This window comes from Desulfosporosinus sp. SYSU MS00001 (assembly GCF_049943955.1).
GTDB lineage: Bacteria > Bacillota > Desulfitobacteriia > Desulfitobacteriales > Desulfitobacteriaceae > Desulfosporosinus.
The window spans coordinates 1-410,760 of the sequence record NZ_JBNFTW010000004.1 but is presented as its reverse complement, the minus strand read 5'-3'; the positions used below and the strand labels follow the sequence as shown (position 1 = coordinate 410,760).

359 protein-coding genes, 10 tRNA genes, 1 rRNA gene, 2 other RNA genes, 3 pseudogenes, 3 riboswitches and 1 other annotated feature are annotated in these 410,760 nt (G+C 42.6%); of the genes and pseudogenes, 119 read left to right on the top strand and 256 right to left on the bottom strand.

Annotation, left to right across the window (positions count from 1 at the left end; translation table 11 throughout):
- Positions 1–596: pseudogene (locus tag ACPUYX_RS10510) on the top strand (hypothetical protein); the annotation flags it as partial.
- Between the two features lie 588 nt (positions 597–1,184).
- Positions 1,185–1,478 (top strand): annotated as a pseudogene (locus tag ACPUYX_RS10505) (transposase); the annotation flags it as partial.
- A 274-nt stretch (positions 1,479–1,752) separates the two neighbouring features.
- Here the strand turns inward: ACPUYX_RS10505 and ACPUYX_RS10500 are convergent.
- The 3 genes from ACPUYX_RS10500 to ACPUYX_RS10490 all read right to left on the bottom strand — a co-directional run bounded on the left by ACPUYX_RS10500 (position 1,753) and on the right by ACPUYX_RS10490 (position 10,986).
- Positions 1,753–5,769: a cell wall-binding repeat-containing protein gene (locus tag ACPUYX_RS10500; RefSeq protein ID WP_426379607.1), complete on the bottom strand. Its 4,017-nt coding sequence runs from the start codon at positions 5,767–5,769 to the stop codon at positions 1,753–1,755.
- Positions 5,770–6,568: 799 nt separating this feature from the next.
- Positions 6,569–8,161, bottom strand: a complete 1,593-nt coding sequence (locus ACPUYX_RS10495) for an N-acetylmuramoyl-L-alanine amidase (RefSeq protein WP_426379606.1) — start codon at positions 8,159–8,161, stop codon at positions 6,569–6,571.
- Positions 8,162–8,250: 89 nt separating this feature from the next.
- A complete protein-coding gene (locus ACPUYX_RS10490; protein WP_426379605.1) occupies positions 8,251–10,986 on the bottom strand; it encodes a S8 family serine peptidase in 2,736 nt (911 codons plus the stop codon).
- A gap of 215 nt (positions 10,987–11,201) precedes the next feature.
- Here ACPUYX_RS10490 and ACPUYX_RS10485 point away from each other — a divergent pair, with 215 nt between their 5' ends.
- Both ACPUYX_RS10485 and ACPUYX_RS10480 read left to right on the top strand, forming a co-directional pair.
- On the top strand, positions 11,202–13,277 hold the full coding sequence (locus tag ACPUYX_RS10485; RefSeq protein WP_426379604.1) for a cell wall-binding repeat-containing protein: 2,076 nt from the start codon (positions 11,202–11,204) through the stop codon (positions 13,275–13,277).
- A gap of 9 nt (positions 13,278–13,286) precedes the next feature.
- Positions 13,287–13,499: a hypothetical protein gene (locus tag ACPUYX_RS10480; protein ID WP_426379603.1), complete on the top strand. Its 213-nt coding sequence runs from the start codon at positions 13,287–13,289 to the stop codon at positions 13,497–13,499.
- Positions 13,500–13,545: 46 nt separating this feature from the next.
- Here ACPUYX_RS10480 and ACPUYX_RS10475 read toward each other — a convergent pair whose 3' ends face one another.
- From ACPUYX_RS10475 to galU, 26 genes are all read right to left on the bottom strand, one after another.
- Positions 13,546–13,788 (bottom strand): hypothetical protein, encoded by a 243-nt coding sequence (locus tag ACPUYX_RS10475; protein WP_426379602.1) that lies wholly within the window; start codon positions 13,786–13,788, stop codon positions 13,546–13,548.
- 81 nt (positions 13,789–13,869) lie between these two features.
- On the bottom strand, positions 13,870–14,580 hold the full coding sequence (locus tag ACPUYX_RS10470) for a glycosyltransferase family 2 protein (RefSeq protein ID WP_426379601.1): 711 nt from the start codon (positions 14,578–14,580) through the stop codon (positions 13,870–13,872).
- 9 nt (positions 14,581–14,589) lie between these two features.
- Positions 14,590–15,006 carry a DUF2304 domain-containing protein gene (locus ACPUYX_RS10465; RefSeq protein WP_426379600.1) on the bottom strand — a complete coding sequence of 139 codons (417 nt, stop codon included), beginning with the start codon at positions 15,004–15,006 and terminating at the stop codon, positions 14,590–14,592.
- Positions 15,007–15,009: 3 nt separating this feature from the next.
- Positions 15,010–16,317, bottom strand: a complete 1,308-nt coding sequence (locus tag ACPUYX_RS10460; protein WP_426379599.1) for an ArnT family glycosyltransferase — start codon at positions 16,315–16,317, stop codon at positions 15,010–15,012.
- A 55-nt stretch (positions 16,318–16,372) separates the two neighbouring features.
- Entirely contained in the window at positions 16,373–18,721 is a 2,349-nt protein-coding gene (locus ACPUYX_RS10455) for a cell wall-binding repeat-containing protein (protein WP_426379598.1), read from the bottom strand.
- Positions 18,722–18,824: 103 nt separating this feature from the next.
- On the bottom strand, positions 18,825–18,995 hold the full coding sequence (locus ACPUYX_RS10450) for a hypothetical protein (RefSeq protein WP_426379597.1): 171 nt from the start codon (positions 18,993–18,995) through the stop codon (positions 18,825–18,827).
- A gap of 126 nt (positions 18,996–19,121) precedes the next feature.
- Entirely contained in the window at positions 19,122–19,790 is a 669-nt protein-coding gene (locus tag ACPUYX_RS10445; protein WP_426379596.1) for a GNAT family N-acetyltransferase, read from the bottom strand.
- A 488-nt stretch (positions 19,791–20,278) separates the two neighbouring features.
- Entirely contained in the window at positions 20,279–20,935 is a 657-nt protein-coding gene (locus ACPUYX_RS10440) for a sugar transferase (protein ID WP_426379595.1), read from the bottom strand.
- A 356-nt stretch (positions 20,936–21,291) separates the two neighbouring features.
- Positions 21,292–22,503, bottom strand: coding sequence for a glycosyltransferase family 4 protein (locus ACPUYX_RS10435; RefSeq protein WP_426379594.1), 1,212 nt, complete (start codon positions 22,501–22,503; stop codon positions 21,292–21,294).
- An 85-nt stretch (positions 22,504–22,588) separates the two neighbouring features.
- Positions 22,589–23,593 carry a lipid II:glycine glycyltransferase FemX gene (locus tag ACPUYX_RS10430; RefSeq protein WP_426379593.1) on the bottom strand — a complete coding sequence of 335 codons (1,005 nt, stop codon included), beginning with the start codon at positions 23,591–23,593 and terminating at the stop codon, positions 22,589–22,591.
- Positions 23,568–24,956 carry an O-antigen ligase family protein gene (locus tag ACPUYX_RS10425; protein ID WP_426379619.1) on the bottom strand — a complete coding sequence of 463 codons (1,389 nt, stop codon included), beginning with the start codon at positions 24,954–24,956 and terminating at the stop codon, positions 23,568–23,570. Before ACPUYX_RS10425 ends, ACPUYX_RS10430 begins: the two co-directional genes overlap by 26 nt.
- Positions 24,956–26,665: a hypothetical protein gene (locus ACPUYX_RS10420; protein ID WP_426379592.1), complete on the bottom strand. Its 1,710-nt coding sequence runs from the start codon at positions 26,663–26,665 to the stop codon at positions 24,956–24,958. Before ACPUYX_RS10420 ends, ACPUYX_RS10425 begins: the two co-directional genes overlap by 1 nt.
- Before the next feature lie 5 nt (positions 26,666–26,670).
- Positions 26,671–27,738, bottom strand: coding sequence for a non-hydrolyzing UDP-N-acetylglucosamine 2-epimerase (gene wecB, locus ACPUYX_RS10415; protein WP_426379591.1), 1,068 nt, complete (start codon positions 27,736–27,738; stop codon positions 26,671–26,673).
- A 159-nt stretch (positions 27,739–27,897) separates the two neighbouring features.
- The gene (locus ACPUYX_RS10410) at positions 27,898–29,313 is read right to left on the bottom strand and encodes a flippase (RefSeq protein ID WP_426379590.1); all 1,416 of its coding nucleotides are present in this window, start codon (positions 29,311–29,313) and stop codon (positions 27,898–27,900) included.
- A 29-nt stretch (positions 29,314–29,342) separates the two neighbouring features.
- The gene (locus ACPUYX_RS10405) at positions 29,343–30,572 is read right to left on the bottom strand and encodes a glycosyltransferase (RefSeq protein WP_426379589.1); all 1,230 of its coding nucleotides are present in this window, start codon (positions 30,570–30,572) and stop codon (positions 29,343–29,345) included.
- A 1-nt stretch (position 30,573) separates the two neighbouring features.
- On the bottom strand, positions 30,574–31,704 hold the full coding sequence (locus ACPUYX_RS10400) for a glycosyltransferase family 4 protein (protein WP_426379588.1): 1,131 nt from the start codon (positions 31,702–31,704) through the stop codon (positions 30,574–30,576).
- The gene (locus tag ACPUYX_RS10395; RefSeq protein ID WP_426379587.1) at positions 31,701–33,035 is read right to left on the bottom strand and encodes an O-antigen ligase family protein; all 1,335 of its coding nucleotides are present in this window, start codon (positions 33,033–33,035) and stop codon (positions 31,701–31,703) included. The genes ACPUYX_RS10400 and ACPUYX_RS10395 overlap by 4 nt, the downstream gene beginning before the upstream one ends.
- 56 nt (positions 33,036–33,091) lie before the next feature.
- Positions 33,092–33,952 carry an N-acetyltransferase gene (locus ACPUYX_RS10390; protein WP_426379586.1) on the bottom strand — a complete coding sequence of 287 codons (861 nt, stop codon included), beginning with the start codon at positions 33,950–33,952 and terminating at the stop codon, positions 33,092–33,094.
- A gap of 16 nt (positions 33,953–33,968) precedes the next feature.
- Positions 33,969–35,015, bottom strand: a complete 1,047-nt coding sequence (locus ACPUYX_RS10385) for a Gfo/Idh/MocA family protein (RefSeq protein WP_426379585.1) — start codon at positions 35,013–35,015, stop codon at positions 33,969–33,971.
- Positions 35,016–35,398: 383 nt separating this feature from the next.
- The gene (locus tag ACPUYX_RS10380; RefSeq protein WP_426379584.1) at positions 35,399–36,754 is read right to left on the bottom strand and encodes a nucleotide sugar dehydrogenase; all 1,356 of its coding nucleotides are present in this window, start codon (positions 36,752–36,754) and stop codon (positions 35,399–35,401) included.
- 17 nt (positions 36,755–36,771) lie between these two features.
- A complete protein-coding gene (locus ACPUYX_RS10375) occupies positions 36,772–38,643 on the bottom strand; it encodes a polysaccharide biosynthesis protein (RefSeq protein ID WP_426379583.1) in 1,872 nt (623 codons plus the stop codon).
- Between the two features lie 217 nt (positions 38,644–38,860).
- Positions 38,861–39,979 (bottom strand): acyltransferase, encoded by a 1,119-nt coding sequence (locus ACPUYX_RS10370; RefSeq protein WP_426379582.1) that lies wholly within the window; start codon positions 39,977–39,979, stop codon positions 38,861–38,863.
- Between the two features lie 116 nt (positions 39,980–40,095).
- Complete coding sequence (locus tag ACPUYX_RS10365; RefSeq protein WP_426379581.1) at positions 40,096–41,160, bottom strand: acyltransferase family protein; 1,065 nt, start codon at positions 41,158–41,160, stop codon at positions 40,096–40,098.
- A 238-nt stretch (positions 41,161–41,398) separates the two neighbouring features.
- Positions 41,399–42,139 (bottom strand): hypothetical protein, encoded by a 741-nt coding sequence (locus ACPUYX_RS10360; protein WP_426379580.1) that lies wholly within the window; start codon positions 42,137–42,139, stop codon positions 41,399–41,401.
- A gap of 474 nt (positions 42,140–42,613) precedes the next feature.
- The gene (locus ACPUYX_RS10355) at positions 42,614–43,414 is read right to left on the bottom strand and encodes a hypothetical protein (protein ID WP_426379579.1); all 801 of its coding nucleotides are present in this window, start codon (positions 43,412–43,414) and stop codon (positions 42,614–42,616) included.
- Between the two features lie 195 nt (positions 43,415–43,609).
- On the bottom strand, positions 43,610–44,497 hold the full coding sequence (galU, locus tag ACPUYX_RS10350; RefSeq protein ID WP_426379578.1) for a UTP--glucose-1-phosphate uridylyltransferase GalU: 888 nt from the start codon (positions 44,495–44,497) through the stop codon (positions 43,610–43,612).
- Between the two features lie 172 nt (positions 44,498–44,669).
- On the opposite strand from galU, the gene ACPUYX_RS10345 reads away from it, so the two are divergent.
- Complete coding sequence (locus tag ACPUYX_RS10345; RefSeq protein WP_426379577.1) at positions 44,670–45,110, top strand: putative ABC transporter permease; 441 nt, start codon at positions 44,670–44,672, stop codon at positions 45,108–45,110.
- Between the two features lie 212 nt (positions 45,111–45,322).
- Here ACPUYX_RS10345 and clpP read toward each other — a convergent pair whose 3' ends face one another.
- The 8 genes from clpP to ACPUYX_RS10305 all read right to left on the bottom strand — a co-directional run bounded on the left by clpP (position 45,323) and on the right by ACPUYX_RS10305 (position 55,204).
- Positions 45,323–45,946, bottom strand: a complete 624-nt coding sequence (gene clpP, locus ACPUYX_RS10340; protein ID WP_426379576.1) for an ATP-dependent Clp endopeptidase proteolytic subunit ClpP — start codon at positions 45,944–45,946, stop codon at positions 45,323–45,325.
- Positions 45,947–46,029: 83 nt separating this feature from the next.
- Positions 46,030–48,129, bottom strand: a complete 2,100-nt coding sequence (locus tag ACPUYX_RS10335) for a PAS domain S-box protein (RefSeq protein ID WP_426379575.1) — start codon at positions 48,127–48,129, stop codon at positions 46,030–46,032.
- 385 nt (positions 48,130–48,514) lie between these two features.
- A complete protein-coding gene (locus ACPUYX_RS10330) occupies positions 48,515–48,853 on the bottom strand; it encodes a P-II family nitrogen regulator (protein WP_426379574.1) in 339 nt (112 codons plus the stop codon).
- 46 nt (positions 48,854–48,899) lie between these two features.
- Entirely contained in the window at positions 48,900–50,129 is a 1,230-nt protein-coding gene (locus tag ACPUYX_RS10325; RefSeq protein ID WP_426379573.1) for an ammonium transporter, read from the bottom strand.
- Between the two features lie 686 nt (positions 50,130–50,815).
- A complete protein-coding gene (locus ACPUYX_RS10320) occupies positions 50,816–52,123 on the bottom strand; it encodes a DUF445 domain-containing protein (RefSeq protein WP_426379572.1) in 1,308 nt (435 codons plus the stop codon).
- Positions 52,120–53,391, bottom strand: a complete 1,272-nt coding sequence (locus ACPUYX_RS10315; RefSeq protein ID WP_426379571.1) for a DUF445 family protein — start codon at positions 53,389–53,391, stop codon at positions 52,120–52,122. The genes ACPUYX_RS10320 and ACPUYX_RS10315 overlap by 4 nt, the downstream gene beginning before the upstream one ends.
- A 74-nt stretch (positions 53,392–53,465) precedes the next feature.
- Entirely contained in the window at positions 53,466–54,653 is a 1,188-nt protein-coding gene (locus tag ACPUYX_RS10310) for an MFS transporter (RefSeq protein WP_426379570.1), read from the bottom strand.
- Positions 54,654–54,745: 92 nt separating this feature from the next.
- Entirely contained in the window at positions 54,746–55,204 is a 459-nt protein-coding gene (locus tag ACPUYX_RS10305) for a MarR family winged helix-turn-helix transcriptional regulator (protein WP_426379569.1), read from the bottom strand.
- 363 nt (positions 55,205–55,567) lie between these two features.
- On the opposite strand from ACPUYX_RS10305, the gene nuoE reads away from it, so the two are divergent.
- From nuoE to ACPUYX_RS10285, 4 genes are all read left to right on the top strand, one after another.
- The gene (nuoE, locus tag ACPUYX_RS10300) at positions 55,568–56,098 is read left to right on the top strand and encodes an NADH-quinone oxidoreductase subunit NuoE (protein WP_088225708.1); all 531 of its coding nucleotides are present in this window, start codon (positions 55,568–55,570) and stop codon (positions 56,096–56,098) included.
- The gene (locus tag ACPUYX_RS10295) at positions 56,095–57,978 is read left to right on the top strand and encodes an NADH-ubiquinone oxidoreductase-F iron-sulfur binding region domain-containing protein (protein WP_426379568.1); all 1,884 of its coding nucleotides are present in this window, start codon (positions 56,095–56,097) and stop codon (positions 57,976–57,978) included. The genes nuoE and ACPUYX_RS10295 overlap by 4 nt, the downstream gene beginning before the upstream one ends.
- Before the next feature lie 22 nt (positions 57,979–58,000).
- Positions 58,001–59,743 carry an NADH-dependent [FeFe] hydrogenase, group A6 gene (locus tag ACPUYX_RS10290; protein ID WP_426379567.1) on the top strand — a complete coding sequence of 581 codons (1,743 nt, stop codon included), beginning with the start codon at positions 58,001–58,003 and terminating at the stop codon, positions 59,741–59,743.
- 261 nt (positions 59,744–60,004) lie between these two features.
- Complete coding sequence (locus ACPUYX_RS10285; protein WP_426379566.1) at positions 60,005–60,775, top strand: tRNA threonylcarbamoyladenosine dehydratase; 771 nt, start codon at positions 60,005–60,007, stop codon at positions 60,773–60,775.
- 140 nt (positions 60,776–60,915) lie between these two features.
- On the opposite strand, the gene ACPUYX_RS10280 is transcribed toward ACPUYX_RS10285, so the two are convergent.
- From ACPUYX_RS10280 to ACPUYX_RS10180, 21 genes are all read right to left on the bottom strand, one after another.
- Positions 60,916–61,476, bottom strand: a complete 561-nt coding sequence (locus ACPUYX_RS10280; protein WP_426379565.1) for a DUF5317 domain-containing protein — start codon at positions 61,474–61,476, stop codon at positions 60,916–60,918.
- A 28-nt stretch (positions 61,477–61,504) separates the two neighbouring features.
- Positions 61,505–62,791 carry an HD domain-containing phosphohydrolase gene (locus tag ACPUYX_RS10275; RefSeq protein WP_426379564.1) on the bottom strand — a complete coding sequence of 429 codons (1,287 nt, stop codon included), beginning with the start codon at positions 62,789–62,791 and terminating at the stop codon, positions 61,505–61,507.
- 255 nt (positions 62,792–63,046) lie between these two features.
- Complete coding sequence (locus ACPUYX_RS10270) at positions 63,047–63,658, bottom strand: hypothetical protein (protein WP_426379618.1); 612 nt, start codon at positions 63,656–63,658, stop codon at positions 63,047–63,049.
- A gap of 642 nt (positions 63,659–64,300) precedes the next feature.
- Positions 64,301–65,944, bottom strand: a complete 1,644-nt coding sequence (gene hcp, locus ACPUYX_RS10265; protein ID WP_426379563.1) for a hydroxylamine reductase — start codon at positions 65,942–65,944, stop codon at positions 64,301–64,303.
- Between the two features lie 413 nt (positions 65,945–66,357).
- On the bottom strand, positions 66,358–67,071 hold the full coding sequence (locus tag ACPUYX_RS10260; protein WP_426379562.1) for a hypothetical protein: 714 nt from the start codon (positions 67,069–67,071) through the stop codon (positions 66,358–66,360).
- On the bottom strand, positions 67,068–67,799 hold the full coding sequence (locus ACPUYX_RS10255) for a hypothetical protein (RefSeq protein ID WP_426379561.1): 732 nt from the start codon (positions 67,797–67,799) through the stop codon (positions 67,068–67,070). Before ACPUYX_RS10255 ends, ACPUYX_RS10260 begins: the two co-directional genes overlap by 4 nt.
- The gene (locus ACPUYX_RS10250) at positions 67,783–68,679 is read right to left on the bottom strand and encodes an ATP-binding cassette domain-containing protein (protein WP_426379560.1); all 897 of its coding nucleotides are present in this window, start codon (positions 68,677–68,679) and stop codon (positions 67,783–67,785) included. Before ACPUYX_RS10250 ends, ACPUYX_RS10255 begins: the two co-directional genes overlap by 17 nt.
- Positions 68,676–69,062, bottom strand: a complete 387-nt coding sequence (locus ACPUYX_RS10245) for a GntR family transcriptional regulator (protein ID WP_426379617.1) — start codon at positions 69,060–69,062, stop codon at positions 68,676–68,678. Before ACPUYX_RS10245 ends, ACPUYX_RS10250 begins: the two co-directional genes overlap by 4 nt.
- Before the next feature lie 403 nt (positions 69,063–69,465).
- Complete coding sequence (locus ACPUYX_RS10240; protein ID WP_426379559.1) at positions 69,466–70,599, bottom strand: AAA family ATPase; 1,134 nt, start codon at positions 70,597–70,599, stop codon at positions 69,466–69,468.
- Positions 70,600–70,819: 220 nt separating this feature from the next.
- Positions 70,820–72,670, bottom strand: a complete 1,851-nt coding sequence (locus ACPUYX_RS10235; RefSeq protein WP_426379558.1) for an ABC transporter ATP-binding protein — start codon at positions 72,668–72,670, stop codon at positions 70,820–70,822.
- Complete coding sequence (locus ACPUYX_RS10230) at positions 72,663–74,399, bottom strand: ABC transporter ATP-binding protein (RefSeq protein WP_426379557.1); 1,737 nt, start codon at positions 74,397–74,399, stop codon at positions 72,663–72,665. The genes ACPUYX_RS10235 and ACPUYX_RS10230 overlap by 8 nt, the downstream gene beginning before the upstream one ends.
- Before the next feature lie 190 nt (positions 74,400–74,589).
- Complete coding sequence (locus tag ACPUYX_RS10225; protein WP_426379616.1) at positions 74,590–75,873, bottom strand: efflux RND transporter periplasmic adaptor subunit; 1,284 nt, start codon at positions 75,871–75,873, stop codon at positions 74,590–74,592.
- Between the two features lie 5 nt (positions 75,874–75,878).
- Positions 75,879–79,037: an efflux RND transporter permease subunit gene (locus ACPUYX_RS10220; RefSeq protein WP_426379556.1), complete on the bottom strand. Its 3,159-nt coding sequence runs from the start codon at positions 79,035–79,037 to the stop codon at positions 75,879–75,881.
- A 162-nt stretch (positions 79,038–79,199) separates the two neighbouring features.
- The gene (locus ACPUYX_RS10215; protein WP_426379555.1) at positions 79,200–79,736 is read right to left on the bottom strand and encodes a PadR family transcriptional regulator; all 537 of its coding nucleotides are present in this window, start codon (positions 79,734–79,736) and stop codon (positions 79,200–79,202) included.
- Between the two features lie 400 nt (positions 79,737–80,136).
- Entirely contained in the window at positions 80,137–81,105 is a 969-nt protein-coding gene (locus ACPUYX_RS10210; protein WP_426379554.1) for an ABC transporter ATP-binding protein, read from the bottom strand.
- A complete protein-coding gene (locus tag ACPUYX_RS10205) occupies positions 81,102–82,085 on the bottom strand; it encodes an ABC transporter ATP-binding protein (protein WP_426379553.1) in 984 nt (327 codons plus the stop codon). Before ACPUYX_RS10205 ends, ACPUYX_RS10210 begins: the two co-directional genes overlap by 4 nt.
- 14 nt (positions 82,086–82,099) lie before the next feature.
- A complete protein-coding gene (locus tag ACPUYX_RS10200; RefSeq protein WP_426379552.1) occupies positions 82,100–83,029 on the bottom strand; it encodes an ABC transporter permease in 930 nt (309 codons plus the stop codon).
- Between the two features lie 5 nt (positions 83,030–83,034).
- Entirely contained in the window at positions 83,035–84,051 is a 1,017-nt protein-coding gene (locus ACPUYX_RS10195) for an ABC transporter permease (protein WP_426379551.1), read from the bottom strand.
- Between the two features lie 99 nt (positions 84,052–84,150).
- Complete coding sequence (locus ACPUYX_RS10190; protein ID WP_426379550.1) at positions 84,151–85,722, bottom strand: ABC transporter substrate-binding protein; 1,572 nt, start codon at positions 85,720–85,722, stop codon at positions 84,151–84,153.
- Between the two features lie 353 nt (positions 85,723–86,075).
- Positions 86,076–86,702, bottom strand: a complete 627-nt coding sequence (locus ACPUYX_RS10185; RefSeq protein ID WP_426379549.1) for a response regulator — start codon at positions 86,700–86,702, stop codon at positions 86,076–86,078.
- On the bottom strand, positions 86,699–88,030 hold the full coding sequence (locus tag ACPUYX_RS10180) for a sensor histidine kinase (protein ID WP_426379548.1): 1,332 nt from the start codon (positions 88,028–88,030) through the stop codon (positions 86,699–86,701). Before ACPUYX_RS10180 ends, ACPUYX_RS10185 begins: the two co-directional genes overlap by 4 nt.
- Positions 88,031–88,160: 130 nt before the next feature.
- Between ACPUYX_RS10180 and ACPUYX_RS10175 the strand changes: the two genes are divergently transcribed.
- Together ACPUYX_RS10175 and ACPUYX_RS10170 are read left to right on the top strand one after the other, a co-directional pair.
- Positions 88,161–88,667, top strand: a complete 507-nt coding sequence (locus ACPUYX_RS10175; RefSeq protein ID WP_426379547.1) for a DNA-binding response regulator — start codon at positions 88,161–88,163, stop codon at positions 88,665–88,667.
- Positions 88,668–89,056: 389 nt separating this feature from the next.
- Positions 89,057–90,142, top strand: coding sequence for a hypothetical protein (locus ACPUYX_RS10170; RefSeq protein WP_426379546.1), 1,086 nt, complete (start codon positions 89,057–89,059; stop codon positions 90,140–90,142).
- A gap of 351 nt (positions 90,143–90,493) precedes the next feature.
- Here the strand turns inward: ACPUYX_RS10170 and ACPUYX_RS10165 are convergent, their stop codons facing one another.
- Positions 90,494–91,762 carry an HD-GYP domain-containing protein gene (locus tag ACPUYX_RS10165; protein WP_426379545.1) on the bottom strand — a complete coding sequence of 423 codons (1,269 nt, stop codon included), beginning with the start codon at positions 91,760–91,762 and terminating at the stop codon, positions 90,494–90,496.
- 197 nt (positions 91,763–91,959) lie between these two features.
- On the opposite strand from ACPUYX_RS10165, the gene ACPUYX_RS10160 reads away from it, so the two are divergent.
- The 4 genes from ACPUYX_RS10160 (at position 91,960) to ACPUYX_RS10145 (ending at position 95,689) form a co-directional block, all read left to right on the top strand.
- The gene (locus ACPUYX_RS10160; protein WP_426379544.1) at positions 91,960–92,448 is read left to right on the top strand and encodes an RNA polymerase sigma factor; all 489 of its coding nucleotides are present in this window, start codon (positions 91,960–91,962) and stop codon (positions 92,446–92,448) included.
- Positions 92,435–93,787 (top strand): hypothetical protein, encoded by a 1,353-nt coding sequence (locus ACPUYX_RS10155; protein ID WP_426379543.1) that lies wholly within the window; start codon positions 92,435–92,437, stop codon positions 93,785–93,787. The genes ACPUYX_RS10160 and ACPUYX_RS10155 overlap by 14 nt, the downstream gene beginning before the upstream one ends.
- Positions 93,788–94,177: 390 nt before the next feature.
- On the top strand, positions 94,178–94,894 hold the full coding sequence (locus ACPUYX_RS10150) for an SIMPL domain-containing protein (RefSeq protein WP_426379542.1): 717 nt from the start codon (positions 94,178–94,180) through the stop codon (positions 94,892–94,894).
- A 327-nt stretch (positions 94,895–95,221) separates the two neighbouring features.
- The gene (locus ACPUYX_RS10145) at positions 95,222–95,689 is read left to right on the top strand and encodes a YopX family protein (RefSeq protein ID WP_426379541.1); all 468 of its coding nucleotides are present in this window, start codon (positions 95,222–95,224) and stop codon (positions 95,687–95,689) included.
- A 174-nt stretch (positions 95,690–95,863) separates the two neighbouring features.
- Here ACPUYX_RS10145 and ACPUYX_RS10140 read toward each other — a convergent pair whose 3' ends face one another.
- From ACPUYX_RS10140 to ACPUYX_RS10080, 13 genes are all read right to left on the bottom strand, one after another.
- The gene (locus tag ACPUYX_RS10140) at positions 95,864–97,591 is read right to left on the bottom strand and encodes an NADH-dependent [FeFe] hydrogenase, group A6 (protein WP_426379540.1); all 1,728 of its coding nucleotides are present in this window, start codon (positions 97,589–97,591) and stop codon (positions 95,864–95,866) included.
- A 6-nt stretch (positions 97,592–97,597) separates the two neighbouring features.
- Positions 97,598–98,893 carry a complex I 51 kDa subunit family protein gene (locus ACPUYX_RS10135; RefSeq protein WP_426379539.1) on the bottom strand — a complete coding sequence of 432 codons (1,296 nt, stop codon included), beginning with the start codon at positions 98,891–98,893 and terminating at the stop codon, positions 97,598–97,600.
- 4 nt (positions 98,894–98,897) lie between these two features.
- Positions 98,898–99,359, bottom strand: a complete 462-nt coding sequence (locus ACPUYX_RS10130; protein WP_426379538.1) for an NAD(P)H-dependent oxidoreductase subunit E — start codon at positions 99,357–99,359, stop codon at positions 98,898–98,900.
- Between the two features lie 390 nt (positions 99,360–99,749).
- Complete coding sequence (locus tag ACPUYX_RS10125; RefSeq protein WP_426379537.1) at positions 99,750–100,334, bottom strand: 4Fe-4S ferredoxin; 585 nt, start codon at positions 100,332–100,334, stop codon at positions 99,750–99,752.
- 375 nt (positions 100,335–100,709) lie between these two features.
- Positions 100,710–102,053: an L-fucose/L-arabinose isomerase family protein gene (locus tag ACPUYX_RS10120; protein ID WP_426379536.1), complete on the bottom strand. Its 1,344-nt coding sequence runs from the start codon at positions 102,051–102,053 to the stop codon at positions 100,710–100,712.
- Positions 102,054–102,340: 287 nt separating this feature from the next.
- The gene (locus tag ACPUYX_RS10115) at positions 102,341–103,195 is read right to left on the bottom strand and encodes a class II fructose-bisphosphate aldolase (RefSeq protein ID WP_426379535.1); all 855 of its coding nucleotides are present in this window, start codon (positions 103,193–103,195) and stop codon (positions 102,341–102,343) included.
- 47 nt (positions 103,196–103,242) lie between these two features.
- Positions 103,243–103,980 carry a TSUP family transporter gene (locus ACPUYX_RS10110; RefSeq protein WP_426379534.1) on the bottom strand — a complete coding sequence of 246 codons (738 nt, stop codon included), beginning with the start codon at positions 103,978–103,980 and terminating at the stop codon, positions 103,243–103,245.
- Between the two features lie 92 nt (positions 103,981–104,072).
- Positions 104,073–105,227: a class II fructose-bisphosphate aldolase gene (locus tag ACPUYX_RS10105; protein WP_426379533.1), complete on the bottom strand. Its 1,155-nt coding sequence runs from the start codon at positions 105,225–105,227 to the stop codon at positions 104,073–104,075.
- A gap of 1 nt (position 105,228) precedes the next feature.
- Complete coding sequence (locus ACPUYX_RS10100) at positions 105,229–106,668, bottom strand: lactate racemase domain-containing protein (protein ID WP_426379532.1); 1,440 nt, start codon at positions 106,666–106,668, stop codon at positions 105,229–105,231.
- 49 nt (positions 106,669–106,717) lie between these two features.
- The gene (locus ACPUYX_RS10095; RefSeq protein WP_426379531.1) at positions 106,718–107,647 is read right to left on the bottom strand and encodes a triose-phosphate isomerase; all 930 of its coding nucleotides are present in this window, start codon (positions 107,645–107,647) and stop codon (positions 106,718–106,720) included.
- 33 nt (positions 107,648–107,680) lie between these two features.
- Positions 107,681–108,874 carry a diphosphate--fructose-6-phosphate 1-phosphotransferase gene (locus ACPUYX_RS10090; RefSeq protein ID WP_426379530.1) on the bottom strand — a complete coding sequence of 398 codons (1,194 nt, stop codon included), beginning with the start codon at positions 108,872–108,874 and terminating at the stop codon, positions 107,681–107,683.
- A gap of 26 nt (positions 108,875–108,900) precedes the next feature.
- Complete coding sequence (locus tag ACPUYX_RS10085; protein WP_426379529.1) at positions 108,901–110,169, bottom strand: glucose-6-phosphate isomerase; 1,269 nt, start codon at positions 110,167–110,169, stop codon at positions 108,901–108,903.
- Positions 110,170–110,187: 18 nt separating this feature from the next.
- On the bottom strand, positions 110,188–111,294 hold the full coding sequence (locus ACPUYX_RS10080) for a type I phosphomannose isomerase catalytic subunit (protein ID WP_426379528.1): 1,107 nt from the start codon (positions 111,292–111,294) through the stop codon (positions 110,188–110,190).
- Positions 111,295–111,453: 159 nt separating this feature from the next.
- On the opposite strand from ACPUYX_RS10080, the gene ACPUYX_RS10075 reads away from it, so the two are divergent.
- Positions 111,454–112,992 carry an ATP-binding protein gene (locus tag ACPUYX_RS10075; protein WP_426379527.1) on the top strand — a complete coding sequence of 513 codons (1,539 nt, stop codon included), beginning with the start codon at positions 111,454–111,456 and terminating at the stop codon, positions 112,990–112,992.
- A 19-nt stretch (positions 112,993–113,011) separates the two neighbouring features.
- The gene (locus ACPUYX_RS10070; protein ID WP_426379526.1) at positions 113,012–113,707 is read left to right on the top strand and encodes a response regulator; all 696 of its coding nucleotides are present in this window, start codon (positions 113,012–113,014) and stop codon (positions 113,705–113,707) included.
- A gap of 65 nt (positions 113,708–113,772) precedes the next feature.
- On the opposite strand, the gene ACPUYX_RS10065 is transcribed toward ACPUYX_RS10070, so the two are convergent.
- The 3 genes from ACPUYX_RS10065 to ACPUYX_RS10055 form a co-directional block, all read right to left on the bottom strand.
- Positions 113,773–114,813, bottom strand: a complete 1,041-nt coding sequence (locus ACPUYX_RS10065; RefSeq protein ID WP_426379525.1) for an aliphatic sulfonate ABC transporter substrate-binding protein — start codon at positions 114,811–114,813, stop codon at positions 113,773–113,775.
- A 160-nt stretch (positions 114,814–114,973) separates the two neighbouring features.
- The gene (locus ACPUYX_RS10060; protein ID WP_426379524.1) at positions 114,974–115,786 is read right to left on the bottom strand and encodes an ABC transporter ATP-binding protein; all 813 of its coding nucleotides are present in this window, start codon (positions 115,784–115,786) and stop codon (positions 114,974–114,976) included.
- Positions 115,762–116,592 (bottom strand): ABC transporter permease, encoded by an 831-nt coding sequence (locus ACPUYX_RS10055; RefSeq protein WP_426379523.1) that lies wholly within the window; start codon positions 116,590–116,592, stop codon positions 115,762–115,764. The genes ACPUYX_RS10060 and ACPUYX_RS10055 overlap by 25 nt, the downstream gene beginning before the upstream one ends.
- A gap of 391 nt (positions 116,593–116,983) precedes the next feature.
- On the opposite strand from ACPUYX_RS10055, the gene ACPUYX_RS10050 reads away from it, so the two are divergent.
- Positions 116,984–117,658: a MarR family winged helix-turn-helix transcriptional regulator gene (locus ACPUYX_RS10050; protein ID WP_426379522.1), complete on the top strand. Its 675-nt coding sequence runs from the start codon at positions 116,984–116,986 to the stop codon at positions 117,656–117,658.
- Between the two features lie 208 nt (positions 117,659–117,866).
- Here the strand turns inward: ACPUYX_RS10050 and ACPUYX_RS10045 are convergent, their stop codons facing one another.
- Positions 117,867–118,199, bottom strand: a complete 333-nt coding sequence (locus ACPUYX_RS10045) for a helix-turn-helix domain-containing protein (protein ID WP_426379521.1) — start codon at positions 118,197–118,199, stop codon at positions 117,867–117,869.
- 9 nt (positions 118,200–118,208) lie between these two features.
- Positions 118,209–118,299: riboswitch (cyclic di-GMP riboswitch) on the bottom strand.
- A 279-nt stretch (positions 118,300–118,578) separates the two neighbouring features.
- Positions 118,579–119,313: an MBL fold metallo-hydrolase gene (locus ACPUYX_RS10040; RefSeq protein WP_426379520.1), complete on the bottom strand. Its 735-nt coding sequence runs from the start codon at positions 119,311–119,313 to the stop codon at positions 118,579–118,581.
- 77 nt (positions 119,314–119,390) lie between these two features.
- Here ACPUYX_RS10040 and ACPUYX_RS10035 point away from each other — a divergent pair, with 77 nt between their 5' ends.
- Complete coding sequence (locus tag ACPUYX_RS10035) at positions 119,391–120,635, top strand: M48 family metallopeptidase (RefSeq protein ID WP_426379519.1); 1,245 nt, start codon at positions 119,391–119,393, stop codon at positions 120,633–120,635.
- A gap of 516 nt (positions 120,636–121,151) precedes the next feature.
- Here the strand turns inward: ACPUYX_RS10035 and ACPUYX_RS10030 are convergent.
- The 17 genes from ACPUYX_RS10030 to ACPUYX_RS09950 form a co-directional block, all read right to left on the bottom strand.
- A complete protein-coding gene (locus ACPUYX_RS10030) occupies positions 121,152–122,390 on the bottom strand; it encodes a DUF1015 domain-containing protein (RefSeq protein WP_426379518.1) in 1,239 nt (412 codons plus the stop codon).
- Between the two features lie 243 nt (positions 122,391–122,633).
- Positions 122,634–123,797: a phosphoglycerate dehydrogenase gene (locus tag ACPUYX_RS10025; RefSeq protein WP_426379517.1), complete on the bottom strand. Its 1,164-nt coding sequence runs from the start codon at positions 123,795–123,797 to the stop codon at positions 122,634–122,636.
- Positions 123,798–123,865: 68 nt separating this feature from the next.
- Positions 123,866–124,954 carry a 3-phosphoserine/phosphohydroxythreonine transaminase gene (serC, locus tag ACPUYX_RS10020; protein ID WP_426379516.1) on the bottom strand — a complete coding sequence of 363 codons (1,089 nt, stop codon included), beginning with the start codon at positions 124,952–124,954 and terminating at the stop codon, positions 123,866–123,868.
- 582 nt (positions 124,955–125,536) lie between these two features.
- Positions 125,537–125,845: a hypothetical protein gene (locus ACPUYX_RS10015; RefSeq protein ID WP_426379515.1), complete on the bottom strand. Its 309-nt coding sequence runs from the start codon at positions 125,843–125,845 to the stop codon at positions 125,537–125,539.
- Positions 125,846–125,928: 83 nt separating this feature from the next.
- Positions 125,929–127,749 (bottom strand): carbon starvation CstA family protein, encoded by a 1,821-nt coding sequence (locus tag ACPUYX_RS10010; RefSeq protein WP_426379514.1) that lies wholly within the window; start codon positions 127,747–127,749, stop codon positions 125,929–125,931.
- Positions 127,750–127,987: 238 nt separating this feature from the next.
- Entirely contained in the window at positions 127,988–128,755 is a 768-nt protein-coding gene (locus ACPUYX_RS10005; protein WP_426379513.1) for a LytR/AlgR family response regulator transcription factor, read from the bottom strand.
- A gap of 17 nt (positions 128,756–128,772) precedes the next feature.
- Positions 128,773–130,449, bottom strand: a complete 1,677-nt coding sequence (locus tag ACPUYX_RS10000) for a LytS/YhcK type 5TM receptor domain-containing protein (protein ID WP_426379512.1) — start codon at positions 130,447–130,449, stop codon at positions 128,773–128,775.
- A gap of 99 nt (positions 130,450–130,548) precedes the next feature.
- On the bottom strand, positions 130,549–130,722 hold the full coding sequence (locus tag ACPUYX_RS09995) for a hypothetical protein (RefSeq protein ID WP_426379511.1): 174 nt from the start codon (positions 130,720–130,722) through the stop codon (positions 130,549–130,551).
- A gap of 428 nt (positions 130,723–131,150) precedes the next feature.
- Complete coding sequence (locus ACPUYX_RS09990) at positions 131,151–131,333, bottom strand: hypothetical protein (RefSeq protein ID WP_426379510.1); 183 nt, start codon at positions 131,331–131,333, stop codon at positions 131,151–131,153.
- 557 nt (positions 131,334–131,890) lie between these two features.
- Positions 131,891–132,202 carry a hypothetical protein gene (locus tag ACPUYX_RS09985; RefSeq protein WP_426379509.1) on the bottom strand — a complete coding sequence of 104 codons (312 nt, stop codon included), beginning with the start codon at positions 132,200–132,202 and terminating at the stop codon, positions 131,891–131,893.
- Between the two features lie 367 nt (positions 132,203–132,569).
- A complete protein-coding gene (locus tag ACPUYX_RS09980) occupies positions 132,570–133,274 on the bottom strand; it encodes an ABC transporter ATP-binding protein (RefSeq protein WP_426379508.1) in 705 nt (234 codons plus the stop codon).
- The gene (locus tag ACPUYX_RS09975; RefSeq protein WP_426379507.1) at positions 133,274–134,035 is read right to left on the bottom strand and encodes an ABC transporter ATP-binding protein; all 762 of its coding nucleotides are present in this window, start codon (positions 134,033–134,035) and stop codon (positions 133,274–133,276) included. Before ACPUYX_RS09975 ends, ACPUYX_RS09980 begins: the two co-directional genes overlap by 1 nt.
- Entirely contained in the window at positions 134,028–134,969 is a 942-nt protein-coding gene (locus ACPUYX_RS09970; protein ID WP_426379615.1) for a branched-chain amino acid ABC transporter permease, read from the bottom strand. Before ACPUYX_RS09970 ends, ACPUYX_RS09975 begins: the two co-directional genes overlap by 8 nt.
- Before the next feature lie 9 nt (positions 134,970–134,978).
- Positions 134,979–135,866, bottom strand: a complete 888-nt coding sequence (locus ACPUYX_RS09965) for a branched-chain amino acid ABC transporter permease (protein ID WP_426379506.1) — start codon at positions 135,864–135,866, stop codon at positions 134,979–134,981.
- Between the two features lie 67 nt (positions 135,867–135,933).
- A complete protein-coding gene (locus tag ACPUYX_RS09960; RefSeq protein WP_426379614.1) occupies positions 135,934–137,112 on the bottom strand; it encodes an ABC transporter substrate-binding protein in 1,179 nt (392 codons plus the stop codon).
- 500 nt (positions 137,113–137,612) lie between these two features.
- Entirely contained in the window at positions 137,613–138,026 is a 414-nt protein-coding gene (locus ACPUYX_RS09955; protein ID WP_426379505.1) for a GtrA family protein, read from the bottom strand.
- Complete coding sequence (locus ACPUYX_RS09950) at positions 138,019–138,951, bottom strand: glycosyltransferase family 2 protein (protein ID WP_426379504.1); 933 nt, start codon at positions 138,949–138,951, stop codon at positions 138,019–138,021. Before ACPUYX_RS09950 ends, ACPUYX_RS09955 begins: the two co-directional genes overlap by 8 nt.
- Before the next feature lie 101 nt (positions 138,952–139,052).
- Here ACPUYX_RS09950 and ACPUYX_RS09945 point away from each other — a divergent pair, with 101 nt between their 5' ends.
- Positions 139,053–140,765: a hypothetical protein gene (locus ACPUYX_RS09945; RefSeq protein ID WP_426379503.1), complete on the top strand. Its 1,713-nt coding sequence runs from the start codon at positions 139,053–139,055 to the stop codon at positions 140,763–140,765.
- A 109-nt stretch (positions 140,766–140,874) separates the two neighbouring features.
- Here ACPUYX_RS09945 and trpS read toward each other — a convergent pair whose 3' ends face one another.
- The 4 genes from trpS to ACPUYX_RS09925 all read right to left on the bottom strand — a co-directional run bounded on the left by trpS (position 140,875) and on the right by ACPUYX_RS09925 (position 144,570).
- Positions 140,875–141,870, bottom strand: coding sequence for a tryptophan--tRNA ligase (gene trpS / locus ACPUYX_RS09940; protein WP_426379502.1), 996 nt, complete (start codon positions 141,868–141,870; stop codon positions 140,875–140,877).
- 45 nt (positions 141,871–141,915) lie between these two features.
- Positions 141,916–142,158 (bottom strand) — a binding site (T-box leader).
- 114 nt (positions 142,159–142,272) lie between these two features.
- Positions 142,273–142,761 (bottom strand): pyridoxamine 5'-phosphate oxidase family protein, encoded by a 489-nt coding sequence (locus ACPUYX_RS09935; RefSeq protein ID WP_426379501.1) that lies wholly within the window; start codon positions 142,759–142,761, stop codon positions 142,273–142,275.
- A gap of 76 nt (positions 142,762–142,837) precedes the next feature.
- On the bottom strand, positions 142,838–143,395 hold the full coding sequence (locus ACPUYX_RS09930) for a flavodoxin family protein (RefSeq protein ID WP_426379500.1): 558 nt from the start codon (positions 143,393–143,395) through the stop codon (positions 142,838–142,840).
- Between the two features lie 23 nt (positions 143,396–143,418).
- Entirely contained in the window at positions 143,419–144,570 is a 1,152-nt protein-coding gene (locus tag ACPUYX_RS09925; protein WP_426379499.1) for a DUF4317 domain-containing protein, read from the bottom strand.
- 268 nt (positions 144,571–144,838) lie between these two features.
- Between ACPUYX_RS09925 and ACPUYX_RS09920 the strand changes: the two genes are divergently transcribed.
- Positions 144,839–145,345 (top strand): hypothetical protein, encoded by a 507-nt coding sequence (locus tag ACPUYX_RS09920; protein WP_426379498.1) that lies wholly within the window; start codon positions 144,839–144,841, stop codon positions 145,343–145,345.
- Positions 145,346–146,177: 832 nt separating this feature from the next.
- On the opposite strand, the gene ACPUYX_RS09915 is transcribed toward ACPUYX_RS09920, so the two are convergent.
- Both ACPUYX_RS09915 and ACPUYX_RS09910 read right to left on the bottom strand, forming a co-directional pair.
- Entirely contained in the window at positions 146,178–147,155 is a 978-nt protein-coding gene (locus ACPUYX_RS09915) for a nucleotidyl transferase AbiEii/AbiGii toxin family protein (protein ID WP_426379497.1), read from the bottom strand.
- Positions 147,152–147,826: a hypothetical protein gene (locus ACPUYX_RS09910; protein WP_426379496.1), complete on the bottom strand. Its 675-nt coding sequence runs from the start codon at positions 147,824–147,826 to the stop codon at positions 147,152–147,154. The genes ACPUYX_RS09915 and ACPUYX_RS09910 overlap by 4 nt, the downstream gene beginning before the upstream one ends.
- A gap of 264 nt (positions 147,827–148,090) precedes the next feature.
- On the opposite strand from ACPUYX_RS09910, the gene ACPUYX_RS09905 reads away from it, so the two are divergent.
- Positions 148,091–148,375 (top strand): hypothetical protein, encoded by a 285-nt coding sequence (locus ACPUYX_RS09905; protein ID WP_426379495.1) that lies wholly within the window; start codon positions 148,091–148,093, stop codon positions 148,373–148,375.
- 149 nt (positions 148,376–148,524) lie between these two features.
- Here ACPUYX_RS09905 and ACPUYX_RS09900 read toward each other — a convergent pair whose 3' ends face one another.
- The 10 genes and pseudogenes from ACPUYX_RS09900 to ACPUYX_RS09855 form a co-directional block, all read right to left on the bottom strand.
- On the bottom strand, positions 148,525–149,973 hold the full coding sequence (locus tag ACPUYX_RS09900) for a hypothetical protein (protein WP_426379494.1): 1,449 nt from the start codon (positions 149,971–149,973) through the stop codon (positions 148,525–148,527).
- Positions 149,974–150,808: 835 nt separating this feature from the next.
- Positions 150,809–151,918 carry a hypothetical protein gene (locus ACPUYX_RS09895; RefSeq protein ID WP_426379493.1) on the bottom strand — a complete coding sequence of 370 codons (1,110 nt, stop codon included), beginning with the start codon at positions 151,916–151,918 and terminating at the stop codon, positions 150,809–150,811.
- Positions 151,919–151,982: 64 nt separating this feature from the next.
- A complete protein-coding gene (locus tag ACPUYX_RS09890; protein ID WP_426379492.1) occupies positions 151,983–152,480 on the bottom strand; it encodes a hypothetical protein in 498 nt (165 codons plus the stop codon).
- A 4-nt stretch (positions 152,481–152,484) separates the two neighbouring features.
- Positions 152,485–152,928, bottom strand: coding sequence for a hypothetical protein (locus ACPUYX_RS09885; RefSeq protein ID WP_426379491.1), 444 nt, complete (start codon positions 152,926–152,928; stop codon positions 152,485–152,487).
- A 491-nt stretch (positions 152,929–153,419) separates the two neighbouring features.
- The gene (locus tag ACPUYX_RS09880) at positions 153,420–153,701 is read right to left on the bottom strand and encodes a hypothetical protein (protein ID WP_426379490.1); all 282 of its coding nucleotides are present in this window, start codon (positions 153,699–153,701) and stop codon (positions 153,420–153,422) included.
- A 583-nt stretch (positions 153,702–154,284) separates the two neighbouring features.
- Positions 154,285–155,601, bottom strand: coding sequence for a TniQ family protein (locus tag ACPUYX_RS09875; protein WP_426379489.1), 1,317 nt, complete (start codon positions 155,599–155,601; stop codon positions 154,285–154,287).
- Positions 155,602–155,756: 155 nt separating this feature from the next.
- On the bottom strand, positions 155,757–156,932 hold the full coding sequence (locus ACPUYX_RS09870; RefSeq protein WP_426379488.1) for an AAA family ATPase: 1,176 nt from the start codon (positions 156,930–156,932) through the stop codon (positions 155,757–155,759).
- A 68-nt stretch (positions 156,933–157,000) separates the two neighbouring features.
- Entirely contained in the window at positions 157,001–159,682 is a 2,682-nt protein-coding gene (locus ACPUYX_RS09865) for a DDE-type integrase/transposase/recombinase (RefSeq protein WP_426379487.1), read from the bottom strand.
- Between the two features lie 514 nt (positions 159,683–160,196).
- Entirely contained in the window at positions 160,197–160,949 is a 753-nt protein-coding gene (locus ACPUYX_RS09860; RefSeq protein ID WP_426379620.1) for a hypothetical protein, read from the bottom strand.
- 99 nt (positions 160,950–161,048) lie between these two features.
- Positions 161,049–161,468, bottom strand: a pseudogene (locus ACPUYX_RS09855) (TniQ family protein); the annotation flags it as partial.
- A gap of 604 nt (positions 161,469–162,072) precedes the next feature.
- Here ACPUYX_RS09855 and ACPUYX_RS09850 point away from each other — a divergent pair.
- Positions 162,073–163,062, top strand: a complete 990-nt coding sequence (locus tag ACPUYX_RS09850) for a hypothetical protein (protein ID WP_426379486.1) — start codon at positions 162,073–162,075, stop codon at positions 163,060–163,062.
- Between the two features lie 140 nt (positions 163,063–163,202).
- On the opposite strand, the gene ACPUYX_RS09845 is transcribed toward ACPUYX_RS09850, so the two are convergent.
- The 31 genes from ACPUYX_RS09845 to ACPUYX_RS09695 form a co-directional block, all read right to left on the bottom strand.
- On the bottom strand, positions 163,203–163,409 hold the full coding sequence (locus ACPUYX_RS09845) for a hypothetical protein (protein WP_426379485.1): 207 nt from the start codon (positions 163,407–163,409) through the stop codon (positions 163,203–163,205).
- 3 nt (positions 163,410–163,412) lie between these two features.
- Entirely contained in the window at positions 163,413–168,623 is a 5,211-nt protein-coding gene (locus ACPUYX_RS09840) for a DEAD/DEAH box helicase (RefSeq protein WP_426379484.1), read from the bottom strand.
- Positions 168,624–168,627: 4 nt separating this feature from the next.
- Positions 168,628–169,632, bottom strand: coding sequence for a hypothetical protein (locus ACPUYX_RS09835; RefSeq protein WP_426379483.1), 1,005 nt, complete (start codon positions 169,630–169,632; stop codon positions 168,628–168,630).
- Complete coding sequence (locus tag ACPUYX_RS09830; RefSeq protein WP_426379482.1) at positions 169,629–171,215, bottom strand: hypothetical protein; 1,587 nt, start codon at positions 171,213–171,215, stop codon at positions 169,629–169,631. Before ACPUYX_RS09830 ends, ACPUYX_RS09835 begins: the two co-directional genes overlap by 4 nt.
- Positions 171,212–172,651 (bottom strand): hypothetical protein, encoded by a 1,440-nt coding sequence (locus ACPUYX_RS09825; RefSeq protein ID WP_426379481.1) that lies wholly within the window; start codon positions 172,649–172,651, stop codon positions 171,212–171,214. The genes ACPUYX_RS09830 and ACPUYX_RS09825 overlap by 4 nt, the downstream gene beginning before the upstream one ends.
- A 668-nt stretch (positions 172,652–173,319) precedes the next feature.
- A complete protein-coding gene (locus ACPUYX_RS09820; RefSeq protein ID WP_426379480.1) occupies positions 173,320–175,029 on the bottom strand; it encodes an AAA family ATPase in 1,710 nt (569 codons plus the stop codon).
- Entirely contained in the window at positions 175,026–175,913 is an 888-nt protein-coding gene (locus ACPUYX_RS09815) for a DNA adenine methylase (protein WP_426379479.1), read from the bottom strand. The genes ACPUYX_RS09820 and ACPUYX_RS09815 overlap by 4 nt, the downstream gene beginning before the upstream one ends.
- A 1,115-nt stretch (positions 175,914–177,028) precedes the next feature.
- Positions 177,029–177,380: a transfer-messenger RNA gene (gene ssrA, locus ACPUYX_RS09810) on the bottom strand.
- Between the two features lie 123 nt (positions 177,381–177,503).
- Positions 177,504–177,971 (bottom strand): SsrA-binding protein SmpB, encoded by a 468-nt coding sequence (smpB, locus tag ACPUYX_RS09805; protein WP_426379478.1) that lies wholly within the window; start codon positions 177,969–177,971, stop codon positions 177,504–177,506.
- Positions 177,972–178,127: 156 nt separating this feature from the next.
- A complete protein-coding gene (locus ACPUYX_RS09800; protein ID WP_426379477.1) occupies positions 178,128–178,907 on the bottom strand; it encodes an alpha/beta hydrolase in 780 nt (259 codons plus the stop codon).
- Positions 178,908–179,001: 94 nt separating this feature from the next.
- Entirely contained in the window at positions 179,002–179,226 is a 225-nt protein-coding gene (secG, locus tag ACPUYX_RS09795; protein ID WP_426379476.1) for a preprotein translocase subunit SecG, read from the bottom strand.
- Between the two features lie 118 nt (positions 179,227–179,344).
- On the bottom strand, positions 179,345–180,628 hold the full coding sequence (gene eno / locus ACPUYX_RS09790) for a phosphopyruvate hydratase (RefSeq protein ID WP_426379475.1): 1,284 nt from the start codon (positions 180,626–180,628) through the stop codon (positions 179,345–179,347).
- 22 nt (positions 180,629–180,650) lie between these two features.
- A complete protein-coding gene (gpmI, locus tag ACPUYX_RS09785) occupies positions 180,651–182,195 on the bottom strand; it encodes a 2,3-bisphosphoglycerate-independent phosphoglycerate mutase (protein WP_426379474.1) in 1,545 nt (514 codons plus the stop codon).
- 22 nt (positions 182,196–182,217) lie between these two features.
- A complete protein-coding gene (tpiA, locus tag ACPUYX_RS09780; RefSeq protein ID WP_426379473.1) occupies positions 182,218–182,982 on the bottom strand; it encodes a triose-phosphate isomerase in 765 nt (254 codons plus the stop codon).
- A 103-nt stretch (positions 182,983–183,085) separates the two neighbouring features.
- On the bottom strand, positions 183,086–184,270 hold the full coding sequence (locus ACPUYX_RS09775) for a phosphoglycerate kinase (protein ID WP_426379472.1): 1,185 nt from the start codon (positions 184,268–184,270) through the stop codon (positions 183,086–183,088).
- Between the two features lie 413 nt (positions 184,271–184,683).
- Complete coding sequence (locus tag ACPUYX_RS09770; protein WP_426379471.1) at positions 184,684–185,259, bottom strand: glycerol-3-phosphate responsive antiterminator; 576 nt, start codon at positions 185,257–185,259, stop codon at positions 184,684–184,686.
- A gap of 26 nt (positions 185,260–185,285) precedes the next feature.
- The gene (locus tag ACPUYX_RS09765) at positions 185,286–186,533 is read right to left on the bottom strand and encodes an anaerobic glycerol-3-phosphate dehydrogenase subunit C (protein WP_426379470.1); all 1,248 of its coding nucleotides are present in this window, start codon (positions 186,531–186,533) and stop codon (positions 185,286–185,288) included.
- A 38-nt stretch (positions 186,534–186,571) separates the two neighbouring features.
- Positions 186,572–187,810, bottom strand: coding sequence for an FAD-binding protein (locus ACPUYX_RS09760; RefSeq protein ID WP_426379469.1), 1,239 nt, complete (start codon positions 187,808–187,810; stop codon positions 186,572–186,574).
- Positions 187,811–187,815: 5 nt separating this feature from the next.
- A complete protein-coding gene (glpA, locus tag ACPUYX_RS09755; RefSeq protein ID WP_426379468.1) occupies positions 187,816–189,435 on the bottom strand; it encodes an anaerobic glycerol-3-phosphate dehydrogenase subunit GlpA in 1,620 nt (539 codons plus the stop codon).
- Between the two features lie 126 nt (positions 189,436–189,561).
- A complete protein-coding gene (gene glpK / locus ACPUYX_RS09750) occupies positions 189,562–191,043 on the bottom strand; it encodes a glycerol kinase GlpK (RefSeq protein ID WP_426379613.1) in 1,482 nt (493 codons plus the stop codon).
- Between the two features lie 59 nt (positions 191,044–191,102).
- The gene (locus ACPUYX_RS09745; protein WP_426379467.1) at positions 191,103–191,822 is read right to left on the bottom strand and encodes an MIP/aquaporin family protein; all 720 of its coding nucleotides are present in this window, start codon (positions 191,820–191,822) and stop codon (positions 191,103–191,105) included.
- Positions 191,823–192,389: 567 nt separating this feature from the next.
- Positions 192,390–193,790 carry an RNA polymerase factor sigma-54 gene (gene rpoN, locus ACPUYX_RS09740; protein ID WP_426379466.1) on the bottom strand — a complete coding sequence of 467 codons (1,401 nt, stop codon included), beginning with the start codon at positions 193,788–193,790 and terminating at the stop codon, positions 192,390–192,392.
- A gap of 41 nt (positions 193,791–193,831) precedes the next feature.
- Entirely contained in the window at positions 193,832–194,791 is a 960-nt protein-coding gene (gene whiA, locus ACPUYX_RS09735; protein ID WP_426379465.1) for a DNA-binding protein WhiA, read from the bottom strand.
- 68 nt (positions 194,792–194,859) lie between these two features.
- Positions 194,860–196,233, bottom strand: coding sequence for a gluconeogenesis factor YvcK family protein (locus tag ACPUYX_RS09730; RefSeq protein WP_426379464.1), 1,374 nt, complete (start codon positions 196,231–196,233; stop codon positions 194,860–194,862).
- Complete coding sequence (rapZ, locus tag ACPUYX_RS09725; RefSeq protein ID WP_088227140.1) at positions 196,230–197,120, bottom strand: RNase adapter RapZ; 891 nt, start codon at positions 197,118–197,120, stop codon at positions 196,230–196,232. The genes ACPUYX_RS09730 and rapZ overlap by 4 nt, the downstream gene beginning before the upstream one ends.
- Before the next feature lie 33 nt (positions 197,121–197,153).
- Entirely contained in the window at positions 197,154–198,335 is a 1,182-nt protein-coding gene (locus ACPUYX_RS09720) for a sugar ABC transporter substrate-binding protein (RefSeq protein ID WP_426379463.1), read from the bottom strand.
- A 15-nt stretch (positions 198,336–198,350) separates the two neighbouring features.
- Positions 198,351–200,126 (bottom strand): B12-binding domain-containing radical SAM protein, encoded by a 1,776-nt coding sequence (locus ACPUYX_RS09715; RefSeq protein ID WP_426379462.1) that lies wholly within the window; start codon positions 200,124–200,126, stop codon positions 198,351–198,353.
- Between the two features lie 136 nt (positions 200,127–200,262).
- Positions 200,263–201,261 (bottom strand): alpha-hydroxy-acid oxidizing protein, encoded by a 999-nt coding sequence (locus ACPUYX_RS09710; RefSeq protein ID WP_426379612.1) that lies wholly within the window; start codon positions 201,259–201,261, stop codon positions 200,263–200,265.
- A 135-nt stretch (positions 201,262–201,396) separates the two neighbouring features.
- Positions 201,397–204,252: an excinuclease ABC subunit UvrA gene (gene uvrA / locus ACPUYX_RS09705; RefSeq protein WP_426379461.1), complete on the bottom strand. Its 2,856-nt coding sequence runs from the start codon at positions 204,250–204,252 to the stop codon at positions 201,397–201,399.
- 49 nt (positions 204,253–204,301) lie between these two features.
- A complete protein-coding gene (gene uvrB / locus ACPUYX_RS09700; RefSeq protein ID WP_426379460.1) occupies positions 204,302–206,350 on the bottom strand; it encodes an excinuclease ABC subunit UvrB in 2,049 nt (682 codons plus the stop codon).
- Positions 206,351–206,792: 442 nt separating this feature from the next.
- Positions 206,793–208,190: a sugar ABC transporter substrate-binding protein gene (locus tag ACPUYX_RS09695; RefSeq protein WP_426379459.1), complete on the bottom strand. Its 1,398-nt coding sequence runs from the start codon at positions 208,188–208,190 to the stop codon at positions 206,793–206,795.
- A 145-nt stretch (positions 208,191–208,335) separates the two neighbouring features.
- Between ACPUYX_RS09695 and ACPUYX_RS09690 the strand changes: the two genes are divergently transcribed.
- Positions 208,336–209,178 carry an HDOD domain-containing protein gene (locus ACPUYX_RS09690; protein ID WP_426379458.1) on the top strand — a complete coding sequence of 281 codons (843 nt, stop codon included), beginning with the start codon at positions 208,336–208,338 and terminating at the stop codon, positions 209,176–209,178.
- Positions 209,179–209,182: 4 nt separating this feature from the next.
- Here ACPUYX_RS09690 and ACPUYX_RS09685 read toward each other — a convergent pair whose 3' ends face one another.
- The 5 genes from ACPUYX_RS09685 to ftsE form a co-directional block, all read right to left on the bottom strand.
- A complete protein-coding gene (locus tag ACPUYX_RS09685) occupies positions 209,183–210,229 on the bottom strand; it encodes a hypothetical protein (protein WP_426379457.1) in 1,047 nt (348 codons plus the stop codon).
- Positions 210,230–210,415: 186 nt separating this feature from the next.
- Entirely contained in the window at positions 210,416–211,597 is a 1,182-nt protein-coding gene (locus tag ACPUYX_RS09680; protein WP_426379456.1) for a S41 family peptidase, read from the bottom strand.
- A 72-nt stretch (positions 211,598–211,669) separates the two neighbouring features.
- Positions 211,670–212,815, bottom strand: coding sequence for a murein hydrolase activator EnvC family protein (locus ACPUYX_RS09675; protein ID WP_426379455.1), 1,146 nt, complete (start codon positions 212,813–212,815; stop codon positions 211,670–211,672).
- A gap of 86 nt (positions 212,816–212,901) precedes the next feature.
- Positions 212,902–213,792 (bottom strand): permease-like cell division protein FtsX, encoded by an 891-nt coding sequence (ftsX, locus tag ACPUYX_RS09670; RefSeq protein ID WP_426379454.1) that lies wholly within the window; start codon positions 213,790–213,792, stop codon positions 212,902–212,904.
- Positions 213,782–214,468: a cell division ATP-binding protein FtsE gene (gene ftsE, locus ACPUYX_RS09665; RefSeq protein ID WP_426379453.1), complete on the bottom strand. Its 687-nt coding sequence runs from the start codon at positions 214,466–214,468 to the stop codon at positions 213,782–213,784. The genes ftsX and ftsE overlap by 11 nt, the downstream gene beginning before the upstream one ends.
- A gap of 231 nt (positions 214,469–214,699) precedes the next feature.
- Here ftsE and ACPUYX_RS09660 point away from each other — a divergent pair, with 231 nt between their 5' ends.
- From ACPUYX_RS09660 to ACPUYX_RS09650, 3 genes are read left to right on the top strand one after another with little or no spacing between them, the layout of a single operon-like run.
- Positions 214,700–215,074 (top strand): GntR family transcriptional regulator, encoded by a 375-nt coding sequence (locus ACPUYX_RS09660; protein ID WP_426379452.1) that lies wholly within the window; start codon positions 214,700–214,702, stop codon positions 215,072–215,074.
- 49 nt (positions 215,075–215,123) lie between these two features.
- Positions 215,124–215,999, top strand: coding sequence for an ATP-binding cassette domain-containing protein (locus tag ACPUYX_RS09655; protein ID WP_426379451.1), 876 nt, complete (start codon positions 215,124–215,126; stop codon positions 215,997–215,999).
- Positions 215,993–216,691: an ABC-2 transporter permease gene (locus tag ACPUYX_RS09650; RefSeq protein WP_426379450.1), complete on the top strand. Its 699-nt coding sequence runs from the start codon at positions 215,993–215,995 to the stop codon at positions 216,689–216,691. Before ACPUYX_RS09655 ends, ACPUYX_RS09650 begins: the two co-directional genes overlap by 7 nt.
- Before the next feature lie 287 nt (positions 216,692–216,978).
- On the opposite strand, the gene ACPUYX_RS09645 is transcribed toward ACPUYX_RS09650, so the two are convergent.
- The 14 genes from ACPUYX_RS09645 to fabZ form a co-directional block, all read right to left on the bottom strand.
- On the bottom strand, positions 216,979–217,917 hold the full coding sequence (locus ACPUYX_RS09645; protein WP_426379449.1) for a transketolase family protein: 939 nt from the start codon (positions 217,915–217,917) through the stop codon (positions 216,979–216,981).
- Positions 217,907–218,740, bottom strand: coding sequence for a transketolase (locus ACPUYX_RS09640; protein WP_088227155.1), 834 nt, complete (start codon positions 218,738–218,740; stop codon positions 217,907–217,909). The genes ACPUYX_RS09645 and ACPUYX_RS09640 overlap by 11 nt, the downstream gene beginning before the upstream one ends.
- 79 nt (positions 218,741–218,819) lie before the next feature.
- Positions 218,820–219,924 (bottom strand): peptide chain release factor 2 gene (gene prfB, locus ACPUYX_RS09635; RefSeq protein WP_426379448.1). Its coding sequence is split into 2 segments (ribosomal slippage): positions 218,820–219,854 and positions 219,856–219,924, totalling 1,104 coding nucleotides; the frame shifts between segments, so codons are not numbered across the junction.
- 49 nt (positions 219,925–219,973) lie between these two features.
- Complete coding sequence (gene secA, locus ACPUYX_RS09630) at positions 219,974–222,487, bottom strand: preprotein translocase subunit SecA (protein WP_426379447.1); 2,514 nt, start codon at positions 222,485–222,487, stop codon at positions 219,974–219,976.
- A 157-nt stretch (positions 222,488–222,644) separates the two neighbouring features.
- Positions 222,645–223,172: a ribosome hibernation-promoting factor, HPF/YfiA family gene (gene hpf, locus ACPUYX_RS09625; RefSeq protein ID WP_426379446.1), complete on the bottom strand. Its 528-nt coding sequence runs from the start codon at positions 223,170–223,172 to the stop codon at positions 222,645–222,647.
- A 153-nt stretch (positions 223,173–223,325) separates the two neighbouring features.
- A complete protein-coding gene (locus tag ACPUYX_RS09620) occupies positions 223,326–223,523 on the bottom strand; it encodes a cold-shock protein (protein WP_047808886.1) in 198 nt (65 codons plus the stop codon).
- 551 nt (positions 223,524–224,074) lie between these two features.
- The gene (locus ACPUYX_RS09615; protein ID WP_426379445.1) at positions 224,075–224,794 is read right to left on the bottom strand and encodes an amino acid ABC transporter ATP-binding protein; all 720 of its coding nucleotides are present in this window, start codon (positions 224,792–224,794) and stop codon (positions 224,075–224,077) included.
- A complete protein-coding gene (locus ACPUYX_RS09610; RefSeq protein ID WP_426379444.1) occupies positions 224,781–225,458 on the bottom strand; it encodes an amino acid ABC transporter permease in 678 nt (225 codons plus the stop codon). Before ACPUYX_RS09610 ends, ACPUYX_RS09615 begins: the two co-directional genes overlap by 14 nt.
- Before the next feature lie 316 nt (positions 225,459–225,774).
- Entirely contained in the window at positions 225,775–226,581 is an 807-nt protein-coding gene (locus ACPUYX_RS09605) for a basic amino acid ABC transporter substrate-binding protein (protein WP_426379443.1), read from the bottom strand.
- A 445-nt stretch (positions 226,582–227,026) separates the two neighbouring features.
- On the bottom strand, positions 227,027–227,329 hold the full coding sequence (locus ACPUYX_RS09600; RefSeq protein WP_014829426.1) for a zinc-ribbon domain containing protein: 303 nt from the start codon (positions 227,327–227,329) through the stop codon (positions 227,027–227,029).
- 64 nt (positions 227,330–227,393) lie between these two features.
- Positions 227,394–228,134 (bottom strand): ComF family protein, encoded by a 741-nt coding sequence (locus ACPUYX_RS09595; RefSeq protein WP_426379442.1) that lies wholly within the window; start codon positions 228,132–228,134, stop codon positions 227,394–227,396.
- Positions 228,131–229,873: a DEAD/DEAH box helicase family protein gene (locus tag ACPUYX_RS09590; protein ID WP_426379441.1), complete on the bottom strand. Its 1,743-nt coding sequence runs from the start codon at positions 229,871–229,873 to the stop codon at positions 228,131–228,133. Before ACPUYX_RS09590 ends, ACPUYX_RS09595 begins: the two co-directional genes overlap by 4 nt.
- A 33-nt stretch (positions 229,874–229,906) precedes the next feature.
- Entirely contained in the window at positions 229,907–230,278 is a 372-nt protein-coding gene (locus tag ACPUYX_RS09585; RefSeq protein ID WP_426379440.1) for a hypothetical protein, read from the bottom strand.
- Positions 230,279–230,517: 239 nt separating this feature from the next.
- A complete protein-coding gene (fabZ, locus tag ACPUYX_RS09580) occupies positions 230,518–230,946 on the bottom strand; it encodes a 3-hydroxyacyl-ACP dehydratase FabZ (protein WP_426379439.1) in 429 nt (142 codons plus the stop codon).
- A gap of 165 nt (positions 230,947–231,111) precedes the next feature.
- On the opposite strand from fabZ, the gene ACPUYX_RS09575 reads away from it, so the two are divergent.
- Positions 231,112–232,215 (top strand): glycosyltransferase, encoded by a 1,104-nt coding sequence (locus ACPUYX_RS09575; RefSeq protein ID WP_426379438.1) that lies wholly within the window; start codon positions 231,112–231,114, stop codon positions 232,213–232,215.
- A gap of 21 nt (positions 232,216–232,236) precedes the next feature.
- On the opposite strand, the gene ACPUYX_RS09570 is transcribed toward ACPUYX_RS09575, so the two are convergent.
- From ACPUYX_RS09570 to sleB, 43 genes are all read right to left on the bottom strand, one after another.
- A complete protein-coding gene (locus tag ACPUYX_RS09570) occupies positions 232,237–232,962 on the bottom strand; it encodes a WecB/TagA/CpsF family glycosyltransferase (RefSeq protein ID WP_426379437.1) in 726 nt (241 codons plus the stop codon).
- 174 nt (positions 232,963–233,136) lie between these two features.
- Positions 233,137–234,117, bottom strand: a complete 981-nt coding sequence (gene mreB, locus ACPUYX_RS09565; RefSeq protein ID WP_088227254.1) for a rod shape-determining protein MreB — start codon at positions 234,115–234,117, stop codon at positions 233,137–233,139.
- Positions 234,118–234,307: 190 nt separating this feature from the next.
- Positions 234,308–234,556, bottom strand: coding sequence for a sporulation transcriptional regulator SpoIIID (gene spoIIID, locus ACPUYX_RS09560; protein WP_009619498.1), 249 nt, complete (start codon positions 234,554–234,556; stop codon positions 234,308–234,310).
- Positions 234,557–234,690: 134 nt separating this feature from the next.
- Complete coding sequence (locus tag ACPUYX_RS09555; RefSeq protein ID WP_426379436.1) at positions 234,691–235,332, bottom strand: murein hydrolase activator EnvC family protein; 642 nt, start codon at positions 235,330–235,332, stop codon at positions 234,691–234,693.
- A gap of 127 nt (positions 235,333–235,459) precedes the next feature.
- Positions 235,460–236,389, bottom strand: a complete 930-nt coding sequence (gene spoIID, locus ACPUYX_RS09550) for a stage II sporulation protein D (RefSeq protein ID WP_426379435.1) — start codon at positions 236,387–236,389, stop codon at positions 235,460–235,462.
- A gap of 157 nt (positions 236,390–236,546) precedes the next feature.
- Positions 236,547–237,797: a UDP-N-acetylglucosamine 1-carboxyvinyltransferase gene (gene murA, locus ACPUYX_RS09545; protein ID WP_426379434.1), complete on the bottom strand. Its 1,251-nt coding sequence runs from the start codon at positions 237,795–237,797 to the stop codon at positions 236,547–236,549.
- A gap of 110 nt (positions 237,798–237,907) precedes the next feature.
- Entirely contained in the window at positions 237,908–238,564 is a 657-nt protein-coding gene (locus ACPUYX_RS09540; protein ID WP_426379433.1) for a hypothetical protein, read from the bottom strand.
- 240 nt (positions 238,565–238,804) lie between these two features.
- A complete protein-coding gene (locus tag ACPUYX_RS09535) occupies positions 238,805–239,212 on the bottom strand; it encodes a F0F1 ATP synthase subunit epsilon (RefSeq protein ID WP_426379432.1) in 408 nt (135 codons plus the stop codon).
- 3 nt (positions 239,213–239,215) lie between these two features.
- Positions 239,216–240,613, bottom strand: a complete 1,398-nt coding sequence (gene atpD, locus ACPUYX_RS09530; RefSeq protein ID WP_426379431.1) for a F0F1 ATP synthase subunit beta — start codon at positions 240,611–240,613, stop codon at positions 239,216–239,218.
- Between the two features lie 36 nt (positions 240,614–240,649).
- Complete coding sequence (atpG, locus tag ACPUYX_RS09525; protein ID WP_426379430.1) at positions 240,650–241,492, bottom strand: ATP synthase F1 subunit gamma; 843 nt, start codon at positions 241,490–241,492, stop codon at positions 240,650–240,652.
- 24 nt (positions 241,493–241,516) lie between these two features.
- On the bottom strand, positions 241,517–243,025 hold the full coding sequence (gene atpA / locus ACPUYX_RS09520) for a F0F1 ATP synthase subunit alpha (protein WP_426379429.1): 1,509 nt from the start codon (positions 243,023–243,025) through the stop codon (positions 241,517–241,519).
- A gap of 4 nt (positions 243,026–243,029) precedes the next feature.
- The gene (locus ACPUYX_RS09515; RefSeq protein WP_426379428.1) at positions 243,030–243,596 is read right to left on the bottom strand and encodes a F0F1 ATP synthase subunit delta; all 567 of its coding nucleotides are present in this window, start codon (positions 243,594–243,596) and stop codon (positions 243,030–243,032) included.
- Entirely contained in the window at positions 243,593–244,090 is a 498-nt protein-coding gene (gene atpF, locus ACPUYX_RS09510; protein ID WP_426379427.1) for a F0F1 ATP synthase subunit B, read from the bottom strand. The genes ACPUYX_RS09515 and atpF overlap by 4 nt, the downstream gene beginning before the upstream one ends.
- Positions 244,091–244,202: 112 nt before the next feature.
- Entirely contained in the window at positions 244,203–244,436 is a 234-nt protein-coding gene (gene atpE, locus ACPUYX_RS09505) for a F0F1 ATP synthase subunit C (protein WP_047808904.1), read from the bottom strand.
- A gap of 108 nt (positions 244,437–244,544) precedes the next feature.
- A complete protein-coding gene (gene atpB / locus ACPUYX_RS09500) occupies positions 244,545–245,303 on the bottom strand; it encodes a F0F1 ATP synthase subunit A (protein ID WP_088227175.1) in 759 nt (252 codons plus the stop codon).
- Positions 245,296–245,664, bottom strand: coding sequence for a hypothetical protein (locus tag ACPUYX_RS09495; RefSeq protein ID WP_426379426.1), 369 nt, complete (start codon positions 245,662–245,664; stop codon positions 245,296–245,298). Before ACPUYX_RS09495 ends, atpB begins: the two co-directional genes overlap by 8 nt.
- The gene (locus tag ACPUYX_RS09490; RefSeq protein WP_426379425.1) at positions 245,654–245,878 is read right to left on the bottom strand and encodes an AtpZ/AtpI family protein; all 225 of its coding nucleotides are present in this window, start codon (positions 245,876–245,878) and stop codon (positions 245,654–245,656) included. The genes ACPUYX_RS09495 and ACPUYX_RS09490 overlap by 11 nt, the downstream gene beginning before the upstream one ends.
- A gap of 225 nt (positions 245,879–246,103) precedes the next feature.
- Positions 246,104–247,225 (bottom strand): non-hydrolyzing UDP-N-acetylglucosamine 2-epimerase, encoded by a 1,122-nt coding sequence (gene wecB / locus ACPUYX_RS09485; protein ID WP_426379424.1) that lies wholly within the window; start codon positions 247,223–247,225, stop codon positions 246,104–246,106.
- A gap of 58 nt (positions 247,226–247,283) precedes the next feature.
- Positions 247,284–247,754, bottom strand: coding sequence for a deoxycytidylate deaminase (locus ACPUYX_RS09480; protein ID WP_426379611.1), 471 nt, complete (start codon positions 247,752–247,754; stop codon positions 247,284–247,286).
- Entirely contained in the window at positions 247,754–248,383 is a 630-nt protein-coding gene (gene upp, locus ACPUYX_RS09475) for a uracil phosphoribosyltransferase (RefSeq protein ID WP_088188717.1), read from the bottom strand. Before upp ends, ACPUYX_RS09480 begins: the two co-directional genes overlap by 1 nt.
- Positions 248,384–248,399: 16 nt before the next feature.
- The gene (glyA, locus tag ACPUYX_RS09470) at positions 248,400–249,656 is read right to left on the bottom strand and encodes a serine hydroxymethyltransferase (protein WP_426379423.1); all 1,257 of its coding nucleotides are present in this window, start codon (positions 249,654–249,656) and stop codon (positions 248,400–248,402) included.
- A gap of 65 nt (positions 249,657–249,721) precedes the next feature.
- A complete protein-coding gene (locus ACPUYX_RS09465; RefSeq protein WP_426379422.1) occupies positions 249,722–250,282 on the bottom strand; it encodes a TIGR01440 family protein in 561 nt (186 codons plus the stop codon).
- Positions 250,283–250,312: 30 nt separating this feature from the next.
- Entirely contained in the window at positions 250,313–250,762 is a 450-nt protein-coding gene (gene rpiB, locus ACPUYX_RS09460; RefSeq protein WP_426379421.1) for a ribose 5-phosphate isomerase B, read from the bottom strand.
- Positions 250,763–250,906: 144 nt separating this feature from the next.
- Positions 250,907–251,359, bottom strand: coding sequence for a low molecular weight protein arginine phosphatase (locus ACPUYX_RS09455; RefSeq protein WP_426379420.1), 453 nt, complete (start codon positions 251,357–251,359; stop codon positions 250,907–250,909).
- A 12-nt stretch (positions 251,360–251,371) separates the two neighbouring features.
- Positions 251,372–251,956, bottom strand: a complete 585-nt coding sequence (locus ACPUYX_RS09450; RefSeq protein ID WP_426379419.1) for a manganese efflux pump MntP family protein — start codon at positions 251,954–251,956, stop codon at positions 251,372–251,374.
- Positions 251,957–252,022: 66 nt separating this feature from the next.
- Positions 252,023–253,069, bottom strand: a complete 1,047-nt coding sequence (locus ACPUYX_RS09445) for an L-threonylcarbamoyladenylate synthase (protein ID WP_426379418.1) — start codon at positions 253,067–253,069, stop codon at positions 252,023–252,025.
- Between the two features lie 6 nt (positions 253,070–253,075).
- A complete protein-coding gene (gene prmC / locus ACPUYX_RS09440) occupies positions 253,076–253,918 on the bottom strand; it encodes a peptide chain release factor N(5)-glutamine methyltransferase (RefSeq protein WP_426379417.1) in 843 nt (280 codons plus the stop codon).
- A 30-nt stretch (positions 253,919–253,948) separates the two neighbouring features.
- The gene (prfA, locus tag ACPUYX_RS09435) at positions 253,949–255,019 is read right to left on the bottom strand and encodes a peptide chain release factor 1 (RefSeq protein ID WP_426379416.1); all 1,071 of its coding nucleotides are present in this window, start codon (positions 255,017–255,019) and stop codon (positions 253,949–253,951) included.
- Positions 255,020–255,037: 18 nt separating this feature from the next.
- A complete protein-coding gene (locus tag ACPUYX_RS09430; protein WP_426379415.1) occupies positions 255,038–255,925 on the bottom strand; it encodes a DUF1385 domain-containing protein in 888 nt (295 codons plus the stop codon).
- 182 nt (positions 255,926–256,107) lie between these two features.
- Entirely contained in the window at positions 256,108–256,305 is a 198-nt protein-coding gene (gene rpmE / locus ACPUYX_RS09425) for a 50S ribosomal protein L31 (protein WP_014829461.1), read from the bottom strand.
- A gap of 179 nt (positions 256,306–256,484) precedes the next feature.
- The gene (locus ACPUYX_RS09420) at positions 256,485–257,165 is read right to left on the bottom strand and encodes a M23 family metallopeptidase (RefSeq protein ID WP_426379414.1); all 681 of its coding nucleotides are present in this window, start codon (positions 257,163–257,165) and stop codon (positions 256,485–256,487) included.
- Between the two features lie 72 nt (positions 257,166–257,237).
- Entirely contained in the window at positions 257,238–258,224 is a 987-nt protein-coding gene (glpX, locus tag ACPUYX_RS09415) for a class II fructose-bisphosphatase (RefSeq protein ID WP_426379413.1), read from the bottom strand.
- Positions 258,225–258,498: 274 nt separating this feature from the next.
- Positions 258,499–259,143: a fructose-6-phosphate aldolase gene (gene fsa / locus ACPUYX_RS09410; RefSeq protein WP_088227189.1), complete on the bottom strand. Its 645-nt coding sequence runs from the start codon at positions 259,141–259,143 to the stop codon at positions 258,499–258,501.
- 81 nt (positions 259,144–259,224) lie between these two features.
- On the bottom strand, positions 259,225–259,911 hold the full coding sequence (locus tag ACPUYX_RS09405) for a hypothetical protein (protein ID WP_426379412.1): 687 nt from the start codon (positions 259,909–259,911) through the stop codon (positions 259,225–259,227).
- Between the two features lie 178 nt (positions 259,912–260,089).
- Entirely contained in the window at positions 260,090–260,452 is a 363-nt protein-coding gene (locus ACPUYX_RS09400; protein ID WP_088227191.1) for a response regulator, read from the bottom strand.
- A 19-nt stretch (positions 260,453–260,471) separates the two neighbouring features.
- A complete protein-coding gene (gene alr / locus ACPUYX_RS09395) occupies positions 260,472–261,683 on the bottom strand; it encodes an alanine racemase (RefSeq protein WP_426379411.1) in 1,212 nt (403 codons plus the stop codon).
- Between the two features lie 4 nt (positions 261,684–261,687).
- Positions 261,688–262,770, bottom strand: coding sequence for a lipid II:glycine glycyltransferase FemX (locus ACPUYX_RS09390; RefSeq protein WP_426379410.1), 1,083 nt, complete (start codon positions 262,768–262,770; stop codon positions 261,688–261,690).
- A gap of 650 nt (positions 262,771–263,420) precedes the next feature.
- Positions 263,421–265,013, bottom strand: a complete 1,593-nt coding sequence (locus ACPUYX_RS09385) for a CTP synthase (RefSeq protein WP_426379409.1) — start codon at positions 265,011–265,013, stop codon at positions 263,421–263,423.
- A 237-nt stretch (positions 265,014–265,250) separates the two neighbouring features.
- Complete coding sequence (rpoE, locus tag ACPUYX_RS09380) at positions 265,251–265,700, bottom strand: DNA-directed RNA polymerase subunit delta (protein WP_426379408.1); 450 nt, start codon at positions 265,698–265,700, stop codon at positions 265,251–265,253.
- Between the two features lie 70 nt (positions 265,701–265,770).
- Positions 265,771–267,450, bottom strand: a complete 1,680-nt coding sequence (argS, locus tag ACPUYX_RS09375) for an arginine--tRNA ligase (RefSeq protein WP_426379407.1) — start codon at positions 267,448–267,450, stop codon at positions 265,771–265,773.
- Entirely contained in the window at positions 267,447–267,881 is a 435-nt protein-coding gene (locus ACPUYX_RS09370; RefSeq protein ID WP_426379406.1) for a DUF1934 domain-containing protein, read from the bottom strand. The genes argS and ACPUYX_RS09370 overlap by 4 nt, the downstream gene beginning before the upstream one ends.
- A gap of 250 nt (positions 267,882–268,131) precedes the next feature.
- On the bottom strand, positions 268,132–269,496 hold the full coding sequence (locus ACPUYX_RS09365) for a PepSY1/2 domain-containing protein (protein WP_426379405.1): 1,365 nt from the start codon (positions 269,494–269,496) through the stop codon (positions 268,132–268,134).
- 11 nt (positions 269,497–269,507) lie between these two features.
- The gene (gene sleB, locus ACPUYX_RS09360; RefSeq protein ID WP_426379404.1) at positions 269,508–270,200 is read right to left on the bottom strand and encodes a spore cortex-lytic enzyme; all 693 of its coding nucleotides are present in this window, start codon (positions 270,198–270,200) and stop codon (positions 269,508–269,510) included.
- Between the two features lie 350 nt (positions 270,201–270,550).
- Between sleB and ACPUYX_RS09355 the strand changes: the two genes are divergently transcribed.
- Entirely contained in the window at positions 270,551–271,426 is an 876-nt protein-coding gene (locus tag ACPUYX_RS09355; RefSeq protein WP_426379403.1) for a radical SAM protein, read from the top strand.
- Positions 271,427–271,462: 36 nt separating this feature from the next.
- Here the strand turns inward: ACPUYX_RS09355 and ACPUYX_RS09350 are convergent, their stop codons facing one another.
- Positions 271,463–272,614: an MGDG synthase family glycosyltransferase gene (locus ACPUYX_RS09350; protein WP_426379402.1), complete on the bottom strand. Its 1,152-nt coding sequence runs from the start codon at positions 272,612–272,614 to the stop codon at positions 271,463–271,465.
- A gap of 174 nt (positions 272,615–272,788) precedes the next feature.
- Between ACPUYX_RS09350 and ybaK the strand changes: the two genes are divergently transcribed.
- Positions 272,789–273,271: a Cys-tRNA(Pro) deacylase gene (gene ybaK, locus ACPUYX_RS09345; RefSeq protein ID WP_426379610.1), complete on the top strand. Its 483-nt coding sequence runs from the start codon at positions 272,789–272,791 to the stop codon at positions 273,269–273,271.
- A 52-nt stretch (positions 273,272–273,323) separates the two neighbouring features.
- Here ybaK and ACPUYX_RS09340 read toward each other — a convergent pair whose 3' ends face one another.
- The 7 genes from ACPUYX_RS09340 to scfA all read right to left on the bottom strand — a co-directional run bounded on the left by ACPUYX_RS09340 (position 273,324) and on the right by scfA (position 281,785).
- Positions 273,324–274,979, bottom strand: coding sequence for a glutamine--tRNA ligase/YqeY domain fusion protein (locus ACPUYX_RS09340; protein WP_426379609.1), 1,656 nt, complete (start codon positions 274,977–274,979; stop codon positions 273,324–273,326).
- A gap of 271 nt (positions 274,980–275,250) precedes the next feature.
- Positions 275,251–276,405 carry a S1C family serine protease gene (locus ACPUYX_RS09335; RefSeq protein ID WP_426379401.1) on the bottom strand — a complete coding sequence of 385 codons (1,155 nt, stop codon included), beginning with the start codon at positions 276,403–276,405 and terminating at the stop codon, positions 275,251–275,253.
- A gap of 20 nt (positions 276,406–276,425) precedes the next feature.
- A complete protein-coding gene (locus tag ACPUYX_RS09330) occupies positions 276,426–277,238 on the bottom strand; it encodes an MBL fold metallo-hydrolase (RefSeq protein ID WP_426379400.1) in 813 nt (270 codons plus the stop codon).
- A 45-nt stretch (positions 277,239–277,283) separates the two neighbouring features.
- Positions 277,284–277,988 (bottom strand): tetratricopeptide repeat protein, encoded by a 705-nt coding sequence (locus tag ACPUYX_RS09325; protein WP_426379399.1) that lies wholly within the window; start codon positions 277,986–277,988, stop codon positions 277,284–277,286.
- A gap of 67 nt (positions 277,989–278,055) precedes the next feature.
- Positions 278,056–280,029: a molybdopterin-containing oxidoreductase family protein gene (locus tag ACPUYX_RS09320; protein ID WP_426379398.1), complete on the bottom strand. Its 1,974-nt coding sequence runs from the start codon at positions 280,027–280,029 to the stop codon at positions 278,056–278,058.
- 48 nt (positions 280,030–280,077) lie between these two features.
- Positions 280,078–281,544: a thioether cross-link-forming SCIFF peptide maturase gene (gene scfB / locus ACPUYX_RS09315; protein WP_426379397.1), complete on the bottom strand. Its 1,467-nt coding sequence runs from the start codon at positions 281,542–281,544 to the stop codon at positions 280,078–280,080.
- A gap of 100 nt (positions 281,545–281,644) precedes the next feature.
- Positions 281,645–281,785: a six-cysteine ranthipeptide SCIFF gene (gene scfA, locus ACPUYX_RS09310; protein ID WP_014829485.1), complete on the bottom strand. Its 141-nt coding sequence runs from the start codon at positions 281,783–281,785 to the stop codon at positions 281,645–281,647.
- Positions 281,786–282,052: 267 nt separating this feature from the next.
- Positions 282,053–282,220: riboswitch (M-box (ykoK) riboswitch) on the top strand.
- Between the two features lie 215 nt (positions 282,221–282,435).
- On the opposite strand from scfA, the gene ACPUYX_RS09305 reads away from it, so the two are divergent.
- Both ACPUYX_RS09305 and ACPUYX_RS09300 read left to right on the top strand, forming a co-directional pair.
- A complete protein-coding gene (locus ACPUYX_RS09305) occupies positions 282,436–283,737 on the top strand; it encodes a magnesium transporter (protein ID WP_426379396.1) in 1,302 nt (433 codons plus the stop codon).
- Positions 283,734–284,999 carry an NRAMP family divalent metal transporter gene (locus tag ACPUYX_RS09300; RefSeq protein WP_088227209.1) on the top strand — a complete coding sequence of 422 codons (1,266 nt, stop codon included), beginning with the start codon at positions 283,734–283,736 and terminating at the stop codon, positions 284,997–284,999. Before ACPUYX_RS09305 ends, ACPUYX_RS09300 begins: the two co-directional genes overlap by 4 nt.
- A 169-nt stretch (positions 285,000–285,168) precedes the next feature.
- Here ACPUYX_RS09300 and ACPUYX_RS09295 read toward each other — a convergent pair whose 3' ends face one another.
- The 3 genes from ACPUYX_RS09295 to ACPUYX_RS09285 form a co-directional block, all read right to left on the bottom strand.
- Entirely contained in the window at positions 285,169–285,369 is a 201-nt protein-coding gene (locus ACPUYX_RS09295) for an aspartyl-phosphate phosphatase Spo0E family protein (protein ID WP_426379395.1), read from the bottom strand.
- Positions 285,370–285,452: 83 nt separating this feature from the next.
- Positions 285,453–285,902: a MarR family winged helix-turn-helix transcriptional regulator gene (locus ACPUYX_RS09290; RefSeq protein WP_426379394.1), complete on the bottom strand. Its 450-nt coding sequence runs from the start codon at positions 285,900–285,902 to the stop codon at positions 285,453–285,455.
- A 103-nt stretch (positions 285,903–286,005) separates the two neighbouring features.
- Complete coding sequence (locus tag ACPUYX_RS09285; RefSeq protein WP_426379393.1) at positions 286,006–287,022, bottom strand: metallophosphoesterase family protein; 1,017 nt, start codon at positions 287,020–287,022, stop codon at positions 286,006–286,008.
- Between the two features lie 395 nt (positions 287,023–287,417).
- On the opposite strand from ACPUYX_RS09285, the gene ACPUYX_RS09280 reads away from it, so the two are divergent.
- Positions 287,418–287,492, top strand: a tRNA-Gly gene (locus ACPUYX_RS09280).
- 372 nt (positions 287,493–287,864) lie between these two features.
- On the opposite strand, the gene ACPUYX_RS09275 is transcribed toward ACPUYX_RS09280, so the two are convergent.
- From ACPUYX_RS09275 to ACPUYX_RS09155, 25 genes are all read right to left on the bottom strand, one after another.
- The gene (locus ACPUYX_RS09275; RefSeq protein WP_426379392.1) at positions 287,865–288,275 is read right to left on the bottom strand and encodes a cell wall-binding repeat-containing protein; all 411 of its coding nucleotides are present in this window, start codon (positions 288,273–288,275) and stop codon (positions 287,865–287,867) included.
- 369 nt (positions 288,276–288,644) lie between these two features.
- A tRNA-Phe gene (locus ACPUYX_RS09270) sits at positions 288,645–288,720 on the bottom strand.
- Positions 288,721–288,726: 6 nt separating this feature from the next.
- Positions 288,727–288,802: transfer RNA gene (locus ACPUYX_RS09265), tRNA-Glu, on the bottom strand.
- Positions 288,803–288,908: 106 nt separating this feature from the next.
- Positions 288,909–290,675: a methyl-accepting chemotaxis protein gene (locus ACPUYX_RS09260; protein WP_426379391.1), complete on the bottom strand. Its 1,767-nt coding sequence runs from the start codon at positions 290,673–290,675 to the stop codon at positions 288,909–288,911.
- Between the two features lie 81 nt (positions 290,676–290,756).
- Positions 290,757–290,838: riboswitch (cyclic di-GMP riboswitch) on the bottom strand.
- Between the two features lie 90 nt (positions 290,839–290,928).
- Positions 290,929–291,004: transfer RNA gene (locus ACPUYX_RS09255), tRNA-Lys, on the bottom strand.
- A 72-nt stretch (positions 291,005–291,076) separates the two neighbouring features.
- Positions 291,077–292,360, bottom strand: a complete 1,284-nt coding sequence (locus ACPUYX_RS09250; RefSeq protein WP_426379390.1) for an adenylosuccinate synthase — start codon at positions 292,358–292,360, stop codon at positions 291,077–291,079.
- Positions 292,361–292,424: 64 nt separating this feature from the next.
- Positions 292,425–293,720 (bottom strand): adenylosuccinate lyase, encoded by a 1,296-nt coding sequence (gene purB, locus ACPUYX_RS09245; protein WP_426379389.1) that lies wholly within the window; start codon positions 293,718–293,720, stop codon positions 292,425–292,427.
- Between the two features lie 173 nt (positions 293,721–293,893).
- The gene (locus tag ACPUYX_RS09240) at positions 293,894–295,306 is read right to left on the bottom strand and encodes an NAD(P)/FAD-dependent oxidoreductase (RefSeq protein ID WP_426379388.1); all 1,413 of its coding nucleotides are present in this window, start codon (positions 295,304–295,306) and stop codon (positions 293,894–293,896) included.
- Positions 295,307–295,623: 317 nt separating this feature from the next.
- Positions 295,624–296,958: a replicative DNA helicase gene (gene dnaB / locus ACPUYX_RS09235; RefSeq protein ID WP_426379387.1), complete on the bottom strand. Its 1,335-nt coding sequence runs from the start codon at positions 296,956–296,958 to the stop codon at positions 295,624–295,626.
- A 38-nt stretch (positions 296,959–296,996) separates the two neighbouring features.
- A complete protein-coding gene (lonC, locus tag ACPUYX_RS09230; protein WP_426379386.1) occupies positions 296,997–298,895 on the bottom strand; it encodes a Lon family ATP-dependent protease in 1,899 nt (632 codons plus the stop codon).
- A gap of 96 nt (positions 298,896–298,991) precedes the next feature.
- Positions 298,992–299,438 carry a 50S ribosomal protein L9 gene (rplI, locus tag ACPUYX_RS09225; protein WP_426379385.1) on the bottom strand — a complete coding sequence of 149 codons (447 nt, stop codon included), beginning with the start codon at positions 299,436–299,438 and terminating at the stop codon, positions 298,992–298,994.
- Between the two features lie 12 nt (positions 299,439–299,450).
- Positions 299,451–300,380 carry a DUF2232 domain-containing protein gene (locus ACPUYX_RS09220; RefSeq protein WP_426379384.1) on the bottom strand — a complete coding sequence of 310 codons (930 nt, stop codon included), beginning with the start codon at positions 300,378–300,380 and terminating at the stop codon, positions 299,451–299,453.
- 22 nt (positions 300,381–300,402) lie between these two features.
- The gene (locus ACPUYX_RS09215; RefSeq protein WP_426379608.1) at positions 300,403–300,705 is read right to left on the bottom strand and encodes a MazG-like family protein; all 303 of its coding nucleotides are present in this window, start codon (positions 300,703–300,705) and stop codon (positions 300,403–300,405) included.
- Between the two features lie 145 nt (positions 300,706–300,850).
- Positions 300,851–301,081, bottom strand: a complete 231-nt coding sequence (gene rpsR / locus ACPUYX_RS09210; RefSeq protein ID WP_014829502.1) for a 30S ribosomal protein S18 — start codon at positions 301,079–301,081, stop codon at positions 300,851–300,853.
- 19 nt (positions 301,082–301,100) lie between these two features.
- Positions 301,101–301,505, bottom strand: coding sequence for a single-stranded DNA-binding protein (locus tag ACPUYX_RS09205; RefSeq protein ID WP_426379383.1), 405 nt, complete (start codon positions 301,503–301,505; stop codon positions 301,101–301,103).
- Between the two features lie 18 nt (positions 301,506–301,523).
- Entirely contained in the window at positions 301,524–301,811 is a 288-nt protein-coding gene (gene rpsF / locus ACPUYX_RS09200; protein WP_088227224.1) for a 30S ribosomal protein S6, read from the bottom strand.
- 119 nt (positions 301,812–301,930) lie between these two features.
- Positions 301,931–303,031, bottom strand: coding sequence for a redox-regulated ATPase YchF (gene ychF, locus ACPUYX_RS09195; protein WP_426379382.1), 1,101 nt, complete (start codon positions 303,029–303,031; stop codon positions 301,931–301,933).
- A gap of 2 nt (positions 303,032–303,033) precedes the next feature.
- On the bottom strand, positions 303,034–303,240 hold the full coding sequence (locus ACPUYX_RS09190) for a DUF951 domain-containing protein (protein ID WP_088227226.1): 207 nt from the start codon (positions 303,238–303,240) through the stop codon (positions 303,034–303,036).
- Between the two features lie 89 nt (positions 303,241–303,329).
- The gene (locus tag ACPUYX_RS09185) at positions 303,330–304,205 is read right to left on the bottom strand and encodes a mechanosensitive ion channel family protein (RefSeq protein ID WP_426379381.1); all 876 of its coding nucleotides are present in this window, start codon (positions 304,203–304,205) and stop codon (positions 303,330–303,332) included.
- A 120-nt stretch (positions 304,206–304,325) separates the two neighbouring features.
- A complete protein-coding gene (locus tag ACPUYX_RS09180; protein ID WP_426379380.1) occupies positions 304,326–305,699 on the bottom strand; it encodes an aminopeptidase in 1,374 nt (457 codons plus the stop codon).
- Positions 305,700–305,797: 98 nt separating this feature from the next.
- Entirely contained in the window at positions 305,798–306,532 is a 735-nt protein-coding gene (locus ACPUYX_RS09175) for a CvpA family protein (protein ID WP_426379379.1), read from the bottom strand.
- A gap of 251 nt (positions 306,533–306,783) precedes the next feature.
- A tRNA-Sec gene (locus ACPUYX_RS09170) sits at positions 306,784–306,881 on the bottom strand.
- A 194-nt stretch (positions 306,882–307,075) separates the two neighbouring features.
- Positions 307,076–307,699 carry a CBS domain-containing protein gene (locus tag ACPUYX_RS09165; RefSeq protein WP_426379378.1) on the bottom strand — a complete coding sequence of 208 codons (624 nt, stop codon included), beginning with the start codon at positions 307,697–307,699 and terminating at the stop codon, positions 307,076–307,078.
- Positions 307,700–308,007: 308 nt separating this feature from the next.
- Positions 308,008–309,903 (bottom strand): selenocysteine-specific translation elongation factor, encoded by a 1,896-nt coding sequence (selB, locus tag ACPUYX_RS09160; protein WP_426379377.1) that lies wholly within the window; start codon positions 309,901–309,903, stop codon positions 308,008–308,010.
- A gap of 30 nt (positions 309,904–309,933) precedes the next feature.
- Positions 309,934–310,968, bottom strand: a complete 1,035-nt coding sequence (locus tag ACPUYX_RS09155) for a YkvI family membrane protein (protein WP_426379376.1) — start codon at positions 310,966–310,968, stop codon at positions 309,934–309,936.
- A 115-nt stretch (positions 310,969–311,083) separates the two neighbouring features.
- On the opposite strand from ACPUYX_RS09155, the gene yyaC reads away from it, so the two are divergent.
- The gene (gene yyaC, locus ACPUYX_RS09150; RefSeq protein WP_426379375.1) at positions 311,084–311,653 is read left to right on the top strand and encodes a spore protease YyaC; all 570 of its coding nucleotides are present in this window, start codon (positions 311,084–311,086) and stop codon (positions 311,651–311,653) included.
- A 1-nt stretch (position 311,654) separates the two neighbouring features.
- On the opposite strand, the gene ACPUYX_RS09145 is transcribed toward yyaC, so the two are convergent.
- From ACPUYX_RS09145 to rpmH, 13 genes are all read right to left on the bottom strand, one after another.
- On the bottom strand, positions 311,655–312,152 hold the full coding sequence (locus tag ACPUYX_RS09145) for a DUF4446 family protein (RefSeq protein ID WP_426379374.1): 498 nt from the start codon (positions 312,150–312,152) through the stop codon (positions 311,655–311,657).
- Between the two features lie 82 nt (positions 312,153–312,234).
- On the bottom strand, positions 312,235–312,936 hold the full coding sequence (locus ACPUYX_RS09140; RefSeq protein ID WP_426379373.1) for a DUF554 domain-containing protein: 702 nt from the start codon (positions 312,934–312,936) through the stop codon (positions 312,235–312,237).
- Positions 312,937–313,733: 797 nt separating this feature from the next.
- Complete coding sequence (locus ACPUYX_RS09135; RefSeq protein WP_426379372.1) at positions 313,734–314,588, bottom strand: ParB/RepB/Spo0J family partition protein; 855 nt, start codon at positions 314,586–314,588, stop codon at positions 313,734–313,736.
- The gene (locus ACPUYX_RS09130; RefSeq protein ID WP_170932704.1) at positions 314,581–315,342 is read right to left on the bottom strand and encodes a ParA family protein; all 762 of its coding nucleotides are present in this window, start codon (positions 315,340–315,342) and stop codon (positions 314,581–314,583) included. The genes ACPUYX_RS09135 and ACPUYX_RS09130 overlap by 8 nt, the downstream gene beginning before the upstream one ends.
- Before the next feature lie 153 nt (positions 315,343–315,495).
- Complete coding sequence (locus tag ACPUYX_RS09125; RefSeq protein WP_426379371.1) at positions 315,496–316,941, bottom strand: VanW family protein; 1,446 nt, start codon at positions 316,939–316,941, stop codon at positions 315,496–315,498.
- A gap of 156 nt (positions 316,942–317,097) precedes the next feature.
- Complete coding sequence (gene rsmG / locus ACPUYX_RS09120) at positions 317,098–317,817, bottom strand: 16S rRNA (guanine(527)-N(7))-methyltransferase RsmG (RefSeq protein WP_426379370.1); 720 nt, start codon at positions 317,815–317,817, stop codon at positions 317,098–317,100.
- A 3-nt stretch (positions 317,818–317,820) separates the two neighbouring features.
- Positions 317,821–319,722 (bottom strand): tRNA uridine-5-carboxymethylaminomethyl(34) synthesis enzyme MnmG, encoded by a 1,902-nt coding sequence (gene mnmG, locus ACPUYX_RS09115; protein ID WP_426379369.1) that lies wholly within the window; start codon positions 319,720–319,722, stop codon positions 317,821–317,823.
- Positions 319,723–319,730: 8 nt separating this feature from the next.
- On the bottom strand, positions 319,731–321,089 hold the full coding sequence (gene mnmE, locus ACPUYX_RS09110; protein ID WP_426379368.1) for a tRNA uridine-5-carboxymethylaminomethyl(34) synthesis GTPase MnmE: 1,359 nt from the start codon (positions 321,087–321,089) through the stop codon (positions 319,731–319,733).
- A 265-nt stretch (positions 321,090–321,354) separates the two neighbouring features.
- Entirely contained in the window at positions 321,355–321,981 is a 627-nt protein-coding gene (jag, locus tag ACPUYX_RS09105; RefSeq protein ID WP_426379367.1) for an RNA-binding cell elongation regulator Jag/EloR, read from the bottom strand.
- A gap of 31 nt (positions 321,982–322,012) precedes the next feature.
- Positions 322,013–322,687 (bottom strand): YidC/Oxa1 family membrane protein insertase, encoded by a 675-nt coding sequence (locus ACPUYX_RS09100; RefSeq protein ID WP_426379366.1) that lies wholly within the window; start codon positions 322,685–322,687, stop codon positions 322,013–322,015.
- Between the two features lie 11 nt (positions 322,688–322,698).
- A complete protein-coding gene (yidD, locus tag ACPUYX_RS09095; RefSeq protein ID WP_426379365.1) occupies positions 322,699–322,908 on the bottom strand; it encodes a membrane protein insertion efficiency factor YidD in 210 nt (69 codons plus the stop codon).
- Positions 322,909–322,915: 7 nt separating this feature from the next.
- The gene (gene rnpA, locus ACPUYX_RS09090; protein WP_088226347.1) at positions 322,916–323,254 is read right to left on the bottom strand and encodes a ribonuclease P protein component; all 339 of its coding nucleotides are present in this window, start codon (positions 323,252–323,254) and stop codon (positions 322,916–322,918) included.
- 232 nt (positions 323,255–323,486) lie between these two features.
- Complete coding sequence (gene rpmH, locus ACPUYX_RS09085) at positions 323,487–323,621, bottom strand: 50S ribosomal protein L34 (RefSeq protein WP_007777819.1); 135 nt, start codon at positions 323,619–323,621, stop codon at positions 323,487–323,489.
- Between the two features lie 357 nt (positions 323,622–323,978).
- On the opposite strand from rpmH, the gene dnaA reads away from it, so the two are divergent.
- The 33 genes from dnaA to rsmI all read left to right on the top strand — a co-directional run bounded on the left by dnaA (position 323,979) and on the right by rsmI (position 355,858).
- The gene (gene dnaA / locus ACPUYX_RS09080; protein ID WP_426379364.1) at positions 323,979–325,340 is read left to right on the top strand and encodes a chromosomal replication initiator protein DnaA; all 1,362 of its coding nucleotides are present in this window, start codon (positions 323,979–323,981) and stop codon (positions 325,338–325,340) included.
- Between the two features lie 251 nt (positions 325,341–325,591).
- Positions 325,592–326,695, top strand: coding sequence for a DNA polymerase III subunit beta (gene dnaN / locus ACPUYX_RS09075; RefSeq protein WP_426379363.1), 1,104 nt, complete (start codon positions 325,592–325,594; stop codon positions 326,693–326,695).
- 7 nt (positions 326,696–326,702) lie between these two features.
- Positions 326,703–327,800 (top strand): DNA replication/repair protein RecF, encoded by a 1,098-nt coding sequence (gene recF, locus ACPUYX_RS09070; protein ID WP_426379362.1) that lies wholly within the window; start codon positions 326,703–326,705, stop codon positions 327,798–327,800.
- Entirely contained in the window at positions 327,801–328,052 is a 252-nt protein-coding gene (gene remB, locus ACPUYX_RS09065) for an extracellular matrix regulator RemB (RefSeq protein ID WP_426379361.1), read from the top strand. It begins immediately after the preceding gene.
- Between the two features lie 151 nt (positions 328,053–328,203).
- Positions 328,204–330,138: a DNA topoisomerase (ATP-hydrolyzing) subunit B gene (gene gyrB / locus ACPUYX_RS09060; RefSeq protein WP_426379360.1), complete on the top strand. Its 1,935-nt coding sequence runs from the start codon at positions 328,204–328,206 to the stop codon at positions 330,136–330,138.
- 14 nt (positions 330,139–330,152) lie between these two features.
- Positions 330,153–332,621, top strand: coding sequence for a DNA gyrase subunit A (gyrA, locus tag ACPUYX_RS09055; protein ID WP_426379359.1), 2,469 nt, complete (start codon positions 330,153–330,155; stop codon positions 332,619–332,621).
- 111 nt (positions 332,622–332,732) lie between these two features.
- Entirely contained in the window at positions 332,733–333,617 is an 885-nt protein-coding gene (pdxS, locus tag ACPUYX_RS09050) for a pyridoxal 5'-phosphate synthase lyase subunit PdxS (RefSeq protein ID WP_088226340.1), read from the top strand.
- A 2-nt stretch (positions 333,618–333,619) separates the two neighbouring features.
- Positions 333,620–334,207, top strand: coding sequence for a pyridoxal 5'-phosphate synthase glutaminase subunit PdxT (pdxT, locus tag ACPUYX_RS09045; RefSeq protein ID WP_426379358.1), 588 nt, complete (start codon positions 333,620–333,622; stop codon positions 334,205–334,207).
- Positions 334,208–334,235: 28 nt separating this feature from the next.
- Positions 334,236–335,501, top strand: coding sequence for a serine--tRNA ligase (gene serS, locus ACPUYX_RS09040; protein ID WP_426379357.1), 1,266 nt, complete (start codon positions 334,236–334,238; stop codon positions 335,499–335,501).
- A gap of 109 nt (positions 335,502–335,610) precedes the next feature.
- Positions 335,611–335,700 (top strand) — tRNA-Ser (locus tag ACPUYX_RS09035).
- Between the two features lie 78 nt (positions 335,701–335,778).
- Positions 335,779–335,855 (top strand) — tRNA-Arg (locus tag ACPUYX_RS09030).
- Positions 335,856–335,972: 117 nt separating this feature from the next.
- Positions 335,973–336,050 (top strand) — tRNA-Arg (locus ACPUYX_RS09025).
- Between the two features lie 13 nt (positions 336,051–336,063).
- The gene (gene tadA / locus ACPUYX_RS09020) at positions 336,064–336,510 is read left to right on the top strand and encodes a tRNA adenosine(34) deaminase TadA (protein WP_426379356.1); all 447 of its coding nucleotides are present in this window, start codon (positions 336,064–336,066) and stop codon (positions 336,508–336,510) included.
- Between the two features lie 103 nt (positions 336,511–336,613).
- Positions 336,614–336,704 (top strand) — tRNA-Ser (locus tag ACPUYX_RS09015).
- 268 nt (positions 336,705–336,972) lie between these two features.
- The gene (spoIIR, locus tag ACPUYX_RS09010) at positions 336,973–337,707 is read left to right on the top strand and encodes a stage II sporulation protein R (protein ID WP_426379355.1); all 735 of its coding nucleotides are present in this window, start codon (positions 336,973–336,975) and stop codon (positions 337,705–337,707) included.
- Between the two features lie 151 nt (positions 337,708–337,858).
- Positions 337,859–337,950, top strand: a tRNA-Ser gene (locus ACPUYX_RS09005).
- Positions 337,951–338,010: 60 nt separating this feature from the next.
- Positions 338,011–338,276: signal recognition particle sRNA large type (ffs, locus tag ACPUYX_RS09000), an RNA gene on the top strand.
- A gap of 145 nt (positions 338,277–338,421) precedes the next feature.
- On the top strand, positions 338,422–340,092 hold the full coding sequence (dnaX, locus tag ACPUYX_RS08995) for a DNA polymerase III subunit gamma/tau (RefSeq protein WP_426379354.1): 1,671 nt from the start codon (positions 338,422–338,424) through the stop codon (positions 340,090–340,092).
- Between the two features lie 42 nt (positions 340,093–340,134).
- Positions 340,135–340,479: a YbaB/EbfC family nucleoid-associated protein gene (locus tag ACPUYX_RS08990; RefSeq protein ID WP_426379353.1), complete on the top strand. Its 345-nt coding sequence runs from the start codon at positions 340,135–340,137 to the stop codon at positions 340,477–340,479.
- Between the two features lie 7 nt (positions 340,480–340,486).
- Positions 340,487–341,083: a recombination mediator RecR gene (gene recR / locus ACPUYX_RS08985; protein ID WP_088226334.1), complete on the top strand. Its 597-nt coding sequence runs from the start codon at positions 340,487–340,489 to the stop codon at positions 341,081–341,083.
- A 217-nt stretch (positions 341,084–341,300) separates the two neighbouring features.
- Positions 341,301–341,555, top strand: coding sequence for a pro-sigmaK processing inhibitor BofA family protein (locus ACPUYX_RS08980; RefSeq protein WP_426379352.1), 255 nt, complete (start codon positions 341,301–341,303; stop codon positions 341,553–341,555).
- A 264-nt stretch (positions 341,556–341,819) separates the two neighbouring features.
- Complete coding sequence (gene nifJ / locus ACPUYX_RS08975) at positions 341,820–345,347, top strand: pyruvate:ferredoxin (flavodoxin) oxidoreductase (RefSeq protein WP_426379351.1); 3,528 nt, start codon at positions 341,820–341,822, stop codon at positions 345,345–345,347.
- 178 nt (positions 345,348–345,525) lie between these two features.
- Positions 345,526–346,455 carry a DUF2935 domain-containing protein gene (locus ACPUYX_RS08970; protein ID WP_426379350.1) on the top strand — a complete coding sequence of 310 codons (930 nt, stop codon included), beginning with the start codon at positions 345,526–345,528 and terminating at the stop codon, positions 346,453–346,455.
- Between the two features lie 134 nt (positions 346,456–346,589).
- The gene (locus ACPUYX_RS08965; RefSeq protein WP_426379349.1) at positions 346,590–347,108 is read left to right on the top strand and encodes a CBO0543 family protein; all 519 of its coding nucleotides are present in this window, start codon (positions 346,590–346,592) and stop codon (positions 347,106–347,108) included.
- Positions 347,109–347,226: 118 nt separating this feature from the next.
- The gene (locus tag ACPUYX_RS08960; protein ID WP_426379348.1) at positions 347,227–348,801 is read left to right on the top strand and encodes a spore germination protein; all 1,575 of its coding nucleotides are present in this window, start codon (positions 347,227–347,229) and stop codon (positions 348,799–348,801) included.
- A 2-nt stretch (positions 348,802–348,803) separates the two neighbouring features.
- Positions 348,804–349,904 carry a GerAB/ArcD/ProY family transporter gene (locus tag ACPUYX_RS08955; RefSeq protein WP_426379347.1) on the top strand — a complete coding sequence of 367 codons (1,101 nt, stop codon included), beginning with the start codon at positions 348,804–348,806 and terminating at the stop codon, positions 349,902–349,904.
- On the top strand, positions 349,894–351,120 hold the full coding sequence (locus ACPUYX_RS08950) for a Ger(x)C family spore germination protein (RefSeq protein ID WP_426379346.1): 1,227 nt from the start codon (positions 349,894–349,896) through the stop codon (positions 351,118–351,120). The genes ACPUYX_RS08955 and ACPUYX_RS08950 overlap by 11 nt, the downstream gene beginning before the upstream one ends.
- 33 nt (positions 351,121–351,153) lie before the next feature.
- On the top strand, positions 351,154–351,417 hold the full coding sequence (locus ACPUYX_RS08945; protein WP_426379345.1) for a sigma factor G inhibitor Gin: 264 nt from the start codon (positions 351,154–351,156) through the stop codon (positions 351,415–351,417).
- Positions 351,418–351,563: 146 nt separating this feature from the next.
- Positions 351,564–353,003: an aminotransferase class I/II-fold pyridoxal phosphate-dependent enzyme gene (locus ACPUYX_RS08940; protein ID WP_426379344.1), complete on the top strand. Its 1,440-nt coding sequence runs from the start codon at positions 351,564–351,566 to the stop codon at positions 353,001–353,003.
- Positions 353,000–353,878: a DNA polymerase III subunit delta' gene (locus ACPUYX_RS08935; protein WP_426379343.1), complete on the top strand. Its 879-nt coding sequence runs from the start codon at positions 353,000–353,002 to the stop codon at positions 353,876–353,878. The genes ACPUYX_RS08940 and ACPUYX_RS08935 overlap by 4 nt, the downstream gene beginning before the upstream one ends.
- The gene (locus tag ACPUYX_RS08930) at positions 353,871–354,683 is read left to right on the top strand and encodes a PSP1 domain-containing protein (protein ID WP_426379342.1); all 813 of its coding nucleotides are present in this window, start codon (positions 353,871–353,873) and stop codon (positions 354,681–354,683) included. The genes ACPUYX_RS08935 and ACPUYX_RS08930 overlap by 8 nt, the downstream gene beginning before the upstream one ends.
- On the top strand, positions 354,680–354,985 hold the full coding sequence (locus ACPUYX_RS08925) for an initiation-control protein YabA (protein ID WP_426379341.1): 306 nt from the start codon (positions 354,680–354,682) through the stop codon (positions 354,983–354,985). Before ACPUYX_RS08930 ends, ACPUYX_RS08925 begins: the two co-directional genes overlap by 4 nt.
- Before the next feature lie 36 nt (positions 354,986–355,021).
- Complete coding sequence (rsmI, locus tag ACPUYX_RS08920; RefSeq protein ID WP_426379340.1) at positions 355,022–355,858, top strand: 16S rRNA (cytidine(1402)-2'-O)-methyltransferase; 837 nt, start codon at positions 355,022–355,024, stop codon at positions 355,856–355,858.
- Positions 355,859–355,950: 92 nt separating this feature from the next.
- Here the strand turns inward: rsmI and ACPUYX_RS08915 are convergent, their stop codons facing one another.
- Entirely contained in the window at positions 355,951–356,229 is a 279-nt protein-coding gene (locus ACPUYX_RS08915; RefSeq protein ID WP_041276183.1) for an AbrB/MazE/SpoVT family DNA-binding domain-containing protein, read from the bottom strand.
- Positions 356,230–356,442: 213 nt separating this feature from the next.
- Here ACPUYX_RS08915 and metG point away from each other — a divergent pair, with 213 nt between their 5' ends.
- From metG to ACPUYX_RS08870, 9 genes are all read left to right on the top strand, one after another.
- Entirely contained in the window at positions 356,443–358,374 is a 1,932-nt protein-coding gene (metG, locus tag ACPUYX_RS08910) for a methionine--tRNA ligase (protein WP_426379339.1), read from the top strand.
- A complete protein-coding gene (locus ACPUYX_RS08905) occupies positions 358,371–359,135 on the top strand; it encodes a TatD family hydrolase (RefSeq protein WP_426379338.1) in 765 nt (254 codons plus the stop codon). Before metG ends, ACPUYX_RS08905 begins: the two co-directional genes overlap by 4 nt.
- A gap of 77 nt (positions 359,136–359,212) precedes the next feature.
- Entirely contained in the window at positions 359,213–360,154 is a 942-nt protein-coding gene (locus ACPUYX_RS08900) for a 3D domain-containing protein (RefSeq protein WP_426379337.1), read from the top strand.
- Positions 360,155–360,233: 79 nt separating this feature from the next.
- A complete protein-coding gene (locus ACPUYX_RS08895; RefSeq protein ID WP_426379336.1) occupies positions 360,234–361,406 on the top strand; it encodes a ubiquitin-like domain-containing protein in 1,173 nt (390 codons plus the stop codon).
- 292 nt (positions 361,407–361,698) lie between these two features.
- Positions 361,699–362,406: an N-acetylmuramoyl-L-alanine amidase family protein gene (locus ACPUYX_RS08890; RefSeq protein WP_426379335.1), complete on the top strand. Its 708-nt coding sequence runs from the start codon at positions 361,699–361,701 to the stop codon at positions 362,404–362,406.
- Positions 362,407–362,516: 110 nt separating this feature from the next.
- The gene (locus ACPUYX_RS08885; protein ID WP_426379334.1) at positions 362,517–363,689 is read left to right on the top strand and encodes a glycosyl hydrolase family 18 protein; all 1,173 of its coding nucleotides are present in this window, start codon (positions 362,517–362,519) and stop codon (positions 363,687–363,689) included.
- Between the two features lie 126 nt (positions 363,690–363,815).
- The gene (gene rnmV, locus ACPUYX_RS08880) at positions 363,816–364,367 is read left to right on the top strand and encodes a ribonuclease M5 (RefSeq protein ID WP_426379333.1); all 552 of its coding nucleotides are present in this window, start codon (positions 363,816–363,818) and stop codon (positions 364,365–364,367) included.
- The gene (gene rsmA, locus ACPUYX_RS08875; protein ID WP_426379332.1) at positions 364,351–365,181 is read left to right on the top strand and encodes a 16S rRNA (adenine(1518)-N(6)/adenine(1519)-N(6))-dimethyltransferase RsmA; all 831 of its coding nucleotides are present in this window, start codon (positions 364,351–364,353) and stop codon (positions 365,179–365,181) included. The genes rnmV and rsmA overlap by 17 nt, the downstream gene beginning before the upstream one ends.
- A gap of 217 nt (positions 365,182–365,398) precedes the next feature.
- Positions 365,399–365,992 carry a hypothetical protein gene (locus tag ACPUYX_RS08870; protein ID WP_426379331.1) on the top strand — a complete coding sequence of 198 codons (594 nt, stop codon included), beginning with the start codon at positions 365,399–365,401 and terminating at the stop codon, positions 365,990–365,992.
- Between the two features lie 10 nt (positions 365,993–366,002).
- Here the strand turns inward: ACPUYX_RS08870 and ACPUYX_RS08865 are convergent, their stop codons facing one another.
- On the bottom strand, positions 366,003–366,881 hold the full coding sequence (locus tag ACPUYX_RS08865) for a glycosyltransferase family 2 protein (protein WP_426379330.1): 879 nt from the start codon (positions 366,879–366,881) through the stop codon (positions 366,003–366,005).
- Positions 366,882–366,974: 93 nt separating this feature from the next.
- Here ACPUYX_RS08865 and yabG point away from each other — a divergent pair, with 93 nt between their 5' ends.
- Positions 366,975–367,811: a sporulation peptidase YabG gene (gene yabG, locus ACPUYX_RS08860; RefSeq protein WP_426379329.1), complete on the top strand. Its 837-nt coding sequence runs from the start codon at positions 366,975–366,977 to the stop codon at positions 367,809–367,811.
- 95 nt (positions 367,812–367,906) lie between these two features.
- On the opposite strand, the gene ACPUYX_RS08855 is transcribed toward yabG, so the two are convergent.
- On the bottom strand, positions 367,907–368,245 hold the full coding sequence (locus ACPUYX_RS08855) for a L,D-transpeptidase (protein WP_426379328.1): 339 nt from the start codon (positions 368,243–368,245) through the stop codon (positions 367,907–367,909).
- A 122-nt stretch (positions 368,246–368,367) separates the two neighbouring features.
- Between ACPUYX_RS08855 and ACPUYX_RS08850 the strand changes: the two genes are divergently transcribed.
- The 8 genes from ACPUYX_RS08850 to ACPUYX_RS08815 all read left to right on the top strand — a co-directional run bounded on the left by ACPUYX_RS08850 (position 368,368) and on the right by ACPUYX_RS08815 (position 377,382).
- Positions 368,368–369,168 carry a cyanophycinase gene (locus ACPUYX_RS08850; RefSeq protein WP_426379327.1) on the top strand — a complete coding sequence of 267 codons (801 nt, stop codon included), beginning with the start codon at positions 368,368–368,370 and terminating at the stop codon, positions 369,166–369,168.
- A 91-nt stretch (positions 369,169–369,259) separates the two neighbouring features.
- Positions 369,260–371,911: a cyanophycin synthetase gene (gene cphA, locus ACPUYX_RS08845; RefSeq protein ID WP_426379326.1), complete on the top strand. Its 2,652-nt coding sequence runs from the start codon at positions 369,260–369,262 to the stop codon at positions 371,909–371,911.
- 156 nt (positions 371,912–372,067) lie between these two features.
- Entirely contained in the window at positions 372,068–372,934 is an 867-nt protein-coding gene (ispE, locus tag ACPUYX_RS08840; RefSeq protein WP_426379325.1) for a 4-(cytidine 5'-diphospho)-2-C-methyl-D-erythritol kinase, read from the top strand.
- A gap of 20 nt (positions 372,935–372,954) precedes the next feature.
- A complete protein-coding gene (locus ACPUYX_RS08835; protein ID WP_426379324.1) occupies positions 372,955–373,650 on the top strand; it encodes a GntR family transcriptional regulator in 696 nt (231 codons plus the stop codon).
- Between the two features lie 2 nt (positions 373,651–373,652).
- Positions 373,653–374,501 (top strand): pur operon repressor, encoded by an 849-nt coding sequence (gene purR, locus ACPUYX_RS08830; protein WP_426379323.1) that lies wholly within the window; start codon positions 373,653–373,655, stop codon positions 374,499–374,501.
- A 97-nt stretch (positions 374,502–374,598) separates the two neighbouring features.
- A complete protein-coding gene (spoVG, locus tag ACPUYX_RS08825) occupies positions 374,599–374,853 on the top strand; it encodes a septation regulator SpoVG (RefSeq protein ID WP_009617236.1) in 255 nt (84 codons plus the stop codon).
- Between the two features lie 211 nt (positions 374,854–375,064).
- Positions 375,065–376,438 carry a bifunctional UDP-N-acetylglucosamine diphosphorylase/glucosamine-1-phosphate N-acetyltransferase GlmU gene (gene glmU, locus ACPUYX_RS08820; RefSeq protein ID WP_426379322.1) on the top strand — a complete coding sequence of 458 codons (1,374 nt, stop codon included), beginning with the start codon at positions 375,065–375,067 and terminating at the stop codon, positions 376,436–376,438.
- Positions 376,439–376,440: 2 nt separating this feature from the next.
- Complete coding sequence (locus tag ACPUYX_RS08815; protein ID WP_426379321.1) at positions 376,441–377,382, top strand: ribose-phosphate diphosphokinase; 942 nt, start codon at positions 376,441–376,443, stop codon at positions 377,380–377,382.
- Positions 377,383–377,401: 19 nt separating this feature from the next.
- On the opposite strand, the gene ACPUYX_RS08810 is transcribed toward ACPUYX_RS08815, so the two are convergent.
- A complete protein-coding gene (locus ACPUYX_RS08810; RefSeq protein WP_426379320.1) occupies positions 377,402–378,130 on the bottom strand; it encodes a PRC-barrel domain-containing protein in 729 nt (242 codons plus the stop codon).
- 93 nt (positions 378,131–378,223) lie between these two features.
- Between ACPUYX_RS08810 and pth the strand changes: the two genes are divergently transcribed.
- The 34 genes from pth to ACPUYX_RS08640 all read left to right on the top strand — a co-directional run.
- Positions 378,224–378,781: an aminoacyl-tRNA hydrolase gene (gene pth / locus ACPUYX_RS08805; RefSeq protein ID WP_426379319.1), complete on the top strand. Its 558-nt coding sequence runs from the start codon at positions 378,224–378,226 to the stop codon at positions 378,779–378,781.
- 55 nt (positions 378,782–378,836) lie between these two features.
- Positions 378,837–379,013, top strand: coding sequence for a hypothetical protein (locus tag ACPUYX_RS08800; protein WP_426379318.1), 177 nt, complete (start codon positions 378,837–378,839; stop codon positions 379,011–379,013).
- A 123-nt stretch (positions 379,014–379,136) separates the two neighbouring features.
- Positions 379,137–382,712, top strand: coding sequence for a transcription-repair coupling factor (gene mfd / locus ACPUYX_RS08795; RefSeq protein ID WP_426379317.1), 3,576 nt, complete (start codon positions 379,137–379,139; stop codon positions 382,710–382,712).
- Positions 382,713–382,748: 36 nt separating this feature from the next.
- A complete protein-coding gene (locus tag ACPUYX_RS08790; RefSeq protein WP_426379316.1) occupies positions 382,749–383,717 on the top strand; it encodes a peptidylprolyl isomerase in 969 nt (322 codons plus the stop codon).
- 157 nt (positions 383,718–383,874) lie between these two features.
- Positions 383,875–384,441, top strand: a complete 567-nt coding sequence (gene spoVT / locus ACPUYX_RS08785; protein ID WP_426379315.1) for a stage V sporulation protein T — start codon at positions 383,875–383,877, stop codon at positions 384,439–384,441.
- A 134-nt stretch (positions 384,442–384,575) separates the two neighbouring features.
- Positions 384,576–386,033 carry a nucleoside triphosphate pyrophosphohydrolase gene (mazG, locus tag ACPUYX_RS08780; RefSeq protein WP_426379314.1) on the top strand — a complete coding sequence of 486 codons (1,458 nt, stop codon included), beginning with the start codon at positions 384,576–384,578 and terminating at the stop codon, positions 386,031–386,033.
- 83 nt (positions 386,034–386,116) lie between these two features.
- Entirely contained in the window at positions 386,117–386,392 is a 276-nt protein-coding gene (locus ACPUYX_RS08775) for an HU family DNA-binding protein (protein ID WP_047809015.1), read from the top strand.
- Between the two features lie 103 nt (positions 386,393–386,495).
- Positions 386,496–386,762, top strand: coding sequence for an RNA-binding S4 domain-containing protein (locus tag ACPUYX_RS08770; protein WP_426379313.1), 267 nt, complete (start codon positions 386,496–386,498; stop codon positions 386,760–386,762).
- Positions 386,763–386,860: 98 nt separating this feature from the next.
- Positions 386,861–387,139, top strand: a complete 279-nt coding sequence (gene yabP, locus ACPUYX_RS08765) for a sporulation protein YabP (RefSeq protein ID WP_088226297.1) — start codon at positions 386,861–386,863, stop codon at positions 387,137–387,139.
- 64 nt (positions 387,140–387,203) lie between these two features.
- A complete protein-coding gene (gene yabQ, locus ACPUYX_RS08760; RefSeq protein WP_426379312.1) occupies positions 387,204–387,698 on the top strand; it encodes a spore cortex biosynthesis protein YabQ in 495 nt (164 codons plus the stop codon).
- A 148-nt stretch (positions 387,699–387,846) separates the two neighbouring features.
- Positions 387,847–388,089, top strand: a complete 243-nt coding sequence (locus tag ACPUYX_RS08755; RefSeq protein ID WP_426379311.1) for a sigma factor-like helix-turn-helix DNA-binding protein — start codon at positions 387,847–387,849, stop codon at positions 388,087–388,089.
- Positions 388,064–388,375, top strand: coding sequence for an FtsB family cell division protein (locus tag ACPUYX_RS08750; protein ID WP_426379310.1), 312 nt, complete (start codon positions 388,064–388,066; stop codon positions 388,373–388,375). Before ACPUYX_RS08755 ends, ACPUYX_RS08750 begins: the two co-directional genes overlap by 26 nt.
- Before the next feature lie 99 nt (positions 388,376–388,474).
- Entirely contained in the window at positions 388,475–388,864 is a 390-nt protein-coding gene (locus ACPUYX_RS08745) for a S1 RNA-binding domain-containing protein (RefSeq protein ID WP_047809021.1), read from the top strand.
- A gap of 222 nt (positions 388,865–389,086) precedes the next feature.
- Complete coding sequence (locus ACPUYX_RS08740; RefSeq protein WP_426379309.1) at positions 389,087–391,186, top strand: SpoIIE family protein phosphatase; 2,100 nt, start codon at positions 389,087–389,089, stop codon at positions 391,184–391,186.
- A 161-nt stretch (positions 391,187–391,347) separates the two neighbouring features.
- The gene (locus ACPUYX_RS08735; RefSeq protein ID WP_426379308.1) at positions 391,348–393,108 is read left to right on the top strand and encodes a formate--tetrahydrofolate ligase; all 1,761 of its coding nucleotides are present in this window, start codon (positions 391,348–391,350) and stop codon (positions 393,106–393,108) included.
- A gap of 245 nt (positions 393,109–393,353) precedes the next feature.
- Positions 393,354–394,766 carry a tRNA lysidine(34) synthetase TilS gene (tilS, locus tag ACPUYX_RS08730; RefSeq protein ID WP_426379307.1) on the top strand — a complete coding sequence of 471 codons (1,413 nt, stop codon included), beginning with the start codon at positions 393,354–393,356 and terminating at the stop codon, positions 394,764–394,766.
- A 95-nt stretch (positions 394,767–394,861) separates the two neighbouring features.
- A complete protein-coding gene (ftsH, locus tag ACPUYX_RS08725; protein ID WP_426379306.1) occupies positions 394,862–396,766 on the top strand; it encodes an ATP-dependent zinc metalloprotease FtsH in 1,905 nt (634 codons plus the stop codon).
- 26 nt (positions 396,767–396,792) lie between these two features.
- A complete protein-coding gene (gene ndk, locus ACPUYX_RS08720; protein WP_426379305.1) occupies positions 396,793–397,242 on the top strand; it encodes a nucleoside-diphosphate kinase in 450 nt (149 codons plus the stop codon).
- Positions 397,243–397,378: 136 nt separating this feature from the next.
- On the top strand, positions 397,379–398,089 hold the full coding sequence (locus ACPUYX_RS08715) for a DUF881 domain-containing protein (protein WP_426379304.1): 711 nt from the start codon (positions 397,379–397,381) through the stop codon (positions 398,087–398,089).
- Positions 398,089–398,790: a DUF881 domain-containing protein gene (locus ACPUYX_RS08710; protein WP_088226286.1), complete on the top strand. Its 702-nt coding sequence runs from the start codon at positions 398,089–398,091 to the stop codon at positions 398,788–398,790. The genes ACPUYX_RS08715 and ACPUYX_RS08710 overlap by 1 nt, the downstream gene beginning before the upstream one ends.
- 213 nt (positions 398,791–399,003) lie before the next feature.
- Positions 399,004–399,486, top strand: coding sequence for an HD domain-containing protein (locus ACPUYX_RS08705; protein ID WP_426379303.1), 483 nt, complete (start codon positions 399,004–399,006; stop codon positions 399,484–399,486).
- A gap of 17 nt (positions 399,487–399,503) precedes the next feature.
- Positions 399,504–400,718, top strand: coding sequence for a dihydropteroate synthase (gene folP / locus ACPUYX_RS08700; protein ID WP_426379302.1), 1,215 nt, complete (start codon positions 399,504–399,506; stop codon positions 400,716–400,718).
- Positions 400,705–401,082 (top strand): dihydroneopterin aldolase, encoded by a 378-nt coding sequence (gene folB, locus ACPUYX_RS08695; protein WP_426379301.1) that lies wholly within the window; start codon positions 400,705–400,707, stop codon positions 401,080–401,082. Before folP ends, folB begins: the two co-directional genes overlap by 14 nt.
- A complete protein-coding gene (gene folK / locus ACPUYX_RS08690) occupies positions 401,079–401,540 on the top strand; it encodes a 2-amino-4-hydroxy-6-hydroxymethyldihydropteridine diphosphokinase (RefSeq protein WP_426379300.1) in 462 nt (153 codons plus the stop codon). Before folB ends, folK begins: the two co-directional genes overlap by 4 nt.
- A 429-nt stretch (positions 401,541–401,969) precedes the next feature.
- Entirely contained in the window at positions 401,970–402,854 is an 885-nt protein-coding gene (locus ACPUYX_RS08685; RefSeq protein ID WP_426379299.1) for a Rossmann-like and DUF2520 domain-containing protein, read from the top strand.
- A gap of 34 nt (positions 402,855–402,888) precedes the next feature.
- Complete coding sequence (panC, locus tag ACPUYX_RS08680; RefSeq protein ID WP_426379298.1) at positions 402,889–403,746, top strand: pantoate--beta-alanine ligase; 858 nt, start codon at positions 402,889–402,891, stop codon at positions 403,744–403,746.
- Positions 403,739–404,122, top strand: coding sequence for an aspartate 1-decarboxylase (gene panD, locus ACPUYX_RS08675; RefSeq protein ID WP_426379297.1), 384 nt, complete (start codon positions 403,739–403,741; stop codon positions 404,120–404,122). The genes panC and panD overlap by 8 nt, the downstream gene beginning before the upstream one ends.
- 26 nt (positions 404,123–404,148) lie before the next feature.
- Complete coding sequence (locus tag ACPUYX_RS08670) at positions 404,149–405,129, top strand: biotin--[acetyl-CoA-carboxylase] ligase (RefSeq protein WP_426379296.1); 981 nt, start codon at positions 404,149–404,151, stop codon at positions 405,127–405,129.
- Positions 405,130–405,229: 100 nt separating this feature from the next.
- Positions 405,230–405,781, top strand: coding sequence for a biotin transporter BioY (locus ACPUYX_RS08665; RefSeq protein WP_426379295.1), 552 nt, complete (start codon positions 405,230–405,232; stop codon positions 405,779–405,781).
- Positions 405,782–405,798: 17 nt separating this feature from the next.
- Positions 405,799–406,566: a type III pantothenate kinase gene (locus ACPUYX_RS08660; RefSeq protein WP_088226276.1), complete on the top strand. Its 768-nt coding sequence runs from the start codon at positions 405,799–405,801 to the stop codon at positions 406,564–406,566.
- Positions 406,567–406,583: 17 nt separating this feature from the next.
- Positions 406,584–407,549, top strand: coding sequence for a tRNA dihydrouridine synthase DusB (dusB, locus tag ACPUYX_RS08655; RefSeq protein WP_426379294.1), 966 nt, complete (start codon positions 406,584–406,586; stop codon positions 407,547–407,549).
- A 219-nt stretch (positions 407,550–407,768) separates the two neighbouring features.
- A complete protein-coding gene (gene greA, locus ACPUYX_RS08650) occupies positions 407,769–408,239 on the top strand; it encodes a transcription elongation factor GreA (protein WP_088226274.1) in 471 nt (156 codons plus the stop codon).
- Positions 408,240–408,485: 246 nt separating this feature from the next.
- Complete coding sequence (gene lysS / locus ACPUYX_RS08645; RefSeq protein WP_426379293.1) at positions 408,486–409,976, top strand: lysine--tRNA ligase; 1,491 nt, start codon at positions 408,486–408,488, stop codon at positions 409,974–409,976.
- 584 nt (positions 409,977–410,560) lie between these two features.
- Positions 410,561–410,760: ribosomal RNA gene (locus tag ACPUYX_RS08640) — 16S ribosomal RNA — on the top strand; the annotation flags it as partial.

Here is a 410,760-nt window from a genome sequence, read left to right as displayed (position 1 = left end):
CTATATCTGCCGTAGTTTATAACGACAATGATAAGAGATATCACTCTGTTACAACGACTGTAACCTCAAAAACAGATGATCCAGCTGCTCAATCCATGGGCTTCTACGCTCAAACGGTTGATAGAAAAGATTCTATGACTGCAACAGGTATCACTTATGATGGTACTACAGTAACTGTTGACCTGAGTGGAACACAAACTCAGTATGGCACTCAATCAAAGAATGCTGCTAACTTAGGAATTGCTTCCAGTAGTGTCCTTAATGCGATTGCAGGTAGAGACTTAACAAGATACACCAACAGCGATGTTGCTGCAGATGCCAATACCGATGCACTGACAGCCGGTGGTGACAACAGAGGTTATGTCTACTTGTACGCTCTGAACCAATATGGTTCCAAGGATATGAATCTCTCCCAAGTGAAAATTGCTGATAGTAGTACCAGCGGAACAAACAAAACACCTGTAGCTACGATTGAAAACAATATGTTAATCTTCAACTATGTACCAACTGCTAACGATTATATTGTCGTTTCAGGCGTTAGTACAAATGGTTTAGTAGAAACTATTAAGATTCAATTCACAGGTTCCCTTAGCTAATAACAGGTTGCTAAAAGGAAAGAGTCAACTACCTTCTGGTGGTTGGCTCTTTTTCCTTTTGTCCTTAGTTAATAAAGTTACCTATTTCTAGTTTAAAACAATACTTTGTGATGAGTATATATTACTTACACGCTTGATCACTACACCAAAACTGAAAATGTTAAGGGATAGCATTCCATGTTTGGTATGTGGCAAGGATAAGTGATTTGTTTCAAAGGTAAACATGAAGGGAAATTGAGAAATATACCCGGCCACGATTCCCTTACTGTACAAAAGTACGTAAAATAGGATTATTTTAGCGAAATCTATTTCCTTATTGCATGGCGTCTCACGTTCAGGATATTAAACCAAACTTCTCAAAAGACCGGTCATGGATGGAATACTTAAATAAATGTACCTACTGGCAGAATAAAGAGCTAGGAACTATTCTTAAAATGATTACAGAAACTGATATGGTGACTGCGACACACACTTTGAATATAGTCTCTTTGGCAATTTTCCAGCATAATTTTAAGTCAAAAAAGTAGAAATTCTAGAATTAACTCGAAATACCGTTAACCTAAACAAGCAAACTAAATAGAAAAATAACACCCAATCGTTCTCCGTTCCTGGAAAAACAATTGATCAGAGCTCACAGCGTTCTTTGCCTATTCCCCAGAGATTCGAAAGATTATCTATACAACCAATATCATTGAAGGCTATCAACGTCAACTTAGAAAAGTCACCAAAACAAAGACTGCTTATCCAACGGATGATGCATTAAGAATGATCATCTACTTAGCTACTGAGAAGGCTTCCAAGAAATAGACTATACCGATTAATGAATGGCAAAAGTGTTTAGGTCAGTTCATGATCTACTTTGAAGATCGCTTAGTTATCTAGGTTTTATCGGCTTAGCCCGTGAGTTTATCGCTTTAACTTCTCCCACAAAGAGAAGAGAAAGAAACTCCAATAGTTTGCCCTTTCCCCTGTGGCAGAATCTAATTATAGAGCCGTACGAGATATCCTGATACACTTTATAATTCTATTCTTGAATCAAATTGTTATATAGTCCTAACACACAGAAAAGAGCCCACTACCTTCCGGTAGTGGGCTCTTCAATGTGAAGACTGTCAACTTGAATAACAGTTTCCTAAATGTTTATTTGCTGTGAAAATTAAGCACCTACAGTTACGGTGACTGTACCAGTCTTAATTACGTGATTGTTTGAATCAAGAACTTGTACTGTAACAACAGATGGACCAGCTGAAACTGCTGTAACATTTAATGCTGTAGCATTGTCTACTGTTAATACCGCGGGAGTAGCTGAAGTTACATTCAAAGTCTCACCTGAAGCAGGTGTATAACCTGTTATAGCACCAGTCATTGTTCCACTCATTGCAAGGGTAGGAGCAACTAAACCAGTAGTGATATCGGCAACTACTGCATTTGTATATGCTGTAACTGCTGCATCTAATGTTGTTTTAGCAGAGGTAAAATCAGTGGTTGTGCTAGTAGTAGCGTTATACACAGCTTGTGCTGCTGTAATTGCTGCATCTAAAGTAGCTTTTGAACCAACAACTTGATTTCCAACTGCAGCGCCTTCAGTCTTTCCGGTTTCAGCCGCTTGTGCATTTGCAATTGAAGTCGATAAACTTGATTTTGCTGTAACAAAGTTTGGATCGGTGCCTTCAAATTTAATCTTGACGGTTTCAACCATGGAATTCGTGCTAACGCCTGAAACAACAATGTAATCAGAAGCAGTTGGCATATAGTTGAATACTAAAGTACCATCAACAATCTTAGCTACATCCGTACCAGTGCCGTTATTAGAGCATTCAGCAAGTCTTACTGTAGACAGATTCATGGCCTTGCTGCCATATTGGTCTTTAGCCCAGATGTAAATATAGCCTCTGTTGTCTCCGCCTGCAGTTAAAGCATCGTGTTGACCAGCAACTGCGGCTGCAGTACTATTGGTGAATCTTGTTAAGTCTCTGCCAGCTATAGCATTGAGTACATTAGTAGCAGGAATGTTTAAAGCAACAGCATTTGCGCTTTGTGTACCATATTGCGACTGAGTTCCATTTAAGTTGACAGTTACTGTAGTGCCATCATAGGTGATACCTGTTGAAGTAACACAATCGTTTCGGTCAACTGTTTCTACACCGAAGCCCATGGATTGTGCAACGGGATCATCAGTTTTTGAAGTTACAGTAGTTGAAACTGCATGGTATCTCTTATCATTGTCATTGTAAGCTGTTGCGGATACCGTAGTTGTTGAACCGGTCTTAGAAGCATCTAATGCTCTAGCTGCAACTCTTGTTTCGGTATTATTGTCGTCAGCGAAGGTATAGAAATCACTGCTGGATGAAGCTCCAAGAGTAACTTTGCTAGGATCAAGTACTACCTTGCTGCCTGAGGAAGTTTTACCATGGAGAGTTAATTCAGCATATTGATCTTTCTGTTGCTTAGTTGGAGTTGTTTTGTCACCGATTGCATAAACCGGGTTAGATGCTCCATCTAAAACATAATCTGTAATGTCTTCATCTTTTAATACCGTCATGGACAGTGTCTTGGTGTCAAGAACTGTATCGGTAGCAGGATTGATTGCTGCGTTCTGAGCAGATGCCATTAACTTAAATGTTACTGTAGCTGATCCAGGTGTTGCTCCAGCGTTTAATACCACTTCGTGTCCGGCATAAGCATAGTCTTGGCCGGGAGCAAAGGATAACGTTCCAGCAGCACTGGTTGGCAAGCTTGCTTTAACATAGTAAGTAACTCCATCGATTACGTTTTTACTTACCATATCAATTACTCTGCCATACTGATCTTCTACTGTAAAGCCGCCATCGTTGTAACCGAAGTCCAGTTTCTGTTGTGAATTTTCTTCCATTTTCGAAAGAAGTACTGAATCATCAAGTTTCAAAGTATCGGCTTTCTTAGGAAGGTCAATATTGATGTTTATAGAACAGAAATTACCTGTGTTATTAACTGTAGCATTTAAGGTTTCTTGAAGAGCTGTGCTTCCAGGATTCGTAGGTGCATCATATTTCAAAGATGCGGTTCCGTCAGCATTTTCTTCGAAATACAAGCCATATTGATTACTTCCTCCTTTTAGAGGTGATAATGCTACAACATTATCTTTCGTAATATCGCTGTATTTGGTTAGCTGATTTCCATTTTGATCATAGGCAACGAACGGAATGTCTACATCTGTTTCGCCGGAAGAAATAGTCTCTGTCGGAGCCATAAGCGTAAAGGTATTAACCTTTTGATCTCTTCTCAGAGTAAAGGTAATAGATGAAGTTTTTCCGGTATACGATGTAGCAGTAATCGTAATCGGTTGATCCTGAGTCAGTGTATAATTTTGATTATCTTGGATTGCAACTTCAATAGCACACTTGTTATCATCGGCCGGATCTTCAACAAGCTGGGCTTTAACTAATTCAGAGTTGGAAGTTACGAGGGCATAATCACTATCGGTAGTTTTGTTCGTGATAAGTCCGTTCTCAACCAATACTTTGGACTTAGTATCATTGCCTGCCATATCTTTTGCGCTGTAGTCAATATAATACTTTTCACTGTCACCGACTTGAGGATCTGCAGCAGAACCATCATCTTTTACCAGTTTATTCAGTGTAATATCACTGATTGTTCCTACTTGGGTAGAAACATCAAGTGTTGCAGTTGCTGAACAAGGAATGGTTTGACTCTTGGTTACAGCGGTAATAACAGTCGTTGTATACTGTGTCAGCACTGTTGTAGATTTATCATTAGCTGAATTTACATTCCAGCCAAAGGGATGAATGGTCAATATTCCTTTGTCATCTGAAGTTATATCGCCAATTCCGCAACTCCAAGTAATGTAGCTGCTGCTGGCAAGATATTTATCGGTGATATCATTGCCGTACTGGTCAAAAGCACGATAAGATACATAACCGGTTTTTCCGCCAGTAATAACTGCTAATTTGTTGGAATCAAATGTGATTTTAGCAACTCTTTGTGCAGTAATGTCAACAGAAGTTGTTCCTAAATCAGTATCCCCATTCTTTACAGCAACACTGTATACGCCTTCTGCAAAGTTTGAAGAAGCAGATAAGACAACTGATGTTTTATCATCACTCCAGGTTGATGTCACAGTAGCAGCAGCAGAAGCTGATCCTCTGGTAATGGTGCAGGCAATTTTGCTGGTGTCTGCAACTGGATTGTTGAATACTACCTTAATGCTATTAGCAGCACTAGCAGTAACGGATGATACAGCCAAGGCGCCTTGTGAAGGAGCTGTGCCAGTAATAACTCCAGTACGAACAGCATCAGAAACAACAGCGGTACCACCAAGTGCTGTAACGACAGAGCTGTCAGCCAGTTTGTTATGAACAAAGGAAGCTACTGCAGGAACTGTTCCGTCTGTAAGTACGATTGGGGAATTTGTTTTAGCTGCGAGGGGTGCACCGGCTAAAGCATCAATACCAGTTACGCCATTTGCCACAAAAACGTTTGTGTACTTGAGGGAGGAATCGAAGTCTTGAATAACTTGATTGTTAGTGTCATAAGCTGTAGTTCCAGCATGACGTGTAGCACTAGGCAGAGCTGCTTTAACAGCGTCACTGATAATGCCTGTTCCACCGATAACATCAGCAGAGGTAATGCTGGGATTAGCAGCTAAGTACGCTGAAACGCTGGCAGGAAGAGCATTTTTGTCAGTTAAGAGAATTGGCTCATTGGCTGCTGAAGCGATTGATGCGATTGAGAGTGCATCTTGCAGGCCATTAGCAACAGCTACTTTAGTTACACCTGTCATTTGCTTAGCAATATTAACAGAGGTTGCTGCTCTGTCAACGCCACCGAGGGGAACAACTGTAATTCCCATTCCGCTTAATTGATCAAGTACTGCTTGGCTGATAACAGCAGTTCCGCTGGTAACATATACTTTTGTCACATTAAGTTTAGTGAGTTCAGCTTTAGTATCAGCATCTAATGTGTTGCCAGGTCCGGTTAATAAAATAGGAGCTTTCAGGGAAGCGGCGAGTGGTCCAGCTGTCAAAGCATCAACCATACCATAAGATGCAGAAGATGCAAGAATTGCTGTTCCAGTCCAACCTGTTTGGTCAGCGATTTGCACTGCAGTTTGTGCAGCTGTGTTGCCTGCTAAACGAGTTGGCACAGTACCGTCAGCAAATGCGTTAAATGGCACTGTTGTTAAGGCCATACCAGCAATAGCTAATGATGCTAAGGCTTTTTTAGTTTTTTTCATGTAGTGAATATCTCCTCTCGTCTTTGGATCTCTTCTGTCTGGTGAATGAACTATCTCTTTCCTTTACTTAGGACGTTTTTTAGTCGTCCCTCACCCCCTTAACATGAGTAGCACAATCTTTAGACATTGCGCAATATCTAAAAGTAGACCACAGGACTTTATATGGGAGCGTCCTCCCCGAGGATGAAGTCTCATCCCGCCCATGGTTACCCTTTAGAACCGCATTAAAAATGAATAAACCGCAAAAAGGGTCTGCATTAGCTATATGTATTCTCCATAATAACTAATATTCCTGCTTACTGTCCGATTTTTTTTTGAGGTCTTTTAAATAAGTCTTAATTTTCACGAACAGCCCTACAGTTTAATTACTTGTATAGTCTACACTAAAACTAATTACTTTTCCACTATTTATCAGAAATATACTTACAAGTAAATTCATCTGAGTATACCATAGTTTTTTGCCTAAAATGTGAAAATCTTGTTAACATCTAATTAACATATTATTTAGAAGTCTCAGCATAGATCAGAGGCTAAATAAAGAGTGAAGAAGCGGGCGGGCTGCCTAGTTGTAATTGTTTAGGAATGATATATCGATAGATACTTCCTAAGAGTACAAAAAAAGCGCTAAAAGCGCTAAAAAATTTTGGCAAAGATGTCTACTTTATTTTTGCATTAATCGATTTTCATTCATTATAACTGTATAGCTTTTAATTCCTTCTATATGAAATAGAATAGGTTGCTAATACCCTTTATACTTTAAAATCCCTTCATAAATCCCCGAGGCTGTCTTCTTTTGAAAATCCGGTGACCCCAAAAGCTTTTCTTCATTGGGATTGGAAATAAATCCGATTTCTATTAGAACGGCTGGCATCTTCGTGTTTTTAATAACGTAAAACGGAGCATCTTTTACTCCCCGGTCGTTCAATCCTATCGCTGTCACTAATGCGCTTTGAATATTTTTAGCGAGAGCCTGGGATTGATTAGCTACAGGGCTTGCTGAACTATAGTAGCTTGTCGTCCCCGAAGCGCTGGGATTGCTGAAGGAATCATTGTGCAAGCAGATAAACATATCAGCATTGGCGTCGTTAGCAATTTTTGTACGTGCTTGAAGATCCGAAAGCTCGGAATACGTCCCTTTAGCTGGAGAAACATCTGTACTTCGAGTCATGATTACCCGTGCCCCAGCCGAACGCAAATCGTTTTCCAGCTCTAAACCGACCGCCAAGGTGTTGTCCTTTTCATAGGTTCCCGAGGGGCCAATGGCTCCAGTATCCGGTCCTCCATGTCCCGGATCAACAACAATAGTCAGACCGGCTAATAATGAAGAGGGCGGAACTGTCCCTTCAAGCATCCCCATAACCTTATCACTTATGACTGCAGGCCCGCCAATAATAACCATATTGAGAGGGCTGGCGGTCGGCCTTGATAATACCGAGTAGGTTGGCCCCGGCAACGTAGTTCCCTGAGTCATAATAATCTCTGCGTGCTGTTTTGCTGCTAATGCTCCGGCAGCTAAAGCATCCGGAAAATTCTCTCCAGTTACTACATACATCGTCGTCGCGGTGAGATTATTCTGAGCGAAGTCATAGACATCTGCGGCGGTTTCGTAACGATCATTTCCGGCTATACGCTGCACAACGTTCAAGCCGGTTAAGGTTGAACTGGAAATAACAGCTTCACCGCCCACAACAACGACATTAATAGCACCGTATTTTTGCTGTAATGTGTCAAGTTCTTGTTTTGTAGCATCAGGCATAGCATAAGATTTCGTAAGAAGAATAGGTGTCTCTGTCACGCCTGCGTAAGCAGAAATAGCCAGAGCATCCGGAAACTGGTCTCCGTTGGCCAAAATTACTTGGCCTTTAAATCCTATACGTTCAGCAACTTTTTGAGCCGTTTCGTATTGGTCTTGCCCCCAGATCCGTTCGGGCTGTGGAAAACCTGCATTTTCCAGATCCGTTTCCACTTGAGAACTCAGAGCCATGACTCCACCTAAGAGAATGACCTTTTTGGCACCTAAGCGTTTAATTTCCTGCATGACATAAGGATCAACTCCCTGGGGCTGGGTCAAAAGAATGGGAGCATCTAATTGATGTGAAAGAGGTGCGGCAACTAAGGCATCCGGAAAATGATCACAATTCGCCAATAAAACTGTATCCGCATGCTGCCATCCCGCTTGAGAAACTTTTATGGCAGTGTCTATCTGGCGTGCCCCGTAAACCCTTGTGGTTCCAAAGTCCAAAGGATTAGCATTCGCGGGGTTTTGAAACCCTAATAGGATACTAAAAACTACGATAACTATCCCAATGATTCTCCATTTTATATGAGCCAATTATGATCCCTCCTTTTTAGCGACAATTAACTATAATTCGACATATCTAAGTGATGTCCTGCAAAAAATTATGGTATTTTATCCCTTTGTTAACGCAGCAGGGCCTCAACTCCCTGAACGACACTGTCGGGCAAAGCGACCTTCCCGCCCAAAGTTTCAATTTCTTTTCCTTTCCACGACCTTAGAAGGGCAGCTAAACCTGCAGGTATTTCCGTCTTCGTCGGGACTAATACGACCATTGAGCCTTCCGAGGCTGCGCGCACAGCTCCTGTAAGAGCATCCGGAAAGTTTTCTCCGGTAGCTAACTCCAGCTTTGACGAAAGAGGAGGATAAGATTGTAAAACTGCCGTTGCGGTGTCATAGGCTGTATTCCCGGCAATTCTTTTGGGAAGAGGAAGTTGATCTTCGATCGCGCTGCTAACGACAGCAGTTCCTCCGACAACAAGCGTGTCCGTAACCTGGAGTTCCTCAAGAGCGGTTTGAGTATCTTCAGATAGAGCATTGGCTTCTGTCAGCAGTATAGGGACTCCCTGGCGTGCAGCCCAGGCGGAAATAGCTAATGTATCTTGGAAATGATTTACATTGGCAATCACAGCTCTTCCTTTTGTTCCTAATGATTCGGCAATAGCGCGAGCGGTGCCTTCCGCCGTATAGCCGTAAAGCCGATTAACGGTATACGTCTGTTGCAGCTCGATTTCGATTGCTGAAGAAAGGGCAGCTGGACCACCTAAGAGATAGATCGTCTTCGGAGCAAGGCGTCGTATTTCCCCCCGAACCTCAGGGGTCAAGGAGGAACTGGGGGTAAGCAGAATGGGGGCCTGCAGCCTATATGCAAGGGGAGCGCCGGCCAGGGCATCCGGGAATTGATTGGCCTGAGCGAGTATCACTGTATCTGCTCCGGTCGGAAAGGTAACCTGGGAAATTTTTACTGCTGTTTCTTCAGATGTCACACCCGCAAACCGCTGAGTCGATTGGTCGTTAACTTGAACCGTCCCCACAACATAAATTCCCGGATTAAAGATGCCAAGACGTACTTCTTCGTTTTGGAGCTCGCCTCCTATAGCAATCCAGCGTTCACCATCCCAGTGATAAACAATTTTGTTCAAAACGCTCTTCAAAGAAGGATCACTGCAATCCAAGGAAAGGATTTCGTGGGGCGTCTCGGTTCCCCATTCTACATCAAGGGCCGGGGTTAAAGAGCTTGCTCCGTTAGGAAGAGCTGCCGGGATCGGAACACTATTCAGGGAAACGTCAACTGGGGAATCGAAGGCCTGTGTAGGAACTAACAAATTAAAACTAGTCGACCCATCCGTACTGTGAATATTCCCTCCCAGTATCCCAACTCTTGCCGGGGAAGAAAGAGTTGCCTCTGTTTGAGCGGCAAGGTTTAGGGCCAGTTTTACATCGACTAACCCGTATCCATAGTCATTATCTCTTCCCTGAGTTCCTAAGTCTTTAACACCGGCTTCCATGGCCGCAACGACTTGCTCCCGCGTCCATTCAGGATGCAGTCCCCAGATGAGGGCCGCCTCCCCGGCGACAAAGGGTGAAGCCATTGAGGTGCCGCTTGCATTGGCATAACACAGTCCCTCGCTCAGGCTCCACCAATCGCTGGTAATTTCATCTCCCGGAGCAGCTAAACTGATTTGAGGACCTGTCTCGGAAAATGAAGCAATGCCGTTATTTTGGTTCGTGGCAGAAACAGCCAGAACATGAGGGTCTGCACCAGGATAACTGACTCCGGTGTTTTTAGCTGACGAAGGATCATAGTTTCCGGCGGCAGCGACTAATAAACATCCTTTGTTATAAGCGTGATTAACAGCTTGCTTTATGACACTAGATGAAACACCATTATCAGAGCCGAGACTAAGATTAATAATATTTGCTCCATGATCGGCGGCCCAAACTATTCCGGAAGCAATAGCATCATCATATCCATCTCCATTAAAACCTACCGCCTTAATGGGCATAATTTTCGCCTGATAGGCTACACCGACAATTCCCACATCATTACGTTCCGCCGCAGCAATCCCCGCAACATGGGTACCATGTCCGTTATCATCTTGATTCTCTCCCGGGGCATCGCTCTGAGTGATCGCATTGTACCCGGGGACAATATTGTCCTTTAAATCCGGATGGTCGAGGGCAATCCCTGAATCTACGATAGCAATCGTCATCCCCTTGCCTGTTGCCCCCATGTCCCAGGCTCCCTGAACATCCCCATTGGTGATAGACCATTGATCCTTAAAATATGGGTCTTGAGGTAATGAAGCAGCAGCCGAGACGGCTATCTTCTGAAGGTGATTCTCTTCTGCGGTGAGAACTCCCGGGAAGCTTTTGAGGCTGGCGATCAGAGAAGCTGCATTAATCGTACTGTTAAATCCCAGGGTCGCAAAATTCAACGGACCTTGACGTAAAATTGCAGCCTTAAATACTTTAGCCACATTTGTAATATCCGCTTTAGGAGCCAGGGAGACAACGATTTGCTTTGAATGTGATAAATCCAATGTCAATGAGTCTGACTTTGGAGATTTTTGAACACTTCTTAAGGGAACATCCGTTGTCTTGCCGTTCGTTTGTCTATTAAGTAACGAATTATTCAATGCTGTATTTTTGAGCGAGGTAAAAGTCTTCGCCTGAGCTTGGGTCCAAGCTTGTTTTTGAGACTGAATTGTTCTTAAGGCGAGACTGTTCTGCCCTATTGAGGAAAGAGACAGATCAACATTTAAGCTTATTAATCCTATTATTAAAAAGAGAACAATCCAATATTTAGTTTTATGTATCACTTTAATTGCGAAACTTATTTTATTGAAGATGTCTTCCACTCCCTTCAAATTGAAAGTTTATACAACGATTAATTCGACAAAAATCGTCACTTTCCTTTTCTCCTTTTGCCATGGGCTGAAAATAATCTCCTATAATTTCCCTAATTGTTTTGATATTGGCAAGTAGATTTATCTAAATTTCGGCAGGTTTTCTCATTTTTGTCACGAATATTTAATGGCAACTGGCGATTCAGCTACAAACAAAGGAGGGGAAGATGATTAAATTCTTCACAAGGAAATCTGAGCAAGCTAATCACAATCAGCCATATAACGCCAAAAAACATAAATTTCGCATGGTCTCCTGCCTCGTTGCCCTTATATGCGGTTTAGCCCTCTTGACCAACCTGGTCCCCTTTCAGTCTGTTGATGCCCAGGCCGCTTCAACTGATTCCATCACAGATCGAATCTATGGCACTACCCTCTATGATACGGCCATAGAGATCTCCAAAGCTGGGTGGGATCAAGCTCCTGTTGCAGTCCTCGCTACAGGGCAAAACTTTCCGGATGCGCTCACAGGATCAGTTCTGGCGCATAAAGTAAATGGACCCTTGCTTCTTACAGAATCCGATCATTTAGATCCAGCTGTTTTAAGCGAGCTGGAACGCCTGGGGACAAAAAATGTCTATCTTCTCGGCGGAACCGTTGCTCTGAGCAGTTCTATTGAGCAAACCCTCAGAGATCAGGGGATTACTCCGACACGTCTCGCTGGGACGGATCAATATGGAACTGCTGCAGCGATTGCAGGTGTGGCAACCCCGACCTCGGACCAAGCTTTCATCGTCAATGGTGAACATTTTCCCGATGCTTTAAGTATTTCTTCTTATGCGGCGGCTCATGGGATACCGATTTTGCTCACGCGTCCGGATTCCTTACCTGCGGAAACTGCCTCAGCTCTCGCCCAAATGGGAGTCCGACAGGTTACTCTGATCGGCGGTACGGCCGTCATTCAGAAAACCGTAGAAGATCAGTTGGCGAAACTCCCGCAGCCGGTTACTGTTACCGCCCGTTATGCCGGTTATGATCAGTACGAAACAAATAGTATCGTTTTAAATCAGCTCCCTTATAACAGTTCTCATGTCTATGTTGCTACTGGCGAAAATTTCCCTGATGCCTTAGCAGGTGCGGCCCTGGCGGCAAAAACCAATTCTCCCATCTTTTTATTTCCTTCAAAACCATTAGCTTCTTATACATCATCTTATCTCGATGAAAAACGATCTTCCGGCACTGCCTTTACAATTCTAGGGGGGTGGGGCGTAATTAATTACAAGATGGAAAGTATCCTGCGTACAGGAGTTGTGCAACCCCGAATTTCCCTGCAATTTACCCAAGGTGCGCTCAGCGGGACGAAGGGAATGCTCAGCCAGCTCCAATCAATTCCTTTACCGGCTACTGATTATGCTGACCTGATTGGGCCGAGCTGGTATTACCTTGATGACGCAGCCAATGGCAATGTAACGGGAGGCTGGGATGCCACTTCGGCAAACTATACTCAATTCACAAGCGCTGTCCATGCCCGCGATCTTAAGGTTCTGCCCGTAATTCAGTCGAGCTGGTCGACTCCTAAAACCGTAGACACGGTTTTGTCTTCAGCAACAACACGAGCAGCCTTGGAAAATAAGATCATCACTTTAATTCAAAGCACCAATTCTGACGGAATTGTCATCGACTTTGAACTGATCAGCGACAGTACAGGACCCTATCTTACGCAGTTTATGCAAGAACTCTATGCCAAACTTCATCCATTGAACAAGTTGGTCATTGAAGCGGTTATGGCTCGCACAGGCTCCGAGTCCTGGTTGACAGAATTTAATTACTCTGCTCTAGCCCAAAACGTGGATTACCTGGATGTTATGACCTATGACTACAGCCATTCAACCCCCGGACCCATTGCGCCTCTGGATTGGATGAACAAGGTTATGCAATACACCAAAGGTCAAGGTGTTGATATGCATAAAGTGCTCCTCGGCATACCTTACTACGGCAACGACTGGTGGACTACGGGCAGCGGAAGCAGCGCTGCCTATCAGCGAAAATCCGGCGGAATGGCCGAACTTCAGGCCTTAGCGCAAGGTCCCATTCAGAGAGATTCCTCGCAAATCCCTTATTTCAATTACACAGATTCTTCCGGCACTCACACTGTTTATTACGACGATGCTCAAAGCTGGAACGCCAAACTGTCCCTGCTCAACCAATATAATCTTGGCGGAATCGGAGCCTGGTCACTCAACTGGTCACTTACTCCTGCAAGCTCCAATGCCATATTCCCGCTCCTTAAGCAGTATTTGCGCTAAGAGAAGAGAATGAAGGCTCGGCCTCTGTGGCCGATGACAATACAAAAAAAGCCGTCACCAATTTACGAAATAAATGGTGACGGCTTTTTTGGACAGAATTTCTATTTTAAATCTCTTTTTGTCGAGGATGACGAACTAGGAAAATTACAATTTCATCTTTTTCAAGACGATAAAAAACTTTGTATGGCCCAGATTTTCCAACAGATAATAGTAGCAATTTAAGATTAATGGGGTAGCCTTCAACAACTACATCTTTTCCAGTGAGTTTTCATAAAGAACCTAACACTTTATCAATTTCTGAATCAGAAAGAATCGGGTTATCTCCTTCTAAAGCATCTAATAGCAGTCGTTTTTCTTCTTCATCAGTTACTTCGTAAACATTAGCATCATTAGTGTCCGGATATTGTTCGACTTCAAATAAGAAAAATTTCCGGTTACCAATTTCAATATAAGATGAACCTGAATTTACTGCTTCGAGGATGTCCTGATTTTCAATTTTAATTACTCTCATATTATCAATCTCCCTCTCCCAAACGAAGGATTAAGATAATTACATCATGCTTTGCGAGATTAACCCTAAAAAATTAGCCTCTCACTGCTCAGGCCAGATCCGGCTCATCATCGAATTAAGAATGATGGCTAAACTCACCTTGAACATATAGTACCCGCTTTTAAAGGGGGTGATTGACGAGCTTCCGGAAATACGGGCGTCCATCTCCACTGAGACTTCTATGACCCTTACTCCGTTTTTGATCAGGGTTACAATGGCATCGGGTTCCGGGTAGTCTGTTGAATAATGGGCTGAGACCATACGCAGGGCTTTCTGGTTATAGGCACGAAATCCTGAGGTCGGGTCCGTATATTTCCTGCGCACGACGGACTGGATCGTTTTGCTTAAGAGATAGATTCCCATACGCCGGGACCAGGAGGATTTATAGGCCGTTTTACTCAAAAACCGGGATCCGATGGTGACATCGGCTTTGTCTCTAAGAATTGGCTCAATCAATTTCTGGATCTCTTCAGCCCGGTGCTGCCCGTCTCCATCGACTTGCAGGGCAACATCATAGTGGTTTTTAACAGCATAGAGAAACCCTGTTTGCACTGCTCCCCCGATTCCCAGATTCACAGGCAAGGAAATGACGTTTGCTCCATGACTGCGGGCAACCTCCGCCGTTTGATCCGTTGATCCGTCATCGATGACAAGAACATCCAGCCAAGAGGACACTTTTTTTAGATTATCCACCACGGCGCTGATATTCCGGGCTTCATTCAATGCCGGAACAATCGCTAAAATTCGTTGCATACCTTCTTTTTACACGTCCTTATGCGGACTCGTTTCCGCTGCTTGTTTATGCTTCCTGATTTGCGGGGATTTTGTCTGAGGACTCTGTTGCAAATTTCTTAAGTCGTCTTCAAGTAAAGCGATTCTCTGTACCAAAACACGATTGGTAGAACTCAATCTAGAAATCTCCAGGGAAAAATGGACACAAAGAATAAAAACCAAGACCCCGAAAATTACGAAAATCGCGGAGGGTGCGTAGTAAATTCCCATGAGATTCGCCAAATACTCGATCCCGTTTCTCCACAAGGAGAAAAAGATCATGCCAAAGCCCGCAACAATCCAAATTAAAGAATATTCAACGGCCAGACGGCGCAGACGTACTTGTTCGATAATAAAACCTGTGACCAGAATGCTCATAATGAGTACGACGATTTGGACACGCGACATCGTTTATGCCAACCTCCCATGGGCTCTTCCCAGTGTTCCCAGCAGCTTCCCGGTTCCTTTAAGGAGCAGTACAAGACTCAGGGACCCCACCAAAATCATCGCCGGCATCACCGGCAGGCGATAGCGTCCTCCTGAAACGACTGTGATCATACTCACGATAAAGCTGTAGTAAAGGATATAAAGCAAAAGAAAGCTGTATTTTTTCAGCCAGACAATACTTAGGATAATCCCGCTTAAGCCTAAAAGCAGATACCACTTGTCAAGGGAGTCCCCTTTCATTTTGTAAGCCTGCCCTTCTTGGGAACTTACGGGCTGCCAAAACAGATTCTTTTCTTTGGCCAAGGTGCGCTCCAGAAACAGCACCGGATGACTGACAATAAAGGAGACTCCCAGACTTTTATACTCCTTTTCCTGCTCCAAGAGAGGAAGTTTATCAATCCTTGCTTTAACCGCCGGGTCATAGCTGGGCTGGTCCATGACAAAGTAACTGTTTGTGATCGTACGCGGGTTATTTCCTAAATAAAACTCATAGGAACCATAATTGGAAACAGCTATAAACTGATGATACTTTAACTCATTGCGTATCCACCAAGGGCTCATGACTAAGACGGTCATGAACAGGATAAGCATAAAATCCCGCAGCGCTTGCTTCAGCCGCCAGCCTTTCATCCAGAAAATCCAAAAGCCCATAACCGGGAAATAGAGCAAAAGCAAGGGACGAACTAGGTTAGAAACTCCTATCACTACTCCCAAAATTAAAAGGGTGGACATTTTAGGCCGGCCGATTTCTCGGGCATAACGTGCCGAACAATAGAGAAACAGCCAAATGGCAAAAACATAAGTCGTTTCTGTTAAGACATACATTTCCCAAAAGGCGAACAAGGGGTAGCCGAGAGTCAAGACGTAAGGTATCCAGGCATACCTCTTACCGAACAGAAGCTCCCCGGTTTTAAAAGCAACTACCGCGCTGGCTGCTCCAAGCACACCATGCAGAACCATGATCACCATAGCATAACTTTTAAAACCAAAGATTCCATAGATTAAGGCTAAAAGCAGGGGATAAACCGGACCTATCACATAGTCCCGGGTCTTAGGAAAGGCTTGGACAACATGATTAACGCCTTCAGCGAAATTCGCTGTGTTCATCAGTCCCTTGCCCTGGAGAAAGTTTTCAGCGATATTGGAGTAAAGATACCCATCCGGAGAGATAAAATAGTGTACCGAATAGGATTTGATATAAAGAAGCTCAAGGCCTAAGGCTATGAAGAACAGGAGGCCTGTTATCCATAGCCTTTTATACTGCTGTGCCAATGAATCTCAACCCTCCGTGTTCTTCTCCGTTAATTCCGCGTTCTTATCCGCTAATTCAGGAAGACGTCAGCAGACCTTCTAAAACCTTCTCATTAGAACTGGGGATAACTCCCGTTCCACCGAGTATATAAGCCTTGGTCGTTTTTCCGCTTTGAGCCTTTAAGTAGGCCTTTGTATCAGTATTTAAGTCCCCTTGAGGAATTAAGAGCAAGGGACTTCCCTTAACTGCTGCAAAAGCTCCCCCCGCCAGTCCGTCCGGGAAGGTTTCGCCCGTCGCAATAACTAAAGTTGTTGGATCCTGCTTAAAATAGTTTACAATCTTGATCATCGTATCATATTTTGTCTCCCCAGCCAAGCGCACCGGCCCGTAGCTTGCCAAGGGGCCTCCTGTGCTGTCAAAGGACGTGGAAACGGCGTATTTCCCGCCGACGATAATCGTCTTCGTCACTTTATAATCTTGCAAAAGCTGCAGTGTCGAGTCAGGCAGTGTACTCTTTTCCGTCAAAAGGATGGGAATCCCCAAAGCAGCAGCCGGAGCTGAGGCAGATAGGGCATCAGGGAAACTTGTGGCGGAAGCAAGGATAACTTGAGTGCTGGGACCCATTCTGCGGGCAATTGCCGCAGCGGTATCGGCAGCAGAATTTCCAAAAATACGTTCATAGGGCAAATTAGCCTGAGTAAGGGCATCCGTTACTTTTGGGCTAATGGCGACTTCTCCCCCGATCACAAAGACTTTGGCGCCTGCACCCAGTCGTTTCAATTCCTGTAAAACGTTGCTCTCCAGTTCGTCAGGGGCTGTTAAGAGTAAGGGAGCCTTTAGTTTTCTGGCCAGAGGGGCTGCCGCCAGGGCATCCTGGAAGCGGTCTACCCGGGCCAAAAGGACAACTGGGGCAGAATTATCGGCCCAGCCTTCCTGGGAGATCTTAATTGCTGTATCTTCAGCACGGGTCCCGGAAAGACGAGTAACTGCCGCACCCGCAGGCTGTGGTTCAGCGGGCGAAGTCGGCGTTGAACCTGAGGTCGAACCCGGGGTTGAGCCTGACGACGGAGTCGTTCCGGAGCTTGGCGAACCCGAACCGCCGGCTGCCTGATAGCCGGTTTGAGCACGCTCTGTCAGACCGGCATCTAAACTAGGGCCTTGCAAAACTGTCTGATAGTAACCCGCCCCAGTGGCTTTACCATCTGTTGTCCCTGCAAGGACCAGTTTGTCGGCTTCGTCCAAAAGTTTATTATATGCGGTGAGAAGACCATTGTCTGCTCTTTGAACAAGGTCGGCATCGACACTGGAGCCTTGTAAAACGGTCTCATAGTCCTGTACCGCAGTTTTAGCTGCTGAAGCATCTCCCGTCTGAACCAGACTGTCGGCTTCATCCAACAATTTCCCCAGGGCATTCTTTAAGCCTGTGGCAGCCTGGGAGGCAGCATCTTGATTCAAACTTGGTCCTTGAAGAACCGTCCAATAATATTTGGCGGCACTGGCATCGGAGGAGTCCTTCCCTTCCTGCACGAGGGAATCGGCTTCAGCCAGAAGATTCGTTTGAGCACTCTGGATTTTCTGCGTAACAACGGTTTTATCGGCAATCGTCGAGCTGTCATAAGCCGTATTATAAAAACCTAGGGCATAGTAGGACGCCCAGCGAGCATAGTTGAACCAATAGTCCCCATTCGCGGCATCACCACCGCTTCCACCGCCTGTCGCGAGCAATTGATCCTGATCAATCTTCAGGTCACCGGTATGGGTTTCGGCCGGTGTGCTGTAGCGACTGGAATTATTGGGTGGATTTACCGAGGGCAGGAGGTTTGCCGGGTACTTGGCAGCCCCGGGAGCAAAGGTCACTGCACTGTTGTATTTTTGACCCATGAGGCTGAAAATCGAATCCTGATAGGCCGGAGATCCTGTGCTGACATTCGGATTGTTGCGCGAGCCCCAGTTGTTGTAGGCCCAGACTGCAAAATACCAGTTCTCCAGGACATTGCGGTCGCCATTGCCAATTTTAGGCGCAGCCCGCCATTTTTGATTAAGTAATTGACAGCCTATTTCTATGTTATAGTCAATATCGTTTTTCAGTTTGTCAATCGTCGCTGTATCGGTGGAACTGTAACTCGAGATTTGCATAATCCCGATCCCAATACCGTCCTTACCGATTAAAGGATGATCAGTCATGGGCTGTCCCGAAGCATCGAGCTCATATTGTCTCCAGCCGCTTTCCATCCAAGCGATGGATTTCAAAAGTACCGGAGGGATATTGTATTTATCTGCCCAGTATTCAAGTTTTTGCCCGATTTCTGTGTAATATGCTGTTTTATCTACTGCTGCCGAAGCTGTCCTGACGGGTACCAGCTGCATAAAAAAGAGCGCGACCATAAAAATGGCCAATAACCTTTTGTATCGGCGCCAAAACATTCTTTCTTCTTCCCCTTCCAATCCTAATTCTTGTCTCGTTACTCATATATTCGACAAGAATTAAGGCAGTCCTCCTGGAGAAAAAGAAAACTCGAGTATAAGCTCAAGTACAGTGAACTCGTTCAGCTAAAGCTGAACATCGGGGCTTCAGATACAATAATGTCCAGTGGACACTATTACCGAAAGTTATTCTGTTGAAAACTCCAGACAAAATTAATTGCCCTAGTCCGGTGATATTCTGGACTAAGGCAACCAGGATGTTTTCTTTATCCAATTGTAAGACTCCCGCTTCTAAAAGTAGCGGCGATACACCGTATTACATACTATTTCCTGTGGGGCAGAGCCCCCTCGAAATCTCGATGTTCAACTTCAGCTGAACCGAGCAAACCAATATTTTGCTCTAAATAATTGAGCGCATAAAACTTACCGAGGAATCACTGCTCTTTTCCACAGTCCAGCCATCTTTCTGGTAGAAGCGAATGGCACGCTCGTTCCAGGGTAAGGTTGAAAGGCCAACTTTCTTAATGCCCTCTTGTTTCATTTGCGAACAGAAATGTCCGGTTAATCGATTCGCAATACCCAAGCCCCGAAAGTTGGGAGCAACCCCTATGGCCAGGATTCTTGCCGGCGTGAACAAGCTGCGTTCCTGAGAACGTTTACTTCTCCTGGGCCGCCGCCGGAAAAAGGAATTTAAAGCATCTGAAATATAGCTGCGTCTGCTCTTGATATGTTTACGGACGTAATCATCTTTAACGTATCTCGCCATGACTAAAAAGACCAGCTTCCAGAAATTCTGGCGATAAAAGCGGGAAAACGGCCGGCCATCGATTGTCCCGAAGACAAAGCCAATGATTCTGCCTTTGTTTTTTGCCACGTACCCATAGTTTGTGGGAGAATTCATGAATTGGGCACAAAAGAGTCTCAAAAATCCCTGACCCATGTGACCTAAGAAATGATCACTAAAAACCTCCTCATACAATTGAGCAACTTCTGGAATATAATAAGGACTTAAGATATCGACCTCAATATCTGATGTATCTAACGTATATTGAGGCTCTTTATTTAACACTGGTCAAAACACTCCTTACGTTTGCTTACAGATTTAACCTTGTTTTCAAGAAATAGCATGCCCATTAGAAGAAAAAGTAACCATAAGTTAACTTTTAAAACATAATAGATTATTGGCATCAGGCAGCTTCCTCTATAGTCTATTGTTTTTCCGAAAGGATTCTATATAAATCATAACAGGGAGTTCTTAGCATTTAATGTCCCTTTTGTGACGATTCTATGAGTATCTTCTTAAGGCCTAAAAGCCCAATCCCAGAAATGGCAAAATAAAGAAAGGCGATGCAGCGAACTAATGGCATTCGCTGCTCCCCTTTCAGTTGTTTCGTATATAATCATCAAATCTGTACTGTTTTGCAACTGTACGACTGTTCGTGAGCTCCTGGTTCCGGCTTTAGCTTTAGGTGAAATCTGTGTCAATCTGTGGTTTCTCTTATCGCGTATTTACAGCGTTTCTTCTTGTAGGTATAAAAAATGCGGGATTTTAGGATCTTAGTATGCACCTTTCCCGCTGAAAACTACGAAAACCGTTTGCCAGAGTATTTTTAAATCCAACCAAAAACTCCAAGTCCGAACGTACTCTAAGTCGTAGTTCATGGTTTCGCCTAAGGTTAATTCACTGCGTCCGTTGATTTGGGCAAGCCCCGTGACTCCGGGCAGGACATTAAGCCTTTGCTGCTGCTGGGGCGTATAAAGTTTAGCGATTTCCGGAACTTCCGGCCGCGGACCGACCAGACTCATGTTGCCCAGCAGAATGTTCAGCAATTGAGGCAGCTCGTCTAAACTGGTTTTTCTGAGAAACCGTCCGCTGCGCGTAATTCGCGGGTCGTCTTTCTCCTGAAATACGAATCCTTCGAGATCCTTGACCTGGGCCAACTTGTCTTTGATTAGGGCGTCGGCGTTCTGAACCATGGTGCGAAACTTGTAAATTGTATAAGGTTTCCCATGCAGCCCCACTCTGGTCTGGGTGAATATGGCCGGTCCCTTGGAATCTGACCGTATCCAGAGGACGATGAGAAGCCAAAAAGGCGATATAAGTACAAGGAGAAATAAAGCGACCACAAAATCTAACAACCGTTTTAAAATAAGCTGCCACTGGGGGTAGGTAAACCTAAGGCTCTCTACGGATGCCGAAGATCGCTGATTCATTGTAACGTCTCCCTCCTAGTGAACTCGTTCAGCTAAAGCTGAACATCGGGGCTTCAGATACAATAATGTCCAGTAGACATTATTGCCGAGCCGTCTTTCCCAATAGGAAATACTTAGCGGCGAAGGAGGACTCTACCCCATCTGAAGTTTACGAAGGACCCACCCCCACTTATAGAAGTGAGGGATCAAAAACTGGATCTAGGACAAACACTAGAGTATCAATTCTATAATAATGAAGAACAACTTCTACCTTTGGCAAATATGATCCCACTCTTAACATTAGTCCCAGTCTTATTGTTTGTTATTCTAGTCCACAGTGTTAACCGCTTAGTTATTGTTTATATCATAAGTATCGTTTATATGCCAAGCTCTTTAAGCCAGTGAACAATTATTTGCGCCCAGGCATAATGCTCTTGTACAAACTTCCGTCCTTGCTGCCCCATTTCCCGCCGCTGCGGATTCTGTCTTAATTCCAGAATCGTCCGGGCTAATTCAGCACTGTTTTCCGGTTCGACAACAACGCCTCCGCCGGAGGATAACACCAAATTAGCTGCTTCACCTTCTCCGGAATAAATCACCGGAACTCCCGAACCAAGGGCGGGAAACATTTTCGAAGGACGTGCTCCTGCAAATAGTTTATTCTTTTTTAGAGGAACAATACTTGCTGAAGTCAGAGAAAAATATCTTGGCATTTCCTGAACCGGCTGAAAATCAACAAAGCTTACCTTCTCTAAGCCTTTTTCCTTGACTAAACCTTCCAGCATAGGTTTCTCCGTGCCGTCACCAACAAATAAAAAGCGAATCCCCGGTTCCTCCCGGAGGAGCTCCGCCGTTTTGATCACGGATTCCAACCCTTGAGCGTAACCCATTGTCCCTGCGTAGATAAGAACAAAGTCTTCCTTTTGCATTCCCAATTTTTCGGCCAGTGCTTCATCCCGTTCCCGCGGGGCAAAAAGATCCAAGTTCACCCCGTTCGGTAAAAAAGTCACTTTATGGCTGGGTACACCTCGTTCCAGTAACGAAGAACGTATTCCTTCCGTCTGACAGGATATTTTCCAGGACCGACGGTAAAGCAGCTTTTCGAGCCATTCGGCGGTGCTGATCATCCAGCGGCTGTTGACCAGCCCCAAGGCCACCGCTGATTCCGGCCAGAGGTCTGAGATATTCATAATAATCTTAGTACGAGTAAACCAACCATAGATTAAGGCTGTAATTCCCAGAAATAAGGGCGGTGATTCGAAAAACAAAATATCTTGTTTTCCGGCTTTGCTTAGACCCCAAAAGGACGAAAAAACGAAGGAAAAATAGTTCAGCAGACGTTTCCAAAAACGCCCCCGCTGAACGGGATAAATCCAGGTCCGCCAAAGGGGAATGCCATCGACCTCATCCTTCATTCGCCAATGCCCTCGATATTCAGGGGGAATGATGCCGCTGGGATGGTTGGGGAAGGCTGTAACCACCGTCACTTGATGCCCGTTGGCCTGCAGTCCTTTGGCAACTTCTTTAAGTCTGACCTGTGCCGCCCCGGACTCCGGCGGGAAATATTGTGTTAACATTAAAATACGCAATCGGAACGCCGCTCCTTTTTACTCCTTGGTAAATGTTTTACTCCATTTTAACACGACACACCTGCTCAGCCAAAGGGAGCCTCGATCAGGAGCGTTTGAGGATTTTCTTAATCGTGTCACTATGCTTGGCATATACTGATCGTCCGAGTTTTGCCGCCACGGTCCGGTTGCGGTAGGCATAGAGATATTTGCGCTCTGTGCTGCCAAAGCTTTTCTTAAATTTGGCTATGCTCGGAATGTTGGCACCTACCATATCATAGAGTTCAATCCCCAGGGCTTGGGCCCGTTTGAGATATTCCCACTGCACAAGGTTGTTGGACATCACTTTACTGTATTCCCGATCGGATACCCCGTCTAAATAATAGGCGACATTTTTGTCCCGGGGAAAAATACCTCCGGCGATAATTTTGCCCTCATAACGAGCCAGCAAAACGACTAAATCTCCTGGCGGATATAGTTTTTGCCATAGCGCTGTAAAGTATTCCTTGGTGAAAGGCGGCTCTTTATCCTGGCGGCGATAAACCCCAACTGAAAGTTCATAATAGGGGTCCAGCCATTCTTCCAAAGTCGCCGGTTCAAAGATTTCGACACCGGATTTTTCCGCCTTGCGCACTGCGTTGCGGCAGCGCACTTCCAGGCCGGCCCATAATGCTTCCTCATCCTTGGGCATCGCCAGATCCAGAGTCAATAATTCTTCGATGGTGTACCCCTGCTCTTCAAAAATCTCTTTTCCCGCCATATCCGGGAGCCTAACCTCAACATAATCAATATGTTTCTTCATCAAATAATCTTCCAGGGCCGGGAGTACGTCCTGCAGCGTCACCGCTCCCCAAGGTCCTGCGTGAGGGGTAGCCGCACCGGACAAGGCACTTCCGGCTAACTTTAAGAGACTCATCTTCCGTTCAGCTAAAGGAAGCAAACCTCTTAAGACCCCTTCTTGATCGAAAAGGCCCAGCCTGTTAACCTTTAAGCCAAAACCTATTTCGATAATATCCTGCCATTCCCAGCGGTGGAACAGCGATCCCTGAGTCATTCCTTTCAGGAAATCGTCCCATTCCTCACGCTCAATTGGCTGTATTGTTAAACTCACGTCTATTTTCACTCCCAACTTTACCCACCAACAGGTAAACCATCATACCCATGCTGATCCAGGTCATTGGATCTTCAAAAAACCGTGCTTCGGACTGTGAACTGATAAAGACAGCAGCAATCCATAAAAAATAACCGACACCCAACAGGTAGTTTACCTGATTATGATCAGTACCGTTAAATCCTGCACCTGTACTGCTTATACTTGCTTCGACTTGTCTGCTCCTGCGCAGCTTCCACAGGTCTCGGAAAATAGCCAGCCATACTATAGCCAAGGCTGTCAGTCCGACTATACCTAATTCCGCCGCAATGGTCAAGATCGTTGTATGCGAGAGAGTCACCCCCTGCACATAAGGGATAACTGTCTTATAACTTGGGTAATTCGTTAAAAAGGATTTCTGAAACCCGCCTAAACCGACCCCGAAGATGGGGTGATCGTGAAACATGGCAAAAGAGACCTTAATCAGGTAGGCTCGCTGCGCATCTAAAGCCCCCAAGCCGTTGCGGATGGTCAAAAGGCGATCCCAAACCGTCGGTCTGAGGATCATAATCACGACACCGACGACCCCCAGCACTCCAATAGGCTGAAGTATTCCTTTGCGGGGAATAAGCAGACACAATAGAACTAAAACAACCACCAGGGTCACCACACCGCTGCGAGATAAGGTAATGGCTAAGGCTCCTAATAAACTTATGAGTGTTCCAAAGTAGAGAAACCGCTTGCGGGACTCCCGGCACATATATTGAAGCAGCAAATTGGCCACAATTCCTAACACAAGATAACGGGCAAAAATATTAGGATCGACAAAGGTCGCGTTAACTCGGGCGATCATTCCCTCGGCTAAATATCCTCGCCACAGAAAATGCTTCGTTGCACCTTCATAGATTGTCAGGGGAACCAGAGCGACTCCCAACCAATGAACAACCTTCAGCGGGAGCAGACCAGTATTCTTTTCTGCCAGCAGGTAAACGCCCAAAAACAGTAAAAACATGGTCAGAAGCCTGATGACACCCATGATTGTATCGGCTTTGCTGATCGTGTAGACAAGGCTGAAAGCGCCGACCGCGATATAAATCAGCAAGGCAATGGTCAAAGGATGCTGCAAAAGCTTCTTTAATTCCCGGCGTTTCTCAGGTTCCCGCCACAGAGACCAGAGGAGTACCGCTATAATTCCTACTGTAAAAAGTCGGGCTAGACTGTTAATTTGGGAACCGATACCCCCGAAAGGGGGAAACCAAGTAATGGAGACATCTAAAGCAACGGCTCCGACCAAAAAGGAGATTAAAGCGCTTGGTTTTTTCCAGCCGCAATAAACGACAACGGCCAGACTGAGAAGAAAAAAGCACCATTGCAGAACCAGCATCACCCCAGTTCATCTCCTTCCACTTCTAAGGTTACCAGGGGCCGGGCCGGGATATCGATATACCCTTCGCCTGCCTCATAAGCAACAGAACATTCCTTAATCCTGCCTGGATCAAGATAAAGCCGGACTCGCAGAGGAGGCAGGGGAGTATCTGTTGGCCCATAAGAGGCTTCCCCTGCGGGTTGAGTACAGAAAACCTGCCATTTTGACCCTTCCTTGGTCAAGGTTACCTCAGCTTCCCGTCTCAGGGAAAACCATTTCAGCACCTGGCGGGGAATGGCGATCCAAGCACCATCCTGCTTCCCTTCAACAATCAAACGTTCATAGACTTCTCCCCAAAAACGGGGCGCTGTAAAACTCTGATTGTGCCAAAGCAAGCTGACTGCTCCGCCGAAGCGCTTGGCCCACGCCAAGACCGGTTTTGCTTGCTTAAAAGCCTCTTCCCGGTTTAAATCAAGGTGTTCCTCAGCCAAAAGAGCCCCGTCTTGGATGTGTAAGGGTAGTTCCCAAAGCGTTTGGCAGTTTAAGGGATGATAAGGCTGAAGCGTTCCGGCTCGAAAACCTACAACTTCATTATAGCCAAAGGTCGCATCATATAAAAATCCGCCCTCTTCCATGGCCTGAAAAGATGCTGGTGTCTCAAAATAGAGCCAGTGCATGCGAACCCCCAGTTCCTTCTGCCCCGTCAGCTGAGAAATTCTCTTATACTCTGCCCGGGCTGCCGGGGCCGAATGCCAGGAATCAATGCCATGGACTCCGGATTCCCAACCCTCTTCTTCCACGCGGGTTATCGTTCTGCGATGTTTAGCCGCATCATAAAAAGAGGCCCGATTGGCAGGTGCGGTCACTTCAGCCTCACCCTGGTTTTTGCCGTCTTGCAAGGCTTGCGGCAGCAGACCGGGTTTGCTCGGAAAAGGCATAAAATATAAACTCGAGCGAACGCTCAAGCGTTTTTCCAAATCCAGGAGCAGCGGCAAGGCCCTCTGCCAGACATCCCGGCCAATACCAAGTTTCGCCGCCAAGGTGCGAACCATTTCCCAAAGGGTCTGGAGAAATTCCGGGGTCGTTACCTTGCCGGATCGCCAACGCTTCCAGTTGACAAGGGAACTGCGGTAAAAATACCCTAAAAACGTACGGGCGACGGGCATTTCCCTGAGACTTAAAATGTCAAGATCGTGAGTAAGGGTCATAATGTAAGCATTGCCCCAGGGCTTCGGCGGAAGTTCCAGATAATTTTTGACTTCCTGGCGCAAAACACTGCGGAGTGTCTCAAGCATCAAATCGAGAGATGGTTCCTCTACTCCCGCTTCCCTATAGTCCCGCCCCTCCATGAGTAAGCGTGTTCCCTCCTGACCAAGATTAAAAGGCAAAGTCGTCAGACGAAGACCGGGATTTTCTCCTTGAATTGGTCCGCAGACAACAATTAAAGGGCTTGTCCCTGCTAATGGCGTCGTTCCGGCTGCTTTAAAATCCTCCAGAGAAATACCATCTACGATAACAACATCACAAGCAAAAAAAGTCTCGGTCTCAGTTTCACTCACAGACTCAGTCTCTATCTCAGACTCAGCCTTAGGCCCTCCTTGCCCGTCCCGGGCCTTTAGCCATACAGGTGCGGGGATTCCCATCAGGGCGGTCAGCTCCTGATAGACTCTCTCCAACTCCTCGGCTACGAAAATCCCGATCTTTCCAAGTTCGTTACGGCTGCTCACCCAACTCACCTTCTTTGCTTTTCCAGAGCCGCTGCGATTTCTTCGCTGGCTCGGCCGTTCCCATAGAGATTCTCTTGATAAGGGGGCAAGGGATTCTGGCGATAACTTGCAACTGCGGCCGCAATCTTATCGGCAGAAGCGCCTGTGAGGGTATTCCAGCCTATTTGCACTGTCTCTACCCATTCCGTTTCATTTCTCATGGTTACACAGGGCACCCGCCAGAGGTAGGCTTCCTTCTGAACTCCCCCTGAATCTGTGAGAATGAGCTCTGCTCCTTTTTCCAAAAGGATCATTTCTAAATAGCCCACGGGCTCAATCAGTTTAACATTTTCGGGAAGAGAGATTTTATGGTCCTGAAGAAGCTTTTTCGTACGGGGGTGAAGGGGAAGAACAATCTGTCCCTCAATGCTGGCGAAGGCTTCTACAATCCCTTGCAAGCGCTGGGGGTTATCCGTATTTTCGGCCCGGTGAACCGTAGCCAGAAGATACGATTTCTCCGGATAGCGCAGATTTTCTCCCAGCTGGCGATCTTCCGCCCTCCGGGCGTGATAATAGAGAGCATCTGCCATGACATCTCCAGTGCGTACGACTCCTTCAGTTAACCCTTCCTGAGCCAGATTTTCCACAGCCCGGTCTGTGGGGCAAAAAAGCAAGGCCGACAGATGGTCTGTCAGGACACGATTGATCTCTTCGGGCATTTGCCGATTATAACTACGCAGCCCGGCCTCAACATGAGCAATGGGAATATGAAGTTTGGCTGCTGCCAAAGCTCCGGCTAAGGTCGAATTCGTATCCCCATACACCAAAACCCAATCTGGTTTTTCTTTCAGTAAGACTTCTTCCACTTTAGTTAACATTTCCCCGGTCTGAGCTCCGTGCTGTTTGGAGCCTACCCCCAGAAAATAGTCCGGTTTGGGAATGCCTAATTCTTCAAAAAACACATCCGACATCTGGTAATCGTAATGTTGTCCAGTGTGAACAATTTTCTCGACATGGTTCTTCCGCAAAGCCTCGGAAAGAGGCGCCGCTTTAATAAACTGGGGCCGGGCACCGAGGACGGTAATTATTTTCATATCAGTTCTTACCTCAATTCTAGTTTGATACTAATTTCTTAAACGACTTAAAGACTTCTTCGAATCCAAATAAGTCAAACAATATCTGAATATCCATCTCAACGTGAGTCCCGTTTTTATTCGGCTTGCAATTTTTTAGTGTCTCCGTTGTATCTCGTTTCATGAGACTCGTTTGGCCCGACGCCAAACATAGCCGCCAATACGTTGAAAGTCACGATCCAGACTGATCAAAACTGCAAGATAAACAATCCCGGCAATTCCTCCTGAAAGCAAGGGATGGAGATAACGCAGGAAATGAGCGACTGCCGCCATGACTGCGGACGCCAAAACGATAACCGGCAGCTGCCGCCAAATGCGTATGTTATAGACTTTTAACCTGACAACTCCGTAATACATGACAAAGACATACAGCTCTGTAATCAGTGTCGCCACACTGGCGCCGTAAATACCGTAACGGGGAATTGCGTAAAGGTTGATCCCGATATTTAGAAGTGCTGCCCCGCCCTGAATCCAGGCCCTGGTCCATTGCCGGTTGGTTGTCGTTAAAACATCACCTAAAGAGAAGCTCAGACATTCAAGGGCGAAAAACCAGCAAAGTATCATCATAATAGGAATTGATTCCTGGTAGCGGTGACTGTAAAGCCAGGATAATAAAGGGTTGGCTAAAACAAACAGCAGCACACTGCCCGGAATCCCCACGGCGCTGAGGACCTTAAAGATTTTTTCGATGGTTTCCCTGTGTTTATCGCGGCTCTCTACCCCGAGCTGGAACAAGATGGGATAAATCACACTGGTCAAAATGCCCGGGATAAATAAGAGTACGGCGATCAAGCGATAGGACGCTGAATAAATCCCTATTTCCCGGTTAGTACGCATTAAGGTAAGCATGAACATGTCAATTTGGAAATAGACATATAAAAAAATAGCCGCAGCTCCAAAGGGCAAGCCCTTTCTCAGCATCTTAACCAGAAGCTGTCCATTAAACTTAAGGCGAATACTTCTTCTCAGGTGAATATAAAGCAAGATTGAAATGATCAGAGTCGCGGCCAGTTGAGCAAAGGTAATCATCACAACTTTCCCTTTGCCTAAAACCACCAGGATTGTCAGTAAGCCGATGAGAAACGTCGATAAAAATTGGTACAGTGCTGCATAATACATTTGCTGCTTAGCCTGAAAATAGTTGTAAACCGAACTGTCTAAGGCATTTAGCGCACTGGCCACCCCAAAAACAATAACCATGTCCCTGGTCGCTAAACTAAATTTGGCAGGCATCAGAATAAGCATGAGTGCGTAAATAGCCAGTGAGGTAAATGTCTTAAATGCCAAAGTGTTTCCCAAATAAAGGGGCAAAACACTCTCATCGCAGGAGCCTTCCTGAACCATATAGTTGCTCAGGCCAAAATCTACAAAAAGGATAAACGTACTTACAAAGGCCAGGGCAGCATTATACTCCCCATAGATGTCCGGTCCCAAATAACGGGTAACGGCAATGGCCACAACAGCAGTAATAGCTTTTGAAAGTACACTTGCCAGGCTTAAGGCGGCAGCATTCTTAAGAACTAAACGAAGTTCCACTCAGGTTCACCTTTCTATTCAACCATTAATCAAAAACTTTCTCTGGCCTTTTCATAGACTGCGAGAGTTTTCTGAGCATTGGAGCGCCAGGTAAATTCACGAGTCACAAGCGCTCTCCCCCGAATTCCCATTTCCTTTCGCCGCTGAGGATCTCTGAAAAGCTCCTGCACTGCAGCAACAATCGCTTGAACATCCTTAGGGGGAACGGCTTTGCCCACGTCATTGTGATCTAAAATTTCGGCAATCCCCTCACCTTGAGTACCTATAATCGGCTTTCCATGAGCCATGGCTTCAAGATAAACGACTCCAAAGGCTTCTTTCCAGCTTGGTAATATGAAAACATCGCATCTGGCCATCTCACCCATAGCCTCAGAATGGGGCAGGCTCCCTAAGAAAACGACATGGTCTCTCAGGCCTAATTCCTCGGTGAGAGCCTCTAACTCCTGACGTTCCGACCCATCACCCGCAATCCGGTATTCTAAGTCAGGAAATTCCCGAATCAGCTCCGGCAGGGCCTGCAAGACCACAGCATGGCCTTTATCAGGGCGCAAGAAGCCGACACTTAAAAGGCAGCGGCGGTGGCCGATTTTAGTATCGCAATCTGAACCATACATTTCAGCATGCCTTTCCTTAGCGTCAGGACTTGGAACGACATCCTCCAGATCAACGCCATTGTAGATGACCTGATACTTTGCTAAATTATCTGCCCATGTTTCCAAACTGTACTGAGTTTTAAGCTTCTGACTGACCAGGATCACCTGGGAGGCCCCTTTGAGGGTCTTTTTCACACTGTCTGCGCAGACTCGGCTCCGCTGCAACGTATAGGCAAAGTCCTGGCCATGAATCGTAACGACAACAGGAAGATGGTACTTCTGTCCGAATTTTAAAGCGGCTGCTCCGTCGGGATGAGCCACGTGAGCATGAATCACGTCTACACCTTGCCTGATTTGTTCGGCAACTGCCTGCTGCAGCCCTAGGGCAAAGGTTTGCGGATAATACTCAAAAAACAAGGAACGAGGAAATTCCAGAACACGAGGATGAAAAACAGGAAATCCATCAGGTTCCTCCATGAAAGGAACTGCGGGATAACCTCCCCATTTTCCCCGTCCGGACATAAAAGCCGGCACCCATGGTACCGGAGCCACCACCCTTACCTCTGCGCCTGATTGAGTCAAGGCGGCAGCTTGTTGGCGGACAAAAATCCCTCCTAAAGGGGATACAGAATTCGGGTACATGTGAGACAAGATTAAAACACGCATCTTACAGCTTCCTCGCAGACAAAATTCTCTCATAAAGTCTGATCAGTTTGTTTTGTTCTTTCTCCCAGGTATACTCGCGCTGAAAGGCATCCCAGCCATTTTGGGCATAGGTTAAGGATTCTGCGGGATTTTCAATGAATGTACATATCGCTTGGGCCAGACTCTCCGGATCACCGGGTTTACAGAGCAGCCCACAGCGGTTTTTCTCAATAATCTCTTCAATATAGCCGAAACGCGAGCCTGCTACAGGCAGTCCGGCGGCCATGTATTCCAAGAGCTTGACAGGAATTGCTTTCCGGTAATTTAAGGTGGGCAGCAAGGGAACCAAGGCTATGGAACTCTGAGCCAGGATTCCCGGGACCTGCTCGTAAGGCACCTTGCCCCGCAGGTGAACGTTTCCCCGCTCTAACCAGGGATTAAGATCAGAAAAGTCCGGCCCCAGATCTTCAGTTTCTGCCGGCCCCACTAATTCGCAGACGGCTTCGGGATGCTTTTCACGGACTAAAGGCATCGCCCTTAATATAATCTCCAAGCCTCTTTCCCGATTGATTCCGCCGAGATATAAGATGACCGGTGGTTTACTGCCTTCCGGCCGGGAAAATTGGAATTGCCGTTGCAGCGGATAATTATGCAGGATCTCTCCCTCGGGGTTTTCCCGCTTAAAAAGCTCTGCCATATGATTGTTCACCGTAATAATACCGGCAAACGAACGTGCCGCCCGTTTTTCAACCCGATCCACAGTTTTAGCCACAAATTTACGCAGGGGTTTCGGCAGCCAATAACGTGTGAGAAGACTGTCGCCGTAATATTCATGAACATCATAAATGACCGGCTTCCGATGTTTCCGGCTCAGCCGCAAGCCTACGGGAATCAAATCCGGATCATGGAAGTGATAGATATCCGCCTTTTCCCGCAGCGCCGTTTGGTATAAAGATCTCAACCGCCAAATTCGGTCTGACCTGGAGGATAAGGGCGGCACGGCCTGAATCCTAATCCCGTCCTTAACCATTGAGGTGGTATAAGGTGCAGCAATGACCACTTCGTAACCTGCCTCAGCTAAGCTGCGGGCTTCCTTATGAAAAATTCGCTCATCAAAAGGAGAATGGGCCGTGGTTAATATGCAGACTTTCAATCGTTTTCCCCTTCTATCCTATAAATCAAACCCATAAATAAGGCAAAAAAAGTCATTAATTGAAGATTGTAAAATATCCCGGCAGTAATATTGTAAATAAAGATTGCTCCTGTCGCAGCCACGTAAGCGATGCTGAGCAGCGTTTTTGTTTCTCTTAAGCCTTGATCAGAATTTGAGAAATCAAAACGTCTGGCCTTTCCAAAAGCGGCTTTGAGAGGACGGAGAAAAAGCCAAAGATACATGGCTAAGCCAATCACACCATAGCGCCGGGTAATTAACGCATACTCATCATCAACCAGCGTCGTCATAGTCGTTTTAGCTGTACCCCAGCCTAAAATGGGCGATTCCTTAATATACCCAAAGGCATTCCCTGCTCGCAGAAGATGGCCCTGAGCTGAAGTGCTGGTGTCAAAATTCGTTGCTTCGTTAATTCGCGTCGTAAAACCGCGCGGGGAAGTAAAGAAGATGAGTAAGGTTAAAACGAACAATGCCCCTACCTTTATAAGCATGTCCTTTTTCCAGCGATGTTTAAACAAAGCCCAGAGGCTTAACAACGTGAGGACAAAGGCTGTTCCCAAAAGAGCGGTGCGGGAAATTGTCATAAAGATCAGTTTGATGGTCAATCCGACGGCAACAAAAAGAAAAATTGTTTTCGAGCGTTCATTGTTGCGAAAATAAAAAAACGCAACAAAGATTGTCAACGTAATGACAGAGAAGATTCCCATAACATTAGGGTTATCAAAGGTCCCTAAAACCCGGGGAGGATTGGCGTTCACGAGATTGTCCAGATGTGACTGGGCAAAGAACGGCGTCAGCCAGGCATTGACATTGGCAATATTTAAGAACTGCCCCCAGGACAGAAGAATTATGAAGCCAAAACTCACAAGAAAGGTATTACGCAAAAGACTGAATTCCCCGTCCTGCAAATCCAGGGAAATGGCCAGAGTGGCAGCCAGATAGTATTTCGCCAGGGTAACTCCTTCCATGGCATCCCGCAGACCAAAAGGTGTCTTCAAAAAAATAAGGGCAAATATATTGGAGATGATCATCGCTCCCAATAAGAGCAAAAAAGCAGTGGTAATGGCCCTTATCCCTCGAGACTTCTCCTCGTGATAAGACAATCCGAGGTCATACTCTGAAGGTGTGCGGTGGATTAACCAAAGAATGATATTGAGGGCAAATACCCCAAATATCAAAACGTCATCCAGACGCAGACGGGGTAAACTGGAGCGGATTTCTATTGAGGGCAAGAGCATAGCGGATAACATGATTGCCAGAATAAGCAGCAATTTGTTTGAGTTCGTACGTGTAACTCCTGTGTTCCAGAACATCTTTTTCCTCCTTGTTGCCTAACCTTTTACTAAGGCTGCGACCCTATTGTTACTGTTTAGGGCAAGAGCTCCTCCTCTGGAACTTCTCGAATCTCTCTTGCCGGGAAACCTTTAACAACACGTTTGGCTGTGGTATCTTTCGTAACCAGGGCTCCTGCTGCCACAAAGGTTTCGGGAGCAACGTTCACTCCCGGCAAAAGGATGGACGCGCCGCCAATTCTGGCACCTTTTTGAATCGTCGCACCTTTTATCGATTTGAAACGCTTTTCCGTGCGTCCCATATAGTTATCATTGGTTGTCGTAACCATGGGAGCGATAAATACCCGTTCCTCAATTTCCATATAGGCTGTTATGTAGGAACCTGTCTGTATCTTGGTAAAAGAGCCGATCTTAGTATCATTTTCGACGACGACCCCGCTGCCAATCACGACATTTTGACCTACCGAACATCGCTCCCGGACTATTGCTCCGTCGCCGATAAACGCTTTGTCTGAGTAAGTTGTTCCTGCATAGAGAACTGCTGAACAGCCGATAGTATAACCATTGCCCATTTTAAGGGAGGGGAGATCTGCCTGGGTTTTAACCGTACTGGTCGCAGCGGCTTTGGGCAAACGTCCGATGGAAGAGCTGCTGCCAATAAAGCCTTCATCACCGAGCTGAGTCTGCTGATATATCGTAGTGTGGTCTCCAACCCGGGAACGAAGCCCCAGTTTTGCTCCCGGTCCAAGGGTCACGTAGTTTCCGAGTTCACTTCCAGCACCTACAATTGCCCCATCAGCGAGAACACAACCGACTCCCAGAACCACATTTTCGCCTAGTATAACATTTTCGCCAATCACACAAAACGGCCCAATCGCTGCGCTTGAGGGCACTACGGCACTCAGGGCAATCTGCCGCGGCACGTTGTTTTGAGACATAGACTTTTCTCCTTTTTCAGTTTTCTATGAGTGGAAACACAACGGGCTGTTTTGTTTCTTGGCATTTATAAATGGCTAGAATAATTTCCAGAGCTTTTCGCCCTTCCTCTCCGGGTATAGCCGGAACACGGTCTTCACGAATAGCGTGAATCATATCCAAGATAAGTTCCCTGTGTCCGAAGCCATAAACGGTAGGCGGGTCAACTTCCTGACTGGCAAAGATTTGTTTCTTCTCGTCTTCGCTTTCCGGGAATTCCCAAACTTCAATGCGGTTAACTGCAATTCCACCCACAATAACGGACCCCGTCTCTCCGAAAACATTGATGGTCTCTTCAATGTTCTTGGGATAAATGGTCGAAGCGGCTTCAATGATACCGATGGCACCGTTCTTAAACTTAATCACGGCTGCGCCCATGTCTTCCATTTCAATGTTACGCAAAAAGGTTGACGTATATCCAAAAACGGAATCTACAGGGCCGAACATCCACTGCAGTAAGTCGATGTTATGGATTGATTGATTCATAAGAACTCCGCCGTCTTGAAGCTTTGTTCCACGCCAGGGAGCCTGGAGGTAGTAATTGTCATTGCGGTTCCAGCGCACAGTAGCTTGTCCATGGGTCAATTTGCCGAAACGTCCATCTTCTAAAGCTTTACGCACAAGTTTGATCGAAGCATTGAAACGGTTTTGGTGAATAACCGCTAATTTAACGCCGGCTTTTTGGCAGGCAGCAATCAAAGCGTCAGCGGTCTTCAACGTCATGGCCATAGGTTTTTCCACCATGACATGTTTTCCAGCTTCAGCAGCGGCAATTCCGATTTCGGCATGCAAACCGCTGGGAGTGGCAATCGTCACAACGTCAATATCCTGTCTCTTAAGCATTTCCTGATAATCTGTATAAGGCTCTGCCCCATATTTATCCGCGAAGTTTTGGGCATGTTCAGGTACTATATCACACACAGCCACTAATTCTGCTTCAGGTAAGGCCACGATAGATTCTGCATGTTTAGGAGCAATTCTTCCGCAGCCAATAATAGCAAAGCGGATTTTCTTTTCTTCGCTCATCAATCCACATCTCTTTTCTTTAAAATTTATCTAACGGAACAACTTTTAGCGTATTTAGGCCAAACTTATACCTTGTTTCATCCTTCAGCGCGATAGCATTTGTTATGGGCTAGCGCTTTCGGCGAAAGTGTCCACAGGACACTTTCGTCACCGAAGACCCGATGTTCAGCTTTAGCTGAACAAATTCACTTCATCTAAACCTCTAACAAACCTCTAAATTCCAGACTATTGTTTGTCAGAATTGAGATCTTTATTTAATTTATAGGCTTCTGGTAAAAAATAACTATCACGATATACAGGTTTAAGGGGAATCATGAAGATTCCCCTTAAGCACGTATTTCAGTCAGGTTTCCGTTTCTCCACCGGTTTCTGGCACAGCAACCTTATATTTTGGCGATTTTGTCCCGATTCTCCTGGACTTCTTTTGTAGCATTGCGGGTATCCACGACCAGTTTCGCCTTTTCTGCCACCCGGGCATAATCCACCACGCTATGATCGGTTAAGATCAGAACTCCGTCGGCATCTGACAACACTTCATCTGTCAAAGGTACGCTCTCCAAGTGCACTGTACTTCCGCCATGGGGTTCAATCACCGGAATATAGGGATCATGGTAGGTGATATTAGCTCCCTGTTTGCGCAGCAGCTCCATGATCTTTAAAGCCGGAGATTCACGGACATCGTCAATATCCTTCTTATAGGCTACGCCTAAAACAAGAATTTTGGCATCTTTTAAGCTCTTATTTTCGCTATTGAGGGCTCTGACCAGCTTATTAACAACATAGTATGATACCTCGACGTTAATTTCCCCGGCCAATTCAATAAACCGCGTATGGAAATCGTACTCCCGAGCCTTCCAGGTAAGATAGAAAGGATCAATAGGAATACAGTGGCCGCCCACACCGGGGCCGGGATAAAAGGTTTGAATCCCAAAGGGTTTCGTTCCGGCAGCTTCTACCACTTCCCAAATATCAATCCCCATGCGGTCACAAAGCATCATCAGCTCGTTGACCATGGCAATGTTGACGGCCCGATAGGTATTCTCGAAGACCTTAGTCAGCTCAGCTGCTGCAGGGGAAGAGACGGGAACAACGTTCGTGATGGTTTGCATATAAAGCGCATAAGCAATCTCTAAGCAAATAGGAGTCATGCCCCCAACGACTTTAGAGGTGTTTTTCGTACTGAAGCGTTTATTGCCTGGGTCAACCCGTTCCGGCGAGAAGGCCAAGAAAAAGTCTTTTCCCACTTTAAGCCCTGACTTTTCCAAAAGAGGTAAAATGACTTCCTCGGTTGTACCGGGATAGGTGGTGCTTTCCAAAGTAATTAATTGTCCTGGACGAATGTATTGAGCAATCTTTTCTGAAGAAGAGGCGATGTAGGAAATATCCGGATCTCGTGTGATAGTTAAAGGTGTAGGAACACAAATGATCACGACATCACATTCAGCCAAACGGGAGAAATCCGTAGTGGCAGTTAATAAGCCTTTTCCCACCATATCTTTCAGATCCTGATCTTTAACATCACCGATGTAATTATCAGCAGCATTAACACGATCAACCCGAACAGAATTAATGTCAAAACCAATTACCGAGAAGCCGACCTTACTTTTTTCAACAGCCAGGGGGAGACCTACATATCCCAAACCCATGACCCCGATACGAGCTTCGTGTTTTAGAATCTTTTCTTTGAGGGCCTTGGCAATAACATCCTCACTAGTAATCACATTTTTTACGGTCACCATAATGACTCAATTCCTCCTTATTTGGCTACAGCGTTAGTGTTCTTCTTGCGAAAGGTCGGAATGACAGTCTGCAACAAGGAGATCACTTCATCACGTGTCAAAGAACTGCCCCGCTCGCGAACTATATGCGTAAGTTCTTCCAAAACACTCACATCAATAAAGCTTGGCTTTGCGACAAATATTCGACTGTGTTTCGTAGACGTGATGCCTTCCTCCGCTGTCAATAATTCCTCGTAGAGTTTTTCTCCCGGCCGAATCCCTGTGAATTGTATCTTAATATCGACATCAGGCTCAAAACCTGAAAGCCGAATCAAGTCTTTAGCTAAGTCTAAAATTTTAACCGGTTGTCCCATATCCAAAATAAAGATCTCTCCGCCCTGAGCCATAGCTCCGGCTTGGATCACTAACTGGGTCGCTTCCGGGATGGTCATAAAGTAACGGACCATTTCCGGGTGAGTTACGGTGACAGGGCCTCCTTTGGCAATTTGTTTCTTAAAGGTCGGAATAACACTGCCACTGCTTCCTAAAACATTGCCGAAACGTACCGCCACAAATTTCGTCTGCGACCTGCGGTCTAAATTCTGAATCATTAATTCAACGGTCCTCTTGGTTGCTCCCATAATACTGGTAGGGTTGACCGCCTTATCCGTAGATATGGAGACAAAGGTTTTAACTTTAAATTCATCGGCAGCTTCTGCCAAATTCTGAGTACCCAGTACATTATTTTTCAGGGCTTCTTCCGGATTCCGTTCCATTAGAGGGACATGCTTATGGGCTGCAGCATGAAAGACAACCCCCGGCTTATACCGGTTAAACACCAGGAATACCTTTTCCCGGTCTTTAATATCCAAAATTTCAGTAACGTAATCAATACCTGGCCGGTCAGAGCGAAGTTCCTGTTCAATATCAAAAATACTGTTTTCTCCATGCCCAATCAGCACCAGTTTGCCCGGATTAAACTTAGCAACCTGTCGGGAAATTTCCGACCCGATGGAACCTCCCGCACCGGTAATAAATACCGTCTCGCCGGAAACATAGCCTGCCACCTCTTCTAAATCCACGGAAACAGGATCACGGCCCAATAAATCTTCAACTTGAATCTGCCGAATGGGTTTGATATTAATATCTCCGCTGATGACGTCATATACACCCGGCATGATTTTCAAATCAACACCGGACTTTTCGCAAATTTGCACAATCTCGCGGACGGAGTCGCCTGAGGCTGAAGGCATAGCAATAATAACTTCATCAATATTATGACCTTTGACGACACGGGTAATATCTTTACGCGTTCCTAAAACAGGAATCCCCAGCAGTTGGAGCTTTTGTTTCTCGCGGTCGTCGTCGATAAAGCCGACCGGACGTCCATCGCGGTAGTTGCGGTTTTTCAATTCTCTGGCAGCTAAAACCCCAGCATCCCCTGCTCCTACGATAAGCACTTGTTTTTGGGAACCCGGAACGTGTCGGTCAAAGACATTCTCCTGCACTATTCGCCAAATGAAGCGCGAACCGCCAATTAAAATAACCATGACCAGCCAGAGCAAAATGGCAGCGGAGTTGGGCATTCTCAAGGGAAATCTTGCCAAAACAACACTATAGTAATAAACAACTGCGACTGTACCGCCTGTTCCAACGGTTACCGCAAAGATAATGGAAAGCAGCTCTCCGGTGCTGGCATATTGCCAAAGCCTGTTATACAGGCCAAATATGTAAAAAACAGCAATATACAAGATCGTAGCCGCTGCGGCTGTATGGTAATAGGTTTGATAGTATTCCGACGGAATATGCCCAAAGATCTCAAAACGCAAATAAAAACTGCTAAAGGCTGCTATGTTGATTAACAGAGCATCAATCAGCATAAGAATTAATGTACGTTTGCGAAATAACACTTAGTTCAGCCCCTTCTGATATACCTAAAGAAAACTCGACTGACGCAGGCGGCAGCCTTAGTTGCACTTACCCAGGAGGAAAGTATACAACGAAATTATACTTTCTGACAGTACAAAAAGCGATGAATCTTTATCGTTCTAAAGTTTACTACAACTTATATTCTTTTACAACTCAAACATCCCGTCATTCTACACCCTCTTAGTATTTTTTTCCGGCTTAATGCTTATCCACTTTTGGTTGACTGAAACCGATTAAGTAATAACTAAAAGGCAAATAGCTGATGATGCGAACTCCTGCATAACTTAATATTAAGGTTACGGTAAAGACAATTGGATAAAAAATCCACTGATTGGGGCCAATCTGATGGCTGTTTAGAATTTTAATCGTTGTTTGATTAAAAAAGAGATGAATGAGATAGATCCCAAAGGAATAATCCCCGAGTTTCGTCATGACCTTTGCCCAAAGATTCTTACCCAGAGCCAGACTGCCGGCCAGGTTCCATAAAAAAAGAAAGGTTACCAGTCTCAAAACCGGATAAACCAGCTCCGAACCCGTTGTGAAATAGGGCGGAATTTCATCATAGGTATGACCGGTGGTTAAACCTATGACAATAAAAAAACTGGCTCCAAAGGTTAAAATCAGGGACATCGTTCCCCAAATTGGCGTCAGACTCTTAGGGAACGTTCTTAATTGAGCGAAATGGTCAAAGGAATAAATTCCAATCGCGAAATAGAAGAGGTAAGCAATTCCATTAACCTTAATGACATTGGCATATGCGGTATGGGTCCCCACCATCCAAAGGACTTGAATAACGAGCGTTCCCGCGAGAAAGTATTCTGATTTACTGCGTGCTTTGCAAAAATCATATCCTTTGATAATCAAAGGATATGCAATATACAACTCAATAATAATGGCAAAAAACCACAAATGATAAGATGCATCGGAATGCCAAATGCTTTCAGCAATTCGCTTAAGATCAGCCGGCAGCGAACTGTTCTGCATTTCCTGCCAATGATTAAACGCCGTATATAAGACCGAGAAAATCACATATTGGGGGAGTATAGAACGTGCCCTTTTAACGTAAAACTTGCTTACAGCAAAATTCCGGCGATAATTTTTAGCTAAAACGAAACCGGAAATCGCAATAAATAAAGGAACGGCAAATTGCGAAAAAACATCCGTCCAGATACCTAAGAGAGCTAAGGTTTTATAAGGCTGAACTTTTGTAAAGTAGCCTGTCGTATGAATTGCTAAAACCGCTAAAATGCTGAATCCCCTAAGAACGTTAATTTCTGCGATTTTTTTCGTCTTGGCTTGAGCCCCTTGATTTTTCATGAATCTCTACGTTTCCTCTTTTAGTATAGTTACTCGTTTATCTGCTCTTATCGTTTCGGTACAGCAGGCAACTATATGCAAGGTTCAGCTCTAGCTGAACGAGTTAACTATTATAATTATACTGATTTGTTGGGAAGATTACAAAAATCCGTCAGGTTATGCTTATTCGCCTTATGAGTCTCACCCAGAGCAAAATAGCGTCCGTAAGGGGCATGCTGTATAACCTGATAAAAGAACAGGGGAACAATCGTCCCAATAACAAAAAAACGCAGAGGTGTAATGGCCAGGAAGCGGCGAGCAAAAGCAGCAGCACCGGGATGCAAATACATAATCACCATAGATGCTTCCCCAATATAGCTTAATCCCTGTTTCAAACCCTGAATGTGTTCAAGGAACATGCTCAATTGAACGAAAAGCAGGATAAACGCTGCCGGAAGCAGAAGATTTGTTCCAAAATAATAGTATTGGCGGTGTTTCATATCCAGGCCATAGTCCAGGATATGGTGAGCATATAAATAAATAAAGCCTAAAACTATGATCCAGGAAATCCCAAAAGCCATTCGCCGTATTTTCGGATCTTCCAGAAGCTTTCTTTGCCTCATAAAATGTCCGAAAGCATAAAACACAATGGCGTAGAGGCCGACATCTAAATTCCAAGGCACAAAACTGTTAGGCAGATACCGAGATTCGCCATAAGCCAACAAAAGGCACACTATGATTATCACTCCTCTCACCAAGGGTGAAGAAAGCTTACGGCAGAGACCATCATAAACAACCTGAACAACGAGCAAAACTGTAGGAAACCAAAAGGTGGCATAAATTCCTCCTAAAAGGCTGCCTCCCAGTAAAAGAGCCTCCCAATTCTGATGCCAAAATTCCAGCACCGAATAACCTCTCCAGACATTAAAGGCAAGAACGGGCACAGTCAAAAGGACAAGATAAAACACATAGGGGACTAAAAGGTGCTTTGCTTTGCGCCGGACATACTGAGTGCCTTTAGACATAGGTTTAAAGCTGTATAGATAGCCGCTGATCCAAAAAAATAAGGGCATATGAAACCAAAACATGTAGAAGGAAACTTTACTTCCCGCGTGTCCCCAGACAACCGTCAAAATTCCCAGGCCTTTTAAAATATCGGCCCATTCAAGATGTTTCGTTTCCTGGGTTAAGTCGGTTCCCACCTTTCCCTTCGGCCTCCCTTGTTCTTTTTTTAATTAACAGAATTGAAGATAGTTTATCATAGACTAACTGTTTCTGCACGTTAAAGAACGCCGGCCGTGAATTCATTCAGGTAAAGCCGGATAACACATTAGCAGTTATTACAAGGTTGGCTGTTGCTTACAATAGCAATGCTCCGCTTAGCAGCCAGCAGGTTTGTAAGTAAACCTAGCTGATGGAAGCGGAGCATCTTGCGTGGCGTTAATTACTGATGGAGCTCTCACCGGTAATCATCCAATGTGAATTCAGTTTCATCAGATTCACGCGAACATGTACGTTCTGTTCATGTTCTTCCCCAACGGGAACACTCTCAGTGATGTTGTAATCCCTGGCAGTGTAGCGGTAGTCTACCCGCAAAGTTGCTGTATTGGCATCAGCACTTTCTACATCGACCCGATCAAAGTTAATGGAGGTAACGTCCAAACCTATGCCCTGAACCAGGAATTCCTCGGCATGCCGTGCATGTTTTTCAAATATCTCTCCGGAATAGGCCTTGGCAAGCTTTAAGCGGAAGGTGTCAATATCCACCGACTTCCAGGCATCAAAAAACGTCCCAATATCTTGTTTATAATCGGCTATTATTTGATTCTTTGAAGCCTCGGGGACGGAGGTCCCTTTTGCCTGTCCTTGGCTGACTCCGTTTTGAGCTGCTGTGTTAGCGCTTAAACTTGAGTCGCTCTGACCTGGAGCCGAAGAGTCTCCCGATGTTTGATCCGAAGTCGGGTTATTTACGGAGGTATCCGTCTCTGTATTGTTAGTTTGCGGGACTTGACTTGAATCAGCAACTGGAACCGAAACTGTATGAACATTTTCTTGCCCCCGCAGCTTGTTAATAAAGGAGGCAGCCGAACTGGAATTTGTAACCAAAGACATTCCAATTGTCCCTACCAAAACTCCCACACCTAACGTCAGCCCGCCTATTAGGTAATTCATTTTACGCATAAAGACCAAAATCTCCTTCAACTGGATTTTTACTAGTATCATGACCAGTGAATAAGAATTTTAGACATTTATGCGTCATTATTTAGTTAAATAAATCGCAAGGCCTGTCCACTCGGGCAGGCCTTGCGATTTATTCAATTGCTATGGGTAGTTTATCTTGCAACAACTTAATTAGTTTTCAACCTTGTCGAACAAGGTCACAGTCTACTGAATCAAGTTATTTATTCAGTTGTCTAAGGGTCAATGAAATTTCCTCTAAGATCATCCCTTTAGGCAGCGAAATTCTATTTTAAAATCAGGTTTTCCATGCGTCATCTCAACATGCTTTACCCTTATGTCTTTTAAAAAATAATCTATGCAAGATACCTATTGCCGTTTACACCATGGAAATAATTCTGCGCATTCCTTACCATTTTACTTGCTGCGACTAAGCTGCATACCCCTTCTGTTAATACTACTCAACAAAACCTCGAATTAGTTCCGTTTGGTTGCAAACGGCGTTGCCCCGTAGATTTTAGAATTTGTGTCATCGCGAAAGATATGACTATCCAAGTCATGAACTCCCTGATGGAATTGCTCAATGCGAGCCTTATCTTTCGCATCAAAGGCGTCAATCCCCGTATTTAGCAGAAGGTCGAAGTAGTTCGTGAACACTGCTGCTTTGCTTGCATTGGGCTCATTTTTAAGTTGCTTGTCCCAAAGAGTTTTGTGGAAGATGATGTACTTTTTGATATCCTGTTCGTTCATTTGAGGACCTGCTGCCGGTCCATACAGATAGCCATCCACGTATTGATGGATGTTCCACGCGGTGCCAAACGCTAACGTTTTGGCATCATTGCTTAAAGCGCTGTCTCCGAAATAAGCTGCAACCGATGGCGCCAAGTCGATTTGGGCCGTATCCGGTTCCTTATATTTATTTTTGGAACCTGTGTCGCCCTGAGCAGGCGTGTTAATCGTACTGGGAGCAATTACGGTTGGCGTGGCTTTACCGGGTGTTGCCGCACCGTCAGGCAACGACGTGCCAGCCCCAGATCCAGTTCCGGTTCCGGTTCCCGTCCCTGTACCTGAGCCTGTGCCACTGGCGGCCGTGTTGTTGCCAGGAGTATTGGTGTTGTCAACTACTGGGTTCTGAATAACTACTTGGTCTGATGCCGCGCTTTGTTGCCGAAATACTTTCCACACACTGGGTCCATAAACCCCGGCGGCAACAACAGCGCCTGCCAGAACCAGCGTTCCCGCAACAGTCGCTATCCGCTTCTTATCCATTGGCCTCATTGGTCTCTTCCCTCCTTATTTCTTTTTTCTTGGTACGTGAGTATTTTACCAATTATTGGGAGAGAAGCTTGTCACTTTTGCTGTATGACATGACCTATTTTCCGTCTCTAGAAGTATTGATTTGCTAACAGACGCTTTAGAGTAATACTTTTTCGCGAAAATGATTCAGCATTTATCATAAAAATTTGTTGATTTCTATTCATTGATACCAATATTTCGTACGAGATTTTGCAAATAACTCATTAGTTCTTCGGCAAGATCTTCTCGACGCAAGGCATATTCAATAGTAGCCTCTACAAAACCCAACTTATCACCCACATCATGCCGGCGTCCGTCAAATTCATAAGCCATAACTTCCTGAAAGCGTCCCAGTTCCTTAATTCCATCGGTAAGCTGTATCTCCCCGCCTTTGCCCGGCGGCAGGGCTTCTAAAAGATCAAATATCTCCGGATTTAAAATATAGCGTCCCATGATTGCCAAATGAGTCAGCGGGGCATCTTCCGGCTGCGGTTTTTCTACCAGATTTTTAGCCCGGTATAAGCGCTCAGCAAACTTCTCACCATCGACAATCCCATATTTAGAAATATCCTCTATAGGTACTTCCTGAACCCCGACCATGCTGGCACCATATCGTTCGTATTGGTTCATCATTTGTCGCAAGGCAGGTACTTCAGAAAAGATAATATCGTCCCCTAACAGGACGGCAAAGGGTTCCTGGCCGATAAATTTACGCGCACTATAGATTGCATGGCCTAAGCCCAAGGCTTCTTTTTGGCGAACGTAATAGATATCCGCCAGCCTCGCTATGTCCTGCACTAAATCCAGCAGCTCTTCCTTAGAGTTTTTTTCCAGATAGGTTTCGAGCTCCATGGAGCGGTCAAAATGGTCCTCAATAGCCCGTTTATTGCGGCCAGTTACGATAATAATATCTTCTATCCCGGAATTAATGGCTTCTTCTACAATATATTGAATCGTTGGTTTATCGACGATAGGCAACATCTCTTTCGGTTGGGCCTTCGTTGCCGGTAAAAATCGAGTACCCAGTCCTGCAGCGGGTATTACGGCTTTACGAATTTTACGCATAGTTGACTCTCCTTTTTTATAACACTTATTTCCATCCCTTATGTATATAATAAAACTCTCTTACACATTCGCCAATAAACCAAAAAGTTCCTTCCATATACCTAATAATTTAGTATAATCAGGAAAATGAGGAACTACAGGCCATGACTTCCAATAGATACTTATCAATCCTATGTATGGGCCGATTCTGATCAACCATACTAACCCCATGAAAACATTAAAACATTTCCTGATCTACGGCATAATCGGCCTCGTTCTTGAGGTCATCTATACAGGGATCGCCTCTTTTCTTAAAGGCGATTATAGTATGCAGGGATTTACCTTTTTGGTAATGCTCCCAATCTATGGGCTTGCTGTTTTTCTCGAACCACTGCATACCCAAATTCGTACTATCCCTTGGTGGATACGCGGTGCCTTTTATTTAACGCTTATTTGGCTTATTGAGTACAGCAGCGGTTTAATTCTCGCAATCGTTCTTGGGCACTGCCCCTGGCACTATACCGATTCTTTAAACATTAACGGACTTATCACCTTAAAAATGGCCCCTGAATGGTTCCTGGCCGGATTGGGCTTTGAGTATCTACATGATTATTTAGACAAAATTACTATTTAATTAATGTTTGGAATTTGCGGCCTAATAGCAGAAAAGGCTGGAACAAATCGGGGCATCGATTTTGTTACAGCCTTTAATTTTGTTTTTGTTATAGCCTTAATTATAGTCTTTAACTTATTAAGTCTATTATAGTCTTTAACATATATAGTCATAATATAGCTTTAACCTAGCTATAGCCGTCAGCTTGTATGACTAAACCTTAATATTAGCTATCAGCTATTTTCTTGTGTGTCTTTCTTCAAGTCGGCCTTCTCAACTACCTGATCCACTATACCATACTCTTTTGCTTCTTCAGCAGTCATATAATAATCCCGATCTGTGTCTTTTTCAACTTTTTCCAGTGGTTGGCCAGTTCTTTCGGACAAAATTTTGTTCATCTTCGTCTTAGTACGCAGCAATTGTTTAGCATGGATTTCGATTTCCGTAGCTTGCCCGGATAGACCATGTCCGCCGATCAAGGGCTGATGAATTAACACTTCTGCATTAGGAAGAACAGCGCGTTTACCTTTAGTTCCAGCAGCCAGCAGGAAAGCTCCCATACTGGCAGCCATCCCGATGCAGATCGTGCGCACGTCAGGGCGAATGTATTGCATGGTGTCGTAAATAGCCATTCCGGCCGTAATCGAACCACCTGGACTGTTGATGTATAGATTGATATCCTTTTCAGGATCTTCTGCTTCAAGGAAAAGCAATTGCGCTACAACAAGATTAGCGACATCGTCATCGATTGGGCCTCCAAGAAAAATGATTCTGTCTTTAAGGAGACGAGAGTAGATATCATAGGAGCGCTCTCCGCGATTGGTTTGCTCCACAACCATTGGAACGAGATAACCCATTTATAATTCCCCCTATTCACTGTATTAATAGTAGCATTTAACCTAATATATTCTGGCCGATTACGTTTATTTTATAACAAAGGTCAGTTAAGGTCAAATGATTTGAGCTTAAACTTTACTAAAAATGTTGTTCCCTGCGAATTTGTCTCCACGTCGATGCTGGCATCATGACGGGCAGCAATGCCATAACAAACTGCCAGACCTAAACCCGTCCCTTTTTCTTTTGTTGTCAGGAAAGGGGTACCCAAGCGGTCGATAATTTCAGGGCTAATACCTGTTCCCTCATCGCGGACCGATAAGATGACGGCCTTCTCATTATCCTTCATATAGGTTGAAATAAACAGACGACCGCCTTCTTTCATGGCTTCCAAACCATTGCGGGACAAATTAAGAACTAATTGCCGGATCTCTTTATCATTCAATAATAAATCCGGTACCTGTCCTTTTTCCAGGACTACCCTTTTGTCCTCGCGTATAGAGTCCACTTCCAGCAGAGGCATGATGCATTCTAAAATGTCGTTCAGGTTTCCCCGGGCAAACTCGGTGGCCTTCGTTCGGCTGATGGATAAAAACTCTGTAATAATCGAGTTGGCCCGATCAAGCTCACTGATCATAAGGGGGATATAATTTCGATAATGATCAGACGTTGGATTGGCTTCAAGGAGCTGCAAAAATCCTCTAACGGTTGTCATGGGATTTCTAACCTCATGGCCTATGCTCGCAGCCATTTCCCCGATTAAATTCATATGCTCCATTCTTGTCATTTCTTTTTCCAATATCTTTTGAGTCGTTATGTCACGAACGATTGTCGACATTCCAATAATCTCTCCCCTCTGATTCTTAATCGGGGAAACTGTCAGGTAGACATAAATTAGTTGTCCGTCTTTTCTTAAACGCTGGGTCTCGCTATCAGTTACTGAAACTCCATGCGAAACGTTTCCAAGAATGTCCTCAAGTTCCTGCATTCTGTCTTGAGGAATTAAACATTCCACTGGTTTGCCAATAATCTCCGCTTTTGTATAGCCATAAATTCTTTCTGCCCCTCGGTTCCAATCCATAACAATTCCTTCTAAGCTCAAACCGATAATTCCTTCATCCGTAGACTCTACGATGGATGCTAAGCGTAAAATACGCTCCTGAAAGGCTTGACGTTCCTTGAGTTCCTTCTTAAGGTGCTGATTGGTTATCCTGCTCTCAACAAAAAAGAGTATTAAACTAATAATCGCAGTCCCAACAATCCCTCGGGTAATAATTTCCTTACGTTTCTTCGAGGCATCCTCCAGAATCAAATCCATGGGAACATGAACTGATATTGACCAGGGAGTTGCCGTTCTGCCAATCGTTATAGGTTTATATATTTCATAAGAATCGTCATTCGTTGTACTAAAACGTTTTCCTTGTTTAATCGCCTCTTTGGCGCCGCTATCTTCAACCGTCGTGCCTATTTTAGAGGTATTACTGCTCGCCACAACCCGCCCCTCACTGGACAAAAGGCTTATATATCCTTTTTCTATGGGGCCGGCAGCAGTTATCGCCTTCTGAAACGTTTCAGAGGAAATGTCAATTCCGACAACTCCATCAAAGGTGCCTTCGACCATAATGGGCACAACCACCCTGGTTATTAAGGTGTTTTTACCCAGAACCGGATAACAACAAGGCTGAATCACTGTTTCTGTATTTGTTTTCTTAGGAATTAAATAATAATCTCCTGCTCCGGGAGTATCATAATTCGCGAGGGGTTCTAAATGAATATTGCCATTTAGTTTAGTATAATAAGGTATGAAACGGCCAGTTCCGTCATAACCCGGCTTGTTCTTATAGTCTGCATCCTTACCATCAAGGGCATTCGGTTCCCATAGTGTCCAGACTGCAGCAAACTGAGGGTTATCTTGCAGGACTTTAGCTAAAATCCTGCCCATTACCGCGCGGTCAGGATGACGAGTAAGCCTGACTTGCTCAAATGTATAGGAGAGTGTTCTCGCCGTATCCATGGCAAAATCCAGGTTAGCCTTAACATAGGTGCCATTTTTATCAGCGCTTTCTTCGGCCAGGTGGTAGGCCAAAGACTTTGTCATTTCACTCGTTTCTGTCGATAGAATAGAAGCAACAATCACAAAGGACATTAAGGTAATTATGCCAATTGATAGTAAAATTTTTGCTTTTAAGTCTATAGTTTTGTGCACGTATTTATTCTCCTGCTGCCTTAGGTCTAATTAATCCATAGTTAAAAAATTCTCTAAATATTTTAATAATCCTTTCTATAATTTAATTTTATATTCTACCGTTATAAAATCTATAGTTTTTTTACTTTTTTAAAAAGGATTAGGATAATTTCTATATATCAAGGTCCTCTATATTCCTGAATTTACAGATGTCACCATGATACTTCAAACTATTATTTAGTATATTAAGGATTTTAAGAATAACCTTCGGAAACCAGAGCAGGGATGGTGAACGATTATACGGACACAAGTATCCCCTTGCAGTTTACGACTAAAATAGAAAGGTTGGAATCTGACTTCTTTCATCAAATTCCAACCTCAAAGTATTTGCAAGAAAACATGTGAGTTATAGTGCGTTTTCTCCAACATTTCCTGTTCTGATGGTCAAGGCGTTTTCCACAGATGTGACAAAGATCTTCCCGTCTCCAATTTCTCCTGTCCTTGCTTCCTGGACAATCGCCTGGATCACTGCCTCGACATCCCCATCTTTAACTACAATCTCAATTTTTACTTTAGGGATAAGATGAATATTATATTCAACACCCCGATAGACCTGGGTATGCCCTTTTTGTTTGCCGCAGCCAATGACCTGCGTCACCGTTAAACCATTAACCCCGTGATTACTCAAGGCATCTTTAACAGCATCCAGCTTTCCTGGCCGAATGATGGCCTCAATCTTCTTCATCAAGGTCCCTCCTTGCTATAGTTGTTCAAAAGTGTATTCATCTAAATCAGATGAAGTCCGGATAAGCCTCTTCTCCATGGAGTGACAGATCTAAACCAACAGCCTCTTGATCTTCATCTACACGCAACGTCGTAAATAATCCAACAATTTTCAAAAGTATCCAAGAACCGATGACGGCAAAGGCCACCGTTGCTAAAACACTAAGGGCCTGAATTCCCAATTGTGAAGGGTTCCCGTACAATAGTCCATTGGCCCCGGCAGGGTTAATCGTTTTGGTAGCAAAGATGCCTGTTGCCAGCGCCCCCCAGGTTCCGCCAATTCCATGACAGCCAAATGCATCTAAAGCATCATCATATCCAAATTTCGCCTTCATGACACTAATGGTGAGATAACAAATAACTCCGCCGATAAAACCGATGAGAATTGACGAAAGAGGCGTTACAAATCCGGCTCCCGGTGTAATGGCAACCAAACCTGCCACGGCTCCGCTGGCTGCGCCGAGAACTGTTGATTTTCCGCGATGATAACGTTCTACTACAGCCCAGGCGATGGCAGCTGCGGCAGCAGCCGTATTGGTATTTACTAAGGCTATGCCGGCGAGGCCGTTAGCCCCCAAGGCACTCCCGGCGTTAAAACCGAACCAGCCAAACCACAAGAGTCCTGCTCCCAAAACGGTAAAGGGGATGTGGTGAGGCGCCATGGAGTCTTTGCCCAGTCCTTTTCGTTTTCCCAATACCAAAGCTACAATTAAACCTGAGTAACCGGAACTGATATGAACCACGTTTCCGCCTGCAAAATCTAATGCACCGAGTGTTCTTAAGAAACCGCCCACGCCCCAAACCCAATGAGCAAGGGGATCATAAATCAGAGTAGCCCATAACAGCGAGAAAATAATAAAGGCCGGGAAGCGCATTCGCTCTGCAAAGGAACCGCTAATGAGGGCTGGAGTAATCACAGCAAACATCATTTGGAAAGCCATAAAGACAATGGCGGGAATCGTTGCTGCGTAATCAGGATTAGGATCTGCCCCTACTCCGTTTAGACCTAACCAATTTAGACTGCCGATAATACCATGGAAATCCGGTCCAAAGGCTAAGGTATAGCCTATTAAAATCCACTGTAATGATATAAGTCCAATAATAATCCAACTATGCATGATCGTACTAAGGACGTTCTTTTTGCGAACCATGCCTCCGTAAAAGAATGCTAAACCGGGCGTCATTAACAGGACAAGCGCTGTTGACACTAGGACGAATGATGTATCTCCTGTATCCATTTGTTATTCCCCCTCGTTAGAAAATAAAATGACGCTTTGAGTTCACTCCGATTAAAGAGTTGACTCAAAGCGCCATTGCTTTGTTTCAGTTTCCATTGGTTCCAGGCTGTGCACACCTTATGTTTGGTATTCTAGCACGTAAAATGGGTTTTTGGCAATCCCCTGGTGGGTATGAATTTTGTATACCTGATGAGGCCAGATAGAAATTTCCTTTGATGGAACATTATATGGGGAATCCTCGGGTCGGGGAGCTTCGCCCACACCGCTCACTCAGCATTCCAAGGCTCGCCCACTCGGTTGCGTGGGAGCTATCTTCAGCGGATAAGTATTCTTTGGAGTTAGCCGCTTCGAGCGAAAATGTCCACTGGACACTTTCGTACCAGAACCTCAGGGTAATACCTGATGTGAACCACTGGCTTCGCTTCCCACGCAACCTTTGTGGGCCTTACCGCCTCTCCATGCAATGAGTTCCCTCATGTGGGCGAAGCTCCCTTCCTTTGAGGTCTATTTATCAGAGTGGCAAAGGAGGGGTATTGAAAAACGAACTTGAGTAGTTCGTAGATCTGCGTTCTTTTTATAATTCAAATGAGCTGCGGGCTCCTAAGAGTCCGCAACTTGCGAATAATTGACTGCGGCTGCAAATCCATATTCCGAAAAAATCAAGCACGAAACATTTCACAGGGCCTTTAATGGATGAGCTGAGCTACATGCACAATAAAGGGTCCAATATAAGGATCATAGATGTAATTTAAGAACAGAAACAAAAACATACCTACAACACTGCCGATCATTGAACCATTGATACGGATCCATTGGAGATCGTTTCCTGCCTTTTCTTCGACAAATTGATTCAAATCTTCATTTGAGTAACTTGTGAGTGTTTCCCTGACGATCATGCCAATTTCGTGATGTTCATTTTGGATAACCTGACACAAGATATCGATGACTAAGGAGTTAAGCCGGTCTTGGAGGGGATTATTGTTCTGAAAGTCGTTCCAGCCTTGTTGGATATAGGGAGCGATTACGTTGTTTAGGACTTCCGGGTCAGTGGAGGAAGCCGTTTCCAGGAAAATGCTCAGGATTTTGGTAAGGAGTTCCTGGAAGAACTCTTCTTGCAAAAGACCGTTCTTCCAGGATTCAACTTGTGCTCGGAAGTCTGTGTCTGCTGTTAAGGATTCCAGATTCTTGACGATAATTTCCTTTAGGGCCTTGCGCAGGGGATCTGCTGGGTCATTAAACTTGCGCAGGGTAAGCAGAAGTTCGATATGCAGGGCATCTGCTGCTTCTTCCATATTTAATCCGTCAGACATTTCCACAAAACCTAATAGAGTCCGAAAAATTGACCCGCCATTGCCTAGCTTCTCAGCTTTAATGGCCTCTAAATAATTAAGAATGAGCAGGCGAGTCTCTCCTTCTGAAGCTTTTTCCCAAAGCAGTTCCGCGAAATGGTCCAGGCCTTGATCTATATAGCCTTTAGCTAACGCCCAGCGGCTTAACTTCTCTACCTGCGGAGCCAAGGGCCAAGTCTGTGCTCTCTGCCGGAGAAACCCGGTTAGTTTTTCTGCCAGGACCGCGGGGTTCTGTTTTTCAGCCGTGTGCCGCAGAAAAAAAGCGGCTTTGTCCGTTAAATAGGCTGCCCCTCCCTGCCTTTCTACAAACTGGATAAGTGCGTCGAGGTAAGCTATTTCGGAGATCTTCCGACGAATTATATCCATGCGCAAGAGTTCTGTTTGGACCATTCCCGCTACAGCTTCAATGAGTTTCACGCGGTTGCGCGGGATGAGCTCAGTATGATACCCCCAGCCCAGCGGTTTTTTAAAAATGGCAGTGACCGCAAACCAATCAGCAATACCACCCACCAAGGCTGCCTCAAAAACGAAATTAAGAAGCTGCAAACCAACGCTAGCAGGGTTAATATATTTTAAGAAAACAGACCCTAGAAATCCTATAAAGACAAGGGCAAGTGTGATGTTGGCCTTCTTATGATAATTCATCGTAACACCATCCCCAGTACATAAATCAACATCCCAACCAGGCCGCCCACAAGAGATCCGTTAATCCGTATCATCTGCAAATCATTGCCCGCCTTCTCTTCGATGAGTGCAACCAGCTTATCATTTGTTAAGGGATAAAGGCCTTCGCGGACCGTTCGTCCGATAACATCATGATGATCTTCAATTTGTTTTTCCAGGAAACTTCGGATTTCTTGATTAAGAGTTTTCCTTAACTCCGGCTTATGCTTTATTGCTTCTAGATTTTGATCCCAGTCATCCTGCAGCTTCTTCAAGCCGCCTTCAATAACTTTAGGCACTAAATCAGAACTCGTTTCCCTGGCCGTCTCATCCTCTTCAGGTATCTTACTGTCGGTATATGTAAGAGCGGTTAAAACTTTAGCACAACGTTGATTGACCTTGTCCTGCATTTCCGGGTTCGTCTTCAGGTTTATAATGCCCTTCTGAACCAATTCCTTCAACCACCGCTCAACTGTTCCATCCTGCAAAGCGGTCTTCCCTTTATCTAAAATACCTTGGGCAAGAATTTCCGGTGAGGGCAAAAACTTGCCAACGAGTTTGCGCGTCGGATTATTGGCTCCATATCTTATTAAGGCCGCCTCTATCATGTTTGTTAGGGCTCTATTGACCGTGAGTTTAAGCAGCAGTTCTTTCATTGCCTTACAAAAAGCCTGCAATAAATGATCAATTTGACCCTGCTCAAGAGAAAATTCAAGAACGGCAATTACGGTTGCAGAAAGCTCCAACCTGCTGATGTTCTCTTGGCTGTTCAGATTCTCCCGCAGTAATCCTTGCAGAGATCGGGATAACCTGTGCGTGTCCAAAGAGCGACTAATTTCCTCAGTCAATTCACCCAGCAGTTGTTTTGCAGAGTCCTTAACCTGATCCTGTTGAAAGACCTTAAGCAAGTCCCCTGAAAAATCCCACATCCCTAGTTTTTGTTTCAAGACATCTTTCGTCAGTAATTCATGCTGAACCATATCTGCCAGAGCGTTGAATATCCGTTCACGATTCCTGGGGATAATTTCTGTACGCAGCAGTTTGCTATGCCTAATTCCCAAAGGCCGCCGAAATAAAGCAGTCACTGCAAACCAATCGGCAAGTCCTCCTATCATTCCCGCACTGCACCCGCTGGAGATAAGTCCGCCCAAAAAGCTTGTGGCATGAAAAGGATAACTCAACAAAAACCCTAAGGTAATTCCCCCTAGGGTAAGGTTAGCGCTTTGGGTATTATTTATTTTCTTAACCATAAAACCACCTACATTAAGCTCTTAAAATCTTCGGCTGAAGCAATAAAAACTTCTTCCCTAGTTTATTCTATTTTTTAATCTTGTACCAGAGGCTCAGAGACTTTGATGCTAATTTTACGACCCGCCAGTATTACAACAAGCACTAAAATGGCCGCCCCCGTCATATACGGTAGCCCCATGTATAAGGCAAAAAGAGCTCCCCCTGTCACGGGCCCGAGGATTCTTCCAAGACTGGCAAAGGATTGAAAGAGACCAAGAGAAGCTCCTTGTCCCCGATTGCTTTGTTTGGAGACAAGACTTGAACTAGTGGGAACCATTAAAGAATTGCCTACCATAAAGATAACCGTCGAGGCAACCAGAAAAACTATACTTTTATCATCTGCCGAGGCAATAATCAAGGACAAGCCGACAGCACATAAGAGTGCTCCTGTGTTGACGAGTTTAGCATCCCCAAACGTTTTGACTAATTTCCCGATAAGTCCCCCCTGAACAATCACAGCAAAGATTCCCATAATAGCAAAGGTTATCCCCATATCCGTAGGGCCGAAGCCTACTTTAGCTGCGGCTAATAAAGCAAAAGTACTCTCAAACATGGACATCGTAAAATTCAGGGTGAAATTAAAAGCGAAGAGAAAAAATAAGGGATCTTTGAGAACTTGAGGAGTAAGTCTGGCTCTCTTTCGACCTAAGCTTTTATTCATTTCCTTAAGCGATTCCGGCAAGAAAAACCAGGTAAAGGGAAGGAGTAATAGCGCCAATCCCCCTGCCACGAAAAAGGGCAAGGAGAAGCTATATTCTCCCAGGAACCCTCCTAAAGCAGGCCCAAAAATCATTCCCATCCCCATGGCTGCACCGATCATCCCCATTCCCTTGGCACGATCTGCTCCTTCGGTAATATCCGCTAAGTACGCCATAGCTGTGGGCAATGTAGCCGAGGAAACAATTCCCGCCAAAGCCCTGAGGACGATTAAGAGATAAAGATTATTGACCATGCCAAACATTAAAAAGGTCACGCCATAGCCAAGAAGTCCTATGAGTATAACGGGACGCCTTCCGATTCGATCCGAGAGCTTGCCCCAGACCGGCGCAAAAAAGAACTGCATAATTGAATATGCGGACATGAAAACCCCTAAGGCAAAGGCACCTCCGCCAAGTTTGCTGACTAAAAAGGGAAGGATCGGAACGACGATTCCGAACCCCACCATGACTAAGAATTGAATAATAAACAATATTGCCATAGGCCCAATATTTTTTTTGCTCATAAAAACTCCTACTTCTTCCTTTTCATTGTCTTAGCTATCCCCAAATCTGCCACTTTTTAAAAAATTGACAGAACCATTCCCTCATTGAACACCTATTCAGTAAAAGGGTTGGCTTCCAATTCAGCCAAAACGGAATTCAATTGCTCCAAAGCCGTATTTAATTTGTTTAGATGCGAAGGATCGAGCCTCTGCATTAAACAACTAAGTTTTTTCTTTCGTTCCATCGCAAACGTTAAGAGTGCCTCTTCTCCCTGGGAAGAAAGCTGAATGAGAACAACTCTGCGGTCTTCCTCACTGCGAGTCCGTTTAATCAGACCTAACTTATGCAAGCGATCCACAAAACCCGTTACAGCACCCAAAGTAATCTCGAACTGCTGAGCAATATCCGAAGGAGTACAGGTACCTTTCTGTTCCAATAATTTAAGGAACATCATTTGATGCATGGATAACTCACTTGAAGTAAACATCAAGAAATTCTGGTACTTTTTCCAGACCCTTCTGAACAGAAGCTCCGTTTCTTCTATAAGCTTTAAATTCTGATCCTGAACCATTGGTCTCACTCCTTACCCCGAGAGAGTATCAATCCAAGCTTATTATAAGCTTCGTAAATAGTTCAGGTCAATGTGTCAGGGGGACGGTCCTTTTGACACACTCTTCGAAAGACGGCAATTCATCCCCCATCTAAGAGGTGATAGACTTCTTTTCTCACGAGGTCAAAAACCATTTCAACTTATTTCGTACCACTGACAGTTTGAAAGAGTGTTGAAAGGACCGTCCCTTTAACACAACACATTGAAAGGACCGTCCCTTTAACACACTTTGACTGAGGAATTTTGATTTCTAATACGTAATTTTTTTATCAATGGGTATGCTAGTTTTATGTACTACTTGAACTACTTGAAGGAGGTTTCCCAATGTGTGACAACCCTTCCCCATATAATCCTTATCAACAGCTGGACCGTTACATTGACGGCCTTCCTTATAAAAAAGAAAACTTAATTGCCATACTGCATCATGCCCAGCAGCTTTTTGGTTACTTACCGGATAAAGTTCAGCGGCATATCGCGGCGAGACTTGATATTCCCTCAGCCAAAGTTTACGGGGTTGTAAGCTTCTACTCTTTTTTTACAATGAAACCCCGGGGAAAACATGTTGTTAATGTTTGTATGGGGACTGCCTGTTTTGTGCGGGGTGCTGAGAAATTGCAGCAGGAAATTGAAAAACAGCTTGGAATTAAAACCGGCCAAACGACGGAGGATGAGCTTTTCTCCCTTGATTCCCTGCGTTGTATCGGGGCCTGCGGCCTTGCCCCTGTTATGATGGTCGATGGCAAAGTCTACGGCCGCCTTACCCATCCGGAAGATATCAAACAGATTTTAGATGAATACCGAGAATCGTTAGCTGGAGACCGAGAACCTGCGTTGAAGGAAGGAACACCATCATGAAACTAAAAACCAGAGACGATCTTAACACCCTGAAATCCCAACACCAGGTTCTCCTTCAGAATCGACGGTCTGACCAACCGGTTTCTGTCTCTGAGGCTCAAGGAAAGCCGAGACAAGTTATGGTCTGCGGCGGGACAGGCTGTCACGCCTCGAATAGCCCTCAGATTGTCGAGGAGCTTAAAGCAGAGCTTGAACGGCGCGGCCTTGCAGAACAAATTAATGTTCTGCAAACGGGCTGTTTTGGCTTCTGCGAAAAAGGCCCCATTCTTGAAGTTCACCCCGATAACGTTCTTTATCTTGAGGTTTCTGCCAAAGATGTGGCTGAACTTGTTGAAGAACACTTCGTTCAGGGAAAACCCCTCGAACGTCTTCTCTATCAAGACCCAAATACGGAAGAACGCATCGCTTCAGACCTTCCCTTTTATCACAGCCAAATGCGCATTGCCTTGCGCAACTGCAGCTTGATTTCACCTGAGGATATCCTGGAATATATTGCTGTCGATGGATATCAAGCCTTAGCCAAGGTTTTATTTGCCATGACACCGGAATCAGCCATTGATGTTATTAAGCAAAGCGGTCTTCGCGGCCGCGGCGGCGGCGGATTCCCAACCGGTGTAAAGTGGGAACTGACTCGAAACAATGATTCGAATAATCGTTATATTATTTGCAATGCTGACGAAGGTGATCCGGGAGCTTTTATGGACCGCTCAATTTTGGAAGGAGATCCTCACAGCGTCTTAGAGGCCATGTTGATAGCCGGACATACCATTGGTGCCTCTCACGGCTTTATCTACATCCGAGCTGAATATCCCCTGGCAATTCATCGCTTGGAAATTGCCATCAAACAGGCCAAGCAGTATGGCTTGCTTGGCAAAAACATTTTAGGCAGCGATTTTTGTTTTGACATTGAAATTAAATATGGGGCAGGTGCCTTTGTCTGCGGTGAGGAAACAGCACTAATCCATTCTATCGAAGGAACCCGCGGCGAACCTTCAGTTAAGCCGCCCTTTCCCGCTCAGCAAGGACTTTGGGGGAAACCAACTTGCGTCAATAATGTAGAAACTCTGGCCAACATTCCCCCGATTATTTTAAAGGGAGGAGATTGGTTCGCAGGAATTGGTACAGAAAAAAGCAAAGGAACAAAGGTCTTTGCTTTAGCAGGAAAAGTCAACAATGTAGGACTGGTGGAGGTTCCTATGGGAACGACACTGCGGCAAATTATTTTTGATATCGGCGGGGGAATTAAGCATCATAAGACCTTCAAAGCCGCGCAAACGGGAGGCCCTTCTGGAGGATGCATCCCCACAAAATTTCTGGACACTCCGATTGATTATGAATCCTTGATCGCCATTGGTTCCATGATGGGATCGGGCGGTCTGATTGTTATGGATGAAAGCGATTGCATGGTAAACATCGCCAAATTCTATTTGGAATTTACCGTCGACGAATCTTGCGGCCGCTGTACAGCCTGTCGAGTGGGGACGAAACGTCTCCACGAAATTCTTACGAAGATCACCGAAGGCAAAGGAACCCTCGATGATTTGGATCAGCTTGAGAAATTAGGCAAGACCATTAAAGATTCTTCGCTTTGCGGCCTGGGCCAAAGCGCCCCCAACCCCATCTTATCCACGATTGAATATTTTCGGGACGAATACCTCGCTCATATCGTTGATAAGACATGCCCAGCGGGCGTTTGCAAGAGCTTGCTCAGATACGATATTACCGATAAATGCAAAGGCTGTACTCTTTGTGCCCAGAATTGTCCCGCAGGCTGCATTACAGGCTCACCCAAAGAACCACACAGCATTGACCAGGAACGCTGCCTAAAATGCGGGGCCTGTTTGGAAAAATGCCGTTTTGACGCCATCATTCACCATTAAGGGCCTAGAAGGAGGATTCTCTATGGATGTAAAATTAACGATTAACGACATACCCCTTACTGTCCCGGAAGGAATGTCTATTCTAGATGCTGCGAGAACCGTTAATATCGATATCCCAACCTTGTGTTATCTGAACTTACACGAGATGAGGCTCAATAATCACATTGCTTCTTGTCGTGTCTGCCTGGTCGAAGTGGAAGGCCGCCGGACGTTGGCCCCCGCTTGCTCAACTCCGGTATCTCATAATATGGCCGTCAAAACAGATACTCCCCGAGCTATCCAGGCCAGACGAACCATGGTGGAGCTCCTGCTCTCCGACCATCCGAAATCATGTTTGACCTGCGCTAAGAATTTGGATTGTGACCTCCAGGCTCTCGCGGCCGATCTTGGAGTACGCAATATTTCCTACGAGGGTGAAGAAACTGAGTTTGAAATCGACAAATCAAGTCTGGCTATTATTCGTGATCCTAACAAATGCATTCGCTGCCGGCGCTGTGAAACGATGTGTAATGATGTGCAAACTGTCGGTGTTTACTCCGCCGTTGGGCGCGGTTTTGAGACCGTTGTGAAAACTGCTTTTGATTTACCCCAGCATGAAACCTCATGCACCTTCTGCGGTCAATGCATAGCTGTCTGTCCAACAGGAGCGTTAATGGAATTAGATCAAGTCGATAAGGTCTGGAAAGCTCTTAACGACCCGACACGCTATGTTATTGTGGAAACAGCCCCAGCAGTGAGGGTTGCGCTGGGCGAAGGTTTTGGTCTGGAACCGGGGACTATTGTCACAGGCAAAATGGTGGCAGCTCTCCGCCGTCTCGGCTTTGACCGTGTCTTTGATACCGAGTTTGGGGCAGATGTCACGATTATGGAAGAAGCAACGGAATTCATGCACCGTCTGAAACATGGAGGACGGCTGCCGATTCTGACAAGCTGCTGCCCCGCCTGGGTTAAATTCTTTGAACATCAATTCCCTGATCTCCTGGATATCCCCTCGACCTGCAAATCCCCTCACGAAATGTTAGGGGTCTTAGCCAAGAGTTATTATGCGGATACCTACGGCATCGATCCTCAAAAAATAACCGTTGTATCGGTCATGCCTTGCGTCGCTAAGAAATACGAGGCTGCCCGGCCGGAACTCGGTCAAGATCCTGTCACACCGGATGTGGACATTGTCATTACCACCCGTGAGCTATGCCGTATGATTCGGGAAGCCGGAATTCACTTTGAACGGCTTAACGATGAAGAGTTTGACCATCCCTTAGGCGAGTCAACGGGAGCTGCCGTTGTTTTCGGCACGACGGGAGGGGTTATCGAGGCCGCCTTAAGAACCGCTTACGAATGGCTGACAGGAAAACCCCTGGAACATGTCGAGTTCGAGAATCTTCGCGGCATGGATGGCATTAAAGAAGCCGTTGTCCCTATCGAAGGGCGGGATTTTAAAATAGCAGTAACCCATGGTCTGGGCAATGCGCGCACAATTCTGGAAAAGATACAATCCGGTGAAGCCCAGTATGATGCCATCGAGATTATGGCCTGTCCCGGCGGATGCATCGGCGGCGGAGGACAGCCTTATCATCATGGCAATGTGGAAATCCTTAAAGCTCGGGCTGCCGCCATCTACGAAGAAGATCGTTCCAAACCCCGCCGTAAATCTCACGAAAATCCCGCTGTTATTGAACTGTACAAAAACTACATCGGTGAACCCTACGGCGAAAGGGCTCATGAACTTCTCCATACCAGTTTCACTCAACGCCCTAAGATTTAGTCCCATAACAAGACTCAGGGATGGTTCCTAGATCTCACTTCTGTCGTAATCCCTCCAAGAGAATTTTCTATTCGAAATATCTGCCGCTTAGATGGCTATCAGCTAATAGTTAAATATGATGTTAAGTAAACATGGTGTCAATTAGATTACTTATTTCAAAGAGTAGATTAAGAATTACTGTAACCACAATGGTTAGCTCATTTGTAGATGGTTATGCTACAATAACAATAACAGTAAATAATTCTCTACACGGGGGACACGATGGAACACAAATTTTCGAGAACTGAACTTTTAATTGGCAGTAATGGCTTAGAAAAACTTCGCCTAAGTACGGTCCTCATTTTCGGAATAGGCGGAGTGGGTTCCTATACCGTCGAAGCACTGGCGCGCGCCTCAGTTGGCCATTTAATTATGGTTGATTTTGATGAAATTAGCATTTCAAATCTCAACCGTCAAATCCATGCTCTTCACTCAACGATTGGTGAAGCAAAGGTAGACGTTATGAAACGTCGAATCAAAGAGATAAATCCAGAGGCTCAAGTTGAAACCTTCAAAGAATTTATTTCAGTAGAAAACGTTGGTAATTTCCTGCAAAGAAAACTGGACTATGTTGTGGATGCCATCGATACAGTTTCCAGCAAAGTAATTTTAGTCAAAGAATGTTCGGAACGGGGAATACCGTTAATCTCAAGTATGGGGGCAGGCAACAGGCTTACGGCCGAAAATTACCGAGTCAGTGATATTTCTAAGACCAGTGGTGATCCCCTTGCGAAAACCATGCGCAAATTGCTGCGTCAAGAAGGGATCACTCGTGGCGTGAAGGTTGTTTCCAGTTCTGAACTTCCGATCGCCCCTCTTTCTTCATTCACTACCGCCGCTCCTTCGTCCGACAATTCAACGACAAGTAATTCCGAAAGCGAAGGAACTTTCACGCTGCAAAAGCGTCAAACCCCGGGAAGCATCTCCTTTGTGCCATCGGTCGTGGGATTGCTCATTGCGGGAGAAGTTGTCCGTGATTTATTGAAGAGATAGAATATGCTATCATTCCAAAATATGTAATTCAGGTAATCCGATATTGTATACTTAGTGTAAAGTTTTTTCCAGTAAAGAGTGATTTTACGCCCATATCGAAATCAAAATTTCAAAAAGTAAATTAAAGATCATTTGAGAAATTATGTAGTTTGCTGTTCTTGCTTGTTAGCCAATCCCCTTGTCGTCTTAAAAATCAGCATAAAACATCCTATATCAATAAGACAGTCTCCGATACTAAACACTTGTTTCTGAAGCCCAGGAACAGCTAAATAGAACCGATCCGCCAAAACTTTTAAATGAGTTGCTGCAGTCATTAATCCATGAGTACCCTGTCCGGCCAACAAGGCCTTTCGACTGGCTTCCGACAAAAAAAAGGGATCGACGGGCATAGCCCCCCCGTTTAAAACTATTACCAATGTATTGAGGAAAACTCCCCCAGCAATTAACCATATTCCATCTAGGGAACGATTTCGCAGCGTAAAAACCAACAGCAAAAAATAGGACCCGGTATCAAGAAACGAGCTTAGCCAACCAGAAACCAAGCCGATATGATGCAGGCTCGCCCAATAAACGACGCCTTGCAATAAGAAAGCCATTGGGACAAGCCAAAACTCCCGCAAGGCCAGCTCACCCAAACGACTTAGTTTTCCTCCGCATAATAGGCTTATAATCAGTGATAAAATCAAGGTTTCAATAAGCATGCTTTAACCCAACTTCCGTCAAATGTGCTTAGTAGGACGAAGCTATCTGAACCTTCCCGGCATTAATAATCTGGGATGCTGATTCCGTTGTGACTGCCTTACAAAAAACCTCGACCAATTTAGGGTCTAATTGTGACCCGGCCACTTTCTTCAGCTCTTTAATGGCTTCCTCATGAGTCTTACCTTTGCGATAACTCCGATCTGACGTAATAGCATCATAGGTATCGGCCACAGCAATAATTCGAGACTCCAAGGGAATATCTTCTCCTTGAATCCCGTCGGGATAGCCTTTTCCATCATAACGCTCATGATGATGACGTACTACTTGCCCGATATCGAACATAAATTTTATGCTTTTGATAATGGTTTCACCAATGACCGGATGACTGCGAATGGCTTCCCACTCCGAATCCAGCAATTTGCCTTCTTTATTTAAAATAGCCTCACTTACACCTATTTTACCTACGTCATGCAATACTGCTGCATATTTTAGAAATTCTATTTTATCTTCAGACATATTAATTCCTTCGGCAATAGCAACGGCATATTTCCCAACTCTTTCGGAATGTCCGCTGGTGTAGGTATCTTTAGCTTCAAGTGCTTGTACTAATGCCTCAACCGTGTTAAGGTAATTCTCACGCATATCTATATAAAGTTGGAAAGAATGTCGGGATACTAATAGTGGTATGAAAAGTAAAAGTAATCCGAAAGGTCCGTAATTTCTATAAATTAGGGCCATAAGTAAACCCAAAGGTGCTAAAGCAATAAAATTTGGTATAGACCATCTAATATTATTCAACCAAATCTGCCACGGGGATTTATTTTGCAATTCACCAAGGGCAATTGAAACTATCGTCATATTTGTGAACATATACACTACCGCTGCACCTAAATAAATAAGAATTAACCGAGGCGCAAACGAACCTCTAGTGCCTACAAATTCAATTAGTATACTCGCTAATCCAATTGAAACAACAAATTGAGAAGCATTAAATATTCTTTTATAAAGAGGTTGGCCTCTTACTTCTTTCCCAAAAACAAACAATCCCCCTATAGCTACTACAGAGGAGGAAATCCCTAGTGGAAATAAAATTACCACGCATAGAAAGACTGCAAAGCTTACAGTTACATAGCCACCTCTGGGCAGGGAAACTGGCAGAGATTCACTCGCAGAAGCCAAAAGTCCAAATATAAGTACACTAAGAAATGCTCGGAGTGACCAATCCATCTTGAGGATTGACCCTAAGCAAATCAGCGATGCCACTATAGTTATGAAGTAAAAAAACTTTGAAAAGTTATTAGGCAAATCCTTCATTTATAACCTCATTTTTATGGCCGACCAAATTAACAATTAAATTCTATAGCTAGCGCCGCCGGCAAGAACGAGTGTTACAAGAACAGTGACTACTTTAAATAATTTGCTCATTGCGGTAAACCTCCTTGATTTTTTTCAAAGGTATAGTTTAACCGCTCCGCTCTTTATCCGTTCCGCTGTTTTTTCCGCTTCGCTCGAGGGAATTAAACAGAATTCAAAATCTAATTATTAATAAGTCGGCCAATATTAACAAGTTTAATCGTTTATGAGAAATTTTAGTTTTCTGTTGACGGCATCAAGAGTCGCCTTGACCACTGCTTCTCGGTCATCACTCCGGACCAAAGCACATCCGGTCAAGGACTGCTCTCCCATGGGGGCTATTAAGGTTATAGAAACTAAAGCGACCTCTTGTTTAGCCAGGCGCATAATACCTACATCTTCAGTTACAAATAAAAATTCCTTTAATGTAATGGAAGCAAGTGCCTTAAGGGTCGCATCAACGAAGAGGCGAAGTTTGTTGTAGGCGGAAGATGGTCCGTCTGCGATTCCCTCAATCAGCTTATCTCCGGACAATAGCTCAACTTTAACTTCAGCCATACCATTAACGGTTCTGAGGGTCACACCGACCAATTTTGGCCGAGTTGACTCAACAACAGCAAGGGCGTTGTTTTCCTCATCATCCCCCACTTGCGCCACACTAATCTTTTTATGATCGACCTCTAAACCAAACTGTGCAGCCATCACTGATTCGACATCTCGGACTACCTGCTTAGGAGGTCTTCCTGAATTAGCCAGAACATGAACTTCTTCGATTTCTCCTTGATTATTTAGATTAATACGAGCAGCAATTACCGATTTAATTTGCATAATGGCCTGCTCCCAGTCTTGGCTAGAAAAAGTCACTTCCGACAATGAAAACACTCCTCGATCCTTTAAAATAAATTTAAAGTTCTATACAAAGTTATTTTCGACGTGAGAATTCTTTTTCCTCCCAAGTAACTGGCAATTATGACAAAAGTTTCATATGGAATTTGTGTAAAAAGAAAGAATATGTTCAAAATATTTACATTTTATAAATTTTTTAAACTACCAAAATAATTATACAAGAAATATTCATAAAGCAAATAGTTTTCAGCCAAGCTTACTCAATTTTTCATTAACATATTGACGAAAAGACGATCACTACAGTTGTTGTTCGCCGTGACGGTAAACTTATAACGATAAAGCCCGATAAAGATACCAAAATCGAAACGACACATGCTTAAGTGAACTCGTTCAGCTAAAGCTGAATTAAGATGGGGCCTCTACCCCACCTGTAGTTTACGAAGGCCCAACCCCCACTTATAAAAGCGGAGGTCCTAAAAACTAGATAAATTTGATAATTGAGTAAAAATAATTAAACGTATAAAGACGACTTTCGATTCGTCTTTATACGTTCTCATAGTGCACAAGAAAGAGTTGCAGCAAACTGGTTTCCAGTTCGCTGCAACTCTTATTTTCAGCATTTAATTATCCCATGAAGATCTTCAGATCATCCTCAACATTAGTGATACCTGCAATACCAAAGTTTTCAACGAGAACTTTAGCAACATTTGGGGATAAGAACGCCGGAAGCGTGGGGCCTAAGTGAATGTTTTTCACACCCAGATAAAGGAGGGCCAGTAAAACGATAACTGCTTTTTGCTCATACCAGGCGATATTGTAGGAAATAGGAAGCTGGTTCACATCGTCAAGCCCAAAGACTTCTTTGAGTTTCAGAGCAATTACTGCCAACGAGTAGGAATCGTTGCATTGGCCGGCATCAAGAACTCTGGGAATACCGCCGATGTCTCCCAAATTGAGTTTATTATATTTATATTTTGCGCAGCCTGCGGTTAGAATTACCGTGTCTTTCGGCAAAGCCTCGGCGAAGTTGGCGTAATAGTCGCGGCTCTTCATGCGGCCATCGCAGCCGGCCATAACGAAGAAGCGTTTAATTGCACCTGATTTTACTGCTTCAACAACTTTATCGGCAAGGGCCAGGACTTGATTATGAGCGAAGCCTCCGACAATTTCTCCGGTTTCAATTTCCGTGGGGGGGGGACATTGCTTAGCGTGATGGATAAGGGCTGAAAAATCTTTGGTTTGGCCGTTGCCACGGTCAGAGATGTGCTTGATCCCTTCAAAGCCTACTGCTCCTGTTGTGTAGAGACGATCTTTGTAGGAATCCTTGGGAGGAATCAGGCAGTTCGTAGTTAGTAAAATCGGCCCGTTAAAGGAATCGAATTCTTTATCTTGTTTGTACCAGGCATTTCCATAGTTGCCGACGAAGTTGTCGTATTTCTTAAATGCCGGATAGTAATGAGCCGGAAGCATTTCACCGTGAGTATAAACGTCAACACCAGTACCTTGGGTTTGAATCAGTAATTCTTCGAGATCTTTCAGATCGTGTCCGCTGATCAAGATGGCGGGATTGTTTCTGACCCCGATATTCACTTTAGTCAGTTCAGGATTGCCATAGGTTGTGGTATTAGCCTTGTCCAGAAGAGCCATAACTTCAACGCCATATTTCCCTGCTTCTAAGGTCAAAGCAACGAGAGCATCCGCGGTTAAGGTATCATCTATAGTTGCCGCTAAAGCTTTTTCAATGAAGGCAAAAATTCCATCGTCTTTATAAGCCAAAGTATAAGCGTGTTCCGCATAGGCTGCCATTCCCTTTAAACCGTAGGTGATTAACTGTCTCAAGGAACGAACGTCCTCATTTTCTGTCGTTAAAATTCCCACGAGAGCTGCCTTCTGATCAAATTCTCCAGCAGAAGCTGTCCATGTTGCAGCATCATGCAAGTCTGCAGGTATGGTGCCGCCTGCTTTAATAATGGCTTGCTTGAGTTCGTCACGAAGTTTTAGTCCTTCTTCAATTCTTGCAACGAAACGGCTTCTGTCAAAGTTAGCATTGGTGATCGTGGTAAAGAGGCTTTCCATAATGAATTTATCAATCTCCGGTCTGACAATCCCCATATCTCGAGCTTGAAGGGCAAAGATAGAAATTCCTTTTAAGGTATAGATGAGAAGATCTTGCAAATTAGCAACATTTTCTGTCTTCCCGCAAACTCCTTTAATGGTACAGCCGGTTCCTTTTGCTGTCTCCTGACATTGATAGCAAAACATACTCATTCGTTGTTCCCCCTAAATTTTATTTAAAGTTTTGTCTTAACTCAACCTGACAATAGTAAGTTTAAAGCAAATTAGGGGAAAACACTGTGACCGAGACAAGTCTTTTGGTGTGATAAAAGTCACACCCAGGGAACTTGTTCAGCTAAAGCTGAACATTGGGGCTTCATAATCTTTAAATAAAGGCGTTCTCACTCCACTATACTAGTTGAGCGAGAACGCCTTGGCTATCTGCCACCCACTTCGAATTTTTTGAGTTAAGTTTTTACACTGCCTCACTTAAAAACTGGATCAAGTTTATAGATTTTACTGCAATTGATATTAATCTCCACGACTATATTAATATGAATATATTTATATCAATATTATTATCAATCATTATCTGAATCCTTATCCTAACTTAATCTGAATCACTGTTAATCCTTATCGAGGTATTGCAAGTAATTTTGCCCTTTATCGATCTTCGTACTCTTTGGAACTCTCAATAAAACTTCACCCCAACCGAAACTTGAGCTTAAAAAATTGTGCAAGTTCACCGCATTTTTTCCTTCAAATTGACTCTGAGTAAAATTCGACTTGAATAATCTAAGTGTTAACGTTTGTCGAACAGGTTCTATTACTAATGATCCATCCTGAGAGATAACTTTGGGAGGCTGAAGCAGTTTTGTATAATCAGTATCTCCAATATAAGAAGGGGTACAATAGGTCAAAACATCAATCTTGCCGTCATCCGTCTCTTTCTGCTCAACATAAATTTGAAAGTGTCCCGGGTTCGGTGCAAAACCCAGTTTTACTGCCCTTTGATCTATTTTAAATGTCTGCCGGCTGTTCAAATACAGCCCTGGCTGCCTCTCAAAGTCATTCTGGGTTCTAATAGTGTAGGAGATAGTCGATACATTTCCTTTTTGTAAACTCCCCCCTGTATGGCTTCTCTCCATCAATCCAAAACCATGATTGGGCAATACCGCTGCAATCACAACGGATAAGATCAGGCCAAGGAGATAAACGCCTGCTATAATCGCACTTTTTCGCCAGCTCATAAAGGTCACAACTATAGTTCCAAGTTTCCTCGCCAGCATAATTGCAACAACCAAAATGGCAACAGCTATGGGAAGACCAATAATACTCATTTTCTCACCTCCATGCGATTGGAAAGCAAACAACTGAGGGAAAACACTATTAGAGACGAAAGAATAATTCTTATAGCAAATATTAACGGCGACGTTTCGGAGGCAAAGAAATCAAAGGATAGCTTTAAAACTTGCGGATTTACTTTTTGCAGTCCGAAGAGAGCCGCCGGGTAGAGTACTACAAAGAGCACATGGATCTGAATTAAGATTCCTAACAGATAGCCCATAGAAGCAATTAGGGTCATATAGAGGGCTGTCGTGATAATCCCTAACAAAATGTCCGAAACAACCGGGTAGAAACCGTTAACCCCTATCTGAGGGCGATCAAAAGCGAAATACATCATGATTTTAAGCACAAAGCTCATTAAAGATGAGGATATGCCACCGAAAACTATTGTCGTCAGCAATAGACCCACGTTAGACAAATGACTTGATAATCGGTTCGTTACAAGAGTAAAATCCATGGTTTTAGAATTGATTGATGTCAATCTTAAGGCCATAAAAAAAATCCAAATAAATGTAAACGCAATCATTATATCTCCGGAATAATATTTAACATCAACCCTCAACGTATCAGAAGCACTGGACATGCTCTGAATTCCGCTGAGGGAAAACAACAAAGCTAGGACTTGAATAAAGATCAAAGAATAGACCCCGGAAGTATTGGCCTTTAACTTGTAGACATACTGTCGAGAAGCGACCGATAATACATTATTGCTTAAAGACATAGTCAATCCCCCCTTTGACATTGCCTGTTAAGTAGATACACAAGTCTTCCAGTGATACCGGCAGAAGTTCAAGATCCGCCTGTTTATGGAATTGTTGAGAGGTTAACCCTTGATTTCTAATCACTGCATACAAACTCCCCTGGGCGAACTCCTCAGTATGTAGAATTTCCTGCCCCTTCAGCCCTTCTAAAACCTTTTGCTTTGGTCCCTTAAGACCAAGAGCATATTCTTTAAGCTCAAGCACAGATTGGTGCAGGCATTTAGTCCCGTCCCTGAGAAGAAGAATATCTTCCAAAATATCCTCCACTTCACTCAGCAAGTGGCTCGAAAGGATTATAGTGCGAGGATATTCCAGGTAGTCCTTAAGTAAGGCCCGATAAAAGTCTTTGCGCACAGCGGAGTCCATCCCGCTTGTCGGTTCATCAAAAATGGTCAGCGGGCAACGGGCAGCAAGGCCGATAATCATGTTGAATGTACTCTGATTGCCCTTAGATAAGCTGCTATGACGCTGCTTGGGATTGAAGGAAAAGTAGTCAAATAATCCGTGAGCAAGTTTTGCGTTCCAATTTTGATAGAAGTGAGCAACTTCGGTTAAGATATCATCGAGCCTAAAAGCAGCGGGAAAAACCATCTGGTTGTCGATGAAGATGATATTGGCAGCGACCTGAAGACTGTCAAAGGGATTCTGAGAAAACACGTTGATCTCCCCCCGGCTGGGCTTCAAGTACCCGGCTATGAGTTTCAGCAGCGTTGTTTTTCCCGCACCATTTCTGCCGATTAGGCCAGTGAGTTTATTTTCTTCGATTTGGAAGGTCAGATTATCTAAGGCTGAAATTTTGCCATAAGATTTGGTAAGGTTCTCCCCCTGAATAACTGTCATTCTTTATCCTCCTCAATCTCCTTGAAAACCTGGTGTATCAAATCCATTAATTCAGTCTCTTTAACATCCAGGTGCTTCGCTTCAAGAACAAGTTCGTTAATCATCTGTTTTAAAACCTGGCTTCTGCGCTTTTGAAGAATAAACTGTTTGGCATTCGGTGCTACAAACAGACCCAAGCCTCGCTTCTTAAAAGCAATCGTTTCATCCACGAGAATATTGAGCCCTTTGGCTGCAGTAGCAGGATTAATGTTAAACATTTCTGCCAGTTGGTATTGCGAGTAAATACGCTCCTCCTCTTTAAGGTTAGCCCGCAAAATTTCTGTTTCCAGCCATTCGGATATTTGAATGTAGATAGGTTTCATACTGTCGGAATTAAGGATCACATTCTCACTTCCCAAATTAGAGATATTAGGCCTATGTAGTACATTACTGATGTAATGTAGTATATAGTACCTGACGTTATTTTTCAACATAAACATTGATTCATCCAATCCTAAGACTCCCACTTCTTCAAGTGAGAGTGGTTCCCATACCTTGCTTCGGTGGGGGTAGAGTCCAGTCTTCAGAGCGATAGCATTTGTTATGGGCTAGGAGCTTTGCACGTGTTCGCTAATGTCGAAAAACCATAAAGAATAAGATTGGAAGGATATTCCATATCCATGAAGAAAACCTACTAATAAATATAATAAGAACCATGTAGGATGTGAGAAAAATGAAATTGATAATCATCTTATTATTAATCGGCAGCGGCCTGTCTGTTGCAGGCAGGCTGTTTTCGATTGAAGGCTAATAGCCCTCGATTCGTCGATTAAGGTAATCTTTAAGCATCGGCTCTACAAATTGATAAGCACCACGCCCGGTTTTTTCGATTATTGCTTTGTCAATGAGCAGATCGACGGCCCTCTTAATGTCGTTGGGATTCCCACTCAGCCCGGAGTAAATATGAAGCCCTTTCGCTAAACTAACCAAAACGCGACGAGAATTGCCTAAACTGCCTAACTCATCCAGAAGCTCATCAAAGACCGGAGATAATGACAGCAGCGCCCTTTCATAACCAAGCCTCACAAAATCCAGGCTCAAGTTCTTTACCCCAGCTTCGAGCAAAGAGTAATATATTTCGGAACATAGAAGCATTGTATCCTGAGGATGTCCGCCGCTTAATGTGAGGATCTCCGAAATCACACGGTCATTCAGTGTAATAGTTTGTGCTTGGAATTTACCAGTTATATACTCCACCCAGGCCTCTGACGGAACCGAAGGAATCGGTAAAATTGTCGCAAAACGATAAAAGGCTTGTCTCTTATCGCCAAAAATGGTATTCATCATGCCTTCTTTAGATCCGAGGAAAAGATAAGCAACATGTTGGTGTACTTGGAAGTAGGAGCGCATGACCTTGAGTGCTTCTTCACCGGCAATCCGAACAACTTCTTGAAATTCATCGAAGACCAGGATCATATGTTTCTTATCTTTTTGGGCAAGGACTTCCGAAAGTTCAAGGGCATAATTAAAGAGCTCATCATCACTCTTGCTTTCACTGGGTAAACCAAAAGCAACCTCAAGGTCCTGCAGTTTCGCCGTAAGCTTTGCTGCTCCCGTAATCTTCTTAAGGCCGTCTTTTAAGGCGGCAGTTGTTTTGCTGATCCCGCTGCGATTCTCTAAACACGCATTGATGATCGCGAGAGACAATTCCCTTTTAGTGTTATAACGGAACAAATCTACAAAAGCCACATAGTGTTCATTGCTCTTGATTCGCCTTATTACCTCCAGTGCCAAAGAAGTTTTGCCAATCCGCCGAGGGCCGGCTAACATAATGCTCTGGCCTTCGGTTAGACGCCTTTCGAGTGAACTCAAAAACTCTGCGCGATCCACGATATCCTTTTCTGATACAGGACCACCTAATGGGAATAGCCTGCCTGGCATACTCTTCACCTCAATATTACACTTTTTGTAATATAATATTACATTACATGTAATATTGCAAATGTCTCCTTAAGATATAAGCGGGACCGTTGCATGGTGACTATTTATACGTTTTTATAAGTAAAACCCTGCATATCAGTGGATAATTTAAACCACTAGTTATGCAGGGTTTTATTACATGAGGAGCGCTTAGGCATTTTGCGGCAGCCCCTAATTTGCTTTAGATGTTATTTTCCTCATAGCCCATTTGGCTGATTACCATTTCATAATAAGCTCCTTTATGCTTCATGAGTTCATCATGAGTTCCGCTCTCCAATATTTTTCCGCTGCCGATAACCATTATTTTGTCAGCATCGCGAATGGTTGAAAGTCGATGGGCAATTAAAAAGCTCGTCCGATTTTTCATGAGAGTCAACAGCGCATGCTGAATTTCTTTTTCTGTCTTGGTATCAACACTGCTTGTAGCCTCATCAAGAATTAAAATCGGAGCGTCGCACAGTATGGCCCGGGCGATAGCCAGTAATTGGCGCTGTCCTTGACTAAGGTTATCTGTGCTGCCGGTTACGATCGTATCATAGCCTTTGGGCAAACGGGTGATAAATTCGTCGGCATGAGCCAGTTTAGCGGCTTCTTTGACTTCCTCATCTGAGGCAGAAGGTCTTGAATAACGGATATTATCGTAGATCGTACCTGTAAAGAGACAGGTATCTTGTAAGACAACTGAAAAACAGCTTCTTAAGTTTTTTCTGGCAATTTCCGTAATATCTCTGTTGTCAATGAGAATTTTCCCTTGGTCCAGCTCATAAAAACGAGTTAATAAATTGACAATCGTCGTTTTTCCTGCTCCTGTTTCACCGACTAAAGCAACAACTTCACCGGGGCTGACTTTAAAGTTGATATTCGTTAACACCGGTTTGCCGGGATTATAGAAAAACGTGACATTACGAAATTCTACCGCTCCTTGAGGGTCAGTTAGTTCTTTTATATCCGACCGGTCAGGGACTTCTTCTTTTTCGTCCATGATTTCAAAGACTCTTTCCGCACCGGCCAAGGCCGACTGGATGTTATTAAACATTCCGGCAATATTATTTAAAGGCTGACCGAATTGTTTAGAGTAGGTCAGAAAACTTACGACCACCCCAACAGTTATGACTCCTTTAACTGACAATATTCCTCCTGTACAGGCAATGATAGCAAAGCTCAGGTTATTAATAACATTCATAAACGGCATCATAAAACCAGCCCAGATTTGAGCCTTTGTCGAATAATCACAAAGTTCCTGATTGGTATTCCCAAAATCAGTCAGAACATTTTGCTGCCGGTTAAAGGCTTTGACCATCTTCAGACCGTTAATGCTCTCTTCAATTACTCCGTTTAACGCACCCAGCTTTTGCTGCTGCCCTAAAAAATAGCCTCGGCTGCGTTTGGTAATTGTTTTGGTTAACAAGAAAAACAGTGGTATGGATATCATGGCAACGAGCGTCAAAATGGGGCTTAGGACGAGCATCATAATAAAGGAACCTGCGATAGTAAAAACGCTCGCGATAAGCTGAGTCGTCGTCTGGGAAATAGTGCTGCTGATATTATCAACATCATTAGTAATCCTGCTCATAGTGTCCCCATGTGATCTCGTGTCATAAAAATCCAGGGGGATGTTCTGCAGCTTAGCAAAAAACTCGGTTCGAATGTGTTTAACGAGTTTTTGAGTAACCTTGGCCATCAGAATGCCATTGGCTGTATCAAGAAACCAGCCGGCAAGGTAACATGTCACCAGAATCAGGATATAGTCTGCCAATAATGATTTATCGACCGTATTGGTTTGGGGATGGAAGGTATTGATTGCCTTGCCTAAAAAAAGCGGGGTAAATAAGGCGACGGTGGCGGAAGTGACTGTTAAAGCGATTGACAGAAAGAAGGACCTTCGCCATAACATAAAGATGCCCAGCAGTCTTTGCAGTGTTGCTTTTGTGTTTTTCGGCTTTGCCGTGGGAGCAAATCGTCTTGGCCCTCCGCCGCCAATCCTGCCCAAGTTAGGCATATTTTCAAAGCTTTTATTGTTACTCTTAGCCATGCGTAATCCCTTTCAAGTCGCCGCCTATTTGCGAGTCAAAAATTCCCTGATAGGTTTTACAGGACTGCAGGAGTTCTTGATGACTGCCAAAGCCAACGTTTAATCCATTGTCAAGTACAAGAATTTTATCGGCAAACATTGCGGTTCCTATCCTTTGCGTTATCATGATTACTGTTCTGCGGTTCTCGGCTTGATTGATTGCCCTTCTGACCTTCGCTTCAGTAACGGCATCAAGAGCACTCGTGCAGTCATCCAGAATCAAAACAGGCGCTTTTTTTACCAAGGCTCTGGCAATTGAAATACGCTGCTTTTGGCCGCCCGAAAGATTTACTCCCCCCTGACCTAAACTGCTGTCGTATTGAGCGGACATAGTTTGAATAAATCCGTCTGCCTGGGCAGCCTGGGCTGCCTGGGTAATTTCTTCTTTAGGGGCTTGGGGATTTCCCCAAGCTATATTTTCAAAAACAGTTCCAGAGAAAAGCATGCTCTTTTGCGGTGCTAAGGCAATATTTTCTCTCAAGCTATCGCTGTTAAGGGTTTTAATATCCCTTCCATTAAAATAAATTGCGCCTTCCAGGACGTCATAAAAATGTAGGAAAAGCCAGACGAGGGTGGATTTTCCTGAGCCCGTAGGTCCAATAATTGCCAGGGTTTCTCCTGAATTAATCTTAAAGGAGAGATTTTTGATCGTCGGCAGACCGCTGCCGCTGGGATAGGCAAAGGTTACGTTTTTAAACTCAAGCTCTCCTGAACGATGATCAGATGTTTGACCGGAACCTTTAAAATCCTCCTCGCTGTTCAGTACCTCATTGATTCGCTCCGTGGAGGCTTTTGTCCTGACAAAGACATTGAAAATGTTCGTGATCATGATCAGAGAGGCTAAGATCTGTGTCATATAGCTAATGAAGGCGGCTATTTTTCCGACTTCGATATCCCCATGCCCATAGAGTATGCTTCCAATATATAAAATCAGAGCAATCCCCAGATTAATGCTTAGAGACATAAGGGGGGAAAAATAGGCGATAACAACCTGGGAGGACAACGTTTTTGCAGCCAGATCAGAATTGGCGCTGTCGAACTTTTCCTCCTCATCCGCATACCGTCCAAAGGCTTTGACGAGTCTTACACCCATCAAATATTCCTGAACCACTGAATTTACTTTATCAATGGCATATTGGACTTTAGAAAAACGGACATAGCTCAGTTTCATACTGATAACGATAAAAACGGCCACAATCATCACGACGAGAAAGAGGATTAAGCTCATCTGACGGCTTAGCATGACAGCCAGAATGATGCTTCCTAAGCAAGTAATTGGCGCTTTAAAAAAGATTCTCATTAAGCCGTTGATAAATTGGGTTACTTGGGAGATGTCATTGGTCATGCGAGTGATGAGCGAACCGCTTTCAATCTTATCTGAACTTACTTCAGAAAACTTGATAATCTTAGCAAAGACATCATAGCGTAAATCCGCTCCAAAGCTTTGAGACACCTTACTTGCCAGGACGCTCCTCGTGCCCGCGAAAAATGCTCCAATTACTGTGATCAATAACATCAGCAGCCCAAATTTTATCACGGTTGCCATTTGGCTGTTTTTCACTCCCTCGTCAATGATGCGGGCCATGATTGTCGGCTGCATCAAATCACAGAGGGCCTCAAAAAACACGCAGCTTATCGCTGTGAAAAATAACAATTTGTATTTCTTAAAATAAGGCTTGTAGATACCCATATTTTCCTGATTTCCTATCTTTTTCTAATGCAAAAACTGCTTTGAAACGATAGTCTCCAGTGGAGACTATCGCCGAAACAGCCTATACCAAAAGGAATACTTCGCGGCAAAGGAGGACTCTGCCCCAACAAACAACGTACGATGGGACCCACTTCCACTGCTGAAAGCGGAAATCTTATAATTGGATAAATTATTTTTTAGTTGAGTTGGTTGCCTTTGTTTTCTTAGTCGTGGTAGTCGTGGTATCTTTAGAAATTTTTACTTTCTCTCCGTCATTTAAGAAAATTTGACCCTCGGTGATTACATTTTCACCAGGTTTTAAGCCACTGACAATCTCGGAGATTTTATCGTTAGAAATCCCAACTTGTACAGGAATCTTATCTACAGTGTTATTTACAACAGCATAAACATAAGAAACCCCGTCCTCTATGGATATTGCCCCGTTAGGTACCGTCACAATATTATCCTTTTCTTGCGCCGGGAGAACCACTGTAGCATACATTCCTGCTTTTAATTCATTATTAGTATTATCTAAATTGACATCAATAACATAGGAATTTGTTTTGTCGGCAGCAGGACTGATAATATTGATTGTCCCATTGACGGTTTTATTATTCAATGCGCTGATTTTAACCGGTACTGTTTGGCCTTTTTTGAGATTGATGACCGTGGTATCCGGGACATTAACCTCAGCAACGACAGTTTTAGTGTTGATCACCGTAAAAGCTTGAGTTGCACTCGATGCAACCTCTCCTATATCTATATTACGACTAGAAATAGTCCCAGTAATCGGTGAAGTAATCGTTGTGTTTTGAACCTGAACCTGTGCATAGTTTACTGCTGACTGCGCTTGTTTTACTTGGGCTGCCGCAGCTTCTACGGACTGTGGTCCTGATTGTTCCTTGAGTAAATTCAGGTTTGAGTTGGCGGAATTCAGAGCGACAGTTGCCACATCGAGAGTCTTTTTATCATTCTCCAGACTTTGTTGCGATAATGCTCCGGCATTATACAGCGTTTTGTCCTTATTATAAGTATCTTGGGCATTGTTATAAGTTATTTGGGCATTTTGTTGAGCTTCTTCCGCAGTGAGCAATTGTTGCTGATAAGCTGATCCTTGTGTTTTATCATAATTGACTTGGCTTCCTTCCAGATTTGCCTGCTGCTGCTGAAGCTGAGCTTGTAAATCACTTGAGTCAAGAGTAAACAATACCTGACCTTGTTTAACCTCATCTCCTACATCAGCTTGCACCGTCGCAACCTTTCCGGCGATTTTCGGAGAAATCATTATATCCTGAAATGGTTTTAATTCGCTGGAATATTCGACATTCGTCGTTATTGAGCCTGAAGCTGCCTGTACAACACTAACGTTAACTGCACTCTGCTGCCTGGGTGCCGCCGTCCCGCAAGCGGTTAAAATGAACGACATACCAATACTCAAAACTGAAATCGCCATACGCTTTTTATCATATCTCATCACTCTTAAGCCTCCGTATGTTTTAAAATCTTTCGTCTCTTGCGAGGACGGTTTTTTATATCATCCATAACGGTATAAACTACAGGCAAGATAATAGGTGTGAATATCGTTGAGGCAATCATGCCCCCGATAATGACCAGGGCCATCCCAACTTTCATCTCGCTGCCCTGACCGAACGTAAATACGGCAGGCAGCATTCCTACGATCATCGTCAGTGATGTCATTATGATCGGTCTCAGTCGAGTTGTTCCCGATTCAATCAAGGCCTCTCTCAAGGATTTGCCTCTCTTCATTAGGGTGTTGGTATAGTCAATAAGCAACGTCCCATTTTTAGACGCCAAACCGTCAAGCATAATGAGCCCTATCATTGTTGTCAAGTTCAGAGTGTTTCTCGTAATCGCCAGCATGACAAAGGCACCAATAATTGCACAAGGCAAGGAAAGCATTCTAATCAAGGGGGTCAGGAACGATTCGTAGAGTATGACAAGAATCATGTAGACAAGTACGATTGATCCCGCCATAGCTTCGCCAAGGCTTCCAAAAGAATCCGACATGCTTTTTTGATTTCCGCCAAATTTTATACTATATCCATAAGGCAGGGAGATATTGCTCAATTTGCTTTGAATTTCTGCATTAGCAGTTCCTAAAGCTACATTTTGCTGCAAATTAGCCGTAACATTAATAACCTCTAACCTATCCTGCCTGGAGATGGTTTTCTGACTATCTGCCAAGACAATAGAGGCAACTTGGTTCAAAGCGATTTGCTGTCCTGCGGCATTCATTATCTTAATAGAACCGATGTCATCCGGAGTTTTTATCTGGTTGTCTTCAAAACTTACGACGATATCGTGAGAGGTGCCGTCGCTGTCCGTGTATTCTCCCACCGTCGATCCAGCGATACTTGTTCTTAGAATAGATGCAACATCGGAAGGAGATACGCCGTATTGATTACAGGCCAGACGGTTAACATTGACCTTAATTTCATTTTCATTTTGTCTTACAGAGTTGTTAACATCAACAACACCCGGTATTGATTTAACTAAGTCTTCAACTTTATAAGAGATGGTTTTCAAAACAGTGTTATCGCTGCCTTCCAGATTTATCTGTATACCACCTCCGCCGCCTCGGCCTCCGCCGCCGAAGCCAAACCCTCCAGAACCCATGGATGCTTGGGAGACCATTAGGCTGGCGCCCGTTAGCTTTTTACTCCACATGCGAATTTCATCGCCCACTTGGGCTTGGGTCTTCTTGCGCTGACTTTTATCCACAAGTCCCACAACGAAATTAGCCGTAGATTTATCACTGCCGCCTATCCTGGAAAATACGCTCGTAACTTCCGGCAACGTATGTAAGTATTTTTCAACAACAGTTGCTTTGCTTTCAGTTTGCTCAAGGCTGGACCCGGGATTAAGCAAAAGATTAACGGACAACTGATTATTGTCGGTCTGAGGAATAAACTCTGTCTTGATGGCTCCCAAGGGCAGTAAGGCAATACTCGCAATAACTCCGATGACAAAGACCGCGATGATTTTCATCCGATGATTCATTGACCACAGCAGAGTCTTTTTATACTGCTCTGTAGCTTTTTCGAAGGGATGTAACTCTTTGGCCTTTTGGAATAACCTTGAACGTTCCAAGACCTTGAGAAGATATTTTCTTAACTTACTATTCCCCTCAGAATCAAAGGGATTAACTTCGTCACGTAAGATTCTTGACGAGAGCATAGGGGTTACGGTAAAGGAAATAAAGAGAGAAAATAACGCAGCAAAAGCCACAGTAAGACCGAATTCCCTAAACAGTGCCCCTGATGTTCCTGACACAAAGGCTACCGGTGTGAAAACAACAACATCGCAGAGAGTTATAGCTACAGCTGCCATCCCAATTTCTTGCCGCCCATCCAGAGCGGCTTGCGCTGGACTTTTACCCATTTGCCGATGCCGAATAATATTCTCCAGAACGACGATGGAGTCATCAACCAAAATGCCGATGCAAAGTGACAAAGCCAAAAGCGACATCATATTGAGAGTGAAATGGCATACGTACATGGCAAAGAAGGTTGAGACTAAGGAAGTTGGAATGGCGATCAAGACAATGAGTGATGAACGCCAGTTGCGCAGAAATAAGAATAACACCAGGGCAGTAGTAATGATACCTTCGATAATATTTTCCTTAATATCGTTGACTGAAGCCTTGATAGAGGTTGTGGTATCGTAAGCAATGCCCAGATCAACTCCTTTAGGAAGAGTTTTTCTGATATTGACAAGTTCTTTTTTAACTCCATCAACTGTCTCCACCACATTAGCATCACTCTGTTTTTGAATGCTTATGGCTATAGCGTTTTTGCCGTTTAATTTAATTGAGGTATCATTTGTCGGGTAGTCAAAATTAACCTGAGCGATATCACCCAAACGAACACTGCCGGAGTTACTGGTTGGAACCATGATATTTTTGACATCATCAATATTTTGGAATTCTCCGATCATGTCCACCGTTAAGTCACTTTGATCCTGAACAATATCCCCTGCCGGAGTATTTACGTTTTCGGAACTAATTAAGGCCATTAGCGTTTTTAGGTTAATTCCATAATATTCAACGGCAGATTTATCCAGTTTTACTTGCAGCTGCTTAGCGTTTGCTCCCATAAGAGATACTTGCCCAATATTAGGGAGATTCTGAAGTCCCTGCTGGACGTTATAAGCCACATTATAAATTTCATCATAAGATGTTGACCCGGATACTGTAAGCATCAGTACAGCAGAGGCATTCGGGTCGATCTTTTGGATGATCGGTTTTTCCGCCTCTGTCGGCAATTGCCTCTCGGCTCTGTCCACTGCTTTTTCCACATCCATAAGGGCAGAGTTAATATCTGTATCCTGGGTGAAGGTTATAACTGTTGTGCCTGCGCCCTGCCTCGCCGTCGATGAGATGGTATCAATTCCGCTTATCCCGGAAACGGCATTCTCTAGAGGCATTACAATTTCTTTATTAATTTCATCAGAACCTGCGCCTGCATAGCTGACCGAAACTGTAATGACAGGTATATTCATAGAGGGAAGCATGTCTACACCCATATTGTTGTAGCCAATAATTCCCAGTCCTAGGAGTAACACTACAAGGATAATAATTGTTGCAGGCCTTTTTATCGATAGTTCAGTAACACCCACCAAATTAACCTCCAAACTTGACATTCATTACTACAAATTAAAATCTTCACTTGTCTTGTTCCAACGATAGACTCCCACTTCTACAAGCGGGAGTGGTTCCCATACCTTGCTTCGGTGGGGGTAGAGTCCGAAGCCCCAATGTTCACCTTTAGCTGAACGAGTTCATTCGCCTTTATTGTCCATCTCCTTTAGAATTTTTTCCAAAAACTGTTGCTCCAGCTGATAATGAGACAAGAGATATTCTTTGACCATCAGTCTCTTCGTAGGATATAACTCTTTTGTTTTGGCGAACTTCTCATTAAAATGATCCACAAAATCATTGAGATTTGTTAAGCGTTCTTGAATTGTTTGCTTGAAAATTTCCGGGTCCATTAAATTACGGCAGGACAAACCGACGCTTAAATCAAAATAATAGCGCTCACTGTGTTTTAAAATTTTTTCAGTTGCATGTTCAAAGGCTTTATTGCCGTTTTCCGTTATGTAGTAGCGTTTCCGTTGAGGCATGTTACCTTCTTTTTCAATTTTGTAGGCGAGAAGGCCCTTATTGCATAACCTATCTAAAGCCTGATAGATTGTCGTACCCCCAATTTTGACCCACGTTCTTATTTCCCGGTCTTCAATCATCTTTTCTATTTCGTAAGCATAGGACGGTTTAGTCTTGACAAATTTTAATAACATAAGTTCTTTATTTGATAACATAGATTTCACCCATCCTCATTAATAATACTACTAGTAATAGTAGTATTATTAGTAGTACCAGTCAAGAAGAAATCACCTCCATTGTCTTTCCAAATTATGTAGATTAAGCTCTCTTTAATAGCACCAGCTTATAACATGCCCTTTTTATAGGATAAACGAATTCTGTTAGGATTTAATGAAAAAGATCTTTAGAAAGTGTTAAACCTTATTATGGGAAATACGTCCAGGACTAGCGGGGAAACTAATGAGGACCTCCGCGTCCGGAGGTCCTTGCGCAATGCCCCAATAGAGATAACCATAAAATATTGGGACAAGATTATTGAATGATGAATGTTACTTAATTAATGGGCTTTTGCTAGTATAACCGATTTACTGCTTTTTATTAAAAGAAGATCAGAATTTAGTCAAATAAATGACAAGCAACAAAATGACCGGGAGAAACTTCTTTTAATTTTGGTTCCTGGAGTTTACACGATTCCTGTACCTTGAAGCAGCGGGAAGAAAAACGGCAGCCTGCCGGTGGATTAATGGGACTGGGTACGTCCCCCTCCAGTATGATGCGTTCCATTTTCTTCTCCGGATTGATGACGGGGATAGCGGAAAGCAAAGCTTGGGTATAGGGATGCTGCGGATTGGCATAAAGTTCTTTCTTCGGAGCAATCTCTACCAATTTGCCCAAATACATGACGCCTACACGGTCACTAATATGTTTAACAACGTTCAAGCCATGGGCAATGAAGAGATAGGTCAGGCCAAACTCTTCCTTCAAATCACCTAACAAATTCAAGACCTGAGCCTGAATGGACACGTCCAGAGCGGAAACCGGTTCGTCGCAGACGATAATCTTCGGTTCTACTGCCAGGGCACGAGCAATACCGACACGCTGCCGCTGCCCGCCGGAGAATTCGTGGGGGTAACGGTTACGCTGGTGGCGAGCCAGCCCTACACAGTTTAAAAGATAAATGACACGCTCTTCCACCTGATTTTTCGGCAACAGGCCATTGATAAGAATCGGCTCGGCAATAATGTCACCTACCGTCATTTTAGGATTCAGTGAAGCGTAGGGGTCCTGAAAAATCATCTGGATATCCTTACAATATGAACGGCGTTGTTCTTCATTAAGAACTGTCAAATCCTTACCTTCAAAAAACAATTTACCGCTGGTCGGACTGTAAAGATTGACCAAAATCTTACCGAGAGTCGTTTTTCCGCAGCCGGATTCGCCTACTAAACCAAAGGCCTCACCCTTATTGATGCTAAAGGATACGCCGTCAACGGCTTTTAAGACGGAGATGGGTTTGCCAAAAAAATTGGTATCGACAACAAAATGTTTAGCAAGGTCTTGAATATCCATCAACACTTCACTCATTGTTTACCCGATCCTCCTTCCTTAGCGTCATATAAAAAGCACCGTACCTTATGGCCGTCAATGTCCCGCAATTGGGGCATTTCCTGAGTACATCGCTCCATACTCTGCTCGCAGCGATCAGAAAAGGGACAACCTTTGGGCATATTAAGGGGGTTGGGTACCATCCCTTTGATCATATATAAAGGTTCATCGCTGTCATTATCAATTTGCGGTATAGACCGCAGCAATCCAATTGTATATGGGTGCATCGGATGATTAAATAAGCTTCTGACATCGGCTTCTTCCATGATTTTACCGCAGTACATGACAATAACCCGGTCAGCGGCTTCAGAAACCACGCCTAAATCATGGGTAATAAGCATTACTGCCATATGGAACTTTTCTCTCATGCGATAGAGAAGTTCCAAAATCTGAGCCTGAATGGTCACATCAAGAGCTGTCGTAGGTTCGTCTGCAATTAACAGTTCAGGCTCGCAGGCTAAGGCCATAGCCGTCATCACCCTTTGGCGCATGCCGCCGCTCATCTGATGCGGGTAATCGTTGGCCCGCTGAGCTGCTGACGGGATACCTACCGTTTCTAACATCTCAATGGTCCGCGCCAAAGCTTCTTTTTTAGAAAGCTTCATATGCAGCATGATACTTTCCATAATCTGATCTTTGATACGCCAGACAGGATTAAGCGATGTCATGGGTTCCTGAAATATCATGGAAATTTGATTGCCCCGCAGCTTTTGCTGTTCTTTCTTACTCAACTTATTTAAGTCCTGGGATTTATATAAAATTTGCCCGCCGGTAACCCTGCCCGGATTTTGCAAAAGCCCCATGATGGAAAGGGAGGTTACACTTTTGCCCGAACCGGATTCACCGACAATAGCCAAAATTTCACCCTTATCTATTGTAAAGCTGATATCATCAACAGCCTTGACTATGCCGCGCTTCAGCTTAAATTCCGTTGTTAAATTTTTTACTTCCAGCAACATCCTGTTCACCACCCCTATTTTATTCTGGATTTAGGATCAAGGGCATCCCGCAGCCCGTCACCTAACAGGTTAAAGGCCAGCACTGTAATTGTGATGGCAATACCGGGAAAAATCAGTGTATAAGGGGCGGAGAAAATAAAGCCCCTAGCCCGACCAAGCATATCGCCCCACTCGGCGAATGGCGGCTGAACTCCCAGACCCAGAAACCCAAGGGCTGCTGTATCCAACACGGCAGAGGAAATACCCAAGGTAGCCCTGACGACGATCACAGAAATAACATTGGGCAGAATATGTTTATAGATAATACGGCTCGTTTTGTTGCCCATAATTTTTGCTGCATGAACATAATCATTTTCTTTAACTGAGAGAATACTGCCACGTACGATACGAGCATACTCAGGAATCGATACCAGCCCAATGGCAATAATCGCTTTATCCAAGCCTTTGCCCAAGGCCGCCATAAAGGCGATCGCCAACAGGATCGACGGAATGGCCAGCATCATATCCATAAGTCTCATAATCACTGTATCCGTTTTGCCGCCGCGATAAGCAGCAATGGCACCAAAGACAACTCCAATGGTTAAGGAAATAGCTACAGCTGTAACACCTACGAACAAGGAAATTTTCGTTCCATCAAGGATTCTGCTAAACATATCCCTGCCTAGTTGATCTGTCCCAAACCAGTGCTGGGCGTTAGGTTTGATAAAACTTTTTGTCATATCGGCATAATTAGGATCATAGGGTAATATCTGTTTGCCCATGAGCTCACTCAACCAAACCGTCAGGGCAATCAGAGCCAAAATTCCAATGATAAACAGGCCGACAACTGCGGCTTTGTTCAGTCTGAGTGTTTCCCACATTACTTTAAGCTGCGACTCCGGTTTTTCCACGTATTCTGCAGCCTGTAGATTTTCATCGGGATTCGAAGAATATGTTGGTTCCATACAAGCTACACCTCTTTTTTCGAATATTTAATACGTGGATCAAGGAAGGCATAAATCACATCGACAATGAGATTCATTAAGACATAAATCGTAGCTACCAGTAATACCACACCCTGAACCACTGGAAAATCAGATTTCAGAATACATTCCACAGTATAAGCGCCGATCCCCGGCCAGGAGAACACTGTTTCTGTCAGTACAGCACCACCGAGAAGGCTGCCTAACTGTAGACCAATTACGGTGACAATAGGTATCAAGCCGTTGCGCAAGGCATGCTTGCGGATCACTTTGCCCTCCGGAACTCCTTTGGCCCGGGCAGTTCGAATAAAGTCCTGCTGCAGTGTGTCCAACATACTGGAGCGGGTCATTCTGGTAATGATCGCCATGGAATACATGGCTAAGGCACTCGCCGGCAAAATAATGTGCTTCAAGGCATCGAAGAAAGAGTCCATGTTGCCTGCCATCAGGCTGTCAATGAGGAAAAAGCCAGTAATATGCGCAGGCGCTAAGAGGGGATTAATCCGGCCGTTGGAAGGAAGCCAGTGCAGTGCACCGGAAAAAAGAATGATTAACAATATTCCCAGCCAAAAAATCGGCATTGAGACACCAATTAAGGCTAAGAACATCCCGGCGTTATCAAAAATCGAGTTCTTCTTGACTGCAGAAATTACACCAATCACTATACCGAAAAATGAGGCCAAAATGATGGCGACAAAGGCCAATTCAATGGTTGCCGGAAATCGTGACATAATTTCTTTGACAACAGGCAGCTTAGTATAGTAGGACGTTCCAAGATCCCCGGTCAATGCACCTTTGAGATAATGAAAATATTGCAAATAGATGGGATCATTTAAACCATTGACCTGCCGCCAGGCATCTGCAGCCTGCTGGGTGGCATGCTGGCCTAAAACAATGGGAGCAGGATCCGGTGAAAATACGCGCATGATCAGGAAAACGATAATCGAAACCCCTAAAAGCACGGGAATCAACATTAATAAACGTTTTATTATATATCTGAGCATCAGCAACACCTTTCCCCAAATAAAACATAAAATAAACAAACCGGGAACCGGCTTGAGGCCGGTTCTCGGCAGTCTAAATTATAAAGAACAACGCCAAAGTTATTTCTTAGATACACCTACAAAAGGAGTAATACCTGTCATATGGAAATAGAAGTTTTGGACATTAGGTCTGTAAGCACAAAGGGTTTGAGCGTGGGAAACGGGAAGCCACACTGCATCAGCGGCTGCAATTTTTTCCAATTGGGTGTAAATTGCGTTGCGGGCATCACCGGCAGGGGTAGCTACGCCTTTTTTAATTAAGTCGTTGAATTGAGGATTATTATACAAAGCAATATTCATTGTCGGATCGGGATCTGATAAGAGGTTCATGAAGTTATCCGGGTCTCCGTTGTCGCCGACCCAACCGTAGAAGGCAATATCATAATCTCCTTCTTTAACTTTTTGCTTATAAGTGGTCCAGTCATAGGAATCGATTTTAACGGTAACTCCAACTTTGGAAAGATAACCTTGGATAGCCTCAGCTAACACTTGACCGGTTGCGGTGTTGTAAGGTCTTGGGTTGGTATAAGTAATCATGTGTACACTCGTTAATCCGGCAGCTTTTAACGTTTTGGCTGCAGCTTGCGGATCATAGGCTACTTGAGAAATACTCTTGTCATAGCCTTCCATGAAGTCCGGCATAATTGAAGTTGCAGGTTCGGAATAACCTTTATACAGGCTCTTCACCATTTCAGGAACATTGACGGCCTGAGATATAGCCGCACGGAGATTTTTGTCATTGAAAGGTTTACGTGAGGTATTGTAAGCCATGTAGTTAATGTTCATGCCCGGTGCTTGGAAAATCTTATTGCCGGCATCGGTGATCTGTTTTACAACAGTAGCATCGATACCATCGATAACATCAGCTTCACCATTGTTTAAAGCAACAACGCGGGCGGAATTGTCTTTAATAAATTTGAAAACAACATTTTTGATCAGAGGTTTAGTTCCCCAATATTGATCATTGGCAACTAAGACAATGTCTTGATCCTTATCCCACTTAACAAATTTGTAGGGACCTGTTCCAACAGGAGCTTGGTTTACGTTATTGTTATTATCTTTAAGAGCTTTAGGACTAATCATGGGAGCGGCCATGATCATTGCTAAATTCTTTAAGAAGGGTGTGCTTGGAGACGTTAAATTAATTTTAACGGTATTTGGATCAACAACCTGTACATCTTTGACAGAACCGAAGACGAAGGATGCATAGGCCATATCTTGAGTTACTTTAGGTGGTAACTGACGGTCAATGTTAACCTTCACTGCATCAGCATTAAAATCAGTACCATCTTGGAATTTAACACCTTTACGAAGATGGAAAGTATAGCTAAGTCCATCGGAACTTACATCCCAGCTAGTAGCCAGGGAGGGTTCTACCTTTGTGGAATCTTTATCGTACTTTAAAAGTCCTTCATAAATGTTACTCATTACTTTAGCGGACTCGCCGTCATCAACGAGAGCCGGGTCCAGTCCTCTAGGTTCTGCCCCTTGAGCATAAACCAAGGTATCGCTGCCTTTCGATGAACCGCTGCTCGCTGAACCGCTGGTAGAGCTGCTGCCGCAACCTGTTAAGGAAACAAGGACAAGAGCTGCAGATAGAGCCAGGGCCATAATTCTCTTTACTTTTCTCATTTTCTTCCTCCTACTTCGTTGAATTAGAAAATATCACATATTTCCTATATTTTATATAACACCTCCAAATTATTTTCCCTAATTATAGCAAATGAACTTGCCCAACTAAAGAAATAAAAAAGATAAAAAGTGTTTGATTATTGTATACAATCGTAAATACGTTACTATTATATAAGAACCCTTTGAAGAATCTCGCAAAAGTTAATTCGTTCAACTAAATCCGAACATCGGAAACCGCTTCCACTTGAGGTGGAAGTCTTAGAATAGAAAAATGCGGCACTTACTAATAAGCCTGAGCCTCATAGTAAGTGCCGCTGCTAATCCTACATATACTTCAACTCTGGAGTCAAAAATCAAATCCAACAATAGCGATTTTTGGGCCGACCGATTTTCTGATAACTCGGTATGGACTGAACTTTACCGTTATTAACAAGATAGGTAAGATAGCGATAAACGGTGGGAACCGCAAGGGACAGCTTTTTGGAGATCTCCTCTACGGTTGAAGGTTCGGGACAATCGGTGAGATAGCGTTCGATATAGGAGAGCGTTGATTTACTTATTCCTTTGGTTACAAAAACATCGTTTTGTACTTTGGTGTTGGCTTGTACCGCCTTGGTCATATACAGCAGTCGCATGTGCAATTGGACCCGGGCAATTAAATCCGGTGCCTTGACCGGCTTAAGGGCAAAGTCAGTAGCACCTGCATCGAGAAAACGATCAGCAATTTCCTGCCGTTCATCCACAGTGAGTACAAGGATGGGAATTTCTTGATCATGCTCTCTAATCAAGCGAACCGTTTCTAGGCCATCAATTTCCGGCATATGATAATCTACTAAAATAATATCCGCTCCATGGGTAAGGAAGCCTTCAATTCCTTCTCTGCCATTTGGATAGGCTATAGGGTCCCATCCGGCGAAACTGAATATTTCGCTTAAGGTATAGCGCAGCGACTGCTCATCATCCATAATTATTATTTTCATTGGCTCTCTCCCAAAGGCAAGGTTATCCAAACCTTAGTTCCCTGGCCTACGGCACTTTTTATATTGACAAATCCCTCATGCCCTTCAGCGACCTGTCGTACAAAAGCCAGGCCAAAACCAGGATGGTTTTTGGTGCTGTATCCGGTCTTCCAAATTCTTTTGACATCGTTTTCTGTTATACCATAGCCATTGTCTTCCACTTCAAGGTTCACTGTATTTTCCATTGTTTTGGCACGCAAAATAACCCTCCCATTTTCACGATCCTGCACTGCATCCAGAGCGTTATCAATCAAATTTATGATTGCCCGGGTTAACCTGATTTTATTAATGTAAAGATTTGATCGGGGTTCTCCCTCTAATTCTATAGCTACGGATACGTTTGTCCCACTAAGGCGGGTGGCTCGAATATAGTCAATTAGGTCTTTTAGTTCACACCAATTCTTACGGTCTTCATATAAGATTTCCGATACCATGGCGCTCATAGAATTAATGGAACGATAAATCGTTTGACAATATTCCTGCATCTTTGGGTCCGGCCAACGCGTCTCCATAAGGGAAACCAGACCCTCAATGGTCGCTAAAGGCGTTTTTAGATCATGAACTAAATGAAGCACCTCTCGTCCCGAACGGGATTCATTAGCTTCAAGCTGGGCACGAAGCAAATCCTGAGAAATAGCCCATTTCTCCATATATAAAATTAAATAAACCCACAGCGTGATCGCGCTGGCAACGAAGATAAAGAACAGCACATTGGCATAAAGCGTCAAAACCTCGCCAAATCCAATTTGAATTGCCGATTGTTTTAATTTAAACGATAAGGACCCCTGACCAAAGCCGTAAGGTGTTAGAAAAGGAACTTGATTTAACCAAGCAACGCCAAAAATTAATTGAGAAAAAACTAAGAGTTTCATCCCAATATTTAATTTCTGTTTGCTTAAGGTCTGCATCACTACAATCATCAGCCATAAAAAAATATCCGTGGCCCCAAAACTATAGTTTAAGGGAGTAACCAAGTTTACAATTACATAAGCGCAAGGAACAACGGTCAAAGGGATGACGGTTTTTAAGGCAGGCCGTTCAAAGACTTCCGCCATTCCATCCCCTAACATAACCACGCTGAGAAACTGAGGTATAGAAATAATCGTATTAATTGACACGATCAGGAAGGCATTAACCATTAAGGCACTTCCGTCTGTCTTTTGATGCATCGTTTGCAGTAATTGGTCCAAGCCAATAAGCTGCGGTTTTATCCAATAAGGTATTAATATTCCCAATAGGAATAATATAATTCCTATCCATATTTTTATAGACTTGAGAATTTTCCTCACAGCTTGCCTCCCTTCTCTTATATAAGTATACCATGAAAAAAGACGACGGATAGCAAAAAAGCCTTGAAAGGGAACAATAATCCTCTTCAAGACTTTTCTTATTTTATGTTTCTTAGTCTCGGTAGTGTGTATGTGTTTTCGAAATCCGATTGCGGGATACCGAAAAGGAATTCGGAGAGTCATTGAAATCGGTTCGAATACGCCCATAATCATTTATACAGGATATGAGATTACACCTTACTTCAATATCTTGGTAGAAGCAAAAGCCTCAGGATTTATCAGTAAGACTGCTTCCAGAGAGCAACTTGTTACTGCGGTTCGATGTGCTTTGCGTGGTGAAACGGTTATCCCCATATCCCTATTACGTCAGCTAAGGCGTCAAGATGTACAGATTAAAGCATTGAGTAATAATGAAGGCCTAAAAGGAGTATCATTCGATGAGAAGGAGCTATCGATTCTTAGAGAAGTTGCCAGAGGTAAGGGTAACAAGGAAATTGCGGATTATTTGTTAATAAGTCAGCGTGCTGTTGAATATAATTTGACTCGGATTTTTGGGAAATTGAATGTTCGCTCGAGATCAGAAGCAATATTCGAAGCTAAACAACTTGGGGTTATTCCAAATGAGGACTTCATATAGATAACGTAAAAATATTCAAGAGCCACGAGGCTCTTTTTAAGTTAAAGCGTTTACAAATCCGATTACGGTTTACCACAAAAATAATTGTGGTATCCCGCAACATTTTTTCGGTGCAAAAAAATTGGGATTATAGTAAAGTAAATATTGGCTATAAGGTTCAAAATTACAAATGAGGTCAAAACTGGTAAACATAATCTGCGTTAAATCTATGTAAACATTTGACGAGTTCAACATCTCTATACACTAGAGTGCACTATTGTTTAAATGGTTTGCGCCATTTAAATAAAAACGCCCCCAGATCATCAATACCCGCAAAGTAACCAATGATCTGAAGGCGTTAGCCCCTACACAAAATAGTTTCCCTGACTACGTGAAAGGAATGATACTAATTGTTTAAAAATATTCGTTTTAACACCCTTATTGGTTTATCTGTTATTTCGATACTAAGTATACTAATAGCTACCGGATGTAATTCAATGAAGGTCTCAAGTAATAATATTGCCCCAAAAAGCACTACTCAAATGCTGTCGCTTTCATGCTTTGAAACAAATGCAGATATTAGTTTATATAAACTGGATGCTAATACAAAGCAGACAGATTTGCTAAAAACTCAAATTACTCCAGGAGAATTTACTCCAAATGTGTTATCAGATGACGGTAATTTATATTATCCTAAACGAGATTCTAGTGGAAAATTCGTACAGTTATTCCGGTATAATCTAGCGTCACGGAAAGAAATTCAGCTTACAAGCCTAGAAAAAAATGACACTGTTCTTGTTGAATACTTAGATATTGATAATGAGACTTCGAAACTATTTATGCGAATTTTAAGAAAGAATCATGATAACTCGGAATTAGCAGTATATAATATAAAAACGGGAAAAATGGATGTATTTGGAGATAATGATAGGGATATAGAAGTTTTGAATTTTGACATATGCAAAGATAAAAAATTGGTGGCAGTTGCTACATATTCTAAAGCAGAAAACATTAATAAAATGGATAAAGCGAATAAGAACCAACTGTCTTTAGAACCAACTCAGCGTAATATCACTATCTATGATGAAAATGGAAATATCGTGAAGGAATGTAAACCAATCAATGATTTTGTGACTGATATATCCTTGTCGCCGGATGCGAGACTTCTATTATTTTCTATAAATACGGAATGGTTAGATGACAGTCATAGCAAAAAAAATATCGTTTGTACCCAAAACGTAGAAACAGGGGAAATAAAACAAGTATTAAAAAGCTCAGATCAATATCGGGAAATTGGAAATGCAAGATTTTCCGCAGATGGTAAGGGGTTCTTCTATTTAGCAACAAAACCTGATGCGAAATCTTTCGTAAATAATGGGGGCTATACAAAAGTGCCAAACACCATATTCTACTACGATCTACAAACCAAACAATCTAAAGAAATATGGAGTGCCAATAATAAAACGATTACTAACTATGTTGTATTAGATAAGTGACAGAGGAACCACCTGCTACCGAAGATGCCCTTTATTGCCGAGACGTGAGGTAGACTTCCGATAAAATATTCAGAAAAGGTTGGATTCGAATGAAATTGATTATTGCCTTAATATCTATTGCATTAATATTCAGTGCAGTTAGAAGCACTTCTCCCTGATAGAATATATTCATGCTGCTATACTTTAATACTTTACTTCATATAGTTTACTTAAATTATCCAAGAGCCGGGAGGCTCAGGCAGATGTAGGTAGTAATGCTGATAGATCACAAACCCATTATTGAAGGATTAATGAATGCTCGGCGCTAGCCTGAAGCTCATCCGTTTTTTTGAAATGGATGAGCTTCGCTCATTATTCCAAAAGTTCAATGGCGTTCAGGTTTTCATTTTTCGCCAATTTACAGAAAGTATTTACTAATTCAGGGTCAAGTTGCGAGCCTGAAACTCTCTTTAATTCTTCAATCGCCTCAACATATGACCTACCCGGTCGATAACTTCGGTCAGAGGTGATCGCATCGTATGTATCGGCAACGGCGATGATCCGTGATTCTAAGGGTATTTCTTCCCCCTTAATTCCGTCAGGATATCCTTTTCCGTCGTAGCGTTCATGATGATGACGTACCACTTTCCCAATATCAAACATAAATTTTATATTCTCAATGATCCCTTGTCCAATAACGGGATGGCTGCGAATTATATCCCACTCCGTCTCCAGAAGTTCTCCTTCCTTATTGAGGATAACATCACTTATCCCGATCTTGCCAACATCATGCAAAACTGCCGCATACTTCAGAAATTCAATTTTATCCTCACTCATCTCAATGGCCTCGGCTATAAGGAGTGCAAGTCTTTCGACTCTGGACGAATGCCCGCTGGTATAAATATCCTTTGCTTCAAGGGCCTGGACAAGAGCGCCAACTGTTTCGAGATGACCTTTTCGCATGGTAATATAAAGCTGAAAAGACCTGTGCGCTGCTAAGAGAGGTACTAAAAGCAGCAAAAGTCCCAAAGGCCCATAGTGATAATAGATCAAAGCCATTATGTACCCTACAGGAGCGAGAATAATAATATTTGGCAGCACCCAGCGCATATTGCTCAGCCAAATTGTCCGCGGCGGCTTCTCTTTCAGAAAGCCTAAACCTATTGTTACAAGCGAAATATTGGCAAGCATATAAATTAGAGATACCATGACATATATGACGAGGGAACGAAACTTATTATGAAAACCGCCGCCAATTCCCGCAAGCCACAAAACATATTGAGCAACAGCCTGAGATAACAAATACTGAGAACTGTTAAATATCCGTTTAAACAAAGGCTGTTCTTTGGCGCCCCTCCCCAGCGGGAAGAGACCTCCTAATACAGAAACCGAAAAAGCAACGCCTCCGGGGTATAAAATTAACGCCGTATAGAAAACAGCAAAACTTACTGTGACAAACCCGCCTCGTGGTAAGGCTACAGGAAATGATTCACAAAGTACGGCAAGTATTCCTAAGATCAAGAGATGTGTTATCGTTGCTGAGGTCCATTTCGTATGAACTATTGAAGCAATGAGAAGTACAGCCGCTGAAACCGTTATAAGCAGGAGAAAATGCTTGAATTTAATGGGCAAGTTGTTCATTTTTTAAACCTCATCATTTTTGAAGCTCACAAAGCAATAATAGCATGAAATAATTAGCAATGTCATCGACTTTTGTTTTCAGGATTTCACTTTGGATAACGCAGATGGATAAAGTTCACTTTCTTCTCCAAAAAAATAATCAACTTTGTGACTTTTTTCTATAATCAATCGTGTTATAGATGAAAGGAGATTCTTACATGCCCCAATGGCCTGGCAGTAGTTTTTCAACAAAATACAAGTTGTATGGCGATATGGTTTTCAAAATTGCCATGGTTCATCTCGGAAATAAAGATGATGCAGAAGAGATCATGCAAGAGGTATTTTATAAGCTTCTGTTCAAATCACCGACTTTTAATAATGATGGCCATGAGAAAGCATGGCTTATTAAAGTTACGGTTAATCTTTGTCGGGATACCCTGCGCAGTGTTTGGCACAAACGAGTCATAAAAATGGAGGAAGTAGATTATTATTACGATGATCCGGCGGACTTCAATATTTTAAAAGAAATCATCAACCTACCAATGAAGTATAAATCGGTAATTTACCTTTATTATTTTGAAGATTATTCGATTAAAGAAATCGCCCAAATTCTAAGCTGCAAAGAGTCAGCAATAAAAATGCGTTTGCAGAGGGGGCGTCAGCTTCTAAAAATAGAATTGGAAGGAAATGAAAATGAACAGCTTTGATATTAAACGCGTTATCGAAAAACTTGAGCCGGACGATGACATGGAACAGAGATTATCCGCCAAATTAAACGGGAAGCTGGCAAGAGGAATGCCCTTCAAACCTATCGCTGTAATAGCTGCTGGGCTGATCGTGGCTCTTGGGGCAGGTGTATTGGCCAATCATCAGATTGAAACCCCTCCCAAATTAGCTGTTCAAAACAATACCCCCAATAACACATCCATTGCTCTCCTCCCCGATAATAAAGGCGGTAACCAAGCGGAACAAAAAACTCAAGGAAATAATGTTCAAAATTCAAACCTCCCCCAAACTAATAACAATCAAAATAGTAACCAAACCAGCCAAAATATCGACCAACATACAGACCAAAATAACAACCCGACTGAAACTATCACTCCTCAAACCCACAGCGACTCCGACGTCAAATCACCGCCCCTTCCCAGTACTGATAAGCAAAATGACAACTCGAAAGCACTTCACCAGGACAACGAGGCCAACAGTTCTAAGCAAATCCCGGCTGAAAATGAAACAACACCAGAACCCAGAACTTTGCTTAGAGACAATGGCGGCAACAACGGTGTCAGTTCACAGAATCAAATATCGCAAGGGTTAAATCAGCAAAATGAGGGGATTTATATTCCCAAAGTTCAATTGCCGGTTAAGGCAACAGATTCGGTAACAACGGCAAAAATGATGGAACTTATTGTCTATCAAGGGAGGATATATATCCGAAGCACTTTAACCCTGGATCTGAACAGGGCCGCTGCGTTGGTTGACGAAAAGCTTGGCACCACGAAGGGAACTATCACAGAATGGAGTCAGCCGAACGATTATGACGAAGAATTGGCTTCGACGGTTGGGATCCAAGACGTCTATTCCGTCAAGGGCTATGACAAGAGCTTCAGAATTATGACGTATGGACAAATCAACGGTGAAGTTAATGCTCAGTTCTTTGATTGCCTGAACGGCATCACTGTGAAAACAGGACATGATATAGTTGGTAAGTTCCAGATCGAAAAAAATATTGCTTCAGTTCGTTATGAGGACTTCGATAGTTGGAACAACGGCAAAAATGATTTCAAATCCCTATCAAATCTTGATCAATTTAACGTTTTTCTGGCAGCATTAGAAAACTCAGTTCCCGTGGCTGAAGAAGGCTTAGACTATTTATTTTCCGAACAAGATACAACGGATCAGCGATTTTTGGATATCCGATTAAAAGATGGCAGCGGTGTGGAATTACGGCTTTTTAAAGAAGGCTATGTCTATATTAATGGCGTCAATATATTCTTCAAAGTGGATAGCCCTACATTTAACAACTTTTGGAACGGGCTGGCTTAACCCGCGAATTGATTTGTGGTTAACAAGCTCCGTCTATTGATTACTATGAAAGGGGTGATTACCAAGGAACAAACCTAGCTTTCTTAAGACAAAGCCTTGATTCGATCTGTAATAACTAGTCCGGATCTCACGTTCACCCAAAAACCCATAAATGTAAAACTTTTTCGTCTAAAGCTAAAAAATAAGGATTCCGTAGAAGGACTATATCCCCAACGACGATAGTACTAAGATAGTTCGCCGGCACCACTCCTACTTAGAGAAACGGGAATCTCACGATTGCATGGATATTGGTTATTTACTAAGGCGGACCGTAAATACCCTTAAAAATTGATTAGTTACTTTTTTGTTTGTGTTTTATTAGAATGATTAATTATTAAGGAGGCGTCTCTTTTGAAAAAAAGTATTAAGCTTATATTTTTTGCTCTTGTACTAACCCTATTATTTGCTCAAACTGCATCAGCAGCGGAAATTCAACAACCAGGAACAATCGAAACTTCGGCAACCAGTTCCGTGAACGTAGACCCGGACATAGTCCAACTCAACTTATCCGTTAGAACTGAAGCAAACAGTGCGGCTTTAGCCCAGGAAAATAATTCGATTGCTGTTAACAAGGCCATGGATTTGCTCGTAGGTGAAGGCCTAAGCAAAGATGCCATTAAGACTACAAACTATTCCACCTATTCTTACACCAAATCAGATGATACTACTAAAAATGAAGTTACTGTATACTCTTCGAATAGCAGTATGACAGTAACTATTAAAGAGTTAGATAAAGTCGGGGATATTCTCGATAAACTGGCAGATATCAGCGAGGTCAATGTAAATTCGGTTAACTATTCCATCCAGGACCCAGGAAAGTACAAAGATCAAGTGATTGCTTCCGCGATTGCCGCTGCGAAGGAGAATATTCTCAGTAGTGCCAATGCTTTAGGTGTTACGTTGGATAAATTAGATAGCCTCAGAATTGACTTTAATTCAGATTCAAATATTCAGCCTTATCCCAGAAATACAGTTTCCCTTAGCGGTTCTGCAACTCCCCAACCACAAAGTCCGGAAAAGATTACAATCTCAGCTACTGCAGACTTGTCTTATACGGTCCAACAGTAGATTCACTAAATTTTTCAATTTACAAACACTAACTAAAGTGAGACAGGCACGTTGTTTCGAAAGGCAACGTGCCTGTCCCTTTTTGACTTCCCTCTTCAAGAAGCCATGCATGAATTGTAACCTACTTATATAATCTATCGTGAAGCAACTCCATATAAAGGTGATCGCGTCACATACTAAGTAAAAGATAAGCAGGTGACGCTGCACGATGATAAATGTTTTCTTAAAAATTTTCATAAATAAATGATAGAAAAAGTCGAATATTATAGACGATGCCTACTATTTAGACTATACTGAAAATAACTAAATCATAAAGGGAGCGGTGATATGGGCAAAGTCGAAAGAGAATTCAGAGCTTACGATGAAAAAGAAAAGGCCTTGATTTATGATCAAGATTTATGGCTTCCTGATTATCTGAAAAAGTTAGGGCACACCGAATATCCCGTTCATATTTCCTCGGAAGGAATTCATTATACCTTGGACTGTTTATCAAGTCATTATGAAAACGATTGGGAAGAGAAGGTCATAGCTTTTATAGGTATTGATATCATGCAATACACGAATCTTTTGGACAAAACGGGGAAAAAAATCTTTGGTAAAGACATTATTTCCTTCTACCCTTCAGGTAATTTGACTCAAAGATCAGCCAGAACTTTAGGAAGAATTCAGTATAGCGAACAATCCGGCGAATGGATTATCGTTAATAAAGATGAACAATTTCTCGATGAATTAGACAAAGCAAACCAACCCGAAGTTATCGGAAACTGGTTTGAGAATGCAGAATTACTTAACTAAGGACAAAAAGAACTCCGCAATACTACGGAGTTCTTTTGTGTTATTGTTTATTTATTTTTCAAGTAAAAAACAATGGTCTTTTGAGTTATAAATTCCATCGAAATCTACCTTGATTCTCCTGAAAAACTACTATTTTTAATGAACACGTAGGTGTTTGATGCTTAAAACAACTCTTTAGTTTCTGGCAATATAGTGAGTGTGCAATAATTGATGGGCCTTACTACTGCCGGGTTTGTCCAGAAATTCTGCGTAAATCTTTTTAATTTCAGGATTATCATGGGATTTTCTCTTAACGGCCGTTCTGTCTAAGGAATAGATACTAGCAGCTCGTAATTGATTAACCTCTAGAGTTTTGGATTTATCCATAAGAATTGGCTGACCGCCGCCATTAATGCAACCTCCAGGGCAACCCATAACTTCAATAAAATGATAGGTTGCTTTACCTTCCCTGATCGTATCAAGGAGCTTCGCCGCATTACCCGTGCCATGGGCAATTGCCACGTTTAATTTCATCCCATTAACATTGACTGTTGCTTCTTTGATTCCCTCCAAACCACGAACTTCGTGATATTCAATGGTTTGAAGATCTTCACCAGTCAAGATATCAGCGACTGTTCGCAGAGCTGCTTCCATAACCCCACCGGTATTGGCAAAGATTACACCGGCACCAGTTGAAGTGCCAAGAAGTTCATCATAATGGCTATCTGATAGTTCATTAAAATTTATGCCCGCTTGTTTAATCATTTTAGCGAGTTCTCTCGTCGTTATGACGGCATCAACATCCTTAAGTCCATTGATCCTCAGTTCTTCGCGGTCTGCTTCAAACTTTTTAGCTGTACAAGGCATAACCGAGACAACAAAGACCTTCTCCGCATCAAGACCGGCTTTTTGCGGATAATAGGACTTAGCTACCGCTCCAAACATCTGCTGGGGCGACTTGCAGCTTGATAGATTATCCAGAAAATCCGGATAATTATGCTCGCAGAATTTGACCCATCCCGGAGAGCAGGAGGTAATCAGCGGCAGCTTGCCTCCATTGTTGATCCTATGCAGCAGTTCTGTACCTTCTTCCATGATGGTAAGATCTGCGCTAAAGGTAGTATCGAATATCCTATTAAAGCCTAATCTTCTCAGGGCACTTACCATTTTCCCTTTAACATTAGTTCCAACAGGCAGGCCAAATTCCTCACCCAAAGCAACCCTGACGGCAGGAGCCGTTTGTACGACGACATGGACCTCCGGGTCTTCAAGCGCATTCCAAACTTTTTCCGTATCATCTCTTTCCTGGAGCGCGCCTACGGGACAAACCTTTATACACTGCCCGCAATTAATGCAGGAACGAAGAGACAGACTTTGTTCATAGGGAGTGGTAACGGAGGTATCGGGCCCTCTATAGGCTAATTCAATAGCATTAACCTTTTGGATGTTCGAGCAAACGCTGACACACCTGCCGCATAAAACACATTTGCTGGTATCCCTGACCACCGGGCCAGATTGATCCAACTCCACACTAGTTCCTTTTTTCTCATAGTAATTGGAGTCAATGCCAAAATCCTCAGCGAGCTTTTGGAGTTCACATTTTTGATTTCTTTTACAAGATAAGCATTCCCGATTATGATTTGCCAATATGAGTTCTAAGATATCCCTCCGTGTCTCTCGCACGAGCTTACTTGAGGTTTTAACCACAATCCCTTCCTCGGCTTTTGTTACGCAGGCAGGCTGCAGTCCCCTCCAGCCTTCAACTTCAACGACACAAATTCTGCAAGAGCCTGGCTCATGAACCCCCTGCAGGAAACAGAGAGTTGGAATATCTACCCGGGCTTCTTTGGCAGCTTGTAAAATCGTAGAACCCTTGGCAACGGAAATATCTATACCATCAATTGTTAGGTTAATCTTTTCCATCCTTATTTACCTCCTTACCCCACTCATGCTGCATTTTCCACTGGGACATTGACCCTGAACATGAGCTTCAAATTCATTCGCAAAATGCTTGAGCAGTGTAGTAACAGGAACTGGAGCGCTTTGACCCAAACCGCAAAAGCTTGTATTTCTCATCGTCCGAGCTAATCTTTGGAGACGCTCGAGGTCTTCCTTTGTCCCTCTGCCTGAAGTCAGCTTCTCCAGGATTTCAACCATTCTTCGATTTCCTTCCCGGCATGGAGTACACTTACCGCAAGACTCATCTTCGAAGAACTCCATGACCGTCTTGAGATAATCCACAACACAATGACTATCATCGACAACAAGAACGGCACCTGAACCCAGTGATAAACCGTTTTTCCGAAGGTCGTTATAACAAATTTTTGTATCCAGTAATTCTTCAGGGAAACAAGCTCCACTTGATCCACCCAAATGAACAAATTTCAATGTTTTGCCGTCAGCAATTCCGCCACCGAGATCATAAATAAGTTCTCTGAGGGTCGTCCCAAAAGGCACTTCATATACTCCCCGCTGAACAACATTTCCAGAGAGACACATCAATTTTGTCCCGCCGCTGAATTCCGTCCCCAACGATAGAAATTTTTCTCCGCCTTCCTTAACAATCCAGGGAATACAGGCGTAAGTCTCGACGTTATTTAATACAGTGGGCATCATATTAAGGCCCGCATTCTTGATATAGGGCGGTTTACGTCTCGGTCTGCCGGTTTTTCCTTCGATCGATTCCACCAAGGCGGTATTTTCTCCGCAAACATAAGCCCCGGCTCCTGAAACCACTTTAATATTAAAATTCAGTCCCGTACCCAGGATGTTTTCTCCGAGAAATCCAGCCTCTGTAGCGTTCTTAATCGCGCTCCTTAATATTTCTTGAATCCCGGAATATTCCCCCCGGCAATAGATGTATCCTTCCTTTGCCTCGAAAATAAAGGCCCCAATTGTCATCCCTTCGATTAACATCAAGGGATCTTCGGCCATAATATGGCGGTCCTTAAATGTTCCCGGTTCTCCTTCGTCCGCATTACAAATCATGTATTTGGGCCCTTTTTCCAGAGGAATAGCATAAGCCTGTTCCCACTTAACTCCCGTAGGATATGCCGCTCCTCCTCGTCCAAAAAGATAGGCGTTTTTAATCTCCTGAATAATCTCTTCAGGTCTCATGGTAATAGCTTTTTTTAGCCCTTCGTAGCCACCGGCAGCAACAAATTCTTCCACTGAGTCCGGCCTAATTTTTCCAAAACGCGAGCTTAATATCTTGGTGTTTTCCATGCTGTTAAGCCTCCTCTCTGTAAGATTTAATGACCGCTCTGAGCGAGTCCGGCGTTAAATTGCCATAAACCTTTTCGCCGATTTTTATGGCAGGGGCTATATCACAAGCGCCAAAGCAATTGGAACGTTCTAAAGTAAAGAGTCCATCTTCTGTTGTTTGCCCCGGCTTAATTGCCAACTCTTTTTCTAACATCAGTTCAATGCCATCAGAACCCGACACATGACAGGGACCGCTCTTACAAACTTCAATGAGATTTTTTCCTCTGGGCTTGGTGCTAAACATCCCGTAGAAGGTCATAACTCCGTACACCTTGTTCATAGGCATGTCAAGGGCCTTCGCAACATACTCCACCCATTCCTCAGGTAAATAGTTTTTTCCCGAAAGCCTCTGTAGTTCGAGCAGAATTTGAATAAGGTTTTCTTTAGCGTATCGAAACTTTTCCAAAACCTCGTCAACTTTTTTCATTTGTAATACCCCTTTGTTATTTTCTGCACATAAATAATAGATATTAATTCATAATTAGTTACAATGTTAGTTCTATTATCCGAAACACGTTTCCACTATGTAAAACAAATATTAACTTATAGTGATAAAAATAACAAGTATTTTTGCCAAAGTTCTAATTTGATTATTATTCACACTTTACTTTTTGTTCTGATTAATAATTTGATCCGAATTCGCTGAAATTTATTAAAGTGAACTCCTTCGGCGAAAGTGTCCTGTGAACACTTTCGCCGAAGCAAGGTATGGGAACCACTGCCACTTGTAAAAGAAAGAGTCTTATGATTGGATAAATTACCCTTTCGAATCACAGCTCTCTATTCTTAAGTCTTAATTATTCTTAATTAACTCGCCCTAATGCAATTGAACCCTTCCCCGGCAAACTTGAAGGCACTCCGAGCATCCCCGAAGCGCTTTTGGGAAACAACGTATTTTATGAAATCTGTTATCCTGAAATGCTTTTGCCGGACATGCGTCAATACACAGTGAGCAGTTGTCACAGGACTCATTAATTAAACCCAAGTTCTCTGCAACACTGCCTTGTAAGGGTGCATTTGTAAAAATCGCAGCAAATAAAAGTTTTGAACCATAGTTAGGGTTTGTGACCAGTCCGTTTTTCCCCCAGTTTCCCAGCCCCGCCGCGATTGCCAAAGGGCGAAAATCCCCGAATAGCGAGAGCGGGGTTTTAATGTCTGCAGAATATCCTTCACTGCGTAAAACCTGGGCAATATCCCTCAACAGTTTCCAGCTTGTCCATACCTCTTCCTCAAACCTTTTCGTGATGTAAAAGGGATGATTTAAAATCCATTGATCCGAGAAGGGGAAGCCAATCACCATAACAGGCTCTTGCTGCCTTATTTTCGTATAGCCGACAGCCAACGCTCCTTGCTGCAATAATTTATTTGTAAGGTGATTCTGGAGATCAGCGCTATTTTCCATGAGATACGTCCCTTTCTTATGAAACCGTTTATTATTTTTAATCAATTTTATTTTCTCAGAGACTTCTTAAGGACCAATTGCAGAACTTACAAACAGGCCATAGTTAACTTTCCACAAAATAGCCAAACCATTCAGTATAACTAACTATTCAGCACCCCTGAAGCCCAAATCAGCGCCAAAATAAAACCTAAGCTACTCCCATCGCTTTACCTTTTATAGCAATAATCTTCAAACGCTAAAGCCCTCTAGCCTTCCGGAAATAGTCAAAAAGGGTTTCAGAATTCCTATCAAGGAACCCTGAAACCCTTTTTGACTATTTCTATTCGTAGACATTTCTTTTGGAACAAGGTCTGAAACTAAAATAGACAATATGGTTTACTCGATCACTTCGATTCCTAACACCTTACACAACAATCTCATCTCTTCGGCGACATCTTCCCAAACGATACTATAGTGATGGGGAACACCTTCCTCAACAATCCTGTACAACATTTTCAAGACCGGCTCTTCCATAACGACATTGACCATGACTCCTTTGGTAACCCTTTGAGTAGGGATGGCTTCACCTTTTGTCAGGAAGAGTTTATACTCATTGCCGATCTTAGACATCCGGGCGATGGTAACCTTGCCGGGCTTGAGTGTCGTGTAGAAAGCAACTCCCTGTCCGGCCAGAGGGTGATTGCTGACGATGAAATCACTCTCCGGGTCTTTAAGAGACTTTCCTGCCTGGCCGCAGTGCCAGAAAAGGGCAGTATTGGCTTTTTCATCAATGGTGATCAAGTCGGACATAAAGACTGTTTTTCCGGTCAGGTATTTTTGAATGAGCATGGCAATGGTGGCATCCATATCACCTTCACAGCCAATGACAAATCCCTTGTCAGCAAAGCGGGCCATGGCCCCGCAGGGTGTGAACTTCAGATTGCCCATTTCAGGCCAGCATTTTAATATCAGGGCGTTAAAACCTTGTTGGCGAATAAACTCTTCCAAGGCCAAAACGAGCCTGCTGTGATTTTCCAGATGGCCATCGGGAAGGTTCTGCACATTCTCATGAGCTTTTATATTGTCTGCATCGGCCTGAACTTTTGCAGGATCGGCTTTTTCTGCCAGATCAAAAATAACCTTGAGGTCAAATTCCTCCATCTTAATCCCAAATTTTTGACGAATTAGTGTTTCGTCAAAGGTTGAGCTATAAAAGGCTGTCGGTCGATAGCCTAAAAGGCCCAAAAAGGTGTTTCTTAGTTTTTTGATGGTATCATAAACTTTGAGATATTGGGTTACTTCCTTTTGAACCCTGTTGTCCGTATAGTCGCCATAGACGAAATGAACTTTGTATCCCAGCCTGTGCAGAGCTGCGGCATTCATCGTTGCTGATACGAGACAGTTAGCCATCAGCCTGCCTCCGTCGAAAGGCGGCTCATAGGGCGCCCAAATCAGTACCGGAACCTTTAGTTCTTCTGCAATTAGAGCAGCCGCGTTGTCACCGGTGAAAGCCCCCAACAGGAGGATAACAAGGTCGACGGCTGCTTTTCTAAACGATATGATAACCTCTTCAACATCCTTCATATCAACGGCTAACTTGTCAGCTTTTACTATAGTCATGGCGGGGAAATTGTCTGCCAGCCACGCAGAGTAGTCATGATGCCTCTTAGTAGGAAGTTCAGTCGGCCATCTCCCCGATACGGTTGTGATCAATCCTACATTTAGTTTTTTCTCTTCCATTAAAAATTGCCTCCTCTTAACTATTAACCTACCTGAAGTGAACTCGTTCAGCTAAAACCGAACATCGGAGCTTCGGTGACAACAAATGCTATCACGCTCAAGGATGGACTCTACCCCCACCGAGGCAAAGTATGGGACCCTCTCCCACTTGTAGAAGCAGAAGTCCTACGATAAGATACTTCTTTGTGGATTTTCTTTAAACAAGTTATGTTCAAGTAAGAAGAACTTCAGCGACGAGGTTGTCGACGCTGATTTCAGATTATATAAAATTGATTCGGTTCATAACGTTAAGCCTTATTGGCCGAGCCGGATAACTCGATAATATCTCTAATGACGCCTTCCAGCTTCTTCTCAGCGAATTGAGAGATCTTCCAGGAGTGTCCTTGGTGATTCAAGGTTTCCAGTCCTTCTTTAAAATACTCAACATATTTATGGCGAATTAATGTCCCAAAGTTGATCTTAGCCACACCAATACGGATAGCCTCTTTGACGGCTTCATCCGGCATACCGGTACAGCCGTGGAGCACCAAAGGAATATCCGTAATTTCACGTACCTGGCGCAGGACGTCTAAGCGAATCAGCGGTTCACCTTTATAAAAGCCATGAGCATTACCGATACCAATTGCCAGCATGTCGGGAGTGCAGCCTTCTACAAACTGCTTGACATCCTCAACCCTGGCGATGTTCTTATTCTCCAGGGTCGCGCCCGTTTCGTCCAAGCGCACCAACTCGCCGACTTCTGCTTCAATGGGGACTCCGAAAACTTGGCAAACCTTCATAACTTCATTGGTATGTTTGATATTGTCCTCAATGGATTCAGCGGAACAATCCAGCATAATTGAGGTAAATCCATATTGTAAAGCCTTAACACAGATGTCATAGCTATCACCATGGTCCAGATGGATAGCTACCGGGACCGACACTTTCTTAGCTAGCCATTTGCAAACCTCAACAAACCAATCGTCACCCGAATATTTGCCGGTTGCCACGTAGTGAGCCAAAATAATCGGTGATTTCATCTCTTCGGCAGCATAACAAATGGAGCGTATAATGTCGTAATTTCCTCCTCCGGTATTAATGGCCGGTACAGCATAGCCTCTCTTTTGAGCATCTAAAATCATCTCTTTGCTTGTTACGAGCATATTATTAGCTTCCTTTCTCGTCTTGAGATTGCTCTTTGGTGAAATTATTAATGTAAAAATAATTGAGCTAACATAGCCAGACCACTGATGAGAATAATGATCAGCCCGAATTTTTTAAGGGTCGGAAAATCGAGACGTACGAAGAGCTTTTCACCGATCCAGTAGCCCAGAAAAATTGCCAGGCAGGCAAACAAGACATTGAAATTGAGGTAGTCCAAGTGAAACGTTTGCGTAAAATAAGACATACTTAGGGTTACGATGTTTGAAAGCAGGAACAAACGTGCCAGACTGGCCCTCACAAGCTCCTTGTCTTCACTCAGTGCTATCATGCATAAAACCATCGGTGGTCCGCCCAGACCGGTTGTGGCCGTCAGAAAACCGCTTATGAAACCAAGCACGGCCTTGAACAGTCCTTGGCGGTGGATTTTAATCCCGGTACTCTTAGTCATGAGAAGGGAACTTAAGATAAGAACAATGCCAACAAAGCCTTTTAAAACACTCTCACTGATCACCTTCATGACATACAGGCCGGGAAGTATCCCTACGATACTGGCCACGAAGGCAACAATAAGCTGACGAAACCTTGCTTTCCCGGCGGTTCGGCAAATCATAATCACGTTGACTAACGTTGAGGTCACCAGCGTAAACATTACGACTTCTTTAGTGCCTAAAACCAGGGTAAGCAAGGGTGTCGCCAACAAAGCATAGCCAAACCCGGTCAAGGTCTGTAAAAGGCTGGCCATCAAAACAACCAGAACTATATATAATGTCGTCAACGTTAACATCCTGGATCATCTCCTTCATATCGCCCTGAACGCTCATGCTTTTTATCATACACCCAGGACCCCAGGAAAGTCAGGATGCTGCTCCCTGCCCTCTAAGAATTTCTTTGGTAACGTTGAGCCATTTCCTCTAAACTTACTGCTTCCACCTTTGCGGAAGAACCGACTGAACCGAACTCGACAATGAGTGTCCCAACGACTTCCTGCACTCCTTGTTTTATGCTCTTAAAGATATCCAAGACCTCGGGATCCGTGGCTTGACCGGTAATAAAGCTATCCATAATGGGAACTAAATAACCCCGGGGATCAAACTGCTCCGGCTTTTGACTCATGAGCTCCGCTACAGCTTTTAGAACCGGATTTTTGGGGGCAGAGCTATTTCCCACTAAATACTCCCGTATATTTCGGGTTACTGCCAACCGAAGGTCGGTGTCAATATTGATCTTGCCAATTCCGGCTTTAATAACGGATTTAAGTTCATCCATGGGGATGCCGTTGGCACCCTTGATTGTTCCGCCCAATTGATTAATTTTCTCGACAATATACCGAGGAACCAGTGATGAACCATGAGAGACAAGAACGCCAAAGATTCCTTCATGCTTGAGATTCTCTGTAACCGCGATGACAATTTCCTTGCGTAATTGGACGTTTTCACCTTTCACGGCGCCGTGTTTGGTGCCGTAAGAAATAGCCAGGCAATCCACGCCGGTCTTTTTGCAAAACTCGACGGCTTTGAGGGGATTGGTATAGGTCGAATGATCGGAAAAAACATCATCCTCTACACCGGAGAGTACCCCCAGCTCACCTTCCACAGTAATTCCCCGCTCATGAGCGTATTGGACAACCTCACGGGTCAGCTCGACATTCTCGGCAAACGGCAGATGGGAACCGTCAATCATCACCGACGTAAAACCTCCATCAATTGCCGCTTTAACGGAAGCGAAATCCTTACCGTGATCCAGATGAAGTACAACCGGTATAGAAGAATCCTGACTGAGCCTTTTTACGGCTTCGCCAATAAGCCTGGCACCTCGCTGTTTGTCTTCCAGGGTTCCCTTTAAAAAATCAGCGTTTCCGCCCATAAAAGCATTAGCCAAGTCAGCCCCCTGCAGTATGGCAGCTGACCTGAACATTTCGTGAGCTTCAATGACCGCTTCGGCCTGGATAACACTGTTGACATTAAAAGCTCCCTGGGCAAAACCATACCTTTGTGTTGCTGCCAATAAGGGGCGGAGGGGTATGAGGGGCATATTAAAACGCCCCTTCCTGCATACCCAGATGAACACTGGCCGTTTTAAAGGCTCTGGGCAAAGCTAAGATGTTCGGAGTCTTGCCGACGTACTTTTCCGCATCCTTTAAAGCCTCTTCAAAAGTCGCTCTGGTCTTCATACCCATACTTCTGGCATAACCCGGTTCATAAGCTCCTACTACATAGATAGCCGAACAATGTTTTTCAGCAATATGGCCGCAGGAAATCATGGAAAAGGTATGATAGGGATGATAGCCGAAATTAAAACGATATTTGGCAATATACTCTTCGTCCTGAGCCAGATATTCACCGTACTTTTCCAGATCAGGCAGGACATTGTGATAATCTTTCTGGAATAGGTCATAAACTCTTCGATAAGCGGGAAATTCTTCATCATGAAAATAACCGTTGCAAATCGAGGAACAAATAACGACGCAATTGTCGCTTAAGACTCTTTTATGCCTGATAATCTGGGCCGATACAGCCTGCATCATCAGAATCGGATTGGTGCCCATACCGTTGCCATAATGAAAATTCTGCGGCATGCCGAAAACTATGACATCATATTTTTTCGTGGCCCAGGGCACATAGGTTCTTTGATCGGCGATTTCCCAGGAAAGGGGCTGAATCTCTTTGGCATAACCGGCAAAAACCGCAATCTGTCTTTGCGCTGTATCCAGCACGGCATCACAGGCAAAAAATTTCTTGCCCATGCATTTTTCCATATGCTGCCCAATCGAATCAAACTTCCTGCGCATCAGGCTATGGCTGTTGACGGGGGTAAAATCGTCCCGGTGCATGACATGGGGGACATGGTGGGAAGCAATGGATTTCCAGTGGGTTATGCCTGTAGCGCAGTGTTTATAGCCTCCGGAATAGCCGCCATAAGGATTGCCCAAAACATGGCCGATCAGCACAGCCAGATCAGCTTCATAGACTTTTTTATTCATAATCACCGGGTTTCCCATCTCATCGCAGCCGAGGTCCACTAAATTGTCCCAGTCCTCACTATCGTGGTTGGTTATTTGATGAGACCACCAGTAATCATTAAATAATTTATCGCCCAAGATCGTCTTGATTTCTTCCTTCGTCATTTTGCGATGAAGTCCGTTGCTGCAGACCAAATGAATATCTTTCTTTTCCACTCCAGCTTTCAGACATTCTTCGATGATGATTGCCGTAGAAACTTTGCGATGCGAGTTCTCCTGGAATCCGCCTTTTACTCTGTCCGGGAAGACAATCACAACCTTGGAACCTTTACTGACTTGTTCACTGATCGGCTTAAGGCCAATGGGGTTAAGTATGGCTTTGCGGGTACTTTCTACAATATTTTCCAGAGCAGGAGGATCGGCTACAGTCTCTCCCGGAACAAAAACATCCGTATTATCCGGTAATTCTGCTTCCATCAGTCCTTCACCATATTCAAACGCTAGCTTTTTCATCCTTCCTTATACCTCCACTTGATTAGTAAGCAAAAAATGTCTCTTAGGGTTAGGCCCTATATTTAGCAATGATTTTTGCTAAATCCTCCGGGTAAAACCCGATTTCGCCGCTAAATTGGGTCAAGGCTACCAGCCCTCCGCTGACTGCCTCCACCTTGCCTATGGCTTCGGCGTTGTCCTCTTTCAGTCCTCCCCCATAGACAACACTTATCTCCCTGCCCAACAGTTCAAAAGCAACTTCTTTTATATAAGAAGCGACAAACCCGATATAATCCGGACCGGGGGGTGTTTTGCCGGGGCCAATGGCCCAGATTGGTTCATAACCGATAACGACCTGACGATTTGTACTCTCATCCGGAACTGACCTCAATTCTTCTTCCAGCTGCCGGCGCAATACTTGTTTCACTCGGGCCTTTTGTTCTTCCCACTCGCCCTGCCCTCTTTCTTCGGCTGTTTCTCCGACACACAGAAGGACATCTAACCCAGCTTTTAAGGCACTTAAAGCCTCCTGGTTAATGATGGAATAAACAGCCTCTTTAGCCTTTTTGTTCTTAGGCCCATCTGTCATGATTTCGGAATCATAACGGGTCATGATCTCTAACTTATCTTTAATTTCTTCCGAATGACCGATAATTGCCCAAGTACAGCCCATCGTTTTGGCAGCGGCGGCAGGTCTGTTCGTGGTAAAAGCTCCAAAATTGCCGCCTTTTTGGATATCGTCTCGGAAAACTCCCTGACATCCAAGTTTAATAGTCTCCCGCTCCTCTGCCGGATAGCTCAACAGTTGCTCATCAGCGCTGAGGATCAGCCCTTCTTGCAACAGGTAGATGATCTCAATATCTTTAAGTTTTCCCAAACCTTGCTCAACGCTTTTAGCCATGATCCACTGAACCCATTCCTGGGGGCTGTCTTTACTCGCAACTCCGCCTAAGGACCTTGGCACTTCAAAGCGTTTTAAATTCACAAATAGTTTAGCCATCAGCCTAACCTCCAAAATGTTATTGCCTTATTGTCAGCCTAAGCGGAATTCCTCTTTTGACCTGAGATCTGTAAACTCCGGCAAGGGATTACCAATCAGGGGCCTGCAATAATCAAGAAACTCTTGGGTGACACCGTTTCCTTGGACATTGATATAGGAAGCAGGCATTTTTTTCTCATGTAACATGACGTCCTGAATGGGTATAAGGACAAGCTCACACTGATAGGTAAGGCCGGCGAGCCGTTTGAAGCCGACCATCTTGCCGCTTTCCCCCCTGAGTACTGCCTGGACAGAATAGGCTCCGGCCATGATGGCTTCATCGCGGTCTGTAGATGACTGGTAAGACATTGAGGCCCTTCCCAGCAAACCAGGCTTTTCACTTCTGGCCTTAATGCCTAGCTCTTTCAGCACCAGCATGGCCAGATGAGAGCCGACATCACTGAAATAGACGTCCCTGCCCCTGGTCAGCAAGGGCGGAACAATGGAATTTCCCGAACCGTCCTGCAATCCTTCACTAACGACAACCACAACTCCGCCGAAACGTTCATGTAAACTTTTAACATCTTGAAGGAATTCCTCAGGTTTAAACGCTCGTTCAGGCAAATAGATGAGGTGGGGCGCATCATCCGGTTTTTTTTGCGCCAGGGCTGAGGCGGCGGCAATCCAGCCGGCATTTCTCCCCATGGCTTCAATGATACTGACATGAATGGGCATGGCTTTAACATCCTCAGCCACCTCTGCTGTCGCTGAGGCGATAAAGCGGGCGGCACTGCCGAAACCTGGAGAGTGATCGGTAATAGCAATGTCGTTATCCACGGTTTTAGGAATTCCTAAGACCCTGATATCCTCCGACTTTGCCAGTTCGTAGATTTTCCCGCAGGTATCCATGGAACCATTGCCCCCGTTAAATAACAGGTATTTTACGTTTAAATCTTTGAGGATCTGGATTATGCGTTCATAATCCTCTCCGGAAAGCTTTTTTCTGGATGTTCCAATCGCAGAAGCCGGTGTGTTAAGAAGACGCTGAATATCTGCGGAGGGTACTCGGCTTAAATCAATTAATTGCTTTTGAACTATTCCTTCCACTCCGCTGACTGCCCCATAGACTCCAGAGATCTCCGGATGCTTTTGAGCTTCAGTGATCGCTCCATATAAGGAGGCATTAATAACTGCTGTCGGTCCCCCTCCATGAACAATCAACAGATTCCCTTGATGAATTTCGGACAAATCGGCTACCTCCTTAGTTTTATAATCTATCCTTTTAGTTGAGCAAACATCTTTTCCTTATAAGCCTCTACTCCCGGCTGGTCAAAGGGGTTGACACCCAAGAGCGATGCGGAAAGATAACAAGCATACTCAAAGAAATAAAGCAGCTGCCCCATGTAGTAAGGGGTTAATTCAGGAACATTGACGATGAAACAGGGTACCCCGCCGTCCACATGAGCCTGTACTGTTGCTTCATAAGCGTTTTTGTTAAGGTAAGCAAAATCCAGGTTATTTAGATAATTAAAACCGTCTATGTCTGTATCTTCAGCGGGAATCCTAAAGGTTTCTCCTTGATCCTCAAGGTTAATAAAGGTCTCCAGCAGTAACCTCTGGCCTTCCTGGATATATTGTCCTAAGGAATGGAGATCCTCAGTAAACGAACAGGATGTGGGATAAAGTCCTTTGCCTTCCTTGCCTTCAGTCTCTCCAAAGAGCTGTACCCACCACTTAGCAAAATATGCCAGGGCAGGCTCGAAGTGAGCCAGAATTTCAAGCTGGTAACCTTTGGTCAGGAGAATATTTCTGATCACTGCATAAATTACGGCGTCGTTCTTCTCCGGGCTTTGCGAATGAATTATCTGCTTGATATCCTTAGCACCCCTTAACAGCTCACGTATCCCAACCCCTGAGACGGCGATAGGCAAGAGTCCGACTGCTGAGAGGACGGAATACCGTCCTCCCACATTGAGGGGAAAGGGCATAAGAGTGTAGCCCTTTTTCTTTCCCAGCTCTTCAAGGCTGCTGCCATTGAGTGAGCCAGTCGCAATAATCCTTTGGGACGCTTCTTCTCTGCCGTACCTTTCTTCCAAATACTGTCTGAATACCCTAAAGGTGATGCCCGGTTCCAGGGTGGCAAAATTCTTGGCGATAATATTGACGTAAACTGATTTCCCGGCGAGTTTAGCCATGATCGTTTTCAGATACCTCGGGGATAAATTATTCCCGACATATAAAATTTCAATGTGCTTGTCACCCAATGATTTGATGACAGCCCGTGCTCCTTGATTAGATCCGCCTACCCCAATCAGGACAAATATGTCCCCTCGTTCCCGAATCTCTCGAGCCTTTATTTCAATACTCTCCAGCAAACGATCATTAGCCAGACTAGTTAGATCAACCCAGCCGAGATCATTGCTGTTATCGTGATCAGGAGCGAGAACCGTTCTAAGCAACTCATGATGGCGAATTAGAACGTCATCAATTTCCTTTTCGCTGACAAAAGGAACCGTATTTGTATAATCCAATTTTATCGTCATTGTTTAGCTCTCCTTACTCTATTTGCCGTGACCCGGCGGAAAACAGCGAATGATTCTCAGATGTTCCTCACCTTTGGACTCCCACACCACAGGGCCGAGTGCTGCCGGCAAAAACAATTCATCTCCCTGGTTGATTGCCATGATCCCTCCGGACCAAATCAGGTCGCCCTGTCCGGAAACCACGATCACTACTGAAAAGCTGAACAAACGTGAGGTGGCAAAACAGCCCCAAACCTCCAGTTCATCCATAGAAAAATAAGAGATATCTTTCCCGGATATAACACTTCTGCGCATTCCACCGTCTTTGCGCTCTATGATTTGGGGTTTACGGTAGTATTTCTTCAGGACTTGCTCTCGCGTATAAGATTCATAGTGGAAACATTCCAGCATTTTGGGGAACCCTGCTCCCTGATGGCATTGATAATCGGACATCACTCTTCCCTCGGGCGATACTTTCTCGACTCTCATGGTAAAGTCGGTAGGTTCTTGTATTTCAATCAGAAAACAGCCCGAACCAATAGCATGAGGAATCCCGCTTTCTACCAAAAATACGTCTCCCTCTTGGACCGGAAAATGATGAAGGGAGTCAACCATGCCTTGGATGTCTTGTTTAAAAAATAGCTCCGACCAGGTTTCTTGGGTTACGCCTGGTTTGAAGCCAAGGAGAACATAGGGGGCCTGCCCATTGACCCTTCGCCCTCCCAGGACATACCATGCTTCCGTTTTGCCAAACCCCGACCCAAAAACCCTTTTAGCATAATCACGGTCTGGATGAACTTGAATCAAAAGCCGTGAATAGGAATCCAGTAGTTTTACCAAAATGGCCATATTGTCGCCGAACTTCCTTATGTGGGGCGGACCCAAAAATTCAAGGGGGTGAGCAGCAATCAGGGTTTTAAGAAATTCCGCGTCTGAGTTCGGATCATCCAGCTGGCTCAGCCCTTCAAAGGAATCACTTCTTTCACTTTGGGCCTGAACAATCGATGCTGCCCACTCTTCTGCGGCGAATCCATCTTGAGGATTATCCCTGTGCTGCCACTGATCTAAAAGCATCCCCCCTTTAAAGGGACGCTTGACACGGTTAGGTTTTAGCTTAAACGGTTTTAAGCAGATCTCCTTCTCCACAAGTTCACCTCCTTCGCCTGGATTGAAATAGATCGCATCTCACTTGAAGTTCTAGCGTTTTCCTTCGCAAAATAGGACCAAGCGTGTTAAACTAATAGATGCTACCATAGAATTTAAAAAATTTTCTGCTTTAAAAACTACAGCGGAGGAATCCCAACTATGATTGTCCTCTTATTGTTGCTGACTGTGGCTTCCATCGCACTCTTTATCATAAAAGCCAGAAATTCTTCTGCCTATTGGATGGCGTTCGTTCTTCTCGGTTGGTCTTTAAGCATGTCAGGGTTTGTTCTATTTATCTCAAAATACGGAGGCTTTTACTACCGGGTTAATACCATCTTGTTTTTCAACGATGCTATCCGCATAGCTCTGCTGACATCGCCCATCTCCCTGGATGCCATAAGCCGGATGATCACTGCCGGCCGCTCCTTGTTTGTCTTTAGTTTGATTGGATTTTCCCTGACCCTCTACCACAAGCATCTCGGGAAAGGACTATGGAAGATACAGGCCATTAACTTCCTGCTCTCTCTTATTCAGCTTCTTTTCTATGATCCCATAATTTATCGCAGGGCACTTGAGGTCCTCAATGAAAGGCAGACTTACATTGTCAGTTTGCTGACCAGAACCTGGTTTGTTATATCTGTGATCCTTGCTTTATCCCTTCTGCTTTGGGAATATAAGTTTCTCGCTATTCCTTGGATCAAGCGGCAACGGAAATTTATTCTTATGGGCCTTTTGGCCCTCGTCGTTTTCTATTCTTACCTTGGCTTCATGGGGCCTCTCCAAGTCACTGATGTACGTACCTACTACTTTCTCTACTCTGATTTTTACAATTTCAATCCGCCCATTACCTTGCCGGAGTGGTATATTGGCATTGGATTTACTGGCTTTGCTTCTGTCGTTAGTTTCTATGCTGTCTGGAAATACGCTGAAGTGGAGAGACAATTGGGGCAAGCCGATATGCAATTAGAACGCAAACTTAAAACAGCAAACATTGGAGTACGCGTTTTCACCCATGCTATCAAGAATCAATTGCTTAGTATTCAGCTAATTCTTAATCAAACATCTAAGCTCTTGACGCCGGAAAATGAGACAGAGTCCAAAGATGCCTTAGTGGCGCAGAACCTAGCTAAAACTTTAGAGATCGTCAATCATACTCTTTCCCGACTTGATACCCTCTACAGCTCCTTTAAAACAACGCAGCTTCATCTGAAAGCAATAGTGTTAAGTGAGCTGATGAACAATATTGTCCAGCGCTTAGAGGTTCCTGCTAATATTCAATTTGAGCAGCAGACACTTTCAAGCAGCATCTTAGCAGATCAATTGCACCTTTCCGAAGCCCTTTATAATATTTTATGCAACGCCTTTGAAGCTATCGGAACAGAAGAACAGGGGCAGGTGCATGTTACAACCTGTTCAGATTTCAACTGGCTGATTATTCAAATTCAAGATAATGGCCCCGGCATTCCCAGGGACAAACTGGACAGTATTTTTGATCCGTTCTATACCAGTAAAAACACAAACCGTAACTGGGGAGTCGGACTATCCTACGCCAAGCAAGTCATTGACGGTCATTTTGGCCATATCCATGTAGAAAGTCATACCGATGGGCCGAACAAAGGAACTTCCTTTTACGTCTATTTGCCAATTTACAACCTGACGCTAAATTCTAAAGGAGAAAAATCGCCATCAACTGTCTAATAGGAGGAGCATGATTTTCATGGAAAACGAGATGCTGGAAAAAACCATTGGTATAATTGTAGCTGATGATCTTACGATCTTACGCGATCACTTCTGCAGCATTATCAATGGTGAAAACGATATGAAAGTACTTGCTCAAGCCTCCAGCGGCAAACAAGCGGTTCAGCTCGCAGCAGAGTTAAAACCTGACTTAATGCTCATGGATATAGAGATGGATATGCGCCATGATGGCATTTTTGCCGCCCAGGAAATATTGGCCGCCAACCCGGAAATACGCATTGTCTTCCTGACGATTCATGAAGATGACGATACGGTTTTCAACGCCTTCGAGGTCGGGGCTGTAGACTACATTCTCAAAACTATTGACAGTTCGGAACTGGTTGCCGGCATCCGAGCGGCATACCGCCGCAATTCCCCGATCCGTCCGGAAATAGCCTCCAAAATACGGAATGAATTTTCTCGCATCCGCCGCAATGAGTCGAGAATCTTTGATGCTATGTCTATCGTCTCCAGCCTGACGCCTTCGGAAAAAGCAATCATCACCCTACTTTTGCAAGGAAAAAAGCCGGCAGAAATTACAGCCATTCGTAACGTTGAATTAACCACTATAAAGTCTCAGATTAACGTCATCCTCAAGAAGTTTAATAAAAATCGAACGAAGGAAATTGTCAAAATGATTAAGGATATGAATATCGCTCATCTTTTTTATCGTTAGAACTTAATCAATTTAGCGACAAGGGCTAGGGGTTATCCACCTAGCCCTTGTTTTTATTTATGCCATTACTTTTTCAGGGCTTGGGCCATAGGGGCCGGAGCCAAATATTGATCTGGATCGACATAGGTCTTAACCTTACCGGTCTCTATAAATAGGTTCTCTAAGTTGCCCAACCACTTTTTGATAGTTCCATCCGTTAAATCACTGTTTAATTTGCTGGATTCTATCCAATTTGTCGTTTTCACCTGTACTTTAAGGGAATCTTCTGGGACCTGCGTGAATTTAGAGGTTAATTGGACAGCCTCATCAAGATGGCTTATCCGATAATCATTGGCTTGGCTCCAAGCCTTCATGAAACGATTAACAGCTTCGGGGTTTTTCTCTAAAAATGATGGTCTGACTACCCACATTTGCGGAAAAACATGATCTGGTTCAAAGGTAGCGTCGTTGGCTAATTTTACAATATTATCAGTACCCACTTGTTTTTCAATCTCATTAGTATAGGGAACCCAGGTTGCCACGGCGTCAACTTTGTTAGCCACAAAAGCGGCAACTGATCCGGCTACGTCCATATTTACTAAATTTACATCACTGGGTTTCAAGGATACCTTTTTCAAAGCCAAATCAAGGATCATCTCCGCTGAGCTTCCCTTGGTAACGGCTATGTTTTTGCCTTTAAGATCACTTAAGGTCTTAATTCCCGATTTCTTGGTTGCCCAGACCACATCCCCTTCGTTAGTGCTGTCAACAGTTAAAACTTTACCTTGACCTTGTACGACAAGAGGAAAAGCGCCTGGTCCGATATAAGCGATATCCAGATTTCCCGAGGCCATAGCTTGAAATTCCTGAGGTCCGGTAAGGAATTTCAGCGGATTGACTTGAAGTCCGGCATCTTTAAAATAGCCTTTTTGGTCGCCGATAACGATAGGAGCGGCACCATGAAGGTCTGGCAGATAACCGACATTTATTTTCATGACTGTTGTATTGGTTCCGGAGGAATCCTGAGATTTGGATGGAACGGACGATTGGTTACTGCAAGCGCTTAAAATGAGCGAAAGTACTAACAAGACCACACCCGAAAACACCAGTCTGGTTTTTTTCAACATTAGTAAACCTCCTCAAATTCCCGATATTTCTCTCATAATCTCTTTTTCTATCGTTACTCTAATAGTAAAGTGAGGTTTGAAAAATCTTACTGCAATTCATACGCCATAGAATTCAGTTATTGAATTGATTAATTGGACTTATTCAATTGTATTTTCTCATTTACTTCTTAACTTCCAGATATTCCCGATAAACCTTGGACCAAATCTCATTTTTGATCTCCACGAATTCGGAGCTTAGTTTTGTAGCTTGATCTCGCGGATAAGGAATATCTACCGGGATAATTTCTTTTACCCGTCCGGGCCGTGCGCTCATAATGATAACCCTTTGAGCGAGAATAACAGCTTCCTCCACATCATGGGTAATAAAGAAACAGGTCCTTTTTTCCGTCTGCCAGGTTTGCAGCAGCTCTTCCTGTAATTGGGAGCGTGTCTGAGCATCAACGGCTCCGAAAGGTTCATCCATCAGAAGAACCTCCGGCTCAACGGCATAGGCTCTGGCTATTGCTACCCGCTGTCTCATCCCGCCTGAAAGTTCTTTGGGATAGGCGTGGGCAAAATCCTTCAGTCCTACTAGTTCAAGATACCTTTCAGCTTTCTCTTGCCGTTCTTGCTTGCCTAAACCTTTAAGTTTCAAGCCAAACTCGACATTTTTGAGGACAGTCTTCCAAGGAAATAAAGCATATTGCTGAAAGACGACTCCTCGTTCCCTGCCCGGACCATTAACCGGTTTCCCGTCAACTAAGACACTGCCTTCTGTCTGTTTCTCGAGTCCGGCAATAATGTTTAGCAACGTAGTTTTACCACAGCCGCTGGGGCCGACAACACAGACAAATTCATTATCCGCAATATCTAGGTTAACATCCTGCAAAGCAACCAGTTGACCTGTCCTGGCCTGATATATTTTCGAAAGGTTCTTGATCTCAATTCGATTGTTAACGATGTTTTCCCTTAACTTTTCCTGACTTCCTGCCATCCCGTTAGCTTCCTTTCCAAAAATAAGACCCCTCTGTCCAAGACAAAGCCGATAATACCAATTAATACTATGCCTAAAAGAACCAGATCCATACGGAAATAAATACTTGCCTCCTCAATCATATCGCCTAAGCCCGCTGAAGCCCCGGTCAATTCTGCAGCTACCAACGTCGTTAAAGCACTGGCTAATCCCAGCCTTACTCCTACTAAGATATAGGGAAATGATGCAGGTACTACAACTTCAAAGAATATATCTTTATCAGTCGCGCCTAAAACTTTAGCCGCTTTGATTAGGGTCGGATCAACATTGCGAACTCCTTGATAAATGGTAATAACCATCACCAGAAAAGATGCAACGAAAATAACGGTAACTTTCGCTCCCTCTCCCACACCAAAGGCAACAATTACCAAAGGAATGAGGGCAATGGGAGGAATCGTTCGAAAAAACTGAATCCAGGGCTCGACGATATTGCGGAATAGGCTGTACCAACCCATTAGAAAAGCAACTGGAATAGCGGCAACTAATCCCAAGGCAAAGCCGCATAAAACCCGGAAGAGACTGATGGATATATTTGAATAAAGACTGCCGCTTTGTAATTCTGAAACAAACGCTTGGGCAACTTTCCCCGGGCCAACCAAAACAGCCCCAACCTGCGGAAAAGAAGAGATCCCTGCCCAAAATAGAATGCCAACAATAAAGGATATGACCGTCATAACCCGGGCATCAATTTTATCCCAAAACTTAACCCCTTCTTGACCGCTGCTTCCCGCATTCCTTCTTTTTGACACCGACTGATTCACTGCCACGTATTGCTCACCTCCTTTCCATCCTTGACTATACATCCTGTTTGATGAAAACGCGCTTACCAAATCAGGAATCCTTCATTTACCTCAAGGATATCTCTAAACAATCAGAAAATACAGTATGATCTTTTTTCATACTTTTAGAGGACGATCATCTAAAAGTTCGTACATATCGTCTATAACTTGAAAAATATTATAAGATTTTCAACGGTCCTTATTAATGCGAATCGAACTTAAATCATGCTTATTTAAAACCTTAAATCCAAAAGGCACTATTTCTTCATTGCAGAAAGTACCTAAATCATGAATTGACAAATTAGTAAGGTACCTTTATAATATAATTCATAAGGTACCTTACTAATTATTAATTGCTGCTAGAAAGCGAGGGTTAATTATGAATAACAATGATCTAGACTTATTTGATCAATTTGTCCGCCTTGAATGGCTGCTTCACCGCTATCATCAACACAACCACAGACACCATGGTCCTATGGGAGACTCTCATCGCGGCCAGGGGCGGGTACTGGCTCTACTGAAGTTAAAGCCGGAAATTAGTCAGAAAGAGCTTTCCGATATCTTGGACATCCGCTCCCAATCTTTGGGGGAATTGCTGGCAAAATTAGAGCGCAGCGGTTTTATAACCAGGACCCCTTCCCAAACTGACCGCCGTGTTATGGAGGTGCGCTTGACGGAAACAGGAAAAACGGTATCTGACCAAAATGAGCAGCAGAAAGATACTGAGTCCTTGTTTAGCTGTCTAAATCAAGAGGAGCAATCTGCTCTCAGCGATTATCTGAGTCGTATTATTGATAACTTAGAACAACAATTCGGTAATATTGAACCCGGACCACATTGGCATGGACTTGAACATGGACATGGTGGGCATCCGCCTTTTGACGGCAGAGGTTTTGGCCCTCATTGTGACCGGAGAGGCGGTCATCCACCCTTCCATGGCAGACACTTTGCTCAGCATTTCGGCAGCGAAGAAGGTCGTTCCCCTTTTGATGCCAGGGGGTTTGGCCAAAATTCTAAGCCTGAGGATAAACCAGATAGCTCTGAGGAGAAATAGATTATCGTAAAGAGACCCAATTTAGACTATTATCCCTTGAAAAGGGACTCTAGCTGCAGCAAATCTACTGCTGTACACTGATAAGTTACTGATAAGTTTCGGTATGCAGGTCTAAAAAAACCAGCCCTCTACCTACTTAAATATAGGTAAGAGGGCTGGTTATTTACAGTTTTGAAAACTTTTGCTTCAGGTCTAGACCGTTTTAAGTTCATCGTCTTAAAGCTCTCAAGCTATTTACTTTCAAGAATCTAAAAAATAGGCCAGTCTCTTTTTTAGGAGGAACATCAAGCCTAGTTTCCAAATCAGTTTCAGTTACCCCCATTCGATAGGTATGTACTAAGCTATCAGCATCCAGTCCCAGAAAACGTGCATAAGAACGCAAATAGCCTATTGTGTATACTCCTCCAGGAAGGATTCCAAAGTTCCCTTCTTCTAAAGCTTGCAAATACTTCGTTCGAATTTTAGTAATTTCTTCTACGTCTTTTAACTCTATTCCCTTTTCTTCTCGGGCCTTCCGTAATTGTAGGAAGACATTATCCATATCTAAACCTCCGGCAGCCTGGCAATCATGGCAGGGGCTTTCCTGCTTTAGACCCATAGCTTTGCGTCATACCTTTTCAGATATTTTGCCCTTATTCAGAACATTTTTCGAGATAAGGTAACATAAATGAAGATTTTATATATATTGGTAAAACGCAGTTACAGAATGTCGTATTTCCGAGAATCTTCTCGTGAAGTATTTTAACACATTTGTCAATAACTTTAAATACATTTTTGCTATATTTTTCTATATTCTCTTCTATATTTTTTACTATATCTCTTTAAATTTTTACTTAGGGATCAACACAAAAAATTGGGCTCTGCGGATCAACAACTCTTGTTGACTGTAGAGCCCAATTTTGTTGTTACTTAAGCATAATTTAAAAAGCTAGCTGTAAGATCTGTTCTTGTACATCATTCGTCAATACGCCCCCATGATAGCAAATAACATTATCCATATCAAACTGAGCTAGTTTCTTCACTGACTTATTAGCTTCATCCAAATCGTAAGTAGCTGAGGGATTCGGTCCCGATAATAGGCCGTCGTCGGCAGTTAAGGCATCTCCAGTCACTAACGTTTTACTTGCCTTATGATATAAGCAGATATGACCGGGAGTATGTCCCGGTGAATGGATGACCATAATTCCTCCGCAATAGGGGAGCTCTTCACCATCTTCAATAGTTCTATCGACCATAGCTTTAGGCGGGTTGGAAAATACCGCTTGAATTCGTTTCCGTTGGTCTTCCGGCAACGTGTCAAAGAGTTTCGATCGTTTTGCAGTTTCCGCTTTGATTAGGGGCTTATCACCTTGAATGTAAGGTTTTTCACTCTCATGTGCTAAAACTTCAACCTTTTGCTTTGCACAAGCCAAGATTTCCGGTAAACTGCCAATATGGTCAATATCTTGATGAGTTATGATAACCTTGCTCAAGCGCTCAAAGGAAATCCCTGTTTTTTCAATGGCCTCCTTAATTTGCGGTTCTAAACCCGGAAAACCGGCATCTACTAGAATTACAGAGTCTTTATCCCAAAATAGTGTTGGATAGATAGTTGTTTGACGCCCCATCAGATTAACTGTCAGTTCAAGGGCCTCAACGCCGTTTGCTATTTTCAATTCTCTCAACCTCCATTGTCATCCTAATGGATCTATAATAATAACATACAAGCAACGTTGCAAGGTGGTAATAAAGAATGATGACGATTAACAATAGCTTTCGCCGTATTTCTCAGGCTTGGTTCCTTCTTCTAAGTTTAACTGTGGTCTTTGCACTTCTCTATTTCATTTCCGCACTCTTTCCCAAGCCGATCGATCCTTCCATAAGCAAGTATTTTTCTTTAGCTTTGGCAGAGAAGGCCAGAATATACAATTACACCCCGCGTATTGTTTATATCGTTCATTTATGTTTCCAAATCGGTTTTTTAACCTGGCTGCTTTTTAGCGCCAGAGGGCAATTTTACGTTCAGCGCATCCGAAATCCCGGCCGAAATTATTGGGTAGTTTCCCTCCTTTCCATCCTGGCCATATGGCTTATAAGCACTTTAATTTCCCTGCCTTTCTCCTATTATAGCGGGTACTACTGGCAGAAAATCTGGGGTTTTAGTACCCAAAGTCAAGTCGCTTGGTGGATTGATTATCTGAAAAATACGAGTATCGATCTTGTTCTTTCTCTGGCAGGAGGAATTGTTTTCTTCCTGTTGGTCAATAGGCTATCCCGTTATTGGTGGTTAGTCGGCTCACTGTTGTTCAGTCTTTGGCTCCTTGTAGAATATTTCTTTTGGCCCATTGTCGTATCCCCAATTTTCAACCATTTTGAACCCATACCCAACTCGGCCGTTACTGCAATGGTTGATGAACTTGCGCAAAAGGCAGGATTAAACGTTGGCTCAGTTTTCATGATGGATGCCAGCAAACAAACAACCTTTGCCAACGCCTATTTTACCGGTGTAGGCAGTACGAAGCGAATCGTAATTTATGATACTTTATTAAAAAACTATACCCTGCCGGAGATCAAGGCTGTTATTGCTCACGAAATGGGACATTGGCGTCATAGCGATGTTGTCCACGGGCTCCTTTTAGGAATGGCAGGGGGGTTTATCGTTTTTGGTTTCTTGACCTTTCTCTTAAGACCGTGGCTGCCGAAAAACTCCAATAAACCGCCAGAACTCTGGGCCGCTCTGCAGCTCGCACTTATTCTTCTCCTCTTTGTGAGCAGTCCCATCCAAAGTGCTATCTCCAGAGAAATGGAACGAAATGCTGATTATTTCTCCTTAGAGCTTACCGGCAACCTTCCGGTACAAATTCAACTTCAGGAAGATCTGGCACTCAATAGTTTAGCAGATTTAGACCCTCCCGGCTTCATTGTCTGGTTTAGCTACGATCATCCACCGACCTTAACCAGAATCCATGACTTCGAACGAGAGTATCGTCCAAATTGAGCGGAACATTTGAGGGACAAGCCGAATAGACTATCTCATAATCGCCTCCTCACTCTTATAAATTCGAATGAGGGAGGTGAAAGAGATGCTTCTAGGAATTATCGGTATTTTAACAGCTTTGCTTATAATTATTGGTTTACTACTCGTTATTATTCTCAGACTTCCAGCAGCCGCAGCAGCAGCTTAAATTGCCAATCCCTTTGCCTAGGCGTTTGCCTAGGCCTTCTTTTTATGTTGCATAAAATCCCGATATAAATGAAACGCGGAGAGCTTAAGCCCTCCGCGTTTCAAAGATTAATGAACTCTAATTCGTTGCCCAGGATAAATATAATTCGGATTAGAAATCTGTGGATTTAAAGATATGAGTCTTCGCACACTAGTTCCGTGACATTGCGCTATTTTATGCAAAGTATCGCCTCTGCGAACATAATGATACATTTAATATCCCTCCTCATTTTGACTACATCCCAAAATATTCCACGAGGAGTTTGTTCGGTGCTTGGCAAAATAATTCTCTTAGCCCAACTCATGAATAAATAATCCGCTCCTGAGTTTCGGTTCAAACCAAGTCGACTTCGGCGGCATTAACTGACCTGCGTCGGATACATTAAGCAATTCATTGATTGAGGTTGGGTACATAGAAAAGGCAACCCTCATGTCAATGTTGACCCTGCTTTCAAGTTCCTTAAGACCTCTTATTCCGCCCACAAAGTCGATTCTCTTGTCTGTTCTAATGTCTTTTATATTTAGAACCGGTGTTAACAAATAATTTTGCAGCAAAGTAACGTCAAGTCCCTCGACGGGGTCACTTGAACGAATCTCCTTCTTGGCGCTTAACTTATACCAGACTCCTTCCAAATACATCCCGAATGTAGCCTTTTCCGTTGGCTTATAAGGTTCCTTACCGATAGTTTCGATTAAAAACGATTGTTTCAGAGCACTGAGAAACTCTTCTTTCGTATGACCGTTCAGATCTTCGACCACACGATTGTAGTCTAAGATCATCAACTGGTCATGGGGAAACAGCACCGAGAGAAAAAAGTTAAACTCCTCTTCTCCGGTATAATCAGGATTGGCCGCTCTACGTTTTAGCCCGACTTTTACCGCGGAAGCCGTTCGATGATGACCATCCGCGATATAGACACTTTCGATCTTCCTAAATTCGCTTTCGATCTTTTCGATATCAATCTCGTCCGCAATTTTCCATACTGTATGCCTGATTCGGTCAGGAGCGATAAAATCATATAATGGCTTTTCCCGTTTTATTTTTCCTACAATATTATCAATAGTTTTTTGTGAACGATACGCTAAAAATATTGGACCAGTTTGAGCATTGCAACTATCCACATGATTGATGCGATCGATTTCTTTCTCTTCCCGTGTTTTCTCATGCTTTTTGATAACGTTATTCAGATAGTCGTCAATCGAGGCGCAGCCGACAAGGCCCGCCTGGGAACGGCCGTTCATCGTTAACTCGTAGATATAGTAACAGTTCTTGCCATCCTTAACGAAGATACCTTCGCTGATCATTTCTTGGAGGGTGTTTCTCGCTTTCTCATACACTTTTGCCTCATAAGGATTAACGTCCTTGGCAAATTGAGTTTCAGCTCGGTCAATCTTCAAAAAGGAGAACGGTTCTTTTAAGACTTCGGCCTGAGCTTCTTCACGATTATAGACGTCATACGGCAGCGCAGCAACTCTGTTTGCAATATCTTCTCGAGGTCTTACAGCTTTAAATGGTCTGATCACAGCCAAAGTTCGTTCCCTCCAATCCCATAACTATTTGTTTGTTATTTTTTATCATTAAATTTTACCATTATATTGTCCAACAAAAAATTCCGAGGGGATCAAAAAGAGGTCCCCTCCAGCTAATTTATCAATTTACAGTTTGAAGGCTCCATCTTCTATAGCTGGTGAGATGAATTACCACTCCAGAATTATCGCTGAACTCTTGTTTTGAACATGTCCCTGTTCTTAACGAAGTGTAGGTGGGGGAGATTACTTAATAACCCTAATTCTTAAAACCCCATCAATTTCTTCGATTCTCTTGATAATGTCAGGGGTCGAAGGCGGTTCGATATCGAGCAGGGTATATGCCCACTGTCCCTTACTCCTATTCATCATGTCCGAAATATTAATATTTTCTTTAGCAAACGCTGCGGTAAATTGGCTTAACATGTTGGGTACATTGCGATGATGAATGGCAATACGCTCTGCTTGAGTACAAACCCCCATGTCACAATTGGGGAAGTTAACTGAATTTTTGATATTCCCATTTTCCAGATAGTCCATTAATTGGACAACTGCCATGACGGCACAGTTATCTTCTGATTCATTCGTTGAAGCTCCTAAGTGAGGAATTGCAATAACGCCTTCATGTCCAACCACTTTAGGATTGGGAAAATCCGTCACGTATTTGCCAACTTTGCCGGAATTTAGGGCTTCAATCATGTCATCATCATTCACCAAAGTGTCTCGGGAGAAGTTAAGAATTTTAACCCCATCCTTCATAAGAGCGAAGGCGTCTTGATTGAACATACCCTTGGTCGTATCGGTTAAGGGGACATGAACCGTAATGAAATCACACTCGCGGTAGATCTCTTCCAATGATTTGCTTGGTTTAATATATTTCGAAAGCTTCCAGGCTGAGCCCACGGAAATAAAGGGATCATAGCCGTAAACTTCCATCTCCAGTTTAATGGCCACATTGGCAGCCAAAACTCCAATGGCTCCCAGTCCGATTACGCCAAGTTTTTTACCTTTAATTTCGGTTCCCACAAACTTAGCTTTATTTTTTTCAACGAGTTTAGCAACCTCCGGCTCATCCTTAACCGAAGTCACCCAGTTTACTCCTCCCAGAATGTCACGGGAAGCGAGAATCAAGGATGCGATTAAAATCTCTTTGACTCCGTTGGCATTCGCACCCGGTGTGTTAAAGACAACAATTCCCTTTTCAGCACATTTGTCGAGAGGGATATTATTAACTCCGGCTCCGGCTCTGGCTATAGCCTTTAAAGAATTCGGCAGTTCTGTTTCATGAAGATTTGCGCTCCTAACAAGTGCCGCATCAGCATTATTAAGGCTTTCAACCATCTCGTAATTGTCCGTGAGTAACTCCAAGCCCACATTGGCTATATTGTTCAATCGGTTGATTTTAAACATCGTTTCATCTACTCCTTCTTAAATCTACTTGTTATTTGATCACTTGTTAAGAAATCTGCTTTAATTCACTAAAGCGGCTTGTTTTCGTCCTCGAATTTTTTCATAAATTCCACCAGACTTCTAACACCTTCAATTGGCATAGCATTATAAATACTTGCTCTCATCCCGCCAACAGTTCTATGCCCTTTTAAGTTTTCAAAGCCGACTGCCTTTGACTCTTTAATAAATTTAGCATCAAGTTCCTCCGAACCCGTAACAAAGGGCACATTCATGAGCGAACGATCCTTCTTGGCGACAGTTCCCTTAAACAGTTTGCTTGAATCAAGGTAGTCATATAAGATTGCTGCCTTCTCTTCATTTCGTTTCTTCATGGCCTCAAGACCACCTAACTTTTGAACCCACTTAAATACTTTGCCGCAAATATAGATACCGTAAGCAGGAGGGGTATTATAAAGGGATTTATTATCGGCATGAGTCTTATATTTTAACATTGTCGGTGTACCGGGCAAGACATCATCGGTAATCAGGTCTTCGCGAATAATAACCACCACAACTCCCGCGGGGCCAATATTCTTCTGAACGCCGGCAAAAATGATGCCGTATTTTGTGACGTCGACTGGTTCTGAAAGAATATCCGAGGACATATCCGCAACTAAGATTTTGCCGCCTGTTTCTGGTAACTGATTATATTTCGTCCCATAAATTGTATTGTTATGGCAAATATACACATAATCGGCATCATCGGATATTGTTAAGTTCGTTAGATCAGGTATATAGGAAAACATCTTATCCTCAGAAGAAGCGATGACATTGATTTTGCCATATATTTTCCCTTCGGCGATGGCCTTTTTAGCCCATTGTCCGGTATTAATATGATCTGCAACTCTATTCTTCATCAAGTTCATCGGAATCATAGCGAATTGCTGGGATGCTCCGCCTTGGAGGAACAATACCTTGTAATTCTCCGGAATGTCCATCAAATCTCTTAACGTTTTCTCAGCATCCGTAATTATTTCTTCAAAGGCCTTTGAACGATGACTCATCTCCATAACGGACATACCTGTACCGTTATAATCCAACATCTCTTCTGCTGCTTCTTTCAACACCTCTTCCGGTAATACGGCCGGACCTGCTGAAAAATTATATACTCTTGCCATGAAATAATCCTCCTTTTAATCTATCCTTAAATTTTAACTCTCTCACTACTATTCACTGGCTATCACTACGTTTTACTACTATCACTATTTCGTGTTATCAATTTACACAACTCTCCTTTTTTTAAATATTTTAATCGAATTGTAATATAATGGATGTGCAAAAAAAAACAAAACCCGCCCCATCATTGGGGCGGGAATTCCGCGGTGCCACCCAAGTTCAAGCCAATTAAGAGCACAGGAAAAAACGCTATAACACAAACAAACCTCTCATCCCAAATAGGGACGAGAGGTTATTCCCGCGTTGCCACCCATGTTGCCAATAACGGCCAACTTTTGTCCGCGTTATCGGGCGGAACCCGTCACAATTCATCATTGGCCACTCCAGGATGGAATCCTTAGACTAAGCAGACTGACTTGCACCGACCGCCAGCTCTCTAACCAACTTAAGCCTGGGACTTCCCTTCATTGTGTTCAAGCGTATTTCGAAAGTTTTATTGTTGTTGATTTTAATCCATTTCAGTCTTCCTGTCAATATCTTTTTCTGGATTTAATCAAATTTTATTATGACGAATTTCTAATTGGCTAGCAAAGATTCCAACCTTCAACGACTAATTTCTCTCTGTGGAAAAAGCGAGTCAAATCAACCATAAGATTCATATTTCTCAAATGCGAGGGTACATTGAGCTTAATCCCTTGAACTTCCAAAGCCGTATAGGAACCTTCAGAAATTTTTAATCCCTTTCTCACCTTGAGCTCACCCAAATACACTGGGGGTGGCTCAGAAATCTGGAGGCAACATCCGTTAACGATTATCGGCATATCCACAGAAATCGTCTTAACCTCTCTTCTCTCTAGAAAAGCTAAAGCCTCGGGAGAGATTGTCCACATCATCTGCCACCTCCAAAGCATCTTGGTTCATATCATTCATTGGTACAAAAGACATTGATTACTCAAAGCAACAACGTAATTTATGCTTATTTTGCTGCCAGATCTTTAAGGATTTCTTGATGACGGGCTTTTTGACTCTCAAGAGTTTTCTTATCCCTGATAAGGGAGGTCCATTTAACAAAAGCATCAACAACGATGATCAAGGCTAAAATTGCCATTATGACGGAAAGAATAACATTTAAGAGCATGTGTTGAGGCAAATAAACTTTTGTGACATTAAAGTAAGACGCGTCCAAGGTAGTTATGAAGAGAAAAACAAACGGGATAAAAGTGGTAAGTGCATAGGAGATTCTGCCGGTGCTCTTTAAAATAATCGAAGTGCCGACCACCATGGCTAAAGAAGCGAGCAGTTGGTTCGAAACTCCAAAGAGCGGCCAAACCGTAGAAATATTTCCTCCATACAAGAGATAGCCCCAAGCGAAAGAGACGAGAGCTGCACTGATGACTGCACCCGGCCACCAGTTGATTTTTTTAAAGGGCTTAATTACAACACCGATCATATCCTGAACAACATAGCGAGCTGCTCTTGTTCCGGCATCAACTGCAGTGAGGATAAATACGGCTTCAAACATAATAGCGAATTGATACCAATAAGCAACTAAATGGCTTAAGCCAGGTATGCTGCTAAACACATAAGACATTCCAACAGCTAAAGAAACTGATCCGCCGGGACGGCCTGCAACATTCAGCCCAATAAGATTGGAAAGCATGGGCAATTTGTCTACATGCATGCCGAGATGAGCGAAGACTGCAGGTGTGGTATTAATTGCGAAGTAATCTCCGACCGGAAGCACTGAAGCGGCGATCATAGCCATGATGGCGACAAAGGATTCCATAAGCATCGCACCAAAACCTATGATTTTGATATCTTTTTCACTTTCCAGCATTTTTGGAGTTGTTCCGGCGGCAATTAAACTATGGAAACCGGACATTGCTCCACAAGCAATTGTGATGAATACAAAGGGCCAGACTTTACCTGCAATAATTGGACCTCCGCCGTTGATAAACTTTGTTACAGGCGGCATTTGCAGTACGGGATTAACAAATATGATCCCCAGAGCCAAAGCACCGATTGTTCCGATCTTGAGGTAAGAGCTTAAATAATCACGCGGCGCCAGAAGCAGCCAAACAGGCAGAGCCGCAGCGACAAAAGCATAGACAGGGAGAGCAATTTCAATAGCATGAGCACTGTAATTAAAGTAGGGAGCCAAAGCTGAACTCTTTATCATAGGTCCCAGAGCAACTGCCAAGAGAATAAGCGCAACTCCGATTACAGATGCCTCACCCAATTTGCCCGGGCGCAGGTAACGCATATAAATTCCGATAAAGATGGCGATGGGAATCGTCATACCTACTGTGAAGGCCCCCCAGGGGTTAGTATTTAACGAACTAACAATAACAATGGACAAACCAGCCATCGTAATAATCAGGATGAATAATACCGCTAATGATGCCGCAGCTCCTGTAACAGGTCCTATTTCCTTTTTAGCAATCTGGGGAAGAGATTGTCCATCGTGACGCACTGAAGCAAACAGCACCACCATATCATGGACAGCTCCACCCAGGACTCCTCCAATAAGAATCCACAAGGTTCCTGGCAGGTATCCGAATTGAGCCGCCAAAACCGGTCCTACCAAAGGTCCCGCAGCAGCAATTGCCGCAAAGTGATGGCCAAATGCGACCCAGCGATTCGTCGGAACAAAGTCATGACCATCTTCCAGACGTTTGGCCGGTGTAGCTATCCGAGGATCAATGGCTAGTACTTTAGTGGCCATAAACGTCCCATAGAGGCGGTAGCCAATCAGTAAGATACAGGCGGCAGCAATGACGAGATAAATCGCATGCATACTTAATCCTTCCTTTCTAAATTCTTATAAACTAAAAAATTAGGAATTTTGAGTAACTATTAGTACCAATTTTAATTATTGCGATATCTAAGAGAACATTCACAGCGGCCACTGTGTTTTTATCATATCAGACTTATTTAATACTCGGAGGAATCTTGGAACAAGACGTAAAAAAACGCACCTAAGAGGCACGTTTTTTTCGATAAGATTCAAAATCACTTTAATCAATGGTCATCTGCTAAAACTTTAGAGCGGAGCGCACAGATTTGACGTATGTTCGACTAACCGGTACTTGTGATTTTTCCGGATCTGACATAATCAAATTGTAAGTCCCATTGAACCAAGGCACAATTTCCCGAACCATATCTTTGTTTACTAAGTAACTCTTATGCGTTTGCAATAAACCTAATTTTGCTTCCAGTTCACTCAAACTATAACCTGTTTTATAAGTGGTCTTATCTGTCTTTACCAAAACACGCCGATCCTCCGCCCAGGCGTAAATAATCTTACTTGCTTCCAAAAGTATAATCCGTTCATTTTCTTCTACCGGAAGTTTCGCCTGTCCTGAAGGTTTCTCCAGAAGGTTCAAGATTCGATCAAGTTTATTCTTTTCAAGCCTATCGGAATCTCCGGCCTTTTCCAAGAAGCTGCGCAGGCGCTCAAGGGTATTTTGCAAACGCTCATCACTAAAGGGTTTAAGAATATAATCGATAGCATTAACCTCAAAAGCTTCCAGCGCGTGTTGATCAAAGGCCGTGGCAAAGACAAACAGAGGAACGCCATTCGGTGCCATCGCCATCAGCAGTTCCCGCGCTACAGCCAAACCAGATAAATCTGGCATCTGTATATCCAAAAAAACAACATCAGGATGCCTTTGGGGAATTAGCTCCAAAGCCTCTCGCCCGTTTCGAGCCATCCCCACAATAGAAACATCTTCCTCCTGTTCGAGCAGATACCTTAGTTCATCCCGGGATAAAGCCTCATCATCAACAATAAACGCCCGCATTATTTTCTCCTCACCTTTCAACTGGGAATACTAAACAAAATCCGTGTTCCCTTCCCTTGTTCACTTTCTATTAAAAGGCCAGAACCATAGAGATATTTTAATCGATCGTTCACATTGCTCAGCCCCAGTCCCATTCCCTGACTGGAAGTACCCTTCTTTTGATAGATTTCTTCAAGCCTTTCCGCTTCAATTCCCACTCCATCGTCACTAATAACAACCTGTAAAGCATTATCCTTAACCCAACAGCTAATATCTACGGTGCCACCTTCAATTTTGGGATAAATTCCATGCTTAATTGCATTTTCGACAAGCGGCTGTAATGTTAAAGCCGGTAACTGCCAATCTTCTGCCTCTGATTGTATGTTTTCTACCACACTCAAGCTATCGCCAAATCGCGCCTGTTCAATACTCAGGTAAGCCCGTATATGCTCAAGTTCTTGCCGTAGAGTTACAAATTTGTCTCCGCGTTGAATATTCTTGCGAAAAAATTCGCCCAATTGTATAAGCAGCTTTCTCGCCTTTTCACCATCCGTCCGTACAAGAGCAACAATTGTATTTAAGGCATTAAAGAGGAAGTGAGGGTTAATCTGGGCCTGGAGTGCTTTAAGCTCAGCTTTGCTGACTAATTTCGCCTGCTCCTCCAGTACCGCCAATTCCAATTGTGTGGAAAACAAACCCGCCAATCCTTGAGCCAACTGAATCTCAACACTCCCAATACCACGTTCACGGTCTTGATAGAGTTTTAAGGAGCCGCTTACTTCTCCACGGCTAAATAAAGGGACAATTACTGCAGAGCGTAAAGTACAGTCCTTATTCGGACAGCCGATTTGCTCCTTGTCCAGAGCCAACTTCATTTCACCGGCATTCAAAGCCTCTTTGGTAGCCTCAGTCATTATCGGAGTACCAACCAAATGATGAGCACAGCCATTTCCCACGTGAGCTAAAATCACCTCTTTGTTCGTCAGCGCGACCGCTTCGACTTCCACACGGTCAAATATTATCTGAGCAACCTGCTTTGCTGTATCCTCATCTAAACCCTTACTTAAAATAGGCAAGGTAATTTTGGCGATTTCCAAAGCCTTTTGTGCTTGCAATGCTCCAGCTCGTTCTTCTTCCTCAAGGGAATTCCGGGCTATGACAACAAAAATCGCAATTCCTACAGAATTCATGACAATCATAGGCAATCCAATAGCACTGACTAAATCCCAGGCTGCCGAAAAAGGACGCGCAATTGCCAGGATAATTAACATTTGCAATGTTTCAGTCAGTACTCCAATGATAAGTCCGAACTTCCAGGAAAAATCTTTGGAACTTCTTTTTCTAGAGTACCAGGCCGCCGCACAGGCCTCTGCTACTGTTGCTAAACCGCAGGCAACCGCTGTAAACCCCCCAATTAAGTAACGGTGAAGTCCCGCTATGATTCCAGCTCCAATCCCGACAACCGGACCTCCGATTAACGCCCCGACCACAATACCAACAACCCGCGAATTTGCTAGGGCGCCCTTGATTGAAACTCCAGTATATGTACCCATAATTCCGATGGCACTAAAAACTGAAATCAATAAGAGCTTTTCCCATAGATTGTTTTTTAATTTCATGGCTTTTTTGAAGACCCGCGTCTTACTCAAAAGAAATGAAATAGTTACAATGACACTGATATTCTGAGCCAATTTCAAAAAAAGCTGCAGTAGCATTTTAATTCCACCTCAGTAAAAATAGCGCCTAGAATTTTAACATTATGCTCAATTGATAAGATTCTGACACGATCAACTCTAAATATAAGTATAGAGCAACTATTCCCTAGTGTCTAATGTATCGACAAGAGCTATTAGAGCTATTAGAGCTGTTAGAGCTGTTAAATCTAACAAGCCCCTTATCCCGATAAAGGACAAGAGGCTATTTTCTGAAGAAGAATACTCCCAGCGCCATTGATGAGAGTATTTAAGTAAAAATAGTTCCAGTAACATTCAATAGTCTCTCCGACTTTTTATTAATTATGCAGCGCGAACCATTTTTGACAAAAAAGAACTCCCATCCTTACCGATGGAAGTCGAAGAGGAAAATTTAAGGTGCAAAAGTATGGTAAAAGGTGTTATACAAAGATTATCATTGCCATCTCGTTTTGTCCATAGGTAAACCGTATGTTATCGATAGGAATTAATTATATAAAAACTAAATTTGCTGCTTCCCTTTCTAATTTATTGCCACTTTTCGGGGACGTAAGTGATTCCAGATACATTTTCAGAGATTGAAACTCACCTAATCCAAGACTGGCGGCAGTAGTTTCAAAATTAAACTTTGCCGGAACCTTTCGTTTATTCCGCGATATTCATAGCATTATATTTGTCCAAGTATCTATTCTATTCTTCAGAGGTTAGCAAAAAAGCCAATTTGATCAATATAATAATTCAAGGTCAACCATGCGCTTTACGCACTCATAAAATCTCTTATTTTTCTCTTCGATATCCAGCTCGATCCGTTGATTGTTTTTGGCTATTACCTCTGCTATAACTTCGGCATTCATTATTTTACCTTCTAACAGCTTTTCAATTTCTTCTGATGATAAACCCAAGCTCATATTATCCCCCCTTCACTGTTCTATTCTCTAGTGAAGATAATATTACCTTTGGTACTAGTATGAGGGTTTTTAATTATCACCGCATCTTCCTAATATGCTTAATCTTAAGCATGTTTGTAACATGACGTGATGGTTCGCGCTTTGTAATAGATCACCGGAAATTGGCAAATTGAATTAAGGTTTAGAAATTTAGTAATTGCAAAAACTAATTCAAATTCGATTTAAAGGAGTGCAAAACATGACTACGCTTGATCAAGGTAATCCGCCATCTTCTCCCCAAAAAAGCAATCCAACTCCTCAGATCAAACCACCACAACCGAAATAAGTATCAGTGAATTAACATCATCCATTTAAAGCAGGGTTCATAACCTATGTTGTTTATAGTGATTGATAATTAGTCCATCAAAAAATTAAGGTTATCTTCATTTATTTACTTGAAGATAACCTTACTATTCTTTTTTGTGCAAATTCTTTGTTTATTCTTTTACCAATAGATTAACCTATCTTTGGATTAAGAATCATTAACCTAATTATATCCATTATTAGTGGTCTAATCTTTATTGATCAGAATTCTGAGCATTAAAGCTATCTGCCTTCTGCTCACCCATGGCAGCTTGCTGCGCTTGCTGTTCATACTCTTGGGCTTTTTGCCAATCTTGTTGACTATTTGTGGTATTCATCATCGTTTGGTTCCCCGATACTTGCTGGTTCATGCTCCCAAACTGACTTTGTTGATTATTCCGATCACTTGAATTCTGAACATTAAAGTTTCTGGCCTTTTGCTCTCCCGAAGCCGCTTCTTGTGCTTTTTGCTCAAATTCTTGAGCCCTTTTCATGTTTTGTTGTCCTGAAAAAGAGTTATTATCCATTGTTGTAAACCCCTCCATCTAAGATTTTAGATTTCCAATCGCTATTATCTCCTAACTTTCCGGATTTATGTTAAGTCTTTCAGCAATAGAATGATCTTCTCAAAAAGCCCTTTAATGAATTTCCTATTGCATAAACATCATAAAGCAAGTGAATTTATGGCCCATAATGGTTAGTACGGTGCTTACGATGTTAATCGCCAAGTTCAGATGGATATTCAAAAAACGCTGATACAGTCTTAAATTTATCCTAAAAAATTAACGGGATTCCGTAAGGAATCCCGTTAAATATTATAACCCCATTGATTATGCAAGCCGAAGGCTGGATGAGAAAGCCCTGAGGGCTGTATTGCAAACACTTAGGCCTTATTTATCCCCCTAGATAAGCTTTACGAACATCTTCACTTGCAGCCAAATCCTGAGCTTGTCCGCCCAAAGCGATCTTACCCGTCTCCAAAACATAAGCGCGGTGGGCAATCGACAAGGCCATATGTGCATTCTGCTCCACTAATAAAATAGTAGTGCCTTGAGCATTAATTTCCTGGATGATCGTAAAAATCTGCTTAACTAAAATAGGAGCAAGTCCCATAGATGGTTCATCGAGCAACAGCAGCTGCGGCCTGGACATTAATGCTCTGCCCATAGCCAGCATTTGCTGCTCTCCGCCAGACAGGGTGCCTGCAATTTGGCTTTTACGCTCCTTAAGACGTGGAAAAAGTTCAAAAGCTCTCTCCACATCTTGCTTGATGCCGCTTTTGTCTTTGCGTAGATAAGCACCCATATCAAGGTTTTCCGAAACAGTCATGTTGGCAAAAATACGGCGGCCCTCAGGAACTTGGGAAATACCTTTGGCCACAATTTTCTGTGGTGGAATCTTGGATAAATCTTCACCATTAAAACTCATTTTTCCTTGCTTCGGGCGTAACAAGCCAGAAATTGTTTTTAGGGAAGTACTCTTTCCGGCTCCATTGGATCCGATCAGCGTGACAATTTCCCCTTGGTTTACCTGGAGGGAGATCCCTTTTAAAGCGTGAATGGCTCCATAATAAACATGGACATCTTCAAGCACTAACATTAGATGGCCTCCTCTCCCAGGTAAGCTTCAATGACTTTCGGATTGGACTTAATCTCATCCGGACCGCCCTGAGCAATGATTGTTCCATAGTCTAGAACATAAATCCGTTCACAGACTCCCATAACTAATGACATATCGTGTTCAATCAGTAAAATAGTAAGCTTAAAGGTATCGCGGATCCAACGGATGAGTTCCATTAATTCATGTGTTTCTTGAGGATTCATACCGGCCGCCGGTTCATCGAGAAGCAAAAGCTTAGGTTCCGCAGCCAACGCTCTTGCTATCTCAAGCCTTCGTTGTTCGCCGTAAGGGAGGTTTTTGGCAGCCTCTTTTGCTTTGCCCTCGAGATGAAAGACCTTCAACAGTTCCAGGGCCTTATTCTCCATCTCGGCCTCCCCTTTGAAATAACTGGGCAACCGAAGGATTGCTCCTAAAGAGCTGTACTTGGCGTGTTGATGGTAAGCGATCTTTACATTGTCTATAACAGTCAAATCAGCAAACAAGCGAATGTTCTGAAATGTACGGGCTATCCCTCTGTGGGTTACTTGATATGGCTTGAGGCCGCCGATCTTGCGTTCCCGAAACAAGATTTCCCCTTCCGTGGGTTCATAAACTCCCGTGATTAAATTAAATACGGTTGTTTTCCCGGCACCGTTAGGCCCAATCAGGCCAATCAGCTCGCCGTCGTTAATGTCAATATTTAGATTTGAAACGGCTTTAAGCCCGCCAAAGGATTTGGAGAGACTTTCAATTTTAAGCAACGGTTCTCTCCTCCTTCTTCTCCAAGAAATTTAGGTTGAACTCCTTCGTCCCCATTAAACCTGAAGGCCGGAATAACATCATTATGATTAGAAGAAGCGCTGTAATAACCATCCGCAGCGATGGAATCCCTGACAAAGCCACATTTAAAACCGTCATAATTAATGCACCTAGAATGCTGCCTGTCATGCTGCCTAACCCTCCAAGCACAACCATAACCAGAATATTGAATGACGTTAGGAAGTTGAAGGTCGTAGGTTGAATGAAATACATATAGTTCGAGTAGATACCACCGGCAACACCAGCGAAAAAAGCGCCCAAAGTAAAGGCTAGAACTTTGTATTTTGTTGTATTAACCCCCATTGCTTCTGCAGCAATCTCATTCTCGCGCACGGAGATACATGCCCGCCCATGAGTGGAATTAACAAAGTTGTGGATTACGACCAAACTAATGATTGTTACCCAAAAAGCCCATGACCAATTGACGTGGCGGCCGACTTGCATACCAGCCGCTCCACCAAAGTAGTCAATATTTTGGAAGATAATCATGACGATCTGGCCCAATCCAAGTGTGGCAATCGCCAAGTAATCTCCTCGCAGACGCAACGTTGGCAAACCAACAATGAAACCGGCCACTGCTGCTACAATACCGCCTACGAGTAAAGACAGAAATAAAGGGCCATGGAATTTGACACTTACAATCCCGGCTAAGTAGGCTCCGATAGCCATGAAGCCCGCATGACCGATGGAAAACTGCCCGGTAATTCCGTTAATTAAATTCAGGCTTGCTGCTAAAATCACATAGACACAGACCTGAATCAGGGTAGAAGTATAGAGGGGAGGTAAAATGTCGGTGACGATCAAGCCCTGAATGACAGCGTACATAACAATAACAAGGAACAACGTCAAAGCATTTTTTCGGTTCAGAATACTCATTCTTTTCACCTACACTTTCTCCCGAAGATTTTTCCCAAAGAGCCCGCTTGGCTTGATAATCAGAACAAGAATCAAGATTAAGAACGCCACGGCATCACGCCAGGTCGAAGCTCCGAAACCACTGACGAGAGACTCTGTGATGCCCAGAACCAGCCCTCCGACCATCGCCCCGGGGATAATCCCGATCCCTCCCAAAACAGCTGCAACAAAAGCTTTCAACCCCGGAGTGATACCCATCAATGGGTCAATAGAGTTGAAATAGATTCCGTACAGAACACCTGCCGCAGCTGCCAGGGCTGAACCAATAGCAAATGTAGCAGAAATCGTTGTATTCACATTTACTCCCATCAAGAGAGCGGCTTCCATATCAAATGAGGAAGCACGCATAGCTTTGCCAATCTTCGTATATTGAACCGTGAAGTGAAGTAAGAGCATGAGTACAAGAGCGGTCACCAGCATGACAATGTCCCCGAACTTAAAAATAATTCCCCCAATATTATACATAGTCTCAGGAAATACGTTAGGGTAGGTGCGCATTTGCGCCCCGACAACCAGCATGCCGCCGTATTCAAGAAACAAAGAAACGCCAATAGCAGTAATAAGAGCAGCAATACGGGTTGCATTGCGCAAAGGCTTATACGCTGTCCGTTCAATGATAATTCCGGCGATCGCTGCCACGATCATTGCAAATAGAATAGCTGGGAAAAAGGAAAAGTGGAATACCGTGATTGCAATCCAACCCATGTAAGCGCCAACCATCATGACGTCGCCATGGGCGAAATTAATGAGCTTAACGATTCCGTAAACCATGGTGTACCCTAAAGCAATTAAGGCATAAATGCTTCCGAGTGACAGTCCATACACGAGCTGTTGCAGAAGCTCTGTGATGCTGTGCATAATGTTCCTCCTACTGTCAGTTTAAAAATCAAAAGAAGGGGGATTGCCCCCCTCCTCTCTACGAGGCTTATTTCGGCGAGACTTTTGTCATAAAGACATTCTTACCGTTTTCGATTTTAATGATGACGGCATCTTTGATTGGATTATGGGTCTTGGGATCCATTGTGATGTCACCGTTCAAACCTTTGAAGCCCTTCAGATTTTCGAGAGCTGTACGAATCTTATCACCGTTTGTGCTGTTTGCATCCTTGATTGCTTGGAACATGAGACGAGCAGCATCATAGCCAAGAGCGGCAAACGAATCAGGATCCTGGTTGTATTTAGCCTTAAAAGCTTTTACGAAATCAGCCATGCTCGGATCGTCAATGGCCACATGGTTGACATAGTAGCAATTGTTTAACTGGTCAGCACTGGCCAAGTTGAACAGTTCCGGCGAACCCCAGCCGTCACCGCCAATAAAGGCCTGGTTCATGCCCATTTCCCGGGCTTGTTTAACAATTGGTCCAACTTCACCATAATATCCAGGTACGAAGACAACATCTGGGTTTGATGACTTGATCCGAGCAAGCTGCGGACGGAAGTCCTTGTCGCCGGCAACATATTTTTCTTGGGAAACGATTTGTCCGTTTGCACTCTTAAAGTTAGTACTAAATGCATTTGCCAGGCCAATGGAATAATCACTCTTTTGGTCAATAAAGATGGCTGCCTTTTGAACCTTCAGAGTATTTGCAGCAAATTGCGCAGCCACTTGGCCTTGGAAGGGGTCGATGAAGCAAGCACGGAAGATATAGGGCTTAACCTGTCCATTCTCTACAGTGACTTTATCAGCCGTTCCGGTCGGTGAAATAAGGGGAACTTTGTTGTCTATGGCAACCTGTGACGCTGCCAAGGTGTTACCGCTGGTCATCGCTCCGATTACGGCAACAACACTGTCTTGGGTTATCAGCTTTGTAGATGCGTTAGTGGACTCACCGGGGTCGGATTTATTGTCAGCGTAATCCATTTTGATTTGTTTGCCTAAAAGGCCGCCGTTGGCATTTTGCTGCTCGACCGCAAGGTCAATAGCTTTCTGCGCAGCCGTACCAAACATTGCCACGCCACCAGTAAGTTCAAGGTCAGCCCCGATCTTTAAATTACCGCCGGCAGCTGAACCGCCTCCGTTAGAGGCAGCGCCCGTGGTACCGCATCCAGCCAGCAGGCTTAGGCTCAATACTGCAGCCGTGGCCATTACAAAAATTTTTTTCATTTCTACTTCTCCCCCTACACTCTCTTTCTTTAATTGTTGGATATTGAATAAAATGCTTTTAAAGTGTTGCCCCCACCTCCGCATAAACCTTTTCAGAAAAAACTAAGGTTTATAGTGTCAAGATTCTCATTTATGCATATTCTATATTTTATAGATTAACGTGTCAATCACTAAACTGTGTTACAACAAAATTTCGACGTGTTTTTCTCTTGAATTACCGCGATTTCCTGACTTCTCAACCCATTTACCAACAATTGGTCAAATATATCTTTTTTTATTGTCTATTTTTCGACAAATCCATATCAATATCTATTCTTATGTCAAAATTTATGATTACTATATTTACTATATGTTTCCGGCGAGACACAAACTGGTTAGCCCCTTGTAAAACTGATATACTACAGAAATGCCCCCTAAACAAAAGTTCCCCTGAACAAAAAGTCCAAGGGATTTTTATGAATAACGTTTAGAGAGCAACCGAAGGGAAACTTCCCTGACTGCTACTTAAAAACTACTTTACGATAAAGAACGTAATTCCATATTGTTATGCAAGCCATAGTAATTATCTTGGCAAATAGTTCAACAAATCCAAAGCTGACCATTATTCGTATTGCATTGGTGCTAAACGTTAAGTTTAATAAGAATAGAATAAGATATAATATAAAACTTCGTTTTAAGTTGGAACTAGTGGAAAATGACCATCCTCTATTGACAAAAAAATTAAATAAGGTTGCTAAAACAACAGCAACAATATTCGATATCGTAAGATCAATAAATAACATTCTTAATAAGGAAAATATCAAAAGCTCAATAAACGCTGATGAACCGCCAACGATTAAGTATTTAACAAATCTTGGTATGGAATAACTTCTTTTATTCTTTAAGCTAAGAGAACCTTCCAACTCTTTATTCATTATTAAGTCCTTTTCCTTGTATTTTTGAAATTAAATATCTAGGTCGATGTTTCACTTCTTCATAAATCTTTGAAATATAAACCCCAATAATGCCCAGGCTGATCATTATAAAACTTCCGACCCCTAAAATAAGAATAATAACCGTTGTAAACCCTGTAAATGCTTTGCCAACTAATTTCATATACAGTGTTTGAGTCACTAAAACAACATCAACAATAAGTAAAATCGAACCTAACCAGGTTACCAAATGAAGCGGCAGCGCAGAGAATGAGGTAATTGAGTGAACAGCGAGCTTTATGAGACTACTCTTCGACCATTTAGTGCATCCATTGACTCTCTCCTGAACTTTAAAAGGTACTTGGATCCGCTTAAAGCCAAGCCAAGCGGACATACCTCTGAAAAAGGTGATTGACTCGGTCATTTGTTTCCAAGAATCGACTACTTTTCTATCCAAGAGTTTGAAGTCCGAAGCACTGTTTAAGTTTATTCCTGTTGCCTTTTTAAATAACTTATAAAAAGTTAATGCCGTAAACTTTCCCGTAAGGGATTCCCTTCCTCTGTCAGATTTAACGCCCTCAACAACATCATAGCTCTCGTCACGCCAGAGGCGTACCATTTCAGGAATTACCTCCGGCGGATGCTGTAAATCAGCATCCATTATTAAGCAGGCATCACCCGCTGCCTTTTCTAAACCTGCACATAATGCTGCCTCTTTGCCAAAATTACGGCTCAACTGAATGATTAAAACATTGGAATAATCTCTGCTCAATCGCTCCATTTCAGACCATGAATTGTCCGTCGATCCGTCATTTACCAGAAGGATTTGGCTGTCTATTTGATTTTGCTCTAAGATGCGTTTTACTTTAGAAACGTTAGAATAGATCTGACTTCCTTCATTATAAACAGGCATAATAATTGAAATCAACCAAAAATACCCTCCTAGAAGTCTTTTGTTTTTACCATTATATTCTAAACAAATTATGGTAAATAATATCATTAAAGTAAGGAAATCTAGAAGGTGATTCGTTGTTAAACTCTAAAATCCAAAAACTAATAAGGAACAAGCAATATCTTGTTTTCGGCTTGCTCCTAATACTTATGCTCTTAATTCATCGATATATTTTTCTTTACGCAGACGATCTATATTATAGCAGAGATGCATCCTATGGCTTAAGCTATCTGCCCCATTTTGTGGTTAAGGAATTAATTGGTAATGGCCGGGTTTGGGTCGGCGTGGCGATGTTATTCATCTTAAAATACAACATATATGTCTTTAGGATTTTCAATCCAGTTGTTATTGCGTTGACAGCATTTTTGATCACTAAAATCAGCACTTCATCTTCCGGTTGTAATAATACTTTGAACAAACAACGTATTGTAATTGCCAGTCTTTGCTCTTCATTATTTTTTGTCTTTCTGCCAATAGAAATAGCAAATACAACAATATACTATGCCGCCTGTGCCTTCAATTACCTTTATCCAACGACGTTGGTATTGCTCTATGGCTATACCCTTCATAAACACTATGAAAAAGCACCCGACGGTAAATTCAATATCTGGATCCTGATACTTGCCTTTATTGTTGGATCGTCCGTTCAGCAAGTTGGTATGATAGGCATTGGATACACTGTTTTAATTTCTGCTTACTATAGGTTTTACCAAAGACTAAATAATTTCAAAAGCTTTATTCCCTATTATATAGCACTAATTGGAGGATATTGTATTGTATCCTATGGTTCAATTCACAGAATGCAATTTGAAAAACAAACAGGGCATGCCGTTAATTTTAAAGCCGTTACCTCGAGTCTAATAAAAACTAACATTTTTTCCTATCCCGTCTCAGGCTACGTACTTATTCTTTCTTTATGCTGTGTCTTCTGGATGCTTGTTTATAAAAATCAGCTTCCCAATAAAATTATAACTTTATGTAACAATATACTTATGACTGCATTATCATTTGGTATTTTAGGCTATATTTATGTTGTTTTTTACAAAAAATATGATATTCATTTATTTACTGGGGGCCTTTCTAATACATTATTGAGTATTTGTCTGCTGGGATTTGCAGCAGTTTATTTAATAAGCTTAATCTATTTATCCATACTAATTTTAATAAAAAGACATTATCCATTCTTATTGTATAACTCAATTAATGCCATTGGCTCGCAATTAATGTTATTTGTAGTTGATGCAAGATTTGCTGAAGCTTATAAAATTATTTTTCCGGCACTTTTGCTTATGACCGTTTTTGTGGTTTACTCTATAATAAACTTTTATAAGAATAAACTATTTCTGATACTCTTAGTAATTTTTGAATCCTTTAGTCTGGCCCATCTGGGAAAATTCGCAATTACCTATTTAAATCATAGTTATAATGTTAATAGTTCATATACATATCTGTTTATAACGTTTGTTATATTTGCCATTTTGGCAATTATAGTCGGTCATTATAAGATTAAAAACTTTAGAGGTCTTGCAGCAACCGCTATTATCTTGCTGGGATTATTTAATTTTGGAACTGAATATTATGGTTATCAACTGGCATCCTATGCCCAGAATTATAATATGAAAGCTATCAAAGTATTTCATTTAAATCATAACTCAAGCGAATTAACACTTAAAAAGACTCCGAGAACGATCTATGGTTACAATGTGGCAAACTGGAACACTATGCCCTATTTCATGAAGGAATGCTACCATATTCCTGAAAAAACCGCTGCTATTAAGTATATTGAATAGCACATCAACCATATTAACATTACTCTTATGAATTTAACATAAGAAAGCCGATCTCGTAAAAATTAGAGACCGGCTTTCTTATTATCAACTACGTAAATGTTCGATCAACTTAAATTTTCCGTGATAAACCCATGAGATCTTCGACTTTATTAAGTGTTGCCGCTGCTTTTTGGGAAGCTTTAGCTGCACCGGCCGTCAATACTTGATCAAGGTAGCTGCTATTAACAAATTCCTTATACCTTTCTTGAATGGGGCGAATGGCCTCAATAATCACTTCAGCTACATCATTTTTAAATTGTCCGTAGCCTTTTCCGTCATATAGCTGCTCAATTTCTTTAATTGACTTATTCGTAATTAAAGCATATATAGACATAAGATTCGATATGCCTGCCTTAAGCTCTCTATTGTAAGAAATTTTGTTTTCCGAATCTGTTTGAGCCTTTTTAAGCTTTTTCAGGATTATCTCAGGTTCGTCAAGCAAATAAATCGTTGCAAAGGAATTGGCATCAGACTTACTCATCTTTTTCTTTGGTTCTTGTAATGACATAATTCTTGCTCCGACTTCTGGAGTGTGAATAGCAGGAATTTTAAACGTTTCCCCATACCGATTATTAAATCGTTGTGCTAAATCCCTGGTTATTTCAATGTGTTGTTTCTGATCATCTCCAACCGGAACATAATCAGTTTGATATAGGAGTATGTCCGCAGCCATTAGCGGCGGATAAGTTAGTAAGCCGGCAGGGATAGAGTCACCATTCCCATGGCGTTGAGATTTATCCTTATATTGAGTCATTCGTTCAAGCTCTCCAATATAAGATAACGTAGTCATTATCCATCCCAATTTAACATGTTCAGGTACTTCGGATTGAATAAATAGTGTTACTTTATCCGGGTCCAAACCTATTGCCAAATATAATGCGGCTAAATTCCTGATGTTATTCCTGAGCTGATTCGGTTCCTGGGGAACAGTAATAGCATGTTGGTTGACTATACAGAAATAGCACTCATGCTCATTTTGATACTTTGTAAAGTTTTTCATTGCTCCAAGATAATTCCCTAAAGTTATTGTGCCACTAGGTTGTACACCTGAGAAAATCACCGCCATAAATAACTCTCCTTTAAACTAAAATATAAAAGGTCCAATCATCCTAAAAGGGACGATTGGACCGTGGTACCACCCATATTTATTTAATATTACACATATTAAATCACTCTTTCCGTACTAAAAATAATACGGCACCTTTTGTAACGTGTGGATTATCACGTCAACTCCTACTACCATTTCGGGTTGCTGCTCAAGAGGCCATTCAATATTTATTCCGCACTGATTCTCACCAACCATCAGCTCTCTGACGCTTCCTAAATAGTTACTCTTCTCTATCATCGCTTTTAATTACTATTTTATTAACTAATAGTTTATCAGTTTGAAATCATTAAATCAAGTTTCATTCGCCTGCTGTTCTCTACATCTGTCCTTACGGCAATGGAAGAAACCGAATTCTCATGATCACTTTTCATTTTTGACAATTTCAATTGCCGCTTTACCAGTCATATGCTCAATCTTGACCTCAACAAGACTGACTCTACCCCAGTCTTTCTCAATTTCCCTCTGCCCTTCTTGAATATAGTCCGGGGAATACTTTTTAACAAGGCTTTCAAGAGCGGCTCTCCTCTCACTGTCTTCCGTCAGAATCCTAGCTCTGCCAAAAGCAACGACACTACGAAAATGGGTCGTGAAGGTTTCCTGGATAACCTTATCCTGGTCAATTACACAGAAGGACACCTTTTCATCCCGCTTGATTGCATCGATCTTATGGCCTTCTTTTGCACAGTGGAAATAAAGTTTACCATCAGCATAAGCATAACTTAGCGGAACGGTATACGGATAGCCGTCATCGCCCGTTACAGCCAACACCCCCGATGATTGAGACTTAATAATTTCTCTTGCCTCATCCTCAGGCAAGAGCTGTTTTTTTCTTCTCATTTCTCGAAACATTAATACACCTCATTTTAATTCTTCTTGTTTTAGCTATTGTACAGTACACCATCTGCTTCATTAACAGCACTTACTTTTACTCAACAAGCCATTGGCCCATTTGCCTGGCTTCCTCTAATAGTTCCGTTTGATTGACTAAATCCTCAGGCTGACGAGTCCCACCAGCTATAAGGATTTTATACGATCCAAAGCCAAGGAATAAAAGGTTATTCCCTACATGCTCAAAGTAATGCCGAAATAAAGACGTCTCAGTCCTGCCTTGGGTTACCGCGAGTAAAACCTTTTTCCCCGATTCGAGACTGCTGGTATAACCAGGACGGAGGAACGGCAGCAACCGATCAACTGCAATCTTCAATTGCGCCGACATCTGCCACATATAGACTGGAGTAGCGAAGACAATCCCATCGGCGCTGGCTATCTCATCTAATATTTCCTGCATACCGTCCTGCTGTACGCATCGTCCCTTCTCTGAACAAGCACGACATCCCTGACAAGCTTTAATAGTCATACCACTCAGATGGTAAGACTTGACCACAGTTCCTTGACTGCCAACCCCTTTAATAACCTCATTGACCAGAGTTGCCGTACACCCATGTTCATGGGGACTTCCGTTAAGGACTACAATTTTTTTCATAGAAAATAACCCCCTCAATTGCTTTAAAATTCCTCCGTACTTAATTCAAAGCCTTCTAGAATTGCAGGGTCATCAATCTCAATTAGTAAATACTGTCGCCCATTCCTCTCGACTTGTTTAATGCGTTTTAGGTCCTCGTGACGAATCTTAATTTGTGCGACATTACTTTTAATTTCAATCACCTTGCTGCTTGGTAACAGATTGGTCGCCTTAAATTCATAATTTGCCTTTTCAGTATTGACTAAAAATGAATTCTCTAATTTACGTGTATCTTCAATTCCGCTTTTGACAAGAATTTGTTCAATAGCTTTGACGCCAAGGGTAGGAATCTCGCCGTCTTCATCTGCATCAAGGATGCATTCACTTATCTGTTCATAAACATTGGCAATTACTTCAGGTTCAACCTGATCTCCTGCGACGTCTTTGATAATTGTTAAAAACCGTTCTTTATCATCTTGAGCTGTTGGGACTAGCTCGCAATTTAAAACATGATGAATAAAAGATTCACTAGGTTGATTATCCTTTTTGGTATAATAAATGACTTTATTCGTATCTGCATACCCATCACTCATGGAAGGAAACACAAATCCCTCTTCAGGTGATACGGCATTGATATAAACATTCATCGGGATGTCAACTCTAAAGTTCTTTTCCTCAAAATCAAACATCAAGGCCCGCTTGGGACTGGACACCAAGTTGACGGTACCCATCATAAATTGAAAAGCATTAACAACATCGTTTTTCGCTGCGTCATCTTCCCCCACTTCGTTTTTTGCAGGAATCCAAAATTCCCCACGGGTAAATGAGATCATATAATCCGATTCGTAGGATTCACTGTGATCCATGATTTTTTTCACAATGTGCCCAATCTGTTCTTTGAAATCCGCGTGTAAGGCCTCAAACAGGACCTTTTGCTCCGGGTTTTCACCGAGTTTGTTGTCCGCAAAACTTAGTTCAAATATTTTACTGTCCAGTTGACCTGTAATAAGCTTTTTAAATCCTTTGAGGTAAAACTCCTGTTTTAATTCGTCCATTTGCTCAAAATATTCAGTTTCTACCCCAAGAATTTGTGCATTATCCTTTTTGATATAAACACTGCAAATTTCCCCTAATTTTAGCCCGTCATTGCCTGCCTTAAATTCTTTTCTAAGCTTGGCGAGATCATTTTTGTCCATTCTTAATCCCCTTAGTCTGTATAATATAATTTTCAATGTCTTAAATGTTAACATAGTTAGATATGAAAGTGAACTCATTCAGCTAAAGCAACATCAGAGCTTCGATAGGGACCAGACTCCCGACTCCCTTTAAAGCAGCTAATCATGGGTTAGGGAGGAATTTGCTCAAAAACAGGGAATTAGTTATATCTGAACTTGTCAAAACGTCTTTTATCAAACTCAAGAAGCAAAATAAGGATAAAGAGATATCTGGTGGAGGTTATCTAGAATGAGCGGAATGATTTTCTTTGAATGTCTAATAATTTTTATTTCGGGATATCTATCGAAAAACAGATTAAGTCTTATGATTTATGTACTGATGCTCACAATTCTCCCCCTTATAAGTATAGGTATTATGATTACCGCGTTCAGTAACACACACGACTTTTTTGGCTGCTTAAGTGTCATAGTTTTAGCAGGGGCATCATTTTTAAGCGTTTGGGTTTTTCCGGCTATAAATGGTGAACCTAAAAAAGTTGAGGCATCGATGTACATTGTGATCGGAATTATATCATTAATTTCTATGACCCTTTTTTCATTACTGGAGGTATTACCGAACGACATAATTGAGTCTATCCTTAAACCGTTAAGTTTAATAGGCACTCCCTATTATATTTGGAGCAGACCATCCTATCATTTGGCACACTTTGTTGTTATGGCCGGATGTTTTCCCTATGTCGCGTCGTTTATTATTAGTAAAACAATATTGAAGTTTAAGAATTATCAAGACCACTAAGAATAACGGCTAACTAGTACTATGGAGCCCACTAACTGTAATTATGGACACAGAAAAGCCTCTACAAAAACAGTTAAACCCGCATGAGCGGGTTTTTAAACAAATTATGACGGAGGCGAACTTACACTGCTGGAAACCCTAACATATAAGCTGTGATACCACAAGCTCTATTGGCGATAGAAGCACCCGTCGAAAATCCTCTTACCGTTTTCTAGATTCCTCTAATTATGAACCCAATGACACGAAATACCTTCAGCTGTGACTTTAACCGCGTTAACGCCCACTCATTACCGGTTAGCGAATACCAACCTAAATAAGAGACTTATCTACTTTGCAAGATAGCACATGATATTATCTGTTGTTCATTTTCAAGCTTCAGTTATCCCCTACTAATTCGATGGCTCGCATCTCCTGAAGTACCATACTGAGTGGATTGCACTTATCAGCGTTCTTTCGCACTAACAGAATATACTCCAATAAACAGTATTTGGTACCTTAATAGATTGATACAATTGCACCGCCACAAACCGCTGGTAAATCATTGCCATTAAAAGTAAACCAACATTTCATACCCCACCCCCTTTTTGAACAAACAAGTACAAACGAGTATGTAATCGTCTATGGCTTTTTCTTTTTGAATAAAGTATTGCACTATACCTTTAGAGAAAGTTAACCAGCCTTCGGCAAATTGATTGATGCACCAGTTTACCGCTTAATGTCATGATTAACTGCCTGTCTCGCATCAAAAACACCGCAAGTGATTGCGGTGTTAAAGTTTCCTTAGAGCCGACTATTAGATCGAACCAGTGATCTACTATTTTGATAGACATATTCATATATCTATGGACTTGATTATGTCAAAAACAACCTTTGCCTCTGAAAGTGGAATTTTATCAACGTCTTTAAAAACATAAATTTCCTGCATTCGATTATATTCAACTTTAAATTCCTTATCAAGCAACAGTGTCGTAGCGTAAGAAAAATCTTTGATTCTAAGGTCAGCTTGAATACCCCCCTTACGAAGGGCTTCTTCCGCTCGTTTTAGAGACACTAATTCCTTCAATGAGTTCAAATCTGAGATCAGATCTATGATTTTGGGATGTTTGTATAAAATCATTAAATCATATATATGCTTAGCAACATCAAAGGCATAGTTTTCTTCGGAGTCAATATTGCTAGCTTTGTAACGTATATAATAAAACTCCGCTGCAAATAGTTTATCTACAAATATACGCTCTAACTTGATTGTTTGTAATTGGAAAGGAGCTACATCAAATTCTCTTTCTAATATTTCCTTTTCGGAATCGGTCGCTTTGGTATAGATGATGGGAGTGATCTCCATTACTTCCCAAGGTTCACTGGTAGTAAAGGATGTAGCTTCAACTTTTACTCTACCAAACCGCTGTAAAGGATCATTATTATCGATATTTGAGAATGTTGATTCATAGCCATAAACTGAAGTAACATTTCCTTTAGAATTTATATTTTCATTATCATCTGTTAACCTCTTAAGAGCAGTATATCCTTGAGCAGATTTTTCCAAACGCTTTTTTCCCTGGGTTTTAGAACAGTCCTTGTCGTAAACGGTAAGATCGATGTCTTCAGAAAAACGATTGATACTGGAAAGAGCTTTATATAGGGCAGTACCACCTTTAAAATATGCTTTCAGTTCATCTTGCTTGAAAGAAAGTTCTTTGAGCAGTAAAGTAACATAATAATCTTTTTCTAAAACGTCAGACCGGATGTCTTCGCGTTTGGCAATAGTTAATAAAATAGTTTCAAAAACATCCGGTGAAAGGTGTAACTTCATAGTCGTGTGGCCTGAGCTATTTTTAATAGTCGTGTAACTACGATTTTAGGGTATTTAGTATCTGCTAATGCTATTAATCTTCCGAAATCCAAGGAGTTTTTCTCCATATAATCATTTATAATTTTATAGGGTAATTTTGCATCAACAGGGATTCGATCTTTATTTTCTACTGCATCAAGAACCTGCAAGTATTTTACGTTTTTTGCGTCTACTTTTACCTTTGGTTTACGAAGCACAACCTTTAATTCATTATCCACTTTATTCCCTCTATGATTAACCAAATTTGTTACAATGTGATGATATTTAGGAATTTGGGTTGCCAATCCAATCTTTTGTAAAAAGGAAGCGCCTGTTTCATATCCTACAATATCATTTTTTTGAATCATATATTTTTGAAATATTAACTGAGTGGGATTTAATGGGGTTTTTCCGAATACCGTAATTTTTGGTTTATAGTAAATCCCTTTACGAAAGTTTTCAATGCTTGTTCCATTTAATCGATTTAGAGTTGTATTTACAATCTTTCTTGCTCGCTGTTGATCAATGTTCAATTCTTTTACTAAAATATTAGTGATTTCGTTTGTAAAAATCGGGTCACCTTCAGGTATTCTATCGATAATATCATTGATAAATGCAGCATAATTTGTATTGCATTTTTTATCAGTGATCATATATTTTCACCTTTCTTTTAGAATCATTTGTTATTATTATATGACATTCCAAATAAATTGATACATTTATAATAACATATTTTTAAAGGGCTTCAAAGCAATATTGCACTGTTAAGCTAGTATTTTAGACCTAGTAGCCCTAACAGTTATAAGCATGATCAAAATAATGTCCCCTTTCCAGTTTACATATTACTCCCATAACCTCGACAATGACACATAAAAAAGATATGCATGCGAGGTACTCCGGAGGAAGTAACGTTGAGAATGCTTAAAATTAAAGGTGTGGTGTTTGGAATAGGGATTATCGAGCGATGTCGCCGTCCAGCTATTATAAATATTTTGGAACATAAAAAACACCTGCTTTTCTCCGATAATGACGAAGAAAAAAAGCAGGTAATTCAGGAGTATGTAGAATCCGTTATGGTAAATCATCTTAAAGATGAACCAGGTTTAGAGGTTATGTGGCAGAACTCATTTCCTTTCCAAAAAAGGAATCATATCTTTTCCAAGGAAAACACCATTATAGGTGTCATTTGCATCACTATTTAAACAATCGGAACCATAAATTTTCTTTTAGTCCAAAAAGGAAGCATAAAAATTCAGATAAAATCTATGGGGCTTAGCGAATGTAAAAGTAAAAAAAGCCTATCTATACTTATTTCTGTTTTATAATGGTTAAGCTTTTAGGGATCTACTTCCTAAGCCTCCAAACAACTTAAAATTTCATCGTTTAGAGCTATTTTTTCGGTAATGATGTCAATACCATAATTTATTAGCTCTTCTAGAGTGAATTTTTTAAAATCCTCATCATTTTCGGGATATAGTTGTGTAAGGATATCTTGAATATTTCTTTTACTATATTCATAATAATTACGTCCTTCAAGCTGTTTTTGAATATATTCTGCATAGATAAGACCAATATCTAAATTCAATTTCATTATCAAATGTCTAGACTCTTGGCTATTATGATTATTCAAATTTATAAAATTGTTGCAGATCAATTCTTGCTCAAGAGTTAAAAATAGATTATCAAACTCCTTGCTATCATCTTCCAAAATGACTTTATGGGCATTATGGTTATATACTTTAATTAAATTTTGCTTTGTAATATGAGAAACTGGTAAATTTCTAGTAAGCTTTTCTATTTCAGGGTGAAAAAAGTTCTTTCTCATTTGGCTGTCAAATTTGGTTAATTCTTTATAAAGTATAATACTTTTATCTTTATCAATTAAATCTAATGCATTTTCAAATTCGCTTAAATCAACATACGAAATATTTTTTATTGTATCGGAATCCATATTAATATGTATATAATCGACACCTTTATGAGCTAAATCTAATCTAATTTTATATGATGAAAATCCTTTTAAAAAATATAATGTAATTCTAGTAGTATTATCTACTCGCCCCCTTGAATGTATATTTGATTTTATATTGAGTGGTGAATTAATATCTATCCAGTAAATATCAATATCTTCTAATTCCTTATAAAATATATCAAATAATTTTTCTAAACCAGTTTTAATTTTTTGGCTTTGAAATGGTGATGTTATACAAGTATTTATAATAAATAAAAAATAAACAAAATTAAGCTTAGAAATAAAACTATAAATCAAACTTTTTAATAATATTTTTATTTCCGTTTTAGTATGTATATGTGTAAATAATTTTAAAGCTTGCAATATGGTAAATCCATCTTTTCCAGGATTAATAAGACCATGTTTGCATAATTTATCTTGGTTTTGTAATCTTTCTGTGTAATGGGTAATTAAAGAAGTATTGATAAATCCAAAAGAATGTAAAATATTTTGAACATGTATATAAATATCTGAACTATTGTTATCAATTGAAATTAATAGTTTTCTTAAATCTTGCTTTATTCCTTTATATTCCTTTCGAACATTATAAGCTAAAGGTTGAATATGTTTACTAACTTTAACCTGATGCTGTCCATCTATTAACATAATCTCTTTAGAATGATCATAAACTTTTAAAATTCTTTCTGCATAAAAATTATCAAGCTCATCTATTAAAAGTAATTGGAAATCATCTTGATTCCAATCAAAATTAGAGCGGAGAGATAAGATTTCTAATAAACATATCTTTTCATACATATTATCAATTTCTGATATATCTATTTTAATCATTTCTTCACCTTCTTGAATACTTTAAATTGATTTCCCTAAAAAATCCGTATTTTGACCCCAAACAAATTATACTGCTGCAAGAAATATGGTTTGCACTACAACTAAATCCGCACGAAAACATGAGTTTTTTAGGGGACTCTTATTAGCTATCCTGTAATCGCAACATAAGCTTGTCCAATAGCACAAAAATCCATTCCCTATTTAACTATAGTCGGTCATGACTTTCTGTCTCTACTTCTAGCAAAGCAAGTATTTTGGGTAATAACTTTTCGAATTCAGATTTTAGAGAATCCTGTAGTAGTTTTAAAAATGGATGGGAAATATGCGCTTGCGGCCTTTTCCACTTGCTTCTCTTCTGTGCTAGGAATCATATAGCTAAGATTGGAATCTCAAAAGCATTAAGGGAGTCTGGCCGTCTACGAAAAAAGTTGAATAATTTATGCCTCCCCGTTTCTCCAGGAAACTGAATTTCTGCATCAAATGGTCATTCTCACCGCTTCGTATGATTTTTTTGCTGATGCAGATTTAATACAGGTTTTGTTTTTTCATTTATTCCCTACGGAGAAAATCTCAATATCCTCAGCCGTTAGTGATACAAGTTCCTAAGGGTCCATATGGATAAAATGAGTACTTCATGAATATCCTTCTCTCTTTCTGGCAAGGGGTGAGCTTCCATCAAGACGCTCAGGCACCCGGCCGAATGGATTCCATGATTTAAATATAACCCTGAATCGTTAATTCAAAGATTTTAGGGGCTTTCTGTGTTTCCACTACTAAAACCTGTACGTAAAACTTATTTAGCCTAGATTTTTTCTAACGTTTTTATTGACCAAGATCATACATCTTCGAACTTGTATTCTTCACCTTCGATAAGTTTATTAAAACCCCCAAACACGAATTCTTCTTTTACACGCCTTACAAATTGATAGTCGTTAATTAGCCTATATATTGTTACGAGCATTCCACCAACGTCTAAATTCCTCAATGCTAGTTCGTTTCCCATAGCCGAATTCATAGCTACGTAAATGACGTTACTAGTAGTCGCTATTAGATTAGAGTAGCTAAGGATCTTCCTTGTCTTAACTTCATAAACATCTCTATTCTTGTAGAATTTGTTATCATAATATAGACCATGTATAGCTGCTATAATAGTATTTATTAATATAGACAGAGTAGCACCTCTGGTAATACCATATAAATCAATTCCATTTTTCATTAAAGTCGAAGTTAAGTCAGGAGATAGGTTGTTTACAATTGGAATAGGCAATCCCATTTTGGTAAATGCGTCTGTTCCGTAATGCAATGCCTGTCTTGTAACAGCAACTATTAATATTTTATAATCATTTTGGACCTGTTGAGAACACTCATGAATTAGGGCTGGAAAAGTTATAGGGGCATCAATATGTGTACTATTTATCACCTTATAAGATTCAAGCATTATGTTGTTTTTCGTTAATGAATCAGTGATTATATTTAATGTACCAAAAATCCACCCCAAGAGAGGATCATGCCCTAATACAGTGTATCTATGGTTAGCCCCACTAACCCCAGTGTTGATGTAAGTTGATCTAAAATCATCCGACTTCTTAAACGCGTCGTACGGAACAGGTCCTAACAATATTTCGCTATAGCTCTTTGGCATTGTTTTCTTGAGAACTTTGCTTGCATCTCCATCTTTATCAAATCTAAACTTTTCATTAGATAACCAATACTGCCTAACACATTGTAAAGCCGTAGCGAAAAATAGAAACGAAATATCGAAGCCATTTAACTTTGTAAGTTTATCAAATTTTTTATCTAAATCGTCTATTATTTTTCCAGCATTATGAGCTACCTCTGCAACACGGTAGTTTTCTTGAATAATCATATCCATATTAGATAAAATAGCTTTACTCTTTTTATCCAATAATTCTCTTCTTCGTTTTAGTTCTTCTAAACTACTCATATTTGCTCCTAATAATACTAATAATGACTTTAATTTTATAGTATCGTTTTCTTTGCTAATCTTCTTAGTCCCTGGTTTTATCTTCTTGATATTTTATCAGATCGTCTATTAGGTCGTCTTTTTCTTTTAATAGCCCTTTTGATTTTTCCATCTGTTCCTCAAAGGACTTAGCTTGTTTTTTAAATCTTCCATCGTATACTTCACTTGCTTCTGTATAACCCTCTTTTTTACCTTCATACTTTCCTTTGTCGTATATTGTCTTTCCAGCTGCTCCAGCTGCTCCAGCTGCCCCTGCAGCTCCAACTACAGCACCTGCTGTTAAAGCACCATCCACAGTAGCAAGGCCTGCCACTGTTACCCCTGCTGCACCCGCCGCTCCTGCGACTGCTGCTCCTGCTGCAGAAACACCTGCGGCCGCTGCCCCAGCCGCTCCGGCAGCAGTTGCTAGAGCCGCAGTACCAGCAACTGCTGCCGCTGATAATACTACTGGTGCTGCAACTATTGCAACGGCCCCTCCTGCTATTCCACCCGCTACCATTCCAACCTTCTTCCAAAAGCCCATCTTCTTAACCCTCCAACTCTAAGAATTTCTCGCCACGGTTTGACCATTCTATTCCTTCTGACACCCATTCTTCAAGATTAGCAACCATAGATTTATTGATTCCCAGAACACTAGCCATTCTATAGACGAGATCCTTTTCTGCTTGAGAATATTGGCCATCAATACAACAAATTTGAATCCCTTCCCTCAAAAAGAATACCGCTTGTCTTTTTGACTTAAAGGAAATATCTAATTCAATACTATTTAGATATATAAGACTTTCTAACTGTTTCCGTTTTAGCTCGTCAATATTAAGAGCGACCATTGCATTATTTAAGTAACCCAACTCTTCCATGTTAATTCCTTTTATCCCCTTTTCAAGCTCTTCTGCTTTTGAGAGATAAATCAATCCTTTAATAAAATTAACTTTTGAATCATCTGAATCCAAAATTTGATGTATGTCTACCACTTTAACTCCCCCTATAAGACCAAATTTGGCCTATTCTTTGATTTAAATAAGGAACCATAATCTTCTGTTTTAACAAGACCTACCATTTCTCTAACATTCATTTAATTCTAACTGATGAATACAAATTCCTTCATAATTCGTAATATTTATTCCTCAGCTAATGGCCCTCCCTTGTTACTCTTTAAAAATTTCTTATATAATTAGGATAGCAAAAAGTATGGACAAATTTCTGCATACACAAATAGACACGGCCAGCATCTCTGTATTAAGATAACTGTCTTTTAGTTTAAGTGAACAAGCCCTACCACCTACCAACACTTCTCACCTGACTGGTAGCTTATCCCACGTTACATTTCGGTAGAGGTGTAAGTTAAGTTTATCAGCCCTATACTTTTTATGAAGCCCCAAGCCCCTTTGATGATAATGAATGGTTAGTAAGTTAAGCTAGAAGGAATCCATTGTCTCTATTCCACAATGGTTGGCCTCCATTTCTATACCTGTAATGAGAACGAAGTAACCGACTGCTTTCCCGAACTAATCACCAGCCCAATTCCTAAAGACTTAATCCCCCACGGCCAAATAATAACGCCTTTAACGATCTGTCCTTCTTCGGCCAAGTTTTCGTGTACATAACCCATGTAAGTAAATCGGTATAAATTTATTGTTAAATTCTCTCCAGTTCTCAGGGAGTTGTCCTGTAAAATCAATACCCGAACAGCCTCTTTACCATTCGGTTGAACTGGCGAAGTTGAGTTGTCATATTTTGTATCCAAAATTGCTCCGGCTTGGCCTTCTGCCTTGGCTCTCTCTTTGCTTCCTGTTCAAACTGCGCTTTTGCAATTGCTACTTTAACCAGTAAACAATGCCGTTCAATCACCCCGACATGCTGATTCAACTTAAGCCCCAAATAGCGCCCGGCGCTGACGCCCTCGGCAAGAGCGAAGTATTCAGGTTAGTTTAGTCCACTACGGATTGCTTCCTCCAGAACTTCATAAGAGGAAAGACGCGGTGATAGCAGTAGGTACAAAGATAATCCCATAACGTCTTTATAGAAATATTCTCAGTTTCCTTCAATTCTTCTTTCTTTGTCCAATAATAACTGTTAAGTAAAGAGAGTTGCCACTAACCTTGTGGGAACTCTCTTTTTAGGACTTCCATCTATTTTATAACCTCGCTTCACATAGTACATTTTCTTCTTAGTTGAAAAAGTGGCCTTATATTGGTAAATCTTCGGTCGGATATCTCTTAATCCTTGACAAATTACAAGTATTGAACTTTTTTCAAGTATCTTATCCTCTTTTCTTTGGATATAGCCAATCTTCCTTTTCCCTTACACAATTAAGCCAAGAGTGATATTTACCTAACTGTCAGGCCTAAAGATATTAGTGTATTTATCCACACCTCATAATTAGCGCTTTCTTTTAAAAGCCACCCCTTTATCCCCAATTGATCACTAACAGCACGTATAGTCGGATACTTACCCTGTTTATAAATTTCAATCATAATTCTTCTTAATTCTTCTTGTTGTCTTATCCTTTTTTGCCTAGTCTTATTTGAAATATATTCTTTACGTTTTAGAACAATTTCACAAACTTTCTCAGGAAGGTGAACGCGGATTGACTCAACATTAACTGAAAGACGTCTCGCTAATTCCTGAATTGAAGGGGGAAATTCATTCTTCAAAGCCGTATTTAATTCTTGTTCGCACAAATCCCAATTTATTGTTCTATGCGCAGATAGGTGTTTTATGACCGGTTCTTTAAATGTTATTTTCTCTATCTCGTATATATGAATTTCCTCAGTAATTAATCTTATAATTTTAACATCTATACAATAAGACATCTCTAGTAATATATTAAGGCTAGGCCTTACATTTTCTTTAATCCAACTATAAAGGGTTAAATAAGGAATACCTATAAAAAGCGAAAATTTTCTTAAACTTTTAAAATGTGTCACCACTATTCTTTGAATGTTTATAGAAAGGAAATTATTGTTTTTAATAATGGACCTCTCACAAAGTAGCTCAGTAATATTATTATACACCCATAAATGCCAATCATAATTCTTAATCTGTCCTATACTCGAATCGTTATTGCCCCCTAACCAAGCGCGACATTTTGAACAGAACCCTGGAATCGATGTAGGAGTTAATAACTTCATCTGTTGACCACAATTATTACATTTCGTTTGTAGTGGGTATTTATGTCGAATACAATATTCAATAATAGAAAAGTTCCATAGTAAAGGTTCATAAACAATGCCACCATTGTCTCTCCATTCTTGCAAACAATGTGGACACCATGCACGTATATTTCTAAATGCTCTATTCTGCTTTATAAATGGGTTAATGTCTGCTTTTAGGTATTGCAGATTGTTATTCCCTGTTAGTTCTTCAAGGGCTCGAATTAACTCATTGGAAAGAACTGAGGAAGAATAGAGCCTTTTAGTCTCAAGATAAAAATTTGAGGTTCGCCCATCCAATAAATAGTAGTCCAATGATAACCGTGGTATTATTTCATTTTTTGCTAAATTTCCTACAGTTACATGATGTGCCTTAGCGAGACGCATAATATAACTTGGCAAACTTTCACTTAATGGACTAAATAAAGCCGCCGGTTCAAGAGTAAATAATCGAGTGCTGTTTACATTCTTTTTATCCTCGTTTATATTCATTTCACCTCCTGATTTGCCCTAAAACAATAGGTTCTTTACCATGTCCTTCATAGGATTCTAAGTCCCTTTTTTCTCAATTAATAATTCTTTTATCAAAGTTCAAATTATGTCGTTATCCTTGTACTTTAACATCTTGCTAATATTCCAAGAATCATTTAAAACTGCTCAGTGCCGGTTTTATCTCTTCTAGGATTAGGAGTAAAAGGCTTATTAGCCCTACCCTTATCTTCTGCAGGTTTTTGTGATTCCGGTTGATTGCTATTTTTTAAAGTTAACTTCTTTTCAATTTCTCCTTCTGACAAAATCTCTTGCAATTCTTTCTCACCGTCTAAAGCCGATTGAAGCATCCCTTCACATCTTCGTCCGGAAATCTTAGTTCTCTCCAGATGCTTTCTGGTCAAAGTAAGTGCTTCTTCTTGTAGAACTAAATTATAAGCACGATAAAGCCATTGCTTGAGAGTTCCGATGCACCCTATCGTATGTTTATAATAATAGATAAAATCTTTATCACTACCACCGGTTATTAATACTTCTGGCGCTTTTGATAATGGCATGTGGAGAAGAAACTGATTTACGATTTTACAGAAGTCTACTACCTGGTCCGGTACTTCATATTTGTAACGCGAAAACTCAACGATTTCAGCTCTTCTGTTCGCCTGATCAGTTGAGGAATCAATTAAGTCCTTTAAGTAGGTGACAAGTTCATACGTACCAACTAAAACTACAGGGGTTTTACTCATATTTGCAAGGGATTTAATCACATCAACTTCCGAATTAATCTTCTTACCGCTGGCAACCCGCAACATATGATGGGCTTCGTTTATGATTAATGCCGAGGACTCCCTAAAATAAAGAGTACCTGCTAAAACGTCTAGCATATTTGCTTTCTTTATTTTTGAGATAATAATACGTTCACCAGCATCATCAATCACAACTTCATCAACATAAGATATCTTTTTATCTATTAGCGGTTCTTTTAATTGTTTCAAACCATTTTTCCAAAGCTCTGCAAAATCAAAGCTACCATGCGCGGGAGCAATAGCCTCAATATTTACTACAGGAATACATCCTTTATTAGTTGATAATTTCGGTTCGGCTAATTTTTCTAGACTTTTTATTACACGTTTTACTAGCTCCATTTTTCCAACACCAGTTGGGCCACATACAAAAACAATCCCTTCTGATAAAATACTTGTAATTTCAAAAACCGTATCTTTTACTGCTTCCTTTAATTTCGGATGAGGAGCTATATAATTTTTAAAATAATTTCTACGTTCCTCTACCGAGCTTTCTACCAAGTATGCCGGAAACTTTCCAACGTAGTCAGCCATGAATACACTCCTTAACATATATAGATAATCTTTTGATGAACAGCCGATGATTGACGTTCATCTTAAATCTAATCTACGAACTCATCATCGAGATCGAAAGTTATATCGTTCCAATTAAGCATCTGTGCCACAGGAACTTCTTCAACGGGCTTATCATTTTTGTTAGTATAGCAATTATTTAACCCACCATTGATGACTTTTAACTGAGGTACCATCTCAGAATCAATAAGTCTCTGTTTAAGCACCTCTTCCCTGACCTCTACATGGTCTAATATGAATTCCGCCAGTTTTTTAGCTGATATCTTCGAATTGCTGGCATTATCTTTTTTCTGTTTTATCAATTGTTCTGTAATTACTTTGATCTCATTCTCGCTCCTGCCCTTAAAGGCTGTATAGTACTGTGAATAACATTTAGTCCACTTTCCCTGAATATAAGCATAAACTATACCGCAATCCCAAGGATCATAACGTACAGGAATATTTGTATTTGCAACACTCGCTTTGGCAAATTCTTTGCAGTAATAGTATAGATATCGAACTTTAATTCCCCGCTGAGGATCAACCTTAGCGGTTCCACCTTTAGCCGAAGGAAGGGTCATTATCATAAAATTTTCATTGTAAGGAATAATTCTAAATGGCCTTTTACCTGACAGAGCCATACTTCGGTTGAACAGTTCACGAGGTGATTCGCACAAGGTTGAATGTTCTTCAGTATCATAAAACTCATAGAAATACTCTGTACATAACGCATAAAGAAAAGGAAGATTCCAAATAGCATGGTTTTTAGGATTTACTGACTTAGTCACTTGCCGGACATTTCTCATGATTTTTGTATTGCCCACAAGATTGTGGAATAACTGTGTATTATTTGTTCTAAAATTCCGCTCAATAACAGAACCCGTACGAGCTTCATGTGGTGGTCTTGTTTTATGAGTCACATGGTAACGAGCCAATAAAGCCCTAAAGTATATACTCGTAAAATCACGCCCGTTATCTGTAACAATGATTTGCGGAAGCCGATTAAAACGCCTTACACACTCTCTTATAACCATCATGTCTGACTTATAGGAAGGTGGATCATAAGTTATATAAAAGGCTAGAATGCGCCTTGTAAAGGCATCAATCATTAAAGTTAACCAGAACTTGCCCAATTTTTTTAATGTTGTAGAATGAACCGTTTCTAAATCGACCTCAGTATGATCAATGTGAGCAACTTCGAACGGTCTCTCCCCATGTCGCGGTGTAGTCATATCAAGTTCCCAGTAAAACTCCCTTTTCTGATAGGCAACCCTACTACCCTGAGTTTTTGCCAACCGTTCTAACAATGGTCTCATTTTTAAAATTTTCCTAAAGAACTTAATACTTGGAACCACAAGCCCCTTTTTCTCCAAATAATGCTGTAGCTTACCATAAAGTACCTTTTGTTCTTGATCTTTAGGCTCTTCGTTTGCTTTAATAAATTCCTCAATCTCTTTATAATATACTTCTTTAGAATATCGCTCGCTCCGGTTACCTCTATACTTCGTACGTGGGAGAAGACCTAAAAAACCAGAACCGTACTCTTGTTCTGCCTGACGGTAAGCTTTTAACCAATTTTGAATTGTCCGTAACGTTACTTCTTTTAACATACACGGTTTCCCAGTTCCCTCTAGCAAAGGTAATATCATCTCATACTTAAGATAAGCTATTTTCAGATCTTGTTCACTTGCTTCATAAATTAATGAATCTGACGCTGAATTTTGGGGCTTGAGGATACTTTCTTCAATACCTTTTATCCTATCCTCGCAAACAAGATTAATAAATACGTTCCTCTGAAGGTCAAGGAGATTACCTTCGTTGACTAAGGAAACATTATTTTCACCTAAATTTATTATGGTCCAGGGATTACCGTCCCAAAGAACTTTTGAACCAGGTGCTACTACGACACAGTGTGTTTTTAAAACAGGTTCTTTTTTACTAGAGGTCATTATCCTATAAGTAATACCTACTTGCTCGTTATTAAACAAGTGGGCACGATCATATTCCGCCAAGAGTTCATTTTCCATATCAAAATAGATTTGACGCCTGGCTATCATGTAATAGACAGAATCCGCTTCAATATTCAGATTACTGAGAAGCTCGATCAGTAATACCCCTGGCTTATTTCGAACTTCTTCAGTAATAACGTTTAGTGTATCTTCTGTAATTTCAAAATTAGAATCTAATAAATAATCCTCAATAAATGTATAATTACGTTCTAATTTCCAATTGATGTCTTTTGAGGATACTACCCAGTAATTTAGTCCAAACTGTTTTGCATACTCCTCGCCTGGCGGGCAATGCCATACTCCATCAATACAGATGTATCGATTGGGGTACTCTTCAGCCAATTTTTGCAAATCCTCCTCAGGTTTATATTCTTCCCATCCAATTCCATTTAGAGTAATAACAAAAGAGTCTGGGGTATGTAAGAATCCTATAACCTTTTCTTTATACAAAAATTTCATCTTAAATTTAGGTGGCTGATCGTAGTATTCTAAGACTTGAGGATTATGCTCCCTTATGTGGATAAAAGGGAGTTCATTCTTATGACTTTCGAACTGAATCCCGAAGCCCATTTTTTGGCTAGGATAAACTCCTGTTACATTTTTCTTCCCACCTCCAACATTACGAGAAGGTCTTGATTTTCTTATCCGTTCAATCATTTGCCTTCCTTCTTCAGGGATCTGATACTTATCACAAAGTAAGGCCAATTCCTGTACATTTGTCATAAAATTCCCTCCTTTATTTCGCAAATTATATTTCTCCTAATAATTAACCTCTTGTAATAGCTTTAACCGACCAGCCTCACCATAACCATACACCTTGATATCTTCTCGAGTAGTCTTTTTGATTGAAATTCTATTCGCTTTTTTCTAGGTTCCCTTTGCTATTACCAAATTGTTAGATATATAATCTAAAAAGTTACTCTTTCTTAACTAAATCAAAGGTATGTAAACATAAAAGCTAATTGCTAGCCTCCTCAACAACAAAATTCCGATAAAATTTCCTTAAATATTACCCAAACTTATTTGACAAAGGATAAATGTCATGTTAATATAATCAAAGGATATATAGTTAATACAATATGTATAATGGTAAATTAGGATCAATTGTCTAAGTTTGTTGAAATTAAATATTTATATAGCTACATATAGCCGACAAATATGTAGCATATTTGAGTTTGTTTATAGACTTTTTTATTATAGATTATTGTTCATTCTTTGTCAAACATTGTCGATTTTATTACATAAGCCATACCTGATCTTTAATAATACTACGCCATGTTTCTTGTAAAGGTTTTTCCCGCAATTGAAATCCTAAGATGTCTTCTACTCGTCGCCGACTTGGATAGATACCTTGACTTATCAACTTATGTGTTGCCTCTGTTACACTGAGGCAACCTTGTTCAATTCGTTGCTTTCTACAAGCCTGTAAGTTTAATTGATGTTTTTGTGAAATAGCTTTACACAACTTAGGAAAATGTCTATATAATAATTTTCGGTTACATTTAAGGTTCCTCGCGATTTCCCGCATTGAAGGAGCCTTTTTGGTGTCCTTTAATACAATACGAAGCCTTGATTCAGTATACTCCCGATCAAATTGCTTTCTTCGATTTGAGCACTCGAAATTTTGTAAGAAAACTCCATTTACCCCCTTTATTTCATCTGGCCTATACCCATTAAATATGTCTTTGATCTGGTGATTTGTGACGTAGCAAATTCTCAAAATTGCATCTAGTGCTGGTTTATGCTTACCTTCGTACCAAACTCCTACTGTAGTTCTCGGAAATCCGAAGACACGCGCGAATTCTCCTTTACCGCCTATTTTATCTGTAATCAGCCTGATATACTCCACTATACAATCACTTGAAAACTTATAATTTATGACTTGTCCCATAGTGATTAGTTCTTTAATATTGCTAGTGACAAAATATTTCCAATCTGTACTTTTTCCGTCTGATGCCTCATTTGAATTCGAATATGATTGATGCCCCAACCAACAACCACAGTTCGAACAAAACCCATTCCGGGTTCTTCGAGTTAACAAAGGAATTTCCTTTAAGCAATTTGGACATCGAGTCTCGAGGTTTATCTTATGTTCTCGGCATGTTGTCACTGCACTAAACCCCCATAGTAATGGTTCATAAATATTCCGTTGCTCGTTTCTCCAGGTATTGAGACATGTTGGGCACCAAGCCTTATTGTGTCGGAATAATCCTCTATACGGTATAAAAGATTGCCAAGAAACCAATGTCAGACTTTTAGTATCAAAACATCCTGTCAATAACTCCAATACTTTCGCACAGTCCTCAGCTGCTTTACCCAACCCGTTAAGCTCAGACGCTGCTTCAAAGAACCTGCTTCCACCTTCCTTACTGCTTTTAAGAAGGTACTCCTTTCCGAGGACTGGGGCAAGTTCTTTCCCTACTAGATCACCCACGGTGACAGAATGGTTCTCAGCTAACCTTGATATATAGCTTGTTAGTCGTTCTACCATATCAGTACCAAGACCCATAGGCTTTAAACAAAATAACTGTGTATCGACAACAATTCACCTCGATATTTAAATCCAAGTTTATCTTGATAAATCATTGCCAAATATCAATCTTAATAAACCCCAAAAGAACTTTAGTAGTACTTTTGGGGGCAACCCCATTTTCTTGAATATATACAGAATATATACAGAATCTGTACCACTAAAGTATATTATATTTTGAGCCTGCGATATCTCCACCTTTGTCTCAGTGCATTACGTAGGAAAAAATCACTGGCGCCAATTTCATACCAACTATTAGGTTTTTGATACAAATCAGGGTCCCGCCCACACTTGCATCCCTCGATATCCCCAGGTAATGCTTCGTCCGATTTCGCTCAGTTCTTGTGGATCAAGAAGCAAGCTATCTCGCTTTGATGATATAAGAAATCTCTCTTTGAATTTGGCGGTTTGGAGTCCCCTTTCACCTAAGAGTATGGAATTACAAAAAATACTTCAAATTCTGCTTCACGCTTAATTAGGGTCTATTAGATCATCAATACTTTAGCCTAGTGCATTTTTTCTCTAAAAACATGTTATAATTTTTATAAGAATGTATAAAAGCCTTATATTTTGGAGGTTGGATATGGAAGAAAATAAAGACCAATATTCCATTACCTTTGTGGACTTTTTGTTCACTGCAGCTATTTTTATAGGATTCGCCCCTGAATCCTATATTCAGGCTGAAAAGGGTACAGGAATATTTACACAAAAATGGCTTCTTAGCAACATTTGGCCAAGCCCACATGATATTATTCTTATGTCATCATTCATATTATGCTTATTCACCGTAGTCTTGAGTTGGTTTGGGTATCACAATTCGATAAAGCACAAACCACATAAACCCAATGTCTTAGGCATGTTTAGATTTTTAATAGATGTACTTTTAGTCGCCATATATACACTATTACTAATGAAATTCACACAAATCCAAGTATCCTTAACTATTATATCAATAATTTTTGGCCTTTACTTCATTTGGGATATATTACTGATTTTTGAATATAGGAGTAATTCAGATATACCATTTTGTAAAAAATATCGTGGGGAATTAGTTACTTTCTGCTGGTTTATTATTTCTATCCTCCTTGCGAAATACACATATATCTTACCAGAGTGGTTGCAAGTAATTTGCGGATTTGTTGTCGTAATTAGTTACAGAGTTCACAAAATGCATAGCATAAGAGATTTTATAAACAAGGTGATAAAGAAACGGAAATGCAAAAACAAACCTATGAGAATCTATGTAGCAGGACCTTATTCGTCTGACAATCAAGATAAGATACTTATCAACACAAATAGAGCTATTGATATAGGTATTAAAATTTTTCAAAAGGGCCATTACCCTTACGTTCCCCACTTAACCCACTGGATTGACCAACGCGCAAAAGATTGCTGCATTCCTTTGTTATGGGAAGACTATATGCAATGGGACCTACATTGGTTGGAATTATGTGATGCACTCTTTTATATTGATAAATCTAGAGGAGCTGATATTGAGCTTCAATTTGCATTAGATCATGGTTTAAAAGTTTACCGCTCGTTAAAAGATATTCCTTTAGTTAGTAACTCATAGACATACCCTAATAACATAAATGCCTCGTAATTAATTTTTACGAAAAATAACTTCATCGTTATACCCAATCTCCAAGCCTTCTAATAATCTTACCTTCTTTTGGTGTTCCTAACGCATGATTGGCCACCATAATATGGGTCTCAGGATCGACTCCGGCTATAGATACCAAAGTGATAAATATGAGCATCTAAATCGTTTAATACGGCTGTTTTCACAACATTATCGCATAGCAAACCAATCCCTATACCGAACCTTTTCCCGTGCATTTGTTTCAATAAAGGATTTATTTTGTCATAGATTTCTTTACTGCCGGTCGAATAGCGATGCGGCAAAAGTGAATTTGCCATTTTCTACCTCTTGCTTAATAAATTTCGATATGTCAAAAAGGAGTTAGGCAACCAATCAGTCAAATCATAGGGGTTCAAGTAAATCTTCTTGCTCGTGTCCTCAGGCTTCTTTCGAATAGCCGGTATAACCTCAAAAATTGTGGTATCAGGGTTAGGGCTATCCTTATCTTCTTCAATTAGTTTTCGCAACGGAACAATAAACGCTCGTTGCTCGCCGATGCTGTAATCATCTGGAAACTGTCCAAACTCAGCATAGTTAAGAAGCTGAAGCCCCAAATGTCTGTCAAAGAATTGGTGATTTCTCTGATTCCAAAAATTATCAAGACAGTTTTTGCAGGTGCGTGAACACTCGCATTCTGAAAGGATTTTTCGGGCTCTCTCAAGCACTTTATCAAGAATCGAACCAATTAACGATGAATAACCTGCACCGCTGGTGAGATTGTCATAGAAGAACATTTCAATGTGCGAGTCACCATCGCACTTGATTCTTGGACGCCACCCCCCACTTATTTCGTTGTAATCTATGTCAAGAACAAGTGAAACAGCTTTCTTAAATACCTCGTGCAGCGTCGTAACCGCCGCTCGTAGTATGCTCTTTTCTTCTGCATTGCCGTTACTTACAAGTTTTTTAGAATCATATGAAATATCCAACATGAACATGTCCGTTAAAAATTCATATCCTAAAAAAATATTGGTAGCTACCGTTCCTTCGTGGCGACATAAAGGATGATTATCATGGTAGGGTTGTGAAAATAAGAAATTTCCATTGTTCTTATCACCTGCAACCTCAGCACCTCCGCACTTTTGGCAAACGTTAAAACCATTCTTGCTCTTTCCCATATTAACAGTCAAGACTTTTCTGTCTGAGAGATTTGCATAACGAATATTACTTTGACCATGTTTAACCATTCTTGTGTCTGATGGAACATAAGAATAGAAAGGTGCCTCAGTATAGGTATACTGTTCGTCTTCATCCTCGAACTTAACCTCATCCCCTCTAACAGGAGAAAATCCCCATGGGCGCAACATCTTTCTATGGTCTATTGATGCGCCGCAATATGGGCATTGTGTTTTAGGAAATTCCTCTTGATCAATGCCAAACCAATTGCATTCGGTACAGATGTAAATGTCGTTATAATGGTCTTTGTTCTGAAAATAGTATTCGGCTTGGTTTTGTTCGAAGCCTCTTGGACGTAGATTTGTATATATACCGCCGCTTTTATATATTTTTTTGTCAATCGTAACGAACCTGCCTGGAGCATACTCACTGAGCGCTACGGCGATGTCTCTCTCGGGGGCATATTGAATATCACGTGGTGCGTTTTTGCCGCGCTCAGATTCTTTCTCAACATAAAACCTTACAACATTCTTCGGGAATGAGTATGACGGTATAAACCCTTCGCGATAAAAGACATCAAAAGCAGGTGTTTCTTTGTCATTGTTAATAAACTCATTGCGTTTGCCTTCAGCTAAGACGTTTTGTCTTATATCGCGGAATTGTGAAACAGTAACATCTGTCGACAAGTCCATAGACTCTGCATATGCTTTGAAGTTTTCGCCGAATTTTTCGCAGAATGAAATTATGCCAATATCAATGATGCCGTCAAATTGGGTTTTCATATCGGAGGTAGACATAAACCCGTTCAACGCCAACATATTGATATGGCGTTGCCTGATTTTTGGGTTGTCTCTGTCAATCCACGGTTTGCGCGGCGAGCCGGAAATCATTTCATCAGGATGTGAAAAGTAATGGCTATCGTGTGTTCCCCCTGAAGCATACGTAACAATGGTAGAAATGCCGGCATTTTTACGCCCAGCCCGCCCTGCGCGCTGTTGATAGTTCTCTCTCATAGGAGGTATGTTGCGAAGCCCGACAGCGGTCAAAGAACCGATATCAATACCTACTTCCATAGTTGTCGTACAACTCAAAACATCAATGGCATCCTCGCCGTTTTCCCCCGCGTTAATATCTTGGAAGCGCATTTCATATTTTTCTGTGCGGCTCCAAGTATCGCTTCTAGTTTCTTTATGGGAGAGTTGTGCCGTGTGCTCTTCCGTGTCAATCGTATGTATGCTTTCAAGTTTTTTCAAGGCATTGAGAACAGGTATCCGCCAAAAGTCAAAGCGAGACAAATCCTCCTTACTAATCTCCACGACATCGGCAGAGTCAAAACAAGCTCCGCAATAATCTCCAATTTTAAATGGAGATAATTTTCCGCACTTAACGCAGCGATACCAAGTGAAGTCTTGATTAGCAAATTCGACTTTTACCGCAGATAATTTTATATAGTAAGAGTTGTTTGAGGCGGAAGCAAAGAATAAATCCCGTACTTTATTTACGATTTTTGCCATCATAATATTATTGATATTCAATAATTCCAGGGTCCGCTGAATAAGTCCCTTATCCAACGCTGTTAAAAAGTCGAAGCTCAAACCAAAAGACGAACTTTTGCTTCTTCCAGGCAGCCCCTTCCTGACATCATCTGGAATTATTTCCCCAAGAGCGGCACTGTCATCCATAACATCCCAGAATAACAGGACTAGCAATTGATAAAGAGTACCATGATCAATCGTGACGCCGTCATCTTCTAAATCATATACGCAGTCTTCAAGAATTGAAGTAATGGGGGCTAAAAAGCCAATACCTATATCTTTGAATGAACGAGGGCTTTCTGTAAAGAACGTCAGCAACTGTTCGTAATAGTCATCTGGCAACGATCGAAATTCCTGAGCTAACAAAGCATAGTCTAAAGTTCTTCCGCGCCTTTCAGTTCTGTATTTTTTATCTTTGAAGAGGCGTTTATCATTCTCTAATTTTTCTTTACTTGTTCCACTGAAAAAAATAAGCTTGTTTTGTAAGCAAACGTCTAAAAACGCCGGATACAAATCCGATAAGGAGTGTTCTTTGCCGTCGGTTTGTAAGAGAAGTGACGCAAGCATAACCGCCTGCCGAAAAGCATCTGCGTCAGAAGACTTTGACAAATCTCGTGCAAGTTTTGCTGCGTTCTGCCGAGAATCGGAAAACAGCAAGACCTTTTTTCCTTGATTGATTAGTAATCCTGACTTAGCTGGCTGCAATTCGAATTGAGCCTTCGTCAGATTATAGAATGGGATATTGCCCTTGGTAGCCAAATCGACTGGCTTTTTAAGAGGCATAGGCTTCTTGCATTTCGGGCAAACACTAAAAGTATATGAGTGGTTCTTAACATCGAATTTATCATTGTATATGACAGTCAGCAGATTCTCATCGTTTTGTGGAGATGTATACAGTTTGCCCGTTAAGGGGTCAAGCGCACCAATATTGTCATTCTTTCTTTTTTGATAGTTTTTGGGGACCACATAAAGAAGCATCTCGTCGAGAGAATTTGTATCCCCGTTCAGCCCACGCTCAGGAAAGACATACCAATACGGCTGTCCATCGATTTTCCGAATATAAACTTTTAAATATAAAGCCCCACATTTTATATGATTGACAAGTTCGTAGATTCGACCGCCGCAATCGCACTTATGTTTTGGGATAGAGATAACCTTACCTAAGGGAAGCTTTTCGCCTTCTGAATATTTTGCACAGCTGCATTTCGGATTTGAACATGCATAAAGACCTTGCAAGCCTCGCAAAAACATATGAAGACGTACTGGGAAAAGGATATTTCCGTTCTTGGCGGCAAGAGAAACCAATGCCAGTAAAGCGTCAAGTGCTTTTTCAGCATTTGCACTCTCTCCAAATAGCTTATTCTTAATCTCACTATATGATTTTGCGCCATCACGGCAAAATTTGTTCAGCAAAACAAACGCTTGATATTTCGGAAGATTATCATAGAGCCACTCTTGTGCTTGACTCGGGTTAATATCATTGAGCAAGTTGCAATGAAAAACAGTTTTGGCAAAATCCTTGATTCTGATAGCTATATCATCGCCTTGTACTTGATCAGAACCAATCGATGCTAATGCATCAATATCAGTTTTTACCTCCAATTCATCCGGTACAGCTTCCTTTTGTCCGAACAAGAATTCACAAGAAGACGGATCTTTTCTCGTAAGACCAGCGTAAAAAGCGTTAATCGCTTCCTGCTCGTTTTGAGGCATACTTGCAGTTGTGAGGATAAACTGAACCTTATCAATCGTTATTCCCAACCGATAGAACAGGCGTTCTAACAATAGCGCAATTTCTCCGCCGGCGGAGCCACGATACATATGAGCTTCATCCAAGACGATAAGGAGTTTATTATCGGCGGATTCATCAAGCCATTGCTTTGTTTTGTCCCATATGTTTGCTTCACGTTGGCGCATAAGCATATACTCCAACATGGAGTAGTTTGTAATCAAAATATCTGGAGGACATACCTGCATTTCAAATCGCGTGATAAGTTCAGCGTCATACGGTGTAGGCTTATGGATATTCTTTTCTAAGTTCTCAATAAAATTTTGAAGTCCGTTTTCGCCGAATCGCGCAGGGTATTTGTTGATGCTCTTAAGCCCATTTACATTATTAGTTTGCCGCTTCCGAATTTCATCATCGGCATTTTCGTCAATCAAATAATTTTCGCGGAATGTCGCCGCCAATTCACGGCTGCTTGCTGGCTTTGCATCACCAGAATAAGGCGTTCTGCCGGTGTACATTCCGAAATGAGGAATGCGGGTAGCGTGGGTGTCTGTCGTGAAAATCTCTCGAAATTTATCGCTCCCAATAATTTTTCTAAATCTTGCTAGTTGGTCTGACACAAGGGCGTTCATAGGATAAATGATTAGAGTTCTCACGGCCTCCTTATTGAAAAAAGCAGGGTGTTTTTGGGCTTCATCAAAGCACTTGGCTATAATTGGCCAAAGAAAGCACTCCGTTTTACCAGAACCTGTGCCCGTGGAAACAAACAAATCTTTCCCGGAGGAAAAACACTCCAGTGCTTTAACTTGGTGTTCAAACGGGTTGGAGAATATGCCGAGGTTTTCCTTAACAAGCTTCAGTAACGATTCTTTCACGCCCTGCTCAATGCGCTGCAAGTTTTTGATTCCATCGGGGACTTTTTTATAGGATGCAGAAGTTTCGATGTATGGCTCTCGAGCGATATTTGTATGCTCAGAGCAAAGCTCTCCCAGAATATCATCGACATAAAGAAGAAGAGTTTCACTATTAGCTAAATAATCGGATTTTATATAGTTCTTCAATCTGTCACGGATTGCCTGATAGTATTGTTGAACACTATTTGAATTATGCATTAGCCTACTCTCCTTTTACTTCGATTCCGATACTGTTTAGTACGTCGTTAACTACCGGAACGAAGTCATTTTTTAGTAGAAAGCTGACTTTGTCAAAAGCGTTATTTACTGGCCAAGACAAGAGCAATAGGTAATAGTATTCTCGGTTTGGTAAGTACCCGCCAATTTTGATTTTGGAATACTCCGCATCTTGCTTTATAACTTTGGCCTTTAAAGGATTGTGGTAGTGGGCTTTTAGCGCAAAATACAGCCGCCTAAATTCATACGAGATTAAGCTATCGTTTTGTGGTTCAACGGGTTCATCTGCGAATAAAAGTGAGGTGTCAGATTCTCGCATCACTCTATAAAACGGACCCAGTTCGCTTTTTCTAGCTACCGAGCAATCCGTCTCAATTTTCTTAGACCAAGACAAAGAGGGAACATTATCCGATAGCGGGTTGAAAAATTCCATTTCGTCAACATTTATATCTTTTTCATAAAAATCTAAAACGTCGTATCGTGACTGAAAATACTCCTCACAGGTTAACTCGTCTCTTATCAGGAACTCACGTACTGAGGACTTGTACGATGTTGGGATTGAAAATACGCCAAGTCCATTTACAGTGTAAGCTGTATTAGGAACACCAAAGAACAGAGAAGAATTTCCTACTTGAATGCTTCTACCAAAATTAACTAATTGACTCCGATTTTCCTTATCAGTTAAAAGATAACCTGTTTGTTCATACACCCGCCGCATATGAACCGGAAGACTAATCTGATTGCTTTTATCTATGAACATAGCGGCAATGCCCGGGAACAGCTCATTATAGCGCTGCAGCAATTCATTCAATACAATTGTTTGATTGTGCTTGGTTGTTCCGACGATTCCGTCCAATGAGCTTTGGGCTGTCCGTAAGCACCATTGCCCTAACGCTGAATAACAAAGCCGAAAAATAAAAGAGTCATCAGATTCGCCTTGGTAACGACCAATGCCCATATCCATTGACATAGCGGATAAAAAATGGTTCATAGTGCAAACCACCCCACGAACAGTTTTTTATACAGGCATCTTCCGGCATTCCCAGCATATTTAATTAATCGCTCGGATGTGTTATAAGGGTTAATCTGTAATACATCTGTACAATATGGCAAGATATCAAATGCGAGCATTTGAATTAAATCTTGCTCATCAAATATAGCGACGCATTTTAGCTCAATCAAACTTTGAGGAAAGCCTAATTCTTGCAATATTTCTCTTAGAATAGTTGAGTATCTGTTTTCCACCTTATTCCATCGAGGTTCATAGTCAATTTCCGCTATTTTTGAAGGATCTTCGGTTAAAGTTGCATTGATAGATAACGCCTTGATCCGATTGACGTTAAGATAATGGCAGTACCTCAAAAACTCTTGTGATATGTAGTGAATTGTCCTATCATATGCAACGGTTATGAAAATGATTTTATCTCTATGCTTTTCAAGAGAAGGCAACAATTCTGTTTCGTTGAAATTCCCGATGAAATTATCCAAGCAAATAATACGTCCGCTAGATGATAGGAAACGTTCGACTTCATGAGTCGAAACGCTATTGTTAAAAACAAACGTATTAACATTTGATTGCCCGATTATCGTGTTTGCCACGCACTTCATAATGTTTAATCCTGTTTCGCGATTGACGATAATTGGAATCCCTTGAAACAGAATTTTGCCCAAATGTGTTGTCAACAGATGATAATATTCAGCACCAGTAGACATACCAATATTTTCAAAGTTATATCCCAGATAGTCCTTAAACTCATCCATATCATTAGGACATTTTGCATTTTTTCCAGATTGTTCTACGGTTACTTTTATCGCTTGCTGTTTTTCCAACTCCGCCCTAATCTGCTTTTCGAGTTTCCGACTATTGTTTTTTGTCTCAGACAATTCTTTTCTAAGCCGTTTTGTTTTTTCCTCATATGCCTGAATTTCGATTACGAGGGATTCAATTTTTTGTTTATCTATCTGAGCTGCAATTTGGATTTTTTCAAGTTCAGCAACTTTTCTTTTGAGAGCGTCAATATCCCATGCATTATTTTTTAATTTATCCATACTTTTGTTCAACGCGTATTTTTGTGCATTTAGCTCTGACTGAAGTTTTACTATTGTAGAATCCTTGACTTTTATTTCTTCATGAAGTTTAGCTTGTTCGCCGTCAGCTTCCTTGATAGACCAAACAGCTTCGCCTAAAATTTCAACGTGTTCTGCCAAAAGCTCTTCGCCAACAAGTTTGAAATACAGCTTAATATTGTCATCGAAGACGCTGTACGGTAATGTGTGTAATAGTGCAATGATGTGACTTTCTCCATCATGCATTCTTTCATTATAGTGATCCTTTATCTGAGTAAGCCATATATCAATCTTTTTCTCAATGAAATCAGAAATAAAGTGTTTGCTAATATTACTGATGAGCAACCGAGTTGCCTCAGCTTCAGAAATTGATTTGGCTCTAAAGCCTGGACGAATTTTATTGAACTCTTTTGCGTTCTTATTGAAATACCTTATTTTATCCTGATAGGGAATAATCGAACAGATATAGTTTATTTCGTCTTCAATTAATTGAGGAAGGTAACTCATATCAAACCCTCCATGATGCGTTGTTTGGCTACCACATTAATTGAATTTGAATCCGTACATTTATCAATATAACGTAAAGCAACATTACTCATTTCAAGCGAAGCGAACACATTTAAGTCAAGTGCTTCCGTGCGCTTGCAGTGCTTGAGAATATCTTCAAGCAATGCTTCACCAACTAACTGCTTATTTAGGTCAGGATAAAAGCAACCAATAAGGTAGCCTAAATTATATCGTCTTATTTCACTTTTGGGAGTCAGTAAAACCACTTGCCCAACGTTCAAAGGAGTAACCCCAAAACGATTGAATAAAAAGTATGAATCGCCGTCATTAGGTATAGCAAATTTAATTGCTATGCTTTTAGATTGAGTAAGAAAGCTATAGTTACCAATCGGTTTTTCAACCTTGTCAATGACAATCTCCGTGTTTTTCTTAAATATTTTAGTTTTTGGCTTAACTAATATTCTGGAAATGCCATGATTAACTTCGAAAATGTCCGTCGGTTCGACATTGATGTTCCCGTGTGCTTGCAATTCAAAACTTGTAAACACAAATGCTTCATCTGACGTTATTATACTAACTTCATTAACTATTGGCGCGGGAGGCCATAGAAGGGTGAGAGACTCAGAGGATTCTAATTGATATCCCCAAGAGTTTAATATCTCATCTGAGCGGGCTGTCTTTTTCCGTATTGATAAAGTCTTACCTAAGAATTTATAGCCCATCGACTCAAAGCGTACCGTCTCGTTTACCAGTATCTCGTCTGGAAGTTCAATATCTCGTGGTGTTGAATAATGGTTTTGAAAGATAACGAAATATTGAATATTAGTAAACAAAACAGTACTACGTACTAATTTGGCTTTGAAATCGCTATCGTTTCCTTGTAACTTGAAAAAGGTAGGGGTGCTGTTTCCAGGCTTTATAAAATCATATTTCCGTTTAATGCCGCCAAGAGTATTGGATAAACAGTAACTAAATGAGAAATCGTTCAAGGGAACAAGTGTGGTAACATCCGGCGAAAAGTGACTGCTATTAATCGATACGGAATAGAACGGTATAGCTGAATCCTTAGTTCTAATCTCGAAATCAACATTCTCCTGCTCATAGCTTTTAATTTCTTCTGCGCTAAACCGCAACCCTATACTAAAAGTCTTGCTTATGTTACTATAGTAAAATTCCACTCTTTCGCGTTTACTTCTTCTTGAACGAGAATCTGTACTTATCGCTCCATATTGTCCAAGATAATTTTCACATTCTACATCGTTGTTTCCATTACGGTGTCTAAAATGAGCCTCTACGCTGGTGCTAAAAGCTGCGGCGATATATACTTCTTCTCCACAACAGGCGCACTCATAACGATACGGTTCAAACCCGCAATTTTTGGCGGCTAAAACCGCAGACACCTCAGACTGAAGAATTGTATCATACGCCTTATGCATTCTTACAATTGCTCCTTTCGCAAGAAATTTTGGAGAATATGCAGCATGTTATTGATTGCTTGGTTTATCACTCTCCAACGGAACAAATCCACTCATTACCTCGGAAATTTTGAACTTCCGCTGTCGCCCGAGCATACCTATTTTTCTAAATCCATTGCGGGACTGTCTTACGACTAACACAGAGATAGTCCGACACAGTTGCTATCGGCCGCTGATTTTCTAAATTATCATTATATTACTTATTCATACAGACCCGACTTTCCGACGTTATGCTACACGATACAATCAAATATTGAATTAGTTCCACAAATATCCTTTATTTCCTGCAATAAGAGCGCAAAAAGAGCGTCTAATACGCTCCGCTAATTTTCACCCCAAAACTCCCCATAGAGGAGCCACCAACCGGTAACACCAAACACGGACTCAGCACTTGACTGCTGGTTAGGCTTTATCAAGGCGTTATGTCTAAACTTAGCAAAACGCATGCGGCGTGGTGACGAAGGTTTGCCGCCCACCACCTTCAGATTCTCCTCATGACAGACACCCTTTCGTTAGGCTACAGTTACTGTATCTTACCCCATTTTGGGACTTTTACCTCACGAGAGTTAATGTCCAAACGGGCGTACAAATAATTTGGAGAGCGTTAAGAACGCTCTCCATTCATAAATTCATTCGGTCTCGTTATTATCTTCGTTATCATTTTCATTATTTTCGGGAGGATCAATTGGGGGCAGTGCATCGACTTCTTTACGTTCAGCCAATAAATTAAATGCTCTTACAAAATGTTCAACAAAGGTTTCCACTGCTTCATGATGTTCATTGCACCAAAATGAGAATAGTGCATCTTGATCACCTAGGATTTCCTCTGCTTTTACAAACCAATGTTTGTAATCGTCGGTACTATACCTCTCAGTTTCTAGCGGCCATTCATTGAAACACAAGTCATAAGTAAACGCAGGTACCTTTGAATAGCTATCGTGGAATCTATTGAATGCATCATGATTTTTTAAGGTTTCAAACAGTCCCTTTTCAATTACCAAAGGGAGAAAAAGAAAATTATCTGCAGCAAATACAACTTGCGCTTTGGAGCGATACTCACTTTTTTGTGGTACATCACCATCTAAGATTATAATGTTATTCTTGAATTCTGGGACATTCTTTTCATATAGCTGAACATAATTTGTCCATCCAAGATTTATATCAACAAAGTTCATGTAGAGATCTAAATTTATTCCTAACGCATCAGACAATACATACTGCGTAAATGATACGGCTAGCATATCCTCGCAATAAACATTAATTTTGCTTCCAGTATTAGGCCCAACAAGGTTTATATCATTTAATATGGAATTCAACTCGCTGGTTGTTGAAATATTCTTAGGCATAATCGTACGCGTTCCCTCTCCATCATACTGCGGTTCTAGGTATACTATGGAGCTATCGTATGCAAAGAGGGGGAGGGTTATGCCTTTTTCTTTTCGCTCTTTACGCTGATATTTATTTACCTGCTTTAAGATAAATGGAGAATGGGTTGTAAATACAATCTGGATTTTATAGTCTTCAGCCGATTTCCATAGGTAGTCAACTAACTTTCGTTGTGAAAAACCGTATAATGTCGCATCAAGTTCATCAATAAGGAGAATGCCACCTTTATAATTTCTCCCATATTGCTCTTGCAGACGTTTGAAAGATAATACTGCCAATAATATTCTTGTAATATTACCCTCGCCGGCTGAGTTAGTAAAGATGTCATGAACACCATCACTGACACCAGAAAAAGTTTTGGATGAAGATCCCTTTTCAAGTTCAAGCCCAACAAATGGTTGGCCCGGGATACTTTGGATCGATAGAATTGTACGGTAATTTGTTATACAATAGTCCAATTCGTCAGGCGTAAGAGTTGGGGAAAAAGTTTGCGTTTTCCCAGACTCACCAATAGGAAATAGTCTGCTTAGACTCAAAAAATAAACAGGAAGTTGTATGTATCCTGCGCCACTTGCTCTGCTTTCAGCGTTCCAAAAACGTAATGTTGGCTCTTGGTCTCTTTGTCTACGCGCAATGCTTTCCACACGATAATAATTTTGAGAATACACACCATTATGTAACACTAATTTCCATTTATGTTCGCCAATAATATCATGCTCAGGAGAAATCTTAAACTTCTCCTTAAACTGTGAGCGAAAATTGTACCCATCAATCGTTTTACACCCATACATAGAATGGTCTTTCGAGATAGTGAACGGCTGACCAAGCATACCTAAAACGGTTGTTTTTTGCGTCGCGTTACGTCCTGAAATCGCAGTTAGACGCTTGCCGAGTGCAAAGGAGGCACATTCAAATGCTCTAAATTTTTCAATCTCTATACTCCTTATAATCAATTGGCACACCACATTCTGAAATTTAATTGTATCCCTTTCTCGATCATCTGTTTTTCTGTTGGACAAAACAGAGTATTTGAAAAAATCATCAATTCAGAAGCTATTCCTTTATTTGCGGCACTATATGTGAGATCAAATTTTCTTATATCATATGCTGAGTATAAGTCACAAATAGCCTTGACGTCATCATAAGTAATAATCCAGGGCGCTGTGATTTTTTGAGTAATCACATTTCGAATCCGTTGATGATCTGAGGGAGCAAAAAAGTTCTTATATAATTTTTGACCCTTATTATAATACGGTGGGTCAAAATAGATAAATATATTTTCACCAAATCGCGGAACATAATTTTGAAGTAAGCTGATAATGTCTTTGTTATAAATATAAATGTTTTGTCTATGGCTTGATATATCTTTAATTTTTGTAACCAGCGATTTACGATCAAAGCGCACATCAAGTTTCCAGTCACCATCTTGTGAGTATCCTCCGATTGGTCCGCCAGTTAAAATACCTGAACGATTCGTTCTATTTAAAAACAAAGTGGCAAAAGCTAAATCCAATGAGTATGAAGTTGAAGATGAATATATTGCTTTCTGTTTATGCCACTCTTCTATTGTGATTGGTGTATTCTCTATTCTTTCAATTAGTCTATTAGTTTCCTGTTTGACTGCACGCCAAAATGAATAAATAGCTTTATCATAATCGTTGATAACAATCTTCTCAACAGTTCCATCTAACAATAAAGAAAGGGCAACACCTGCACCACCAGCAAATGGCTCAATATATGTGCAGTTTTCGATATTTAAATTTTCTATTGCCAACTTAATGAAACCGGATAGCCTGTTTTTTCCTCCAGGATATCTTAAAGGGGAATGGTGAGGCACAAATCGCACCTTCTTTCATTGAATTCCATTTATAATTATACCTAAAATCAAATGTTTAGAGGTAAAAATATTCCTCGATATGAATATATAGTAAAATTTTTATATTCACCTTTATTTTTGTATAATTTTTAAATACGACAAACATTTCCAAATTCCTTCTTCTTTTCTATACCGCCAAGAAAGAATAAATATTTAGTGCTTACCAATATACAAAGAAATGCTAATTTAACATAGGATAGATGTTAATTAACGCGATATTATACTCAGTAATTACCATTTAACAGAAAAAATATTGAATAAAAATCACTCTATTTATTGGCAGCATTTATTCATTTACTTATTAATAACATAACAATAGCGATAAAACTTTGATTTTATATCCGCCTTTTTACCGTCCTAGATTGTGCATGAAAGCTTCCCCATAGACAGTGTTCCGCACAATTATTACCGCACACAAAAAAGACCCCCACCGAGTATAGGCAGAGGCCAAGAAAATAAGTTTATGGTGCAGAACTGCGAACATATTTGTCTCGGTTTGAAGGCTTACATAGTCTTCTTACTCTCCTTTACACCTCTCGTTTACCGGGATTGCCGGTTGCTGAAAATCTTTAAACTTTCTAATACACGGCGTTCTAACTCTCTCCAACAGCATGCCTTATAATTTGAATACTTTCAAATAATTTTATATTTACATGGGTACATTTTAACGATGCCTATACCTTTAACGAAAGGTAAATTCGCCATAAAATGCATCCTTTAACGTAACGGATGCAAAAAAAAGAAAGAAGCACCGTCTAAACGATGCTTATAATGCATAGGTCTTCGCGCATATCGCCAATTGAATCTTCAAAGGCCTAATCCACAATATCTCAAGAATTACTTGAGTTTACTTGAATCTTTTTTGTTTTTGGTTCAAGTACTTTTTTTCGGGGTAGACACACTATTAAGATGAAGAATGAAAAATCCCCACATGCGAGTTTTCTGTGAGGATTTCTTAAGAATATGTAATTTATCAAGGAAGCATATCTTTTCATACTCAAAAAGGAAGCATATCTTTTCCAAAACGAAATTTTATGGGTATTGCCACAGGTTACATTTAATGTTAGGGTTTTTAATGGCGGAGGCGAGGGGACTTGCACCCCTGTATCGAAGAACGACCACAAAAGCGTCTACGCGTGTGTCCTTTATTTTAAGTTTCGCCTTTCGTGCCTCCTAAAGGCAAGGATTCATTTCAGGCTAGCTCGATAATCTTAGCTAATATCTCCGAGCATTGACATTAGAGCGTCCTACTAATTTGACACCCTGGACCCTTCACCGTAGGTCAGAAGGCAGGATGCTAGCGGCACTTAGGCAGCTAGAGCGAAATTATCTTCGTTAACTATTTTTGTCCACCGTTTAACGAGACCAGGTGGAATCTCGACGCGCAACTTTTGCCACCGCTTCCCCGAGCGAGTCTAAAACGCCCCCGAATTAATTACATGATTAGTATATCATATTTACGCATAAAACAAACCGATTTTCTTTGGAATATGAGGATTATCATGGAAGGTATTTATAGTTATTTTAATTATTATCGTTGTGTGTCCTCTATTAACTTCTATTCCGATCCTTTAATGCTCGTTCAATATCACGTTTACTTTCCTTTTCAGCCAGGGCTTGACGTTTATCATAATTTTTCTTTCCTTGGGCAACTCCTAATTCAACTTTTGCCAAGCCTCTTTTTAAATACATTTTAGTTGGGATTAGGGTTAAGCCTTGCTGCTGAATCCTTCCAACCAATTTATTAATTTCAGATCGGTGCAATAGCAGCTTTCGTGGCCTTAAAGGATCATGGTTAAAGCGGTTTCCTTGTTCATAAGGGCTGATATGCATTTGATAAACCCAAATCTCGCCATTATCTAAATGGGCATAACTGTCTTTTAAGTTTACACGCCCATTCCGGATTGATTTTATCTCAGTTCCAGTAAGGATTATTCCAGCTTCGATTCGGTCTTCTATGAAATAATCGTGGAAAGCTTTACGATTATCAGAGACAACTTTAATCCCTTCAGAAGGCATATGAGTTCCTCCTCTCATCTGTATTATACAACAAATCATTATTCAATAAATCGTACCATTTTCCTATTTTATCCATGCAAAAGACATCTCCTGTCTTCAATGAAAACTATTTCCAGTTAATTATACTATTATTGAAAAAACAATTAACTAAAGCTATTATAGAACCTCATTATATCTTTGTAGAAACTCGTGAACCTTGAGGGCAACCTCTTCTCGTTCAGTCCCCAGCGTCAATATATGTCCGGAATGTTCCCAATAAAGCACTTCGGTTTCACAAGCCTGTATGTTCTTACGAATAATTTGCACACTGGCTGGGTCAACGGTAAAATCTTTGCGGCTTTGCATCAATAAGGCAGGGCATTTTATATGTTTAAGTTCGCGGCGAACTTTGTGAATGGCTTTATTCAAGGATATCAGAGAGTCAATCGGAATCTTATCGTAGACAAAACGTTCCGGTTTCGATTGAGTTAACCGATAATCTGAAGGAACATGGGCAACAATTTGCGATTTTGGTTTTGTGACAAATTTCCGGAAGGGGCGGATCAGCCGAACATACTGTGTTCTCCGGTCGGCCAGCAGCATGGGAGAATTCATAGATACCAAGCCATCAATTAAATCTAGTGTTGCCAAATGCAGAGCTAATAACCCTCCCATTGAAAGTCCCATTCCAATCACATTAGAACATGACTTTCTTAACTCAGCCACACCTGCTTCAGCGTCCTTAACCCAGTCCTCCCACCGGGTCTTTGCCATTTGTTCCGGTGTAGTCCCGTGCCCCGAAAGTCGGATTCCCAGAACCGTCCAGCCGAGACTAGCCAATTGTTCGCCTAAATAACGCATTTCAGAAGGTGATCCTGAAAAACCATGAATAAGCAAACAGCCTACAGGATTTCCTGGAAAATAAAATGGGTCCACCAACCGTTTTTGCGGTTTCACCCAAATCCCTCCTGTCGAATCTAGGATTTAGACACCCAAAACATAGCACGAAAGGGGCACCTCATACGAAGTGTCCCTCTTGTATCATAATTTGTTACTGAATCATTGCTAATCCCAGAGAGCTTAAGAGGAAGACAGCCGCCAAAATAGCTGTACCTTTGGCAAGTAATTCATCCATGCCCTTCTTTTTCCCAAAGATGGAATCGCCGGCACCAGAGATTGCTCCGGATAACCCCGCACTTCTTCCCGATTGGAGAAGGACAGTTGCAATCAGTCCTATAGAACTAAGAACCAAAACCACAATCAAAGCAATTTTCAAGTAAACACCCCCCCAATACAACACTCAGTTGTATCGCTACCGTAAATAGTCAGTAGGACTATTTTAGCACAAGCAGCCTTAAAACTCAACAAACATTAAAGGATGTCGGCCGGAGTAATTACTTGCTTCTTGCAAGGGCTTTGCGGCCACGATAAATGGCACTTTCCCCAAGTTCTTCTTCAATGCGGAGCAATTCATTATATTTTGCTACCCGTTCTGTTCGTGCCGGAGCCCCAGTTTTGATCATTCCGGCATTAACTGCAACTGCAATATGCGCTAAGGTAACATCTTCAGTCTCACCGGAACGGTGGGAAACAACTGCAGTATACCCTGCTCTTTTAGCCATTTCGATGGCATCCAAGGTTTCGGTGAGAGTTCCGATTTGATTAACTTTAATTAAAATAGAGTTGGCACATTTTGCTTCAATTCCGCGTTCTAAGCGAGCAGGATTTGTGACAAATAAATCATCGCCAACGAGCTGAACCCGATTCCCCAAACGCTGGGTTAATTTAGCCCAGCCTTCCCAGTCTTCCTCGGCAAGGCCGTCTTCGATGGAAACAATGGGGTAACGGGTGATTAAACCTTCATAGTAGTCAATCATCTCTTCAGAGCTCTTGGTCAGCCCTTCCCCAGCTAAATGATAAGCCCCGTTGTCATAAAGTTCAGTAGCCGCTACATCTAATGCCAAAGCTATTTGTTCGCCAGGAACAAACCCAGCCCTTTGAATGGCGTCCATGATGCAAAGCAAGGCATCCTCATTGGATTCCAAGCTTGGTGCAAATCCGCCTTCATCGCCAATTGATGTGGCCAGGGACTTTTCTTTGAGGACTGATTTTAAACTGTGATAGACTTCTGTACCCATGCGCAGAGCTTCGGCAAAGCTCGATGCTCCCACGGGCATAATCATAAATTCCTGAATATCCACATTATTATCCGCATGCTTCCCGCCGTTTAGGATATTCATCATCGGAACAGGAAGTTCTTTGGCATTGACTCCGCCCAAATATTGATAGAGGGGTAAACCTAAGGATTCGGCTCCGGCTTTGGCCGCAGCTAATGATACCCCAAGGATCGCATTAGCACCTAGTTTGCCTTTGTTTTCTGTCCCGTCAAGTTCCTTGAGCAATTGGTCAAGACCCGGTTGATCAAAGGGTGATAGTCCCTCGACTTCCGGAGCAATCACGGAATTTACATTATCAACGGCTTGCAGAACCCCTTTTCCCATATAACGAGCTTTATCGTCGTCACGAAGTTCCACTGCTTCAAAGGCTCCTGTCGAAGCTCCTGAAGGAACGGCAGCGCGTCCCATAATACCATCAGCTAAAACAACATCCACTTCTACGGTCGGGTTGCCGCGGGAATCAAGAATCTCCCGGGCATAAACATCGGTAATCACACTCATTGAAAAATCCCCCTTATTCTTATTAAGACCTCAGTAATGATTTCCCCGTCATCTCCTTGGGTTGGGGAATCTGAAGTATTTCCAAAATAGTTGGTGCCACATCGCATAGGGCTCCACCTTCACGAAGAGCTGCACTTTTAAATTGTTCGCTGACCAAAATCAACGGTACCAGATTTGTAGAATGAGCCGTTAAGGGAAGGTTTGTCTTAGGATCTATCTTCTCTTCGGCATTTCCGTGATCTGCCGTCACGAGCAGAGTTCCGCCCATGCTGTGCAATTCCGCCTCGATCTGTCCCAGACATTGATCTACGGTTTCCACTGCCTTTATCGTTGCTTCGAAAACACCGGTATGTCCAACCATATCCGGATTAGCAAAGTTGAGAATGATTACGTCGTAGGCCTTCTTTCTGAGTTCACCAAGAAGTGTTTTGGTGACTTCAGGGGCACTCATTTCAGGCTGAAGATTATAGGTTGCAACTTTGGGTGACGGTATTAAGATTCGCTCCTCTCCCGGATCAGGTTCTTCAATTCCGCCGTTAAAAAAGAAGGTTACATGGGCATACTTTTCAGTCTCAGCAATTCGCAATTGTTTATGCCCCTGTGTGGAAAGAACTTCACCCAAAGTGTTCTTCAAATCTTGCTGAGGAAAAGCAACGGGAGCTGGAATCGTATCGTCATATTGTGTCATGCACACATAATTTACATGAGGATGATTCGGCCTCTCAAAGCCTGCGAATTCCTCATCCACAAAGGCCCTGGTGATCTCCCGCGCTCGATCAGAACGAAAATTATAAAAGAGCACACTGTCTCCTTCTTGAATTAAGGCTACAGGCTTTCTATCATCCCCAAGGATTACTGTGGGGAGTACAAACTCATCTGTTACACGCATATCATAGGAATTTTCTACTGCAGCAAGAGCACTGGGGGCAAATTTCCCTTGACCATAAACCAAGGCTTGATAGCCCTTCTCCAAACGTTCCCAGCGTTTATCCCGATCCATCAGGTAGTAACGCCCACTTACTGAAGCAATTTGCCCAATGCCCAGTTCTTTAATCTTTTCCTCAAGCTGGGTAATGTATTCTTTGGCGCTCTGGGGCAAGACATCTCGACCGTCAAGAATGACATGAATAAACACCTTCTTTAAATCTTCTTTCTTGGCCATCTCAAGAAGTGCAAATAAGTGTTCAATATGAGAGTGCACTCCGCCGTTGGACAGCAATCCTATCATATGGAAGGCATGATCATGAAGGCGGGCAGATTTCATAGCCTCTAAAAGAACAGGATTCTCAAAAAGCGTTTTGTCCTTGACGGCCTTAAATATACGGGTTAATTCCTGATAAACAACTCTCCCCGCTCCCAAATTCAAATGTCCGACTTCTGAGTTCCCCATTTGCCCTTCAGGTAAGCCCACCGCTTCCCCTGATGCTTGAAGCAGAGTATGAGGATAATCTCTTTCCAAGCGCCGGAAATTAGGCAGGTTCGCTTGAGCAATAGCATTCCCTTCCCGGGCCACACGATATCCCCAGCCATCAAGAATCATCAGCAATAGTGGTTTGTCAGTACTCATTTCCAGTTTCCTTCCCGCGTGCCTAAACTGAAGCAGCGTTATGTATTAATTTGGCAAATCCCTGAGGATCAAGGCTAGCCCCTCCGACGAGAGCCCCGTCGACATCGGGTTCCGACAATAATTCAGCAATATTGTCCGCCTTAACACTCCCTCCATAAAGAATCGGCACCTTTTCGGAATCCGTTCCCATGAACCTGGCAAGTGTGGAACGGATGGCGGCACACATTTCTTGGGCATCTTGACTCGAAGCGGTTTTTCCCGTACCGATAGCCCATATCGGTTCATAAGCAATAACAACTCGGTTAAGATCTTCCGGAGAAATACCTTCCAAGGCCTTGGACACTTGACCCTGCACTCGCTCGACGGCTTTTCCCTCTTCACGAACGCCGAGATTTTCTCCTACACAAAGAATAGGAGTCAGCCCTGCAGCCAAAGCCTTGCTGACCTTCTTGGCAATAGTTTCGTCGGTTTCACCAAACATTTCTCTGCGCTCTGAGTGTCCTAAGATTACGTAAGTACAAGCAGCTTCTAACAGCATCTGGGCGGATATTTCACCTGTATAGGCACCTTGATCAGCCCAGGACATATTTTGTGCCCCTAAATGGACAATACTTTCTTCCAGCTCATTTTTAAGCGTATAGAGGGCAGTAAAGGGAGCGCATAGAATAATATCAAGGGCAGTGACGTCTTTAATTTCCTCCAAGAACGTTACTGCATAATCTTCAGCTTCCTTTACGGTTTTGAACATTTTCCAGTTGCCCGCGATGACAGGTCTTCGCTTTGCCACAGTACAATTCCTCCCGCAATCAATTGAAACTTTACCTCTTAATCAAAATTTATACTATAGTTTGATTTTCTAAAGACGAAAGTTCTGGCTACATTTCCGTCTTTTAAGCATCCTGTAAGGCCGCAACACCCGGCAGAACTTTCCCTTCCAAAAATTCGAGAGATGCTCCCCCACCGGTAGAAATATGTGTCATCCGCTCTGCCACACCGGTCTTTTCGACAGCCGCTACAGAGTCTCCGCCTCCAACAATCGTGGTACCTTTACAATCCGCAACGGCCTTGGCCACCCGTTCAGTTCCTTTAGCAAAAGCATCCATCTCAAAAACTCCCATAGGACCGTTCCAAACAACAGTTTGGGCTGAAGAAATGATAGTGCTAAACCGTTCAGCGCTTGCCGGACCGATATCCAAGGCCATTTCGTCATCCTGAATATCTGATAAAGCAGCAATACGATGGGAGGCCTCAGCGGCAAATTCCTTGGCGGCCACAACATCAATGGGCAATTCTAAAGCGACGCCTTTGCTCTTTGCCTTCTCGATCAGCTGTTTCGCCAAGCCGAGCTTATCCTCTTCCAGCAAGGATTTACCAACCTTATAGCCTTGAGCTTTAAGAAAAGTATTAGCCATTCCCCCGCCAATAATCAAGGCATTAACCTTATCCAAGAGGTTTTCAATAACTCCGATCTTATCACTTACTTTTGCTCCGCCGATAATTGCCACAAAGGGGCGCTCAGGACGTTCCAAAGCATTCCCCATGAACTCCACTTCTTTTTGCATCAGCAGCCCTGCCACCGCCGGAATATAGTGCGTTACTCCCTCCGTCGAAGCATGGGCACGATGTGCTGTTCCAAAGGCATCATTGACAAAGATATCTGCCAGGGAAGCCATCTCACGAGCAAACTCCGGATCATTCTTTTCTTCTTCTTTGTGGAAACGAACGTTTTCCAACAAAAGAACCTGACCATCTTGTAATTTTTCCGCGGCCTTTTGAGCCGCTTCCCCAATACAATCTTGAACCAGGGCAACATTTTGCCCCAATCGTTCACTCAGACGTTTAGCAACAGGTGCCAAAGAATATTTCGCATTGACCTGGCCCTTTGGACGTCCCAAATGAGAAGCAAGAATGATCCGGGCACCCTCTTTAACGAGATATTCAATGGTGGGGAGGGAAGCACGTATGCGCGTATCATCGGTTATCTGCCCTTGCTCGTCTAACGGCACATTAAAATCCGCCCGGACTAATACCCGCTTTCCTTTAACAGTGACGTCTTTAACACTTTTTTTGTTCATACAAAAATCCCCTTTCTAAGGCTCAAGGGTTTGGTGTTTCTTAGTGTTTTAGATAACTTAAATAATATATCCTAGTATACCGAGAAAAGGAACTTCCTACTCTCCCAAACTCCAGGTTCATAAAACTTATTAATAGTATTTTTTCTAAAGGAGTGTCAAATTCAAATTTTACATTAGAACATGTTTGAATTCTTCATTAAAACATGAGATTCCTGCCTGACCCTACTATGTTTCTCGTTATTAACAATATCTTTTATTCTTTATTTAACCAAACCTTTGGCCTACAAACTGCAGAACAAGGAAAACAATTAGTCATCATCGACAAATGGTTCCCATCGAGTAAACTTTGTCGTTATTCGGAACAATCACTGCAGAATTGACACTTGACGATAGAGTTTGGATTTGTACATATGTCACTCGAAGTTTATATCCCATAAATGGCGCAGGCTTGTGGAAACAGCATCAATTCCCTTGGCTAAAGCAGTCCTGACGTCTTCTTCAGTTCTTAATAATCCCCCGCCAAGAACGGGTATACCCAAGGAATCCTTCATTTCCTGGATAACAAAACTCGGGATCGTAGCCGGTAAGATTTCCACGGCATTTGGTTTGACAGCGGCAGCCATTTTTATCCCTGTCTTAACAGACTCCGAATCTAAAACAAACAGGCGCTGAATCACCACCATACCTTCGTCAAGGGCATATTTAACCAAGTTTGGCTTCGTCGTGACAATGCCGCGCAGTCCCATTCTCGCCAACAAATGTATCCCCGCCTTGTCCTTACCGGCACCTTCCAGCATGTCAAGATGGACCATCAAGACTTTATTATCACCATGAACCTTTTTCACAATGGAGGGCAGGAGATTAATGTTTGCACCTAAAAGAAAGACAGCGCCAATGTTGGGATGAAGCATGGCTTCACTTAAATCCTCAACTCTCCGAATGGTTGCACCAACCTTTTTTCCCTGCATAACAGTACTTAAAAAATCCATATTGCTATCCCCCAAGGTTTAATTAATTATTCGTGTATTATATTATATGCTTTTGCCAAAATACGCAAAGGATGTTCAGTGGGAATAGAAGTACCATGTTGAATCTGAACTTTACAGACCCCGCATTCCGTTAACATTTCCTGAATATCTCCCCGCTCAACTCCGACATTGACTGCCTCAAAAAGGGGGCTTCCGATTTTCATTGCTTTATCATACTTTTCAGCTTTAAATCCATAGCTCCCGGATAAGCCGCAGCAGCCGGCATCAAGATTACGTATTTTAACACCGGGGATTAAACGCAAAATGCGCAAAGCTGGGGTTCCAATCCCTTGAGCTTTTAAGTGGCAAGGCAGATGGTACCCAAAAGAAGCTTTGACCTCTTGAAAGTCCAGGGGCAATTCTCCCTTTTCGTAAAGCTGCCACAAAAATTCGAACAAATCATAGGTCTGAGCCCCAATCATCTGAGCCGCCGGTGCCGGCAGCTTAGGGTAGTCTTCTTTCAAGGTCAGGCCACAGCTGGTGCAGGAGGCTATAACAGGCACTCCTGCCTCAAGATAGGGACGCATTAATTCCAGGTTATAAAGTCCGTTCTTACGGGCCTTGTCGAACTGACCATTAGCCTCTAAGGGTAAACCACAACAATGAAAATTAGGTACAATGGTTTTATAGCCAATATGCTCTAAAACCTTGATCATGATTCGGCCTGTCTCCCCTTCATTATAACGTGTATAACAACCTGGGAAGTAGACAACTTTCTTGCCGGTCGTGCCTCCAGATCTTCCGACCTTATCCTCGATTACTTCTAAAGGCCTGCCATAAGCAGGCAAGGGGCCTTTTTGACTGATCGCAAGTCCCTTGTCAAGAGCCCACCGTACTAAGTTTAGTTTCAAGGCTTGATTGGCCATCCCAGGCCATAAAACTCCGAGCTTGCCCAGATATTCTGCCCGGCCCAGGACGTACCCTCTTAAGCGTAATTTGACGCCGGACATCGTTTTATGGGGCCCTTTACGGGCTGCCCTTCGGGCATCAAGAATCATTTCCGTTATTTTTACCCCTGAAGGACAGGTTATTTCACAGGTTTTGCAATTTGAACAATCATCCAACGTTGTTTCCCCTGGAATAAACTGCCCCCTGCGGAATCGTTCCATATCCGGTCCTAAACCTTTCGGTCCCGGAAAATGAGGATTTACTTTGGCCACCGGGCACTGAGCTGTACATACATTACATTTTTGACAAGCATCTAAGCGTGCTGTCAATTCATTTCTTACATCCATCGTCAAGGATCCTCCTTCCCGTCTCAAGTGCATAGGCCCTAAATCATTTCAGCCGCAGCGCAGCCTGAGGTTACCGATACACCTCCGCCGCACCGTTGAGTCCAGGGATCCCAATGGGCCAACATTCTTCCCACGACATGGACATTATCCCAGATAACTTGTCCCAGTTTCGTGTCCAAGGGACGCAGACAGCTATCTGTTTCCACGCCAATTTGGGCAAAAGGCTGGGGAGCAAAGAACTGGGAAGCGCTCCACTCCTGGGGCACATATAAGGGCAGATCGAAAACGTCTTCCTGAATCGATTTTCTTTCTCTGCCTACTTTAATTCCGCCGCCTAAGAGTCCGCCGGTAGCCAGAATAAACGTCTTGGCTTTTAAGTGCAAAACCTTACCCATACTATGGACTATTATTTCCCGACAGGACTTAGGCTCCTTATCCGACAACGGCTCTCCAGTCAGAGCAGCTGCGCGGGCTCCGATCATTAATTCACCGCCCAAATCCGTAAATTGATGTTTCAAATATTCCGCAAAGTAACGGCCATGAGGACTTGGTATAAAAGAACTCATTTCTAAGACAGGCAAGGGATAATCCTTCCCATAAATTTTAGTGCGCGAAGCATCAAAGTACTCGCTGACCAGACTCGGCAAAACCACAGCGATTCTTTCCGCTTTGCTGCCTGCTCCTTGCTGCTCTCGTCGAATCGTTTCAATTTCCTGGGCGAGAAGGTTTTGCCCTTCCTTTGATCTCCAGATAGCTGCATAATCAATACCGGATGCACTCTTGCCCATTCGTTCCCATTCTCCAAGAATCTCCGTGTGTACTCTCTTTACCTTCACTTGCCATCCGGGAAATTCTCGGGCCATGTTCGACACTACGATTTCCGGAAAGAAATCCTTCAATCCTTCAGGTACTAACAGTACAAAAGTTCCCTGCTCCTGGCGATCTGGAAGCACCATGCTGCGGGGCATAAGATCACCTTTGCGGACCGTCCCTAAGACCGTTAAGGCATGCTGGAACTTGTTAGTTTCTATATATTCCGGGCAAAGCTCCTGAATAAAGTGTTTGCCACGGTCAATTGTCTCAGCGTCAAATAAGGAATAGGGGTGTTTCGGCAAATGACGCAAACCCTCTACATCTCCATAATCAAAAATCCCTGAAAAGTAATAGAGGGTACCGACTCCTTCTGTCACAATAAGCACCTTTTTGCCCCGTTGTGCGGCACGAATTCCTGCTGTCCAACCTGCTAAACCGCCCCCCACCACTATGGCATCCCACATTTTGCTCATTCCTCACTTTCAACTGCCTTAAAATCCAAAACGTTTAAATACAAAGCTCGTGCCAACTCGCTCTCACGCAGCTGATCTCCCCAAAGCACCGGGGTTATCCCCCGCCATCGTTCACTTAATAAAATCCGATATTCTTTCAGGGTTCTCTCCCAACTGCCAAAGGTATCTTTAAGCATAGGCGTCGAGCGATAGGTACAATAGGTTCCTTGACAGGTCCCCATTCCCAGTCTTGTCTTACGGCGCAGGTCGTCAAGGGAATGAACCGCTGGATCTTGGAGCGCATGGAGAACTTCGGCCTGGGTGACCATTTCGCATTCACAGATAAATTGTCCTAGTTCGGGTTGTTTTTCGATGGCTGCAATGACGGAAGCGGCTTCTTCGTTCAGACGTTCCATCATCTTATCCGCCGCCGCTGCTCCTATCAGTTGACGAGCCTTATTCCAGACGTCTGCCGGGGGTTCATGATGCAATGGCTCCTCAGCTGTACTGCAGGCGGTGGTGACATTTAATTTGGCGGCCACCCAATCCGTCACTTTTTCAGCCATTAAGCGATACGTTGTTAATTTGCCGCCTACAATGCTTACCAGTCCGCGAACCCCGTCTCGTTTCTCATGGTCAATGAGAGCAAAGTTGCGGCTTACCCCTCGGCCTTCATGCTCTAAGGCATCTTCGCTTTCATACAAGGGACGAATGCCTGCAAAGGCACGTAAAACACGGTGCTGTTCAATTTCTTCTGCGAGATCTTTGCCCATTTCCAACAAATACGAAACATCTTGTTCCTTAACCTGATTATCATCTGGCAGATCGACCATCTGTGAGGTTGTCCCCAGGATCGTTACGGTTTCATGGGGCACAAAGATATCCCCATCACCCGGAGTTCGCAGACGATTAATTACTCGATTGAACATCCGCTGATTAAACACCAGGAGAGAGCCTTTATTCTTCAGCATATGGACATTAAAACCGGACATAGCGGCAATCTCAGCCGACCAAGGGCCTGCGGCATTGACGACAATTTTACTGCGGATTTGTATTATCTCACCGGTAAGGAGATCTTCGGCATACACGCCTTTAATGTCTTTATTCTCTAACCAGAGGGATTTCACTTTACAATACGTACGATACGTTCCTCCGTATTTTTCCGCTGATTTCACATTGGCCCATAACAATTTAAAACCGTCGACCGTAGCATCCGGCACTTCAAAAACCCGTGCTGCTTGTCGTGACAGTAAAGGTTCGAGGCGAAAGGCTTCTTCAAGGGGAATCTCCTTCACCGGTATTCCTGCCTGGCCACATCCTTGTAGCCATAGCTGTAAATAACCCGGATCATCCTCGTTTAAATATACAAACCAGCCGGAGGTATCCTCGATACAATGAGCTGCAATGTGTTTGACAATCTTATTTTCCTCGATACACTCTTGGGCTGCTTTAGCATCTTTAACCGCATAGCGCGCGCCGCTGTGCAAAAGTCCATGAAAGCGTGAACTTGTCCCATGTGCCAGATCTCCTTGTTCCAACAAAAGCGCCGGGATACCACGCATACTCAAGTCTCTTAATATTCCAACCCCTGTCGCTCCTCCGCCGATGACCACAACTTGGGTCTCAATCTCACGCATCCATATTTCCTCCTTGCCCGAAATTAAGAACCACCAAAGAAACCGTTGTTTCGCAATGGCCTCTTTGGTGGCTTCACTTATTCTCAAGCCGCCTTATCTATTTTAATCGAAGTTCACAATCGTAACTCAGTCTTCTTCCCAGTCTTTCGTCCGTTCAACGGCTTTTAACCAGCCCTTGTATAGTTTATCTCTCTTCTCTGCTTCCATTACAGGCTCGAAACGCTGATTCAGCAGCCAGCGGTTTGCCAATTCCTCTTTGCTCTCCCAGAAGCCCACTGCCAAACCGGCAAGGTAGGCAGCTCCCAGGGTTGTCGTTTCAATGATTTCCGGTCTGTCAACCTTTGTTCCCAGGATATCAGCCTGGAACTGCATGAGCAAATTATTGGCAACTGCACCACCGTCGACTCTCAGGGATTTTAAGGAAATACCAGAATCGGCTTCCATAGATCCTAAAACATCTTTTGTTTGATAGGCCAGAGAGTCCAGAGCCGCGCGAATAATATGGGACTTGGTAGTTCCGCGAGTGAGCCCAAAGATTCCGCCCCTGGCACGCATATTCCAATAGGGAGCGCCTAAGCCTACAAAGGCAGGGACAAAATAAACGCCATCGGTGTCTTTAACCTTTTTGGCAAAATACTCAGAGTCAGGGGCAACGTCAATCATCTTCAGACCGTCGCGCAGCCATTGGATCGCTGCACCGGCAATGAAGATACTTCCTTCTAAGGCATACTCGACTTTACCGTCAATCCCCCAAGCAATCGTTGTCAATAAACCATGTTTGGAAGCATGAATTTTACTTCCCGTATTCATCAGCATGAAACAGCCTGTTCCATAGGTGTTTTTCGCATCTCCAGGCTCGTAACATGCTTGTCCAAACAAAGCGGCTTGCTGATCGCCGGCCACACCGGCAATAGGAACCTCATAGCCCAAGAACACACCGGCATCAGTATTGCCGTAGACTTCGCTGGAATTCCGTACTGCCGGCAGCATTCCCTTGGGTACATCCAGCATAGCGAGCAATTCCTGATCCCATTGCAATTCACGAATATTATACATCATTGTTCGGGAAGCATTGGAATAATCCGTAACATGGACCTTTCCGCCGGTGAGTTTCCAGATCAGCCAGGTATCTGTCGTCCCAAAGAGCAAATCCCCCTGTTCAGCTTTGGCACGAGCTCCTTCGACATGATCTAGAATCCATTTAACTTTCGTTCCGGAAAAATAAGCATCAACCACCAGGCCTGTTTTTTCCCGAACCATTTCTTCGCAGCCCTTAGCTTTTAGATCGTCGCAAATGGCAGTCGTTCTGCGGCACTGCCAGACAATGGCGTTGTAAACCGGCTTACCGGTATGTTTATCCCAAACCACCGTTGTTTCACGTTGATTCGTTATGCCGATCGAAGCAATTTCATCGACTTTTATGCCTGTTTTAGCAATGAGTTCGGCAATAACCCCGTATTGCGTACTCCAGATTTCTTCCGGATCATGTTCAACCCAACCTGCTTTAGGATAAATCTGAGTGAACTCCTTTTGAGTTATTCCCACAATTTTGCTTTCCTTATCAAAAAGGATTGCTCGACAACTCGTAGTTCCTTGGTCAAGAGCCATGACATAGTTCTTCACAATAAGTCCTCCTCATCTAATTATAGTCAAGTTTCTAGGAGTTTCTAGCCCAAGTAAACGATTTTGTAGAGAAAAGCGCCGAGTACGCCACCAATAATCGGGCCGACAACAGGTACCCAAGAGTAGGCCCAATCCGATTTTCCTTTTCCGTGTATCGGTAATATGAAGTGAGCAATTCTGGGTCCTAAGTCACGAGCCGGATTAATAGCATAACCTGTCGGACCGCCGAAGGATACGCCAAGGCCCCAGATTAAGAAGCCCCATAACAGAGGATTAAGTCCTGTCGTTGTTGCAGATTTGGAAATTCCGATGGCCAGTCCGACAAAAACTAAAACAAAAGTGCCTATAATTTCGGTTAATAAATTTGCTCCGTAACTGCGGATTTGGGGAGCCGTACTAAAAACCCCCAACTTTAATCCCGGATCATCCGTAACTTCCCATTGCTTCAGATACGCAAAATAAACAATAACTGCACCGAGAAAAGCTCCTATGAATTGAGCCGCAATATATAAGGGAACTTCTGACCAGGGGAATTGTCCGATAACCGCTAAAGCTATGGTAACAGCAGGATTCAAATGTGCTCCGCTGATTGGTCCTGTAGCATAAATTGCCAGAAGAACGCCGACCGCCCAGCCTAGGGTAATCATAAATGTACCGCCGTTATTTCCGTTCGTCTTCTTCAGCAGAACGTTGGCGACTACCCCTGATCCAAAGAGAAGGATGATCATCGTACCTATCATTTCGGCTAAAAATTTTGCTTCCAAATTCAAGTCCTCCTTAATCTTAACGCTATTTTTTATGTTTGCTCAAGAGGGTATGGGAACCGCTCCCACTTCTAGACGTAGGAATCTTACGATTGAATAAAGCAGTCTATCTATATATTAATGCCTATTTGATAAAATTATTGGAACAGCCTATACCCCCTTTCATTTATAGTTAATTTCCAAATATCATTGCCATCCCTTGCTTCTCCTATTTGGTTGGTCGGGCCCGATAACCAATAGGCAATTCACGCAAAATTCTTTAATATCGGAATTTTCTCTCCTCATTAGACAAAACAAAAAGCCCAATTACACTAGTCATTCTTAGGAACAACTAATATAACTCGGCTTCTCTAATACTCTAGCCTCAATCTTAAATTGTCTAATGAGTTTTTGAAATCCAGTGATGTATTGCTTGTCGGTGATATCAGTATATTCTTTCTTTTGACCTTTTTCAAGACTAAAATAACAAAATTTCCGATAATTCTTATTCCTTTATTCTCCTGAACTAGAAATATTAACGTTCAAGCAACTGTACTTTTGGTTATTCTCAAAATTGAAGGCTTTTCATCAATATCGTTTTCTTACCGTTGCTGTAGGTATTCCCAATTCATCCCGATACTTAGCTACCGTCCGCCTGGAGATTTCCATATTTTTAACTTTGAGCAGATCCGCTAATTTCTGGTCAGAGTAAGGACTCTTAGGGTTCTCTGAAGAAATGATCTCTCTCAAGGCGAGCTTGATTTCCTCCGTTGTGATGCTTGACTCACTGCTATGACCACGCCCCATGCCGTTGGCGAAGAAAAACTTGAATTCGTAAATTCCTCGCGGCGTTTGAACATATTTATGAGAGGTTGCACGGCTGACCGTCGACTCGTGGACCCCGATTTCCTCAGCAATGTCCCTTAAGGTGAGTGGTTTCAGATGGTGAATACCAAAGCGCAGAAAATCAGTTTGCCATTTCACAATGGCATTAGCAACTTTATAGAGTGTTAAGCGCCGCTGTTCAATGCTGCGAATCAACCAGGCGGCCGCGTTCAGCTTTTGTTCTACAAACTTGCGGGTATCCGTTTCTCCCTCATGGCTGAGAGCTTCTCGGTAGGTTTTGTTAATTCCCAGGCGAGGAACAGTAACATCATTAACCAAAATAATAAACTCTCCGCCAATTTCTTCAATGACAACGTCGGGAACAATATAGCGCACATCTCCAGGGCCAGAAAAACGCAGACCAGGCTTAGGGTCTAATTTTCGAATCATATCTGCAAGTTCTTGAACACGAGTAATTGACAGTTTCAGAGCATGGGCAATCTTTTGCAGCCGCCCTGCCGCCAGATCTTCAAGATGCTTTAATAATTCAGACAATTCCGGAGGGCAATTAGGAATAAGCGGAAGCTGAAGTCTCAGGCATTCTTCAAGACTTCGTGCTCCTACGCCTAATGGGTCCAGAGTTTGCACGGCCGCCAAGGCCATTTCCGCTGTTTCCAGAGGAACATGAGTCTCCCGGGCTATATCTTCCGGGGTCAAGGTCAAACCACCATTATCATTAAGGTTCCCAACAATATACTCAGCGACGTTTAAAGGGGCGGAAATTTTTTGAACATGAAGTTGTTCCAGCAAATGCTCCTGAAGGGTCGGAGCAGCCGCTATAAAAGGATCAAATCGCTGCCTTTCGTCTGGAGTTACCCGTTCCTGCCGAGAACGATTTTCATCTTGATCATGAAAGTAATCCTGCCAATCAACATCCCATTTATCATCTGAAGGACTTTCTTCCGCACTGCTGTGCTCCGTTTCACCTTTAACATCCAAATTTTCTTCCTGTGTTTCCAGTAAAGGGTTCTCTAACAGCTGTTCCTCAACATATGTGGACAATTCAAGTGCGGACAATTGTAAAATCGTAATCGCCTGTCGCAATTCCGGAGTCATAATTAGTTTTTGAGTCTGCTCTAAACTTAAGCCATATCCTAACCGCACCTAATCCCCCCCATCTCCTCTTAATGTCGCGGGATCAAAATTTAAACCATTAACTTAGAATTTCCTGTCTTTGCGCTCCTAATTCGCTCGGCTAATTCTTCAATTTTGCGCATTCGATGATTAACGCCTGATTTGCCGACTTTAGGCTGAAGCATTTCACCAAGCTCTTTTAAACTGGCATCCGGATATTCCAAACGCAGTTCAGCCATACCCTTCAGGGTAGGCGGCAAGGCCTGAAGCCCGATTGTATTTTGAATAAGCTGAATATTTTCCAGCTGTCTTACTGCAGCATCAACAATTTTATCCAGATTTGCCGTTTCGCAATTGACAAGACGGTTAACTTGATTGCGAACATCTTTAAGAACCCGGACATTTTCAAATTCCAAAAGGGCGTGATGTGCTCCAATAAAGCCGAGAAACTCCACAATTCGTTCACTTTCTTTAATATAAACGACATACCAGTGCTTCCGCATACTAACTTTGGCCCCTAATTTAAAGCGATTAACCAACTGGCATAATGCTTGGGCATGTTCTTCGTCATTACTTACGATTTCCAAGTGATAGGTTCCTTCAGGATTATTAATGGAACCTCCGGCCAAGAAAGCCCCCCGCAAGTAAGCCTTTTGATCACAACGTTTCTTGATTAAATCCGGCAAAATGCCATGGTATATTTGCCCATCTTCATTAAGCAAGCCGAGATTCTGCAAGTCTTCTGCTCCCCGGGGATAAATTCGAACCATATAGGAATTATTCTTGCGCAGCCTTAATTTACGCCGGACAACAATATCTACGGGCCGCTTAAGGACATCTTTGGCTAAGCGATAAATTTTACGGGCTACAGGAGCACTTTCCGTGATAACATTCAGGGTGTATTGTTGATGAGCACTGATTTGAAGGGTACCATCCATGCGAACTAAAGCCGCTAATTCTGCCAGCTCACAACACGGTTTTTGTTCGGATAAGCGTGCCAACTCTTCTTTGGTTACAGCACTAAAGGACAATGATCAGCCCTCCTTTATCGAGGTTTGAACACCAGGATAGAAGCTTGACTCACTTAATTATAAAACCTTTACGAATTTTTACGGAGCTTCTGGGATAATAAATAAGCATCGACTAGAGCAATACGTTCACCCATAGGTTTTAAGCGAAACAGTAAACGGATGAGCTCTTTCGCCAGAAGATCGGGATCATGACGAACGACATTTCTCTCCTGTACAAGGTTGGCTTCAAAATACCTGGCACCTAACCGTTCCACTTCTTTAGGGTCCGTGGCAACAGGAACAGCGTCTTCCTCAACGTAGCGCTGCAAAATTGAGGCCGTAATTTCTCCTTTGGTGGCCAATACTGCATCTACAAAACCAGGTCCGCAGTGATCCAGGATTGCTTTCAAATGGTCAGACACACTATAGCCATCAGTTTCCCCTTTTTCAGTCATAACATTACAGACGTAAACACAGGGAGCATTGACCTTTCGTATTTTATTGCGAAGACCGTCAACCAAGAGATTCGGCAAAACGCTGGTATAGAGACTCCCAGGGCCTAAAACAATAAGATCGGCCTCTTCCAGAGCCTTCAGGGCACCAGGTAGAGGAGTACAGCTGCTGGGATTTAAAGAAACCCGACAGATCTTACCATCAGTTTCCCGCACAGAAGTCTCGCCTCTTACATGCCGTCCATCTTCGAAATCTGCCATTAACTCGACTTGTTCCAAGGTCGAAGGAAAAACCTTGCCGCGCAGAGCAAAGACTTTACTGACTCGTTCGATTCCCTTTTGAAAATCGCCAAAAGTATCGGTCAGCCCTGCCAAAAGCAAGTTTCCCAGACTATGGCCTTCGAGAGTCCCGCTTTCAAAGCGATAAGAAAACAACGTATCCATAATATCTTCGGTGTCCGCGAGAGCCACTAAACAGTTGCGCACATCACCCGGCGGCTGAATGCCCATTTCTTCGCGTAAGCGTCCAGAACTTCCGCCATCATCGGAAACCGTTACGATCGCTGTGAGATTGCGCGTATAGTGTTTTAAACCGCGCAGAAGTGATGACAGCCCCGTGCCCCCTCCTACAACAACAATCTTTGGGCCTCTCATTAAATGTTGCCGGGCATAAATCACATCAACAATTTTACCTTCATTTCCCGGTAAAACACCGGAAATAATTGAATACAGCATGCGTTTAAAACCGATGGCAATTGCTAAAACCCCAAGGACACTTATAATCAAACCTGTCGGTATAGCTACGTGTTGAGTGCTTCCGGTAAGATGATAAATTATCTCCCGAAATTGCAATTCCGCATATCCCAAGGCTACCCCATCATTCATAACGGCAAAACCCGTAGCGAATAGAAAAATTCCAAAGACTGCTACCAGGAACCATCGTTTCACTTTCAAATTTGGGTAAAGCCATTTCAGATACTGAGCAATCTTCTCATGTCTTCCACTTCTCATCGAGGGGTTCCGCCCTTCCGATTTTTTGCGGCATCCCGATGTTTAATACTAATTGCATAATTGCGTTCCCTTAAAAATTGTCCAACCCGTTCAGCGATAGCCACGGAACGATGCTGACCGCCTGTACAGCCGATGCCGATGACTAAATGAGTTTTTCCTTCTTTCACATAGTTAGGAAGAATATATTCGAGCAACGCCAAATATTTTTCCATAAATTCCTGAGCCATTTGATTGCCAAAAACATAATCCTGTACTAACTTATCTTCGCCCGTCAAAGGACGCAATAATTCTACATAAAACGGGTTAGGCAAAAATCTAACATCCATCAGTAAATCAGCATCAAGAGGTATTCCATATTTGAAACCAAAGGAAATTACAGATACCGCCATCTGCCTGCCTTGCCCTTTAGCAAAACGTTCGGCAACCTTAGCCCGAAGCTGTGAGGCCGTTAAATCGGAGGTGTCAATAATTTCATCCGCTCGAATCCTTAACTCTTCGAGTTGCTGACGTTCTGCCTGAATCCCGTCTAAGACTCTTCCTTGAGGTGACAAGGGATGACGACGGCGAGATTCTTTATAGCGCCTGATCAAGGTTTTATCCGAAGCATCTAAAAAGAGAACTTGAAGATGAAACCCCTCTATCTCCAAATTGGTTAATGCTTCACTCAGGGAAGAAAAGAATTCCCCTCCCCGCAAGTCGCAAACAATAGCCGCTTTGGAAACCTTGCCGCGAGATTGAGCACATAGCTCGGCGAATTTTACTAAAAAGGTTGGAGGCAAATTGTCAACACAGAAGAACCCTTGATCCTCAAGACTCTGCATAGCCTGAGTTCTTCCAGCTCCGGACAAACCGGTAATTACAATAATTTCCAATCCTTCTTTATCCATTCTTTTCACCCCCTCTGCAAATTTATATCAAATCTAAGTACTTTTTGTTAAAGCTTTCAAGGCTTGAGTCTGGGCATTTGTCAAGGCATCCTGCGGACTGAGGCTTCCCGTCAAAGCACTGCTCCAGGCTGTATCCTGAAGAGAAATCAAGTTCCACTCCTGAGCATTGCCCGCTAAGACCCAGGCCTTTGAAAGAGCTCGATAAGCTTGGGGGAAGACTCCCGTTTGGGCTTCGGGAAGCTTATAATAAGCAGTATTTGCCGGCAGAAGGGATCCTGCCTTGACAAGAGCCCCCTCAGCCTCAGGCTGCAGAAGTGCCTTTTCAACAATTTGAATCTCCGGGCCAAGATCATTCGTCATGATGGCGGAATTCGCAATCCCGAAGGTTAAACCTAAAAGGGGCTCTCCCTGACCCGCCGTTAGATCGGCCAGGGAAATACATCCCCAGGGGACCTTTTTCTGATTTAAAAGTGCTGCCTGGCTCGCTCCTGCAATCACATAGGGCGTTTGACCATCTGCAAAGGCAGACATGGCCTGAGGATCAATTCTAAGAGTCTTTGCGCTTTGCCAGGCCATCAACTGCTGTAAAAACGCAAGATTACTGGGATCATCCAGAGAGGGTTTCCCCGCGTTCATCAACTTTCCGCCTTGCCCATTCCACCAAGCGGAAAGGGTCGCAGTATCCGCCGCCAGGACAGAAGTGCCTCCTTGGGAGGAAAAAAGGTCGGCAAGAGTACCCGGAGCACTAACCATATCTGTTCTGTAATAAAGCAGAGGAACATCTGTTAACCATGGTAAGGCATATTGGGTATCTCCAAAGCGAAAACCGGTCGAAGCAGCGGGAAAGCTTTCTTGATCCGAATAAGCAGTCTTGGCTAACGTTCCCTGACCATAGAGCTGACGAATAACTTCCCGCCGGGCAATGAAAATTTCCGGTCCCTCTCCGCCTGCTTCGGCCTGATAAGAAAAGGCTGCAAACTTCTCTTCGGGAATATATTTAAGTTTAACAATCACCTCCGGATGAGCTTTCGTTATGGCCTCAGCCTGGGCCTCTAAGGCATCCGCCTGAGCCCCGAGAAGTGAATGCCAAACTTCTATGACGGCAGGAGCCTGACCGCCGGGCTCTCCCGTCTGAGGTGCCTGAGAGCAGCCGATAACTAAGAAAATGATGATTAATAAGCAGAAAATACTGCGGGGTAGAGTACGGGAAATCATGGTTCTGCACTCCATTCATACGTGATAGCGATAAGTTCTGACTTGGCCCTGCTGATAAAGGAAAAGAAACCAGCCGGAACCAGATTCACCCACCTTTAAGACATCTGTCTCGAAATAAGCCACGGCTGTATTGCGATTCCACTGGCGACGATCCATGGCTGCAAACTCAGGAACAACATTGGCCCAGTGACCATCTCGCTGAATCTCTTCGCCGCTGCCCTTTGATTCCCCGCCGTTGGGCCGTTCTTCTTGCCCTTCGCTCCTGACAAAGTAGTCAGGAAGGGTTTTAGGGCGTTCCCATAAATAATAGTCGAAACGCAGAGCATCCAGAAACGCTTTCCGGCCCGGGGCTGCGAAGTTTAATGAACTTTCCCTTTGGGATTGAACCCATTCCATAAACTCCCACAATTTATCAAATAATGCTTTACCCGGCCATAAGCGCTGAAACCAACCGTTTTTTTTCCAATACTCGGCCAATTCATGGTAGAAGTCAAAGGCCGTAGGAAACATGTGAAGGGCTTCCCGCAAAGCATGAACGAACTTTCCCGAATTATAATATTTGTCAAGGACCTCTTCCATACGCTGCAATTGAAGCATTTCTTTATGCGACAATACTGCTGTTTCTAAAATAGTATATGGAGGCTCAGGGTTAAACAGAAGGCCATATTTTTGACTGTTCAGACGCAGGCCTGATCCTTTTAGAACTTTCAGAAATCCAAGTTGGAGCATATCCGGTTTGACTGCGTAAACGTCATTGAAGGAATTCCGGAAATTTGACCAATTTTCGAGAGGCAGACCGGCAATCAAATCCAGGTGCAAAGGAATTTGCAGTTCCTTCATTATAGGAACATATTTTTTCCAAGTTTCAAAATCCTGATGCCGAGCAACAATTTCTAATGTAGGTTGATAGGTCGACTGGACACCAATTTCCAGTTGAATCAAACCTTGGGGATAATTCCTGAAAAAATCCATCCATTCGTCATCTAACAGATCCCCTGCTATTTCACAGTGAACCCGCACCTGACTGGATAATCCCAGAGAACTGCACTCTTCGCGAACAACATCTAAAATCTTAAAAGCATGTCGTTTATGGGCATTAAAGGTACGGTCAACAAACTTAATTGTACGCGCACCTTGACTTATAAGGCGGCGAAACATACGGCGAAACCCTTCGGGCTCCAAATAACGAACGCCCTGAAAGGTAGAGGACAGACAATACTGACAGGAAAAAGGACAACCTCGAGTCGTTTCAACATAAACAATGCGGCCGGAAAAATCCTCATCATTCTCATAGGGAAAAGGAAGTTCATTTAAATCCGGTAATTTATCACTGGGAGGATTAACGATCACTTTCCCGTTATGCTTCCAGGCTGCGCCCTCAACCTGAGAAAGGTCCTCTCCCTTCTGCCAGGCTAAAAGCAGATCATTAAAGGATTTCTCCCCTTCACCGATGATTACCGCATCCACCTCTTGATGAGAGCTTAACAGGTCCTCGACGTCATAGGATACCTCCGGGCCCCCGAGCACGAAGCGAACATCAGGGCAGACGGGATGCAGCTGCCGAATGACATTCAAGACTTCCTTAATGTTCCAAATGTAACATGAGAAGCCGATGACATCGGCCCCGGTTTCATAGATTTCCCCGGCAATACGCTCTGGACGATCATTAATACTATATTCTCGCAAAATTACATCGGAAGTTACGGAACACAAAAGACCTTCTTTCAAATAGCGAAGGGCTAAATTTGTATGGACATATTTGGCATTAAGCGCCACCAAGAGAACACGCAAATGAGAATCCCCCTTCGCCCTAAGTATAGTCTTTTAAACCTTTTAATGCAATTCTTGTGCCAGAATGCACGAGGGCCTTCCATTCATTATATTAATGGAAGGCCCCCGTGCATTCTGCTATGCTAGTTTTCCTGTTTTAAAATATAACATCCATAGTGATATCATCCAGAGAAGTGCATCCTGTCAAGATCATAGCTTGCTTTAATTCATTCGTCATCCTGCGCACAGCTAAGGCTACTCCCTCAGCGCCTCCGCCATAGGCAGCAATGACAAGAGGACGTCCAATGAGGACTGCATCCGCTCCAAGAGCCAGCATCTTTAAGACATCAACCCCTGACCGGATTCCCCCGTCAACGAGGACCGCAATTCGTCCATCGACAGCTGCCGCAATTTCCGGCAGAGTCTCAGCCGTTCCCGGAGTATGATCAATCATTCGTCCGCCGTGATTAGAAACAACGATTCCCGCCGCACCGGCTTCAATTGCCAATTCGGCTTCATCAACAGTCATAATTCCCTTAAGGATCACCGGCAGCTTCGTACTGGATATAATCAATTTCAGATCATCCAGCGGCTTAGGGCCCACGGGCATCGTAATCAAACCTGCAGCATCAACATCCATGCCAACGGCAACAACGTTCGCTTCCTCAGCACGCTTAAGACATTTAATGACTTCCTCAGGCTCTCTGGGTTTTGTGAAAGGTATACCACGTCCTTGAAATTTAGCGATTTGATCCACACCACTATTATATAGAGCAACGTCCGGGCCGTCACCAGTCGTTCCCAAAGATCCCTCGGCCTGACAACCTCGAAGAATAGCCTCCGCCCATTCCTCTTCGTTCAAGGCTCCGCCCATATTGAACTTATTGCCTGTTATGGGGGCAGCAATGATCGGGGCAGCCAATTCTTGTCCAAAAAGCTCCAGCTTTGTATTGGGATTTTTGACCCCATGGAGTGTCCTTAAATTTATCCGATAGGCAGCCAGGGCTTCGACGTTATTCTTAAAGGAAGCACCGGTACCGGCACCGCCCATCCCCGGAACTTCGCCGACACAGGCTTTGCCATTGCATTCAGGACAAATCCGGCAATATCCTTTAAGTTTTTCACGGGCAGTTTCGCGAACTGTCTTCATCGTCATTTTCATTACTTATTCCCCACATTCCTTTAAATAATAGTCCCTGTGCATGAGGACTTAACACCCTAACAAGTGAACTCGCTTACCCTAAAGCTGAACATCGGGGCTTAAAAACTGGATAAAGATTAAAAATCTCTATTAAGAATTAATAATCTTACCCAATTCTTCCGCATGCGTTTGAGAAAGAAAACGTCCAAGATATTGTCCTGTATATGATGAAGGAAAAGCGGCCACATCCTCAGGCGTGCCTGTGATAACAACCTCGCCACCTTTATCTCCTCCTTCAGGTCCAAGGTCGATAAGCCAATCGGCAGTTTTTATCACGTCGAGATTGTGCTCAATAATGAGTACAGTATCTCCGACGTCCACTAAACGGTGCAGGACTTGGAGAAGTTTGTCAATATCTGCCATGTGCAATCCGGTGGTAGGTTCATCAAGAATATAGATGGTTTTTCCCGTACTGCGCCGGCTTAGTTCCGTAGCCAGTTTAATGCGTTGAGCTTCTCCCCCGGATAAGGTTGTCGCAGGCTGTCCTAGATGGATATACCCAAGTCCGACGTCCTGAAGGGTTTGAAGTTTCCTCGCTATTTTAGGAACAGCTTGAAAAAACTCTACAGCTTCATCTACGGTCATGTCCAAAACTTGAGAAATGCTTTTCCCTTTATAGCGAACTTCAAGAGTTTCCCGATTGTATCGCTTTCCTTCACAAACTTCACAAGGAACGTAAACGTCAGGAAGAAAATGCATCTCAATTTTAATAATTCCATCTCCGTGACAAGCTTCACAGCGCCCGCCTTTAACGTTAAAGCTAAACCGTCCAGGTTTATAACCTCTCATCTTAGCTTCAGGAGTCAAGGAGAATAGTTCGCGTATCAAATCAAAAACGCCTGTATACGTCGCCGGATTGGAACGGGGGGTTCGTCCGATAGGCGATTGGTCAATATCAATAATCTTATCCAGGTACTCCAATCCTGCCAAGCTCTCGAAAGCACCGGGGCGCTGCCGAGCTCCGTTAAGCTTTGCAGCCAGGCCTTTATAAATGATCTCATTAACCAAAGTGCTCTTTCCTGAACCGGAAACCCCGGTAACGCAAGTCAAAAGCCCTAAAGGGATCCGTGCTTCAATATTTTTCAGATTGTTTTCCCGAGCCCCGGATACTTCCAACCATTTGCCATTGGTTTCTCTCCGTTTCTCAGGTACGGGGATTTGTTTTTCCCCGCTCAAATACTGGCCCGTTACCGACTTCTTATTGGCCATTATTTGTTGAATTGTTCCTTCAGCCACAACATAACCACCGTGGGCCCCGGCCCCTGGCCCAATGTCAATAATATGGTCGGCTTCAATCATTGTGTCTTCATCGTGTTCGACAACAATTAACGTATTTCCTAAGTCCCTTAAGCGTTTTAGGGTGGAAAGCAGTCGGGCATTGTCCCGTTGATGAAGACCAATACTTGGTTCATCCAACACATATAGTACACCCGTAAGGCTCGACCCAATTTGGGTGGCAAGGCGAATTCGCTGAGCTTCTCCCCCGGAGAGCGTACCTGCGGAACGGGCCATGGTAAGATAGTCTAATCCTACATTGATTAGGAAGCCCAATCTCTCTCTGATTTCCTTCAAAATTTGATAAGCGATCGTTTCTTCTTTCGATGTTAGTGTCAAATGATTAATAAACTCAATGGCCTCCGTAATGGAAAGGCGGGATAAATCATCAATGGAAATACCGCCCACTTTTACTGCCAGGGCTTCAGGTTTTAAGCGCTTTCCATGACAGTCAGGACAAGGGCGTTCTGTCATATAACTTTCAATTTCGGTACGTACCATGTCGGAGGTAGACTCCCGATAACGCCGCTCAAACAATGGGATTAACCCTTCGAAGTTTGAATGATAGGTTTTTAACTGATCAAAAATATTGTGGTATTGAAAGCTAATAGGTGTTTCTGTACCATAGAGCAAACCCTGCCATTGCTTTTCAGAGAGTTTCTGCAGTGGAGTATCCATCCTAAAGCCCAGGTTTTGGGCTGCGGCCTCCATCATCTTGGGATAGTAAGTCGAGGTCGATTTAGCCCAGGGAGCTATAGCGCCTTCGGACAAGGATTTAGAACGGTCCGGAATAATCAAGTCAATATCTACGATGAGATTTGCACCTAAACCCGTACATGTGGGACAGGCTCCATAAGGACTGTTAAACGAAAAAAGCCGGGGAGAAATTTCCTCCAGTGCAATACCGCAGTCAGGACAGGCAAAATTTTCACTAAACAGCAGTTCGTCACCCTCTGTGACATCGATAATAACATTTCCTTCTCCAAGCTTAAGTGCCGTCTCTAAAGAATCTGCCAAGCGTTCAGCACTCTCGGGCTTGAGGATTATTCTGTCAATCACAACTTCAATCGAATGTTTTTTGTTTTTAACTAGTTTAATCTCTTCACTCAAATCATGAATTTCACCATCAACTCGGACTCGCACATATCCGGCCTTGCGGGCCTCTTCGAAAACTTTAAGATGTTCTCCTTTTTTCCCTTTGACCAAAGGAGCCAAAACTTGAAGTTTTGTACGCTCCGGCAACCCCAAAATCTGATCAACCATTTGTTGAACAGTTTGCTGTGAAATTTCACGTCCGCATTTTGGACAGTGAGGGTGACCTATGCGAGCATATAACAAACGCAAATAATCCGAAACTTCCGTTGCCGTTCCTACTGTTGAACGGGGATTTCGATTCGTTGTTTTCTGATCGATGGAAATTGCCGGAGAAAGTCCCTCGATGGAATCAACATCCGGCTTGTCCATTTGCCCTAAAAATTGCCGTGCATAGGCAGAAAGGGATTCAACATATCTCCGCTGGCCTTCAGCATAGATCGTATCAAAAGCCAGTGATGATTTTCCGGAACCAGACAAGCCGGTAATTACGACCAGTTTGTCCCGAGGGATATCAATATTAATATTCTTCAAATTATGAGCGCGTGCTCCACGCACACGCAAGTATTCCTGGCTCATGATTAGCCTCCTAAATTGTATCTACAGGGCAAGAGATCCACTCCCTTGTCTAACTTGTTTTCTTACTCTTTTTATGATTACTTTTAGCTCGGTTGTAACGGCTTCCGCTTCCACGCTGCTGGCTTGTCATTTTAAACTTATTCTCTTCACCTTTTAATTCTATCAAAGCATCACGAATTTCTGCGGCTCGTTCAAAATCTAAATTTTGAGCAGCGAGACGCATTTCCTGCTCTAAGTTTGCAGTAAGAGCAGCCAGCTCTTCAGGCGGAAGCTGTGAGCCGTAGGCTTTTTTTGTTTCAGCCACTTTTGTTGCTTCCGGCGCATCATGAACTATCTTGCGAATCGTTTGCGGGATAATCCCCATCTTCTTATTATAAGCCATTTGAATTGCCCGACGTCGATTTGTCTCATCGAGAGCCACTTGCATCGATTGAGTTATCTTATCTCCGTACATGATGACCTTTCCTTGAGCATTGCGCGCGGCACGGCCTATGGTCTGGATCAGTGAGCGATCAGATCTAAGGAAACCTTCTTTGTCAGCATCAAGAATGGCCACCAGAGAAACCTCAGGCAGATCCAGTCCTTCTCTCAGGAGATTGATACCAACGACAACGTCAATCATACCCAAGCGCAGCTCGCGCAGAATTTCAACACGTTCTAAGGTCTTAATATCAGAATGAAGATATTTTACCTTTATTTCCAGGTTTTTTAAATAATCGGTCAGATCTTCAGCCATCTTTTTGGTCAGCGTGGTAATTAGGACTCTTTCGCTGCGAGCAATTCGTTCGCGGATTTCTCCCAATAAATCGTCAATCTGTCCTTGCGTCGGACGGACCACCACCTCCGGATCAAGGAGACCCGTTGGACGGATAATTTGTTCAACGACTGTCGGGCAGTGAGCCAGTTCATAAGAACCCGGTGTGGCGCTGACAAAGATCGTTTGGTTAATTTTCTTTTCGAACTCAGCAAAGGTTAAGGGACGGTTATCTAAAGCAGAGGGAAGTCTAAAGCCAAAATCTACGAGCGTTGTCTTTCGTGAGCGGTCTCCTTCGTACATTCCTCTCACTTGGGGAACTGAAACATGAGATTCATCGATAAAAAGCAAGAAATCTTCCGGAAAATAGTGGAGTAAAGTATAAGGCGTCTCTCCCGGTTCACGGAACGTTAAATGCCGGGAGTAATTTTCAATCCCGTTGCAAAAGCCCATTTCTCTGAGCATTTCCAAATCATACCGTGTTCTCTGTTCAAGCCGTTGAGCCTCCAGGAGTTTATTTTGAGATTGCAAAACCTGCAGACGGTCAGCTAATTCGAGTTCAATATTCTCTGCAGCCTTCATGACTTTTTCTTGAGCCGTTACATAGTGTGAATTAGGGAAAATTGCGACATGGTTTCTTTCCCCCAAAATCTCCCCCGTTAACACATTGATTTCGTAAATGTGTTCAATTTCATCACCGAACATCTCAACCCGAAGAACTTTTTCACTAGATGATGCCGGGTAAATTTCTACAACGTCACCGCGCACACGGAAGGTTCCCCGAGTAAAAGCAATGTCATTGCGATCATATTGAATCGAAATCAATTTGCGTAGAATATCATTGCGATCAATAACTTGTCCCTGTCGCAAAGAAAGCACCAGGTCACGATACTCCTCAGGTGAACCCAAGCCATAAATACAGGAAACGCTGGCAACAACCAGAACATCCCGCCGCTCGAAAAGAGCGGCAGTAGCGGAGTGCCGCAATTTTTCGATCTCGTCGTTAATTGAAGCATCCTTCTCAATGAAGGTATCGCTGGAGGGAACGTAGGCCTCCGGCTGATAATAATCGTAGTAACTTACAAAATACTCTACGGCATTTTCGGGAAAATACTCTTTGAATTCACTGTAGAGCTGAGCCGCCAGTGTTTTATTATGGGCCAGAACGAGGGTCGGCCTTTGGACTTTCGTGATAATGTTTGCCATAGTAAAGGTCTTACCCGAGCCTGTGACCCCAAGCAACGTTTGGAAACGCCGTCCTTCCTTCACGCCGGCTGCCAAAGAATCGACGGCTTGGGGTTGATCCCCCGAAGATTGGTATGGAGCATGCAAACGAAATTCCATCCTTCGATCCCCTTTATAAAAGCAAGATAATTACAGTAAGATAATTCTTACTTACGAAATAGGTAAGGTAGTACTTAACATAAGAAAACGCATATAATTATAATTTTTCTAAGTTTATTTTACCTCTAAGGGAACGTATATTCAACAATTCAGCCCTCCGTAGCTTAAACCACCAAAAGATCCTTATTATTCCTAATCCTTACGCCCCCCCTTCCAACAGTGATACCCTTATTTTACTACACGGGGAACAAATTTGGAACTGGTGTTCTGGTAATATTTTGAGACAGCATTCATCTCACTACCTATAGAGGATGGGAGTCTTCCGCTGCACAATGATAAAAGCTCCTCCTTTTAGTAAATAGTTTCTTATTTTCAAACTGTCTACTAAAAGGGGAGCTAAACAATAGCTTCTCCCTAGCTCATTTTTTGTGTATGTTTTATGTCAGCTTCCGCTGTCTCCGCCGCCTCCACTGCTGCCTTTATCTTGAGATGACTGATCTCCCTGGGCTTGCGACGAACTTTGTGAGGATTGAGCTTTTTGTTCTTGCTGCAACATTTCCGGAGGCACTGTTTTTACTTGTTCGTTCGTTGTTTTTTCAGTCCCTATAACTTTTCCCTGTCCATCTAAATACTCTCGTGTAGTTTCCGTCTTAACTGTTTCCGTAACTTTTTTAACCCCTGGAGGAACATTTCCTTTATTTTGTCCTTGATTATCGCTGCCGCCAGACCCTTGCTGATCTCCTCCCTGGTCTTGACTGCCTCCTTGATTCTTACTGTCTCCCTGTGTTTTGCTCTGGCTCTGTGGTTTTGCTTTAGCAGTCTGCTGTTTTTGATCTTGTTCTGCACTCTGCATTGTTTTCACATAACTCTTTTGAATAACAGCCAGATTTTCTGGAGTCACCGTTTTAACCTGAACTATCTTGGCAGGAATTTCTCCTTGCTCACTGGTAATAGAATCACTGATATCAAGAGACTCCTTGTTAAGAATTTTTTGAGCCCACTGAAAGGCGTTAGCGCCTTGGAGATAGGGGTTGGTATCCACATCGCTTATCTGACTTCCTCCCGCCATCCGTTCCAGAGAAGGGATAGTTGCCTGTCCTCCGATCAGTAAAACCTTTTTATCCAATTGCAATTGTTTTAAAGCATCGCTGGCAACCTCCCCCAATTTTGCTGTATGGGCCAAAACAGCCTGAACTTTGCCAGGATTTTTTTGCATATAATCCGTCAGACTTTGCTTCGCTGTTGATTCCGATCCCGGGGGACTGGCAAACGTTTGCAGAGATATTTTGGGATACTTGCTGAGCACCGATTTATTTCCGGCCAGAAGTTCTTGTGAACCTGTCTCGCTGGGATCACCCTGCAAAATGATGACTTGTCCCTCTGAAACTTTGCTTACTAGGGATTGGGCCATAAGTTCACCCGTTTTTTCTTGATCCGGCGTTACTATTCCAGTGAGATTAATGCCAGCAGGTACTTGACTAAGAGCTAGGACCGATACTTTATCTGTCTGAGCATTTTTTAGAAGACTGGCGTTCCCTGCCTGATAGATTAATACTTTAGCCCCATTTAAGGCAGAATCGTCTCCGGATGTACTGGAATCAAGATATTTGACTTTAACGTCCTCTTTCTTTGCCAAATCATCAATACCTTTTGTAATCAGTAATTTATTAGGATCATTAGCATTTAACGAAACTGCTATAGTAGAAGTTTTCGATGTGCCGGCTGAAGAAGTTTTATTTTTGTTGCCTAAAAGGGCTTGAAGACCACAGCCACTTGTGGTTAAACTAAGACATAAACAAAAACTAAAAAAACTAACTAGGGTTCGTTTTCTTTTTGTCATGGAAACGCTCCTTTCGAACTCCTAATTTTGTCGTTAGTCTTCCCTTGTCATCTAAAATAATGCAGTTTGCCCAATCGCTTGTTTATGCGACATATAGCTGTTCCTTAATTTATATAACGTTCACTATTTTAAAGGAGGGCTGAAATTGCCTGTCAAATTGGAACACATTCTTAATCGTGTTAATGCACTTCCTCCTCTGCCAACTGCTGCCGTACAAATCGTTACCTTAACAAAAAATCCTTCAACTACGGTAAAAGAACTAGAAGCTGTTATCGGGCAAGACCCCGCTCTTGCTGCCGGAATGCTAAAACAGGCCAACTCTGCCTACTACGGCTACGCCCGCCGTATCTCCTCATTGCAAGAAGCCATTGTTATGTTAGGCTTTCAGTCAATACAAGGATTGGCCATGGCCTCTGCCGTAGCCCCGATGCTTAAAACCGGTCTCATCGGCTACGAAATTGAACAAGAAGGTCTCTGGAAACATTCCATGCTCACAGCTATGGCGGCAAAACGATTGTGTCAATATTTAAAACTTCCTTTTACTGAAGTTGCCTTTACTACCGGGTTGCTTCATGACATTGGGAAATTAGTTATTTCCATCTATATTCAGGAAGTTAATACCGTTTTGCTTAAGAAAGTTCAAGAAGCCGCCCTTTCTTATGTTGAACTTGAAGAAAAAGTTATTGGCTATGACCATGCAACAGTCGGCGGATACTTAGCCATCAACTGGAACCTGCCGGAAGATCTCGTGGAAGGAATCTCCTTTCATCATTCTCCCTTAAAGGCCCAAAACTACATGGATTTAGCATCAGTCATCCATATTGCCAATGGCCTGGCGAGCTTACTCGGTACCGGCGGGGGTGTGGACAGCTTCTTCAACCCCCTGCAGCAAGAAATCCTAGACCGCTTTAACCTCAAGGAAAAAGATCTAGAACGTCTTATTGCAGAAGTTGGCGAGTACCTTGTTGATCCTTCTATTTTTGGTTAGACAGTCAGACCCGCTTTAAATCCCCCATTAATTTCAGGTCTCCCAAAATGTTATTGAGTATGGTTTCCCTGTAACCATCGAGCCTTTCAAAATCTACAGTTTCGGTATAGTAGGCTTTGAGCCGTGATCTGTGGGTTTGCCAAGCCGCTAACGTTTCAATAAGTTTTTCCCCAAAAGGCTGTTCTAATCCCTGGTCGGATAAGTTATCCGGATTACCTTGCCAAATAGCTAAATGACGTTCCGGAAATACAATTCCTATGACTTCATCTGGATTAAGAGGATGTAAGACAATCTCAATTAATTGTCCAAGCTGCTGGGCTTCGCTTAAAACCCAATCTAAGGCATCTAACGTTTCGTCTCCTTCAAGACATATCTGATCGAAGTCCATGAGAAAATAAGGTGCAAGGTTAAGCCAGCCTTCTGTCGTCAAGCCATGTAAAAAATATGGATTAATACTGCTCTTTTGCAGTAGTTTCACAGCATTCTCTGCCAGTGGCCAAGGACCGGTATTTTCTTTCTTAACCTTCAGGCGAGCGGAATTGCCTAAAATCCAAGACATATCTTCACCTTTGTGCTTTCTTGCTGTACTTCTCCCGATTAAAGAACTTAATTCAACTGCCAATTCCTCTTCGACGCTCTGTTGAAGCAGCTGGAGTTGGGTTTCAAGCTTTAGAATATGTACCCGCTGCTTCTCAAGCTTTTGCTCATCGCAAAAATGATTGAAATCTATAAATGTTTCCACTACTCCCGGCGCACGCCAGCGCAGCGGTGAGATTTCCATCATATCCAGCATCACCAGTCCCAGACGCGGCACAATAAAACCTGCCATGGAATCAGGGTCTCGAGCTGAACGCATAAAATCAATCTCGTATCCCCGATCTAATAATTCCAAGCCAATTACTTTAATCAGGGTCGATTTACCTGTTCCGGGCCCCCCTAATAGTACATAGACTCTTTGCCAATTAGGCATCATATTGGGCAGCAGGGAAATATACCCTCGTGTCGTTATTCCTTCACCAAAGTAATGCCTCACCCCTGTTTTATGTCCCATCCTCAACCAACCCCCGTTGTTTTTTTATATCAGCCTAGTCTATGCAATTGCAACTGCGGGGGTGAATTCATTGATAAAAAAACGAGGCTGCGCAAACATGCCGGTTTGCTGCAGCCTCGTTTAGTTTAGTTTTATTTTATCAGTTTTTAAGACCCCCACTTCTATAAGTGGGGGTGGGTCCTGAGTTCACTTTAATTTTCCTTGTAACGTTTGAACCGCTTTTAAAAGCTGAGGGTCAAAATTAGTATCCGTCGGCGAAAGAGTGGCTTGCTGGCCTTTACTCAGTTCTGCCTTCACATCGGGCTCAATTCCAATTTTATGGATGGAGATCTTTTTAGGAGTAAGATATTTCGCTGTCGTTAGTTTAACGCTCGTCCCCGCATCAAGAGGGAAAATTGTTTGGACAATCCCTTTGCCGAACGTTTTCACGCCTACTAACGTTCCAGTTTTATCATCTTTAATGGCACCGGAGACAATCTCCGCAGCTGAAGCACTCTCTTCATTGACAAGGACGACTAAGGGCATCCCTAAATACGTCCCGGCAGCCATTTTAGTATCCACGTTCCCTTGTTTATCGACTATATACACCACAGGACCCGAGGGAACAAAATAACTCGCCACCTGAACTGCGGCATTAAGCTCACCGCCATGATTATATCTCAGATCCAAGATTATTCCTTTGTATTTTTTAATATTCATCGTGTTTAATGTGTCTTTCAATTCATCACCGGTATCTGAGGCAAACTGGGTGATATTAATATAAGCCATATCGGGATGCCCAGGTAAGGCTTCCCCATCGACGGTGGGGACTGTAATATCTTCCCTCGTCAAGCTCACCGTATAATTTTTGTTTGTGCTCGCCCGATATAAGCCCAAGACGACGTTTGTTCCGGGGTCACCGCGCATCAAGTTCACGGCTTTATCCTGGTCCATTCCCGTTGTATCGGTGTTATTAATTTTATTCACAACATCGCCAGGCAGAATTCCCGCTTTACTTGCTGGAGAATTTTTGATAGGGCGCAAAACTACAAGTTTTTTGGGATCCTTGAGACTTAATACAATCCCCACGCCACCAAACTTACCCTCGAGGGCCTGAAACAATTCCTGGTTCTCCTGAGCATTCATATAGGTTGAGTAGGGATCCCCTAAAATGTCAACAATTCCTTTCGTAGCTCCCTCAACTAATTGGGCATTCGAAACATTCTCGAGATAATCGCTGTGAATAAGTTGTGCAACATGAACCAAACGCCCGATATTATCGACGTTGGCGATCACAATTCCGCCTACGGTGGCGGTTACCAGCACACAAACAATAAGTAAGACAACGCCAATAGGTTTTAATATTCTTTTCCAATTCCACTCCTGCACTCAAAGTCAAACCCTTTCCTCAAGTCTTGCTCTATTATATGCTTATCCCCTTGCAGAAATACTGCTTATCCCTTAGTGGGAAAAAAATTGCAGTGGATCCGTTGGGTTCCCACTAACTCTTACCTCAAAATGCAAATGCGGACCAGTGCTCCAGCCAGTGGAACCAACGTAGCCAATCACTTGATTCGCTTCCACGGTTTGCCCTTCGGTAACATTCAGTTTTGATTGGTGTCCATAAAGTGAGGAAATCCCGTGGCCATGATCGATGATGACCATGTTGCCATAGGCAACATTCCAACCGGCCATGATAACTACCCCGCTTCCGGCAGCGTGAATCTCGGTACCCATGGGAGCCATTATATCCGTCCCTGTATGTAAGCTTTGCTGGTGGGTAATAGGATGAGTCCGCCAACCATAAGGATCACTGATCTCATAATGCCCCGGCAAGGGCCAAGTTGAGATAGTTCCGTCTCCTTTGTTTTTTCCGGCTTGAGCCGCCTGGAGTTTGCGAATCTTATCATTGAGAGCATTTGCCTCAGTTTGCAGGCGTTCTACTTCGTCATAAGATGCTTGGACTGCTTTCTGATTTTCCGCCAAGGCTACTTGCTGCTGAGCTTTCTTGCCATCAAGATCCTCTTTGGCCTTTGCCGCCTGAACTTGCAGCTGAGCCGCTTGATCCCTCTTTTTTTGTAATTCTTGTGTCTTTTGAGTAATTTTTTCTTTTTGATCCTTAATGTCTGTTAATAGCTTGTGATCATTGGCAATCAATTTATTAAAATATTCCATTCGCGTTATAAAATCACCCAAATTGGCGGACTGAAAGAGCAGTTCAAAATAGCTAATTTGCCCATTCTCATAAATCCCTCTTGCTCGTTTCCCGAGGGCGACTCTGCGATCGTCTAACTCCTGTTGTTTCTGTTCCAATTCTTTCTGTGCAGCCTGAACTTGAGTTTGGGCCTGGGTAAAAGCAAGCTGCTTTTGTGCCAGCAGCGACTGAGCATCAGAAATTTGAGTATCCAACTGAGCGAGCTGAGCTTTCAATTTATCTGCAGAATAGGTCAATTGGTGTAATTGGTTCTGCGCTTGATTCTTTTGACTGGAGATTGATTGCTGCTGTTCTACTGCGTCGTTAAGCTCACTGGCCTGAGAGGACACCCTTGAGGTCATAAGCAGCACAAGACATAGTGTCACGATTAGGCTCACTTTTTTCTTGAACATACACTCCCCCCTGAGACTCACAGATTCAAAAACGTGCCAAGGAATGCGTTATTACGCATCAACCTTAGCACACAACTCATTTTCGATCAGGAATGCAGGAATTTCTGCAAAGAAACCCCGCTGCCAACAGCACCCATAGCCATACCGGCAAGTAAAAGCCCTCCCAATACTTGACGAAAGAGGACAATATTGCTCACAACCGGTAAAAAGGTAAGGGTTGACTGAACATACATCGTTATCCAATTGTAGCCCATTCCGACAGTCAGCGCTGCCAGTCCCCCTCCCAGAAGGCCTAAGGTCAGTCCTTCAATAAGAAACGGCCAGCGTATAAATCCATTACTTGCTCCCACTAATTTCATGATCTGAATCTCGCGGCGTTTGGAAAAAACATTCATTTTAACATTAATAGAAATAAGCACCACCGACGCAACAGTAAAGGCACCAACAACACCAAAGCCGATCCACCTCAGCCATTTGGTAAATTGCAAAAGCTTATCAACATATCCTTGTCCATAACGTACAATATCAATTTCCGGTAAGGCCTGGATGGCAGCGGCAAGGTTTTCAACATCTTGAGGATTGGCTGCTTTAATCGTTAACTTATCCGGAAAGGGATTGGTCCCCCCCAGGTCTGTGACAAGATTACTTTGTGAACCTCCCATAGTTTTCCCGAAATTAGCCAGGGCTTGTTCCTTGGTCACAATAGTCACAGAAGAAACTCCCGTCATTCCTTGAATTTGACTCTGAAGAGTCTGAACTTGGTCCGCGGTCGCATCGTCTTTGACAAAAGCAGCAATTTCAAGCTGAGATTCAAAGGATTGGGCCACATTGGTAGCGTTGGCTAAAAAGAAGACGGAAAAGCCTAAGATAATGAGGGACACCATAACCGTCAGAACGGATGCAATACTTAGCCAAGGATTTCGTTTCATGGAATGACCGGTTTCACGCAGAATATAGCGAGGGAAATTAAACGTCATAACCGTATCCTCCCATTTCCTCATCACGTGCAACTCGACCATTTTCAATAGCAATGACTCGTTTTTGCATTTTATTAACAATAGCTCGAGCATGAGTAGCCATAACTATCGTTGTTCCCCGTTTATTAATGTTAAAAAGCAAGTCCATAATCCCCCATGCAGTCTCAGGATCAAGATTCCCTGTCGGCTCATCCGCCACTAATAAAGCAGGGTTGTTAATTATAGCCCGTGCCACACATACACGCTGCTGTTCCCCGCCTGACAATTCAGTGGGAAAGGCATTTTCTTTGCCCCCAAGTCCAACAAGTTCCAACATATTGCTGGTACGAGTTCGAACCTCTTTCCTAGAGACACCAATTACCTCAAGGGCAAAGGCTACATTTTCCTGAACAGTTTTATTAGGCAATAATTTGAAATCTTGAAAGATTACCCCAATGCTGCGCCGCAGGTAGGGAACTTCCCTTTCTTTCATCCGAACCAAATTTTTTCCGTTGATTTGAACCTGTCCCCGAGTTGGAGTTTCATCACGGTAGAACAATTTTATCAGAGTCGATTTACCGGCTCCGCTTGGACCTACCAAAAATACAAACTCCCCTTTGTCAATTTTCAGATTGACATCGACGAGGGCTCTGGCACCATTCGGATAAATCTTGGATACATTTCTTAACTGAATCATACAGTCCTCCTTGATTTTCGTGAGCCGCGCCCTTTTACCATAACTATTATTTATTCGACACCCCTCGCGATTTTCCTGTTCGTAAATTTAGCCAATTTCTTTTTAGATCTCAAGATTTTGTTAAACTTTTCTTACAGCACCCTTGACAATCCTGTTTATACTGTATATATTGTATATAAACAGTATGAGCTGCCTGAACGCATTATCTTGGAAGGAAGTGAATGCCTGACTATGAACATCATTATTTCCAATTCTTCTCCAGAGCCTATCTACCAACAAATCGTTAACCAATTAAAACGTCTTATTCTCAATGGAGAACTCTCCGAAACCGAAGCGCTCCCTTCCATTCGCTCTCTGGCAAAGGAATTACAAATTAGTGTCATTACTTCTAAGAGAGCCTATGAGGACTTGGAAAGAGATGGATATATAGAAACTGTCCCTGGCAAAGGTTCTTTTGTAGCAGCTCAGAACAAAGAACTATTACGTGAAAAACGCTTACGTGTTGTGGAGGAAAAGGTTTCCGAAGCTATTACCGTGGCCAAAATCGCCGGCTTAAGCCAACAAGAACTTCTGGAAATGTTTACGTTGCTTTATGAAGACAACTAAACCTTGCCCACAAGAATTCACAAATTGTATTTTCTAAGGAGGAAGCGGTGTGACTTCAACAGATACTATCCTTTCTGTGCGAAATTTAACAAAACGTTTTAAAGATTTCACCTTACAATCGGTCAGTTTTCATTTGCCCCGCGGCTATGTCATGGGATTCATCGGTCCTAATGGCTCCGGTAAAACTACGACTCTTAAGCTGATTATGAATTTGCTGCGCAAAGACAGCGGAGAGATTAATGTTTTCGGACTGGATCATCAAACCCAATCCCGAGAGATTAGAGAGCGAATTGGCTTTGTCTTCGATGAAAACCACTACTATGATGAACTAACCCTGCGAGACATGAGTAGAATTGTTGCTTCTTTTTATAAGTACTGGGATCCTAAGGTCTTTGCCCACTATATAAAGGACTTTGATCTCAATCCTAAGCAGAAGATCAAGCAGCTGTCCAAAGGAATGAAAATGAAGTTCTCCCTTGCTGTTGCTCTCTCCCATCAAGCAGAACTCTTAATTATGGATGAACCAACGGCAGGCCTTGATCCGCTGGTTCGCTCTGAACTGTTGGAAATTCTAGCCGCTCTGCTCCAAGATGAGCGAAAATCGGTCTTCTTCTCAACCCACATCACCTCTGACCTTGATAAGATCGCCGATTTTGTGACCTTTCTAAACAATGGGCAAATTGTTTTAAGTTCGCCTAAAGATGACATTTTAGATAATTACGGAATTGTTAAAGGAGCACAAGAACTGCTAACCCCTGAAACAAAACGTCTATTTGTTGGTCTAAAAACAAACAACTTTGGTTTTGAGGGACTGATCAGAGATAAAAGGAGCTTAGCTCAAAGCTTTAAAGAGCGGGTCGTTTTGGAAAAGCCGACCTTAGAAGATATCATGATTTATACCGTAAAGGGGGAATCTGCATGTTAACCATCCTTAATCTGATAAAAAAAGATTTCTTCATTTTAAAAAAAGCTTTATGGATTCCAGTCTTTTATGGATTTTTTGCTCTTTTTGCTTTTATTAACCTTAAAAGTGGAGTACTAAGCGCTGTTTTTGTCGGTGTAGCTTATAGCCTTATCACCCAAGCTTGTGCTCAGGACGAAAAAAACAAATCTGAAATTATGGTCATTTGTCTCCCCCTTTTACGAAGAGATGTAGTCCTGGCTAAGTACCTCTCAGCCTTTCTCTACGGGATTATCGCCTTATTCTCTTACCTCCTGGCTCAGGTCGTTGTGTCGTTCTTAGGAATACCCCTTGAGGTTCAGAAAATCACTATTCCTGGACTTTTAGGTGCTATTAGCGCTCTCATTATCCTTGTTTCAATTTATTTTCCTCTTTACTTCAAATTCGGATATCTTCGTTCCCGAATGATTGGTATGATTCTTTTCTTTGCTTGTTTTTTTTCTATCCCTTTTGCTGCCGGGCTTCTTGCTTATTCCCCTGGAATAGATCATAGCCTGCTTCTGCAAACGGTTTCAGTTGCTTTGCTGAAGTTTGCCGGGTGGATAAAATCTCAAACAGATTGGCAAATTGTCTGTTATCTGGCGGCGCTGAACATTATTATGTTTAGTCTATCTGCCGGACTATCGTTGAGATTTTATGCCCATAGAGAGTTCTAAGTCATGGGTATCTAATGACTAGCCTGAGTCTAATCTCCTTTCCTACGCAATCTTCGTGGGCTTTACCGCCTCTCCATACAATGAGTTCACTCTTGTGGGCGAACCTCTGCCTTGCTCTCAGGTTTAAGGCTTTCAAGACAGCCTTTCTGCCGCTTATAAGTACCTTCGGAAGCATGAAAGTGATCCTTAGGGTCGAGAAACTTTATAAATACAAAAAATATCCCGTGGGGAACAAAACTCAAAGTTTTATTACCCACGGGATTATTTATAGTCAGATAAATTTAAGTTTATTTTTTCGCCAGCGCTTCGCGAACGGCTTTCACGAGATCTTCTTTCCCTAATCCAAATTTCTCAAGAAGTTCGTAAGGACGTCCTGACTCTCCAAAGGTATCTTTGAGACCGACCCGTACCATGGGTGTCGGCAGTTTTTCTCCCAAAACCTCGGCAATGGCACTGCCCAAACCGCCGATAATGTTGTGTTCTTCTGCAGTTACAACAGCTTTCGTCTCTTTAGCCACACGCAGAATTGTCTCTTCATCAATAGGTTTTACTGAAGAAACATTAACAACACTGACGCTGATCCCTTCACCGGCTAATAGTTCAGCAGCTTCCAGCGCGACAGCTACCATCAGGCCGTTGGCCATAATAGCAACATCGGTTCCTTCTTTGAGAACCTTTGCCTTCCCGATTTCAAAGTGATAGTCCTCACCAAAGAGCACAGGCACTTCTAAGCGTCCCATGCGAATGTAAACTGGGCCTTTGTACTCTGCAGCTGCTAATACCATCTGGCGAGTTTCCTCTCCGTCTGCAGGTACCAGAACCACCATATTCGGGAGAGCACGCATAATGGCCACATCTTCGATGGCTTGATGTGAGCCGCCGTCTTCACCGACAGAGATCCCTGCATGAGTTGCCGCAATCTTAACATTCAATTTCGGATAGGCAATGGAATTACGAATTTGCTCAAATGCCCTGCCTGTAGCAAAAATAGCGAAACTACTGGCAAAAGGGACCTTTCCGGCGGCGGCTAAACCTGCTGCCGTCCCCAACAAATTCCCTTCAGCGATGCCCATATTAAAGAAACGTTCAGGATAGTTCTTGCCAAATTCCGCAGTCTTCGTCGACTTCGACAAATCCGCATCTAAAACAACGACATTAGGATTTTCCTTCCCAAGGATAAGAAGAGCTTTACCATATGCGTCTCGTGTTGCAACTTTATTCGCCAAGGGATAGTCCCTCCTCTCGTAATTCCTTGAGGGCCTGTTCGGCTTGTTCGGCATTCGGTGCGCTGCCGTGCCAACCTACTTGGTTTTCCATAAAGGAAACCCCCTTGCCCTTTACTGTTTTAGCGATGAGAATTGTTGGTTTTCCTTTAACCTGTTTCGCTTCAGCAAAGGCCTTTTCTAAAGCCTCAATATCGTGCCCATCAACTTCAATCACATGCCAACAAAATGCGCGCCATTTGTCTGCTAAAGGTGCTGATGACATAACACTGTCTGTCGGCCCGTCAATTTGCAAGCCATTATAATCTAAAATGGCTGTAAGATTATCCAGTTTATAATGCGCCGCGGCCATCGCCGCTTCCCAAACCTGTCCTTCAGCCACTTCTCCGTCACCGAGCAATACATAAACCTGATAGTCTTTCTTATCAAGCTTCCCTGCCAAAGCCATTCCATTAGCCACGGAAAGGCCTTGTCCCAGAGAGCCTGAAGACATATCGACACCAGGTGTCCTTTTCATATCGGGATGTCCTTGGAGCATTCGGCCCGTTTGTCGCAGGCCCAGAAGTTCATCCTTAGGAAAATAGCCTTTTTCAGCAAGAGCAGCATAGAGAACTGGGGCAGCATGTCCTTTGGAAAGAACAAAACGATCTCGATCAGCCCAATTCGGGTTTTGCGGATTTATTCTCATTTCTTTAAAGTAAAGAGTTGTCACAATATCGGCAGCCGATAGACTTCCCCCGGGATGTCCCGCCTTTGCGGGCACCAGCATGGAAATAATGTCTTGCCGAATAAGATTCGCTTTGCGTTTTAAATCAACAGTGCTCAAGAGATTCCCTCCTTTAGATCCTTTTTCCGAGTGAGGTTTTCCTTTCAATACTCATACCAAGATGATTTTACCGCTAAAATTAACGGACTGTTTTCGTTTTTTGCAAGTACGCTGCAATAAAAGAGTCAAGTTCACCGTCCATCACGGCAGACACGTTTCCGGTTTCAACATTGGTGCGATGGTCTTTCACCATACTGTAGGGATGAAAGACATATGAGCGAATTTGACTTCCCCAAGCAATCTCTTGTTGTTCACCCCGAAGTTCTGAAATTTCATTTTCTTGTTCTTTGCGTTTTAGTTCCAGCAACTTAGCCTGCAAAACCCGCATAGCGGCGGCTCGATTTTGAATCTGGGAACGTTCACTTTGGCATTGAACTACAACTCCAGTTGGCAAGTGAGTAATCCGAATAGCCGAATCAGTCTTATTCACGTGCTGACCTCCCGCTCCTCCCGAGCGGTAAGTGTCCACCCTCAAATCTTCCGGATCAATTGTAATTTCGCTGTCATCAGCAACTTCCGGAATAACATCAACGGACGCAAAGGAAGTATGACGACGACCCGATGCATCAAAAGGGGAAATCCGTACCAATCGATGGACTCCCTTTTCCGACTTAGCGTATCCATAAGCATTTTCACCGCTAAAAGACAGCGTAGCACTTTTTATACCCGCTTCCTCACCGGGTAAGAAATCCAAAGTTTCCACTTTAAATCCGTGTTGTTCTCCCCATCTGGTATACATTCGACAGAGCATTTGTACCCAGTCCTGAGCCTCAGTGCCCCCCGCGCCGGCATGAAGCGTGACAATGGCATTATTCCTGTCATAGGGCCCAGACAAAAGAAGTTCCAGTTCCAAGGCTTCAAATTTAGTAAACAGTGCTTTAACTCCCTGTTCGACGTCCGGCTCAAGAGTTACATCATCTTCTTCTATCGCTAACTGCCAAAGAGTTTCCGTTTCTTCCAGATCCTTTTTTAACTCCTCGTAGAGTTTTACCTTTCCCTGGTGAAACGCTAAGTCTTGCATAATCTTTTGAGCGAGAACAGGATCATCCCATAAATCCGGGCGATGAAATTCAGTCTCCAGAGCACTTATCTTTTCTATTCTCTGGGGGACGTCAAAGGGAAACCCTCAAATCTGCCAAGCGTGCATTTAAAGTTTCCAGATCCTTTTTCCAATCAGAAAGCACTGTCAATTCACCCTTCCAAACCTATTTTTAAAAGCATAACCTTTTCGTTCTATTTCGATTTCACGTTGTCCTCTGCTCCACAGCACTTCTTATACTTTTTCCCGCTTCCACAAGGGCAGAGATCATTCCGACCAATCTGATCCCCTGTATGCACCGGGGCACTGGGCTCTCCTTCATAGCGGTTCTCGGTGATGTTTCGAGGCTGCTCTGAAGTTTCTTCCCGAACTTGAGGAGTCACTCGGAGAACATAACGAATGATATCATCTTGAATAGAATCAATCATAGCCTGGAACATTTCAAATCCTTCACGCCGATATTCAACTAAAGGATCTTTTTGTCCGTAGGCTCGCAGCCCAATCCCTTCACGCAGCATGTCCATAGCGTCAAGATGGTCCATCCATTTGCTGTCTACCACTTGCAGCATAACTGCACGTTCAATTTCCCGCATTAGTTCTGAACCAAACTCGTCTTCCCGTTTTTGATACAGTTCTTTTGCTTTTTCCAATAAGAATTCTTCAACTTCTTCATTGGAAAGATCTCCTAACTGTTCAGGGTCCAAATGGGTCCCCGGCAAATAGAAGTTTTCTACATAACCAACTAAGCCTTCCAAATCCCATTCTTCCGGGAAAGGACTTTCTCCACTAAACATAGCAATGCTGTCTTTAACGGTTTTTTCAAGCATCTCGAGAATATTATCTTTGAGATTTTCGCCCATTAATACAGCACGACGCTGAGCATAAATAACCTCACGTTGTTGATTCATGACATCATCATAATCAAGGACGTGTTTTCGAATATCAAAGTTGCGATTCTCGACGCGGCGCTGAGCAGACTCTATGGAGCGGGAAATCATACGGGAAGCAATCGGCACAGAATCGTCCATTCCCAATTTATCCATAATCCCCATAATATTTTCCGCGCCAAACATCCGCATTAAATCGTCTTCCAACGAAATAAAGAACTGTGTTGAACCCGGGTCTCCCTGACGTCCTGCCCGGCCTCGCAATTGATTATCAATCCGACGGGATTCATGTCGTTCTGTACCAATAATGTGCAGTCCCCCGAGTTCGTCGACACCCTCGCCAAGGATAATATCGGTTCCACGGCCAGCCATATTCGTCGCGATTGTAACCATGCCGAGCTGCCCTGCCTGGGCGACAATCTCAGCCTCTTTTTCGTGATATTTGGCATTGAGGACTTGATGGGGGATTCCTCGCCGCTCTAACATAGCACTAAGATGTTCAGATTTTTCCACAGAAACAGTTCCGACAAGAACAGGCTGGCCCTTAGAATGACGTTCAATAATACTTTCCACAACCGCTAAAAATTTACCTTTTTCCGTCCGATAGATGACATCGGACTCATCTTTCCTGATCGCAGGCTTATTGGTGGGAATTTCTACAACATCAAGTTTATAGATTTTTCGGAACTCTGGTTCCTCGGTCATAGCTGTTCCCGTCATACCGGAAAGTTTTTTAAACATCCTAAAGTAATTTTGAAAGGTAATTGTCGCTAAGGTTTGTGACTCTTTTTCGACTTTCACGCCCTCTTTGGCCTCGATAGCTTGGTGTAGTCCTTCACTGTAACGACGGCCAAACATTAACCGTCCGGTAAATTCGTCGACAATGATAACTTCACCATCTTTTACTACATAGTCGCGATCACGTTTAAAAAGAGTATGGGCTTTTAAGGCCTGATTAACGTGATGGGCTAACTCTGTATGGATATCTTCATAGAGATTTTCCACGCCCAACATACTCTCGACGCGGCTTACCCCTTGTTCTGTCAGAGTGACAACACGCTCTTTTTCTACGACCTTGTAATCTTCTTCCGTCTTTAAACGGGGAATAATCATAGCAACCCTAAAATATAATTCCGTTGGCTTGTCCGCTTCACCGGAAATAATTAAGGGAGTCCTGGCCTCGTCAATGAGAATTGAGTCCACTTCGTCAACGATAGCATAATTGAGTTCCCGTTGAACAAGGCCATCCGGACGTGTAACCATATTATCCCGCAAATAGTCAAAGCCGAACTCATTGTTAGTTCCATAGGTAATGTCCGCAGCATAACTGGTGCGACGCTCCTCGTAGCTTAGGCCATGAACGATAAGACCCACATTTAGACCCAGAAAACGGTGAATTTGGCCCATCCATTCACTATCGCGGCGGGCCAAATAATCATTAACGGTTACGACATGGACACCTTGTCCAGTTAGTGCATTCAAATAGGAGGGCAATGTCGCTACAAGAGTTTTCCCTTCCCCTGTACGCATCTCGGCAATCCGACCATCATGTAAAACCATACCTCCAATAAGCTGCACGTCATAGTGACGTTGCCCAATAACCCGGCGACTGGCTTCACGAACAACGGCAAAGGCTTCCGGCAATAAGCTATCCAAACTTTCCCCTTGATCTAAGCGTTCTTTGAATTCAATAGTTTTTCCTTTCAGTTCATCATCACTCAAGGCTTGGATCTTCGGTTCAAGGCTGTTAATCACATCAACACGTTTTTGGTACTTCCTGATTTCCCGGGCATTATCATCAAATAAATTTAAAAGCCCCATTATATCCACCCTTCTTCAATCTTGTGTCTTCATAATTTTAACATTCCAGACAGTCCACTGCAACTGAATCAGGGGATTTGTCAATGGGATAATTTTCCTCCACATTAAAAGGCCCGCAAAAGCGGGCCTACGCTTGAAGCATAATTAGTTTGACACCTTAAAATTGAGGCTGAAGCAAACCATAATCCCCATTATTTCGCAGATATACCACATTCATTTCTTGCGTTTCGGAATTCGTAAATACAAAAAAGGTGTGTCCAATGAGGTTCATTTGCATAATAGCCTCCTCGACGGACATGGGTTTCACAGGGAATTTCTTATGCCGCACAACTTCCTCACGCGGTTCCTCGACGGTTGAAGCCGGTTGAACATCATGATCTTTCATAACCTTTGAGCGCATACGCTTATTAATTCTTGTCCGATACTTATCAATTTGGCGTTCCAGCTTTTCTACAACCATATCAATTGAAGAATACATATCTTCAGTTTCTTCTTCACCGCGAAGAATCATTCCATGAATCGGTGCAGTTACCTCAACACGATGGCGGTCTCTCTCAACAAGTAATGTTACTTGTACATCCATAAACTCATCCGAAAATTTTTCAAGTTTTCCTACCCGTTTTGTAACATATTCTTTCAATGCGTCTGTTAGTTCAATATGTTTACCACGAATAATGATATTCATATTTCAACCCCCTTTATAGCTGGTATATGTAACATTCCCGATTTCTCGAAAAAATCCTGCTGATTTTTAACTTTCCCCAAGATATTTTTGTTTAAACCTAAAGAGAGAATCGTTTCAAAAAACGATTCTTTCTTCAGGCGATCTAAACCCTTCTCAGCGAACCATTACATTAGAAGCCTGTTCCCCTCGCGGGCCTTGAACAATATCAAACTCTACATTTTGGCCTTCCTCGAGGGTACGAAAGCCTTCTCCGACAACCGATTGAAAATGGACGAAAATATCCTGTCCATTTTCCTGCTCGATGAAGCCATAGCCCTTCTGTTTGTTAAACCATTTGACTTTACCTACCACAAAAAATACACCTTCCTTGATTATTATAGTTCAAAGGATAATTCCTTGAACCAATACTTACCTTTAGGAGGATAACCAAGTTTGGGGAAGTCTAAACGTTAGCGGGACTTATATGACACATCGTTCTGTCTTACGACACAGAGCAAACTAACGTTCACGCTCCTTGCTTTGGGGAGCGGGGTTCATCCTACGGCGATAGTATTTTTTCGGAGAACCCGCCTACGGCGATAATCTCCACCGGAGACTATCGTGCCATATGCGCCGTCCCTGGCGCAATGGCGGCAGCGCACGTCCTGTGCGCTACCCCGTATCTGGGGTCAGTCGCTTTCACGAAGTTTGCTGGGCTGCTTACGTAAAAGACGTCACGCTGTTGTCATACTGCGTCCTAAGCTTAGGTCCGGGGAACGACGTGGGGAACGAAAGATGAGAAAGGGGTTTGGGGTGACGGCACATTTCATGTGCGGGCGTCTGTTTTGGGCGTGTCAGAATTATCATCAGACACAGAAAAGCGCGCCTTTAGCTTATAGCCTCGGCGCGCTTAAAAAGGTCCTTTATAATATCTTGCTCAAAAATGCCTGCGTTCTGGCATTCTTGGGATTTGAGAACACCTCATTGGGTTCTCCTTCTTCCATGATAATTCCCTCATCCATAAAAATCACTCGATCCCCGACCTCACGAGCAAAGCCCATCTCATGGGTTACCGCCACCATGGTCATACCTTCCCGAGCCAGGTCTTTCATAACTGCGAGAACTTCACCAACCATCTCCGGGTCTAAGGCCGATGTTGTCTCGTCAAAGAGCATGACTTTCGGTTTCATGGCCAATGCCCGGGCGATGGCTACCCGTTGCTGTTGTCCGCCTGAGAGGTGATCCGGATATTCGTGGGCTTTGTCGGAGAGTCCAACTTTGGCCAGAAGCTCCATGGCAATTTTCTCAGCTTCCCCTTTATTCATATTTCTGACGATTACCGGAGCCAAGGTTATATTCTGAATAGCTGTCATATGGGGAAACAAATTGAAGCGTTGGAAAACCATTCCGACTTCGCGGCGAATGGCATTAACATTTACCTCAGAATTAAGGGGGATGCCGTCAATAATTATTTCTCCTTTAGTCGGCTCTTCCAACTTATTGAGGCAGCGCAAAAAGGTGCTTTTTCCGGAGCCGCTGGGTCCGATCACCACGACAACCTCTTTTTCACGAATATGGCAGTCAATCCCTTTAAGCACTTCCAGCTTTCCATAGGATTTATGCAAATTCTTAACGTATATCATTTTTGCCCAGCCTCCTCTCCATATACGCAACCCACCGGGAAATTAATTGTGTCATTACTAAATAGTACAATGCAGCTGCAATATACATGGGTATCGGTTGGAAGGTTCGCCCCGCAATAATTTTGGAACTGTAAAAAAGCTCTTCAATAGCAATAATCGACAATAAGGAGGAATCTTTCAGTAAGGCAATGAACTCATTTCCTAATGGCGGGATGACACGCTTGAAGGCTTGCGGAAGAATAACATGGCGCATGGCCTGAGAATGGGTCATACCTAAGGAACGAGCAGCCTCGGTTTGTCCCCGGTCAATTGATTGAATCCCTGCCCTAAAAATCTCCGCTATATATGCTCCTGAATTAAGCCCCATGGCAACAACACCCGCAATATATTGATAGTTGTCAGGAAGCTCCTGCCAATGGAGAAGTTTAGGTATTAAAAAATAAACTAAAAAGATTTGAACCAATAAAGGAGTGCCTCGAAAAAAATCCACATAGGTAATAGCAGCTCCACGCAAAATTGTTATTTTCGACAGCCGTCCTAAGGCCATAATAAGTCCGATCACAACCCCAATGGCCACTGCACCGGCTGTTAGCTCCAGTGTAAGTAGAGCCGCACGATTTAAGACAGGGATGCTTTCAATGGCTGCATTCCAGTTCAATCCCACGAAAAATCCTCCTCATTTTCATTTTGTTAGAACAAACCAATAATAGGTAACAGAACTTTATGATTTCCGTGATCGCTGTCTAAAATTATACCTATTAGCTTAAATTTATACAAGCTAAAATACCCACATAAACCATGAATACAATTTTATCCCACAAAAAATCAATTTTGGATAGTTCGTTTAGATGCAAAAGAGAAGGCACTCAGTTACCTTCTCTTTTACTAATTTATTTATTTTCCAAAAATGTTTTCCCTGGCATAACTTCATTCTAGAATTTTAAAAAGCGAAATCATTTGCCTTATTTTAAATCCAGCTCTTATAATTTAGGAGCATCTTTCTTGAACCATTTTTTGTAAATTTCACCGTATGTTCCATTATCGATCAGCTTTTTCAAGGAAGCATTAACCTTGCCGGCTAATTCTGTATCTCCTTTCTTCATTGCAATTCCATAATACTCAGGATCAACATTTGCCGGAACCACTTCAATTTGAGCCGTTGGATTTTGGGCTTGGAACCACAGAACAACCGGTGAATCTGCAACAACAGCATCCACCCCGCCATTGAGCAAGTCACTAAGAGCGTCTGGAGTAGTATCATATTTTTTGGGGGTAATTCCCTTATCTTCACAATCAAATTGACCAGTCGTATTGAGTTGAGCCCCGACTCTTTTCCCTTTTAAATCTTCAAGAGTTTTAAAGTTTGAGCCTTTTTTCATAGCGATATACTGCATAGATTTAAAGTACTTGTCACTAAAAGTTACGCTCTGTTCACGTTTAGGGGTAATTGTCATGGCAGAAATGACAGCATTGTACTTACCAGCTTGCAAAGCAGTGATCAAACCATCAAAGGAACATGTTTCAATACTGACTTTGTATCCAATATCTTTTCCGATAGCTTGAATAAGTTCCATATCAAATCCAGTTGGTTGTTGTTTGTCATCCATAAATTCGAAGGGGGCATAGGTGATATCAGAACCGACTTTCAGAACCTTCTCGCTGGACGACGATGCTGGAGTTGATGAAGATGAAGATGAGGTTGTACTTGTGCTTCCGCATCCTGCGAGAGCAAATAAACTGAGACTAAGCAATCCAGCCAAAATCACACGAAACTTTGGTTTAAACATTTTAATTTTCCTCCCTTTTAACGCACTGTCCTTGAATAGATCTTAAAATGAGGTATCCATTCAGTCAGCTTATCCTTGTGGTTACAATTATACATACAGGTGCATAATCATTCAATACCTATTTTTTTCCTTCTTTAATTTCCTTTGTTCAAAGGTCTAAGAAGCGCTCCCAATTGTAGAAGTTGGAGTCTTACGATTGGACAAAAACATAGCTGCTTACCTTCGAATTTATCAAAAGAATGGTTCTTATAGAAGTTATCCCTCGAAAGTTACACACAACCAATTGTGGATAATGTGGATAAGTGTCAAAAATGCGCTTTTTCTCCCAGAAAGGTTGTGGGTAACTTTGTCGATGAATATGTCCAGGCATACAAGAAGAAAAGCATTGGCCGACATAGTCAACCAATGCTTGTTAAATCTCAATTAATCAATATAATGCATTAAATTAATATTGTTCACGAGCTGGACGATGGTGTTGATAGCACTCGCGGCAATATACCGGGCGATCAGATGTCGGTTGGAAAGGAACTTGTGTTTCCACTCCGCAATCCGCACAAACTACAGTAAACATTTCACGTGATCTGCCCTCTTGTGCATTACGACTGGCTTTACGTGCGTTACGGCACTCGCGGCAACGTTGTGGTTCATTTTCGAACCCTTTTTCAGCGTAGAATTCTTGTTCTCCGGCGGTGAAAATGAATGTTGCTCCGCAGTCCTTACATACTAGTTCTTTGTCTTCAAAGGCCATGAAAGATATTCCCCTTACGTAAAAAAATGTAACAGGCTCTGCCCATCCACTTGTTATTATAACTCTAATCAAACCCGGGCACAAGTACTTTTTCGAAGCCGGCAGCCAAACACAAACCATAAACCTCTTTTGCTCCGCCTTTATACAAAACTTCTGCCACAGCATCTAAGGTTGATCCTGTGGTTGTGACGTCATCGATAAGCCATACACTGCGTCCCTGAAAAGGCTCTTTGCTCCGCAAAGCAAAAGCATTTTTCAAGTTCTGCAGCCGTTCCTGGCGGGAGAGGGCAACTTGAGGCGGGGTTGCTTTAAATCGTTCAACTCCTTGAAGAATCGGCAGTCCTAGCTCCCAATGTATTAGTGATGCAATAAGTTCGGCCTGGTTAAATCCCCGCTCCGCCAAGCGTGTTGAATGCATCGGCACTGCCAAAATACCGTCAACAGGAGGCAGCTCTCTAATGGCCCAATCCGCTAACGGCCGGCTGATCTGCATCATACGCATGGGGTTTGCTCCAAATTTGACGTTTTGAATAAATTCTTTTAAGCAGCCAGTATAATGCCCCCAGGCAATTACCTTTTTTAAATACTTGGGGCCCTTTCCCTCTGTGCAATCCTTACAAAGAGTCCTTTCTTGAACAATCAATTTCCCACATCTCAGGCAGCGGCCTAATTCGGGATGAAGGAGCTCTCTGGTACAGTTGGGGCAAATTGGGCCAGGATGCCCTCCGCAGAAAACACAGCCGGATCTTTCTAGATACCATAAGGCGCGAATAAGTTTAAATCCTTCCTTAACAAACTCATTCATTTGAAATCCCCTTTTAAGTCTTCGCCAATAAGTCCCTTCTCCAGCGCCAATCGGTTTTGATCTTCAATCCAGTGGATTGCCTTTTTTATAGCCGTTGTCTCCAAATGGGCCATAAATAAGACGTAACCGCCAGGATCTTTCCGGGTCCTCCCAACTCTGCCTGCCATTTGGACCAGGGCTCGTTCATCAAATACCGGATGATCTGCTCCTAAAACAACAACCTGTATCCCCTCTAAGGTTATTCCCCGTTCTAAAATTGTCGTACTTACAAAAAGATCAAATTTGCCTTGACGTAACTTTTCAAGTTTTACTGATCGCTCACGATCTGAACTGTAGCTCCCGTCAATCTTCCACTCAGGAAAGCATTGGCGAAATCGATTAACCCACGGCTGAATCCAAGATATTTTTGGGACAAAAACTAAAATTCGTCCTTCATGCCGTAATGATTCAAAACGGTCTCTTCTAAGAGACGGCGGATTCCCTTCAGGGTCAAACCTTTGAGACGATCTCTCGATAATTGGAACCGGCAAAGGAAAGCGGTGATGCCGTGCCGGAAGACGAATTAGGCGCATCTTTCCGCGGTAAACTTCTTTTAAACCTTCAGGTGAAGGAGTTGCTGTCAGATAAAGCAGCTTGCCATTCGAGCGTAAGGCATGTTTCAGACCCCACTCCAAAGCCCCGTTTCCCTGATACGGAAAAGCATCCATCTCGTCGAGAACTATTAAGTCAAAAGCCTGCCAAAATCTCAGGACTTGGTGGGTTGTTGCCAAAACCACCCTTCCCCTTTGAAATTTAACCGGTGCGTTACCTGTCAGAACTTGGATAGTAACTCCAAGAAAGTCTCGTTTCAGTCTTGGGGCTACATCATAAATAACATCTTGACGGGGGGCAGCGAATAAAACTGACTTTCCTTGTTCGAGAGCCCAAGCTGCAGAAGGAAAACAAACTTCTGTTTTCCCGCTGCCACATGCCGCCCATAAAAGAGCTTTTGTCTCGGAAGAATCCTTTAAGAAATCCAGGATTTCCTCGGCGGCGGCACCCTGAGCCTCTGTTAATTTCCAATGCGGGCGGAAATCAACCTTTTCCGAGTCCTCAAGCAAGGGACGATAGTCGCGGTAAAACGCTTTCAGTGAAGTGCTTGATCCCAAGGACATGCAGCTGAGACAAGTTCCCGCCCTACCGTAAAAACTGGGCCACTCTTTGATATCTTTCGCACCGCATCGCTGACATTGCCAACCCTCCCCTTGACGTAATACAGCAGGGATCCACTCTGCCTTCTTTGCTGCTACATTTATCTGGGCAAACTGTAAAACAGTCCCCTCATAGCACTTTAACTCGTGAGCCAAATTTCTTAAGTCTTCCCCTGAAAGTTGTCTTCCCCGAACAAGCCAATCAAAGCATTGAAACAGGGGCTCCTTGTCATCCCCTTTGCCGGCTGTTGAGGCAGGCGTTTCACTCCTTAAACTTACAAAATCCTCTTCCCAAGTAAGTTTTGGGACATCCCAGTCACGGTTATTTAATACCTTGAATAGTTCAGATCTTATCCTTTCATGATGATTTCCCCTTAATCGAAAACGCCTTTGCTTTTTGAATTTTGTCATTTGAGTTTGAACAGACTGAATAACCCCCAAGGGCAAAGGGATCTTAAGACAGCTGACCTTGGGGGGTAACCTGTCCATCCCTTGATTAAAAGTATAACCGACGTCACCGTCTTCATTTAACGTCAGATAAAAGTCCATAATGAACCTCTTATTCTATCTATGTTCGAGTTCTTAACCTAGCTCCCCATACTTTTGTTGACCCGCTGAAATTTCTATATACGGAAACCTTCGCTGAAGACATGCTAAGTACTTTTTTCTTGGTTCTAAGGACATTGTTTGATCCACAAGAACTTCAATCCAAACAGGGCAATGATCGATATTATACAAACGAGGAAATTCTTTATGAAGATCTCTTATTCCTTTCTCCAGTTCATCTTCCTTTAATTGCTTTCGATCATAAACTATTCGTTTTGTCTTACGTTCTAACGTTTCTTTTTTAACCTGAATAAACGTCTGCAATTTCAGGGAAACCTTCCATTCCCAATGGGAATTCGTATTCCACAGTAACATGATCAGCGTTATAATAAAAGACCACAATAACATTCTCTCACCTCCTGCTTACAACTTATGTTTTAACTAGGAGTTGAGTGAATCTCTTGCAGCTTCTGGTAAATGCGGCAGGTTAGCAGCACCGATCGTACAAAAAAGCCAGGAGGCGTACAGAGATGCTCCTGGCTTTGCTGACTTATTATGTTGTTACTGCAGTGATCTCGTTCAGCTAAAGCTGAACATCGGGTGGCTTCCATTTGTAGAAGTGAGAGTCTTACGATTGGATCAGTGTCCTATCGCCTCTCTAAAAAGAATTTGAGAACGCCTTCAACAGCAAGTTCATTTCCCACATAGGCCTTGCCTTTGGCAACTCCAAAGGTCTTTCGAAGTTTTAATACCTCAACTTCTAAACGCAATTGGTCCCCGGGGGTAACTTGCCTTCTAATTTTCACCTCATCCAAGCCGGCAAATAGCCCTAAGGATCCGGCATATTCGGGCATCTTCAAAATGACTACTGCCCCAACTTGAGCTAAAGCCTCAAGAATTAAAACCCCCGGCATAATGGGATGGCCCGGAAAATGCCCTTGAAAAAAAGGTTCATTTATCGATACATTTTTAATTCCTACACCCCGTTTTCCTTCCTCTAACTCAATAATACGGTCCACCAATAAAAAAGGATATCGGTGAGGAATAATCTCCTGTATCTCTTGACTAGTTAGCACGAAAACTCCTCCTTGAATCTTGCCAAATACTTGCAGACATGTACACCTTTATCTTATGATGAGAATCAGATACTCTTCATAACGTTGGCATCCCTATCTTAAATCATGATAATTCTTATACCTAGTATACCTAAGTTTCAAGTTGAAGGGAAGATGACAAGCCTTATGAAAACCTTCAAAATTTTACATATCATAGGGGGAGGGGAAATTGGAGGAGCCGAACAGCATGTTCTTACCCTTCTTCAAAATCTAGACCGATCACATTTCCTCCCCTCATTAGTCTGTTTGACTCAGGGGCCTTTTGCAGCGCTTGCAGAACCGATCGTTCCTACTCAGACCTTTTCTATGCGCCACCCTCTGGATCTGTCCCTCCTTCCCAGCCTTATGCGCTGGATTCGTGAACAAAACATTGATCTTGTCCACACCCATGGTTCACGCGCCAATCTTCTCGGCCGAATTGGCGCAGCTCTGCTTAAACTCCCCAATGTAACAACTGTCCACAGTTCACTTGCTCATGATTATTTGTCTCCCTGGTCGGCACGCCTGGCAATTGGCCTCGATCGGCTCACCCTCCCATTGACCTCATCTATAATTACTGTCTCCCACTATCTTGCTAACGAAGTATCTTCCCGAGGAGGCAAGCACCTCACAACAATCTATAACGGACAGGCTCCTGTTCCACTAGTCAATGCATCAATGCTGCGGGATCAATTTCGAAAGCAATGGGGAATTCCAAATGATGCTCTTGTTCTAGGAACGATCGGCCGTTTGCATCCTACCAAAGGTCATGTTTATTTATGCCGTGCTGCCAGTGAACTAAGTCGCCGATTCCCAAGACTTCATCTTTTAATCATTGGTGAGGGGCCACTGCATCCAATTTTAGAATCAGAGCTGCAAAAGACTTCGTTATCCTATACTTTAGCCGGATATCTTCCACAAGCATATAGGGCCCTCCCGGCCATGGATATTTTTGTGCTGCCTTCCGTAAGTGAAGGTATGGGCTTAGTTCTTCTCGAAGCCATGCAACTTGGAATTCCCATTGTGGCCAGTGACGTTGGGGGAATTCCCGAGATTGTTCGCCCTGAGAAAGAGGCTTTATTAGTACCTCCCGAAAATGTTCCAGAGCTTATTAAAGCCTGTACTCTGCTTCTTGACAATCCAGAGCTGGCTCATTCCCTTGTTTCTTCAGGGCATAGACGCTGGCCTTTATTTTCCATCGAAGAGATGGTTCGAGCGACCGAGCAACTATATAGGACGCTTCTCCCCTAACATCGTAACCGAGAACCTGTCTCAAAAGGTCTTAAGTTTAAAGCGCTGCCACAATACCTCGAAAAGAAATCTGGGCAAAACGGTTTGACGCTTCCACCGCCAAGGTTCTTTCAGCAAGCGGTAGAGCCACTCAACATGAAGATCCTGAATTTTCTTAGGTGCACGTTGGACAGTCCCGGCAAGCGCGTCAAAACTACCCCCTACACCAATACCCGCATATGCTAAACCCGGATGCTCCTTTAACCAAAATTCCTGACGCGGAGCCCCTAAACCGACCAGCAGAACATCCGGTTGGAAATCAGTAATTTTTTTCAAGATGTCTGCCTCCTCCTCTGAGCTAAAATAGCCATGACTAAAACTGAAGGTTATGGCGGGATAGTCAGAAGAAACCTTTTTCACCGCCAGCTCTGCAACTCCGGGTCTTCCACCTAAAAAATAAATACGCCATTTCTTAGTATTAGCAATCGGGAAAAGTGATTGCACTAAATCAATCCCTGTCACTCGCTCCTTAATTTGAACTCCTAACTGACGTACCGCCCAGACGACTCCAATTCCATCTGCGGTAATTATGTCGGCCGAATTTAATACGTCCCTTAGATCAGGATTATACTGTGAAGCATATATCATTTCAGGGTTTGCCGTTACAATTCGAATCGCTGTCCGACCTTGAACTGCTAATTTGATTTTCTCCACGGTTTCAGCCATGGAATATGTATCTATAGTAACCCCCAAGACGGTTACTCGCATAAGAATCTTTCCTTTCGCTCAGGGAATCACGTCCAGGTTAACAAAGTTTCTTTAAAGGTGAATCCTGATCATGAAAAAATCCAAGGGAGGCTTTAAATCGAACGGAAGGCTCCATCCGTAAGGGCACTCACCTTGGACAATATCGTAGGGTATAAAGAGTTATGATCTGAAGTCCTAAAATCCATTGAGTACTTTGCCCGTGCCTAAGGCTACACAGGAAATAGGATCTTCTGCCAAACTAACCGGCAATCCTGTTTCGCGGGAAATACGCGTATCAAATCCATAGATTAAAGAGCCTCCGCCAGTCATAATTATTCCTTTATCCAGAATATCCGAAGAAAGCTCCGGCGGAGTTCTCTCTAAAACTTCCTTTACACCTGCGACAATGGCTTCAATGGATTCCTCCAAGGCAACGTAACACTCTTGTGAATTAACCTTTACTGTCTTAGGCAACCCTGTAATAAGATCCCGTCCGCGTACTTCAATATCTGCAGATGGTCTGCCCTCAGGTATTGCAGCTCCAACGGCAATTTTTATTTCCTCAGCCGTTCTCTCACCGATCATTAAATTATGTTCTCTGCGAATATATCGGCTGATAGCCTCATCAAATTTATCGCCGCCAACGCGAAGACTGCGTTTTGCTACAATACCATTGAGAGAAAGAACGGCTATATCTGTTGTTCCTCCGCCAATATCAACAACCATGCTGCCTGTTGGTCCGGAAATGTCCAGGCCTGCACCTAAGGCTGCTGCGTAGGGTTCTTCAACGACTTTAACGTCCTTAGCACCAGCCTGATAGGCTGCTTGTTTCACAGCCCTCTGCTCTACTTCAGTTACCCCAGAGGGAATGCAGACAACCACCCTAGTCCTAAAAAAGGGCAAGCGTTTTGCTCCCGCCTTTTCCAGAAAATATTTCAACATTAATTCAGTTGTCTGATAATCTGCAATTACGCCATCACGCATTGGCCGCACGGCAACAATATTTCCCGGCGTCCGTCCTATCATTAAGCGCGCTTCTTCTCCTACTGCTATACGTTTGCTGGAATTACGGTCAATAGCAATTACTGAAGGTTCGTGTAATACGATCCCTTTTCCTTTGGCATAAACTAAAACGCTTGCCGTACCTAAATCTATCCCTAAGTCTATTCCAAACATTTCCGGAAATACCCCTTTCGTTATCAATAGCTTGTCCAAATTCAATTCCAAATATAGCATCAAATAGCATAATCTCCCTTACGGGAGATTTGCTTTCTTCTAAGGTATCAATTCGTGATATAATTTCTAAATCCTTTACGATTCTTAACTTTTTTACACATTCTCTTTAATTTCTAGTCCATAATTTTGGCTAATTTTCTTGATATTTCTTTCTTGTAGCCTCTCCTCCCCGAATATGACGCTCTGCCTTATTCGTTTCTAGGATGTGCTTGACTTCCATAGATAGTTTTTCATTAACCAAAGGCAGTCTTTCTGTCACATCTTTATGTACAGTACTCTTTGATACACCAAAAACATCTGCAGTTTGCCTAACTGTTGCACTCGATTCCAAAATATACGTCCCGATATCGAGTACCCTTTTGCGAATATACTCTTGCACGCAGAGTCCTCCTTTCGTCCACATGTGTAGTACATTTATATGCATTCTCATTGAAAAAAGACATCCATAAATGGATGTCCTCACATGGTAAATACTGTGTTCTCATTAAACATATTCCTTTAAATCTCCAAACGTTAGGTAGTTGAACCACCTGTATCAATGTTTGGGATGGTATTGCCATGCCAAACCTCATAATGCAGCTGAGGCTGACCATTAATTCCTTCCGCACCCGGGTTGAAACCAACTTGACCCAGCAGCCCTTGTTTCTCTACATTCTGCCCGGTCTTAACCCAAAGATTTTCCAAGCAGCCATAGGTTACTATCCATCCTTGACCGCAATCTAAGACTACTTTCTCTCCCAGAAGCGGATCATGGCCGGCAAAAACGACTTTTCCCTGATGAGTTGCACGAATAACTGCCCCTTCAGGTTCCGAAAAATCTTCGCCCGGATGAAACATGTAACTTTCTATGGCCTCTATGTAACAGTTTCCAACTCCTCGGAGAATGTTTCCTTGAACCGGACTTGGAAAATCCTTGGATGTTAAAGTTGCCTTACTCAGTACCTTTTCTTTCTGAGCTTGGGACTCTGAGGCTGGATCTGTTTGCAAATGATGCTGTGTTGATAATATCTCTTGCTTGGCTGTTGCTTGTGTCGCGTGTTCTATTTGTAACGGCTCCCGTTGCTGGAAGTGTTTTATCGAATTATTAAAATAGCCAAAGCATAGAATAGCAACCCCTACTAAGAGTGAACAACTCCATACTAAAATCCAGCTCAAGGATACTCTCCAGTGGATCATCGCACTCACCTCAAGTAGTATCGTTGCCGATTCTTCTTTCTTTTAGTCCTCCATCAGACAGCAGGTTTTACGAGTCCTGGGGCAGGATCTTATCTACGGGCTCTCCCTAGTTAACTGATATCTGCATAATTTTAGCACCCGGATAAAAATGAGTTAATATTTCCTGCGCTTTTATATTGCGGAGAGCCATATCATTTGCTCCCCACTGGGACATACCAACTGCATGTCCTTTGCCATAGGCCGTAATTACTAAATGCTCTCCCTGGACAACCCCTTCTATGTCCGTAGAAGGCAATCCAAGCAATACTCTGAGCTGAGTGGTTTCAAAGACTTTACCCAGTACCTTTACCGTCTTCGCCCTTCCTGCAGTGGTCTTACTTAAGATTTGAAAGTTTAATTGCTGGGACACGTAGGAAATCCCCAGTTTCTTGGTTAAATCCTCTCGGCTGAAGCTTATCCTCTGAACATACCGTTCAGGGTTTGTCTCTTCAGAACTTACATTTTTCAAATATGAACGAGAAGAAGCCCAAACATCCTCAGATCGTTCTGTTGGCTTTCTTCCGCTGCTGCTATGGTAAAATGCATCAATATAATCGCCATTGGCAACTAGGACCATCCCTTGCGTCGCTTTTACAGCCTTTTCTAATTTTCCTCGATATCGCCAATAATTTACTAGGCCCCATTTATTCCTGATTTGAGCATTGGACAGCCATGCCTGTGTCTTAACTGTTGTGTCGACATCATAGCCTTTATCAGTTAATTTTCGCGTACTGTACTGTTTAACAGCATAGGTTCTAGCAGCTATTGTTTGGGCCTTTAACGCTTCGAGTTGAAATTCTGCTGGCATTTCCGCCGCCACAACTCCCACAAGGTAGTCCTCAAGGGGCATCGAAGACACCCTCCCATTGGTCATAAGTACCCTAATTACTATGTCTTTAGTATTAACGTTCTCTCTTTGCCAGCGCAGCACACTCCAGGGAATTACTAATCCTATACATATCGAAATGACAATAAGCCACATCCACTCTTTCTTCATTGTGTCCCCCCCAAAGTCCAAGCCTTCTCTTCAATCTATGCAGACTGACTTTCGAATATGGCAAGAGATATAAAAAGAACCCTAAAACCAAAATGGGGTGATAACAAACAGCAAGTTTGTTATCACCCCATCTTTGAATTAAAAACCACGCAATGAATTACTCCGAACGAATAATATTGCCTCCAATACGAGAAAGTTTTTCTTCTACTTTCTCATACCCTCGATCGATATGCTGAATTCCCCGTATTTCAGACGTTCCTTCAGCCGTTAAAGCAGCTAGTATTAAGGCAGCACCGGCTCTTAAATCCGTCGCTGTCACAGGCGCTCCATTGAGACGCTGAATCCCCTGAACAACGGCACTTCGCCCTTCGATCTTAATTTCTGCTCTCATGCGTTTAAGTTCATCGACATGCATAAAACGATTTTCAAAGACAGTTTCTGTTATTAACCCCGTACCTTTAGCTCTGGTCAGGAAAGCCATAAAGGGTGCCTGTAAATCCGTCGGAAACCCGGGGTGCACTTGAGTTTTAATATCAACGGAAGTATAGTTACCGTCGCCAACGACCCGGATTCCATCACCTTCTTCGCTGATACCAATTCCTGACTCTTCCATTTTCGCGATTAGGGGTTTAAGATGATCCGCGATGACATTCTGTACTAAAACATTTCCGCCTGTCGCGGCAGCCATCAGCATATAACTTCCTGCTTCTATGCGGTCAGGTATCACCGTATGCGTAGTACCATGAAGTTCCCGAACCCCTTCAATATGAATTATACTCGTTCCGGCACCACGAACTTTTCCGCCCATTTCATTGATAAATGTAGCTAAATCAACAATTTCTGGTTCTTGAGCTGCATTCTCAATCAGCGTTGTTCCCTGAGCCAGTACCGCCGCCATCATAATATTTTCTGTTGCGCCTACACTGGGATAATCCAAATAAATCCTGGCGCCTCTAAGCTCCTTCGCAGTAACATCGAGGAACCCGTGATCCATCTTAACCTCTGCGCCTAAGGCTTCCAAACCTTTCAGATGCCAGTTTATAGGACGGGAACCTATGGCGCACCCACCGGGATGGGAAATTCGCACACGGCCTTGACGAGCTAAAACCGGGCCCATGGTAACAATCGACGCTCTCATCTGAGAGACGAGTTCATATGGCGCCTCAATACAATCTATCGAACTTGCTTGTATTTCCAGTGTTGAACCCTTCCGAACAACCTTTGCGCCCAAAGCGGAAATCACCTGATTCATGATATTTACATCGAGTAAATCTGGAGCATCCTCGAGTCGTATAGGTTCAGCACAAAGCAAACTTGCAGCTATGATAGGCAGTACAGCATTTTTTGCTCCGCTTACAGTAATTGTCCCTTCAAGCTGTTTACCGCCGGTAATAATAAGCTTACTCAAATTATGAAGACACCCCCTATTCTAGGTTTATAATTAGCACAGCTAACTAATATTCTCTCTACCTAGTATTTTCTCCTGCTTGATTTCGACGAATTTCCTCTCTAATTGATCTAAAATTCCTCCAGTAACACAGGAATAGCTAAAACTGTTTCACCTTTTCCTGCTGTTCCCCGACTAAGCACTTGTAGATTTAGGGAATCTTTGCCCACCCTCACCCTCGGGTTAAGGTGCTGTTCATAGGCTGCAATGGATATTAAATTATTCGATAGGGTCCACTGAACCGGCTGAGCTTGTATGTAGTTTAAATAGGCAGATATATCAAGACCTTCCGGAATACGCTCATCGAAGTATATCCTTCCGCCTTCTTTAGCAATTTTCGGCACCATTATAGTATACCACGTATACACTTGAAGTTCTTGTATTTTATTTACGATTCCTTCCCCTGAAATTGTCAACGCTTGATTACCATTTCCTGCTTGAGAGTACTTCGAAGTCCAGGTCCAATTCTTCAAAGGAGGCTTTGCTAAGTGATCAATGGAAAGCTTAGGATTATCAAACCAAATGATCACTTTAACCGTCGCGAGGTTACCTGCCGCAAATTTAGAATTTAATAGTAACGGTATCGTCTCATTAGGTTTACATTCCGTAGTTCTTTGACTATTTGCCATTAAAGTGTTCGCTTTCATACTTATAAGCAAATGACAAATAATTATTATGCCGATGAACCGGCTATGATTTTCAAACTTTTTTAGAACTCTGTCTTTCAAAATTCAAACCTCTCTCACCTTTGACTTACATTTAGTTTTGCCAAATCAAACAAAAGCTAACGATATTATTGGCATTCTTTCAAATAAATTTTTCGGATTTTTACGTAAGCTAGTCCTTAAAGTTGACTGGTTTGGATATTGCAGCCAAAAGAAAAAGGACCCTAAAGGGTCCTCTTTCTTTTAAAACCATATATTCTTCCAGATGGATCGTGAAATCTGTTAAGAGATCACATCCTGATTTTACTTTTTGTTTTCTGAGGCGCTAATACGAGCCAAAGCTTTACGCAGGGCAAACTCTGCCCGTTTTACATCAATTTCACTGGTTTGTGATGACAGACGCTTAGTTGCACGTTCTTTAGCCGCAATAGCACGCTGAAGATCTATAGCTTCACTTAGCTCTGCCGTATCTGCCAAAATGGTTGCAGAATTGTCAGCAACTTCTACAAAACCTCCTGCTACTGCTACACGTTTAACTGTGCCATTGCTAGTAATACGAGCAACACCGACATCAAGTCCTGCAATCAGCGGCGCATGGTTAGGCAAAATACCGAGCTCACCGGCTCCACCGGGCAGAACAACGAACTCAACGTCTTCCTTCAGAATATTCCCTTCAGGAGAGACAATGTTTAGAGTGAATGTGCTTGCCATGGCTTACGCCCCCATTTTCTTGGCTTTTTCAACGACTTCTTCAATGGGGCCCACCATTAGGAAGGCGGCCTCAGAGATGTCATCGTATTTACCTTCCGCAATTTCTTTAAAGCCACGAATTGTGTCTTTCAAGGGCACATACTTTCCAGGCGAACCCGTAAAGTTTTCTGCGACGAAGAATGGCTGTGACAAGAAGCGCTGAATCTTACGAGCTCGAGCAACGATAAGTTTCTCTTCTTCAGATAACTCATCCATACCCAGAATTGCAATAATATCTTGCAGCTCTTTATATTTTTGCAGAATCTGCTGAACTTGTCGGGCAACCGCGTAATGCTCTTCACCAAGTACTTGCGGCGAAAGAATCCGTGATGTTGAATCCAGCGGGTCCACAGCAGGGTAAATCCCGATTTCAGCAATAGCACGGGACAAAACGGTTTTAGCATCCAAGTGAGCAAATGCTGTTGCCGGAGCCGGGTCTGTTAAGTCATCGGCCGGCACATAGATAGCTTGTACCGATGTAATAGAACCTGTACGAGTAGACGTAATCCGCTCTTGCAATTGACCCATCTCAGTTGCTAAGGTTGGCTGGTAACCAACGGCGGAAGGCATCCGGCCAAGCAGAGCCGAAACCTCAGATCCAGCTTGGGTAAAGCGGAAAATGTTGTCGATGAAGAGCAACACGTCTTGACCTTGTTCATCACGGAAGTACTCCGCCATGGTCAGTCCGGTTAACCCTACACGCAGACGCGCTCCAGGTGGTTCGTTCATTTGTCCGAACACCATGGCGGTCTTATCGATAACGCCGGATTCTTTCATTTCGTGATAAAGGTCATTTCCTTCACGAGTCCGCTCACCAACACCGGCAAATACTGAGATACCACCGTGTTGCTTAGCAATGTTATTAATGAGTTCCATAATTAATACTGTCTTACCAACACCGGCACCACCAAAGAGTCCGATCTTTCCACCCTTTGAGTAGGGGGCCAGTAAGTCAATAACTTTAATTCCGGTTTCCAAAATACGGGTTGATGGTTCTTGGTCTTCAAACGCCGGAGCCGGACGGTGGATCGGATAAGTATGCTCATTACTGATCTCTCCGACATTATCAATTTGTTCTCCTAAGACATTAACCATCCGTCCAAGAGTCGCGGGTCCGACAGGAATCGTAATCGGCGCACCGGTGTTTATAGCCTCAATGCCTCTTTGCAAACCATCGGTTGAGGACATAGCTACGCAGCGTACGGTGTCGTTCCCAAGATGTTGAGCTGCTTCTAAGGTTAGATCAATGTTCTTCTCGGGAACCTTGATCTTGATAGCAGTATATATTTCCGGCAGTTCATCGGGTGCAAATGCAACGTCAACTACCGGTCCCATGACTTGCAATACCTTGCCGTTCTTCACAGGCGCATAACCTCCTTATTAGGTATTTCCGGCAGCTTATTCTAATGCTGCTGCTCCACCGACAATTTCAGATATTTCCTTGGTAATTGCCGCCTGTCGAGCTCTATTCATAGCAAGTGACAGCCGATCAATCATGTCCGTAGCATTATCTGTTGCCGAACTCATAGCCGTCATCCGGGCACCTTGCTCACTAGCTTTTCCTTCAAGGATTGAGCGGAAGATCTGTGTTTCAACATACTTCGGCAATAAGCTTGCAAGGATTTCGTCAGGAGACGGTTCAAAAATATATTGTTTTCCGTGTTTACCTTCAGGTTTTTCGATGGGAAGCAATTTGACTTGAGCAGGTTTTTGCGTAATAGCACTAACAAACTCAGTATACAATAGATATACTTCATCAGCTTCACCTTGCTCGTAAAGGCGAACTACTTCCTGAGCTATTTCTTTTGCTTGATTAAAACTTGGATCATCGCCAAGCGCTACAAACTCAGCCAAAAACTCAATTTTACCGCGGCGGAAGAAATCCCGACCTTTGCGGCCTACCGTCACCAACTTAACATCTTGCGGCGTTTCGGCAATCAAACCGGACGTCTTCCGAATCAGGTTAGCATTATACCCTCCGCAGAGACCACGGTCTGATGTAATTAACACATAAACCACCTTTTGCACAGGCCGCTTGACTAAGAGCGGATGAACAGTATCCCCTGCCTGTGATAGGCGTTCCAAGACTCCTTGCAATTGGTTGGCATACGGGCGGGCAGCGATAAGTTTTTGTTGGGCTTTTCTGAGTTTGGCCGCGGAAACCATTTTCATCGCCTTCGTGATCTGCTGCATATTACGTACACTGCGGATCCGGCGACGAATATCGCGTACTCCTGCCACCTCATTCACCTACTCCTTTTTAATCTAGGCCACAAACCCCTGTTTAAATTCGTTAATCGCCTTTTCCAGTTCGGCGATCATATCATTGGAGAGCGCCTTTTCGGTGCGAATTTTAGTCAACAGGTCAGCCTTAACGGAGCGCATGAAACGCAGGTACTCTTGCTCGAATTTCCCAATCTTTTCAACGTCAATATCATCGGTAAAACCTTTAACCGCCGCGTAAATTACAACAACTTCTTCTTCAACAGGCAGGGTTGCATACTGGGCCTGTTTAAGAATTTCCATTGTCACTTTACCACGATTAAGGCGCATTTGGGTGACTTTATCCAAATCAGAACCAAACTGGGCAAATGCTGCTAATTCACGATAGCTGGCAAGGTCCAAACGGAGCTGACCTGCTACTTGTTTCATGGCTTTGATTTGCGCACTGCCGCCTACCCGAGAAACGGAGAGACCAACGTTGATAGCCGGACGGAAACCGGAGTAGAAGAGGTCTGATTCCAAAAAGATTTGACCGTCTGTAATAGAAATAACATTTGTAGGAATATAGGCCGAAACGTCACCAGCCTGAGTCTCAATAATAGGGAGTGCTGTCATTGAACCGGCGCCGAGTTCGTCTGAAAGTTTGGCAGCCCGCTCCAATAGACGGGAGTGAAGGTAGAAAACATCCCCAGGATATGCTTCACGGCCTGGTGGGCGCTTCAGAAGCAGTGAAAGTTCACGATAAGCAACCGCTTGTTTCGAAAGATCATCATAAATGATCAAGACATGCTTGCCGTTATACATGAATTCTTCACCCATGGCAGCACCAGAATAAGGCGCAATATAAACCATAGGTGCTGATTCAGAAGCTGTAGCAGCAACGACAATCGTGTATTTCATAGCGTCGTTTTCTTCTAATTTTTGTACGACGCTGGCAACTGTTGAAGCTTTTTGTCCGACAGCTACATAGATACAAATCATATCTTGGCCTTTTTGGTTAATAATCGTATCGATTGCCACAGCAGTTTTACCTGTTTCACGGTCACCGATAATTAACTCCCGCTGACCACGGCCAATGGGTACCATAGCATCAATTGATTTAAGACCAGTTTGCACAGGTTCATGCACTGATTTCCGGGAAATAACACCAGATGCCCGGTTTTCAATGGGACGGAATTTATCCGTTACAATTTCGCCTTTGCCATCAATAGGCTGACCAAGAGCATTAACAACGCGGCCAATCAAAGCCTCGCCGACAGGGACTTCCACGATCCGGCCTGTTCTCTTGACCTGATCGCCCTCTTTGATCCCCGTGAAAGGTCCAAGAATAACGCAACCAATATTATCTTCTTCAAGGTTCATGGCCATGCCATATACTTTACCGGGAAACTCTAAGAGTTCACCGGCCATGGCCTTTTCTAAACCATAAACACGGGCAATTCCGTCACCAACCTGGATAACTGTCCCGACGTCTACGGTATCGACAGCCGATTCATAGCGTTCAATTTGCTGTCTGATAATAGAACTAATTTCTTCTGGACGCAAGTTCATCCTTTTATTTCACCCCTACTTCCTGAGGTTTATCTGTGCTTTTACGTAAATCCTCACGCATTTTTGCCAAAGCGTGGGCAATGGTTCCATCCATCACGCGATCTCCGATTTGAATAAGAACTCCCCCAATGAGTTCTTCTCGTACTTCGCTGATTAGACGGACATCTTTCCCCGTCATACGGCCTATAGCCTTTTTGAGATCGTCGAGTTGAGAAGCGCTTAAGGCAATGGCGCTAGCCACTTTTGCTTCCACAACTTTTCGTGCCTCATCCGCCAACCGGGTAAACTCACGTTGAATGAACGGCAAGAGATTTTCTCTTTTGCGGTCAATCAACAGGTAAAGAAAATGACGGACAGTTTCACTGAAGTCATCTCTAAGTATTTTTGCCATCACCGACTTCTTTTCGCTTAGCGAAATATGTGGGTGGAGCAAAACTTTTTTGACCTCATCATTTTCCTCAACTAATTGAGTAAGTTCACGCAAGTCGGCATCAATTAACTCAAGGGATGTCTCCGAGGCAATTTCAAACAAGGCCTGAGAGTATCTGCGAGCAAGTGATCCATTTATCATTGCATTTCCCCTACTTCTTGAATGAATTGTTCAATGAGATTCCCTTGGCCTTTCAGATCAAGCTTTTGGCGAATAATCTTTTCGGCCACTAGAACTGACAGATCTGCAACTTGTGCCTTAACTTCTGAAATTGCGCGATCCCGTTCTCTTTCAATATCTACAAGGGCAGATTTCTTGATTTTTTCAGCTTCTTCGTGGGATTCAGCCAAGATTTCAGCGGCACGTTGTTCACTCACCTTTGTGGCCTTGGCGATCACCTCTTGAGCTTCCTGACGAGCTTTACGCATTTCTTCTTGGTATTCACGTTTTATTTGTTCAGCCTGTATTCGTTCATTTTCTGCCTGGGAAAGCATTGATTCAATATGAGTCCGCCGTTCTTCCATTACTTTCATTAACGGGCCCCATGCTTTCGCCTTCAGCAGCCAAACGAGCAGCAGGAATGATATAATTGTAGCCACTAATGTCCAGTCAAATTGAATAGGATTCCCACCCAATGGTCTACCCCCCTCTCGAGTCTGATTGTCGTCGGGATGATTTTTTTCAAGGGGGAACTTACGTCCCCCCTTGATTAAGATAGGCGCAATCCGTTTAGCCCATCATACGAACCTACTTCACTGTAAACATCAACAACAGTCCAACGACCCAGCTAAGGAGTGGCAGAGCCTCAACCAAGCCTACACCGATAAACATGGTTGATTGTAATGTTGCTTTAGCCTCTGGTTGACGGGCGATACCCTCAATCGTTTTGCTAATAACATTACCATTACCGAGTGATGCTCCAAAGGCCGCTAATCCAGCAGCGATTCCTGCACCGAGTGCAGCTGCAGCATGCGCTTCCATTAAATTTCCTCCCTTCATAATTTCCAATGATTAGTAAAAATTATTCCCTCAGTGAACTTCAAAACTTCACTGAAAACTGACCCAAGAATGGTGACAAAAACGGTTAAATTAGTGCTCGGAGGGCGTAACCGCCTGCGATATATACGCGGTAGTCAGCACCGTGAATACGTATGCTTGGATGGCACCGATAAAGATACTAAAGGCCAGCCAAACAACTTGCGGCAATACTCCCGGAAGAACACTAATTCCTGGTAGCATCCAAATAACCTTGACGAGAATCTCACCGGCAAAGATATTTCCAAATAGACGAAAGGCGAGCGTCAATGGCTTAGCCAATAAGTCAATAAGGTGAATAATCGCAAATACCGGATTAGGTTCTACAAAGTGATGGAAATAATGCGCCCCTTTAGTTTTAATTCCCAGGCTTACTACCAAGATAATTGTTAATAATGCTAAAGCCATGGTAACATTAATATCTGAAGTGGGTGCAGCTGAAAAATACTCTTGACGCGCAAAAATTTCATTCAAATGGGCAAAGTCTATGTGAAAATTCTCGAAAAGGCCAAATGTTAGGTTTGGGATCACACTGACCATATTAGAAAAGAAAACAAACATTATCAACGTCAATAAATAACCTAAGAGTGGGCGTCCTTGTTCGTAGTTCATATTATCAGATACCAGGGTTTTAACAAAGTCGACAATCCATTCCATGACGTTCTGCATTTTACCCGGCTTGCCGCTTGTTAAATTACGAACCCCTATTAAGCAAAATATTAAAATAGCAGCCATTACCAGCCAAGTATTAATTAATGTTCTTGCGTGAAAGGTCATGTTTCCCAAGTGCCATAATACGGTTTCGTCAGCCATTCTTTTCCTCCCCCCTTTCTAAATGATTTCTTTGTATTGCAACGGTGATAAAAGAAATTATCAACCCCACAGCAATCCCTATCGCTAAACTAGGAAGCCAGCTTCTTTGAAAACGTCCCACTGCGGCGACAATTAAGGTAACTACTCCTAACCGGGAAAAAAAGTTTCGTCGCATGTGTCTTATTGCGTTATGTATATCCAGCTCTGAACTGATTAGCGTATCACGGTGGACCCAACTAGTATAACCAAAACCGGTCCAATACCCTACTAAACTTCCCAAAAAACCTTGATAATCTGTAACTGCAAATCCCAGCAATAAACATGCTGTTACGCCCCAGAAGGCAACGCGGCTACTTCTCATCGGCTATCCACTCTTTTAAAGTAATTACGAGATAGCTCGCTCCTAATGCCAGCCCAGCCAGCATCAGGCCAATGGTGAATACAGGCTGCGTTCCCCAACGAGCATCCAAATATCGTCCCAAAAAAAATCCCCCACCGACGAGTCCTGCCAATATGGACGCAATACTTGAACCTATCGCTAGTGCCTTTTGCCATCCCTTAAGACTACTCGCCATATTCCTCGTCCTTTGCTATGTGCTAGTAAAAACTTTCGCGAAACGAATGTAAAAATCCTTCCTTTTCATCCTCGATAGAAAGAGTATTCAAAAGATTATTTTTAATAATATCTTCTGTATTTTTATTTTACGTTTTCCCTTTATCCGTTATTTCTAAATCCTATTGTAACATACTATACCATAACTTTGTGCTTTTTTATACATAGTATATTTCTATTGCCGAATTCAATTTTTAATGATAATTTGCGCTATTCGTTCGGCGGCATGGCCATCTCCATATGGATTACTCGCCATTGCCATCTTTTGGTAGGCATCGTCATCATGCAGCAAGCGTCTAAGCTCCGCTAACACACAGTCATACTCCGTCCCAACAAGGGAAACTGTCCTAGCCTCCACTGCCTCAGGCCTTTCTGTCGTATCTCTGACTACTAACACAGGCTTACCGAGAGAAGGGGCTTCCTCTTGAATCCCTCCAGAATCTGTCAATATTAAATACGCCCGTGCCATCAGATTTACAAATGGTTCGTAATCCATTGGTTCAATAAGAAAGACGCGAGGGTGTTTTCCTAGGACTTCTTCGACAACATTGCGAACCTTTGGATTCTTATGAACCGGAAATACCACATAAGTATCCGGGAATAGTTCCAACATCTTGCTTAGGGCCTGGTATATTTGCCGCATCGGTTCCCCAAGATTTTCCCGGCGATGAGTGGTGACCAAAATCATACGAGATGCATTACCTTGTTTAAGAATAGCTTGGATTTCGGGTTCCAGAAAAGAATAATCAGCTTTCACCGTCGCCAGTAAGGCATCAATCACAGTATTGCCTGTAACAAATACATTTTCCGGGGCAACCCCTTCGCGCAGGAGATTTTCTCTTGCTCTTTCCGTGGGGGCAAAATGCAAATCTGTCAGGACTCCAGCCAGTCTGCGATTCATTTCTTCAGGATAGGGAGAATATTTATTCCCCGTACGCAATCCCGCTTCAACATGCCCGATAGGTATTTGGGCATAGAAGGCTGCCAGAGCAGCTACAAAGGTGGTCGTTGTATCTCCGTGAACCAGTACAAGATCAGGTGATTCCTGTTGGAATACTTCCCGGAGTCCATTAAGAGCGCGTGTTGTTATATCTGTCAGAGTTTGACCTTGTTTCATAAGATTAAGATCAAAATCAGGAGTTAACTTGAACAATTCCAGAACCTGATCTAACATTTCGCGATGCTGGGCCGTCACGGTGATCTGACAGTGAATTGATTCTTGCTGCCTAAGGGCTTGGATGACAGGGGCCATCTTAATTGCCTCTGGGCGAGTACCGAACACCACCATCACTTTTTTTTGTCTGATCACAGGCTTACTCCCTTCGATTGAGTCACCTCTCAATTGATATGGAGAGGTGACCAAACTATCACAATTTTGGGATGTCTTCCTCAACGTGAATCAACTGAAGTCCTGCTTCTTCAGCCATGTCCAGGGACAGTTGATCCGGATAGGGATAATGATAGAAAATACGTATAATCCCGACATTAATAAGCAACTTCATGCAGAGTACACAGGGTTGATGGGTCACATAAAGGTCCGCCCCTGATATCGCCACTCCATGCTTGGCTGCCTGTACTAAAGCATTTTGTTCTGCATGCACAGCACGGCAGATCTCGTGGCGCTCCCCTGAAGGAACGCCTAAGCTCTGCCGTAGGCACCCAATTTGTTCACAATGTTGGAGTCCCGAAGGACTCCCATTATAGCCTGTCGTTAAGATTTGTTTATCCTTAACAATTACAGCTCCAACTTGACGTCGCAGACAGGTAGAACGACCTGCTACAACATGTGCCAACTGCATGAAATAACTATCCCAACTTGGGCGTTTTTCCCGCTTCATCATTTTGTCCCAAACAAGCGGTCCCCGGCATCACCGAGCCCCGGGATTATATAGCCATGATCGTTTAGGCGCTCATCAACAGCGGCAACAAAAATATCAACATCAGCATGTGCGCTTTGTACAGCTTTTATTCCTTCCGGTGCTGCAATGAGACACATTAATTTTATGTTTTTAGCTCCACGATCTTTTAAAAATGTAATGGCAGCAGAGGCTGAGCCTCCTGTTGCCAGCATGGGATCAATAACTATCAGATCCCGCTCGGCAATATCGCTGGGAAGTTTGCAATAATACTCTACCGGAGAGAGAGTCTCCGGATCACGATACAAGCCCACATGTCCAACTTTTGCCGCAGGAATCAGCCGCAGCATGCCGTCAACCATACCTAACCCCGCTCGAAGAATAGGAACTAACCCAACTTTTCGACCAGCAATTACTTTGGTTCTAGCCAAACCTACCGGGGTTTGAACTTCGACTTCTTGAAGGGGAAAATCCCGGGTTACCTCATAAGCCATCAACATTGCGACTTCCTCTACAAGCTCCCGAAATTCTTTGGAACCTGTTTTTTCATCGCGAATCAAGGATAGCTTATGTTGAATGAGAGGGTGGTCAAGAACTTGAAGTTTTGCCATATTCTGGTCTCAACTCCTAATTTAAATTAGCGTATAGGGGATATTCAGCACATAGTGCGCTGACAATTCCCCGCGCCTTCGCTAGTTTATCAGGTTCATGGTGAGAGGTCAAGGCAAGGTCAATTGCTTCGGCAATTTGCGCCATAGCCTGAGGATTCATCCCACGAGTAGTAACAGCAGGCGTTCCAATACGAATGCCGCTGGTAACAAAAGGGCTTTCCGTTTCAAAAGGAATAGTGTTTTTATTGACAGTAATACCGACTTCGTGGAGAATATGTTCGGCTTCTTTTCCTGTCAGCCCTTTCGGCTTTACATCCACAAGCATAAGATGATTGTCCGTTCCTCCGGAAACGAGCCGGAACCCTTTTTCTAGGAGGCTCTGAGCCAGTGCTTGGGCATTTTCCACAATTCGTTTTTGATACTCTTTAAATTCCGGCTGCAGCGCTTCGCCAAAGGCAACCGCTTTGGCAGCGATGACATGCATCAGAGGTCCTCCCTGAATCCCTGGGAAGATGGCTTTGTCAATTGCCTGGGCATATTCTTGCTTACAGAGTATTAATCCTCCCCGCGGTCCCCTTAACGTCTTATGTGTTGTTGAAGTTACAAAGTGAGCATAGGGGACTGGAGATGGATGAAGACCCGCCGCCACTAAACCGGCGAAATGTGCCATATCAACCATAAATAAAGAATTTGCTTCATCAGCTATTTCCCGCATTTTAGCAAAATCAATTATCCGTGGATAAGCACTGGCTCCGGCGACGATTAATTTTGGCTTATGCTCAAGTGCCAATTTGCGCACCATTTCATAATCAATGCGTTCTGTTTCCTTATCGACTCCATAAGAGACAAAGTTAAAATAAGTTCCGGAGATATTCACTTGACTGCCGTGGGTTAAATGCCCTCCATGAGATAAATTCATTCCCAACACAGTGTCTCCGGGTTTTAACATGGCGAAATATACTGCCATATTAGCTTGAGATCCTGAATGTGGCTGAACATTGGCATGTTCGGCTCCAAAGATTTTTTTAATCCGTTCCCGAGCCAAATTTTCTGCCACATCGACGTATTCGCATCCCCCATAGTAGCGTTTACCCGGATAACCCTCGGCATATTTGTTGGTTAAGACTGAGCCTTGAGCCGCTAAGACAGCTCTGCTTACAAAGTTCTCAGAAGCAATAAGTTCAATGGTCTGCCTTTGTCGATTTTCCTCTTGTTCCATCGCTTCAGCGACTTCCGGATCCTGTGGTTTAACCCATTGATTGATATAATCCATGTTATTCGCTCCTATTCTGTAGTTTGAGTCTGAATTTCTTTTCTTCTTCTCAACTCACTCTAAAATTATTCGTATCTGGCCCTTGGCCCCCCGATAAGGCGCGGGCGAGTACGGGCCAGGGTAAGATGAGCTTCACCTAATTCTTTAACGTGAATGCGGACAGGAATAACGACCGGGCGCAGGTGCATGCCGATGAACGTATCTCCAACATCTATCCCGGCATGGCCTTGAATAGTTTCAACCATGACCGGCGACGTGAACGAATCCCAGGCTTTAACAGTCATAGCTCCTCCGGCATGGAGCGCAGGAAGTACTGTAACGATCTCTAAGCCATAATGTTCTGCGCAATCCTCTTCGACAACTAAAGCACGGTTAATATGTTCACATCCCTGAACAGCCAAATAAATTCCTTTTTGTCGAACTCTTTTCAACAAGGACGGCAATAATATCTCAGCAACATCTAAACTGCTTCCTTGCCCTATTCGATGTCCAACGACCTCACTGGTGCTGCATCCAAGGACAAAAATCTGCTGAGAACGCAGCGTCACCTGCTGGAAGAAGCCGTCAAGAATTCCTTCCCACTCTTGCTTTAATTCTTGAAGTTTTTGCGAAGCATCGTTTTCCACGTACGAGGCCCCTCCTTCCACGGACTAATGTCAGACGTTCTTACCAAGTTCAAAGTCAGTAATCAAATTTATCCGCCGTTCATGTCTCCCCCCTGAAAACTCCGTTTTCAGAAAGATATCGACGATGTCAAGGGCCAGTCCTATACCCACAACTCTGCCGCCTAAAGCTAAAACATTGGCGTTATTATGTTCTCGAGCCATCCTTGCCGAAAAGGTTTCCGTACATACGGCAGAGCGAATTCCCGGAAGTTTATTAGCGGCTATCGATATTCCTTGTCCCGTGCCACACACAGCAATCCCCAAATCAGCTTCACCCTTTAGAATGGCATTACCTACTGCAAAACCATACATAGGATAATCTACTGAATCTGTCGAATGAGTTCCTACATCGAGAACCTTATATCCTTGTGACTCTAAATGCCCGCGAATGGCCTCCTTGAGTTCGTATCCACCGTGGTCTGCTCCAAGAACAACTCTCACTTTAATTCCTCCATTTCTATGTAATCATTCAGTTCTACAAATACTTACAAAATCCCTGCAAACAATGAAAACTTGGCAATCCCAAAAAAATTAGCGACAACGTCGCTAGTGTAATCATCTTCATTTCATCTTATGCCTTATCTGTCATTTCTCAATATCCTCAGCAAGATGTTCTTTGAGATAATGCAATAACTCCTCAATTTCTGAAGCTGTCTGACGATACTCGTCAACTGAACCCATCCAAGGATCGCGAATATCTCGTCCCCGCTCTCCCCATCCGCCTAAACAGCGAATTTTAGAGGCGAATTCGGGAAAACGATATTTGAGACGTTCTTCCTGAGCCTGTGTCATTGGAATAATCCAATCCGCCTCGCTCATTAGTTCTGTGCTGATTCTCCTTGCCCGGTGATCGGAAAGATCCAAATTCTTTTCTTTAAGAACTTCCAAGGCCTGAAGGCTTGCCTTCTCACCTTCCCAAGCTTCTATACCTGCCGAAGTGACTTGAACCTCTTTGCCAAAAAGCTGCCGGGCAAGCCTTTCTGCCATCGGACTTCGGCAGGTATTACCCGTGCATATAAACAGCAGTTTTAACGCCATAACTACACCCCATCAGAATAGTAATTTCAGGCCAATTAAAAACAAAGCGACGCCACCTAATAATTCTGCCTTATCACCCAAACGTGTACCAATTACGCGTCCTAAGAGCAAACCCATTCCTGTCATGAAGCCTGCAATAACCCCCATTGCCATAACGCTGATCAAGATATTGAAGCCAAAAGTCCCCAGAGAAAAGCCTACGCTCAAAGCATCCAGGCTGACACTAGCCGCCAACACATAGAGGCCCCATCCCTTATAGGAAATGTCCATAAACAGCTTTTTCTGCAGCAAGGCTGTCTTAGCCTCCGCAAAGGAAAATCGTTCTGTCGTCGGATGGTATACTTTGTAAAATATATGCCCCCCCAAACCTATCAATATCAAAGCCCCAATCCAACTTGCCAATTGTCCTAAAATAGCTCCTAAAGCCTGACCTAAGACCATTCCGCCTAAAGGCATCAGCACATGGAAAGCTGCTACGACTAAGATAAATTTCAACATTAAGCCTTTCCTAATTCCGGACAAGCCAATCGCCAATGATAAGGAGAATGCATCTGTGCCTAAAGCAATTGCTACGGCAACAACCCACGCTAAATTCAATACCCTTCCCTCCGTTCTCCCTATGTATATGCGCAGGGAAGGGTCTCTTAGACGCGAGGTTAAACCCTATATAAATTCTACTCTTTGCCCGGCCGCTTTCTGCAAGCGGTTCATAATTGCACTTCCTAAACCAGCCTCTTCGATTCCTTCTGCTAAAATTAAATCCATGCCTCTTTCATCACAAACCCGGAGTCCTTCAAACAAGCTCGCAGCAATTTCTTCAGGCCGATTTTGGGAGCCTAATACAAAAAGAAGATCCGGAAGAAGGTGGTGTAAAAACGGAGCACTTTCTAGAGTGCAAAGAATCCCAACCTTTTTTAACCGCGCGTGGCCACGCTGGATTTCCAATCCCATGCGCTGTACAACGCGTTGTGAAGAACCCACCAATAAAATCATTTCACCCTGAGGAGCATAGTGACGATACTTCATTCCCGGCGCTTTAGGAGCTTGGTTCTCATGGGGAACATCGATCTGAACCTCTCCCAGAATTTCTTCTAATTTTTCCTTGGTGATTCCGCCCGGGCGCAAAATCGTAGGCACCTTCCCGCTCAAATCAAGTACCGTTGATTCCAGCCCCACTGGACATGCCCCGGCATCAAGAATCAAGGGAATTTTCCCCTTCATATCACGCCATACATGGCTGCCGTTAGTGGGACTAGGCTTTCCCGATAGATTGGCGCTTGGTGCCGCGATAGGAAGACCTGATTCTTCGATTAAACGCAAGGCAACAGGATGGCTCGGCATCCTGAGAGCTATGTTAGGCAATCCAGCCGTGACGTTATCCGGTATCAGCGGCTTCTTTTTTAGTACCAACGTTAATGGTCCAGGCCAAAAATGATGAGCACATTGTTCCGCTTCGGCTGTCCACCCGTCCACATACCTGTCGGCCATGGCCCGATTACAAACATGGACAATCAGAGGATTGTCCTGGGGTCTGCCTTTGGCTGCAAAAATTTTAGCACAGGCGGAAGCGCTAAGGGCATTAGCCCCCAAGCCATAAACCGTTTCTGTCGGAAATGCCACAAGTTCTCCTGCACGAAGCCAATTCGCCCCTTCAGAAATTAATTCAGGTTCCGGAGATACTCCATCAATATATACTCGTTTTGTCTGCACCGATGCTCACCTCGCTAAGATCACCCGGTCTCGGCCTGCCAAATCCGGGAACACTTGAGTCATAAAACCCTTCTTTTGGAAAATACCGCAAACGACTTCTCCTTGATCCCAACCAATTTCCAATAGAATTTTTCCTTCCGGCTTTAAGAGCGTTCTCGCCTCTTCCGCCAGTCGGCGATAAAAATCCAAACCATCTTGTCCGCCTAAAAAAGCCATGGAAGGCTCACAAAATATCTCAGGAGCACACTGAACGTAGTCAGCCATAGCCACATAGGGAGGATTAGAGATAATCCAATCCCAACATTCCCCCCTAATGGAAGCTGCGAAATCGCCTTCCCGCCAGTTCACCGGGACTCCTAAATTGCCTGCATTCATGCGAGCCACCTCGAGAGCGTCTGAGGAAAGATCAGAGCCCACAACTTCAGCCTTTGGATAATAATAGGCCATGGAAATGGCAAGGGCTCCACTTCCCGTACAGAGATCGGCCACCTTTATCCTCTCTCGCCCTTGCTTTTCTTCCTGACGAACGAATTCCAGCCAGGTCTCAACTAATGTCTCACTATCTGAACGGGGGATAAGCACCCGCTCATCGACATAAAAAGGAAGCCCCATAAACTCCTGGGATTTTAGAATATACTGAAGTGGCTCATGCTCTGAACGTCGAACAACCCATTGTTTAAAAGCATTTTCTTCGTCACTGCTTAATTCCCGATCCCTCTCAAAATAAAGTTTGTCTCTTGAAACTTTGAGAATTTCGGCAAGCAGCCTATCTGCATCAAAGCGGGCGTTATCAATCTTCTTATCCAGAAGCTGCGCCTCACCCCAGCGCATCCCTTCCAGTACGTTCAAAGCCAAATTAACCTCCTGATTCAATGTCTCCTAAGCTATCTCGTTCTTCAACCGCTCAGCTTGATCCGACGTGATTAAGGCTTGAATAATTTCTTCCATGTCTCCCGCCAGAATAGTCTCGAGACGATGAAGTGTTAGTCCTATACGATGGTCAGTTACCCGTCCCTGAGGAAAATTATAGGTCCGTATACGCTCACTCCGGTCCCCCGTACCAACTTGACTTCGGCGTTCGGAAGCTTGTTCGCCTATAGCCTCTTCTTGAGCTTTTTCTAAAATACGAGCACGCAAAACACGCAAAGCTTTCTCTTTGTTTTTGAGTTGAGATTTCTCATCCTGACACGTTGCAATTATTCCTGTCGGCAAATGCGTAATTCTTACAGCTGATTGGGTAGTATTTACACATTGGCCCCCCGGCCCGCTCGAACAGAAAATATCTATTCTCAAATCATTGGGATTAATGGAAACTTCCACTTCCTCCGCTTCAGGCAAGACTGCAACAGTTGCCGTTGAGGTATGAATTCTCCCCCCTGATTCTGTCGTTGGAATCCGTTGAACCCGATGGACACCACTTTCAAACTTCAGCTTACTGTAGGCCCCATAACCTTCAATAATGAAAATTATTTCTTTATATCCGCCAATATCGGTGTAACTGGCACTCAGGACTTCTGTCCTCCAGCCCTGTTCCTCAGCATAACGAGTATACATCTTATAGAGATCCCCCGCAAACAGAGCTGCCTCTTCGCCGCCAGCTCCTGCCCGAATTTCCATGATGACATTTTTTTCATCATTAGGGTCTTTGGGTAGAAGTAAGATTTTCATAGACTCCTCAAGATTCTGAGACCGGCTTGCCAAGTCGTCCCGCTCTTGTTCAGCCATCTCCATCATTTCTGGATCAAGCTTTTCTTGCAGAAGCTTCTCTGTTTCTTCCAGTTGGTGTGTCACCTCTTGGTACTCTCGAAAAGCTGTAACAAGATTTGTCATGCCTGCTTGAGTTTTAGCATATTTTTGCCATTCTGTCTGATTAGAAATAATCTCAGGATCGCTTAGAAGCTCTGTAAGCTCATCATATTTACGTTCTATTTCATAAAGTTTCTCTAGCATTATTCACACCCCAAAAAATTAGGTTAGTTCTTGACCCGAATCCAAAACACCCTTCAAGGCAGATAAGGCTACCTCAAGCTGCGAATCATCCGGTTCACGTGTTGTTAATTTCTGCAGCAACAAGCCTGGAACAATAAGCCAGCGAAACTGTGGTGATTCCAAATGCCGTGCGGAGAATTTCAGGATCTCATAAGCAAGGCCGGCTACTAACGGCATCAGTAATACACGAGATACAATTCGCCACCATAAAGGATGTAAACCGACAAAGGCGAAAACAAAGATGCTCACCACAACTACAATTAACAAAAAACTCGTTCCGCAGCGCGGGTGCAGCCTGGAAAAGGAACGTGCATTTTCTACAGTTAAGTCTTTTCCAGCTTCATAAGTGAAAATAGCCTTATGCTCAGCGCCATGGTACTGGAAAGCCCTCTGAACATCCTTTAGCCGCGAAATAATCACAATGTAGATAAAAAATACCGTTAAACGTATCGCTCCCTCTAAAAGATTTTGCCAGAGAGTCCCCGTCACGCTTTTTTGAAACAAATGCGCCACCCCGGTCGGCAAGCCAACAAAAAACAATAAACCTAAACCAAAGGCCAAGCCAATGGTCAAAGCCAATTCCCAGAAACCAAGTTCTTCGCTCTCTTCACCGTCTTCTTCTCCAAGCGAACGATTAGCCGAAAATGTTAAGGCCCGTGTCCCAACGATTAATGAATCTATCAGTGCCACAAACCCACGAATCAAAGGCAATTTCAAAATTGGTTTTTTGGCCCAAGGATGGATTTCGATACAGGTTACCTCAATTTCACCGTTAGGAAGCCTGACCGCAATAGCACTTTCCCGCGGACCGCGCATCATAACCCCTTCTATGACGGCCTGACCGCCATATTGGACTGGTCTATCCATCCACCGCTCTCCTTACGTTTATTTTTCTTAAGAGCATAATAAATTATGCTTCTCAAAAGCAACACGTGCCAACCTCATGATGCCAAAAGCTATAAAGAAAACTCGGCTTTGTGCCGAGCTTATGCCGCAAAGAGCAGAGCTTGCGCTCTGCTCTTCCTTCAGCAACGACCGCAGGCCGTTGTTTACATCCCATATTTCTTCTTAAAGCGATCAACCCGTCCGCCAGCATCGACAAAACGCTGTACCCCGGTGTAAAAGGGATGGCATTTCGAACAAATTTCCACTTTGATATCTTTTTTAGTACTCGCTGTATGAATAACCTCGCCGCAAGCACATGTTACTGTGGTTTGTTCGTATTTCGGGTGAATTTTTTCTTTCATGTCTTCACCTTCTTTCCCATTTGGATCGAGGCGCTTTTTTGTCGCACCCGTTGATGACACGATTCCAGTCAACTCTTACTATTTTAGCACAGAAACTATTCTATGGTCAAGATCTTAGTAAGTCAGTCTTTTATTACCGTAAATGTTGTGTAAACCTTAAGAGACTTAATCCGGTCAAATTAAGGCAAAAAGTTTTTGGGATTAACAGCTTTGCCATCCATCCGAATCTCAAAATGCAGATGAGGCCCTGTTGAGTTTCCGGTGTTCCCAGAAAGAGATATAGTCTCCCCTTTATGAACATTATCTCCAGTTCTAACTAAGATTTTACTGTTATGTCCATAAAGCGTCTCAACACCGTCTTCATGCTTCACAACCACTACCAGGCCGTAAACTCCGTACCAACCTGTCCTTATCACTTCACCCGAACCAGCCGCTTTAATAGGAGTGCCGATGGAGGCAGCAATATCCAGACCATGATGAAAATCCCCATCATCGCGAGGACCATATCCCGAGGTTACCAGTCCATATGTCGGCCATATATAGGATATGTCCTTTCCCCTTGAAAGTTTTTTGGTACTCTTAAAATTATCCTTTAACGTTACACTCAAGCAGTTTCCTGATGATTCAGCAGGATTCTGTTTCGTTAGTGCCGAAACTGTCGTCTGATACCTTTCGGCCAGATCCTTCATCTCCGCCTTGGATTCCAGACTGAAAACTGAATAGCAAACGATATGGTCTGAGGATGCCTGAGCATTGACAGGCGAAGCCTCCAAAAAAAGACCACTGAGACCCATGAAGAAAGCGACGCTTCCTGTAACTAATGCAATGCGCCGCCTTCCTTCATCTTGAAAACAATCCATGGAAACGGAACCACCTCGAAGCGCAATTATTTACCAGACACACCGAGGTATCTTACCCATGATTGAGATTAATTATACAGGAGCATCAAGACAACCTTTCATAGCATATTGCGGCTTCTTATCAAAACGATGCCGGGCTTCAATAAAGCGAACAGTTCCTGACTTTCCTCGAATTACAACAGTATGGGTTAAAGCTCCTTTTGAGGTAAAGGTTACCCCCCGCAAAAGAGCACCTTCTGTAATTCCCGTTGCTGCAAAAAAGACATCGTCACTGCTTACTAAATCATCCATGGTCAATAACTTATTGACATCTTTAATTCCCAAAGCCTGGGCCCGGGCAACATCTACTTCATTTTCCGGCCACAAGCGTCCTTGCATTTCTCCCCCCATACATCGAAGAGCAGCTGCAGCAAGAACCCCTTCCGGCGCTCCGCCAACTCCCATCATCATATCCACTCCCGTATCTTCAAAGGCACAGGCTACAGCTGGAGAAACATCTCCATCTGTAATAAGACGAACTCTTGCACCGCAATTACGTACTTCCTGAATCAATTTATGATGGCGGGGACGATCCAAAATCACAACGGTCATATCACAGATACTTTTGCCCAATGCCTTAGCAACATTAGACACATTCTCCGCTACAGGTGCATCTATATTAATTTTCCCCGCCGCTGCGGGACCGACTGCGATTTTGTCCATGTACATATCCGGTGCATGTAACAAACAACCTTTTTTGGCAATAGCCACAACAGCAATGGCTCCTGCTATCCCTTTGGCAACAATATTTGTGCCCTCCAAAGGGTCTACGGCAACATCTAATTCCGGGCTTTCGCCATTACCCACTCGCTCTCCAATATAGAGCATAGGGGCCTCATCCATTTCCCCTTCACCGATGACCACCGTTCCATCCATATGAATCGTGTCAAATACTGCACGCATCGCTTCAACAGCTGCGTTGTCAGCAGCCTCTTTATCTCCTAATCCTACCCACCGCGCCGATGCCAGAGCCGCGGCTTCAGTTACCCGAGCAAATTCCATAGTTAGTTCACGTTCCAATTTAGAACAACCCCCTTCTATATTATCCTCATTATCTGTTTAGTTATTCACATTCGAGGATTGATACACGTTCAAAAACTCCCAAATATGTATCACATTTCTTCTCTTCTGTTTTATTGTGACATACTTTTAGGGGCTTTTCAACCACTACATACTAGAAGATTAAGCCTGTTTTTTACAAAAATGTTGGCATCAGCCAATCCTTTCTCAGATTAGCTGATGCCAGTTAACCATTCGTAATTGAAAAAATATCAAATAAATCCCAATCATAGGGTTATGATTTTAACGTTTTCCAATCTGCCAGGAACTTGTCAATCCCTGCATCCGTCAAGGGATGCCGGAATAGTTGCCGCAAAACGGAAAAAGGCACAGTTGCATAATCAGCACCTAACTTTGCCGCTTCAGTAACATGAACAGGATTACGAATGCTGGCGGCTATAACCTTGGCAGCAATATTATGAACTTGAAATATTTCACACAGATCAGCAACCAAGTTAAGCCCGTTTTCACCGATATCATCGAGACGCCCAAGAAAAGGACTTACATAAGCAGCTCCGGCTCTCGCTGCTAATAAAGCCTGGTTTGCAGAAAAAATAAGTGTGACGTTCGTTTTAATGTTCTCAGAGCTCAGAGTTTTAACCGTTTTAAGGCCTTCCTCGGTCATAGGTATTTTCACGACAATATTAGGATGGATTCCTGCGAGATCGCGAGCTTCCCGAAGCATACCCTCGTAATCAAGGGCGATCACCTCAGCGCTAATGGGGCCATCGATAATTCCCGTAACCGTCTTAAGCAGCTCATGAAAATCTTTTCCTTCTTTGGCCACTAGACTCGGGTTAGTGGTTAGTCCGGCAATCACACCCATATCCCAAGCTTTCTTTATCTCTTCAAGATTCGCTGAATCTAAGAAAAATTGCATATCATCGCCTACTTTCCATGTTAAACTTTCCCTTTGCCGTTAACGACTTTTAGGCGCCTTATCTCATAACTGCCCAAGGAACTAGCGCCATTTTTCCTCCTCCTTATTTGTTTTCGAGAGGGGCTGACCACGCAAAGGACTATTAATTCTCCAAGTTTTATTTTCTTCTAAATACATCGAGTTTATCCCTTCAACTTGACGAACATTATCCGTGCTGTCTGCATAAATAACTCCCACAGCTTCACAGCAGTCACAATATAATTCGATTCGATCCGGCAATAACTCAAAGGATAATTGATGATTGCCGCAAGCGCAGCCCAAATCTCCTTGCTTGGCCAGAGCATGAAGATGATCCAAAATCCGAAGCATTACTTCCGGGTTTTCAAACTCCTCTTGATAGCCTAGCTCCACAGCCAATTCCCCAATGGATTTTTCGCGTTCATGACATGCCTGGGTAACTTTCTGCTTGGGACCAATATATCCTACGGAAGATTCTACGGCAGGACAGGTAAGAGGCAGGGCCTCTTTGCCCCAAATGGCACGCCGATTTAACCTTAAATAATGGGTCTGCCCACAGTAAGCACAAGCATAACTGATATTGAACTGCTGACGGTTCCGGCTGGCAACGGATACTAATTGTAAGCCACAACCACAATGCAGATTCTTACGTCCTTGTTGAGAAAATGCAAAGAGAGAGAGGGCATGAAATTCTAGCTCCCCGCATTGGGGACATTGAATTGCTATGGTCGTGTTTGTCGTTAGAATCATATTTCCCACCTCTTCCTACAGCTTATACTTCGTCATATAAAAAGATTTTCCTGCCATAGCCTCAATAAAAAGTATTAGGCGAGAGTACTCATACTCCCGCCTAAAATGCAACAAATAGTGTTAAAAATGAAAATCATTACAAACAAAGATCCCTATTTCGCTTTACTCATACCATGAATTATATAGCCTTCAAGATTGCTCGAACACGCTCTCTCAATTCAAATAAATCGAAGGGCTTTCCCATATAGCAAAGAATCCCCAAGTCCTTTGCCTGTTCCATATTTTGGATATCGCCATAGGCTGTCATCATAATAACTCCTACCTGGCGATTCAAGGCACGTATCTGTTCCAATGTTTCTAAACCGTTCATCCCGGGCATTTTCATATCCATTAAGATAAGATCAGGTCCAAAGGATTCAAACAAACGAAGGGCTTCTACTCCATTTGCAGCCATTTCAACCTCATGTTGATCCTCCCGAAAGGTCTCGAACAGCAGTCGCCTGACCCCGAGCTGATCATCGACAATAAGAATTTTAGCCACATGCTACATCCCTTTCCCGTCAAGTTTCTGTCATGGAGGAATATTCTGTATATAGCGGTAAAACTCCTTCTTTTATAACGCGTTTTGACAATATTTGTTCGCCTTGTCGATATATTCGCAAGGTTCGGGGGTTTGCCAAGGTACGTCGCAAGGGAAATTCCACCTCATCACCTAAAGCACATTTCAGGTTTCCAATGTCCAATACCGTCAACTGCATACCGATTTTTCCAGCGATACGCACAGACTGACCTTTCAGCACCACCCGTTCCTGACCGAGAGTTATGCCAAATAAAGCTGCTAAATTCTTAATAATAATCTTAAAAAAGTCAATGATTCCTTGGGGCACAAAGTGAGGGGCCACTCCAAAGCCATCTGCATACCCCACAGGAATGACAGCTAACTGCGTCTCTGCTTTTGTTCGATAAATACTTTGATACCCCACGTATGTCCCTTTAGGAACTCTGCGTAATTGAACAATTTGACTTTTCGCCGTCCAAGGATCTTGCAGTTTAATGCTCCCGGCAAAACCTGCCCCAGGATAATGCCCAACCAATAATGTCCCAATACGCACGAAATTATGATGCCACTCAGGGTAATCTAAAAACGCCGCGCTGTTACATACATGCAGCCAATGCGGGTCAATTCCTAAGCCCTTCAGACGAGCCAAGGAATCCTGAAAGCGATTATACTGTTCCAAAGTATAGCGCTTGTCCCTTTGCGCGGCCCGGGCAAAATGAGTATAGGCGCCAGCGACCTGGATATGAGAAGCTGCAAGCAAAGCCCTGGCCAACGGTTCCAGTTCCGAAGGCCAAAATCCGGTTCGCCCCATACCTGTCTCTAACTTGAGATGAACCTTAACCTGCGGAAAGCCCTCCGTTTCCAGCTGCCTGCTCACTTCGTTCAAGTCATTAATCCAAGAAATTTCCGAAAGGGTCAAATGCAAATCCGCTTTAACAGCCTGATACCATTCTTCTTTAGTCGTCGGCCCTAATATTAATATAATTCCCTTAATCCCTTGCTCCCGCAGAATCAATCCTTCTTCAACTTTCGTAACAGCAAAGGCTTCACATCCCGCCTGTTCTAGGGCTTTGGCCACCTCCACCGCACCCAGGCCATAAGCATCTGCCTTAACAACAGCCATACATTTTGCCCCCGGTTGAAGCTGTTTGGTAATTTCGCGATAATTTGCCACGACAGCATCAAGATTGACCTCGATCCAAGTTCCCGTCATGTCGTCATCCCCTCCGCGCTCGCCGCAGCTTGCCAATAATCTCTTTAACCACGTCAGAATAAATAGGCTCTAAATGATTCCACAAAAAATAGACAAAGGGGCGATAAACCAAGTCCCATTCCCCAATAAATTCAGTATACTCACCATTAAAACCCTTCTTGAAACGATAAAGCCCATAGAGCGGATTATCTTCCGTCAAGTGTCCCGGAACCCCTCGAAAATCATAGAGCGCACATCCCAAAGATTTTGCCCAGCGAATCATTTCCCATTGAATTAAGTAATTAGGCATAACATTGCGGTAGGAGTTAGACGATGCCCCATAGATATACCAAGCCTTATCCCCAATGACAAAAGCCAATGTTCCGGCAATAACCTTCCCTTCAAATTCTCCGATAAATAGCTCTCCCAATCCAGCCGGAACTAAAGAATCATAAAGATCTTTAAAATAAGAATAAGCACGTACCAAAAATTGGTCGCGCTCGGTTGTTTCTTTTAAAACACGATAAAACTCCGGCAAATCCTCTCGTGTTCCCCGCCGAATCTGAACTCCCTTTTTCTGAGCCAGGCGAATATTGTAGCGCGTTTTCTGATGCATATTAGATAATAACGCCTCCTCATCAGGGGAAATATCCAAGCGAAAAACATATTTCGGCTGAACTCCTTCAAACCCTTTCCCGGTCTCAGCAGACCTAAACCCCCGAGCCACTAAAAATTGCTCTAATTCCTTTTCCGAAGAAGGAATATCTGGATCAACTTTAAGAAAAACAGCCCCTCTCTTCTTGGCTAACTTACGAATCTCAGCCAAGACAACGTCAAAAAGTGCGGTATTCTTCCAGTCTAATACCGGACCACGCGAGGCATAAAAAATAGGAATCCCCAAAACAGGAATCTTACGTTCCAAAATAGAAACTGCCGCAACAAGTTCTCCATCTTCCTCAACCACTAATCTCCAAGGCAGCCATCCTGTGTGGCTCTTAATCTCTCCCCATTCCCAGGACTGAAGCACATGTCCTTTTTGGTGCTTGGCCAGAAACATATTAAAGCGGGATTTTTCACTATGATCAAGCCAGCGTGCCTTATAAGCCATTCGTCAATCCCCCCTTTAATCATTCTTGCCAGGGTTACCTATAGCTAATCAAAAAAGCCTCTATTACACAGGAAGAGTCCATGCAATCCCCCTTAAGGCCTAGCAGAACTCTCCCAAGTTAAATCATAGTTATCCCCCAAAGAACAACCCAATCCGGCCCAAGACCAGGACGCAGTATCACACAAACGCGAAGTCTTTACATAAGCAGAAAAGCAAACTCCATGAAAGCAACCCCAGATACGGGGCAGCGCACAGGATGCGTTTCAAGAGTGTGTGTCAAGAGGACCGTCCCTTTAACACGCGCCCTCATCCATTTCCCAAAATAGACGGCGCACATGAAATGTGCCGTCTCCCGAGCCTCACGGTCGAGCCTTATCGTCACCTGAGAAAATACTTAAAAGCTCTCCAAAGAGCGACCCAATCCGGCCCGAGACCAGGACGCAGTGTCACGCAAGCGCGAAGTCTTTACGTAAGCAGAAAAGCAAACTCCGTGAAAGCGACCCCAGATACGGGGCAGCGCACAAGGATGTGCGCTGCCACCATTGCGCCAAGGATGGCGCATATGGTGGGCACCCCGCTCCCCAGAGAAAAGAGCTTGAACGGTAGTTTGCTCTGCGTCGTATGACTGAGCGCTGTGTGACACAAGTCCCCTACTTAAGCGCCGCCCTAATAAACTCCCTAAACAGCGGATGAGCCCGATTAGGACGAGACTTAAACTCCGGATGGAACTGAGACGCCACAAACCAAGGATGATCCGGAAATTCTGTTATTTCAACAAGCCGTCCATCGAGGGACGTTCCCGAAAAACGCAGACCGGCAGCCTCTAACTCACCACGGAACTGATTGTTAACCTCATAACGATGGCGATGCCTTTCATAGATCACCTGATCTTGATAAGCTCGAAAAGCCTCACTGCCCTCGACGAGCTTGGCAGGAGATATTCCCAGCCGCATTGTACCGCCCTTCTCCTCAACATCCTTTTGCTCAGGCAGAATGTCAATAACGGGATAGGGTGTATCGGTATCAAATTCCGTGCTGTTGGCATTTGTCATTCCGCAAACATTGCGGGCAAACTCAATTATAGCCGTCTGCATGCCTAAACATATTCCCAAAAAGGGAATTTTTTGTTCTCGGGCATAACGGATTGCCTCAATTTTTCCCTCAATACCCCGATTTCCAAAACCACCGGGAACAAGAATACCATTAACCCCTTCAAGATACTTTTCCGCAGATTCTTCTTCGATATTCTCTGAATTAATCCAACGAATTTTTACCTTCGCGCCATGCTCCGTACCCGCTGAGCGCAAAGCCTCCGCAACACTCAAATAAGCATCCGGCAGTTCTACATATTTGCCTACAATCGCGATCTCAGTCTCTAAGGTTGGAGATTTAATCCTTTCGACCATCTCTTTCCAAGCAGTCATATCGGCCGGAGGGGCCTTAATGCCTGAGCGGCGAAGAACAATATCATCGAGGCCCTCTTTTTGCAGCATCAGAGGTACTTCATAGATCGTTGAAGCGTCTACACAAGGAATAATCCCCTCTTGCTCCACATCACAAAGTAAGGCCAACTTTTCTTTCATTTCTTTAGAGAGTTCTTTTTCGGTCCGGCAAATAATAATCGTCGGTTGAATCCCTATGCCTCTCAGCTCTTTAACAGAGTGTTGAGTTGGCTTTGTTTTTAATTCGCCCGACATTGGTAAATAAGGGACTAGAGTAACGTGTATGTATATCACATTCTCCAGGCCGATATCATTTTTCATCTGACGGATTGCCTCGAGAAAAGGCAAGGATTCAATATCCCCAACCGTTCCACCGATTTCAGTTATGACAAAGTCAGGATGACTTTCACGAGCAACACGATAAACCCGTTCTTTAATTTCATTGGTGACATGGGGAATAACTTGAACGGTTCCTCCCAGATAATCCCCTTTACGCTCTTTGCGAAGAACGGACCAGTAAATCTTCCCTGTAGTAACATTGCTGTTTTTCGATACCGGCACATCAATAAAGCGCTCATAATGACCTAAGTCTAAATCCGTCTCTGCTCCATCATCCGTAACAAAGACCTCACCATGTTGATAAGGACTCATCGTTCCAGGGTCAATATTGATATAAGGGTCAAACTTCTGAATAGCCACTTTTAAGCCTCTATTTTTCAAAAGACAACCCAGGGACGCGGCTGTAATCCCCTTACCTAATGATGATACAACACCGCCCGTTACGAAAATAAATTTTGTCATGCGCTTTACCCTTTCCTTTCAGACCTTAAATAATTGACCGACTCAAACACATAAATAAAGCTAGTCTGCAAATGTACTAGCTTTACTTTATCCCTCAGAAAGACCTTATTGACATGAATACACCGAAGCCATGTCACATTTTTCTTTCTCGTATCCTATTCATCTATTTTAGCTAGCAAGCCCAAGGATGTCAAGCCGGACATCCTTGGGCAAATGCTATTCTTACTCCCATGAAACTTACCATTTTTCTTCAGACTGTGTCTCAGTTGTTTCTTCAAAACTTTCATCCATCTCAAGGGAATCTTCATCTAACACATCATATTCCAAATCCTCTGCGTCAACTTCCAGCTTATTGTCATCATCATCCTCTGAGGGCTTATTCATTAGCGTGATGGCAGAAGATCGCCGAGAGACTTTTGCCGGCTCCCAAACCTTTAGTCCCCATTCTCCCCGCCCGAGAAATGCAAAACGAGTATCAAGGTTAATCTTGGTCAGCGCCTCGGCAATCCTTACAGCCTCCTTAGATATCCCTAAATGTTGGAGGACTTGATCAATTAAATTTTGATAATGCATAGGGTTACCATGGGCTCTTAGAACCTCATAAGCAATATCTGCCTCTGTCGGTTTATCCTTTTTACTTAAAGAGTGGCTCAAAGCTCCACCGCCCTTCGTCGTTTTGAATATCACTATATTCGGTCCGCCCCTAAATATTTCCTGCTAATCGCTCCTTCAAACCATAAAAATAATCTCAGGAAACTCACATTTTTTCCGGGGCAGAAACACCTAGAATACCTAACACATTAGCAATAATTTGTTTCACAGCGCGAACCAAGCTAAGACGGGCTCTGCGCAAGGCCTCATCCTCAACTAACACCCTTTGGCTGTTATAGAATGTATGAAACAAGGCCGCCAAATCAAGCACATAACGGGCCAAACGATGGGGTTCCAATAATCGAGCTGCCGCCGCGATCTCCGTTGGCAAATCCGCCATTTTTTTGAGAAGGTCTCGTTCTTCTGAAGTCGTTAATAATTTAAGGTCTTCTTCAGATGGATTGTCGACATTGCCGAGCTCTTGGGCCTGCCTTAAAATACTGGACAAACGTGCATGAGCGTATTGAACATAATACACAGGATTATCTGAAGATTGAGCCTTTGCCAAATCCATATCGAAATCCACAGTAGAATCCGGATCCCGAAGATTAAAGAAAAAGCGTGCGGCATCTTTTCCGACCTCATCCATAAGCTCCCGCAGAGTAATATATTGCCCGGAACGTTTAGACATTTTAACGACTTCGCCGCCCTGAATCAAGCGGACAAGCTGCATCAAGATAATGGTTAAATTGTCGGCGTTATACCCTAAGGCAGACATCGCCCCCTTCATCCGTGCGACGTGTCCATGATGATCAGCACCCCAAACATTGATAACTTGATCAAAGCCACGATCAAATTTATTACGGTGATAAGCAATGTCCGCCGCGAAATAGGTTGGAGTTCCATTACTCCTAACGACTACTTCGTCTTTCTCATCCCCGAACAATGTTGATTTCAGCCAAAGCGCCCCTTCTTTTTCATAAATATAGTCTTTCTTTTGAAGGTCTTCCAAGGTTGAACGCACGGCCCCGGAATCATGAAGAGATTGTTCACTAAACCAAACATCATAGTTGACACCAAAATCTTCTAGGGTCTCCCGGATATTCCGCATTTTCTCATCAAGAGCATACCTCACCAGAAATTCCCGCCTTAAGTTGGGTTCCACGGAGAGATATTTATCTCCGACTTTAGAAATTAAGCCTTTCACTGTCGTAATCAAATCTTCTCCATGATAGCCGCCTTCCGGGAAAGGTGCATCTTGGCCTAATTGTTGTAAATATCGGGCTTCTAACGATAAGGCAAAGTTTTGAATTTGGTTTCCGGCATCGTTAATATAAAACTCACGGGAAACTTCATATCCAGCCATAGCGAGTAAGGAAGCGAGGCTGTCACCGAGAGCTGCCCCACGAGCGTTACCCATGTGTAATAACCCTGTCGGGTTAGCACTTACGAACTCGACCTGAACTTTCTGGCCCTTACCCATATCAACCTGCCCGTAGCGTTCCCCTGCTTGAAGTATTTCTTTTATAACACCTGTAAGCCATAATGGATTTAAACGCAAATTAATAAAACCAGCCCCGGCAATTTCAGAGGCTTCAATCCAAGTGCCTGTTTTATCCAGATGTTGAATGAGCGTTGCGGCGATGTCCCGAGGAGAACGTTTCGCTTGCTTAGCCATGACTAAGGCTAAATTCGTGGCCAGATCTCCGTGCTGCCGTTCCCTTGGCTCTTCTAAAACGAAGTTAGGAAGTTCCTCGAAGTTTAGTTCCCCTTTTTCTTTGGCACTGTTTGCAGCCTGTTCCAAATGACTAATTATTTTTGTTTTAATATCCTCATAGAGACTCATTGAGGGTTATCCTCCTTTATGGTTACCCACAGCAAATTATGACTTACAAAATTATCATCGACAAAAAGGTCATATTCTAGACTAATACGTCCCCTCTGCGCTGTCAAGTCACTCTCAACACGTTGTGGCAAAACGCTCAGCCACAGTTTCCCGTATGGTGTAGAATATTTGCTGATGCTTCGAACACCAACTCGAAATTCTTGCAATAAATCGACAGAACCTTTACGATTTAACGTTACACAACCCTTTTTACAGGTCAAAAATGCCGTTACATCTTCAAATCCACTGACATTTTCCGGCTCTTTATAGACAACAGTGAAGGCGTTGTTCCTTTCATAAAAAGTTCCCGGCACAGACAATTCCTGCTGATCTTCGTGGCCTTCAGAATACTTTTGGCTGCCCAAGATTTGTACAGTCACTTTCTTTTGCAAATGAGTTAGCCCCTATCTATTAAAAATTATAATGCCTATTCTCGCTTACAATGAAAAACTCCTTCATAAACGTTTAAATTCCCTTTTAAATTACAAAATCCTAAATAACCTGTTCTTTTATCCTTAATATTGAAGAGCGAGAGGGACCGTCCCTCTCGCCAATTGACACTTGATCTAAATTTTCAGCCAATCGTAAGACTCTCACTTCTACAAATGGGAGTGGTTGATGTTCAGCTTTAGCTGAACGAGTTCACTGCAGATACTCTCCACGCGGCGTCTTGATAATTCGCTGAATTTTTTCCTCAGTACCATTTTGAGCATTTAGATATATGAGATAATCTTCGCCCTGATATCGTCCCCGAAACTCATATGCATAAATTTCCTGATTACCGCTTTTGGCAATAACCGCCAGACGACTCTCTTGTATTTTAAAATTGGTGCGAAGTTTTTGTAGAGCCTGGTTCATACTAATCTTTGCCGGAAAGGTTCTTGTATGATGGAAGGCATAATAGGGTGCTGCATCGAGCCCAACCAGTTGTCCGTTATCTAAAGCCACCATTAATCGGACTTTATCTGGATAAAGTCTTACACCATTCTGCTCAGCGACAGCATCAAATTCTACATAGGATCCGAAGTCCTCACTTGAAGTAATCACAAGATTCCAGCCAAGAGTTGTCAAAATCTTCTCAGCCCTCTGAGCAGCATCGTCAATACTTAGGGTACGTGGATTAACAGAACGTTGGTCCCGATAAAGGGTTACGACACCGCCTTGGCGGCTGATCTCAAGGTAGGCATCCTTGTATTTCCAAGAATATCCTTTGAAATCGCCATTGGTTTCTCCAACAAAGCTTGGAGTCGCATCGGCATAACCTACTTTGGTTAAAAAGCTCCGTGCTGCACTCTGGGCCTGTGTTTTGTTGACCTGTCCCGTCGGAAGACCCAGGGGTTTCTGGACAACCCTTGATGAATACTCACCGGTATAGGTGAAAGGAGGTAACTTTTGCAGACTTGCATCTAACTGATCTAATCCGGATCTAACGGATTTAGACGACGCTTCCGAACCGTCGGCTGCTGCTTCTGCGATCTGCGGCCCTCCAAACCCTAACTTTTGTCTCAGGGAGGGTCCAGGATCTGTCCAGGCCAAATTCTCTGTATCGATCCTCGACATAAGGGTTTGAACCTTTTGATTGACAGGTATCAATTGATCGTGCATCGCTTGAAGAGTTTTCGTATCATCGACTGTAAGCGTCCCTCCGCCTGCCACTTTCTGAGCCAATGTCCTTGTAAAATCACCTGACTGCGTTAAAAACTGTCCAATGTAACTTAATCCCGCTTGATCAGCAGGAAGCTGCGAATAATCTTTTAAAGCACCTTCACTTTTACTCGATACCTCACTTAAGTAATATATCTGTTGGTTGGGAGTATTGGCAACGTTACCCTTCGCCATAACTGTCTCCATTTGATCGAGATGGCTCGCAAAATCGCTGAATGCCCTGCGGCTATTATTTTCCGAAGCAAGACGATAATCCCCTGCCAGGCGATATTCATTAATCCCCCAGCCTAAGGAGATCAAAAGAGCAACAGCTAAAGTTCCTATCCATATTCTTTTATGCATGTCTCTTCCTCCTACTTCGTAAAAATATGATTTCCTATTTTGACGAGCTCAGGCCGGGACCAAATATATTTATTGGTCGTTTTTGCGGGGTTAAAAAAGAAGAGTGCACCTTTTGAAGGGTCAACCCCGCTTGCCGCTTCTTGAGCTGCGCGAAGGGAAGAAGCTGTCGGCGACAAATTAATTTGCCCATCATTAACACTTGAAAAGGCACCCGGCTGATAAATGATATCGGCAATTGTCTTGGGGAAAGCAGGATCTGATATTCGGTTAAGGATAACCGCAGCAACCGCGACCTGTCCTAGATAAGGTTCACCTCGGGCCTCACCATTTACCGCATGGGCTAATAGATTAATATCAACATTCTTATAACCAATAGCTTTCCCCGAAGCGTTTGTACTCTGTCCCGTTAAACGTTTTAGTTCGCTGATAGTTTTAGTCCCTGCCAAACCATCAACCTTTATGCCGTGATCTTTCTGAAAGTTACGTATAGCTGCCTCAGTTTTGGAACCGAATTTCCCATCGATGGGACCGACGACATAACCTAACTGTGCCAGCCTCTTTTGCATTTCTTGAACTTCCGGGCCACTGCTCCCTCTGCCCAGCAAGCGATCCCCTAAAGCCCCATAAGCAATGCCTGTTAGGGTAATACTAAGAATCACCCCCACGATGAGAACAATCCACCGAGATCTAAAACGCAAAATCATACCCTCACCTCACTTTTTAATAATCATTAGTGTGGCAAAAGAGTAAGAAAATTATCCAACATATCTTCGGAGTCTTCCGACCGAGTGAACTCGTTCAGCTAAAGCTGAACATCGGAGCTTCAGATACAATAATGTCCAATGGACATTATTGCCGAGCCACCTTTCCCAATAGGAAAAAAGGGTGAAGGTGGACTCTACCCCGCCTGAAGTCAACGAAGGACCCACCCCCCACTTATAGAAATAGGGGTCTTAAAAACTAGATAAACTGCTATTGATGAAATAATTGGCAGGTACTTCTTAAAAGCTTGTAGAAAAGATGTCAAAACAAAACAATTATTGGAGGGGATACTGTGAATTATGAAGGAATTCTCTATCGTCCGCCCAGTGAAGCCAGAAGCCTTATTCTCCAAATCACCGTCGGCTGTCGCCACAATGCCTGTACGTTTTGCACCATGTATAAAGAAAAAACCTTTCGCATAAAATCGCGTTCAGAAATTCAGGCTATGATCACTGAAGGCTTAGTCCAGAACCCAAGAGCGGAGCGTATTTTTTTAGCGGATGGGGATGCTCTTGCTGTTGACACCTCTCTGCTTCTGGAAATTCTCGATCAACTTTATGCAAGCTTCCCTGACCTTCAACGAGTCGGCATTTACGGAGGGCCCAAGGATATTCTCGCTAAAACACCTGAAGAGTTGGCCTCCCTGAAAGCACATGGGCTAACTATCGTTTATTTAGGTGTGGAAAGCGGAAATTCTGAAGTGCTAAACTTTGTCCGTAAGGGGGTCAACCCAGAACAAATGATTAATGCTGGTCGTAAGCTCAAAGCAAGCAGCCTGATTGTCTCTTGTACTGTGATTATTGGTTTGGGCGGAAAGGCCTTAACCCAGGCTCATGCCCGCGATACTGCCCTGGTCATCAGTGAGATAGATCCTCAATATTTAGGTGCTTTGACCCTGATGGTAGAACCGGAAACCCCCTTGTATGAAGTTATTCAGCGAGGTGAATTTCAGCTTCTTGATCCCTGGGAATCTTTAACTGAACTCAGATCTATGCTGGAGAAACTTGATGTTTCCCACTGTATTTTCCGGAGCAATCATGCTTCCAATTACCTGCCTCTTCGCGCTGCGCTTCCTGAGGACCGCACCTCAATTCTAAAAACCCTTGATACCGTTTTAGAAAACTCTGCCCTTGACGAATTGCGTCCGGATTATTGGCGAGGACTCTAAAAGAACTTACGGCAAAACAGAAGGCAAAGAATCATTTTAACCGATTCTTTGCCTTCTGCTGGACGTTATCACCAATTGTAACATTTCTTCAACTGCTCGCTCTGCGGAATGGCCTTCAGAGACCATTGCCGCTTTGGTACGCATCCTTTCGATCTCCTCCGGATGTTCTAAAAAGTAACGCAGCCTTTGATCTAACTCTTCCTCACTTTCAGCGATGCATCCAGCCCCGACCTCTCTGATATACTGTGCGTTTTCTTCCTCTTGCCCGGGAATCGGTCTGAAAATTACCAGAGGCAAATGTTTTGTCAAGGCTTCCGATACCGTTAATCCCCCAGCTTTCGTAATAATCAAGTCAGAGACAGACATCAATTCTTCAACATTATTTACAAATGTATAGCGCAGCAAGGGGTTTCGGGCCTCTGCGATCACTTCGTCTAAAGAATTATAGAGTTTGTCATTATGTCCACATACAATAAGGCATTGAACAGGTACTTGAGAATTAGCCAGCTTCTGGCAAATTCTTTTGGTACTTTCACATACTCCATAAGAACTGCCCATGAATAAGACGGTTGGTAGACCTGGCGTTAATCCTAACGTTTTACATATAGACGAACGATCGGCATTAAATTCAAATCTTGGACTAACAGGAATACCTGTTACATGGATATTTTGAGCCTGTATCCCCCAAGCCATCAACAGATCCTTAACTTTAGCACAAGCTACTATATAGCAATCAACTCCCGGGTGAACCCAATGGCTGTGGGCCGTATAATCTGTGATTACTGTAGCCACCGGAACAAGCAGAATCTGTTTCACTCTTAATTGGGCAAGAATCGAAGATACCGTCGGGTAAGTACAAACAATTAAGTCCGGTTTAACTTGCTGAATGTAATTGAGAAAATTACTCCGTCCGATTTGGTTTAACAACCGTTGACTCATCGATTGCGGCTGCTTCTTGCCCGTTTTATAATAAAAACGACCCCAGAGTTTTGGGGCTCTTCTGAGAAGCCCGCTATAAAAATCTTTTATGATGGAATTAACTCTTATATTTAAAAATGCACCGAAATCCAAATGAATAATTTCAGCAGAAGGCACTTTCATCTTTATTCCTTCAATAACGGCTTCAGCCGCTCTCAAATGTCCATTGCCAAACGAGGCGGAAAATACGAGAACCCTAAGTTCTTTCAAAGTCGGCCCTCCCTCTCATAGACTAACCTGATACGAAATCTTATCGTTGTGGTACCTGTTTCTATTATAGGGATTACCCTTCAAAAAAGAAAGGAAATTAAAAGTATCTGCTAAATTAAAACACTTTCTTAACAACCATCAAGAAGAATCAGCAAAATAACAAAGGAGCACAAAATCATGCGTAAAACCAATGCTGCACGTATTCTCGATCAATTGAAACTATCTTATGAACTAAAAGAATACCCTGTCGATGAATCAGACTTATCGGCAATTTCCGTTGCTCAAAAGGTAGGTCTTCCCATCGAACAAGTTTATAAAACCCTAGTCGCCCGCGGCGATAAGACCGGGGTCATTGTAGCCTGTATCCAGGGTGATCTTGAACTCCATCTGAAGGCTCTTGCCGCTCTGAGCGGAAATAAAAAAGTAGAGGTTGTCCCTCTTAAAGAAGTCCAACCTCTAACCGGATATATTCGGGGTGGTGTATCGCCGCTTGGCATGAAGAAATTCTACCCCACCTTTATTGATTCTTCAGTTACTATCCAAGAAAGGGTTGCTGTCAGCGCCGGTCTGCGCGGACTTCAGATCTTCCTGCCTTCATCCGACTTAATTAAGGCTACAAAAGCACAGGTCGGCAAAATCACAACCGAACCCAGCTAATTTCCCCAAGGGTAAGACTCCCGCTTCGATAAGTGGGAGTCATTCCCATACCTTACTTCGGAAGTTCAAAGGAGCTTTTCAGAGATACAATACGATTGAACACGAGATGATCTGCTGAAGAATACAAAGGATCAACATTAAAATAACCATGCCTAAAGAATTGGAATTTGTCTTGAGATTTTGATGTTTTCATAGTTGGTTCTACAAAACCATCTGCGATCATCAAAGAGTGGGGATTAATATGCTCTAAAAAGGAAGTTCCATCATCAGTCTCATTTTCTAAAATCAGAGGTTCATATAAGCGAAATTCTGCCGGGACAGCTTGTCGGGCATCTACCCAGTGAATCGTACCTTTAACTTTTCTTCCCGTAAAGCCTGTGCCGCTCTTAGTTTCCGGATCATAGGTGCAATGGAGTTCTATTACTCTCCCAGATTCATCCTTAACAATCTCATTACATTTAATGAAATAAGCATTTTTCAAACGTACTTCGTTGCCAAGATAAAGTCGGTGATATTTTGGCGGTGGATTCTCCGCAAAGTCATCCTGTTCAATATAAATCTCCCGGGAAAAAGGAATCATACGAACACCCATCTCCGGATTTTCGGGATTGTTTTCCGCTTCCAGCATCTCAGCTTGATCTTCAGGGTAATTCGTAATGACTACCTTTAGCGGCTTCAGAACGGCCATAGTACGTGGTGCTTTGAGTTTTAAATCTTCTCGAATAAAATGTTCCAGCATTTTAGTGTCAACCACACTGTCTGCTTTTGCAACTCCTATTTCCCGGGCAAAATTACGCATTGCCTCAGGAGTATACCCTCTTCGTCGAAGCCCGGAAATCGTCGGCATCCGCGGATCATTCCAGCCATCAACAATCTTTTCTTCAACAAGTTGTTTAAGCTTACGCTTACTCATAACCGTATTTGTAAGATTCAAGCGGGCAAATTCATATTGGTGCGGTACGTTTTCCATTTCACATTCCCGCACTATCCATTCATACAAAGGACGGTGGTCTTCAAATTCCAAGGTACAGATTGAATGAGTAACACCTTCAATCGCATCTTCCAAAGGGTGGGCAAAATCATACATGGGATAGATACACCATTTATCACCGGTATTATGGTGGGTTGCGTGAGCTATCCTATAAAGGACAGGATCGCGCAAATTAATGTTCGGAGAGGCCATATCAATTTTTGCCCGCAACACCTTTTCACCGTCTTTAAAAGCTCCCCGCCGCATTTCCTCGAAAAGCTCCAGATTCTCTTCAACAGATCGCTCTCGCCAGGGACTCGGCTGTCCTGGTTCCGTCAGAGACCCTCTTGTTTTCCTGATTTCTTCCGCAGTCAAATCACAGACATAGGCTTTTCCCTTTTTAATTAGCAAAACGGCACGGTTATACATTTCCTCAAAATAGTTCGAAGCAAAAAACAATTCATCCCATTGATATCCCAGCCACTGAACATCTTCTTTAATGGACTCGACATATTCTGTATCTTCTTTTGTAGGGTTTGTATCATCAAAACGCAGATGAGTTTTTCCTTTAAATTCATCGGCCAATTCAAAATTAAGAATAATTGATTTTGCATGCCCTATATGTAAATAGCCGTTAGGCTCCGGTGGAAAACGGGTAACAACATGGTCTGCTTTACCCGCTTTAAAATCTTCAAGAATGATGTTTCTTAGGAAATTCGATGAGGATTTATGTTCCATCATGATCAACCTTTCTAAATCGTGTGATCCTGTTTGTGCTTATTTATCCTTAATATTAAATAATACATTATACCTGAAAAGAGTTCAACTTTATGTTTTGAACTTTATCGTTCTAAACCCACTAAAGGTTCCACTATACTCAGAAAAGCTTGCATCTTAGAAAATAATCTCTGACACAAGCAATTCTTCGCACTCTACCAACAGTATGCAGTTCTTCTACAGTTTATCCAATTGTAAGACTCCGTATCTTCGACTGGGAGTGGTGCCTAATTTACTGAGATTTAATCTCTGTCAAGGTTACGGACACATCTAAACTCTTATTATTGCGGAATATTGTAACGGTTACTTTATCCCCTGCCTTATATTTGAACAATTCATGCGTCAACTCCAAAGAGCTCTTAATGTCTTTGCCATTAATTTTTGTGACAATATCGCCTGCTGCAATACCGGCTCTCTGGGCCGGTCCTCCCAAAACGACTTTGGAAACGTAGGCCCCGGCAGGCCAACCTCTTTGACTGGCATATTCTGCTGTGTAGCGCGGGTCAATTTGCACATTTAAGCCTGCATGACTGGCATACCCTTTTGCAATTAATTGTTCAATCGTTGGCAAAGCATCCGAGATGGGGATGGCAAACCCCATTCCCTCAAAGCCCTGTTCCTGATTTTTGGCTGAATTAATGCCGATAACTTGACCTTGATAATTAACAAGAGGGCCTCCGCTGTTTCCCGGATTAATAGCGGCATCTGTCTGGATAAGATTGAAACTCGATTCACCGGGAATATCCAATATCCGATTCGTTGCTGATACCACTCCTGTCGTAACAGAACGGGCAAATTCCTGCCCTCCCGGATTACCGATAGCCACTACAGGTTCTCCAACTTGAAGTTTTGTAGAATCTCCTTCTTGGGTTGCCGTTAATTTGCTGGTATCGCTTATCTGTACCACGGCTAAATCCGTGCGGTCATCAGCGCCTACTAACTTTGCATTGAGATTACGTCCATCTGCCAGGCTGACAACCAGTTTTTCCGCCCCTGTTACTACGTGATTATTAGTAACAATATAACCGTGCTGCGCATCAATAATAAAGCCTGAACCACTGCCTGCTTCTGTTAGGCCTCCACCGCCGAACAACGATCCTTGGGATTGAAAATTAGCGATTCCTACAACGGCAGGGCCGACTGCTTTGGCAATTTGTACTACTGGGAAATTAGCTGTACTCCCCGTATTAATGGACGGGGTCGTTCCCGGTCCGTTTAAAATAACTTGATTCGTCGGAGCCGCCTGTTTATTTCCATATACGGAAGGAATTAAGGCAACTGCAATAATTCCGCCTATCGCAGCGCTGATTACGGCAATCACCAGGGTTGAAAGGAAACTTGGCCTTCTTTTCTTTGAGTAATCATTTTGGTCATTATAATAACTCATAGATACCCTCCTTACCTTAATTATTCCCTCAAAATAATTAGTTCATGCGGAGTATGGCGTGGGGCTACATGTACTTTTACCTCAGGGCACGTTTGGGAAACCTTCGATTCCTTGAGAATATTCAGTACTGTTGACAAGGCGATTTCAGGAGTGTTGTTCTCCTCACTCAGATGGGCCAGCACGACCCGTTGGGTATTCTCTTGAATCCACTCCGTTAATCCTCTTGCCAATTGAGAATTTTCCAGGTGTCCAAAATGTCCGCTGATGCGTTTCTTTAAATACGCCGGATATGGACCGTTGTGCAGCTTTTCATCATCGTAATTGGCCTCGACAACAAATCCGTCACAGCCCTTTAAATATCGGTTCATCTCATCAGTTATTCTGCCGCTGTCAGTAGCAATTCCCACCACTAAGCGGCTCTGACCCCCTTTTCCAGGGCGCAGAATTTTTAAGCCATAACTTTCGCAGCTGTCATGAGATGTGGGATAGAGCAACACTTCAAGACCCGCGCAGGTGAAGGAAGACGCACTAACTTCGACACACTGATTCCCCGCAAGCTTTCCTAAGGAACGGCCCATGGCCTTCCATAGACCGGCAGTTGCATAAACAGGAATTTTCAACTTTCGAGCCAGGATACCGACTCCCCGAATATGATCAATATGTTCATGAGTTACGATAATTCCTTCAATTTCCGATTCCGCAATATTAAGCTGAGCGAGATTAGTTAATAAACTCTTGCCGCTTACCCCACAATCCACGAGCAGATGCCTGTGTCCTTCACCGACAAGGATTGCATTTCCCGAACTTCCGCTTGCCAACGTTGTAAAATGCAAGATACGTCTCCTCCATCTGATGTTCTCTAATTCTCTGTGAGTGAGTTACTTACCTGTCGGCGCAGGAGTTGATGTTCCCTTATTCAGAGCCGGATTCGGGTTGGATATACCACTCGATGTCGCGTTAGATCCTTTGAGCTGACTTTGGGCCTGGCTGATCATGGCAGCAATCTGATCCTTTACCGTACCCGCAGGAGCTGCCTTCTCTGCTTTCTGCCACTGGACAATAGCTCCGGATAAATCGTTTTCCGCATACGCAAGAAATATACCATAATTCACCAAGCCATTAACAAAGTCCGGCTTGATGCTTAAAGCTTCTTGATATGTTTTCTCGGCCAATGCATTTTGACCGCTCTTAAAGGCTGAAGTTGCCATATCCACCATGACATTGGGATCCTTGTTGACCTTTAAGACGTTTTGATACGCTGCTACGGCCTGCTTATAGTTTTCTGCCGACTCTGAAGGCGCTGCAGTTTCTGCTTCCGAGCCTGCATCATAATATTCATCGCCAAGATCCTTTTGCAAAGCAACGTTGCTCGGATCCTTCTTGGCCCTTGCGGCTAAATCAGCCAAACGTGCCTTCTTTGCCTGATAACCCGCAGCAGTGTTCACGGAATTCGTTGCTGAGTTTTGGTTGGGAACCTGAATTCCGCTGCCGCCAAAAAACAAAGCAAATCCCGAGCCTACCATAGCGATGATTATGAGGCTCACGAGAATGATAGCAAAAACGCGGTATTTACCTTTCCTCAAACCTCCCGCCTCCCAATCCTGTTTTCCAATTATTGTAACACACTTGCTTTATCTGCCCAACCCAAAGTTAATCCAAAAACCATTTCCGAATCTGACATCGCATATCGTAGTAGGAAGTGCTTTCTCCAATATCAGAGCATTTACCCAGGATCAATTGATTAACCCCAAGCCCTTCAGACGTTGTCCCTTCGGGAAGGACCACCGTTTGAGGATGAATATCTTCAGATATGGCTACAGAAGCAACAAGCTGCCCGTACACAGTCTCAATGATTGCCCGGTCACCATGATTGAGACGATATTTATCCGCTAAATCCGGATGGAGAAACATTATGAAACCATCATCCTGATGGAACTGAGAATGCAGAGCCTTACCAGGATGGGGAGTAATCAAGTGCCAGGGGAATTCAGCCTTATCCTCCTGATCCTTCGTCGGCATATATGTCGCCACCGCTTCCCCCAGTTCCTCGCGGGCAAGTTCTGAAGCGAGTTCAATTTTTCTACTGGGTGTTTTAAAGCCTTTGTCCTCCCAAGCCACTCTAGGTATATAAGGTGCATAGATCGGCCCTTGGGCAAGCGTATCAAGAGTTATTCCATATGCTTCGCTCAAAGGTCCAAGGACAAATTCCAGCCATTCTCTTGCCGCAGCATAGGGAAAGTCCTTTTCTAACCCCAGCCTTTTCGCTAATTCAGTGAAGATCATTGGTTCCGCTTGAGCCTCTCCCTGGGGCTCAAGAACCTTTTGAGCATAATGAATAAGTGGGCTCCACGAAGTCCTCACTAATTCCTCCTCTTCGAAAATCGTCGCGACGGGTAAAACTAAATCCGACTGCCTGGCCGTTTCTGTCAAAACCGTATCTAAAACGACTTTAAAGGGGATCTTTCGCCAAAGCTCTCTCCAGAGCAGGGAATTTGGCTGCTGAACTAACGGATTGGAACGAGTCACAACCGCTAATTGAACAGGGGGATTGGCTTTAAGGAGTTCCTCCACAAGAATCGGGTGGGGGTAAGTTCTTGACTGATAGCGCTCTGGAGACAGCAACAAGGAATTCATTTTTCCGCGATGGTACTGATGGGCATAATGTACTCCTGCGCCTGCCCAGCCAATATTTCCGCTGATAGCGGCCAAGCCGTCAATAGCACGAACTGTATTACCGCCTCTCACATAACGTTGAAGCCCATAACCCAGGATAAAGGATACAGGACGAGAGTGGCTTATAGATCTGGCAAGGTCTGTTATTTCCTTGACACTTACACCGGTTATGGCTTCCACTTTCTCCGGAGAGAATTCTTTACTTCTTCTGGCAAATTCTTCAAAGCCATGAACATAGTCTTGAATAAAACGTGTATCCTGCCAGCGCTCCCGCAAAATAATATGACTAAGCCCCAAGGCTAAAGCTCCATCTGTGCCAGGTCTTACCTGGTAAAAAGCATCTGCAAACTCTACACTTTTAACGCGGATGGGATTAATTACCAGAACACGAGCTCCCCGTTTCTTAGCTGCTAAGAGATGGGGTATAAGATGGACGTTCGTCACTGCTGGGTCTCTTCCCCAAAGAACAATGGTCCGAGCATCCTCTAAATCCTCTCGGGAATTTGAATAAACCCCGCCAAAATCTAATTCTTGAGCCCGATATCCTGCACCCCAGCACATGCTCCCACGTGGTTCCGTGACACCTCCAAGGGCTTGAAAAAACCTCTGGTCCAGCTCTCGGAGGACACCGTTATTTCCATAATCGTAATGATGGAAAATCCCCCAGGGTCCCACATCAGACAGAGTTCCTTTTATTTTTTCCGTCAGAAGAGCGTATGCTTGATCCCAGCTCAGCCTTTGCCATCCTTGCCCTTGTCTTAATAAGGGAAATCTCAGCCTATCCTGGGAAAAGACACGTTTTGCCAAAGCCTGTCCCTTCGAGCAGACAAATCCTTTCGTAATACTATTTAAAGGGTCCCCCTTCACTCGAAGACCGTTTTTCGTCCTCTCTACAAGAAAGGCACATCCATCAGGACAATTCAACGGACACGCAGAACGTACCAGTGTCATTACTTGTTCCTCCCAAATATATCTGCCTAAAGCACGGACATCCAAACATTACTGTTCGTCACAATTTTGTTGGATTTCTTTAATCTTAACGTATAGAGCCACTTCTAAACGTTTTCTTTGCAGTTTACATCCAAGTTCATATACTTCAGTCAGTTTCTGAGTAAAGGCCGTGTTAGCGGCATGACATCCTCCGCTGCAGGCGAAACGCGCCCAGCAATCCTGGCAGGTTGGTTTAGCATAGATATTAGCGGCGCGGAATTCCTGTACTAAATCTGCCTTAAGCTCTAAGGGATCTTGATCATAAAGAGAGCCAAGTCTATAAGCCTCTTGCCCGACAAATTGATGACAGGGATAAAGATCACCCTCAGGAGAAATAGCCACATATTCGTGACCTGCTCCACAACCCGACAACCTTTTATGCAGGCAGGGACCATTATCAAGAGCAACATTAAAGTGAAAGAAATTAAAGCCTCGCCCCTGTGCCCGACGCTCAAGAACTGCCTCACCTAAGCGGTCATAGGCTTCATAGATTTTAGCCAAATCCTCTTCTTGAAAAGCATAAGAATCCTGCGGTCCCGCTACAACAGGCTCAACGGAAATTTGCCGAATTCCCAAATCTGCCATGTGTAAAACATCACGGTCAAAGTCACAATTAAAATGAGTATATGTACCCCGCACGTAATAATAGGTACCTATAGCATAAGGCGACGTTTTCGGTCTCAGGGAAGTAAATTGCTGAATTCTCGGCACAACCTCCCCGTAACTTCCGCGGCCATCAGCATGAGGACGCATTCGGTCATGAATCTCCGGTCGTCCGTCAAGACTTAACACCACACTGATTTCCTCTTCTTCCAGGAAATTTTGAATCTCTTCACTTAATAACACACCATTAGTCGTTAACGTAAACTTAATTGTTTTGTTTTGAGCTCGTGCTGCTTTTTTCCCATAGTCAACTAAGGCTTTAACGACACCGAAATTTATAAGCGGTTCTCCGCCGAAGAAATCCACCTCACAATGATTCCTATGTCTTGAGGCCGCTAAAACAAAGTCAATTCCCCGTTTGCCCGTCTCCAAATCCATTAATGTTCTGCTGCCCCCAAAAGCTCCGGTTCCGGCAAAGCAGTACTCGCAGCGCAAATTACAGTCATGAGCGACATGGAGGCAAATTGCTTTGACAACGGGTTTCTCCGGATAAACTGCTGCAATCTGTTCCGGTTCTCCGGAGAACAATGTCCCCTCCTGACGAAGTTCTTCTAGTTCTGCTAAAATTTCGGAGACTGTTTCGTTATGGGGAAAATTCCCAGCCAATCTCAGCGCTTTTTCCAAGGCTTCCTGGGAAAGATGCCCCTCCGTTGAGTTGACATCCTCCAAGGTTTTTAAAATCAAAAAGGTCTCTTCATCCAGCAAATGAATTGAACCTGAATTAACATCGTAGCCGATCAATAAATCTCCCTGTTGAAAACAATGAACATTCTTTTTAAAATTATAACTTTCTAGTTCCTTAAAATTTAACATTGACGTCCTCTCTCTCACTTCTTAATACATAGTATAAATAGAACAGAACCCAGCCCGAAATGGATTGGGTTCTGAGATCATGTACAAATTCAGAGCTACATTATTTAACACACACTTGATTACCAACCGTGCAAGATGTCTTGCATGCTGATTGGCAAGAGGTTTGACAATTTCCACAACCTCCAGTTTTAACCGTAGCACTTAGGTTTGCTTTCACAATCGTCTGAATGTGTTTTGCCATTCAAACACCCTCCTCTCGAATCATAGGTAATAATCCATTTTTGATTATATCATATGGACAAGAGAAAAGGCAAAACTTCGCTAAGTCCTTTCATACTTAATATCTTGCCCCTCCTCCCTTTTCCCGGCACCGTCCTGTCGGAGCGTAATTAAGTATCTTTGAGAAATTACAAGCAATCCTGATTAATCAAAGGACATCGAGTGAATATTTAATTAGTAAGCAAAAATGTTGACGAATTTAATAGATTATACATATAATGAAGTAGACAAAAATCTCTGTTAGGTGAGGCTCCTGCATAAACATAAGCCACTGCCCAGAAATGTCGAGAGACGCCAATTGGGTAGAACAGGTATTACCGGCATAAGGTTTTACTTAATGTGGCTGAGATAACCCTCTACGCTATGCAGTGCTAAAACTCAACGAGAAGGGAGGTCACATGTTTTACCCATGACCTTCTATTTTGTGTAGAGGTCTTTTTTACGTTCAGCTTATGAAACAAGTACTCATGGAACATCATTATTTGGGAAAATTTAAGGAGGTGGTTTTGTGGGTTCTGGCCCTTATCATTTATGCAGTTATTATTTTCTTAATCCTCAAGGGAGTCTTTTTGCCATAAGTGCCAGACTCCGGCATTAGAAGGAGGGAAGTCAATGAACGATTTTAAAGTATTAGGTGAGTTTTACTTCAGCCAGTTATCCAATAAACCGATTTGGGATGTTCAAGGACGCCGCATTGGCCGATTATACGATCTTGCTATGCGTTGGGATAACCTCTCACCTTTGGTTACAGGCATACGTTATGCCAAAAAAATCCCCGCCCTTATCCCTATCGAATGGGTCGAATCCTGGAACAATGAGGGCCTTCGTTTAAATGCCTCTTTTGATCCTCAACGGACCTGCCCCTTACATGATGATGAAACCTTTATTGGAAAGTGGTTATTAGATAAACAAATTATTGACCTGGAAGGCTCAAGAATTGTACGTGTCAATGATATCTCATTATCTTGGGTGTCTCGCGACAACCACAAATTTATTGTCTTAGTTGCCGTCGATATTGGAGTACGAGGTTTATTCCGCCGTTTAGGTGTTGAATTTTTACTAAATCGACTTGAGAATAACTTTGTCGGCTGCCAATATATCAAACCTCTGGAGAATCGAACGTCTTCTCTCCAGCTGACTCGAGAAAAAGAACAACTTCGTCAGCTCCACCCTGCAGACATCGCCGACCTTATTGAGGAAATGGATTACAAGCAAAGAGCAACCTTTCTTGAAGCTCTTGATTCTCAGCAAACTATCGATGCCTTATCTGAAATGGAATTAGATACCCAAGTCGAAATGATTTCTCAGATGGACGAAGAACGTGCCTCGGATATCCTGGAGGAAATGCCTGCCGATGAGGCCGCAGATATCTTAAGCGTCTTGTCCACCGAGAAATCAGAAGAGCTTCTTCGTCTCATGGAATCAGATGATGCCGAAGATGTTCGTGAATTAATGCAATATCAAGAAGATACTGCCGGCTCACTCATGACTACCGAATACATCGGCTTACCCGTATGGCTCACGGCCGATCAAGCCATTAATGAATTAAGGCGCCTTGCTCCTGAAGCGGAAACGATTTACTATCTGTATGTTGTTGACGAACAGGAAACCCTTGAAGGCGTACTTTCTCTCCGGGAGCTTATCATTGCAGCTCCCGATACCCCACTCAGCGAACTTATGCACAAAAAATTTGTTAAAATATCCCCCTATGATGATCATGAAAAAGTTGCGGAAACTATCCATAAATATGGTCTTCTCGCTGTACCTGTTGTCAATGATCGTGATCAAGTTTTAGGGATTATCACCGTCGATGACGTTCTGGAATTATTAATGCCTGATCGTCCGCGTGCTGAAATTCACTCTACCCTAATTGCACGCCGGCGGCTGCTGGCGAAAGGGGGACATAGTGAATGAACCGCAGAGAACGACTTGGACTATTTCTTGCTGTAATGGGGCCAGGGATCGTGACAGCTTTTGCTGATAATGATGCCGGCGGAATCGCAACCTATGCTGCGGCGGGAGCTAAATACGGTTACTCACTTATCTTTACGATGCTCATAAGTACGGTTCTCTTAGCAATTGCTCAAGAAATATCTGCACGAACGGGTGCCGTGACCGGACGCGGTCTCTCCGATTTAATTCGTGAACACTACGGGGTAAAATGGGCTTTCTTTGCTATGAGTGTTCTCCTGATCGCCAACCTTGGCACGACCGCTTCGGAATTTTCCGGTATTGCTACAAGCTTTGAAATCTTTGGCGTCAGTAAATACATCTCCGTACCTTTAATGGGCGCCATAATTTGGTGGCTGGTTATTAAAACAGATTACGGAAAAATTGAGAAACTTTTTTTAATCCTTTGTTTAACATTTTTTAGTTATTTTATTTCTGGGATTATGGTTAACCCTCCCTGGCATCGGGTTTTAATTGAATCAATTACTCCTAATTTTTCTGGAACCCCGGCTTATTTGATGATGGCAATAGGAGTTATCGGCACCACTATAACTCCTTGGGGACAATTTTATGTCCAGGCTTCCGTCGTAGACAAAGGTATTACTGCCAGGGATTATCATTATACCCGCTGGGATGTCTTAATAGGATCCTTCTTTACCGGGTTTATCGCTTTCTTCATAATTGTAGCTACAGCTGCAACGCTTTTTGTCAACAAAATCCCGATTGAAACAGCTAAAGATGTGGCCCTGGCCTTAAAACCTTTGGCTGGAGAATATGCGACGTTTTTGTTCGGTTTTGGTCTGCTCGGAGCTTCAATGCTTGCCGCCTTTGTCCTTCCTCTAAGCACAGCTTATGCCGTTTGCGAAGCCTTTGGCTTTGAACACGGAATTAGCAAATCCTACAAAGAGGCTCCTATGTTTTTCGGCCTTTATACCGTTCTCATCGTCCTGGGAGCTGCCATAGTCTTATGGCCAAACCTTTCTCTCTATCACGTTATGCTGACGACTCAGGTTGTCAACGGGGTACTTTTACCTCCTATTCTTATCTTTATGGTTCTCATTGCCAGCAAAAAAAGCCTTATGGGTGATTTCGCCAATACTAAATTTTTTAACATCATTTCTTGGGCATTCACCATTATCTTAATCATTCTTACCCTTCTTTTGCTTGTTTCAACTATTTTCCCTAATTTCGTTACTATGCTATTCGGAATGATCGGCATGAGTTAGTTTTAGGAAACCGAAATAACAGTAAGGGTCAGTGTTACTGGAACGAGTTCAGTACACTGACCCTTTTGTTTAATTCCCCAAAATAAAAATTACCCCCTATGAAACTGTTAATCATTTGAGGTAAGACTAAAATCTAAAACTATATCCTGGCTTTGCGTTAACTGTCCGCTTATGAAGCTAAACTGCCTAATTCTTTCATTAAATAATACTCATTGAGCAGCCTATCCAAACATTGACTCATATTCACAATTTCCGGATCCGTTAGGCTCTTACTTTCAGCGGAATCATTTAGCTTTCTCCGAGCATCTTCAATTAAGGACATCAAGGCATCCATTTTGACAATCGCACCTCTTTTTCTCAATAAAACCATAAAAAAAACAACCGTCTTCCTAGGCAATCCCTTTACTGGTATATTTTAGTATATTGTGTTTAAAAAAGCAAGCGCAATTATTATTATCCTCGATTTTTGAGATAGCTCAATGCTGCCGATAGGATACGGATTAACTCCTTACTGTCATGCTCTCCAAGATAATTCGTTAAACCCTTTAAAAAATCAAAATGTTCTATTCTCATTGCCTGAACTATTTCTTTACCCTTTTCCGTAGCTCTTATCAGCACAACACGCCGATCTGTAGGATCAGCAAGGCGTTCCAAGTATCCTCGTTCTTCTAAGGTATTGATAATGTGAGTAACGCCGGCGGGTGTTATTTGCAGTTGGACACTTAAGTCTGAAACTTTAATTCCTTTGGAATCACGTTCTGTACACTGAATTATAGTATGAAGCAATGTAAATTCGCTGGGTCTTATAGCATGTGAAGATTTGATTTGCCCACCAAACCTCCTAAATTGGGCCATAGTCCGCTCTAATTCCTCCACAATAGCTTCATTTTTATCAAGTTTCACCTTTTACCACCTAATCTCAACGATCTCATTAGTTAGTAAATTATCTAATATGAGTTTATATTTGTCAAGGAAATGCAGTTCTCTGTCCCAAAGGTTATTCTTATCAAACGATTTTATGAGAGTTTGTATTTTCAGAGACAGTAATCTCTGCCCCCTCTATCCAATCAGGCTTTAAAAATTCCCTGCCTTTGATAACCACCTTTTCAGCATATACCTCTACAACAAAGCCCGGAGCTGATTTGTAAATATGCCGCCTGTTTTGGTCAATCGGATAAGCCAGGGATGAACTGTTGACAATTGCATAATTTGCTTCACTGACCATAGTATTGTAATCAATTTTATAATGAGTATGCCCATTAAATAGAATCACCTCTGGATGTCGCGCTAAAATATCGTTTAGCCTTTGCCACTGAAGGACATAACCGCGCTGAAATCCTCCCAATGCTGCATATGGAATTGGTTGATGAAGAAAGACAAATACAGGTTTATTAGATGTTTGATCAAGCTTAAGTGTGTTCTCAAGCCAATCAAGCTGTGCATCTGATAAATAAGCTGAATCCATGTACCTTCTATCACTCATACGTGATCTTTCAGTCCCTAAAAAAATAAAATGATAGTCTTTGATCCAAGTATCTCCATAAACTTTGTCTCTCTTGGCAAACGTTAGAAACCGATTAATAGCCTGATCATCAGTTTCTTCATTAGGAAATGTTCTCGGTGACCAGTATCCATTTCGATAAAAACTTCCGTAAAATTCATGATTGCCAATCGTCCAAAAGATTGGATAATTAATTTCCAGTCTATGCCTGTAAAGTTCGTTACTCAGCAGCCGATAATCCCAAGGTACACCATCGCCCAGGTCACCAACGACAACCATTGCATCTGGTTTGGAATTAAAATTATCCTCAAGTAAGGCAGAGAAATGATTTATGGCGTTCAAACGGCCAATGTGTATATCACTGACGACAACAAACAATAATTTTGCGTTTTGATTATCCGTCCATTCTTCCGTACGTAATGATTTTGAAATTGCTGCTTTCGGCAGCATTACATTCCAAGATAGTAATGTCCCAACTCCCAACCCCGCCAAACATTTCAAGAAATCCCTTCTTGTCGCCATAGTTTTTGCTCCTAACTTTCCTACTATTCTGTTAATTATGGCTAAACTTTAAGTGAAGTGCTTGGTAATGATCTCATAAAATTTGCTATTATTGTCCATAGTATCACAAATATCGACATGATTCTATGCCCTTTTTTTGTTAATCCCTCAATTATAATTTATGCAAAGGCATCCCGTTGTGAGTCATCAACTGTTAATTCATGCCTTAATTAAAATAAAACTGCAAGTTCCAAAGAACCTGCAGCATAATTAAACCTTTCAAACTATTAACTTACAAAGATAAATGCGACAGTATATGTTTTTCTATAATGATGAGTTGACATATTTGATCATAACGCTTATAATTTCCTTTGTCAGGTAAACTGGTATATTGTTTGAACTAGAAAGGTGATTACGCGGACGTGGCTCAGCGGTAGAGCATTGGCTTCCCAAGCCGAGGATCGCGAGTTCGAATCTCGTCGTCCGCTCCATATGAAGTTACAGGGGGCTAGGATTTCCAAAAAAGAAATCCTAGCCCCCTTTTCGTGTAGACCGAGGCTTGTAACCATCCTTTAAAGCAAAGCAATTAAAAGATCAATGCAAATACTTCGATTATAAAAAATTAAAATGATTTTCTTCGTTTAAAATTGCTCGAGATCTATTGCTGTAAACAATAAAGAACTACGAATATATCGGACATTTTAATGAATTTCCTGTGCGGGGAGACTTATCATTAAGTGCCGAATTATTAATTTTCTCTCAACTTAATAGTAATAATTTTTACTCTTAAGATGCTGAAAATAGTTCTGTACCCCTATTCTAGTTACAATAGGATGATTTTATTTTACAGAATCGTAAGAAGGCTATTCGTTGCCAGTAATTTTTACAGTTAATGTTACAATCCCATTATATCCATCTGCGGTGCCGATGAAAGTATATCTTCCAACTTTACTTGTATTGATCGAAGAGGGATGCCAATTAACTTTAACAATGCAGTTGGGAACTCCATTATATTGCTTGGCGGGAACCGATGATGGCAACGAATATTCGGCATCTTGGTTGATTGTTGTATCAATCAGGCATTTGCTGGCCAAGGGCGCTGCAGATAAAGCATCAGGATAATTTTCTCCGTAAGCTATAACAGCATAATCAGACTGTTTCCAGCCATTAATTGCTATGACTGCAGCAGTATTATACCTGTCGATACCTGCTAGCCTGGTAGTAATTGGTGTAGTACTCGCAAAAGCTGGTACAGTAAAATAAAGAACAAGCATAAAGATAAAAGCAAAACTAAAAAAGATCTTTCTTCTAAGGCAAAGTTATTCACCTCATTTTGTTAATTTTAACTTTTATTTCACATAAAGGAATCAATTTCCTTCCTTCTAACCCCTTATTCTAAAAACCCCCCATCTTTACCTAATCAATTGTTACGTATCCTATTCATATTGATGACTGAAGCTTGAGCACGAAAGTTAATAAAATACTTACAGCTTTTTTTATTTATGTTATAAATCCTGCTTTAATCAGAGAAATCACAATTTAGAACGAGCAATAAAAAAGAGCCCTAATACTCTCTGAAGGAAAGTTTTAGGACTCTTATTTAGTGATGTAATAAGATTATTTTTGTAACTTGAACTTTTGAATGGTGCCTCAGGACGGAATCGAACCGCCGACACGAGGATTTTCAGTCCTCTGCTCTACCGACTGAGCTACCGAGGCATTTAATGGTGACCCGTACGGGATTCGAACCCGTGTAGCCGCCGTGAAAGGGCGATGTCTTAGACCGCTTGACCAACGGGCCTTTTCTCGTGTGAGTGGTCCTTTGCTTAGAAGCCCAAAAACCTCGCTCACAGATATGAATTTTACAGGAAAGCTCGCCAGGTGTCAAGTACTCTTATAAAAGGATGTTAAACATTAAACTTATTTAAAGCTGCTTGCAATTCTTCAGCCATAGTAGACAGCACTTTACTGGAGGAGGCGATTTCCTGAACCGAAGCGGTTTGTTCCTCTGTGGCTGCAGATACCGTCTGGGTCTGATCTGTAATGCTCCGGCTTGTCTCGAAGACCTCTGAGACCGAAGCGACTATTCGTTCGTTACCCAAGGCCATTTGTTGTATCTCTTCTGAAATTTCTTCGACTTGTTTCGTAACGTCTTCAATTAAAGACGATATCTGGCTAAAGGCTGTTCCTGCAGTTTCAGCGACCTCAGTGCCGAGTTTCACCTGATGTGTTCCTTCATTTATCGATAAGACGGCCTTCTGGGTATCCTGCTGTATTTCGTGGATTAATGAAGCGATCTGTTGTGAAGCCACTTGGGATTGTTCAGCCAGTTTTCGAACTTCATCAGCGACTACAGCAAAACCCCTTCCCTGATCCCCGGCACGAGCTGCCTCAATCGCGGCATTCAGAGCAAGCAGATTCGTTTGTTCAGCAATCCCTGATATAGTATCAACGATTTGCCCGATTTCTTTTGACCGTTCCCCTAATGTCATAACAACTTCTGCCGAACCGGTTACAGTTTGATCAATGGTCGCCATTTGTTGAATTGTTTTATCAATGGCCGCGCTTCCTTCTGAAGCAGAAAGGGCCGTTTTTTCAGAAGACTGTACGACAACCTTAGCGTTTTCCACCATTTGCTGAATCCCCGCTGACATCTCCTCAACAATAGCAGATGATTCATTCATAGCATTCAGCTGTTTTTCGGCCCCCTTAGAAACCTCCATGATGGCTGAAGCCACTTGGCTGGATGCTTGGGCGGATTGTTCAGCTCCTGCACTAAGTTCTTCTGAGGAAGAAGCTACCTGAGCAGCAGAGGAGGATACTTGTTGAACCAATTGCCTGAGGTTATCCGCCATTATATTAAATGCTTTACCCAGTTGGCCTAGTTCATCTTTAGAACTGTCATTAAGTTTTTTAACATTTAAATTTCCATTGGCAATTTCACCGGCAGTATTCGCTACTTCACCGATCTGTTTGGAAAGTTTATTACTCATAATTGTCCCCAACACTAAAGCAACTCCAAATGCTAAGATCAGAGACAAAACGGTATAGATGACGCTTAATTGCCCGGCTTTCATAACCTGTTGCTGTTTAATCGCAACGAGTTTATCCATGTCATCGACCCAGTTGCCTGTGCCTATAACCCAGTTATAGGGCTTAAACAGCAAAGTGTAGCTTCTTTTCGGGAGGAGCTCAGTCTGATTTGGTTTAGCGAAGGTATAGTCTGTATACCCCCCGCCAGATTTAATCCCATTGTTAATAAAATCTTGAACGAAATATTTACCCCTACTGTCCTTAGAATTAAAGCGTGATTTACCTTCATCCGTTCTGCCAAGCAGAACAACGTTTATCCCTTCTGTTGTATCTATCCAAAAATAATTAGTTTGGTCAAAACGCAGATTTCTGACTAAATCAGCAGCCATAGTTTTGGCTTGCTCAGGAGTCAATTCCCCTTTTTGTTGTTTATTATAGATATCTTGAACTAAACTATAAGCAGTTTGAACTTCAAGCTTAATTTGCCTATCGAATTGTTCGTACAATGTTGTGCGATATTGAGCTATATTAGCTTGTTCCGATGTAATGACGCTGTAAATATTATAGCCTCCGAGAATACAACCCATAATTAATGCGGTAATCAATAAGAGCAGTAAAATCCGATATTTAATTTTTTTCAATCTTGACACCCTTCCCTTACGAAATTAATTGATCTACTTAAAACAAAATCGCCGTCCGCAAGGGACAGCGACTGAGTCCTATTTGGTAACTCGGCCATCATCCTCATATGGAAGACCCGTAGCTTTGCGTCCCCAGTTCTCACTGGGTTTGCCTTTTTCAAACCCTCTATGTTTCAATATGTAAATCCAGGTTTCACTAAAATTCAGCTAACCTGCCTTTCCGCTCAAACCCCCATGGGTTTCCAAAGAAGGATGGTGAGCCATCCGCGACTCGAACGCGGGACACCCTGATTAAAAGTCAGGTGCTCTACCGACTGAGCTAATGGCTCTTACCGGTCTAAATCTTACAGGAAAGTTGCAAATGTGTCAAGATTCAATTTTTTGCAACAAACTTTTATTATTTAAAAAATTGATCCCCGTACAATAGTTTGTTCCCGGCCTGGGCCAACCGCAATTAGCGTTGCAGTAACACCTGTCAATTCTTCAATCCGCTTAATGTATTGCTGAGCGGCCTGAGGCAGCTCCTCAAAGCGACGCACATGGGTCAGATCTTCCTGCCATCCCGGTAGTTCCTCATACACAGGTTTACAACGTTTAAAGATCTTCTGACTTTGAGGTAATTCGTAGATAACTTCATCATTGACCCGATAACCGACACAAATTTTTACTGTTTTTAATCCTGTAAGGACATCAAGTTTTGTGACTGCAAAATCTGAAATCCCGCTGACACGTGCTGCATAGCGAGCAATCAAAGCATCAAACCAGCCACAGCGACGAGGGCGGCCGGTTGTCGTTCCGAATTCGTGTCCATTGGCCCGCATTTCTTCACCTACATCATCGAGAAGTTCTGTAGGGAAGGGGCCTTCCCCAACACGTGTGGTATAGGCTTTAACAACCCCAACAACATGATCAATACGCGTAGGTCCAACGCCTGCACCGACACAGGCTCCCCCGGCAATCGGATTGGAGGAAGTTACAAAGGGATACGTGCCATGATCTATGTCCAGTAAAGTACCTTGAGCACCTTCAAAAAGCACTTTTTCCCCACTTCTTAGGCATTCGTCTATGGCTAATGAACTATCTGTAACCATCGGGCGAAGCTGCTCAGCATATCCTAAGTAAGTGTCATAGATATCTTCAAATTTCATGGCTTCTTTACCATAAACTTTGACAAAAAGGTTATTCTTCTCTTCTAAATTTCGACGCAGTTTCTCAGCAAACTCTTCTTTGTCGAGTAGATCGATAACACGAATTCCAACTCGTGAGGCCTTATCCATATAAGCAGGACCAATACCCCGTTTCGTTGTTCCAATTTTATGGTCCCCACGAGCCTCTTCTTCCAAACCGTCTAATACCAGGTGATAAGGCATAATTACGTGGGCATTGCTGCTAATTAGCAGCTTCCCGGTTTTAATTCCTCGCTTTTCCAGATAACTAAGTTCTTCCAATAAAACTTTAGGATCAATGACTACGCCATTGCCAATGACACAAGTCTTATCCTGGTAGAGAATTCCGGAGGGGATAAGGTGCAGCTTAAATTCCTCTCCATCAGCGACAACGGTGTGTCCCGCATTATTACCGCCTTGATATCTAACGACCATATTCGCCTTTTCCGCAAGGAAATCCGTAATCTTACCTTTCCCTTCGTCTCCCCATTGAGATCCAATTAATATAACTCCAGCCATCAATAATTCCCCCCGTCTTTCAATCTAACATCCCTTTAAACTAAAGTTCCCAGTTCAAAACATTCTACTCTAAACCCAACCGTTTGAAAATATCATCAACATGTTGGAGATGATAGCTTAAATCAAAAAGACTTTGCAAGTCCTTTTCCGTTAAATAATTGCCTATACGCGTATCTTGAGAAACAACCTCGATAAAATCTTTTCCTTGATCCCAAGCTTGAAAAGCATCCTGCTGAACCCAAGCGTAAGCTTCTTCCCGCATACATCCATGTTCCACTAATGCCAGGAGAACGCGTTGTGATGACGTTAAGCCATAGGTTTTCTGCAGATTTCGCTTCATTTGTTCTTCGTGAATTTTCAAGCCGGAGATAATGCGGGTCATTTGCCTGAGCATATGGTCCAAGAGCAGGCAACTATCCGGCAAAATTACTCGTTCCACCGAACTATGGCTCATATCCCTTTCATGCCAGAGAGCTATGTTCTCCATCGCCGCTAAGGCATTGCCTCTCAAAAGTCTTGCCATGCCGCTCACCTGTTCGCAGACAATAGGATTGCGCTTATGCGGCATTGCTGATGATCCTTTCTGCCCCTCAGCAAAAGGCTCCTCCACTTCAAGGATATCCGTTCGCTGCAAATTTCGAATTTCCGTTGCCATCTTTTCCAAAGAACCGCCAATTAAGGCAAGGGTAGTCATAAAATGAGCATGTCGATCCCGCTGTAATATCTGGTTACTAACTAAAGCTCTCGTTAGCCCTAAATGCTTGCACACTGCATCCTCGACTTCAGGCGAAACATTTGCGTAAGTTCCGACTGCCCCGGATATTTTGCCCGCGCTTACCGAGGATATTGCTTGATCCAGGCGTTCCTCCTGACGATCCAGTTCAGCAACCCATAACGCGAGTTTTAAACCAAACGTCAAAGGTTCGGCGTGAATCCCATGGGTCCTTCCCACCATGACCGTATATTTGCTTTCCAAAGCTCTTTTAGCCAGAGCATCTCTTAGCCCCTGAAGATCCTTCTTGAGCAGCTTCCCTGAATCTCGCAGGACCAGACTTAAGGCAGTATCCTTCACATCTGATGAGGTTAACCCGAGGTGCAAGTATTTTCCTGATTCTCCGATTTCCTCGACAACGGCTTGTAAAAAGGCAATAAGATCGTGCCTGACTATGGCTTCGATTTCTAAAACTCGCTGAGAATTCACCTTCGCCGAACGTCTGATATCTTCCATCGCCTTAAGAGGGATTTCTCCCCGTTCGGTCATAACTTCGGCAACTGCAAGTTCTACTTCCAGCCAGCGCTCATATTCGTAACCGTCTCTCCAGAGTTTTCCCATTTCGGGGTGTGTGTATCGATCCAGCAAATCCTCTGCGCCCCCAATCCATTACTCTTCGTTGGTTTACTAAACTACCGAGTAATAGGTTTTCTTTCCTATGATAAGTTAGGCAGGTATGCCTATTCTTATGAGTTCCGATTACTCAGTGAAACTACAGATGGGTTAACCCCATCTGTAGTCTTAATCCTATAACTATCGTTTTATTCTTTAGATACAATATCCCGTGCTACAACTATTCCCGTCGCGGAAGCCTGCATTAATCCACGCGTAATTCCCGCTCCATCTCCAATCGTATATAAATGAGGAATTGCCGTTTCAAAATTATTTTTTACCTTTACCTTTGAAGAATAAAACTTGACCTCAACTCCATAGAGCAAGGTGTTCTTGGAATACATTCCCGGAGCAATCTTATCGAAGGCCTTTAGTGTTTCTGTTAACGACGTCAAGTAACGCTCAGGAAACACATAGCTCAGATCTCCTGGTACTGCGGACACCAGTGTAGGGACTGTCGTCGACTTGCGAAGACGACTTTCTGTTGTCCTTCTCCCTTGCAGAAGATCGCCTAAGCGTTGAACCATAACACCCCCGCCGGTTAACATATTGGCTAATCTGGCAATATACCGACCATATTCGATTGGCTGGTTAAAGGGTTCCGTAAAATGAGTGGAAACTAATAAGGCAAAATTGGTGTTCTTGGTCTTTTTAGCCGCATCAGCATAACTATGACCGTTTACAACAGCAATTCCCCCGTCATAGTGTTCTTCAGATACCACTCCTCCGGGATTGACACAAAAGCTCCGGGTTTTAAGATCATAGGTGTCTGAATAATAAACGAGCTTAGCTTCATATAGTTCTTTGGTTAAATGATCCAGAACCGAATTAGGAACTTCTACACGAACTCCGATATCGACTTCATTATTTTCAGTCACGACTCCTAATCGAACCGTTTGTGCTGCAAGCCAATTTGCTCCCCCACGGCCGGGAGCTACAACAACATATCTTGCCCTTACTTCATCAAGCTCAGCTTGATCACGACGCTGTATGATTGCTCCTTGGGCTCCGGCAGGATCAGCCAGGATATCCTTAACTTCGGCGAGTTCCCAGAAGGCAGTATTGGTCTCAGTCATTAAATGTTGATACATGCCATTTAGAACTTCATAGGCTAACTCAGTTCCTAAATGACGTACAGGACAATGGATTAACTGAATATTATGGCGGGATGCATCATACTGAATCTCCTCAACCCGACGAGTATCCAGACCATAGACAGTCTCCTGTGCCCCAAATTGTCGGTAAATCGAGTCTGCGTAGTCTATAAGGGCCTGTGCTTGATCGTCCTTCATATATTCCGTCAGACGGCCGCCTACAGCAGGACTTAGGGACAATTTCCCATCGCTGAACGCTCCGGCCCCGGACCATCCTCTCGTGATGGCACAAGGGTTACACCCTGCACAAACACCTGTCGTTCGGGCTGGACATTTTCTTTTTTCTATCGTTCGTCCGCTATCGACAATCAGAATTTTCAGGTTTTTATTATGCTTAGATAGCTCTAACGCCGTAAATATTCCAGCAGGCCCTGCTCCGATAATTAGGACATCAACTTCATGTTTCAAGGTATCCCCTCCGAGAGAGATTTACGTTTGCTGAAGAAGAAACTTCTTATCGCAAACACTCTCATCTTAACAATCCTCCTTCCCATTGTCAATGGAATTGCCGAACATTCATCAAGAATACACGATTAACATTCGATAAGATATGACAGCTATTCCCAAGTACAAGCTGAACATCGTGAGATTCCACTTGCAAAAGTGGAAGTCTCACGATTAGATGAATTCTTTGCCTAACGTCTATCTGAACAGAGCCAATCTCAAACGGTAGTTAGAGTAAAAAAAGTCCCTGTCCATTCCCTAAAATGAACAGGGTGCGAAAATCATTGTATCTGATGTTGACGATCAAGATTTACGAATTTCGTAAATTCTTTGAGAAAACCTAGTTCTACTGTTCCAACGGGACCATTACGATGTTTTGCTATAATTAGCTCGGCAATCCCTTTTTTTTCTGATTCCTGATTATAGTATTCATCTCTATAAATGAAGGAAATAACATCGGCATCGGCTTCAATAGCACCTGATTCCAATAAGTCTGACATAAGCGGGCGTTTGTCTTGACGTTGTTCTACTCCCCGATTCAGCTGAGATAAGGCAATTACCGGCACTTTTAGTTCTCGGGCAAGCCCTTTGAGAGATCTTGAGATCTGAGCGACCTCTTGTTGACGGCTTTCGGCCTTTTTTCCCACAGTTAACAATTGTAAGTAATCAATAATGATCATACTTAAATCATGTTCTGTTTTTAAGCGACGGGCCTTTGAACGTAATTCCGCTAAAGAAATCCCAACGGTATCATCAATAAAAATAGGTGCCTCGGACAAAGGCCCCACAGCCCTTGTCAGTTTTGGCCAATCCGCATCTAATAATTCACCGGTTCTGACTCGCTGCTGATCAACCATTGCCTCTCCGCAGAGCATTCGTTGTACTAATTGTTCTTTGGACATTTCCAAACTAAAAATAGCCACCGGAACGTTGGCCCTGACGGCTGCGTTTTGAGCCATATTTAAAACTAAAGCCGTTTTTCCCATGGATGGGCGGGCGGCGATAATCACAAGATCAGACGGCTGCCATCCTGAGGTCATGCGATCTAATTCCGTAAAAAAAGTTGGTACCCCAGTTAAATTACCTTTATTAGCATAAAGATATTCAATTTTTTCGAACGTATCTAAGAGAATATCGCGAATAATACTAAAACCGTCTTTAACCCGTCGGCGTGAAAGATCAAGAATTAGCTTTTCGGCATCTTCGAGAAGTGTTTTGGCTTCTTCTCCAGGTTCATAGCCGCGTTCATAAATACTGCTAGTTACTTGAATAAGCTGACGTAAAAGCGCTTTTTCACTTACAATTTTAGAATAGTAATCTACGTTTGCCGCTGAAGGCACTGAACGAGCAATTTCAGAAATTGTAGCAATCCCGCCAACCTGCTCTATACGGCCCTGTTGGCGCAGAATCTCTGCCACACTGACAAGGTCAATAGGATCCCCTTTTTCAAAAAGTTCCCGAATGGCTGAGAAAATTAAGCGATGATTATCTCGATAAAAATCTTCGGCCTGAAGAAATTCAAAAATAGAACTGGCAGACTCAGGTTCAAGCATCATTGCTCCTAAGACTGCCTGTTCAGCTTCCAAGTTCTGAGGTGGAACTTTTATTAGTTCCATATCTGCTTCTCCTCCCAGTCACTCACAGTCATTAGTACTTAAAAGACATGCTTTATGGCTTCTTCAATCGTACTAACCCCTACAACTTCAATCCCGCGCAAGCTCTGAGGAACATCAACCATATTTTCCAGAGGAATGACGACTTTTTGAAGATTTGCCTGCTTAGCGCCAAAAATCTTTTCGTAAATACCGCCAACAGGTTTAACATTGCCTTGTATGGAAATTTCCCCGGTTACAGCAACATCCTGACGTATGGGTTGTTGTTTTAAGGCACTGTATATTGCTAATGTTGTGGCCAATCCCGCTGAAGGCCCGTCAATATTGGCTCCTCCTACAACATTAACATGAACATCAAAATTGTGAAGGTTTTCTCCAGTTAGTTCACGGATTACTGAGGTTGCATTAAAGAAAGCATCTCTTGCCATACTTCCAGCAGTTTCATTAAAGCGTACAGTCCCTTTGTCACCCTGAGTTTTAAAGGTTATCGCTTCAATCTCTAAAACTGATCCTAAAAAGCCGGCAACTCCGAGCCCTAAAATTCGACCGATTTCAACATCGGTTCGGACTTTCCCAAAGCCGTAGGGAGTAAGCCTGGCCGAACGTAAGACTTCCTGAACATCCGCACAAGTAATCTTAACAACGTCCCCCTCTGAACTTCGAAACCTTGCTAAGCCGTAAGCATCCATAAGAATACTTGTCGCTTTTCTTCCCTCGATAACATATTCGCTAATGATCTCAGGGACATTGTCTTCGAGGACAACATCCAGTTTCTGAGAGGCTTGCCGGACAATATGCTGAACATCTTTAGGCTCCAGAGGAACGAAGAAAACTTCAGAACAACGAGAACGCAATGCAGGATTTAGTTCCCTGGGATCACGCGTGGTTGCTCCTATGAGAACGAAATCCGCCGGCGCCCCCTCATCAAAAAGTTTTTTAATCCATTGAGGTACCGAAGGATCACTGGGATCATAATAGGAAGAATCAAAGGTAACACGCTTATCTTCAAGTACCTTAAGTAATTTATTTAAAAGCAGAGAATCCATTTCTCCTATTTCATCAATAAAAAGAATGCCCCCATGAGCATCACTCACCAAACCCATTTTGGGTTCCGGTATTCCTGTGTCCGCCAAATCGCGTTTTGAACCCTGATAGATCGGATCATGGACCGATCCCATAAGAGGATTTGTTACATCCCTAGGGTCCCAACGCAACGTTGTTCCATCAACTTCAATAAATGGAGCTTCTTTAGCAAAGGGAGAATTGGAGTGATTCTTAACTGTTTCCAGGGCAACGCGGGCAGCAGAGGTCTTACCAACTCCCGGAGGGCCATAAATTAAAATATGCTGAGGGTAAGGTGTTGCCAGCTTGGCCAAAAGGGCTTGAACGGCACTTTCTTGACCAATAATTTCCTCGATGGTCTGGGGACGAAGTACCTCTGCCGCCGAACGGTTAAGAGAAATCGTATTCATCTTTTCGATGATTGCCAATTTTTTAAGGGTTTGGGCATTTTCAGGGCCGGCGGTTTCCTGAAGAACTTGGATCTTAATTTCTTTTACATAATCTTCATGACGTTCTTGAATCTTTTCCGTGACAATCCGTTCTAGGCGATCTTCAATTGAACGCCTGGCAATTAGTTCTGCAATTTTATCTTCGATATCCTCTAATTGCTTAGGAATCTCCTCTTTATTCGGAAGTTTATAATCAGTTGGATCATCCATCACAATTTTTCGCAGGCCTGCGACTCGTTCAATTAGATTATGCGAACGCATCAAGGCTAAGGCCTCTAATTTACTAGCCTTAAGCACTAATTTATCTGTTCCATAATAATTTGAGATTAGACTATAAAGAGCCTCAACTTCTCGGCCCCATTCTTCCTCATCAAGCAACCGATCTCCAAAATTCGTATGATTCAGCCATTTTGTCAAAATCCCTTTCATTAGGGGTCCCCTTTCACGAGATCAAACTTCGCCAATAATAACTATTGGCTCTTTATTATGCTGCAATGCCGGAAGTACTATTTTGCTATACCAAACTTAAATTGCGGAAACATAGACACGAAGTTTGGCTGTCACATCAGGATGAACCTTTACCGAAATTTCGTAAGTTCCTAAAGCTTTGATAGGTTCTTTTACTTCGAGTTTGCGCTTATCGACTTCAATACCATGTTGTTTTTTCAAACCTTCGGCAATCTCTTTGCTGGTTACAGAGCCAAATATTCGTCCGCCCTCACCAGTCCTGATCTTAACATCAACCTGGAGATCATTGAGTTTATTTCCTAAAACAATAGCATCCTCTTTTTCTTTAGCTTTTCGACGGTCTTCTGCAGCTTTCTTATGAGAAATATCCTGAATATTTCCTGTAGTTGCCTCTACGGCTAACTTTTTAGGGAACAGAAAGTTCCGAGCATATCCGTCAGCTACTTCACAAACCTGTCCTTTTTTACCTGTTCCTTTAACATCTGCTTGAAGAATAACCTTCATTTGAATTCCCCCTTATGATTCCTCGGGTAGACGGCGAAAGTTGAAAACTAAATCAAAAAGCCCAAACAATATAATGCTGGAAACACTAAAAAAGAAATAAACAAGACTTGCCACAATCAAAATCCATTTAAGAAATCGCGGTATTTTAGGCGATTGAAGCAAATATGAATAAACAGCAATACCAAGAATTAACGTTACAGCTCCGTATATGACCATTAAATTTATTCCCAATGCACGAAGAGTCATCCAGGAATACTGATCCCCTAAAAGATAAAACGCTATACCCAGAACAGCCCCCCAGACCGCATACCAGGGCAGCCGCCAATGGGTGAATGGTATACGTTCTTTCGGGTTTAGCCAGCGTTTAAAAAAGTAAAAGGCAAAAGCGTACTCAAGCAAAGCGCTCAAAGCAACAAAACCTGGGAGAATCAAAAGATAAAACTGAATACCCTCTTGCATTAACTGACGCAGCTGCATTTCTGTAATCCCCTGCTGCTGCATCACAGCCAACAAGCCGGAAGCCTGATATTGTTGAACCATGGAATTAATTATTTCCGTTACGGACTTAGGATCAATTCCTTGTCCGGCAAACAAAAGAGCGGGTATCACGCCTAAAATCGAAGCCAATGCGGCACTCCAAAAAAATGTTACCCGAACCGGCCATCTTTGCCAGCCAAAGACTCCGAGTAATCCCGCCAAGGGAACAAAACTTACTTGACTCAGAGCAGGTAATCCGATGCTAACCAATGGGACAATAAAACCAATCAAGGTGAGAGCCGAGGCAATCAGCAACCCTTTGCGCAATCCAACTAAAAATACAGCTAACAGTATGAGTACAGTCCAAAAAAAACCCCACGTACCCCATACAACTCCCAGCAAAGGAAAGGATAAGAGAATGGCACCAGCTACATAGCTAATAGCCACTTCATCGCGTAAATACATATCCTCTGATTCTCCTATTAACTTAGTCCTCAGGTGCAAGGTAACTTAAAAGTAAACTTAAATCTCCCCACTGCTTTTCAAGATTCATTTCGTCCTCATTTTTAATATCTTCAAGACGTTGTAAAAGCACACGGTCCAGACGAGAAAAATCAAAACCTAACCTTCTGGCCATTAGATAGCTCATTCCTACCAAATCTGCCAGACCTTGAAGCATCTCAGTTTCAGATCCACTTAGCGTCCCGTGTTGAATTTGCCACTGGGCCTGAATTAAACCTACTTTGAGTTCATCGATAGCCCGTAAGCCCTTTACAACATCCACTTCCATATTTTCCAGGACCGCTCCCTCCTCAAGCTGGATTTCTTCAACATACAATTCGTGATAACTTCGTTAATTTCCTTCCCAGTTTCCCTATGAAAATACTCCCAAGGATACCTATTAAAATCAAAAAGGGAGCTCTCGCTCCCTTTTTCTACTCTACACTATACGGTAACAAGGCAATACTACGAGCACGTTTAATGGCCAAAGTTACTTGGCGCTGATGCATAGCGCAGTTCCCTGAAATTCGGCGGGGTAAAATTTTACCGCGTTCCGTAATATACTTACGAAGTTTATGTGTTTCTTTGTAATCCATCGATTCTACTTTATCAACACAAAAACTGCACACCCGTTTCCGAGGGCGTCGTCCACGTTCACGTTTCATACTAATCTCCCTTCCTTATTTAGAATGGGATGTCATCATCCAAATTCACTTCATGTCCAAAGGAACGAGTTCCGGTCTGAGCATTAGGATCCTGCCCTCCACTGTCTTTGGGACTTAGGAGGTGAACACTTTCTGCTATAACTTCCGTCACCCATCGTTTTTGTCCATCTTGAGCTGTATAGGAACGAACTTGAATTCTTCCGTCGACGGCAGCCATTTTTCCTTTAGACAAATAATTCGCAGTAAATTCTGCAAGCTGCCGATAAACAACGCAAGGTATAAAATCCGTATCTCGTTCTCCCTGAGCATTTTTAAAATTGCGATCAATTGCCAATGTAAAATTGGTTACAGCAACTCCTGTTGGAGTATAACGCAATTCGGGGTCTTTAGTTAAACGGCCAATCAAAACGACCCGATTCAACATGATTGCCCCACCGCCCTCTTAATCATCTTTTTTAACGGTTAAAAAGCGAATGACATCATCGGAAATTTTCATATTTCTCTCAATTTCCTGGGATGTTTTCCCTTCGGCTTCAAAGTTCATGAGGACATATTGGCCTTCTTTGTAATCCTTGATTTCATAAGCCAAACGACGTTTACCCCACTTATCAACCGTTACATTTTGCCCGCCATTGTTTGAAGCGAGTCCACTTATACGGTCAACAAGGGCATTCGTAGCTTCCTCATCCATATCTGGCCGGATAATATAAAGTATTTCGTACGCTTTCATATTTGCACCTCCCCTCGGACTAAAACGGCCCCGTAAACGGAGCAGGGATATTTTTACTACCAGATAAGAATTATAACATTTTGTCCGCTCAAAAGCAACTATTATCGACTTAAAAATGCTTAAACATTAAAGCGGAAATGTACAATATCACCATTACGCATTACATAATCTTTTCCTTCGAGCCGAACTAAACCTTTATCTCTGGCACCGTTCAAACCATTATTTTCAACAAAGTCCTCATAGGACACCACTTCAGCTCGGATAAAGCCCCGCTCAAAATCTGTGTGAATTACTCCAGCCGCCTGGGGCGCTTTTGTCCCTTGATAAATTGTCCACGCTTTTACTTCCATGGGACCTGCCGTGAAAAATGTCATAAGTCCGAGTAGATGAAATGAAACTCTAATTAGTTGATCAAGTCCCGATTCCTTTAAGCCTAAATCCTGAAGAAAAACTTCTTTTTCGTCCGCCTCAAGTTCTGCAATTTCAGCTTCAATCTGAGCACAGACGACGACAACTTCTGCCCCTTCCGCGGCAGCAATTTCTCGAACTTGCTGAACATATGGATTATCTGCTGTATTGTCCAGGCCATCTTCTCGTACATTGGCAACATAAAGGACCGGCTTTAAGGTCAGCAGCGAAAGCCCTTTAATAATTTCCTGCTCTTCATCTGAAAAAGTCAGTGTGCGCGCCCCTTTACCCTGATTGAACACATCTTTCAGCCGATTCAAAAGCTCAACTTCAACCTGCGCTTTTTTATCGCCCATTTTCAGAAGTTTGCTCGAACGTTCGGAACGTCTCTCAATACTTTCCATATCGGCAAGAATCAATTCAAGATCTATGGTTTCAATATCCCGTTTGGGATCAATCGACCCTTCAACATGAACAACATTCGAATCTTCAAAACAGCGCACAACATGTACAATAGCGTCCACTTCGCGGATATGCGAAAGAAATTTGTTTCCTAACCCTTCACCTTTGCTTGCCCCTTTAACCAACCCTGCAATATCGACAAACTCAACAGTCGCCGGCACTATTTTTTTAGGATGAACCATTTCGGCAAGTTTATGCAGGCGAGAATCCGGTACCTCTACCATACCTACATTCGGATCAATCGTACAAAAAGGATAGTTGGCCGCCTCCGCGCCAGCTTGGGTAATTGCATTGAATAACGTTGATTTGCCGACATTCGGCAAACCGACGATTCCAGCATGTAATGTCATGATTACACTCCTTTTTCATTTTCCTCAGTACTCTGAAGAATCTCCTTAATATTGCGCTCAAGCTTTATTCGTGAAATCCATGCTTGATGTTGACATCCCAAACACTGGATCCGAAAATCCATACCGGTTCTCATGATTTTCCAGTCCAGACTCCCGCAGGGGTGCGGTTTTCTTAGCCGTACAATATCCCCTACATTTAATTGAACCATGTTTGTGACTTCCTCCTAATAAACTATTCAGTTTTTTATCAAATCGTAAGGCTCCCACTTCTACAATGGAGTGGTTCCCATACCTTGATTCACTCTCGAACTGAACCTTTCGTAGGGTCTGTAATAATAACACTTTGAAAGCGAGGTGTTCGTATTCCTTCTTTTAAAAATGCGCTGTGAATTCTGCGCCGTAATTCTCTCTCTAATCCCCACTGTTCATCAGGCTTTGTAAAAGCAATCACTCTAAGAACTACATTTCGTTCTCCGAATTGAGTTATCCCTTGGACAGTAGGTGCCTCAATGATTTTTTCGCCGAATTCGGCGGTTACTTCCTCGCAGACTGCTCGCATCACATCCATTGCCTTTTCAAGATCTTCTTCATAAGGTATCTGAATCTCAACATTTGCTAACATTTTTCCTCTGCTAAAGTTAGTAACCGCTGTTATACTCCCGTTTGGTATAATATGCAATTCCCCGCCCCAGGCCCTTAGGTGAGTTGTCCGAACGCCGGTCTCTTCAACCGTCCCCATGAACTCACCTATTTTCACATAATCTCCTACTGAAAATTGGTTTTCAAAAAGTATAAAAAAGCCGCTGATCATATCTTTGACCAGGCTTTGCGATCCAAACCCCAGAGCAACACCTAAAACGCTTGCTGAAGCCAATAACGTCCCAGTAGGAAAGTGAAAAAGAATCTGAAGTATTTGCAAACCAACCAAGAATGTCATCAAATAAAAGGACATGCTGCGCAAGAGGGAGAACAAGGTATTCGCTTTCCGATCCTCTAACAGTATCTTGCCTTTGCGCTCAACTAACATCCGCCTTAAAAAGAAAATTAACAAACCATAGGCCAGGCGAGCGAGAATTAAAAGCATTACAATATACAACAAGCTGTTTAGTACAAAGGATTCCAGATTGTGCCAATTTAAGCCGGTAATATTATGGGGTAGCCATGAGACATTCATCTTAATTCGTCCTTTTTCTACTGCCTTCTTCTTTTTTAGTTAAACTCGCTTAAGCACAATATTAAGCAACTCAGGCCAGTTACAAACTAAATTGATGTTTGCGCTAAAACCGGCAGTAAGCTATTTAGATGCCAAAAAAGCCCGATATCCTCGCATTAACATAATGAAATCAGCAACTGACGAAACTTCCCAAGGAGCATGCATGCTTAAGAGCCCAACGCCGCAATCTAAAACCTCCATACCGTATACCGCCATAAACTGAGCAATAGTTCCGCCGCCTCCTTGGTCAACTTTACCTAGCTCAGCGATTTGCCAGGAAATCTTATTCTCGTTAAAAATGCGGCGTACTTCGGCTACAAATTCAGGATTAGCATCATTGGACTCTGCCTTTCCTCTGGCTCCGGTATACTTGCAAATAACGATGCCTCGTCCAAGGAAAGCGGCATTTCGTTTATCCATAACCTCAGCAAAATTAGGGTCATATGCAGCGGCGACATCTGCCGAGAGTGCCTTACTATTTGCTAAAGATCGTCTTACAAAAAGGCCATTATAACTCCCTGTTTGTAACGCGATGAGTTCTGCAATAAAATTTTCCAAGTAAAGTGCTTTCATTCCCGTATTAGATGAGCTGCCGATTTCCTCTTTATCAGCAAAAAGAACAACTGTGGTCCATTCAGGAACTTCTATGGCTTCAATTGCCTTCCAGGCGGCAAAGGAACAAATTCGGTCATCCTGCCCATAACCAGCGATAAAACTCTTATCTAATCCTGCCCAGCGAGCCTTTCCTGCCGGAACAATCTCTAGTTCAGCGCTGGCAAAGTCTTCCTCATTCATTCCGTATTTTTCCTTAAGAATATCGAGAATCGCACCTTTAACCCGCTCTTCTCCTTTACTTTCAGCGGGTTTGTGCCCCAACAAAAGATTCAGGCCTTCCCCTGGGATGGCTTCACGCAATTTTTTATCATATTGATCCTTCGCTAAGTGCGGCAATAAATCATTGATTGTAAATATAGGATCTTCCTCGTCTTCTCCAATGACAACGTCAACTTTCCTGCCATTTTCCAGGATAACCACACCATGAAGAGCGAGAGGCAGTGCTGTCCATTGGTATTTTTTTATGCCACCATAATAGTGAGTTTTAAAAAATGCAAATCCCTCTTCTTCATATAAAGGGCGCGGTTTTAGATCAAGACGAGGTGCATCAATATGAGCGGCAATTAAACGGAATCCCTCGTTTAAGGGACGTTTACCGGCAATAGCTAAAATACCCGCTTTATCACGGATTCCTAGGCGAACTTTTTCACCGCTTGAGAATGTTTTCGCCTCAGACAGAAGATTAAATTCAGCCTCGGCAGCATATCGTTCAATTATTCTCCAAGATTCTCTTTCTGTTTTCCCCTCACTGAGGAATGTTAAGTAATCGTTTACATTCTGCCCTTCCTTATCCGACAGTGATATGTCGTCCCAAGCTAACATTTTCTTTTGATTACTCACAAGAAATCTCCTTACTTTTTATGATGTATTTATAATGAGGATAGATTTTCAACCTCTTATCAAGTCTAAGTTTTCTTCTTCACACCTGAATTTATGTATTAAAACCAAATTCCTTTTTCTTTTATAAGAGGCTCAATTAATTTTTGACTAATTTGAGTCGCAAAGGCTTGATCTATACCATTAAAAATTTTCACTAAATATGGAAAAGCCGTTGAGGTCTGCAAGAGAGCCGCAAAACTGCCACTAAAGCCAACATTCAAAAGAGGAGAAATTAATCCCGCAAAAACGGCCAACCCTATGGTTGAGCTTAAAGCACCTATAAAAAGGCCTCCCCCTCGGTTGAGAGCGCTCCCCCAAATTCCTAAGGGTTTCAATAAAATCGTCATACTTAGTTGAACTAAAAGTACAATGCCATAAAAGACCAAAGCAAAGGCAAGAAGATTTAGCAGTCTATCTGTTAGCGTTTCTGCTAAATGCTGACTGACTTTTTCAATGGTTTGGGTCATTGGTTGACCTGAAATATTAGAAGAAAAAACACTCCTCCACTCTTCCGGTAAGGAACCAAGAATATTTCCCAGTATTTGTTGTTCTAAAGATGAGGCTTTTGACTGAACTAACGGTAGAATTGTTTTATAAACAATAGGCTCAAGCCATTGCCGAAGAGGGAAATATTGTTCTATCCAACGAAGAACAGCACTATATTCCCATGAAGCAACCAGAAAACCAATTACATAACTCAATAAATATATGATACTGGTTAAGAGTCCTTTTCGATAACCAGATAAAGCACCGAACAATATAAATCCCAAGATCAGCACATCAATTAAATTCATACAGTCCCCCCTTTGTTTACTAATTCCAGTTCCCTAAGTTACATATTCTATTCTCCAATCCAAAAATCCTTCTCTTTGTTTTCTTACAAAAGTACCCCACAATGGCTAAAAAGACAGCTTTTCGCTGTCTCATCTTTACGGATATTCATAGTTTGGCATTCTATTCTTAACTACTTAACTATTACGTAATTACTATTTATACAGAAACATAAACGGAAAATTCAAAACCCATATTCGTGTTTATTAAATTTTGGCGGGGATGCGTGCGAATCGAACACACCTCGGAACGTTCTGCGTCCCGACACGCGGATTTGAAGTCCGGGAGCAGCACCAGCCACCATCCATCCCCCTTCAACGTCAGTAATTTTAACATATTCTTTTCAAATATGGAAGTGTGTCATCGAGAATCATATGAAAAGAGCTTATATATAACGTCAATTAGATTAATGCCTAAGTTAATGACCAAAAATAAAAGTGGACGCAACAAAATACCTTGTTAACGTCCATTTAAGTCAGACTGTTCATCTTATATCAGTAATTGACTCAGCGAATATTATAGCCTTTTTCCTCTAATGACGTTTTAACCTCAGTTAGCTGCTCTCCTTGAAGGTGGGCCAATAATTGAAATTTATTTTCTCGCAAATGATAAAAGGCCAGACTAGTAACATTAGTATCATATTGCTTAAACGTCGATGCGATGTCTAGCAAAACACCTTTTTCGTCTTTCCGTTCGATAACAAAACGTTCTCCGGGGCTGCGCGAGCCCATAATATCCAAGAATGCATCTAATATATCATAGCCCGTAATAATTCCTACCAGCTTCTCGTTTTCTACAACCGGCAGGCCTCCAATTTTATGTTCTCTCATGAGCAAAGCCGCATCTTCAATACCCATATTGGGATGACAGGTAATGACCTTTTTAACCGCAATTTCTCGAATTGTCGTTTTGGCAACCAGATAATTGAGTTCAAAGATGCTAAGTGTTGTCGCCGGAGAAGGTGATACTTCCCTAAGATCTCCATCAGTCACAAGTCCAATCAGCTTTTCCTTTTCTACTACAGGCAGTCGGTCAATTTTTTTATCACGCATTAGGGCCATAGCATCAGCAATTGACTCATTGGGCGAGATCGTGAATACTTGGGTGGTCATAAATTGGCGAACATACATGTTTCCTTACCCCTTTCTATTTAAAAGTCCTTTAAATAAAAACTAGGTTAACTAGTATAAGGAATATGCCTAGGAGAACAATCTTATCTGTTTCAAGAACATATACGCGATTGGCATTGAAAGGGATATGTGAGCAGTTTACTTAATTTAGTACTCCACCTAAAAAGAAAAAGATCATGGTATAACATCAGAACAATCTCTACACAACAACGATACGACAGAGGTTATATTAATTAGCCTTCTGTACATAGTTATTTTATAATTCTTGCACTATTGTGTCAATTATTTAATTTTGCTTAACAGTAACCTTAATAAAGTATTCGTTTATCTCCGTTTCGCTTAGTAACCTTTTGCTGATCGAAATATTCGAGCAGAGGAACGGCATATTTTCTTGAGATTCCCAATAATTCTCTAACCTCTGACACAGCAATTTCGACATGATTTTTCAGGAACTCTATTAACATTTTTTGAGCCGCCTCAATTTCCTTTTGAGGGTAATATAATTGATCAATATGAATCCACTCACCTATCTCACAAAGATATTGAGCATACTCCACAGCTTCATTCTTTAAAATACCTACACTTTCTGCCCCAGCTTGTAAATCCGGCGGCATCAGTTTAAATGATTCCCATTTACTTCTTAAATCCTGAAGCCGTTTGGTTATTAACGGAGGCATGCTAACTTCTTCAATTGTTTGAACCTTACTTCCCTTTAGGTAATATGCGTTATGTTTTGCACCTTGTTCAAGTACTGTCTGCCAGCGACGGTTTGTCCATTGTATGCCGAGGCGAGTCTTTAACTCCCCTCGGCTAATTCCAAGTCGTAAGGGATTTTGCTTCTCATAGTTCATCACAACCTCAATTAACATCCGGCGCCAATTACTTGCTGCTTCAGTCCCCCATAATAGTTTGGTATCATCTTCCATAAATAATTCTGCCCTATGATTGGTTTCCAGAGCGGTAATGCGTTTTTCTAATTCCTCGTTGCTAATCTGTAAGCGAGTTAACAGCTCCTCAAAACTTCTCGGCTCATTGATTTCTTTTTCTAATAACTCTAAAGGATCTCCTAAATCTTTTATTCTCATTTGATCCAATACATTTTCTTTAAACCGCTTCTTCTTATAATCGGCTACTCCTAAAACTTTACCTCCGCCAATAGTATGGGTTGGTGAATAAAATCTTAGGACAAATCGGTCCCCTGAAGCCGCTAATACTGGTTCTTCTAAAAGAATTTGCGCAAACCCATTTTGCCCTGGAGGGAGTTCCTCATGATTCAGCAAATGAATTCTGCCTAGTATTTCAGTTGTACCCAAATGAAAACGAACTCTCTGTCTTTGGGTAATCGGTTTAACAGAAGACGGGAGATTATGCAGGGATAGATCAAGAATATTGCCAACTTGAAATACCTTTGGGGAAACTAACACTGATCCCCGCTCAACCTCGGCGACTTCAACTCCTGCAAGATTAACCGCTGCTCGTTGGCCGGCACCAGCATCTTTAACCTTTTGATTATGCACTTGAATTGAACGAACTTTTGCTGCGATCTCTCCGGGTTCAATTAACAGTTCTTGCCCTAGCCTTACGGTGCCGCTCTGTAATGTTCCAGTAACTACTGTACCAAATCCCTGAATACTAAACACCCGGTCAATCGGCATTCGTATGGGTCCTGAAGAGTTTTTGCTCTCCACTTCTGAGAGCAATAAATCGATCTCGTTTTGTAACAAATCTATTCCTAAACCTTTTACGGCAGAAACCCGGCATATGGGAGCATTAGAGAATACAGTATCTTTAAGCTTCTCACGAATATCCTCTTCCATAAGTTCGAGCCATTCCTCATCAACGAGATCAACTTTATTAATAACCACTATTCCGCGAGGTATTTCAAGCAATGTCAAAATATCCAAATGCTCTTTTGTTTGAGGCATTATCCCCTCATCAGCCGCTATCACTAACAAGACAACATCCATACCGCTTGCTCCGGCTAACATTTGCCGGATAAATTTCTCATGTCCCGGAACATCTACTATTCCTACCTTCCGTCCGCTTGGAAGTAGCATATGCGCAAAACCGAGCTCAATCGAAATCCCTCGCTGCTTTTCTTCTCTCAACCGATCCGTTTCAATGCCTGAAAGAGCACGTATCAACTCTGTCTTTCCGTGGTCAACATGTCCTGCCGTTCCGACTAAATAATGTCTCTCAACCATTACTGTTCCCCTTATAGTTTATTTTTTATATTACCTCTTAGTCCTCCACAAATACAAAATAGCAGGCATAAACACCAATCCCAAGTAACCAAATAATGGGTATGCAAACTGAACAATCTGAGAGAATTTCACGCCTGCTATAGGCAGAAGAAGCAGCAATAATATCATTGTTGTCCGATTATAATCTAATTTTCCTATCTCTACAACTCGGGTAACCAGACTAAATCCATTCCCTATGGCAGCTGTGATCATGGCTAACCAAAGTACAACAACGTAAAAGAATGCTGGCCAATCGCCAAGTTTTCCTGCAACTGCAACCATTGGTATTTCCAGTCCCAGCACCTCAGGAAATCTAAGCAATGCTGCACCGATTATAAAAGCAAATATTCCTAAAGCTACTCCCCCGAGGATTGCCCCTAATCTTGCTCCTCTCCTTTGTACGTCCTTTCCCAGCGAGGCGAAAACTACCATAGCTAATGTTAAGTTAAACGAAACATAAAGAACTGCCGAAAAGATCCAATTGTTCACGATTGGATTTGCTAAAACAACGATTCCCTCGCCATCCCCAGGTTTGGCAATGAAGACAGCTAATGCTGCAATACCCAGACAAAAAGCAAACTTTAAGGGTATTAATACTGTATTGATCCATAATACTCCTTCTCCGCGAAACCATAAGGCTAGAGCAATAACAGAATCCGTAAGAATAATCCCATACCATCTTGAGAAACCAAAGTATTCATAGAATAGTGCTCCGCTGCCGGATATCATTGCCATCATTCCTACGAATAATAGAACACTTACAAGTCCATCTGCCCATTTTCCCCACCTTGCATTTAATAAACGGTCAAAGAACATCGGGTATGATGAAACGTTCCAACGTTCTTGAAGATCAATCATACACCACCCTAATAATGAAAACAAAAAAGAACTTAAAACGATGCCTGCAAGTCCCCATACTCCAAAGCGGACAAAAAACTGTTGAATTTCTTGCCCCGATGCAAAACCTGCTCCCATAACAGCGCCTACATATGTGGCTGCCACTTGAAACGTCGTTTTCCATTTCATGCACTTTCCTCCTCGCCATCATACTTATGGTCTGAAGAGGGATAACATGCATAAATGGTTTGTCCTTTGGAAAATATAATAGATGAATAGCTATTTAGAAATAGGAGGGTAGTTTGTGAGTTTCTTTTCACTAATCCATGAACCACAAAAAATTAAAGCCCATGTTGATGACAATTTTGCTAAGGCAAAACTGGAAACAAGGCTTTCGGAGTTATTTGTCTCGGCAAATCAACGTCAGCCAATTATTTTTTGCATTGGAACTGACCGTTCTACAGGAGATGCTCTCGGACCACTGATTGGTACTCAGCTTTCCCGTTTAAAGCTCCCTCAGCTTCATGTCTACGGCACTCTTGATGACCCTGTCCATGCAACTAACCTCCAAAATACTCTCCAATTAATCCGGGAATCATACCATGAGCCTTTTATCATCGCTGTCGATGCTTGTCTTGGGCGCCTGGATTCGATTGGCTGTATTACTCTTGCGGATGGGCCATTAAAACCAGGGGCCGGTGTTCATAAAAAGCTGCCTGAAGTTGGGGAAGCTCATATGACCGGTATTGTTAATGTCGGAGGATTTATGGAATTCATCGTTTTACAAAATACTCGCCTTAACTTAGTTTGGAAAATGTCTGAGAACATTAGCTCTCTTATTGCTCGCTCTTATTTAAAAACCTATCATCATTGAATTAGATTTTAGGTCCGTTCATTGCTTTAGAAATCACTTCTTTTTCTTCATTCGCTAAAGTATAAGTAGATTCCCCGCCGCTGACAGGTTTAGCATATACTCTTGAATCTTCCCGACTATGAATTGAATTTAAAACAATTCCATCGCCGTCTTGATTTAATAATGCCAAGGCAAAGCTCAGATCACTTCCTACATTTTCAAATGCACGATACCGAACTATCGCTGCTCGATCAACACTTGCTTTCAACTTTGACTCAACTGGATCCAGCCGCTTCCCGCATTTTTCTAAGTTCGCCTCATGATCATCTAATTTATTCTTGAACTCATGAAGTATATTTTCCAAATCTCCTCCAGACATGAAGGTTTTCAATGTTAAGTATGCCTCTTCGAATCGTTTCATACGTCTAAATAATATAATGTTAATAACATAGGCAATAATGATTAGGACTGCCAATACTCCAATTCCCCACCAGATAACAGGTAATGTTAATAATGTCAAGGGAAATTTCCTCCTTTATTCAATCGTAAGACTCCGACTTCTTGTAAGTGTAAGTGGTTTCCCATACCTTGCTTCAAACTCGTTACATACCCAAATGAAGTTTCGTGAACAAAAGGGTTATCGGAATCGCAATAAAAATGCCTGGTAATAGATTACCCACTTTTACTTCTTTTATTTCTAAGATGTTAAAACCGATACCAACAATTAATAATCCTCCGACTGCACCCATTTCTGACACAACTTGACCCGATAATATCCCCTGAAGCAGTCCTGCTCCCAAGGTAATTGCCCCTTGATAAATGAACACAGGAATTGCTGACACTAAAACGCCAAGTCCCATTGAGGAAGCAAATACAACGGCGGAAATTCCATCCAGCATTGCCTTTGCAAAAAGAATATTATAATTACCCTTTAGACCGCTTTCCAAAGAACCCATAATTGCCATTGCACCAACACAATAAATTAAGCTCGCTGTAACAAATGCCTTAGTAAAACCAGATTTTTCACCTTTTCGTGCGAGTTTGCCTTCCAACCAGTGCCCAAAATTTTCTAAGCGAAGTTCTATATCTATCCATTCGCCTATTATTCCGCCTACTACAAGACTGGCAATAACAACCAAAGTGTTTTTTGTTTGTAAAGCCATCGTTATGCCTATAAGTAAAACTACAAGTCCAATTCCTTGAATTACCGTAGTTTTCATCTTTTCCGGCAGAGCTTGTCCAAAGAATAGACCTATGAGGCCACCGAAGATAATTGCCATTGCGTTTACTATTGTACCTAACAACTTAAGTTTACCACCTTCCGTAACGCGTAACTAAATCCAATCTTTAATTATTGTTCCACGTGGAACATCCAGCGAACTTCAATAACTCTGTTCCACGTGGAACAATCAAATCATTTTAACACCACAGAAAGAGGGATCAAGGAAAGGCAGTTTACTCACCATTAACAGATATATCATGAAATAGCGAGAACGTATAAAACGACCTAGTAAATGGCCCGAATAATCTTTAATGCAGTATTCGAACAAGATATAAGAAGAAACTCAGATGATGCAGTCATAATCTAAAGCATGGGTATCTATTGCCATGAATAATAAGTCCAATGAAGGTATTCTGAAGAACGATGAAAGCTGATATGTAGAATCTAAATAAACTCAATGCATATGAGCTGGAAATATAATCATCGTGGACCACTTCAATTATTATAAAACCATCGGTATCAGAAAACATGACAGCATAATACAATTGAAAAATACCTGCGATTCCTAATAGATTTAGGAATGAGAACTTACCCGCCCTTTGGTCATTTCTGAACCAATGCTGATCAGGACAAACTAAATATCCTATCTGACAGAAAATAGGCGTCTGATAGGTTAATGTTCCACGTGGAACATTACAATAATTTTTCCCAGTACGACTCGCATTTCTACAAGTGGTAAGGATTCCGTACCTTATTTCAACGAAGGCAGAGCCCTTCTTCAGACGATAACATTTGTTATGGACTATGAGCCTTCGGCGAAAGCGTCCACAGGACACTTTCGTCATCGAAGCCCTGAAGCTATGCTTTAACTGAACGAGTTCACTCAACTTGAATATTCCAGATGTCTAATAGTCTGTTTAACTCTTCTTCCGAAAAATATTGAATTTCAATTTTTCCACGTTTTAAATTACCTTTCAATTGTACTTTTGTCTGGAAATTAGCGCGCAGACGATCTTCAACATGTAGAAGAGCAGCAGGTTGGCCATTAATTCTGGGAGTTGCTTTAATCTTATCTGTAGTTTTTTGCAGACGGTCAATGAGTTCCTCAGTTTCACGAACGGATAATTGCTCTCTAACAGCTTTTTCGGCAGCGATAACTTGTAGTGACGTATCTTTAACCCCTAATAAAACTTTTGCATGCCCTAATGATAGTTTCTCTGTTTTTAGTAACTCTAGAATTACATCTGGTAATTGAATAATTCGTAATAAGTTAGCAATGGTCGTTCTAGCTTTACCGACCTTCTGGGCAACTTGATCTTGAGTCAGACCATATTCCTGAATAAGCCGATGATAAGCCATTCCTTCTTCATAAGGAGATAGGTTGGCCCTTTGAATGTTTTCAACAATTGCTCTCTCAGCCATTTCTTGATCACTACATAACTGAACAATACAGTTAATCTTTGTAATTCCTGCGATTTTTGCAGCTCTTAGTCGTCTCTCTCCAGCAATGATTATATAACGCTCACCAACAGGCCGCACTAAAATAGGTTGAAGTAGTCCGTGTTCACGAATTGATTCTGCTAACTCCTTAAGCCCATTCTCTTCAAATTCTCGTCGCGGTTGATCGGGATTTGGCTCGATTTCAGAAATAAGGACTTCCTTAATTACAGGATTTTCATCCATCTCGTCCGATAGAAGTGCTTGAAGGCCCCGTCCTAACCCCTTTTTAGACACGTTCTAATACCTCCTTCGCTAGCTCCCGGTATACTTCAGCGCCCCTCGAACGACTATCGTAAACATTAATTGATTTACCATGGCTAGGCGCTTCACTAAGACGGACATTACGAGAAATTATTGTTCGAAAAACTTTTTGTGGAAAATATTTTTTTACTTCATCGACAACCTGAATTGCTAAATTTGTTCGAGCATCAAACATTGTTAATAAGGCACCTAAAATATTAAGATTTGGGTTAATATGTTTGCGAACTCTTTCTAAGGTATTCATTAGTAGTGTCAAACCCTCTAAGGCATAATACTCACATTGAATTGGAATCAAAACATCCGTTGCAGCTGCCAAGGCATTAAGAGTCAATAGTCCTAAAGAAGGAGGGCAATCAATAAAAATAAAATCGTAGTTGGGAAGAACGTTCTTCAAAGAAAGTTTGAGCTTCGTCTCCCGGAATTCTTGAGAAACCAGTTCAATTTCCGCACCAGCTAAAAGTATTCTTGCTGGGACGAGTTTTAAGTTTTTTTGATCGCACTTCTGAATCACTTGTTCAATGGGAACGTCGTTAATTAGTACATCGTAAACACAACGAATTAACTTATTCTTTGCTATACCCAACCCACTCGTAGCATTTCCCTGAGGGTCTAAGTCAATAAGTAGAACATTATATCCCAGTTCCGCCAGACAAGCACTCAAATTTATGGCTGTAGTGGTTTTAGCCACACCACCTTTTTGATTGGCAATTGCGATCACTTTCGATATCAATAGCATACACTTCCTTTTTATCTAACTGCCATTCTGAAATGTTTACATATACTTTAAATAGTATCAAACCAATAGTAATAAAAAAAGCGTTTGGAACGCTTTTTTTACTGGTTTCAAAAATATTTATTTCCAACGATCACATAAATAATATCAAGGCCCGACATTAATGATTTTAGGAAGAGCTTTATAAACACTTTTTTGCAGTGGTTCAGAGCTAACTACATTTCCATTAACCTTAACCGTTCGTATTGATTTTACAACATATCCCGGTTGCCCCTGTTGTTTAACAACGGACTCGCCAGGTTTTAACGTATTATCAACAACACGCTGTTCTTCAGGTTGCACTACAGATTCAGTTGAATCTGTAATCGTAACTTCCTGGCCAGGATTAACTTTTCCATAGAGATCAATAGTTAAAGTATTTGAAGTTGTTCTTGTGCGTACTAATAAATACCCCGCAGTAGTATTTCTGAATTTCAGATCCAAATCAGGATATGCAACGGTTGCATCTTGTCCAAGAGGTGCATAAGTAATAGCAAGATCGTGATTTGATCTTTGAACAACAGAAAGATTTGCTAAAAGGCCCGTATTATATAACGTGCTGGAAACCTGACAAATTCCGCCGGCTAAACCTGGAATAAATTTACCATTAACAATAATGTAAGCATCCTTATACCCGCCTTCAACAGTTCGCTCCCCTACAATATTATTAAAAGAAAGAATATCACCAGGTTTAATAACCGCCTTGTCAAGGGCTTTTGCAGCAAGTTGAACATTTTCTGTGCGTGCAGTCTGTGAAGGATCAAAATGAGTTGTGTAGGTAGCTAAGAGACCGGTAATTTTTTCTCCCTCGAGTTGCACTGCTGTTACCTTTGGCTGTTGATCTTTAAAATTAACATTAAGCCCGGATACAGGCTTTAGATAATTGATTGCTTTGATTTGAGTTTTCAAAGCATCAACATCATAAGTTGATCCAGTTTGTTCAGGCTCGATAAGCATCGTATTTTGGTCGGTAATTTTATAAGAGGCATCAATAGCAGGCTTATTATATTGGCCAAATAACTTATCTAAGTTCTCTTGCATTTTCTTATCATCCCACTGCGAAGAGAAGTTAAAGCTAACCCCTTTTGCAGCATCCATTTTGGCAATAATTCTATGATATAAGGAACCCGTTCTGCTAATATCATAGGCATCTTTCAAAGCCTTGTCATCAGAAATCGAAAGCCCTAAATCACTTAATTTAACGTCATTACTGTGCTGTCCATCAGTTAGTTTAACAGTTTGATTCAGCAAACGGTCAATTTCCTTATTAGCCGAGCTTTTAGCCTGTGATTGTGTCATGTTACCAACGTTAATTCCGGAAATCCTCACGCCGTCAACAATAGTATGACGATCCCAAGTATAGTAACCAACAAGGATGCCACAAGCAAAAAATAAAACCACAACAAACCCAACAGCAATAAAGAGTACCTTTCTATTAGATGTGCGATCTTTTCTTATCCGCCGGCTTCGGATGGATTTAGAAGTATGAGGTAATGTCTCGCTCGATATCATTTCAGCCTTACTATTAATTCTCTGTTCAAGTGAATCGTCCAAATCGCACCTCCTCATTATGAAATAAACGATATTAATCCTATTAATTCGACGTTAAAATCGTATTCCCTTCATTAAAGTCAAAAAGAGCTTTACCAAATATTGTAGTAAAGCGTTGAAATTGAGCTTTAATTTTTATCATCTATATAATTTCTTGGATTAATGAAGCGGCGATTTTGTAGGTATACCAGCCTTACGAGGATATAGGGAAGACGTTTCCTTAACCTTTTTGAAAACAATAATAGCTCGATGTTCTGCAGTTTCACCAAAATTATAGGTTTCAAGAGACTCGATATTTCCGCCTAAAATATTCAAAGCAGCTTGAGACTCTTTCAGCTCTTCCTGGGCTTGTAATCCCTTGAGAGCAATAAAAAAACCATTTTTCTTTAATATAGGAAGGGAGTACTCAAGCAGGATTGGCAAACGGGCAACAGCTCGAGAACTAACGTAGTCAAATGTTCCACGATATAGCGTATTTCGTCCAAAGTCCTCTGCACGAGCATGTACTGTTCTTGTCGTTGTTAACTTAAGTTTTGAAACCACAACATCAAGAAAATCTAAACGTTTTTTCAATGAGTCAACTAAGAATACGTCCAATTCAGGCCGTAATATTTTAATTGGTATCCCTGGAAAACCGGCACCTGTGCCTAGATCTGCTAAGTTACCACCTTTTAGATATTTTCCAATTGCCATAGAATCAATAAAATGCTTTAGAATTATATCTAAAGGTTCAATAATTCTCGTCAGATTTAACTTCTGATTCCATTCAAGTAAAAGATCTCCAAATACACAAAATTGGTTAACCTGTTCGTCTGATAATTCATAGCCTAATTTTAATAGCGTCAAATCTTTTATTTGTGAAGCAAACTGATTAAACATTACTTATTTTCCCCCTCGATGCCGTTGCTCCAGGAAAACAAGCAAAACTGAAATGTCGGCCGGCGTAACACCCGTAATTCGGGAGGCTTGACCTACATTACGGGGCTTCACTTCCATTAACCGTTGTCTGCCCTCGGTAGACAAGCCCTTTAATTCAGCGTAATTAAAATCATTTGCTAAAATTCTATCTTCCATCTTCGCAAATTTTTCGATATCAGCCCATTGTTTATCAATATAACCAGCATATTTTGTTTCGATAACTGCCTCTTCTAAAACTTCTTGGGAATAACGTTTTAATTCCGGAATTAATTCAACCATGTGGTTTAAAGTTATTTCAGGTCTTCGAATTAAATCAAAAGCATTAATTCCTCCACGCAGTGGAGTAGAATTTACCTCATCCATTAACTTCTTTAATTCCTGTTGCGAAGGAGAAAAAACTGTTGACTTCCAAAGATCTTTTATTTCCGAAAGATCCTGTTTTTTATGTTGAAAACGAGACCAGCGCTCATCATCAACTAAACCGATAAGGCGCCCCTTTTCGGTAAGCCGGAGATCAGCATTATCCTGTCTTAGAACTAATCGATACTCAGCCCTAGACGTTAACAAACGATAGGGTTCTTTGACACCTTTTGTTACTAAATCATCAACCATAACACCTAAATAACCATCAGATCGACGCAGCAGAAAAGGTTCTCGCTCCAAGCATCTTAAAGCAGCATTAATACCGGCCATTAACCCCTGAGCAGCAGCTTCTTCATACCCTGAAGTGCCATTCAATTGACCAGCGGTAAATAAACCCGGCAACTGACGAACCTCAAGACTTAACGATAACTGGTGGGGAAAAACATAATCATATTCTATAGCATAACCAGGACGCAACATTTTTACATGACTTAAACCGGGAATACTTTTTAAAATTTCTGTTTGAACTTCTTCTGGCATACTGGTTGACAAACCGGCAACATACAATTCATCGGTATTCCATCCTTCAGGCTCAAGAAAAATTTGATGAGCATCACGTTCAGCAAAACGTACAACTTTGTCTTCGATTGAAGGACAATACCTTGGACCAATACCCTCAATTTTTCCTGAATAAAGAGGTGCACGATAAAGATTATCACGAATGATTTCATGAGTTTTGGAAGACGTATAGCCAAGCCAACAGGGAACTTGTTTGGATGGATCCTTATGCCAGAAGATGCTCTCTGTGGGAAGAAATGAAAAAGTCCATAATGAGTCATCTCCAGGTTGTAATTTAAGCTGGGAATAGTCAACAGAATGGCGATGAATCCGCGGTGGAGTCCCAGTCTTGAATCTTCCTAATTCTATACCAATCTCCTTTAGAGATTGAGAGAGAGACGTGGCGGGCATTTGTCCATTTGGTCCGCCCTCGTACATTGAATCACCAATGATTATTCGTCCACGAAGATAGGTACCGCTCGTTAAGACAACATTTCTTGATTCAAAGCGAGCGCCGGTTCTCGTCACAACACCTGTTACCTGATAGTTATCAATAACCAATCGTTCCGCCAAACCCTGAATAACTGTCAAATTAGGCTGATTAAACAAGACCGCACGCATCCGATTTTGATAAGCTTGTTTATCCGATTGAACTCTTAAGGCATAGACAGCCGGACCTTTACCAGTATTCAGCATTTTAACTTGTAAGGATGTCTCATCAGCATTTATACCCATCTGCCCTCCAAGGGCATCAATCTCACGGACTAAATGCCCTTTCGCAGGTCCACCAATTGAAGGATTGCATGGCATATGGGCAATGGTATCAAGGTTCAAAGTAATTAACAAGGTCTCACAGCCAAGCCTAGCAGCAGCTAAAGCCGCTTCGCATCCCGCATGCCCGGCACCAACAACAATAACATCATAATTACCAGCAAAATATTCCAAGACTAAACCTACTTTCCAATACAAAATCGTGAAAAAATATCATCAAGCAAAGATTCTTGAACATTATGTCCAGTCAGCTCAGAAATGTATTGAAGTGCTTGACGTATATCAATTGAAAGGATATCCCATGGCATAAATGAATTCAAGCTATTCTTAGCCTGTTGGAGAGCAGCATAACTATGTTCTAAAGAGGAGATTTGACGAGTATTGGAGAGCAGAGGGTCTGACGAATTAATTATCTCCCCTTGGTAAACCCTTCTTTTTATCTCATTCTCTAGATCAGCAAAACCTTTGTGAAGAAGCACCGAAAAAGGAATCCAATAATCAATATTAGGGATATCAATTTTGTCGTTTTGCAATAAATCAATTTTATTAACTAGAGTAATAATTTTATCGGAATAAGTCTCAAGAATATATAATTCATCCTCTGATAGTTGAACATTAGCTTCAATGACTAAAATAATGAGATCGGCACTTTTTAAGGCATTCCATGTTCTTTCGATTCCCAGACGTTCTACAATATCTTTACTTTCCCAAATCCCAGCAGTGTCTACAAGTTGTAAAAGGATTCCCCCCACGCTGACATATTCCCTAATCTCATCTCGAGTTGTACCTGGAATATCAGTTACTATAGCGCGATCTTCTTTTAATAAAGCATTTAATAAACTTGATTTGCCAACATTGGGTCGTCCTACGATAACTGTAAGAAGTCCTTCGCGTAAAATTTTTCCGGTCTTACTACCTTCTAGTAAATCCCTCGTTACTGACAGAGCTTCTTCCAATCGGTTCGCTAATGCTTTTCGATCCAGGGTTTCAACATCATCCTCTGGAAAATCAATACCTGCTTCAATAAAAGCTAAAATCTCCAATATTTTTTCTCGAAGATCAATAATTATTTTTGTTAATCCCCCGCTAAGTTGTGTTAAAGCCAAATTAGCAGAAGTCTCGGTCTTGGATGTAATTAAATCAATAATCGCCTCTGCCTGTACTAAATCCAATTTACCATTTAGAAAAGCTCTTTTGGAAAACTCACCTGGTTCAGCATGATGGGCCCCATGACGAAGACAAGTACGGACAATTCTCTGCGCAACAAAAGGTCCGCCATGACAATTAATCTCATAAACATCTTCTCCCGTAAAAGAGTTAGGAGCAGCCATTCTGCCAATCAGAACCTCATCAAGAATACGATCCTCATCTTTAAAAACACCAAGAGTAAGTGTGAAATTATCGTGACGTAACCAACGTTCCCTTGATCTGGGAATAAAACATTCATCAATAATTCGCCTTGCCTCCGGACCACTTAACCTAACAATATGGATACTTGCTTCTCCCATTGCGGTAGCCAGAGCAACAATTGTATCTTCCACCTAATCATCTCCAAAGCAAATGTATAATTAACTCTTAACGAATAATACCTGCCAGGTTTGTTTCTCACTCCCTGACTTCGGAAACACTTGTTCAGCATAACCAGGGTCTGCCTAGTTGTATTTATATAATGATCTAATTCTATCAATTTAATAAGTTTCGTAATCTAATGAAAAAAGAGGGGTTACTTTCCCCCTCAACTCAACTAATATCTTGTTTCATATTTCATTAAGTTTTAGGTAGCTAAAAAGAAATTCCTTTTTAACTTTAACTTCTTTTTAGAGCAATCACAACACGTCGATTAGGATCATCACCTTCACTAAACGTAGAGATCCTACTGTCATCTTGTAAAGAAGTATGAATAATTCTGCGTTCATGAGGATTCATAGGCTCTAAAACAATTCTAACACCAGTTCTTTTTACTTTATCGGATAAGCGTTTAGCTAATCGAATAAGAGTTTCTTCACGACGAGACCGATATCCTTCTACATCAACAATAATGCGAACACGATCAGATAATTTTTTAGAAACGGCTAAATTCGTTAAATATTGCAGAGCGTCAAGGGTATCCCCTCGACGTCCAATTAAAATTCCCAGTTCTGGCCCGGTAATATTAACATGCCAGTTTTCTGAATCCTTAGTTACTTGAGTTTCAGCCTTGACGCCCATAGCTTTACAGATAGTTTGAATAAATACAGTTGCCAGAAGTCCCGGATCATCTTCATATGTAACTCTAACTTTTGCAAATTTTGTACCGAAAAGACCAAATAATCCTTTTTTCGTAGGTTCCTCAAGAATTTCAACCTGAACATATTTTCTGTCGACAGCTAATTCTTGAACCCCAGCGGCGATCGCTTCTTCAACCGTTTTGGCGGTTTTCTCTACAACTCTCATGAACGATCCCTCCTCACGTCTTCCCCGTTATCTATGCAATGCTTTTCTTTTGATTTGTCAATTTACGATTAATATAAAGCTGCTGCAGAATTGAAACACAATTCATCGTAACCCAATATAAAGCTAAACCTGACGGCACCGTAGCACTGATATAGGCAAAAAATATAGGCATTACGTACAACATTGTTTTTTGGGTCGGATCTGATGATGCATTCGGATTCGTGACCTTCGTTTGTAAATACGTCGTAGCAGCGGCAAAAAGAGGTAAAATAATATGATAACTTAAACTAAAACCATAAATTTTTGTTAAATCAAATCCAAGAAACCAATGTGCTGCGTTAGCAGAAGCTCCATACGGAAAATTCCGCAGAGTACTATACAACCCCCAAAAAATCGGCAATTGAATAACAATAGGTAAACAACCACCCATAGGATTTACTTTGTTCTCTTTATACAGCTCCATTATTTCTGCATTAGCTTTTTCTTTATCATTCTTATGTTTGACCTGAATAGCTTTAATCTTAGGCTGTAAATCTACGGTTTTACGCATCGAAGCCATTTGTTTATAAGTAAGAGGATAAATAATGGTTTTAATCAAAATTGTTAATAAGATAATGGCTACACCATAATTAGGAAGACCCAAGGCAGAAGACAAATTATAAAATATATTTAATAAATAGGTCATCCATTGCACAATAATACTCACAAAAGCCCTCCTTAAACTGGATCATGCCCTCCCGGATGAAACGGATGGCATTTCAATATTCTCACAAGTGATTTATAACTACCTCGAAATAAGCCATACTTTTGCAGCGCTTGAATCGCGTATTCAGAACAGGACGGATAAAAACGACATGTTTGTCCTTTCAGAGGAGAAATAAATTTTTGGTAGATCCGCAAGAGCAGAATTAATAACTTTCTCATCATTAACGACTCATTTCGTGATTAAAGCTTTAGCTTTATTCAACATCATCAATATTGAAGTTTCGACTTCCGGGAAGTAAACTCCTCTGATCCTAGGCCTCGCAATAAAAATAATTTGAACATCCGGCTTAATTTCAGATATATGTAATCGAACAACTTCCCGAAGTAATCTCTTTGCACGATTTCTTTGCACAGAATTACCTATTTTTTTTGAAGCAATAAAACCAAACCGTTGTTGTTTGCCTTTTAAAATATAGATAGCGGCATATTTCTCAGAAAAATTATTGCCATTATCAAAAATTGCTTTAAAGCCTGATTTTTTGCGTAGTCGAAATTCTTTTTTAAGCATAAACCCTCCAGGCTTAAATAAGAGACAATTCTATCATATTTTAACTCCATAAGCTAAAAATTAAACCCTTTTTGCTTAGCGGAGCAAATAAATTTATCAAATCGTAAGACTCCCTCTTCTACAACTGGGAGTACCCCCGATGTTCAACCTTTGCTGAACGAGTTCACTTAGATTTGAGCGAAAGCCGTGACTTATTACTAGATATACTAAAAAAGGCCACATAATTGCGGCCTTAGACTGATAACTTTTTACGACCTTTTAATCGACGGCGTTTTATAACATTTCGCCCAGTTGGCGTACTCATACGACTTAAAAAACCGTGAACTCGCTTGTGGCGGCGATTCTTCGGTTGGTATGTTCTTTTCAATTTAAAGACACCTCCTTTATAAAACGAAGAAGCTTTCTAAGCAACAGACTTACTTACAGATTATACTCTAACAATTTTTATTCTGTCAAGCAACCATGCTGGAATGGATGTGGATAATATAGGAATCGAAAAGGTTATCCACTTGTGAATAATTTATAAAAACACGAAATCTTCCTGTTGATAACCCTCGAAAAACTTGATATTATAATTTCACACCATCATACACGTCCAGCAAATCATAGTTTATATTATCCACAGTTCGAATTTTGACCAAGTTATCCACAAATGTGTATAAGTTTGTGTATAACTTTTTTATTGTCGTAATTACTAATTTCTTAAAATAAGGGAGGTCCATTCATGCCACCACTACCAATCACACCTCATTTATTGTGGCAGGAAACACTCGAAAAACTGAAAAATGAACTTACCAGACCAAGCTTTGAAACATGGTTAAGTTCAACTCAGCTAATTGAGATTGATGGGGATACATTGGTAATCAGTGTTCCCAATGATTTTGCTAAAGATTGGTTAGAAAGTCGGTATGCATCTTTAATAAGGTCCTCCGTACAATCAATTTTAGGCCACTCGGTTAGCCTCAGATTTGTTATCCCTTCACCAGAAGATTCCTTAAAAAGAGACCCGGTTTTGGAAGCCCCTATATTAGAAAGTACTCCAAAACCAAATGAACAATTGCCAAATTGCCTTAACGCTAAATATACCTTTGATACATTCGTTATTGGCAATAGTAATCGCTTTGCCCACGCTGCATCACTTGCTGTTGCCGAATCTCCTGCTAAATCTTACAATCCTTTGTTTATTTACGGCGGCGTAGGTTTAGGAAAAACACATCTTATGCATGCCATTGGGCATCATATATTGCAGCGTTCCCCAAATACGAGAGTGCTTTATGTTTCCAGCGAAAAATTTACCAATGAACTCATTGATTCGATTCGCGATGAAAATGCCATTGAATTCCGTAATCATTATCGAAATGTTGACATTCTCCTTATTGATGATATTCAATTTTTAGCGGGAAAAGAACGAACTCAAGAGGAGTTTTTCCACACGTTTAATGCCTTACATGAAGCCAACAAGCAGATAATTATCTCATCAGACCGTCCCCCTAAAGAAATTCCTACCTTAGAGGATCGTTTGCGCTCTAGATTTGAATGGGGCTTGATCACAGATATTCAGGCACCGGACTTAGAAACCAGAATTGCAATTCTGAGAAAAAAAGCTAAAGTTGAAAACTTGCAAGTTTCGAATGAAGTGATGGTTTATATTGCTGATAAAATACATACCAATATTCGAGAACTTGAAGGTGCTTTAATTCGAGTTATTGCTTTTGCGTCGTTAGGCTCATTGCCAATTACAGCCGAAGTTGCCATGGAAGCATTAAAAGATATTTTACCTTCTAATTCATCAAAACCAATAACTATTGACATTATCCAAAAAGCAGTTGCCGATTATTATCACCTTTCACCAAACGATTTTAAAGCCAAAAAACGAACGCGTGCTGTAGCATTTCCAAGGCAAATCGCTATGTACTTATCACGTCAATTAACAGATTCTTCATTGCCGAAAATCGGAGATGAATTTGGAGGGCGAGACCATACTACAGTTATGCATGCCCATGAAAAGATCTCTCAGGCAATTCAAGATGATCCAATTTTAGAAAAGAAAATTAATGAATTGATACAACGTATTCAAAATGACTAAATTAACGGTTTTAAATTGTTGATAACCTGTTTATAGTATCTTAATAACCTCAAGCAAAATTGACGAATGTGGACATGTGGACAAACAGTCTCTCTTGTCCACCAATTTTTCAACACTCTAAACTTAAGTAAATCCAACGTCTTAAGTAAGTTATCCACACATAGACAAGGAATACTACTATAACTACTAATTATTATCTTATTATTAATAAGCGTCATTTAGAACCGGGAAATAACATGGGAGGATTCAAGATGAAAATCTTCTGTTCAAAGGATTCATTAATTTCTGGAGTAAATGCGGTACAACGTGCAGTATCTGTCAAAAATACACTACCCGTTCTTTCAGGTATCCAAATAAGCGCTGAAAAACAAAGTTTACGTTTTGCTGCAACTGATCTTGAATTAGGAATACGATGTGAAATACCTGCTCAGATAGAAGAGGAAGGGACAATAGTCGTTCCAGCCAGATTGTTTGCAGAAGTTGTGCGAAAACTACCAGATACCATGATAACTATTAAAGAAGAAAATCTAGCGATTACTATTTATTACTACCAATCTGAAATAACCTTAAGAGGTTACGATCCAGAAGAATATCCTTTACTACCTGATTTAATTGACCCAATGTCTTATACTATTCCTACATCTATTTTTAAAAATATGATAAGGCAGACTATATTTTCTTGTGCGGCAGAAGAAAACAGGCCTGTTTTTAATGGAACACTGATGCAAATAGAAGGATCAAATCTTCGACTAGTGGCAACCGATACCCATCGCTTAGCCTATAGTATTTCAGAAGTAGATAATCCTGAAGATGCAAGTTTTAATGGGATCATACCGGCTAAAACATTAGCAGAAATATATCGTTTATTAAAAGATGAAGATGAATCGATCCAAATTAGCTTTAATAAGACACAAGTTGTTTTCCAGTTTGGTCTGATATATTTAGTATCAAGATTAATTGACGGAATGTTTCCGAATTATAAGCAAGTCATTCCCCAAACTTGTGAAACAAAAATTAATTTGTCAGTAAAGAATTTTTTAGAAGCGGTAGAAAGAGCGTCATTATTATCACATGATAAAACAGGAGCAAATATTATTAGAATTAAAGTCGAAAGTACACAATTAAAAATTGATCAAACAACGGAATTAGGAAAAATCTCTGAACAAATTGAGGTAACTACTCAAGGAAATGATGTAATGATTGCTTTTAATGCTAAATTTTTAATAGATGCCTTAAAAGTTATTGATACAGATCAAATAATTTTTGAACTTTCCGGGCCTTATAGTCCAGGGGTTATGCGTCCTTTAGATAATCCAAATTACCTTTATCTTGTTTTGCCTGTCAGAATATCATAAATGGCCTATGAATATTATTAAGTTTCATTTACAAAATTTCCGCAACTATGACAATGAGTCTGTGACATTTGTTCCCGGAATTAATACATTGATTGGAAATAATGGACAAGGGAAAACTAATATTATCGAAGGAATATACTATCTCTTAACCGGCAAGTCATATAGAGTAAAAAGAGAACATGAGCTTTTAAAGTGGGATAAAACTGATTTTCATCTTTATGGTGATTTTATTGTAAATCACCATAAAATATTCTTAGAGAGCCACTACCAAAACAGTAAAAAGAGAGTAAAAGTCAATCAGGTTTCCTGTCAACGTTTATCAGATTTTGTAGGTACCATAAATGTGGTTTTTTTTTCACCCGATGATCTCATTATGGTTAAGGGCGGGCCATCCGAACGCCGGCGATTTTTAGATTTGCATATTGCTCAGATACGACCTGGTTATGTAAGCTTGTTAAATGCTTATAACAAAGTAATTCAACAAAAGAATGCCCTTCTTAAAACGCATAATAATGATAAATCTCTAAAGAATTCTCAATTACGGCTTTGGAATACACAAATTGTTGAACTTGGTACAAAAATTATTCTTCGGCGCGATGAATTAACGAAGCAAATACAAAAAGTTGCTGACCAGATCTACATGAATCTTACCTCACAAAAAGAAAAACTTGATATTAGTTATTATGCTTTAGGGAAAAGGGATATTCAGGATGCTCTGTTAGATTTTCCTGATTTATTAAATCAGAAAATGGATCAAGAAATTGAACGCCAGATGGTTCTTATCGGTCCTCACCGTGATGATTTACAGATACTTTTAGATGATAAACCTGCGCGTCTTTATGCTTCACAGGGGCAACAGCGATCTTTGGTTTTAAGTTTGAAACTCAGTGAATTAGAGCTAATACGTCAAGAAAAAGGGGAGTATCCTCTTCTTTTATTAGATGATGTATTGTCTGAACTTGATAGTTTTAGGAGAAACTATCTAATAGAGTTTATTGAATCCTCACATATTCAAACGATAATCACCATGACAAGTGCTGAGAGTCAACTTGAAGCTGGGGCATTATTCCAAGTTGATAAGGGGCATATAAGGAGGGAACGATAAATGTATTTGCATCTTGGCGGTGATATGTTAATAAAAAAAGATAAAGTTGTGGCAATCATAGATCTTGAAATAGCTTCTGAGGGTAAAGGAAATAACAGGTTTCTATCCAATATAAAAGACAATAATAAAATTATTTATATTTCTGAACCAGGTAAAGAAAAATCACTTATTATTACAACGGAAAATTATTTTCTATCTCCAATTTCATCAACAACCTTATTTAAAAGATCGTTATTTGCTATAGATGAATAATAATTGTGAAATTTATACAATCTAACTAATTAGCCGCTAAATGACATCCTAAAAAAGACGTTTAGTGGCAATTATTCGTAGTCAAAATTGAAACAAAGTTATATTTAGTGTACAATAATAATTTGAAGGTATTATTTGGGAGGAAACAGCTTTGCAAGATAATACAGATATTAATATTCCGGATCCAAGTGATAATTATAATGCAGGGCAAATTGAAGTTCTGGAAGGACTTGAAGCTGTACGTAAGCGCCCTGGAATGTATATCGGATCAACAAGCAGCCGGGGCCTTCATCATCTTGTTTACGAGATCGTTGACAATAGTATTGATGAGGCATTAGCTGGTGTCTGTGACCTAATTGATGTTATTATTCGTAAGGATAATAGCATTACAGTTATTGATAATGGACGAGGTATTCCTGTTGATATTCACCCTAAAATGGGTAAACCTACTGTCGAAGTTTGTTTAACGGTGTTACACGCCGGAGGAAAGTTTGGCGGCAGTGAAAGTGCCTACAAAGTATCCGGTGGTTTACATGGAGTCGGTCTAAGTGTTGTCAATGCTCTTTCAAAATGGTTAATTGTGGAGGTTTTTAAAGGCGGGCATGTTTATCACCAGGAATATGCTCAAGGTAAGCCAACTACAGAACTTCTGGATCTGGGTGTAACAGATAAGACTGGTACACAAATATCGTTCATGCCCGACCCGGAAATTTTTGAAGACACAGTTTATGACTATGATGTTTTGGCTCATAGGCTGAGAGAATTATCGTTTTTGAACAAAAGTGTAAAAATAAATTTAACGGATGAACGAACGGATAGTCAAGAAACTTTCTTTCATACAGGAGGTATTCAAGATTTTGTCATGTATCTTAACAAGACAAAAGATTGTTTACATCCCCAACCCATCTTTATTGAAACCAGTAAAGATGGAGTTCAAGTAGAAGTTTCCATGCAGTATAATGATAGTTATACCGAAAATCTATATTCTTATGCTAATAATATTAATACTCAAGAAGGCGGAACACATGAAGCAGGCTTTAAATCGGCGCTTACTCGGGTAGTTAATGATTATGCCCGAAAAAATAGTATTTTAAAATCTTCCGATTCCAATCTTTCCGGGGATGATATTCGGGAAGGTTTGACGGCAGTTATTTCTGTTAAAGTACCTGACCCTCAGTTTGAAGGGCAGACAAAGACAAAACTTGGCAACAGCGAAATTCGTGGAATTGTGGATTCTGCGACAGGCGAGGGTTTAAGTGTTTTTCTGGAGGAAAATCCAGCCTTGGCCAAGAAATTTATTGAAAAATCACTTCAAGCCGCCCGGGCACGGGATGCAGCCCGGAAAGCGCGAGAGCTAACCCGCCGCAAAAGTGCTCTTGAGGGAACGTCTTTGCCTGGTAAATTAGCGGATTGCTCTTGGAAAGAACCTGATCTATGTGAAATGTATCTCGTTGAGGGAGATAGTGCAGGAGGTTCGGCTAAACAAGGGCGAGACCGGCGTTTTCAAGCTATTTTGCCTTTGCGTGGGAAAATCTTAAATGTTGAAAAAGCAAGGTTGGATAAAATATTAGCAAATGCCGAAATTCGAGCTATGATTACGGCGATGGGGACCGGTATATCGGATGATTTTGATATTAGCAAAGCACGTTATAACAAGCTGATTATTATGACAGATGCTGATGTTGATGGCGCTCATATTCGTACCCTTTTATTAACGTTTTTTTATCGCTATATGAAACCATTAATTGAAAATCACTATGTATATATCGCGCAGCCTCCTCTTTTTAAAGTCAAAAAGGGGAGAGAGATACAATATGCTTATTCCGATGATGAACTTAACAAAATCTTGGAGATCATAGGCCGGGATAAAGTTGAGATTCAACGATATAAAGGTTTAGGAGAGATGAATCCTGAACAGTTATGGGAAACCACGATGGATCCAGCAAAACGTACAATTTTACAGGTGACCATCGAAGATGCTATCAGATCTGAAGATATGTTCTCAATCTTAATGGGCGATAAAGTGGAACCGCGCCGAGATTTTATTCATCGGCACGCTAAAGATGTACGTAATTTGGATACTTAAAGGAGTGCTCGTTCATGTCGGATGAAATCCAAGGGGGAAAAGTTCTTCCTGTTGAAATTGCAGATGAAATGAAAAAGTCCTTTATCGACTATTCTATGAGTGTTATTGTCAGCCGGGCTTTGCCGGATGTACGGGACGGACTTAAACCGGTTCATCGCCGAATTTTATATACACTTCATGAATTAGGCATGACCCCAACTAAACCATACAGCAAATCTGCACGGCTTGTCGGGGATTGTATGGCTAAATTTCATCCTCATGGAGATAGTTCAATCTATGATGCCGTCGTTCGCATGGCTCAAGATTTTGCCAGTCGTTATCCCTTAATTGACGGCCATGGTAACTTTGGATCTATTGATGGGGATTCTGCGGCTGCTATGCGTTATACAGAACTTCGTATGGCTAAAATGGCTACGTATATGCTGGCAGATATTGATAAAGATACCATTGACTTTACACCAAACTATGATGAAAAGCAGGACGAACCTACAGTCTTACCAGCTAAATTTCCCAACCTTTTAGTTAACGGTTCTTCGGGAATTGCTGTAGGTATGGCTACTAATATCCCTCCTCATAATTTAAGCGAAGTTATTGATGCTACGGTTGCCTTGTTGGATAATCCTGATCTGACTTGTACAGATTTAATGAATTATGTCAAAGGTCCTGATTTTCCGACCGGTGGAATAATTATGGGGCATGAAGGAATTAAGGCTGCCTATTCAACAGGAAAAGGGTCAATTAAAATTAGGGCTAAAGCTGATATTGAGGATATGGAAAAATCAGGTAAGACGAGAATTGTTGTTACTGAAATTCCCTTTTTAGTGAATAAGGCAAGACTTATTGAAAAAATTGCTGAACTTGTGCGGGATAAACGACTCGATGGTATTACCGATCTGCGGGATGAGTCCGATCGTACAGGGATGCATATTGTCATTGAGCTTAGACGGGACGTTAATCCTCAAATTATATTGAATCAGCTTTATAAACATACTCAAATGGAAGAAACGTTTGGGGTTAATTTGCTGGCACTTGTTAATAATCAGCCGAGAGTTCTGACCCTTAAAGATATGATTCACTACTTTATTGAACATCAAAAGGATGTTATTGTGCGAAGAACTCGGTTTGAACTTAATAAAGCTGAAGCTGAGGCACATATTGTTGAAGGTTTGAGAATCGCCCTTGATCATATTGATGAAGTCATAGAAACAATTCGTTCTTCTGCTGATGAGGCAGAGGCTCGAATAAATCTGTCGAGTCGTTTTGGTTTAAGTGAGAAACAAGCCCAAGCAATTGTTGATATGCGTCTGAAACGTTTAACAGGTTTAGAACGTGACAAATTAGAAAGTCAGTATCATGAACTTATGACAACGATAGCCTATCTTAAGTCAGTTCTTGCTTCACCTAGTATGGTTATTGAAATTATTAAAAATGAAATCAAGGAAATTCAGCAAAAGTATGGCGATCCACGAAGAACTTCTATAACCGTTGATGTCAGCAGGATGGATATTGAGGACCTTATCGCTGAAGAGGAAGTTGTAGTAACAGTTACCCACTACGGCTATATAAAACGTTTGCCATTAAACACCTATAAGAGTCAAAATCGTGGTGGAAAAGGTGTTCATGGAATGGCTACCAAAGAAGAAGATTTTGTCGAACATCTTTTTATTACTTCAACTCATCATTATATTCTCTTTTTCACGTCACAAGGTAAAGTTTATCGTCTGAAAGCTCATGAAATTCCAGAAGCCAGTCGCACAGGAAAAGGAACGGCTATTATTAATCTTTTAAGTTTAAGCCCAAATGAAATGATTACGGCTGTGATGGCCATTAAAGATTATAGTCCGGATTATTTCTTAATTACCGCCACGAAAAAGGGTATTATGAAAAAAACAGCTCTGCAAGAATACGATTCGTCGCGGCGTGAAGGTTTAATAGCGTTAACCCTTGATGAGGGTGACGAATTAATAGGAGTAAAATTAACCCAAGGTTTAGATGATATTTTGCTGGCAACACGTCAAGGAATTGCGATTCGCTTCCCGGAAGATGAAGTAAGATATATGGGCCGCACTGCACGAGGCGTGAAGGGAATAAAACTTGAAGATAATGATGAAGTTGTGGGAATGGAAGTTATCGGAGATGAAGGCGAACTTCTGACTATGAGCGAAAATGGCTTTGCTAAACGTACAGATCTTAAGGAATTTAGGGTTCAAGGCCGGGGCGGCAAAGGGATTATTGTTATGAAGTTAAATTCTAAAACAGGTTTGCTCATTGGTGTAAAAGTCGTTAAAGCAGAAGATGAATTAATGGTAATTACAAATAATGGAATTATGCTGCGTCTCCAAGTTTCAGGTATTTCCAATCAAGGACGAACCGCCCACGGGGTTTTGGCTATGAGAACTGGTGATGACAGTAAAGTTGTTGCTATGGCTAAGATTGTCATGAGAGAGGAAGACGGCTCTGAGGAGACAGAATCTGAGGATTAAATTGACAAAATTAACGCAAGGTGTTACCATGTCTGGAATCAGAAGTCAGGGTTTAGAAGCCAGTTAAGAGATAATACTGATACTAACATAAATTTTAGGAGGAATTATCAGATGGCAGAATTCGGATCATTAAAAGTTAAGACTGGGCTAGCAGAAATGTTAAAAGGCGGCGTCATCATGGATGTGACGACACCTGAACAGGCTATTATTGCTGAAGAAGCAGGAGCATGTGCCGTTATGGCTTTAGAACGTGTTCCTTCCGATATTCGTGCAGAAGGTGGGGTTGCGCGTATGGCAGATCCCACTATTATTCAAAGTATTATGGAAGTTGTTTCTATTCCGGTGATGGCCAAAGCAAGAATTGGTCATTTCGTGGAAGCTCAAATCCTAGAATCCTTGGGCGTTGATTATATTGATGAATCAGAAGTTCTGACTCCTGCCGACGACGCCTTTCACATTAATAAACATGACTTTAAAGTTCCTTTTGTTTGTGGATGTCGAAATCTTGGCGAAGCATTGCGCAGAATTGGCGAAGGTGCAGCTATGATTCGCACCAAGGGTGAACCAGGAACGGGAAACGTTGTTGAAGCTGTACGACATATGAGAACTGTCATGAGTGATATGCGTGCCTTATCGGTTATGCCTAAAGAGGAGCTTATGACGGCAGCTAAAACTATGGGAGCACCTTATGAGCTGGTACTTTACGTAGCAGAACATGGAAAACTTCCTGTAGTTAACTTTGCGGCCGGCGGAATAGCAACTCCTGCAGATGCAGCTCTCATGATGCAGCTTGGAGTAGATGGAATTTTCGTTGGATCCGGAATTTTTAAATCAGATAATCCTAAGGCAAGAGCCAAAGCTATTGTTATGGCAACAACTCACTATAATGATGCAAAGATTTTAGCTGAAGTGTCTAAGGACCTTGGACAACCTATGACAGGTATTGAAATTTCAACTCTGACGGATGCTCAGCGTATGCAAGATCGGGGTTGGTAAACATGAAAAAACGTGTCGGCGTTTTAGCCTTACAAGGAGCATTTCGCGAGCACCGGCAGGTTTTGAAGCAATTAGACTGCGATGTTGTTGAAGTGCGTAAAACAAGTGACCTTGAGGGAATCCATGGCTTGATTATTCCCGGTGGTGAAAGTACAGCAATAGGTAAACAATTGCAGATTAATGATCTCGGTGAAAAAATAAAAGAGCTGGGCGCAAAAGACTTGCCAATCTTTGGGACTTGTGCCGGTATGATTTTGCTCAGTAAAACAATTATAGACAGTGATCAGTATCGATTAAATTTAATGGATACAACAGTAGAACGTAATGCCTTTGGCAGGCAAATAGCAAGTTTTGAAACAGATCTTCAGGTGCCTGCTATGGGCACTCATCCTTTGCGCGCTGTCTTTATTAGAGCACCTTATCTTCGGGAAGTTGCTCCTAATGTAGGTATTTTAGCTGAGTTTGAGGGAAAGATTGTCTTTGCCCGACAAGGAAATTTATTGGCCAGTGCCTTTCATCCTGAGCTTACCCCGGATCATAGGGTCCATCAATACTTTTTGGGTATGATTGATGAACATTGGGTAAAGTAAAAGCGTTCATGGTATGGGAGGATTTAGTATGTTAGATCTGAAGTTTGTTCGCAGCAACCCTGATTTGGTAAAAGAAGCTTTACAAAAACGTCATGTTTCTATTAGCTTAGATCATTTTTTAGAACAAGAAGAAGAAAGGCGTCGCCTTCTTTTTGAAATTGAAACCTTAAAAGCTCGACGAAATGCCGTATCCGAAGAGGTTGGACGTCTTAAGAAAAAGGGAGAAGACGCGGAAGCACTTGTTTTGGAAATGCGTGAAGTTGGCCAAACTGTTAAAAGCTTAGAACAAAAATCTTCGGAAATTGTTCAAGAGATGGAAAAAGTCCTTTATGAAATTCCGAACATACCCCATCCTTCGGTGCCGGTAGGCACAGATGAGAGTGCGAATATCGAAGTTCGCAGTTGGGGAACTCCGCGGTCCTTTGATTTTGAGCCAAAGGCACATTACGAGCTTGGGGAAAACTTAGACATTTTCGATTTTACACGGGCCGGAAAAGTAACTGGGGCACGTTTTACCTTTTATAAAGGTTTAGGTGCCAGGCTGGAACGCTCTCTCATCTCTTTTATGCTTGATAAGCATACAGCAAAGGGGTATACAGAGATTTTACCGCCTTATATGGTAAGTCGTACTTCGATGTTTGGAACTGGTCAACTCCCGAAATTTGAAGATGATGCCTTTAAAGTCATGGGCACCGATTATTTTTTGATTCCAACTGCTGAAGTACCTGTTACGAATCTCTATCGAGATGAAATTTTAGATGGCAACAGTCTGCCTATTCGACATTGTGCTTACAGTGCATGTTTTCGCTCAGAAGCAGGATCAGCAGGCCGTGATACTCGGGGCTTGATTCGTCAGCATCAATTTAATAAGGTTGAGCTTGTTAAATTTTCACTTCCGGAGAATTCTTACCAAGAGCTGGAGTTATTAACGAACGATGCCGAAAGTATTCTTCAGGAATTAGAACTTCCCTATCGGGTAATGACGTTATCGACCGGGGATCTCGGATTTTCTTCCGCTAAAACTTATGATTTAGAAGTTTGGCTGCCGAGCTTTAATACATACCGTGAAATTTCTTCATGCAGTAATTTTGAAGATTTTCAAGCACGTCGGGCAAACATCCGTTTCCGCAGAGGACCAAAGGAAAAACCCGAATTTGTCCATACCCTAAATGGCAGTGGTTTAGCAATCGGGCGAACAGTCGCTGCTATTATGGAAAATTGTCAGGATTCAAAGGGCAGAATTCATATTCCAAAAGCCTTGCAACCCTATATGGGTGTAGAATATATTGGTTAAGGTTGAGTGAAAATTAGCAGGTATATGGTAAATAGTTTAAAAATTTACAGAAATTTTTAGTTGCCATTCATCCTTAATTATGATATTCTATATGTTGTTCGTCTTACATGGAGGGGTGTCCGAGCGGTTTAAGGAGCCGGTCTTGAAAACCGGTGACTTCGTGAGGGGTCCGTGGGTTCGAATCCCACCCCCTCCGCCAGAATGAATGTCGATGTTCGAAGCTCGATGTTCAAGTGAGTGAATAGCGTAGGTCTTTTAAGATTTAAGTCTTTTCTTTGCGCTCGTAGTTCAGCTGGATAGAGCGTCTGACTTCGAATCAGGATGTCGGGGGTTCGAATCCCTCCGAGCGCACCATTATTGATAGTTTTAGTGCGATAATCGATATACGAATATCGCACATTTGTTCACTGAATAATTCAGGACATTGTCTAATTGACAATTGCTTTAGATTCAGTGATAAATAAAAACTGAGGCCTCGTAGCTCAGTGGATAGAGCGGGGGTTTCCTAAACCCTGTCTTGCGGAGGTTCGACTCCTCCCGGGGTCACCACTTTGAGGTATTTATGCGCCACCAAGATTGGATGCGTTTAGCACTTTTACAAGCACAATTGGCTTTTGAACGAGGTGAAGTACCAATTGGTGCTGTAATCGTTCAAAATGATACTGTTATAGCAGAAGCACACAACGAAAAAGAACTTCGACATGATCCTACAGCCCATGCTGAGATTTTAGCAATTCAACGTGCCGCTGAAACGTTAGGATCTTGGAGATTAAGTGATGCATCGTTGTATGTAACCTTAGAGCCATGTCCCATGTGTGCAGGCGCTATACTTCAGGCACGTCTGAAAAGACTTGTTTATGGATCGATGGACTTAAAAGGTGGGGCTGTTGGTTCAGTAATCAATGTGCTTGATTTTACCTTATGGAATCATAAAGTAGATATATACGCTGGAATTTTAGAAGAAGAATGTACAGATATATTAAAGCAGTTTTTTAAATCTCTAAGGTGACGATAAATTTTAAAAAATGGTTAACCTCTAAGCATCTGTGAAATATTATGATGATTGTATAGTTTGATGTGAGTTCATAGTTGTCTTAGCAGTTATATTATACGGAGGAGTATCGAAGTGGTCATAACGAGAGCGACTCGAAATCGTTTGACGGTGTAAGCCGTCCGTGGGTTCGAATCCCACCTCCTCCGCCATACTTATAAAAAATAAGAGCCTTTCTAAAAAGGGCTCTTTTATTTTGCAATGATTTGTTTAAAATTTCACATTCTGGGCAAAGTATAAGAAATAGAGACAAATACGTACTGTGTCCAGAAAGAGGTTTTGACAAGAATGGATCATATAATAAAAAAATCTGAAAAAAATATAGTTGATCTAATAAATAGCTTCCAGGGTCTCCAATCAAGGCTCCAAACCAGAAGAATCAAATGGAGAGAAATAATTGGAATATCAATGGTGGTCTGTATGTTTGGAATTTTAGGTTATGGACCTCTTAGTGCTATGCTTTGGAAGGAAAACGTTTATATACCCACAAAAATATCTGAAAATGTCATATATGATGAAGGAAAATTGGCGCAAACTCCTGATCAATTGATACGATTTCATGTCCTTGCCAACTCAGATAGCGAGCAAGACCAAGCATTGAAAAGAGCTGTAAGAGATGCAATCTTAAAAGAAGTTTCCCCTAAACTGGCATCTTCGAGATCTTTGCAGGAATCTCGGCAAATTCTTGCAGGACTTCGTCCGGAAATGGAGGAAATTGGACGCGCTGTAGTTAAAGCTTGGGGTAAGAATTACAGTGTTCACACGGAGTTCGGTCATTTCAGCTTTCCAACGAAATCATATGGTACTTTGATCTTGCCGGCAGGAGATTATGAAGCATTACGAGTCGTCATCGGAGTAGGCAAAGGATCTAACTGGTGGTGTGTTCTTTTTCCTCCGCTGTGTTTTATCGATATTGAGCATTCGACAGCGGTCCAAGTGGATGGAAAACCAGGGATACCAATAAATGATAAGGCTCCTCTCTATTCAGAAAAACAACAAGCAGTAAATCAACAAACTGAACAAGTTAATGACAAGGGAAACGTCAATTCAGCAAATAAATCGGTGAATAATAAAATTGAGAGTTCTGCTCCTTCAAATTCACTTAAAGTAAAATTTTATTTTTGGGAACTCGTAAAAAAGCTAATAAGGATTTAAAACGCACTTATCAGAAACGGCAAGAGTTACTTTGCGATGTTACAAAAATTTACAGAACTTTATCCTTGACTCCCTTGTCAGTATAAGCTATAATTCTCTTTGTTCACTAAAATTTTTGCAAATTAATATGTTTGTAAGAGTTGGAGAGCACGGAGAGGTGGCTGAGTGGTCGAAGGCGCCCGCCTGGAAAGCGGGTACACTGGGTAACTGGTGTCGAGGGTTCAAATCCCTCTCTCTCCGCCATATTGGAAAGGGAGCCAAAGTATTCGACTTCGGCTTTTTATTTTGCTATAATTGATTTAGCCGTACTAGACGGGGAGGTAGCGGTTCCTTGTAACTTGCAGTCCGCTCTAGCAAGGTGGAATTCCTGCGAAAGGTCCTCATCTGTGAAGCTGTCTTTGGTAGATGGTGATGAGATTTTGGTCTTACGCAACAGAACACTCCGAACCGTGTCAGGTCTTGACGGAAGCAGCACTAAGGAGGACGTTTTGTGTGCCGTAAGGTTGCCTGAATCGAACCGTTCGACCAAGGTAACGTTCGGAGGTGAAGGATCGATCAAAGGTGTACGGCTATTATTTAAGATAAAGGTGGTATTGGTACCATCTTTTTTGTACTATCAGAAAAGTGAGAAGACAGACTCTTCGAGCAGCAGCTAGGTTTTTCTTTATACTTAATACTTACTTTTCAAAACGCTCGAATTATGAGGGTGAATTTATGGCTTATTTGGCATTGTACCGTGAATGGAGACCAAAAACTTTTCAAAGTATTGTGGGTCAGGAACATGTTACACAGACATTGATAAATGCCCTTAAGCAAAATAAAATAGCTCATGCGTACTTATTTAGCGGGCCGAGAGGTACAGGTAAGACAACAGCTGCCAAAATTTTGGCCAAGGCTTTAAATTGTGAACAGCGAAATGGGGTTGAACCTTGTAATCAATGTTCTTCATGTACTAGTATTGATCATGGTTCTGCAATTGAAGTGTTTGAGATCGATGCCGCGTCTAATCGAGGAATTGATGAGATTCGAGATTTACGAGAAAACATCAAGCTAAGCTCGATACAAGGCAAATTTAAAGTTTATATTATTGATGAAGTGCATATGCTGACAACAGAGGCTTTTAACGCTCTGCTTAAAACTTTGGAAGAGCCACCCTCACAGGTCGTTTTTATTTTAGCTACAACAGAGGTTCAGAAAATACCTCTCACAATTCTTTCTCGTGTTCAACGTTTTGAGTTTCACCGTATTTCAATTGAGGATATAACAAGACGATTAACTGTTGTTTGTGAATCATTAGGGCGTCAGGTTCAGCAGAGTGCTTTATTGGTGATTGCCCAAAAATCTGAAGGCGGTCTCCGCGATGCCTTAAGTATTTTAGATCAATGTCTGCTTCAAGATGATCCCATTGGTGTTAAGGAAGTCTATCAGGTTTTAGGAATGGTAGGTGAGACCTTTAGTTCGGAATTAGTTGATGGGTTAATTGCCCTCGATTATGGAAAGAGTTTAGAAACTCTGACGGGGGGAATACAGCAAGGTCGAGATCCAAGACAAATTATTCGGGAGCTTTTAGAGTATCTTCGGCAGATGCTCTTGAACTTAACTACAGGCGGAACTCCACTAGTTGCTCCCGAAATTCAAGAGCGGTTAGTTGAACAAGGTAAAAAAATTCCAATATCCCGTTTATTACATTGGATTTCGCTTTTAATGCAGGGCGAAGGACAGTTGAAATATGCATCTAATGCTCGCTTAGCAGCCGAACTTTTAATAGTTCAGACAATTCATGAAGGGCAACATGTTATTAATGATCAGGATGAGATTATTAAACGCTTGACATCGCTTGAACTTCAACTGCAAAATCTTTTGTCGGGTAAGGATCTCCCTAGGAAAAGTACATTAAAAATTCCGGTCTCAGTAGGGTCTGATGAGCAAGAAAATAATAAATCTCAGACAAAAACTGCTCTGGAAATTGAGCCAGCTGCCACTGCTGAAAAGAAATCCACAACAAAAACGGAATCTTTAGCAATAGAGATTGTTCAAGAACGCTGGAATGAGATTTTAGATCAGGTTAAACGCCGAAAGAAATCTACTCAAGCTTTTTTGTTAGAAGGAAAACCGGTTTATCTTGAAGGAAACATGTTGACCATTGCTTTTCGTCAAGGGTGTTCCTTTCACAAAGATAAGGTTAATCAGCAAGAAAATCGCCAGACAATTGAAGAGGCTTTGCAGCAACTATTTGGAATAACTATTACTTTAAACAACGTTATGGAAAACGAATTTCAAAAGAAAGACCGTTCAGAGCTGCAGAATAAAGAACTTGAAGAACAAGCTCTTATCGATAAAGCAAAGGATATGTTCGGCGAAGATCTTGTAACCGTTCGAGATTAAATATCAAATATTGATGATAAAATCAAGATAGGAAGTGTTAATATGGCAGGTTTTAAAGGAATGGGCGGCGGTATGGGTGGAAATATGAATCAAATGATTAAGCAAGCCCAAAAGCTTCAAGAGGACATGGCTAGAGCACAAGAGGAATTGCAAAATAAAACAGTGGATGCCTCTTCTGGGGGCGGGATGGTTCAAGTTGTTGTAAGTGGAAAAATGGAATTAGTAGAAATGAAAATCAATCCCGAAGCTATTGATCCTGAGGATGTAGAAATGCTGGAAGATCTTGTCAAGGCCGCAGTTAATGAAGGGTTAAGAAAAGCTCAGGAAATGGCTGGTAACGAAATGGGAAAATTGACCGGTGGTTTAAAGATCCCCGGCTTGTTCTAGGTGAACTATGGATTTTCTGAACTATCCTCAGCCTTTGGCAGATCTTATCAGCTCTTTGGCACGTTTGCCGGGGATTGGTCCCAAAACAGCAGGAAGATTGGCATTTCACCTTCTGCAGCAGCCACAAATTTCGCAGGATTTGGCTCAGGCGATTCTGGCAGCAAATCATTCGCTTAAAAAATGTTCAATTTGCTCCAACTTCACGGACCAAGATCCTTGTGCACTTTGTCAGAACCCACAACGAGATTCCTCAGAACTTTGTGTCGTGGAACATCCGAGAGATGTGGTATCCTTAGAAAAAACCAAAGAATTCAAAGGTCGGTATCATGTTTTGCACGGTGTGCTCTCACCTATGGAAGGAATAGGACCGGAGCAATTAACTATTAACCTTCTTTTAAAACGTTTGGAAGGTGTTCGGGAAGTTGTTATGGCTCTTAATCCGACGGTAGAAGGAGAAGCAACTGCTTTATATTTAGCTCGTTTACTAAAACCATTAGGAATTAAAGTGACCCGTATAGCTCATGGGTTACCCGTTGGCGGGGACTTGGAATATGCTGATGAAGTAACCATTGCACGAGCGTTGGAAGGGAGACGCCAGCTTTAATTGAAGTAAGGTCATAGAGTTCTGGCCAAATGATAGTTAAGCAAGGAATAGGAACCACTTCCACTTCTATAAGTGGGGGTGGTTCCTTCGCTTAATTCATTAAAAGCGAAAAAAAGATTAGGATTAATTATTTTTTATCATGGGGAAGATTTAAGTGTTCTTCTTTATCCTTGAAGTGCATATCTATGGACTAGCACCGAACGAGGGGGAAACTATATTGACACTGGTCTTTCTAGGATTTTTTATAATAATAATAGGATTAACGGTTCGTTCAATTCTCGGAAAACCAAATATTGTTCTAAAAATCACAATTCATAGCTTGGGCGGAATTGTCGGACTTTGGTTATTTAATTTTCTTTTAAGTATTCTTGGCTTTTCAATTCCAATTAATTTTTTTACAGTAATTATTGTCGGAATTTTAGGATTTCCTGGAGTATTAACCTTATCAATCCTACAGTTATTAGGAATTTAAATCTTTTTACTCAAAGATTTTTTAAATTAAGTCCTTGACTCGTTCGACAAGTTGGAGGTATACTAAAAATTGCTAAAGGGAACTATTCGACGTAATTGCGAAGTAGTTCCCTACGTCTGTTTTTACGGGCGTTTTATGAAAATTCTATTTCTTCCTCAAAGTTAAATAGTTCGTTTTCTGAAAAATATGAGGAAAAATAGAAAAGGTATTCCATTATACTCCCGGGAAAATTAAATTTATCACATGATTAGGAGGAAACAAAAAATGGCTAAAATGAAAACCATGGATGGAAATGAAGCCGCGGCTCATGCATCGTATGCATTTACTGAAGTCGCTACCATCTTTCCCATCACCCCCTCTTCGACAATGGCCGAATTGGTTGATGAATGGGCTGCTCATGGAAGGAAAAACATTTATGGGCAAACTGTTAAAGTCGTTGAGATGCAATCCGAAGCAGGTGCCGCAGGTGCAGTACACGGTTCACTCCAGGCTGGTGCATTAACCTCTACGTATACAGCTTCACAAGGCTTACTTTTGATGATTCCTAACATGTATAAGATTGCCGGTGAGCTGCTTCCAAGTGTATTCCATGTAAGTGCTCGGGCTTTAGCAACCCATGCTCTTTCAATTTTTGGTGATCATCAAGACGTAATGTCTGTTCGTGCAACTGGATTTGCAATGCTTTCTTCACATAGCGTCCAAGAAGCGTTAGACTTGGGCTTTATTGCTCATTTAGCGACAGTTAAGGCAAGAGTTCCTTTTATACATTTCTTCGATGGATTCCGTACGTCTCATGAAATTCAAAAGATCGAGATACCGGAATATGATGAAGTTGGCAAATTAATAGACATGGATGCGGTTCAAGCATTCCGCGACCGTGGTTTAAACCCAGAACATCCTGTTTTGCGCGGAACAGCTCAAAATCCTGATGTTTATTTCCAAGGCCGTGAAGCGTCTAATAAGTTTTATGCTGAGATTCCTGATATTGTTGAGCACTATATGCAAGAGTATAAAAAACTGACCGGTCGTGAATATCATCCTTTCCAATATTACGGTGCGGAAGATGCCGAATATGTAATTGTTGCTATGGGTTCAGTCTGTGATACGATTGAAGAAACCATCGACTATCTTATGGCCAAAGGAGAAAAAGTTGGAGTTGTCAAAATTCACCTCTTCAATCCTTTCTCCAGCAAATATTTCTTCAACGTATTGCCCAAAACTGTTAAAAAGATCGCAGTTCTTGAAAGAACAAAAGAGCCTGGTTCTTTAGGTGAACCTCTCTATTTAGATATTAAAGAAGTTTTCTATAATCATGAGCAAAAACCCGTTATTGTGGGAGGTCGTTACGGCTTAGGATCCAAAGATACAACGCCTTCTCAAATATTGGCTGTTTATAAAAATCTTAAGGCCGAAAAGCCGGTCAATGGATTTACCATTGGAATCGTTGATGATGTAACCTTTAAGTCTCTTCCTGAAGATGAAATCATTGATACCGCTCCAGAGGGAACTATTGCTTGTAAATTCTGGGGCCTTGGCGCAGACGGTACTGTTGGTGCCAACAAGCAAGCTATCAAGATTATCGGGGATCATACTTCTCTTTATGCTCAAGCTTACTTCCAATATGACAGTAAGAAATCCGGCGGTATTACCATTTCGCACGTTCGCTTTGGCAAGAAGCCGATTAAATCCCCTTACTATGTGACAGGTGCAAACTATATTGCTTGTCATAATCAAACCTATGTCTACCAATATGACCTCTTAAAGGGCTTGAAGAAAAAGGGCAATTTTGTTTTGAATTGTCAATGGACGCCTGAAGAATTGGATGAGAAACTTCCGGCAGCAATGAAACAGGCACTTGCTCGTAACGAAGTTAACTTCTATATCATTGATGCAGTTTCTATTGCCCGTAAAATTGGTCTTGGTTCACGGATTAACATGGTCATGCAGGCTGCTTTCTTCAAACTTGCTAATGTTATTCCTGTTGAAGAGGCAATTGATTATTTGAAAGCTTCCGTCTTAAAGACCTATGGTAAAAAAGGCCAAAACATTGTTGACATGAACAATGCAGCCATAGATCAAGGTGTTTCAGCTCTCGTCAAAGTTGAAATTCCTGCATCCTGGGCTAACGCTCAAGACGGAGAAGTCGCTGCTGCTTCTGATGAACCCGATTTCGTTAAAAATATTCTTCGTCCTATGAATGCCATGGAGGGAGATGATCTTCCTGTCAGTGCTTTCAATGGTCGTGAAGATGGTACCTTCCCGGTTGGTACCACGGCTTACGAAAAACGTGGTATTGGGGTTACAGTTCCAGAATGGCAAATGAACAATTGCATTCAGTGTAACCAATGTTCCTATGTTTGCCCTCACGCTGCAATCCGTCCTTTCCTTATGAATGAAGAAGAGGCAAAAAATGCTCCGGAATCCTTTGTTGGCAAGAAGGCTATTGGTAAAGAAGCTGCAGGTCTGCAATTCCGTATCCAAGTAAGCACTTTGGATTGCACCGGTTGTGGAAACTGTGCGGAAGTTTGCCCGGCTAAAGAAAAAGCGCTGGTAATGAAACCTGCTGCTGAACAATTTGAGCAACAAACAGCAAACTGGGAATTTGCCCTTTCCCTTAAAAATAAATCGAATCTCTTTGATGTGACGACTGTTAAAGGAAGCCAATTTGCGCAGCCTTTACTCGAGTTTAACGGTGCTTGCCCAGGTTGCGGAGAAACCGCTTATGTTAAGCTTCTAACTCAACTCTATGGTGATCGTATGATGATCGCTAATGCCACCGGTTGTAGTTCAATCTGGGGTGGAAGTGCTCCTGCGGTTCCATACACCACGAATCAAGAAGGTAAAGGACCGACTTGGGCTAACTCCTTATTCGAGGATAATGCTGAATTTGGTTATGGCATGTATTTGGGAGTCCGTCAGCAACGTGAAAAATTAGCTGAATTAATGACGCAGGCACTCGAAATGGAAATTGGTGCTGAGCTTAAAGGTGCCTTTGAAGAGTGGCTTGCAGGTTGGAATGATGCAGATGCTTCAAAAGCAGCCGCAGCAAAAATTAAGGCATCTCTTGAAGGCTATAATGGAGACAATAACGTATTAGCAGAGATCCTTCGTCGGAAAGACCATCTTATCAAGAAATCCCAATGGATTATTGGTGGAGACGGATGGGCTTATGATATCGGCTATGGTGGTTTAGATCATGTTTTAGCATCCGGCGACGATGTCAATGTCCTCGTTCTCGATACTGAAGTATATTCCAATACCGGTGGTCAATCTTCAAAATCAACGCCTCGTGCAGCTGTTGCTAAGTTTGCTGCCGCAGGTAAGAAGATTCGTAAGAAAGACCTTGGTATGATGGCTATGAGTTACGGCTACGTTTATGTCGCTCAAATTGCCCTTGGTGCCAATATGAGCCAAGCTATCAAAGTTATTAAGGAAGCCGAAGCTTATAAAGGACCTTCATTAATTATTGCTTATGCTCCATGCATTAACCATGGCCTTAAAGCTAGTATGACGAAGAGCGTTCAAGAAGCTAAGAAAGCCGTTGATTCTGGGTACTGGCATCTCTATCGCTTCAATCCTGATTTGGCAGAAGAAGGAAAGAACCCATTTAGCCTGGAATCCAAGGAACCAACGATACCTTTCCGTGACTTTATCATGGGCGAAGTACGTTATACGTCATTGATGAATACCTTCCCTGAAACTGCAGAAGAACTCTTCAGCGGAGCAGAAAAATATGCTAAGGTACGTTACGATTCTTATAAACGTTTAGCAGAACAAAAATGGGGAGAATAATTTAACCAGATTGTTCTAAAAATAATTTAACTATGGTTTGAGAGCAGAATTTCTGCTCTCTTTTTTTATGCTGTGAGGAAAGTATAACCTTCATTAGTATATTGTGAACAAAACTATAAACCTAGGAATAGAATGTTCAAAAGGAAGTGGGAGGTGTTTTACGACGAGCAGTATACCAATGGTTGGAGATTTCGTAAGGGAATCGCTGGATTTACATCTATTTATGGCTCGAATCATGAAAGAACATGCAACGTTTATGCAAATCGGATTTCTGCCTAAAGATGTTACTTACACCGCTCAAGCAGAGGAGTTTAAATGTCAATACGATGAACTTCTTAAGGAAGCTATAATGCTTAGCGATTGTACGGCGTCAGAAAGCGTACTTCAATCAGGAGAATTGGTAACCGATAAAACACTTGGGGCAGAGCAAAAGACTCAAGAATTGACGGGAATCTATATTGAATGTTCACTAACGGCCGAGGAGTTGAAATTTCATCCCGATCCAGGGACAATCCCCCCAGAGATTATCCCCAATATTCAGACTCTAAATGAAAAGGCAAAAACTTTAACGACCTGTTTTGCTGAGTTCAAAGCTATGGTTTTAGACCAAGTGACGAAATGTTGTTTATTTACAAATCTCCTGCCATCCCAATATTCCCACATTCATAAGGAGGCCCTTTTTTATCTTAAATTAATAAACCGTTTACAAAACAACCAATTTGTAAATTCACGAGTTGAGTTATATGAGCAGAAGGTATTTTGGGACGATATCATGGGAGAGCATGCCCAGGTTATTAGTCATCTTCTGGATCCTTCGGAGAAGAATCTTATTCGTAAGGCAGAAGATTTTGATCGTCTGTTTAAGCGATTAGAACAGAAACTAAAAGGTGAGGGGGCACGAGCAACACAGCTTGAACAATTGAGACAGGAGAATATTCAGGCGACCACGGCAATCGCAACTTTTAAAGCCATGAGTACAGACCTTCTTCTGGGCTGTCAAATACGATCTATGCTTACTCCTTTATTGACGGATCATACTTTGCGAGAAGCTTATTATTATTTAAGAATTTTAAAGACTTTAAAATTGGTTTATCTTGGACGAGGTTAATCAACAGAAGTTCATAGTTCTCAAAGCGGGCGAAAGAAACGTTAAGGTTTCAAAGTTCGCTTTTTTGACTTTGTTAACAACATTAAACAATTTTTTTGAATAAATTATAAGAATTTAGCAGATTCCTAGTTGAGATGCTTTCAACGATGGAGGAACTCATGGAGGACACTATACTCACGGTTTGTTGTGTTCTAGTTACCTGGTTTTGGGGTGATTGGAAAAAGTGGAAGCAATATTATTCTACAATTGTATTTTGGGACTTGGGTAATATGATTTATTGTTATCTTACGTTCAAAAAGCCTTTATGGAAATTTACGACAATTATCCCCGAATCAATGGCCAATGTTCTGATGATTGTTGTTATTTTTCCATGCGTTATTTTATTATTTCTCCCTTATTTTCCGAGAAAGGGATTTTTGAAGCAATTAATGTATGTCTGCTTCTGGACGTTCATTTTTTCTTTGATTGAATGGTGGGCATTACGACTGCACCACTTTGCTCATTTTAACGGTTGGACCTTAACATATTCTGTGATTTTTAATTTTGGCATGTTTATTCTACTTAAAATACACTATGAGGATCCACGCTGGGCATGGTTAATTTCATGTGTTACCGGCATTTTTATAATGACATATTTTGAAGTTCCTTTATAAAATTCAGAGAAAAAGAGCTGCAACTGTTTATGCTTGCAGCTCTTTTCTTATCCCTTGTAATCGATGTGCATAATCAATGAGGTGCGGGACAAAATAAGCTGATAAGGAGGAGTAACCGTTGCGCAGCTGGATGAAAATGCTCAAAGAACTTACCCTTCGTCCTAAGGTTCGGCAGGTTAGAAAACCCCCTGCCTACTCCTTTGATGAAGACCTTGATAAGCCTGTTTCAGGGCATATAGTAAAAGAAATCTTGTCTAAGAGCAGTGATGTTGTATTTCGGGAATTCTATCTTCAGGGAAAGGAATCTATTCCCTGCCTAATGGCAGGGGTGGATGGGCTAGTCGATAAGAACCTGTTAGACCAATTTGTTTTAAAACCTCTTATGGTTGATTTGCCAGGTCGCGGAGAATTAGCTCAAGTGACGTTGGCTAATGTAGTGGATAATACTATTCAATACCTTCTGCCTGGTCTTGAAATCAAAAAGATCTCAAAATTAGGTGATGCCATTAATGCAATTTTGTCCGGCGATGCGGTGATTTTTTTCGGTGACTCTAAAGAAGCAATTATTATCGGAGCTAGAGGGTGGGCTAATGCCGGGATTAATGAACCTGTAGCTGAGTCAGTAATTAAAGGCCCTCATGAGGGATTTACAGAAACACTAAGAATTAATACATCTCTTTTACGGCGAAAGATCAAACATCCCTCCTTGAGGCTGATATCTTTAAAGCTTGGCGAGTTAACCAATACAGATATAGTTGTCACCTATGTTGACAAAGTCGCCAGCCCTGATGTTGTTTCCGAAGTATTGAGAAGGCTGAGCATCATTAAGATGGACGGGGTATTGGAAAGCGGCTATATCGAAGAAATGCTTGAGGATTTCCCCTATTCGCCCTTTCCCCAAATTGCTTATACGGAAAGACCTGATGTACTGGCAGGTAAGCTTTTGGAAGGGAAGGTTGGTATTATGGTTGACGGAACTCCAATAGTCTTAGTAGTTCCGGCCATTTTAACACAATTTTTAAACGTCAATGAAGATTACTATCAACGTGCTATGACAGCAATATTGTTTCGCTTTGTTCGCTATATTGGGGCGTTTATTGCTATTACGGCGCCAAGTGTTTATATTGCAGTGACTACTTTTCATCAAGAAATCATTCCTACTGATCTTTTGATGAGCATTTCTGCAGGACGGGAAGGAGTGCCTTTTCCTGCCCTTTTAGAGGCCTTACTTATGACAATAGTCTTAGAGATCTTACAAGAAGCAGGGCTGCGTTTGCCAAAACCAATTGGACAAACTATTGGTATTGTCGGCGCTTTAATCATAGGAGATGCTGCTGTAAAGGCTAGCTTAGTGAGTCCCTTGATGGTTATTGTTATTGGCATAACTGCCGTATCGAGCTATGCTATCCCCTACTACGATTTGAGCTTAGCGGTACGGCTTACACGTTTTCCGCTTATGATTTTAGCGGGAAGTCTCGGTTTTTTCGGCGTCTCCGTCGGCCTTTATGCAGGCTTAATTCACCTCCTAAGCCTTCGTTCTTTCGGCGTACCCTACATGAGCCCTATTGCCCCTATGCGCATCCGCTCCTTGTTACAGGATACGTTTGTACGAGCTCCATGGTGGGCGATGAAACGAAGGCCTCAGCTTTTGGAAATAGAGAACCCCCGATCAGGCGGGAAGGGAAAAGAATAGCCATGGAAAGAATTTCTCCACATCAGTTCATGACCTTAGGGGGAGCTGTACTCATGGGTACAACATTTCTCCCGGTTGCGTCCATCGTCAGCAATGCCGGCGGTCGAGACGGCTGGATGAGTGTTTTGCCCGCCTTTGTCTTGGGAATACCTTATGGCTTAATGGTGCTTTCCTTATTATCTCAATTTCCCAATAAAAATTTATTACAGGTTACGGAGATAGTCTTTGGTAAATGGATAGGGAAAGCAATAGGTGTTCTTTATATCTCAATAACAGGTTATTTTGGCGGTTTGCTTCTGGGGCAAGTAGGAGACATCTATGAACGGTCAATTATGCCCTTGACCCCCATCGGTCTGTTTTATTTAGGGACAATAATTCTAGTCTTCTATTTGTGTAAGTCCGGAATTGAAGTATTCGCCCGGTTTTCCGAAGTTGTTTTTCCATTGATTCTCTTAGCATTAATCTTGAACTTAACGCTTTCAATCTCGCGAATTGAGCCGGGCGAGCTGCTGCCTATTCTAAGTGAAGGGTTAATGCCGCTTTTCTGGGGAGGCCTTAAAGTGGCCCCCTTCGCCATGGAATATATACTTTTCATGGCCGGGATTTCTGCGTTTCTGCCCACTGATATGAAGGAGATTGGACAATTAAGGAGAGAGGTTTGGCGGGCGGTATTTTTGGTGGGGATCCTGGACATGTTTGTGGCACTCCAGCAAATCCTTGTATTTGGGCCTTTCGAAACGACTCGAATTGTGTATGGCTTATTAGTTTTAGGAAAAATGGTGGAAGTAAGCCGCACAGTGGCAGGTGTTGAATCATTATTTTTGGGGGTCTGGCTTGGGGCCTTGGTCATAAAGATCAGCGCTTTTTTATTCACTACAGTTTGGGGCCTAGAGACTGTGATGAACTTTAAAGGTTTAAAATGGCAGATTGCGGTTTGTGCAGTCTTTATGGGGATTGCTTTTGGCTTTGTAAGGGGAGCTGCATTGATTTCCGAAATTGCGTTTGTTGATAACTACCTCATTTTGCCATTTACCGCTATTTGGATATTAGGACTTTGGGGAGCAGTGCGCTGGAAGAAGGGAAAAAAGATCCGTGGAAACTAGAAGACATCAAAAAGTTAATCGAATTGCGGCCTTAATTTTAGTAGCATGTCTCTTATTTTTACCGGGATGTTGGGGAAAACGGGAAGTCGAGGAATTGGCGCCTCTGATTGGCATAGGAGTTGATCTCGGGAAAAAACCGGGAACATTTCTGATAACAATGCAATTAGCCAAACCTAAACAAGGTGGGGGAGATTCCGCAGCTAAAATTGAAGATCGAACCTTTAGTGTAGAAGTCTCCAGCGTTCGAGAAGCAACAGAAATGGTTTATAAGATCTCCAGCCGTATACCCTTTATGGGTTCATTGAAGGTCATTGTTATTGGTGAAGGTGCGGCCAAAGCCGGTTTTAACGATATTGTTGATTTTGCTCAGCGCTTCTCAGAGTTCCGACGGACAATGTACCTTGTTTTGACAAAAGGAAGGGCCCAAACTCTTTTAAATTTGAAATTGCGCGATGGGGAACTGCCAGCTATGAGCATTAAGAATCATATGGAGCAAGGAAATAACATTTCTACTTTTCCAACCGTTCGTCTGGGACATTACTTAACAATTCTAGGTACACAGAGTACGGCTCCAATTCTTCCCATCGTTGAAACTATAAAGTCAGGAGAGGGTGGCATTGAATATAATGACGAGAAGGAGGGAAAGGAACTGCACATACAAGGTGCAGGTGTTTTACGCGGGGATCAATTAGTGGATTACCTTACGGATAAAGAAACCAAAGGGTATATGTGGCTTGAAAACAATGTTCAGAATCGCTTAATTAACACAATGAATGATAAAGGCAACGTTAGCTTCGGCGGGCAAGTTTTAAAATCCAAGACTAGATATAAATTAGTCAATAACAACGGAGTAATAGGTCTCCAGTACCAGATCCAAGCGAGTATTTCCGTCGACGAAGTAATGGGTATAAAGCAACAACTTTCGGAACCGGAATGGGTCGATCTAATGAATCAGGCTGAAACTAGTTATGCTAAAGTTATTCAAGAAGAATGTGAGCTGTCAATTACAAAAGAGAGGGATTTGAGTCTTGATTTTTTAGGGATTGGGCGGCTGATTGAAGAGAGAGATCCTTCGTATTGGAAGACCATTAAAGACCAATGGGAAGAGAAGATTACAGATTTTCCTCTTTCCCTGAATGTACAGGTTTCTGTACATCATTCAGGAATGTCAAGCAGCAGTTCTACGACTAATTCAGTCGAAGAAGGGGAAGAATAGGTGTAGGAGGAAGTACTAAGGGGGAACATAACTATGATAAAACCATTTAATATACAATCACAGGGCCCAAGTGAGGGAACCACCGCAATAAAGGATCAGAAAATGGTTATCAATAAAGGAAAAGTCTATCCGGTTTGTTATCGCTGCGCTCAAGTTCCAAAATACGGACTCTATGATGGATTTAGGATACGAGGAATGTTTTTCTGTTCTGATTGTCAACAGGAGTTGTACTCGGCAGACCAGAACACTCCGGAATATCAAGAGTTTTTAGTTTTAATCCAAGGACTTTTATTTTAATAGTTTTGATTATAACCCGGGATATTGATTCAAATCTCGGGTTATGAAATGTAGATGAAATATTGACTTAGATGTGATAAAATAGTATGAATATCTGTATTGATATTGATATAAAGAATCATAAACCATTTAATGGAGGTTCATTGGTGGGTGATCTGGGAGAAGGATTGAGTCAATATCGGAAACAGGGGTTTTGCTCTTTCCATACTCCTGGCCATAAAGGGCAACAGGAGTTTTTTCATGACTTTGATTTCTGCGGATTTGATTTAACAGAACTTCCGGGACTCGATATGCTTCATTCACCGAAAGGAATTATAGATCAAGCGCAGAAACGATCGGCCGAAATTTTTGGAGCGGATGAAACATTTTTTTTAGTTGGCGGGGGAACTGTCGGCAATCAGGCTATGTTTATGTCCCTTACGGGTACGATGAATCAGGTTATTATTGAAAGAAGTTCCCATCGCTCTGTAATGTCGGCTTTAGTTCTCAGCGGACTGAAACCGGACTATATAAAACCTATTATTCATCCGGATTTTAATCTTCCCTTGGGTTTGGACATAAGCCCTGAGCGATTTCCTTGGTCAAATGCCGCTGCTTGTCATGTTACTTATCCTAGTTATTATGGAACGTGTATTGAGCTGCCAGACCTTTTAAATAAAAGGGCGGATTTAGCACCGGACGTACCGGTGTTTGTTGATCAAGCGCACGGTTCTCATTTTTTGGGATTCTTGTTTCCTGCGAGTGCTTTAACATTGGGTGCGGATCTTGTCTTACATAGTACTCATAAGACGCTAACCGCCTTAACTCAGTCAGCTATGCTCCATGTTCAAGGCTCAAGAGTTTCTCGTATTCGCTTAAGACAAAGCTTGGAACTGCTGCAATCATCAAGCCCCAGCTACCTATTATTAGCGTCTCTGGAACGAGCTGGGGAATATGCTTTGGATTTAAGCCGGTGGGAACGCCTTAAAGATGAAGTTGGGAATCTTCAACAAAGGGTTGGGGAGAAATTCCGTATACTCTCTCAGAACGATGTCGGGACTTACGGGATTGATGCCCTGGATTGGTCAAAAATTTTGATTAATACACGGCCGCTGGGATTACCTGCTTCTCGCTGTGTTGAATTTTTGCGTACAGAATTTGGCCTGGAACCTGAATTATGGGATGAAGAGAATATTTTGTTTTTGCTGGGAATCGGTAATACCCCTGAGGACATTCGCAGACTCACGAGGGGGTTAGAGAGGTTGGCAGATAGTGCTCAATCATTGTCCTTAGGATCTGAAGGTTTTAGAAGAAACGATCGATATGACAGAAGCGGCGATTTTTTTTTACCGCCCCAGATTCTTAGGCCACGAGAGGCCTTTTTAGCTAAAAAACGGAAAATTCCTCTGAAAGAGAGTTTAGGCCATATTGTTGGGGAAACTATTTCGCCATATCCACCTGGAATTCCAATCGTTGTCATGGGAGAACAAATGACTCCAGAAGTTCTCGAGACACTCCTTGTTGCTGGAGAAGGACGTTGGCAAGGGTGGGAAGGTTTTGAAAGCCGAACAATTTGGGTCGTGGAGGAGGAAAAAGGAATGTCATGAATCTAGCACAGGCACTTTTAGAAAAGGCGGCTCGAGAAGAACACTTGGCACATCTTTTACTCTTCCATGGGGGAAGCGAATTACACCGGCGGGAAGAGGCCCTTCGTATCGCCCAGATTTTAAATTGTTTTTCGCCAAAATCAGAAAGGCCGTGTCAGAATTGCCCGGCCTGCCATAAAATTTCCAATCTTAACCATCCGGATGTACTATGGCTGAAACCGCTTAAGACAACGATCGGAATTGAACAAGTTCTTGCCTGGCAGGAAAAGGCTTATTTAAAGCATTATGAAGGGAACTATAAAGTTTCCATAATCGAACAGGCGGACACGTTAACGTTGCCTGCGGCGAATGCACTTTTAAAAGTTATTGAAGAACCTCCGGAGCGTTGTGTTATTATCCTTAGTGCTGGAAATGCGGAAGGAATATTGCCTACAATACACAGCCGAGCTCAGTTAATTTATTATCCTGATCCTTCCGAAGATGAGTGGTTTGAGGAATTGGGAGCGATAAATCAGCAGGAGGCCAAATTAGCCTTGGAGTTAAGCGGTAAAAACCAAACTTTGGCGACTGCAATACTGGAGCAGGGTGTTTTTGCTCTTCAAGATTGGGTTCGTAGGTTCTTTCAGGTTATTAAGGATAAGGATTTTCTGGCGCTTTTTTCGCTTTTTCCCTTAGACAAAAACCAAGTAAGTATTTATCTGCAGGTTTTAGCTGTTAGGATACAGGAAGGCATCCGCAATGGCACGAACCAACCTTTTGAACTTCTGGCAATTGGTAAAGCTAATGAGGCGTTAAGACAACAAGTGAATCCGAGATTGGTTATAGAAGTATTGGCTTTAGAACTATTTCAACAAGGAGGGGTTCTCTGTGATTGAGGTTGTCGGTGTTCGCTTTAAAAACGCGGGTAAAATATACTATTTCTCTCCGGGAGATCTTAAGCTTGAGGCCTCGGACCGGGTGATTGTTGAAACCGCAAGAGGTATTGAATTCGGTGAATTGGTGATTCCTCCTCGAATGGTAGCTGATGAGGAAGTGGTACTTCCTTTAAAGCAGGTTATTAGAAAAGCCACATCGGCTGATGAACAGTTTGTAGAACAAAATAGAATAAAGGAAAAAGATGCTTTTCAAATCTGCTTAAAGAAAATATCCGAACATCAGCTGCCGATGAAATTGGTTGACGTCGAGTATACCTTTGACGGAAATAAGATTATTTTTTCATTTACGGCTGAAGGCAGGGTTGACTTTCGGGAATTAGTAAAAGATTTGGCGGCCATTTTCCGTACGCGTATTGAATTAAGGCAAATAGGAGTTAGAGATGAAGCTAAGATGCTGGGAGGAGTCGGTTCCTGCGGAAGAATACTTTGCTGTACGTCATTTTTAGGAGATTTTGAACCAGTTTCCATCCGCATGGCCAAGGATCAAAAATTATCTCTAAACCCGACCAAGATCTCTGGAATTTGCGGTCGGCTTATGTGTTGTCTGAAGTATGAAAATGGCTGTTATAAACCTGATGATAAGGAAATGTACGCTCAGGATTTAGAAGACATTAAGATGCTGGAAATTCTGGATGAATCGAATAGTATTGTTGATAGCCCTGTTGCCAATGCAAGTAAAATGAATGGCAAACAGCGTTGTAATAGGAAAGGGGAAAAGCCCAAAGGAAAGAGTGAGAAGGTATGAGTCAGTTAACTCAAGCCCTTACAGAAGTGGAAGAAAAATTACGTTCCCTGCTGGAGGAAGTTAACCATTTAATACCTTACGTAAAGGCTTTAGAAGAAGAAAATATCAAACTAAAACGTGAGTGTACTCTTCCGGAAAAAGAGACGGAGCGGGTTATTGCCAATGCCGAACATATCCAAGGTGTCGCTCACGATAATTTAGAGCGACTTTATCATGAAGGATTTCACGTCTGTCATCTTCATTTCGGGCAGCCTTTAGAAGGGGATTGTCTGTTTTGTATGGGCTTTTTACGGAAAGACTAGAATTAAAGGATATTTTACGGTCGGGAGTCTTTAGACATGTTAGTTAAAGGTACATTATATGTATGTGGGACCCCAATTGGCAATTTGTCAGATATAACGCTGCGAGTCTTAGATACATTGCGGAATGTTGATTTAATAGCCGCTGAAGATACTCGCCATTCACGTAAGCTTTTACAGCACTTTCAAATTAGTACCCATTTGACGAGTTATCACGAGCACAACGAGAAGAAGAAATCCTTAGAACTAGTAGAACGACTTAAAGCAGGCCAAACAGTCGCTCTTATTAGTGATGCCGGATTACCTGGAATTTCTGATCCGGGAGGTGAGGTTATTCGGCTGTGCCTTGAAGAAAATATTCCGGTGGATGTTTTGCCAGGACCAAATGCGGCTCTGACGGCTTTGATTTTATCAGGTATGCCGGCTGAACATTTTACGTTTTATGGTTTTTTGCCAACTTCAGCAGGGGAGAGAAAACGTAGTTTAGAAGACCTGGCAAATCGCCAAGAAACATTGATCCTTTATGAGGCTCCTCATCGATTGTTAAGCACCTTACAAGGATTGTCGGAATCCTTTGGTGATCGTGAGGCTGCAGTTGTTCGTGAGTTAACAAAAGTGCATCAGCAAGTTCACAAGAATTATCTTTCTAAGCTAAGAGAAGAGTTTGAAAAGACCCCTCCGCGGGGAGAATGCTGCATCGTCATTGCTCCATTTGTTCCGAAAAAGTTAGCAGGCGGGCCTCAAGACTGGTGTATTGAGGTCAATGAGGGAGTACAGCGGGGGTTAACCAAGAAAGATGCCATGAAAGAAGTGGCCAAGCGTTATGGAGTGAAAAAGTCAGAGGTATATCAAGCCTTAATTGAAGAATTAAAGTAGAATAAAAAGAAGGCCAATCAGGCCTTCGAAGAGAGTGTTTGAATAATATCATTACACACAAACTTATATCTATGTAAAAACTGTTCCTAAACTTAGACAGCTTTAGAACCGGTATCTACGTTGCCAAGGATAGCTTCTCCCATCGCAACAGCACATTCACGGCAAACGTTTTTGCCATGGAAAAGTTGATTGTCACTGGCATTACCACAAAATACACAAGCCGGCTCATACTTTTTAAGAATGATTCTTTCTTGGTCCACATAAATTTCCAGAGCGTCTTTTTCGTCAATTCCCAATGTACGGCGAAGTTCGATAGGTAAAACAATGCGGCCAAGTTCGTCTACTTTTCTCACGATTCCTGTTGATTTCATCATCTTCACTCACTCCCTTTACTACAACTTTCGACAGAAAACTACAACCTTATGATACCAATGGTTCCAATTAAAGTCAACCACTTTTAAAGGTGATTAGGAATTAAATTTCTTGAATAAAAAATTACATTTACATAATAAATTTTTATTATGGATATACTTGACAAATATGAGTTAATGTGTCGAATTCATAGGATTGAGAGGAGATCTAACGTGAACTATTACATCACAACCCCAATTTTTTATCCCAATTCAAGTCCCCATATTGGTACTGCCTATACTACAGTTGCTGCAGATACTCTGGCTCGTTATCATAGAATGTTGGGAGATCAGGTTCATTTTCTAACGGGTACCGATGAGAATGCGCAAAAGATTGTTCGTACTGCGGAAGCCCATCACCTTGATCCGCAAACTTATGTCGATGGTGTTGTCCAGCGCTTTAAAGAGTTATGGAAGGCCTTGGATATTTCCAATGATGATTTTATCCGGACGACAGAAGAACGTCACGGTAAAGTGGTTCAACAAATTTTTACCAAATTGTATGAACAAGGCGATATTTACAAATCAGAGTATTCGGGATGGTATTGTACACCTTGTGAAACATTTTGGACGGAAAGCAAACTGGTTGATGGAAAATGTCCCAACCCAGATTGCTTACGCAGTGTAGAATTGTTAAAAGAAGAGAGCTATTTTTTCCGTTTATCAAAATATCAAAACGCGCTCCTTCAATACATTGATGAACATCCTGATTTTATTCAGCCCCTTTCCCGGCGCAATGAAATGATCCGTTTTATTGAAAGCGGCTTAGAAGATCTTTGTGTTTCCAGAACGACATTCAAGTGGGGGATTAAGGTACCTTTTGATCCAAAGCATGTGGTTTATGTTTGGCTTGATGCCTTAATCAACTATATTTCCGCTTTAGGTTACCCGGATGAAGAAAATTATAAAAAATATTGGCCGGCTAACGTTCAAATCATGGGGAAAGATATTGTTCGCTTCCATGCGATCATTTGGCCAATTATTTTGATGGCTCTTGATCTTCCTCTCCCGCGCCTTGTTTATGGGCATGGGTGGTATTTGTCGAAAGATGGGGGAAAAATCTCAAAATCGCGGGGGAATGTCCAGGATTCCTTCGAATTAATTAAAAGGTATGGCTCAGATGCTATCCGCTATTTCCTGTTGCGTGAAATGCAGGTTGGGACTGATGGAACATACTCTGAGGACAATTTAGTGGAACGAATTAATAGTGATTTGGCTAATGATTTTGGTAATTATGTTTCTCGAAGTTTGGCTATGGTCGTCAAGTATAGGGGGGGGGTTGTTCCTCGGCCAGGTCAAGATGGTCCCTTAGAGATGGAATTGAAAACCTTAAGTTCGGAAGTTAAAAAGGGCGTAGACGACAGTCTTGAACGCTGTGACATGGCAAGTGCTCTGGAACAAATCTGGCGTTTTATTGCTCGATGCAACAAGTATGTTGATGAAACTGCTCCTTGGGCCTTAGCAAAGCAGGAAGATCAACAGGAGCGTCTTGATACTGTTCTTTATACGTTTGTAGAATGTATTCGCATTATGGCCATCTTGACCGCTCCCTTTATGCCGGGCATTACACCCCGAATATGTTCGCTCCTTAGCAGCGATGAGCATCTTATTCGCTGGGAAGAGGCGGATCAATGGGGAATTATAAATCCGGGTGCCAGCATCCAAAAGGGTGAACAGCTCTTCCCGCGAATTGATATTTCTCAATATGCAGAAGAGGTGACGAAACCAGTGGAGTCTGGCTCTAAGCAAGAAGCTAAAGATTTGGAGTTCGAACCAATTAAGGAAGAAATTAGTATTGAGGAGTTTGCGAAACTTGATCTAAGAGTTGGAAAAGTTCTGAGCGCCGAGAAGGTTGCCAAGACAGATAAACTCCTGAAATTAGAAATCGAAATCTCTGGACAAGTGCGTACGGTTGTTTCCGGTATTGCTCAACATTATGCACCGGAAGATTTGATTAATAAATTCGTAGTAGTTGTTGCCAATCTAAAGCCGGCAAAGTTAAGAGGAATAACCTCTCAAGGTATGATTTTGGCAGCATCACAGGGAGAAGTTCTTGAAGTACTTATGCTTGACAAAGAACTCCCTGGCGGAGCGCAAGTGAAATGATTTGGGATACGCATGCGCATCTTGATGACGAGGTATATCAAGAAGATTTTCAAGATGTCTTAGAAAGAATTAAGTCTTCGGGAATTTCTCGAGTTACGAATGTTGGCTATGACCTTCCATCTTCTAAAAGGTCAGTGCAGCTTGCCCAGAATTACGATTTCATCTATGCAGCTATCGGTGTCCATCCTCACAATGCAGAAGAGTTCAGCGATGATGTTATGGTTCAACTCCAAGCGTTGGCTCAACATCCCAAGGTTCTGGCCTGGGGGGAAATCGGCCTCGATTATTATCGGGATTTATCTCCTCGAGCTATGCAACAAGAGGTTTTTATTCAACAGATTGAATTGGCCAACAAGGTTGGTCTGCCGATTGTAATTCATGATCGGGACGCCCATCAGGATGTTTTAGAAATTGTCAAAGCTCACCCGCCGAAATATGGAGGTGTTCTGCACTGCTATTCAGGATCCTGGGAAATGGCGAAGGTTCTTTTAAAGCTTGGGTTCTATCTTTCTTTTGCCGGGCCTTTAACCTTTAAAAATGCCCGCCATACCGTTGAGGTGGCCAGAAATGCCCCCATCGACCGTATTCTTGCGGAGACAGATTCTCCCTATTTAACCCCGGAACCGCGCAGAGGCAAACGCAACGAACCCGCTTATGTAAGAGAGGTTGTCAGGAAACTCGCTGAAATCAAAGAACTGAGCATTGAAGAAATGGCTCTCCAGACCATGCATAATGCCGAAACAATATTTAAGCTTGTTTAGGCTTGTTAAAAAGGACCTTCGGGAGAAGGTTCTTTTTTTTGAATTTGCTTCATACCTTCTGATTAAGGAGGGATAGGATGTATTCGCTACCGATCACCACGTATTCCGATTATTGGCGGGCAACCAAGACTTGGAGTTCGTATCTGGGCGGTTTAGCAGTGTTTGCGGCTGGTACAAGATATTCAGCACTGAAAGCTCCAGATATACCCCAGACCATATCTGTTCCTTATCAACAAGTAAAAAAACCACAGACGATTCAAAAACCCAAACTTGAGATAGGTCTTTTAGACTCACGCAGGAAATTACTACGTGTCGGAAATATCAGTCGTGGAGCTCCGGCCTTAGGCGGCAGTAATTCAAAATCGCCCATTTCAGAGCCAAGCAGCCTGGAAGTTGTAAAGGGGGGGGAGTCTCAAGAGGAACTTTTAAGTGAGGACAAGGCGGGTAATTCTCTTAAGGGTTCAGGAAGTATGATGACAAGCGATATTCAAGTCGTCGACAAAGAAATTCCCTATGCTACGCAGGTTATAGAATCAAATCAGCTTCTTCCCGGAATGAGCAAGGTTCAGGAAGAAGGGGAAACTGGTGTTTTAAGACAAGTGGTTAAGACCTATAAGGTAGATGGACAACCATTGAATCAACAAATACAACTTTCCTTTGAATTAAAGGGACCTAAGAAGAAAGTAGTAATTCAGAACTCCAAGCCGGTTGTCGGAGAGCACTTCGAAATTGACAAATTGAATATTAGTAAAACGTTAACAATGGAGTCGACTGCCTATACTTATACAGGCAGCAAAACGGCAACGGGATTAACGCCAAGACAAGGCATCATAGCCGTAGACCCCAGAGTCATCGCTATGGGAAGTAAAGTATATGTAGAAGGCTATGGGTATGCTATAGCAGCTGATACGGGCGGAGATATCAAAGGTAACAGGATTGATTTGTTTTTTACAAACCTTAGACAATGCTTGGATTGGGGAAGAAAGCCAGTTCGCATACACATTCTAAAACCCATATAATGGAAAAAAGTTTTTGACAACCAACTACTTATCAATTAAAATGAAGTTGGTTGATTGCTATGGGTTTTGGAGGGATTCAATGTTTCAGAATTCTCGAGCTGCGGTTTTAGCGTTAGTTCGCAGAGGTCGCTTAAGTAAAGCTGCAGTTGCCCTCGTGATTTTTTTCCTGATTGCCTGCGGAATTCTGGCCTTCAATATGAAAACAATTGATATTGAAGTTGATGACAAAGTTATACCTGTAACAACGATTTTTAATACTGTTGGGCAAGCCCTTGCGTATTCCAACTTAAAGTTTAATCCTGAGGATGTTGTGAATCCTCCTCGAAATTCAAGAATTACAAAAGGCATGAGGGTCGTTGTTACAAGAAGCATACCGATTCAGCTGACGGTAGATAAACAGACTTTGTCAGCGAGGACTACAGCCAAGACTGTCGGTGAGGCGATTAATGATTTGTCAGAACGCTATGGCTTACAAATTAAAGACGTTGATGAAGTCAACGAACCACGTTCTGAAGATCTTAAAGAGCAAATGGATATTAAAGTGCGAAGGGCTGTTCCGGTTGTTGTGCAAGCGGATGGAAAGACAATCAATACGTATTTGGCTCCCCGCACAGTAGCTGAGGCCTTGAAGAAGTTGAATATTGTTTTAGGAGCAAAGGATAAGGTTTCTCTTGCGCTTAACCACTTATTGACGGCTAATGAAAAGGTTAAGGTGGTAAGAGTGGCTGAAAAGGTGGAAACTCAGGAAAGTGAGATTCCCTATCAGATGGTAACTCAGCCGGGGGATTATCCCGTTGGATTGCCTGATAAGGTCATTAGCCGCGGTTCTAACGGTATTCAGGAACAGACCATACGTTTAACCCTTGAAGATGGAAAAGAAGTCGATCGGCAAATTCTTGGGCAGCGTGTGGTTACCGCTCCTATCAATGAACTGGTTTCCCGGGGAGCACAAACATCTGTTTCCCGCGGCGGGCAGACGATTAATTTTAAAAGGGCCTATATCATGAGAGCAACGGCTTATTGTATTCCTGGCGGTATCACGAAAACTGGAGCGCCGGTTCAATGGGGAGTAGTCGCTGTTGATCCGAGGGTTATTCCTTTAGGCTCGAAGGTTTATGTAGATGGTTATGGGAGTGCACGTGCTTTGGACACAGGAGGCCTGATACAAGGCAATCGAATTGATCTCTATATGGATTCTGAAGCGGCGGCAATGTCTTGGGGTGTTCGTTATGTTTTAGTTTACCTTCAGTAATCATCTTGAAGAGTTTTTGCATAGAGGTTTTAGTGAAAAATTAAATTTATTTTTATGTCCCGAAAGCTCCTGAAAAGTTTATTCAGGGGCTTTTCTCTTTACTGTCAGGCATCCATGTTCCGGGCAGCTCCTTCCACATTCGTTCACTCACTATTTTCGAGGCTCGTGCTCGAGCTTTAGTGGGAACGGGCATTTTCGCGGCAAACCTCCGGATAATACCTAAGATGAGAAGTTATAACTTTTAACTTAAGGTCATAGTCTTTAGGGTAGCCTAAGAAACGGGGGAATTTAAATGCGTCTGCTTTTGGGAATGCCGGGAAAGAAAATGGCAATTGGTTTTGTTCTCGGGGTTATGAGTTTGTTAATTTTTTCAGTACTTTGGCAGGGTTCCACAGCAGTCGTTAGTCATTTCGAAGAACATTATACGGTAATGCTCGATCCCGGGCATGGTGGGTATGATCCGGGAGCAATTTCATCTCAGGGCGTTTATGAAAAATCGATCAACCTGCAAATTGCTCAAAAAGTTAAAGAAATGCTTAGCCCCTCCGGTATTGAGGTTTTTTTAACGAGAGAGGAAGATATTGACTATGTGCCTGCCGGAGTTAAAGGAAAAATTACAAAAAAACAAATTGATCTTAACCGCCGCATAGCAATGGCCAGTCAAGCAAAAGCTGATGTGTTTGTCAGCCTTCATGTCAATGCTACACCTCAAGGACAGAATTCCGGAGCTGAGACATTTTATCATTATAAATCAAAATCAGGTAAAGAATTAGCTGAATTAATTCAACAAGAACTGATAAAAATACCAGCAATGAATCGAAGAATTGCTAAACCGGGAGATTTTTATGTCATCAATAATACAAGTATGCCGGCAGTTATTGTAGAAGTGGGGTATTTATCCAGCTCTAAGGAACAAAAAAAGCTTCAGCAATCATGGTATCAAGAACAATTATCCAGAGCTGTTGCAAAGGGGATTGCCCGTTATTTCGAAATACCATAATTAATAAATATAGGATAAATTATACTCTTGGCACTATCATACATAACGTTGTTTGAAGCGGGGAGAATAAAGTCAGTAACCGAATCTATTCGAAGGAGTTGAAGCGCAGCATGAAACGGTTTCTGACTTTTATGATGAGCAGTACCTTGATTCTGGGACTTGCCTTAACAGGATGTTCGAATGTACCGACTCCTAACACGCCATCAAATCAACAAAAGCAAACTTCAGAGAGTACACAACCCCCGAAAGCTGAGGCAGGAGCCACTCGGGATTCTGTTTTGGGATCAGACAAACGAGTTGTTATGGGATTTTACACAGATCCGGAAGGGCCGACTCCCGGTTCAAAGGCATCCATGACCAAAAACGGAAAGATGCTTGATGAAGTTGCCTTTTTCTGGTATTCCTTTGATGGTTCGGGAAAAGTAATCCCAGCAGGAAACGTTGATATGAGTGCCAAAAACACGGCGAAAAAAAATGGTTCCAAAGTCTATGCATTGGTTCATAACATGAATATGAGCGGAAGTGTAGGATTTGATGCCAATTTAGCCCATCGTGTTTTAGCAAATCCCGGAGCACGTTCCAATTTTGTCACAAATTTGGTGAACCTTGCAATGAAGGATAACTGGGATGGAATATCTGTGGATATTGAAAAGACACCACCCGGTGACCGCAACAACTTTTCAGCATTTGTCGCGCAATTAGGCAAAGCATTAAAAGCCAAAGATAAAGTTCTCAATATCTCTATTCCTGCAAAATTTGTGGATTATCCCTCTGATTTGTGGTCAGGAGCCTATGATTACGCAGCAATTGGTAAGGCAGCCGATCAAGTTATTCTCATGACCTATGATGAACATGGTATGGGAACAACACAAGGACCTATTGCTTCACAGGGTTGGGTTGATCGTGTTATTACCTTTGCAGTTGGAAAGATACCAAGTAATAAGATTGTTATGGGGCTTCCCGTGTATGCTTACGACTGGGGATCAAACAAGCCAGTGATGCCGGATTATTTATCCTATGCTCAGGCTGTCGCACGAGCCAAAAAACATGGCGTTCAAATTTTAACAGATCCCAGTGCTAAAGTTCCACAGTTTACCTATACGGCAAATGGAGTTCGACACGAAGTATTTTTTGAAAATGCAGCAAGTTTAAAAACAAAAATGAAGTATACGTTACAACACAAGTTGCATGGTGTCGCTATTTGGCGACTTGGAATGGAGGATCCCTCAATCTGGAACTCTGTGTCGAGTACCTTTGGAACAAATAAATCAACAGCTAAGTAATAAATGTTAAATCAAATATCTGAATTTTTGGAGGGGGTGTAAACCCCCTTTTCTTTGTTTCTAAAATTTGAGTCTTAGCTGAATCTCGGGTAAGATAAAAGAGTTGGAAACGGAGGGAATATTGTAGTGATCAAGGAACTTATAGTGGTAGAAGGGAAAAATGACGCCCATGCAGTTCGCCTGGCCCTGGGAAATGTTGATATTCTTTGGACTGAAGGTTTCGGACTAACTAAGAAAAAACTGGAATATATTGCTGAAATGGCAGTTCGCCAAGGTGTCATTGTCTTTACAGACCCGGATACCGTTGGAGAGCAGATTCGCAAGCGTATAGGCAGCTATGTTCCTCAGGCTAAGCATGCTTATCTTAGCAAAAAAGCTGCGACGAAGCGGGGAGATATTGGGGTGGAGAATGCCAGCCTCGAGGAGATTCGCCGTGCTTTTGCTCATATTCAACAGGAGCAAGGGAGTTCAATTGAGACATTTAACATGGAAGATTTATGGTCGGCAGGCCTTGTGGGTTCGAGCCGGGCTAGTGATTTTCGCTTGGCCTTAGGGAGACGATTAGGGATAGGTGACAGTAATGCTAAACAATTTCTTCATCGCTTGAACCGGTTTGGGATATCTCGAGAATTATTTTTTAAGGCAGTTGAGGAGGTTAGACATGGAGAGCACTGCTGAATATGTCAGACGTCTAGTACGAAGTGGTTCACGTGCTTATAAATCCCTGGGACAAGTTTTCCTTGTCAGCGATCAGGCAATTGAGGGGATTGTTAAAGCAAGTACTATTAGACAGGATGTGCCCCTGGTGGAGATTGGCCCTGGGCTGGGCGTCTTAACACGAGCTTTGGCCCCTAAGGTCGAAAGGATGTGGGCTGTTGAATTAGACTCCCAGAAAATCGAAACTTTGAAGAAAGAGCTGCAGGGACTTCCCATCGAATTTGTACATATGGATGCTCTTGAACTTAATTTAAAAGAACTTTGGGGGGATCAAAAAGGATATTTGGTTGGCAATTTGCCCTATTACATTACAAGCCCTCTCATCATGCATTTTTTAGATCAAGAAGACGTTCTGAGTGGAATGACAATCATGGTTCAAAAAGAGGTAGCGGACAGGATAGCTGCCCCCCCGGGAAGTAGAACCTACGGGGTTTTATCCGTAGCAGTTCAAGTTTCGGCTCAGGTTACAAAAGTAATGGATGTTATGCCCAGGGATTTTTGGCCGTCCCCGAAAGTGACTTCTTCTGTACTTCGGTTGGATCTTCGTCCTTATCCAGGTCTCGAAGTTGATAAAACAAAGTTTTTCCGAGTTGTAAAAGCTGCTTTCAGCCAGCGCCGTAAAACCTTGGGTAACTCTCTTTCAGCAGGTTTAGCCATGGATAAGGAAGTTATAGTTAAAGAATTGAATAAGGCTGGAATTTCAGATGGACGACGGGCAGAGTCATTAAGTATTGAGGAATTTCAGGTTATAACGAAGTTATTTACTGATAGTTGACCACAGAAGTAAGAAAAGGTTTTTAAATATATTTAAAAAGGAAAGGCCTATTAAATCAATGGGCCTTTCCTTTTTTGTACGATCAGCGCCAGCCAAGTTATCTTTATCACGATGTCTATCTTTTCAGGAGTAAGCATAAAATTGGAGAAATTTCCGAATTCTATGGAAGCGTATCTTTTGTTTTATTATAGAAGGATTAGATTAAAGGAGGATAGGTTTGAGTAAAGCAAGTAACCACCGGTTAATGAAGTGGTCAAATATTGTTGCAACACTGGCGACAACCGTATTGGCGATAACTGCTTTAATAACTGTTTATTTGACGGTAGCCGCCTGGAAAGTACAGCAAGAAACAGCGCGGCCATACTTTGTTTTAAAGGAATCACCTCAAGTAGTTCTGGGGAATGAGCTGAATTTAGAATTAAAATTTAATAATGTTGGGGTTCATCCGGCGGTGAATTTATCAAGTGAAACCATTGTTTTTGAGGAAAGTTTAGCGGGAGAACCGATTCACCATGATGAATCGGCCATTGTCAACGAAATTCCCAAGGATGCTCTGTCAAGTCTGGTAATGACACTTCCAAGTGAGAAGCCTAATAATCAGCAAAGTGATATCACGCCTCATTACGTTGTTGTTGACTTACAATATGGAGATCCGATTTTAAATAAATCATATAACCAAACTATTTATATGAAATGGAATGGGATTGAAAAAGGTAAGGTTCAGCCAACGGTTCACGTTCGGGTCGATGAAAAGACGAGAATTTTACAATACTTTCAAAAACATGGGATAGATCTTAAAGAAAGAAGTTAGCGGTTCCTGGCTAAACATTTGTTTCATCTGAGGATATTAAACTGCAAGCCAAGGCAGGGGTTCTGGGAAGAATAACATGTTGTTCGTAAAATATGCCCCGGGATTTCAACCCTTGTTCCCAAGTGTGGAGCAGATCGAAACGTCTTTCCGGGTGATATCCAAGTAACTGATGCTTGCCAAGTGAACGGGTTGAAGGAAGATTTTGGCTTAGAGTTATTCCCATAAGGCAATCGCCGATAATGGTTTCGGCAATTAAGCGGGCATGGCCCCGGTGTTTTCTGGGAGAGTGAAGCCTTTGATGAGGAATGGAAGTTGCTACTTTTATCATGAGATCCAATTTTTTGGCCCAAAATAAGGTGAGAGGCGGAATCGCTATAGCCTCAGGCGGTATATTTGACAAAGCCAGCTTGGAAAGGGCATGGGGTCCGTGTGTTGGGGTAGATAGGCCGAGGTTTTTGAATAAATCGAGTTCGCGATTGAGTTTGGCACGAAATTTCAGAACAAGATTGGCAAGCTTTTGGCGATTGGTGATATAGGGATAACAATTTGTTAGGGCGACATCAACTCCAGAGTTTACTGTTGTGATGAGAGAAAGCAGGTTTTCATAGATATCGCCGGACATATCGCCATCGACAAAAAGGGTTCCATCAACGCCTAAAGAGCGGGCATAAAGGGCCCCTACCGCTCGAGGTATATCAATGCCTAAAGGGTCTGAAAAGAACAATATATGGATACGGGAATCGGGAATGGAACGAGCAAGTTCTAGGGTCTGATCTGTGCAGCCATTGAGAACCAAAATAATATAATCTACGGGAAGGCGCAACACCGTAGTTAAAACTGCCAAAATGCTCTTCTCCTCATTTTTGGCGGGTATAATTGCAGAGAACATCCTTGCTCCTCCTTTGGGATTTACTAGTTATAGTATATGTCGTTTGCTGGTATGCGACATAAGATATAGCGAAAAGGGGAAGGAGGGGAGTCCATGTTTCGAGTCGGGGATATTGTAGCGAGACTTTCTCATCAGCAGGATATTTATTTTCACATCGTTAATGTTATTGATGGTAATCAAGGCGAGCGTTCAGCAATCATCAAAGGACTTAATTTAAGACTGCTAGCTGACGCTCCGTTTTCGGATCTGGTGTCTAAAAGTCCAGTCGAAGTTATGAACTACGAACGAGAAGATAATAAAATGATCTATCAGAAGTTACACAAGCTTACAAGTCAGAGAAAGGCAGTACAAGACGACTTAAAGGAGTATTTTGAAATCCCCGGCCGGGTTCTGCAGTTGGATGGGGATCAAGAGTATTTAAATCAATGTATAAGGACCTACCGTCAAATGGGAATTGAAGCCAAGGGAATTTGTAAAAGTGAGGTTGAACAACCTAAAGTTATTCGCAGAATTTTGCAAGAAAATCCAACGGATATTTTAGTATTAACTGGTCATGATGGATTTTTGCGTGGGAAGAAGGATTTTCATAGTCTGGACAGTTATCGGAGTTCGAGGTATTTTGTAGAGTCAGTTTTAGAGGCCCGCCGCTTTCAGCCTAATCGAGATGGTCTGGTGATTTTCGCTGGGGCTTGTCAATCCAACTATGAGGCTATTCTGGAAGCTGGGGCAAATTTTGCCTCATCACCGAAGAGGATGTTGATACATGCCTTTGATCCGGTGTTCATAGTCGAAAGAATCGCCTTTACTCCTATGGATCAAATTGTCTCGGTCAAAGATATTTTGATGCATACGATCACAGGAACGGACGGGGTTGGCGGGATCGAGACACGGGGGCAAATGCGGCGAGGTTATCCAAGAAGTCCTTATTAATGTGTTAGAGAGCGGTTGTGTTTGTTTAACAGTCCGCTCTCTTTTCTCTTAACCACATTCTTATTAACTTGTATAAATGGCTAGTTCCTTGTTATCTAAGATTGAATTTTAACAGGTGTTCCTATTTCTACATGTTGATAAACAAATTCCACATCATGGTTATACATGCGGATACAGCCTTTAGATACAGCTTGACCGATACTGGCTGGGTTACTTGTGCCGTGAATCCCATATTCAGGAAGAGAAAGGCCCATCCAGCGGCTGCCAAAGACCCCTCCAGGATACATAGCTTTAGTTGCGATGTAGAAGAAACCATGGGGCGTGGGAGTTTCGTTTTTGCCAACGGCAATTGGAAAACGATTTATCAGGCGGTTGTCTTCGTAAAGCTCAAGTTGGCGGCGTTGGGTATGAATTACAAGAGAAGAACTGGACATTGATCTTATGCCTCCTTTCTTCACCAAAGGGTATAGTTCATGGTATGTAAGGGATTCTTGAATGTTCGTTGCATAATACCCCTTCTTTAGGCGGAAAATAAAAAGGACTGGAGGGATTTTATTTGACAGAACATGTGGAAGGAAAGCTGCTCATCATTGGCGGCGCTGAAGATAAAAAAAATGAATGTAAAATTCTCAAGCGTTTTGTTCAAGAAGCAGGAGGAAAGGAGAGCAGGATTACGGTTTTGACAGCCGCGACAGAATTACCTTTGCAAGTGGGAAATGAGTATCATTCCTTATTTCTTGAATTAGGGGCGCAGGAGGTACAGGTTCTCGATGTTTCTGATCGCATACAGGCCAACAGGAGAGGGATCGGCAAGGAGTTTGAAAACTCAACGGGAGTTTTCTTTACCGGCGGAGATCAATTAAGAATTACCGGTTTGTTGGGCGGAACTATCTTGGGAAGCACACTCCAACATTTATATGAACGCGGAGTAATTATTGCAGGAACCAGCGCAGGGGCTTCTGTGATGTCGGATACGATGATCGTAGGCGGCGAAGCAGGGACTGCTAAGAAAGATTCTTTAACAATGGCACCGGGACTCGGCCTTTTGCGTTCTGTAGTTATTGATCAGCATTTTGCCCAACGGGGACGGATAGGACGCCTTTTATCGGCGATATCTCACAACCCATATGTTCTTGGAGTCGGAATCGATGAAGATACAGCAATTTTAGTTCAAGATGATGCAAGGTTTTCTGTGGTGGGCAGTAATACAGTAACTGTGGCAGATGCGTCTTCCTCCACCACAACTAATGTTTCTGAAACGAGCCCGGGTCAGTCTTTAGTTTTAAGTCCGATTTTGCTGCATGTTCTATCCGATGGTTATGGTTTTGATCTAAAACGAAGGGAATCCTTACTTTAAAGGACTGATTTAAAGTGAGGAATACCAAATGGAAAAAAGGTTAAAACTATTGTAGTATGATCCATGCTATTGAAGGGAGAAAAACAACATAATGGAGATAAGAGAAATCCAAGCGATCGAAGGGGCTAATGTTTACTGCCATCGGCCAATTATTCGAGCGATTGTGGATCTCCAAGAATGGAAGGAACGCTTCAGTAATGAGTTAGGAGATTTTTCTTCTCGTCTTACCCAAACGCTGCCATTATTAGGTGAGCACTATTGTTCCAGAGGGAAACCAGGAGGCTTTTTAGAGCGTTTGCATGAAGGTACTTTAATAGGACATGTGATTGAGCACGTAACTATTGAATTGCTGACCCAAGCGGGGCAAACTGTTAAATACGGAAAAACAATGGCTATCCTCGAAGAGCCGGGTTGTTATGAAATTATTTTTAACTATGAAGCAAAAGAGGGGGCAATTGAAGCGTTTCGTCAAGGATTTGCTTTAGTTGAGACTCTTTTGAAGAACGGAAGCTATAATGTTTCAGAGGCAATCCGGAGAATTCAAAAGGTAATGAATGACTATAAACTTGGAGTTTCAACGCAAATGATTGTAAATGCTTGCCAAGAGCGGAGTATTCCTGTATGCCGTTTAAATGGCGGCAGCTTGCTCCAATTGGGTTATGGCCGCAATCAACGACGGATTCAGGCGACCGTTACCGGAGAAACTTCAAGTATTGGGGTAGATATCGCCTGTGATAAAGAATTAACGAAGAAGATCCTTAGTGAAGGAGGAATTCCGGTCCCCTGGGGAGTCATCGTTAACACGGAAGAAGATGCTGTAAAGGCCTTTCTTGAAATGAATACCACTGTAGTGATCAAGCCTTTGCGGGGGAATCAAGGAAAGGGGGTTACTTTACAGCTCTCAGGTGCCAGTGAAGTTAAAGCTGCCTTTAAGGTTGCTCAGAATTATGGAGAATGGGTTATCGTTGAAGAATATATTTCCGGACAACATTATCGCTTGGTCGTTGTGGGAGATCGTTTGATAGCTGCAGCCCAAAGAATACCGGCACATGTGGTAGGTGATGGGGTATCAACCATTGCGGAATTAGTAGATAAGATTAACCAGGATCCACAGCGTGGGGATGATCATGAGAAAGCTTTAACGAAAATTAAGATTGATCCTGTAGTGCTTCTAACACTATCTCAAAAACAAATGACTACCTCCACTATTCCATCCTTGGGAGAGATTGTTTATTTGCGGGATAGTGCTAATCTCAGTACCGGAGGTATAGCGCTGGATGTGACAGATCGGGTCCATCCTGATAATGTCGAGTTAGCCGTACATGCTGCTCGATTAATTGGGTTGGACGTTGCAGGGGTAGACATAGTTATCGAAGATATAGAAGAGTCCTATCGAAATAATAATGGGCATATTATTGAAGTTAACGCGGCACCAGGTATTCGCATGCACCATTTTCCAAGTATCGGTCAACCTCGAGACGTTGGAAAGGCTATTCTTGATCATATCATGCCAACAGGAAACGGGAGAATTCCCATAATCGCTATTACTGGTACCAATGGGAAAACCACAACAACTCGTATGATCAGCAAAATGTTGAGCGACCAACAGCTTCAGGTAGGTATGACTTCAACAGATGGCATTTATTTTAACCAAAAATTATGGATCAAAGGGGATATGACAGGACCGGAAAGCGCCAGGATTGTCTTAAGGCATCCGGATGTCCAGGTGGCAGTTCTGGAAACCGCACGGGGAGGAATACTGCGGGCAGGTTTAGGTTACGACTATGCTGATGTCGCGGTCATCACCAATGTTTCAATAGATCATCTCGGCCAGTATGGAATCGAAACTCTTGATGATATTGCCCATGTCAAGAGTCTTGTCGCAGAGGTCGTTAAACCTCATAGTTATGTTGTATTAAATGCTGATGATCCCCAGGTTGTTGCTATGGCTAAACGCACACAGGGACGAGTTATTTTATTCAGTACAGAGAAGGATAATATTCATGTTCGAAAACACCTGGGTTTAGGCGGAACAGCTGTCTTCGTCATACGCGGAATGATTGTACTTTGTCAGGGCTCAGAAAGTTCTCGAGTCTGTTCAGTAAAACAGCTTCCGGTTACATGGGATGGAAAGGCGAAACATAACCTCCAAAACGCGTTAGCGGCAGTTGCAGCAGGGTGGGCTTTAGGGTTAGGCGCTGTAACCATACGAAATTCTTTAAAAACGTTCTCTTCAGATATAAATTGCAACCGGGGACGTTTAAATCTTTACGAGTTAAACGGGGTTCAAGCTGTTATTGATTATGGACATAATGCCGCCGGAATTCAGGAAGTATGTAAGACCCTAAAACAACTTAGCCGTAATAACTCTTTAGTAGGGTGTATTACCGTTCCGGGCGACCGTCCCGATGAGCTGGTGCGCGAAGTTGGCAGGGTTGCCGCTCAAGGTTTTAATCGGCTTGTGATTCGCGAGGATACAGACTTACGGGGACGAAAACCCGGAGAGATTGCTAATGTCCTTTATGATGAAGCGGTCCGTTCCGGAATGGATAAAAATAAAATTATGATAGTTCTGCCTGAGATTGAAGCATTTAAGCAAGGTCTTGATAGTTGTAAATCCGGAGATACCTTTGTCATGTTTTATGAACATCTTGAACCGATTGAAGAAGAAATTCAGCGGAGGTTGGAGCTGCAAACTGAAAGCAAAAAATCTATCCCCCATGAGTTGGCGGTCGGAGGTTAATCGTTAAAAAATAAAAATTAAGCTGTGCAAATCATGGAGCGATGGGCTGTCCCTCGCTTCTTTTCTTTTTGATTCAGGAGAGAATGCTGGAATCCTTCGAGAAAACATGTATAATAAAAAGAAATGCATTCCTAACGTTCGGAGATGGTTATAGTAATGAAAGATCCTTTCCTTACAACGTTCGCTTATGCTAAGATAAATTTTGCCTTAGCGGTTCTAGGAATCAGGGATGATGGATATCATGAACTTCAAAGTGTAATGCAATCGATTGATTTACATGACATTGTACAGGTGAGGCGTAGGGGTGAGACTATAACGTGTCACTGTGGAGAGCTAAGCGGCAGAGGAAATCTCGCGTATATGGCGGCCGAATTATTTTTCAGGGAGCTTGGGTTCTCAGATGGTATAGAAATTGATATTGACAAAAAAATCCCAATTCAGGCCGGTTTAGCTGGCGGGAGCAGCGATGCGGCGGCGACATTTCGGCTATTGAATCAACTTTATGATAACCCTTTGACAGCGGAAAAACTGTTAGACCTCGCAGGGGAGTGTGGCGCCGATGTAGCCTTCTGCCTTAGAGGCGGAACCATGTGGGCTACGGGACGCGGGGAACAGCTTGAATGCATGCCAAACGTTCCTAATATCGACCTGGTTTTGGTTAAACCAACGCTAGGCGTGAATACTGGGGAAGCTTATCGAAGGTTTGACGGAGAGGGTAAACGCGGATTTCTCTCGAGATCGGATTGGGAGAACGCATTAAAGGAATCGTCGCCACAGCAGATTGCAGCGTTGTTAGCCAATGATTTAGAGATTGCTTCGATGCTAATGGTTCCGGAGATTTCCGAACTTAAGCAACAGTTGCTGGAAGAGAACTGTTATGGGGCTTTAATGTCAGGCAGCGGATCGAGCGTCTTTGGGATTGCTAGAGACGAAGAACATGCACGAAATGTTGCCGAAAAAATGAGGAAAAGAGGCTGCGAAAACGTTTGGGTGACTAAAACTGTAGGTAGTGAACCAATTTAGTGTGAAAGGGGAGCTGTTAAATGGAAAAACGATTATTACCAGTAGTGCTTGATGGTTATAAACCTTTGCGGGAGATTGTTTTTGAGTCTATGCGGGAGGCTATTCTTAATGGAGTCCTTGAACCCGGGGAGAGATTAATGGAAATTCAGCTGGCTGAAGAAATGGGTGTCAGCAGAACCCCTGTGCGCGAAGCTATACGCAAATTGGAGCTGGAAAATTTCGTCGTTATGATTCCTCGGAAAGGTGCCTATGTAGCGGGGGTTTCCCTCAAAGACGTTGCTGATGTTTTTGAAATACGCTCTGCCCTGGAGGGTCTGGCAGCAGGCTTAGCTGCCGAGCGGGTTACAGATGATGAATTAGAACAAATGGAACAGGCATTATTTTACCGAGCAAATGAAGGCGAAATGGATTTAGAACAAATCGTTAAATCAGACACGGATTTTCACGCCCTTGTTTATAAAGCAAGCCGCAACGAACGCCTAATTCAGATCCTGGCAAATTTGCGCGAACAAATTCAACGTTTTCGATCAACTTCGTTAGCAGTTCCCGGTCGGAATAAGGACGCTATCGAAGAACATCGCATGATTGTGGAAGCCTTAAGAAATCACAACAGTGAAGAGGCCCAAGCACTGGCCATGGCTCATATCGTGACTGCCGAGAATGTTATGTTTGAGACTTTAAGAATTAACAACGATCCCGGTAAGGCGGACCAATAATTGTGGAAAAGATGAAACGAGCGGAACGTATGGTGGCTATCACCCAATTATTAATGGCAAACCCGAATGTTCTGACTCCACTGACCTTGTTTGCAGAACGATTTGGTACTGCAAAATCTACCATTAGTGAGGATCTTATGGCGGTTAAAGGGAGTTTTCAGCTTTCCGGACAAGGCCGTTTGGAAACCATTTCCGGAGCAGCAGGTGGGGTGCGTTATATTCCGGAAATTTCAGGAAAAGAAGCGGCTCATTTTTTAAGCAGCCTGGCACAGCGGCTTAGCGAGAAAGAAAGGATCTTAGCGGGTGGTTTCCTTTATATGACTGATCTCCTTTATAATCCGGCAGTTCTTCGCCCACTGGGACTGATTTTTGCAAGTGCTTTCAGAGAGAAAGAACCTGAAGTTGTCGTTACCATTGAAACAAAGGGTATTCCTTTGGCCCTGGTAACAGCAGAAGCCCTCGGCTTGCCCATGGTGGTAATTCGTACGGGAAATAAAGTAACTGAGGGGTCCTCGGTAAGTATTAATTATGTTTCCGGATCATCTCGTCGTATTCAGACCATGTCCCTGTCACGCAGGGCTCTGGATCCCAGACGAAAAGTTCTGGTGATTGACGATTTTATGAAAGCAGGAGGTACTGCCTTAGGCATTAAGAATCTGATGCAGGAATTTGAGGCAGATGTTATCGGTATCGGAGTTTTGGTAGAAACTCAAATAACCTCTGAGGCAAAACTTGTCGATGGGTATTTATCACTTTTGAAGCTGCGCGAACTCGATTTGAACAGTGGAAAGTCAACTATAGTCCCTGATGATTTACTATTCGATAAAATATTAGGCAATTATTCAACCTAATCAAAATTTTCCCGAATTGCAGGCAGGATTTTTTTACCATGCAGAGAATAACATTATGGACAGACCTGGAAAGCAAAGGGAAGGGTGGTGATTCATAATGAATATTACTGATGTGAGGGTTCGAAAGATTAACACGGAAGGTAAGATGAAGGCAGTGGTTTCCGTGACCTTTGATAATGCGTTTGTTGTGCATGATGTCAAAGTAGTCGAAGGGATGAATGGTATCTTTGTTGCGATGCCTAGCCGAAAAACACCTGAGGGAGAATTTCGTGATATCGCTCACCCTATTTCCGCTGCAGCACGGGAAGTCATTCAGACTGCTGTTTTAAAAGCGTACCAAGAAGCGATCTAATTAATTTAAAAGATTAAGGAGACCTTGGGGGTCTTCTTTTTTTGTTGGGTAAAAAGAAAGCGGATTTTTGAAAAGTCTGTATAATCGAGCTATACGTTTTCTTTTTGATATATCGTTGTATTAAAAAAGGATTTTGGGCATATTTGACGAATAAAGAACTTTTGGAATGTAAAATTCTGTAGAGGTTAAACTAAATTGGAGGCGAATAGACATGCCTGATTTGGTAGCGGTGATCATGGCTGCTGGAAAAGGAACAAGAATGCGATCAAAATTGCCAAAGGTCATGCATTCATTAGCAGGGAAACCGCTCATTGAACATGTCTTGGACGTGGCCAACCAAGTTGGGATTGAACGACCTTTCGTGATTGTTGGACATGGCCGTGAGGCTGTTGCGGCCAAAGTTCAAGAACGCGCAGAGATCGTAGTTCAAACTGAACAAATGGGAACAGGACACGCTATCATGCAAGCTTTGCCCTATTTGGAAGGCGCTCAAACGGTACTTGTTCTAAGCGGAGATCAGCCGTTACTTAAACCCGAGTCACTTCAAGCTCTCTTAAAATTGCATCAAGACGGGGAAGCCTGTGCTACTGTTTTAACGGCGTATTTAGATCAGCCGTTTGGTTATGGACGGGTCCTTAAAGATGGTGATCAACTTGTAAGGATTGTCGAGGAAAAAGACGCAACTTCTGATGAACGCTTAATTAAGGAAATTAACACCGGTACCTATTGCTTCAGAGGTTCAGCGCTCAAGGATGCTTTGGCAAAAATTACTTCTAAAAATGCTCAAGGAGAATATTATCTTACCGATGTTTTTGATATCTTTTTAAAGCAAGGAGAACGAATACTGACCTATTGTACCGAAGATTCTCATGAAGCGCTGGGGATTAATAGCAGGAGCCAGCTGGCAGAGGCAGAAAGGATTCTGCGCGAGCGCAATCTTGAGCATTGGATGGCAGAGGGAGTAACGATCGTTGACCCTGCTTCCACCTTTATTGATATTGATGTAAGGCTATCCCAGGATGTCACTATCCTACCTTTCACCCGGCTTTTGGGAAACACCAAGGTCCAGGAAGATGCTGTAATTGGTCCTCAGACAACGTTGGAAAACTGTGAGGTAGGAAGTGGTTCTGAAGTAACCTATACGGTTGCCAAAAATGCGACTATTGGCGTGCGCTGTCACATTGGGCCTTTCGCTTATTTACGGCCGGGTACAAGCCTGGAGGCAGATGTAAAGGTTGGGGATTTTGTCGAAATTAAAAATAGTAAAATTGAAGCTGGGGCTAAAGTACCTCACTTGAGTTATATAGGTGACGCGCAGATTGGAAAGTCTGCAAATATCGGGGCAGGTACGATTACTTGCAATTATGACGGCAGCAGTAAACATCCTACGAGAATTGGAGACCATACTTTTATTGGCAGTAATACGAATTTAGTGGCTCCCGTTGAAGTGGGAGACTATGCCGTAACGGGTGCAGGTTCAACAATTACTAAAAATGTTCCTGCAGAAGCCTTAGCAGTGGAACGGAGTCAACAAATCATTAAGGAACAATGGCAGCGCGAAAAGAGAAATAGGGGGCAAAAATAGGCATGGCAGCAAAAGAATTTAAGATTTTCTGTGGAAATGCCAATCGGCCGTTAGCACAGGAAATTGTGGATTATCTGGGAGTACCTCTTGGGGACGCCAAAATAAAACGATTCCGAGACGGAGAAATCTCTATTGTCATTGACGAAAGTGTCCGGGGCTCAGATATTTATGTGGTTCAGCCGACCTGTTTTCCAACCAATGACAACATTATGGAATTGCTTATTATGATTGATGCGATGCGCCGAGCTTCGGCACGCCGAATTACTGCTGTAATGCCTTATTACGGCTATGCTCGCCAAGAACGTAAATCAAGGGCCAGAGACCCGATTACTGCCAAACTTATGGCTAATTTAATAACCACCGCAGGTGCTGACCGTGTTGTAACCATGGATTTGCATGCCCCTGCAATCCAAGGTTTCTTTGATATCCCTCTTGATCACTTACCCGGTGTTCCGATTCTTGCGGAGTATTTCCGCGAAAAAGGTTTGGGAAATCTCTGTGTTGTTTCCCCGGATTTAGGAGGAGTTACCAGGGCCCGAAATCTTGCGGAACGCATTGGAGCTTCCCTGGCTATCATTGATAAACGACGGCCTGAACCTAATGTTTCAGAAATTATGAATGTTATTGGGGAATTAAAAGGAAAAACAGTAATCATGATTGACGATATCATTGATACTGCCGGAACGATTACCCAAGGTGCTCAAGCGCTCCTTGATCGTGGTGCTAAAGAAGTATACGCCTGCTGTACGCATGCTGTCCTATCCGGGCCGGCTATCGAACGTCTCGAGAACTCAGTGCTGCAGGAAGTTGTGGTTACGAATACAATTCCTCTTGGTCAAGAGAAAACAATTCCTCGAATTAAAGTCCTTTCAGTAGCTCCGCTTTTAGGAGAAGCAATCGTTCGTATTCACGAAGATCTCTCAGTGAGTAAACTTTTTAGTTAAAAAGAAGGCCCCTGGGGTATTACCCCAGGGGTTCTTTGGTTTGAGGATTTTCCGGCGGATCTTGATCTTCTGTCGGTGTTATGTCCAGTTCGGTTACAATTACAGGCGGTTTTTCTTCCTGAGTTTCTAAATTATCGTTGCCATTTTTTTGCTTTTTGAAGTAATTACCAAAAGCATGGGTGGTTTCCGAGGCGCGATGGGACGTTGAATGTAAAAGATTTTTAAAGGATTCACTAAGTCCCTTGTCGGCAACGGACAGATAATTTTCGCTTCCCCGCTGAGTAACAATAACATCATGTCCCAGGGTTGTAACATAGTCTGCGGACATCCAAGCCTTGCCGCTCAGGAACCCATTGAGTTTTCCGGATGAGATTTCAATTTGGGTTATTTTCCCTGAATCCGGATCGATATAAAATTCATCAGCTGTTCCGAGGGTTTTTCCGGATTCTGTGATTATTTTCGTGCCAATAATTGATAGCTTTTCTTTAACTAATTCTAACAGTTCAGGAAGATTTGCGGTTTTTTCCACGTGAGTTTCTTTATCGATGGTGATTGCGTCATCGCCGACACTGATGACTTTGGCATAGGGTATAATGCGTTGATCTTTAAAAAATCCTTTGGGGTCCACAATAATTGCAGCAAGCGATTTTGTTCCGGCATCGACGACCAGACTTTTTACAAATCCTATTTGCTGTCCTTCTTGAAGGGAGATAATGGGTAAGGATAAAAATTTTCGACTTGGCTTCAAAAGCTCACCCCCTTATGGTGAAGATTATTTCGTTGCTTATCCATAATGAATGTATTCAGAGATGAAGATGAATATGCTTAGGAGGGTATTTGAATGAAGGTTATTGTCGGCTTGGGCAATCCGGGACCTCAATATGCAGAGACACGTCATAATGTTGGTTTTCTGTTTCTTGACGGTCTGGCCGAAGTCTTAGGGCTTCAGTTTCGAGCCAAATTTCAGGGATTGTGGGCAGAAGGTTTCCTACAAGGGGAGCGTTTGTTGTTCTTGAAGCCTCAAACCTTTATGAATTTAAGCGGACGTTCAGTTAAAGAACTTGTTAATTTTTATAAAGTTGCAGCAGAAGATGTGCTGATTGTCTACGATGATATGGATTTGCCTTTGGGCAAACTGCGTTTGCGTGATCACGGGAGTGCCGGGGGGCATAATGGGATTAAATCAATCTTGGCTGAGTTAGGTACAGAATCTTTTTGGAGAATCAAATTAGGTATAGGCCGGCCGCCAAAAGAGTGGGATCCTGCACGCTATGTCCTTTCGACGTTCGGGGAAAGTGAGCTGCCAATTATCGAAGACTTATTAGAAAGAGCAGAAAAAGTAGTAGGTCTCTGGATTAAGGGAGATACAAGCCGGGCTATGAATTTATACCATCGTTAATCGGGTATAACCTTTGGCGCTAGGGGTAATTCTAGTGCTAGGAGGTGATCGCGGGATGAGGGTCATGAAAGTATGTCATACCTGTGACAGGATTCTGGGAGAGATAGAGCTTGATGACTTGACCAGCGCTGATTCGGACTCTATAATGGATATCGTTGGAAATGTCTCTTATACCCTTTGTCCAAGTTGTCTGAATGAAATGAAAACGGAGTCTGGGAATGTTTTTCATTAAAGAGATTTCAGAACTAATTTCAGAACTAAGAGTTTAGGGCGGACAATAATTTGTAAAATGTAGGCATGTCGCTTGACGCCATGCCTTATTATCAGTTTAGAGGAGTAGGCAAGTGGGGGTCCCATGATGGACGTTCATCTTTTTTTGCCGCCCGAAAGGATGGGTGTTTTGAAAATAATCCGTGATTACCTCCGCCGGGGATTGGATATTGACAAGATTGAGGGGTCCCTTAGGTCTGGAGAATGGCCTCAAATGATTTATGATTTAAGCGGCAGTCAAAAGGCAGCTATGATCTCCCAACTATTACAGAATTCAACCCCGGGATTAGTGCTGACCTATTCTGAAGAACAGGCTCAAAAGTGGACTGCGGATTTAAAAACATGGTGCCCTCAAAAAACGATCTTACATTTTCCTGCTACTGAGTGGCTGCCCTTTGAAGTTTTGGGAAAAAGCAAAGAAACCACGGCGGAGAGAATTCGCGTTTTTAATCGTCTGTCATTGGATCAAGACTGCACAGTTGTTGCCTCTGTATTAGCATTAGAGCGGCGCGTGTTTCCTCTCCGGCGCTGGAAGGATTATTCCCTGACCTTAGAAGTGGGGAAAGGGTATATGCTCAATGAGATTCTTTCAACCCTGATTTCCGGAGGATATGAGCGTGTCGAAACGGTTGAAGGAAAGGGTCAGTTTGCCCTAAGAGGGGGGATTTTAGATATTGCCCCCCTTGATGGAGAAGCCCTGCGCATAGAATTTTTTGATGAAGAAGTAGATTCTATTCGAACCTTTAACCTTGAAACTCAGAAGTCGGTTTCATCTCAAGAGAGGGTTTTAATCTCTCCGGCAATGGAATATGTGGTAACAAGGGAAGAACTTGAAGAACTGCGCTTTACTATTCGGGCAGAAGCCCGTAAAGCAACAGGTCGACTGCAGCGAGCCGGCAGAACAGAGGCAGCAGAACGTTTGCGCAGCAGGGTAGTTTTCCTCGAAGAACGTTTGCAGCAAGGAATTCTTGATGAGAATGTCTATCCATTCCTAAGTTTGGTTAATACGCCTCTCGTTCCCTTTTTCTCATATCTGGCAGAAAATCACTATGTCATCTTAGATGAACCACTGCGTTTAAAAGAGCAGTTGGAGTTTCAGGCTAATGAACGATTGATGGAATTTACCCAGCAATTAGAACAGGGTGAAGGATTTGTTCACCCTGAGACTCTGTTTATCAGGTATGAAGATTTGCTGCGGCATGGTCAAAAAAACCCCTTAATTGGCCTCTCTTCGTTAATAAGGCAGACGCCGGGTCTGACTCCCAGACGGGTTTTCAATCTCAACGCCCGTTCTTTAACCGGTTTTATGGGAAAAACAAGCAAGTTAGTGGATGAAATTGAACATTTTAAGGATACAGGTAATGCTGTTGCTCTCTTTGTGGGGGATGAGGAACATACTGAGCGTTTGCTCCAAGGTCTGAAGGACCGGGGAGTCACAGCCAGCCACAGAAAGCTCGAAGATACAATCGAAGATGGGCATGTATATGTCTACCCGTATTCCTTGGATCAAGGTTTTGAACTGCCCCTTGGAAAACTCGTGGTGCTTACGGAAGCTGAAATTTATAAACGTGAGAGTAAGGTTGCCGGGAAAAAACCGAGTCCCCCCTCGGCAAAGAATATTTATGTCTCGGACCTTAAGCCGGGAGATTATGTTGTTCATGTTCATCATGGTATTGGACAATTTACTGGAATTGAACGCCTAGAGGTTGCAGGGATAGAAAAGGATTACTTCGGAATTCGCTATGCCGGGGAGGATCGTCTCTACGTTCCTTTGGACCAACTTCATCTTTTACAAAAGTATTTAGGAAGTGCTGCGGAGAGTTTGCCCAAGCTCTACAAGCTCGGAGGAAATGAGTGGCATAAAGTAAAGAGCAAAACTCGTTCGGCGGTTAAAGAAATGGCTTTTGATTTGCTAAAACTTTATGCGCAGCGGGAGGCTACCTCAGGATATGCTTTTTCCCCGGACAATGTTTGGCAGATAGAATTCGAAGAGAAATTCCCCTACGTAGAAACAGACGATCAGCTGCAATGTATTGCCGATATTAAACGGGATATGGTGCTTCCTCGTCCTATGGACCGCCTCCTTTGCGGAGACGTAGGCTATGGGAAAACAGAAGTTGCTCTCAGAGCAGTATTCAAGGCGGTTATGGACAGTAAGCAGGTTGCCTTCTTAGTTCCGACCACCATCCTGGCACAACAACATTTCAACACTCTGCGCGAACGATTTACGGGGTATCCTATTACGATCGATATGTTGAGTAGGTTTCGTTCGCCTAAGGAGCAGAAGGAAATTATCCAGGGCATAAAAGAAGGACGAATTGATGTTATCGTAGGAACCCATCGCATTTTGGCGGATGCCATTAAATTTAAGGATTTGGGACTCTTGATTATTGACGAGGAACAACGTTTCGGAGTTGCCCATAAAGAAAAGCTGAAAACCATTAAGGGTAATGTTGATGTTCTTACCTTGTCGGCAACACCGATTCCCAGAACTCTTCATATGTCTCTGGTCGGAGTCAGGGATATGAGTGTAATAGAGACTCCGCCGGAAGGCAGATATCCCGTACAAACCTATGTCACAGAGTTTCGGCCTGATGTGGTGCGAGATGCTATAAGACGAGAACTTCAACGTGGAGGACAGGTGTTTTTTGTTCATAATCGAGTTGAGGATATGGATAAAGTTACTAACTTTTTAGGTCAATTAGTTCCGGAAGCCCGTTTTGGTGTGGCTCATGGACAGATGCGAGAATCCATGCTGGAACGGGTTATGCTGGACTTTTTGGAACAGCAAACGGATGTCTTAGTTTCAACCACGATTATCGAAACAGGTCTTGACATGCCCAACGTCAATACACTGATTATTGATGAAGCTGACCGCATGGGTTTGTCCCAGTTATATCAGCTCCGCGGCCGGGTAGGAAGGTCAAACCGCAAAGCCTATGCTTATCTTCTGTATAAGCCTCAGAAGGTTCTTACGGAAATAGCTGAGAAACGACTGGCTGCCATTCGTGAGTTTACCGAATTTGGAGCAGGCTTTAAGATTGCGATGCGGGATTTAGAAATTCGTGGTGCAGGTAACCTGATTGGAGCTCAACAGCATGGCCATTTAGCAGCTGTCGGCTTCGAACTTTACAGTCAGATGCTCAAGGAAGCGGTCCAGGAATTGCGGGGAGAAAAGGTAGAAGAAGCTGCAGAACCGAGCATTGAGCTGCAAATTGATGCCTATTTGCCGGATTCTTATGTCGCTGATAAGCAAACTAAGGCTTCCTTGTATCAACGACTAGCCAAGGTTGCCGACGAGGCAGAACTTGGGGAAATGGTTGATGAGTTAGTCGATCGATTTGGAACGCCGCCTCGTGAGGTGGAACATTTGATTGAAATTATCCGTATCAAGCTTTTAGCCGGTCAGATTCGCATAGAACAAATTCAGCAGACGAAACAAAATATCAGCCTTCGCTTTGGAGCAGATCTGGGGATGTCTGGGGAGCGTTTAATGGCTATCGCTTCAGCATCTCCCTTGCCCCTGTCATTTAAATCGTTGCCCAATGGAAATCTGGAATGTAAGGTTCGTATTCGTACGCTTGATCAAGAAGAAGTTATTGGGGCAGTACGGCGCGTTCTTATAATTTTTGGGAACATTGCTTCGCGGGGAACTCCCTGATATACTGGACTAAGTGAATTGAAAGGGTGTGTCGGAATGAAAAAATCCCGGCTGGGGATAGTAGTGGGTATTCTTATGGTGATGCTGACAACTGTAGGTTGTTCCTCGCTGGTTGATGGCAAATGGGCGGCTAAAGTTAATGGAGAATCTATCTTAGTTAAGGACTATGATGCTCGTGTGGCAGAGGCTCAAAAAACCTACGAGAATCAGGGTATGAAGTTTGACACGGATCAAGGGAAGCAAGCTTTAACTCAAATCAAAAGTCAAGTTCTTGAGCGAATGATTGAAGGTAAACTTCTCACCCAAGAAGTCCAGAATCTAAAGCTAAACACAGAAGATTCTTCTATCAAGACTCAAGAAGACACGATAAAGAAAAATATGGGTACGGATGCTAAATTTCAGGATATGCTAAATCAACAAGGAATGAGTGAACCGGAATTAAAGAACTTCTTAACGGTTTATACTAAGATAACCTCGGATGTCAAGCAGCCGGCAGACAGCGAAGTTCAAGCATATTTTGAAAAGAACAAAGCCAATTATGGTCAGCCTGAGAGTGTTACTGCTCATCACATTTTGCTCAAGACTGAAGACGAGGCCAAAGCAATTATTGCTCAGTTAGAACAAGCTCAAAAAAATAACCAGCAGATTCTTCCTCTATTCGAACAATTAGCGAAAGAAAAATCTATTGAACCGGGAGCCAAGGAGTCGGGAGGAGATCTCGGTACCTTTACGAAGGGAAAAATGGTACCTGAGTTTGAAACTGCGGCCTTTGCTCAGAAGGTAGGGACATTTTCCACAACTCCAGTTAAAACGCAGTTTGGTTATCACGTTATTTACGTTCAAGCACATACCCCTGCTACTACCCCGGATTTTGCGAAAGTAAAGACTCAAGTGACCCAGGATGCTTTTAATGAGGCTAAGGACACTAAATTTCAGACGTTTTTTGATGACCTGCGTAAAAAAGCTAAGATTGAATATGCTCAAGGATATCAACCGGCAAGTTAAGGGTGAAACTAAAAGAAGGCAAAATTTTTGCCTTCTTTTTCTGTGCATTGGAAAATAATGAATAATTGGCAATCTCTAGATATATACTATCATTGATCTGAAATAGTAATAGGAAGGACGAAATGAGTCTTCGGGAACAAAGGAGGAATGTGCGCCTATGAAAGCAACAGGTATTGTTAGAAGAATTGATGACCTCGGTCGTGTCGTTATTCCAAAGGAAATTCGTCGGACTCTTCGTATCCGAGAAGGAGATCCGTTAGAGATTTTTGTAGATCGTGAAGGGGAAGTTATCCTGAAAAAATACTCTCCGATAAGGGAATTGGGGGAGTTTGCCAAGGAGTATGCCGATTCGCTGTTTGAAGCAACCGGGCACATTACTTGTATTTCGGATAGAGATACTATTATTGCAGTAGCAGGCGCTTCGAAGAAAGAGTATTTAAATAAACCAATTGATTCCCCTGTAGAACAGGCCATGGAAGAAAGGAGAACTATTCAAATCGGGTTGACGAACTCCGGTGAGACCAATGTACCTAAACTAAGCGACAACGATGAAGATGATAAATCAACTATAGTCTGTGAAGTCATTGCCCCCATAATTTCTCAAGGAGACCCTATCGGGGCGGTTATGATTATATCGAAAGAGCCAAATGCCAAGATGGGAGACTTAGAAATTAAGTTGGTCGAGACTGCAGCAGTATTTTTGGCCAAACAAATGGAACAATAGGCGTTACTAATGGTTTAGTTGCTCTTATACTACCGGAATGTAATTATATATTAATTGAATTTCTGGTCGTAGGAATAAAGCGGTACTCCCGCTTTATTTTACTTTATGCTACACTAGCGTTAGGAGGTGAAAGAATGTCCTCGTGTCTTCATGTCGTTGGTCTTGGTCCTTCGGGGCTTGAACAATTAACGTTAGGAAACTATCGCCGTCTCTGTAATGCCAAGAAAGTTTTTGTAAGAACTTTGCATCATCCCTGTGTTCAGGAATTAATGGCGGAAGGCGTTCAGTTAGAATCCTTTGATGACGTTTATGAATCGGAGGAGTCCTTTGAAGAGGTGTATCAAAAAATAACGGAACGATTAAGAACAGAGTTAGGAAAGGACTCGGAAGTGATTTACGCTGTTCCGGGGCATCCTATGGTAGCTGAGAAAACTATTCAGCTGCTCTGGAAAAATTTAAGACCGGAGTATGAAGTAATTGTTCATCCTGCGATGAGCTTTGTTGATGAGATTTTCCGGGTACTGAATTTTGATCCCATTGAAGGGATGCTTATTCGAAATTATGATGCTCTCAAAGATACAGGACTAACAGGGAGGGAGTGGCTCATAATTCCTCAGGTTTATAATCAACTCATTGCTTCTGAGGCAAAACTCGATCTCATGAGTTTCTATCCCGATGAAGCAAATGTATTTATCGTACAGGGATTGGGCACTTCCAATGAGCGGGTGGACAAGCGTCCTCTTTTCGAAATGGATCATGGTTCCTTTGATCACCTAACGACAGTTGTCTTGCCGCCTTGTTCGGAGGTTATTTCTTGGACAAAATTACTTCAAATCATGGAAATCCTGCGTTCGTCGGATGGTTGTGCTTGGGACCGTGAACAAACCCATCAGACCCTAAAACCTTGTCTGATCGAAGAGAGCTATGAAGTATTAGAGGCAATCGAAAAAGAGGATATGTATAATTTATGTGAAGAGTTGGGAGACTTATTACTGCAAGTTGTATTTCATGCTCAAATTGCCTCAGAGAACAAGGTATTTGAAAGTCAGGATGTTTTACAGGGGATTATTCAAAAACTGCTCCGCAGGCATCCTCACGTATTCGGTGAAGAAGTGCTTGAAACTGCGGATGATGTGATTCGGTCATGGGATAGAATTAAACAAGAGGAAAAGGCTGACACAAAGGAAGAGAGAGGCTTTTTTAGTGATCCTAAAGGATTGCCTGCTCTTATGCTGGCTTCCTCAACGCAGCGCCGGGCGGCTAAAATAGGGTTCGACTGGACTGATTTGGAGGGACCATACCAGAAGGTTCAGGAAGAATTACTAGAGCTGCAGAATGCCTTAAAAACCGGAGTAGGTATTCGGGAGGAATTTGGGGATTTATTATTTGCAATGGTCAATGTATCGAGATTTCTTAAATTGGACGCAGAGGAAGTTCTAAGGGAAGCAATACATAAGTTTCAAGCCCGTTTCCTTAAAATGGTGGAATTAAGCCGCGAAGAAGGTCAAAAAATTGAGCAACTATCCCTTAATGAAATGGATGTCTATTGGGAAAAGGCAAAATTCCAAGAAAAAGGCGGCAAATTAATGTAATCTTACCCGAATAAGCAGGAGATTGATTTTTTATCGCGAAATATAGTTTACGAGATAAGATCAGTTATTTAGGAGGGACTAGTTTGAATAAGGCTGAGTTAGTAAGTGCAGTTGCTGAGAAGGCAGAAATGTCCAAGAAGGACGCAGAAAAGGCCGTAAGTGCCGTTTTCGCTACGATCGAAGAATCTTTAGCACAAAATGAAAAGGTCCAATTAGTGGGCTTTGGGACTTTTGAGGTCAAAGAACGTGCTGAAAGAACGGGAAGAAACCCGCAAACTAAGGAGACAATTGTCATTCCTGCTGCTAAGGTGCCTGGTTTTAAAGCAGGAAAAGCTCTGAAGGATGCAGTCCAAAAGTAAGGATTTGGACTTTTGAGAAATCAGGTTCCGGTTATACTGGAACCTGATTTTTAATAAAAACTGGGTTCAAGTTTCGAAAAGGGAGGGTTACCGACAGTAACTTATGCGGATTGACAAATACTTAAAAGTTTCTCGCCTGATTAAACGACGCACAGTTGCCAAAGATGTTTGTGTAGGAGAAAAAATCAGTATCAATGGACGAATTGTTAAACCTTCCGCGGAAGTTAAACCGGGAGACCAAATCATCCTGGAAATGGCCAGCCATGTTGTGGAAGTAAAAGTTTTGGCGACCCCCAATAGCGTAAAGGCTAATGAAGCCCACACCCTCTATGAATTAATCAGAGATGAACGAAAGACAGAGTCTTATTAAAAGGCTCTGTCTTTTAGTTTTTAAAGTGTTTCGTTATGTCTAAAGGACAGTCGAACTGAATAGGGTTTAAGAAGAAAAAAGTGTTGGGGGGATGGGGCATGGCAGATAGTTTTGGTAAAGGACATCGCCTTGTCATGGAAAACCGGGAAATGATTGCATTGACAGGAGTGAAGAAGGTTCAGTCCTTTGATCCGAAAGAAATTATTCTAGAAACGGAATTAGGGATTCTTAGCATTAAAGGGGAGCAATTGGGAATTAAACAACTCAACCTTGAAGAGAGTATGGTGGACATTGAAGGATATGTTAGTGCTCTCATTTATCATCGGAGTACCGGAGGAAACTCCCGGCAAGGTATAATGCATAGAATTTTTCGGTAGGTAAAGGATCCTGAAAAGTTTTCTCCAGATTAAGGAGAGGAGGGGAAAGACTATCTCGGAATTTATGGCTTTTTTTTGGGTTGTTGCAGCAGGATTGATGGTCGGAGTAGTGTTTGATTTTTTTCGGACGTTCAGGCGTTGGCAGGAATGGGGGCCTGTAGTAACGTTCCTGGGAGATATCCTCTTTTCTCTTATTGCTTTGGTTATCCTATATCGATTATTTTTTAGAGCAAATGCACTTGCCTTCAGGTTTTATAATGTTTGGGGCAGCCTTTTGGGCCTTGCCTTATATTTAAGAATTTTCAGCGGCTATCTTACAAAAGCCTATTTTAAACTTTTTCAACTAATTGCTGCCCTCATAAAGCTTTTCGCCGCAGGAATTATGATCCCGGTCCGAGGACTTGTTCTTCTTATGCGTCCGCCCTATGCAATTTTATGTTGGTTTAGTTTGCTTTGTTTCCGTATTGGAGAACATATTATCTATCGGCCCCTGGCAAACCTGCCCAACACTATAAAGGAGTGGTGGAGACAATTATGGCCGCCTAGGACTAATGGGTAAAAATTTCCAAAGGGGTTGATTCGTCTCTAAGGAGTAGCTATAATGATTTGTATAACAGATTGTAAGATCTTTGTAGTCCTTTTGTAGTAAATTTGTCCACAAAGTTATCCACATAATGTGTATAACTATTGAGCAAGGGTGTGCCGCAGTGCAGATTGAAATCAGAGGCTTGGAAAAACTTAGCTTTCGTGAACGTCAAGCAGTGATTCTTAAAGAAAGCGGGAAATCTTTGGAGACCATCGCCAAGCAGCTTAAACTTAGTTCAAGCTCTGTAGCCACTTTACTAAATCGTGCCCGGAGCAAAGGGTACGAAATCGTATGTATTATCCCAAGTGGAGAGCTTGGATTGGGAGGAGCAGATTGGGATGAAGAAATCTTATCAGAAGATTAAACCGCAAAAACGACAAAAGTCTCATCTTCGGCCAGGAACAATCGCCCTTTTGCTTCTTGTCTTTCTAGGGGTTGGCAGTTCTTCTTGGCAGCTTTGGAAACTTCATGTTTCAATTGAGCAGCAAATTAATCAATTGACTCAAGAAAAAGCAGAACTAACGCAGCAAGAAAAGTCACTTCATGAGGAGATTGCTCAATTAAATACCCCCAGTTATATTGAACAATTAGCCCGGGAACAATTAGGCCTTGTTAAGCATGGCGAAATCCTCATCTCTCCCAAGAATTAGTAAGTAACATTGTTTTTGAAAACCTTGACAGCTACGAAATTTACTGCATATAATATAACTATGTATAGATAGATCATCACAAGGAGGAGTTTACTTCGTATGGCCATTGACGTTGGCAGTATTGTTGAAGGAGTCGTTACCGGGATCACGAACTTTGGAGCGTTTATTGAATTACCGGATAGGGTAACCGGACTTGTACATATCTCGGAAGTTGCTGATGCTTATGTGAAGGATGTTCGGGATTATTTAAAGGAACAGGATCATGTTAAGGTAAAAGTCATTCACGTCGATGAAAAGGGTAAAATCGGTCTCTCGATTAAACAAGCTAATCCTACTGTACGCAATACTAGTCGTGAACGCCGAGTTCCGCCAACGGTATCCTTTGAGGATAAATTGGCCAAGTTTATTAAAGATAGTGATGAACGTCAGACAGAATTTCGCCGGGCCACGGAATCCAAACGTGGAGGAAGAGGCTCAAGCAGATACTAGGAACTAACCGCCGCAAGGCGGTTTTTCTTATATTAGAAGGCAGGAACGGCAAGAAGATTTGAAAATGCTGGCGTTTTTAAGAGACCATGGGTATATGGCGCAGTCGTAAAGAGATTATCTATGAATGACGTCGAAAGTTGTTCTGAACGCATGACTATAGTAGACAAGCTTTGCTAATCCTTTAAGCTATAATATTACCATAAAAAGGTAAGAGGTGATATTATGGCTGAGTGGGCAACCTTAAAAGTTAACCAAGGTCTGCGCAGCGGGATTTCTCTGGAAAGCACATTTCTGCCTATTATTTTTGGCGGATGCTTAGCGAGGGGTACAATCTTAGGACTCCATCCCTTTGGGATTGCCTTTGGTGCTGCAGTTATTTTACTTGGCGAGCGTGGGACCTTGTTTGGTTTATTAGGGATTGTACTGGGGACAATTTCTCTCGGTATAACCTCCCTAAACGATGTGTCCTTCGTGGTTCAAATCATTGTGATTTTAGCAGCTATGTCCGTGTTGCTGCCTTTCATTCGTAAGAAAAGACATGAGGGAACCTATTTGATTCTTACTACCGGTGTAATGGTGGCGATCGTTGCTTCTTTGGCTGTGAGTTTGTCAAAACCGGACACTTATGCCTTATTTCTTGTAGGCCTTCAGAGTATTTTAGCGGGTGGTTTTGCAATTATTATTTGGTTTGCCATGAGGCATAAAGAGGCGATTTGGAGGGGAGAGTTTCAACGTGAGCAAGGAATAGCCTGGCTGATCATTCTTGTTGGGATTATTAGTGGACTGCAGGGGGTTCAAGTACGGGAGATAAACTTTTCCATTGTCTTGATGAGCTTTTTCACCTTATTTGTCTCTGAACGTTACGGGGCCGGTACTTCAGCGGGTGTCGGCGCTATCCTGGGCTTTTTGCCGCAGCTGACCGTAAGCAATGAAAATTTAATGGCTGCCGGTATTTACGGACTGGCAGGTTTCTGTACAGGAGCTTTTCGGAGGTTCGGAAAAATTGGACTTGGAACGGCATTTATTGCTGTTATGTTGATGCTAACCGTCTTTCTGCGCCAGGATGCGGTTTATTCCCAGTTAATCTCTTCGGTTGTCGGCTTATTTCTCTTTTTCCTCTGGCCGGGCATTTCGCCGCAAAGGGATTTCCTGAAACCCAAGGTTATACCTGAAGTTGAAACAACAGTTTCAAAAGTAAAAGCTATGGCAGAGATCTTCGATCAAATTGCGTTAAGTTATCAGGCCGCAGAAACGGAATCTTTCGAGACACGGCAGGAAGTCCCTGAACTTATGAATGTTTTGGTTGAACGTGTTTGTTACAATTGTCCTACAGTTGACGTCTGCTGGAAGAGAGAATTTTATAAAACCTATCATATTTTCTTTGAACTCTTTAGGCTCGTTGAAAATGAGCCTGACGTTAAGCTGCAATCTTTACCGGTTGAGTGGAAACGGCATTGCGGCCGGCTCAAAGAAATGTTGTTAGGAGTTCAATTTATTCTGGAACAAGAAAAGAATCAGGAGACCTGGCGGCGGCGCCTGGTTCTCAATCAGGAGGCTTTATCGCGGCAATTTCTGAATGTCTCTCAGGTCATAGGGAATCTCGCTAAGGAGCTTCATACCCAACGTAATTGGGAAGTAGTAAAACCTTCAAATTTAGCACGCCGGCGACGCAATTTTCTCGATGTCGGAGTTGCTGCCTTCACAAAATCGGGCAACGGACTAAGCGGAGATAATTATGCTTCGATTGCTTTTTCATCAACCCAGCATGCTTTTATTTTAAGTGATGGAATGGGAGTGGGGGAGAAAGCCGCAAAAATGAGCGCAACAGCTTTAGCTTTACTAGAACAGCTGCTCACTACGGGCTTTGATCCGATAGGCTCAATTCAAGCCTTAAATTCTATCCTGGTATTGCGTTCACCTGAAGAAAGTTTTGTAACGATTGATATGGCAATTCTCGATTTGGAATCATCGAACTTAAAATTAATTAAAGCAGGTGCTTCGCCTTCTTACCTTATTACCTCTGAGGAGGTAAAAAGACTTGTTTCCTCGGGCCTTCCGGTGGGAATATTGAATCAAATCGAAATTCCAATAATTGATGAAGAAATGCAAGGAGGGGAAACCCTTGTCCTAATCACCGACGGAGTTCAGGATGTTTTAAAAGAAGGATCGGATTGGATTCAGGACATTTTGAAACAACCTGCTTCGCTAAAATCACAAGAACTGGCGGATTTAATTAGTAATGAGGCTAGACGGCTTTCTGAGGGAGTATTAGAGGATGATGGAATAGTTCTCGTCATCCGGAAAAATTATTGGAATGAATGAGAATTATTTACATATATAATTATTTGTGCGGCAGGAAATCAGAAATGTATGTCGAATCAAACTATTATGTCATTTTGCGAAATTGGATTTATACCAGTTGGTAAAACTTTCTGTGCCTGTCAATCAGAAAGAAAAAATTATAATAAGGGAGCGGATTTATTATGGCTTGGGATGCAACAAAACTCAAAGATTGGCAAATTGCCGAAGAAGCCGAAAAGACCATGCCCACTATTGATCAATTGGTAGAAAAATTATCCCTTGAAAAGGACGAACTGATTCCTTATGGGAAAACGCCGAAGGTTGATTTTTTGAAGGTGATGGAACGCCTCAAAAACAAGTCCGACGGTTATTATATTGAAGTCACAGCAATTACACCCACACCTCTTGGCGAAGGAAAGACAACGACATCATTGGGGCTGATTGAGGGGCTTGCTAAACGGGGTGTTAAGGTTGGGGGCGCAATTCGTCAGCCATCCGGAGGACCGACCATGAACATTAAAGGTACTGCTGCCGGCGGCGGCAATGCCCTCTTGATTCCTATGACCGAATTTTCTCTTGGCCTAACCGGTGATATTAATGATATTATGAATGCCCATAATCTGGCGATGGTTGCTCTTAATGCCCGCATGCAGCATGAGGCTAACTATACAGACGAAGAACTTGCCAAACGAGGCTTAAAGCGTCTGGATATAGACCCCAAAAATGTTGAAATGGGCTGGATTATTGACTTTGCGGCACAAGGGTTAAGAAATATTATTATAGGGATTGGCGGAAAAAAAGACGGCTTTCAAATGCAATCGAAATTTGGAATTGCAGTAAGTTCGGAGTTAATGGCCATTTTAGCAATTGCCAAGGATCTTCCGGACTTAAGAGAACGGATTGGCAACATTATCGTAGCCTATAACAAGAAAGGTGAACCTGTAACTACTAAGGATCTGGAAGTTGACGGCGCAATGACTGCTTGGATGCGCAATACGATAAATCCAACAATTTGCTATACTGCTGAGGGGCAGCCTGTTATGGTTCATGCCGGTCCCTTTGCTAATATTGCTATTGGGCAGTCTTCGATTATTGCAGACCGCATAGGCCTTAAGATGTTTGATTATCACGTTACGGAGAGCGGATTTGCTGCAGACATCGGATTTGAAAAGTTTTGGAACGTCAAGGCTCGGTTGGGCGGTCTGAAACCAAACGTTTCCGTCCTCGTGGCAACAATCCGTGCCTTAAAAATGCATGGAGGCGGGCCTGCTGTTATACCTGGACGTCCAATTCCGGAAGAATATGTGCAAGAAAATCTCGAACTTGTGGAAAAAGGGTGTGCCAATTTACTTCATCATCTGAAGACTGTTAAAAAATCGGGCATAGTGCCTGTTGTCTGCGTCAATGGCTTCTACACGGATACAGAAGCTGAAATCAATTTGGTTAAGAAGATCGTGCAAGAAGCCGGGGCACGCTGCGCCTATTCCAACCATTGGCTCGAAGGCGGCGATGGCGCTCTGGAATTAGCAGACGCGGTCATGGATGCTTGTAAGGAAACGTCAGAATTCAAATGTCTCTATCCTCTTGAAATGCCGCTTCGTCAACGTGTCGAGCTTATCGCTAAAGAGGTTTATGGTGCAGATGGTGTCGATTGGTCTCCTGAGGCTGAAGCTAAAGCTAAAAAGTTTGAATCAGATCCCCACTATGCCGACTTTTCCACGATGATGGTAAAAACCCATTTGAGTTTATCCCATGATCCTGCATTGAAAGGAGTCCCTCAGGGCTGGAGGTTACCAATTCGTGACATTTTAGTATATGGTGGTGCAAAATTCCTCTGCCCAATGGCAGGGACAATCACCTTAATGCCCGGTACGGCTTCCGATCCTGCTTACAGAAGAATCGATGTTGATACCAAAACAGGTAAAGTCAGCGGTTTATTCTAAAATAAAGGGGAATAACTCAATAGACTTCGAAACATATCTGGCCCCGAGAAATCGGGGTCTTTTCCTTCGACATCCTGCAATTTGCCGGAAGACTTTAGAAAATTTTAGAGGATACACCTCAATAATTATTAATAATTTTTTCGTTAAACGAAAGTTTTATGGAAGTATGGCGTTGTGTTTATTCGGAGAGAATGTTAAGGTTATAATGTTTAATAAGAGTTTCTGATCAGAGCGGAGAATCAACGATGTTCGAAGAATTGCATACTTACATATTGCCTAATCTGATTCCGAAAAACACAAAATTGCTGGTCGCTGTGTCGGGAGGCCCTGATTCTATGGCTTTAGGGCATATACTTTGGCGATATATGCGGGAAGATCCTGCTCAGGGAATTTCACTCGTTATTACCCATGTTCATCACGGGGCTCGGAAAGAATCGGATCAGGAATTGGAACTTGTTCGAGAAATGGCAGAGCGATGGGAAGTTCCTTGCCGGATTCATCGTTTCGACTCTCTTGGCTATGCTCAAGCCATGGGGAAATCCTTTGAAGAAGCTGCGAGAGAGTGGCGGTATGCTCGTTGGCGGGAGGATATGCAAGAAGATGGGTGTAATCTTTTAGCAACGGCACACCATTTAGGTGATCAAGCTGAGACTATTCTTTATCGCCTGCTGAGAGGAAGCGGTGCTGCTGGCTTAGCAGGTATATATCCGTCAAGGGACTCCATAATTCGTCCCTTGTTGACGTTTACAAAGGCAGATATTTTCAAATACTGTGAGCAGGAGAGGTTACCTTATGCTATCGATCAGACGAATTTGCAGCCGGTTTATGTCCGAAATCGAATTCGTTTGGAACTAATACCGTTGTTGGAGAGAGAATATAATCCAAGGCTTCAGGAAGCCTTGGGAAGGATGGGGGAACTTCTGCGCTGGGATGAGGAGTATTTAGCTCAGCAAGTGGAAAAAGCTTGGAATGTATATGCTTTGAAAAGCCAACAAGCGATTGGCTTAAAGCCAGCGGTCTTTGCTGAACCGGCTGCGATTCTTTCGCGTCTGCTGCGACACGCGGCAATGATAGTTACCCGGGAACGCAGAGGGTTAAGCTATGCTTACATTACCAAGATTATGTCCTCTCAAGGCAAGCCGGGATGGAGACAGGATCTGCCGGGTTTGACTGTAAAAATTAATGAAGAGGGTATATGGTTTTGCAATAAAGTCCAGTCTATAGAGAAAGACGCTAAACCTTACATTTCGGACATCCTCTTAGAACCGGGAAGGCGGATCAAAATCCCTGGTTATGAGGCTGAGATTATGTTTCTTACAGAAAAAGAATTCAAATTAGCGGAGGAAGGTTTGAGAGACTCCGAAAACCAAGTGGCAATCTTCGATCAAGAGTTATTGATGCAAACACATGGCCGTCTTATGTGTCGAACACGGCGGCAAGGCGACAAAATGTGGTTTCCGGGTGTAGGGCACAAGGCTTTAAAAAAGGTATTTCAGGAGGGTAAAATCTCTGCCTCTAGGAGGGGCAACTTTCCGCTTGTTGCCGTTGGAGACGAGGTGCTCTGGATTCCGGGTCTTCGTCAGAGCGGATTGTGGCCGCCGCAGAAACACTCCCCAAAAGTATACTGCGTGATTATGGCTGCAAACCGGGAGCTCTAATTTGAATTCATTGTAAAAAGAAATTCAGCATGGTATAATATGTGGAATTGCTTTGTAAGATTAGGCGGTTCGCCAACTAGAGAGGAGGACCATATTTGAAGGTCTTTAAGAACGCAACAATTTATGTGCTTATAATTCTTATGGCAATTGTTTTAATTAAATGGTCGGCCCCTCCCGTGAACAAAGACGTGGGAATGGACTATACTACATTTAAGAGAGATGTAGTAGATAACCAAGTTAAAGATGTTTCAGGTATCATTGAAAACAATACCATTAAGTATACGGTTACATTGAAAGACGATACGAAGCACGATGTGGTTGGCTATGCCGATGATCCGCAGCTTGCCTCTGATTTGTTATCCCATGGAGTTCCGCTTAATTTATCCGAACCGACCGAGTCACCTTGGTGGGTTGGGCTTTTATCCACACTTCTGCCAACTCTCGCTATTGTGGGCCTGTTTTTCTTTATGATGCAGCAAAGCCAGGGCGGCGGCAATCGCGTCATGCAGTTTGGAAAAAGTAAGGCCCGTCTTGTTGGTGAAGACAAGAAGAAAGTAACCTTTGCCGATGTCGCGGGTGCTGATGAAGTTAAAGAAGAACTGCAAGAAGTCGTTGAGTTTCTAAAGTTCCCTAAAAAGTTTAACGAATTAGGGGCTAAGATTCCTACAGGAGTATTATTATTCGGCCCTCCGGGGACCGGTAAAACATTACTGGCTCGTGCTGTTTCCGGGGAGGCTGGTGTCCCGTTCTTCAGTATAAGTGGTTCTGACTTTGTAGAGATGTTTGTCGGAGTCGGCGCTTCGAGGGTTCGTGATTTGTTTGAACAGGCTAAAAAAAGTGCGCCGTGTATTGTTTTTATCGATGAAATAGACGCTGTCGGGCGGCAGCGGGGCGCCGGTTTAGGCGGCGGCCATGATGAGAGAGAACAAACGTTGAACCAACTTCTCGTGGAGATGGATGGTTTTAATGGAAATGACGGCGTTATCATTATTGCGGCAACGAATAGAGCTGACGTATTAGACCCTGCCCTTTTACGCCCTGGTCGCTTTGATCGGCAAATCGTTGTTGATGCTCCCGATGTAAAGGGGCGTGAAGAAATCTTAAAAGTTCACGCCAAAGGCAAGCCTATTACTAATGAAGTTGATTTGGAAGTCATAGCACGTCGAACTGCCGGGTTCACCGGGGCCGATATATCAAATCTACTTAATGAAGCTGCTCTTCTTTCCGCGCGAAGGGGAGAAAATCAAATTCGCCAACAAACTATCGAGGAGTCGATTGAACGAGTTATTGCCGGTCCGGAGAAGAAAACTCGGGTCATGAGTGCTTTTGAAAGGAAACTTGTTTCTTATCATGAGGCCGGACATGCATTGCTTGGAGAGTTGCTCACTCATACTGATCCTTTGCATAAAGTGTCCATAATCCCGCGTGGGAGAGCCGGTGGATACACCCTCCTGCTTCCTAAAGAAGATCGCAATTATATGACAAAATCTCAGCTGCTCGATCAGGTTACGATGTTATTGGGCGGACGTGTGGCTGAATCTGTGATCCTGCATGAAATAAGTACGGGAGCTTCTAACGACTTGGAGCGTGCAACCGGTATTGTGCGTAAAATGATTACTGAACTTGGGATGTCTGAGGAATTAGGACCTCTTACCTTCGGACATAAAGAAGAACAAGTTTTTCTGGGAAGAGACATTTCTCGTGATCGCAGTTACAGCGATGCGGTAGCCTATGCTATAGACAAAGAGGCTCGTCGTATTATTGATGACTGTTATCAGAAGGCTCAAACTTTAATCCGGGAAAATATTGACAAACTCCATGCTATTGCCCAAGCTTTAATGGAAAAGGAAACTTTAGATGTAAACAGTTTTGCTGCAATAATGGCTCAATTTGCCAAGCCTGCAGAGGAAGTCCCAAAGGACATAACGGTCAATTTGGAAAAGGAACCAGAAGATCTGCCAACACAAACCCTTGAAGAAGAGTTAAATAAGATTGAATAAAGATTATTAGTGAAGGGAGATTATGTATGGAAAGAACATTCCTGATGTTGAAACCGGATGCCATTCAACGCGGACTGGTCGGGAGAATTATTGCTAAGTTAGAAGACAAGGGCTTCAAGCTCGTTGGACTAAAGCTGCTCCAGGTGGATCGTGCTTTGGCTGAAGCTCATTATGCCGAACACAAGGGCAAAGGGTTCTTCGAACCAACTGTGGCTTATATTATGTCTTCACCTGTTGTTGCTATGGTTTGGCAAGGCAAGAATGTTGTGGCTTTGGCAAGAGAGCTGATGGGAGCCACAAATCCCGCTAATGCTAATCCAGGATCAATTCGGGGTAAATATGGAATGGACATTAGCCGCAACGTAATACATGGTTCGGACTCTATTGCGAGTGCCGAACGTGAAATTGCCCTTTATTTTAAATCTGAAGAGCTTATCGACTATACCAAAGCCGGGGAAGATTGGTTAAGCGAGTAGAAATCTTGCTGAATGACCTTGATCAATGTAGGTTGCGTTTGCGCTCTTAAAGATTTATACTTTTTGTATACAAATAGGGACGCCCTGATGGGTGTCCTTTTTAAAAATTTGCTCTCTTTTTGGAGGTGGCAATGATATGCAGTTGGAGATTAGAGAACGATCCTTACTCGGTTTAGGATCCGTGTTAATTGGGTTTCTGTTTGTAATGCTGCTCAAGGCTCATGGGATTGCCGGCAAGGAATCTATAGGGCAAGAGACTGCAGTACCGAGTTTAGTTCAAACAGAGCTTGAAAATCAGCAGATTTCAGTGGAAAATGTTAAGCTGCGGCAAGAACTTGGGAAATATGCTCAAGGGCAAAGCGCTTCGTCTTTAGCGAATCAACAGCTTCAAGAAGCTGAAATGAATGGCGGCCTGATAGCCGTTTCAGGACCGGGGATACGAATTACCCTTGATGATTCAAAGCGAACGGTCCAGGGTCAAGATGATCTAAACAATTATTATATTCATGAGCAATATATCCGGGAGATTTTTAATGCTCTATGGAATGGTGGGGCAGAGGCTATTGCAGTTAACGGGCAGCGTGTAACCTCGAATACCGAAGTCTTTTGCGGGGGTTCTTTTATTCAAATTAATGACACGCGACAAATGCCGCCCTATGTCATTGAAGCAATTGGTGATAAGAATAATCTTACTGCGGCACTCAAGTTTTATGGATGGGATAGACTGGGAGATTTTCAACAACAGTATGGGATTACACGTAAACTCGAGATCGACCAAAATTTAATCTTGCCAGCCGGAAAACTGAAGCCGTATCGCTTTGCTCAACCAGTTAAGGAGGGAACATGATGCATCGCTGGAAAAGAAGTCTAGCCCTCCCTGTTACAATGGTAGCTATTGCTTTAGGTTTCCTCGTCTCGTTACAGGTACACACTCAAAAAAATGTTTCTGCGGCAGAACAAATTAGTGCTGAGCGTTTAAACCAAATGAAATCAGTATTAGATAATTCTCAGGCTCAAAATGCTCAACTTCAGAAGGAACATCAGAATTTATTAACGGAGTTGGATACAGCGCGCAAAAAAGTTGGAACTGATCCTCAATTGCTGGATCGACTGAAGCAATTACAGATTCTTGAGGGGACACAAGCTGTTGAGGGGCCAGGTATACAAATAAGCATAGATGATCGGGGTAAAAATACGCTCTTTCCTGTAAGTACTGAGGATATTGCCAGGATGGTCAATACATTGAAATTTGCCGGAGCTGAAGCAATTAGTGTGAACGGACAACGAATTGTGAGTACAACAGCCATTGTGCTTAGCGGGAGTTCGACAATTCTCATAAACCAAGTTCCGATTAACCGAGTCGAAGGAGTTCCTTATGAATTGGATGCCATTGGAGATCAAGACACTCTTCTGGATTATTTCTCCAAAGTGGAAGCACCTGCTTTGAAACAGAATGGACAGATAGTAAGTATTACTCGAAAAACCCTAACGATCCCCTCCTTCAAAGGTTCATACACCTTCAAAAATGCAAAACCGATAGTTCCTTAATGATTTCCGAATTATGAGAATTAATGGCTTTATAGAGAAGGGAATTCACTTAGTTTATCGAATTTAAAGTATTATTGGAATAATTCGATCAAGGTGAAGTTACTGATGATAGAAGTAAGTGAAGGCAGGCCTTGGGTGGATTCCCAAGGCTTACCTTCTTTATAACCAGTTACCTTGATTGAAGGTAGGGAGTGGGTCAAAATACTACATTCGATGGCTCGCATAAATCAGCTCTTGGATCATCGGGATTATGTTGCCTATCAGGAGACAATCGATCAATTAGAAAAAAACCGGGAGTTCTGTAAGCATGGTTTTGATCACGGGATAAGTGTCGCTCGTATCGCTTATGCCTATATTTTAGAGCAAGATGGTCATGCTCTTTCTAAAGAAATAGTTTATGCTGCTGCCTTTCTTCATGATATAGGACGATGGGTGGAGTATCAGAGCGGAGAAGACCACGCCGAAGCGAGTGCTAAACTGGCACTGCCGATACTTGAGACTTGTAAGTTTAATCGCGAAGAAATTACGATTATTCTTAAGGGAATACGTGAACATCGCCAACACTGCGCAGATGGCCTAAGTGTACTGGGTAATGCTCTGGCTTTAGCTGATAATTGGGCAAGAGACTGCCGCCATTGCCGAACACAAAAACAATGTTATAAATATAATCAAGCAATGAGACTTATTACGTATTAATTTGGGGGGGTTAATAGATGCAAAGCTATGGCATGAGATGGGTTAGTATGGAGAATCTGGCAGAGGCCAATATGGCCATAAAAGAAATTGGCGCCGATCCTGCGGGGATTGCTCATATGGCCGGAAAAGGGCTGGGGCGGGGAATAAAACTAGAGCAGGTGCCCTTGCGCGTGGCCCATATTCTAAAGCAAGAGATGCTTTCTTTGGGCGGAGATGCAGCGGTCCATCGTAATGTGATTGTAAACCAAATTGAGACGACAGATATTATGTTGCTTGGAACGGTTCGGCAGCTTGAGAGGCTTTCAACAAAAGTTTTAGCCCAACCCTTTGGATTGAAGCAAATCGGTCATGATTTAAGGAAGCTGCTGGTAAATTTTGAGCCTCCTAAACCCAGAATATTAGACTGCCGTGGTAAAAAATTAAGACTTGGAGAACGAACCTTAATTATGGGGATTTTAAATGTAACACCTGACTCCTTTTCCGATGGAGGGAGATATAATAATCTTGAGGATGCTATAGCTCAAGCAGAGCAAATGGCTGCTGAAGGGGCGGATATTTTGGATATCGGGGCAGAATCTACCCGACCAGGCCATCTTGAAGTTAGTGAGGATGAAGAATGGAAGCGTTTGGAGCCCATTCTCAATGCTTTAGCGGAACGTGTGGATTTACCTCTTTCCATTGATACCTACAAAGCAAAGGTGGCTGCTAAGGCTCTTGAAGCTGGAGCCCATATAATTAATGATATTTGGGGTCTGCAGAAAGATCCTGAAATGGCAAGTGTTATTGGTGAATATCGAGCCCCTGTAATTGTTATGCATAATCAAGCGGGAACAACTTATCGTCATTTAATGGGGGATATTCTGACATTTTTAAAACGCAGTATTGGACTAGCCGAAGCCAGTGGTTTAACAGGAGACCAAATCATCGTAGACCCGGGAATCGGTTTTGGCAAAACCTTGGAGCAAAATCTTGAGGTCATGTCTCGTTTAGCAGAATTCAAGACCTTAGGGCAACCCGTACTATTGGGAACATCTCGCAAATCTATGATTGGAAAAACGTTGGATCTAGCAGTTGATGAACGTTTGGAAGGGACGCTGGCAACGAGCATTCTTGGCGTGGCTGCCGGTGTAGACATTGTACGGGTTCATGATGTTCAAGAGAATCGCAGAGCTGTAGAAATGGCGGATGCCATCGTACGAGGGCAGAGAGGAGTTAATTATGTCGGGGCATGATGCTATTCACCTTCGAGGCCTTGAGTTTTATGCTCATCATGGGGCGCTGCCCGAGGAGCAGGTTCTTGGACAGAAATTCATAATAGACATTGATCTTTTTGTGGATCTCAGCCGGGCGGGGAGTTCAGATCAAGTTCAGGACACTATTCATTATGGTGAAGTGTATAATGTTATTAAAACTTGTGTGAAGGATCATAAATATCAGTTGATAGAATATTTGGCGGAAAAAATAGCTCAATCAGTTTTGGCTCAATTTAATTGCAAATCTATTCGGGTAGAAGTACATAAGCCCCAAGCACCGGTTGCCGGCATTTTCCGAGACGTTTCCGTGGAGATTTGGCGACTGGCAGGGGGAACAGCATGAGAGCATTTTTAGGATTGGGCAGTAATCTTGGGGACAGAGGCTACTATCTTAGCGAGGCTGTTTCGGCTTTAAAGCGTCCCGCCATTGTTATTCTGTCGCTGTCACGAATCTATGAAACTGAACCTTGGGGGGTCCAAGAGCAGCCTCTGTATTGGAATCAGGTAGTTGAGGTGGATACCACTCTCCCTCCCTTGGATCTGCTTCATGTCTGTCAAGAAATTGAACAGCGATTTGGACGAGTGCGTAAGGAACATTGGGGGTCCAGAACGATTGACATTGATCTTCTAATTTATGATAATGTGGTTAGTGATTCAAAGGAATTGACATTACCACATCCCTATCTGGAGTTTCGGGAGTTTGTGCTTGCTCCCCTGCGTGAAATCGCACCAAATCTTGTTTTACCTTCGGGAAGACCGATCAGTCAGGTTTTTGGAGAGGGAAAGGTGTTTCCTTTATAATTAGGAATAAATAATCACCAGATTAGCCGACGACATCGAAGGAGTTGTACGGTGGTTTTGGTGTTAACGAATGAATCACGCCTACCAACCTAATACTATTGAACAAACACCGCTTGGATCATGAGACCGAGACGGAGGGTAGAATAAAGTGCCTTCACCTTGGTGAGGGCATTTTTTTACTATTAAACTTCCATGCCGTGAAGCGGCACCACTGATGCGTGAACTCGTTCAGCTAAAGCTGAACATCGGGGGTCACTCTCACTTGTAGAAGTGGGAGTTCGCGATTTGAAAATTGTGTCGAGCCCGGTGCATCTCAGATTATAGTTCCTGAGGGAAGCACGCAGGGCAAATAACCCTAATCGGTTGTTGCACCAGCCTTAAACAAAATCAGTCTTGAGAGTAGTCTAAATGGAGTAGGGAGGGGAAAGAATGAAGTTTGGGATTATCGGAGCAGGGATTGTTGGGACTGCTTTGGCTCTTCGGTTAGAGGAGAAGGGACACTATTGCATTGGTGTTCACACGCGAAGTCGCAGTTCCTATGAACGCTTTTGCCGGTATTTGCCTAAGAACCATCTTACATTGGATGAACTCGCCTCAACTGCGGATGGATTGTTTATAACTACCCAAGATGACTTAATCCGCACGGTGGCTGAAAACCTTAGTGTTAGACCTTCTATTAAATCAAAACAACTATGGATTCACTGTTCAGGTTCACTCCCTTCGAATGTGCTGAGGGTCAAAGAGAGTTTATCTGTACGCTGTCTTTCTCTGCATCCTCTTCAGGCTTTTGCCAGCATAGAAAAGGCTTTGGAGATCTTAAGCGGGACTCATTTCGGAATTGAAGGTGATGATGAGGAGTTTGGGGTGGGTATTGTCAACGATTTGGGGGGAATCCCTCATCGCATTTTAGCGTCTCAGAAATCAATGTATCATGCAGGAGCCGTAGTTGCTTCAAATTATCTGGTAGTATTGGCTTCTTTGGCTGTGGAACTTTTTGCCGAGGCTGGATTCCGAGAGGATGAAGCCCTGGCATCATTAATCCCTTTGATGCGAGGGACTCTCTATAATCTGGAGCAGATGGGACTTCCTCAAGCCTTGACAGGGCCGGTTGCGCGAGGCGATGTTAAAGTGATACAAGGTCATTTAGAACATATGCCCTCGAAGCTCAAGAAAATATACAAGGAACTAGGGTCAAAAGCTCTGGAGCTCGGAGAAGACAAAAAGGCTCAACAAGGGTTGACCTATTCTCCGGAAGATTTAACTAAGCTGAAGTCGATGTTAGGAATGTTAGAACAGCCTCTATCTGGACATTAATGTTTAATATAAGGTAAGAAAGGCGGACATAGGTATGCTTAGAACTGCTAAAATTTCAGAACTTCGTAAAATCATTAAAGAGGAAAGACAAAGGGGGAAAACCATCGCTCTTGTTCCCTCAATGGGTTACTTGCATAGAGGTCATTTAACGTTAATTGAGAAGGCTAAAGAAACAGGAGCTTTTGTTGTCGTAAGTATTTTTGTCAATCCCCTGCAATTTGGACCTAACGAAGACTATGCACGTTATCCGAGGGATTTAGAAAGGGATGCACAATTAGTGGAAGGGTGCGGCGTTGATCTTCTCTTTCATCCATCTGTGGAAGAAATGTATCCTAGGCCCATGGTGACGTTTGTTGAGGTAACTCAATTGGACAAGGTATTATGTGGTGCTAATCGCCCCGGACATTTCCGAGGAGTCACCACTGTTGTCAGCAAATTGTTTCATATTGTCCAACCGGATATAGCCTTTTTTGGGCAAAAGGATTATCAACAATACTTGATTATCCGACGAATGGTTAGTGATTTGAATCTTCCTATTGAGGTCCGAGGTGTACCTATTGTTCGAGAAAAGGATGGTCTTGCTCTCAGCTCGCGTAATGTCTTTTTATCGCCTGAACAACGTCAGGAAGCCTTGGTACTGTCTCGGAGTCTTAATGAAGCGGCAGAATTGATTCAACAAGGAAAACGTTCAGCCCGAGACATTGAAGATTTTATTCGCAATGCCATTATGCGTGACAGTCAAGGAGTTATCGATTATGTGGAGGTCAGGGACGCCGAGGATCTCTCGGAAGTTACAGAAATCAATCGACAAGTATTAATTGCGCTGGCGGTAAAATTCGGTCCAACGCGCTTGATTGATAATATCGTCGTGGAGGTTGAAACAAATGTTTAGAATGATGATGAAATCGAAAATTCACAGAGCGATTGTGACAGAAGCTAACCTTCAATATGTGGGGAGCGTGACGATAGACTCAGACTTGATGCAAAAGGCAAATATTTTACCTAATGAGAAGGTACAGATTGTCAATAATAATAACGGTGCAAGGTTTGAAACCTATGTCATTCCCGGGGAGCCTCGTTCCGGCGTGATCTGTCTCAATGGTGCCGCAGCACGGCAGGTGCAGATCGGGGATCAGGTAATTATTATTTCCTATTGTTTGCTTACGGATGAGGAGGCTCATAATTACAAGCCAAATGTTGTTTTTGTGGATGAGAATAATCGGCCGACTAAGATTGAGTCCGAAGAAATTCATGGACAAAAATCTTAATTGGATCAAGCAGGGAGCGAAAGCGAATGGCAAGTCATGATATTCTTCAGCTTCTCGTCTCTCTTCCCGGAGAGTACGTATCGGGTGAAAGAATCAGCCAACAACTTAATGTTACTAGAGCTTCAGTTTGGAAGCAGATTAAACAGCTAAAAGAAGAAGGATTTGCTATCGAGGCCCATACCAAAAAAGGATATTGTCTCCGTAAAACTCCCAATTCGTTAAATGCCTGGGTTATTGAGCAAATGTTAGAAACCAAGTCCTTGGGGCATGTTCTAGCTATTGAGGACAAACTGACATCAACAAATGCTAAGGCAAAGGAATTAGCACGTGAGGGAGGAATTCATGGTCAGGTTGTTATAGCAAAAACCCAATATGCAGGTCGGGGAAGAATGCAGAGAGAATGGCAGTCTCCTCTGGGAGGATTATGGATGTCAGTAATTATCCGGCCAAACTTGTCCTTAGCCAATGCTTCAAAGCTGACTCTTGCTGCAAGTGTGGCAATTGTGGATGCTATAGAAGAATTATATCAATTGCGGGTTGGAATTAAGTGGCCCAACGATCTTCTCTATAATGGCAAAAAGATTACCGGAATACTCGGCGAAGTCGTCGGAGAATGGAATAGGGTACAGACCTTAATATTAGGAATTGGTATTAATGCCAATTTTTCAAGTGAGAAACTAGGCACTGCCTTAACGGTTGCAACGTTGCAGGAAATATTGGGGTACGAGGTTGACTTGAATAGGTTAGCTGCCACAATTTTAAAGTACTTAGAAAAACAGGTTATGGCTCTGGAAGAAAATCTCTTTCAGGAGCTGCGTTCTAACTGGATGGCTCGAGCGGTTGGTCTTGGGGAAGAAGTAAGGGTTTTGCGCGGCGAGGAGGTCATTGTCGGAGTGTTTAAGGGGATTTCTCAGGATGGTGAATTACTCCTAAGCACAGAACAGGGTGAGGAGCGGTTTTCGGCCGGAGAAGTTCAGTTGAGATCTAAGCTGGGAGCATATTTTTAGGGAATTATTCCTTCTGGATAATTTAGAAATATATTGCAAGTCAGCGGCTCTTATTGTAAACTCAAAATATAAATTAAGTTTACAATGGAGGGTGAGACTTATGAATGTTCGGAAATTAGCTATGTCATCGGTTTTTGCGGCTTTAATGTGCTTAACAGGTATGCTGATACATTGGGCGCCTGCCTTGATTCCTTTTAGTATTCTCCCGGTTTTTGTGTATCTTTCAGGCCTTATTCTCGGAGCGGAATATGGTGCCATGGCAATGCTGGTTTATCTGGTATTGGGGCTGTTTGGACTGCCCGTTTTTGCCTCCGCGCCCTTCGGGGGGTTGGGATATATTTTGAAACCTACCTTTGGCTTTCTGTTAGGTTATGTTGCGGCGGCTTATGCCGTGGGGCGCATTTATGGTGAAGGAAGCCTTTGGCGTGCGATTGCTGGTGTGTTTTCAGGCCTTATCATTTTATATCTTTTTGGTTTAAGTTATCTTTATGTGATTTTACATTGGGTTTTGCATCAAGGAACAAGTATGGTGGGTGTTCTGACGATTGGATTTGTCCCTTTACTTTTTATGGGGGATTTGATTAAGGCCGGGATTGCAGTCTGGGTTGGCCAAGAAGTCGTTCGTCGGCGCCAAAACGCCTTAGATCGTTAGGCAAAAGGAGTGGTAGTGTGATTCTTCTATTCGATGTAGGAAATACCAATATTGTTTTAGGGGTTTACGATGAAAGGACACTGACTCATCATTGGAGAGTTTCAACTGAAAAGTCTCGAACTGTTGATGAGTATGCGGTTGTGATTAAAAATCTTTTTGACTTTAGTGGCTTAAGCTTTAAGGAGATAACCGCTGTTGTCATTTCTTCAGTTGTCCCACCTGTTATGCCGACCTTAGAAACGCTTGCCCGAAAATATTTTGGTGTAGAACCGCTTGTAGTGGGGCCAGGGATTAAGACAGGCATGCCGATTATTTATGATAACCCAAGGGAAGTTGGAGCCGATCGGATTGTAAATGCTGTTGCAGCTTATGCTAAATATGGCGGACCCCTGGTGATTGTAGATTTTGGCACAGCAACAACGTTCTGTGTTGTTTCCAAACGGGGAGAATATTTGGGAGGAGCTATTGCGCCGGGGATTGGGATTTCAACGGAAGCCCTCTTTTTGCGCGCTTCCAAATTACCAAGGGTCGAGATGGTGAAACCTACTTCGGTAATCGCTAAAAATACAGTTGCCGGAATGCAGTCTGGGATATACTACGGTTTTACGGGCCAAGTTGATGGGATTGTTAAACGAATGAAAGAGGAATTAGGATCGGAAACTAAAGTTGTAGCAACCGGCGGGTTGGCGAAGATGATTTCTCACGAATCTGAAACCATTGAAACAGTGGACCCTTTTCTGACTCTCGAAGGGCTATTAATCATTTACGAACGGAATCAGAAATAATTAATCGAGGAATGAATATGAATCTAGGAAACTATAACCTTGGAGTTCCCGTGTTTTTAGCACCTTTGGCAGGAGTAACGGATAAGGCCTTTCGCGAAACGGTATGCACCTTAGGCGGAAGAACTGTTTGGACAGAAATGATCAGCGACAAAGCATTGAATTATCGTAATTCAAAAACATTAAGCATGTTAGATTTGAGAGATGAACCTGAGCCTAGGATTGTTCAGCTATTCGGTTCTGATCCGGGAACAATGTCTCAGGCAGCAATTTTGGCTTTAGATGCCGGCGCAAATGTTATTGATATAAACATGGGGTGCCCTACTCCTAAAATCACAAAAAATGGCGAGGGCTCGGCCCTGCTAAGAGATTTGCCGCGGGCACAAGCTATTGCGGCCGCTGTTGTAAAGGCTGTTAGTATTCCGGTTACGGTAAAGATTCGTCTTGGCTGGAATCACGATGAAATTGTGGCTTTGGAGATAGCTCGTCGTCTTGAGGCCGTGGGAGTTCAAATGTTAACTCTTCACGCCCGGACTCGAGAGCAATTTTATGCAGGACGGGCTGATTGGGCCTGGATCCGAAACGTTAAGAGCAAGGTTAAAATCCCTGTTATCGGCAACGGGGATATATTTTGTCCGGAAGATGCGCGCAGAATGATTGAGGAGACGGGATGTGACGGTGTCATGATCGGCCGCGGAGCTTTAGGAAACCCCTGGCTTATTCCCCGAACCCAGTATTTCCTTGAACACGGTACAATATTACCTGAACCAGTCCTTGAAGAACGCATTAAGGTAGCCATGCAACATTTCGAGCGAGTGTTGCGCTATAAGGGTGAACATATTGGTCTTAACGAAATGAGAAAACATGCTGTTTGGTATATCAAAGGGGTACGAAATGCGGCACAATTCAGAGATATTATTATGCAAACAAGATCCGCTGATGAAATGAGAACCATCATGCGTCGAATATTACAAAACGGAGAATAGATTTTGTCGAAGAGAGAAAAACTATGGGAACATTGCTCGCTAAGAGGGAATGTGGTATCCTTGACAATATTTTGCAAGGTCCTTATAATAACGAGTAATGTATTTGAGGAATTATTTTTTACAGTTCCTGGTTTAAATGAAGTACGCTAAAGGCTGTTAGAAAGTGCAAAGTACTATAAATAGCACAATGCGTAGGACGAGAAAAGGGAGCGAGAAACTATGCCTGAAAAAGAAGTCATTCTGACCTTGGAAGGCCTCAAAAAACTTGAGGAAGAGTTAGAACTAACAAAAACAGTAAAGCGTCGGGAAGTTGCCTTGCGGATCAAGCAAGCCATTGACTTTGGCGATATTAGCGAAAACTCTGAATATGACGATGCTAAGAATGATCAAGCTTTTATCGAAGGTCGAATTATTACCTTGGAAAAAATGCTCAGGAATGCACGGGTTATTGATGAGGTTGAAGGAACGGATGTTGTAACTTTAGGTGCAAAGGTGCGTTTAAAAGACGTTGACTATGGAGACGAAGAGGAGTACTATATTGTCGGATCAGCAGAGGCAGATCCGGGTACGAATAAGATTTCGAACGAGTCTCCGGTAGGTAAAGCTGTTTTGGGTCAAACAAAAGGATCTATCGTGGAAGTTAATGTACCGGCGGGGATTCTACACTATCAAATCCTCGACATCAAGTAAGGATTATCCCATTATCAAATTAGGACAGAAAAAATAAGCTTTTTGCAGAGTGCAGTGTTTCTGTATGGTTAATCAAATACAGATCCTGCACTTTGTTTATTGATCTTAAGATAGCCATATTATGGGAAACGCAGCCAAAATGATGAATGATCGTTGGTTTTACGTTAAAATCTTGATTCTTCTTGTTTAGCCGCGTCTATATTTGGTAAAATTGATAAGATAAGAGTAAATGATGGAGGAATTAAGATGGATAATACTAACGACCTTTGGCGAATACGTTTAGAAAAGCTTGATCTTTTCCGCCAAGCAGGTCTGGAACCTTATGCAGATCGCTATATTCGTTCTCATAAAGCTCAAGAAATTCTGGATGATTTTGAAAATCTAGAAGGTCGGAAGGTTAGCGTTGCCGGCAGAATTATGAGCAAACGAGATCAGGGAAAAGTTATTTTTGTCCACAGTCAAGATTTAAGTGGACGGATTCAGATTTATATGCGCAAGGATGATTTAGGCCAAACTCTCTTTGATTTGATTTCCAAATTCGACGTTGGGGACATTATTGGAGTTGAAGGAGAGGTATTTCGTACCAAACGTGGGGAGATCTCGATTCATGCACGAGATGTCAAGTTGCTTTCTAAGGCAATGAGGCCTCTTCCGGAAAAATTCCATGGGCTGACTAATGTAGAAACACGTTATCGCCGGCGGTATTTGGATTTAGTCATGAATCCTGAGGTTCGTCAAGTTTTTGTGACACGGAGCAAGATTATTCGCTACATGCGAGAATATCTTGAAGCTAAAGAGTTTCTTGAAGTTGAGACACCAACTTTGCACAGCATACCAGGGGGAGCTGCAGCTCGTCCTTTCATTACTCATCATAATACCCTGGATATCGATCTTTATTTGCGGATTGCTCTGGAACTTCCTTTAAAGCGTCTTATTGTCGGGGGATTTGAAAAAGTCTTTGAAATTGGCCGAACCTTTCGCAATGAAGGAATTTCGATCAAACATAATCCTGAATTTACAATGATGGAACTCTATCAGGCCTATGCAAATTTTGAAGATATTATGGAACTAACTGAGGAGATGATCTCCTATATTGTAAAAAAGGTTCACGGAACGACGATGATAACTTATCAAGGACAAGCTATTGAGTTTAAATCACCTTGGCGCAGATTACCCATGTTGGAGGGTATTCTTGAGTATTCAGGCGTTGATTTTCGCGAGATTGTAACGGATGAGCAGGCACAAGAGATAGCTAAGGAAAAGGGTATTCAAGTTGATGAAGGCACATCACGTGGAAAAATCATTAACGAGTTTTTCGAAGCCTTTGTCGAACCCAATTTGATTCAACCAACATTTATTACCGGGCATCCTGTTGAAATTTCTCCTTTAGCTAAGCGTAATGCCAAACATCCGGAATATACGGATCGTTTTGAAGCGTTTATATTTGGGCGTGAGCTTGCTAATGCTTTTTCGGAGCTTAATGATCCTATCGACCAGAGGCAGCGATTTGAAGCCCAGGCTGCAGAAAGAGCCAAGGGAGATGACGAGGCACACATTTTGGATGAGGATTTCGTACAAGCTTTGGAGTATGGTCTTCCGCCGACAGGAGGTTTGGGAATCGGTATCGATCGGTTAGTCATGCTATTAACGGATTCTGCGTCCATACGAGATGTAATCCTCTTCCCAACCATGCGTCCGCGAGACGAGAGTGTTCTAGATGCCGATAGCGAAGAATAATTTTGTCTTAAGGGATGTTGTGAGATAGCTTAGAATTGGTTAGATATCTGAAATTGAGACAAATTGATTAGGGATATTGCTGTAGAGCTATTTCTACTTGTTTAAGGATTAAGAGTCTGACTAACAGAAGTCAGACTCTTTTTCATAAGATACATTGTTATACGGGTTACAGAAACAAGAAACATAAAAAGACGATTTGCTTACCTATGCCGAGAATATGAGAGTATATATAATAATTAATGCTATAAAACCTAAGATACATTGATTTATTATAGTTGAAATAGTGAATATAAGTATGGTATATTAGTCAATGTTCGCTTGGTAATTTGTGAGCTGAAGTAAAACAAAAGAAATTCAAGTTAGATGGATTAAAAATAAGTATTGACTTTTGTGGTTATTAATGGTATGATTGAAATCTAGCTTGACAAGAGATTTGCTATCTTTCTTAACAGCTAATAAATATGTTTACTGGTCTTTGAAAACTAAACAACAAGGACAGCCAATGAGAGAAACTCGCAAGAGTTTCAAAAAGAATCATGAAATCATGAGCAGATATCATCTTCTTTAAAGAAGTTGAGATAACTTTTTTGGAGAGTTTGATCCTGGCTCAGGACGAACGCTGGCGGCGTGCCTAACACATGCAAGTCGAACGGAGAGATTTCTGAGTTTACTTAGAAAGATCTTAGTGGCGGACGGGTGAGTAACGCGTGGGTAACCTACCCAACAAACCGGGACAACCCTTGGAAACGAGGGCTAATACCGGATACGCTTATAAGTTGGCATC

Coding starts and splice junctions, on each gene's coding strand:
- ACPUYX_RS10485 (WP_426379604.1), top strand. CDS start 11,202: ATGATTAAATTCTTCACAAGGAAATCTGAGCAAGCTAATCACAATCAG.
- ACPUYX_RS10480 (WP_426379603.1), top strand. CDS start 13,287: ATGAAGGCTCGGCCTCTGTGGCCGATGACAATACAAAAAAAGCCGTCA.
- ACPUYX_RS10475 (WP_426379602.1), bottom strand. CDS start 13,788: ATGAGAGTAATTAAAATTGAAAATCAGGACATCCTCGAAGCAGTAAAT.
- ACPUYX_RS10470 (WP_426379601.1), bottom strand. CDS start 14,580: ATGCAACGAATTTTAGCGATTGTTCCGGCATTGAATGAAGCCCGGAAT.
- ACPUYX_RS10465 (WP_426379600.1), bottom strand. CDS start 15,006: ATGTCGCGTGTCCAAATCGTCGTACTCATTATGAGCATTCTGGTCACA.
- ACPUYX_RS10455 (WP_426379598.1), bottom strand. CDS start 18,721: ATGTTTTGGCGCCGATACAAAAGGTTATTGGCCATTTTTATGGTCGCG.
- ACPUYX_RS10440 (WP_426379595.1), bottom strand. CDS start 20,935: ATGAATCAGCGATCTTCGGCATCCGTAGAGAGCCTTAGGTTTACCTAC.
- ACPUYX_RS10425 (WP_426379619.1), bottom strand. CDS start 24,956: ATGCTGGTTCTGCAATGGTGCTTTTTTCTTCTCAGTCTGGCCGTTGTC.
- wecB (WP_426379591.1), bottom strand. CDS start 27,738: ATGAAAATAATTACCGTCCTCGGTGCCCGGCCCCAGTTTATTAAAGCG.
- ACPUYX_RS10405 (WP_426379589.1), bottom strand. CDS start 30,572: ATGCGTGTTTTAATCTTGTCTCACATGTACCCGAATTCTGTATCCCCT.
- ACPUYX_RS10395 (WP_426379587.1), bottom strand. CDS start 33,035: ATGTTCTGGAACACAGGAGTTACACGTACGAACTCAAACAAATTGCTG.
- ACPUYX_RS10390 (WP_426379586.1), bottom strand. CDS start 33,952: ATGTCTCAAAACAACGTGCCGCGGCAGATTGCCCTGAGTGCCGTAGTG.
- ACPUYX_RS10385 (WP_426379585.1), bottom strand. CDS start 35,015: ATGAGCGAAGAAAAGAAAATCCGCTTTGCTATTATTGGCTGCGGAAGA.
- ACPUYX_RS10380 (WP_426379584.1), bottom strand. CDS start 36,754: ATGGTGACCGTAAAAAATGTGATTACTAGTGAGGATGTTATTGCCAAG.
- ACPUYX_RS10370 (WP_426379582.1), bottom strand. CDS start 39,979: ATGAAAAATCAAGGGGCTCAAGCCAAGACGAAAAAAATCGCAGAAATT.
- ACPUYX_RS10360 (WP_426379580.1), bottom strand. CDS start 42,139: ATGCGTAAAATGAATTACCTAATAGGCGGGCTGACGTTAGGTGTGGGA.
- ACPUYX_RS10355 (WP_426379579.1), bottom strand. CDS start 43,414: ATGAGGCCAATGGATAAGAAGCGGATAGCGACTGTTGCGGGAACGCTG.
- galU (WP_426379578.1), bottom strand. CDS start 44,497: ATGCGTAAAATTCGTAAAGCCGTAATACCCGCTGCAGGACTGGGTACT.
- ACPUYX_RS10345 (WP_426379577.1), top strand. CDS start 44,670: ATGTATGGGCCGATTCTGATCAACCATACTAACCCCATGAAAACATTA.
- clpP (WP_426379576.1), bottom strand. CDS start 45,946: ATGGGTTATCTCGTTCCAATGGTTGTGGAGCAAACCAATCGCGGAGAG.
- ACPUYX_RS10330 (WP_426379574.1), bottom strand. CDS start 48,853: ATGAAGAAGATTGAGGCCATCATTCGGCCAGGAAAGCTGGATGCTGTT.
- ACPUYX_RS10325 (WP_426379573.1), bottom strand. CDS start 50,129: ATGGATACAGGAGATACATCATTCGTCCTAGTGTCAACAGCGCTTGTC.
- ACPUYX_RS10320 (WP_426379572.1), bottom strand. CDS start 52,123: ATGAATTATCATAAGAAGGCCAACATCACACTTGCCCTTGTCTTTATA.
- ACPUYX_RS10315 (WP_426379571.1), bottom strand. CDS start 53,391: ATGGTTAAGAAAATAAATAATACCCAAAGCGCTAACCTTACCCTAGGG.
- ACPUYX_RS10310 (WP_426379570.1), bottom strand. CDS start 54,653: ATGAGCAAAAAAAATATTGGGCCTATGGCAATATTGTTTATTATTCAA.
- ACPUYX_RS10305 (WP_426379569.1), bottom strand. CDS start 55,204: ATGGTTCAGGATCAGAATTTAAAGCTTATAGAAGAAACGGAGCTTCTG.
- nuoE (WP_088225708.1), top strand. CDS start 55,568: ATGTGTGACAACCCTTCCCCATATAATCCTTATCAACAGCTGGACCGT.
- ACPUYX_RS10295 (WP_426379568.1), top strand. CDS start 56,095: ATGAAACTAAAAACCAGAGACGATCTTAACACCCTGAAATCCCAACAC.
- ACPUYX_RS10290 (WP_426379567.1), top strand. CDS start 58,001: ATGGATGTAAAATTAACGATTAACGACATACCCCTTACTGTCCCGGAA.
- ACPUYX_RS10285 (WP_426379566.1), top strand. CDS start 60,005: ATGGAACACAAATTTTCGAGAACTGAACTTTTAATTGGCAGTAATGGC.
- ACPUYX_RS10280 (WP_426379565.1), bottom strand. CDS start 61,476: ATGCTTATTGAAACCTTGATTTTATCACTGATTATAAGCCTATTATGC.
- ACPUYX_RS10275 (WP_426379564.1), bottom strand. CDS start 62,791: ATGAAGGATTTGCCTAATAACTTTTCAAAGTTTTTTTACTTCATAACT.
- ACPUYX_RS10270 (WP_426379618.1), bottom strand. CDS start 63,658: ATGCAAATTAAATCGGTAATTGCTGCTCGTATTAATCTAAATAATCAA.
- hcp (WP_426379563.1), bottom strand. CDS start 65,944: ATGAGTATGTTTTGCTATCAATGTCAGGAGACAGCAAAAGGAACCGGC.
- ACPUYX_RS10260 (WP_426379562.1), bottom strand. CDS start 67,071: ATGAGTATTATTGGTCTTCCCATAGCTGTTGCCATTTTGGTTGTTGCA.
- ACPUYX_RS10255 (WP_426379561.1), bottom strand. CDS start 67,799: ATGTCTTTAAGCAATAATGTATTATCGGTCGCTTCTCGACAGTATGTC.
- ACPUYX_RS10250 (WP_426379560.1), bottom strand. CDS start 68,679: ATGACAGTTATTCAGGGGGAGAACCTTACCAAATCTTATGGCAAAATT.
- ACPUYX_RS10240 (WP_426379559.1), bottom strand. CDS start 70,599: ATGCCAGGCAGGCTATTCCCATTAGGTGGTCCTGTATCAGAAAAGGAT.
- ACPUYX_RS10235 (WP_426379558.1), bottom strand. CDS start 72,670: ATGGCTAAGAGTAACAATAAAAGCTTTGAAAATATGCCTAACTTGGGC.
- ACPUYX_RS10230 (WP_426379557.1), bottom strand. CDS start 74,399: ATGGGTATCTACAAGCCTTATTTTAAGAAATACAAATTGTTATTTTTC.
- ACPUYX_RS10225 (WP_426379616.1), bottom strand. CDS start 75,873: ATGAGATATGATAAAAAGCGTATGGCGATTTCAGTTTTGAGTATTGGT.
- ACPUYX_RS10215 (WP_426379555.1), bottom strand. CDS start 79,736: ATGTTATCAAATAAAGAACTTATGTTATTAAAATTTGTCAAGACTAAA.
- ACPUYX_RS10210 (WP_426379554.1), bottom strand. CDS start 81,105: ATGAGTGAAGTGTTGATGGATATTCAAGACCTTGCTAAACATTTTGTT.
- ACPUYX_RS10205 (WP_426379553.1), bottom strand. CDS start 82,085: ATGTTGCTGGAAGTAAAAAATTTAACAACGGAATTTAAGCTGAAGCGC.
- ACPUYX_RS10200 (WP_426379552.1), bottom strand. CDS start 83,029: ATGGAACCAACATATTCTTCGAATCCCGATGAAAATCTACAGGCTGCA.
- ACPUYX_RS10195 (WP_426379551.1), bottom strand. CDS start 84,051: ATGCTCAGATATATAATAAAACGTTTATTAATGTTGATTCCCGTGCTT.
- ACPUYX_RS10190 (WP_426379550.1), bottom strand. CDS start 85,722: ATGAGAAAAGTAAAGAGAATTATGGCCCTGGCTCTATCTGCAGCTCTT.
- ACPUYX_RS10185 (WP_426379549.1), bottom strand. CDS start 86,702: ATGAAAATAATAATTATGGATGATGAGCAGTCGCTGCGCTATACCTTA.
- ACPUYX_RS10175 (WP_426379547.1), top strand. CDS start 88,161: ATGTGTTTTCGAAATCCGATTGCGGGATACCGAAAAGGAATTCGGAGA.
- ACPUYX_RS10165 (WP_426379545.1), bottom strand. CDS start 91,762: ATGAACAACTTGCCCATTAAATTCAAGCATTTTCTCCTGCTTATAACG.
- ACPUYX_RS10160 (WP_426379544.1), top strand. CDS start 91,960: ATGCCCCAATGGCCTGGCAGTAGTTTTTCAACAAAATACAAGTTGTAT.
- ACPUYX_RS10155 (WP_426379543.1), top strand. CDS start 92,435: ATGAACAGCTTTGATATTAAACGCGTTATCGAAAAACTTGAGCCGGAC.
- ACPUYX_RS10145 (WP_426379541.1), top strand. CDS start 95,222: ATGGGCAAAGTCGAAAGAGAATTCAGAGCTTACGATGAAAAAGAAAAG.
- ACPUYX_RS10140 (WP_426379540.1), bottom strand. CDS start 97,591: ATGGAAAAGATTAACCTAACAATTGATGGTATAGATATTTCCGTTGCC.
- ACPUYX_RS10135 (WP_426379539.1), bottom strand. CDS start 98,893: ATGGAAAACACCAAGATATTAAGCTCGCGTTTTGGAAAAATTAGGCCG.
- ACPUYX_RS10130 (WP_426379538.1), bottom strand. CDS start 99,359: ATGAAAAAAGTTGACGAGGTTTTGGAAAAGTTTCGATACGCTAAAGAA.
- ACPUYX_RS10125 (WP_426379537.1), bottom strand. CDS start 100,334: ATGGAAAATAGCGCTGATCTCCAGAATCACCTTACAAATAAATTATTG.
- ACPUYX_RS10120 (WP_426379536.1), bottom strand. CDS start 102,053: ATGGAAGAGAAAAAACTAAATGTAGGATTGATCACAACCGTATCGGGG.
- ACPUYX_RS10115 (WP_426379535.1), bottom strand. CDS start 103,195: ATGCTCGTAACAAGCAAAGAGATGATTTTAGATGCTCAAAAGAGAGGC.
- ACPUYX_RS10110 (WP_426379534.1), bottom strand. CDS start 103,980: ATGTTAACGTTGACGACATTATATATAGTTCTGGTTGTTTTGATGGCC.
- ACPUYX_RS10105 (WP_426379533.1), bottom strand. CDS start 105,227: ATGCCCCTCATACCCCTCCGCCCCTTATTGGCAGCAACACAAAGGTAT.
- ACPUYX_RS10100 (WP_426379532.1), bottom strand. CDS start 106,668: ATGAAAAAGCTAGCGTTTGAATATGGTGAAGGACTGATGGAAGCAGAA.
- ACPUYX_RS10095 (WP_426379531.1), bottom strand. CDS start 107,647: ATGGCTAAACTATTTGTGAATTTAAAACGCTTTGAAGTGCCAAGGTCC.
- ACPUYX_RS10085 (WP_426379529.1), bottom strand. CDS start 110,169: ATGACGATAAAATTGGATTATACAAATACGGTTCCTTTTGTCAGCGAA.
- ACPUYX_RS10075 (WP_426379527.1), top strand. CDS start 111,454: ATGATTGTCCTCTTATTGTTGCTGACTGTGGCTTCCATCGCACTCTTT.
- ACPUYX_RS10070 (WP_426379526.1), top strand. CDS start 113,012: ATGGAAAACGAGATGCTGGAAAAAACCATTGGTATAATTGTAGCTGAT.
- ACPUYX_RS10065 (WP_426379525.1), bottom strand. CDS start 114,813: ATGTTGAAAAAAACCAGACTGGTGTTTTCGGGTGTGGTCTTGTTAGTA.
- ACPUYX_RS10060 (WP_426379524.1), bottom strand. CDS start 115,786: ATGGCAGGAAGTCAGGAAAAGTTAAGGGAAAACATCGTTAACAATCGA.
- ACPUYX_RS10050 (WP_426379522.1), top strand. CDS start 116,984: ATGAATAACAATGATCTAGACTTATTTGATCAATTTGTCCGCCTTGAA.
- ACPUYX_RS10045 (WP_426379521.1), bottom strand. CDS start 118,199: ATGGATAATGTCTTCCTACAATTACGGAAGGCCCGAGAAGAAAAGGGA.
- ACPUYX_RS10035 (WP_426379519.1), top strand. CDS start 119,391: ATGATGACGATTAACAATAGCTTTCGCCGTATTTCTCAGGCTTGGTTC.
- ACPUYX_RS10025 (WP_426379517.1), bottom strand. CDS start 123,797: ATGTTTAAAATCAACCGATTGAACAATATAGCCAATGTGGGCTTGGAG.
- serC (WP_426379516.1), bottom strand. CDS start 124,954: ATGGCAAGAGTATATAATTTTTCAGCAGGTCCGGCCGTATTACCGGAA.
- ACPUYX_RS10015 (WP_426379515.1), bottom strand. CDS start 125,845: ATGATGTGGACAATCTCTCCCGAGGCTTTAGCTTTTCTAGAGAGAAGA.
- ACPUYX_RS10010 (WP_426379514.1), bottom strand. CDS start 127,749: ATGCATGCGATTTATCTCGTCATTGCTGCCGCCTGTATCTTACTGATT.
- ACPUYX_RS10005 (WP_426379513.1), bottom strand. CDS start 128,755: ATGCGGGCGTTTATTGTTGATGATGAGGCTTTATCCCGGGATGAACTA.
- ACPUYX_RS10000 (WP_426379512.1), bottom strand. CDS start 130,449: ATGCTACTGCAGCTTTTTTTGAAATTGGCTCAGAATATCAGTGTCATT.
- ACPUYX_RS09995 (WP_426379511.1), bottom strand. CDS start 130,722: ATGTTACTGGAACTATTTTTACTTAAATACTCTCATCAATGGCGCTGG.
- ACPUYX_RS09990 (WP_426379510.1), bottom strand. CDS start 131,333: ATGAGCTTGGGTTTATCATCAGAAGAAATTGAAAAGCTGTTAGAAGGT.
- ACPUYX_RS09985 (WP_426379509.1), bottom strand. CDS start 132,202: ATGGATAATAACTCTTTTTCAGGACAACAAAACATGAAAAGGGCTCAA.
- ACPUYX_RS09980 (WP_426379508.1), bottom strand. CDS start 133,274: ATGTTAGTGCTTGAAGATGTCCATGTTTATTATGGAGCCATTCACGCT.
- ACPUYX_RS09970 (WP_426379615.1), bottom strand. CDS start 134,969: ATGAGTATTCTGAACCGAAAAAATGCTTTGACGTTGTTCCTTGTTATT.
- ACPUYX_RS09965 (WP_426379506.1), bottom strand. CDS start 135,866: ATGCACAGCATCACAGAGCTTCTGCAACAGCTCGTGTATGGACTGTCA.
- ACPUYX_RS09960 (WP_426379614.1), bottom strand. CDS start 137,112: ATGAAAAAAATTTTTGTAATGGCCACGGCTGCAGTATTGAGCCTAAGC.
- ACPUYX_RS09955 (WP_426379505.1), bottom strand. CDS start 138,026: ATGAATAAAGAGTTGGAAGGTTCTCTTAGCTTAAAGAATAAAAGAAGT.
- trpS (WP_426379502.1), bottom strand. CDS start 141,870: ATGGCGGTGATTTTCTCAGGTGTACAACCTAGTGGCACAATAACTTTA.
- ACPUYX_RS09935 (WP_426379501.1), bottom strand. CDS start 142,761: ATGTTTCGAGAAATGAGAAGAAAAAAACAGCTCTTGCCTGAGGATGAG.
- ACPUYX_RS09930 (WP_426379500.1), bottom strand. CDS start 143,395: ATGAAAAAAATTGTAGTCCTTAACGGAAGTCCCCATGAACATGGGTGT.
- ACPUYX_RS09925 (WP_426379499.1), bottom strand. CDS start 144,570: ATGGACAAAAATGATCTCGCCAAGCTTAGAAAAGAATTTAAGGCAGGC.
- ACPUYX_RS09920 (WP_426379498.1), top strand. CDS start 144,839: ATGAGCGGAATGATTTTCTTTGAATGTCTAATAATTTTTATTTCGGGA.
- ACPUYX_RS09915 (WP_426379497.1), bottom strand. CDS start 147,155: ATGAAGTTACACCTTTCACCGGATGTTTTTGAAACTATTTTATTAACT.
- ACPUYX_RS09910 (WP_426379496.1), bottom strand. CDS start 147,826: ATGATCACTGATAAAAAATGCAATACAAATTATGCTGCATTTATCAAT.
- ACPUYX_RS09905 (WP_426379495.1), top strand. CDS start 148,091: ATGCTTAAAATTAAAGGTGTGGTGTTTGGAATAGGGATTATCGAGCGA.
- ACPUYX_RS09900 (WP_426379494.1), bottom strand. CDS start 149,973: ATGATTAAAATAGATATATCAGAAATTGATAATATGTATGAAAAGATA.
- ACPUYX_RS09895 (WP_426379493.1), bottom strand. CDS start 151,918: ATGAGTAGTTTAGAAGAACTAAAACGAAGAAGAGAATTATTGGATAAA.
- ACPUYX_RS09890 (WP_426379492.1), bottom strand. CDS start 152,480: ATGGGCTTTTGGAAGAAGGTTGGAATGGTAGCGGGTGGAATAGCAGGA.
- ACPUYX_RS09875 (WP_426379489.1), bottom strand. CDS start 155,601: ATGAATATAAACGAGGATAAAAAGAATGTAAACAGCACTCGATTATTT.
- ACPUYX_RS09870 (WP_426379488.1), bottom strand. CDS start 156,932: ATGGCTGACTACGTTGGAAAGTTTCCGGCATACTTGGTAGAAAGCTCG.
- ACPUYX_RS09865 (WP_426379487.1), bottom strand. CDS start 159,682: ATGACAAATGTACAGGAATTGGCCTTACTTTGTGATAAGTATCAGATC.
- ACPUYX_RS09850 (WP_426379486.1), top strand. CDS start 162,073: ATGGAAGAAAATAAAGACCAATATTCCATTACCTTTGTGGACTTTTTG.
- ACPUYX_RS09845 (WP_426379485.1), bottom strand. CDS start 163,409: ATGGCAAATTCACTTTTGCCGCATCGCTATTCGACCGGCAGTAAAGAA.
- ACPUYX_RS09840 (WP_426379484.1), bottom strand. CDS start 168,623: ATGCATAATTCAAATAGTGTTCAACAATACTATCAGGCAATCCGTGAC.
- ACPUYX_RS09835 (WP_426379483.1), bottom strand. CDS start 169,632: ATGAACCATTTTTTATCCGCTATGTCAATGGATATGGGCATTGGTCGT.
- ACPUYX_RS09830 (WP_426379482.1), bottom strand. CDS start 171,215: ATGAGTTACCTTCCTCAATTAATTGAAGACGAAATAAACTATATCTGT.
- ACPUYX_RS09825 (WP_426379481.1), bottom strand. CDS start 172,651: ATGCATAAGGCGTATGATACAATTCTTCAGTCTGAGGTGTCTGCGGTT.
- smpB (WP_426379478.1), bottom strand. CDS start 177,971: ATGCCTTCTGAAGGGATTAAAGTTGTCTCTGATAATCGTAAAGCTTTC.
- eno (WP_426379475.1), bottom strand. CDS start 180,628: ATGAGTGTGATTACCGATGTTTATGCCCGGGAGATTCTTGATTCCCGC.
- gpmI (WP_426379474.1), bottom strand. CDS start 182,195: ATGAGTACTGACAAACCACTATTGCTGATGATTCTTGATGGCTGGGGA.
- ACPUYX_RS09775 (WP_426379472.1), bottom strand. CDS start 184,270: ATGAACAAAAAAAGTGTTAAAGACGTCACTGTTAAAGGAAAGCGGGTA.
- ACPUYX_RS09770 (WP_426379471.1), bottom strand. CDS start 185,259: ATGGATTTTTTAAGTACTGTTATGCAGGGAAAAAAGGTTGGTGCAACC.
- ACPUYX_RS09765 (WP_426379470.1), bottom strand. CDS start 186,533: ATGGATGTAAGAAATGAATTGACAGCACGCTTAGATGCTTGTCAAAAA.
- ACPUYX_RS09760 (WP_426379469.1), bottom strand. CDS start 187,810: ATGTGGGATGCCATAGTGGTGGGGGGCGGTTTAGCAGGTTGGACAGCA.
- glpA (WP_426379468.1), bottom strand. CDS start 189,435: ATGCGTGAGATTGAGACCCAAGTTGTGGTCATCGGCGGAGGAGCGACA.
- glpK (WP_426379613.1), bottom strand. CDS start 191,043: ATGGCTCTTGACCAAGGAACTACGAGTTGTCGAGCAATCCTTTTTGAT.
- ACPUYX_RS09730 (WP_426379464.1), bottom strand. CDS start 196,233: ATGAGAAGTGGAAGACATGAGAAGATTGCTCAGTATCTGAAATGGCTT.
- rapZ (WP_088227140.1), bottom strand. CDS start 197,120: ATGGATAAAGAAGGATTGGAAATTATTGTAATTACCGGTTTGTCCGGA.
- ACPUYX_RS09720 (WP_426379463.1), bottom strand. CDS start 198,335: ATGATTTCCCGTACTCTACCCCGCAGTATTTTCTGCTTATTAATCATC.
- ACPUYX_RS09710 (WP_426379612.1), bottom strand. CDS start 201,261: ATGACGATGAAGACAGTTCGCGAAACTGCCCGTGAAAAACTTAAAGGA.
- uvrA (WP_426379461.1), bottom strand. CDS start 204,252: ATGAGCCAGGAATACTTGCGTGTGCGTGGAGCACGCGCTCATAATTTG.
- uvrB (WP_426379460.1), bottom strand. CDS start 206,350: ATGGAATTTCGTTTGCATGCTCCATACCAATCTTCGGGGGATCAACCC.
- ACPUYX_RS09695 (WP_426379459.1), bottom strand. CDS start 208,190: ATGACAAAAAGAAAACGAACCCTAGTTAGTTTTTTTAGTTTTTGTTTA.
- ACPUYX_RS09685 (WP_426379457.1), bottom strand. CDS start 210,229: ATGGGACATAAAACAGGGGTGAGGCATTACTTTGGTGAAGGAATAACG.
- ACPUYX_RS09675 (WP_426379455.1), bottom strand. CDS start 212,815: ATGTTCAAGAAAAAAGTGAGCCTAATCGTGACACTATGTCTTGTGCTG.
- ftsX (WP_426379454.1), bottom strand. CDS start 213,792: ATGACGTTTAATTTCCCTCGCTATATTCTGCGTGAAACCGGTCATTCC.
- ftsE (WP_426379453.1), bottom strand. CDS start 214,468: ATGATTCAGTTAAGAAATGTATCCAAGATTTATCCGAATGGTGCCAGA.
- ACPUYX_RS09660 (WP_426379452.1), top strand. CDS start 214,700: ATGAACATCATTATTTCCAATTCTTCTCCAGAGCCTATCTACCAACAA.
- ACPUYX_RS09650 (WP_426379450.1), top strand. CDS start 215,993: ATGTTAACCATCCTTAATCTGATAAAAAAAGATTTCTTCATTTTAAAA.
- secA (WP_426379447.1), bottom strand. CDS start 222,487: ATGGGGCTTTTAAATTTATTTGATGATAATGCCCGGGAAATCAGGAAG.
- hpf (WP_426379446.1), bottom strand. CDS start 223,172: ATGAATATCATTATTCGTGGTAAACATATTGAACTAACAGACGCATTG.
- ACPUYX_RS09615 (WP_426379445.1), bottom strand. CDS start 224,794: ATGATATACGTTAAGAATTTGCATAAATCCTATGGAAAGCTGGAAGTG.
- ACPUYX_RS09605 (WP_426379443.1), bottom strand. CDS start 226,581: ATGTTTAAACCAAAGTTTCGTGTGATTTTGGCTGGATTGCTTAGTCTC.
- ACPUYX_RS09600 (WP_014829426.1), bottom strand. CDS start 227,329: ATGGCCTTTGAAGACAAAGAACTAGTATGTAAGGACTGCGGAGCAACA.
- ACPUYX_RS09595 (WP_426379442.1), bottom strand. CDS start 228,134: ATGAATGAGTTTGTTAAGGAAGGATTTAAACTTATTCGCGCCTTATGG.
- ACPUYX_RS09590 (WP_426379441.1), bottom strand. CDS start 229,873: ATGGACTTTTATCTGACGTTAAATGAAGACGGTGACGTCGGTTATACT.
- ACPUYX_RS09585 (WP_426379440.1), bottom strand. CDS start 230,278: ATGTTATTGTGGTCTTTTATTATAACGCTGATCATGTTACTGTGGAAT.
- ACPUYX_RS09575 (WP_426379438.1), top strand. CDS start 231,112: ATGAAAACCTTCAAAATTTTACATATCATAGGGGGAGGGGAAATTGGA.
- ACPUYX_RS09570 (WP_426379437.1), bottom strand. CDS start 232,962: ATGCGAGTAACCGTCTTGGGGGTTACTATAGATACATATTCCATGGCT.
- mreB (WP_088227254.1), bottom strand. CDS start 234,117: ATGTTTGGAATAGACTTAGGGATAGATTTAGGTACGGCAAGCGTTTTA.
- spoIID (WP_426379435.1), bottom strand. CDS start 236,389: ATGAAGAAAGAGTGGATGTGGCTTATTGTCATTTCGATATGTATAGGA.
- ACPUYX_RS09535 (WP_426379432.1), bottom strand. CDS start 239,212: ATGGCAAGCACATTCACTCTAAACATTGTCTCTCCTGAAGGGAATATT.
- atpA (WP_426379429.1), bottom strand. CDS start 243,025: ATGAACTTGCGTCCAGAAGAAATTAGTTCTATTATCAGACAGCAAATT.
- ACPUYX_RS09515 (WP_426379428.1), bottom strand. CDS start 243,596: ATGATAAATGGATCACTTGCTCGCAGATACTCTCAGGCCTTGTTTGAA.
- atpE (WP_047808904.1), bottom strand. CDS start 244,436: ATGGAAGCGCATGCTGCAGCTGCACTCGGTGCAGGAATCGCTGCTGGA.
- atpB (WP_088227175.1), bottom strand. CDS start 245,303: ATGGCTGACGAAACCGTATTATGGCACTTGGGAAACATGACCTTTCAC.
- ACPUYX_RS09495 (WP_426379426.1), bottom strand. CDS start 245,664: ATGAGAAGTAGCCGCGTTGCCTTCTGGGGCGTAACAGCATGTTTATTG.
- ACPUYX_RS09490 (WP_426379425.1), bottom strand. CDS start 245,878: ATGGCGAGTAGTCTTAAGGGATGGCAAAAGGCACTAGCGATAGGTTCA.
- ACPUYX_RS09480 (WP_426379611.1), bottom strand. CDS start 247,754: ATGAAGCGGGAAAAACGCCCAAGTTGGGATAGTTATTTCATGCAGTTG.
- upp (WP_088188717.1), bottom strand. CDS start 248,383: ATGGCAAAACTTCAAGTTCTTGACCACCCTCTCATTCAACATAAGCTA.
- glyA (WP_426379423.1), bottom strand. CDS start 249,656: ATGGATTATATCAATCAATGGGTTAAACCACAGGATCCGGAAGTCGCT.
- ACPUYX_RS09455 (WP_426379420.1), bottom strand. CDS start 251,359: ATGGCGTTAAAACTGCTGTTTATATGCACGGGTAATACCTGCCGAAGT.
- prfA (WP_426379416.1), bottom strand. CDS start 255,019: ATGCTAGAGAAACTTTATGAAATAGAACGTAAATATGATGAGCTTACA.
- ACPUYX_RS09430 (WP_426379415.1), bottom strand. CDS start 255,925: ATGGATAGACCAGTCCAATATGGCGGTCAGGCCGTCATAGAAGGGGTT.
- rpmE (WP_014829461.1), bottom strand. CDS start 256,305: ATGAAAGAAAAAATTCACCCGAAATACGAACAAACCACAGTAACATGT.
- ACPUYX_RS09420 (WP_426379414.1), bottom strand. CDS start 257,165: ATGGATTGTTTTCAAGATGAAGGAAGGCGGCGCATTGCATTAGTTACA.
- fsa (WP_088227189.1), bottom strand. CDS start 259,143: ATGCAATTTTTCTTAGATTCAGCGAATCTTGAAGAGATAAAGAAAGCT.
- ACPUYX_RS09405 (WP_426379412.1), bottom strand. CDS start 259,911: ATGATTCTAACGACAAACACGACCATAGCAATTCAATGTCCCCAATGC.
- alr (WP_426379411.1), bottom strand. CDS start 261,683: ATGACGGGAACTTGGATCGAGGTCAATCTTGATGCTGTCGTGGCAAAT.
- ACPUYX_RS09390 (WP_426379410.1), bottom strand. CDS start 262,770: ATGGCTTATAAGGCACGCTGGCTTGATCATAGTGAAAAATCCCGCTTT.
- ACPUYX_RS09385 (WP_426379409.1), bottom strand. CDS start 265,013: ATGACAAAATTTATTTTCGTAACGGGCGGTGTTGTATCATCATTAGGT.
- argS (WP_426379407.1), bottom strand. CDS start 267,450: ATGAGTCTCTATGAGGATATTAAAACAAAAATAATTAGTCATTTGGAA.
- ACPUYX_RS09365 (WP_426379405.1), bottom strand. CDS start 269,496: ATGCATAAAAGAATATGGATAGGAACTTTAGCTGTTGCTCTTTTGATC.
- sleB (WP_426379404.1), bottom strand. CDS start 270,200: ATGATTTTGCGTTTTAGATCTCGGTGGATTGTTCTCATCGTGGGGGTG.
- ACPUYX_RS09340 (WP_426379609.1), bottom strand. CDS start 274,979: ATGGAACATAAATCCTCATCGAATTTCCTAAGAAACATCATTCTTGAA.
- ACPUYX_RS09335 (WP_426379401.1), bottom strand. CDS start 276,405: ATGAGTTATTATAATGACCAAAATGATTACTCAAAGAAAAGAAGGCCA.
- ACPUYX_RS09320 (WP_426379398.1), bottom strand. CDS start 280,029: ATGACACTGGTACGTTCTGCGTGTCCGTTGAATTGTCCTGATGGATGT.
- scfB (WP_426379397.1), bottom strand. CDS start 281,544: ATGTTAAATTTTAAGGAACTAGAAAGTTATAATTTTAAAAAGAATGTT.
- scfA (WP_014829485.1), bottom strand. CDS start 281,785: ATGGCAAAACACATTCAGACGATTGTGAAAGCAAACCTAAGTGCTACG.
- ACPUYX_RS09305 (WP_426379396.1), top strand. CDS start 282,436: ATGAACGATTTTAAAGTATTAGGTGAGTTTTACTTCAGCCAGTTATCC.
- ACPUYX_RS09300 (WP_088227209.1), top strand. CDS start 283,734: ATGAACCGCAGAGAACGACTTGGACTATTTCTTGCTGTAATGGGGCCA.
- ACPUYX_RS09295 (WP_426379395.1), bottom strand. CDS start 285,369: ATGGTTTTATTGAGAAAAAGAGGTGCGATTGTCAAAATGGATGCCTTG.
- ACPUYX_RS09285 (WP_426379393.1), bottom strand. CDS start 287,022: ATGGCGACAAGAAGGGATTTCTTGAAATGTTTGGCGGGGTTGGGAGTT.
- ACPUYX_RS09275 (WP_426379392.1), bottom strand. CDS start 288,275: ATGCTTGTTCTTTATTTTACTGTACCAGCTTTTGCGAGTACTACACCA.
- ACPUYX_RS09250 (WP_426379390.1), bottom strand. CDS start 292,360: ATGGCTGGAGTTATATTAATTGGATCTCAATGGGGAGACGAAGGGAAA.
- dnaB (WP_426379387.1), bottom strand. CDS start 296,958: ATGGAACTAATAAAAGTTCCACCTCAGAACTTGGAAGCTGAACAGGCA.
- lonC (WP_426379386.1), bottom strand. CDS start 298,895: ATGAAAGGGATTTTGACAAAATGGCTGAATCATACGAATTTTGGAGAT.
- rplI (WP_426379385.1), bottom strand. CDS start 299,438: ATGAAGGTTATTCTTCAAGCAGATGTTAAAGGAACAGGTAAAAAAGGA.
- ACPUYX_RS09220 (WP_426379384.1), bottom strand. CDS start 300,380: ATGTATTTACGCGATGAAGTGGCTATTAGCTATGTAGCTGGTGCCATT.
- ACPUYX_RS09215 (WP_426379608.1), bottom strand. CDS start 300,705: ATGGAAGTGGATGTTGTAAAGGGCTTACGGGCTATCGATGAACTCAAA.
- rpsR (WP_014829502.1), bottom strand. CDS start 301,081: ATGAAACGTGAACGTGGACGACGCCCTCGGAAACGGGTGTGCAGTTTT.
- ACPUYX_RS09205 (WP_426379383.1), bottom strand. CDS start 301,505: ATGTTGAATCGGGTCGTTTTGATTGGCCGTTTAACTAAAGACCCCGAA.
- rpsF (WP_088227224.1), bottom strand. CDS start 301,811: ATGAAAGCGTACGAAATACTTTATATTATCCGGCCAGATATGGATGAG.
- ychF (WP_426379382.1), bottom strand. CDS start 303,031: ATGACATTACATGCTGGAATCGTCGGTTTGCCGAATGTCGGCAAATCA.
- ACPUYX_RS09190 (WP_088227226.1), bottom strand. CDS start 303,240: ATGGTTCAATTAAATGTAGGGGATATTGTACGGCTAAGAAAACCGCAC.
- ACPUYX_RS09185 (WP_426379381.1), bottom strand. CDS start 304,205: ATGAATGTCTCATGGCTACCCCATAATATTACCGGCTTAAATTGGCAC.
- ACPUYX_RS09175 (WP_426379379.1), bottom strand. CDS start 306,532: ATGAATTTAATTGATGTGCTGATCTTGGGATTTATATTGTTCGGTGCT.
- ACPUYX_RS09165 (WP_426379378.1), bottom strand. CDS start 307,699: ATGTATGTTCGCCAATTTATGACCACCCAAGTATTCACGATCTCGCCC.
- selB (WP_426379377.1), bottom strand. CDS start 309,903: ATGGTTGAGAGACATTATTTAGTCGGAACGGCAGGACATGTTGACCAC.
- ACPUYX_RS09155 (WP_426379376.1), bottom strand. CDS start 310,968: ATGAAATGGAAAACGACGTTTCAAGTGGCAGCCACATATGTAGGCGCT.
- rsmG (WP_426379370.1), bottom strand. CDS start 317,817: ATGTTTAATCAGTTTGCTTCACAAATAAAAGATTTGACGCTATTAAAA.
- jag (WP_426379367.1), bottom strand. CDS start 321,981: ATGAGAGTTGTAGAGAAAACCGCCAAAACGGTTGAAGAAGCGATCGCC.
- yidD (WP_426379365.1), bottom strand. CDS start 322,908: ATGATGAGAAAGTTATTAATTCTGCTCTTGCGGATCTACCAAAAATTT.
- rnpA (WP_088226347.1), bottom strand. CDS start 323,254: ATGCTTAAAAAAGAATTTCGACTACGCAAAAAATCAGGCTTTAAAGCA.
- dnaA (WP_426379364.1), top strand. CDS start 323,979: ATGCCACCACTACCAATCACACCTCATTTATTGTGGCAGGAAACACTC.
- dnaN (WP_426379363.1), top strand. CDS start 325,592: ATGAAAATCTTCTGTTCAAAGGATTCATTAATTTCTGGAGTAAATGCG.
- recF (WP_426379362.1), top strand. CDS start 326,703: ATGAATATTATTAAGTTTCATTTACAAAATTTCCGCAACTATGACAAT.
- remB (WP_426379361.1), top strand. CDS start 327,801: ATGTATTTGCATCTTGGCGGTGATATGTTAATAAAAAAAGATAAAGTT.
- gyrA (WP_426379359.1), top strand. CDS start 330,153: ATGTCGGATGAAATCCAAGGGGGAAAAGTTCTTCCTGTTGAAATTGCA.
- pdxS (WP_088226340.1), top strand. CDS start 332,733: ATGGCAGAATTCGGATCATTAAAAGTTAAGACTGGGCTAGCAGAAATG.
- pdxT (WP_426379358.1), top strand. CDS start 333,620: ATGAAAAAACGTGTCGGCGTTTTAGCCTTACAAGGAGCATTTCGCGAG.
- serS (WP_426379357.1), top strand. CDS start 334,236: ATGTTAGATCTGAAGTTTGTTCGCAGCAACCCTGATTTGGTAAAAGAA.
- tadA (WP_426379356.1), top strand. CDS start 336,064: ATGCGCCACCAAGATTGGATGCGTTTAGCACTTTTACAAGCACAATTG.
- spoIIR (WP_426379355.1), top strand. CDS start 336,973: ATGTTTGGAATTTTAGGTTATGGACCTCTTAGTGCTATGCTTTGGAAG.
- dnaX (WP_426379354.1), top strand. CDS start 338,422: ATGGCTTATTTGGCATTGTACCGTGAATGGAGACCAAAAACTTTTCAA.
- ACPUYX_RS08990 (WP_426379353.1), top strand. CDS start 340,135: ATGGCAGGTTTTAAAGGAATGGGCGGCGGTATGGGTGGAAATATGAAT.
- recR (WP_088226334.1), top strand. CDS start 340,487: ATGGATTTTCTGAACTATCCTCAGCCTTTGGCAGATCTTATCAGCTCT.
- nifJ (WP_426379351.1), top strand. CDS start 341,820: ATGGCTAAAATGAAAACCATGGATGGAAATGAAGCCGCGGCTCATGCA.
- ACPUYX_RS08970 (WP_426379350.1), top strand. CDS start 345,526: ATGGTTGGAGATTTCGTAAGGGAATCGCTGGATTTACATCTATTTATG.
- ACPUYX_RS08965 (WP_426379349.1), top strand. CDS start 346,590: ATGCTTTCAACGATGGAGGAACTCATGGAGGACACTATACTCACGGTT.
- ACPUYX_RS08955 (WP_426379347.1), top strand. CDS start 348,804: ATGGAAAGAATTTCTCCACATCAGTTCATGACCTTAGGGGGAGCTGTA.
- ACPUYX_RS08945 (WP_426379345.1), top strand. CDS start 351,154: ATGATAAAACCATTTAATATACAATCACAGGGCCCAAGTGAGGGAACC.
- ACPUYX_RS08935 (WP_426379343.1), top strand. CDS start 353,000: ATGAATCTAGCACAGGCACTTTTAGAAAAGGCGGCTCGAGAAGAACAC.
- ACPUYX_RS08925 (WP_426379341.1), top strand. CDS start 354,680: ATGAGTCAGTTAACTCAAGCCCTTACAGAAGTGGAAGAAAAATTACGT.
- rsmI (WP_426379340.1), top strand. CDS start 355,022: ATGTTAGTTAAAGGTACATTATATGTATGTGGGACCCCAATTGGCAAT.
- ACPUYX_RS08915 (WP_041276183.1), bottom strand. CDS start 356,229: ATGAAATCAACAGGAATCGTGAGAAAAGTAGACGAACTTGGCCGCATT.
- ACPUYX_RS08905 (WP_426379338.1), top strand. CDS start 358,371: ATGATTTGGGATACGCATGCGCATCTTGATGACGAGGTATATCAAGAA.
- ACPUYX_RS08900 (WP_426379337.1), top strand. CDS start 359,213: ATGTATTCGCTACCGATCACCACGTATTCCGATTATTGGCGGGCAACC.
- ACPUYX_RS08895 (WP_426379336.1), top strand. CDS start 360,234: ATGTTTCAGAATTCTCGAGCTGCGGTTTTAGCGTTAGTTCGCAGAGGT.
- ACPUYX_RS08890 (WP_426379335.1), top strand. CDS start 361,699: ATGCGTCTGCTTTTGGGAATGCCGGGAAAGAAAATGGCAATTGGTTTT.
- ACPUYX_RS08885 (WP_426379334.1), top strand. CDS start 362,517: ATGAAACGGTTTCTGACTTTTATGATGAGCAGTACCTTGATTCTGGGA.
- rsmA (WP_426379332.1), top strand. CDS start 364,351: ATGGAGAGCACTGCTGAATATGTCAGACGTCTAGTACGAAGTGGTTCA.
- ACPUYX_RS08865 (WP_426379330.1), bottom strand. CDS start 366,881: ATGTTCTCTGCAATTATACCCGCCAAAAATGAGGAGAAGAGCATTTTG.
- yabG (WP_426379329.1), top strand. CDS start 366,975: ATGTTTCGAGTCGGGGATATTGTAGCGAGACTTTCTCATCAGCAGGAT.
- ACPUYX_RS08855 (WP_426379328.1), bottom strand. CDS start 368,245: ATGTCCAGTTCTTCTCTTGTAATTCATACCCAACGCCGCCAACTTGAG.
- cphA (WP_426379326.1), top strand. CDS start 369,260: ATGGAGATAAGAGAAATCCAAGCGATCGAAGGGGCTAATGTTTACTGC.
- ispE (WP_426379325.1), top strand. CDS start 372,068: ATGAAAGATCCTTTCCTTACAACGTTCGCTTATGCTAAGATAAATTTT.
- ACPUYX_RS08835 (WP_426379324.1), top strand. CDS start 372,955: ATGGAAAAACGATTATTACCAGTAGTGCTTGATGGTTATAAACCTTTG.
- spoVG (WP_009617236.1), top strand. CDS start 374,599: ATGAATATTACTGATGTGAGGGTTCGAAAGATTAACACGGAAGGTAAG.
- glmU (WP_426379322.1), top strand. CDS start 375,065: ATGCCTGATTTGGTAGCGGTGATCATGGCTGCTGGAAAAGGAACAAGA.
- ACPUYX_RS08815 (WP_426379321.1), top strand. CDS start 376,441: ATGGCAGCAAAAGAATTTAAGATTTTCTGTGGAAATGCCAATCGGCCG.
- pth (WP_426379319.1), top strand. CDS start 378,224: ATGAAGGTTATTGTCGGCTTGGGCAATCCGGGACCTCAATATGCAGAG.
- ACPUYX_RS08800 (WP_426379318.1), top strand. CDS start 378,837: ATGAGGGTCATGAAAGTATGTCATACCTGTGACAGGATTCTGGGAGAG.
- mfd (WP_426379317.1), top strand. CDS start 379,137: ATGATGGACGTTCATCTTTTTTTGCCGCCCGAAAGGATGGGTGTTTTG.
- ACPUYX_RS08790 (WP_426379316.1), top strand. CDS start 382,749: ATGAAAAAATCCCGGCTGGGGATAGTAGTGGGTATTCTTATGGTGATG.
- spoVT (WP_426379315.1), top strand. CDS start 383,875: ATGAAAGCAACAGGTATTGTTAGAAGAATTGATGACCTCGGTCGTGTC.
- mazG (WP_426379314.1), top strand. CDS start 384,576: ATGTCCTCGTGTCTTCATGTCGTTGGTCTTGGTCCTTCGGGGCTTGAA.
- ACPUYX_RS08770 (WP_426379313.1), top strand. CDS start 386,496: ATGCGGATTGACAAATACTTAAAAGTTTCTCGCCTGATTAAACGACGC.
- yabP (WP_088226297.1), top strand. CDS start 386,861: ATGGCAGATAGTTTTGGTAAAGGACATCGCCTTGTCATGGAAAACCGG.
- yabQ (WP_426379312.1), top strand. CDS start 387,204: ATGGCTTTTTTTTGGGTTGTTGCAGCAGGATTGATGGTCGGAGTAGTG.
- ACPUYX_RS08750 (WP_426379310.1), top strand. CDS start 388,064: ATGAAGAAATCTTATCAGAAGATTAAACCGCAAAAACGACAAAAGTCT.
- ACPUYX_RS08745 (WP_047809021.1), top strand. CDS start 388,475: ATGGCCATTGACGTTGGCAGTATTGTTGAAGGAGTCGTTACCGGGATC.
- ACPUYX_RS08740 (WP_426379309.1), top strand. CDS start 389,087: ATGGCTGAGTGGGCAACCTTAAAAGTTAACCAAGGTCTGCGCAGCGGG.
- ACPUYX_RS08735 (WP_426379308.1), top strand. CDS start 391,348: ATGGCTTGGGATGCAACAAAACTCAAAGATTGGCAAATTGCCGAAGAA.
- tilS (WP_426379307.1), top strand. CDS start 393,354: ATGTTCGAAGAATTGCATACTTACATATTGCCTAATCTGATTCCGAAA.
- ndk (WP_426379305.1), top strand. CDS start 396,793: ATGGAAAGAACATTCCTGATGTTGAAACCGGATGCCATTCAACGCGGA.
- ACPUYX_RS08715 (WP_426379304.1), top strand. CDS start 397,379: ATGCAGTTGGAGATTAGAGAACGATCCTTACTCGGTTTAGGATCCGTG.
- ACPUYX_RS08710 (WP_088226286.1), top strand. CDS start 398,089: ATGCATCGCTGGAAAAGAAGTCTAGCCCTCCCTGTTACAATGGTAGCT.
- ACPUYX_RS08705 (WP_426379303.1), top strand. CDS start 399,004: ATGGCTCGCATAAATCAGCTCTTGGATCATCGGGATTATGTTGCCTAT.
- folP (WP_426379302.1), top strand. CDS start 399,504: ATGCAAAGCTATGGCATGAGATGGGTTAGTATGGAGAATCTGGCAGAG.
- folB (WP_426379301.1), top strand. CDS start 400,705: ATGTCGGGGCATGATGCTATTCACCTTCGAGGCCTTGAGTTTTATGCT.
- folK (WP_426379300.1), top strand. CDS start 401,079: ATGAGAGCATTTTTAGGATTGGGCAGTAATCTTGGGGACAGAGGCTAC.
- ACPUYX_RS08685 (WP_426379299.1), top strand. CDS start 401,970: ATGAAGTTTGGGATTATCGGAGCAGGGATTGTTGGGACTGCTTTGGCT.
- panC (WP_426379298.1), top strand. CDS start 402,889: ATGCTTAGAACTGCTAAAATTTCAGAACTTCGTAAAATCATTAAAGAG.
- panD (WP_426379297.1), top strand. CDS start 403,739: ATGTTTAGAATGATGATGAAATCGAAAATTCACAGAGCGATTGTGACA.
- ACPUYX_RS08670 (WP_426379296.1), top strand. CDS start 404,149: ATGGCAAGTCATGATATTCTTCAGCTTCTCGTCTCTCTTCCCGGAGAG.
- ACPUYX_RS08665 (WP_426379295.1), top strand. CDS start 405,230: ATGAATGTTCGGAAATTAGCTATGTCATCGGTTTTTGCGGCTTTAATG.
- dusB (WP_426379294.1), top strand. CDS start 406,584: ATGAATCTAGGAAACTATAACCTTGGAGTTCCCGTGTTTTTAGCACCT.
- greA (WP_088226274.1), top strand. CDS start 407,769: ATGCCTGAAAAAGAAGTCATTCTGACCTTGGAAGGCCTCAAAAAACTT.
- lysS (WP_426379293.1), top strand. CDS start 408,486: ATGGATAATACTAACGACCTTTGGCGAATACGTTTAGAAAAGCTTGAT.